Below are 461,373 nucleotides of genomic sequence, written 5' to 3'. Positions count from 1 at the left end.
CGCACTATCAAGAGTGACTAAATTGTGTGGAAAGATTGCAGCGTGCCGGATGACAGATGACAACTGGATAAAAAGTCAGCGACTTGTATGCATATGTAAGAAGGTAGCATTGTGTTACTGATGCGCTTGATGTGAGTGTGGGGCGCAAGAGAGAAAAGGCGTAAAACCCTGTTAGAGCGAAAATCGTTCTAACTGAAGTGTTTTTAAACAGAATTTAGAATATAGCGAGGAAAATAATAAGCAGTGCGGCAAGCCGCACTGCTTAGAGGTGACGTAATAGCTATTACTTCTTGTAGCTAGTAGCCATGTTGTCCAGGCGCTGGTTAGCGCGAGCAGCTTCTGCTTTAGCATCTTGTACGTCGGTACGCAAAGAACCTACGTCAGTAGCCAGCTGGTCAACTTTGGTGTTCAGATCAGCAACGCTCTGCTCCAGCTTGGTGTTAGCACAACCAGCCAGCAGAGTGGAGCTCAGTACGATGGTACCCAGAATTAATTTGGTCTTGTTCATTATAGACTCCCTGTAGACACACACTTGAACTATATTCAAGCCTATACAAGTATTACGCAAATTTTGATCATTAGAAGTTTTTTTTTTCGATAAAACGAAAAATTCCCAAAAAGTTGAACGAGCTCTCATGATTTATATTACTAGTTGAAGAGGGATCTACAATTTGGGATGATAGAGGGTTTTAACTGATTGATATATATGGCTGATATTTCGCTGCACTAAAACATAATTCTGTCAAGTTATATCAATAATGTGCAGGATGATGTGCTGCGGGTCATATCTTCAGACTATGGAGCTGCAAGAAAGTTCAGCAAAAAATATAAAATAAATGGATAAACAATAATCAATCTATATGGCACGTCTTTTACGTTAGTACCCTGGCACCATCTGAAATCGTGTGATACTGGTTGCATGAAAAGCATTATCGCCAGGGTAAGCTGGGGTTAACCCGGCGGTTAAATCCTGCGCAGAAGTTTACTTTTTCATGCCTGTAACTAAAACAGTTAGCTCAAAATAGTACGAGTGTGGGCATTTCTGTTGGAATTGGTACTGAGGCATCGGGCTATTATCTGGCTAGTGTTTGGCAGTTAATGAAGCATCGCTCACAGCAAAGCGCTAATGTATGAAGGGAAGACACGAGGGGAAAAGTGCCACAGTTCATAAGTCAGAGGCTGACCCCGAACACTGCAATTGTATTGTAAAAGTCATAAAGGCGGCATCCTATTGATCCTGCCGCCTTTAATTCCGCTCTACCGCTTAACTCACTATGCGCGATGCCCACATGCTGTATCTGTAAGGGTAAATCGCGCTCAAGTGTAGGTTAAATCATCATTGCACTATCAGTCAGTACATATCCACTACATATCAGCCAATGCATAACAGCGCTATTATGAGTTCGTACTAGCACAGTACAAAATGCAGCACGAACAATTGTGGTTCATGAGGGTAGATATCTCGGATCACTTGCTGTAGCTCACTGAGTGACATATTTTCCTGACGCGCGTGCTCAGCATTGAGCTGTGCCAGTGTAACGGGCTCAATCGAGGTGATCTGCAAGCGGCAAAACCATTCGTCCTCTGGATTGGTATAGACCTCCAACAGTTGGCCGACCTGTAGAGTGCTTGCTTCTTGCGCATCGCGGATAGTGATGGTTTTGCGGCCGGCTAAAATGTCGTCACGAAAACGGGTATAAAAACTGAATTTCACCGGATCTGAAGGGATCATCGAAGTCGTCATAATATGTCCTAACGAGAGGCACCGAACCACCGGTACCAAAAATAAAATGATGGCATAGAGCATGATTGAATTGCAGCGCTATTCTGCCAGTACAGATGACATAACAGGGGGGAAATCTATCTTTTTATGCTTTTTTGTCTCTAATTTCAGCATGTTGCCTTTTTTTACAGCAGTCAGAGGGAAGTTGCTGTATTTCATGTTGACCCACTCCACACTTTTCCGTATATTTCGCTGCGTCCGCTGCTGATGAGCAAACGTAATCGCAACGGCACAAAATTTGGTGAGGTGTCCGAGAGGCTGAAGGAGCACGCCTGGAAAGTGTGTATACGGCAACGTATCGAGGGTTCGAATCCCTCCCTCACCGCCAAATTGATAGCCCAGTTGATTTAATCAGCTGGGCTTTTTGCTTTTATCCGCGGTGCATTTTCTTTTTACTTAGTCGACTTGCCTTCACATCTCCTCCACTCGTTATTGCTCACTGTAAGCCTGTAGCTGTTCGACCAACAGATCGATAAAACCTTGGCGCTCAACACCCAACAAAACCGTAGCATTAGGCTCGTGCGGGCTTAGGCGGTATCTATCCACCACCGTCATACCGACAGTGTATTGGCCCTGCGTCTCGACGCTTACGTGGCATTCAATACCGGTAAACAGCTCAGGACGCAGTAACCAGACAATGGTACACGGGTCATGTAACGGCGCACCGACAAAGCCCCATTTCGGATCGCGGTGATAAATCATGAAAAAGTCGAGCAGTTCAGCCACTGTGCGGGCGATAGGGTTAGTGATGGCACGAATACGTTCGATATCCTCATCCATCACTTGCGCGGCGTGTGTGACATCTAGCCCACACATGGTGATCGGCACGCCTGCGCCAAATACCATTTCTGCCGCTTCCGGATCGACATAAATATTGAACTCGGCCGCCGGTGTCCAGTTCCCCGGACCGGCGCTCCCGCCCATCAGTACAATCCGTGCAATCTTCGCCTTGAGCTCGGGATGGGCACTCAGCAGCAGTGCAATGTTAGTGAGCGGGCCGGTCGGTACCAGCGTTACCGGCTCGGTGCTAGCGCGTAGGGTCTTAGCCATCAATTCGACCGCCGTTAAGGCTTGTGGCGCAAATCCCGGCTCAGGTAGGGCAGGGCCGTCGAGACCGGATTCGCCGTGAACGTTATCGGCAATGATCAGCTCGCGCAGCAGCGGCTTGGGCGCGCCGCCAGCTACAGGAATATCGTGACGACCTAACAAGGTGAGGATGCGCAGGGCATTACGCAGCGTTTTATCGGGGGTTTGGTTACCGGCGCTGGTGGTTACGGCCATTACGTTCAGCTTCGGGCTGGCTAGCGCAAGAATGAGCGCAATGGCATCGTCATGGCCAGGATCGCAATCAATAATGATAGGCAAAGCCTTATCCATAGCTATTTCTCCTGTTACGGCTACGGCGGGAAATAGCTCACCCTACCAGTCTCAGACGCCCCTTTCCGGCGCTCGGCTCACACTTATCTTTAGTAAGGGTGAGAGAGTGATTCGTATGCGGGAGATAACGCTTGGCGCGCGGTGAGAGGACGAAAGGATGTGAGGGCGTAAAAAAGTAAGAGATATGAGAGAAGGCGCTATCGAGCGCGCCATCGAGCAAAATAACAAAGCCCCGTCAGGATCATTCCTGACGGGGCTTTTAAAGCAAAAACAGCAGGGTAAATGCGTTATACGTTGAACAGGAAGCTGGCTAATAGTTAGTCTCACATCCTTTCATTGTTTATCGTTTTTATATTAAATCTCTTTAAAACATATGTTTTGATTTTTTGTGTAGCGGTGCACTCCTCACCGGAGGAATATAAATGGCGGTGCAATAAATGAGTCCCAGCGTACACAGACGCTGGGACCGTGTTATAAGAACGATTGCAACGAGCTGATTTTCCCTTGTTGCCAGTTGGCTTCCGACTGACGCAGTGCGTTGCTGATATCCGTCAGTTTGTCTGATGGCAATGTCTTCGGCAGCAGGTCTATGCCCACGCTGGAGATAATCTGTCCGTAAGTGTTACGCAGTTCAGCGTAGGCCAGATCTTGGCGCAGATCGGCGTTCAGCGCATTTAGTTCGCCCTGAATCAATTGTAACTCACCGATGCTGTTCGCCTTGTAGCGGTTACGTAGTTGCTGAACGATTTGCCCGTCCAGATCACGCAACTCTGTGCTGGTTTTATACTGACGCAGCGCTTCGTTGTAGTTGGCACGCGCCACGTACAGTTGCGCCATGATTGCCAGCGATATTGCCTGACGCTGTAACTCGCCTACCTGTTCGTTGGCCTTCGCGGTACTGTGCGCTGCTGGGCCAGAAATCAAGTTGAATAGGTTCCATGTAGCTTTCACTCCCACCTCGGCCCAACTGTTGTTGACCAAAAATGAGTTGCTGTCGTAGTAGCCCCCTGCGCTAATCTCGATACCCGGCAGCATACGCAACAGCGCTTTACGGGTTTCGGCGGCGTTAATACGTACCTGATAATCTTGCTCACGTAGTTCCGGGCGGCTGACCAGCGCAGTCTCTTCTAGGATTTTTTGATCTACATTCAGCAGTGGAACTGTCTCGTCGCCGCTGGTGGGTAGTGCCAGTTTATATTGTGTGTCCAGCGGTAGGCTCATCAGCGTGGCTAGTTCAGTTTTTGCCAGTGACAGTGCACGGCGCTGTTCTTCCAGTTGGCGGGTGGCCTCAATCAGCGCCCGACGATAGCTCAAAGCTTCAACCTGGTCGCCGACCTGCTGAGCAGTCATCTGCTCGCTGGCTTCACGCGCCTGGTTTACTCGGTCAATCAGCGTATCGATCTGGCCGAGCAGACGCTCAGCGGCAACCGCTCGCCAGTAGGCGGAACGGACATCCTGCAAAATGGTGTGTACCACCTTGCGTTTACGTTCTTCGGCAATCCAGCGCTGATCCGATTTCTGTTTCGCGCTAACGTAGCTAACGCCAAAGTCGAGCACGTTCCACACCATCGTCAGGTCTGCCACATTACGGTCACGATCTTGTGAGGTGGACGGTTCCAGAGATGTTTGTCCGGTCTCTACGCTACGGCTACTGGAGGCGCTGACGTTGTTGCGCCCCACATAGCCCGCCGAAGCCGCCAGCTTCGGCAGCATGTCATAACGTGAGAGATCCAGTTGCTGTTGGGCCAGAGCGCTTTCCATGACTTTTAAACGTGATTCGAGGTTGTATTTCAGCGCGCGTGCCATTGCGTCATACAGGGTGATCGGCGCAGTAACCGGCTCTTGCTGGCTGAACATGGCTACCCGATCCAGCTGGATGCGCTGTGCACTCTCTTTTGGCGTTATTGGGTTGCTGGTTACAGCACATCCATTTAGCGCTATGGCCAATAAGCTTAACGCAAAAAGCTTGCGGCAGTTATGTATTGTTTCGCTGCTGCTCACCGTTGTCACCACCGACAACCGGTTTGCTACCATCACGGTCACCATAGAATTAATTCCTTTTAATCTAGTCTTGTAGTTATTAGCCCTGCAGCTGACTTTGCTCGAACAAAGCCTGTGCAATGGCTGACAGCCGTTGTCCTTCAGCCTCGCCTATGTGTTGTAATTGCCGGGGGAACGATGGGGTAAACGCGGTAGTAGCTTGTTCTGGCCCCAGCTCTGTCGCTCCCTGTGCATGCAGATTGATATCTTTCCAGCTACCGCCAGTAAACACTTCCATCGGTGTCAGTGAAGGTAAATAAATGTCGGAGAAGACGCTGGCCAGTGACGAGGTGCCGCCCTGCGCTGGGTCTTTGCTAAAGCTGGGGAAGGAGCCCAGTGAACTCTCAAAATGGCTGCTGAATGATGAGCTGTGCCTGAAGATATTAGCTACGTCACTCTTAGTCGCATCTTCCCCGCTGACTCCATCACTAGTGGCAGTGAAGATGGATGCCATTATCGAACTGCTCCCAGCGGTGTGTCCGGCATTAAAGCTGCCGAGAGAGGAGGAGGTAATCCATGTATTGAGCGGCGGTGTGCCAGCCACTTGGGACTGGATTGTAGGTACTCGGCTGTCCACCGGGCGTGATCCGTTCGTACCATCTGATATACGGAATTGCGGATCGCCGCTGGATAATGTTGGCGCATCGTTCACCGGTGTTACGTTGAGAGTCATTGTCCCGGTATTCGCGGACAATGCCGTACCGTCACTCACTTGCCAGGTAAAGGCGGCATAACCGGCACCGTTGGCATTCGCGGTCGGGCGGAAGGTCAGTTTGCTGATATCCGCCGCGCTGACCACTGCACCATTGCCAAGTAACGTATCACCGCTGTCGCGAACACCGTCGTTGTTGGCGTCAATAAACAGCTCACCGGCAGTGGGTGCGGTGACAATAGTGATGGATTGCAGGGTATCGCTGCTGTCCACATCGCTAAAACCAAAGTCTGCGGGGTTAAAGGTCTGGACGCTATTCTCATTGACGGTTTTACTGACCGAGGTATTGCTGATGACTGGCGCATCGTTCACCGGTGTGACATTAAGTGTCATCGTCCCGGTATTGGCGGACAACGCCGTACCATCGCTGACCTGCCAGGTAAAGGCGGCATAACCGGCACCGTTGGCGTTCGCGGTCGGGCGGAAGGTCAGTTTGCTGATATTGGCCGCGCTGACCACTGCACCATTGCCCAGTAACGTATCACCGCTGTCGCGAACACCGTCGTTGTTGGCATCAATAAACAGCTCACCGGCAGCGGGGGCGGTGACGATAGTGATGGATTGCAGGGTATCGATGCTGTCCGCATCGCTGAAACCAAAGTCCGCAGGGTTAAAGGTCTGGACGCTATTCTCATTGACGGTTTTACTGACCGAGGTATTGCTGATGACTGGCGCATCGTTCACCGGTGTGACATTAAGTGTCATCGTCCCGGTATTGGCGGACAACGCCGTACCATCGCTGACCTGCCAGGTAAAGGCGGCATAACCGGCACCGTTGGCGTTCGCGGTCGGGCGGAAGGTCAGTTTGCTGATATTGGCCGCGCTGACCACTGCACCATTGCCCAGTAACGTATCACCGCTGTCGCGAACACCGTCGTTGTTGGCATCAATAAACAGCTCACCGGCAGCGGGGGCGGTGACGATAGTGATGGATTGCAGGGTATCGATGCTGTCCGCATCGCTGAAACCAAAGTCCGCAGGGTTAAAGGTCTGGACGCTATTCTCATTGACGGTTTTACTGACCGAGGTATTGCTGATGACTGGCGCATCGTTCACCGGTGTGACATTAAGTGTCATCGTCCCGGTATTGGCGGACAACGCCGTACCATCGCTGACCTGCCAGGTAAAGGCGGCATAACCGGCACCGTTGGCGTTCGCGGTCGGGCGGAAGGTCAGTCTACTGATATCCGCCGCGCTGACCACTGCACCATTGCCAAGTAACGTATCACCGCTGTCGCGAACACCGTCGTTGTTGGCGTCAATAAACAGCTCACCGGCAGTGGGTGCGGTGACAATAGTGATGGATTGCAGGGTATCGCTGCTGTCCACATCGCTAAAACCAAAGTCTGCGGGGTTAAAGGTCTGGACGCTATTCTCATTGACGGTTTTACTGACCGAGGTATTGCTGATGACTGGCGCATCGTTCACCGGTGTGACATTAAGTGTCATCGTCCCGGTATTGGCGGACAACGCCGTACCATCGCTGACCTGCCAGGTAAAGGCGGCATAACCGGCACCGTTGGCGTTCGCGGTCGGGCGGAAGGTCAGTTTGCTGATATTGGCCGCGCTGACCACTGCACCATTGCCCAGTAACGTATCACCGCTGTCGCGAACACCGTCGTTGTTGGCATCAATAAACAGCTCACCGGCAGCGGGGGCGGTGACGATAGTGATGGATTGCAGGGTATCGATGCTGTCCGCATCGCTGAAACCAAAGTCCGCAGGGTTAAAGGTCTGGACGCTATTCTCATTGACGGTTTTACTGACCGAGGTATTGCTGATGACTGGCGCATCGTTCACCGGTGTGACATTAAGTGTCATCGTCCCGGTATTGGCGGACAACGCCGTACCATCGCTGACCTGCCAGGTAAAGGCGGCATAACCGGCACCGTTGGCGTTCGCGGTCGGGCGGAAGGTCAGTCTACTGATATCCGCCGCGCTGACCACTGCACCATTGCCAAGTAACGTATCACCGCTGTCGCGAACACCGTCGTTGTTGGCATCAATAAACAGCTCACCGGCAGCGGGGGCGGTGACGATAGTGATGGATTGCAGGGTATCGATGCTGTCCGCATCGCTGAAACCAAAGTCCGCGGCGTTAAAGGTCTGGGCGCTATCCTCATTGACGGTTTTACTGACCGAGGTATTGCTGATGACTGGCGCATCATTGACGGCAGTAACCGTCACCTGACAGCTAAGATTGGGCGATGCCGTATTATTCGAGCCGCCGCTGTCGGTTAGCTGGCTTAACGTCACCGTGCGTGATGTCTCTGTGGGGGTTTCACTGCTGTTACGGTAGGTTATCCCTGACAGTAGCGTGCTCATATTGGCATCCGAGAGGGAAGCACCTGTTAGCGTCACTGTTGCCGTATTGCCATTCTTGCTGACGCTGACGGTGCCGTAACCACTGCCGAGAGAGAGTTGAGTTCCGTTAGTGAGGGTAATGTCCACGCCGTTAATGGTCAGGTATTCGGTGGTATCAGTCACATTACTGACAGTAAACACCGCGCCGCTAAACGTTTGCCCGCTGTCATTGGTTGTGGCCGATATGCCTGAAAACAGGTTAATGCCAGAGCCATTTTCCGTGTAGGTAGGATTGGTCGCGCTGCCGATAACAGAGGGCGCGGAATCTGTTGATACATCAACGGATGTGAACGTGAAGACTATTGTCCCATTAGTAAACCCGCCAGCCCCTACATTAATATGGATGGTTTTGCCGGAAACCGTGGCAGTCACATCGTTGGCGTTGTCCCCGGAACTGAAGGTCTTGGTAATACCGGTAAAATGGTCAAGACTGCCGCCCTGAAATACCAGGTCAAACGCGGTGTCCAGCGATGCGCCACTGCTGTAAGTAATCGTAACCGTATTATTCGTCGGGTCGATATCAATCGGATTACTATTGTTATCAAATTCAACACTGCTACCTACCGGCGTCGAAGCATAGTGCTCCGTTGCCGGATTATAATACGCGGTCACCGTGACCGAGGTGCTATTCACCGACAACAGATTGTTATAACTGCTGATAACTAAATCCTGTACGCCAATCTCTCCGGTATGAAATTCTGTTACCCAATCACCACCGAGCGCCGCTGCCCCTGTTGGGTTGGTTGACGCCGCCACATCTGCCGAGGTCAACTGCGCCAGCAGAGAAGCAAACTGTTGTCCGGATGCCTGCGCTACATCACAGCCATACAGCAGGAGATCGCCATCAGCATTTAATGCCGCACCGAGCGTCGCCAGATTATTGGCCCGTGCCTGAGCGGTAGCACTGTTTAACGTCAGGGTACCGAGTTGTGCTGCACCCTCACTACCATGGCTGAGCACATGAATGGCATCGTAGCCGCTGTGCGTTTGCGCCCATACGGCCATCTGTGTCAAACCATCTTTGCTGCCGTCCAGTAATACGACTTCCATCCCGGCCGGAACGTTGGCAACCAGCGTCTGATAACCCGCCACCGAGGTATCGATAAACACCACTTCTTTGTGTACGGTAGCCCCCGCGACTGCCGCAACATCGCTGCCATTTGAAGCGGTACTTGTCGTTGAGTTACTGTCAGTCGAATGACTGTCAGTTGAGGTATTCTTGGTGGCTGAACTCTGATTGCCAGCATCCTGGCCCGCATGACAACTACTATCAGACTGAGATGCCGTCTCAGCCGACGTCGTGTGGGCAGTCGTGCTGGCCGTTTGGGGCTCGGTAGTGTGCGTATCTGTCGTCTGCTCGACTGTGGCTGCAATTGCGCCGTCAAACAGCATACGGGCTTCCAGCACATAACCGCAGACAAAAGGTTGTACAGCCGTTTCAGATATAGCGACTGGTTGAGCCTGCTTTTTAAAAAATTGACGCCACAGCATAAAAAACTCCGACGCTTATCGGTAATTAACGACAGATACATTCAACTTAATTAACCGGTTTATACGACGTTTGCCTTTGCCGGTTCTAATCATCTGGCAAGGAAGCCAGGCAACCTTGCCAGAGACATAAGACTCAATCTCTTGGTGGATAGAGCCCCAAAACAGCAATACAAGGCAACAAGGTCAGTGACTGCGGCCGAATATCCACTGGCGCGGCCGCAGGAAGATTAGGCTGCACGCTAACAGACCCGCCGGTCGGCACTTTAAAGGTGAAAGCAGCGGTTCCCGCCGAGCCAGACACGGTCGTGTCGACAGGTGCTGATGCCGTTACCGGGCTCGGTTTCGTCTGCGAGAACAATCCGGTAAAACTGACGTTATAACTTGATAAGCCATTAATCGCTTTGGCCGTCAGGGCACCAAGATAGTTATTGGTTCCTGTCGGTACAGGGGTTGTCGTCGCCGTACCGCTAGCGGTCGTGACGAGCGGTAGTGAGGCTCCCACACTTAAGGTGCTCGGCTGTGCCGGAACAGTGACATCAACTGACGACCCACCGGGTGTAAAGGTAGCTGGATGGATATGCGGCGCAATCTGGTTGTTCGATAGTGTTACGGAGGCCATACCGGCTTTTGCCCCTATATTATTGGAGTCGGCACGACCAGAACCTTGACCAAGAGGAAAACGGCCGCGTAAATCAGGCACATTAAACGTTGTTTTGCCATCGCCACCGTAGACGGTGCTTAATAAGGAATAAAGTGCGTTATTCTGCTGAATATTCAGTGAACGTCCGTCCGCTGGCACAAAACCGGCGGGACAAAATTGTGCTGCGGTATAACAGATAGATCCAATATATTCTTCTGAACTACAGGCTGAGGCAATCTGAGGCCATAAAATACCGCCAACCATGGCTACAGTTATTGCTGTTTGGGTAAGAACCTTCTTAGCATGCATCATGGATATCTCTCCTTGCTATCCTAAAGCTTTAGCTATGCGATTTATTGGGCTAATTATCGGTATCTCGCCAAAATGCGGGAGAAATACATATAATTGAGAATAATTAAAAATTAGAACAAGATGTGTTTTTTAGTTACAATAAAAACATAGCTGACGCGGGAGAAATTTTCCGCTGGTAATAATAAAATTCTTTGCTGAATCATCGAAAAAAACGATTTGGCAAAATTACGCATACGATGCGTTTTACCGTTATTAAAATCCGCTCTCCCGAATACCCAATGCGGCAAGCCGCCGCCATACCGCGCCAACAATGGATTCTGTTTCCCCTTCCAGCATTACGCTGCCCCGCAATGGTTGTTGTGGTAGCGAGAATTGCCCTTCCTGTACCGAGAACCGGACACGGTACTGCGCCTGCACCGGTTGAGGGTTATGATCCCTATTGCGGCGTACGGCGATTGGACCGTGGCGATCGGATGCCAGTATCTCTTGCTGTAACCAGGCTGTACCGGTGGGCGCAATGTCTTTCAGTTGTACGACAAGACGAGGATATGCGGGGTCATCGGCGATAAAATAGCCTTGCATCCCCACTTCCGCGCGTTTTAGCGTATCGTCGGGTAAATATCCCTGTACTTTCCCGGCGCTCTGCCTGACCACACGGAGCAATGGCATATCCGATGTCAGCCAGCGACCTTGCGTCATATCTCGCGCAACATCTCTTACCTGGCCTGCTTGCGGCGCGGAGAGAGATAAACGCTGACGCTGCGCATCTAATCCTCGATAGCGGGCCAATGATTCCGCCAGTTGTCGGTCGAGTACCTGAGTTGCGCTGGCGGTTTCCTGACGTCCAGCTTCACGTTGCCGCTGTTGTTGCAAAATCGCAATTTGCTGACGTTCAATATTGATGCGGTAGTCTAAATCGGGTGAAGTGAGATCCAGCAGTTTCTCACCGGCTTGAACTCGCTGACCGTCAGTGACATAGAGCGCTTTGACTTGGGCCGGAATAGGGGCATACAGTGAGCTGACGTTTTCAGCTTCCAGCACTGCAGGAATACGGATGCTGCTGCGCCAGGGAAACAGTAGCAGCGCCAATATCGCCACCAGAATCAGGCCTGAACGTAATAGCTTAACGGGATGAGCATTCTTACGCATGGAATACCAGATACGGGCTTCATTCATCACCGGAAGAGCAATAAACCAGCCAATTTCTATTGCCATCAAAATAATACCAACCACCTTAATGAAAAAGTGGTACACCATAAGTGCAATGCCGAAAAACAGGAAAAAGCGCCATATCCATGAGGCGTAGCCCCAGATCAACAGCTTGTGCTGCATTGTAGGCGACCAAGTTTCCGGTGCGGGATGACCGTAACCAAACAGTATTTCTCGCAGCCGCCAGCGGCACAGGGTGTAAGCGCGTTCCTGTAAGTTCTCTACTCGCCAGAAATCACTCAGTAGGAAGTAACCGTCAAAGCGCATCAGCGGGTTGAGGTTAACCACTAATGTCGTTATCCAGGTGGCGCTGGAGAGCATAAACGCAGCTGTACGCAGAGGTCCGTCTGGCAGCAGTGTCCATATCAGTAATGCGAGAATTGCCAGCAGTATTTCGGCCAGAATACCACCTGCGCCAATCAGCAAACGCGACCGACGGTTCTTGACTTTCCACGCATCACTCACGTCGGTATAGAACAGTGGGAATAGTACGATAAAGGCTACCCCCATGCTTTGCACTCGGCAGCCCGCGCGCTTGGCCATAAAGGCGTGCCCTAGTTCATGTATGAATTTGGCGATCACTAGCGACATTCCGAATACCACTATCCCTTGCAGACTGAACAGGTGTGGGAACGCGTGGGCGTAACTTACCCAGTCACGGCTGACCAGATAGAGCCCTAGCACCAAGATCAGCGGGAATCCCAGCAACAATAGCGGTGTTCCGTAGCACTTAAGCCAAGGCCAGCAACGGTTGAGCAGCGGATCAGGCCGCCAGAGCGGGATGCGGAAAAACAGATATTGGTGCAGCACTTTCTTCCATAGGCTGGTGTGCATGGCGCGGGCTTTAAGGAGATAACGTTGGCGCTGTTCGGCATCGCCCGATGTCACTAGATCGTGCTGGCGTAAAAAATGTAGCAACTGCTCCAGCTCTTTAACCTGTAGCGGTAAGCCCGGCTCTTGGTTAGCGGCGGCAAGCACCTGTTGTGGCACGCGTAAGGACCAGTGGCGCAGCAGGCGCAGAGCCGTCGGCGTTAGTGAAAAATAGCGGCCGGTAAGCGGGTCAGTCAGTACCCATTGCGGCGCACCATTAATACTCGCAGCAGATTCTACCAATTGGAGGTCGAGGCGTAGCGCCGGTAGCAGTAGGTTCATAGGCCGATTGCCTGACGGATCACGGAGAGCGGGCGACGGAAGAGATAGACCGCTAGCGGTACATATTCGCCTGACAATTTGGCTGTTCCGCGTAGGCCGATACGCGGCGGGGAATCGTTAAATCGGCCATCAAGCAGATAAGCAAGGTTACCTGTAGGTGTCTGCTCGGACTCATAGGCTATGCGTTCAAGCCTGGCCATATGCGGGGTGAGAGGGTCGCTATGGAGGAACAGAGTGATGGGCGCATCCTGTTTTAGCCTAATGGCATCACCCACATCCAGCTCAATGCGTAGGGCTGCAAACGCAGGATCGGCCAGTTCCATTAAGCGCTCGCCGGTACGCACCGGTTTGCCAATCCAACGGTCGGCGTCGGCAAATACGGCAATACCGTCGCGGTCGGCGCGAATTACCGTGCGACTGAACAGGGCGTTAGCATAGTCGCGCTCGGCCCGTTTTTGCGCCACCTGTGCGGCCAGGAAATCGAGTTTTGCTTTGGAATCTGCATCTTGGAAAGCACGCTGCGAGCTGGCGCGAAACTCCGCTTCGGCAACATTCAGCGTGCGCTCGGCCACGTCGGCCTGTGCTTTCAGTGTGGTTTGGTCAAAGCGAACCAAGAGGTCACCCTGTTGCACGCGCTGATTTGGTTGCACGGCAAAGGACTGGATCACGCCGTCTAGCGGTGCCGCGACAACGCGTCCATGGTAAGGGACTACTTCAGCAGGTGCCAGTACTGACTGGCGCACCGGAATACACAGGCAGGCGAGCAATACCAGCAAAGGGATAGCCATCTTCCAGCGTCCTTTGCGGCGGTGCCAGTGGTTAGTTTGCGGCTCCAGAGCCAGCCACGCATGGCTGAATGCACCAGCAAGCTGTTCAGCCAGCACTCGGTCAGCGTTTTGCCACGGCTGTTCGCGCGCGTACCAGATGCCACCAAACCCTTCTCCCTGACGGTCTTTGAGCGGTGACCACAGGGCTTCAGGGGCGGAGAGGGCCAGCCAGTCACTGCGGCTTTGTTCGTCGAGTCGTGCCGCTTCAATGATGCCACACTGGTTGAGCGGTTTACCGTCAATCGCCTGCAAATGGGTACAAGCACGTTCGATAAACGCCACAAATGGTGCATGGGGGGAGGGTTGAGTGACACCCGTTACCGCGCGCACCCGACCGTTAATAACGAGTGCGGCATGACGATAACCGAACAGCGGCTGACTGTCATTAACGATGCAGTAGGCCAGCTCTTCACTGCTAGCCGCAGCTCTGGCCTGCTGCTCAATATCAAGAAAACGGGCAAAGACCGTCGCACTGGCTGTGGTTGATATGGGAGAAGTATTCACTTCGCCTCCAGGATTTGCGCCGTGCCACTCATGCCTGCCATCAGACTGGGGTCAGCATTGTTCAGTGTGCCTATAATCCCGATGGTCTGGCTGCTTTCATCAATGCGTGCGCCGAGTCGTGCGATGCTGGCCTGTAATGGTTTTCCGGTTTCATCTGGTGTAAAGGTGAAGGTCAAACCAGGTTTAAGTATTGACAACAGACGGGAGGAAACCAGCAAGTTGATCTCAAGGTGGCGGTTGTTCACCATATCCAGCAGTGGCGAGCCCTGGGCTACGCTTTCAAAGGGTTGCGCACGGCGTTTCACTATTTGGCCATCAAACGGTGCAGTGATGCGACAGCGGTTCACCTGAATCTGGTACACTTGGCTTTCGGCCTGAGCCTGGGCTAAATGGGCGGAAGAGAGTGCTACGGCATGCCTGCCAACCGACTTGAGTTGCGCCAGCTGTTGGTTCTGTCTGAGTTCAGCTTCTGCTGCTCTGGCTGCAGCTTGTGATGCGGCAAGCTGTGCCTGATAAATACTGCAATCGAAGCGCACGAGAATATCCCCTTTTTTGAACGCTTCGCCCTCTTTCAATGGCATCTCCACTATACGACCGGCCAGTTCGCTGGAGAGGGTAGCCTGCTCGACAGCCACTAGAATACCGCGTGACTGGTTATCGGTGTGCGTCTGCGTGGAGTCCCCTACGGGAGAAGAAGTTAAGAGCGGATCGGTAGCCTGTGCTGAGGGCATGTGGAGTAGTGAACCCACTAAAAGCAGCATCAGGGTACAGCGGTAAATAGACTCGTTCACTTTCATCACGCTTGTCTGCCTTCCATGTGTAACTGGTTGCTGGTGAATTGGTTATGCGATGTGATTGAATGTTACGGTGTGTTATTTATGTGTAATGTAGTGCGCCAAGGTATAGCAAGCAAGGAAAACTCGACGAACGATAAGGATATGTCTGGTGATAATTCCCACGGCATTGAAATGGAGACATACCAGCTGCTGCGATGAAAAGTAAAAAAGACCTGCCAGTTTCTGACAGGTTTTTTTGTCTACTTACGTTAGAGATGTATTGAGTACGCGAATGTGTACTCAATACATAACCTAAAGGTTGGATTTCGTCTATCTTATTGAAATGTTTGTGTATGATTTAATTATACGTTGAACAGGAAGTTCATGATATCGCCATCTTTAACGATATAGTCTTTACCTTCGGCACGCATCTTACCGGCTTCTTTGGCGCCTTGCTCACCACGGTATTTGATGAAGTCGTCGAATGCGATGGTTTGTGCGCGGATAAAGCCTTTTTCAAAGTCAGTGTGAATTTTACCTGCCGCTTGTGGCGCAGTGTCACCCACAGATATAGTCCACGCGCGCACTTCTTTCACGCCCGCGGTGAAGTAAGTTTGCAGGTTCAGCAGTTTGTAACCGGCGCGGATCACGCGGTTCAGACCTGGCTCTTCGATACCCAGCTCAGCCATAAATTCAGCTTTATCTTCGTCTTCCAGCTCGGCGATATCGGCTTCGATAGCGGCACAAACAGGAACCACGACTGAACCTTCAGCGGCTGCGATAGCGCGAACTTTGTCCAGATACGGGTTGTTTTCAAAACCGTCTTCGTTCACGTTAGCGATGTACATGGTTGGCTTCAGGGTCAGGAAGCTCAAGTACTTGATGACAGCTTTTTCATCATCGCTCAGATCCAAGGTGCGCAGCATCTGGGCATTTTCCAGATGTGGCAGGCACTTTTGCAGCACTTCCTGCTCCAGCTTGGCATCTTTGTCGCCGCCCTTAGCACGTTTTTGTACACGCTGTAGAGCGCGCTCACACGCTTCCAAGTCAGACAGCGCCAGCTCGGTGTTGATCACATCAATATCATCAGCCGGGTCAACTTGGCCAGCAACGTGAATGATGTTGTCGTTTTCAAAGCAACGAACAACGTGACCGATCGCTTCGGTCTCACGGATGTTAGCCAGGAATTGGTTACCCAGACCTTCACCTTTGGATGCGCCTTTTACCAGACCGGCGATATCCACGAATTCCATGGTGGTCGGCACAGTGCGCTGAGGGTTGATGATCTCAGCCAGCTGGTCAAGACGTGGATCCGGCATCGGCACCACGCCGGTGTTAGGTTCAATGGTGCAGAACGGGAAGTTAGCTGCTTCGATACCCGCTTTGGTCAGGGCGTTGAACAGGGTAGATTTACCCACGTTAGGCAGACCTACGATGCCACATTTGAATCCCATGATGTAATTACCTTCTACACTCGAAATGTCATGCACGAAAAAGGGTGCAAATCAAACTATAGATTATATCACAGCTTTACCGGCATTGAGCAGGGCTGCTGTGCGTGAACGCTGGGGCGAGCTATCAAACCATCAGACGTTGGCTTTGAACGCATGTAGGCGATTCATGGCGGCCAGCATGCCATCTTTCATCAGCACATCGGTGCAACGCACCGCCTCATCAATGGCATCATCAATCAGACGCTGCTCGGCAGCCTGTGGTTTACCTAGTACAAACCCCGTGACTTTATTTTTATCGCCCGGATGACCAATACCGATCCGCAGGCGGTGGAAGTTCGGGTTGTTCCCGAGCTTGCTGGCAATGTCTTTCAACCCGTTGTGACCGCCGTTACCGCCACCGAGTTTAAACTTGGCCACGCCCGGAGGCAGATCCAGCTCATCATGGGCGACCAGAATTTCATCGGGGTTAATGCGATAAAAAGAGGCCATCGCCGCCACGGCTTTACCGCTTAAGTTCATAAAGGTGGTCGGCACCAGTAGGCGCACATCTTGACCATGGATACTGACACGGCCGGTATAACCGAAAAACTTGGCTTCTTCTTTTAAGCTGGTGTTATAGCGGCGTGATAGCAGATCCAGATACCAAGCTCCGGCATTATGGCGGGTAGCCGCGTACTCGGCTCCAGGATTGGCCAGACCGACCAACAGTTTAATCGTACTCATGACAGTCTCGGATTGATAAATATAACGGATGCAGGCGATACCCTGCTCGAGTTCACCGGGCAGGGTAGACAATGGGCGCTATTCTACACGCTGGCGGCCTAGAATGACAAAAGGCACCCGAAGGTGCCTTTTTGCATGTAGCCATTAATACCGTTGGGAATTAATGTTCAAACATGGCAGAGATTGACTCTTCATTGCTGATACGGCGGATGGCTTCAGCCAGCATGCCTGACAGAGTCAGTACGCGTACTTTGTCCAGCGCTTTGAACTCAGGAGTTAATGGAATGCTGTCGGTTACAACCACTTCATCAATCATGGAGTTCTTGATGTTGTCGATTGCAGTACCAGAGAACACTGGGTGCGTGGCATAAGCGAATACACGCTTCGCGCCGCGCTCTTTCAGTGCTTCAGCCGCTTTACACAGCGTACCACCGGTATCGATCATGTCGTCAACCAAGATGCAGTCACGGCCATTCACATCACCGATGATGTGCATTACCTGAGACACGTTGGCACGTGGACGACGCTTGTCAATGATCGCCATGTCGGTATCGTTCAGCAGTTTAGCGATGGCGCGCGCGCGCACAACACCACCGATATCCGGAGAAACCACAACCGGGCTGGTCAGGTTTTTCGCCAGCATGTCTTCCAGCAGAACTGGGCTGCCGAACACGTTGTCAACCGGAACATCGAAGAAGCCCTGAATCTGCTCGGCGTGCAGGTCAACCGTCAGAACACGGTCAACACCCACGTTGGACAGGAAATCAGCCACTACTTTTGCGGTAATAGGTACACGAGCAGAGCGTACGCGACGATCCTGACGGGCATAACCGAAGTAAGGGATAACCGCAGTGATACGACCTGCCGAAGCACGACGCAGAGCATCTACCATTACCACCAGCTCCATCAGGTTGTCGTTGGTTGGGGCACAGGTAGACTGGATAATGAAAATGTCACCACCACGGACATTTTCGTTAATTTGTACACATACTTCGCCGTCGCTAAAACGACTCACAGTAGCGTCGCCAAGAGAGATGTACAAACGGTCAGCGATGCGTTGTGCCAGTTCCGGCGTTGCGTTACCAGCAAAAAGCTTCATGTCGGGCACGAGAAGAACCTCAGGCTTGCGTCCAGGATACGGGGGGAATCTGACGGGCCTTTTAACGGCAGACAGCAGGTATCTGTCGGTAAAATGCACCAGCCCGTGAGGGCCAGATTCAATCAGTAAATCAATTTAGTTGTTCACGGATATTCGTTTACGCTGCAGTCATGTCACGAAACTGCTGTAAGGTTTGCTGCAAAGGCGAGATGTTAACGCCTTTGGCTACAAATCCTTGCAACCAATTCGGTGCCGACTGCAAAACTGTACGGGCAGCGGCTTCTGTATCAAATTCAGCAAAGACACAGGCACCGGTACCGGTCAGTCGAGTCGGGGCGTATTGTAACAGCCAAGAAATAAGGTGTTCAACCTCGCGAAAACGTTTTCTTGCGACATTTTCGCAATCGTTTTCGTATGGCGCTGCCATCAGGGCTGTCAAAGTACGCTCCGGGGTGTTACGGGTCAGTTCGGGATCGCCGAAGATTGCCGCTGTAGGAATACTGATGCCGGGATGCGCCACCAGATACCATTTCTCTTGTGGTGCGCAGTCTTGCAACTGCTCACCGACGCCTTCTGCAAAAGCGGCATGGCCGTGCACAAACACCGGTACATCGGCGCCCAGTTGCAGTCCTAATTGTTCAAGCTCGCTACGGCTACATCCGGTTTGCCACAAACAATTAAGCGCCACCAGTGTCGTTGCCGCATTCGATGAGCCGCCGCCTAAGCCTCCGCCCATCGGCAGAATTTTATGCAGGCGAATGTCCGCGCCTTGTGTGCAGCCGGTATGCTGTTGCAACAGGCGTGCCGCGCGGATGATCAGGTTGTGCTCATCGGGAACATCAGGGATAGAAGGAGATAATGTTAGCACCCCGTCAGGACGGGGAATAAAGGAGAGGCTGTCGCCATAATCCAGAAACTGAAACAGGGTTTGCAAAGAGTGATAACCATCGGCACGGCGGCCAGTGATATATAAAAACAGATTCAGTTTGGCCGGCGAAGGCCACTGTAGTGGCTGCGCCGGTGGGCAATCAGAGTATCCAGTCATCGATTTTCAGTTTGATCCGTTGGTCGCCTTGTGTCAGTTCCATTGCCGCAGGTAATACCGGGTTGGAATTCACATCATAACTGTTGTAGCGCATCATCCAAGTGCCATCAGGCGTGACATGCTGCAAGGTGGCTAGCCGTTGTCCGGCCAAGGTGTAGGTATCGTTATCACCGGGCAGGCCGAGAATCCAGTGGCGCAAATTGGTCACCGGAATTTGCATTCCGGTCAGGCGATACACCAATTCATCGGCATTGACGCCTTGGTAGGTTTTACCATCGTTATCTTTTAGCGTGATGTTGCCGGGCGCGGCGCTGATTTCCAGTACTGTGCCACCGAGTGGGTTGAGTAACAGTAGCTTATAATGCTCTGCATCCTTCTGTTGTAAGAAGAAACGTGCAGATTGGCGGCGTTGTGGTGTGAGATAAGCAAAGGTGCCGCGTGCCTGAAAGCGGCTGAGATCGTTTAACTGCTGCACATGGGCAGACCAGCTAACGGCTGGGCCAACCGGTTCGGGTGGCGTGCTGACACAGGCGCTAATCAACCAGACCAGTGTCAATGGCAGCAGGCGCAAATAAATGGATTTCGGCATGATAACGAAGAAAATTCAGTAAGAAACGTAGTATAGCCGATCTTGATTTTACCGGCCAGCCATTGATCTGTGCGACCTGCGTGCGTGATTGCTTTAATTGATCGACATCATCAAGTAGAATAAAGCGCACTATTGATGATGTATCAACTCTTCATATCTGACTGATTCTGCATGGCATTGCTTGCTCTCGGTATAAACCATAAAACCGCACCGGTTGCGCTGCGGGAGAAAGTGGCTTTCTCTCCAGAAAAGATGACGCTGGCTCTGCAGAGCCTGGCGGCGCACCCGGTTGTGCGTAGCGGGGTAGTGCTGTCTACCTGTAACCGTACCGAGTTGTATCTGAGCGTAGAAGATACCGCGCAGGCCGGCGAATCGCTGATTACTTGGCTGTGTGATTTCCACCAAGTGCCAGCCCATCCGTTACGCGACAGCGTGTATCTGCACCATGATCAACAAGCCGTCACCCATTTGATGCGGGTGGCCAGTGGCTTGGATTCTCTGGTTCTTGGTGAGCCGCAAATTCTGGGGCAGGTCAAAAATGCTTATGCGCTGGCGCAAGAGCGGTTATCGCCCGATTTAGAGCGTCTGTTCCAGAAAACCTTCTCGGTGGCCAAACGGGTACGCACCGAAACCGAAATCGGTGGTAGTGCGGTGTCGGTGGCTTTTGCTGCTTGTACCTTAGCGCGTCAGATTTTTGAGCATATGGCGAATTTGACCGTGCTGCTGGTGGGCGCGGGGGAAACCATCGAGCTGGTGGCGCGGCATTTGAAAGAGCACGGTGCAAAGCGGATTATCATTGCTAACCGTACGGCCGAGCGCGCACAAGCGCTGGCGGCGGAAGTAGGCGCGGATGTGATTTCGTTGCCACAAATCCCTGAACATCTGATGCAAGCCGACATCATTATCAGCTCCACCGCCAGCCCACTGCCGATTATCGGTAAAGGGATGGTGGAGCGCGCGTTGAAAGCACGCCGTTATCAGCCGATGTTGCTGGTGGATATCGCAGTACCGCGCGACATCGAAGAAGAGGTGGGGCATCTGCCAGATGCCTACCTGTATACGGTGGATGATCTGCTGGCGATTATCGAGCGCAACTTGGCGCTGCGTAAAGCTGCGGCGGTGGACGCGGAAGCTATCGTGAAGGAAGAGAGTTTGGCCTTCATGCAGTGGATGCAATCGCAAAGTGGTGTGGAAACCATCCGCGAATACCGCTCGCAAGCTGACTTAACGCGTCAGGAGCTGGTAGAAAAAGCCTTGCACTCACTGCGCAATGGCGGCGATGCCGAAGCGCTGCTGGTGGAGCTGGGGAATAAACTGACCAACCGCCTGATTCATGCCCCGACTCAGGCGCTGCAACATGCCGCCAAACAAGGCGATCACGATCGTCTGGCTATTTTACGTACCAGCCTTGGGCTGGACGTCTGACTGACTGTTTTCTCACAGGATTTACGCTTTTCATGAAGCCTTCCATTGTTGCCAAATTAGAGGCGCTGCTTGAGCGCCATGAAGAAGTTCAAGCGATGCTGGGTGAGCCGTCGGTGATTGCCGATCAGGAGCGCTTTCGTGCATTGTCCAAAGAGTATGCCCAGCTGACCGATGTGGTGAAGTGTTTCCGTGATTGGCAGCAGGCACAAGAGGATCTGTCGACCGCCGAAGAGCTGCTCGATGATCCCGAAATGCGCGATATGGCGCAAGATGAGCTGAATGCTGCGAAAAACAGCATCGAGCAGTTGGAGCAAGAGCTGCAAGTTCTGTTGCTGCCAAAAGATCCTAATGATGAGCGTAACTGTTATCTGGAAATCCGCGCCGGTGCGGGCGGTGACGAAGCGGCCATTTTTGCCGGTGATCTGTTCCGGATGTACAGCCGTTTTGCCGAAGCGCGTCGCTGGCGGGTAGAAGTCGTCAGCTGCAGCGATGGCGAGCATGGCGGTTATAAAGAGATGATTGCCAAGATCAGCGGTGATGGCGTGTATGGCGTGCTGAAATTTGAGTCCGGTGGTCACCGCGTGCAGCGCGTGCCGGCAACGGAATCGCAAGGCCGTATTCATACCTCTGCCTGTACGGTGGCTATTTTGCCTGAAGTGCCGGAAGCGGAAATTCCAGATATTAATCCGGTCGACCTGAAAATTGATACCTTCCGCTCCTCCGGTGCCGGTGGTCAGCACGTTAACACCACTGACTCCGCAATTCGGATCACGCACTTGCCTACCGGTTTGGTGGTGGAGTGTCAGGATGAGCGTTCACAGCATAAGAACAAAGCTAAAGCGATGTCGGTGCTGGCCGCGCGTTTGCGGGCCGCTGAAGAAGAAAAGCGTCATCAGGAAGAGGCGTCTACCCGTCGTAACCTGCTGGGCTCTGGCGATCGCTCCGATCGCATCCGTACGTATAACTATCCACAAAGCCGCGTGACGGATCACCGTATCAACCTGACGCTGTACCGTCTGGAAGAGGTGATGGAAGGTAAGCTGGATATGTTGATCCAACCGATCGTACAAGAACATCAAGCCGACCAGTTGGCTGCGCTGTCAGAGCAGGATTGAGTCTGATGCGCACTGATAAATGGTTGCTCGCCACGACGGCGCGTTTACAGCGCGCCGGCAGTGAAAGCGCGCGCCGTGATGCTGAAATCTTGTTTGGTCATGTGACGGGCAAAAATCGCAGCTTCTTGCTGGCGTTCCCGGAGTATACGTTAAGCGGTGAGCAGAGTGAGCAGCTCGATGCGCTGGTATGTCGGCGTGAGCAAGGCGAGCCGGTGGCTTACGTAATTGGTGAGCGCGAGTTTTGGTCCTTACCGCTGCGCGTGTCGCCAGCAACCTTGATCCCGCGTCCGGATACGGAACGTTTGGTGGAAGAGGCGTTAAACCGGCTACCCGCGACCAATACCCAGCTTCTGGATTTAGGCACAGGCACCGGCGCGATTGCTTTGGCGCTGGCCAGTGAGCGGCCCGATTGCCAGATTATCGGCATTGATGTGCAGCCCGATGCCGCCGCATTAGCGGCAAGCAATGCGGAACGCTTAGGGATAAATAATGCCCATTTTTTAACCGGCAGTTGGTTTGAGCCGTTACGCGCCTTAGTGCCCGCGCCCCGCTTTGCACTGATCGCCAGTAACCCTCCTTATATTGATGCCAAAGACCCGCACCTGACGCAGGGCGATGTGCGTTTTGAACCGCGCAGTGCACTGGTGGCCGATGAGCAAGGGCTGGCCGATATTCGTGTGATTGCAGCGCAGTCACGGGAGTTTTTACTGCCCGGAGGCTGGCTGTTGGTCGAGCATGGCTGGCAGCAAGCGGCCGCGGTGCAGGCGATTTTCCAAGCGGCAGGTTATCAGCAGGTGGAAACCGTACAAGATTATGGCGGCAATGATCGGGTAACGTTGGGTTGTTATGCCGATGTGCCTGCTTAATTTAATATGCTGACTTTAATAGCTTACTTTAATCAAAGTAACGCAATAAGAGATTGTTAACTCAAACTGTTAACCAATAAGGACGTGGCCCCATGTACATGTTTTTAAAGCACCTGCATCTGACCACCATCGCGATTTCTGTCACGCTGCTGGTTTTGCGATTTATCGGCAGCATGCTGCACGCCTCAGTGATGCAAAAGCGCTGGGTGAAAATCGTTCCTCATATCAATGACACCATTTTGCTGCTCACCGGCGTTGGCTTGATTGTGGTCACGGGTTTTTACCCGTTTACGCCGCAAAGCGCGTGGCTGACTGAGAAATTGCTGGGCGTGGTGATCTATATCCTGCTGGGCTTTGTGGCGCTGCGCGAAGGGAAAAACAAAGCGATTCGCACGTTTGCCCTGTTGGGTGCGTTAGGCTGGATCTGGCTGATTGCCCAAATGGCGATGACCAAAGTTCCTTTGTGGTAATCGTGCGTGGCGATAAGCTACACGGCTGCGATGACACGAGAGCCGCCGAACGAGAACTGCACCTGTGACTGACGATGTGACAGAAATAGTGACGGAAATTGTGACCGAAATAGTGGCGAAAGCAAAAAGCAAAATCCTGTTTGATTTTGAAGAGCACACCCTCGCGCAAGGATTGAGCTGGCTGGCTGGCCGGGTATTTCCGGATTTTGATGCCGATGAGGTCGAACAGACGCTGGCGCAGCTCTGTGATGACGTTCGTGAGTTGCACGTGGTCGGCCCTGAGTTGGCGCGCACGCTGGCGTTGCTGGAAATGGTCTATCAAGACTGGGGCTTTCACGGCGATTACCAGACCTTTTATCGCTCCGATAACTTGCGGCTGGATAAAGCACTGAGCACTCGCCAGGGCGGGCCGGTGGTGCTGGGCATTTTGCTGCTGACTCTGGCTTCTGAGCTGGATTTACCGCTGTATCCGGTGGTGTTCCCAACGCAGTTTTTAGTGCGTGCTGAATTCGATGACACGACGCTGTTTATCAATCCGTTCAACGGCGAGATTGTGGATGAGCATATCCTGACGGCGTGGCTGAAAGGTCAAGAGGGCATGCTGGCTGAGCTGCGAGATGAAGACGTGGATATCAGCTGTCATTCGCAGGTCATGATGCGCGTGATGGATGCGATGAAAGCCGCCTTGATGCACGAGAAAAGCGGCGAACTGGCGCTGCAAGTCAGTGCCTTGTTGTTGGAGCGTAGCCCCGGCGATCCGTATGAGATCCGTGATCGTGGCCTGATTTATGCCACACTGGATTGTACCCAGGCCGCCAAGGATGATTTAACCTATTTTATCAAGCAGTGCCCGAAAGATCCGGTGATTGCTCTGGTGCGTGAACAAGTGCGCGCACTGTCGATCCCTGAAGTGGTGCTGCACTGAGTTCTTACCTACGTAAAGGTCAAACGCATGCAACAGAAAAATGTACGTATCGGCGATATTGATGTCGCGAATGATAAACCGTTTGTGCTGTTTGGCGGCATGAACGTGCTGGAATCGCGCGATATGGCGATGCGCGTGTGTGAGCACTATGTTGAAGTGACCAACAAACTGGGCATTCCGTATGTGTTCAAGGCGTCTTTTGACAAAGCGAACCGCTCTTCTATCCACTCCTACCGTGGCCCAGGCTTGGAAGAAGGGATGAAAATCTTCCAAGAGCTGAAGCAGACTTTCGGTGTGAAGATCATCACTGACGTGCACACTGAAGCGCAGTGCCAGCCAGTGGCTGACGTGGTTGACGTTATCCAGCTGCCAGCGTTTTTGGCGCGTCAAACCGATCTGGTGGAAGCGATGGCGCGCACCGGCGCGGTGATCAACGTGAAAAAACCGCAGTTCCTGAGCCCAGGTCAGATGGGTAACATCGTTGATAAGTTCGCTGAGTGCGGCAACGATCAGATTATTCTGTGCGATCGCGGTAGCAACTTTGGCTATGACAACCTGGTTGTGGATATGCTGGGTTTCAACGTGATGAAGAAAGCGTCTAACGGTAGCCCAGTGATCTTTGACGTGACTCACGCCCTGCAGTGCCGTGATCCGTTTGGCGCTGCATCTGGTGGTCGTCGTGATCAAGTGGCGGAACTGGCTCGTGCCGGTATTGCCGTTGGGATCGCCGGTCTGTTCTTAGAAGCGCATCCGGATCCGGTCAATGCCAAGTGTGATGGCCCATCCGCGCTCCCACTGGCTAAACTGGAGCCGTTCTTGCTGCAGATGAAAGCCATCGACGATCTGGTGAAAGGTTTCCCAGTGCTGGATACCTCTTGCTAAGCATGCGGCTATCACGCGCCGTGTGATTTTTTCGGTGATGCACTTGCCGGTGGGCGATAGCGTTATCGAAACATGAGCGGCAAATAGCGACATGAAAAAAGGCATCCCAAGGGATGCCTTTTTGTTTGGGTTCGCTCGCTAAATATACGGTGAATACGCGATAAAACCGCGATTACAGAATAAAGCGGTTCACCTCTTGGCGCAGATGGAACGCCAGTTCGCTCAGCTCTGCGGCTTGACGCGCGGCATCACTGGCTTCTTGCGCCAGATCTTGCGCCACTTCCTTGATGGATTCTGTATTACGAGTGATCTCTTCGGTTACCGAGCTTTGCTCTTCAGCCGCCGTTGCGATCTGCGCTGCCATATCGTTGATCACCGTGACCACATCGTTAATCTGAATCAGGTTGTTGCCGGCGGTATCGGCATCATTCACGCTGGTATCGGCCAGATTACGGCTACCGGACATGATATCCACCGCTTTGCGCGTTGAGTGCTGCAGATTGTTGATCATCGACTCAATCTCTTCCGTGGAGGCATGAGTTCGCTGCGACAACATACGTACCTCATCGGCTACCACGGCAAAACCACGACCTTGATCGCCGGCGCGCGCCGCTTCGATGGCCGCATTCAGCGCCAGCAAATTGGTTTGTTCGGCAATCGAACGGATCGTCATCATGATCGTGCTGATGCTGGCGGCATGGCTATGCAGCTCATCAATCACTCCGGTGGCCACACCCACTTCTTCAGCCAATTGACGGATGGAGTGCTGACTTTGCACCACTTGCTCACGGCCATCATGGCAGATGCTTACGGCGCTACCGGCTTCGGTGGCGGCTTTATCGGCGCTGGCGGCAATCTCATGGGTGGCGGCGGACATTTCAGTTACCGCGGTGGCCACCATGGTGATTTCACCTTGTTGCATGTGAATACGCTGAGTACGCTCTTCCGCGCTGGCCGCAGTATGTGTTGCTTGATTGTTCAGGCTGTCAGCAATATCGCGCATCTGCAGCAAGATATTCTGTAAGCGTTCGACGAAGCGGTTAAAGTTTTTGGCTAACATTCCCACTTCATCATCATAGCGTGGGGTGATGCGCACGGTCAGATCGCCTTCACCATCGGCAATTTCCGCCAGTGCTGCCGATACGCGGTTCAGATCGCGGAACAGGAAACCAACCAGCAAGGTAATACCGACGGTGGTCAGCAGAGTCAGCACCACAGAAATACCGAGCAGCAGGTTACGGGTGCTGCGGTAGTTAGCAAGCTCAGCATCTTCATCTAGCACAAAACCAAGAACCCAGTCACTGTCAGGAACGCGTTGTAGCAACATCAGCTTGTTTTGCTGGTTGATGGTCAGCGCGCGCAGCGTACCGGCACTTTCCAACTCTTCCACGCGGCTATTGGAAAGGGTAGGGTCCAACTTGGTGATTGGCTGCATGCTCAGCTCTTTATCGGGGTGAGCAATGATTTGATCTTGGCCACTGAGCAGCATGACGTAACCGCCATTACCGATTTTCAGCGAGCTGATTTTGTTCAGCAGCTGATCCAGTGTCAGGTCAGCCCCAATCACGCCTTGCAATACACCGTTTTCGATCACCGGAACAGAGATTGTCACAATCAGCTGTTGTGTTACCGCATCGCTGTAAGGTTCAGAAATCACCACTTTCTGCGCTTTGGCCGCATTCATATACCAGTCGCGAATGCGTGGATCATAGCCTGCGGTAGTTGGACGCTCTGGGCGGTCAAACATTTGTCCGGTGGCGGCACCGTAATAGATGTCATCGAAATGACCGCTGAGATAAGCTTGAACCAGATGGGGGATGAGTGTGGAAGTGTCTTTGGTGAACGGGGTGACGGCTTGTACGGCGCTGATTTTTCCTAGCAGCCAAGTAGATATATCGCCGGAGACGGTGATACTCATGCCATCAATACGCGTTTGAGTATCTTGTTGGTTTTCGTTATAGAGATGGACAGAAGACTGCCAGGTCAGGATGCTGGCAACCAGCAAAATGGACAGGAGACTGATCCCTGTGATTTTTTGTTTAAGAGAGAGTCGCATAGTGCCGGTAAACTCCGTTTGGCAAGATGACTGTAAGCCTTTATCGGCCTCGCTCTGCTCACTCTTGAGAGTCTTTAATCGTTTAAGATGTAACCAGCAGTGTCCACTTGCAACAAAGTGCAGTTTCCGCAACCTTTGCATGCGAAAGCTGCGTATTGTCTCGCAACTTTTATCTTTAGCCCGTTTTTAAGCGCGTCTTTTACGCGAGGTACTGAGAAGTGTGCAGATTTACTTAACCACTACACAGACTCCTCAGTAGCCTCTTTTGCAGTACTCTCTTTCTTCGTAGCGCCACGGATTAAAGAATAAAGCGATTCACCTCTTGGCGCAGAGTCAGGGAAAGCTCGCTCAGTGAGGCCGCTTGACGCGCGGCATCATTGGCTTCTTGGGCCAAATCGGTTGACGCTTCCTTAATCGACTCCGTATTGCGGGTGATTTCTTGCGTTACTGAGTTTTGCTCTTCCGCCGCGGAGGCGATTTGTGAGGCCATATCACTGATGGTGTTAATGGCTTCTGCGATCTGATTGAGGCTGACTGCCGCTGAATCGGCATCGGTCACACTGGTTTGCGCCAATGTTTGGCTCTGCGCCATGATCTCAACCGCGCGGCGGGTGGCCTGCTGCAGATTGTGGATCATGGTATCAATCTCTTCGGTAGACACATGGGTGCGCTGTGACAGCATACGCACTTCATCGGCCACCACGGCAAACCCACGGCCTTGCTCTCCGGCGCGCGCTGCTTCAATCGCCGCGTTCAGAGCCAGCAAGTTGGTTTGCTCCGCAATGGCTCGAATGGTCAGCATGATAGAGCTGATGTTATCGGCATGCTGATTCAGCTCCATGATCACATCCGTGGCCATGCCCACTTCTTGCGCCAGTTTACGGATGGAATCTTGGCTCTGATCAACTTGCTGACGGCCAGTATCACTCAGATTTACGGCATTGTGAGCCTCACGCGAGGTCGCATCCACATTGCCCGCAATCTCGTGGGTGGCGGCTGCCATTTCGGTGACCGCCGTGGCTACCATCGTGACTTCATCTTGTTGCAGATGAATGCGATGGGTGCGCTCTTCTGCGCTGGCTGCAGCTACGTCAGCTTGCGCCGTCAGGCTATCGGCCACATCGCGCAGGTTGAGAATAATCTTGTGCAGACGCTCAACGAACAAGTTGAAGTTAGTCGCCAACTGGCCAATTTCATCTTGTGTCCGCGGATGAATGCGCACCGTTAGATCGCCTTCACCGCGGGCGATTTCGGACAGCGCAGCGGAGACGCGGTTTAAGTCGCGGAACAGGTAGGTGACAGCGCCACCAATCAGCACCGCCGCCAGCAGCGTGAACACTGCAGAGACGATCAGCAGCTCCATACGCGTTTGCAGGTAGCTACGCTCCACCACATCTTGCTCAACTTGCAGGCCGACCAGCCAGTCAGTGCCTGGTACCGCTTTAAGGTAAACCAGCGTTGATTTGCCGTTAATGTCAAATTGGCTGATGTCTTGATGTTGCAGCTGTTGCTCGATTTCCGTCTGGGTAAATTGTGGTGAGATCCGCGTGGTAGGTTGCATGATCAGCTGTGAGTCACGGTTGGCAATGATTGTGCCATCGCGGGTAATCATCAGCGCTTGTGCGCCTTCGCCTACCGGCATATCACTGATGGTTTTGGCGATTTGCTCCAGTGTGAGATCGGCGCCCAGAATGCCGAAAAATTGCTGGTTGAAATACAGCGGTTTGGACAAGGTGATCACCAAACCACCCGAAATGCTGTCTTTATACGGCTGGGAGATCCGTAGGTTGTTTTTTTGCAGGGTTTCTTGATACCAGCTTTTTTGCGTTGGATTGTAGCCGCTAAAATCCCAATCGGTGTGTGAAGAGATCATGCGGCCATCGGCGGCACCAATATAGACATGGTCAAATTGACCGTTTTGCTGCGCTTGTTTTAAGTGCGTAATTTGGGTGGCTGGATCAGCCAGATAGGTAGGGGCGCTATCTAATACCGCCAGTTTATCGTTCTGCCACAAACTGACAGTGGCGCTGGCAGCATCGGCCAGACTGTGCAGGCGTTCACGAATTTGTGCGCGTGTTTCGTTATACAGATTATTGGTAGCAACCCATGTTAACGCAGTGGCTACCGCGATCACCGCAAGCAAGCTAGTTCCCAGCAGCTTTTGTTTTAAAGACAATTGCATTCTTCTATGAACCTTAATTCTTATATTAATTTGTGAATTACGTCACAATATTTCAGCGAAGTTGCAAATACTAATCGATGACAGACACAGATGCACATATCTCAACAGAATTTGTCACACGAATTTATTGCAAAATATGTCAAATGGCTATTTTGGCTATTTAGACGTCCAGATGTTTACAAATCTATGCGTCTCAACGTAAAATCGGGTCATAGACTTAAATCACCCTTATGTTGTGGGTTCTTATGACCGATAATCAAAATAATATTCCGGCGCGTTCCTTTGCGGCTTTGCTGCCTTTGCTTGTCTTTTTAACGGTGTATATCGGAACCGGTATCTACTACACCCTGCAGGGGGCGGATTTCGCGTTTTACCAGTTACCGGCACCGGTTGCGGTGTTGCCCGCCATTGTGCTGTCGCTGCTGCTGGCCAAAGAGCCGCTCAATAAAGCCATCAACCGTTTTATCGGTGGGGTAGGTCATCCCGATATCATCGCCATGTGCATGATTTACTTGCTGGCTGGTGCGTTTTCATCGGTGGCGAAGGCGACCGGCGGTGTGGATGCCGCAGTTGGTCTGGGCTTATCGGTATTGCCGGGCTGGGCGTTGTTACCGGGGCTGTTTTTAATTGCCGCAGTGATTTCCACGGCCATGGGTACGTCGATGGGTACCATCGCGGCGCTGTCGCCAGTGGCGCTGGGTGTGGCGCAAGCGACCGGTATTTCGCTGCCGTTGATGGCAGGGGTGATCCTCTCCGGTGCGATGTTCGGCGATAACATGTCGGTGATTTCCGATACCACCATTGCGGCGACCCGTTCCCAAGGCTGCTTGATGCGCGATAAGCTCAAGGAAAACTTCCGTATTGCTCTGCCTGCAGCGATTGCCACGCTGATTCTGTTTTTCTTCCTGACGCGTAGCAGCGAAGTTCCGGCGGCTGAGCCTTTCTCATGGATTTTAGCGCTGCCGTATCTGGTTATCTTGGTGTTGGCACTGTCTGGTCTGAACGTCTTTTTAGTGCTGGGTGTGGGGATTTTGTCCGCCGGTCTGATTGGCTTTGGCGCTTCCGAGACCTACACGCTGGGCGGTTTTGCGCGAGATATTTACAGCGGTTTTGGCAGCATGCAGGAGATTTTCTTGCTGTCGATGCTGATTGGTGGCCTGAGTGAGCTGATGAAGCAGCAAGGTGGTTTGGCGTTCTTAGCGCACCATATCCAGCGTATGATTGAGCGCTTAAATAGCTCCGGTAAACCGCATAGCCGTGCCGGTGAGATGGGCATCGCGCTGCTGGTGGCGCTGACGAACTGCTGCACCGCCAATAACACCGTCGCCATTATTGTGAGCGGTGGCGTGGCGCGTACGCTGGCGAAAGAGAACCAAATCAGTCCACGTCGTGCTGCCAGTGTGCTGGATATCTATTCTTGCGTAGTACAAGGCTTGTTGCCGTACGGGGCGCAGGCGCTGCTGTTGGCGTCGAGCTTTAAATTGTCGCCACTGGATGTGGTCACCCATGCGTGGTATTGCGTGGCGTTGGCGATCAGTGCCTTGCTGTTTATCTGCTTGCGTCCATCACGCTGATTTTCCTCTTCGTTGTCTCATGTTGCTTTGCGCCGTCCACGTGGACGGCGTTTTTTTCGCGCTTCCCTCCTGCGATTGCGGTGATCTGTCGCATAAAGTTTGATGTAAATAACAGTTCGTTGTCTTGGCAGAAGAGTTATGCGCCACAAAAATTTAGACTGGTTCCCGTGCTTAACAGTGGCAGCACCCGACAGCAAATGCTGTTTGGAAATACGCTGATAGCGATTGGATAAATAGAACGAATAAAAGGAATCATCATGACATTCAAGACCCCGTATAAGATTACGGTATGCAGTCTGGCGGTAGCGCTGGCCTTAGGAACCGGCGTAGCCAATGCGCAGACATGGGAAAAAGATAAGACCTACAACATCACCATCCTGCATACCAACGATCATCACGGCCATTTCTGGCAAAACGATCAGGGCGAGTATGGTCTGGCAGCGCAAAAAACGCTGGTTGATCAGATCCGCAAAGATGTCGAGTCTAAAGGCGGCTCGGTGCTGTTGCTGTCAGGCGGTGACGTTAATACTGGGGTTCCTGAGTCTGATTTGCAGGATGCCGAGCCTGATTTTCGTGGCATGACCATGATTGGTTATGACGCGATGGCGCTGGGTAACCACGAGTTTGATAATCCACTGAGTGTGCTGCGTCAGCAAGAAAAGTGGGCCGGTTTCCCACTGCTGTCAGCCAACATTTATGATGAGAAAACTGGTAAGCGCCTGTTCAAGCCGTATGAGCTGTTCGACAAGCAGGGCGTGAAGATTGCTGTTATCGGTTTGACTACCGAAGATACACAGAAAATTGGTAACCCTGAGTACCTCAAAGGGATCGTCTTTAAAGATCCAAAAGTGGAAGCGAAAAAGGTTATTGATGAGCTCAAGCAAAGCGAAAAGCCTGACGTGATCATTGCGGCGACCCACATGGGTCACTATGAAGATGGTCAGCACGGCTCCAATGCTCCCGGTGATGTGGAGTTGGCGCGTGCGCTGCCAGAAGGTGCGCTGGATATGATTGTGGGTGGTCACTCACAAGATCCGGTGTGTATGGAAGGTGAGAACAAGCGTAATAACAAATATGTGCCGGGCACCCCGTGCCAGCCAGATCGTCAAAATGGCACGTGGATTGTTCAAGCGCATGAGTGGGGCAAATACGTTGGCCGTGCCGATTATCAGTTCAAAAATGGTGAGCTGAAGCTGGTGAGCTATGATTTGATCCCGGTAAACCTGAAGAAAAAAATCAAGCTGGATGACGGCAAGTCAGAATACCAGCTGTACACCACCGAAATCCCGCAAGATAAATCGATGCTGGATCTGCTGACCCCATTCCAAGACAAAGGTCAGGCGGAGCTGGGTGTGAAGATTGGTGCGACGAACGGCAAACTGGAAGGTGACCGTAACGTGGTGCGTTTCCAGCAAACCAACCTTGGCCGTCTGATTGCGACTGCGCACATGGATCGCGCGAATGCCGATTTCGGGATCATGAACTCCGGTGGTGTGCGTGACTCTATCGAAGCGGGTGATGTGTCTTATAAAGATGTGCTGAAAGTGCAGCCATTTGGCAACATTGTCAGCTATATGGACATGAAAGGTAGCGATCTGATTGATTACCTGAATGTGGTGGCTACCAAGAAAGTCGATTCCGGTGCGTATGCCCAATTTGCCAACATTTCGATGATCGTGGAAGACGGCAAGGTGCATGACGTGAAGATTGGCGGTAAGCCAATTGATATGAACAAGACCTACCGCTTTACCATCCCAAGCTTCAACGCCGCGGGTGGTGATGGTTATCCGAACATTGCCAACAAGCCAGGTTATGTGAATACCGGCTTTACTGATGCCGAAGTGCTGAAGGATTATATCCATAAGAACTCGCCATTGGATGTGTCTAAGTTCGAGCCAAAAGGCGAGATCGTATACAAATAATTTGTCGGTTTACTGCATGCAATCTGGCGCTATGTAGATCAGTCGTCAGATGGCTAGCAAATGCAGACTGGTAGAAAGTAAAAAAGCAGGCGTGAATGCCTGCTTTTTTTGTGTGTTGCCGAGTGAGTGTCTAATCCATGTCTTTTGTCGGCAAAGTTATTTGGCAGTGTCGATAAATTAAAGTGCCGCTAATTTTCGCGCTTCATTTTTAGCGCATTGCTTAACGCGGCTTAGAGCGCGACCGTTTTCATTACCGACATCACTTTATTGGCGTAGCCTATCGCGCGGCCTTTATCCCAAGAGTGATAGCGACCAATGCCTAATTTTAAATTATTTGGCGACGAGTCCAGTGCATTTTTCAATATTTCAGCACCAACGCGTAAATTGGTTTTCGGATTAAATAAATCCGCCGGTTCATCGACCCGAGAGCCGTGCCAGCCTAAGTTAACTTGCATTGCACCGACATCAATGTGCTTTTTATCGGTCGAGCTGATTAATTGCGTCAGTTTCTTTTCCGCTTCTTGTTTAGAGTCGAGGTAATAAGGCTTGCCTTTTTTGTTAATTGTATAAGGCCAAGGCTTGGCATTATTACCTTTGGTCATTGATGACTCTACAACAGCAATAGAATAGAGCAGTTTAGGATTGATGCCATACTCGTTGGCCACATCAACAAAATCACTTTTTGTTAGGCCGTTAATCGCAGAGGCAAAAACGTTAGTAGAAAATAGTGCAAACGTAGCAACGGCAATAACCATGAAACGTTTGAACATGCGGTGAATAGCCATGAAAGAGTTCCTCGTTAGTAAATCAAAGCAACTTATTCATCCTTAAATAAAATTATGTTTAATATTGGTATTGCGCGGTTTATTCAAACAGGATTATAAATTGTTTTTAGCAATAGCAATCTATAACCGATGTCCGTACCGATTATTATGGGGTGCGTTAACGTGATAGTCGTTAATCAATGATGCTGCACCACATCCCGTATAGTCAGTTATACGTAGTTCGTTATTTAGCGCAGTGAGTCGTCATCCTAGAGGATGTTGTTATGAATTATGGAGTTCGGCGGTGCCGTAAAACTGAGTTGATTATAGGATTGTGTGCGAGTTAATCAAATCGGACGCCAAGTAGCCTTTTATGTGACTGATAAAAACCAACAGTCACATATTGCGTGATAATTCATCAATTAATATTGCGAAATGTGATCAAGGTAAAATCTATTGTTGAATAAATGATCAATTAAGATCTTTGTCGATAGCAATTGGCATAAAAAAATGAATAAAAAATAAACATTTCAGATGATGAAAATGTGATCTACATCAACAAAAATGGCTAAATTGAGTTTAGAGACTGGCGGAGGCAAAAAGTGAATATTTGCCTTATTAGCAAGGCAGTAACGCAGAAACTGTTATGGTATAACAACTACTCACTCAATAACTCATTGTTATAAATAGGGAATTTTTCCTGCGATTACTGAGGTCTGTCATGTTGTTAATTATTTGTTTTAAAAGGCGGTTTTTCGCTATTTTGTGAACAGAGCGTAAGATTTTCCAGTGTTTGTGTGATGAGCGCGCTTTGCGCCTAGCATTAACGCCACCAGAAGCTATCAGTAACCATGTCGCTAATGAGTGCTACGAGTTCAGGATCGCCATACCAAACGGATGGAAAGCCGATATCAATGTGGCAGTCAATGCGTGGAGTCATGCATTGAAGTAAACCGCCCTAGTAAACAGCGGTAGTGAATGGTGCGGATGAGGCGTACTGTCTATGCACAGCATGAAGAATGCTTATATAGGCTATATAGACAGTACGCACAAGAAGTCCACTTACTGCCGCGAGTAACCCAGGCAACCAACCGCAGCCTGAGTTGCGGCGGCTGAGCGGTGGAGGTTAGTCCATCAAGGCGGCAAATTGCTCAGCAACTTCGATTTTACAGGCTAACTCCGCTTGGCCGGCACCGTTACCGGAGGCGTATTGCAGACGTTTGGCGGTACAAACCTTATCGCTGTAAGTGTTGTAGCTATTTAGCGCGTCTTGCAATGCAGCACTGGCACCTTTCGCGCCGGCGCTCAGACCTTCCAACTCTTGCATCGCGGCAGTCTGTTTTACCATGGTCGCATGGACTTTTTTCTGCGCCGCATCGAGGCGCGCGGTCAGGCAGTCAGTCACTTGCTGGTGATTTTGACCACTGGTGGTGCATTCACTCAGCGGATTGGCCAGCAGTGGGCTGCTGATCAGCAAAGCACAGGAAAACAGAATCGCGTTGCGCATGGGGTCACTCCTCTTTGGCTATGGGTGCCAACTTTCCATTTAATACAGTGAGTAAATCCTGAGGTGCTAGTTCGATGTCCAGTCCGCGTTTACCACCGGAGACGAGGATCGAAGAAAATGCGTCGGCGCCTTGATCCAGCAGGGTCGGCAGCAGCTTCTTTTGTCCTAGCGGGCTAATTCCGCCCACCAGATACCCGGTGATGCGCTGTGCCAGCGCCGGATCGGCCATGTCCGCTTTCTTAGCGCCCAAAGATTTGGCGACTTTCTTTAAATCCAGCATGCCGGAGACTGGAACAATAGCGACAGCCAGATTCTTGGCTTCACCGTTCAAGCTGACCAGCAAGGTTTTGTATACCCGCTGCGGCTCAATCCCTAACTTGCTTGCGGCTTCTTCTCCGAAATTGGTGTTATGCGGATCATGTTCGTAAGCATGCAGAGTAAAGGCTATCTGGTGTTTCTTTAAAAGTCTTACTGCGGGTGTCATGGTGTAACCTGTGAGAGTTAAAACAAAACGATATAATAGTATGACAAATTAACTTGCGGGTTGTCATGCATCCCGTTGTGTATTGTCGCTGTGTAGTTCTAAAACAGCAGCTATCATTAACAGTACAGATTACTGTTAATAACGTTAGCACAGGTAAACATGAAGAGAGCGAACAGGGGCGTAACGGAGTCCCGATATTTGTATCTGCCTGTGAATAAGCTTGCCACTGTTTCTGTCGGCGATTGAGTTGATTGACGAAAAAGAATATATCAGAGTAAATGCTCAGCTGATATATCATAGCCTCCTGACTTTGCAGCAATACCCAAGCGTCTGCAGCAGGATGTAGCCAGTTATTCCGAGTATTGTGCTTATCCGGAAATCTGGCCCAATCAGAGCTCAGAGCGATCTACAGCACGTGGCTGGCTATTTAGGATTAATTATCATGGATTCGGACATCATTTCACAAAAGTCGCGGTTATTGCTGGTGGATGACTCGCACTCCTGCCGTCTGTTGCTGAGCTCTATTGTCAAAGATTTGGGTGAGGTGCTGTTGGCCAGCGATGGCGAACAAGCTCTGCTGTTAGCGCGTGAGCATTCCCCAGATCTGATTTTGCTGGATATAGAATTGCCACAGCAAAGTGGGATGGATGTGTGCCGTGAATTACAATCCGATGCGCTGACACAAGATATTCCGATTATTTTCATCACCGGTATTCATGATCCACAAAAAGAAGTTGAAGGGCTGGCGATGGGGGCGGTCGACTTTATCTATAAGCCTTATCACGCCGCGATTATTCGAGCGCGAGTCAGCACGCAGCTCAAACTTAAACGCTTATCTGATCAATTGCGCCAGCTGGTTAATCTGGATGGATTAACGGGGCTGTACAACCGCCGCGCATTCGATAAAAAATTATCGACGGAAATACAGCGTCACAGCCGTACTCAGCAGTGTTTGGGGTTGGCGATGATCGATGTCGATCACTTTAAAGCCTATAATGACACCTATGGCCATCTGGCCGGTGATCAATGCTTAAAGGCGATTGCCCACTGTTTGCGACAAAGCGCCCGTCGCGCTGGCGATATGGTGTGTCGTTACGGTGGGGAAGAATTTGCCATTATTCTGCCGGATGTATCGGTCGAGAAGGTGGCGGATTACGGCTGTTGGCTGTGCGAACAGATCGCTGGCTTACAGTTGCCGCATCGCACCTCGAAAACCGCGGGATACGTGACGATCAGTGTGGGACTGGTGGTGTTCTGCTACCCGCCGGCAGCTGAGGTGATGATTGCGCAGGCTGACCAAGCCCTGTATGAGGCCAAAACGCAGGGGCGGAATCAGGCGATTGTTCGCGGCTGCGTTGATGAATGTTGAGCCTTGGCGCGTAAATCAGGCGATAAAAAAACCGGCATGGGCCGGTTTTTTTATGTCAGTGCTCAAATGGTGCACTGAGCTCAGCTTGCTGCGCGACTTATTTCAGGTAGCGTGTTTCCAAATGATGACGGAAGTAGGCTGGGTTGAGTGGCTCGCCGGTAGCCTGCGTGATCAGCGCTTGGGTACTGAGGCTACTGCCATGCTGCCAGATAGCCGTGTTCAGCCAGCTAAACAGCGGTTGCAGATTACCTTGGCTAATTTGGTCATTCAGTGCTGGGTTATCGGCATGGGCTCGCTGGAATAACTGCGCGGCGTACATCGCGCCTAGGCTATAGGTCGGGAAGTAGCCAAATGAGCCGTCGGTCCAGTGGATATCCTGCATACACCCATCGCGGTAGTTGCCTTGGGTGCTGATGCCCAGATAAGCCTGCATCTTCTCATCCCACAAGGCCGGGATGTCGGCAACTTCAATCTCACCTTCAATCAAGGCGCGCTCGATTTCGTAGCGCAAAATGATGTGCGCAGGGTAGCTAACCTCATCGGCATCCACGCGGATCAAGCCCGGTTTAACGCGGGTATTGAGCGCCAAGAAATTATCTTTTACAAACGCGGCTTGATCGCCAAATTCATCGCGGATCAGCGGCAGCAGCAGATTCAAAAATGCCGGAGAGCGTGCCAATTGCATTTCAAACAGCAGGCTTTGCGATTCATGAATGGCCGTGGAGCGAGCTTCGCCGATCGGTTGCCCTAACCAGTGGCGCGGCAGATTTTGCTCATAACGGGCATGGCCGGTTTCATGGATCACCCCCATCAGCGCAGGCAGAAAATCTTCTTCGCTATAACGGGTGGTGATCCGCACATCTTCAGCTACACCGCCACAAAACGGGTGCACGCTGATATCTAAACGGCCAGCATTAAAATCAAAGCCTAACAGCTGCATGATTTTTAGCCCGATATTGCGCTGTGACTCGGTGCTAAATGGCCCTTGAGGCTCGATGATCACCGATTGGGTCTGACGGTTTTCTACCCGTTTGAGCAGTTGTGGCAGCCATGTTTTTAAGTCGGCAAACAGCTGATCCAACTGCTGCGAGGTCATATCTGGTTCATACAGATCCAGCAGCGCATCGTAGCGCGATTTGCCACTGGCTTCGGCGCGGATTTGCGCCTCTTCGCGCGACAGGGCCACAACGCGTTCAAGGTTTGCGGCAAAGCCGTGCCAATCGTTATTTTTGCGCTGGGTACGCCAAGCATGCTCACAGTGCGCACCGGCCAGTGATTTAGCTTCTACCAGTTGGCTCGGTAACACATTGGCAGCTAGCCAGCGACGATGCATTTCCTGCAAATTAGCACGCTGCGTGCTATCCAAGTCTTCTTGCTCGGCGGCTTGCAGTAACGTGCCGACCTCAGGTGTGGTCAGAATTTGGTGCATCAAAACCTGCAGTTCGGCCAAGGCTTGCGAGCGGGCGTTATTGCCACCGGCTGGCATCATGGTGTGCTGGTCCCAGCCACAAATCGCACCGAGATGGGAGAAACGATACAGGCGTTGGAAGGTGGCTTCGAGTTGAGAATAAGCGTGAGTCGTCATCAGTTTATCTCTTTATGTAAAACAGTGAGCACTGGGCAGTTTCACCGAGTCATTCAGAGCAAAGACCCGAGAAAGAGGATATTAGCAGGGTAACAGGGAACGATGAGGCCGTACAGGTAGTGGGGCACGCGGCGCAGGATCTGGCGGGGCGTCAGTAGTGAGACTTATCGCCGCACGTTAAAGATGAAGCGGACGTATTAGTCCAAACACTGGATTTTTTTGTTATATAAAATAAAGGGTTAGTTATTAGGTGCTAAAATCGTGCTATTGTATGACGCATTAACGCCACCATCGAGGATTGCGCAGAATGGCACAAGTAAAAGGACGTGTAATAGGACTTGGGATTGTAGCGCTGGCCGTTGCCGCAGGTCTGCAATATTACACTGGCTCTGTTTTTGACCAGCAATTACAGCAAGTTAAAGCTGATTTATCCCCTCAGTCTGGGGTGACCATTACCGAAACGGCACGTTCGTTTTTTAGCCGTCAGATTGATGTGAAAGTCGTGACGGAAAGTGGTGATCCGAGCGTGCAAGCGGCCGAAATTCTGGCGAAAAACGCCGTTAGCATTTGGCCACTGCATATCAGCGCGACCACCACATTGGCATCACAAGGCTTGGTGGCTGAGCTGGAAAAACTCAGTGGTAAACCACTGCCTTTTGCGATGCATTCAAGCTATACCTTGGGTAGTGACGTTAAAAGTAATTTCACCCTCGGTGAGCTGAAACTGACCGATGAAGGCAATCAGTTTTTGATTAAGCCGCTGACCGGCGATCTGACTTACAACGTCAATCAGCGCGAGCTGGATCTGAAAACCGATTGGCAGGGCGGCGATCTTAAGAGCAATCAAGAGACTGCACTGCAAGTCGGCGCAGTGAGCATTCTGACCAAGCAGCAGCAAAAACAGGGGCTGTGGTTCGGTACCAATACCTTTGATATCGCCAGCTTTTCCAGTGAAACGGCAGCTAGCCAAGTAACCTTTAGCAATCTGAAGATTGATACCGATCAGCAGGAAAAAGGTGAAGGTCTGGATTTTATCAGCCAGATCACGCTGGGTGATTATCAGCAAACCAAACCACTGCAGCTGAATGTGAAAGATGCGCTGCTGAAGTTTCAAGTGACTGGTCTGAACCGTGATGCGCTGCTGGTGATGAGCAAGCAGCAGAAAATCTCTGAAGAGCAGGCCCAAAACGAGCTGCTGCAACTGTTAGGTAAAGGCGTCAAAGTTTCTATCGATCAGCTGAGTGCCAAAATCGGTGAAGGGATGCTGCAAGGTAAAGGCGTGATGCAGTTACCGGCTGACCGCGCGATGCCAAGCAATTGGGATGAGCTGCTGCTGCCACTGACTGCTGATGCGCAGCTGAGCGTAGATGAAAAAGTCTTCCTCAAGCAGCCACAAATGTTGCTGATGCTGTTGCAACTGTCTAGCCAAGGCTGGATTAGCCAGAAAGATGGTCAGTTGCACTCTTCCGTTACCATCCATGATGGCATGCTGTCAGTTAACGGTAATGAAGTGAGCCAGCTGTTTTAAGTATTGCGTTTTTTATATCCGATCTCACCAAAAGGCCGCTTGCGGCCTTTTTTATTATCTTCCCTCAGCTAAGTACACACGACCTGTGCTCGCTAATGTTCGGCTTGCTTAAGCACAAACACATTTAAGATACAATTATGATGTTTATGTTATTGTGCGGAATATGCTTAAATTACTCTGCTTTTTACTAGTTTTAACGCTGTAGTGTTGTTCGTGCGTGTTAGCGCTTATCGGTTGTATCAAATGTGTTAGTCGGTTCAGTAACCCCTAACTTGTTCATTATCGGTTGATGGATGAATAAGTATAAAAACACATTTGCATGACTACGCAGTGGAATATTACTGCGAGATATAAATCTATTTATCGGTAGGCGAATCAGAAGCGTGAATCGAATGACAAAAAAACAGTGAAACACACAGCAGCAAGCGATGTAAAAATCAGCAAATGGTAACAAAACGTGATCGTAAAAGAGTGTTTGTGAGCGGAAATGTATGGGACTCGCATCTCTGAAAGCAAACAGACTGTATAGAAGCTAACGCTTACAGCAGGCGCTGAAGATGAACAGAAATATCATAAAATTCGTCAAAAATGGCTACGGGGTCGTCCCTTTTGTTTGTGATGTTGTTGTCACCAATTATTTACTGAACTTTCATGAGTTTGGCGAAAAAATTGCCGATCGCACAGATGTCAGCATATTGATTACACTCTGCTTTTTACTGGTTGCCGGTAATGTGGGCGTGTATCGGGAAAATATTCGTCAACATCTGACTCACTGCTTATTTAAAGTGGTGACAGCATGGGTGATCACCGCCTTTTTGCTGTTCTTGATGATGCATTACATCGATTTTCTTGCCGAAGGCTATGCCGATGTCTCGGTTCGTGAGGCCGCGCTGTGGCTGAGTTTGCCGGTGATGGGATCATTATTATCGCGCGTGGTGATTTACGGCCTTAACTTACTGATGGTGCAATATGGCATCAACGTGCGTAATGTCGCGATCCTTGGCGCTACCGGTATTGGGTTGGCGCTGGAAAAAGAATTGGATGAAAATAAAGCATTGCGTCTGCGTAATATCGGCTTTTTTGATGATCGTGATGCAAATCGTTTCGGTTATAAATCACGCAAACCCATATTAGGAAATTGTGCAGAATTAGTCCGCCTTATTAACGAAGGGAAAGTCGACGAAGTTTATATTGCGTTGCCGCTAGAAGCGCGTGGTCGAATTAACCATTATTTAGACCAACTGTCAGATACTACGGTAGATACTTATATTGTACCGGATCTGTATGCCTACAGCTTGCACCATACGGTAGCCAAATCGGTCGGTAATATCAGTACGTTGAGCGTATTTAGCTCGCCATTTGATGGTATTGGTGGTTTTATCAAACGGGCGGAAGATATTATCTTAGGGGCGTTGATTTTACTGCTGATTTCACCGGTTTTATTGTTTGTGGCTATCGGTGTGAAATTATCATCACCGGGGCCGGTGCTATTTAAGCAAGACCGCTATGGCTTAGGCGGTAAATGCATCAAAGTCTGGAAGTTTCGTTCCATGAAAGTTATGGAAAACTCAGATAAAGTGGTACAGGCGACGCGTAATGATCCACGGGTAACCCGATTTGGCGCATTTATTCGTCGAACCTCGTTAGATGAATTACCGCAGTTTTTTAATGTGCTGCAAGGTTCGATGTCGATTGTTGGCCCGCGCCCTCATGCGGTGGCGCATAACGAAGAGTATCGGGCGATTGTTAACCGCTATATGGTGCGTCATATGGTGAAACCGGGCATTACGGGGCTGGCGCAAATCAACGGTTTTCGCGGTGAAACCGATACCGTGGATAAAATGGAAATGCGGGTGAAATACGATTTGCGTTATATCCAAACATGGTCGCTGGCCTTGGATATCAAAATTATCTTCCTGACCATCTTCAAAGGATTTGTGGGTGAAACGGCCTATTAAGGCAGTTCAGGAGTGTCGGAGCGCCATTAAGATGAGCGCGGCAGATGTGCGGCAGTTTGTGCCGTGGCCTGTGCTGTGCTCGCTGGCGGGGCTATTACTGCCGGCTTCGGTGCTGGCACAATCGGTTATTGCTGCCGCTGAGCCACTGGCGGTAAACCATCGTGGGCCGTGGGGCGTACAAATTCAGACGCGGTTAGATAGCGAGTATGGTTACAACAGCAATGTCACTGCGCAGCGTGATCCGGCGTTGGCCATTGGCTCTAATTATTATGGGCTGACTCCGTCGCTGCGCGTCTCTGGGCAGCGCGGTCAAGACCGCTATGCGCTTTCGTATCAAGGCGCTTATCGCCAGTATACGGCCAGTTCTGCAGACAGTTACTATGATCAGCGTTGGGCGTTGAATACACGCTGGCGTTATGGTTTACGTCATGCGCTGGCCTTGAATGCGTCGCTCGATAAATCCCATGAGTCGCGCGGAGAAGAATTAACCGAAGGCTTTAGCCAGCGCCAGTTAGAAGGCTTCGGGGTGACGCGCGAGATGCCGTTTACGCTGGATGATACTGAGCTGCGTTACAGCTACGGTGCACCTGAGGCGCGCGGTAAGCTTGAAGTGGCGCTGCAACAAAAAAATAAGCGTTATCAGGCATTATCGTCGTATACCCCAGATTTTGCTGAGTATGTGGATGAGAAAAATTGGCGAGAGAATACGCTAATTACTGAGCTGTTTGATCAGGTTTCGCATGAGTCTCGCTTTCGTTATACGTTGCAGACCAATCAGCGCCACTATCGGGCATCGCCACAAAACGATACCAACGATTACTTTGCGTGGTTTGGTGTGCGCTCGCAGTTAACGGGTAAAACTAAGGCCGATGTGAACATCGGTTGGTTGCACAAAACCTTTGCCGCTGGCGAGTCGCGCACCTTTGATGGTTTGAATTGGGATGTGCGGGTGGATTGGATGCCGGTGAATCGGTCGCAGTTCAGTGTGGTCACTTGGCAGCGCGCGGTCGATCCAGATTCATCGGGCGTATACGTGAATCAACGCCGTTATGCGCTGGGCTGGCTCTATAATGTGACGCCGTCGCTGGCGGTACTGACCGATTACCGATTTACCCGAGAAAAATATCAGGGCAAACAACGCAGCGACAGCTTTCGTGATTTTTCGCTGGGCATCGAGTATCGGCTACGCCCATCGGTACTGCTGAGTATGAATTATCTGCGCTCGTCGCACAGCACCACCAATCCGACTGATCCTTTGTTTATCGGTAATCGGTTTGTGGAGCGAGATATTGGCTATGACAGAAATGCCGCTGCATTGGCGGTCAAAATCGCATTTTAACCACAAGGATGCGCTGACATCGATGAAAAACACGTTGTTATTGATACTGACCAGTTTGGTGCTGACGCTGACCGGATGTGCGACTTTATCGCCGGTTTCGATTCCTGTGTCGACGGAATACCATTTGGGGGCAGGGGATGAGATCAGTATTCAGGTCTATGACGCGCCGGGGCTATCGATGCGCGTGACGATTGGCCCGGGCGGCATGATTAACTACCCGTATTTGGGCGAGGTGAAGCTGCAAGGGCAAACGACCGAGCAGTTAGTGCAAACGCTGACCCAGGGTCTGCAAGACGGCTATTTGGTTAATCCGCAGGTGACGGTGAATATTACCCGTTTTCGCGATGTGTACATTGGTGGCGAGGTGGAAAACCCCGGCGCTTATGCTTACCGCCCTGGGCTGACGGTGGAAAAGTTGATTGCATTGGCCGGTGGTTTTACTGATCGTGCCGATCGCCAAGCTATCGAGCTGCGCACCAGTACCTCGCAGGAGAATCCAGCTCCACAGGGGAATACTGCAAAAGTGCCGTCGGATGCGGGACAAAAAAGTAGCCCAAGCCGTGTGAGTCCGGTCAGTCTGGAGCAGAAATTACGGCCCGATGATTTGGTGACGGTCGCGCAGAGTTTCTTTTAATTGTTAACCCAAACAGATAGATAATCTATGGCGTCATTATTGGTTGAAAAAGGCATGAAGCTGGAAAGTACGCTGGATTTTAGTCGAGTGACGGCTGAGATCCGGCGTGTCTGGCTGCGTATCGTGCTGTTCGTGGTGCTGGTATCGGCGCTGGCGCTGCCGTTTATTATCGGCATGACGCCGGTTTATCAAGCTTCGGCTACGTTGCTGTTTCGTGCTGAGGCTGAAAATGTCTCGCCGGTTGAGAACGTCTACCGTTTTGACTCAACTCGCAAAGAGTACTACGACACCCAGTTCCAGATTTTGCAATCCCGTCGCATTGCCGAGCAGGTGGTCGATAAGCTCGGTTTAGCTGCGTTGCCTGAGTTTGCCGGTGGGGCAAAAGGCGGCTTGCTTAGTCGTTTATTGGGGCGATCTGCTTCAGCCCCAGTGGCGCCGGATTTGGCACGTCGTCATGCGGTAGATTGGTTACTCAAGCATCTCACCGTGACGCCCATTCGCAATACCCAGATGGCTGCAGTGACCTTTGAATCGCCGGATGCGAAGCAGGCATCACAGATAGCGAATGCGGTCGCGCAGGCTTATATCGATTTTTCTATTGAGCAGCGTTTGGCGGCCACGTTGCAAGCATCGCAGTGGAATAAAAACCGCTTGGCCGAGCTAAGCCGGCAGATCACTGCGCAGGAAAAGAGCCTGAATGACTTTTTGCAGCGCAATGGATTGATTACCTTTCGTGGTGTTGATGGCCTGCAAACCGAAGAGTTAGGGATTATTACCAACAAACTGGCGGATGCGCGCGAGCAGCGCATCGCGGCGTTGGCGCAATATCAAGCGATCACTAAATCAGATGGCAGCTATATTGCTGATTTGTCGGCGATCCCTGAAGCATCGAGCCATCCCCAAATTCAGGATTTGCGCATTGCGCTGATTAAAGCGCAAGAAAACTTGGCTGAATTAACCCGCGTGTACGGTGATAAGTTCGACAAAGTGCAGCAGGCCAAAGCTCAAGTGGCAGCGATCCGAGCGCAGACGCAGGTGGTATTAAAAGAAATTGCTGACGGGATTTATCAGCGTTATCAAGCGGCGCTGAAAAAAGAGCAGCAATTTCAACAGGCGTTAGTGCAGAAAAAAGCGCAGTTCAGCCAATTGGCTGAACAAACCGCTGAATATGACAATCTGAAAAACAATCTGAATAAAACCCGTGAGTTGTACAACGCGTTTTACCAGCGCCAACAAGAAACGCAGGCGAATAGTACGTATACCGAAGCCAGCGCGACCTTGTTTGAGCCTGCCGAGCAGCCATTGCATCCAGCCAAACCGAATAAGCCGTTATTCCTGATTATGGTGGCGGCATTTAGCGGCGTGCTGGCGGTGTGTTTTGTGGTGGTGAAAGCGTCGCTGGCTAATACCGTGGATACGCTGACCCAAGCCGAGCGCCGTTTGGGGCGTGCGCCTTTAGGCGAGATTGTGCGCCTTGCTGACACCACACTGACGTTGCCAGATATGGTGCGCTTGAGCAGTTTAGAGCCGCAACTTAGTGAATCAGTGGATGGACTGCGAGCCGCTCTGTTGTTGCAGCCACACGCTTATCCGTTACTGATGGTGAGCTCGACGGCTAGAGGTGAGGGCAGCAGCACGATCAGCGCCTTACTCGGGGCGGCGTTGGCCCAAGACCGGCCTACCTTGCTGATTGATGCTAACTTGCGCGATGGTCATGTCAGCCGCAGTTTTGCGGCTACCGGTGTACCGGGGCTGGCGGAGATACTGGCCGGTACAGCGGAAGCAAACCAAGCCATTTTACCGGCTACTGCGGATCGCCCTTGGGCGCTATTGCCGGCGGGTAAGCCGACGGTATCGCCGTTGCTGGCGTTGTCTTCCGAGCGATTACCGGCATTGTTGCAAGCGCTACGTGGCTACTACGCGCGCATTATCATTGATGTTCCGGCGGTTACGACTTGCAAAGATGCGCTGCTGGTGGGCCGTTACGTGGATGGCTGTGTGTATGTGGTGAAATCCCGTGAGCTGCCGACGAATCAGATTTTGTCGGGTTTGCAAGCGTTGCAGCAGCAACAGATCACGCTAGCCGGTTTGGTGCTCAATCAGGTTCCGGAATCATTGGTGGAAGGGGCGGAGAACTTGCTGCCAGCCGGTGGGCAACCGGCATCGCACGTTGCCGATCAGGGCGACGCGAGCTTGCTACCATAATGAATTCGGCGCCCATAATGAATGTGATTGCCCTGATGAGTCTAGTTACCGTGATAAACGTGGTTCGTGTATGAGTCTGATTAAAAGTGCCACCACCATTGGTGGTGCCTCGGTGATCTCGCAGGTGATCGGGGCGGTGTCGGTCTGGCTGATTTCACACAAATTTGGCATGAATGAAGTGGGCACATACGCCCTGACTTACAGCGTGGCCTTGATTGGTGCGCAAGTAGCCATGTTTGCCTCTCAGTTGTTACTGCCTAAGGTGACCGATGAAGAGGTACCGGCATCGGTGATGTTTTGCTTGCTGCAAGCGTGGCTGATCCCGCTGCCGTATACCTTGCTGATGTTGCCTTTTTTTAGCCTCAACCCGTGGACGACTTATCTTCTAACCGTGACCCATGCGCTGATTTTGGTAGCGGAAAATCTGGCACTGCGTAGCGAACACTTTCGGCGTTTGGGCTTGCAGCGCATTTCGGCGTCGTTAACGGTACTGGTGTGTTTGGCATTAGCGCCATCGGCCGGCATTTTCTACTGGGCGTGGGCGCTGCTGCTGTTTGTGGTGATTGGTGCGTGGCTACTGAACGCCTTTGACATGCGCCGCTTGCAGCGCCGCGATGCGTCGTTAACGGCCATCGCGGCTTATTGGCGTACACATCGGGTGCATTTGAGTGGAATCGGCAGTGCCGAGGTGCTGGCGATGGCCACCGCGAACTTGCCGGTGATGTTGGTTAATTACTGGTTTTCTCCGCTGGTGGCCGGTTACTTTGCGGTAGTTACCCGTTTTTGTTTAGCGCCGGTACAGATTATTGGCAATGCGGTGCGTAACTCGGTGTTTTCGCGCTGGTCGGTGGATTTTCGTCATCAGCACTTTAATGCGACGGAATTTGCCAAAGTGCGCTGGTTGCTGCTTGGCATGGGCGCGGCGGCCGTAGTGGGGATCTGGATTTTCTATCCCCTGATTATGCATGCTTTTTTCGACAGCCAATGGGTGGATTCGATTCAAACCTCGCGCTATATGCTGCCATATGTCTTTACCGCGCTGGCTATTTGTCCACTGACTGTCATTGAACTGGTGTATGGCTCGGCGGGGTACTTTTTGCGGATCCAAATTGAGCAATTGCTGGTGGTGGTCGTGTCGCTGCTGGTTCTGCCGTATTTCTACCCGAACTATTCGTTGGCGGTGTTGGCCTATGCGTCACTGACGGCACTGCGTTATGCCTTTATCTACTTGCGCGTGAATCATCGCGCGCGTTTGCTCACGCAGCACGGTGTGCGCGGATGAACACCGCGACCTACATGCAAGGCTACCTGTTCACCACCTTGGTGGTGTGCGGGTTGGCGCAATATTTTACTGGGGTGTCAGCTTTTTTGTGGCTGCCCTTTTTGTTGGCGTTAGGGATGGTGCTCCTGCTGCCACTGCAAACCCGCTATAGCCCCTTGCATTTGGATCACTCGACAACCTTATTGCTGGTGTTGTTTGCCGGTTTCTTTTTATTGGCGCTGTTAACCACCTTACTGCAAAACGGCGTGGCCGTGACCATTGTCGGCATGAAAAATGAACTGGCGCTGTCACTGATCTTCCCAGCCTTGCTGCTGGGTTTTTGCCGCGAATCGCAGATTTATCGTATTACACGTTGTTTTTATTGGGTGTTCTATCTGCAAATTCCGGTGGTGTTGTACCAGATTTTAGTGGTGGTGCCGCATCGCGTGGCGGTGAAAGGCGAGTTTGAAAAGTGGGATTCGGTGGTCGGCACGTTTGGCGGCGATCCGCTTGGCGGGGGGAATACCGGAGCGCTCGGTATGTTTTGCTTGCTGATCATGCTGCTTAAACTGTCAGAGTTTAAATACGGGCTGACCAGTAAAGGGTCGCTCGCGCTGCACCTGTTGCTGGCTTTTGGCCTGTGTGTGCTCGGCGAGATCAAATTTGTCATTTTCCTTGCGCCGCTGTTGTTGGCATTGGTTTGGCTGTCGCCTAGTTATATTCGCGGGATGAAAAGCTTTGATCTGAAAAAGCTGCTGTTGATTGCGTTGGGCTTGGCGCTGATTTTAGCGCTGGCGGTGATCATCTTGGCGGCATCCTACTCATCGGCTTTTGGGGCCGGGCAAACCAATGGGGCGCTGGATCTGTTCTTGGACTCCCTGAGCTATATTTTTGACCCGCACCATATCAACCCAGAAACCGGCGAACTGGGTCGGATGACCACCTTTTTCTTCTGGGCTGCCAATGCAGATTTGCATGGTTTTAGTAATGTGCTGTTTGGTTATGGCTTAAATACCACTAACCACGGGAGCACGGTTGCACCGGGCTATCTGAATCTGGTGTTCAATGTGCTGCTCGATTCTACTTCGCTCAGCATGATGCTGTGGGAATTAGGGCTGGCGGGCAGTGTGCTGTTTATTGCGCTATTTGGGGGCGCTTGTGTACTGGCGTGGCCGAAGCCGCTGCTGGAGCGTGCCGCCATGAGCGAATCCGATGTGCGATTGGTGAGTTATCAGCCGGCGTTTGTGGCGTTTACCATCGCCTGTTTGTTAAGCCTGCCTTACAGTCAGTTACTGATGCTCATCCCGATGCTGCAATTTTTGTTTTATTTTGTCTTGGGGGCCATGTTGGTGATCCGCAACGCGGTTTATCAGGTCGCACAAAGTGGTGAAGCACAATGAATTCATTACCGTTTATCTCCGTCATCATTAAAACCTTCAACGAACAAGACGGCATTGGCCGCACCATTGATAGCGTGCGCGCCGGCATGGGGGATTACCCACATAAAATCATCGTGGCAGACAGCCTATCGACCGATAACACCACTCAGATAGCCAGCGAGCGCGGGGTAACCGTGGTTTCGCTGCAGCACGCCGAAGAGCGCTGCTGCGGGGTGGGGGCGCATTTAGGTTATCTGTTTAGCCAAGGCGATTATGTTTTGTTGCTGGATGGCGATATGCAGTTAGCGCCGGAGTTTTTACCGGCGGCAGTGCAATTTTTACAGCAGCAACCGCAGTATGCTGGCGTGGCCGGACAAGTTGAAATGGATGACGCTACCAGCTACGAATTTAAATCACGTAAACAGCGTCTGCACCGCATTTATCCGTTAGGTGATTGCCAATGGCTAAGCGGCGGTGGCTTATACCGGCGCAGTGTTATCGAGCAGATTGGTTATCTGACCAACCGCAATTTACACGCCTATGAAGAGGCCGATTTGGGTATTCGCATTCGTCATGCCGGTTACAAGTTGCATCGTCTGGCGGTGCCGTTTTTCCATCATACTTCTTACACCATGGGTTCGCTGGCGCTGCTGAAGTTTCGTTGGAAACTGGGCTACCTTTTTGCCAGTGGCGAGCTGGTGCGTAGTGCGTGGGGTCAGCCTTACTTACGTGAAGTATTAGGCGTGATCCGTAACGAGTTGGTGTTTGGCTTATATCTGCTGCTGTTATTACTGGCACTGCTGGTGTCTGCGGGAGTGGGCAACGGTTGGATTGCGGGTGTAGCCGTATTACCGCTGTTGGCCTTTGTCGGCCTGAAAACAGTGAAAAATCGTTCTTTGGTGGATGCACTACGCAGTGTGCTGAATCTGACGGTGTATGCCGCAGGACTAGCTCGAGGCCTATTTTTAACGCCCAAATCACCACGTGAATACCCTGAGCATCGGGTGATTAATCCCTAAGCGTGCGAATAGAACTCACCAATAACGGGCGACAGATAACCGAGTAACAGGAGCGTGTTCGGATCCGAGAATCGGAACGAAACGAGGCAAGCATGAAGATTTTGCTGGTTAACAAATTCTTTTTCCGCAAAGGCGGCGCGGAAACCGTTCTGTTTCAAGAGCGGGAGATGCTACAGGCGGCGGGCGTTGAAGTGATCGATTTTTCGATGCAGCATGCGCGGAATTTTCCATCGCCGCAGGCGGATTTTTTTGTCTCCAATGTGGAGCTCGATCGCGACCATAATGCTCTGGATAGCCTGAAAATCGCAGCTAACTTTATCCATAACCGGGAAGCGTGCGCCAAATTAGCTGCATTGATCCGCCAAGAGCGGCCCGATATTGTGCATTTCCACAATATTTATCATCAGCTGACGCCTTCGATTATTCGGGTTGCCAAGCAGATGGGCTGCAAAACGGTGCTGACCGCGCACGATCTGAAAATTGCCTGCCCAAGTTATAAGATGCTGCGAGACGGCAAGCCGTGTGAGCTGTGCTCGCACGGCTCGGTATGGAATGCGACCCGTTATCGCTGCCAAGACGGTTCGCTGGGTAAAAGCCTGCTGCTGTCGCTGGAAGCGCAATATCACCTGTGGCGCAAAAGCTATCAGGATGTGGATGTCTTTATCGCGCCGAGCCAATTTATGGCCGGTATGATCCGTCGCCGTTTACCGCATGCTGACATCCGCGTCATTGTTAATGGGATGGATGCCAGCGCGATTACGCCAGCCAAAGCAGAAGATGATCAGGGCTATTTCCTGTTTTTAGGCCGTTTGATGCCGGAAAAGGGCGTTGAAACCTTGGCCAAAGCGCAGCAAAAGATGCGTCATCCCGCCGCTTTGCACATCGTGGGCGAAGGCCCATTGCAGGCGCATTTACAACAGCACTATCCGCATGCGCAGTTGTTGGGCTTTATGCAGGGTGAGGCGCTCAATGCGCAGCTGCGCCATTGTCGCGCGGTGGTGGTGCCGTCTGAGATTTACGAAAACTGTTCGATGTCGGTATTAGAAGGCATGGCGTGGGGCAAACCGGTCTTGGGCACGCGCATCGGCGGGATCCCTGAGCAAATCCGTGATGGTGAAGAGGGCTTTTTATTCGGTTTTGCCGATGCCGATGAACTGGCGGCTAAAATGGATATCTTGGCACAAGACAGCGCGCTGGCTCACCAGATGGGCTGCCATGCACGCCAGCACCTGCTGGATAACTACACACTGCAAGCTCATCAAGCGGCACTGTTAGCCTTATACCGCGAGTTGCACCCAGAGTCACAGCGTACATCTTACTGAATTACATCAAGAGGTCATCAGCCCATGGCTGTTTCAAATTCGGAAATCGATCCGGCATCTGCGCCGCACTCTACAGCCTCATCTGCCGCTCCGCGCGTGATGGTGCTGGGTACCCGTGGGATCCCGAATGTCTTGGGCGGCGTCGAAACCCACTGTCAGGCGCTGTATCCGGCATTGTTGCAAGAGTCAGAATGGCAGGCCACGGTATTAGCGCGTGCGCCGTATGTGGATTATGTTCGCAGTGAATACCGTGGTGTGCAGCTGCGCGCCTTGCCTGCGCCGAAGAAAAAATCCCTTGAGGCAATCGTACATTCGGTATTGGCCGCCTTGTACAGCCGTTTTCACCGCTGTGATATCGTGCATGTGCATGCTATTGGTCCGGGTTTAGTGGTGCCATTATTGCGCCTGCTGGGTAAAAAAGTGGTCTTTACCCATCATGGCCCCGATTACGAACGTCTGAAGTGGGGCGGACTGGCTAAAGCCATGCTGCGGTTAGGCGAAAAATGGGCGGTGACTTATGCCAATGAGGTCATTGTGATCTCAGAGGTGATTAACGATCTGATTAAAAAACAGTATCAGCGCCACGACGCGCATCTGATTTTTAATGGGGTGGAGCCTGCTCAATTGCCTGATGAGGCCAAGCGTAGCGAAATTTTAGCCACGCATGGGCTGATGGCTGGAGAGTATCTGGTGGCGGTCGGTCGGCTGGTGGAAGAGAAGGGGCTGCATGATTTGATTGCTGCCTATCGTCAGTTGCAGACATCATTGCCATTAGTGATTGTCGGTGATGCTGACCATGAAACGCAGTATAGCCGCAAGTTAAAAGAGCAAGCTGCGGCGACACCGGGCGTGATCATGACCGGATTTCTCTCTGGCGATGCACTGCGTACCGTGTTTTCGCAGGCGCGCTTGTTTGTGATGCCGTCCTACCATGAAGGTTTGCCGATCGCTCTGTTGGAAGCTATGTCGTATGGTTTGCCGGTTCGCGTGAGTGACATTCCGGCTAATTTGGCGGTGAAATTGCCGGATGAGTGCTATATCCCTGTAGGGGATAGCAGCGCGATGGCGCACGCGCTACAAGCGCAGTTAGAGCAGCAGGCGCCCACTCCGCCGGATTATTCCCATTATTTGGCATTGTATGATTGGCTGCAGATTGCTCGGCAGACTGCCGCGGTTTATCGACAGACTTATCGATAGACTTATCGATAGGTGCAGGGCGAATAGCGGTACACCAAGCGTGGAACAAAAGTACTCGGCACACAGAGCAACACTAAATCATCCACGAATACAGCAAACCCACGAATCAACAATGAGACAGGCATGGTGAAAAGCGAACAACAAGCTGCCGCATCCCATTCAGGGCGAACACCGGCGCAAGAGGCGGTGATCCGCCGTCTGCATTTAGCGCTCGGTGATGAGATGCTGGCAAGTCTCACGGCAGAGCAGAAAGACCAGCTTGAGCATGCCGTGATCCTGATGAATGTTGCTAATCGCCATGTGGTGGATGTACGTAAAACGTTTGGGTTCTCGCGCTGGCGCTATTACGTGGTGTTTTTGTTAGGTCGTGATCGCCGAACTCAGGTACGGCGGGAAGGGCGACTGTCTGGTTTTTTACGCACGCTGTTGGTTCTGTTGGCTATCGGCGTGACATTTGCCGCGGCGGTTTTGGTGCTTTATCTCATCAAATCGGCGCTTGGCATTGATATTTTTAAAGATTATTCCTTTGGCATTTGGGATTGGTTTCGCCACACCGTTCTGGGTGCCAATGGATAAGGGAATCTGATGAAACCGATATATTGGCTGGGCTTGCTACTGTGTACCTTCAGTGCACAAGCTGCCGAGAGCGGTATGATTACTGTACATCCTCAGCCGCTCGATACCATTTTGACCAACCCCGGCATCGGGGTAGAGACATTTCAGGATAACTGGGGCATGCCATTGCAAACCCCTGAGCAGTATCCTGCCACTACGGTGGATTATTACCGTTTTTATTGGGATGAGCTGGAGCCGCAAGAAGGGCAAATCAACTTTGCCATGCTCGATAGCATCATTGCCAAAGCCAAGGCGCAAACACCATCCAAGCAAATTGCATTGCGGGTGATGGATTTGGATGAGCCGACCAGTGGCTCAAAACTACCGCGCTGGTTGATTGATAAGCCGATTCGCGGCAATTGGACTGCTGATAAATCCACGTTCGTTCCCGATTATGCCGATCCGGTGTTTCAGCAATATGCCGCGAAACTGCTCAATGCACTGGGCGCGCGTTATAACGGGAATCCCCAGTTGGCCTACATTGATATTGGTGTGGTCGGCTCGTGGGGCGAATGGCATCTGAGTAATTTTCCACAAGAAGAGCCATTGGCGCAGCGCTACACGCCCGAGCAGTTAAATGCTTATGTGGATATGCACCTTAAAGCCTTCCCTGATACGCCCAAAATCATGTTGATCAATGAACCCAATAGCTTTGCCTATGCGCTGAAGCAGGGCACTGGCTGGCGCGCAGATTGCCTCGGTGATTGGCATAATTTCTCCGATACGTGGAGCCATATGCGTGATGAGTATCCGCAGCGCTTGCAGCAAGCCGCCGCCGAAGGGGCTCCCGTGGATAGTGCATGGCAGCACGCGCCGGTGAGTTTTGAAGTGTGCGGGAAGATGTCGCAGTGGCAGACGATTCAGCATTATACGCGTGCAGAAGTGCAAGCCACCTTTGATTGGGCACTGGCGCAGCACATGTCGACACTCAATCTGAAGTCCGACCCGATCCCCGCCGAGTATCGCGATATCGTAGACAACGCACTAAAGAAAATGGGATATCGCATTTCATTGCAAAGCTTGACCCATCCGGCCACTATTGCACCAGGACGCACGCTGACGTTGACCGGAGAGTGGCGTAATGAGGGCGTGGCACCCGCGTATGTTCACTATCCGCTGAACTATCGTTTAGTGGGTGCGAAGGGTAACGTGATTAAGCAGTGGACTAGCCGCAGTGATATTCGTCAGTGGCTACCGGGTGAGCATCAGACCCTAGACAGCATCACGTTGCCGAAAAAAATACCGGCAGGCAATTATGCACTGGAATTAACCTTTACCAATGCTTACCAAAAGCCAGCGTTGAATTTGGCCAATGAAGGCAAGCAAGCGTCGGGGTGGTATCGCGTTTCTCAAATAGAGATTAAGTGATCTTTAAGTATTAAATAGAGCCATGCCTTACCATGGCTCTATCTGTTATTGATAGAGCAGGCAGGCAACGGCAATTACAGAATAAAATCAGGCGAGACATCAAAATGTAGAATATTCGCCGATACCTCAATCCACGCCTCACAACCTCGGCTGATGACATCTCCAGAGCGGCGAATTAACCCGACGTCATAGGGCAGGGGCGGATCGCTCACCGGGATTGCAGCAAAGTCGGATGCAGTTTTGTTTTGCCAGACGGATGCCGGAAGCAATGAAATTCCCATGCCGGATCGTACCATGGCCGTAACCAATTCAAAGTTACTGCTGCGACCGACGACCTTGGGAATTAGCCCATGTAACCCGAAGGCACTGTAGATTAACTCATTGACTTTAAACTGCTCGGCAAACAGGATAAAAGGCTCGCGGGCGAGCTCCATAATAGAGACATGACTTTTCTGACTTAATGGATGCTGACGTGGAGCGACCATCACCAAAGAGTCTGTAGCAAATTTTTGGATTTTATACCCTTCAGCATGCATGGGGAGCATTGCTGCTGCAATTTCGATAGCTCCACTATGCAGAGCATCCTCTAATTGCGGAGTTGGCATTTCAACAATTTCAAGTTCGACTTTGGGACAACGTTTACGAAAAGTAAATAATATTTCTGGGAAATAAACTGCACCAATAATAGGCGGTAGCCCAACTTTTAATATACCAGTTATTTCTTCACTAATATCATTCATCTCTATGTGTAAATTATTTTCCTGCTGCAGAATGTTTTCAGCATAACGTAACAAAATACGTCCGCGGTCAGTTAAACGAACCCCGCGCGATTCACGAATTAATAGCTCCCCGCCTAACTCATCCTCAAGTTGCTTAATCGCCCGGCTAATCGCAGGTTGCGTGACATGCAGCGTTTCTGTAGCACGGCCAAAACCATTATTTTTCACCACTTCAATAAAATATCGGAGCTCGCGTAAATTCATGTTAATCCCAAGTGAATAACGTTTTGTTATGAGGGCGATAAAAATAAAGCATTTCCATTATGCGAGGGATAAACAAATACTGCAATTACGCAAACGACCTCGTTTGTTAGCATAAATTAATTGAGGAAAATATTATGGCTAAGACTGTTATTCAACATGTACTGTCCCGCCTGTACGATCTGGGCATCAGTGATATTTTCGGTGTTCCTGGTGATTATGCTTTTCCTATCGAAGATGCAGTGTGTGAAGATAATCGCCTGCGCTGGATTGGTAACTGTAATGAGTTAAATGCGGCATATTCAGCCGATGGTTATGCCCGTATTCATGGTATGGCTGCGCTGAGTACCACCTTTGGTGTTGGGGAGCTCAGTGCTATCAGTGGCATTGCGGGCGCATTTGCCGAATCGCTGCCGATTTTCCACTTGGTAGGGATGCCGGCAAGCAGTGTGCAAGCCCAAGGCGGACTCGTACACCACACATTGGGTGATGGTCATTTCACTACGTTTTATGAAGCCACTGCGCCGTTTGTGTGTGCTCGTGCAATTATGACTCCGGAAAACTGTGTGGCTGAAACGGAACGCTTGATTGCTGCGGCTCTGCGTGACCGTAAACCAGTATACATGGTTTTCCCGAGTGATTATGCCACCATGCCTGTAGTGGAAATGGCTGTGCCTGCCGCGGTGACAGAAAGCAGCGATCCTGTGGTACTGACTGAAGTGGTCGATATTCTGGTTGATCGCTTGAATAACAGTCAGCAAGCTTGCGTGCTGCCAGGGATCTACTTAGCGCGTCATGGTGTGCGTCAAGAAACGCTGAGTCTGATTGAAGCGGCGAACCTGCCGTTTGCCACCATGATGATGGATAAGAGCGTGCTGGATGAAAGTCATCCCAACTATATCGGGATGTATAACGGCAATTTGATGGACGCGAATGTCCGTGATTTTGTTGAAAGCAGCGATTGTGTGTTGAGAGTCGGCGCGATTATGTCGGATTTCAACACTGGCGCATTTACAGCTCGTCTCGATAGCCGTAAGTGTATTGCCATCATGCCGGAGTCAGTGCAAATCGGCGGGGCTGTGTATAACCGAGTGCTAATGAAGGATGTGCTAGAGGCGGTGGCTAAAAAAGTCAGTAAAAAAGCTTTCCCGGCACATGCACCAAAAGTTACAGCACTGCCAGTAGTGACTGCCAGTGGCAAGATTACGGCAGAATATCTTTATTCACGTTGGCAACAAATGCTCAAACCGAATGACATTTTGATGGCTGAAACTGGTACATCATCTATGGGCTTAGGTTTTGCTCGTATGCCACAGGGTTCGACTTTCCACAATCAAACTTTGTGGGGCGCGATTGGTTGGGCTACCCCAGCGGCCTTCGGTGCGGCAATGGCGGCACCAGAGCAACGTACGGTATTGATTACCGGTGAAGGCTCACACCAGCTGACCGCGCAGGAGATTAGCCAGTTTTATCGTTTTGGCTTGAAGCCGCTGATTTTTGTTCTCAATAATGATGGATACTTAATCGAGCGTTTATTGTGCAAAGATGGTGACATTTATTACAACGATCTGGCGCAGTGGAAATATGAAAAACTGCCAGAAGCGATGGGATGTGAAAACTGGTTTACCGCTCGTGTCACGACTTGTGAGGAGTTGGATGCCGCAATTCGCCAAGCTGAAACTTGCGGTACGGGTGCTTATATCGAAGTGATTACAGAGAAGTATGCATCATCAGAGCTTGCTGAAAAATTGCATCAATCTATCAACTCACTGTACTCGGCTTAAGTTTCAGAATCTTGAGTATTGTGTACACAAGTAGATTATTTTAAAAAGCGTAAAGGCCATCCATCATGATGGCCTTTATTTTTACGCAATAAATGTTAGAACTATCAAACTACCATGTTCAACTTTACGAATTATTTATGCATTAGTTTATTGGTATTCTTTTTATAAATGAATGTGTGGCGTAAAATTTCGACAATAGTTGACGAGAAAAACATATTTGTTTAAAACTGATTTTGTATGGCATAAAGCTGTTATCTGTCTCTTGCTTTATGGTAGCTAAGCGGTCATAACTCCTGTATTATCCATTGATTTTAATGACATTTTCAGCTTGGTTTTGATGCGGGATGAATAACATGTCTATTGTTTTGCTTAAATAAGCAATGAGGGTTGATGGATGCTAGTGCAAGGACGTTTCTGGAATCTGGCGATAGCAAGAGTATTGGCTATTGTATGCGCATATTTTATTTTGCTTTTTTCTCTCGGTATTATGCAGCATGCATTCAGCCATACCGTCATGGATGAGGCGATTAAACAGATAAAGTATTTGGCTGCGTTTTTGTTCTTATCTTCGAGCATTCACCCGTCATTCTTCGAAAGTCTGCTGGCAGCCTGTTATTTACTCGTTGCGGTCTGTTCGTATTTATTGTGTGAGCAACTCTTATCTTCACTATTCCTACGTTTGTGGTCCAAACCGTAAGTGAGAGTAGTTTGTATTTCAAATAAGCGGCCAATTCGTAGGCAAAGAGCGAGTTAAAAATGCAATTAATGCTTTTCCATATTGTCAATCTATTTTAGAAGTTAAAGTATCTTAGTGAAAATTACTTTTACTGACTTCTAAATCATCACACAATAATCGAGTTGCATGCGATATGTAATGAAATTGCTCTGCGCATGCAAATGCATATTTACTCTTGTGATCTTTATCAATACAATCCTCTCCTTCAATCTGGCCTCTTGAACGGTTGGTGCTTTAGTGACAAAAAAGTACATTAGTATTATTTCATTTATTATTACTATTGTTGCTGTCACTTTGATGCTGGGAATATTTCAAGCATCAAGTCTCAGTCATGCGATGTTTTCCGCAGAAAATAATTTCATGTGGATGGTTTTCCTCATGCGACTTTTCTTTGGCATTGGCCTAGAGGTGGCAAGAGTCATCGTTTCTTTAACGATCATTTCTTCGTGTGTGCTCTTTTATTGGATGATTCGTCATTTATTGATAATGACTTTTATTGATAAAAAGGAGTCATCAACAGAAGAGTCTAATTCGCAAAATAAAATTTAAGCGACATAAGTTAACATTATGATTTATTTGCAATAGTAGATCATAGTGCCATAACCGGCTCAACGCATCTTTGAGCCGGCCATTCATTAGAGAAGTGCAGTCGATAATTATTCATTGACACTAATCTTAATACTTTGTGTTTTCTGAGAGAGTTTCTAAAAATGTCTTGCATATTGCAGGACTAAATCACCATGCCCTTTATCAATCCCGACGAGTTGAAGAGTGGTTTTGCCATCGCAGCTCGACATGCTAGGTTTGCAATCAGTAGAAGGCTGATAATTCATATTGAGCAGAGCAACTTCATCTGGTCGTTCCCTGAGCAGCAATGTATAGCCTGTGGTTGGGTTGGCAGGTAATTCAATAAGATGCTGCAAATGCTGATACAGATGGAAAATTGAAATGCTAATACATTAATTTCAGAAGTATTAATGTGATGCATTTCCCGCAATTTGTATTGGTATATGTGACCACAATCAATAAATAGGTAAGGTAATAACGTAATAGGTAATTTCAAGCGCCACGTTATCGCTCTGGCCTCCCGTGGAATAGCTGCACCGTTATCTCTCCCGATAGCGGTGCATTTTTTTATCTTTAGCTGGCTGCTTTACCCATCAAAGTAAACTAATCATGACAGTACGCCGTAGGGGATTACAAAGCCCTCTACTTTCTCTGTGTTTGTCGCTGTGTCCCTTGGTTATACTCAAGAGGTTAATTAACTAGGCAAGCAAGGATTGTACATGAGCACAACGGTTACCCGCAGAGGCGTTCCGGTTGAAGTAGCCGGGCATTTCCCCGCTAAAGGCGAACAGGCCAAGCCTTTTACGCTGGTGGATAAAGATCTGAATGATGTCACGCTGGCCAGCTTTGGTGCGCAGCGTAAAATCTTAAATATTTTTCCAAGCATTGATACTGCCGTGTGTGCCACGTCAGTTCGTAAGTTCAATGCTGAGGCGTCTGGCTTGAATAACACAGTCGTGCTGTGCATTTCAGCAGACTTGCCGTTTGCTCAAGCGCGCTTTTGTGGCGCAGAAGGGCTAGCAAATGTCATCACGTTATCAACCCTGCGCTCCGCATCTTTCATGCAAGATTACGGGGTAGCCTTCACCACCGGTTCAATGGTCGGATTGGCGGCGCGCGCTGTGATTGTGCTAGATGAAAACAATCATGTACTACACAGTGAATTGGTTGCTGAAGTGGCGAATGAGCCCGATTATGCCGCGGCACTGGCAGTACTGAAGTAACTAAAACTCGATTTTTTCACGTTAAAGTAAGCCCGCTGGTCACCGCGGGCTTTTTTTATGGCCAATTTGGCATGCGGTGGTTAGCTACTTTGGAATGCAAGGCAAAAAAAAGCCAGATACGGATCTGGCGAGGGAAATTCAACACACAGGAGAAATGAATGCAGTGAAATACTAAAAAGACAGAGGACTAACTCTGCCTTTACGTTAGCGAGATCTCGGGCAAGGATCACGTATGAAAGCGTATCAGTATGGCTTAATCCGTAACGAAATTACTTTTGTTCATCACTACCTAAATAATAATCAGGAAATAATATCCATGAGTAATTACCGAGTGTGATTATTTTCAGTGAGTGAACTCGTATGATTGAGCGTTGTTTCGAAGTGATGTTGCAAGTATCAATCATATATTCTGATACAAATCATATTCATTATTATCACAAAAGCGAACATTCATGTGTTTACCTGTATTTACGTTCTCCATACAATCATAGGCATTGAATGCGATTTAGGTAGGGGATAACCATGAAAAGAACAACCATTTTGATTGTTTCTCTGCTTATCACTCTCGCCATGGCATTATTGATTTTGGGCAGTTTCCATGCGCAATCATTAGAACAAGCAATAAGATTAGCGGAAAGTGATTTTTTATGGATGGTCTTTTTTGTTCGTTTATATTGGGGGGCAAACTTACTTTTCTCTCGCGTCATTGCATTGCTGACAGTCACCGGCTCGTGTGGGCTGTTTTTTATGGTCGTCACTTTTTTGTTGAATATGAGTTTCCCCCAAAAATTGATGGAGTAACCCGCTGAGAGTGAAAAAATAATATAGGAACACTTCACTTTATGACCATACTCAATGAGTTGCCCATGCAAATTTTAAATTGCTCTGGAAATCATCTGGATAGAGATATATTGGGTTATAGTTGCGACATTTTGGTTAATCCTGCGCTTCAATTTGTGATATTTACCGCACAACCATAATTCCTCCATGAAACACGACTAATAGACTTATATTATCGGCGGGTAGCATATGAATTCAGCACCACGTATAGCATTGGCAGCGCGTGGGGTTGCTGCACCAGTACCATTACCCTCGGTGCTGGTGCTTTTTTATGTTTTTCCATCTAATGATCTTTTTTGATTTATTCCCTGTGTTAGAGCTATTGCTCTTTTCCCCCATCATCTAAGCCCTCTTCCATGAGAGTGATGCTATTCGCGTTTTGGCGCTGACAATTTTCTGATGCCGCATCCTGATGTAAGAAAGATTTAATAAGGCAGGGGTGTTGTGGGCATTCCACAGTATTGGCAAGGAAAGCATAAGCGGTTAAATAGGGGAGAGGGGCGCGCAGTTGTGGGGATAACTTATTTGGAGCTCTGCGCGAGGGGGGTTCCTCTTTATGTCCAAATTTCAGTATTACCCTTGATTCAAAAAGAAAAACCAGCCATATAGGCTGGTTTTAAGGGAATTTTTGGTCGGCATGACTGGATTCGAACCAGCGACCCCTGACACCCCATGACAGTGCGCTACCGGGCTGCGCTACATGCCGACTGAATGCTATCCTACTGATTTAATGGATAAATGCAAGTCGGCAAATTAAAAAAGCCACAAAGCTGCCAGCCGGCTCACAGAACCGGACTGCGCGGCTGATGTCAGCATCAATATGCGCGTCGGTCTGTGGGTAGGTCATCATGTACTGATGACCTATAACCGCTTAGTCAGTGATAAATCGCCGCACTTCTTTCAATGCTTGCAGCAATACCGCCAGCCGTGGTTTGTCTTCCGGCAATGGCTTGTAATTGTTGTCATAGGCATTGAACTGGCCACGGTTATCCAGTTGCATCTGCTGATCTGGGCTGATGATCACCAACTGATTCGCGTCTCCGGCCAAGATCCAGTTATTTTTGCGCTCAGGCGTAAACAGGTTTTCACCCTGTGAGTAGTCTGAGGTTGGATTGGTCACGTGCAGCAAATCTTGCATCAACGTGGTGGAGACATCCAGATTGCTGGTCAGCTTTTGTACCGTGGCAGCAGGTTTACCTGGCCAGTGGATGACCAACGGCACACGCAGCTCATACGGGCTGAAACTTTGGTTATAACCCCAGCGGTTATGGCCGCTCTCGTTAAACTCCATGCCGTGATCCGAGGTGATAATCACAATGGTATTTTGCAGCAGGTTATCTTGCTGCAAAGTGGTAAATACCTTCTGCAATTGTTCATCCACACTGGTGACAGCTTTGGCGTATTTGGCTTCTAGCTCAGTGGCGCTGGTGGCTTGAATAGCATCTTCGTTGCTGTTTTCCAATCCACGGCTGCGCTGGCTGATGGCTTTATCGAAGGCGGCCGGCACGCTGTAATTGACGTAAGCAAACCACGGCTCTTTACGATCTGGTTGGGTAACCCACTGTTGCCAGCGCTGTGTTACGGCAGCATCACTTTTCACCAGATTTTTCGGATGGTTTTTCGGTAGATAAAAACCATTGAACAGCGAACGTCGATAGAGCGGGGCAGCGAAGCCATTGGCAGAGAACAGACCCATTTGGTAGTTCTGCTTTTGCAGCAAATCGATCATCTCTGAGGATTTTTGAATCGAGAGAATGCCATCCAAATAGGTTGGCGTAATACCATAAAACAGCCCGAACAGGCCGCTATTGGCATTGTTGCCGTTGCTAAAGTTGTTGGTAAAGCGCTGTGCGCCATCCGCAAACTGATTAAGCACTGGCATCTCTTGTGGATTAAGGGCGTCAGCCCGCAGGCCGTTGACCACAATCATCAAGACATTATAACGAGGTGCGCCCGCCGGAATTTGGTAGTTCACATCTTCACGCGGATAGTGAACGGTTGAGGCATCTGGGCTGCCAAATTGACTGCGTTGCTGGGCGTATTCAGCCTGATCCAAGAAACCATAACGCTCCAAAAAGCGCTTAGCGGTCATTGGATAATACAGCGGCAGGTTGGCCTTTTGCATGGTGATTGGGCGATACAAAGTCGCATCGGCCCAGCTGTACACCAGATGAGCGGTAATAAAGCAGGCGATAAAGAGCACTGCAAAATAGCGGTCGAAGGTACGACGGCTCAGGCTGCGTAGCTTGTTCCAGCTCCAGTTGGCGAACAGTAGCTCAATCAAGAAGATAAGTGGAACGGCCACAAACAGTAACTGCCAATTGCGCGAAAGCTCGCCATCATCAGGATTGACGAGGATTTCCCACACCACTGGACTTAGGTGCAAGTGGAACTGGCTGAAAACTTCGGTATCAACTAATAATAAGGTAAGACCACTGGTCGCCAGAATGACAGCAACCAGCCGTAAGATCCGTTGCGACATCACCACAAAGGTGAGCGGGAACAGAATTAGCAGGTAAGCGGCAAAGCCTAAAAAACCAAAATGCCCGATCCAGCTGACAAAGGCATAGACCCGTCCGAATAGTGTCGGTGGCCAGTCGGCGGCCAGAAAATAGCGGCTACCAATCGCCAGTGACGCCAATATGTTAAATAAGGCAAACCAGTGTCCCCAGGTAATCATCTGGGACACTTTTTCTCGGTACTGCGGGCCGGTCTTGAACATCAGGCTTCTGCCACCCCTGTCATTTATTGCAGTTTCTCTTCTTTAACAGAAGAAAGCAGTGCATCGGCAAAAGAGCGTGCAATCACTTTACGCTGTGCCGGGGCAATGCTGGAGTTAATCACGTTAGTGACCATATTACCTAAAACCATCAGCGACAGGTCAACCGGAACCTGATGACGCTCGAGAGTTTCAATCATTTCATTCAGAATTTGTTCGACTTTTTCGTCGCTGTAACGAGATTTTTGTGGCATTAAACTGTGCTCATAACGGTGTTTTAGTGGAATATGATACCTAAAGCGCCTGCCGATTTCTGCTTTTTTGTGCACTGACCTGTTGATTGCTTTTCGGTTGCGCTGTGAGAGGCAGGGTGATTCAATATCCCCTTATTCAAAACCCTCACAAAAGCTTGGCTTTTGATGAATCAACGCGCATGCGGAGAAACGGCAACATGACCCTTAAAGTTAACCATATCGTACTGCACCAACTGGTCAAACAAGATGAATCAACGCTGCAAATGATCTTGCGTGATTCCTTACTGACCGTCAGTGACGCCACTGAGCAGATGATGGAGGAACTGCACCGGGTATATTCCGCTAAGGCCGGTAAGGCGTATGGCCTGTTTGATGCTGAAAGCCTGTTTGCCGATAAGCTGCGGGCGCTGGTTCAGCAGCAAACCGATTTTCTCTCTTTTTCCCGTGAGGCGACCACGCAGCTGCGTGATGAGTTGGCCAAATACCCGTTTGCCGAAAGCGGTGTGGTGGTGATGTGCCAATATCGCTATCTGGCGTCAGAATACCTGTTCATTGCCCAACTGAACAGTTGCGTCAGTATGCGCGTCAACGAAGCACTGGATGTGAGCACGACGCAGTATTTGGACATCAATCATCTGGATGTGGCGGCGCGCATTGATCTGACCGAGTGGCAGAGCAACCCAGAATCGCAACGCTATCTGACTTTCGTCAAAGGCCGAGTAGGGCGTAAAGTGTCCGACTTCTTTATGGATTTTCTTGGCGCGGCAGAAGGGCTAGATACCAAGGCGCAAAACCGTGGCTTGCTGCAAGCGGTGGATGACTATTGCGCCGAAGCGCAGTTGGATAAAAGCGAGCGTCAGGAATACCGCCAGAAGGTTTACAGCTATTGTAATGAGCAGCTGCAAGCGGGCGAAGAGATTGCGCTGAAAGAGCTGTCTAACGAGTTGCCAGAAGTGGGTGAGCAAAACTTTTATCAGTTTGCCGAGCAACAAGACTACGCACTGGAAGAAACCTTCCCGGCCGATCGCAGCACACTGCGTCAACTGACCAAATTTACCGGCAGTGGCGGTGGCATTACGCTGAGTTTTGATGCCTTACTGATGGGCGAGCGAATTTTTTGGGATCCAGCAACAGATACCCTGACTATCAAAGGCACGCCACCGAACCTGCGTGATCAGCTGCAGCGCCGTGGTGGTTCTTCTTCTTGATCGACAAATGATAGATAACAAAAAACGCCGCAATTGCGGCGTTTTTTTCATCGGTCGAAGCGCGAAAAAAATTAAGCGCGAACGAAGTCGATGTGAGTTACTTTTGGCTTGAACGCGTGACGCTGCATAGCCTGAACTTTAACTTTTACTTCTTCGCCAGCGATAACCAGAGTCAGTTCGCTGTTGTAGAAAGCGTCATTCTTTTGCACGTTGATGATAGCGTCGTGGTCCAGAACGATAGATACTGCTGGCTTGTTGCCACCGTAAACGATAGCAGGGATTTTGTTAGCAGTACGCAGGCGGCGGCTCGCACCCTTACCCTGCTCTTTGTCAGAACGAACTTCAGCGTTGAAAGTGAACATTATTGTTTCTCACTTAAGGTTAGTTAAAGGCTTAACGCAGGCGACCCAGCATTAAACCCGAGTAAAACGAGGGCGGATTTTACCGAAATTATACCCTGACCGCAAATTGAATCTGTCAGTTAGCGCCTTGTTCTAGCAGCGTTGTGGCGCTGACGCAACACGAGAGCGGACATTTTGCCCAGAAACTGCCTAAAAACGATCCTTATTGATCCTTGCGCATGATCTTGATGATCGTCTTGTGTTTAACCACGCAGCTCATGGGCTTTGCGAAAGCGTCCTTGGTAGTCGAAGATTTTGTCGCGGATCTTCAGGTATTTTCCCTGCTGGCGCGCGACCACAAAGTCGGGATGCCGCAGCAACTCTTGTTGCTTTAAGATATCGTCGGCATTTTGCCACGCCAACGGCACGCCTGGCGCGCGCTGATGTTGACGCAGGAAGTGCAGGGTAAACACGTGCCGCTGTGCGCTGGTGCTCAGATAGAAGCGTTCTTTGACATCTGCGCCGTCTTCATCGAAATAGGTGATATCCAGCCATTCGCCTTTACTGTCTTGGCCACTTGCTAGGTGCATGCCTCCGCAGCGCAGTACCAGCGCATCGCGCAGGTTCAAGGCGGCTTTTAACATATCGTCTGGGTCAACCAATACCTGATCGCATTGCTGACAGCGGCGCGCGGCAATGTCGTTTTCTGCGCCGCAGTGCGGACAGCTTTTAAAGCGAAAACGGTAGTCGCACTGTTCGCGAGCGCCATCGTCGTCTTCAAACCACCCCTGACAGCGGCGACCAAAGTGCTCAATGACCTGACCGGCGCTGTCTGTTTTGCCCCAAAATTGGTTGGCAAAACCACAGGCGGGGCAAAAAACCTGTACCGGCTGGCTGTCAGAGGCCGGTTTGTGGCTTCCTACTTCGGGGGTGTACAGATCGTGCGGGTTGCCGGCGTAGTCTAAAATGAGGCAATCGGCTTTATCGGGGGCAAGGCGCAGGCCGCGACCGACAATTTGTTGGTACAAACTCACCGATTCGGTCGGGCGCAAAATGGCAATCAGATCCACATGTGGCGCATCAAAGCCGGTAGTCAGTACTGACACGTTCACCAGATAGCGCAGAGTTTGCGCTTTAAACGCCTGAATCAGCTGATCGCGCTCGATGCCCGGCGTATCGCCGGTGATCAGCGCCGCTTCACCGGCAGGGAGTAGGCCGTAGATCTCTTTGGCATGCTCCACGGTGGCGGCAAAAATCATTACTCCGCGCCGTTCGGCAGCATATTCCATCACCTGCGCAATGATATGCGGGGTGATCCGCTTTTGCTGGCGCAGACTGTCATTGAGTTCGCGTTCGGAAAATAAGCCGTTTTGGTTCGGTTGCAGCTTGCTAAAATCGTACTGCACAACAGGCATATCGAGGCGATGCGGCGGCGTCAGGTAGTGGTTCTTAATCATGTAGCGCAGCGGCAGTTCGTAAATACAATCACGAAACAAGCATTCGGCGCTGCTATCGGCACGGGTCATGCCGTGGTAGTGGTAGCGGTAAATCCATCCTTTGCCCAGTCGATAGGGGGTGGCAGTGAGGCCGAGGATCCGCAGCTGAGGCTGGTGGCGGCGTAAGTGGTCGATCACTTGCCGATATTGTGAGTCTTCACTATCGCCTACGCGGTGGCATTCATCAATGATCAGCAGGGAAAAGGCATCGTTGAAGGCTTCTAAGTTGCGAGCGACCGATTGCACGCTGCCGAATACCACCTTGCCATCACTCTGTTTGGCATTCAGTCCGGCGGCAAACAAATCGGCATCCAATCCGTAGGCGCAATATTTGGCGTGGTTTTGCTCTACCAATTCTTTCACGTGAGCCAGTACTAACACCCGTCCACGCGCTTTACGTGCCAGCTCCGCAATCACCAGACTTTTTCCGGCACCGGTGGGTAGCACAATCACCGCAGGCGCATCGTGGTGGCGAAAGTGGGTAATCACAGCCTGTACGGCTTCGGTCTGATAGGGGCGGAGAGTAAAAGCCATGGAGTCGGTAGCCAAATCTCATCAATAACGCAGACTGGCAGTATACCAGCGGTATCGGCGATCCGGTATGGCATGGCCTGGTTTTTTATCCAGTGGCGATCGGTAGTGACCAGTAGCGGCCAGTCGTGAATAGGGCGGCTCCGGTGTAGCGTGGCTCAATTACGTTTGCGAGTGATTACTCCAGCATCAGAACAATGAAGGGCAATGAAAAGAAATCAGCAGGGATCAGAAATGCAAAGCACATCGCGGGGGATATATTGATTTGAACGGCGCGACAGTTTTAACGGGTTAATACTGTCACGCGGTTCGATTAGAGGCTTGGGTTGCTATGAGAACCCAAATCGTCGTCTTTTAGTGACGGCAAATTTTGTCTTCCGACGTGCAAAAACCGTCGCCGGCAGGAATGAATTTCCCTTTGCGCTCTAAAAACTCGACCAGCTCTGCCGCTGTCATGTTTTCTGCCGAGCAGGTATGAAAACGGGTTTCGGCACCGAATTTTTGTTCAATGGCCGCAATCAACGAGGCTTTGGTAAACGGGGTGCTGGCTTGCAGCATCATGTGCATGACTTCATGACCGTGAACTGATGCGCTCATGGGGATCTCCGTTGCAGTAATGGGATAGGTTCAAGATAAGTGGTTATCCTAGCATAAAAGATGTATTAATTATCTATGTTATTGAGTACGGATTTCGCAGAAGGCTAGGTTTTCGAAAATTAGGATCCAGAAAGCCTGCTTGTAGAAAGCTAGGATGCAGCAAATGAGGCGGTAAAAAGAGAAAATGCCGTCGTCGCAAGCGCGCGTTGACGGCACAGAGATTGAACACACAAAAACTGTGGTAACCGGATCTAGATGAGTTTGGCCGCCGACGTGGATGCCGTAGTGGTGGACTGCTGCAGTAACTGCGGCAGGTTATCTTTACCAATTAAGTGCAGCGCACCGACCACCACCATATAACGACCTGGCGGCATGTCTTTAAGTTTATCGGCCCATTTCTGATTACGCTCTGCCAGCAGTGGGCTGTGCAGGCCATCGGCTAAGTCAGGCACATTGTCCAAGCTCGGAACGGTTTTATCGGTACTGACCCACAACGATTCCACTTGCTTCAAGGTGACCGCGGTGTTGTCCCATTCCTCTAAGGTTTCGACCAGCAGCGGCATCCCATCATCTTCCAGCGTTTCCAGTATATTCATCTGGGTCTGGGAGCCTTCCAGTTCAATGATAGGCAGCGCGCGTTGGCGTGCGTGCTGCAGAATTTGGTAATCGACACCGTATTCGGCGCTCATCCCCAGTTTTTGTGCTTGCATGGCTTGCAAGGTGAGCGCCGCTTGCCATGGATGCAAACTGTTCAGTAACGGCACAGAAAGCCCCGTTTCATGGGCATATTTTTCCAGTAGCGCAAACTGCTCGGTATTCAGACGGGCAGACAGCGGTTGAGTTGGTGGCGCGATTGGCGCCAGTGGTTCAGAGGCCGTAATATCGGCTTCGACAATCAGGGCATCGACCTGATCCAGACGTTCGAGCAGCGAGGCCGGCAGTGTTGCCAAGCGATCGCTAGCCATATGGATGCTGCCGACCAGCTCCAGATCAACATCATCCATGCGGACATCCACCGCGGGATAAGCTTGTGCCAGCGGAGAGATTAATCCCAGCCACAGGGCGAGCCTGCTAAAAAGTTTTTTCATAACCTGCTCCGTAACGACAGACAGCGCGTACCGTCGGCTTAGCGGCAGTGAGAGATGCAGAGTGTCGCCAGTGGTGACCGGTGAGTGGGCTCGGGCACTGAACGTGTCTTTCATCTTTCACTCCCATTCTCTTACTACTAAGAGTAAGTATTTATAGTGGGTACCTATAGTAAGAAAATGGGGCCGGCAGAAAGTTCCTGCAAGCCCCGTAATGAAAATTGTTTCTCTTTACTGCGATTTTACTGTGATACCGCAGTGTTATCGGCGGTGATGGCGTAGCACGCTATCCACATCAGGCACCGTTGTGGCGGCTAAACGCGGTTCGATTGCCTGTCGCATCAAAGGTCACGACCGTGTACGGATCGCGGCGATCGCCTTGCTCCATACCTGGGCTACCCACCGGCATCCCCGGGGTGCTGATGCCGCTAATCGCCGGTTTTTCTTTGAGCAGGCGCGCAACATCTGAGGCTGGGACATGCCCCTCAATCGCGTAATCGCCCACAATGGCGGTGTGGCAAGACATCAGCTCTGGGGTAATGTGGTGTTTTTGTTTCAGCTGATACAGGGCGTTGTCATCCAACATCACCGTAGTGACTTCATAGCCTGCCTGTTGCATGTGCTTGGCCCATTCTGAGCAGCAGCCGCAAGACGGCGATTTGTACATGGTGATGCCGGTGGTCGCGGCGAAGCCGGAAGCGGAGACTAGCCCCAGTGCCGCGGCAAATAACGCTCGTTTCATCATGACTCCTTTAAGTAATGGTTCCTGTGTTACGGTTTACTGGTCACCGACGTTTGACTTGAGATCAGCCTCTGCCGGTGAATTTTCGGGGGTAAAGCGCAATAACCGGTTAGCGTTAGAAACCACGGTGATCGATGACAGTGCCATCGCACCACCGGCGACAATCGGATTAAGCAATACACCCAAGAACGGATACAAAATCCCTGCGGCAATCGGAATACCCAGGCTGTTGTAGACAAAAGCACCAAACAGGTTTTGTTTCATATTGCGCATCACTGCGCGTGACAGCTCCATGGCATCGGCAACACCGTGCAAACTATGACGCATCAAGGTCATGGCCGCGGTTTCGATAGCCACATCACTCCCGCCACCCATGGCAATCCCAACATCCGCTTGAGCAAGCGCTGGGGCATCGTTGATGCCATCGCCAATCATGGCGACCACGTGGCCTTGCTGTTGCAGCTCAGTGATGGCGGCCGCTTTACCGTCAGGCAGTACGCCAGCAATTACCTGATCGATCCCTGCTTCTTTGGCGATAGCATTGGCAGTGATAGGGTTATCACCGGTCAGCATCACCAAACGGAAACCGTCGTGGTGCAGGCGTTGCAAGGCGCTGATACTGTCGGCCCGCAGCGGATCGCGAATTTCCAGCAGGGCAATCAGCTGTTGCTCACGCGCCAGCAGAACCGGCGTGACACCACGGGACGCTGCTTGTTCTAGCTGTGCTTGAACGGCGCTGGTATCAATGCCGTTTTGCATCATCAGTGCCATGTTACCGAGTAGCAGTCGCTGCCCATCGGCGCGCGCTTCCACGCCAAGGCCGCGCAGGGTGCGAAACTCGGTCACAGCAGGCAGGGTTAAGCCTTGCGCTTTTTGCAGTACCGCCAGCGCCAGCGGGTGACTGGAGCCTTGCTCTAATGCGCCAGCCCATTGCAGCACCTGCTGCTCATCGGCATCGGCCAGACAGGTAACGGCAGTGACTTGTGGACGCCCTTCGGTCAAGGTGCCGGTTTTGTCGAACACCAAGGTATTGACCTTGCTGGCTTGTTGCAGCGCATCGGCATCGCGGATCAGCACGCCGAATTCAGCGGCGCGACCAACACCAGAGATAATCGACATCGGGGTCGCCAGACCCAGCGCACACGGGCAAGCAATGATCAGCACGGTGGTGGCGACAGACAGCGCATAGGCGATTTGCGGCTGCGGCCCCACGAAATACCAAATCAAGCCACTGACGATCGCAATCGCGACCACCACGGGAACGAATACCGCCGAGATTCGATCGGCAATGCGACCTATTTCCGGCTTACTGCTCTGGGCATTACGCACCAGATGGATAATGCGCGACAGGGTGGTCTGGCTACCGACCGCTTTAGCGGTAAACAGCAGGCTGCCGTCTTGCACCAGCGTGCCGGCATGTACGGTATCGCCATGCTGTTTTTGCTGCGGGATTGGCTCGCCGGTCAGCATGGCTTCATCCAACCAAGCTTCGCCGCTGCTGACTTCCCCGTCGACCGGAACCCGATCGCCCGTAGTCAGACGCAGTACCATCCCTGTTTGAACCTCGGCCAGCGGCATGACTTGCTCGCTGCCATCGGCGTGTACCACGCGGGCGGTAGGCGGCGTCAGATCCAGCAAACGTTCCAGCGCGGCAGAAGAGCGTGAGCGCGCTTTTTGCTCCAGCGCATGCCCGACGTTAATCAGACCGATGATCATGGTGCTGGCTTCGAAATAGAGATGCCGCGCTTCAGGCGGGAACCATTGTGGCCATAAGGTCACCACCATCGAGTACAGCCATGCCACACCGGTGCCGAGCGCCACTAAGGTATCCATCGTCGCCGAGCCATTTTTCAATGCGCGCCATGCGCTGACATAAAAATGGCGACCGGTAAGGATCATCACCAGCAGCGTCAAGCTACCCAGCCAGGTCCACAGGGTCTGGTTATCGGCGGTGATCATCATGTTGTCGCCGATCATGCCCCAGATCATCAGCGGGACACCGGTTCCCAATGCGACGATGGATTGCCAGGTTAAGCGTTTGAGGTTAGCCGCAGCGGCCTTTTGCTGTTTCTCGCGGCGCAGCGCTTCGTCTACCACCACTTCGGCTTGATAGCCGGCATCTGACACGGCCTGTACCAGCGCCTGTGGCTGCGGATGCCCCATCACTAACGCAGTTCGCTCGGCCAGATTCACCCGTGCTTGCTGTACACCCGGTACTGCCTGCAGGGAGTTTTGTACTTTGGTGACACAACTGGCACAACTGAGCCCGGTGAGCATCAATTGGATGGCATCGTCATCGGCGGCGTGATTAACGCTCGCCGCAGTGGGTGCGGCGGCACTCTCCGGTTCAACCTGCTCCTCGGTTGGCGCAGGTATAGTTGACTGGATGGCGGCTGAAGGCTCAGCGACAGGGCATGCCTGCATCGCCTCAGCCACTTCTTGAGTCACCGGAGCACGCACAGTTTCTACGCCCTCCGGATCAGGCTTTTTTACTGTGCTCTCCGCTGTCGCATCGGCCAGTTGGGCGTGATAACCCGCCGCTTCGACCGCCGCAATCAGCGCCGCGCTATCGGCAGTGCCGTCGACTTCGGCGCGGGTTTTACTCACGCGTGCATCGGTGACGCCGCTGACTGCCAGTAACGCAGTGCGCGTTGCTTGTTCGCAGCTTTCACACGCCAGTCCGCTGAGTGCCAATACCGTAACGGGCGCGCTGATTTGTGCGGTTTCAGTGTTAGTTTCCGTTTGGGCGGCAGATTTCGCTACCTGCGCTTGATAACCGGCCGCGGTGACGGCGGCAATCAGCGCATCGGCTGACGCGCTACCGAAAATTCGTGCGGAAGTTTTATCGACCTCGGCGCTGACGACACCGCTGACCGCTTCCAGCGCGGCTTGGGTTTTGGCCACGCAGCTGCCGCAGGCCAGGCCATTTAAAGACAAAATCAGATCGGGTTTGTTCGCAGTCATTGCTTGATACCCCAGTGCGTTAATTTGTTGGATGAGTTCGTCCACGGGGGCGTCACCGGTCACCTTGGCATACTGCGGGGTGGCGGTCACGTCGGTTACATTTGACAGCGTCAACAGGGTGTTTTTCACTTTGTTGGCGCAACCCATGCACTTTAAGCCCTCAAGGGCTAGCAAAACGGTCGTTGGCATGTGATGCATTCCTTTTTCTGGTTACGCAATTGAATTACTGTAGAGTTACGATAAAGGTTACAGCAAGGGGAAGGTCAAGCAGATCTTTCAAGCGTTAATTTAGGTAAATAAGCATGAATATCAGCGACGTGGCAAAACAGACCGGATTGACGGCAAAAACTCTGCGTTTTTATGAAGATAAAGGGCTGGTGATGCCGATGCGGCAAGACAACGGCTATCGCTTTTATAACGCTAAACATGTCGAGGAGCTGACGTTATTGCGTCAAGCGCGTCAGGTCGGCTTTACGCTGGAAGAGTGTGCCGAGCTGCTGGCGCTGTTTCGCAATCCGGCGCGGCACAGTGCCGATGTGAAAGCCAAGACCGAGCAGAAAATTGCCCAACTGGAACAGCAAATTGCCGATTTGCAGCAGATGCGCACGACCTTGCATGCGTTGGTGGATGCGTGTCCGGGCAACGAAGAGGCCGATTGCCCCATTATTTCCGGATTAAGTGGCGCTTGCCATGCCGCCGCCCCGCATGTCGAGACGGCCTGTAAAAAAGCGCATCCGGCTAAATAACATCCTACATAACATCACCGTTTCGAGCCGGTTTCGGGCATTTTCATTGTTAGTGGGAATTGATGGTAAACCGCAGGCATAAAAAAACCTCCCGCGGGAGGTTTTTTGTTGGTGTCTGTTTTGCGCTTTCTGTCTCAATGTCGACAGAGATTAAGTCACTTAACCGGCTTTGTGGGCAACCACAGACTCTTTTTTCTGGATATTGTTGTTGCCAGCATCGTTATTCTGCGCAGTGCCACGTGGCAGGTAGTTCCACAGATAACGAACTGCGACATAACCGATGATGATACTGGCCACAATCAGCTCAAGGTTAGCCAGTTGATGCACTTGGTTGACATAGTATGGGTCAATGTTCCAGTGACGCATCAGGTTAGTCAGTTTAAACAGCGCGGTTGCACCAATGGCCATCGGGAAGGTGAAGGCCGCATAACCTGGGCTAAATGGCAGACGCAGCAGATGGAAGAATGCCAAGTAAATCAGGAATGTCATCAGTACCGCGATACCAAACAGCAGCGCCACAATCACCGGAGACGGATTTGACATCACGGTCAGGTAACCGGCCAGAGACAGACTTGCTGGTGCGGCCATGATAGCGATGGTTGGCTTAGAGCCATCCGGCACGTTGTGAGTAAAGATAAAGCGATACAGCATCATTGGCAGCATCACGGCGTAGCACAGCATACCGAAGTTTTGCAGATACTGAGCCACTTCACGCAGTACTGGATTGTTCGGTACAGATACCGCCGCCACGATGATCCCGATTGGCGGTACGAACCAGCTTGGCACCATGTGATGCAAGGAAAAATCACGAGCACGATGCACGGTAAACACGGCCAAGAAGATCAGGTGTAATACCACCGCGCCAATCCACAGCGCAGAGCCGATAGCCGGTGAATAGTGATCGACAGTCGCTGAAACCACCATGGTGCCCATCGCAAAGGTTGGCGCTACGCTACCTACCACTGGGTGAGCTAGATCATCTAACAGCAGCTGTGGATGCAAAATAAATTTGAACGCTACCATACAAAGCAGCGCACCACCGATGATAGCGCCGATTAACTGTGCGTTTCCGTGGAAAGATCCAAAGTTTTCCCAACACCAAAAAATACTTGCAATACCCAGAGCCAATCCCGCCATGGGGGTAGGAACTTTACCAATCTTTCTATGCACTGACTTAATCATGGGTGCCTCAAACAGTCTTATTTCAATGTCAGCTATCATAACTATTTTTGTTAAGTCATAATATTTGAATAAATTAAATACATCGTTCAGAAAGGTTGAATGTATGAGTCTGACCCTCAAACAACTCAGGGTATTCAGCGCAATCGCGTTGCACGGAAACATGACGCAGGCCTCAGAAATGTTGTTCCTGACCAAACCAGCCCTGAGCATGGCGCTGCAAGAGCTGGAAAAGCAGCTAGGACAGCGTCTGTTTGACCGCGTCAACAATCGCCTGCATCTGAACAGCCAAGGGCGTCGTTTGTTGCCGATGGCCGATGAGCTGCTGCAGCGCGCGCACCAGATAGAACAAACCTTTCAGCAAGACACCGAACTCAGTGGCAGCCTGCATATCGGTGCTAGCAACACCATCGGCAATTACATGTTGCCGCAAATGCTGGGGGCGTTTATCGAGCAGCATCCAGAATGTACGCCGCACATCACTATCGATAACACCCATGATTTGGCCGGTAAGCTCACCAGCTTTGAGTTGGATATGATCTTGGTGGAAGGCAATCTGCACGATCCGCAGCTGATTTTGCATGACTGGCAACAAGATGAGATGTGGCTGGTGGCGTCACCGCAGCATCCATTAGCGCAGCGTTATCTGGCGACCGGCACCTTGACGCTACTGGATTTTGAAGACCAGTATTGGATTGTGCGTGAACAAGGCTCAGGCTCACGTGAGCACTTTAATACCGCAATTGCGCCACATCTGGATGCGTGGCATTTACGCTTGGAGCTCAATCAAAGCGAAGCGATTTTGGGTGCCTGCCGCGCTGGATTGGGTATCGGCTATATGCCAGCGGTTGCGGTGGAGACTGATTTGAAATTAGGGACGTTGTGCCGTTTGCCTCTGCCGTTGCCGACCCGCCGTCAGCTGCGCACCGCAATCCACAAGGAAAAATACTTGTCGCCTTTGCTGCGTTGCTTCCACGAGTTTTGCATGGCGTGGCCGCATACCGTCGCTGAATCGGCGCAATCGGCATCACCTCAAAGCTAATCTTGCCGCTCAGTGCGTTGCCGACCTGTATTATTGGTAGGCTATCAACAAAAACACCGCCAGTTGGCGGTGTTTTACTCTTGGTTTAATGCCGCAGTTTAATACAGCAGCGAATACAGCTGACGACGGTACTGGCCAGCCAGCGGATCGCCATTGCCTAGCGCCGCAATAATGTCGGTCAAGGTTTTACGGGCACCACCATTAGCAGCGCCTAAATCACGACGCAGGAATCCCATCAGCAGCGACAGCGCTTCTTCGTTACGCCCCACTTGATGCCACTGCAGCGCCAGTTTCACCGCCAGTTCGGCATTGTCCGGCTCTTGTTGCATGGCCTGTTGCAGTTGCTGAATTTCCGGCGTATCGGCAGCTTGACGCGCCAGCTCGATTTGCGCGGTCAGACCTTGCCAGCGGCTATCGCGATCTTGCAGTGGGATCTGATTGAGCAGCCCTTCGGCATCATCCATTTTATTCAGCACAATATAGGTTTCTGCCAGCAGCAGCGCAATGTCACTGGCATTGCCAGAGAGCTCCAGCGCCTCTTTCAGCACTGGCACCGCTTCTTGATGCTTGCCTTCGCCGAGCAGTTGGATGGCTTGCTCCAGCTTCAGCTCATCTTGCTGTGGCAGGATTTGCAGCAGTTTTTCGCGAATTTCGCTTTCTGGGATCGCGCCTTGGAAACCGTCTACCGGTTCGCCATTTTTGAACATATACACGGTAGGCAAACTGCGAATACCAAACTGGCTGGCGACGGCCGGTTGCTGATCGCAATCGACTTTGGCCAGAATAAACTGCCCTTGGTACTCATGCGCCAGCTTTTCCAGAATGGGCATCAAACTCTTGCAGTGTGAACACCACTCCGCCCAGAAATCAAACACGACCGGTGTGTGCTGCGCGCGCTCTAAAATGTCGCGCAGGTTGGCATCGGTAACGTCAATAATATAGTTGTTTTCCATGATAAGCCTCGGTCTAGGGTCCGGCGGATATGCTCCTGATATGGGGATGTGCGCCGGTAAGTTCAAGGGGCGTCCTAATCTCCGCGCGCTAGTAGCGCATCTAACCAACGTACCGGCAGCACACGGCGTAAGATGCTGAACACGGTAGTCGGCGTAGTCAGCGGATAGCGTGCTTTCGGGCGTGGGCTTTCCAGCGCATGGCGTACCAGCGGTACCACCGATTCAGCGGGTAGGGTAAAGCGATTGCTGATGCCAGCCTTAGACAGCCGTGCAATCTGCTGCTGATAGGCCACCTGATGGACGCTGTCATTCAGTGCAATATTGCGCTCAAATGCGGCCAGCGCGTTAGGGCGAAATCGCGTTGCCACAGGGCCGGGCTCAATCAAACTGACATGAATCCCACTGCCGCGCAGCTCAAGGCGTAAGGTGTCGGTTAGCCCTTCGAGGGCAAATTTGCTGGCGTTGTACGCGCCGCGATACTTCATGGCCACCAAACCCAGAATCGAGCTATTTTGGATGATGCGGCCATAACCTTGGCGACGCATGACCGGCAACACGGCACAGGTCAGCTCATGCCAGCCGAACAGGTTGGTTTCAAATTGCTCACGCAGGGCCGCGCGCGGTAAATCTTCCACTGCGCCGGGCTGGCCATACGCGCCGTTGTTAAATAGGGCATACAGGGTGCCGCCGGTGTGCGCCAGCGTGTCAGCCACGGCGCGCGCGATGCTGTCGCTATCACGCAAATCCAGCTGGACGCAAAACAGCCCTTCCCCTTGTAAGCGGGCAACATCCGCCGGATCGCGACAGCTGGCAATCACGTTATAACCGGCGCGGTGCAAGGCCACCGCCGTTTCATAGCCCATCCCCGATGAGCAACCGGTGATCAGAATAGAGTGGTTATCGATGGGTGTCGTGGATGGCGTATCAGTGCTGTGCATAACGGTTTTCTGTCTATGAAAAAATCGGCGCCCGTGCAAAGACGGGCGGGGTCACGCAGGTGGTTAATCGGATTAATTGGGCTGCGCTTTGAGTAAGCTGGCCAACGCCTCGTGTAAATCGGTATAGCGAAAATGGAAACCGGCTTTATTCAGGCGCGTCGGCAGCGCTTTTTGGCCGGTTAACACGAGGCTGGCCGATTCGCCCATGGTCATCTCTAATGCCATCGCCGGTACTTTCATAAAATGCGGTTTATCCAGCACCTCGGCCAGTGCGGCACTGAAATCATAGTTGCGCGCAGGATAGGGGGCCGTCATGTTAAATGGCCCTTGCAGCGTCGGGTTTTCTAGCAAAAAGACAATCGCAGCGACCATATCATCGATGTGGATCCACGGCATATATTGCAAGCCGCTACCCAGTGGCCCGCCGAGGCCTAACCGATAGGCCGGCAGCATTTTGGCTAATGCTCCGCCTTGGGTCGACAGCACAATGCCGGTGCGCATCAGGCACACCCGCGTTTGTGGGCTTTGCGCTTGCAGCGCTAATGCCTCCCAACGTGCGCACAATGCGTGAGTAAACTCCTCGTGCGGTGGGTCATCTTCCTCGACGCACACTTCCCCCTGACGGCCATAAAAACCGACTGCCGAGCCAGATAAAAAGGTGTGCGGCGGCGCCTCACTCGCGTTAATCAGCTGACTGAGTTTTTCGGTTAAATCCCAACGGCTGTGACAGAGCAGCTGTTTGCGCTCCTCGGTCCAGCGTTTGTCGGCAATCGGCTCACCGGCCAAATTGATGACCGCATCAATACCATCGAGTGACGTCCGATCACCGAGCGAATTCCAGAACACCATGTTGCTGCCTAATACCGATCGGGCACGATCGGTGTCACGGGTCAGAATGGTCAGTTGATGATGCTCTTTAAGAACCCGAGTTAGGGCTCGGCCAATCAGGCCGGTAGCGCCGGTGATCAGAATGTTCATGGTAAAGCGCCTCCGGGAGTTATTCCTTACGGTAGCTCAGGGTCAAGGATACAGAATCGGCATAGCGCAGTGCGTGCGGCTTATCCACTTCCGCGCTGGCAAACGTGACCCACTCATGGCTGCTGGCGATGTCCAGAATGTCTTTGGTCAGGCGCTCGAGCAGCAAGAAACGGTTATTCTCTACGTGCGCAATAATGGCTTTGGTGATGGTGCGATAGTTCAGCGCGTCGGCCACATTATCGCTCAAGCTGGCTTGCGATGCGGGATAGTGAATCTCCACATTGATCACCACATCCTGCGTGTTTTTCATCTCTTCTTCATTAAAGCCGATGTAAGTGCGCAGGCGCAGGTTCTTGATACGGATCACCGCATCGGTGGATTTCTCAGACAGGGATTGTTCTTGCGTTGATTTTCCTTGCATAGCGTCGTTTTCCTATTTTTATCGTACTGGTTTTACTCTTTACCGAGCTTATTATTGTATTTTCCGGCCATTATCTATGGCTTGAACCAAGGTGCAAAGACGCCCGTTTCAGGTTGGGTCAGTGTAAAAAAGTACGCTTTTTATGTTAATGCGCTTCTTGAACAGTATGGCAGAATATGGCGATGAATTAGGTTACATACTGATCAAAAAGCAATTTACCTTCTTTTGCTGGCCGCAGCACCTGTTGCGTCTTGAGCATGTTGTACCACAGCTGATTTGGCAACGTGCTATATCATGTGCGGTTTTATGACGTGAAAGAGGGAATTTTAACCGTAACGCGCTGAAGAGAAGGATGTTATGTCAGAGGGTAATAACCGCGAGGCGGGAGTTCGCTGTACGGTATGGTTGGCGGCGCTGGTGGTGATTTTAGCCGGCGTGAAAATTGCCTCAGAGATTGTGGTGCCATTTTTACTGGCGCTCTTTATCGCCATTGTATGTCATCCGGTGGTGGATTTGATGGTGCGCCGCCGTGTGCCGCGCATTGTGGCGATTTTACTGGTCCTCAGCGTGGTGGTGTTTGCATTGCTGTTACTGGGCGGCTTGTTGGGGGCATCGATTAATGATTTCACCCGCACCATCCCGCAGTATAAGGATCAGATCACGCAGCAGGTGTATCACGTGTTGGCGTTGGCCGAGAAGCTGAATATCACTATCTCGTCTGAGCAAATCCACCAGATGTTTGACCCGAGCGTGATTGTGAAAACGGTCAGCCGGATTGTCTCTAGTTTTTCCGGCATCATGGCTAATGTCTTTTTGCTGCTGTTGACCGTGGTGTTCATGTTGTTTGAAGCGCCTGCGGCCAAAGGCAAAATTCATCTGGCACTGGACGATCCAGAGATGGGCCTCAAGCATGTGGATCGGGTACTGGATAGCGTTAACCGCTATTTGGCGATCAAAACCTGGGTGAGTTTGTTAACCGGTGTGCTGGCGTGGGGGCTGCTTTCTGGCTTAGACGTGCGTTATGCCGTGCTGTGGGGCACTTTGGCCTTCTTGCTCAACTATATTCCGAATATTGGATCGGTGATTGCGGCGATCCCTCCGGTGTTACAAGCTCTGCTGCTCAATGGCGTGCCGGAAGCCTCTGGCGTGGCGCTGGGTTATGTGGTGATCAATTTGCTGTGTGGTAATGTGCTCGAGCCGCGTTATATGGGCCGTGGTTTGGGGCTGTCGACGTTGGTGGTTTTCTTATCATTGATTTTCTGGGGCTGGTTATTGGGCTCGGTAGGCATGTTGCTCTCGGTACCTCTAACCATGGCGGTGAAAGTAGCGCTGGAAGCCAGCCCAGCCCATCGTAAGCTGGCTATCTTGCTTGGCGATGGCCGCGAGGTCGAAAACTCCTGCAACGGATTATCGATACAGCCGCCATCCCATCCCGAGTGATGATTAGTTTCACATTAGGCTTACGCGATTCAGCGAACAAATCCGGCGAATAGTTTCGCCGGCTTTGTTTTAATGCTTGTCAGCGCGGGGGCTTAGGAGGAAACTTGCCTCATCGAAACAGCTGACATCAACTTCAGCTGTTTAAAAACAACAACGTAAAGAAAGATTAAGCAAGTAACAGGGGAATACCCAGCGTGTAAATCCTGTGCGGTAATCGCTTTATGTTATGCGGCGTAAGCCACTAAATTTACACGTGATGTAAATAAAAAAGTCTGAAAGACACCTTAAAAAAATAAGTAACATTGCTCTGCCCTACAAACATGCAGTTCTGAGAATAAAGGTGCAAAGACACCATAACCGGAAAGCTTGTGACGTGGCGTTATTGATGTTGAAGATTGATAGTGAACTGTTGATATTCAAGATGAATAGGTCATGAAGCAGCACCTGCATGATGCCATCTTAGTGATGACAAGAGCGCTACGAACGTAAAAGTATAAGTAGCAAATAAGATGTTGCGAAGATAAGAAATGCGATAAAAAGATAAGCCTCTGAAAAGATAGACCTCTGGTAGATATTCTTCCAGAACGATAATAATAACAGCGATCCTCCCCCTGAGTTGAGTCTGATAACGTGAAGCCCTACATGGCAACCGCAAGGTTGCCATTTTTTTTACCTGATTTTTACCTAAACGTCGCAGCAATAAAAAAGCTCCCCGTAGGGAGCTTTGTTGAGAGTAGCAAAGCCGGTCAGAATGACGACTCGCTATGTCTATGACTGAGTCTTACTTCGCTTTTGCCGCTTTCTCAGCTTTCGCTTTTACTGGCGCTTCAACGTGAGCTGTTTGCTCAACGTATGGGCGACCGTAGTAAGAATCCAGCAGAACTTGCTTCAGTTCGCTGATCAGTGGGTAGCGAGGGTTCGCACCAGTACACTGGTCATCGAAGGCTTCAACCGCCAGCGCATCCACTTTAGCCAGGAAGTCAGCTTCGTTAACACCGGCATCGCGGATAGAAGCAGGGATACCCAGCTCAGCTTTCAGGCTATCCAACCAGTGCAGCAGTTTCTCAATCTTAGCCGCAGTGCGGTCACCGGCAGCAGTCAGACCCAAGTGGTCAGCCACTTCTGCGTAACGACGACGTGCTTGTGGACGGTCGTACTGAGAGAACGCCGTTTGCTTGGTTGGGTTGTCGTTCGCGTTGTAGCGAATGACGTTGCTGATCAGCAGGGCGTTCGCCAAGCCGTGTGGAATGTGGAACTCAGCACCCAGCTTGTGCGCCATGGAGTGACACACACCCAAGAAGGCGTTCGCAAACGCGATACCGGCGATGGTGGCAGCGTTGTGCACTTTCTCACGAGCAACTGGATCTTGCGCACCCAGTTTGTAGCTTGCTGGCAGGTATTCTTTCAGCAGCTTCAGCGCTTGCAGTGCTTGGCCGTCAGAGTATTCGTTCGCCAGAACAGACACGTAAGCTTCCATGGCGTGAGTTACGGCATCAACACCACCGAACGCACACAGAGACTTAGGCATGTTCATCACCAAGTTGGCATCAACAATCGCCATGTTTGGTGTCAGCTCGTAGTCAGCCAGTGGGTATTTCACGCCAGTACGGTCATCAGTTACTACCGCAAATGGTGTCACTTCAGAGCCAGTACCAGACGTGGTAGTGATACATACCAGTTCAGCTTTCACGCCCATTTTCGGGAACTTGTAGATACGCTTACGGATATCCATGAAGCGCATTGCCAGTTCTTCGAAGTGAGTGTTTGGATGCTCGTACATCACCCACATGATCTTCGCGGCATCCATTGGTGAACCACCGCCCAGCGCAACGATAACGTCAGGCTTGAAGGAGTTCGCCATTTCAGCGCCTTTGCGTACAACAGACAGCGTTGGGTCAGCTTCTACTTCGTAGAACACTTCCACTTCCATCTTCAGGCCTTTCAGCAGACGAACAACTTCGTCAGCGTAGCCGTTGTTGAACAGGAAGCGGTCAGTCACGACCATTGCACGTTTTTTACCTTCCAGATCACCCAGTGCGATTGGCAGTGAGCCACGACGGAAGTAGATAGATTTTGGAAGTTTGTGCCACAGCATATTTTCTGCCCGTTTTGCGACTGTCTTCTTGTTGATCAGGTGCTTAGGACCCACGTTTTCAGAGATGGAGTTACCACCCCATGAACCGCAACCCAGAGTCAGAGACGGTGCCATCGCGAAGTTGTACAGGTCACCGATACCACCTTGAGTGGTTGGGGTGTTGATCAGGATACGGGCAGTTTTCATCTGCTCGCCGAAGTACTTCACGCGGTCAGCGTTGCGGTCTTGGTCAGTGTACAGACCAGAGGTGTGGCCGATACCGCCCAAGTTAACCATCTGGCAAGCCATCTGCACGGCTTCTTCGAAGTCTTTAGCGCGGAACATACCCAGCAGTGGAGACAGTTTTTCGTGCGCGAATTCTTCTTCGTCGCAGATCTTCACGCCTTCACCGATCAAGATCTTAGTATCTGCTGGCACGGTAACACCGGCCATTTCAGCGATCTTAACCGCTGGCTGACCCACGATCTTCGCGTTCAGCGCACCGTTGATCAGGATAACTTTACGTACTTTGTCTGCATCTTCTTTTGACAGCACATGGCCTTTGTGAGAGGCGAAACGCTCTTTCACTTGGTCATATACAGAGTCAACGACGATCACGGCTTGCTCGGAAGCACACACAACGCCGTTATCGAAGGTTTTAGACATCAGCACGGAAGCCACTGCACGCTTAACATCGGCAGTTTCATCGATAACAACAGGTACGTTACCAGCACCTACACCGATAGCAGGCTTACCAGAAGAGTAGGCTGCTTTCACCATGCCTGGGCCACCGGTGGCCAGGATCAGGTTGATGTCGTCGTGACGCATCAGCGCGTTAGACAGCTCAACAGATGGCTCATCAATCCAGCCGATGATGTCTTTTGGCGCACCAGCAGCAATGGCGGCGTCTAACACCAGCTTAGCAGCAGTGTTGGTGGAGTTCTTCGCACGTGGGTGCGGAGAGAAGATGATGGCGTTACGGGTTTTCAAGGAGATCAGAGATTTGAAGATCGCCGTAGACGTTGGGTTAGTGGTTGGTACGATACCGCAGATGATGCCCACAGGCTCAGCGATGGTGATGGTACCGAACTCGTCGTCTTCGCTCAGAATTCCGCAGGTTTTTTCGTCCTTGTACTTGTTGTAGATGTACTCGGATGCAAAGTGGTTCTTGATAACTTTATCTTCGATGATGCCCATGCCGGACTCTTCTACCGCCATTTGCGCCAGAGGAATACGAGCATTGTTCGCTGCCAGAGCAGCAGCACGGAAGATGGTATCAACTTGTTCTTGAGAAAAATTCGCAAACTCTTGTTGCGCCTTTTTCACACGTGCGACCAGCGCATCCAGTTCAGCAAGGTTAGTAACAGCCATGTTTATCTCCTGAATAAAGTGAAAACTTTTTATTAAGCGGTCGGTTGTGGTGCATCAATCCATTACACATCCATCACATTGCAGCGGTGTATCAGGCAACCCTTTTGCAGCAATGTTTCAGTATATGCGGGCTTGATAAATTTACATGGCTCTTGCCGTATCACACCCGTGAGGTAACGCGCTTAGTAAACTGTTTTCGTTCAGTCAGTAGAGCGAGGTTTACGTTATCGAATCAGGTTTACCTGATGAGGTGCTATGCGCTGTTTTAGCTTGCTGCTGCGTTGCAAAAACAGAATGTGATCAACACCGGATAACTGTAATTTAGTTTCGCCACACTGACCGTGTTCTTCCGTAAACTTACGACATTAGCATACGCATTTATTTGTCAGACTTGTGTGACTAAATTCACAAATTTCATCAGCTGACTCCTTTCAGCTTGGTCGTTTGATGCTCAAATGTGCACTGTGTGTTGTGGCTTATGTAAACATACAGTGTCTAAAATGCTATCGTTATGCATGGTGTTGGTGCGCAATAAAACACCATAACCGAAGGAAAACTAAGAGAATAAGACTACTTACACAGCATAGACTCAGTGATGTAATTTTATTAAATTAGAGCCGGAAGAATATCTTCTACAGGTATTAGCTGAGCAATTCCTTATTCCGTCTGTCTGCTTACTGGAGTTAAGCGTGGCCCATTTATTTGATGTTGCTATTTTTACTAAGTTTTTCATTGGGTTATTCGCTTTGGTAAACCCAGTCGGGATCTTGCCGGCGTTTATCAGCCTGACCAGTCACCAAAGTGAGGTGCTGCGTAATAAAACCAACCTGACGGCAACGGTGTCAGTGGCGGTGATTTTGTGGGTGGCGTTGTTTCTGGGGCAGGGGATCTTGCAGATCTTCGGTATTTCCTTGGAATCGTTCCGTATTGCCGGTGGTTTTCTGGTGATCACCATCGCGATGTCGATGATCAGCGGTAAGCTGGGTGAAGATAAGCAGAACAACCAGGAAAAATCAGAGTCAGCACTGCGCGATAACGTGGGCGTTGTGCCGTTGGCGCTGCCATTGATGGCCGGTCCGGGTGCGATCAGCTCCACCATTGTATGGGGTACGCGCTATAACCAGTGGTACAACATGCTGGGTCTGAGTGTGGCGATTGCGCTGTTTGCCCTGATGTGTTGGGCGATTTTCCGTGCCGCGCCCTATATTGTCCGTCTGTTGGGGCAGACCGGTATCAACGTCATCACCCGTATCATGGGTTTGATGCTGATGGCGCTGGGTATTGAATTTATTGTGACCGGTATTCGCGCCTTGTTCCCAGGGCTGGCGTAATTGGCGAGCGTACGTCTTTGAGTTGCTACTCCTTGCGTCTCGCTTAAGTTCTATAGCCTAACGCAGATAGCATAAATAAAACGGCAGTGAAGTTTTTCACTGCCGTTTTTACATCTGGGGTACCAAACGCTGGAGCGTGGTAGCTGAGCATGCGGAGGTTGAGTCTGTAGGTCTGTGCTGTTGTTCTGTTTCTTGTTTCTTGTTTCTTGTTTCTTGTTTCTTGTTTCTTGCATCGTGCTTTTTGTCCTTCTGCGTTATTAGGGTTGGCTTTTGCGCTGAACTGGCGATTTTCCCTATTTTTTCTGCTGTATGCGGCTCATGCCTAAACGGGCTTTGGGCCTGATCAATATTGGCGTTTTTTTCTACGTTCAGACTAAATTTTGTCTTATCGGTAATCGGCTATTGTGCTTCGCTTAAATAGCTGATATGAGTGTTATATGCGCGATTGATGTAATATTGTTCTGATAATTGGTTATAAAATAGACGCAAGGTCTGGTCAGGCCTGCAGGATATTTCACTAACTGATTGATTGGTAAGTTGTTCGTATAATTCACGGTGCTGGTGTGTTTCTGGTGTGTAAAATATCGGTTACATATGTAAATAAAAGCTACCGCACAGAAAAGGTTATTTTTTCTGGTTAATTATGCTAACGGGATGATACATAATCGGTGCGCAAATCAGCGGTGGTTTTGGCCGTTCGCTGATTCCCGTAAAGGTACTGAAAATGACAGACAGGGCTTGCGCGGGGAAAAGTAAGAACATGCTTTAAATCATGTACTTACTCAGGTTTCACCGGATAGTGAACACCTTAAATTAATAGCGGAGATTAAGAATGACTTATAACAAGAAAAAACTGGCAGTTACCATTGCAATGCTTGCCGGCGTGACAATGGGCCTTACCGGTTGTGATAACAACTCCTCCTCATCCAGCGCACCGGCCAGTGCAGCTGCTGACGCAAACAAAACCGATAAAGCGACACCAGCCAAAGTCGACCCGAATGCCAAGACCAAAAATGGTGATGTGCTGGCGGCGACTCAGACACTGGTGCGCAGCAATGGTGATGAGCCGGCCTCTTTGGATCCACACAAAGTGGAAGGGGTGCCGGAATCTAACATCATCCGTGATCTGCAAGAGGGGATCGTGAATCTGGACGGTAACGGTCAGGTGATCCCTGGTGTTGCAGAAAGTTGGGAGAACGAAGGCTTCAAACGTTGGGTGTTCCACCTGCGTAAAGATGCTAAGTGGTCTAACGGCCAGCCTGTGACGGCGGATGACTTTGTGTTTAGCTGGCGTCGTCTGGTCGATCCGAAAACCGGTTCGCCATACTCTTCATATCTGGAATATGCTCAGATTGAGAACGTCAGCGACGTTATCAACGGTAAAAAGCCGCCAGAAGCGCTGGGCGTGAAAGCACTGGATCCGTATACCTTGGAAGTGGTGCTGTCGAAGCCGGTGCCTTATTTTGTGAAGATGCTGTCGCATACCTCCACCAAGCCAGTAAACAAAGCAGTGGTTGAGCAGTTTGGTGATAAGTGGACCTCCCCAGCCAACTATGTCAGCAACGGTGCCTATAAGCTGAAAGATTGGGTCGTGAACGAGCGTATCGTGCTGGAGCGTAACCCGCAGTATTGGGATAACGCTAACGTCACTATCGATCAGGTCACTTATTTGCCAATCAATGATGAAACCGGTGTGAACCGCTATCGTGCCGGCGAAGTGGATATGACCTATAACACGCTGCCAATTGAGATGTTCAAGAAGCTGCAGGCCGATATCCCACAAGAAGTGCGTGTTGACCCGTATTTGTGTTCTTACTACTACGGCGTGAATACGGCCAAAGCGCCATTTAATGATGTGCGTGTGCGTAAAGCGCTGTCACTGGCGGTGGATCGTGACGTGATTGCCAAGCAGGTGATGGGCCAAGGCCAGATCCCTGCCTATATGTTTACCCCGGAAATCACCAACGGTTTTGACGGTAAAAACCCTGAGTGGGCAAACTGGACACAAGATCAGCGTAATCAGGAAGCTGCGAAATTGCTGACTGAAGCGGGCTTTGATAAGAGCAAGCCGCTGAAATTTACTCTGCTGTACAACACCTCCGAAAACCACAAGAAAGTGGCCGTGGCCATCACTTCAATGTGGAAGAAAAATCTGGGCGTGGATGTCGCACTGGAAAACCAAGAGTGGAAAACCTTCTTGGATAACCGCCGCTTGGGTAACTATGACGTGACTCGTGCTGGCTGGTGTGCCGACTATAACGACCCGACCGCCTTCCTGAACATTTTGTTGTCGAAGAGCAGCAACAATGACATGAAGTACAAGAGTGCCGAGTTTGATAGCACTATGGTGAAGACGCTGGAAGCGGCGACGGATGCGGAGCGCGCTGCGCTGTATCAAGCTGCTGAGGCGATTGCCGATACCGATGCGCCGTTGATCCCGCTGTACCACTACGTTAGCACCCGTTTGGTGAAGCCGTATGTGGGCGGTTATAGCGGTAACAACCCGCAGGATGAGATTTACAGTAAAGATCTCTATATCAAACAGCACTAAACCTATGTGCTGATGCCAGCCGCTCTTTTGCCGGGAGCGGCTTGGCAATCAACGTCTGGGTTACAGGCACAAGAAAATCACACGTAAACGCAGGGAGCGCGTTAGTGCTCTCTACATAACCATAAACAGCGTTTACGCCGTGTGACAGGGAGGATGTGCGCAATGTTGAAGTTTATTTTTCGCCGGCTTTTGGAAGCCATTCCAACGCTGCTGGTTCTGATCACCGTTTCGTTTTTTATGATGCGTTTGGCACCGGGAAGTCCATTTACCGGTGAACGCAGCCTGCCGCCGGAAGTTCTGGCCAATATCGAAGCCAAATACCACCTGAATGAGCCGTTATACAGCCAGTATTTCCGTTATCTCGGTCAGCTGGCGCAGGGGGATTTTGGCCCATCGTTCAAGTACAAAGATTTTTCCGTTAATGATCTGGTGTCGCAAGCCTTTCCGGTATCGCTCGAGATCGGGATTTACGCCTTTATCTTGGCGCTGGTGTTGGGGGTAACTGCGGGCGTGATTGCCGCGTTGAAGCAAAATACGGTGCTCGATTATACGGTGATGGGGTTTGCCATGACCGGTGTGGTGATCCCGAGTTTTGTGATTGCGCCGCTGCTGGTGTTGCTGTTCTCGTTGGGGCTGAAACTGTTACCGGCCGGGGGCTGGAATGACGGTAGCCTGATCAATATGGTGCTACCGGTTTCAGCGTTGGCGATTGCCTATACCGCCAGTATTGCGCGGATCACCCGCGGCTCGATGATTGAAGTGCTGCACTCTAACTTTATCCGTACTGCGCGTGCCAAGGGCTTACCGCTGCGCCGCATTGTGCTGCGTCATGCTCTCAAGCCTGCCATGTTGCCTGTTATTTCCTATTTAGGCCCTGCATTCGTCGGCATCATTACCGGTTCGATTGTGATTGAGACCATTTTCGGTCTGCCGGGGATTGGCCGTTTGTTCGTGAACGGCGCGCTGAACCGTGATTACTCGATGGTGCTGAGTCTGACCATTTTGGTCGGTACCCTGACTATCTTGTTTAACGCGATCGTAGACATCCTGTATGCCTTCATCGATCCGAAAATCCGCTATTAATCGGGGTGTTTTATGATGATGACGAAAAAAAATGCCGCCGCAGTGGAGCAATTCGCCGGTCAGCTGGATATTGAAGGCCGCAGCTTGTGGCAGGATGCGTTTCGCCGCTTTAAAAGCAACCGCGCGGCGATGATCAGCTTGATGATTTTGTCGTTGATTACCTTGTATGTGCTGTTCGGGCCGTCTTTGTCGCCGTTTGCGTTTGATGAGACCGATTGGAGCGCGATGAGCGTCGCGCCTGCGCTGGAGGGAAATCACTACTTCGGAACTGACTCGCTCGGTCGCGATCTGTTTGTCCGTACCGCCTTGGGGGGGCGAATTTCCCTGATGGTGGGGCTGGCTGGTGCGCTGGTGGCGGTGCTGTTTGGCACCTTGTATGGCGCAACCTCCGGCTATCTGGGCGGGCGCGTCGACTCACTGATGATGCGGGTGTTGGAAATTCTGAACGCCTTCCCATTCATGTTCTTCGTGATCTTGCTGGTGACCTTGTTCGGCCGCAACATCTTCTTGATCTTCGTGGCGATCGGCATGGTGTCATGGCTGGATGTGGCGCGGATCGTGCGTGGCCAGACCTTAAGCCTCAAGCGTAAAGAGTTTATTGAAGCGGCGTTGGTGTGCGGGGTGTCGTCACGCAATATTGTGATGCGCCATATCGTGCCGAACGTGCTCGGTGTGGTGGTGATTTATGCGTCGTTGTTGGTGCCGGGTATGATCTTGTTTGAATCCTTCCTGAGCTTCTTAGGTCTGGGGGTTCAAGAGCCGATGACCAGCTGGGGCGCGTTGTTGCAAAGCGGTGCTACCACCATGGAAGTGGCGGTATGGCAGCTGCTGATCCCCGCCTGTTTTCTGATTATTACGCTGTTTTGTTTCAACTTTATCGGTGATGGGCTGCGTGATGCCCTCGATCCGAAAGATCGTTAAGTCAGGGAGTACCGTATGAAGTTGTTGGATGTCAAAGATCTGCGGGTCACCTTCTCTACGCCAGATGGTGATGTGACGGCGGTTAACGATCTGAACTTTTCCTTGAGCGCGGGTGAGACGCTGGGCATTGTTGGCGAGTCCGGCTCCGGTAAATCGCAAACCGCGTTTGCCATCATGGGCTTGCTGGCTAAAAACGGCACCATTGGTGGCTCGGCCAAATTTATGGGTAACGAGATCCTGAATCTGCCGGAATCGCAGCTTAACCGTCTGCGCGCCGAAGAGATTGCCATGATCTTCCAAGACCCGATGACCTCGCTGAACCCGTATATGCGGGTGGGCGAGCAGTTGATGGAAGTGCTGATGCTGCACAAGGGCGTCAGCCGCAATGAGGCGTTTGAGCAATCTGTGAAGATGCTGGATGCGGTGAAGATGCCGGAGGCGCGTAAGCGCATGCGCATGTATCCGCATGAGTTTTCGGGGGGGATGCGCCAGCGGGTGATGATCGCCATGGCGCTGCTGTGTCGTCCAAAATTGTTGATTGCCGATGAACCAACTACTGCGTTGGATGTGACGGTGCAAGCGCAGATTATGGAGCTGCTGAACGAGCTGAAACGCGAGTTCAATACCGCCATTATCATGATCACCCACGATCTGGGTGTAGTGGCGGGGATCTGTGACAAGGTGCTGGTGATGTATGCCGGTCGTACCATGGAGTATGGCATGGCGCGTGATATTTTCTACCGCCCAAGCCACCCGTATTCGATTGGTTTGCTGGATGCGGTGCCGCGATTAGATAGCAGTGGCAGTGAGTTGGCCACCATCCCAGGTAATCCACCTAACTTGCTGCGTTTGCCGCAGGGCTGTCCGTTTCAGGAACGCTGCCTGAAAGTGAGCGATATTTGCCGTCAGCAAAGTCCGGCATTGATGTCATTTGGCGAAGGGCGTGAACGCGCCTGTCATTGGAACTGGGAGAAGGCATGATGATGAATGACGTAACCGCTGCCGGTTCTGATGTGATGGATACTGGCGTAGCCGCCAAAGCAGATCGACACACCGATAAACTGGCGGACAAGAAAGTGCTGCTGGAAGTGTCAGATCTGAAAGTGCACTTTGATATTAAAGATGAGAAAGCCTGGTTCTGGGAGCCAGCGAAAAAACTCAAAGCGGTAGATGGCGTGACCTTGCGTTTGTACGAAGGGGAAACGCTGGGCGTGGTGGGGGAGTCGGGTTGCGGTAAGTCGACCTTTGCCCGTGCCATTATCGGGTTGGTGAAAGCCACTGCCGGTAATGTGGTGTGGTTAGGGCAGGAGTTGACGCGCCTGAGTGATGCGCAGATGCGTGATAAGCGCAAAGAGATCCAGATGATTTTCCAAGATCCGCTGGCCTCGCTGAACCCGCGCATGACTATCGGCGATATTATCGCTGAGCCGCTGATCACCTTCTATCCGCAGCTGAGTCGGCAGGAAGTGCGCGACAAAGTCAAAGCGATGATGATGAAAGTGGGTCTGCTGCCGAACTTGGTGAACCGGTATCCGCACGAGTTTTCCGGCGGTCAGTGTCAGCGGATCGGGATCGCGCGGGCGTTGATCCTTGAACCGAAACTGATCATCTGCGATGAGCCGGTGTCGGCGCTGGATGTGTCGATTCAGGCGCAGGTAGTGAATTTGCTCAAGTCATTACAGCGTGAGATGGGGCTGTCGCTGATTTTTATCGCGCACGATTTGTCGGTGGTGAAACACATCTCCGATCGGGTGTTGGTGATGTATCTGGGCAATGCGGTGGAGCTTGGCACCTACGATGAGGTGTATCACAACCCACTGCATCCTTATACGCGCGCCCTGATGTCGGCGGTGCCGATCCCCGATCCAGACAAAGAGCGCAACAAGCAGATCCAGCTGCTGGAAGGGGATTTGCCATCGCCAATCAACCCGCCGTCTGGCTGCGTGTTCCGTACTCGCTGTCCATTGGCTGGCCCTGAGTGTGCACAGACGAAGCCACTGCTGGAAGGCAGTTTCCGCCACGCGGTATCTTGTTTGCGTGCCGATCCGCTGTGATGTAAAGCGCGGCATAAGCGAAAACCCGCAAGCTAAAACACTACATAAAACACTACACGAAAAAGCCATCCCTTTGTGGATGGCTTTTGTTTAGGTATGGCTCACAGGTTGAAACCATGTAAAACCGCCTTGCTAAGGCTGAGATACTGCGCGTCGTTTTAGCGTTTGAGTTTCAGCTTTTCTTTCATCCCTAAGGAAATGGCTGCGGTTTAGATTTCACGATTGAGCGTGGTGGCCGCGCTGGGTGCGCGCGCATCAATGGCGTTTTGCACGCTGTAAAACACGTTATCTTCCGGCAGCACGGTCATTACACCGGTTTGCCACAGTGCTTCGCGGGCGCGCATAGCTTCCAAACGAGCGATACACACCGTGATGTGCTGGCGGTGTAGCTCACCAATCAGGGTTTTCAGTTTATCGGCGGCGGTGAGATCAATATCTAAAATCCCACTGCATTCGATCACCAGCAGCCGCAGCCCTTTTTTCTGCGCGATGCGCTGCCACAGCTGGTTGCTGAAAAAGTCAGCGTTGGTGAAGTTGAGCGGCGCAGCAAAATGGTAGACCAGCACGTTAGGCAGGGTTTCCATCTCGTGTTTATTGTCTTGATGCCACCAGATAGAAGTCCCTTTGATGCGCATAAACTCGGCATTGTTGGGGCGAGCGGTGACAAACACCCCGTGCAGCAGCGACAGGATCACGCCCAGCATCACGCCCACTTCAATGCGCAGCAGCAAAATCATCACCAAGGTGGCGATGCATAGATAAAACTCTTCGCGGCTTTGCTGGAAGATGCGCCGAATTTCGCTGATTTTCAGGATGCTTTGCCCGACATACATCAACACCCCTGCCAATGCGGCATGTGGGATCAGCGGTAAAATCGTGCGTGCGTTAAGCACGATCAGCGCCAACAATCCAGCTGCCACCAGCGCCGCTAACTGAGAGCGCCCACCAGAGTTTTGGGTGATCACTGAGCGCGCCGGACTGGCATTGGTAGTAAAGGTCCCGGCGATACCGGACAAAATACAGCCCAGCCCGATGCCGGCAAAATCTTGGCTCACAGGCGCTTCTTTATCTTGCGTGGTGCGTGCCACGGCGGCGGTTTGCATGATGCACACTAAGGCCACCAGCAGCGCCAGTGGGAATAGGTGCATGACGGACTGCCACGGCAGACTCCAGAAGGCAAAATCGGGCCGCTGGGTATCGACGGCGCTCAGTACGGTCACGCCATATTTGGGCAGATCGAACACTGCATTGAGCAACATGATCAGCAGCAGACCAAACAGTGCCGCCGGTAGGCGTGGATTGCGTCGGCCAACAATGGCGGTTAGCAGATAGAGACTGAAGCCAATCAGGGTGGAGATCAGGTTAGCGTGCGGTAGCTGCCACAGCACCATCGCGAGTTGGCGCAGCAGGTGTCCGTGTGGGGTTGGGATCTCAAAAATCTGCGGTAACTGACCAACGATAATGTGCACCGAAATTCCGGCCAGAAAACCGATGGTGACTGGATATGAGAGCAAATCGGCTAGCCAGCCAAGGCGAAAGATGTAGGTGGTGATCAATATCAGCCCGACCAAAATCGACAGCAACCCCGCCAGATGCGCGTATTCCGGCGTACCGGCTACGGCCATCAGTGACAGGCCAGAGGCAAAAATTGGTGCGATAGTGGAGTCAGCGCCGCCAGACAGATAGCGGTTCGCGCCTAAAATGGCAAAGCCGATAGCGGCGGCAATAAATGCGTAGATGCCGGTGAGCGGCGGCATGCCCGCCAGATGGGCGGTCGCCATTTGGGCTGGCAAGGCAATGGCCGCAACTGATACCCCAGCGACAACATCCCCCCACAGCCAGCTGAATTTCCAGTGGCGAAACGATTGTAAAAATAGACGAGGGGCGATGGCTGGTGGCATGGCAGGTTTAGGGCTCCAAATGGAAAACGGTATATTTCACGACTATCAGGTTAAGGCTATCGAGTTAGTGCTAATAAATCGCTAATACGCTTGGTCACAGGCGCTCGGCGAGTGATCGTTATTAATATAGATTGTGCATTGAATCGCTCATTATAGAGCGACCGGCGCGACTGACCAGTTAAGTCGCGTCGGTAGTTCCTATGGTTATGTAACTGAATTTAAATTAATTACTGCGCGGTCTTCTGTATTAAGTTTTGCGTTCAGTGAATTCAGTTATGTGGGTCAAAACTGAGCGTACTGGCCGGTGTAAAGAGTTGAATATAGGTGCGCTGGGCAAAGCCATCGGTCATGCCGGAGATATAATCGGTGATCACGCGCAGCCCAGAGTGACCTTCGGCGCGACTTTGTTGCCAGCGTTGACGCGTTCCTGGTGGTAATAAACGCTCGGGATCGGCGCTGAAAGCGTCAAACAGCTCCATAATTAGCTGTTGGCCGCGATATTCCAGCATTTGCACTTCCGTTTTGCGCACCACAAAGTCGTTCACAAAGCGCACCAGAATCGAAATTACCTGTTGCAGCGGTGCCGGTAGCTGGGCATTCCACGCCAGTAGCGGTTCACTAAATAGCGGCTCATGCTGCAAGGTAATGCCGGTGATCAGGGCGTTAACCAGCGCGCCAATCGCATCTTTGCGTTTATGGTGCTCGCCACAGAACAATTTTTCGGTGATTGACGGCATATTTTCTTGGAACCAGGCGTCGTCAACGGCACTGAGCGCTTGATGCGCCGATTCCCACTGGGCGCGAGTGACAATCCCCATCACGATGGCATCTTCCAGATCGTGAATACCGTAGGCGATATCATCGGCTAGCTCCATCACGGAGCAATCCAGAGACTTAAATCGCGTTTTGAGCGGCTCACTGCCGTTACTGCGCGGCTCACGCATGGTGGCCAGATGGCGGCGATCATCGGTGGTTAGCGGCTCCAACACCCAATGAAACAGTCGCTGATCTTGATCGTACACGCCTTTAGCCGGTTTCCATTGGCTGGCTTTCAGATGACGAAAATCACTGACCGCAGGCGGTTGCAGTGTGGCGCGGGTTTGGCTTAACAACGCAGGGTATTTCAGCAAGCCCAGCAGCGTGCGGCGCGCCAGATTCATGCCGTGCGATTCGGTATATGGCTCTAAGCGGGTGACAATCCGAAAAGTTTGCGCGTTGCCTTCAAAGCCGCCATGATCGCGCATCATGTAATTGAGCGCCACTTCGCCGCCATGCCCGAACGGCGGATGGCCAATATCGTGCGCCAGACACAGGCACTCCATTAAGCTGTCAGGGGCGAGCAGGGCTTTTTGCTGCGGATATTTGCGTTTGAGCTGCGCGACGATCCCAGTACCAATTTGCGCCACCTCTAACGAATGCGTCAGCCGCGTGCGGTAGAAGTCATTCATCCCAGCGCCGAGTACCTGCGTTTTGGCTTGCAGGCGACGAAACGCGGCCGAGTGCAAGATACGCGCACGGTCACGTTGGTAAGGGGAGCGATGGTCGTCGCGGCGGACTTTGTTCTCTTCGCCGTAACGGGCTTGCCATAAGGCGGTGGTGTCCGAAGTCATCTCGCAGCCTGTTCTTAGTGGAATACGCATTCCTATCAGAATCAATTCATTGCTGTCTGTCAACTTTATCGCCGATGTTCGCTGATGTTCGTCTTCGTGATGGGTTTGGTATGTAGAGATGGGGCGTAGCAGCCGATTGTATTGAAGCCAACACTGCAACCGGATGAGTACGTTGCTAAAAGCCGTGATAAGGCGCAACTAACGCTGGGGGATTAGCGAGTGTGCGCTTATAATAACGCTCCTCATTCGACAGGCAATTTCAGAGATATCACATGCGACTGGATAAATTTCTTACCGAACAAACGGATATGACCCGTTCAATTGCAGGGCGCGAAATTCGGCGCGGAACGGTAACAGTAAACGGTGAGGTGGTGAAAAACAGCGCACTGAAATTGCAGCCGGATGATGCGGTGGAATATAACGGTCATCCTTTGCAACAGCAGACCGGCCCGCGTTATTTCATGCTGCACAAGCCGCAAGGCTATGTCTGCTCCACTGAAGACCCGGATCATCCAACCGTGCTGTTTTTGGTCGATGAGCCGGCAGTACACAAGCTGCATCCTGCCGGTCGTCTAGACATTGATACCACCGGTCTGGTGCTGCTGACCGACGATGGCCAGTGGTCGCACCGCATCACATCACCGCGCCATCACTGCGCAAAAACCTATTTGGTGACGCTGGCCGATCCGGTCGCGCCAGAAGTTATCGAGCAGTTTGCTGCCGGCGTACAACTGCGCAATGAGCCTGAACTGACGCGCCCAGCGGTGCTAGAGCTGCTTGATGAGCACCATGCACGCCTGACCATCACCGAAGGTAAATACCATCAAGTGAAGCGGATGTTTGCCGCTACCGGTAATAAAGTGGTGGAGCTGCACCGCGAACGTATAGGCGGAATTGTACTGGATGCCGATCTGGAAGAAGGCGAGTACCGTCCGCTGACCGCACAAGAGATTGCCTCTGTCGGTCTGGAATAATCAGGTTTTGGATAACCTTACGCTAAAAAGAGTGAGATAACGTGACGACGCACCCCCAACACGCCCACCATCCCCTGTTGATTTTTATCTTGGGTATGCTGGCGATGCTGACGCCGCTGGCCATCGACATGTACCTGCCCAGCTTGCCGACCATCGCGGCCGATTTGAATGTACCGGCAGGCTCGGTGCAGATGACCTTAACCGCCTATACCTTGGGTTTTGCGGTTGGCCAGCTGTTCCACGGACCGGCAGCTGACAGCTTCGGACGTAAACCGGTCATTATTCTGGGCACGCTGCTGTTTGCGGTGGCCTCGCTGATGTGTACCCAGCTGACCAGCATTGACTGGTTTATTGCTACTCGTCTGGTGCAGGGTTTTGCTGGTGCGGCCTCCGGTGTGGTGATCAATGCGCTGCTGCGGGATTTGTTCCACAAGGATGACTTCTCGCGCATGATGTCGATGGTGGTACTGATCATGACAGTCGCTCCGCTGCTGGCACCGATGCTGGGTGGCTATTTGCTGGTGTGGTTTGATTGGCATGCCATCTTCTGGGTACTGACCATTGCGGCGGTGATTTGCTCGCTGTTGGTGTGGAGTTTTATCCCTGAAACCCTGACGGAAGATAAAAAGCAGCCGTTTAAGCTGCGCAGTACACTGGGGAATTTCAGCGCCTTGTTGCGTCAACGTCAGGTACTGGGCTACATGCTGAGCGGGGCGTTCTCTTTCGCCGGGATGTTTACTTTCCTGACCGCCGGTTCGTTTGTTTATATCGATTTGCACGGCGTTGACCCGCAGCATTTCGGCTATTACTTCGGTCTGAACATCCTGTGTTTGATTGTGATCACCAGCATCAATGGGCGCTTTGTTAAGCGCAAAGGGGCGAACTTTATGATGAAGGTCGGCCTGTGGATCCAATTGGTGATGGGCGTGTGGCTGGTGGCCGGTGGCTTGCTGGGCTTAGGCTTCTGGGCGCTGGTGAGCGGGGTTGCGGTGTTTGTCGGGGCGATTTCGATTGTCGGCTCAAATGCGATGGCGTCGATTTTGGAAGAGTTTCCGCATATGGCGGGTACGGCGTCGTCGGTCACCGGCACATTGCGCTTTGGTACTGGCGCTATCATCGGCTCGGCGGTCGCGGCAATGCCATCGGGCACGATTTGGCCGATGGTTGGCACTATGGCGGCTTGTGCGCTGGTGTCTATCGCTTGTTACTACGGTATGGCCGTGCGCGGCACAGTGCATGCCAGTCGCTGATATTTTGGTCATCAATTCGCGGTAATCCTTAACGGCAGGCGGGTGAAGCCTGCCGTTTTTGTTTTTCGATTTTTCGCTTCGATTTTCCCTCTTATTTTTCCTTTTTTGCCTCGATGTGTGGCAGTAAATTGACGTCAAAAACCTTTCTGAAACTACGACATTTTTTGAATCCAAATTTGGCAGCCCCGTCACGCAGAAGTCTGCAATCTCTTTTTACAACTCCCGTAAAATAGAGCTGGTTTCCATTTATGTATCCTGCAGTTCTGTGCCGGTCATGCTTTAGATAGCGGTTGGTTTCAGGTCTTATTCCCGGAGTTGTTATGTCTCATTCCCGCGCCGATTCTCTCGATAGAGGTGTGCATATTGCCGTCTCTAATGCGGCTTTTTTCCGTCAGTTACTGACGGTGGCATTGCCTGTGGCGTTGCAGGTGGTGCTGTTCTCCTCACGAAGCTTGGTCGACATTGTGATGTTGGGGCAATTGGGTGAGGCGGATGTGGCCGCAATTGGGGTTGCGGGGCGGGCGATTTTCGTCACGACCTTGCTGGTACTCGGCGTGTGTACCGGCGGCAGCATGTTGCTGGCGCAATATTGGGGCGCGGGCGATCGGGAAGGGATGAAGCGCACGGTGGCGCTTACACTGATGATCACCAGCGTAGTTGGCCTTGCCGGAGCGTCGGTGTTCTTGTTTATCCCAGAGCACGTGATGGGATTGGCGTCTAACTCGGCAGAAGTGATTGCGCTCGGTGCGTCATTTATGGAGATCACCGCCGGTAATATGTTGCTGACGGCGATCGGTGCCAGTTTTGCCGCCGGATTGCGTTCAATGCATCAGGCGGCCACCAGCACGGTCTTCAGTGCTATCGGCATCAGTCTGAACATCTTTTTTAACTATGTGCTGATTTTTGGTCGTTTCGGTTTTCCGGCCATGGGCATTGTGGGCGCGGCGTGGGGAACCTTACTCAGCGCCCTGATTGAAGTCATCGCCCTGACGGCGTGGCTGTATTGGCGCAAGCACTTGTTGGCCTTTAGCTGGCAGGATATGCGGGAAAGTTTAAACCGCAGCGAAGTGGTGCGGCTGTTGAAACTGGCAATTCCGTTGATTGCCAATATGGTGATGTGGGCGGGCGGCGTGTTCTTGTATAACGCCATTTTCGGCCATATCAGCACACAAGCCTTGGCGGCGCTGACAGTGATGGCTCCGCTGGAGTCGTTGTGTCTGGCAATGTTAAACGGTATTGCTACCGGTGCGGCGGTGGTGATTGGTAATCAGCTCGGGGCGAGCCGTTTTGATTTAGCTTATCGGCAGGCGTGGCTTGCGACTGCGTTCTGTGTCGCCAGTGCCGTGGTGGTGGCGGTGGTCATGCTGTTGATTAAACAGCCGGTCTTGGCGCTGTTCAGTGGGCTGCGCGGGCCGACGCTGGATCTGGCGTCGAGCTTTTACATCATGCTGTCAGTGGCGGTGCTGCTTAAAAGTGTGCCAATGCTAATGATTATTGGCGTTTTGCGTGCGGGCGGCGATATCAAATTCTGTTTCTATCAGGATGTGATTGCCCAGTGGTTTATCGGCATCCCGCTGGTGGCATTTTTGGCTTTCTATACCGATGTGGGGTTGCAGTGGGTGTATCTGGCGATCTTCACCGAAGAAGTGGTCAAGATTATCGGTTGTTTCTTCCGTGTGCGTAGCCGCGCATGGATGAAAAACATGGTGCAAACGGCGGCGGTGGCCAGTTAACGCCGAGCAATCACGCTCGGTGACTCATAGCTCAAGTGCGGTAGCGGACCATGAGGATTCGCACAATACAGCAGGCAGCAGGTCAAATAGGCGACTCAGTTGCCTACGAACTCGATCAGCTCGCTAGATATTGCGTTCAATAAATAGCGAGCTTAATTAGCGTTCTTTATGTGTGAATCGGCGTCATTCAGTATAAAGCGAGGGAGAATTACGCTAAGCGGAAGTGCGCCACGCTTTGTTGCAGGCGTGCGGCCAATTGGCCTAACTCATGGCAAGCTTCGGTGGTGTGATAAGCATCTTGCGCCACCGCGTTGGACGATTCATTAATCCGCTCAATATTGCGATCCAACTCTTCCGATACCGCATCTTGTTCGCTACAGGCACTGGCAATCTGCAAGGCCATATCGGCGATCTGCGATACCGCTTCTTCGATCTGCTGGATCCCTTCACTGGTATTACGACTTTGCGCTACGCAGTGACGGATCATCTCGCATGTCTGACCGGTGACATCTTTCGCCTGATTGGCTTTCGCCTGCAGGGTTTCGATGATCGCGATGATTTCGCCGGTAGAAGCTTGAGTGCGGCCCGCCAAGGTACGGACTTCATCGGCTACAACCGCAAATCCGCGACCCTGCTCACCGGCTCGCGCGGCTTCAATTGCCGCATTCAGTGCTAGTAAGTTGGTTTGATCGGCGATGCTACGAATCACATCCACCACCATATTGATCTGCGCCGATTCACGCTCCAGCTCGGTAACCAGTGAGCCGGCATGTTCGATTTCCTGCGCGACTTGCGTGATTTCATTGAGCGATTGGCGCACATCCCTATTGCCCTGACGAGCCAAATCATTGGCCGCTGCCGCAGACTGAGAGGCGGTTTCGGTGTTATCGGCCACGTTAGCTACGGTAGCTTTCATCTCGGTCATCGCGGTGGCCACCAAAGAAATCTCGCGCTGTTGGTTCTGAATACCGTTGGTGGTGTGTTCGGAGACGGTGTCTACAGATTCGATCGCCACGCCAAGTTGAGTGGCGGCGGTGACTACTTCTTCAATGATGACACGCAAGTTATCTTGCATCTTCAGTGACGCTTTGGCCAATAGACCCAGTTCATCGTTACTCATGTAGCGGTTATCAAAGCGATGCGTCAGATTACCGGAGGCAATGGCGTTGGCTTGTTCCACCACCGCTTGCAGTGGTGGGCAAATTTGGCGTGTTAAGAACACGGTCATGCCCGCCATAAACAGCATCAGCAGGCCGATACTGCCGATATTGGCTTTGATGATCAGTGCGATTTTATCCAGCAAATCAGAGCGACTATCGCGAACAAACGCCAGGTTGATCTGCACCAATTTGGCGATGGAATCTTCCATGTTATCGGACAGCTCACGTGATTGGATCAGGAGTTGCTGAGCTTGAGCGGTTTGTCCTTGCAGTACCAATTGTTCAAAGGTGTGCGATACGCGAATGTATTGCTGCCAGTCTTTACGAAACCGTTCGTAATGCGGACGCTCTTGATCTACCACCGTACTGCCATAACTTTGCAGGTCTTGGTTTGTTTGCTCGATCTCCTGCATGATGGTATTGCGGCGCTTTTGCACTTGGGTGCCATCTTCCAGCAAGATGGCAAATTGATCACTGCGAATCGAAGTGATGTGGTTGCGCAAGGTTTCCACTGAAATAATGCTGGGGAGAACCGAGTCAGTAAAATCCAAAGAGCGATTTTGGACACCATGCAGGGCATGGCTTAAAAATAGCCCTAACATCATGCAGACTGCGGCGACAAATGAGAACACCAGAGCGATTTTTTTTCCTATCGAGATATTTTTATAAAACATAAATTACGGCGTGATCCTTAACAGCTGATTACCGGCATGCATAGCAAAGATCCTTGAAACATGGCCTCTCCACTCGGATAAGCGCATGTACATGCCTGGCAGACTACGAACAACAAAAACATAAAATAAAACCAACATAGTCACAGGCATTACGTGGGTAATGTGTATGTTTTATGTGTATTTGAGTCATATTTGACTCAAATTATTATTTATCGCTATGACTGTTAAATTTAAAAATTAACATGCTGATTTTATTTAAATAATGTATTGGCTTATAAATAATAAAGACACAATGACATCATTATGAACGGCCTTATCGGCATCCAATTGCATAGCTTTAGCGTTATTTTTGCGCAATCGATATCGAAAAGACGTTTTAGATGGAATTGACGCTGTTTCGGTACAGCGCCAATGATTGCTGAGAGCAGAAGACTATCGAGAACAGCGCTTCGCTTGCCTTATGAGTTCAAAGAAAATCCAATAGGGCGGAAGCTGGAACACGATGTGTCTACGAGGTGACCTAGGAAGGTTCAGGCTGGCATTATTGTGCGGCATTCCGAACGGTGGCCAGATCCGCCGTCATCTGCTTATTCAACCAGCAGTAGATAGATAACCGACTGGCTTCAAAATGCGGCTCAGGCAGTGCGGTTGGCTCAACCCAGCGCCAACCTTCACACTTGTGTGGCTCCAGATTTTGCGGCTCGCCCTCGGTATGGGCCAATAAGCAGACGGAAACGGTGTGTTTTCCTTCTTGCTGGAAGGTCTCTAAATTGTTGGTCAGGGCAATCACTTGTGGGTTGCTGATGACCAAGCCGGTCTCTTCTGCCACTTCACGAATAGCGCATTCGGCAAATGACTCGCCAGCCTCCAGATGTCCACCCGGGATAGACCAGTAAGGGGCATGCTTAGCACTGCGTTTTCCCACCAAAATTTTTCCGTCTGCACGTTGCAAGATAACGCCGACGCCGACATAAGGCCGATTCATGAACTATGTCCAACTCAAAATAAAACAATATTAAAATCATGCGCTTATTTTTTTATGCTGACAAGTTTGACGTGGCACTCGGATATCGGCGGCATTAATCGGTAAACTCTGGTGCTAATTCGCGGCTTTTTCCGCCTTATTTTTATTCAATCTGTTTTATTGACAGCGACTTATCAAAAGAGACATCGGACATGAATTTTGAGCACGTGATTGGTTTGGGTGTGGCCGGTAACTTTGCTGGGCATCTTGAGCAGGCAGGTGAGGCCAAAGATTTTGTGGCGGTGAAAGTGGCCGATGCCGTTGCTCCGAAAGCCATTTTCCCATTCTATGTACCGTCAGCAGATGCCGGTTTTTTGCAGACCTATCCACTGTCGAGCGACCATATTGTGCCGCCAGCAGATGCCGATAACCTGCAAATTGAGCCCGAAGTGGCGTTGCTGTGTGATATTCACTATCAAGATGGGTTGGTGGTGGGCCTGACGCCTCGCTATTTCGCTGCCTATAACGACTGCTCAATTCGTCGCCCGAATGCACGCAAAATCAGTGAAAAGAAAAACTGGGGCCCGTGCAGCAAGGGGATTTCCTCCACTTTGCTGGAGATTGACCAATTTGCGCCAGGCGGCGTGATGGATGACTACCGGATTGGTTGCTATCTGGTGCGTGGCTCGGAAGTGTACCGCTATGGGGTTGATAGCCCAGTGGTGGAGTACAGCTATTTTCACCAGCGTCTGATTGACTGGCTGATTAACCAGATGAACTTCCAAAAAGATGAAGGCCCAGCCGAGAACATTGCGGAGTTGTTGAAAAAAGCCGGTTATCCAACACAGGCACTGATCAGCATTGGCGCGACCCGCTATACCGAGTTTGGGGAAACCCATTTCCTGCGTCCAGGTGATCGCAGCGTAGTGGTGGTCTATAAAGGCTCTGCGTACAGCGCGCACGATATTGAAGAGAAAGTGCGTAACAACCAGCTGTCTGATGCTTTCCTGTCGGCCTTGGTGCAGCAAGTGGATGTGTAAGATTTAACTGCACGAAGCATTAAAAAGGGAGACTGCGAGTGTCTCCCTTTTTCTTTGCTTTTTTCTGGCTTCTATCTATTGGCTATTGGCGCTATTCGCACATTGGCTCGTGGTTTCTCGCCAGCGGCACTTAACCATTGATGCTTACGCAGCGTTGGCCAGCGATTTTAACCATGCAATTTCTTGCGGCCAGATATCTGGATTTACGGTTTCCAAAATCAAGGGAATGCCGTCAAAACGCGGATCGGCCATGATAAATTCAAAGGCCGGTTTACCAATATTGCCAACGCCGAGGCTGTCATGGCGGTCTACGCGGCTACCTAGCGTGCTCTTGGCATCGTTGATGTGCATGCCGCGCAGATACTGAAAACCAACCACGGCGTCGAAGTCGGCGAAGGTCTTAGCGCAGGCGTCCAGAGAGCTTAAATCATAGCCTGCGGCGAAGGTGTGGCAGGTATCGATACAAACTCCGACCCGACTTTTATCTTCGACCTGCGCAATAATTTCTGCCAGATGTTCAAAACGCCAGCCCAGATTAGAGCCTTGTCCGGCCGTATTTTCGATCACGGCGGTCACCCCTTGGGTTTGCGCCAGCGCTAAATTGATGGATTCGGCAACTTTGGCCAGACTTTCACTTTCACTGATTTTGTTGAGATGACTTCCCGGATGAAAATTCAGCAAAGTCAGACCCAGCTGCTCACAACGCTGCATTTCATCTAAAAAGGCAGCGCGCGATTTTTCTAAGGCTTCACTTTCCGGATGCCCCAAATTAATCAGGTAACTGTCATGCGGCAGGATTTGCTCTGGGCGAAAGCCCGTTTGCTCGCAGGCCTGTTTGAAGGCGGCAATCATTCTGTCAGTCAGTGGCGCAGCGTTCCATTGGCGCTGATTTTTGGTGAAGAGGGCAAAGGCGGTGGCATTGAGCTCTTTGGCGCGCCAAACCGCTTGATCTACGCCGCCAGCGGCACTGACATGGGCACCGATATATTTTGTCATCGCTTAACTCCTTCTGATCTCGGTCGTGGTGCGCTGATTTATCGCATGACATGCATGCAATAGAGAGCGTGGTCATCGCCGGCGATCTTGTTGTTGTCGTGGGCACTATGCCCGTGTTGGCATTATGCCGCAGGCTGAATCGGTTTACAGCAGAAACGGTGATTCGCGTCACGAATTAATGGCGGTAGACAGAAAAAGTTACCTACGCTTGATCACAGGCACAAGGAGGCGCTCTGCCGGTTGTAAACCTCAGTGTGATGCTCGAAATTTCCGAGCTCACCAGACGATTACAGCTACTTTCCTTGTTATCCAGCGGCTGCTTTAGTCATACGCTGAATATACAGTTTGCTGAATAACAGGCTGATTGAGCGAAAACCAATCGAGTACAAGCTGAGCGGATTAGCTTAAGTAATAACTTAGGCAATAACTCAAGCAAGCAATAACTTAAGCAGATAGGGGCGCGTATGAACCGATTAGGTAAACTGGCCGAAGTTCGCTTACGTGGCGTTAACACTGTGCCATCCCGTTCATCTCACAAGCAATCCAGTGTGCAATCTAGCTCTCACGTCTCTTGGGTTTCTCAAGTCACATGGAGGATGTGGGTTGGGTTGTCAGTTTTCACTTTACTGACATTGATGGTATCCATTTCGGCACAGGCGGCAGAGGAAACGTGGAAACCGCTGGGCAGCACTGCCGATGGGCAAGTGTATGTCGATACAATGACCGCCACGACGGACGACAAAGGCATTACTCATGCGCAGGTGCGCTTAGATTATATCAGCCCCACAGAGATTGGTACGCTACTGTTAGTCGGGCAGCAAAGCCAAGTCCGCTTGGATTGCGCGCAAAAGCAAAGCGCCACGGATCGTATTTCGGTCACCCAGCAAGATGGCAAGCGATTCATCATGGCCAGCTATGAAGCAGCGCCTTTTGAGCAAATCCCCGCCGGTTCAGCTAATGCACTGCTGATGAGCGAACTGTGCTCGCGAGCCATGTAGATGTGCTGTAAGCGGCCAAGTGCAGAGAGCTAAAACAACACCCTCGCGTGAATAACTGACACGGTATGGAATAAAACAACGGCTGCCACGGTCAAACGGGCAGCCGTTAATGTCTCTGCGTTGGCACTAGACCGGTGCGTTCCAGCACAACACTGTCCAACCTTGGGCTAGTGCTACGCTGTGCAGTTTGCGATCGGGGTTGATGACATACGGTCGATCGGTGGCTGACAGCAGCGGGATGTCATTACGTGAGTCGCTGTAGCCAAAACTGCGCTCAATCGAGTAAGGCGGATGTTCGGTCAGCCACTGCTGTAAGCGGATAACTTTCCCTTCTCGGTACGTCAGTGTGCCGCAGCTCTGGCCAGTGTAGCAGTCATCGCGGGTTTCTAGCTCGATGGCTAAACTGTGCTCGATACCCAATAAACGCGCAATCGGATGCACGATGTGTGCAGGGCTGGCAGAAATCAGCAGTGGAATATCACCGCGCTGGCGATGCCAATCGAGGCGTGCTATCCCTTCTGGGTAAATTCGTGGCGCAATCATGTGCGTGACGAATTGTTCTACCCGTTCTTGGATTTCGCTCACTGACAGGCCGCGTAGTGGCGTTAAGGTGAAATCGAGATAGGCAGACATGTCCAACGCACCTTTACGGTATTGCTGCATCATTGCTTGCTCGGTGGCCAGCATGCTAAAAGGCGCCATGCCGGTATTCACCATATATTCCAGCCACAGGCTGGCACTGTCCCCGGCGAGCAGGGTGTCATCAAGGTCAAAAATTGCCAGAGCCATATCGGGAAATCCTAACAGACAGAGTAAAACTGACCAAAAAACATGATTCAGCGCATAGGCTTACCTTACACGTTGGTGCGCGTTGGCTCTAGTGACATTTTTATTTTTGTGTCCCCCATCAGGCTGATAGGTGCGGAGCAGTATTTCACCCTTCTGGCACGGCAATAATAAGAGAATCAGTCATAATTGTGTGATGCGAAGCGGATAAGTTAGCTTAAGTGCGTGTGAGCGCCGGTGGGGCATGAAAAGATATTCATGCGGATAAGAAATATACCGTACTTGACTCCGAGCAATGGCTCGTCGGCTGTAATGACGCTTGAGTTAACGGTCTATTGACTAAAAGTTTTGATAAAAAAGGTTGTGTACGATGCCACAAGAACGTCAAGGTCTGGTGATAGTGATACACGGTCTGTTTATGAATCGGCTGATCATGCAGCCGTTTACCGATCGTCTGCATTATCTGGGTTGGCAGACCGAAACATTTGCCTATAACTCGTTAAATATCGAGCTGGAAGAGATTTATCAGCGTTTGGATAATTTGCTGAATAATGCGCACGATATGCCGGTGCACTTAGTTGGCCACAGTCTCGGCGGGCTGATCATTCGTTATTATTTGCACCAGCACCGCCCACGCGGCGTGAGCAGTGTGGTGACGCTGGGCACCCCGCATCAGCGGGCCAGTAGTGCCGAACGGTTGCAGCAATTGGGGATGGGGTGGCTGATTGGTAATTCGGGTAGTCACGGGTTATTGGAAAGCGATTTGCCCGATCATTGGGATGTCCCTATTCCTTTGGGCACTATCGCCGGAACCACCGCGGTGGGGATGCGGCCGTTATTATTCTGGCAGCTGGATCAAGAGCCGAGCGACGGTTTAGTGTTGGTGCGTGAAGCTTGTTTGCCGGGGGAAACCGATCATATTGATGTCAGCGCGACCCATACCAATATGATTTACACCTGGGATGTGATCCATCAAGTGGATCATTTTATGCAGTATCAACGCTTTGATCATGAGGCGGAAGATGCGCCGGCAGCGGTAAACGAGTAAACTCCGCTTTTTGTTTGATTAGCCGCAGGATCTGCCATGAACACCTTTTCAACCTTATGCCGTTTGTTCGGCACGCTGTTTTATCGTCGTCCGGATGATGCGGTGATGCCGCCAGTACTTAATATGCTGCAGCAAGGTGCCCTTAGCGAAATGTGGCCGCTGGTATTGAGTGATAACAGCGAGTTTGCCCTCAAGCAGTTGCGTCAGCCGCAAGATGTGGCGGCACTGTGCACCGATTATAGCGAACTGTTTGGCGATAACGGTGCCGTATCACTGCTGGCTGAACAGCATGGTATTGATGTTCAAGGCTTTGCGGCTTTCCAACAGCAAGTGGGCATGCCGGGCGCAGGCACGGTAGCGGGTGGTCACTTTGGTCAGATGCTGCTAACGGCCTCATGGGTTGAAGATCAAAGCGCAGAAGATGAAGTGTCGGCGCAAGAGGCGCTGTTCCAGCACTATCTGTTGCCAACCGCGGCGAAAGTGTTGGGGCAAGTTGAGATGCATGCCAAAACCGGCTTCTATCGCGCGCTGGCGGTGCTGACCCGCGAAGCCCTGTCAGCCATGGCTGATGAGCTGGTGGAGCAGTTAGAAGCGCAAAATGGCGATGAGAGCGATAACGCTTGATATGACCATTAACCGATTGGTGTAAACACGCGTTGCTGGTTACACAGCCTGCTACATAGTTTGCCACATACGAAAAAGCCCCTGCAGTGCAGGGGCTTTTTTTAACACAGAGATAACGTGATCACTTTTCCCATCGCTGTATTTGTTCAGCAGTGCTGACAAAGTCAGCCAGCCCAAATTCAGCGTTGATCGTCATTCAGAAGCCGTAATTATTCAGACAGGGGAATAATAATTTTACCCGGTTTGATTTCAATGCCTTTCGCTAGCTGACGTACCAGTGCTTCTTCTTTACTGCGGTTTGAATCCAGCACATAAACCGGTGTCTGGTTAAAGAACAATTGCAGTGAGTTTTTCAGGTATGGCATCAGCACTTTGGTGCTTTTTTCCAGTGATTGTGGCGTTACGGTGGCATTCAGCAGCTGCATTTCACGCAGATAGATAGCACCGGTTTCACTGTCAAAGTATGGGCGAGCGGCTAAAGAGAGCGCCACGTCGGCATGCTCTTGTCCCACCAATGTGCTCAGATTCAGATCGGCGGTGCCGTTCAAAATCACCTGATTTGGCTCAGCGCGCCCGATTTTTGCTTGCATGTCCTTCAGGGTAATGTTCGCTTCAAAAACGCCCGGCAGACCCAGTTGCTTTTGGAATTCCACTTTTTGCTGCAGGTACTCGTTCACCTGTTGCTCAGTCAGTGCGTACTGAGTTAATTGGCTACACGCCGCCAGCAGGGCGGTACACAGCAGGGCAGCAAACATCATCTGAATTTTTTTGAACATGGAAGGCATCTCTGAATTTCTTGAAAACGGTGGCAAAGAATACCGTTTACATTCTGAAAAATCGAGTCAGAACGTGCTTCATCGCACAGAAAGCCTTATTTTATCTTGTCAACGTGGGGAGAACCGTGCCGTGCAAAGCACTTTTTTCATCGGCAGAGAAAGCAAGATAGATTACTAAAAACAACAGATTACGGAATGTTTTAGGTGTCGAGCCAATACTTAATTTGATTGCGCCCCGATTTTTTGGCGTGATACAGCGCTTGGTCGACGCGATCCAGCAATTCATCGCCTGTTTCATTACTGGGCGTTATAGAAACAACCCCGATACTCACGGTAACAATATTGCCGGTGTCCGGCGACATATTGTGCGCCCATTGTTGCTGGCGAATTTTCTGGCAAAGGAACTCGCCGTACTGGCGAATTTCGCCTTCGTTGGTATTGGGCAAAATAATGGCAAACTCCTCACCACCGTAGCGATATACACGCTCAGAGGCGCGCCGAGTCGTGGATTGCAGCACTCTCGCCAGTCGTTTCAGGCAGCTATCGCCCTCTAGATGACCATAAAAATCGTTGTACAGTTTGAAGTGATCCACATCCAACAGCGCCAACCCCAGCGGCTGGTTGGTGCGCGCATGGCGGCGGATTTCATTATCTAAATCCACATTCAACGCGCGTCGGTTATACACTTCCGTCAGACCATCTAAGTTGACCTGCTGGCGCAGTAAATCCGCCTGTTTTTTCAAACTTAGCTGAATCCCCACACGGGTTTTGACCACCGTGGCATTAAAGGGTTTGGTGATAAAATCGACCGCGCCACTTCTTAGCGCTTCGATCTCTTCTTGTGGATTGTGGTATTTGGTGATGAAAATCACAGTGATATCGCGGGTGAGCGGATCTTGCTTGAGCATTTTGCAGGTATCAAAGCCGCACAGCCCGGGCATTTCGATATCCAGCACAATCAAATCGGGCTGCCTTTCACGTGCGACATGCAGCGCGGTTAACCCATCCATCGATACCAGTATTTCGCCATACGGCTTGAGGATCGTGCTCAGCAGCATCAGCGTGGCGCGCGAATCATCAACCAGCAAAATGCGCGGGATGTAGCGGATAGGGGCGTATTCCATGACATGCTCCGAAAGCGGCCGGCATCGAGCACCAAAATAACTATCATGCATGATTGCGATGACAGTTATCTTGCTTCTGTCTGCCGGCCGACAGCGGGGCCGCTCACTGCGCTGCGCTAGCTTGCGCTCCCCTCTGCATAACGGCAGACAATTTTTTGTGTCAGTGAACTGAGTTCGTTCAACATTCTGTTAATTAAGCCTAGCTGTTGCAGAACAAAACGCGAGTCCGAATCTTGCAGATCTTGCTCTAAAAGTGACTGCGCAAATTGCTGTGTATTGTTGTGCTCAGGGGCAGGGCAGGCTTGCAACTGCGCCGAAACTGCTTGTAGCTGATGCAAAATATGCTGACTGACCTCTTTTAGCAGTGTGCGTGATTCGGCGTTATCTGGCAGCTTATGGCGGTGCGCCCCCAGCGCGGAGATATAGCCCAGCATGGCATGATTCAGGCACAGCAAGCGAAAGCCTTCTTCGAGGATGCGCCGTGAGCGTAGCGGCTCTGAACTCATGTTGGAGATCACCGATGCCAGCTCGGCATCGGCGTTGTGCGCTGCGCGCCGAGCGATGCGATAGCTCAGGCTGTCATCCTTACCTTGCTGATACTGGGCAATCACTTCGCTCAGATAGCTGGTATTGCTGTCGATGGCACGCTGGATCACCAGTGGCAAACGGCGATAGCGCCAATCCGGCCACACAAATGTCACGGCCAGCCATGCGATCCCGCAGCCAATCAGGGTGTCGGTGACTCGCGGAATGGCGATATCAAAACCGGCTCCCATCAAGTTAAAGCAGAACAGCACCAGCATGGTAATGAAGGCGGTGGCGTAGCCGTATTGCACGGTACGAAAGGCAAAAAACAGCACGCCAAGAACGACAATCAGCACCAGCTGACCTTCTTGTGACGGGATCAGATACAGCAGCGGTAAGCCGGCGATAATTCCTGCCAAGGTGCCGAGTACCCGCTGACGTAAGCGCAGACGGGTGGCACTGTAGTTAGGCTGGCAGACAAACAAACTGGTCAGCAAAATCCAGTACCCGCGCTCCATATTAAACGCCATGATGCAGGCATAACCGGCGCACAGTACCAGCGACATCCGCACGGCATGGCGAAACAGCGCGGAACCGGGCGTTAGCTGATTGCGAATGCGCGTCCAGATATCACGAATGCCGTGCAACCCATCGTCAGCCAGCGTGTTGTCTTGTGGCAAGCCAATGATCTGCTCAGACTCAATATGCGACAGCTGCCAGTCAATCGCTTGTAAATTACGCAGCACAAAATTGAGCGAGGCCAGCAGACGCTTATCTTCCGCTTGCTGCGGCTGATGTCGCTCCAGCGAGGCATTGAGCAGATTAAAGGCGCGCTCAAAGCGAAAATCGTGGTTGTAGTCATCGCCACTGATAATTGACTTGGCTAACTGACGGCAGGCTTTGGCCTGCAACAGCAGCAGGCGCTGGAAGCGAAATAGCACATCGGAGTGGCGAAAGCGCTTGGCCAGTGCGTGATACTGGTTATGCGCCGAGCTGGCGCGTTCGTGAATGTCTTGCGCCACAAAATAGTAGCGCAGCAAGCGGCGCGTACTGCGTTGGCCACGGTCGCCTTTCAGGCGTGATAACAGGGAAAGCTTGGTCTGGTTCAGGCTACTAACCAGTGCGCCATTACTGAGCGCAACCTGAATTTGCAGCTCATCATAGCGGTCAGCTTCATCGGGGTCGAAAAAGGCGCTCTTGGCATCCAGATAGCGCGCCAGCAGTTCATAGCAGTTGGCCAGATTTTCCTGCACCGGTCGTACAGGGCGCAGCGCATGGCTGAGCAGCGCAATCAGGCTGTACCACACCGCACCGGCTAGCAGCAGCAAGGGTTGCTGATACCAAGTATCGTACAGCGTCACCCCCAGCATGGTGTAAATTGCAATCAGCAGCGCACCAAAAGAGATGGTGGCGTAGCGCTGACCAATCGCGCCCAGCATGGTAAAGCAGAACGAAGAGATCAAAAGGCCAATGGCAAACAGCCACGGGTAGGGGAATAAGATCTCAATGGAGACCGAAGCGATAAAAAAGCACAGCAGCGTGATAAAAATATTGCGCAAGCGACCACTGAGGCGATCATCAAGATCGGTCAATGCGGCGGCGACTACCCCCAGCGTGACTGGAATGGTGGACAGCACCTCACCGGTCAGCCAAGGAAAGAGCGCCGCCCCTGCCAAGGCGATGAAAATCATCAGGCAGTATTGGAAGCGGCTATTATTTAACGAGTGACGAAGTCGGGAAAACGAACCCATAGATGGTACTGAACGTCCTGTTAGCGGCGATAGCGGTCAATCGTGATCTGCGCTTTTTCATTGCGAATTTGACGCGCTAATTCACTAGGAACGACGCGGCGACCGACAGGCCACAGTGCCACAACGGCCAATTTGAAATGGGCGATCCCAACCGGAATACCGATCAGAGTCAGGCACTGGCCGATTCCCACGGCAATGTGCACCAGACACAACCACCAACCGGCAATCACAAACCAGATGACGTTGAGCAGAAAACCACCGGCAGCGAGCAGAGAGTTGCTGCGGTTTTCCAGATCGTCGACTTTCACGACATCGTTACCGTATGGCACTAACGACATCTTGGTGATTTCCCAACATGCGCGGGTGAGTGGTAAGGTAACGATACACACAATGCTGAGCAGGGTAGCTAAAAACCAGCTGATTGTGGTGATGAAGCCACCCATTACAAAGTTAAAAATATTCAGTGCAGTTGCCACGGGATGACTCCTGTAAAAAGCAATTATTGTGCTGATTTTAGCGTGTTTTTCGCAATAACGGCAGCAGCTTGTTACGCCAAGCGGCATTATGCCATACCCTGTATGCAGGATAAGCGCTTTCTGTTCTACCTTGTTGGTTAGCAAGCCGTGTACGGCTCAGTTCGAGCTACCCTCGGCTGCTGAATTAACAGCAATATAACCGCAACACAATGATGCCAAGGATGACGTAGCCGCAATGAAACTGACTGCCACCCGCCTCGGACGCCGACTTTCGCAGCACCCTTTTCACACCGTTGAAGTGGTGAATGACGCCCTGTGCTTTAGCCGCGGTATGCCCACCGATGAGCGCCGTCATCAACTTCGCACTGAATCGCATCGCGATGCTCAATCTCGCAGTGAACAGTTAATTGTCCCGTTTCGGCAGCTGCTCGCCCTAGAAATACGCCGTGGCATTGTGTGGGGTGAGTTGCAAGTGGTGTTGGCCGAGGGCGAGACGATCACCTTGCATGGTACCGATTGGAATGCCACCCGCGCCTTTTGTGCCGAGTTGGAAAGTCGCTGGCAGCAGTGGACACAAGAGATGCTACCGCTGGTGTTGCAAGCGCTGGCGCAAGCAGGGGGGCCACTGATCAGCCGCCTCAAAGCGTTGCGCTGGTTGGCCCACGATGAGCTGCAACAGCTGCAGCAGACGATTTTGCAAGCGTGGCAAGCGTTACCGATAGCCCCACAGCGCGTTGCCTGTTTGGAGGCATGTGCGGAGCCTTTTAGCTTCTGCCAACGTTGGCTGGATGAAGGCGAAGAGCTGACGCGACGTTACAACCAGCAGTTTATCCAGCGTCTGCGCCAGCAAGAGTTTGATTTGTTTGGTGGTTGCTTACCGCCAGCTGCGCAGCCGACGGAATCGCAATTAGAGGCTTTGCTCCTTAACGAACCTCGGGTTCTGGTGCAGGGTATTGCGGGCAGCGGGAAAACCCATATTGCCGCTGCGCGCGCCGCATGGCTGATGCAACAAGAGGGCGCGCAAGCGTCGCAGATTTTGCTGTTAGCCGGCGCTCCCGCTAGCCGTGAGCGAATGTTGCAGGTGCTGCGATCTACACTGGGCCAAGACGCGGAGTTACCCGCGATATGGCTGATGCATGAGTTGGGCGCGCATATTGTGGCGCAGGCTGATAGCCGCAAGCTGAGCGAGCTCAATGCGTTAGAAACAGATCATGCAGCGCGCTGCGCGTTCTGGATTGCGCAGTGGCAAAATCAGTGCAGTGAGAAGGCCGCGCAAGCCAAAGGTTGGGCGCAGTGGTTAGGCGAAGAGTTGGGCTGGCCATTAGCGGAGGAGGCATTTTGGCAAGATCCTGCGCTATGCGCTCGATTAAGCGTTCGTCTCGATCGCTGGTTGATGTTGCTGCGTCGGCAGGCGGGCAGTCAGAAAAGTTGGCTTGAGTCGCAGGTGGATGAAGAGATGCAGCCAGCACTGCAGAAAAAACTGCGGCTACTGAATCCACTGTTAAAAGCGTGGCGCACTCACCTCAAAGAGGCGCGTACCCAAGATAGTCTGACGCTAGAGCAGCAAGCGCAAGACTTGCTGGCGGCAGGCCGCTATGTCAGCTTGTTTACCCACATTATTTGCGACGATGCGCAGCTCTTGTCACCGCGGCAACTGGACTTGCTGCAGCCGTTGGTCGCACATCGACAGACCCGTTTCTATGCCCTTGGCGATGACTGGCAGCGCATCACCCGTTATGTTGGCGATGGCACTTCGCTGCGCCGCGATGTTGCTGCCCGTTTTGGTGAGCCGTATCGCATCGCGCTCGATACCGATTTTCGTCAGCCTGCAGCAGCTGTGGCAGTGAACCAACGTTTAGCGCAGCAGCACCCGGATTATCGGGATATCGAGTGGCATGGCGCCAACAGTGATAAATCTAATAATGCGAGCAAACACCCAGTGCGCATTTTACCGGAAGGCGAATTAGAGCCGCTGTTGGATTTACTCTCCGGCGTGTTGCAGCCAACGCAATCCGTGGTCATTAGCGGCCGCTCAGCTATACAGCGACCGGCTTGTGTGGACTACGCGGCGCGGCGCTGGCCACGCCTGTCTTTACGCTATATCCCGCTGAATGAGTTGATAGGCATCGAGTGCGAGCACCTCATTTTGACGGGTTTGCAGGGCGGCAGTGAGGGCTTTCCGGCACCCGTGCGGGAAACGCTGGTCGAACAGGCGCTGTTACCGCCCGCCGAATATTTTCCTGATGCCGAAGAGCGACGCTTATTGTATTTGGCGCTAACTCGGGCGCGGGCGAAAACCTGGCTGTTAGCCGCCGATTCCACTGATTACTCGGCTGAGCATAATGTTGAACCATCGCGGTTTTTGGCGCGCTTGCGCGAAGCTGACGTCCCGTGTTATCGGCGAGCACAATAATTACGATGCTCGATGAGGCCAATCATTGGCCATTGAGTATTGGCTATTGGCTATTGGCTATTGGCTATTGGCTATTGGCTATTGGCGATGGCTGGTATCGAGTATTGAATAGCAGTGGTAGCCGTACAGGGTCACAAATTGGTGCTATGGTGGGGCGGTACGGTCAATTTCTACGCCGCTAACTATGCTGACGCTATGCCAGTGCAATAACAGGAGAGTGCTATGTTAACCCTTTGCTCGCTCGACCATTTGGTTCTCACAGTGCAGGACATCGAGCGTACGGTCGATTTTTATCAGGATATTCTGGGCATGCATGCCGAGACGTTTGGCAAAGAGCAGCGCACGGCTTTGCACTTTGGTGAGCAAAAGATCAATTTGCATCCTGCCGCTAGACCTATTCAACCTTGCGCCGCAACCCCGATGCCGGGCAGTGCCGACCTCTGTTTATTGACTAAAACGCCGTTAGATGAAGCGATGCGCTGGGTTAAAGCCAATGGCGTTCAGATAGAAGAAGGGCCGGTACAGCGCACTGGCGCAACCGGCCCTCTATTATCGTTCTATATCCGCGATCCCGATGGCAACCTGATAGAGATTGCTAATCGCTTGGTATCCTAACGCGGCGCACTATTTTTTGGGTATCGCGTTAGTAAATTGCGTCCGTGCAGCGCGTTTCTGAACCGATAGCTAAGAATCAGCCAAGACGCTCACTCAGGTAGCGCTGGTAATCTGGGATCTCAATGTCGACCGGCTCATTGAACAGGTGGGATTTGATCAGGAAATTGGCGGTAGCGCGGTTGGTGGCAACCGGAATATTCCACACGGCAGAAATACGCAGCAGTGCTTTGACGTCTGGATCGTGCGGCACGGCATTGAGTGGGTCCCAGAAGAAGAACAGCACATCAATTTTGCCTTCAGAAATGTACGCGCCCAATTGCTGATCGCCGCCCATCGGGCCGCTCAGCAGGCTATGAATGGAAAGACCGGTGGCGCGGGATATCAGGGAACCGGTGGTTCCGGTGGCATACAAATCGTGGTTGCGCAGGGTGTCGATATTTTCTTCAACCCAGCGCAGCAGGGCCTCTTTGCAGTGGTCATGGGCCACCAGTGCAACCTGCTTGCGGGCCTGCATCGTACGGGTTGTGATATACATCATGCGTTCCTTCCTGAAATCTCTGCACAAGAAATCGGTACAACACCGATTTCCGGCACGGTAACTGACTATACAGCCACAGGCTGTGAATTCTCAGACAAACCGTGCCGGATCAGCGCAGGGCAGGATTACGGACGAGCGTGATCTTTAGCCCAGTTCATAAAGCGCTGCTGGGTTTTGGCATCGGCTTGCTGGAACCAGTACTGTAACATTTGCTCCGGCACATTTTCACCCTGCAAGGTAACAGTTTGCTGGGTAACCGCGGTATTTGCGGCAGTTGCCGCACCGGCTGCTACCGGAATGGCCAAGGTCGCGGTCATGGCTGGTGCCAAGTTGGCTACGGCAGCCGCAGAGCTGGAGTGGTTATAGGTTGCCAGAGCTTCTTGGATATTGCGGGATGACATCAAGCCATCAACGGCCAGCACGTCTGATTTGTACGGGACAGTTTTGCCGTTTTGGTCGACCAAACGGAAATCCAGTGATTGATTGAAGCGCTTACCATCGCTATCGGTATTCAGCTTTGGCAGCTCGATAGTCAGTTTTTGATCGGCGCTGGCATCGAATGACGCCACAATCGGTGCTGAGGTAAACAGAGTTTGGTCAGAGCCGGAGCGAACAATCTTCTCAACGCGGAACAGGATCTGGCTGGTCTCGTTTGGCAGATTCACGTGTGGGGTGCTTTTCAGCAGTCCGCTGGGCACTTTCTGGCCGTCTACCATCAGCAATTCAACGTCAGTTGGAACAGTTAAGCTGGCTGCCAGAGCCGGAGTTGCACAGGACAGGGCCAGCATCCCAGCGTAAAGATGGCTCAATTTCATTATTATCTCCTTAAGGTTGCCGGTTCTTACAGGCCACTGCAGATCTTTCCGGCTTAAATGCTATACAGCAATACAGATGCATAAAACTGTGAGCAAAAGATGCCGAATCATACAACACTTTGCAATCACTTCCTGAGCCGGATATAACAGTGTGACTAAGATCATATCGTCTTTTGCGAATTATCGTAACAGGAGGTTTCCATGCACGAAGACTTGATCCGTGAGGTATTACAGTCGACGCGAACCATTGCACTGGTGGGGGCGAGTCATAAGCCGGAGCGACCAAGTTATCGCGTGATGGCGTACTTGCTTGAGCAAGGGTATCACGTCATTCCGGTTAATCCGGGGTTGGCGGGGCAGAAATTACTGGGGCAGGAAGTCAAACGCACGCTGGCGGAGATTGATGAACCGGTCGATATGGTGGATGTTTTTCGCAGTGCCGATGCGGCTTATGAGATTGCTGGTGAAGCCATCGCTATTGGCGCTAAATCGCTGTGGCTGCAGTTAGGGGTGATTAACGAAGAGGCGGCGGCGTTGGCACAAGCGGCGGGGTTAAAGGTGGTGATGGATCACTGCCCGAAAATTGAAATTCCGCGTTTAGGTTTAGAGAAAGCCTGATACGCGTGCTTCACTTCGCCTAAAAAAAGAGCCACATCATTTGCTATTGGGCATCGATGTGGCCTTTGTGTTTGGTGCAAGATTTTGAGCATCAGCGCTGTGCATGTATTAATGCAGCGCCCGATTTTTTTCCAACTCTTCGACAATGGTGTCGGCCAAATCGTCTAAGTTGGGTTGGTCGGGGTGCAGTGGCAATGTTTCGCGATCCAGCTGCATCTCGGCAATATACGTGTGAACCGGCTCGCCCTCTTCATTCTCCATGACCACGTGATACCACGGAGCCAAGCGAAGGGCATCATCAATCCCCATTTCTGCCGGGGTCGGTTTTTGCAGTGAATATTCGGCGTCTACGTCCAGGATGACACCGAGAGAACCCAGCATCTTGTGGCGAACCTGCTGGCCGGGTTTAAATTTCACGGCAATCATGATGACCTCCTAAAAAATCTGACGTCTTACCTCTTAATCTGGGGGAGTAATCGGATAATTTCAAGAGCGTAACCGTAATCTTATTGCTTCTTACTCTCTATTAGACCGCGCATGTTATCGCTTGCTCCCGCCCTGAGCAGCAAAAGCGTAAAAATAAATGATGTTGGATGTTTTAGAGAAAACAGTAAGAAATAACAAATAGATAGAGGGAAGTCGCTATGGAAAAAATCGCTACAGAAGAAAAGCAGAGGCAAAAGGAAAAACAAAAAAGGATATGAAGAAGTAGCGCTGGGTAGTGTGGGGCACTACCACCCAGCACAAAGCAAACGGCCACTGCATGGAAGTACAGTGACCGAATCGGCAGCGTGCTTAGATCACGCGGCAGGCGAAGCCTTTCAGGTACAGACCTTCTGGGTAGGTACTCAGTACAGGGTGATCTGCTGCTTGCGTGAATTGCTCAACGAATTGCACTTCACGTTTGGCATCCAGCGCAGCGTCGGCCAGAATTTTCTGGAACAGGCCAGATTCCATCAGACCTGAGCAAGAGTAGGTCAGCAGCGTACCGCCCGGATTGAGCAGTTGCATGGCCAGCATGTTGATGTCTTTGTAACCACGGCAGCCGCCAGCCAGTTGGCCTTTGTTTTCAATGAACTTTGGTGGATCCATGATGATCACATCAAACTTCTCGCCCTGCTCACGGTATTCACGCAGCAGCTTGAAGACATCAGCGCGAACGAACTCGGCGCGGCTCATATCAAAACCGTTCAGCTCGGCGTTTTGACGGGCGATATCCAGCGCTGGCTGGGATACATCCACGTTCACCACTTGCTTACAGTTGCCTTTCAGAGCAAACAGGCCAAACGCGCCGGTATAGCAGAAGCAGTTCAGCACTTTTTTGCCATTCACATAACGGCTGGCCGCCAAACGGCTTTCACGCTGATCAAGGTAGAAACCGGTTTTGTGACCTTCTTTGATATCCACCAGAATTTGCACGCCATTTTCACGAATTGGCAGCAGTTTTGGTGGCTCTTCACCGTGCAGCAAACCGGTCACTTGCTTTAAGCCTTCTTTCTTACGCACGGCGACATCAGAGCGCTCATAGATGTTGCACTCTGGATAGCATTCGCGCAGGGCATTCATCAGGTTCAGCCGCTGGAACTCTGCACCGGATGAGAGCAGCTGCAGCACCAAAAAGTTATCGTAACGGTCAATGGTGATCCCTGGCAGGCCATCAGATTCACCGGCAATCAGGCGATAACCGGTCAGGTCATCACGCGCTGCGACCACATTACGCCACTGCTGGGCTTGCTGCAGGCGGCGAACAAAGAAATCTTGATCGATCTGCTCGTCACGATCGAATGTCCACACGCGGCCGCGAATTTGCGAGTCAGCGGACCATGCCGCACGGGCCAGCCAGTTGCCGCCTTTGTCAAAAACATCCAGCGTCTCACCGGACAACGGTTTGCCTTCCACGCGCTCGATGGCACCGGAGAAGATCCACGGGTGGCGGCGGAGTAATGATTTTTCCCGGCCTTTGGCCAGAATGATACGTGCAGACATGGTTATATGCTCAGCAGGAACGGTAAATAGAAATGGGGCGCTATTCTCGGTGACACGCGCAAGAAATGCAATCTGAGTTCAGTATCACGTCTTGTCGTTATTCAGCCGGATATCCGCTCGATTATAGGCGATACTCAAAAGAGGGGACAGCAGGAGGGGACATGAGCAATATCAGCATGAAAATCTCGGTAGCCGGTCATGTGCAAGGCGTGGGATTTCGTTACTTCACCCAACAAAAAGCGTTGGCGATGGGGATCAAAGGCTATGCCAAAAACCTCAACGATGGGCGTGTCGAGGTACTGGCTTGTGGCGATGAGGAGACGATCAACCGCTTTATTAACTGGCTCAGCGAAGGCCCCCGTTCTGCCACCGTTGAGTGTTTGATGGCAGAAGAGGTACCCTTTTGCGAATTGGGAGAATTTGAAATCCGTTAAATACACTTAACCGGTTTCGGCAAACCCGCAATCTTGGTGGCCTGTTTGGCAGGACCTTCAGGGAACAGCTTATACAGATAGCGGCTGTTACCTTTTTCCTCGCCATACTTTTGAGCCATGGCTTTCACCAGCATACGAATGGCCGGTGAGGTGTTGTATTCTTGGTAAAACTCGCGCACAAAGTGCACCACTTCCCAGTGTGCTTCGGATAACGCAATTCCTTCACGTTCGGCGATCAACAGCGCGAGCGCTTCGCTCCAGTCCTGACTGTTTTTAAGATAACCGTGGGCATCGGTATCGATCACACGTCCTGCAAATTCCAAAGGAGATGTCATGCCTTTCAGGCTCCGGTGTCAAGGATTCAAAGGGAAGGTATTTTGCGCTGAAATCCACAAAAAACAAACCCTGCCTTAGCAGGGTTTGTTGGGTGTACGTGAAAGTCGGTATTCACGCCATTGTCATCACTTATTCGTCACGCATGATGCCCAGAATGCTGAGCAGGCTGACAAACAGGTTATACAGGGAAACGTACAGGCTCACTGTCGCGCGAATATAGTTAGTTTCGCCGCCGTGAATGATGTTGCTGGTTTCAAACAAAATCATCCCAGAAGAGAACAGAACAAACAGGGCACTGATTGCCAGATGCATGGCTGGCATCTGCAGGAAAATCCCCGCGACCATCAGCACCAGCAGCGCGATAGCGCCAGCAGTTAACATACCGCCCATAAAGGACATGTCTTTACGGGTAGTCAGCACGTAAGCCGAGCAGCTAAAGAACACCAACGCCGTTCCGCCCAGCGCAGTCAGGATCACATCACCGGCACCGGCTTTCAGGAACATTCCCAGCAATGGGCCTAAGGTGTAGCCCATGAAACCGGTCAGCGCGAATGTAGCGACCAGACCTTTAGCACTGTTGGCATAGCGTTGGGTTAAGAAAAACAGGCCATAAAAACCGACCAGCGTCAGAATCATTCCCGGACGTGGCCAACCCATCAGCATGCTGGTGGTGGCGACGGCCGCAGAAAAGGCGAGGGTTAAGCCCAACAGGAAATAGGTATTACGCAATACCTTGTGGGTACTTAACAGGCTCGTTTCACGTTGCGTGATAACGATAGGTTCCATGGTCTATTCCTTCTTCAAATCAAAAGTTATTGAGAACAAAATAAAAAAACACAACGTACATGCGGTACGTGCTAATCAATCAAAGGCCGCATAACGGCAAACGGGTGACGTTCTTTAATTGCGTCGCCTCATTAACGTGATGTGTTGCTTATTACGTGAGTGACAGGGCTACCTGTTACCCGGCGATGATAGCGGATTCTTACCCACTACGAGATAAATATGCGGGCAGATGTGATCTGTTTCAAGTCTCGTGCGGATTAAAAAGCAGCAAACTGCATGAAATCTCAGCAAACAGTTCAGCGAGGCTTTACATTCACGGCAGTGACGATTATAGTGCGCCTCAACAAAACGGAAGAGTGGCCGAGTGGTTGAAGGCACCGGTCTTGAAAACCGGCGACGCGAAAGCGTTCTAGAGTTCGAATCTCTACTCTTCCGCCAAATTTCGAAACCCCGTTGCTGAAAAGCAACGGGGTTTTTTGCTTTCTAGCTTGCACATATATCCCATACGCGGTGATGCTAGGATACCGATGTGCTCATGTCGCTAACGGCGGTGCTGGGCTCGTTGGTATTGGAATGCGGTTTGGTGTGAAATAAGGTGCGATATTGAAATGCTGAGTGAGGCGTTGAGTTAGATTTTGTGGCGTTGCGCTATCTTCAGTAGCGATATGGCAATGTATCGATATGGCCACACTGCCGGCAGGGACCGGCAGAGCGAGAGACGTTAGTCAGAGCTTATCCGTGCATGAATGTCACGCACTTAAGACGACCACTGATTTTTATATTCTAGATACAGCACGGTAGCGGCAACCCGTGAACGAACGTTCAGTTTGCGCAGCAGGTTACGCACGTGCACTTTCACGGTCTCTTCCGAAATGAATTGTTCAGCGGCAATTTGCTTGTTAGACATGCCACGAGCAACCCCTTGCAGGATGTCCATTTCACGTTGCGTTAATTCGGCCAGCGGATCGGTAATTTGGGTGCGCGAGCTCAAATAGCCCGACACGGTTTCGCTGAACACCTGTTGCCCTTGTGCTGCTTCACAAATTTGGCTGAGCAGCAATTCTGGCTCGCTGTCTTTCAGCAGGTAGCCATCAGCGCCTGCATCGACCAGCGCATACACATCGCTGCGCGCATCAGAAACGGTCAGGATAATAATGCGCGCATCAATGCCTTCATTACGTAGCGCATGCAGGGTATCTAGCCCAGATAACCCCTTCATGTTCAAATCCAGCAGGATGATATCTGGTTGAGTACGGCCAGCCAGCGCAATAGCTTCACTGCCACTGCTGGCTTCGGCAACGATATCAAACGTCGGCTCTAGCTCCAGTAACTGACGCAGACCACGGCGCATCAACGGGTGATCATCCACAATCATCACGCTGTACGTGGCGGTGGTGTTCGGTGTGGTGTGGTTGGTATCCATCAATTCTGTCCTAATTTTTGCGTGTCGGTTTATCGGCAGTAAACCAACGTTGTCTGAGTCGAAATAGCTAAACCCCATTTGTTATTCTGGGATGGATCTTCAGAGCATGTTTCTTAAGCGCGTGGTGCTTAAGAGAATAGTTATCTGTTTTTGCTCCGACCGGGCTCCGATGTCTGCCCAAGAATTTTTATATACTACAGTAAATTAGCTCGGTGGTACGTTATTGGCGGTGACAGGGTCAAAGCTGAGTCGCACTTCGGTGCCGCCTTGTTCGGTCGCACAAATCTCCAGTTTTCCCCCCAAGCGCGCAGCGCGCTCAGCCATGATGGTCAGGCCGTAGTGGCCTTCTGGCTCTTCAAGGGTCGCGATCCCGACGCCATCATCGGTAATCCGGATGACATTCTGCTCATCTTTGTCGCAGTCACAGCATACGGTAATGTGCTGTGCATTCGCATGTTTAATCGCATTCAGTACCGCTTCGCGCACAATCTGCAGTACATGTACTTGCTGTTGGGCATTCAACGATTGTGAGGATAACGCACAGTGTAACGCAATTTGTGCCTGACTTTGTTCGCGCAGTGGGGCTAACAGTTGCTGTAGTGCGGCTTGCAAATCCGCTTCTTCGATGGTTAAGCGGAAGGTGGTCAGCAATTCACGCAGTTGCCGGTAAGCGTCATTGAGCGCTTGTTCAAAATCGCGAATAATCGCCTGCGCTTTTGGATTATCCGGATCGGTACTGCGACGCAGTAAGGTGATCTGGATGCGCAAAAAAGACAAGGCTTGCGCTAGCGAGTCATGCAGCTCACGGGCGATGGTGGAGCGCTCTTCCATCAGCAGCAGTTGCATCTGCTGTTTTTGCATGCGGTTTAAGTAAATGGCGCGACTGAGCATGTTGGCCACGTTTTGCATCAGTTGCGGCTGAGGTTGCTGGTGAGCTGGCCAGCGCAAGATCCCAAGCGGTTGACCATCTAAACTCAGAATCTGCTCGCAGACTGGCTGTGCATCTGGTTTGTCGAGCGCGGGCTCTTGTCCGCTATGCAGGCTCCACAAACCTTGCCCGCGATCGGTTACGTCCAGTTGCAGGAAATCCAGCTGCTCACTGCGCCGCACAATATCCAGCACCTTTTCCAACCCCGGGCGGGTAATTTGGCTGACCGTTAGAGCCTGTGAGGCGTCAAACAGCACGCTTAAGGTGCGGTTGGCTTGAGTCAGGCTGAGGGTTTTTTCTTGAACCTTGTCTTCCAGCGAGCGATACAGTTTTTCCAGATCGCCGGCCATGCGGCTAAAGGTGGTGGACAGCACGCCTAGCTCGTTTGGCAGGTCGCTATCGAGCGCCAGCGGTGAAAATTGGCCGTTTTGGATTTGGCGGCTAGCGCTCAGCAGTTTATTGAGCGGCGCCACGACTTCACGCCGCGTGGTACGCAGGGCAAACAACACCAGCCCCATGATGGCCAGCAGACCGCTGAGCATCACGATCCCCACTTGGGTCATGTTTTGCTCAGAATAGTGTTGTAAGGCCAACACAAAGTGGTCGATTCGGCTGACATAGGCGGCTAGACCTTGTAAGAAAGCTTCGCTGTGGCCGTGTTGCAGCTGTTGTTCGAGGGTGCGCCAGGTTAGTAGCAGCTGCACATACTCTTCACGTACGCGCTCCGGCACATAAAAGCGTGTGAGCTTACGCAGGGAAGGGGCTAGCAGCGAGCGTCGGTATTCAGACAAGTGCGCATCAATATCTTGCGGCTGGCTGGTCAGATCGTAGGCTAGCCGGTAACTTTGCATGCGCAGTGAGCCGGCCACGTTGACGGCTTCAGCATTACTGATATTGCCGGCGATGGTCAGCAGCGCAATGCTGGTGGATAAAATTGCCAGCAAAATAATCGCAGTGAGCGGACGAGCTAACGTTCGGGTGACAGAGCGTTTAACTAACACCTGATCTTCACTTGTCTCTTTGCGTGTCTGTTTGTTTATCGTGTTCAGTTTTTATTCCATCTTTCAAAGCGCACTCTTTCAACGTGCCGTGTTTCAACACGCGGTTGAACGTGCATTTTAGCCCACTTGGTCTTGCTAATATGTCAGACAAAAGCGGCGTGCTTCGCCCCAATTTTCTGTTGTGATTCAGAGATCTAGGTCACGTAAAATCCGTGCCAAGAATTGATCTTGCGCAAGGTTACCCGCTAGTCACCTCTTTCGGGGTATTACCATTTAACGCTGATTTTGCATACTCAGCACATCAGCAACACTTGGTCGCAGAACCGTGATAAACGGTGAACAATAGTAATACAGTGTTAACCGGAATTTGGTGGCTATATTTCCCTCATGAATGCGCTGTGTCATAGGAGCATGCGATGACCAGTTTATCGCGGCGTCATTTATTACGTGGCCGCTGGAAAAGTGCCCGGCTCGGTCAAACAGAGCAACGTCCCCCTTGGGCGATACCGGATCCGCTATTTACCGATCAGTGTACGCGTTGCGCCGAATGTATCCGTCAGTGTGAAACTGGCGTACTCACCACCGGCGAAGGCGGTTTTCCCATTGCTGATTTTTCCCGTGCTGAATGCACATTCTGTCGCCGCTGTGCGGATAGCTGCACCTTACCGTTGTTTCAAGCTGCGCAACAAGCGCCTTGGTCAATAAAAGCAGAGATTGGGCCGAATTGCCTGTCTGCGTGCGGTACCGAATGCCGCAGTTGTCAGGATGTATGTGAGGTACGGGCGATCCGTTTTATTCCACAAGCCGGCGGAGTGGCGAAGCTCGCGCTGGATACGGCGGTTTGTACTGGCTGTGGGGCGTGCGTCAGCATTTGCCCAGTACAGGCGGTCCGCATGACGCACGATGTAAGGAACAATAATGAATAACGCAACGTGGCACGTGTGCGGGCTGGTAGTACAGGCCCGACCGGAAGCCGTGCCGTCGGTGGCGGAGGCTTTATCCGCCTTTGCCGATACCGAAGTGGCCGCTACCGAGCCGGAGCAAGGCAAGTTGGTGGTGGTCGTTCAAGGCAGCGATTCTGCTGCTTTACTGGATAGAATTGAGTCAGTACGTAACGTTGCAGGCGTGCTGGCGGTGTCGCTGGTTTATCACCAGCAGGATGAGCAAGGTGAGGAAACACCATGAAACTCAGTCGTCGGGACTTCATGAAAGCCAACGCCGTCGCGGCCGCTGCAGCTGCTGCGGGGATCACCCTGCCGGTCGCGGTGAATGCCGCTACGGGCGAAGGTGGCGAAATTAAATGGGACAAAGCGCCGTGCCGTTTCTGCGGTACAGGTTGCGGTGTTCTGGTCGGTACGCAAAATGGCCGTGTCGTGGCATCGCAAGGCGATCCTGATGCGCCGGTTAACCGTGGTCTGAACTGCATCAAAGGCTATTTCCTGCCGAAGATCATGTACGGTAAAGACCGCTTAACCCAGCCGTTACTGCGGATGAAAAACGGTCAGTATGACAAAGAGGGTGAGTTCACCCCGGTCACGTGGGATCAAGCCTTTGATGTGATGGCGGATAAATTCCGTGGCACGCTCAAAGAAAAAGGCCCAGATGCTGTTGGCATGTTTGGCTCCGGTCAGTGGACGGTGTGGGAAGGCTACGCGGCGGCCAAGCTGTTCAAAGCGGGTTTTCGTAGCAACAACATCGACCCGAACGCGCGTCACTGTATGGCGTCGGCGGTGGTGGGCTTCATGCGTACCTTCGGTATGGATGAACCGATGGGCTGCTATGACGACATCGAACAAGCCGATGCGTTCGTGCTGTGGGGCTCCAACATGGCAGAGATGCACCCGATCCTGTGGTCGCGCATCACCAACCGCCGTCTGAGCAATGACAAAGTCAAAGTGGCGGTACTGTCGACCTTTGAGCACCGTAGCTTTGAGCTGGCGGATAACCCGATCATCTTCACCCCGCAATCGGATCTGGTGATCTTAAACTTTATCGCCAACTACATTATCCAGAATAATGCCGTTGATCAGGCGTTTATGGATAAGCACGTGAATATCCGTAAAGGGGCGACCGATATCGGTTATGGCCTGCGCCCAGATCATCCGTTAGAGAAAGCGGCCAAGAACGCTGGTAGCGGGGCAGCTGAGCCAATGAGCTTTGACGATTTCAAAGCCTTCGTATCTGAATACACGGTAGAAAAAACCAGCAAGATGACCGGCGTACCGCAAGATCAGCTGATCGAGCTGGCGAAGCTGTATGCTGACCCGAACATCAAGGTCGTCTCCTACTGGACCATGGGCTTTAACCAGCACACCCGTGGCGTGTGGGCGAATAACCTGTGCTACAACATCCACCTGCTGACCGGCAAGATTTCCAAGCCGGGTTGTGGTCCATTCTCCTTAACGGGCCAGCCATCCGCGTGTGGTACGGCGCGTGAAGTGGGCACCTTTGCGCACCGTCTGCCAGCAGACATGGTGGTGACCAATGAAAAACACCGCCAGATCACCGAACAGCAGTGGAACGTACCGGCCGGTACCATCCCAGAAAAAGTGGGTCTGCACGCCGTGGCGCAAGACCGCGCGCTGAAAGATGGCAAGCTGAATGCCTACTGGGTGATGTGTAACAACAACATGCAGGCCGGTCCGAACATCAATGCCGATCGGATGCCGGGCTGGCGTGATCCGCGCAACTTTATCGTGGTTTCCGATCCGTATCCAACCGTCAGTGCGCTGTCTGCCGACCTGATCCTGCCAACCGCGATGTGGGTGGAGAAGGAAGGGGCTTACGGTAACGCTGAGCGTCGTACGCAATTCTGGCACCAGCAGGTGAAAGCGCCGGGTGAGGCTAAATCTGACTTGTGGCAGCTGATGGAGTTTTCCAAGCGCTTTACGGTGGATGAAGTTTGGCCTGCCGACTTGTTAGCTAAACAGCCAGAACTTAAGGGCAAGACCCTGTTTGACGTGTTGTACGCCAATGGCAAGGTCAATGCCTATCCGCTGAGCGAGATCCCAGACGATCGTCTGAACGATGAAGCACGCGCGTTTGGTTTCTATGTGCAAAAAGGGCTGTTTGAAGAGTACGCCTTCTTTGGCCGCGGCCATGGTCACGATTTAGCGCCGTTTGATACTTATCATCAAGTGCGCGGCATCCGCTGGCCGGTGGTCGATGGGAAAGAAACCCTGTGGCGTTACCGCGAAGGGTTCGATCCGTTTGTTAAAGCCGGTGAAGGGGTACGTTTCTACGGTCATAAAGACGGTAAAGCGGTTATTTTTGCGTTGCCGTATGAGCCGGCAGCAGAAAGCCCAGATGAAGAGTATGACCTGTGGTTGTCGACCGGTCGTGTGCTGGAGCATTGGCATACTGGTTCAATGACCCGCCGTGTGCCAGAGCTGCACCGCGCCTTCCCCGAAGCGGTGACGTTTATCCATCCATTGGATGCGAAAGCGCGCGGCCTGCGCCGTGGTGACAAGGTGAAAGTGATCTCGCGTCGCGGTGAAGTGATTTCGATTGTGGAAACCCGTGGCCGTAACCGCGTGCCGCAGGGCTTGGTGTATATGCCGTTCTTTGATGCGGCCCAGCTGGTGAATAACCTGACGCTGGATGCGACCGACCCGCTGTCGAAAGAGACTGACTTTAAAAAGTGCGCGGTTAAGCTGGAAAAAGCCTAATTCGTTGTCTTTGCGATAGTTGTCTTTGCAATAGTAGTCGCAAGAAATATGCATCAAACAGCGTCACACGTAACAGAGTAAGACGGAAGGAAGTACCGGATGTCAGAACCACGGGATAAAGGACCCGCACGGCGTCGATTTTTACGCGACGCGGTGCGCAGCGCAGGTGGCTTGGCCGGATTGGCTTTGCTGCTTGGGCTGCAACAAAAGCAATCTCAGGCAAAAGATGGGCTGGCGCTGCGTCCGCCCGGCGCGTTGCCGGAGGGGCGCTTTGAGGCGGCCTGTATCCGTTGTGGGCAGTGCGTGCAGGCGTGCCCGTACGACACGCTGCATCTGGCGACGTTGTTGTCACCGTCATCAGCGGGGACGCCATACTTCATCGCGCGGCAAACGCCGTGCGAGATGTGTGATGACATTCCTTGTGTGGCGGCATGCCCAAGCGGGGCGTTGGATCCTGAGCTGACCAATATCGACGATGCCCGTATGGGGTTGGCGGTGTTGCTGGATCATGAGAACTGCCTGAACTGGCAGGGCTTGCGCTGTGATGTGTGCTATCGCGTGTGTCCGGCCATTGATAAGGCCATCACGCTAGAGCTGCATCAGAACACCCGCACCGGTAAGCACGCCAAGTTCTTGCCGACCGTGAACAGTGATTACTGCACCGGTTGTGGCAAGTGCGAACAGGCGTGCGTACTGGAAGAGTCGGCCATCAAGGTGCTGCCGTTATCACTGGCGCGCGGCGAGCTGGGCCATCATTACCGGTTGGGGTGGAAAGAGAAGGAGAAAGCCGGTCACGCGCTGATCCCTTCACAGCCACAATTGCCGGTACGCACACCGCAAGGAGGTGAGTGATGGCTAATCCCGTTGCGAAAGCCGGTCGCGATGCGTGGCAACGTCATGGTTGGTTGCACGCCCATCGCTGGTTGTTACTGCGTCGCGCTTGTCAGCTGACGGTGCTGCTGATGTTTTTGAGCGGCCCGTGGTGGGGAATTTGGCTGCTGCGCGGTAACTACAGCGGCAGTTTGCTGCTCGATACCGTACCGATGACCGATCCGCTGGTGATGCTGGAAAGTCTGGCGGCGGGCCATTGGCCGCTGCTGACCACATGGTTAGGGGCGGGCGTAGTGCTGCTGCTGTATGGCCTGTTGGTGCGCCGCGGCTTTTGTGCGTGGGTCTGTCCGCTGAATCCAGTGACGGATTTGGCCGCTTGGCTGCGTCGGCGCTTGAATCTGCGTCAATCAACCGTGCTGTCACGCAATCTGTGCTATGGGCTACTGCTGATGATTTTGGTCGGTAGCGCCGTTAGCGGCACCTTGCTGTGGGAATGGCTTAATCCGGTCGCTTTACTGGGGCGCAGTCTGCTGTTTGGTGCGTTTAGCGGCTTGTGGCTGATCTTGGCGATTTTCGTTTTCGATCTGCTGGTGACCGAGCACGGCTGGTGTGGGCATTTGTGTCCACTGGGTGCGCTGTATGGCGTCGTGGGCAAACCGGCGTTGATCCGCGTAAGTACGGTGAAGCGCGAGCAGTGCACTCGCTGCATGGATTGTTTACACGTGTGCCCAGAGCCACAGGTCTTACGTGGACCGCTGTTTGATAAAACTCATACGCCGCAGGTGACTGACAATGCGTGCATGACCTGCGGACGCTGCATGGATGTATGTGCGGAGCACGTACTGGAATTTAAAACACGATTTCATCGTTCGGGAGATAAAGAATGAAGAGTCATCCCCTGAAAACGCGGTTCTCCCTGAGAGCGCTGCTCGGTCTGGTTGCCGTAGTGGCTTCTCTGATGGCGAATGTGAGTTTGGCCAATGTTGATCTGACTCAGTCACCGGAAGTGTCCGGCACGGCAGAAGGTCAGGTGCGTATGCCAAAACAACAAGAGCGTATGGCGCTGAATTATGTGAATCAGCCGCCATTGATCCCGCACAGTATTGACGGCTATCAGATCTCAAAAAACACCAACCGCTGCTTGCAGTGCCACGGGGTTGAGAACTACCGCACCACCGGTGCAATGCGCGTGAGCCCGACACACTTTATTGATGCCAGCGGAAAGATGTTGGGGCAGGTAGCACCAAACCGTTACTTCTGTTTGCAGTGCCACGTACCGCAAACCGACGCTGCGCCAATTATCGATAACTCGTTCAAGCCATCCAGCGGATTCGGTCAGTAAGTTAAGGAGCCGTTATGACTCAACAACATCAAGCACCGGAAGGCAAAAAGCCGGGACTGCTACGTCGATTGTGGCAGTGGTGGCGTCGGCCTAGCCGTTTGGCGCTCGGCACGCTGCTGATTATCGGTTTTATCGCTGGCGTTTTATTCTGGGGTGGCTTCAACACCGGCATGGAAATGGCGAATACCGAAAGTTTCTGTATTAGCTGCCATGAAATGAAAGACAACGTGTATGAGGAGTACATGGAAACCATCCATTACTCTAACCGCAGTGGTGTGCGAGCTACATGCCCTGATTGCCACGTGCCACACGAGTTTGTGCCTAAGATGGTGCGTAAAATCAAAGCCAGTAAAGAGTTGTATGCGAAAGCGCTGGGTTTGATTGATACACCGCAAAAATTTGAGGCGCACCGGCTGCAAATGGCGCAAAACGAGTGGGCGCGGATGAAGGCGAACAACTCGCAAGAGTGCCGAAATTGCCACAACTTCGATAGCATGGATTTGTCGGTACAAAAAACGGTAGCCTCAAAAATGCACGCCCAAGCGATGGATGCGGGTAAAACCTGTATCGATTGCCACAAGGGGATCGCGCACAAGTTACCGGATATGAGCGGAGTGCCGAGCGGCTTCTAATTTCATTCGTCTCTATATGCTTTGATGCGTTGAGATGTCTGCCAGCATAAAAACCGGTGCGGTGAATCGCACCGGTTTTTTTATATTGGTGACTTGTTGCGTGGGTTGCTGCTATACCCTTCCTACTTGAAGTTGCAGCGTTGTTGGCTACGCTCGTTTACTCCAATCACATAATTTGCACATAGTTTGCCTATGCTCACGGGGATTCACTCACTTGCCGCCTACCTGCAACTCTAAGTCGTTTGGGTATATATCAAGCATGGGTAATGAAATTGGCCAATAACTCGCCAAATAAATAAAAAAAGCCATTAATTGACTGAAAATAAAGCAATTGAATCGCGCGGTGCTTTACAAGCCTCAGTGAGATGATTATAGTACGCCACACAAATACGGAAGAGTGGCCGAGTGGTTGAAGGCACCGGTCTTGAAAACCGGCGACGCGAAAGCGTTCTAGAGTTCGAATCTCTACTCTTCCGCCAAATTCAAATAAACCCGCGCATGTCGCGGGTTTGTTGTTTTTAGCGTTTGGCAAATGTCATGGCTTGTTACGGTGCTTATCTGGGCTCTTATCACGGAGCTTGAGATTGCTTAGCGAAGCCTGCTTAATCCAAAAGAAAAACAGCGCCATTAGGCGCTGTTTTTTTGTCTGTAATTTATCCCTCAAATCTTATTTACGCTTTATGTTGTTAGCCCTTGTAGATTTTCGGGTTGAACACATCGCGCAGCCAGTCACCCAGCAAGTTAATCACCAGCACCAGCAGGACCAAGCACACGCCGGGGAAGGCGGTGATCCACCACGAGCCCGAGAAGATGTAGTTAAAGCCAACGCTGATCAGCGAGCCCAGCGACGGTTGGTCAACCGGCATCCCTAAGCCCAAGAACGACAGCGCCGCTTCACTCATGATGGCGTTTGCCACTTGTACGGTAGAGATCACCAGAATCGGCGACAAGCAGTTTGGCAGAATATGGCGGAACATTATGCGCGGGGCGCGAAAGCCCATTACCTTGGCCGCTTCCACGTACTCTTTCTTCTTCTCCGCCAGCACTGAGGCGCGCACCGTACGGGCGTATTGCGGCCATTCGGCCACCCCGATAATCACCACCAGCATCACAATGGCGTATTTAGAGAAAAACTCGGAGCCAAAGGTCGCCTGAAAGATAGCCGAGATGATGATGGCCACCATCATGGTGGAGAACGACAACTGCACATCGGCAAAACGCATCAGCAAGTTGTCGATTCGGCCACCGGAGTAACCCGCGGTCAGCCCGATCACCACCCCCAGCAGCATCTGTAGAGCTACGGCAAAAATACCGATCGCCAGTGAGATGCGTGAGCCGTACAAAATGGTGCTCCAGATGTCACGCCCTTGATTGTCCGTGCCGAGCCAAAAACGCGGATCGCCACCCTCGAGCCATGATGGCGGCATTTCGGCATCCATCAGGTCAAAACTGGTTGGGTCATACACGTTGTGCGGCGCAATCCAAGGTGCCAGCATCGCCGCCAGCACATACACTAGAAAGACCACGAAACAGAACATCGCCACTTTATCGCGCAGGAAGTAGTACACGATGTCGGAGTTTTTAAAGCGCGCCCAGCGGCTAGTGGTTACGGCCTGAGTCATACTTACCCCTTGGCGGTCAGGTTAACAGTTGGGTTGATGAAGCCGTATAGCAGGTCGACCAGCGTGTTGGTCACCACAAACAGCAGTCCGACAAAAATCACGTAGGCAGTAATCAACGGGGTATCCACGCGGTGGATAGCCTCCAAAAACAGGAAACCGGTTCCCGGCCATTGGAAAACACTTTCGGTCAAAATGGTGTAGGCCACCATGGTACCAATCTGCACGCCGCCCACGGTGATCACCGGCAGCATGGTGTTTTTCAGCGCGTGGCGGTAATACACCTGATGATCATTGAGCCCTTTGGCGCGGGCGAATTTCACGTACTCCGATGACAGCTGCTCCAGCATCTCAGAGCGCACCAAGCGGATAAACAGCGGCAGCATGATGGAGGAGAGGGCAATGCTTGGCAGGATCAGGTGTTTAATCCCATCCCACGTAAAGAAGCCCGAATCCCAGCCCAGTACATTGGCGGTTTCCCCGCGGCCATAAGCCGGTAGCCAGCCGAGTTGAATCGAGAACACATACATCAGCATGATGGCGGTTAGGAATACCGGAATGGAGATGCCGATACTGCTGGTGGCCATGATGAATTTGGTCAGCATGCTGCGTGGGCGGATCGCCGAGTACACGCCAAGTGGGATGGAGACAAAAATAATCAGCAACGTAGCGCCGAAAACCAGCTCCAAGGTAGCGACCAGTTTATCCAGAATCACTTCCAGAGCGGGGCGCTTAAAGAAATAGGAGGTGCCCAGATCGCCATGAATGGCGCCTTGCAGAAAACGGGTGTATTTCACCAAAAAAGGATCATTCAGCCCCATCTGATCGCGCAGGATCTGGCGCTGCGCCTCGGACACTGATTGGCCCACCATTTCACGCAGTGGATCGCCGAGATTGTCTTGGATGGCAAAAGCCACCAGACTGATCACGAACATCACGATCACCGCCTGATAAAAACGTTTGAGCAGAAATGTAAACATACGCGTCCCTTTATATGGCCTGCTTTATCGATGCAGGCTTTTACAGCGGGCGGAGACCTTGCGGCCTCCGCCGTTTCCCTGGTGGTCACAGACCCATGCGGGCGGACCTTATTGCTTGATCACCAGATCGCCAAAGTACGGGAAGTTCATCACGTTCATGACTGGCTTGATGTCAGCATTTTTCTTCGCGCCATAGGCCAGATTTTCCCAGTGCAATGGCACGAACGGGGCATCATCGGCCAAAATGGCTTCTACTTTCTGCAGCATGGCAGCGCGCTTGGCCGGATCGGTTTCGTTATTGGCGTCGACCACCAGTTTGTCCGCTTCGGCATTGGCGTAACCGGAGCAGTTGTACTGGCCCATGCCGGTTTTGGCATCTTTGGTGAAGGTCAGGAATTCGAAGAAGTTGGCGCTATCTTCGGTATCTGAGTGCCAGCCGATCATCTGCATGTCTGCCGCGCACTTGTCGAACTCTGGCCAGTACTGGGCTACCGGCATGGTCTTCAGATCCACTTTGATGTTGATCTTCGACAGCATGGCGGAGATGGCTTGCGCGATTTTCACGTCGTTCACGTAACGTGCCGATGGGGCGATAAAGGTGACTTTAAAGCCATTTTCATAGCCGGCTTCTTTCATCAGCGCCTTAGCTTTATCCAGATCGTAACGTGGTGTCAGTGCTTCGTTATGACCGGCATAGCCTTTCGGGCTCAACTGACCGGCTGGTGTACCGAAGCCTTTGTTGATCTTCTGAACAATCGCTTCTTGGTTAATGGCGTATTCAATCGCCTGACGCACGCGCTTGTCTTTCAGCGCTGGGTTGGTGTTTTGGTTCAGCTCGACCACAATGGCACGGGTACCCGGCAGGGTCACCAGTTGGGTATTTTGACCTTTCTCCACACGCTCCAGATCGTTTGGCGCAACCGGATAGATCACGTCCACATCACCACCCAGCAGGGCTGCTACACGGGTGGCATCTTCTTTGATAGGCACCAGAGTTAGGTTGTCGACGTTACCCTTGGAGGTTTTATCCCAGTAATTTGGGTTACGGGCATACTCCAGCTTCACGCCTTGCTCACGGAATTTCACGGTAAAAGGACCGGTACCGGAAACATTGGTGGAGGCAAATGACGCGCCGTTTTTGATGATCTCATCTTTCGGCTTACCGTTAGAGGCGGTGCCGCTGTAGAACTTAGAGTCCATCGGGAAGATATAGGTCGCGGTTTGCAGCACCAGCGGATAAGGCTTGCTGGTGATCAGATCCACGGTGTAATCATCCACCTTCTTGGCTTCGGCGATCGGGTCGAAAATTGCTTTGTAGTCTGGGGAGTTTTTCAGACGGTTAACCGTCCACACCACATCATCGGCGGTAAAGTCGTTACCGGAGTGGAATTTCACCCCTTTGCGCAGGTGGAAGCGCATGGTTTTATCGTCGATACGCTCATATTTTTCGGCCAGACGCGGGTCGAATTGCAGCTCCTGATTCCAGCGGATCAACGGATCGAACACCAGATGCGACATTTCCAGCGTCTGATTCGACAGCTGCTCTTGCGGGTCCAGTGAGGTTGGATCGGAGGCTACGGCCACCTTGATGTCAGCGGCGGCAACGTTAAAGGCCATTCCGGCTGCCAGCAGCGCCAGCGCAATTTTGGATAATCCTTTTTTCATCTTGTTCTCCATGCTTTTGTGTGTCACTTGCGGTTTCAGCTTGCGATATCCAGTCCCTCACGGGACATTCCCTTGAACTCCGGCATCAGCGAGATCAGCTTGCGGCTGTACTCATGCTCGGCATTGGTAAACAGTTTTTCAGTTTCCGCCACTTCCACCAGATGACCGTGGCGCATCACGCCGATGCGGTCACACATTTGGCGGATCACCGGCAGGTCATGGCTGATGAACAACATGGTCAGCCCCAACTCTTGTTGTAAATCTTTCAGCAGGTTCAGGATCTGCGCCTGTACTGACACATCCAGCGCCGAGGTCGGCTCATCACAGATCAGAAAACGTGGACGGGTAGCCAAGGCGCGGGCAATCGAGATCCGCTGGCGTTGACCGCCAGAAAACTCATGCGGGTATTTCACCCCCGCATTGCGGCCTAAGCCCACGTGATCGAGCAAATCCCCAACAATCTGCTCAATTTGGCGCTCAGAGCTGGCCAAACGGTGAAAGCGAATTGGCTCGGCGATGATGTCACGCACCTTCATGCGCGGGTTCATCGAAGAGTAGGGGTTTTGGAACACCATCTGCATTTGGCGGCGTAATGGGCGGCGTTGCTGCTCATTTTTCAGCGCGGTCAGATCAATGCCTTCAAAGACGATGCGGCCATTATCAGGCGGATATAATCCGGTCACCGCGCGGGCGATAGTGGATTTACCTGACCCAGATTCGCCTACCAGACCAAACGTTTCCCCTTCGAAAATCTCGAAGCTGATATCACTACAGGCCTGCACATATTCGCGCCGCGATGGGAAAAACGAATCTTTGGTGACGAATTTCAGATTAACGTGCTCAACGCGCAGCAGGGCGCCTTCATAAGCGCGTTGATCTTGGCTTTGGCCAAGCCAGTGGGTTTTCAGATCAATGTGCGTGTCTGGCGTACCGGCATCTTCGATATACGAAACCAGTGGGAAGCGCACCAGTTTGACGTCAGAGCGCGGCACCGCCGAAATCAGGCTACGTGTATACGGGTGTGATGGCGTGCCCAGCACTTGGGTAGTCGTGCCGAACTCCACCAGATCGCCGCGGTACATGACCGCCACTTTATCGGTGATATTGGCCACCACGCCCATGTCGTGGGTTACCAGCATGCAGCCGACTTGTCGCTCTTTGCACAAGCGGCGGATCAGTTGCAGGATTTGATCCTGAATCGACACATCCAGCGCCGTGGTTGGCTCATCGGCAATAATCAGCTCTGGATCGCCAGACAGCGCGATCGCAATCACCACCCGCTGGCGCATCCCGCCGGAGAATTGGTGTGGATACTGCTTGATACGCAGCTCCGGCTGCGGAATCCCCACGGCTTGCATCAGCTCCAGTGCTTTGGCCAGCGCTTGCTGATGATTGAGCGAGGTATTGGCTAATATGGTTTCCACCAGTTGCTGCTCTACCGTGAACAGCGGATTGAGCGATGTCATCGGGTCTTGAAAGATAAAACCGATGTGCGAGCCGCGGATCGCCTGCATCTCTTTTTGCGTTTTGCCAGAAATCAGCTCGCCGTTCAGGTAGATATCCCCCCGAGCAATGTGGCCGGGTGGGCTGAGCAAATCGATAACAGCGTTACCAATGGTGGATTTACCGGCGCCGGATTCTCCGACTACGCCGACGATTTCCCCTTTTTCAATGGAGAATGAGAGATCCTTAACAGCGGCGTGTACCCCGTAGCGGGACGGGTACTCGATCCGCAGGTTCTTTACTTCGAGCAAGGACATGGTTACCTCTGCGGGGGACATCCGTCCCTGACAAATTCATCCGTAAACTGACCACAGATGCCGGTTATTAGCAGGCTTTAACAGGCTCACTTCCTGTGAAAGACAAACCAGCGATCCGCGCGGGTTTTTTGCATTTTTTTGGAATAACCCGCCTGTAACGTAAACTGTTTGCCGTAGGCTGTAAATGATGCTCCGATACAATTTATCAACAGTTAGTGTGATTTAACTCACTTCACCTAGTCGAAAATGTGATTCACAGCAGCATGAATAGTTAAAAACACCAATAAAATTCTGTTTGCCAAAGATGTGATTCAACATTTAATCAACAAGCAGCAGCTCGCGTTTTTTTACTGCCAGAGGAAATTGTTGCACTAACAGTGAATTTTTATGCATACCAGATCTTCGGTAGCACAATCCTCGATAGAACAAATAATCAACAGAAAAATACGGGGAAGATGAAAGCAGAGGGCAAGCTGAACAGAAGATGAATAGTTCCCTCATTTCCGATTAAGTCGTAAAGGGGTTTACTCTGATAATCCGAACAGGCTCGCGGTATTGTTTTGCGTAGTAAATTGCGCTGTGTGGGCTTTTTTGCGGTCAATCAACGGCAGTGTCAGTGACTCTGATACACTGCCGACAGTCCAACACTCTAGCTAAGTAGACAGGTTGTGTTATGAACAGGATTGGGCGGTGGTGTGCCGTCACTTTGACAGTGCTAATGATGACGGGGTTTGTGGCCAGCCAAACCGGCGCCGATCCGCTCCCCGAGTTAGAGCTGGATGATGACGTGCAGGATACGGCGCTGGCGGCAACCCAAGCCGGACTGATTCAGCCATATAACTTGTTATTACAGCAGGTTGAACGTGATCTGAATGGCCGGATCATCGAAGTGGAGTTGGATGAAGATGACGGCGTATGGGAGTACGAGCTAAAACTGTTAGGCGCGGCCAACAACGTCATCAAGGTCAAATACAACGCCACCACACTGAAAATTCTCAAAATTAAAGGCCATGATCTGGATAGCGTATTGCGTCATGGCGTGGATTTGAGTCAACTGGACGATTAGCAATATCCGAGTTGCAGAGTATTGTTGCTTATGGCACTCAGTGGCTAATACCACAATCAAACACTCAGTTAAAAACCGTTCAGAATCAGTAAAATAACAATAAATGCACCAGAGCCAACGGACAGCCAGATGAAAGCCCTAATTGTTGAAGATGACACCTTACTGGCGCGCCAGATAGAAACGGCGCTAGAGCAGCAACAGTGGATTTGCGACATTGCCCGCGATGGCATTGACGCCTTATACCGCGCCACCAGTGAAAACTGGGATGTGATTGTACTGGATTTGGGTCTGCCTAAGCTCGATGGGCTGACAGTGCTGCGCAGTTTGCGCCAAGAGGGTAATACCACTCCGGTGATTATTCTCAGTGCCCGTGGCGAGTTGCATCAGCGCATTGAAGGGCTCAATGCGGGGGCGGATGATTACCTGACCAAGCCGTTCGAGATGGCTGAATTATTGGCTCGGCTATCGGTGCAATTGCGCCGCTCTTCTGGGCAAGCTGCGCCACAATTGCAGGCGGGCGATTTAACGCTGGATTTGAGCGCCGCACGGGTGTTCTGGCAAGGTCAGCCGATTGAGCTGACATCGCTTGAGTACAAAGTGCTGGTGTACCTGATGCAAAATAAAGGTCGGGTGATTTCGCGCACCGAGCTGGTGGAAAGTATCTATCGGCAGGATTTTGATCGCGACTCCAACACGGTAGAAGTGTTTATTGGTCGTATCCGGCGTAAAACTGACAGCCGCATTATTCAAACCGTGCGCGGCTTAGGATATCGGATCAATGCAGATTGATCGCTTTAGCCTGCGTCAGCGGGTACTCGGTGCGACCATGGGCTGGCTGCTGCTGGTGTTGGTCAGTGCGGGCATGGTGGTGCCGGAGATTTTGCGCCACTATTTGCAGCAAGAAGCCAGTCAGTCGATGCGATTGTATCTGGATGAGCTCAGTGCGCGGCTGGAAGTGAACAGCCAAGGCGTGCCGGAAGTCAGCGGTTTACTGAGTGACCCGCGTTTTCGTCAGCCTTACAGCGGGTTGTACTGGCAAGTTACATCACCGGCTGGGGTGCTGCGCTCGCGCTCGTTGTGGGATAGCGGCATGCAGGAAAGCGAAGGGCAGTGGACCGGCCCGAAAGCGCAGCCTCTGCTACGTGTCAGCCGAGAGTTGACCCTGCCAGATTACCCGCATCCCTTAACGTTGGTGATCGCCCAAAGCGAAGTGCCGTTACACCAAACCTTGGCGCGATTAACGCATCTGTTTTGGGGCATTTTAGCCGTTACTGGGATGGGGATATTGGCCATTATCGGCGTGTTGATTGGTTGGTCGCTCAAGCCGCTACGTCGCGTGCAACAACAACTGACGCAAGTTCGGCAAGGTCATCAAACCCAGTTAGAAGGCACGTTACCCAAAGAGTTAGCCCCATTGGCGGCGGATCTGAATGCGCTGCTGTTTCACTATGGCGAGCTGCTAAATCGCGCCCGTCATCATACCGGTAATCTAGCCCATGCATTGAAAACGCCGCTGGCGGTGCTGAATAACCAGATTGCGCTGCTGCCACCTGCGGAACAAGCGCAGTTACAAGCCCCTCTTAAACAGCTACGTGAGCAGATTGAAAGTCATTTGGCGCGTGCACGCATCGCTGGGGCTAGCAATATTTTGGCGGTGCGCTGTCAGCCGGCACTGCGCGTCGATCGCATTGCACTGGCGATGTCGAAAGTGTATGCCGCCCGTGACGTTGAGCTGATTAACGAGCTCGACAGTGAATTGCAGCTGGCGGTATCAGAAGATGATTTTGATGAGATGGCCGGAAACTTGATTGAAAATAGTTTCAAGTGGGCCACCTCGCTGATCCGGGTTCATCTGCAAGCGTCCAACGATACCAGCGCACAGAGCGCCATGCTGACGCTGCTGATTGACGATGATGGCTGCGGCATTGCCGATGCGGATCGGGAGCGGGTATTACAGCGTGGCGTGCGTTTGGATGAAACCACCCCGGGGAGCGGATTAGGGCTGAATATCGCTTATGAGATGGCCCTGTCGTATCGCGGTGATTTGCGTTTGCAGCCTTCCCCATTGGGCGGTTTACGGGCTGAGTTAACGCTGCCTGCAGTGAGGCGATAGTGAGACGATAATGAGGCGATAAGTTCGTGAATCAGTTCGGCAGTAAGAGTGGAAATCAGAGCCTATCGCGATAGGGATAGGCTCTCGGTCAGAATTATTCCAACATGCCACGCGCCGGATGGCGGTTTTCATTTTTCATCTGCCACAGCATCCAGATACACAATAAGGTGCTGCATGCCGGCAAGGCCATCCAGACGCCATTTACGCCCCACCAACGCGCAAAGACAAACAGGAAACCACCAATCAGCAGGAGTTTACCGCCAGTTAGGGTAGAGGCTATTACCGGTTTATTGACCGATTGGAAATAGGTCGCGCCCACCAGCAGCAAACCTTCCATCGGTAGCCCCCAGAAATAGCGATAAATCCCGTTAACGGCTTCTTTGGTCAGCCCCGGATTGTCACCGGCAAACATGAAGGCCACATACTGCGGAAACAGATACAGCGCGATCATGCCGCTAATACCCAGTCCTGCGGTGATGCCAAGCCCTAAATTACGAATTTTACGCACTCGCTCTTCAAGACCGGCTCCCGCGTTAAAGCTGGTGATGGGCTGAATGCCCAAGGCAATCCCTTCAAAAATCAGATAGAAAAACGCCTCGGCATAGCTGACGATTCCGTAAGCGGCCACATGCAGCGCACTTCCCACGCTCATAAAGGCTTTGTTGTGAAAGGCCAATACTACCGACAGATAGAGATACATCAGCAAACTCGAGGTACCCAATCGCAGGATTTGCAGCAGTAGTGTCAACTTTGGCCGCAGCGCCGCCCATGTCAGGCGCAATTGACTGCGACGCGAGCAAAAGTGCGACAGGCACAAACCGCCGGTGACCACTTGCGACAGCATGGTTGCCAGACCTACGCCGGCAAGCCCCATTGGAAATACCGCCAAAAACAGGTAATCCATGATCACGTTCAGGGTGCCGCCCAGCACCATGATGTAGGTGACGCGCTTAGGCTGGCCGTCATTACGCAGTAGCGCGGAAAAACTCATCGACAATAACGCGGCGCTACCCAGCATAAAATACCAGCGTAGATACTCCATGCCCGCGCTATAAATCTCACCCTCGGCACCCAGCCAGCGCAGCATATGGCCGCCATACAGCAAGCCCACCGAGCCGATAATCAGCGCGGCCAAAATCACCAGCAGCAGGGCATTCCCGACAATCCCACGGGCGCTTTGCAGATCACCGCGCCCCATATTCAGGGAAACCAGCGAAGAGGCGCCCATACCAATCATCGCGCCCACGGCGTACAGTACCGAGCCGACTGGATAGGCCAGCATCACTCCAGCCAGCCCTTGCTCACCAAGAAAATGGCCGACAAAAATACCGTCAATGGTGACGTAAATGCCGCTGATCACCATCGCAGTAATGGTCGGAATGGTATAGCGCCAGAACAGGCTCAGCAGCGGCGCAGTGGCCAGTGAGGTATCCTGGATTTCGGTTACGGAACTGTTGGTGGTCATGGGGGAACTCATCGAGATAATCGGCGCAAACAATTGCCTACACCGGCAGAGAATAACAAATTCTCATCATAAGTCGCTAAATAAGCGCGTAAAAAAAACGAATCGGTTCAGAATAAAGCGCTGTGGGCTTGCGGTGACAACAAAAAAGTGATCTGTCAGTAAATTAGGAAAAAAGCCGCAGGTAACACGCTGTGATCCACCAAGGCGCACGGTATGATGTCAACACTGTGATATCTCACAGGAAAACCGATTTATTGTTAAACGGATTCAATATTGACCTGACTCTGGGGTAATCACATGTTTGGCCGTCTTACCGCACCGCAGGTTCGACTGTGCAGCGAGCGACTGATTGTGCGACTGGCACAGGAAAAAGATGCGGCGAAAATTGCCGATTACTACACCCTGAATCGGGCGTATCTCAAGCCGTGGGAGCCTGCCAGGGATGAAAGCCATTTTCGCCCTTCGGGCTGGGAGATGCGCCTGTCATTGATCACGCAGCTGCATCGTCAGGGCAATGCGTTTTGTTTTATTTTGCTCGATCCACACGAAAGCGAAGTGTTGGGGATTGCCAACTACAGTAACGTGGTGCGCGGCGTATTTCACGCGTGCTATCTGGGGTATTCGCTGGGCGAGCTGCATGTGGGCAAGGGGCTGATGTATGAAGCCTTGCGGCAAACCAATCGCTATATTTTTGAACAGCAACATCTACACCGGATCATGGCCAACTACATGCCGCATAATCAGCGCAGTGGTAACCTTTTGAAACGGCTTGGATTTGAGCGTGAAGGCTTTGCGCGCGATTATCTACTGATCGACGGTCAATGGCAGGATCATGTGCTGACGGCGCTGTGCAATCCACGTTGGCGTGCGCCAGAGCGTGCGTGACATGATTTCGCGACAACAAGCAACACTAGGGAACAAGAGAGGGTAACGTGAAAATCCAACTGACGGTAAAAGAAGCTCGGGTTATCGGCTGCTTGCTGGAAAAGCAAATCACCACCCCAGAGCAGTATCCGCTGTCACTGAACAGCCTAACTACTGCCTGTAACCAAAAAACGAACCGTGAGCCGGTGGTGGAGTGGAGCGAAGCCGATGTGCAGGATACGGTGGATGCGTTACTGAAAAAACGCTTACTGCGTGATTTGTCCGGTTTTGGTAATCGGGTCGTGAAGTACGAACACCGTTTTTGTAATTCAGAGTTCGGTAACCTGAAGCTCTCGGCGCAGGAGTTAGCACTGGTGTGCGTATTGTTGCTGCGCGGCCCGCAAACGGCCGGTGAACTGCGTACCCGCACGGCCCGTTTGGCCGAATTTAGTGATGTGCAGCAAGTCGAAGCGGTGTTAGAAAAGCTGGCGGCACGTGATGATGGCCCGTTTGTGATGCGTCTGGCGCGTGAGCCTGGGAAGCGTGAATGTCGCTATGCGCAGTTGTTTTGTACCGATGACTCTTTAATGGCTGACAGTGCAGAATCCACAGCAACGGTTGATACGTTGGGCGATCCGGTACGCGTGGCTGAGCAAGAGAGCCGCATTCAGGCGTTGGAAGATGAAGTGGCCGCCCTGCGCGAACAATTGGCCGCATTAGACGCGCGCTTAAGTGCGCTGGATTAAGCCACTGATTTATATCTGATGTATAAAAAGCGCCGCTAAAAACGCACCAATAAAAAAACCACCCCGCAGGGTGGTTTTTTATGCGCGCTATCCAAACGGATGTTCGACTTACATACGGTCGACAGTTTGGATACCCAGCAGATCCAGACCTTGTTTCAGGGTCTTCGCGGTCAGCGACGACAGCTTCAGACGGCTGTTACGCACATCTTGATCATCGCTGTTCAGGATTGGGCACGCTTCGTAGAAGCTAGAGAACAGACCGGCCAGCTCATACAGGTAAGCACACATCAGGTGTGGTTCACCTTCACGTACAACGCTGTATACCGCTTCTTCGAATTGCATCAGCTTGGTTGCCAGTGCTTTTTCGCGGTCATCGGTCAGCACAATCTTACCGGTCAGCTGTGATTCATCCACACCGGCACGCTTGAAGATAGACGCAACACGGGTATAGGCATACTGCATGTAAGGGGCAGTGTTACCCTCAAAGCTCAGCATGTTTTCCCAGTCGAAGATGTAGTCTGTGGTCCGGTTTTTGGACAGATCAGAATACTTCACGGAGCCCATCGCGACAGCGTTAACTACTGCCGCGCGCTCTTCGTCGCTCAGATCTGGGTTCTTGTCAGCAATCAGCTTCTCAGCACGTTCGGTAGCTTCATCCAGCAGTTCAGCCAGTTTCACGGTACCGCCAGAACGGGTCTTGAACGGACGGCCGTCTTTACCCAGCATCATACCGAAAGCGCAGTGCTCCAGCGTCATCTCTTCTGGGATATAACCGGCTTTACGCACGATCGCCCACGCTTGCATCAGGTGTTGATGCTGACGGGAGTCGATGAAGTACAGAACACGGTTCGCTTTGAAGTTGTCCCAACGGTACTTGGCACAGGCGATATCAGTGGTGGTGTACAGGTAGCCGCCATCGCTCTTTTGCACGATAACGCCCATGGCTTCGCCATCTTTGTTCTTGAACTCGTCAAGATACACGACCTGCGCGCCTTCACTTTCTACAGCCAGACCACGTGCTTTCAGATCGTTAACGATCTCAGGCAGCATTGGGTTGTACAGGCTTTCGCCCATCACGTCTTTGCTCTTCAGGCTGACGTTCAGACGATCGTAGATACGCTGGTTTTGCTCCATGGTGATGTCAACCAGCTTACGCCACATGCTCAGGCAGTATGGGTCGCCACCTTGCAGTTTCACTACGTAGCCACGAGCGCGAACCGCAAACTCTTCGTCTTCGTCGTAGCATTTTTTCGCTTCGCGGTAGAAGCCTTCAGCATCAGACAGGGCTAAGTCAGCATTCTCGTCGTTCTGGATTTTTTCCAGATAAGCAATCAGCATCCCGAACTGCGTACCCCAGTCACCCAGGTGGTTGGCACGGATAACATTGTTACCCAGAAACTCCAGAGTACGCACCACGGCATCACCAATAACGGTGGAACGAATGTGGTGAACGGCCATCTCTTTGGCCACGTTTGGTGCAGAGTAGTCCACCACAATGGTCTGAGCCGGTAAGGTTGGCGATACGTTCAGCTTGCTGTCAGACAGCGCTGCTTCCGCTTGTTCGGCAACCCACTGCGGATTCAGGAAAATGTTGATAAAGCCGGGACCGGCGATTTCGGTTTTGCTGGCGATAGCACCCAGATCCAGATGCTCAAGCACTTTCTCCGCCAGTTGTCGCGGAGCCATGCCCAATCGCTTAGCAGCAGCCATCACGCCATTTGCCTGATAGTCACCGAACTGCGCTTTTGCAGACTGACGAACCATAGCGTCGCAATCTGCAGGAGCACCCGCTGCGATCAGCGCTTGGCTGACCTTGTCGGAAATAAGAGCCTGAATATTCACCTGATTACCTTTAATCTAATTATTGTGCACAGAGACGAATAGCGATGAAATCATGGCCATTGCCAAGCCTTATGCAGAAAGAATAATGCGTGAAACCGTGCACAGAGATAAATGTACTGAGTATCATACCTGTGCGGCAGATTCATGAAAACCCCACAAGCAGCGCGAACGCGCATGTGATGATGTTTTGAGGATAAAAGATGTCAACCCCCATTGCATGGATTAATGAGTTAACAGATCTTTCTGACAGCCTGACTGATTTTGCGGAGGAGATCACTCTTTTTGCGCAACAGCTTGGCATCTCAGTCGAAGATTATCAGGCAGATCATATTGCTGTGCGTTGTAACAGTGTGGCAACCGCCGATCGCTGGCGTAACGGTTTTTTACGTTTTGCTGATTTGTTGTCAGAAAAACAGATTAATGGCCGACCTATCTGCTTGTTTTCCCTGCATGAACCTTTGCAGATTGGCCCATGGCAGATTGATTGCATCGAACTGCCGTATCCGAGCAACAAGCACTATGCGCGTGAAGGGTGGGAGCATGTGGAGCTGGTGGTGCCAAGTAGCGCGCAAACTATTCCTGAGTTAGAGCAGGCGATACAAGAAGCTCTACCTTCGCTGACGGCGGTCATGGCCGATCCTGCCGCCCACGGCGTGCGCTATAAAGCTAGCTCGCCGCAAGCCGAAGATGAACAATTGGCTAACCCAACCTTGGCGTTTAGCCGTGAGCATCTGACGCTGAAAATCCATCCATTATCGATTCGCGCGGTGATTGAAAACAAAAAAACAAGCTTTGTGACAAATTAGTCATCGCTTTTCTGAGTGCTGCTTGCCACCGTATCCACAGTAAATTTTTCTTATTTTTGCCGGTGTCCACAGTCAGGTACCGGCGCAGTTTACTGAGGTAAAAGGCATGCGCTATTCACGATATTTCTCTTGCTCTGCGGTCGTTATGGGAATGCTGGCCCTGAGTGGTTGTGCCAATACAGATATGTATTCCGGCGATGTGTTCTCCGGTCAAGATGCCAAAATGGTGCAAAACATCAGCTACGGCACCATCATTTCGGTGCGTCCGGTGAAAATTCAGGGCGGTCAGCAAGGTCCAGGATTGGGCGCGATTGGTGGCGCGGTGATCGGCGGCTTGCTGGGCAGTGAAATTGGTGGTGGCGTAGGTCGCGATCTGGCGACTACCGCCGGTGCACTGGCTGGTGGCGTAATTGGTAATAACGTGGGTAATCTGGCTAACCAGACTAACGGTCTGGAAATGGTGATCCGCAAAAATGATGGCCAGCAAGTGGTGGTCGTACAGCAAGCTGCGCCGGGCTTTGTGCCGGGGGCGCGTGTACAGCTAGTCGGTAACGGCGGTCAGGCTACCGTTTCGCTGATTGGTTCGTCATACCCGTATGGTGCTTAAGTACTGAGCAAACGCCATACTCTCTTTCTGCCAAGAGCAGTCCGTTATGCGGACTGCTCTTTTTTCGTTTAGCACCCTTAACCGGTTTGATGTTGAGCCGCGGGTGATCTTTCGTCTTGTTTAATGCCCAGTTAAGTTTACCCATTTATGATGTTCCGCTCGTCTTCGCTTGCCTTGTTGACCGAGTCGGTTGGCTGGAGAGGAAAGATGAGAAAAAACAGTACATCGACCCCTTTTCGTCAGTTGGTCACCTATACTGAGCAGGTGACGGTTGCATAGTGTTGTATTGATTCTGCCGAGAGTGTCGGGTTAGGCTTACCCTGTGTTGATTAAATATTCAGCAATAGGTGACACAGGGTTTTGTCGGATGTGCTTTGCTGAAAGTGAAGTCAAAACCGTTACCGGATCAGCCCAATTAGGGGCCACAGGTAAAGAATTTCACTGCAAACTACATCACTGGAAATTACAGTGAGTGATGCTATGGAGGTCGTATGGGTATGCGTTTAGGTGTTTTAGCGCTCATGGTAACTGCGCTGGCCGGTTGTGCGAACACCAGTACATTGTCGGGTGATGTGTACTCCAGCAGTCAAGCGAGAACCGCGCAATCAGTTCAGTTCGGCACCATTGTGTCGGTGCGTCCGGTGCGTATTCAGGCAGAAAGCTCGGGTATCGTCGGTGGTTTGGGGGGCGCTGTCGTCGGTGGCTTGCTGGGTAGCACCATTGGTGGCGGTACCGGTCAAGATATCGCGACTGCCGGTGGTGCGATTGCCGGTGCGGCGGTCGGTAAACGTATCGAAGACAGCATGAATCAGGTCGACGGTGTGGAGATGGAGATTCAGCGTGAAGATGGCAGCCGGATCGTGGTCGTACAGCGCGCCAATCCACGTTTTCAGCCGGGCGTGCGCGTCAGAATGGTGGGCAGCAACAGCAATATGACGGTGTCCCCACTGTAAGCGTATGTGCCTAAAGAATTTAGGTGCTGACTAGCAAACAAATCGCAAAAAGCCGCAGTTCATCACGCTATGGCCACTAATACCAATGATGGTGGCTTTGGGATGATGAAACTGCGGCTTTTTACTGCGGGCTATTTTGGCCCGCCGAGTGTAGCTATCTGATTTATAAGCTTTGCTCTGTTATAAACCTTGTACAGCGCTTGCCATGCGATCCAGTGCTTCACGCAGTAATGCGCGGCGACAACCAAAGTTTAACCGCACAAAACGGGCATTACCGAAATCGGCGCCCGGAGACAGGCCGATGCCCGCTTGTTCAAAAAAGCGATGTGGGTTTTCTACCGGTAGCGCACTGCAATCAATCCATGCAAGATAAGTGGCTTCAGTATGCGCCATCTGCAAGCCCGGGATCTGCGCAATCCGACTTTCCACCAGATCGCGGTTCGCGCGCAAATAGTCTAGCTGTGCCTGTAACCACGGTTCGCCTTGGGTATAGGCCGCTTCTGCCGCAACATAGGCCAGAATATCAACCCCCGGCACAATGCCGGCGCGAGTGCGGACAAATTCGCGACGCAAACGCTCATTCGGGATAATCGCAATTGACGCACCGAGCCCGGCGATATTAAAGGTCTTCGACGGTGCCATCAGCGTAATGCTACGTTGCTCGGTATCGGCATCCAATGAGGCGATCGGAATATGCGGGAGTGCATCGAGCAGCAGATCGCAGTGGATTTCATCGCTGCAGATAATCAGATTGTGCTCACGGGCAAATTCGGCTTGTGCCAGCAACTCTTCACGGCGATAAATGGTGCCGCCCGGATTTTGCGGATTGCACAGCAGCAGCAGTTTTTCATTGCCCTGTAGCTGCGCTTTTGCGGCCGCCAGATCCAGAACCCAATGTCCGTTTTGTAGTGTCACTGGTGCGGCTAACTGTTCAATACCGGCAAAGGCGGAAGACTTGGCAAAAGGCGGATAAATAGGAGTTGGCGCAATGGAGCGATCTCCGGCCTGGGTGTAGGCACGCACCGCCAAATTCAGCCCACACACTAGCCCTGGCAAAAAGACCAACCATTCCGGCTGGATGCGCCAGTTATAGCGCTCTTGCATCCGCGCCACAAAGGCATCAATCAACGTCGGTGACGCGCCATAGCCATAACCAAACACACCATGCGCCACGCGCGCTTGTAGCGCGTCAATGACGGCTGGCGGTGAGCGAAAATCGGTGTCCGCGACCCACATCGGCAAAATATCGCGGTTGGCATATTTGTGCCATTTTTCGCTGTCGCTATTGGCGCGCGCGATCTCTTCATCGAAATTAAACAGTGCTGTATGTTCCTGTGTTGCGTACATCGGGGCTCCTTGCCGGTGACCTGAACAAGACCGGAATACTTAGTAGAAAATCACCATACCAGCAGCCTGTTTAAATCGAAACACTATCGAAATAATATCGAACGAATAAAACCGGCTATCCAATCTCACACTGCGCATAAGTGGCCGCACCGAATACTCGCGCGCGATAGACGCGATAGAACAGTGAGCGGCATGGGCATCTTTTACCGTTATTTTCTGTAGGGATAGTACGCTGCACCTACGAGAAAATAGCGCGGATGCGCGGCTGATCACGCACTGTCTTTTGTATTACTGCCGCTCGTTGAAAACGCTGGTATTCTCAAGGGATAGAGCAAAGGAGAACGTAAGATGCGACGCCTGTTGGAAATCAGTTGTTATAGCGTGAGCTGCGCCATCAAGGCACAGCAAGGGGGCGCAGATCGCGCCGAGCTGTGTGCCGGTCGTCTGGAAGGCGGCACAACGCCTGCCTATGGTTCGCTGGTGGCGGCCAGAGAGTTGCTGAGTATTCCGATATTTCCTATTTTGCGTCCACGCGGTGGTGATTTTTGTTATTCGCGCCAAGAGTTTGCCGAAATGAAATCGGATCTGGCACTGATGCGTGAGCTTGGTTTTCCGGGCGTGGTCACTGGCATGTTGACCGAAGATGGTCAGATTGATTTAGCGCGCATGCAAGAGATCATGGCACTGGCTGGGGACATGTCGGTCACTTTCCACCGTGCGTTCGATATGGGCGCCGATCCGATGCTGATGTTGCAGCAGCTTACCGATCTGGGGGTCGATCGCATTCTGACTTCTGGTCAGCGTGATACGGCGGAGCAGGGTTTACCGCTACTGGAAAAACTGCTGGCCGCCACCCAAGGCCCGATCATTTTACCGGGCTCCGGTATTCGCCTGAGCAATATGCAGCTGTTCTTGGACGCTGGCGCGACCGAATTGCACAGCTCAGCATCGCACGCTGTGCCATCTAACATGCGTTACCGTCAGCCCGGCGTGAGCATGAACCGAGATGGTGGGATGGACGAATATGCGCGCGTTGAGGTTGATGCGGCGGTGGTTACTCAGATGAAGGCGCTGATGCGGGATACAGCGCATGATCCGCTTGCGTAATTAAGCTCGCCAGTGCTCGGGCTCCCGGGCCGGTTTGCTCGCCGCGCGGTAACATCATTTGCGCGGTTAAACGCCGTTCACCACCAAACTGCACCGGTAAGCGGTGCAGTCGTCCAGCCGCCAGATCGTCGGCCACCAGATGATCCGGCAGCCATGCAAAGCCCATCCCTTCGAGCAACAGACTGCGCGCTTCGTAAAAGTGGCTGACACTCCAGCGTTGTCCGGCTTTTAGCCAGCCGATTTCCATGGTCGGTTGCTGGGCATTATCCATAATCACAATCTGCAGATGTCCAACCAGATCTTGCTCGGTCAGTGCGCTGAGTTCTGTCAGCGGATGTTGTGGATGACAATATGGATGCAGTGAGATCCCACACAGTGGGGCACTGAGAAAACCGGTCGGGACATGTGGGGTGATCACCAGATCCCAGCCATCACGGATGGCCTCTTGGGTAGCAGTCAGAATAGTTTCTTTGAGGATCACGCGGCTACCACGACTTTGCGGATAAAACTGCGCAATGGCTTGATACAGCGGTGCGCGCGGATAGATTGCTTCTACCGCAACGCGGATCTCCGCTTCCCAGCCCTGATCCAAATTGGCCGCCAGTTCTTCGAGCGCCAAGATCTGGCCGGTCAGCTGACGGCTACGGTGCAGGATAATGCGTCCGGCATCGGTTAAGAACGCTTTGCGCCCGCGCACTTCCAGCAATTGCACGCCGAGCATATCCTGCAGTTTGGTTACCGCATGGTTGAGCGACGATTGGCTTTTATTGAGCTTATCGGCCGCTTGGGCGTAGCCGCCGCAATCCACGACGGCTTGAAACATCCGCCACTGCTCAAGGGTAGTTTTCGGTCTGGCTGACATAACTCTCGTTTTACTCCCTGTTCCCTGATAGCGTCCTTGCCGAGCACTGGCGGCGTGCGTGCTGACACGCGATTAGCGGTTTTGGGCAATAATTACCGCGCGAGTAGGCGCTGGGTAGCCTTCAATGGTTTTGCTCGGATCCAGTGGGTCGAGGAAATCGGCTAAGGATTCGGTCACCATCCACTCGGTACGGCGCTGTTCATCCAGAGAGGTGATATCCACATCGACTACGCGCACATCGCTAAAGCCGCATTTCTCCAGCCATTTCACCAGCGCGGCAGCCGACGGAATAAAGTACACATTACGCATTTTGGCGTAACGTTCACCCGGTACCAGAACGGTATTTTCATCACCAGGCACCACCAGCGTTTCTAGGATCAGCTCACCTTCACTGTTCAGCTGTGATTTCAGCTGTAGCAGGTGATCGAGCGGTGAGCGGCGGTGATAAAGCACGCCCATAGAAAATACGGTATCGAATGCTTTGAGCTCTGGCAGCTGTTCAATACCGAGCGGTAGCAGATTTGCCCGTGGGTCATTGCCCAGTAGCTTACGTACCGCTTCAAATTGGCATAAAAACAGTGGAGTAGGATCGATACCCACCACCATCTGCGCGCCTTCACCGACCATTCGCCACATGTGATAGCCACTGCCGCAGCCCACATCCAGCACGGTACGTCCAGCTAATGGGCTGATGTGTGGCAGCACGCGATCCCATTTCCAATCAGAGCGCCACTCGGTATCGATGTGGATCCCGTGCAGATGGTACGGGCCTTTACGCCACGGCATCAGCTCTTTGAGGATATGGGTGATGCGCTTTTGCTCGCCTTCACTGATTCCCTCGGCGGTATTGGCCGCAACGGCGGTTTTCAGGTTCAGATCGGTCACAGCGAGCTCAGGCAAAAACTCCACAGATTTTTCCCAGCGTGGGAATGAGCCGTGATGGTTTTCTTTGCGCCATGTGGCCAGTTGCGCTGGCAACGTTTCTAACCAATGTGCCAGTGGGCTTGCCGCGAGGCGGGCATAAAATGGGTTAAAGTCGATCATTTACACCTGCTCCGATTTAATGGCCAGCATCGAACCAAAATTGAAACACTGGAACCACACTTCCGCATGTTCAAAACCGGCTTGTTGCAAGCGAGCTTTGTGCGTTTCTACGCTGTCGGTCAGCATCACGTTTTCCAGCGCACTGCGTTTTTGGCTGATTTCCAGTTCGCTATAGCCATTGGCACGTTTGAAATCTAGGTGCATATCAAACAGCAGATCGCCAATAGTTTGATCGGCAAACGAAAACTTCTCAGACAATACCAGCGCGCCGCCTGGACGTAAGCCGGCATAAATGCGGTTCAGCAAGGCTTGACGATCGTCTGGTGGTAAAAATTGCAGTGTAAAGTTCAGTACCACCATCGAGGCGTTTTCAATCTTCACCTGACGAATATCGCCTTCAATAATATCGACCGGCGTATCGGAGCGGAACGCGTCAATGTGGCGACGGCAACGCTCAATCATGGCTGCCGAGTTGTCCACCGCAATCAGGCGCACGCCTTCGACATCGATATTACGTCGCATCGACAGCGTCGCCGCGCCGAGGGAACAACCGAGATCAAAGGCCTGCGTATTGGGCTGGATAAAGCGCTTCGCCAACATACCGATCGTGGCAATGATATTGGAGTAACCCGGTACGGAGCGCTGGATCATATCCGGGAAGACTTCGGCTACCCGTTCATCGAAAGAAAAATCGCCCAGTTGGGCAATTGGAGCTGAGAAAATGGTGTCGCGGTTAGACATGACAAACCTGAATATCAAATTAGGACGGCGTATTTTAGAGGATAGATGCAAAGCTGTCTTGTGTCTTACCGCCACAGAGCAGGGCGGTAAGTGTGAGCAAACATGATCAAGCCGCGTGGTTATCGGTTAACGCCGGGCAGATCAGCACGCGTATTACAGATAAAAAATCTGTGACCACGGCAGGTAATAGAGATTACCGATAATCATAATGATTAAGGATGCATAGGTTGCGCCCATGCCGCCTTTGCGCCAGCGCAGTTCGCGTTCATGCAAGCCGAAATAGTGCAGAATGCGGCCAATCAAAAGCATGGCACCACACAAATGCAGCAGCCAGCCGCTTGCGCCGTTCATTTCCATCACAATCAGTAAGATGATCCCGATAGGAATGTATTCCACCGCATTACCGTGGATCCGGATTGCAGTTTGCAGCTGATAGAACCCGCCATCGCCAAAGGCCACTTTGTACTGAAACCGAAGTTTTACCACATCAAGGGAAAACTTAATCAGTAACAGCGCACCAAGTACCGCATACAGGGCGCTAATCATCCTGATTTGCTCCAAAGATAAACACAGAGAATAAAAAAATATCACTCATCATAGCTTTGTGTGATGAATGTGTCTTGGGCTAAATGGGATACCGCAACATTTAGTCTCTTATGCGTAAATTGTAACATGGCTCGCGGGTTAAGAAACCACCTCTTGCATATCTCTCAGATAAGTGTGATTGAGCATAAACAGGTTGATTCCTTCAGCGGGCAAGGCCCGACAGAAGTGATCGCCCTGCACCCAATTAGCAGAGATCATGCTGGAGATCGATTGGAACTGACGCGACGTATTGATCTGGTCAAAAATAATTCGAATATTCAACCGTCGCGCTATTTGTAAAATCCCGCGCAGCAAAATTTGCTGCTTACGATTGCGCGTTAGCTCGGTATAGAGTGTGCAATCAATTTTGATGTAATCAAGCAATACGCGCTGGAAGGCCACCAGTGAGGCCGGATTACGACCAAACCCACCTAAGGCCAGTTTCAGCCCCATCTTGTGCAGGTTGTATAACACCGCCGTCATGGCATCGCTCGGGTTATCACCATCGATTTGCAACGTCACCCGATCTGGATTGATCTCATAGGTTTTCAGCAATTCGGCCAGCAGAGGTGGTAACTCTGGATATAGCAAGTAATTGCTGATCGGAATACACAGCGCCAGGGGTTGCTGTGGAAACTCGGCATGCCATTGTTGCAGCTGTTGCAGGCTTTTGTTCAGCATCCAGTGACTAAGTGGACGCGTCAGAGAGCTGTTTTCCGCCAGTTGCCACAACTCACGGGTGCTCACTTGACCAAAGCGCGGGTGATACCAGCGTGGGCTGGCTTCTACCATCCGCACTTGTTGGGTGCAGGCATCCAAAATCGGTTGGAAGTGCAGCGTGAGGGCTTCTTGCTCCAGATCTTGGCGCAAGGTTTCTGATAGCGCGCGTAACCGCTCGGTTTTGTGCGCTTGCAGTGGACGGGTAAAAGTGACGATCCCTGTTCGGTGTTGCTGGCGTGCTTCGGTCAGTGCCATCTCAGCCGATTGCATCAAGGCTTCTTGCTGACGCTGAGGATTGCTGATTGCCGCGCCGCAGCAAAACAGCACAGAGGTTCGCTGGGGTAAATAGTGACTCATCGCCCGCAGTTTTTCTTGCAGCTGCGAGGCAATTTGCTGCAATTCAGTATCTTTGTGTACCGGCAGCAGCAGGGCAAACTCATCATTGCCAGTGCGGAACAGCTGGCTATCCGCCGGACGCACTTTATTCAAACTGTGGGTGGTTAGGCGCAGAACCAGATCGCCGGTTTCAAAGCCAAGACTGCCGTTAATCATGCGAAATGATTCAATATCAAACAGCATCAAACCGACCCGTTGGTGGTCGTAATCGATGTGATGCAGCGTATCCAGCAGTTGCGCGCGCTTGGGTAAGCCGGTGACAGGATCTTGCGTGGCGCGCAGACGCTCGGCGCGTAATTGGCGTGCCAGCAGGTAAAAGCCGGTCAGCGCAATGATCAGCGCGGCAGCCAGTGTTACGCCCAGCAGACGGCTGGCCAGCAGCGTGCTGTCATTACCGGTTAACTGATAGTAGCGATAGACATGGAAAAATTGGTTTATCAGCCGGTCGAGGCTGGTCGCATGACGATCGAGAACCTGCTGCACCTGCTGCAAATTGAGCTCACTGAGCGTATCTTGGTTAAAGAGCGGCTCTAGCGTTTTGAAATCGGTGAAATAGTCACGAATAACATGGTCGGCACCGGTTACTTGATCAACGGCTTTGCGCTCTTCACCTTCCAGCAGCACCGGAAAACGGCTCCACATCACTTCATAGCGCAAGTACAGTTCATCAATGTCGGCTTGACCGGAGCGGTACAGTTTGAGCGCCGATTGCATTTTTTGCTGCTCCATTTGCAGCTGCATCAGCGCCCACGAACTGTTGGAATGGGTGATCTTGAGCGATCCCACTCCCAGCGTGAACAATATGATTGATAGCAGGGCAAAAACAGCAAAGGCCGCTCCTAGCGCCCAGAGCCATTTATTGCTTTTTGACCAGGTCATCCCAACCCTCATTTTAGCCACGGTTAATCCTTAACCGCCCGGATGCTTTTTATCTGCCATGCCATTTGAGCATAGAATAGGGATTTGTGTAATACAGGATATTGATCCAACGGTAAAATTAACCACAACGGTCCTTTATCCCGAATTCGCATTGGTTTGCCGTCTATTTCTGTCGCCAGTATCGGAGCATACGGGGAGAGGTCCGCGGGAGACAGTGTGATTTGGTAACCGTTGATTGCCTGAATTTCGATGCGCTGACTGTAAATACCGGCTTGTGCCAGCACTTGCGACAGCTTCGGCCCAGAAAAGGTATGGCGCTGCTCTGTCCATGGTGTACAAGTGCTAATGCTAAATTGCGGCATCGCGTTGAGCTGCGTCATGGATAATTGCGTCGTCTTTCCTTGCCCATTGGTAAGTTGCAGCACGTGAGATGCGTAGGCGGGCTGAGTGACCGTCAGCGCGCTCAAGAGCAGCATGCTACATAAGCAAAAAGAGAAAGTGATCCGGCAACGGAGAGAACTGACGCAGCGGTTGTCCAAAAGAACGATCCTTGTGTTATTTTTTATGATGTACAGAGCACAAATTTGAGTTGACGTTAATTTTAGGCAAAAAAGACACAAATAGAAACAATGCAGTCATTCGCAGGCTTACAATGCAACTTGCATAAATGCGCAATCAGGTTAACTTCTTGTATATCTGAAGGTCTGGCGGAAAATCGGCTCAACAAAATCAATCAATCGATTGTGTTGAGGAGAAAAGCGACATCATCGGCGTGGTAAACCTGCTTATGGTGACACGGCGACTTCCGGCAGACAACAAAACAGCGAAAGGGTGACGGATTATGTATCCAAATTCAAATGGTGCGCTCGTTGAACGAGCAAAAGGTGGTATCCAGGCGTATCTGGCACAAGTCTATGGATGGATGACCTGTGGCTTGCTGTTAACTGCGTTTGTGGCGTGGTATGCGGCCAGCTCTCCAGCTGTCCTCAACTTTGTTTTCTCCAGTAACATCACGTTCTTCGGGCTGATTATCGCTCAGTTAGCGCTGGTGTTTGTGCTCTCCGGTATGTTGCAGCGCTTAAGTGGCGCGATGGCTACCTCACTGTTCATGCTCTATTCGGCGCTGACCGGCTTGACCTTGTCCAGCATCTTTATCATGTATACCGCAAGCTCCATCGCCTCGACTTTCTTGGTGACTGCCGGTATGTTCGGAGCGATGAGCCTGTATGGTTACACCACCAAGCGTGATTTGAGCGGTTTTGGCAACATGCTGTTCATGGCGCTGATTGGTATCGTGCTGGCGTCACTGGTTAACATGTGGCTCAAGAGTGATACCTTGATGTGGGTGATCACCTACATTGGTGTGGTGCTGTTTGTCGGCTTAACTGCCTATGACACTCAGAAGCTGAAAATGATCGGTGAGCAGTTATCTGTTGACGATAAAGAGAACTTCCGTAAGTACTCCATTGTCGGTGCGCTGACCCTGTATCTGGACTTCATCAACCTGTTCTTAATGCTGCTGCGGATCATGGGCAACCGCCGCTAATACAGATTTTGAACACTCAGCACACATTCAGCACCATTGGCCCCGATTAATCTCGGGGCTTTAGTTTTATTGGATAGTCATTATCCTTTATAATACTCGCCTTTTGTCAAAGGCCATAAGGTCGGTTGGTTTGCCTCGTTTACGGATGCCGATGTCTGTAAACGAGACAAACTCAGAGTTGGTACGAAAATTAAAAGCGAGTGATTTCGGCGAACATAACAGGCTGTAAAAACCTCACAGCGTCGGCATTGCTTCGTTTTACCAAAAGGATGTAAACCATGCGCACCGTATATTGCGGACAATTAAATCGCACCCACGAAGGGCAAGAAGTGACCCTGTGTGGCTGGGTACACCGCCGTCGTGATTTGGGCGGCCTGATCTTTATCGACATGCGTGACCGTGAAGGTGTTGTGCAGGTTTTCTTCGATCCGGATCATCAGGAAGCATTCCAGCAAGCCTCTGAGCTGCGTAATGAGTTTTGTATTCAGATTAAAGGTATTGTGCGCGCCCGTCCGGACAGCCAGATCAACAAAGATATGGCGACCGGTGAAGTGGAAGTCTTCGCCCAATCCCTGAACATCATCAACCGCGCAGAGCCTCTGCCGCTGGACTTTAACCAGACCAACACCGAAGAGCAGCGTCTGAAGTTCCGCTATCTGGATCTGCGTCGTCCAGAAATGGCTAGCCGCCTGAAAATGCGTGCCAAAGTGACCAGCTTTGTTCGTCGCTTTATGGATGATAATGGCTTCCTCGACATCGAAACTCCGATGCTGACCAAAGCCACACCAGAAGGTGCGCGTGACTACTTGGTGCCAAGCCGTGTGCACAAAGGCAAATTCTATGCGCTGCCACAGTCGCCACAGCTGTTCAAACAGCTGCTGATGATGTCCGGCTTTGACCGTTACTATCAGATCGTGAAGTGCTTCCGTGATGAAGACTTGCGTGCTGACCGTCAGCCAGAATTTACCCAGATCGATGTGGAAACCTCCTTCATGAGCGCCGAGCAGGTACGTGAAGTGATGGAGCGCATGGTGCGTGAGCTGTGGAAAGACGTGAAGGGTGTGGATTTTGCTCCGTTCCCAATCATGACTTGGGCCGAAGCTATGCGCCGTTTCGGCTCTGATAAGCCAGATCTGCGTAACCCACTGGAAATCGTTGATGTTGCTGATCTGGTAAAAGACGTTGATTTTAAAGTCTTCTCAGGCCCAGCCAACGATCCAAAAGGCCGCGTTGCAGCTATCTGTGTACCTAAGGGTGCCGAGATGAGCCGTAAGACCATCGACGAATACACCCAGTTCGTGGGCGTATACGGTGCGAAAGGTATGGCATGGCTGAAAGTGAACGATCGCGCTGCCGGTCTGGAAGGCGTACAAAGCCCAATTGCAAAATTCCTGAACGCTGAAGTGCTGGAAGGCATTCTGAGCCGTACTGGCGCGCAGAGCGGTGATATCGTTCTGTTCGGTGCTGACAGCTGGAAAGTGGTAACTGATGCACTGGGTGCACTGCGTATCAAGCTGGGCCGTGATTTCGGTCTGACTGATCTGCAAGGTTGGGCGCCTCTTTGGGTTATCGACTTCCCAATGTTTGAAGAAGATGACGAGGGTGGTTTGGCTGCTATGCACCATCCATTCACCTCGCCACGTGACATGAGCCCAGCAGAGCTGAAAGCGAACCCTCTGACTGCGACAGCGAACGCGTATGACATGGTCATCAACGGCTACGAAGTGGGCGGCGGTTCTGTGCGTATTTACAGCAGCGAAATGCAGCAAACTGTATTTGGCATTCTGGGGATCAACGAACAAGAACAGCGTGAGAAGTTTGGCTTCCTGCTGGATGCGCTGAAGTTCGGTACGCCTCCACATGCGGGTCTGGCTTTTGGTCTGGATCGTCTGGTGATGCTGATCACCGGCACTGACAACATCCGTGATGTTATCGCCTTCCCGAAAACCACAGCTGCCGCCTGTTTGATGACCGAAGCACCAAGCTTTGCCAATCCAGCAGCACTGGCTGAACTCTCTATTGATGTTGTAAAAAACATCAAGGAGTGATCATGAAGTTTAAGCGCCCGGAATCGGTACTGGTAGTCATTTATTGTTCCCAAACCGGACGGGTGCTTATGCTGCAGCGCAAAGACCACCAGGCTTACTGGCAGTCCGTCACCGGAAGCCTAGAGGCTGACGAAACGCCGCAGCAAACTGCACAGCGTGAAGTCAGGGAAGAAGTGGGCATCGATATACAGGCCGAAGGATTAATGCTGACCGATGTCCAACGCTGTGTGGAATTTGAGCTTTTTGAGCATTTACGCCACCGTTACGCACCCGGTGTGACCCGCAATCAGGAGCACTGGTTTATTCTGGCTTTGCCAGAAGAGCGTGAGGTGGTCATTTCGGAACATCTTGCCTACCACTGGTTACCAGCCGCTGAGGCGGCCGCACTAACCCGCTCATGGAGCAACCGGCAGGCAATTGAAGAGTTCGTAATTGGGTGCTGACGCTGGTCAATCCGACTGGTATTTGCACCAACATAAGATTAAAGCGGAGATTGTTATGGCAGGTCATAGTAAATGGGCCAACATTAAGCACCGTAAGGCAGCACAAGATGCCAAGCGTGGCAAGATTTTTACCAAGCTGATTCGTGAGCTGGTGGTCGCAGCAAAAATGGGTGGCGGCGATGTTGCTAGCAACCCGCGTCTGCGCGCTGCAGTGGATAAAGCACTGTCCAATAACATGACCCGCGATACGGTCAACCGTGCCATTGCCCGCGGTGTGGGTGGTGACGACGATAGCAACATGGAAACCATCGTATACGAAGGTTACGGTCCAGGCGGCACTGCTGTTATGGTTGAATGTCTGAGTGACAACCGTAACCGTACCGTATCTGAAGTTCGTCACGCGTTCACTAAGAGCGGTGGTAACTTGGGTACTGATGGTTCCGTATCTTACCTGTTTACCAAAAAAGGCGTGATCTCTTACCCAGCAGGTCTGGATGAAGATACCGTGATGGAAGCAGCACTGGAAGCCGGTGCCGATGACGTTGTTGTGAACGATGACGGCTCTATCGACGTATTCACCAGCCCTGAAGATTTCGGTAGCGTGAAAGATGCGCTGGATGCGGCCGGTCTGGAAGCTGAGATGGCAGAAGTATCTCTGATCCCATCCACCAAAGCTGAGCTGGATCTGGAAACTGCACCTAAGTTGCTGCGTCTGATCGACATGCTGGAAGACTGTGACGACGTGCAGGAAGTGTATCACAACGGTGATATCTCCGACGAAGTGGCTGATCAGCTGTAATCAATGTCGATCATTTTGGGGATCGACCCCGGCTCGCGGATCACCGGTTATGGCGTGATCCGCCAGCAGGGCAGGCATCTGGAGTATCTGGGCAGTGGTTGTATTCGCACGGCAGTCGATGATTTACCGAATCGTCTGCGACTGGTGTATGCCGGTGTTTGCGAAATCATTACCCAGTTTCGTCCGGATGTGTTTGCCATCGAACAGGTTTTCATGGCGCGCAATGCTGATTCAGCGTTAAAGCTCGGTCAGGCACGCGGCGCAGCAATCGTTGCGGCGGTTAACCATGATTTGCCGGTGTTCGAATATGCCGCACGGCAGGTTAAACAGACAGTCGTCGGTACAGGTGCTGCCGAGAAAGTTCAGGTGCAGCACATGGTTAAGACGATCCTCAAACTGCCGGGTAGCCCGCAGGCAGATGCGGCGGATGCGCTGGCGATTGCTATGACGCATGCGCAGATTTGTCAGCATGCCATCAAGCAGCGAGATCCGCGCTTGCAAATCACGCAAGGGCGTTTTCGTTAACCCGTCGCGGTAACCTTTATAAAAGGCTGGATATTCATCCAGCCTTTTCGTTATTCTATGCCGTATCGCTGCAACAACAGATAACAAGGGGATAAGCGTGATAGGACGTTTACGCGGCTTGGTTGTGGAAAAACAACCTCCGGAAGTACTACTGGATGTGAACGGTGTGGGTTATGAAATCCAGCTGCCGATGACCTGCTTCTACGATTTGCCGGATATCGGTCAAGAAGCGATCATCTTTACTCACTTTGTGGTGCGTGAAGATGCCCAGTTGCTGTTCGGTTTCAACAACAAGCAAGAGCGCGCCTTGTTCCGTGAGCTGCTGAAAACCAATGGTGTCGGACCAAAATTGGCGTTGGCCATTTTATCCGGTATGTCTGCCGCGCAGTTTGTTGGCGCAGTAGAGCGCGAAGATATCAGTACACTGGTAAAATTACCGGGTGTGGGCAAGAAAACGGCCGAGCGTTTGATCGTCGAAATGAAAGATCGCTTCAAAGGCATGGCGACCTTCGATCTCTTTACCCCTGCCGATGATTTGGCCGGTGCGGTGGCGCAATCGGCGCAAGTGGTTAAGCAAGCCGATGTGGAAGAAGAAGCCGCGTCGGCACTGGTGGCTTTGGGCTATAAGCCGCAAGAAGCTAGCCGCATGATCAGCAAAGTGGCCACTGAAGGTGCCGATTGCGAAACCCTGATCCGTAATGCTTTGCGTGCGGCGCTCTAAAGTAGCGTGGCAAAACAGATAAACCGATTAACTCCCAGTGACCATCAAACAGCGTACAACAAAGGCTAACGGATGATAGAAGCAGACCGCCTGATTTCCCCTGTGCAGACCGTTCGTGAAGAAGAGGTCATTGACCGTGCGATTCGGCCACGATTACTGAATGAATACGTCGGTCAGGATCATGTACGGGCGCAAATGGAGATTTTCATTCAGGCGGCGCGTATGCGAGCCGATGCGCTGGATCACGTGTTGATTTTTGGCCCTCCCGGGTTGGGCAAAACTACGCTGGCTAACATCATCGCCAACGAAATGGGCGTGAGTATCCGTACGACCTCTGGTCCGGTACTGGAAAAGGCCGGCGATTTGGCGGCCATGCTGACCAACCTTGAGCCGCATGATGTGCTGTTCATCGATGAAATCCATCGCCTGTCACCAGCTGTTGAAGAAGTGCTCTATCCAGCGATGGAAGATTATCAGCTGGATATCATGATCGGGGAGGGGCCTGCGGCGCGCTCAATTAAATTAGATTTGCCGCCGTTTACCTTAATTGGCGCTACCACCCGAGCTGGCTCACTGACATCACCGCTACGCGATCGTTTCGGCATTGTGCAGCGTCTGGAGTTTTACAAGGTCGAAGATCTAACCGATATCGTGCGTCGCAGTGCGCGTTGCCTTGGTTTGAACATGCAAGCGGAAGCGGCGCTGGAAGTAGCGCGTCGTTCACGTGGTACACCACGGATTGCGAACCGTCTTTTGCGTCGAGTGCGTGATTTTGCGGAAGTGAAAGGGTGCGGTGATATCGAGCTGGATGTGGCCGGTCGTGCTCTCGATATGCTGGACGTCGACACCGAAGGCTTTGATTTTATGGATCGCAAACTGCTGCTGGCAGTGATTGATAAGTTTATGGGCGGTCCGGTTGGTCTGGATAACCTTGCGGCAGCGATCGGTGAAGAGCGTGACACGATTGAAGATGTGTTGGAGCCGTACCTGATTCAGCAGGGCTTTTTACAGCGCACGCCACGTGGGCGTATTGCAACACAACGTGCTTATCAGCATTTTGGTTTAGAAAAACCAAGCGATCAATAAGTTATACCTAAACGACTTGGAGTTTTAGGTAGGCGGCAAGTAAGTGAATCCCCATGAGCATAGTCAAACTATGTGATTGGGGTGAACGAATATAGCCAACACCGCTGCAGCGTCAAGTAGGAAGGGTATAGAGTTCAATAAGCGTTTCGTTATTCCTTTCCCCTAAAACAAAAGGCCCGGATTATCCGGGCCTTTTGCTATCAATTAACTAATCACTTATTTGTTTTGCATCATAAACAAGTCACTGAATAATTTGGTGTAAGTTTTTGCGAACTTGTTAAATAATGTGGTGCGCATATCTGCTCCGCAGTGATGATGGTCAAATTTTTTAGATTGCGGCAGGCTTCATTCTCACTGCCTCAATTTCATGGCGCAAATTATATGCAGGTCGGAATAAAAACAGAAACGACAAAAACTAAGGGATTTGCATTAGATTAAGTAATGTCATGTTGTGATGATGTTCAGATATATCAAACTGTATCAATTTCAATGTGCTTTTTATGTAAAGCGCAATGTTAAATAACGGTGTGTTATTTGCCATGGGTAATATGCATGCCGATGGGTGCTCGATGGGGAAAAAGAATAATTATCATTGCATGCTGTAGAAAAGTGTCATAACCCCGAATTAATTAAACAATGCGTTAACATATTTTGCTTTATTTTATCCGTAATTGAGCTGCATCAATTTTCGTTTGCGAGTATTATTTAATGGTATTGATGGTGATCAATTTTTGCCGTCTCGTCAGCGAAAAAATAGATTGATCTGACAGCAAAAAATATAACTTGAATCACTAAAAAACTTATTCCGTATAAGGGATTAGAGGCGTAATATTTAGTCAGCCTGTCATTTAGGTTGCTGTTATGTGATGACTTCGTTCATAAAATGAGTGCGTAACTTTTTATGAACGCAGAAATTGAATAGTCTGGGGCTCATATATCGTTACACCCCGTGGTGGTAACGATATACAAAACGATCTTGGCAACGGAGTTGAGGGTCGAGAGTCGGAGTCTTCCTGCAAGAAGCAAGGAGTCGTGATGTTAGATGTCGTTGAACTATCAAGATTGCAGTTTGCACTAACTGCAATGTATCACTTCCTGTTTGTTCCACTCACATTGGGCATGTCATTTTTGCTTGCCATAATGGAGTCGGTCTATGTCATGACCAACAAACAGATTTACAAAGATATGACCAAATTCTGGGGCAAGTTGTTTGGTATCAACTTTGCTCTGGGGGTAGCTACCGGTCTGACCATGGAGTTCCAATTCGGGACTAACTGGTCTTACTATTCCCACTATGTAGGGGATATCTTCGGTGCGCCTCTGGCGATTGAAGGCCTGATGGCTTTCTTCCTGGAGTCTACCTTTGTTGGTATGTTCTTCTTTGGCTGGGATCGCCTGTCTAAACGTCAGCACCTGATGGTGACATGGCTGACAGCGATTGGTACCAACATGTCCGCACTGTGGATCTTGGTGGCCAATGGCTGGATGCAGAACCCAGTAGGAGCCGAATTTAACTTTGAAACCATGCGTATGGAGATGGTCAGCTTCGCGGAGCTGGTGATGAACCCCGTTGCGCAGGTTAAATTCGTTCACACTGTGGCTGCCGGTTATGTTGCAGGTTCCATGTTCGTACTGGGTATCAGTGCTTACTACCTGCTGAAAAAGCGTGATATTCCGTTTGCGCGCCGCTCGTTTGCGATTGCCGCTAGCTTTGGTATGGCCTCTATCCTGTCTGTAATGGTACTGGGTGATGAGTCAGGCTATGAGCTGGGTGATGTGCAGAAAGTGAAGTTGGCGGCTATCGAGTCCGAGTGGGAGACTCAGCCACCTCCAGCATCCTTTACCCTGTTCGGTATTCCGAATCAGGAAGAGATGCGTACCGACTTTGCTATCAAGATCCCGTATGCGCTGGGTCTGATTGCCACGCGCTCGCTGGACACGCCGGTAATTGGTCTGCGTGATCTGCTGAAAGAGCACGAAGTTCGCATTCGTAACGGTATGGTGGCTTACGATCTGCTGCAAAAACTGCGTAATGGCCAAGATACACCGGAAATTCGTGCGCAGTTTGATGCTGCGAAGAAAGATCTGGGTTATGGCTTGCTGCTGACTCGCTATACCAGCGATGTTGCCAACGCGACCGAAGCACAGATCCAACTGGCGGTAAAAGATTCTATTCCGCAAGTGGCACCTCTGTTCTTCAGCTTCCGTATCATGGTGGGCGTGGGCTTTGTGCTGCTGTTCATCATCGGTATGGCGTTCTTCCAGACTTGCCGTCATAAGATTGAGCAAAAACCATGGCTGCTCAAATTGGCACTGTGGGGTATCCCACTGCCATGGATCGCCATCGAAGCTGGCTGGTTCGTTGCTGAGTACGGTCGTCAACCATGGGCGGTGGGTGAGATCCTACCTGTCACCTCGGCAGCCTCTGCCATTGGTGCCAGCGATGTGATCTTCTCCATGCTGCTGATCTGTGGTCTGTATACTCTGTTCCTGATTGCAGAAATGTACCTGATGTTCAAGTTTGCCCGTCTGGGCCCAAGCAGCCTGAAAACTGGCCGCTATCACTTTGAACAGACCCGTGCACCAGTCGCAGAAGATGCCAAGGCATAAGCAGGAGCCTGAAACATGATTGATTATGAATTTTTGCGTTTTGTCTGGTGGTTGCTGGTCGGTGTACTGCTGATCGGTTTTGCGATTACCGATGGTTTTGACATGGGGGTAGGGGCTTTGCTGCCTATCCTCGGTAAAACCGACAACGAGCGTCGGGTAATGATTAACACCATTGCCCCACACTGGGATGGTAACCAAGTTTGGTTGATTACCGCGGGTGGTGCGCTGTTTGCTGCATGGCCAATGGTATATGCCGCTGCTTTCTCCGGTTTTTACATCGCCATGATCTTGGTGCTGGCCGCCTTGTTCTTCCGTCCGGTCGGTTTTGACTACCGTTCTAAGATTGAAGATGCGCGCTGGCGTGCAATGTGGGACTGGGGCCTGTTCATCGGTGGTGCTGTTCCGGCACTGGTGTTCGGTGTCGCCTTCGGTAACCTGCTGCAAGGTGTTCCGTTTGAAGTCGACAGCCTGCTGCGTCTGGAATACAAAGGCGGCTTCTTCGGTCTGCTGAATCCGTTTGGCCTGCTGTGTGGTGTGGTCAGCCTGATGATGCTGGTGATGCAAGGTGCAACTTGGTTGCAGATGAAGACCACCGGTGAGCTGCATGTGCGTGCTCGTGCGGCGGCGCAAATCACTGCGCTGGTGACTTCAGTATGCTTCGCATTGGCCGGCCTGTGGGTCATGAAGGGCATCGGTGGTTTTGTTATCACCTCGGTGATTGATACCGCGGCACCGTCTAACCCATTACATAAAGAAGTTATGGTGGAAGTGGGCGCGTGGATCAAGAACTTCAATACCTATCCGGTATTGTGGGCTATCCCAGCCGTTGGTGTGGTAATGCCGCTGTTGACGGTACTGGCATCACGCTTTGAGCGTTGTGGTTTTGCCTTCCTGACCTCTTCACTGGGGATCGCGGCGATTATTTTAACCGCGGGTGTGACTATGTTCCCGTTTGTGATGCCATCTAGCATCCTGCCGGCACACAGTCTGACCATGTGGGATGCCACATCTAGCCAGAAGACTCTGGGTATCATGCTGGGTGCTGCAGTGATTTTTGTTCCGATTGTGTTGGGTTACACCGTTTGGTGTTACTACAAGATGTTTGGTCGTCTCGACACCAAATTTATCGAAGAAAACAAAAACTCACTGTACTAATCAGAGCGAGTCGATAACTCAGGCAAGCAGAAGGCTGGTTAGCCCTAGACTGACCAGCCAAGGAGAGCAAAACGATGTGGTATTTTACCTGGATTCTCGGTGTGTTACTGGCCTGCTCATTTGGCATTATCAATGCCCTGTGGCTTGAGCAGTCTGAAACCATGGATCACGACGACTAAGATGCTGGATAAATTATTCCGCTTCACAGACAAGAGCCCGATGCGGGCTCTTGCTTTAATTCTGGCTCTGGTGAGTGCCTTTAGCCTGATTTGGAGCCCGGAGGCTACCGCGCGTAGCAGCCAGCTTTATCTGTGGCAGGCAGTAATTTTCCTCTGGGCCGTGATCAGTGCTTTGGTGCATGGTGTAGGGTTTAAACTCTCAGGCGTGTGGCGCTGGGTGTTTTGTGCCCCCTTGTCATATCCCATTCTTTGCGCTGTTTTATATTATTTTTATATTGCAAGGGGCTGATGGCCCCTTTTCATCATTTTATTTCTTCCGTCACACTTGTCCTGCCCATTCCCAAGAACAAAACACTTGAGTATAGTATCGCCTTGTATACGCCAGAACATCGGAATGTAAGGTGAGCAGTAAAGTATCTCAATGGCCCGTTCGCGTTTATTATGAAGACACGGATGCAGGAGGGGTCGTCTATCATGCACGTTATGTGGCTTTCTTCGAGCGCGCCCGGACCGAAATGCTACGCAGCCTCGGCCAACAGCAGCAGACTCTATTGCAGCACAATGTCGCCTTCGTGGTACGTCGTATGACCGTGGATTATCGATCCCCTGCGCGGCTAGACGATCTGCTTTCAGTCGAAACTGAAATCTCCTCATTCCGGGGGGCGTCCGTAACCTTTAATCAACGAATCATCCATCAGGATGGTCGAGTCCTATGCACCGCCGAGGTCTTGGTGGCGTGTATTGATTTGGCCAAAATGAAACCTGTTGCGCTTCCAGCTGAGTTAGTCGCGGAGTTTACCTGTGTCTGCTGAAATGAACCTTCTTGACCTTTTCTTAAAGGCCAGTTTCATGGTTAAGATCGTAATGATGATCTTGATCGGTTTTTCTATTGCTTCCTGGGCGATCATTATCCAGCGAACTCGGGTCCTGAATGCGGCTACCCGTGCGGCGGATGCCTTTGAGGACCGTTTTTGGTCTGGTATCGATTTGGCGCGTCTGTATCAAGAAACGTCAACTCGCCGCGATGATTTGTCCGGTACGGAACAAATCTTTTATTCAGGTTTCAAAGAGTTTGCCCGTTTACACCGTGCTAATGGCCATGCGCCAGAAGCGGTGATTGAAGGGGCCTCGCGTGCGATGCGCATCTCCATGAACCGTGAACTGGAAAGTTTGGAAAACCACATCCCGTTTTTGGGTACGGTCGCCTCGATCAGTCCGTATATCGGTCTGTTTGGTACCGTGTGGGGGATTATGCACGCCTTTATCGCACTGGGTGCGGTAAAACAAGCCACGTTGCAAATGGTGGCACCGGGTATTGCGGAAGCGCTGATTGCAACGGCAATCGGTCTGTTCGCAGCGATCCCTGCGGTAATGGCGTATAACCGTCTGAACTTGCGTGTGTCCAAGCTGGAACAGAATTACGGTAATTTTACCGATGAATTTACTGCCATTTTACACCGTCAGGCATTTGCCGCTGACGCGAAGCAGTAAGTGAGGAGTGTGACAGCATGGCGTACTCACGGCGTAAGCGCCACGACATGAAGTCTGAAATCAACATCGTACCGTTTCTGGACGTGCTCCTGGTACTGTTGTTGATTTTCATGGCCACCGCACCGATTATCAGTCAAAGCGTACAGGTTGACTTGCCTGACTCTACCGAGTCGAGCAGTGTTGAAACTAAAGATGACCGCCCTCCGGTAATTTTGGAGGTGTCTGGTATTGACCAGTACGCAATGTCTATTGATGGTAAGCGGGAAGAAAACCTCAGTGCTGATCAGGTGATGCAAAATGCCCGCCTGAATCTGGGAACCGCTGAGCAGAAAACCACCTTCTTGGTGGGCGGCGCGAAAGAGGTTCCTTATGAGGAAGTCATCAAGGCACTGAATTTATTGCATGAGGCCGGAGTGACATCTGTCGGTCTGATGACTAACCCGATTTAAGAGATAGCCGTACTGATGGATAACAACAACAAGAAAAACAAGCTGACAAAATCGGTTGTTGTCTCCGTTATTTTGCACGTGCTCGTGATTGCTTTACTGATTGTTGGCTCCCTGTATCAGGAGATCCCTGCCGGTGGCGGCGGGGGCGGGGGCGCAATTGATGCAGTGATGGTCGATCCGGGAGCCATGGCACAGCAATATAACCGCCTGCAGCAACAAAATGAGGATGCGCGTAAAGCGGAAAATGAACGCAAGCGCAAACTACAACAGCAAAAAGAGGAAATGCAGCAGAAACAGCAGGCTGAAGAAGAGCGTTTACGCGAGCTGGAAAAAGAGCGCTTAAAAGCGCAAGAAGAAGCGAAACGCACCGAAGAAGCCCGTCAGCAAGCTGAAGAACAAAAACGCCAAGCACAAGAAGAAGCGCGCAAGGCCGAAGAAGTTCGCAAGCAAGCTGAGGATGCTAAGAAAAAAGCCGAACAAGCTAAAAAACAGGCTGAAGAAGCCAAGAAACAAGCTGAAGCCGAGGCATTAGCGGCAAAAGCCAAAGCAGAAGCAGAGGCCAAGAAACGGGCCGAAGCCGATGCAAAGAAAAAGGCAGAAGCCGAAGCGAAAAAGCAGGCAGAGCAAGCAGCAAAAGCGGCTGAAGAAGCGAAAAAGAAAGCTGAATTAGACGCGAAGAAGAAAGCGGAAGCGGATGCCAAGAAAAAGGCTGAGGCCGACGCCAAGAAAAAAGCCGAAGCAGATGCGAAGAAGAAAGCCGCTGCTGACGCCAAAGCTGCTGCCGCTCGCGAAGCTGCACAAAGTGAAGCGGCGTTAGACGATTTGTTCGGTGGCTTATCCGAAGAGGCCAATGCCCGTGAAGGACAAGCCGGAGGCGGCGGTAGTGCTGGCTCTGGTAAAGCCGGCGCGCCAGGCCCTGAAGGGGATAAGTACGGCGGGTTAATCAAGCAGGCAGTCAGCCGTAATATGTATGACACCAGCTTGTACCGTGGGAAAACCTGCAGTATTAAGATTAACTTTGCACCGGATGGTTTGATTCTGAGCTCGAGTGTGGTTGGCGGGGATCCTTCCTTATGTCAGGCGGCAGAGCGGGCAATAAAGATCACTCAGAAGTTGCCAAAACCACCTTCTGATGCTGTGTACAATAAATTTAAGAATGCCGTTTTAGAGTTTACCTTCTAAAACGACAGTGCGGATTGTGAACTAGGAGAGACAATGAAGCCGGTCTTAAAATTGTTTGCCGGGTTAATGATGCTGGTGACGGCTGTCGCCAGCGCAGAAGTCCGGATCGTGATTGATCAGGGTGTGGATACCGCGCGTCCGATTGCGGTCGTTCCTTTCAAATGGACCGGCAGCGGTAATCCGCCGGATAACGTTGCTGAAATTGTGGCGGCGGATTTGCGTAACAGCGGTAAGTTTAATCCTATCCCGCCTGCGCGCATGCCACAGCAGCCAACCAGTGCCTCGGAAGTCAATCCAGCACTGTGGTCTACAATGGGTATCGATGCCATTGTGGTGGGGCAGGTGCAAGCCGGTGCCGATGGTAACTACCTGATTTCGTACCAGTTGGTCGATACTGCGGGTTCACCGGGTACTGTGCTGGAAAGTAACCAGTATCGCGTGACCAAGCAGTGGATCCGTTATGCCTCTCATACCATCAGTGACATGGTTTTTGAGCGCCTGACTGGCATCAAAGGTGCGTTCCGTACCCGTATTGCGTATGTCGTGCAAACTAACGGCGGCCGCTATCCGTATGAGCTGCGCGTTTCTGACTACGATGGCTTTAACCAGTTTGTGGTGCATCGTTCTCCAGAGCCAATCATGTCTCCGGCGTGGACCAAAGATGGCCGTAAGCTGGCGTACGTCACCTTTGAAAACCGTCGTTCGCAGCTGATGTTGCAGGACCTGAGTACCTCTCAGCGTAAAATCCTGACCTCATTTCCGCGTCACAACGGTGCTCCGTCATTCTCTCCAGACGGCTCCAAGATGGCTTTTGCTCTGTCAAAAGACGGTAGCCTGAAACTGTACGTGATGGACATCGCTTCTGGTCAGATCCGTCGCGTGACTGAAGGTCGCTTTAACGATACTGAGCCTAGCTGGTATCCCGATAGCCAGAGCATTGCCTTTACCTCCGACCGCGGCGGTAGACCACAGATTTATAAATTAAATTTAGCTTCTGGTGCGGTCGAGCGCTTGACTTGGGAAGGTGCTCAGAATCAAAATGGTGAAATATCTCCGGACGGTAAAGCCCTGTATATGGTGAGCTCTACCGGCTCAGGACAACATATTGCAAAACAAGATTTGGATACTGGTTCAGTGGAAGTACTGACCAATACATTTCTTGATGAAACTCCAAGCGTTTCGCCAAACGGTATCATGCTGATTTATGGCTCAACCCAAGGTCTTGGCAGGGTATTAAATTTAGTGTCAACGGATGGACGTTTCAAAGCGCGTGTTCCGGCTACCGATGGTCAGGTCAAATTCCCGGCATGGTCGCCGTATCTGTGATGATAATGAAGTAAAATAATTAAAGGATACAATAAAATGCAACTGAACAAAGTACTGAAGGGACTGATGTTAGCTCTGCCAGTAATGGCTGTAGCAGCTTGTAGCTCTAACAAGAGCAACGACAACGCAGATCAGATGATCAACTCTGGCGACAGCAATGGCAGCATGTCCGCTGAAGAGCAAGCTCGTATGATGATGCAAGAGCTGCAAAAGAATAACATCGTTTACTTCGGCTTTGACAAATACGACATCCAACCAGAGTTCGCTCAGATGCTGGATGCTCACGCTGCGTTCCTGCGTGACAACCCATCTTACAAAGTTGTTGTAGAAGGTCACGCGGATGAGCGTGGTACTCCAGAATACAACATCGCTCTGGGTGAGCGTCGTGCCAATGCAGTTAAAATGTACCTGCAAGGTCGTGGTGTAAATGCTGACCAAATCTCTATCGTTTCTTACGGTAAAGAGAAGCCAGCAGTTCTGGGCCATACTGAAGACGCGTACGCTAAAAACCGTCGCGCAGTACTGGTTTACTAATAAGGATATCGCATGAACCGTAACTACAGACCGATTATCAGTCTGTCGTTACTGGTACTCGCAGCCGTGTCTGGCACGGCTGCGGCGCAAGCTCCTGTATACGAGGCGGGCTCCGGATCTCTTGAAGATCGGGTGACTCGCCTCGAACGTATGATGGAAGCGCGTAACCAGTTACTGACAGAAACCCAGCAGCAGTTAATGTCTCTGCAAGGCGAGATGGATCAGTTACGTGGTTCGCTTGAGCGCAGTGAATATCAGCTAAATCAGGCGGTTGAACGCCAGCGTCAGCTCTATCAAGAGCTCGATAATGTCTCTGCTCAAAACAAGCAAGCGGCTGATACCGCAACCACTGATGCGACAGCGCCAGCCGCAGCAACCGCACCAGCTGCAAAAGCCGCCGCGCCTGCTAAAGATGTTGTGGTCAGTGATAATGCGGTAGAAAACCAAGCCTATGATGCAGCAGTTCAGCTGGTATTGCGTGATAAGCAATACGATAAAGCGATTACTGCGTTTCAGGACTTTATCGCGAAGTATCCAAAATCGGTTTACCGGCCGAATGCGCATTACTGGTTAGGGCAATTACTGTTCAGTCAGAAGCGTACCGATGAGGCAGCGGCGCAATTTGCCGCGGTGGTAAAAGATTTTCCAAAGTCACCTAAGCGGGCTGATGCCATGCTTAAGCTGGGTGTGATTGCTCAGGAGAAAGGTGATGTGGCGGGAGCCAAAACGGTGTTCCAGCAGATTATCTCTGCTTATCCAACATCGTCATCAGCCAAAATGGCCAAATCCCGTCTGGCAGCATTGGGTGGTTAAACCTAGCGCTGTAGCTTATCCAATTCAGCTTTAATCAGTTTTTTATAGCCCGTCCACTGGACGGGCTTTTTTTATTCTGAAGTCAGGCCGTTGGCGCGGATAAGTGGCGGTGAGGAGACGGCTGGCAGGGGAGTTGCCGAGGCTGGCATGCGGGCTTATTCAGTTTCCTCATTTTTCTTTATGCTTTTTTCTCATATATATCGAAATTAATGAACTTTTCCATTTTCCATATATTAAGTGATGATAGGCATCAGTAAACTTTATGTAAATAAAAGCAGACTCAGGGTCGCACCTGCGCTTAGGGAAGGAAGTATGAACTGGTTAGTGCTTGGCAACGTTGCCATCTTTGTAATTATTGCGCTGTTTTTGTTCCGCTACCAACGTAGCGGTGTGACGCTATCGCGCACCGTGTTTGTTGGTTTGGTGCTGGGGATTGTGCTGGGCTCGGCATTACACTTTGTCTATGCCCATTCTGAAGGGGTGATCAGCGAGACATTGGGTTGGTTAAACATTGCCGGTAACGGTTATGTGAACTTACTGCAAATGATTGTTATGCCTTTGGTGTTTGTTTCTATTTTATCGGCAGTTACACGTTTGAGTGATGCCAGTTCGTTGGGCAGCATCAGTTTCTCGGTATTGGCGGTATTACTGCTGACTACCGCCGTGGCTGCGGCAATTGGTATCGGCGTAACCGAAGTGTTTGGGTTGTCGGCTGAAGGTCTGACGCAAGGCGCGCGTGAAATTGCGCGTGGTGAGATGATGGTGACCAAAAGCAGTGAGATTGCCAGCCTGACATTCCCACAAATGTTGGTGTCCTTTATTCCAACTAATCCGTTTGCGGATCTGGCCGGAGCTCGCTCAACGTCGATTATCAGTGTCGTGATCTTTGCCGCCTTCTTAGGTGTGGCTGCACTGAAATTGAAAGCCGAAAAGCCAGAGCATGGCGAGCGCATTGCTGGTGCGATTGATACTCTGCAGACCCTGATTATGCGTCTGGTGCGTATGGTGATCCGCTTGACGCCGTACGGTGTGATGGCGCTGATGACCAAAGTGGTGGCGACATCCAATGTGCATGACATCGTAAATCTGCTGGGCTTTATGGTGGCATCATATGTAGCGATTGGCTTGATGTTCGTGGTACACGGTGTGTTGCTGGGCGTGTTTGGGGTTAACCCGCTGCACTACTACCGTAAGGTATTACCGGTGCTGACTTTTGCCTTCACATCACGCTCCAGCGCAGCAACCATTCCGTTGAATGTGGAAGCGCAAGTGGACAAGCTGGGTGTACCGCCAACCATCGCTAACTTTGCAGCGTCCTTCGGTGCCACCATTGGTCAAAACGGCTGTGCCGGGATTTACCCAGCGATGCTGGCGGTGATGATTGCACCAACCGTGGGTATTAACCCGATGGATCCAAGCTTCCTGATGACACTGATTGCGGTAGTGACTATCAGCTCCTTCGGGGTAGCCGGTGTCGGTGGTGGTGCGACATTCGCCGCTATCATCGTACTGTCGACCATGAACCTGCCGATTGCTCTGGCTGGCTTCCTGATCTCTATCGAGCCGCTGATTGATATGGCGCGTACTGCGCTGAACGTAAACGGTGCGATGACGGCAGGGGTCGTGTCTAGCCGAGCGTTAGGGCAGACCGACATGGCGGTGTTTCGCAGCGCCGATGAAGTCGATGCCTGATGGGATAAGTCAGTGTTGAACGCGTAACTTAGCGACACATCAGATTGTAAAAATCGCCACCAAAGTGTGGCGATTTTTATTTGTACGGAATTAATTGCGTTGCAAAGGACTCATAATAGAAAGAGGTTTCCATTGTGCGTTTGTTCCTACACCGGTTAAGTGCGTTGGGATAAACCCGTATCACATGTGCCTGTTGGGCCAGTAATCAGAAGTAGTAAGAGGTAGTCTATGACCCCGCAAGAAAAAATGATGATTGAGGGTGTGGCCGAGCGATTGCGTGCACATACACTGACCAGTAAAGATCCTCAGGCCGAACAGCTGATTAGCCAAAGTATTGCGACCCAGCCTGATGCCTTGTATCGCCTGACTCAGAGCAATATTTTGCAGGAAGTGGCGTTAAATGAAGCGAAGAATAAAGTCGCGGCTTTAGAGCAGCAATTGGCCGCTTACCATAACCAAAGCATGTTCGATCGGGTTCGTGGTGCAGCGCCACAACAAGTTGCTCCGCCGGTATCGAGCTATCAACCGTCTATGTTTGGTAGCTTTATGAAAACCGCTGCGGCGATGACGACTGGGGTGGTTGCTGGGAATTTGATTTCCGATGCGTTAAGTGGCCTATTTAGCTCCGGTGAGCGGGAAGGGGCATGGGGCGCCGCAGGGGCGGCTCCTGAGGTGGTGGAGAATATCACCAATAACTTTATCGATCCGGCTTCAGCTGCGGGATTAACCTCGGACGATGCTAATTCGTTTTTAGCTAACTCTGATTCATTAGCACAGATGAGCAATACCGATGGCAGTAACCCGTTTGGGTTGAGTCAGGATATCAATGATCCGTGGAGTGATGCGGGTAACAATGGTGCATTTACGGATAACGGCAACGATAACAGTAATGACAACGGTGATTTTGGTGGTTTCGGTGCCGATGATAATAACGGCGGCGGTTTTTTTGATGACGATGATGATAACAATGGCTTTTTATAAGCGTTACGTTATGTAATGTCTTGACTGACAGTGCGCTGTCACACCGTAAAAATGCTTTCATCGAGAGGTGTGTTTAGCGCTGAAATATAGTCGGTAAGCAATCGTTAGTATAGGTATAAGAAAAGCCCGTTACGCATCACGTAACGGGCTTTTTTATGGATTATCGGTCAGATGGTGAAACGGTGTATTACATTACACGTTGCGTATTCTGCCTATTGCGATCCAGTCTTAGTGACTGGCACGTCCTTGACGAGCACTGTAGATCAGGCTGGCAATGACGGAGATGGCTAAAATGGCGCCCACGATACCCAGAGACAGCAGAATTGGCAGCTTGTACCACTCCACAATCAGCATCTTGATACCGATAAAGACTAAGATCACGGCCAAACCATACTTCAGCAGGGCAAAGCGATCGGCGAAGTCTGCCAGCAGGAAGTACATCGCACGTAAGCCCATGATCGCAAAGATGTTAGATGTCAGGACAATAAACGGATCGGTGGTCACGGCAAAGATAGCCGGGATACTGTCGACCGCAAAAATGATGTCACTGATTTCAACCAACACCAAAGCAAGGAACATCGGAGTGGCAAAACGGATCCCGTTACGCACGGTAAAGAAATGTTCGCCATCGAGTTCGTGGGTGACATTGAAGCGGTTACGGATCCAGCGCAGCAGTGGGTTCTTGTCAAAGTCGCCCTCATCCTCGCTGCTCTTGAGCATCTTCAGGCCGGTCAACACCAAGAAGGCACCGAAGATATACAAGATCCAGTGGAATTGGGTGATCAGCCAGCTACCGGCGAAGATCATACCGGTACGCAGAACGATAGCGCCCAGTACCCCGTACAGCAGCACGCGGCGTTGCAATTCTGCCGGAATGGCAAAGTAACCGAAAATCATCAACCAAACAAAGACGTTATCGACCGCCAGTGCTTTTTCAATGACATAACCGGTTAAAAATTCGAGTGATTTTTGGTTGGCCAGTTCACGGCCGAGGTTGGCATCCAGGTAATACCAGATCCCTAGATTGAACAGCAGTGCCACGGCAATCCAGATTAATGACCATGTTGCTGCTTCTTTCAGTGAGACTTTGTGGTTTTTGCCGCCCTTCAGCACCAGTAAGTCAACCAACAATAGGCCGACCACCAGAACAAAGAAGGCAATCCACATCCATCCGTTACCGACAGTTTCCATAGTGATAGTATGCTCCTAAAACAAAAAAACCGAGTCCATAAGGCTCGGTCAATCTATTTTAGAGGGATCGACTTTGCCTTACGGCAAGGTCTCACTTACAACATATCAGCATGCTGCCTGAATGCCGGGTGAAAACACCGTAATGACGACAATTCAGCTTTGAAGTTACTCCCCTTGTACCGCAATTATATTCGATACATATTGATTCTGCTAGGAAAATTACGCGCCACCGCACCCACAGCCACAATCAGGTTTGCTGCGTTTACGTAAGTTATAACCCACCAGCAGTACCAGAAAAACAACTGCCAGTGTAACAGGCCAACTCCAGTACAGCGCGCTGATAATTGCAACGGCAATAGCCAGTATTATCAGTAAATATTTCATCTTTAGCCTCTCAATCAGTGCTCAGCGCAAAACATCAAATGATAATAATAGTTATTTCTTTTTAATGCGAGTGCCGATATGGCTTCAGGATGTATGAGCGCGTGTTGAGTATGAAGACAATTAAGCGAAGGGAAGGGAAATGTCAGGGATAGGGACATCAGTTGTCGGTGGTGTTGAGTGTGATATCGCCGCCCAGTGTGGGCGGCAGTAGTTCGCAATAGTTAGAGTAGCGGGGTGAAGAAATAGAAGAACTTCTCCGCAATGCGATGACGTAATGGGCGCTGCAACCACTGGCCGATATTCAGTTGGGTGGAGCGCGCGATGTAGTCATCTTGCACAAAGCCCAGTTTTTCGCCAAAACTGGTGTCATCAATGGCGATGGTGACTTCAAAGTTAAGCCACATGCTACGAATATCCAGATTAACCGTGCCCACCAAACTGAGATGATCATCAATGAGCAAGCTCTTGGCATGTAGCAGACCGCCCTCAAACTGGTGGATCCGCACGCCGGCAGCCAACAGCTCATCAAAAAAGGCGCGGCTGGCCCAGCCGACCATCAGGGAATCATTATGTTTCGGGATCACGATATCCACCTGCACACCCCGCGAGGCGGTAGAGCACAGCGCCAGCATCAGACTGTCGTCAGGGATAAAGTAAGGCGTGGTCATCACGATACGCTTACGTGCTGCGAAAATTGCCGTGGACAGAGCCTGTGGTAGCAAATCTTTCGGAAAACCCGGCCCAGAAGCCAGTACTTGCACGGCATGCGCATTTTCCTGCGTGACGGGCAGGATAGGGCAACTTGGTAGTGATGGCAGGTGGCGCTCGCCGGTTTCCACTTCCCAATCCCACGCAAAAATACAGTTGAGCGCCGATGCTGCTGGCCCTTCAATGCGTACCATCATATCGACCCACTGACCCACACCGGCATCTTGTTTGAAATAACGCGGGTCGACCATGTTCATGCTGCCGGTATAGGCGATGTCATTATCGATAATGACAATTTTGCGATGTTGGCGCAGATCCATGCGACGTAAGAAAACCCGCAGCGGGTTTACGTGCAAGGCTTCCACTAAGTCGATTTGCGCATGGCGGAACAGCTCAGGGTAACGGCTACGGAAGAAACGTAAACTGCCAACCGAGTCCAGCATCACCCGACATTTGACACCTCGTTTCGCCGCTTCAATCAGCGCATTGACCACATGCTCAACTAAACCGCCGTTATTCCAGATGTAAAACACCATGGAGATATGATGTTGGGCGAGATTAATGTCGCGCACAATGGCACTAAGGATGTCATCAGTGGTGGTGAACAGATGTAATTGGTTGCCATTGATACACGGCGTTTTCAGTCGTCGTCGGCATAAATTAAAAAGCGGCGCTGCCGTATGGCTGGATTTCATATTCACCAGATGATCGCACTGGCTTAAAGAGTTGAACCAGTCCGAGAACGGTTTCCACATGGCTTGTGAACGCGCAGCGCGGCGCGATCCTAGATACAGCTCGCCAAAAAGCAAGTATGCAATGATGCCGACCAAGGGAACAATATAGATAACCAGTAGCCAAGCCATAGAAACAGCGACAGTTCGGCGCTTCATCAGCACGCGCACCGTTACGGCGGCTACAATCAGCCAATAGCTAAAAATAAGGATCCAATCCACGATATGAGCTATGTCAGAAATATACGTCATCCTGGCCATCTTTATTATCTTTCACTGTTGTAGTTTAAGGACTTTCTGTCATCAGTGGAATTCAGCACTGACGGTAAACTATGTGAAATTGTTAATTCTTCATGTTGATCCGCAAACGACGGAGGTATACTTTCGGCCCCAATTGTGAGGTATTCATGTTTCCTATCGTTTTTCAGCATCCGGATTTTGTGGTTATTAATAAGCCTGCCGGGATCAGTGTGCACCGTGATGACAACCTGCACGGTTTAACCGCTCAAGTGGCTGAGCAACTGGGTGTTTCCCAAGTTTGGTTGGTGCATCGTTTGGATAAAATGACATCAGGTCTTCTTATCTTAGCACTGAATACCAAGGCTGCGGCTGAATTATCCGGTCTTTTTGCACAACGAAATGTTGAAAAATTTTACATCGCGCTTTCAGATAAGCAACCGCGTCGTAAGCAGGGAAAAATCTGTGGCGATATGGCGCGCTCGCGCCGTGGAACATGGAAATTACTGGCCTCGCAACAAAATCCTGCGGTTACCCAATATTTCAGTGCAGGTACTGGCGCAGGCTTGCGTTTATTTATTCTGCGTCCAGCGACCGGTAAAACGCATCAGATTCGGGTAGCACTAAAGAGTGAAGGTGCGGCGATTTTAGGAGACCCTCTATACGGTAGCGCGGAATATGGGCCAGGGAAGTTAGCCGATCGCGGTTACTTGCATGCTTGGCAATTGCGTTTTACCTATCAGGGTATGCAATATCAGGTCAGTGCATTGCCCGAAGCGGGACAATGTTTTGCACTGAGCGGTGTATTACAACAGTTGGCACAATGGGCAGAACCATGGACGCTTCCTTGGCCGGCTGTGCGGGTTCCCGCCGCCACTGATGATGAGTCAGAGTAACACGACGGGATAACGCCAGTTTCTGGCCGGTCGTCTGATGATCGGCACTGGCGCAATAACAGCGTTATTAATCAGGTAGTATCCTATAATGCGAAAATCTCGAACTGCAACCGTCCGCTGGCGCTTGCTACGCCGGGTGCGTTTGCACCAGCGCAAAAATGATATCCATGCGCGCCGTTACCGACATATCTATCGTTTACGTCGTGAAAGTCATCTGCAGTATCATGCGTCACTGGTGTATTACGTGATACAGCGTGGGTTACCGCGCTATCATCAGTGCGGGCGCTTCCTGAACTGACGCAGTCTTATTTCTCTGTGGTTGCTGATTGATTCACGCCGCCGATCTTAATGTTGGCGGCGTGCTAGTAAAAGGCGTGAGTCAACGCAAATGGCGTGCTTATTGGCAGCTCTCTTTGCTCAAGCGCAACTGGGCCGGTGTTTGTTGTTGTAGCGTATTGACACTGATTTGGTAGGTGACGCCTTGGTTGAGTATTAGCCGGATAGCACTGTCAGCACACATACGTGTGCGGTAGGCGTCGAGAAACGCCGCCGGTGTTTGCTGTGGTCCGTTATTATTTTGATTATCCTGCACAAAAACCAGTTTGATCTCTGACGCCAATTTACTGGCCATGACCAAGGTATAGCCATTGCCTTGCATTGGCAGATAATTGCGTAGGCGATTAACCTGCTGCTCAGCCAGCTGTTCGGCTTGCGCATCACTTTGGTTCATCGCGCAACCGGTCAGGCTTAATACGATCCCCAGCGCCGCCAGTGCGGTGACTAACTTCATCCTTGCATCATCCTTTTCTTATTCTTGTATCCGTACCAGAGCTTTCGTGTGATGTGTTCCGTTAGGGTAAAACGCGGCGAAAGGGTTTTACGGTAACCTGACGATAGACTCCCGCAGCCACATAAGGGTCCGCTTCCGCCCATTGCTTGGCCTCTTCCAGTGAGGGGAATTCGGCGATGACTGTCGAGCCGGTAAATCCAGCGTCGCCAGGATCGACACTATCAATGGCGGGGTTGGGGCCGGCAATAATCAGGCGCTGTTGTGCCGCCAGCGCTTGCAAACGCGCTAAGTGTGCTGGGCGAGCGTGTAAACGTGCCGCCAGACTATTCGGGTGGTCTTCAGCAAAAATGACATACAACATAGTGCGTAATTCCTTTTTTGTCGTTAAGCCTTTCTAATCACGAAGCGTAGATTTCAGTCTTTATGCTCGCTGCTTTCGCGTCGAGAACAACACATCAGCGTTTCCATATTCGCATGATATGTAAGAAATACAATGTTGAGAGGCTCAGCTTGCCTCGGAGATAGCATTTTTTCACGTGAAGATGGGATTCGCGCTGAGCATTTTGACTGCCAAATAAGCAGACGAAGCTAATTTGCAATCAGAGTATGGGGGATAAGAGATGGTTCAAGCGTTGACATTGCTGCTGGACGATATTTGTTATAGCTAGAAATAAACAAGCAGTGCGTAAGCACTGCTTGTCGAAATTTGACGCTAAATCAGCACTTATTCTAATGCTAACTGTTTCACTTTGGCTTGGGCTGCTGCACTGATTTTTTCTTTCATGCTACCCACGGTTTTTTCAGGGTGTTTTTGACACTCTTGGATGATCATTGGTGTGATAGAACCCACTACTTGCGCATTCACATAATCACCGTGTTTGTAATCGGTGTCGTAGTTCGCTACCCAGAATGCCATTGGAGTTTGTGCTTTCGGGTTCAGCAGCAGGAAATCCTTACAGGTCATATCTTGTGGTGCTGGAGTGGTGGTTGCTGGCGCGGTTGCGGCAAAGCTGGCACCGGAGAAACATAACGCAGCGAAAGTTACACCAAGCAGAGTTTTCTTGTTCATTTTCGTACCTCGTGTACGCAGTGGACTTAATAAGAATGGATGACTTTGTCTCATGTCATCTGACTGCTCTAACGGTAATCCCTGAGGGAGTATAGCCGCAACGCTGTAAACGCTAACAAACTGTATTCTTTGTGTATAAAAATGTCAGAGTGTGAGGGATTGGCGCTGGTGGCAATACTTATCGATTTAGACGGCTATGACGCGAGGTTTAGTTACAAGAATGATATGCAAAAAGTGTCGCAAAATTAATGGGCTACAAAACTGAGAGCGTGAAACCGTTAGCCGACTGCCGAGTCGTAAACGGTTTCACAAGCACTCAACATGATTGCCAATTTATGGAATAATTTTGCGACTTTATTACGCGACCACGAATTATTTTGATTTCTCGTCAGTTGACTGAGGCGTGGTATTTGCGGCGTTTTCCGTACCTGAGTGACGATTTTTATCGGAATGCTGTGGCGGACGAACAAAACCATGACGTACGCGGGAAGAGCTAGGACGGCTTCGGTGGCAGGCAGGAAGTGGACTCATAAATGCCTCGGCTTATAGTCTGATTTATCAGTGAAATGAGGTTGTCAGTTAACCCAGTATTAACATGAGAGCAGTGTACTCCGGTGGCACAATCTTTTGAATGGGGTAGAGCACAAATTCACGGTAAAAAAGCGTGCTTTTTCGCTGTATCCGAGATGAATGGCAGACTGAATATGCTGCTTTTTATAGTGCAACTGGTAGAACGAGAAAGTTAGGGAATAAGACCGCGTTGGTGAGTGGTCGCTCCTATACAACCGGTGATATCAAAAGAAGAAATTGTTATGAAACCTGCGGGGCTCTTGCGGTAGAAAAAGAGGTGTAATGAAGATGCTCTCAATAAGAAAAGCTCAATAAGAAAAACGCAATAAGTCAAGAGCAATAAAAAGTGTAGATAAAAGAAAAGGGGGATTACTCCCCCTGAATATCATTTGCAATGACACGCGAATATCATAAAACGATGCAGACGGGCTGCATCAAGCGGTGACCCAACACACATATAAAACTAGTTGAGCATGACGTTGCAGTCAACGTAAATTTACATTCCGTTAACGTAAGCGTTAATTTGGCATGTGTAAATATCATGAGATAGTATTAATCAGTAGTCTGATATGCTGATTAAATTCTCTTTATGTAGTTTATTGTTATTTTCATCTTCGTAAAAAGACTGCCGTTGTAGGGCGGCCTTACCTTTATTGGTGTGAATGATGTTGAGGCAAAAAACGCCCACGAGATTCCGTGAGCGTGTAATCAATAATCGGTGAGCTAGGGTTGTCAGCCCGCACTGATAATTACTGGGCAGCGTTTAATAACGTGCCGCATTGAGCAGCATTTGGGTATACGGATGCTGAGGTTGGCGGAACAGCGATTCAGTTGGTCCGGCCTCTACAATCTTGCCATCTTTTAGCACCATCACCTGATGGCATAGTGCACGTACGACATGCAGATCGTGACTGATAAAGAGATAAGCTAATCCGTGACGAGCTTGTAACTGCTTGAGTAGCGCCAAGATTTGCGCTTGTACCGTACGATCGAGCGATGAGGTGGGTTCATCCAAGATCAGCAGTTCTGGGCGCAGGATCAAGGCACGGGCAATGGCAATCCGTTGGCGCTGGCCGCCGGAGAACTCAAAAGCGTAGCGGTGACGGCTTTCTGGGTCTAACCCAACCTCTTGCATGATGCTGATCACCTGTTGCTCGCTTTCTTGCGCCGATAAACGCGCGTGCAAACGCAACCCTTCCGCAATGATGTCACCGACAGGCATGCGCGGGCTGAGTGACGAGAACGGATCTTGGAAAATTACCTGAATGCGTGAGCGATAGGGCAGCATTTGCTTGCGGTTTAGGCGATTGAGATCAGCTTCATCAAAACGGATTTCTCCTTGTGATGGTAACAGGCGTAGCAATGCTAATCCGCAGGTACTTTTGCCCGAGCCACTTTCGCCGACCAAGCCAAGGCTTTCGCCCCGATTGACGCTGAAACTGACATCATCCACCGCTTTAACATGGCCAATCGTGCGTTTGAGTAACCCACGCTTAATCGGGAACCAGACTCGTAAGGCTTCCACGTTGAGTAACGTTTGTGCTGGCGTTGGTGCTGGCACCGGCTCGCCCTTAGGCTCGCTGTCGAGCAATTTTTGGGTATAAGGATGCTGTGGCTGGTTAAATAACTGCTGAGTTGGCGCGGTTTCTACCAACTCGCCTTGGCGCATCACGGCTACGCGATCAGCCAGACGGCGCACAATGCCTAAATCATGCGTGATGAACAGCATGGCCATGTTCATTTCGCGTTGCAACTGCTGTAGCAAAGTGAGGATCTGCGCTTGTACCGAGACATCCAATGCCGTGGTCGGTTCGTCGGCAATCAAAAGGTCGGGAGCATTTAGCAAAGCCATGGCGATCATCACCCGCTGGCGTTCGCCACCAGACAGCTGGTGGGGGAATACATCAAGCTTGGTGTGTGGATTACGCAGACCCACTTTCTCTAGCCATTCCAATACCCGCTGCCGTGCAGCGGCGCTGCTCATCGCCTGATGGATAATCAGCGACTCACTTAACTGACGGACGACCGTGTGTAGCGGGTTAAGCGATACCATCGGCTCTTGGAAGATCATGCTTATCCGGTTGCCGCGCAGCCCTCGGAGGTGATTAGCGGACGCGGTTAGCAGGTTTTCGCCGCGATACACGATCTCGCCGTGTGGATAGCGAATGGTGTCAGGGTGTAAGCCCAAAATCGATAAGGCAGATACCGATTTACCTGAGCCACTTTCACCAACCAATGCCAGCGTTTCACCGGGCATGATTTGCAGCGAGAGGTCTTTGACCAACGTGGTAGCGCGTTCACCTTGATGAACCGCTACGCTGAGGTGGCGAATATCAATCAACGGCGCGTTATCGCTCATGTGTGAAGACTCATTCGGATGGTTTGCGGTTTGCTGCGCCATAATTCAATACGCCTTATGCGGATCGTAAGCATCACGCAGGCCTTCACCGATAAAGACCAGCAACGAAAGCAGTACCGAGAGCACCACGAAAGAGGAGATGCCAAGCCACGGCGCTTGTAAGTTGGCTTTACCTTGCGCCAACAATTCACCGAGTGATGGTTCACCCAGAGGCAGACCAAAGCCGAGAAAATCCAGCGAGGTCAGGGTGGTGACGGAGCTACTTAAAATAAACGGCAAAAAGGTGAGGGTAGCGACCATGGCATTAGGCAAAATGTGACGCCACATGATGAGCCGGTCAGGGATCCCCATAGCATGCGCTGAACGAATGTAGTCAAAATTACGGGCACGTAAAAACTCAGCACGGATCACCCCCACCAGACTCATCCACCCGAATAACACGGTGATCCCAAGCAGCCACCAGAAATTCGGCTCAACAATACTGGAAAGAATAATCAGCAAAAATAGCGTTGGCATGCCGGACCATACTTCAATAAACCGTTGGCCGAGTAAATCAATATAGCCGCCGTAATAGCCTTGTAGCGCACCCGCCGCAATACCAATCAGGCTAGAGAAAAAGGTCAGGGCTATCCCGAACAACACCGAGATCCGAAAGCCATAAATAATGCGCGCTAGTACATCTCGCCCTTTGTCGTCAGTACCAAGCCAATTAACGGAGGATGGCGGCGAGGGAGCGGGACCATCGAGGGTATAGTTGATGGTGTTATAGCTAAAGCGAATGGGCGGCCATAGCATCCAGCCGTGCTGATCGATTTTATCGGCGATGTAGCGGTCACGGTAGTCGGCTTCGGTTTCAAAATCGCCACCGAACGTGGTTTCCGTGTAGTTAAACAACACCGGGCTATAGAGGTGCCCTTGATAATAGACTAACAGCGGTTTGTCATTGGCGATCAACTCGGCACCTAGGCTCAGAATAAACAAGCACATAAAGAGCCACAGTGACCAAAAGCCGCGCTTATTGGCTTTAAAGCGTAACCAGCGCTGTCTGGCGATAGGGTGAGTAAACAGCTTCATCAGCGCGCCTCAAAATCAATACGGGGATCGACCAAGGTGTAGGTGATATCGCTTAAGATCCCCAGCAATAATCCCAGCAGAGTAAAGATGTACAAGGTACCGAACATGACCGGATAGTCGCGCTGCATGGTCGCTTCAAAGCCGAGTAGCCCAAGACCTTCCAGCGAGAACATCACTTCTATCAGCATGGAGCCCGTGAAGAACATGCTGATAAAGGCCGCCGGAAAGCCGGCGATAATCAGCAACATGGCATTACGAAAAACGTGCTTATACAGCACTTTGGATTCGGTCAGCCCTTTGGCGCGCGCTGTCACCACATACTGTTTGCGGATCTCATCGAGAAACGAGTTTTTAGTCAGCATGGTGAGCGTGGCAAAGCCGCCGATGACGGTGGCGGTAATGGGTAGCACTAAGTGCCAGAAATAATCTGCGATTTTGCCGTACCAAGGGAGGCTAGCAAAATCGGGGGACACCAGACCGCGCAAGGGAAACCAATCAAAGTAACTGCCGCCGGCAAATAACACGATCAATAAGATGGCGAACAAAAAGCCAGGAATAGCGTTGCCGATGATGACTAAGCTACTGGTCCAGATATCAAAACGGCTACCGTGATATACCGCTTTGCGGATCCCAAGAGGGATTGAGATCAGGTAAATGATCAGGGTGCTCCATAAACCGATCGAGATAGAAACCGGCATGCGATCCACGATCAAGCTGATCACCGAACCACCTTTGAACAGACTGTTGCCAAAGTCAAAACGCAGGTAATCCCACAACATGGTGAAATAGCGTTCATGCAGTGGTTTATCGAAACCAAAGCGGGTTTTAATTTCGGCAATCACTTCTGGATCTAAGCCCCGCGAGCCGCGATAGCTGGTATCGGTTTTACTCACCTGTACTTCAGCGCCAGCTTTGCCATTAAAGCGTCCGAGCACATCGGCATCTTGTTGCAGCTCAATGGCGGCAATGGCTTGGTCCACCGGCCCACCAGGGGCGACCTGCACGATAAAGAAATTGACGGTAATGATCGCCCACAATGTGGGGATGATTAACAGCAGTCGCCGTAGTAAGTATGCCGCCATAGGTGATTCCTTATAACGCGTTATTGCCGAGCCTTGGGCAGTTTAGCGGCTTTATTTATGTCCACCCACCAAGTGTCAAAACCGAGCCCGTAAGCTGGCCGAACCGCCGGTTTACCGAATTTGTTCCAGTACGCGACGCGAAAATTGCTCAGGTGCCACTGCGGGATCACGAACATATTCCATTGCAGCACGCGATCGAGCACTTTACCGAGCGCCAGCAGTTTCTCTGGATCGCTTTGCGCGCGGTCAATCTCTTCGGTCAGGGTATCAATCACATGATCGGTCACGCCGGCTAAGTTATAGGTGGAGTCTAAAAACTTAGAGTGCCACGCCAGCTTCAAATCAGGGCTTGGGAATGGCGCGGCGGCATAGCCGCTGGCAATCATGTCAAAATCCCGTTTGCGCAGGCGATTGATGTACTGTGAGGTATCCACGACACGAATGTTCATGGTGATCCCAAGACGCGCTAAGTTTTGTTTTAGCGGCGCCGCAATGCGCTCATTACTGCTGCTGTATGTCAGCAGTTCAAAGATAAACGGCTGTCCGGTTTCTTTATTGACCAGCTTGCGATCGCGGATCTCCCAACCAGCTTGTTCAAGCAATTCCATGGCTTTACGCAGGTTAGGGCGATTATTGCCGGAGCCATCGGTTTTCGAGGGCTGGTATTCATCGGTAAAGACTTCTTCTGGAACCTGCTGGCGGAAGGGCATTAAGACCATCAGCTCTTGCTCGGAAGGCAATCCTTTGGCTTCATAAGGCGTATTTTGGAAGAAGCTGCGCGTCCGGGTGTACTGGTTATAAAACATGGTCTTGTTCAACCATTCAAAATCGAAGGCCAGATTGAGCGCTTCACGGACATTACGGTCTTTGAACAAGGGATTTTGCGTGTTGAACACCAAGGCTTGCATCCCTTGGGGGATGCTGTGCGGGATATTTTCGCGAATGATGTAGCCTTTGGTGAAATTGGGGCCGGTATAGAGTGTTGCCCAGTATTTGGCGACGTACTCCTGCCGAAAGTCGTATTCACCCGCTTTAAACGCTTCCAGCGCGACGGTATCGTCACGGTAATAGTCATAGCGGATAGTATCGAAGTTATAGCGTCCACGGTTGACAGGCAGGTTAGCGGCCCAATAATCGGCAACTCGCTGATAGACCACATATTGCCCCATGGCATAGTCGGTAATTTTATACGGGCCACTGCCGACGGGCGGCGTCATGAGCGGTTCGGCTAAATTACGATTTTCCCAGAAGTGCTTGGGCAATATTTGCAGGCCGCCAATTAGGCTAAGCAGCAAGGCGCGATCGGGAGACTTAAGCTCGAAACGAACCGTAAGCGGTGTTAGAGCTTCCACCGTTTTTACGTTTTGGTAGTAGGTCTTAAATTGTGGAACGCCTTGTTGCATGAATTTGTTAAACGAGAACACCACATCGTCTGCGCGAATTGGTTTGCCATCTTGAAAACGGGCATTGGGATTGATGCGCACTTCCATCCAGCTGAAATCATCGGGATAACGGGCGAATTCCGCAATCAGTGGATAATAACTTTGGATTTCGTCGGCTGACGAGGTGAAGAGGGTGTCATAAAGCGTTGAGCTATCGCTGGCAGGGACACCGCGTTGGGCATACGCATTGAAATTATCGAAGGTGCCGATAGCGTGCAACGTGACATTGCCGCCTTTAGGTGCGGCTGGATTGACGTAATCGAAATAGCTAAATTCTGCGGCGTATTTAGGAGAGCCGATGGCAGCGAAGGCATAGCCTTCGTTGATTTGCGCGTGTGCCGTAAATAATGGCGCGGCAGTCATTAAGACTGCCACACAGACCTGCCGAAGACCCATTGGTCACTCCTTTCGTTAGGCTTCTTGTCATGCACGGGTGCACTAAGATTTTATAACGAAAAGAGCGAACGAAATATTAAGTCGCTTCGTTAACGGAAATCACACGGCGTGCCTGACGGTAACGGTTTTTCCAATAACCATCGTTCATGCTGGAAATCATCACACCTGAACTGGTGGAAGCATGTACGAACTTGTTGTTACCAATATAGATACCAACATGACGCCCTGTCGAGCCGGCACGGAATAAAACTAAATCGCCCGGTTCCAGTTGCTTCTTGTTGATGGCGGTGCCGGTGGTTTGCTGGCCGCTGGTGGAGCGAGGCAGCTCAATACCGAATTGTTCTAAGAACGTGCGTTGAACGAAGGCTGAGCAATCAATGCCTTTCTTGCTGTTACCGCCTAAACGATAACGAACGCCACGCCATTCTGAGTATTGATCCAAAATTTTGGTTTTTACGTTGGCATTACGGACTAATTCTTCGAACTCAGCCTGAGATGCTTGTTGCACCTGAGACAACTGGGTGCCGGCGTTCTTGTCAGTACCCTTATGTGCCGTGGTAGTGGTACAAGCCGAAAGTAGAAGCATCAGGGTTGCCATTGGCAGTGTTCTTAGGACCTTTTTAAAGGTCGATGGAGCCTCTGTCATTGGTAACTTTTCCTTTTGTTCATTCCATTGAGTGTTGTAATTAATCAGTCAAACGCATGCCAGACTACGAATTGCCCACTCTTAGGGCAAACTAAAGTTTGCTGAAACGTGCACTGGAACACATTTATACCCTGCTGGCAGCGCGTCAGCGTGATGTTTATTCAGCAAGAAATGCATGAACTGGTCTGCGCAGCGGGCGTAAGGTTACCGAACTTTTCGGTCTATTTCGAGCTTTGTTTATGCAATTTGTTGTGCTTGGCTATTCATTGACCACAAAAGGGACGTGTTGTTGTCATTATGTTTTGTTTTCTGTTAACGAAATAGCCGATGTTTTTCAGCTTGTTACTGAGCTACGGGGTGTCAGCATTTTGCTGCGTGGAATAAAAATTTATTGGTTATAAAAAATTAAAAATAAGCTATTCACAATTGTGCATAAAAAAGCATCTTTGCGGGGGAGGCAAGGGCGTGATTACGTTGCTATCCGGGCGAGAAAATGTCGTCTCAACGCAGGCAAACAGGGGGTTTTACGTGGTTCAGCGTCAGAAAATAACAAGAAAGAGGTGTGTTGTATTTATCCCTCTATTGAGATGCGGCGCATTAGGCTTGATGCGTTAGGTTCGAAGTGGAGGTTAGGCCGGAAGTGATGGGGCGGAACAATATACGCACCATCAAAATATGCAATATAAGTATGAGTACAACCCAAACCTCGGCCTGTCGTTCACCTCGTTAACGATTGTGGTTAGCGTAGCGCTTGGTATAGCAAATGCTGCAGCAGTTGATTGCAGCGCTCTGGTGATTCTGCGGGGGCGGCATGATGAAGGCCGGGCAAAGTATGAAAACGCGAATAACTTAGTGGAGCAAATAAACGACGACGACGCGCTTCACTGAGATAATCGAGCTCACTGCTGACGATATCGACGGGAACGCAGTTTCGTTGCATCAACTCAGCGGAGGCTTGCCAATTTTGTAGGCTGTACAGTAGGCGCAGATATTGGGCTTTCGAGTTTAGGCTGAGCTGCTGGATAAAGCGTTCACGTACCGCATGCAATTGCGGATCCGGAAACAGCAAGGGAGCGGCCGCTTTAGCCATATTCTCCACGCCAAATAAGCGAACAAACCAGATGCGTTGGGTGAAAAATCGGCTGACATCCGGATCCGTTAAGCGCAGATCGGTCGTGCCGTTGATCAAAATGGCATGCAGCACTTGATGTGGATGTTTGAGCAATAACTCCAATCCCACCAATGCACCGAGTGACAAACCTATCACAATCACCGGCCCGCAATTTTGTGTCAGTAACCAGCGCGACAGGGCACGGGTCATTTCCGGAATACCGCGGTGTGATGTCAGTGGCTCGGATTGCCCATGTCCGGGTAAATCCGGCGCGAGGACACGATAATAAGGGGAAAACGCACTGAGTTGCGGTTGCCAGTCTGTAGAGTTGGTTCCAAGGCCGTGCAGGAACAAAAGTGTGGGTTTGGTGTGACCGTAACACAGTGCATGCATGGCGATGGCTCCAACATCCAAAAAAGGGGCATTCCCTCAGAATAGACCTAAACAGGGAAAGACCGACAACAGGGGATATATAAAGCCTAGTGCGTATTGTTTTATTTGCTAGTCGTGAAACAGATCACGCATCTTAAAACTGGTTGCGTAAACGTTTGCCTGTGTTTGCGTGGTCAGTATCATATTGCCACTTTCTGCCCAGCCGTTTGAGGTAACTATGCCGTTCTCTAAGTCGTCATTCTCCAAGTCTGTGCTTGCACTGACGATTGCCGCAGTCTCTTTTTCTGGTTATGCCGCTCAGCAAGCGGATCTGATGATCACTGATGGTACGGTTCTGACCATGAACCCGCAAAATCAGGTCTTTGAGCAAGGCACTGTTGTGGTTAAAGGCAACAAGATCATTGCCGTTGGTGGCCCAGAGCTGGCTAAGCAATATAAGGCAGATAAAGTGCTGGATGTGGACGGTGACATTGTGATGCCCGGTCTTATCAATACCCACACGCATGCGTCGATGACCGTGTTCCGCTCGCTGGCAGATGATGTGCCGGATCGTTTGCACCGCTATATCTTCCCTCTGGAAAACAAGATGGTGTCCCGTGACATGGTGCGTGTCGGCGCGAATCTGGCCAACGTAGAAATGGTCAAAGGCGGTGTGACCACCTATGCCGATATGTACTACTTCGAAGATGAAGTAGCAAAAACCGTGGATAAAATCGGTATGCGTGCCGTGCTGGGTGAATCAGTGATTAAATTCCCGGTTGCGGATGCTAAAAATGCGGACGAAGGCATTCAGTACGCGGTGAACTTTATCAACGAATATAAAGATCACCCACGTATTACACCGGCTTTTGCGCCACACGCGCCGTATACCAACACGACCGAGCATTTACAGCAGATTGCTAAATTGTCACAGGAGCTGGATGTGCCGGTGATGATCCACTTGGCTGAAACCGACCGTGAAGTGGAAGAGATTGCAAAACGCACTGGCGGTAAGAGCCCAGTGCAGTACATGGCGGACATTGGCGCGCTGAACAACAAAGTGCTGGCTGCTCACGCCATTGAAGTGAACGACAAGGACATGGATCTGCTCAAGCAGTATGACGTGGGCGTGGCGCACAACATGAGTGCTAACATCAAGTCCGCTAAAGGTGTTGCGCCGGTGACGACGATGCTGGAAAAAGGCATTCGTGTAGGTCTGGGAACAGATGGCCCGATGTCAGGTAACACTATCACCACCATGGATGAATTAGGTCAGGTGGCGAAAGTGCATAAACTGGCGACCAAAAACCGCGCGGCGATGCCTCCACTGACGGTGGTTGAAATGGCAACCATGGGTTCAGCCAAAGCGCTGCACATGGAAGACAAGCTGGGTTCGTTGGAAACCGGCAAGTTGGCTGACGTGATTGTGGTTGATACCAAAGCGCCAAACATGGTGCCAATGTATAATCCATTTGCGGCGCTGGTTTACGGAGCATACGGCGCCAACGTTCGCCACACCATCGTGGATGGCAACATTCTGATGCAAGATCGCAAACTGCTGACTGTGGATGAAGAGGCGATTCGTAAAGAAGCGTTGGCGTTTTCTGACAAGGTGCGCGAAGCCGTGATTGCGAGCGGGGAAGTCGTCAAATAGCGACATCTTCTCAATAGGCAAAATATCTCATACAGTAGGCGCGTTTTAGGGAAAGCGACTGCGGCGCTTTCCCTGTTTGCTGCATCGTTTATGAGGTGAATAATGAAAAAAATCACATTACCAGTACTGGCACTGTCTGCCGTGATGCTGGTTGCGGGCTGCGCAAATGGCCATATGACCAAACGTGAACGTGATACCACCATTGGCGCGGCAGCCGGTGCTGTTGTAGGCCATGTGTTGTCTGATGGCAGTGCGTTGGGCACCGTCGGTGGCGCGGTTGTCGGTGGCATGGTAGGTCACGCATCCTCCCGTTAATCCTTGTGATTTGCTGCAAGAATCCCTGTGCTAATGCACGGGGATTTTTTGTTTTTGGGGCGCAGAAAACTTTGGTTCTGCCGGTGAGCAGTGTACCCTGTGAGGGTAGTTTGTCCGGCGTATAGCAGAAAATATGCCCCAATGACATGAAGTTGCAGGAAGGAGTCCGTGATGTTTCCGGTAGACACGCATACCCATACGATTGCCAGTACCCATGCTTATAGCACCATCCATGACTATATAGAGCAGGCAAAACGTAAAGGGATCCGGTTGTTTGCAACTACCGATCACGGCCCCGAAACGGCAGATTCTCCCCATCATTGGCATTTTATGAATTTACGCGTGATCCCACGAATTGTTGATGGCGTGGGCATTTTACGCGGCATTGAGGCCAATATTCGCAATCGCCAGGGCGAGATTGATTGCTCTGAGAAAATGTGGGAAGTGCTGGATCTGATCCAAGCCGGTTTACACGATCCTTTTTTTACCCCGCAAGATATTGATGTGCATACCGATGCCCTGATCAACACAATCCGCAGTGGCAAAGTGCAGATCATCACCCATCCGGGCAATCCTAAATTTCCAATTCATGTCGATGAGGTGGTGAAAGCTGCTGCCGAGTGCGGTGTCGCGCTAGAAGTGAACAACTCCTCGTTTGTGGTTTCGCGGGCGGGCAGTGAGCATACCTGTCCGGCGATTATTGCGGCGGCCAAACGCCACGGAGCGTGGTTGGTGATGGGGTCGGACTCACACATCGCTTTCTCGCTGGGGGATTTTGAGCATTCGCTACGCTTGATCAATGAGGCGGGTTTCCCACACGAGCGTCTGTTGAACACCTCGCCGCGCAAATTACTCGATTTTCTGGAAAGTCATGGCAAAGCGCCGATTGCGGAATTTGCCGATTGGTGAGTATTTCGGCTGAATAGAAATAGAAACCGACACAGAAGATACAGAAACAAAAAAAGAGCGCCTCGAAAGGGCGCTCTTTTTTATCTGCGGTTGTTGCTAGACCGGTTAGCGATATCCGCTAATCAGCCTAAGCCAACAATGGTACCATCCGCGGTAATATCGATGCCAAGGTAGGCAGGATGCTCAGGCAGCCCCGGCATGGTCAGCACGTTGCCGCACAGCGCGTACACAAAGCCAGCACCAGCGCACAGATTCAGCTCTCGGATAGGTAGCACGAAATCTTGTGGCGCACCTTTGAGCACTGGATCGTGACTGATAGAGAGCGGCGTTTTGGCCAAACAGACATACAACTCTTGCTGACCGAGCTGTTCGATATGGGCTAATTGCGCCTGTGCTTGTGGTGAGAGTTCAACGCATTTCGCGCCATACCCCCGGCGTGCAACGGCATTGAGTTTGTCGAGCAGCGGCGCTGTAGGCTGATAGAGCGGTGTAAAGGTCGCGGGTTGCTCGCCGCAGGCTTGCATGACCGCTTGCGCCAACGCCAGCGCGCCTTGTCCACCTTGGCTGAACGCATCGCTAAGCGCGACGCGGCATCCGGTCTCTTCGATGCGATGGCATAGCCACTGCAACTCCGCATCGGTATCTTGTGGGAAGCGGTTGACGGCGACCACGACCGGCAAACCATACTTTTGCACGTTATTCATGTGCCATTGTAAGTTGGCAAAGCCCGCTTCCAGTGCTTCTTGATCGGCAGCAAACAAGGATGGCGGAATGGCCTGCCCAGGTTTGAGGTTATAGCGCCCCGAGTTGGCTTTCAGCCCACGTAAGGTAGCGACTAACACCACGCAATCTGGCGCTTTCCTTGCCACTTGCGCTTTGATATTACAGGCTTTCTCCAGCCCCATATCAGAGCCAAAACCGGCTTCGGTGACAGTGTAATCGGCCAGCTTGAGTGCCATTTTGTCGGCGATAATGGAGGAGTTACCGTGCGCGATGTTGGCAAATGGGCCGGCATGGATCAGCACCGGAACCCCTTCTAGCGTTTGCATTAGAGTCGGGTTGATGGCGTCTTTCATGATGGCCGCCATCGCGCCCGCGACACCTAAGGCTTCGGCGGTAATCGGCTCACCAGCATGGTTATAAGCCAAGATCAGACGGCCGAGACGTTGGCGCATATCCGGTAAGTCTTGCGCCAGTGCCAAGATGGCCATTAGTTCGGATGCCGCGGTGATATCAAAGCCGGACTCACGCTCGATGCCATTGGCATGGCTACCCGGCGGATTGATGCCGATACGAATCTTACGCAAGGCGCGATCGTTATGATCCATCACGCGGTTCCACACGATCTGCTGTGGGTCGATATCCAATCGTGGCAGACCGGTGCGCTCAGTAAAGTGCTCAGCACCTAAACGGCTTTCATGATAGAGACGAGCATCCAGTGCAGCAGCGGCCAGATTATGGGCGGCGGTGATGGCATGGATATCACCGGTCAGGTGTAGGTTGAGCTCGTCCATGGGGGTAACTTGGCTGTAACCGCCGCCGGCAGCGCCACCTTTGACGCCAAATACCGGCCCCATCGACGGTTGGCGGATGCAGGCGATGGTTTTTTCGCCCAGCGCAGCTAATCCCTGCGCCAGACCAATGGTGGTGACGGTTTTACCTTCGCCCAGTGGGGTTGGGGTAATGGCGCTCACCAGCACAAATTTACCGTCTGGCTGCTGGGCGGTACGTTGCAAGGTCTGCAAACGGATTTTGGCTTTATGTTCACCCAGCGTCAGGACTTCGTCCGGCAGAAAACCGGCTTTTTGGGCAACATCGGAAACAGGAAGCAGTGCCGCTTCCTGGCAGATTTGGCTGTCTGTTTTCATGCTGTGTTACTGTGATTCCGTAAAAGAGGCGATGGGCGGCATGAGGCCGGCGCTAATACAGTTTTCCGTACAGGTCCAGATGCGTGAGATATAAACGGGTATCAAACTCCAGCTGGTGGTAGGCCGGCTCCATGTGCAGGCAAAGCTGATAAAAAGCTTTGTTGTGCTCTTTTTCACGCAGGTGAGCCAGCTCGTGTACCACAATCATGCGCAGCATCTCAGCGGGCGCTTCTTTAAACAGCGCGGCAATCTGGATCTCAGCTTTGTTTTTGAGTTTATTGCCCTGAACCCGCGACACACTGGTGTGCAAACCCAACGCATGTTTGAGCACATTGATTTTACTGTCATAGTTGACACGACTGAGTTGCTGGGCGGTACGCAGGTAGTGATTTTTCAGCTCCATCGTATATTGATACAGCGCTTTATCACTTTTGATCGCGTGCTGGGAAGGGTAGCGACGACGCAATAATTCCCCCAGCTTATTATGCTGGATAGCATCACGGACTTGCTGTTGCAGTGTTGCGGGATAACCCGCGAGATATTTAAGTTCGGCCGCCACAATACTACTCAAGTTGCTGGTCATGCTTCTGGTGCGAAACTGTCATTTCACGACCGATTCGTGGCGTGACAGATGCGGTATGACAGATAAAGGTAAAAGGTATAAAGATAAAGACGCCTGATTCTAGCCTGAATCATGACCGGCTGAAACTCGCAACCGCGTTTTTCAGCCGGATTTGGCGATTAGGCGTTCACACAAATGCTGTCAGCTGCTTGTTTTGCAGCATGAATGGCTGCTTCGGTGGTACTCGCATTACACAACGCCACCCCTAAACGACGACGTCCGCGGATTTCCGGTTTGCCAAACAGACGCAGCTGTACCTGCGGATAGCTCAATGCCGTGCACAGGCCGCCAAAGCGCAGATCGTGACTGTGCAGTGTGGGCAAGATCACCGCAGAGGCGGCCGCGCCGTATTGAGTAATGGTGCCGACAGGCAAGCCGAGGAAGGCGCGCACATGCAGAGCAAATTCAGACAGGTTTTGTGAAACCAGCGTGACCAGACCGGTGTCATGTGGGCGTGGGGACACTTCGCTAAACAGCACTTCATCACCGCGGATAAACAGCTCAACGCCAAATAAACCGTAACCGCCCAGCGCGTGCACAACGGTTGCCGCCACTTCTTGAGCGCGAGCTAAAGCGGTTTCGCTCATCTGCTGCGGCTGCCATGACTCGCGATAGTCGCCTTCTTCTTGGCGGTGACCAATTGGCGCACAAAAGTGAATCCCATCCACCGCTTGTACCGTGAGTAAGGTGATCTCAAAGTCAAACTCTACAAAACCTTCCACAATCACGCGGCCTTTACCGGCTCGACCACCTTCTTGGGCATACTGCCACGCGGTGGCAACATCGGCTTCGCTACGTAGCACGCTTTGCCCTTTACCGGATGAGCTCATCACCGGCTTGGTAACGCAAGGGAAACCAATTTCGAGCACGGCTTGGTGAAATTCAGTTTCGGTGCTGGCGAAGCGGTAAGGGGAGGTGGGAAGTTGGAGGGTTTCAGCGGCAAGGCGGCGGATGCCTTCGCGATTCATGGTGAGTTTTACTGCCTGCGCACAGGGGACGACTTGTTGCCCTTGTTGTTCCAGCTCGACCAATGTGTCGGTGGCGATGGCTTCGATTTCGGGCACCACATAATCCGGTTTTTCTTGTCGGATCAGCTGGTGGAGGGCTACTGGGTCGAGCATGTCTATCACATGGCTGCGATGCGCCACCTGCATTGCGGGAGCATCGGAATAACGATCAACGCCGATAACTTCAATCCCGAGCCGCTGGCATTCAATTGCCACTTCCTTGCCCAGTTCCCCACAACCTAACAACATCACTTTCGTGGCCGACGGACGCAGTGCAGTTCCTAACATGGTGAAATAACCCTTATATGGCAGAAAAAGAGATTCAGTCCTGAAAAGCGTGGCTGATTATAAAAGGAAAACGTTTGCGCGGCAAAGATGTTACTGCAATCGCGCAAAATAAAATCACTGATGAGGTATCGCTCTCCACGGTTTGCTGTCAGTCGGTGAGCATGCTTATCGCCGCTGGTTTGCGGGAAAATCTGCGAGGTGCTTCAGGGTCTTTTTGTTCCTGATTAGAGGTTTCGTAAACTTTATGTTATAATACAAAAGGCTATGCTCTTGTATTGCGCAAATTCTGTGCAGGTAAGGCCCAATAAAAGTGCCAAGCCAGAAAATATCCGTGTTATTTCAAGGCGGCATTTTAGGAATGTGCGGTTTTATTGGGGCGTTAATAAACGGGTTTTGCTCATCGCTAATGAGCGAGACGGTGAATGTGGTTGTTTTTAGTGAAAAAAGCCACATGGTCACAGAATAGATAATGCGGTAGTAATGCGGCAAGTGAGCGGATAAATGAAGGCAATTAGCTGGTAGAGATGAGTATGACTGTTTGTTGCAAATTATAACCACAATATAATTTGCGAAACAGATTTAGCATGGATTGATTGTGACTGATATGCACAATAGACGATAGCTTGTGAGACGCAGTGGCATTGCGCTCGGAGCTTTCCATCTCACGGTAAATTATCCGCCAGCGCTGAGGTTATCAACGCATTTTACAGCTATTCAGAGCCTGAACATGAAGCATAGCGCTTAAACAGAGTACCCGCTCTGCATTGATATAAAACCGACGGTTTTTACTTTAAGAAGGAAAGGGTTTTAAGCCGGATTTCGGCTATCACGAAAATAAAAAAATAGGATTTTTCTGAATGCATGTAATTTCGTTATCGATGATAACCACACTGATGACAGCAGTGTTGGTTTTGCTGGTTGGACGCTATTTTGAAAAGCGTGTCTCACTGTTTAGTAAATATTTTATTCCTGCGCCTGTGATTGGCGGTGTGATTTTTTCGTTTATCACACTGTTCGGGCACATGACTGATTTGTTTGTATTTACCTTTGACGACAGTATTCGCCAGTTATTCATGGTGGCCTTTTTTACCACTATCGGTTTTTCGGCCAGTTTGAAAATGCTCAAACGTGGCGGCATTCAGGTTGTCTTTTTCTTGCTGGTAGCACTGGTCTTGGCCGTGTTGCAGAACCTGTTGGGGGTGGGCTTGGCCTCGGCATTTGGCTTAAATCCACTGATTGGTGTAGCTGCTGGCTCGGTGGCGTTGACTGGCGGGCATGGTACAGCCGGTGCGTTTGGCCCATTGCTGGAGTCTGCTGGTGCCGAAGGGGCTACCGCTGTGGCGATCACCGCTGCAACGTTTGGTCTGATTTCTGGCTGTGTGATCGGTGGACCGGTCAGTAAATTGTTGCTACTCAAGCATGCGGAAAGTCGTTATGACGACCAGCATGAAACTGAAGAAAATATCGAATTAAAAGAAGACCGTAATCATATTTATGAGCGTTCAGCGTTCGACACTATTTTAAAAGTCATCATCGTCATGGGCGTCGGATCCATTTTGGCTGATGTATTAAATGTGTTGGGGCTGGTGCTGCCGGTGTATATCGGCCCGATGATTGTGGCGGCGATTACCCGTAACGTAATGGATAAAATGGGGAAAAAAGTTAATACCTATGTCATTGACTCAATAGGTAATATTTCTTTATCTCTGTTCCTGTCGATGGCGTTAATGGGGTTACGTTTGTGGGATATCAGTGTACTGGCATTACCGCTGGTGGTGATTTTACTGGCGCAAACCTTACTGATGGCACTGTACAGTTATTTCGTGACCTATAACTGCATGGGCCGTGATTATGATGCGGTGGTGTTAGCGACTGGTCACTGTGGTTTTGGTATGGGCGGTACACCGAATGCGATGGCAAATATGGAAGCCTTTACTGAAAGTAATGGCCCGTCGCAAAAAGCGTTCTTTGTCTTACCGCTGGTCGGGGCATTATTTATCGATTTTGCCAATGCTTCATTGATAACCCTGTTTATTTATTTCTTTAAATAAAAATGGATATCTCTTTTGATTGTGTTGATATCTGATTGATTTGGTAGATAACACATAAAAAAACGGATGCAAATTGCATCCGTTTTTTATTGCCTAGCGCAGACTAAATATATCGCGGTAGTAAACGTGAGTTATTGCACTCGCGAATTACTGCGCATCGGTTGCAGGTGCGTTTTCGCTTGGCGTTTCAGCTGCGTCAGCTTTTACTTCAGCGGCAGGCGCTTCTGCAGGCGTTGGTCTGGCAACGATGTTACGGGTTTCCATCCGCACTTCAGCCAAGGTCACTGGCAGGGTATCGCCCAGACGGTAAACCGGCTCACCTTTGATGGAAATAGTCGCGGTATCGGTGCTGCATTCCAGCTCATCACGCACTGGGTGAATGAATGGCGCAGGAACGAAAGCGACGGCACCGTTTTCCAGCAGACGGACGCGCAAACCACCGCGCGATACATCGATGATCTCGGCTTGATAGCTGCGGTTTTCCGCCAGCTTTGGCTGCAGGAAGCGGGAGTACAACCAATCACCGACATCACGCTCGGACATACGGTTAAAGCGACGACGCTCGGCCAGTTGTGTCGTCAGCGCTTCACTTGGCTGAGTTGCAGGCTGTTCGTTACGGATCACCGCTTTCAGCAGGCGATGGTTGACCATGTCACCGTATTTACGAATTGGTGATGTCCAAGTCGCGTAGGCTTGCAGGCCCAGACCAAAGTGTGGGGCTGGTACGGCGCTCACTTCACTGTAAGCTTGGAAGCGACGAATACGACCATCCAGATAAGCAGTTGGCATCGCATCTAATTGACGACGCAGGCGGCAGAAACCGTCCAGTGACAGCAGGGTGTCGCGATCAAACTCGACCCCGTTGTTGCTAAGGATAGTTACTGCTTGGTCAACCAGCTCAGGATCGAAACCCGCGTGCGCGTTGTAGATACCGAAACCGACTTTATCAGCCAGCACTTTAGCGGCACATTCGTTCGCCAGAATCATCGACTCTTCAACCATGCGGTTGGCAATACGACGATGCTCGGCCACGATGTCAGTAACCACACCGTTTTCATCCAACACAAAGCGGTAATCAGGACGGTCTTTGAACACTAAGGTGTTCTCACTGCGCCACTGGGTACGTGCCAGCGCCATCTGGTGCAGCTGCGTGATTTGCTCGGCAACCACAGCGTTCTCAGGCTGCCAGCAGTTTTCACGTTGCTCCAGCCAATCAGAAACATTGTCGTACACCAGTTTGCCGTGGGAAGTGACCCAACCAGCAAAGAAGTGCGCATCGTCACCCAGAGAGCCGTCTTTATGCACGCTAACGCGGCACAGCAGTGCAGGGCGACGCTCGCCTTCACGCAGTGAGCACAGGTCATCAGACAGCTCGCGTGGCAGCATTGGGATGTTGAAGCCCGGCAGGTAGTTGGTGAACGCGCGTTGGCTGGCTTCTTTATCCAGCTCGCTGCCTTCGGCCACGTAGGCGGTTGGATCGGCGATGGCGATGGTCAACTGCCAGCCATTATCGGTGGCTTGGATGTACAGCGCATCGTCCATATCCTGCGTGCTGGCGCTGTCGATGGTGACAAACGGCAGTTCACTCAGATCTTCGCGGGTCAGGTTCTCATCCAACATGCCGTTGAATGTGGCGGTTGGTGCTTCACGCTCCAGCTGGTGGCGTGACAGCGTTACCCACCATGGCGCATAGTGGTCATTGGCATGGGTAATGAATTCGGTTACATCGGCATAAAAACCGCGGTCGCCTTTGAGCGGGTGACGTTTCATCTCCGCGACAACCCAGTCACCTTCGTTCAGGGTTGCATCCAGCCCTTTTACCGGACGGCAGGAGATCGGATCATTCAGCAGTGGATGATCTGGAACGACATTCAGCTTACCGTCACGGCCTTTGCGGATGCGGCCAACAAAACGGCTCAGGAACGGCTCAATCAGGCTGTCAGGCTCGGCAACTTCACGCTCTTTTTCAGTGCGCAGCAGGGCTACCACACGGTCACCATGCATGACTTTTTTCATGTACGGAGGCGGGACAAAATAACTTTTCTGATTATCAGTTTCGATAAAGCCGAAACCTTTGTCGGTACCTTTGATAACACCTTCGATTTGCGGGGTGTTTTCACGCATTTGTTGCTTAAGCTGGGAAAGCAGCGGGTTATCTTGAAACATAAACCTATCCGGCAAGGGAGTAATCTATCGGTTAGTCCCGATAATACCATTTGTTGAGCGGTTTTAAGCAGATTTATCTCGGCAGGATTCTTGCTTATTGCCCGCATCGGGCGGCAGATGCCGAGCGTCCGCCAGTGAACCGTCGCCAACGGCGTATGGTCGGCGTTTAACACCGCATGTTTCGTGCAGGACGCGATGTGGGAATGGCTTATACTACAAGATTATCGAGAGTCTACGGTCTGGTTGTAGACTTCATGACCGAAGATTGCTAAAACCCTGCGCGGTAGAGATAACAGAACTTGATGGACACACAACAATGAAGCGCTCAGCAGGCCTATTTATTCTGGGAATATGCAGTATGCCGGTGCTGGCACATACGCCGGTGATTGATTGTAAAACATCCTCCGGCTCAGTCGAAAAGCTGATCTGTAGCGATCCGGCCTTAGCGGCGCTGGATCAGAAGATGGCAAAAGTTTATCAGGAAGCGGTGGCCAAAGGCACCGATTCTGCGTGGCTGAAGGCCACCCAGCGCGGCTGGATCAAAGGGCGCAACGAATGCTGGAAGAGCAGTGATCTGCCGGCCTGTACCCGTCAGAATTATCAGCTGCGTATTGCTGAATTGCAGGTGAAGTATCAACTGAGCCAGCCATTGGCTCCTGTGGTGTACAGCTGTAAAGGGCGACCAGATCCGGTTACGGTGACCTTTTATAATGAAACCAAACCGCAAGCGGCTAATATCACGCTCGATAGCAGTGGTGAGCCGGATAGTCAGGTGGTGTCTTTTATCCAACCATCAGGTAGCGGCATTCGCTATGGTGGGGTGAACACCCAGTATGACGTGTTGTTCTGGGGCAAAGGGGAGGCGGCGGCGTTAACCATCAATGGTACGGAGTATGCGTGTCAGGTGAGCGAGCAAACCGCAGTAAGCAGTACAAGCAATAAAGTAGAGGCAACTCCTGCGAGTAACACGCAAGTCGAAAGTACGCCCAGCGCGAGTTCACCAAGCAAAAGCGCCAGCGAACCGGTGAAAAGTGTACCGGTAACAGAAAGCAGTGCGCCGAAAGTGCCAAAAGCACAAGCAGAGCAAAGTACAAAGCCATAATTATTTGGATACGCTCATGTAAAACGGCAGCCTTAGGGCTGCCGTTTTGTTTTTGGCGTTGTTGCAAACGGAGGGCGACAACTATGTTCAAAAATACCGATTTTGAAAAATACCGTTCTAGAAAAAGGTCAATGGTGATGACTCACGAAATTACCCGCGAAAATATTGCCATGCATCTTGCCAATTCATCCCCGTACCGGGAGCGTAGTGCAACTCTCCTTGTCCGCACCACCCGCTGTTTGGCCACGGACGACATTGATACAAGCGGCCATTGCGGCGAACCACATCACCGGCTTGATACGGCGTGCCAGTTTGATACTCCGGATAATCTGATGGCTGGGTGCTGGATTGCTCATCGGGGTTGATCCCGTTGCGACCGGTAACGCTGACAGTATAGTTTTGTGCACCAAGTCCGTTATTAGCCTGAATTTGCAGGCGATAAGTGCCCGGATTATTAACGACCAAGGTCATCGGTGTCCGCTGTCGGGTTGCTTGCGCTTGGGCGCTGGCAACGCGGTTACCGTCGCGGTTATAGAGCTCGGCATTGACCAGATAGGTAGCTGCGGCCGCTACCTCAAATTGGATCAGTGCTTGCTGATTACGTAGTGGGTAGTCTCGTTGTAAGCGAGAAATACGGATGGTGCGCGGGTAGCCATCTTGGTTTTGCTGCCACTGCCCGTTTTGATTGTTGGTACCGTTATTGCCTTCCCACTGGCCATTATTTTGCGACGGACTGTTCTCCCACGGACTGTTCTCCCACGAGCCATTTTGATCCCATTGCCCGTTATCGCCATGCCATTGGCCGTCATCATAGCCGGGGTTTGTCAGGATTTGATTCACATCCAAACACTCTTTCAGCGAGTTCTGGCTAGCGCACAGTAACTGACGGGCTATCTCAGCCGCTTGTCGGCTGCGCTCTTGCTCTGTCGCGGCATGAGAGATTGGGGCAACACTGATGGCGATGATTAAGCTAGCAAGTGAAATGGGCAGGGATACTCGGGGTGCGGCACGGTGCATAGCAATAATTCCTGTTTGAGGCGTGGCAGGTAAGATAAAAGGTACCGAGCAGAAAAATCGCCACGCGTAACAAAACACAATGTCCGCAGTATACGTGAAGGGCGAGAGTGGCCGGAGTAGGCTTGCGCGCGAGCGGCGGATTTACATGCCATTAAGATAACGGCTTGTGAGGCAGATTCCGGATTGGCGGATGCTAAACCGCTAGCAGGAATAAGGGGGATGTGTGACACAGAAAAGGAATAGATAAAAGGGATAGGGAAGGTCTGCATTACCTACCGACATAAAAAAATCCGCCGAAGCGGATTTTTCAGAACATGATAGAGATAAGCTTAATAGAGGCAAGCTTGGTAGAAAACAGCGTGATAGGAACAAACGTTATAGAAACGAAAGTGAACCTATTCGCGCTGTCTTATCCGTTGCTTGTTACTCGTTAACTTCCAGCTCGTTCATCGCAGCGATGTTGAAACCGCCGTCAACGTGCAGGATCTCACCGGAGATACCGGCAGCCAGATCAGAGCACAGGAACGCGGCGGAGTTACCCACATCTTCGATGGTCACAGTACGGCGAATTGGGGTGACAGATTCGCAGTGAGACAGCATCTTCTTGAAGTTTTTGATACCCGCAGCGGCCAGAGTACGGATAGGGCCGGCAGAGATACCGTTAACACGCACGCCTTCAGCGCCCATAGCATTCGCCATGTAACGCACGTTAGCTTCCAGAGAGGCTTTCGCCAGACCCATTACGTTGTAGTTAGGGATAGCGCGCTCAGCACCCAAGTAAGACAGCGTGACCAGTGCAGAGCCTGGGTTCAGCATCTTACGGCAAGATTTCGCCATCGCGGCAAAGCTGTAGGAGCTGATGTCGTGAGCGATGCGGAAACCGTCACGGGTTACGGCGTCAACATAGTCGCCGTCCAGCTGGTCGCCCGGAGCGTAAGCGATGGAGTGAACAAAACCGTCGAAGTTTGGCCATACGTTAGCCAGTTCAGCGAACATGGCATCGATGCTGGCATCTTCTGCAACGTCACATGGCAGCACGATGGAAGAGCCGCACTCGGCTGCAATCGCGTCAACGCGAGACTTCAGTTTTTCATTCTGGTAGGTGAAGGCCAGTTCCGCGCCCTGACGATGCATAGCGGCAGCGATGCCGTAAGCGATAGAACGGTTGCTGGCTACGCCTGCGATTAAAATACGTTTACCGGTCAGAAAACCCATCACAAGAGATCCTTGTTGTCTACAAAACTGATATCAATACGGCTTTGTACGAAAGAATGAATTCAGTGATTCTACCATGTTCCACGCTGTGGTCGACATGTCTACCTGCTCATCCGAGCAGTCTGGCGCTGCTGCGAAGGGAAAAAGTGGCCAGATTTAACGGTGATTGAGCGTCAAATAAGCGGGAATTGGCGGGTAATGCGTGCGTAGTCTCTGCTTTGGCAGAGACTACGCACAGGTAAAGCTAGGCGTTAAATTTCGACCGGTCGTTCCCACGCGGCTGGGGTCAGCACCTCACCAAAATGACTTTCAATCATTCGGCGTGTCAGGTCATGTTGTGGATCGCAAAATACCGTTTTCGTATCGCCGCGCTCCACCACATGCCCTTGCTGCATGACCAGCACCTTATCGCTGATGTGTTTGACCACACCCATGTGCTGGCTTACATAAATATAGGAAATACCTAAATTTTCTTGTAGCTCTAGCATCAGATTCAGGATTTGCGAGCGCATGGACATATCCAGCTGGGTCAGTGCTTCATCCGCCACGATGATTTTTGGCTCTAGAATCAAGCTGCGCGCCAGCGAGACACGCTGTTTTTGGCCGGTGGCCAGCATTTGTGGATAGACACTGGCGTGATCGGGCAGTAAGCCGACTTTGCGCAGTGTGGCAATGATCCGATTTTCCCGCTCTTGGGCGGTCAGATCGGTATTCAGCTTTAGCGGGCCTTCCAAGATTTGACCAATCTGCATTTTAGGATTCAGCGAGGTGTTCGGATCTTGGAATATCATGCGGATCAACTTGCAGCGATGGCGGTAATCGCCATACCACAGGCGCTCACCATGCACGCGGATCTCGCCTTGAGTAGGCTCCACCATGCCGGCAATCAGCTTGGCGAGGGTGGATTTACCGGAGCCATTTTCACCGATAATGGCTAAGGTTTTGCCTTCATCCAGCGATAAATCCAGCGGATGCACCGCCTCCACCGTGTGACGACGGAATAAACCGGTATGGTAGCGGAAGGTTTTACTGAGTCCGGTGACGTCTAATAGGGCACTCACAGCTGGCTTTCCTCTACGTTAAGCGGGAAGTGACAGGCAAACTCATGGTTTTTGATTTTGCGCAGCACTGGGGTTTCGATGCATTTTTTCTGCGCGTGCGGACAGCGCGGCCCTAAGCGGCAACCAATCGGCAAGTGCTGCAGCGGTGGGATCGCGCCGGGCAGGGTGCTGAGTCGGCTTTTGTGCGGCAGTGGCTCGCGAAAATCCGGCATTGAACGCAGCAACGCCAACGTATAGGGATGGTGCGGTGTTTCTAAAATCTGCTCGCATGTGCCAGATTCAATGGTCTGGCCGCAGTACATCACGGTCAGCTTATTGGCGGTTTGCGTCAGACTGAGCAAGTCGTGGCTGACCAGCAAGATGGTGGTGTCATTCAGTTGATTCATCCGATCCAGCAGACGGAAAATCTGCGCGCGGGTGGTCGGCTCCATCGAGTTGGTCGGTTCATCGGCAATCAGCAGCTTCGGTTGGTTGGCCAGCGCCATGGCAATCATGACCTTCTGGCATTCCCCTTCGGTGAGCTCATACGGGTAGCTGCGCATGATTTCGCGGTGATCTTTGATCCCCACTTTGTGCAGCAGCGCCTTGGCTTGCTTGTAGCGCCAATTCCAACGTTTCCACCAGTGGCCTTTGAACGTCCACGATGGGATGGTTTCTTCCAATTGACGACCAACGCGCTCAGAAGGATCAAGGCACGACTGCGGCTCTTGGAAAATCATCGAGATATGACGACCTACCCAGTGGCGACGCTCTTTATTGCTCAGGCGCAGCATGTCGACGTCATTAAAGCGAAAACGGTCGGCGGTGATTTTCCAGTTATCTTTACTGACCCCGCAAATGGCTTTCGCTACCAGACTCTTACCCGAGCCGGACTCGCCCACTAATCCGCGGATTTCACCTTCGTTGAGGATCAAGCTGACGCGATCCACGGCTTTTACCGGCCCAGCCGGAGTCATGATTTCAATCGTCAGGTTACGAATATCTAAAAGTGGCATTACTCGGTTCCTGCGTTGATGGCGCGGCGCAGCCCGTCACCGGCGAGGTTAACAATGATCACACTGAACAAAATCGCCAGACCGGGCAGGGTGACGGTCCACGGTGCGATATACAGCAAGCTGAGGGCTTCACCCAACATGGCTCCCCATTCTGGGCTTGGGCGCTGGGCACCGAGATCCAAAAAGCCCAATGCGGCGATATCCAACATGGCCACAGAAAAACCACGGGTAAATTCAGTGACCAGCATCGCCATGATGTTTGGCAGTACGGCGTAGCGCAAAATATAGCCGTTGGACGCGCCGTCTAAGCGAATCGCAGTGATGTGATCTTTTTCCATCTCATCGTGCACGGCGGTATATACCGCGCGTACAAAACGGGGCACCAGCGCTAACCAGACGGCGAACATGGCGTGCAGCAAACCGGCACCAGTGAGCGCGACGACGATGATCGCAATCAGCAGAGTTGGGATAGACAGCAGCGCATCCAGCGTGTGGTTCAAAATCGAGGATTTCAGACCCTTGGACATCCCCGCGGCGATACCGATCAGCGTACCGACAATCGAGGCGGTGCAAACCACTAAAAAGGCGCTACCGAAGGTCAATTGGGTACCACAAATCAGGCGACTGAAAATATCGCGCCCCAAATCGTCGGTGCCGAAGAAAAACTCCACTTTGCCATTTTCCGCCCATGATGGCGGCATCAGCTCTTTGTCGATGAACTGAAAATTCGGCGCAAACGGCGCGATGTGATGACCAAAGACAGTCAAGATCAGCAAAAACAGCAGACCATAAAAACCGATCATCGAGACGGTATCGCCCCGGTACAGGTTCCAAGTATGTGCCATACGGCTAGGCATTACAGTACGGTGTGGCATATCAGTGAACCTCGTACCATTCTTTACGGATCAGCGGGTTAACCGCGGCGCCGACCAGTTCCGACAGTACGCTGATAAAAATAACAGAGCTCCCCACTACCACCACACCGGCCGAAATGGCGGCATAGTCATGCTGGTTCAGTGCTTGAATCAACCAGCGGCCAATACCCGGCCAGCTAAAGACGGTTTCGGTGATCATCGCCAGTGTCAGCATGGTGGAAAATAACAGCCCTAATTTAGGAATGATCGGTGGTAGGGCGTTGCGCAAAATCGAGCGGCGTAAAATGGTCAGTCGTGACCACCCGCGGGTAGCCGCCACTTTTACATACGGCTTGTCGACCACTTGTTCGGTACTGGCGCGCATCAAGCGGATCACTTCGGTGGTTGGCGATAACGACAGCACGACCACCGGTAAAATCATGTGCATCACGGTGTTGTAAATAATCTGCTCGCGGTACGGTGAGTCAGATAACCACGCATCCACCAGAATAAATCCGGTTACCCGCTGCACTTCATACAGCAGACTGTGTTGACCGGAAATCGGCAGCCAGCCTAAGTGCAGCGAAAACAGCATGATCAGCAAGATCCCCAGCCAGAATACCGGAATGGAAAAGCCAACCAACGCGATGGCGGAGATAATGAAATCTTGCCAGCGACCACGGCGCGCACCGGCAATCAGACCGAGCGGAATACCGATGATCAGCGCCAGAATAAAGGCCAGCAAGCACAGCTCCAGCGTGGCCGGAAACACGTTCAGCAATTGCTCGCTAAGTGGCTCGCCAGTGACGTTGGAGACGCCGAAGTTGCCATCGCTCAACGCCATCAGGTACTGGCTGTAACCGTCAAACCATGACAGATCCGACGGCGCGCTACCATAGCTTTTGAGCCAGTAGCCGATGAGGGTCAGGATCAGCACCGTAATCACCAACAGGCTGAGCCGACGCAGGGTGTAGATTATCATTGCTCAGGCTCCTGCCGGTAAACTTCGGAAAACGAGGTACTGCCGAACGGGCTGAGAACCAAGCCGTTCAGGTCGGCACGGTGCCCTTGCAGGCGCAGTGAGTGCGCAATTGGGATCACAGGCGTTTCTTCTTCCATAATTTGTAAGGCGTTGCGATAAAACAGCAGGCGGCTGGCCAATTTGTCGGTGGTCAGGGCCGCATGTAAGAAGGCATCAAAACGCGGCTCGCACCAGCGTGCGTAGTTACTGCCGGAGTCGATGGCGTTGCAGCCAAGCTGAGGGCGCAAGAAGCTGTCGGGGTCATCGCTGTCAGAAACCCAACCGGTCAGTACCATGTCGTAATCGCCGCTTTGCAGCATACCGCGCTCAAAACTTTGGGTATCAATCGGGATAATTGACACTTTCACCCCAGCTTTGGCCATATCCGCTTGGATCAGCTCAGCCATTTTCAGTGGTGACGGGTTATAGCTTTGTGCGGAGGTCGGTACCCACAATTTGAGCTTCAGATCTGACACACCGGCTTCCGCCAGCAGCTTTTGTGCTTCCGCCGGGGTGTAGTAGTGTTCGGCCAGACGATGGTCAAACGCCCATGAAACCGGCGGCAGCAAAGAGCGTGCAGGTTCCGCAGTACCGTAGTAAATGGATTTCAGCAGACGATCGCGATTAACCAGCATAGAGAGTGCGCGGCGCACTTTCGGGTTGTTCAGCGGCGCTTTTTGGGTGTTGAGTGCCAGATAAGAGACGTTCATCCCCGATTGTACGCTCAGCTTCAGCTTAGGATCGTCTCGCAGCAAGGCAATCTGGTTAGCTGCCGGATAAGGCAGAACATCGCACTCGCCGGTGATAAGCTTGGCCATCCGGCCAGCACCGCCTGACGCGAAGTCCACCACCACTTGGGCAATGCGCGCCCGACCTTTCCAATATTCGTCGTGACGGGCGAGGCGGATGTACTGTCCGTTACGGTACTCTTGTAACTTGAACGGGCCAGAGCCGATCGGCAGGCGGTCAATCTGCTCTTGTTTACCTTCTTTGAGCAGCTGATCGGCGTACTCTTTGGACAGGATCACCGCAAAGTGCGTGGCCAAGTGGGTCAGGAAGGAGGAGTCCGGACGCAGCAATTTGATTTGCACTTCGTCATCATTAAGTTTGGTGATGGACTCAATCTTGCTACCCAGCTGCAAGCTATCAAAATAGGGATAAGAACCGCCGCCGACCATATGGTATGGCGATTTCGGATCGAAAATCCGTTGCAGGCTGAACACCACATCATCAGCGTTCAGGGCGCGGGTTGGGGTAAACCAAGCGGTCTGGTGAAATTGAATGCCGCGGCGCAGTTTGAAGGTAAACGTGCGTCCGGCGTCACTGATCTGCCAGCTCTCGGCAGCAGAAGGCATCAGCCGATAGGTAAAAGGATTGATGTCCAGCAGTCGGTCATAGACCTGCGTGGAGATAGCATCAATGGTAACCCCGGCCTTGACTCGCTGGGGGTTCAGGATATTGGTGTTACCGGCGGTACAGTAGACGAATCCTTTCTGATAAATCTCTGCCGGCAAAGTTTCGTTAGCCAATGCAGGTTGTGCCAGCAGCAAAAATAGACCGCTGATCCAGTACCACGCATGCCATAACGAAACGCCACACCTTATTTTCAGGCCGCTCATGTTGACTCGTTTTTTTTCTAACAAGGGCATCATTTTACATTACTCTTGCCGAACGCCAACCTCTGGCGATTTATTGCACAATGCCGGAGCTGCCGGTGCTGTGGCCGGGCATGTTGCAGGTAAAGGAAATGGGTCACATTGCGTCCAACGATTGCAGCTCGGGGTACTTGCGTAAGATCCCTCTTAGCTGGTGGTAAGTGAGCCCCAGTAACGTGGCAGCTTGTTTCTGATTATAGCGGGCTTGCTGCAGCGCTGAGTGAATGACCTGCTGCTCTTGCGCGGCTAACCAAGCTTTTAAATCCACAGGGAAGTTGAGCGCCATCGGTTGTGCGTTGGCTATAGCAGCTGAGGCCAGCGCTGACTCAGGCACTGAGGCGGATGGGCTAGCGGATGGCACGCCTGTAGTTGAAGGGAATTCGTTTGTCTGAGTTAGGTTGCTTGATTGCGGGGTGGCTTCCCAATCGACAAAAGGATTGAAGATAATCTCATGCACTGGCTCTTGCGGTGTGTCATTACGATATACCGCACGCTCGACCACATTTTTGAGCTCACGCACGTTACCCGGCCACGGGTATTCATTTAATGCGCTCAGTGCATGCGGAGTAAAACCGGCAAATAGCGGATAACCTAACTCTTTGCACATCTCTACAGCGAAAAATTCAGCCAGCAGCGGGATATCGTCGCGGCGATGGCGCAGCGGCGGCAGGTTAATCACATCAAAAGCCAATCTATCTAGCAAATCGGCACGAAATTCGCCGCGCGCGGCTTTGGCTGGCAGATCTTCGTTGGTGGCGCAGATCAGGCGCACATCGGCCTCCAGTTTTTGGCTGCCGCCCACGCGTTCATATTCACCATATTCGATGACGCGCAGCAGCTTTTCTTGTACCCGCAGTGGCGCGGTGGCTAGCTCATCCAAAAAGAGGCTGCCGCCTTGGGCGCGCTCAAAGCGTCCGGCGTGACGTTTTTGTGCGCCAGTAAAAGCGCCGGCTTCGTGACCGAACAGTTCCGAATCCAGCAAGTTATCGTTTAACGCAGCGCAGTTTAGGGTTAGCAGCGGAGCTTGCCAGCGGCGCGACAAATAATGCAAGCGTTTGGCGATCAGCTCTTTACCGCTGCCGCGCTCGCCGATAATCAGCACCGGTTTGTTCAGCGGCGCGAGTCGGGAGACTTGCTCCAGTACGCGGGTAAAGCTGTCGGCGACGCCGATGAGGTTGTCGTTACGTTTCATGGCGCGGTGGTGCTCCTGTGGCGAGGCGAGATGACCAAATGTTTATTCACATTGTTTATTCACATAGCAGCTCAACGCTATGCTCGAATCGAGACTCACGCGTTGGGCAACATGCCATGTAATACAGATCGGCAAGATCTCATAAGTGGTCATTTTCACTATTTTTTAGCTAATTTAGTCATAGCATTATCCCCGCCGAAAAGCCATCCCTTTATTTAATTTGTTATTAATCAATGCATTACTTGAATGCAAAAAACTTGGCATGCAACTTGATATGGTTATAGCAGTGAACAGGTCGCTGCGCAGCACGGAAGTGGGATAAACCACCCGAGTGCGTAGCCGGAAATGAACAACAGTTAGCGGTCCGCTTAGGTCGGAGCCCTAATTCAGGAGAACTATTATGGGTGTTTTTTCACGTTTTGCTGACATTGTGAACTCCAACATCAATGCGCTGCTGGATAAAGCTGAAGATCCGCAGAAGTTGGTCCGCCTGATGATTCAGGAGATGGAAGACACGCTGGTGGAAGTGCGCTCTACCTCTGCGCATGCCTTGGCGGAGCGTAAGCAACTGGAGCGTCGAATTGGTCATGCCCGCGCGCAAGAAAGTGAGTGGCAAGAAAAAGCTGAATTGGCGCTGCGTAAATCGCGTGAAGATTTAGCGCGTGCGGCACTGATTGAGCGTCAGAAAGTGGCGGAGTTGATCCAAGGTCTGGAGCAAGAATTGGACGCCGTCGACAGCAGCATTCAGCGCATGAGCGGTGAAGTGGCAGAGCTGGAGAAAAAACTGACCGAGACGCGCGCCCGTCAGCAGGCCTTGCAGGTCCGCTATCAGGCTGCGGCTTCATCACGCTCAGTGCGAGGCCAGCTGGAAAATTCGCGCTTGGATGAGGCCATGGCCCGTTTTGAGCAATTTGAGCGCCGTATTGATCAGATGGAAGCGCAAGCAGATAGTATGACTATCGGTAAGCAAAAGAATTTGCATGACGAGTTTGCCGAACTGCAGGCCGATGATGACATCAGCCGTGAGTTGGCTGCGTTGAAAGCCAAGATGCAGCAAAAAGACTAACCGTGCCACCTTTGAGTATCGGTTAGCGCGGTTTTGCTTAGGCTGATGGACGCGCAATTCATCGCACCATCATTATTATCGTCAGGGCAGCCTGCTGCCCTGCATATCGAAAGGGAGTGTAACAATGGGAAGCTTTTTCCTGTCTGTGCCGTTAACGATTTTCTTCCTGTTTGTCGCGCCCGTTTGGCTGTGGCTGCACTATCGCAGCAAGCGTGAATTGGGCGAAGGCTTGAGCCAAGAAGAGCGCCGCCGTTTGGAGGTGTTAACCCGTGAAGCGCAGCAGATGCGCGAGCGTATTCGTTCATTGGAAGTGATTTTAGACTCTCAACACCCGAACTGGAGGGAGCCATCATGACCGGTAACGGCAACCTGTATCGCTATCCGCGCGAAGGCAAAGTGGCAGGGGTGTGTGCTGGTTTGGCGCACTACTTTGGCATTGAAGTGTGGCTGGTGCGGATCATGGTGATCACCGTGTTTTTGTTCGGTGGTGCGGGGATCGTGATTTTGGCTTATCTGGCCGCATGGCTGTTTATGGATAAATACACTGGCGAAGGCGAGGTGGTTTACGAAGAGCCGGCGCTCAAGTCTAAAACCTGGCAGGCGGGAGAGTCGGCTCATCGCCGGATCCAGACATTGGATCAGGAATTTTCCGAACTGGAAACCCAATTGCGCCGTTTAGAAGGTTATGTGACATCAGAAACCTTTAAGGTACGAAACAAATTTCGTCAGCTATAAGGCGTATAATCAGACAACTGTTCTGATCTGTTGTGAGTATGCATGAAAAATCTGATAAAAAATGAACTCTCGACCTTTGTAAACCGCGGTTTAGACCGGCATCTGCGTATTGCGGTGACCGGTCTGAGCCGCAGCGGAAAAACGGCCTTTATTACCTCGCTAGTCAATCAACTGCTGCATGTGAATGCTGGTGCGCGCTTACCGTTATTTTCTGCGGTGCGCGAAGAGCGAATACAAGGCATCAAGCGTATTCCGCAGCGCGATTTATCCATCCCGCGTTTTGCCTATGATGAAGGCATGCTCAGTTTGCATTCTGACCCTCCGGCATGGCCGGTAGCCACTCGTGGCGTCAGCCAAATTCGCTTGAATATCCGTTATCGTCCTCAGCATTCACTATTGCGGCACTTAAGTGAGCTGGCCACCTTGAATCTGGAGATCGTTGATTATCCGGGGGAATGGTTGCTGGATTTACCTCTGCTGGAGCAAAGCTATCGCCAGTGGTCACAGCAGATGATGGATATGCTGCAAGGTGAGCGGGCGGAATGGGCGCGGCCTTGGCTGACCCTTGCGGCTAAATGCGATCCGCATGCACCCGCTGATGAAAATTTATTGGCTGATATTGCGCGTGAATACACCGCTTACTTGCAGCGCTGTAAAGATGAGGGCTTGCACTTTATCCAACCGGGGCGATTTGTGCTGCCGGGCGAATTAGCCGATGCGCCAGTACTGCAATTTTTCCCGTGGCCGGGTCAACAGGGGCCATTTGGGGCGTTAGATGAAACGGCATTTAGCAAGGCAGATAAAAACAGTAATTTAGGCTTGCTCAAGGCCCGTTTCGAGCACTATTGCCAACATGTGGTGAAAGGCTTTTATCGCGATCACTTTGCCCGTTTTGATCGCCAAATTGTGCTGGTGGATTGCTTGCAACCGCTGAATATCGGCCCGCAGGCGTTTAATGACATGCGGATGGCGCTGGCGCAGTTGATGCAAAGTTTCCATTACGGTAAACGCACACTGCTGCGCCGGTTGTTCTCGCCGTGCATCGATAAACTGATGTTCGCCGCCACCAAGTCAGATCATGTGACGCCCGATCAGCACGCCAATCAGGTCTCACTGCTGCAACAACTGGTGCAAGAAGCGTGGCAAAGCGCGGCGTTTGAGGGCATTGCGATGGACTGCATCAGTCTGGCCTCGGTACAGGCCACCGAAGTGGGCCAAGTGCAGCATCAAGGGCGCACAATGAGCGCACTGCGCGGTCATCGCCTCAGTGATGGCGCGCCGCTGCTGGTGTATCCGGGCGATGTTCCGGCGCGCCTGCCGTCAGCAGCCTTTTGGCAGCAGCAACACTTTGATTTTGAATCTTTCCGTCCGCGTGTCAGTGCGCCGGACGAGCCATTACCGCATATCCGTATGGATGCCGCGATGGAGTTTTTACTGGGAGATAAGCTGCGATGAATACCCGTGAATCGACGATCAAGCCGGACAGCGAGCGCATGGCAGCGAATGAGCGTCATACCGAAACGCTAAGTCCGAAGATCACTTTTGCCGAGCCGCAAGCGGTCAGCAGCGAAGAGATATTGCGTCCACAGCAGACCTTTAATCAGGATGCGGCATTTGTGCAAACTGACGTAGTGGAAACCGAAGCAGCGCTGGATCAGCAAGTCACACAAGCCTTACAGCCTCGGCGCAGTCTGTGGCGTCGTTTGCTGGGCGTAGGCTTACTCGGCTTTGGCGTCGCGGCGGTGGGCCAGACGATTAATAGCGTCATTAATGCGTGGCAAGGGGGGGATTGGGTTCTGCTCACTGCCGCTGGCGCGGGTGGTTTGGTGTTAGCCGCGGGAATTGGCTCACTGGCCAGTGAATGGCGACGCTTGCTGACTTTACGCCGTCGCGAGCGTGAGCGTGAGGTCGCCACGGACCTGTTGCACAGCCAAGGGATCGGACAAGCACGGCCGTTTTGTGAGAAGTTAGCACATCAATCGTTGCTGGATGCGCAGCATCCGGTTTTGCAGCGTTGGCGCGCCGAGTTACAAGATACGCATAATGATCAGGAAGTGATCCGGCTGTACGCCAGCATGGTGCAACCGGTGCTGGATAAGCAGGCACGGGCTGAGATCAGTCGCTATGCTGCAGAATCGGCGGTGATGGTGGCCTGTAGCCCGTTGGCGCTGGTGGATATGGCATTTATCGCTTGGCGTAATTTGCGCTTAGTGAATCGAATCGCCAATCTGTATGGCATTGAGCTGGGGTATTTCAGTCGTGTCCGGCTGCTGAAGATGGTGCTGTTTAACATCGCATTTGCCGGCGTGACCGATGTGGTACGTGACGTGGGCGTCGATTTGCTGTCGCAAGACATCACCGCACGCTTATCGGCCCGTGCGGCGCAAGGGATTGGCGTTGGGCTCCTGACCGCGCGTTTGGGGATCAAGGCGATGGAGCTGTGCCGTCCGCTGCCGTGGATCAACGATGACAAACCGCGTTTGGGCATGATCCGTCAAGAATTATTGACGCAGGTTAAACAGCTGCTCAGTAAGCCACAAAATCCGGCGCAGTAACCGGTCACATAGGCAAGACTTCTAACCTCCACGTGAGCGCCGATTATATAACGGCGCTCACGCTTTTGACTGTTTTCTATACTCTTTCTGTAAGCACTATTTTCCCTGCCATACATTTTGCCGCTTTCCCGCTACACTCATTCCATATGTACATGTTGGCTACGCGCATGGCATGCATGCCATTTCAACATGATGCGTGTTCGTAGCACGTGAAGTAAACCGGACCATGGAGGGCCTGTTATGTCCGAAATTTATGATTTCCCCCTAACGTTGCTAGACGGTACGCCTTTTGATACGCAATCTTTGCGTGGGCAAGTGGTGTTGGTGGTGAATGTCGCTAGTCGCTGTGGTTTTACCCCGCAGTACGCTGAGTTGGAAAAACTGTATCGCGAGTTGGAAGCGCAGGGTTTTGTGATTTTGGCTTTCCCGTGTAACCAGTTTGGCGCACAAGAGCCCGGTTCGGCCGAGGAAATTGCCCGTTTTTGCTCACTGACCTATGGCGTGACATTCCCGGTGATGCAAAAAATCGAGGTCAATGGCACCCACGCCGATCCGCTGTACCGTTGGTTGAAAAAACAAAAGTCTGGTTTGCTGGGCTCAGAGGCCATTAAATGGAACTTCACTAAGTTTCTGATTGATACCCGAGGTCAGGTGGTGGAACGTTATGCGCCACAGACCGCACCAGAAACTTTACGCGCCGACATCATCCGCTTACTGGCAGTCTGACAGACTGCCTCAGTTTTGCTAAACGTATCGATTGCATGCAGAAAATCGGGATAAAACAGCAGATTAAGGTGTAAATAGAGGGAAGATATTCTGTTTTTGCCGTGTCAAATTGTAAAAAGTATAGCAGGGCGGTTTTTAATAACTCATTGATTTAAAATGAGTTTAGTGCAGATGATAATTTTCTCAGTCACATAATTTCGCTGTCTCTGTCAAGAAATAATGACACGTGCCTTCATCTGTTGCACAGAGCGGGGTATCATCGTCCCACATCTGGATTAATCATCGCGAAGGTCGGTAACGTATGCGACTGGAAGTGTTTTGTGAAGATCGCGTCGGGTTGACGCGGGAACTGCTCGATCTGCTTGTCGGACGAGATATTGATTTACGGGGCATTGAGATTGATACCGGAGGCCGGATTTACCTGAGCTTTCCTGAGATTGATTTTGAAAGTTTCCGCAGTCTGATGACGGAGATCCGGCGTATTCCCGGCATTACGGATGTACGCAAAGTGCGTTTTATGCCGGTAGAGCGCGAGCATACTGAACTTAAGGCGCTGGTACAGGCGCTGCCAGATCCGGTCTTTTCTGTGGATTTGCGCGGCAAGATTGATTTGGTCAACCAAGCGGCTTTGGCGCTGTTTTCCATGAGCGAAGAGCAATTGCTGGAAGAAACTATCCAGAATCTGCTCAGTGGATTTAATTTCCACCGCTGGCTGGAAGATGAGCAGCACGCCGAAGCGGTGTCGCAGCGCATTGTGGTGCGTGGCCAAGACTACCTGATGGATTTGACCCCCGTTTACATCACCCATACTGCGGATGAAGGCAAGCCATTGCTGGCGGGTGCCGTGGTGATGTTACGCTCTGCTGCCAAGTTGGGGCGTCAGCTGCAGATGCATAATGTGCATGACGACAGCGTATTTGGCCATATTCTGGCCGAAAGTCCGAAGATGAAGCAGGTGGTCGCGCAGGCGAAAAAATTGGCCATGCTGGATGCCCCGTTGCTGATTGAAGGGGAAACCGGTACTGGCAAAGAGATGCTGGCGCGCGCGTGTCATTTACGTAGCCATCGCGGTGCATTGCCGTTTTTGGGGCTAAACTGTGCCGCGCTGCCTGATAACGTGGCAGAAAGTGAGCTGTTTGGTCATGCGCCAGGAGCTTATCCAGGCGTTACCGAAAGCAAGAAAGGCTTTTTTGAGCAGGCCAATGGCGGCACTGTGTTCTTGGATGAAATTGGCGAGATGTCCTCGCAGATGCAAACCAAGTTGCTGCGCTTTTTGAATGACGGCACCTTCCGCCGTGTCGGCGAAGATCATGAAGTGAAAGTGGATGTTCGCGTGATCTGCTCAACGCAAAAGAATCTGCTGGAGCTGGTACACAAAGGCATTTTCCGTGAAGACCTCTATTACCGTCTGAACGTATTAACCTTAACCGTGCCACCGCTGCGTGAACGGCAGCAGGATATTCCTGAACTGGCGAATCTGTTCATCACTCGGATCGCCGATGAAATGGGCATTGAACGGCCAATGTTAGTGCCTGAGCTGATGCCATTTCTTTGCCATTATGGCTGGCCGGGTAACGTGCGTCAGCTGCGTAATGCGATTTATCGCGCCTTGAGTCAGTTAGAAGGCAATGTACTGACGCCGCAAGATATCGAACTGCCGGAGTTTGAAACCGAAATTAGCTTGGGCGACGATCAGCTTGATGGCTCGTTGGATGAAATCACCAAGCGTTTCGAGCGTTCGGTATTAACCCGCTTGTATCGCAGCTACCCAAGTACCCGTAAGTTGGCACGCCGTTTAGGTGTATCGCATACCGCGATTGCCAACAAACTGCGTGAGTACGGTTTGGGTAAGCAGCATAGCGAGCAGTAATTATCGCTGCGCTTGCTGACAGCGTGATCGCGGGAAGTTCGAGGCTTCGTTGTTTCGACGTGCAACTGTATACAGGCCAATCTCTTAGAGGAGACTGGCCTGTTTTTTTATGCGCTATTGCTTGGTATAAATCTGGCCGAGTGTACAAATCATGTTAACGCTTGTTTACACCCTGAAGCGCCCTGAACAACTTTTTTCGCGTATAACGAAGCGCAGATTTGCTAACACAGTTTTTGCTAATAATAGGCCTGTTCTCTCCGGAAAGTGATCCGGCTTTCCCGGTGTGTCTGTGTGATGTCGCCGTTGCGTCTATTCTCTTCCTGATTTATTTGAGTGGTTTTTCATGTTGTCGTTGGTCCGCATTCTTGTTCCGTTGTTGTTGGGCGTCTTTTTAAATACGGTGGCCCTATCGGAGCAAAATACCCTGATCCCGCTGTGGCTGAGTAAAGCCGATATTTCAACGTGGCAAATAGGGATAGTGACATCGGCATACTACGCCGGCACCCTGATCGGGACGTTACTGTGTGGCCGCACGGTACTGCGTTTGGGCTATGCGCGTAGCTATCAGCTGTTTTGTGCGCTGTTTGTGGTGTGCGCCAGTGGCTTGTGGTTACCCGAACATGTGCTGACCTGGGGGATCACCCGTTTTCTGGTCGGGTTTGCCTGTGCGGGGATTTGGGTATCGATTGAAAGCTGGCTGCTGACGCTCGGTGAGCCGGAAGAGCGGGGCGGTTTACTGGCCGTTTACATGGTGGTGTTCTATCTGGGCTCTGTCGGTGGGCAGCTGATGCTGAGCTGGACTGGCTCTCATTTCACTACCTCTATGTTCTGGATGAGTGGCTTGATGCTGCTGGCGATCATCCCGATGTTTGCGGTGCCCAATGAGAAAATGGGACACAAAGCCGATGATGTGCGGCTGTTGCCGATTTTGAAATTACCGGCTGCGCGCATCGGGATTTTGGGTTGTCTGCTTTCCGGTATCGTGCTCGGTAGTTTGTATGGCTTGTTGCCGTTATTCCTTGAACATATTCGGATGGATGATGCAGAGGTCGGGCGCTGGATGGCGCTGCTGATTTCGGCGGCGATTGTTGGCCAGTTGCCGGTGGGCAAGATGGCGGATAAATACGGTCGGCATCGAATTTTGCTGCTGCAAACAGGGCTGATCATTGCGTGTTCGGTGTGGCTGCTGTTTGGTCATGCGCGCTGGATATTGTCGATTGCGCTAGTCGGCGTGGGTTTTGCGGCCTTCACGCTGTACCCGATCGCCATGGCGCTGGCCAGTGAGAAAGTGGCCAAGCATGAGCTGGTAGCGATGAACCAGACGCTCCTCATCAGCTATACCGTCGGCAGCTTGTCGGGCCCGGTGGTTGGCTCGTTGATGATTGAATGGATGGGATACGGTGGCTTGTTCGTGCTAACTGCCGTGGTTAACGTGCTTTTCATGTGGGTATTGATGCGACAACCAGTTGCTGCGCGGGATTAATAGTCTCTGGTCTTAGCACGCTAAAATCGGCATTAAAACTGGGATCAGAATTAGAGTTAAAACCAAATAAAAAACGGGCGGGTATCAATTACCCGCCCGTTATTCATTTCTTGGCGTGTGCTTACTGCTTCCACTGAATGTGGCATTCTTTCATGTCTTTACTGCGATTGAGCAGGATCCGAGCGAAAACATCGTCGATTTCATCTTGCTCGTTAACCAGGCCGATCACGACTTCCGCATACAGATCATTGTTGGCCGGAATACCCATTTCGCTGCCCCAGTCGGTGGCGACATCAACCAGCTCCGCGGCACCGCGATCTTCAAATTGCAGGTTGAACAGGATGATATCGGCCGGATCGAGGTTATCAGACGCCAGCTCAAGGAAAATATCGTAGGCGTTGTCGATCAGCTCGTCATCATTCCAGTCGTTTTCTGCGTTCAGCATTACATCTTCAGACATATTCTCTTCACTTTTTAAGGCAACGATTCGTAGACCCACACTCAAGGTGCAGGCACTCCGACAGCAGACTGTAACGGAGTAGGTAGCCCATTAAACCATTAAAGCGAGCGAGATCCCACTGTTAGCCGTATGGCGATGTTCTGGGTATACGCAGGGCGTCGTTAGACAGAATAAATGGCAAGCATGATGTTGTCTGTGGCTGAAAAGTGAGCGCTAAAGCGGTGTTATAGCGAAGAAAACGGCGAGATATGCAACTTGAGTAATATAATATAATTAATGAGATTTGTATCACAAAAGACTTCACAACGTATTACATTGGGAGTAGGCTTACGTCCACTTAATAAGCAGTCAACAAGCTGCATGTATTCTTACTTACTCAGTCCTCTATCGTCCGCTAGCTGTTATCACAATTATGAACAACAAATGGATTATCCCTTTTGCGCTGACTTACGGTGCCGTGTACCTGTTATTTCTGTGTCTGGATGGGTTGTTTTCATGCTTTGTGCATGAAAGTGAGGTTGCCATCGGCGTTGGTTTTTCAGGCTGTTTCTTTTCCATGAAATACGCTATTCGTTGTATTCCCAAAGGGGTCGAGTTCTTCCATTCCTCTATCATTACGGCATTTTTGGCCTCTTCCGTGATCAATATTGGTGCTGCGTGTTTGGTGCTGTTCTTGATCATCTCCGGCGGGATCTACCTGTCGGATGACATTGATGCCCATCTGGCTCCATCCATGATGGTGGTGTATCAGATGCTCTCTTTGCTGTTTATCACTCTTGGTGTCAAACATTACGGCAAGCAACGCGCGATCCGCTGCCTGAATTAATACATCTGAATCACAACAATAAAAATATCTTGCGTATGTCGCGTGCTGTATGAAAAAAATTTGTTTACGTTTGCTTGAGTGGTTCCCGAGTAAAGCCGATTTGCCCGATGGGGTGCGTATCTCGATCCCGATGATGCTGGTGCTGTTACTCTTTGTTTGGTTGGGTCAGCCGTCCGCAGGGGTGGGGGGCTTGATCACTGCATGGTTGGTGGGCGTATTAGGGCGCGATCTTTCCTACCCAAAGCGCGCTAAGATCCTCTCGTTATCCGGTCTTATCTGTATTCTGGCGACCTTGATGGCGCAGCTGTATTTGCTGTCGCCATGGTTTGGCATGCTGGGATTATCTCTCTTCGGTATGGTGTATGGCCTGATGGGCAATCAGCGCAAATACATTCAGCTGATTGCGTATAACTTCGGTTTCACCTTGATCATGGCGCTGCATTTTGCGCAAGAGCATGTCTCTTGGCAGGTTGTGCTGGCCGCTAACACCTGCGCCGTGGCGTTGGCGCTGCTGTTTTCGCTGGTGGGATGGCTGTGGGATTCTGGTCGCCAAGGTGAGCAGTTACTCAAAGTGACTACCGCCAATTTGGCGGATTACCTGCAAAGTTTGGCCTCGCACGCGTTTACCGATCCGCGCCAAACCTTGGTACAGCGTGAGCGTTTCGATGTTGCGCTGGGTGTGTTGGCCAACTGGTTGCGCTCGGTGCCGCGTACACGCCGTAATCGCCGTTACTATCGCGAGTTTAAAACGCTGCTGGCTTTTTCCGGCGGCTTAGGCAGTTTGGCGCGAACCCTGTATGAGCTCAACCAGCATGAAGAGCTGGCGTGGGATACTCGTAAGTGGTTGATGGCTGTGTCGGCAGCGGTGCGGGAGCAGGCGGCGGAATTGCCTCCGTTTGCGCCTGAGCCGGTGAATGATGCGGCGTATTCGGTTGCGTTATCGGCGAGCCGCATTCAACAGGCGTGGCAACAACGCAATCCATCCACGGCTGAAGGGATGACGCCAGAAAATGCCAGCACTACGTGGAATCGTGAAGAGATTGAGCGGGTTTGGCCAAGCGATAGCGTCAGCTTTGTTGATAGCCTGAAAGCGGCTTGCCAGCGCGGCTCACGTGAGATCCAGCACGGACTGCGCATGATGGTGGTAATGACGTGTGCCCAAAGTTTGGCGCTCTATTTCCATGTCCAGCAGGGTTATTGGATCACGCTCACGGCTTTTATTGTGCTACTGACTGCACCGCTGGGTGCGGCACAAAACCGGATCCGCAACCGCTTTTATGGCTCGTTCTTAGGTGGCCTGCTGGCACTGGCGATTTTGGCGGTGCTGCATAACAGCCTGACCATCTTATTCCTGACGTGTGTCGTGACCTTCATGGCGTTCGCTACCTATTACAAGGCGCGTTATGAGGTGCATGTGTTTTGGCTGACCATGTTGATCGTGTTTGCCATTGCGCAGATGAATCCGACTGAGCCGGTGATTGCGCTCTACCGTGTATTCGATACCTTGTTGGGTACGGTGCTGGCATTTTTGTCTATCCATCTGATTATGCCTAGCTGGACTCGGCTGTGGATTGATGCCCATGTGGTGCGGGTGATCGAGCAAGAGATCCGGTTGCTGTCAGCGATCAGTGCACAAGCTGACAACGTGCACGTGTATCTGTGGCGTGCCAATCGGGCTTATCGCAAGTTGCATGAAGAGGTGAACTATCTGCACCTTGAGCCCAATGCCAGCCCACGTAACTTGCAAGATTGGCGCTCTTTATTATTGCTGTTGGTGCGGTTACACGATGCAGTGCAAAGCTTGTATGAGCAACAACAAAGCCAAACGGCGCAGTGGAGCGAGGCCGATATTGCGGTGCGTATTGCGCAGTTGCAGCAGTGGGCCGAGCGTTTTCCATATCGTCATCACCATGATCACGAAATTGACAACATGGAAGGGGATATTACAGGGCTGTTAGTTGGGCCTTATACCCCGTGTTGGCGTTTAGCGATGGTGGATCGCGACATCACTCAGCTCACCAACTGGTTAAAACATCAACAACCGTTTCTGGTTTAAGCCTCAGCCCAGCATTCTGCTGGGCTGTTTTTTATCGGAAAAATACAATCATCATACAATAATTGACTGTTTATACATTGAACAGTTCAGCGTCGAACGAGATAACCAAACTTTATCTTATAACCATATGATATTTATGATGATTGATTTTTGTGGTACTGCATGAAGGTGTTCCTTCGCCGGTTGTATTTTGCTTTTATCCCGTGAATTCTCTGTTTTCATGCCATGACCGCACGTTTCCCTAAAAAAAGCTCCATTTGGGCGGTATAGAGCAGACTTAGTGTCTTTTTTACAACGGGGTGACAGACTTTTTAAAGCTGATGAATCCTGTATTATGCGGCAGATTTTCTAGCTGGATTAATGCTGAAAGAGGAATCCAATCCATGCGATTTAAGCTTGATGACATGATCTTATTTGTTCGGGTTGCGGAAAAGCTCAGTTTCAGCCGGGTGGCAGAAGAAATGGATATTCCCCAGCCCACGGTCAGCCGCCGGATACGCCAGTTTGAAGACCAACTGCGCCAGCGTTTGTTTGAGCGAACCACGCGCCAGATACAGTTAACCGAGATTGGGGCCGGAGTACTGCAGCATTGCTATGCCGTGCTGAATGAGATTAAGGAACTGGAGAATTTTATCGATCACAGCCAACAGGAAGTCTCCGGTGAGCTGGTGATTGCGTCGTCGGCACGGGTTGGCACCCAATTGGCCAATTTCTTTCTGTCCGACTTCTTGGCCCGTTATCCGGGCATTCGCATCGTACTGAAAAACGTGCAGGTGCAGGATGGATACAGTGATTTTGACGGTGATATCCTGCTGTGCCAGCACAAGCCGAATAACGGCAATCTGATTGCCCAGCGCCTGACCACCGGCCGCCGTTCGTTTTACGCCGCGCCAAGTTATCTGGAGAAATTCGGCATACCGCAAAGCCCAGAGGATTTCGATCAGCACCAGTTTGTGATGCTCGATGATGGTCTGCTGCCACCGGATGTTGTGCGCTATTCCCTGCCTGATGGGCAGATAATTGAGAAAAAAATACAGGGCTCGCTGACATTTTCTCATATTGAACATGCCTATGGGATGGCCTTGCAAGGGCACGGCATTATTTGGTCACCGTATGTGCTTGCTTTACGGGATGTTCAAGAGGGAAATCTGGTTAATTTGTTCGATGGCCAATATGGTCTCGAATTACCGTTTTATGCAGTTTACCGCTCAAGACGGAATCAACCTTCCAAAATTCGCTGTTTTATTGACATGTTGCGAGAACGTTTTGAGACAATAACCAGTGATACTTATTCAAAATTTGCATACCCCTATACACCTGATGGCATAGGTGCTAGACAATAGCTAGTTTACATTTGCTGTACTCCAGTGGGAGTTTGACATCAAAAATTACGAATAGTTACCGGTCTGACCGTTCGTTCTCGTTAATTTTTGCTGTCAGGTCCCGTGAGTTTCACAAGGCATAACGCCAATAAGAAATGGAAAAGCAGTGAGGATAACTAACATGAAACGTAATGTACTTGCTATCGTAATCCCGGCACTTTTGGTTTCAGCTGCCTCTCAAGCCGCTGAGATTTACAACAAGGACAATAACAAGATTGATTTCTACGGCCGTGCTGTAGGTCTGAACTATATGTCTTCAGACAAAGCGGTACGTGGTGATCAGAGTTATGCGCGTTTTGGTATTCGCGGTGAAACTCAAATCAACGATTCCCTGAAGGGTATCGGTCTGTTCGAATACAACCTGCCAGCAAGCGGCGATAACGAAGTTCGTTATGCTTACGCTGGTCTGCAGCACGACGTTTACGGTGGTATCTCCTACGGTCGTCAAGATGGTCTGATGACTATCGTTAACGATTACACCGATATCCTGCCAGAGTTTGGTGGTGATGGTCTGGGCAAGCAAAATGACAGCTTTGGTACTGGCCGTACTGACGGTTTGCTGAAGTACATGATCCAGAGCAACGGCTTTATCGGTGGTTTGCAGTACACCACTGCTAACGATCAAGACATGATCAACGGCGAAGATCAAACTGGTGACGGCTACGCAGCTGCGCTGGGTTATGAGTTCGCTGACACTGGTTTCGGTAGCTTCGGTGGTGCGGTAACTTACACCAGCGCTAAGAAAACTGACCTGCAAACTCGCGCTGCTTTCGGTGGCGACAACGATGCACAAATCACTGCGCTGGGTCTGAAGTACAAGTATGGCAACATCTACGCAGCGATGACCTATTCTGAAGGCCGTGACAACTTCAAGGGTAACAACCTGGCGGGTAACACTGGCTACTTCAACAAAATGCGCGGCTACGAAGCTGTTGTCCAGTATCAAGGCAAAATTGAACCATCCATCGCATATATTCGTACCGATGTGAAGGACAACGGCATGAATATCAACGATACTTACAACGAGTACGTTGATATCGGCGCGACCTACTACATGAACGACAATTTCCGCGTATACGCAGATTACAAAATCAACCTGCTGGACGAAAATCAGTTCACCAAAGCTAACGAGCTGACAACTGATGACGTGTTTGCAGTGGGTCTGCGTTACGACTTCTAATTTAGTCCACTGTTACGCTTTTCTTTGCGTGAAACCAACCAGTTTATTCTGGTTGGTTTTTTTGTTATTTATCATATCGTTGTCGAGATTTTGTTCAGGGTTTGCTGCTCTTTTTAGCAAGTGTTCAAAAAGAGGGCGATTGAACGCAATATACGGTAAAAACCATTGACGCAGTACGGACTATCTTTTACATTAAGCCCCGTTCCAGCAGCCAAGTGATTGCAGGACAACAATAACCAATGGAAGAGTGGCCGAGTGGTTGAAGGCACCGGTCTTGAAAACCGGCGACGCGAAAGCGTTCTAGAGTTCGAATCTCTACTCTTCCGCCAAATTTCGAAGCCCCGTTGCTGAAAAGCAACGGGGTTTTTTGCTTTATACTTTCCCGCCTTTTAATTACCTGCAGTTATCCAGTTATTGATTGCGGCTATCTATCGTAACTCGCGCAACTTTCGGAGCGAAATGCTCCTCTACTGAACCCATCCTGTATACAGTCGCGCGACAGGGAATATCACGTGCCATGATGAGAGAATAAAGACAAGATGCGCGCACCGTACTGGCGCTGCGCATCTAGGGGAAGAGGCCGGATAGAGGAGCCCTATACGCCGACGAGTTTGCGGTGGTGCTTTGCGGCGAGCGCCGTTATTGTGCCTGACTGAGTTCTAATACCACTGGAATACTCTTGTAGGCCGGAATACCGCTGGCTTTATCATAGCTTTCTAGCGTCAACATGTGGTTTGACTCAGGGAAGTAGGTCGCCAGTGAATTATCTGCCATTGGGTAGATCACCACTTTCAGCCCATCCATCCGGCGCTCGGTTTGGCTGCCATCAGGGGCGAGCGCGATCAGATTTACCCGATCACCGCCTTTCACGCCGCTGCGATCTGCCTGATTTTGGCTGATAAACACCACATCACGTTGTCCAAAGACGCCACGATAGCGATCATCCATCCCGTATAGGGTGGTGTTGTATTGATCGTGGCTGCGCACGGTAGCCAGAACCAGTTCGCTGTTAAAGGCAGATTCGGGATCTTCAATTAGGCCGTCACAAGGCACAAAGTTGGCTTTGCCCGATGCGGTAAGCCAACGCCGCGCGGCGGCGGCATTTGGCAGGTGGAAACCGCCCGGATGGCGGATACGTTGATTGAAATCCTGAAAATCGGGCAGCACGATCTCCATGGCATCACGGATATGATCGTAATCACTGATTAACGTATCCCAATCCACCACGCTGTGCGGCAGCGCCGCTTTGGCTAAACCGGCGACAATGGCACACTCGGATTTTAAATCGGCGGAGGCGGGTTTTAACATGCCGCGTGAGGCATGCACCATCGACATCGAGTCTTCAACGGTCACCGACTGCGCGCCGCTGGTTTGCATATCAATTTCAGTGCGGCCGAGTGTCGGCAGAATATAACTGGCTTTGGCGGTGAGCAGGTGCGAGCGGTTGAGTTTGGTTGCAATGTGCACGGCGAAATCCAATTGCTGCATCGGATGCTCGGTTTGTGCGCGCCCCGGCATGGCGATGGCAAAGTTCCCCCCCATGCAAATAATCCCTTTGGCTTCACCGCGGCAAATCGCTTGCATGCTGGCAACCGCGGCATGACCAAATTGGCTTGGCGGAGTAAAACCAAAACGTGCCTGTAAACGGCTGAGAAACGCCGCTGAGGGCTTTTCGGTGATCCCGACAGTACGGTCACCCTGAACATTGGAGTGGCCACGTAATGGGCAAATTCCGGCGCCTGGCTTGCCGATATTGCCTTTCAGCAGTAGCAAGTTCACCAGTTGCTGCACGTTTTGGGTACCATGCTGATGCTGGGTGATCCCCATGCCATAGCAAATGATGGTGCGCTCAGCTTGGGCGTAGCAATCGGCAATATCGCTAATTTTGGCCAAATCTAGGCCTGAGATCCGCTCGATATCCTTCCAATCGGTAGCCAGTACGTCTTGGCGTAGGGCGTCGTAGTTTTGTGTATGGGCGTGAATAAAATCGGTATCCAGAATACCGGCTTGGCCGTCAGCAATGGCTGCTTCGTGGCGTTCAATCAGCAAACGCATCACACCTTTTAGCAGGGCGATGTCACCGCCAATGCGCACGTTGTAATAAGAGCTGGCTAGCTGGGTTTCTTTGCCGGTCAGCATTTCAACCGGCTCTTGTGGCGCGGTGAAGCGCTCTAACCCGCGCTCATGTAGTGGGTTGATGGCGATGATTTTGGCGCCACGCAGGGAAGCTGCTCGCAGCGAGGTCAGCATCCGAGGGTGGTTTGTGCCAGGGTTGTGGCCGACGCAAATAATGAGGTCACAGACATCAAAGTCATCCAACAATACGGTGCCTTTCCCAACGCCAATGCTGGCGGCTAAGCCGACGCTGGTTGGCTCATGGCACATGTTGGAGCAGTCAGGGAAGTTGTTTGTGCCGTATTCCCGTGCAAACAGTTGATACAAAAAGGCAGCTTCGTTGGAGGTGCGACCTGAGGTGTAAAACTCAACCACGTTAGGATCGGTATAGCGTTGCATCAGGGCGCCGATTTCGGCAAAGGCCAGTGGCCAGTCAATGGCTTCATAGCAGTCATTGGCGGGATTGTATTTCAGCGGGTGGGTCAACCGGCCACTGTTCTCCAGATCAAAGTCAGACCAACTCAGGAGATCTGTGACCGGATGAGCCGCGAAAAAGTCTGGCGTGACTCGTTTGCTGGTGGATTCCCACGCCATGGCTTTGGCGCCGTTTTCACAGACATCGAATGAGGCGCTGTGCTTCGGATCGGGCCATGCGCAACCAGGGCAATCAAATCCCTCTGGTTTGTTCATATCAAACAGCGCGATGATATCGTGGTGTATGTTCATTTGGCTGCGCAGTGTTTCGGCCACCGCTTTGACCGCCCCCCAACCACCGGCAGGCCCTTCGTAGGCTTCGATTTTTTCCTTCATGCTCATCCCACCTTTTCCTTTTAACACTTTACTGACGGTTATAGTCACCGCCCCGTTGCTAGGCTATGCCTTAATTGTTTACGAACATGTATGCATTGGCTGAGTGTAACTATCGGGGAAACACCAATAGCAGATGAAAGTAATGTCATATTGATATTACGCGACAACAAGACAGCGTGCGCGTAGTGCGTATTAGCATGTGTGATTGAAGGCGATTTATTGAGGGCGTTTTCGCGATGACTTGCCCAAAAGCCAAAAGCCAAAAGAAAACCCCACCGTGCTGTGGTGGGGTTGGGCGAGTTAGAGGATTGAATACTCAAATTTGTCTCAGATACTGGAAAAATCAGTCTCACCGTACAAATACGTTGTTAACGTAGATAAGCCAAAACAAACAATCAACTGTTTGTTATTTGCACAGCGCATCATTGTTAATGCGTAATGATATATAGGGATGATAAGTATTTCCTAATAAACCCGTTCTCAGTTTGAACTCAGTAAGCAGTAATTACAGCGTGATGGGTTTCATCAGCCCTTCATATGACTACTAACGCTAAATGTAGCTTAATCATTCTTGTTTAGTGGTTATTTAGTGGTGATATTTAAACTCCCTATTTGAGGACCATATTATTTAAGTGCTATGTTATTTAAGCACTATGTTATTTTAGTGGCATGTTGCGCGGGTCACTTTGCTATGGTGAACATGTTCTCTGATGAGAATTTGTACGGAGTATTAGACATCTGCATGATCTGAGTTATTGCTCAGCATATAACGCAACGTTGTTTTCGCTTAGAGATTTTAAACAGGATGTTACCTATGTTAGTGAATAAGGAATCCCCGCGTGTATTGGGCGTAAATTGGCTGTTTCTTTTACTGACCGCGGCGCTGTTTATTATCGAAGTGCTGATTACTCGTTACAGCCACAGTGGCTTTATCCGCGGCTTTGCGGGGGATGTGCTGGTTGTTTTGCTCCTATTTTGCGCTGTACGTTCGGTGCTACGAATGCCCGTAATACCATTAGCTGTTTTAGTATTACTGTTTGCGTATCTCATCGAATTAGGACAGAGGTTTGGCTTGGTTGATCTGCTCGGGCTGGGGCAATATCGTCTGGCAAGAATTGTTATTGGCAGTCATTTTGACTGGTGGGATTTAGTGGCATACAGCACCGGTTTCGTGATTATCTGTCTGGTTTATCATTATCGCCAACGCAGCATGAAGCATGCAGGTGTTGAAACAGGGAATTATTACCAATAATGATGCAGCATAATCATAATATTTTTACTGTGACAGGTGATGCATAATAGTGATACACACTGTTTTATACAGTCCTGATTACGGCGTGTCGCACGGTTTTACAGTGTGATTTATCACAAAAAATTCAAAACAATAATGATTGTCACGTATTTATTCCGCTAGCTATTCTCTATTCATCTCAAACCAAGTAATATGCCAATTTATTCTGCATAAAACGTCGCAGAGTCACCTCACCTTTTGGAGATGGTCGCTTGATTAGTGTTTTTCTGGTTGATGATCACGAACTGGTGCGCGCAGGGATCCGTCGCATTTTGGATGATGTAAAAGGCATCAAAGTTGTCGGAGAGGCTCATTGTGGCGAAGATGCCGTAAAATGGTGCCGTACCAATAACGCGGATGTGGTGCTGATGGACATGAACATGCCGGGGATTGGCGGTCTGGAAGCAACCCGCAAAATGTTGCGTTACAATCCGGACATTAAAATCATTGTCCTGACCGTGCATACTGAGAACCCGCTACCTGCCAAGGTAATGCAGGCGGGCGCGGCTGGTTATCTCAGTAAAGGTACTGCACCTCAAGAGATGGTTAATGCAATACGTACTGTCTGTGCCGGACAGCGCTATATTGCATTAGACATTGCCCAGCAGATGGCCCTGAGTCAGGTGATGCCGGATTCTGATAATCCGTTCGCATCGCTATCAGAGCGTGAACTGCAGATCATGATGATGATCACCAAAGGGCAGAAAGTTAACGAAATTTCAGAACAGCTTAGCCTGAGTCCGAAAACGGTTAACAGCTACCGCTACCGGATGTTCAGCAAGCTGAATATCAATGGTGACGTGGAGTTAACGCACCTAGCTATTCGACATGGCATGTTGAAATCAGAAAAGTTGTAGTGGTGTGTCTAGTCGTTGTGTGTTTGATGCCAAGAGTTTTCTGAAAACCGTCAGTACGCAGCCCGGCGTATACCGGATGTATGATGCATCCGGTACTGTCATTTATGTCGGTAAAGCCAAAGATCTGAAAAAACGGCTGTCCAGCTACTTTCGTGCCAATCTTCCCAGCAAGAAAACCGAAGCGCTGGTCAGTGCGATTGCCTCTATTGATGTGACGGTTACCCACACAGAAACCGAAGCGTTACTGCTAGAGCACAACTACATCCAACGTTACCAGCCGCGCTACAACGTGCTGCTGCGTGATGACAAATCCTACCCGTACATTTTGCTGAGCGCGCATATCCATCCCCGCGTGAGCATGTACCGTGGAGCTAAGCACGCCAAAGGCGAGTATTTTGGCCCATTCCCGAGCTCATCCTCAGTACGCGAAACTTTGGCGCTGATGCAGCGCATTTTCCCGTTACGTCAGTGCGAAGACAGCTTTTACAACAATCGCTCTAGACCTTGTCTGCAGTACCAGATTGGCCGCTGTTTAGGCCCGTGTGTGAAGGGCTTGGTGAGTGATGCGGAATATCAGCAATGTGTGGATGATGTTCGTCTGTTTTTGCAGGGCAAAGATCAGCAAGTGATTGAAGGACTGGTGAATCGAATGGAAGCGGCCAGTCGTGCCTTGGAGTTTGAAACTGCCGCTCGTTTGCGCGATCAAATCCAAGCGGTACGTAAAGTCACCGAAAAGCAGTTTATCTCCGGTGACAGTGAAGATCTGGATGTGGTCAGTGTTGCCTATGATGCGGGGATGGCCTGCGTGTACACGCTGTTTTTACGACAGGGAAAAGTGCAGGGCAGCCGCAGTTACTTCCCGAAAGTGCCGGCCGATACCGAATTGGCTGAGGTGGTAGAAACCTTCTTAGGCCAGTTTTATCTGCAGGCCCACGAGTCGCGTACCTTACCGAATGAAATTCTGCTGGATTACCGTTTGGCAGATAAAACGGTGCTCAGTGATTCCATCAGTGAACTGGCTGGACGGCGCATTCAAATTCAAGATCGGCCGCGCGGCGAACGCGCCCGTTACCTAAAATTGGCGCGCACGAACGCACATACGGCGCTGATGACCAAATTATCTCAGCAAAGCACCATCCATCATCGTTTGCGTTTACTGGCCGAACAGCTGGGGTTGCCGCCGATTCGGCGCATGGAGTGCTTTGACATTAGCCACACGATGGGAGAGCAGACCGTAGCTTCCTGCGTAGTGTTTGATAGTAATGGCCCGCTGAAAGCCGATTATCGACGTTACAACATTACCGGCATCACGCCCGGCGATGATTATGCTGCGATGGAGCAAGTGCTGCGTCGCCGCTACAGCAAAGCGCTGATGCCAGATAAAGTGCCGGACATCATCTTTATTGATGGTGGTAAAGGCCAACTGGGAAAGGCGGTACAGATTTTTGCCGAGCTGAACGTGGAGTGGGATAAACACCATCCGCGTCTCATTGGGGTGGCGAAAGGCGCAGATCGCAAAGCCGGGCTGGAGACGTTAATTCTAGCCGATGAAGGGAATCGCGAGCTGTCATTGCCGCCTGATTCTCCCGCATTGCATGTTATTCAGCATATTCGTGATGAATCCCATAACCATGCTATTACTGGCCATCGCAAAAAACGTGCGAAAGTGCGCACCAGCAGCTCGCTCGAGGACATTGAAGGCATTGGGCCGAAACGGCGCCAAGCACTGCTCAAATACATGGGCGGTTTGCAGGCACTGAAGAATGCGAGCATGGAAGAAATTGCCCAGGTTCCGGGAATTTCAGCAAATTTAGCAGAAAAGATCTTTCTTGCGTTGAAACACTGAGCGGCTTGTAGCACCATATCAGTCAGCCGCTTACCACATGACAAAAGCCCATAAAATTATGCAATTTAATATTCCGACTTGGCTGACACTGTTTCGCGTAGTTCTAATCCCTTTCTTTGTTGTTGCTTTCTACTTGCCTTTTCAGTGGGCGCCGGCGGTGTGTGCACTGATCTTCGTGATCGCCGCAGTGACAGACTGGTTTGATGGCTTCTTGGCCCGCCAGCTCAAGCAAACTACCCGTTTCGGTGCTTTCCTTGATCCGGTGGCTGATAAAGTGATGGTTGCTGTGGCGTTGGCGTTGGTGGTTGAGCATTACCACACAGTTTGGGTGACGTTACCGGCGGCAACTATGATTGCTCGTGAGATCATCATCAGTGCTTTACGTGAGTGGATGGCCGAACTGGGTAAGCGTAACAGTGTGGCGGTGTCGTGGTGGGGGAAGTTCAAAACCGCGGCTCAGATGTTTGCGCTGGTGGCTTTGCTGTGGCGTCCAACCGAAGTGGCGGTGATTGTCGGTATGATTGCGCTGTATGTGGCCGCGGTACTGACCTTCTGGTCTATGTTCCAGTATCTGAAGGCAGCGTGGTCTGATTTGATGGCCTAAGCCGACTGGTAACGAGAGACGACCAGATAAGTTCGAGCGAGATTGTGTATTTGATCTTGTGTAAAAGGCGCTGTACTCAGCGCCTTTTCTGTTTTTATGAGCGCATGTTTCTAGACACCCATGTTTTCATGGCGAGTGGTTTACGGAGCCCATCGTTTTTTCTGTCGAGCAGCGCTTTGAGCCGGTATTGGCCCGGTATTGGCGTAGACCTTTGGTTATCCAGAAAATATGACCAATGGCGCTTTACAGAGCAATCGGATCAAAAAATCACCGAACGAGTTGAATTAAAAGAAAATCTGTTGACTCACCTGCCTGAATCAGTAGAATGCAACGCATCGGATGACGACGAAGACGAATTAACGAGAAACCTTTTAGGTTGTGAGTTAACGCTTCATCAGAAATCAGATTGCGGGAATAGCTCAGTTGGTAGAGCACGACCTTGCCAAGGTCGGGGTCGCGAGTTCGAGTCTCGTTTCCCGCTCCAGAACAACATTATCAGGCATGAATGCGTGGTAATAACAAATTGGCGCGTTAACAAAGCGGTTATGTAGCGGATTGCAAATCCGCCTAGTCCGGTTCGACTCCGGAACGCGCCTCCAAAACCCTAACGGGTGCCTTTGCAAGGCCCGGATGGTGGAATCGGTAGACACAAGGGATTTAAAATCCCTCGGCTTCTGGCTGTGCGGGTTCAAGTCCCGCTCCGGGTACCATGCAAAGCAGTTCAGCTCCGAACGCTGAACAACAAATCAACCACCGAGAGGTGGTTTTTTTGTATCTAAAAATCAGTAAGTTACGCGCGTCACGCCAAAGCATCCCATCTAAAGCCGCAAAATTAACCATATTCCAATCAATCATAATGTCGCTCTAAATTAACCACTCCGGTTATTTTCCGAAAATGTTTCCTAAAATGATTTTTTGCTTTATTCACTTTTCTGAATATCTTTCCCGTTACCAACTACTGAATGCATATGCTGCGAGTATTTTGCGTAATCCTTTTGTGTTGTAGTTGTAAGGGGCAAGAAAGTATTGCGAATGCAAGAGGTACGCAGCACGGTGCTGATGAGTGGATGAGCATTAAAGTTAAAATCGCGATCCGGTCGGTAAAGTGTACTTACTTACGTAGTGTATGTGCTGTCAGGACCCGCTGGAATAATGAGCGTAGGATGAAAGAGGATAGGCAGGAAATAACCTTTAGTCGCTGAGCTTGGGTATCCGGTATCCGATGAGCAAGAGATAAATCCACCTGCATTGTTGCAGGTGGACTCTCGCATTACCTTCAAGCTTGATCGTTATCGCGTTGCTTGCTGTGAAATGCAAAACGTTGTTCAAAATAGGCTTTCACATGACTTTCCAGTCGATGAATCTTAGCATCGACAACCTGTACCAGATATTCATCACTGTTTAAGGCTTGTACGCGCTCTAATGCGAGTTCATCGGCTATCGCTTGTTCTTGTTGTGTTAAGGTTTTCGTTGTCATACTACTTTTCCCCTAAAGGTTGATGGCAGGAGCATGGCAAAAGTACGCCCAAATATCAATCGCCAACGGAATCAACTAAGGTGTGCCGCTTGAGAGCGGTAACAGGGCAAGGCTAGGCCGACGTTTTGTGCTGGCCAAGACCAAGTCAGACTAGCCAAAGCAGCGTTGCGTGCATGGTATTAGTAGGGGCTTTGCACTATAATTTCCCCGCTTTTATCTGGGATAACAGAATGATTTCGAAAAACCAACTCAAATTGCTTCGTGCTTTAGGGCAGAAGAAACAGCGCAAGGTACACGGCTTATTCCTGGTTCAAGGTGAGAAAAACGTCTTGGAGTTGGTTAATAGCTCGCTCACCGTCAAGCAGATCTTTGCTACCCCTGAGTTTTTAGAGCAGCATGTGGCGACCTTAGTGCAGTATGAATGCATTCCCACGTCGCAAGATGACCTTACCAAAGCCAGCACGCTGGTAAGTAACAATGCCGCTATCGCGGTGGTTGAGATCCCGCAAACCAACGTACCGCAAGCGCAAGGTCTGATGATTGCCTTAGATGGAGTCTCCGATCCCGGTAACTTGGGAACTATTATCCGTGTTGCTGACTGGTATGGCATCAAACATATTGTGGCTAGCCATGACTGTGCTGATCCGTATAACCCGAAAACCATCAGCGCGACAATGGGGAGCTTTGGCCGCGTTCAAGTGACTCTGGTGGATTTACCTGACTATCTAGCCAAGGCGAACTTGCCGGTGTATGGGGCGTTCTTAGAAGGCGAGAGCGTACATAAAACCGCATTTAAAGCCGAAGGGATTTTGCTGATGGGCAGTGAGTCACACGGCATTCGTGAACAAGCGGCGCAGTATGTGACGGATAAAGTGACCATTCCCGCCTTTGGCGGCGCAGAATCACTGAATGTCGCGATGGCCACCGGAATTATTTTGGACAATATTCGCCGTCTGCACGGCTAATAGTGATTGCGTGTCGTCATAACAAAAAAAAGCGTCGGATAATCCGACGTTTTTTGTTTTATCTTTCCAACATATCTAGCTTGTTGGGTACGCCATCCCACTTTGCGGCGTCGTCCATTGGTGCTTTGACTTCCGTCAGATTAGGCCAATATTCAGCTAACTCGGCATTCAGCTCGATAAAGATCCGTTGGTCGCCTACCAGCTCGTCTTCTTGAAAAATCGCTTGTGCCGTACATTCTGATACGCATAACCCGCAGTCGATGCACTCGATAGGGTTAATCACCATAAAATTTGGCCCTTCATGAAACGCATCGGCAGGGCATACCGCTACACAGTCGGTGTATTTACATTGGATACAGTTATCGGTGACGACAAAAGCCATGACAGTTCGCTCTAATCTAGTTTGCGGTTTTGCACACGTTCAGGCGTTGAGTGGCGTGTGCGAAAAATCAAGAATGGGGATGATACTGCGCTGCGGCCAAAATTCAACAAAGGCCTTGTTATTGCTTGTGTACGCCGTGTCAGCGCCGATTTGCGCAGCAATCCCAGTTTTAGTATGACAGTGAATGCGAATTCTCGTAAAATGCGCGCCATTGTGAGCCGCCACACGCCGTGTTCCGGCTAAGACACCTCTTATCCACGAGACATTCCATGATACGTTTAACTGAAATTAAGCTGCCTCTCAATCATGAGGACGGTGCGCTACTTGACGCTATTGCGGCAAAGTTGAAAATCCCAGCCCAGCAAGTGATCTCTTTCAACGTGTTTAAACGTGGCTATGATGCTCGTAAGAAAAACGATATCCAACTGATTTATACCGTGGATGTTGAGGTTGCCAATGCCGAAAAACTGCTGGCTAAATTCGAAAAAGATCAGCACGTACGCCCAACCCCAGATATGTCTTATAAATTTGTGGCACAAGCGCCTGCAAATTTGCAAGAGCGTCCGTTGGTTATTGGTTTTGGGCCTTGTGGTCTGTTTGCCGCGTTAGTGCTGGCTCAAATGGGCTTTAAGCCGATTATCGTAGAGCGTGGTAAAGAAGTGCGTGAGCGCACTAAAGATACCTTCGGTTTTTGGCGTAAACGTACCCTCAACCCTGAGTCTAACGTGCAGTTTGGTGAGGGCGGCGCGGGTACGTTCTCTGATGGCAAGCTGTATAGCCAAGTTAAAGACCCTAATTTCTATGGCCGTAAAGTGGTCACTGAATTTGTGGAAGCTGGCGCACCAGAAGAAATACTCTATGTGAGCAAGCCGCATATCGGCACCTTTAAACTGGTGACCATGATTGAAAAAATGCGCGCCAAAATTATCGAATTGGGCGGCGAAATTCGCTTTAGCACTCGGGTGGATGACATCCATATTGAAGATGGACAAATCACCGGTGTGACTTTGTCCAATGGCGAAGAGATCAAATCGCGCCATGTGGTGCTGGCGGTCGGCCACAGTGCACGCGATACCTTTGAGATGCTGCACGAGCGCGGCGTGTATATGGAAGCCAAACCGTTCTCGGTCGGTTTCCGTATTGAGCACAAGCAATCCATGATTGATGAAGCGCGTTTTGGCAAAAATGCCGGTCATCCACTGTTAGGCGCGGCAGATTATAAACTGGTGCACCATTGTAAAAATGGCCGCACCGTATACAGCTTCTGTATGTGCCCAGGCGGCACCGTGGTGGCGGCGACCTCAGAAGAAGGCCGCGTGGTGACCAACGGCATGAGCCAATACTCGCGCGCAGAGCGTAATGCCAACAGTGCTATCGTGGTCGGGATTTCTCCTGAGCAAGATTATCCGGGCGATCCGCTGGCCGGTATTCGTCTACAGCGTGAGCTGGAAGCGAATGCCTATAAGCTAGGCGGTGAAAACTATGATGCGCCAGCGCAGAAAATTGGTGATTTCCTGAAAGGGCGAGATCCGAGCGAACTGGGTGATGTGCAGCCATCATTCACCCCAGGTATTAAGCTGACCGATCTCTCTAAGGCGTTGCCAGCATTTGCGATTGATGCCATCCGCGAAGCCATTCCGGCCTTCGATCGTCAAATCAAAGGCTTTGCCTCTGAAGATGGTCTGCTGACAGGCGTAGAAACGCGTACCTCCTCTCCGGTGTGCATCAAGCGCGGTAAAGATTACCAAAGTATCAACCTCAAAGGCTTTTACCCAGCAGGGGAAGGCGCGGGCTACGCGGGGGGTATTTTGTCGGCGGGTATTGATGGCATCAAAGTGGCCGAAGCCGTTGCGCGTGATATCGTCGAGCAGTGTGATAAAGCGTAATAGTGCGCTAAAGCATAATTCGCAGATATTGTTGCGGTTAATGTGACAGAGAAAAGGGCTCGTATGAGCCCTTTTTTGATCCTGCCATATTATGAGCGATGCATAGTAAAGTTATGACATAACATTCATTCTTTATACTTAGCGCACTATCGTTTATTGGTGACGATCTTGAATGTGATAGCTAAATTAATGGCTATTGAATAAAAGTTAATTTAACCGAAAATTTTGAATCAGCGTTTGTAACTGATAAGACAAATCCATCAGTATTCGGCTAGAGCTTGCCATCTGATTTGCGCCGTTGGAAACCTCTTCCGATGCAGCATTAATATTAAGAATATTTTTGTTTAAATCCTCGGTAACTGAACCTTGCTGCTCAGTAGCCGTAGCTATTTGAATGCTTGTTTGCGAGATTTCGGCAATGGCTTTGCTAACATCATCAATGAGTGTGCCCACATTATTGGAGATGTTGACAGTATATTGCATCATCTCTTGGCTTTGCTTCATGGTCTCGGATGATTTTTTAGCGCGATGTTGGAGCTTTAAAATAATCTCATTAATTTGGCTGGTTGAATCTTGGGTCCGTTTAGCCAAGGTTCTGACTTCATCCGCTACAACGGCAAATCCACGACCTTGTTCACCCGCTCGAGCCGCTTCAATGGCCGCATTTAATGCCAATAAGTTAGTTTGTTCGGCGATATCGCGAATTACTTCAATAACCACTTCAATGCTACGGCTATCATTATCTAGCTGGTGGATAGATTCCGCGGTTTCTTCAATGGATGTGGCAACTTTATTGATGCTCTCGATAGACGTGCGAACGGTATCTGTACCCGCAGATGTCTGCTCATTGGCTTGATTGGCCGAATTTGCTGCGTCATTGGTGTTACGAGCAACTTCTTGAACCGTGGATTGCATCTCCGTCATTGCCGTCGACAGTTGGTTTAACTCATCTTTTTGGCGAGTCATGTTCTCTGCTGAAAGAGTCGCAACTTGGCTAAGCTCCTCTGAGGCTGATGTGAGCTGAGAGATAGAGTTAGAAATGTTGTTCACTAAATTGTGCAAGTTATTCTGCATGCTTGCCACACCTTTAGCTAAAAGACCAAACTCGTCTTTATTAAACTTAGTCAGATCTATTTTTTCGATCAGATCCCCTTTAGATACTTTATCAATTTGCTCCATTAAAATACTCAGTGGATTTTTGATACTTTTAGTGATCATCAAGGTGATTGCGGCGAAAATGAAAAAGACGATTAAGGTAACGATAATACTTAAGTTGATTGAGTAATCATATGTGTTAGTAAATTCAGCACTTAGGCGATGCGTAAAGTTTTCATTCCTTTGTTTAAGCTGCTCAGAGTAGTTCGATACATCACTGATTGCCTGTCGACGCGCCGGCATGTTTCTTAGCTGATTTGCTAAGGGAATGTTGTTGCTCAACAAAGCTTGCTGTAGTTGATCATGAAGCTTAAAAAAGATAGTCGCTGATTCATTGATCTTGTTATACAAGCTAAGCGCTTGTGCAGAATGATTACCTAAAGATTTGTACTCATCCATGGCTTTATAGAATTCGTTTTTTTCTATTTCAAACTCACGAATGTTGTCGTTTAAGCGTTCGGTATTACTATCCAGCGCGGCTAAAAGCATACTTAACTGTAAACGCCGTGCTTCGCCAATTGAAATTTGAATATGCGATGTATCATTTAGCGCAGGGATTGAGTTTTTAGTCATGTTTTGTGTTTGATTGTACATATAGCGCAATTCATGAGCAGAGGAAAATCTCATGATGAGCATGACAACAAACAGGAGAGAAAAAGCTGCTACAACTTTTTGTATGATGGACATTTTTTTAAGCATATCAGTTCAGGTTTTCCTTTGTTCGTTATTTGCGCAGCAGCGAGCGCAAAATGATAATCGTGATGCTGTCACGATTACTATGTCCATTTGTATGGCGACAAAGGGGGCGTAATATTAAGAAGATATCGTCAATATAGGTGTTGAATGCTCAATTATAATACAAATATGAGTTTGGCATGTCTTAATTGTTTGTTTTTTGCTCTGTTGTGCGTCAGCGATTACTTTAATCGTCTGAATATTCCGCTGGTGTTGTCTGTCTCACTATTGCTATGCTGTCATCTGAGAATAGTCGGGGAACCTCGGTGTGACGCAAGGCTGCAAGCTATGACGTCATCGCGAGGCTGAGATCGCGTATGCGAGACCCGTAGAACCTGATTCAGTTTGTACTGACGTAGGGAACTATCCGCATCTTGCATCTCTGCCTCTGAGGCTCCATGTCGCAGGTTCAATGCCGTATAGGTGAACCCATTTCGGCAACTCATTAGGCAGAAGTGGAGTCTGGCATCGGCAGCTAATACTGGCTGCCAGTCATGACATTCCCACTATCACACGCAAGTCTGCAAGATAAGGTTCCTGCCGTCGAATTACAGGAGCCAATATGCCTTGTTCGACACACCACTTTTCCTCCTCAGATGCCGTACTGGATACGCCATCAGCCAAGGCACGACCTAAATCGGCAGAACAGACGATGCCCTCCGCGGCGGATGTTCCGATTGTGCTAACTATTGCCGGCTCTGACAGCAGCGGCGGGGCGGGGATCCAAGCCGACATCAAAGCGATTTCTGCTACTGGCAGTTATGCTTGCTCGGTTATTACGGCAATTACAGCCCAAAATACCTTAGGCGTCAGCGGTGTCTTTCCCGTATCAGCGAAAGGTATTACGGCGCAGCTCGATGCCGTGTTTTCTGATTTAAACATTGTGGCGGTAAAAATCGGTATGTTGGGAAACGCCGAGATCATTGACGCTGTGGCACAAGGTCTGCAACGTTATCGACCGGCGCATATCGTGTTGGATCCAGTGATGGTGGCGACCAGCGGAGATGTGTTGTTAGAGCCGCAAGCGATTAGCGCATTGAAAGAAAAATTGTTGCCACTGGCGGATATTATTACTCCTAACTTACCCGAGGCGGCAGTATTGATTGGCCACGCGGTTGGGCATCATCCACGCGTATCGCAGGCGTCTGAGTCTGATATGGCCGCTATGATTGAAGAATTACGCGCGCTAAGTACCACATTAGGTACTGCCGCGGTATTGCTTAAAGGCGGCCATCTGACCGATGAAAACCACAGTGATGATGTGCTGATCACTGCTGCAGAGTCTGCGTATTTTCATGCACCGCGCATCCTAACCCGTAATACCCACGGAACGGGTTGTACATTGTCGGCAGCGATAGCGTCCTATTTGGCGCAGGGTTATCCGTTAGCACAAGCAGTTGCGCAGGCAAAAGACTATATCAGTGCTGCGTTAGCCCATGCTGATCTGTTGCGAGTCGGTCGAGGGCATGGTCCGGTGCATCACTTTTTTCCCGGCCATTGGCAGTTGCATCGCGCTTAAAGGGTTTTCCGCGTAGCGTAAATCTTGGCTGAAAAAAGAACATATGAGTAGCACTCTGCAATTTCTGAACAGAAAGAGTGCTGCTACATGAGCGTGAAAATAGAGATATAGATGGATGGAGGGGTTATTTTGTTATTCATAAAAAGAGGCAGAGAATAACCTGAAATAGACGTGTATTCACATTAATGTAATATTGATGTGGTAAGAATATGCGGGGAATTGCGGGTCTTATTTTTTGATTCGAAATACAGGCTGCTTAACAATCGTATTTCAAAATTGCATCTTAATAGGTTGTGGTAAATTCAGAACTCGTCATGTGGCAGGATATCAAAACTGTTATGCAACAATACTTGTATTTGTTTGCTGCTATTCACCAGTATTCACGATACTTGCCAATGGCGGCTCAGTGAGCCAGCCGTAATCGGCTGTCGTAGCCGCTGTGGGTGTAGTAGGTGGCGGGAAACACATCCACCAAATTGATGCCGGCCAGCTGGTCAATCAGGTCAGAAAAATTATCGAACGAGTACACTGTGATTTCACGGTACACTTTACCCTGCATGTTTTCGATTCCAATGATCATCTCCAGTTCCTTTTCTGGCTCTTCGACCAGCAGCACCGTGTCATCGATTCTCGAATCAAAAAAAGGGACTTCACGGCCTGGGATATAGAAACTTCTTTCCTGCATATCATCGTCCCGCTCGTCGGTCGCTTTATCTATCAGAGTAAAAAACATAGGGCTTATCCATGAAAATAATGAGGATAGTATTTCACCTGCTTATCGGTGGTGCCAGTTGCATATTTGAATTTTGCGATCCATTCAATAGATTTAACTTATTTGCCAATGGATAAAAACAATTGGTTGAGCGTAGTTTTATATAATGACGATGCGTTATATAAATGCCTCTGTGAAAAATGTAAACGATAAACAGTGAAGTTATCGTAATGTGCGCTAAAAGGCTGTTTGTTGAGCTGTTAATAATAGTCAGAGACAAATGTTATGAGCAACTTATTTTTATACTTAAAGTAAATTGCAAATGTAAATAACAATTACGCAGCCGATTTGTAAATAGCAGAAGAATCTTATATTCAGCTGTTATCAGATTTATACCAACACACTTCTTATGGTTATTAAGATGGTGTTTATTCTCCATTTTTTACGTGATGAGTCACATCTGAAGCGCTGGGTAAATACGATAAAATGTGCTATGTTACAGGTAACATTACAGCTATTTTCGCGGTAAAATGAAGAAAAAACGCCCAACATTACAGGACGTAGCTGACATCGTCGGCGTAACTAAAATGACGGTCAGCCGTTATATGCGAGATCCGTCGCAAGTTTCTGCTTCGGTGCAGAGCAAAATAGCCCGTGCGTTGGATACGCTCGGCTATATTCCTAACCGAGCTCCGGATATTTTATCTAACGCAAAAAGTCAGGCGATAGGGATCTTATTACCCTCCTTGACCAACCAAGTATTTGCTGAGGTATTGCGTGGCATCGAGTCGGTCACGGAAGATCGCGGTTACCAAACCATGTTGGCGCACTACGGGTATAGCCCTCAAATGGAGGAGCAACGTATTGCATCGTTACTGTCTTATAACGTAGATGGGCTGATCCTCTCCGAAAGCTACCACACGCCGCGCACGTTGAAGATGATTGAAACGGCTGGAGTGCCGGTGGTGGAAATCATGGATACCCGTTCGCCGTGCATTGAATTGGCGGTCGGGCTGGATAATGTGGCAGCTGGTTGTGCTATGACCACTTTGATGTTGGAAAAAGGTTACCGCAACATTGTTTACCTTGGCGCGCGGATGGACGTGCGTACCCAGCAGCGTCTGGAAGGCTACAGCCAAGCCATGCAAGCGTATGGGCTGACACCGCGTCAGGTGATGACGGAGGCCGCTTCGTCTTACTCGCTTGGGGCTGAATTGTTGGAAGAAACGCGTCGGCGTTATCCTGAAACCGATGGCATTTTTTGTACCAACGATGACTTGGCGGTTGGGGCTATCTTTGCCTGCCAACGTTTAGGCATTCGTATTCCGCAAGATATCGCCATTGCCGGTTTTCACGGCCACGATATCGGACAGACGATTGTCCCGCGCTTGGCCAGTGTGCATACGCCACGTAAAGAGATGGGCAAGCGCGCAGCAGAGATGCTGTTAGCGCGATTGCAGCGTGTGGCCATTGCGGAGCCGGTGTTGGATTTAGGCTATACCCTCGAAACCGGTGAAAGCCTGTAATGGTTTGGTGCGCACAGGTGAGACGCAAGTCATGTAATGCTTGTTATGCCATCTAAATAAAAAAATCCGGTCACGCTAAAGCGTTAGACCGGATTTTTTATGCTTGTTTGCTAGAACGCTAGATTTTAAGGCTTCTAGTGCTCTCAAATTAAGAGTGAAAGCAATTACGCTTTAGACACCAGTGCTACAGCGTCAGCAGCCAGACGCGTAATGCCCGCCCAATCACCGGCAGCAATCAGATCTGCTGGCAGCATCCAAGAGCCACCCACAGTAGCTACGCACTTGGCAGACAGGTACTCATGCACGTTTTTCGGGCTGATACCGCCAGTAGGGCAGAAACGAATCTGTGGCAGCGGCGCTGCGATAGATTTCAGCGCGGCTGCGCCGCCATTGGCTTCAGCTGGGAAGAATTTCAGGTGAGTATAGCCTTGAGCCAGCGCTTGCATCACTTCAGAAGGCGTTGCAACACCAGGGATCAGCGCCGTGCTGTGCTTTTTCGCGTGCGCCAGCAGCTCGTGGGTGAACCCTGGGCTGATAACAAACTTGGCACCCGCGGCAACCGCAGCATCATATTGTTCTGGATTGATTACGGTACCGGCACCGATCATCGCTTCTGGCATTGCATCGGCAATCGCGCGGATAGCTTCCAGAGCAGCATCAGTACGCAGGGTAACTTCGAATACGGTGATCCCGCCATCAGCCAGTGCTTTGGCCATAGGAACAGCGTCTTCCACCTTGTTGATAACCATTACAGGAACAACCGGTGATGCGGCAAAAACCTCAGCAGGGGATACAGTCCAGTTCATGGGGATTCCTTTAATCAATCGCTGCCACACGGCAGTCTAAAAAGCAGTAAAAACGCACGTCTAAGACGTGCGTTCAGGTCGTTCAGTATCACTCGATAACGGTCGCGCCGGTTTCGGCACTGGAGACCGCCTGACGGAATACATGGAACAGATTACGGCCAAAACCGGTCTGCTCTGCGCTCAGGTCAGGATGATACGCGGTACGCTGACTCAAATCGGCTTCTGTGCTGAGCGTGCCTTCTTTGGCATTCAGCGTAATGATATCGCCATTTTGTAAGAAGGCCAGCGGACCATTTTTGCTCGCTTCCGGTGTGACGTGGATAGCGGCTGGAATTTTACCGGAGGCACCGGACAGACGACCATCGGTCACCAGCGCCACTTTGAAGCCGGCTTTCTGGATATTCCCCAGAATTGGCATCAGCTTATGCAGTTCAGGCATGCCGTTGGCACCCGGACCGTTATGGCGAACCACCACAATCACATCGCGGTTCAGAAGACCGGCTTTGTACGCGGCTTCAACATCGTGCTGAGATTCGAAAATCTCAACCGGTGCGCTGATGATATGGTGCTCTGGCGCTACGGCGCTGACTTTAATCACGCCACGGCCCAAATTACCAGACAGCACTTTCAGGCCGCCCGTTGCGTTGAATACACCATCGCCTGCGGCAATGACATCGGGATTACGGGTTTCAGTTACTGGTACCCAGTTCAGCTGACCGTTTTCCAGTACAGGCTCAGACAGATAGTCTTCCATGCTACCGAATACCGGCGTGGCATCCATGTGCAGCAGACCGCGATCTGCCAGCTTACGCAGCAGCAGTGGTACACCACCGGCTTCGTGGAAGGCGTTGATGTCGGCTGGGCCGTTCGGGTACACACGAGTCATCAATGGCACCACATCAGACAGATCGCTGAAGTCATCCCAAGTCACAATCAGACCCGCAGCGCGAGCGACAGCAATCATGTGCAGTGTGTGGTTGGTGCTACCGCCGGAAGCCAGCAGGGCGACCAGACCGTTGACCATAGCACGTGCGTCAACCACGTCCGCCAGTGGGCGGTAGGTGCTGCTGCCTTGAACCATACCGGCAATCTTGCGTGCGGCATCATCAGTCAGCGCCGCGCGCAGTTCGGTGTTCGGGGCGATAAAGGCGGAACCAGGCAGCATCAGACCCATGGCTTCAAACACCAATTGGTTGGTGTTGGCGGTGCCATAGAATGTACAGGTGCCCGGGGCGTGGTAGGCACCACACTCCATGTCTAGCAGTGCTTCACGGCCTAATTTACCGGCAGCATATTCTTGACGAATTTTAACTTTCTCGTCATTGCTGATACCGGTCGGCATTGGGCCGGCAGGAACAAATGCAGTAGGCAGGTGACCAAAGGTCAGTGCGCCCATCAGTTGGCCCGGTGCGATTTTATCGCAGATGCCGAGCAGCAAAGTACCGTCGAAGGTATTGTGGCTGAGTGAGACTGCGGTTGCTTGTGCAATCAGATCGCGCGAGAACAGAGACATATCCATGCCCGGCTGGCCTTGCGTTACACCATCACACATAGCAGGTACGCCACCGGCAACTTGGGCACTGTGACCCAGCTCTGCCAGTACGGCTTTAATTTGATCTGGATAGTGCTGGTATGGCTGATGCGCAGACAGCATATCGTTGTATGCAGTCACGATGCCGATGTTGGCACGGGTCATATCCAGAATGTTGTGCTTTTGCTGGCTGGAACAGGCCGCGACGGCATGCGCCAAGTTACCGCAGGCCAGTGCCGCGCGGTTTTTGCCTTGTGCTGCCTGAGATTGGATCTGCGCCAGATAACGCGCGCGGGACTCCGCGCTGCGCTCCGCGATGCGTGCGGTAACCTGGTTAATAACTGGATGCATCAATTGGCCCCTTTAACAGCTGCGACGGCACGCTCAACAACCTCATCAAACGGTGCGTTTACATCAATACGCAGAATGCCGGACTCGCCGGTGGCAACTGGACATTCCAGCGTCTCGAACTGGCTTTGCAGCATGTTTTCCTTCTGGAAATGACCGCTGCGCTGACGGATACGCTCCAGGATGACATCGTAAGTACCGTCCAAGTAGACGAAAGTCACATTTTGATTCCCTTCACGAATCATATCACGATACTTACGCTTGAGTGCTGAACAGACGATGATTCCGGTTTCATTTTTCATCTCAATGCTGAAAACCGCATCACGGATACGTTCTAACCACGGAGCACGATCATCATCATTCAGTGGATTGCCACCGCTCATTTTTAGGATGTTTGCTTTTGGGTGCAAATCATCACCATCAATGAACTTGGCATTCAGTGCATTTGCCAGTGCGGCACCCACACTTGACTTACCACACGCGGAAACACCCATCACGATAATGCTGCGACCTGCCATAGTTTGACCTCAATCTCAATTTTGAAAGTTGCTTGTGTTTAGCTGTATCTACGATAGCACGTTACGGGTAACATGTTACCGGTAACTACAAAAACTGTGATGTAAAACACAGCTAACCTGGGATGAACACTATGTCTGATATGTCATTGATTATGACCGCCGCGGGATCGATCATTCTGCTGCTGTTCTTGGTAATGAAGGTGCGGCTGCATGCCGTGGTGGCGCTGATTCTGGTATCGATGATTGCCGGTTTATTCTCTGGAATGAACCCCGCCGATATCGCCGCAACTATCCAAAAAGGGATGGGCGGTACCTTAGGTTTCGTTGCCGTGGTGGTAGCGTTGGGTGCCATGTTCGGTAAAGTGATGGAAACCACCGGTGCACTGGACCGTATCGCACAAACCCTGCTGGGTAAGTTCGGTAAAGACCGTGCTAACTGGGCGATCACCATCACCGGCTTTATCTGTGCACTGCCACTGTTCTTTGACGTTGCCGTGGTACTGCTGATTGGTGTTGCATTCGCGATTGTCCGCCGTGGTGGTGGTAGTGTCGTGAAAATCGGTATCGCGCTGCTGGCCGGTATCGCGACCTGTCAGGCATTCTTGATCCCGGCTCCGGGCCCAATCCTGGTGGCTTCACAGCTGGGTGCTGACTTCGGTTACATGATCCTGTTCGGTCTGCTGGCGTCTATCCCTGCGATGATCCTGGCTGGTCCACTGTTCGGCTCTATGATCTCGAAAGTGGTTGACGTGCCGTTGCCAGAGCACGCGCAGAACGATGATACCAACCGTGGTGAACTGCCATCTTTCGGCCTGGCGATGGGCCTGATTGGTCTGCCACTGCTGATGATTGGTCTGAAAACCATTGCGGCGCGTTTTGTTGAGAAAGGCTCTGATCTGTACAACTGGCTGGAGTTCATTGGTCACCCGTTCACCGCTATCATGGTTGCGTGTCTGGCTGCGTTCTATCTGCTGGGTATTCGCCGCGGCATGAGCCGTGATGAAGTGATGAGTGTGTGTGGTTCCGCGCTGCAGCCTGCCGGTATCATCATTCTGGTAACTGGTGCAGGCGGTGTGTTCAAGCAAGTCCTGGTTGATTCTGGCGTAGGTGCGGCACTGGGTAACATTCTGGCTGGCTCTGGTCTGCCAATCGTGGCGCTGGCGTTCATTCTGGCGGCTGCGGTACGTGTAATTCAAGGTTCGGCAACCGTGGCGATGCTGACCTCGTGTGGCCTGATCCTGCCAATGCTGGAAGGTCTGGGTATGAACGGTGCCCAGCTGGCAGCAATCACCATTGCTATCGGTGGTGGTGCGATTGTTCTGTCTCACGTGAACGACTCTGGTTTCTGGCTGGCTAACCGCTACTTAGGCCTGACTGAGAAGCAAACTCTGCAAACCTGGACCGTGATGGAAACCATCATCGGTGCGACAGGTGGTGTGGTTGCCATGATTATCATGATGTTCCTGTAATCCACGGTGTCAGCCTGTTGTAAGGCGACACATTGATTGTGGTAACTGATTGCTATAACCGAAAAAAGCCGTCCCTTGGGGCGGCTTTTTGTTTGGGAGGATTCGGTTCGGTGAGCATGATCGGAGAGTTTGGGTGCTTTGTGGCGGCCTGATATGAGCGCGGTGGCACAGAGAGGCAAAACAAACGGGCTTACTTGCTTTATAGTCTGCGTTTTTTATCAGGGAAACAGATTCAGCATGCGGTTAAATCAAGCAGTTAAAATGGTCGCCGGAGTGGTCTTGGCGTTGGCATTAGTCGGTTGTGGTGCGCGTGGTGATACGCCGGCACAAAAGCGCAATGCTATTCATCAGATGCGACAAGATACGCTGCAAAAATTATATCGTGAGCAGCCAAAAGCGCGTACCGCGATCCGCAAAGCGCAAGGCTATGCTGTGTTTTCCAACAAGAGTAACAAGCTGGGCCTTATCGGTATTGGCCATGGTTTTGGCGTTGTGCGTGATAACCGCACGGGCAAAAATACCTATATGCGGATGATGAGCGTGGGTGCTGGTGTTGGGTTAGGCATTCAAGACATTCGCTTTGTGGCGATTTTCCATGATCGCAAGACGATGCAAAACTTTATCCAGCATGGCTGGGATGCGTCTGCTGGTGCTGATGCGGCGGCTAAATGGAAAGAAAAGGGCGATGCTGGTAATCAGACCGTTGCCGCTGACTTTAATGGCGTCACCATCTACCAGCTTACGGAGCACGGTTTAGCCTTACAAGCGATGGTGCAAGGCTACAAATACTGGCCAGATGACGAGCTGAACTAAAAGATTGAAAAATAGTTCGGGTTAGACAAGAAAAACGGCGACCGATAGATTCTGTCGCCGTTTTTGTTTGTGCAGGAACCTTGTAAATAAGGCTGCGGTTAATACAGCATTTCTCTCCGCGCTTATTGGCGCGCCGCCAACAGGGCGGTTTGGAGGCTGTTCCACGGGCCGCGTTCGGTATCAATCAACTCCACTCGGCTATCTGCTGGCGCGCTGTCTGTGGTTTCAATTTCAAATTCATGCTGTTGGCGATTAAAACGCAACGTGCCGCCAGCAATACGCACCATCCCTTTGGCCCGTTGCACCGGCGCGGTACGTGCCCATTCGAGAATTTGCGTCATATCAAACACGGTATCGTGATCGAAAATCCAGCCACAACTGTAATAGCCTTGCCCTTGATTTTCTGCCCGTCGCCAACGTTCGTGGCTTTGTAAGCTCATCACTGCGGAGAGCGGTTTGGCTGCGGCATGCTGGCGCGCGGCGTTATGGGTAGCCGAGTCTGTGAGTTGATGCTGATGACAAGGTAAATCAAGCAATTCAGGGTTAATGGCACCTTGAGCTACTACCTGATGGGCGCTTAAATCATGCCGTTCAGCCAGTAAAGCCGCGAACGCGGCATGGTCGGCGGGTTGATAAACGTCAGCTTTATTGGCAATCAGCACATCGGCCGCGGCAAGTTGATCGCGGAAATTTTCGTTATCACGATAACGCGGCTCAGCAAGTTGGCGAGCATCCAGTACACACAGCGTCGCACGCAGGTCGAGCACAGTTTCGTAGTGTTCGCCGCTGAGCATGCTCAAGACCTGTTTCGGATGGCCAAGGCCCGTTGGTTCAATCAGCAACCGATCCGGTTTTTCGCGGCTAATCAGCATATTCAAACCGATTTGCATCGGTAATCCGGCTACGCAGCACAAGCAACCACCGGGGATCTCTTTAATCGCGGCACCTTGCCCAGCAAGCAAAGCTCCATCGATGCCGATTTCGCCAAATTCGTTGACCAAAATGGCCCATTTTTCATCCGCCGGTTTGTGTGCCAGCAGGTGACGCAACGTGGTGGTTTTGCCACTGCCAAGAAAGCCGGTAATCAGGTTTGTCTTAATCACTGTGGTATCCGGTCCGTATCGCTAAAACAGAAAAATGCGGTGAGGAAATGATAACGGGTATTGTTTCCATGTGTACATCCACCTTAACGGAAAGTCTGCATGAATGACAGTCGCCCCGTGATTTCTGTGATTGGATTGGCTGAGCTTCAGATGACAAACAATGAGATAGCAAAGAATGGGATGGCGGAGAATGAGAAGGGCGCCATTGCAGTTAGAGCGGATACATCCTGCGAATAAAACAGGCCGGTAAAACCGGCCTGTCGGGAGTACATTAACGATGCGTTGATACGTTGATGTGTATCAGTATTAGCGTCTGGTTATTTGTAGACCGGTAACAGATTAAACATCGCCAGAATTTGCACAATCAGGTTGGTCAGACCGAACAGCAAGACCAAAATGATGCCAGCATTGCCACCCGGCGCACGGTAATCCGGGCTGCCAAATTGTTTGCGGCTAGCACGCGCCATCATCGCTGGAATAATTGCAGCCCAGATAGCGGCAGCCAGTCCGGCAAAGCCAATCGCGTAGATAAAGCCGTCTGGGAACATCAGGCCACCAATGGTTGGCGGCAGGAAGGTCACCACCGCGGTCTTGGTGCGGCCTAATAAGCTGTCGTCAAACTTCAGCAGGTCAGCAATATAGTCGAACAGACCCAGCGTCACCCCAAGAAACGAGCTGGCAACGGCCATGTAAGAGAACGCAGTCAGCAGTTTGTCGATAGTCTGGGTCGATACCACGCCACTTAACGCACTCAGCAAGTTACCTATGTTGCCGCCCTGACCAATAATGCCCTTAAACTCCTCGCGCGAAATGTTGCCGAGGATAGACAGCTGCCACAACACATAAATGACCAGCGCAATCAGCGTACCGAACAGCAAGCTTTTCACCACCGAGCCGGAGTCTTTGCCATAGTATTTGACCAAGCTCGGTACGTTACCGTGGTAACCGAAGGAGGCCAGACAGTAAGGCAGTGCCGCCAGAGCAAATGGCAGGTAGCTTGCATCAGCATCGCCAGTATTAAACAAAATCGCCGGTTGTACGTGTTGGATCAGATCAAAGGTAGAGAGCAAAAAGGTGATCACCATGCCGCCGATCAAGACGGTGGTCAGGCGGTCTACCGCTTTGGTGGAGATCCAGACGAAAAAGGCCAATCCCAATGCAAACAGCAAACCGGCGGCGGTTTGGTTCATGCTGATCCCAAACGCGGCATTCAGGGTATGGCTGATAATCGAGCCACCACCCGAGATGTAGGCGTAAGTCAGAATATAGAGCACGAACGCAACGGTCAGACCGTTAACCACATTCCAGCCTTTTCCCAGCAGCCCTTTGACCATAGTGTCAAAGCTAGCGCCGACTTTGTAGTTCAGGTTGGCTTCTAAGATCATCAGGCCTGACAGATACATGCATAGCCAGGTAAACAACAAGATCACCACGGAGCCGGTAAACCAGACACCGGCAGTTACGACTGGGAGGGAGAACATTCCGGCACCTACAGCGGTTCCGGCAATGATCATGGCGCCGCCTAATACGGAGGGACGTTTTGCCATGGTTGGTGTGATGACCTCTTGCTGACTCATAGACACATTCCTTATGAAAATACGACTGGATACTGAGTGCCCGTCTTTGTGTACTAGCATAATAGTGCGCTGTGGCGAGGGATGTAAACAGATATTTTAATTAATCCGCACGTTATGCAACTTTGCGCGCCACTTTATGTCAAAAAAACAGTGCAACGCCGTGCTAGATTTGCTTTGCGAAATAAGTCCGCCAGAGACTTATTCAGAATGTAAGCCGTTTATATTTTGAAATCTCACGTCACCAAAAAGAAACGTTATGTTTTATTTGCTGGCGTTAAGCTGAACTAGAGTCACTATGAAGTTGATCACTCAAGTTAACCTTCCGGTTGTTTGTAATCGGTATTTTTATGTGTTTCGCTGTGTGATGGCAAAACTGAGGAGTCAGGTTGCAATGAAAGTTAGAAAATGTCAGCGTCTGTGCCAGTATTGCATGAAGAACGGAACAGTATCACCGTTGAAAAAGTTGGATGAGCTGTGGTGCGATGTGTTTGTGTGTCACTCCTGCTTCCGCCAATTTGCCGATTGAGGATGTGACTTTTCGGATGACATTGAATCCCTGATTCAGTATGGGTACCGGGATGTACCCCCTTAGCTCGCCAAGCTTTCCCTTACCTCTCATTTTGCTTTCAGTTCAGTTTTTTCGCTTACTTACCGAATCCATCTTTTTTATCCCACTGTTTATCCCTATTCAGCCATTTATCTTTATTCAGCTATTTATCCTTATTCAATAATGGTCAGTTACGACAGGCTGTTTTCTGTGTGCTTTGATGCAGTTAGCGCTGTACATGCACCTGTGTGCTCGGAGGACTGCTCAGGTGGCAAAGAGATTTACAGCCGCGCAGAGATCAGGCAGATTGAAAGGAAGGCACTTTGCCGGTTGGGTGTAAATCGCAGTATTTAGGGACAGGATGTAAAGATAATGACTTATCAGAATGATGATATAAGAATAAAGGAAATCAAAGAGTTACTTCCGCCGGTTGCGTTGCTGGAGAAGTTTGCTGTTACTGATAAGGCTGCGGCAACGGTGTTTAATGCCCGTCAGGCGATTCATCAGATTTTGCAAAGCGAAGATGACCGCTTGCTGGTGGTGATTGGCCCTTGTTCCATTCACGATCCGGCCGCCGCGCTGGAATACAGCAAGCGTCTGTTAGAGCTGCGTGAAGAGCTTTCTGATGACTTAGAAGTGGTGATGCGGGTGTATTTTGAAAAGCCGCGTACCACGGTGGGTTGGAAAGGGCTGATTAACGATCCGTATCTGGACGATAGTTACCAGATTAATGACGGCCTGCGCATTGCTCGTAAGCTGTTGTTGGACATTAATGACTTAGGCATGCCAACCGCGGGTGAGTTTTTGGACATGATCACGCCGCAGTATATGGCGGACTTGATGAGTTGGGGTGCGATCGGGGCACGAACAACAGAATCACAAGTTCATCGTGAGCTGGCCTCTGGTTTGTCGTGTCCGGTTGGCTTTAAAAATGGCACCGATGGCACCATCAAAGTGGCGATTGATGCGATCGCCGCAGCTGGCTCTTCGCACCATTTCTTGTCGGTGACCAAGTTTGGTCATTCAGCCATTGTGTCGACGGCGGGTAATCAAGATTGCCACATTATTCTGCGTGGCGGTAAAGAACCGAATTACAGTGCCGCTCATGTCAGCGTGGTGCTGCGTGAACTGGAGAAAAACGGTCTACCACCGAAAGTGATGATTGATTTTAGCCATGCCAACAGTGCTAAACAGTATCAACGTCAAAATGCGGTGGCTGAGGACGTAGGGGCGCAGATCGCGGCTGGTCAGCAGGCGATTTTCGGGGTGATGATTGAAAGTCATCTGGTGGAAGGTCGTCAGGAGCTGGTGCCGGGTCAGCCGTTAACGTTTGGTCAGAGTATCACCGATGCCTGTATTGGCTGGGATGATACCGAGAATGTCCTGCGTCATCTGGCGGCCTCGGTACGCGCTCGTCGTGCGAGTAAATAATTTTTCCTCCCACAGGGATTTTTCCCGCATGTAACTCGCGGAGTGTGTCGGGCGTCAGTGATCGATTCAATCTGACATAGACACACTCCGTTGTTCTTCTTGTTTTGCATTGTTTGTTGGGCAAAGCGGTCTGTCTGCGCGATGGCTGCGCTGAAAACTGAACTTGAGACTGAACTTAAAACAGATCCGACGACAATCACCGGTACGGCCTGTTACAATCCGCGCGAATTTATCCTTGGAGCGTAGGCAAACGTGCTACTTCTCATTTTGACCACCGTGTTGTGGGCTTTCTCATTTAGTCTGATTGGCGTTTATCTGGCCGGTCAGGTGGATACGTGGTTCTCGGTATTGATGCGCGTGCTGTTGGCGCTGCTGGTGATGCTGCCGTTTTTGCGCCCACGTTTGGTGCCGATGCGCGATCGGCTGACGCTCATGGCGTTAGGGGCTTGCCAGCTTGGGATCATGTATCTGTTTTACTACCATGCCTTTTTATTGTTGACGGTGCCGGAAGTGGTGCTGTTTACCATCCTCACGCCGCTGTATGTCACGCTGATCTACGATTTGCTGCAACGCCGTTTTAGTCGCGGTTATTTTGTGAGTGCAGCATTGGCAGTCGCCGGTGCTTTGGTGATCCGCTATGGCGCGGTCAGCAGCCAGTTTGTTTTGGGTTTTTTGGTGGTGCAGGCCGCCAATATTTGTTTTGCCATCGGCCAAGTGGGCTATAAATACTGGGTTGAACGGCAGCCGCAGCCAATTTCCCAACATGCGGTATTTGCTTGGTTTTATGCCGGTGCGTCGGTAGTGGGGGTGATCGCATTTGCACTATTTGGCGATCTCAGCCGCTTGCCGCATACGCCAGTGCAGTGGGGTGTTCTCATGTGGTTAGGGCTGGTGGCTTCAGGTTTGGGATACTTTATGTGGAATAAAGGCGCGACCCAAGTGGATACCGGTACGTTGGCGGTGATGAATAATGCGTTGGTCCCCGCCGGATTGCTGGTGAATTTTGCGCTCTGGAATCAGCATCCTGATTGGTTACGTTTAGCCGCTGGAGGTATTTTGATCCTGCTTTCGCTGCAAGTAAGCCGCTATTTTCGCTTACGTTCAGCGCCAGTGACCTGATCACTCTCTAGGCCTGCTTGGCGAGGAGATGCTCGGTAAGCGGTGTACGAGCTGATACATGACAGAAGAAAACCGGCGTTAGACGCCGGTTTTCCCTTTCTAAAAAGACTGCTTTTTTCTATCTCTTTATCTCTTTCTCTAGTGATTTCTCGATCTATTTAGTTATCGGTATCTTTATGGAGTGCGTTGTTTTTCCATCAACATAGAGCCTTACACCGCGCGGCAATGTGGCAAAAAGGCGGTTTGCTCACGCGCACAGTGCAGGAAATGGCTGATCGCCGGATCGCTGCGTTCATTTTCCCTGACTGCCAGATATAAGCGCCGCCACAACCCTTTATCACCAATCTGGCGGCTACAGAGCAGCCCTTGCTGTTCGGCATCGAAGACTGCCCAATGCGGCAGTGCGGCGATCCCCATACCTGCCGCCACCATTTGCAATTGCAGCAGCGTATTCTCGACCGGTTTGAGTGTTGGCGTAATTTGCGCTGGTTGCAACACGTAGCGCCAGATATCCAAACGCTGTTTGGGTACGGGATAGACCAGCAGACGCTCATCTTGCAGTTCTGCCGCATCAACAGTGGCGTGAGTGGCTAAACGATGATGTGGCGCCATGACCCAGCGGATCTCGAAATCAAACAGTGGGGCATAGTAGATCCGCGCGCGCGCTTGCACATCGCTGGAGATCACCATATCGAGCTCACCTTGCAGCAATCGTGGCTGCGGATCAAAAGCGGTGGCAGCCGTAAAACGCACCTCGGTTTGCGGGGCTTCTTGCCCGAAACGAGTAAGCGTCGGCATGAGCCATTGAATGCAGCTATGGCACTCAATCGCCAATGCCAGCGCTGGGCGCGGCGCGGTGTTGTGCTGACGTAGCGCCTCTTCAACCAGACTGACTTGCGGCAAGATTGAGCTCGCCAGTGTCAGCAGTTGCTCTCCTTGCGGCGTAAATTTTACCGGCCTTGTTTTTCGGATAAACAGAGGATGGCCGAGCCGTTGTTCTAGCTCATTGAGTTGGTGAGATAGGGCCGATTGAGTCTGATGCAGCTGCTGCGCGGCGGCGGTGAGGCTTCCGCTATCGCGCAGGGTTTGCAGCGTTCTGAGATGGCGCAGCTCGATCATGGTGTTGCGTCTCCCTGACCAAATAAGGCTCATCATGAATTTCGCTCATGATGCACATGAATAACTTCCGTTTGTTGGTTTTACCATAACCGTGAATTATAGATGTGTAAACATCTGGACGGCTAAATGGAGTTAAGCATGAGTATTCATAGTCATACCCTCGGATTTCCGCGTATTGGATTGCATCGCGAGCTGAAAAAAGCATTAGAGCAGTATTGGGCCGGTGAGATTGAGCAGGCTGCATTATTGGCATGTGGTCAACAATTACGAGCGCGTCACTGGGCATTGCAAAAAGAGGCGGGTGTCGATTTACTGCCGGTGGGTGATTTTGCTTGGTATGACCATGTATTGGGTACCAGTTTGATGGTGGGCAATGTGCCACAGCGACATTTGCGCCCTGATGGTCGCATTGATTTAGATACGCTGTTTCGTGTCGCCCGTGGCCGTGCGCCGTCAGGCCACCAAGCGGCAGCGGGTGAGATGACTAAGTGGTTTAATACTAACTATCACTACATCGTGCCGGAGTTCTATCAAGGGCAGAAATTCTACCCTGCATGGACGCAGCTGTTGGATGAAACCGATGAAGCGTTGCTGGCAGGACACTCGGTAAAACCGGTATTACTGGGGCCGCTGACGTATTTGTGGCTGGGAAAAACCAAAGGCGAGCCATTTGATCGCTTGAGTTTGTTGCCTTCATTGCTGACGGTTTATCAGCAGGTCTTAGCGCAATTAGCAGCTAAAGGCGTTGAATGGGTGCAAATTGATGAACCTGCATTGGTGCTGGATTTACCGGTGCAGTGGTTAGCTGCCTATCAGCAGGCTTATCGTCAGCTGGCCGGTAAAACGCCAAAACTGCTGCTCACGACCTATTTTGGCAGCATTGCGCATCAGTTAGATGTACTGGCCGATCTGCCGGTCGCCGGTTGGCACTTAGATGCGGTGGCGGGAAGTGCCGATTTAGCGCAAGTGATCGCCGCATTACCCGCTGATCGTGTGATTTCTCTGGGCGTGATTAACGGGCGCAACGTGTGGCGTGCCGATTTGGCGCAGTGCTGGCAACGTTTGCAACCCTTGCTGCCACAGTTAACGGGTCGTTTGTGGCTTGGCACATCCTGCTCACTGCTGCATTCACCGGTCGATTTACTGGCCGAAACGGCGCTGGATGACGAAGTATATAGCTGGTTGGCATTCGCACGGCAAAAGTGCCAAGAGTTGGGATTACTGACTCAAGCCCTAAACCAACCGGCGGACGTTCAGCTGCAGACGTTATTGCTGGAGTACAGCGCGCCGGTGCAGGCGCGACGCACGTCGGCGCGGGTGAATAACTCGCAGGTTCAAGCGCGGGTCGCGGCCTTACAACCGCATGACGCGGAGCGAAACTCCGCCTATCCGGTTCGCGCACAGGCACAAAAGCAGCGTTTCCCTCTGCCGCTATGGCCAACCACGACGATCGGCTCATTCCCGCAAACCGGTGAGATCCGAGCGCTGCGGCGTGACTACAAAAAAGGCAGTTTGTCTGCGCAAGCCTACCGTGAAGGCTTACAAGCCGAAATTGCTCGTGCGATTGCAGAGCAAGAAGCGCTCGGGTTGGATGTGCTGGTGCATGGCGAGGCTGAGCGCAATGACATGGTGGAGTATTTTGGCGAGTTGCTGGAAGGTTTTGCTTTTACCCGCAATGGCTGGGTGCAAAGTTACGGCTCGCGCTGCGTGAAACCGCCGATTGTGGTGGGCGATATTTCCCGTCCGGCACCGATGACGGTCGCGTGGAGTGAATATGCGCAGTCGCTGACCGACAAACCGGTAAAGGGCATGCTGACAGGCCCAGTGACGATTTTGTGCTGGTCATTCCCGCGCGAAGATGTGGATCGCAAAACGATCGCGCTGCAATTGGCCTTAGCATTACGCGATGAGGTGACTGATTTGGAAAAAGCCGGTATCGGTATTATCCAGATAGATGAACCGGCGCTGCGTGAAGGATTGCCGTTGCGAGAATCGGCACATGCTGAGTATCTGCAATGGGCTGTCGATGCATTTCGTATCACCGCAGCCGGTGTGGCCGACGATACACAAATTCACACCCACATGTGTTATTGCGAATTTAACGATGTGATGGCATCGATCGCCGCGCTTGATGCGGATGTGATCACCATCGAAACCTCGCGCTCTGATATGGATTTGCTGGATGCATTTGAGCACTTTTCTTACCCGAATGAGATTGGCCCTGGGGTGTATGATATCCATTCACCAAATGTCCCACCCGTGGAGTGGATTCAGGATTTGCTGCGCAAAGCGGCCGAGAAAATTCCACCAGCGCGGCTGTGGGTTAACCCTGATTGTGGCTTGAAGACGCGGGGCTGGGAAGAGACGCGCTTGGCGCTGGCCAACATGGTGCAAGCGGCACGTGAGTTGCGCGCAGAGTACCCGTCATAATCGCTGTTGTTATCAAAGTTATAAAAAGGGATTATTGCTGATAACTGACCCCGTGGTGTCAATGGCGACATCACGGGGTCATTGTTTTATGCGCTTGCGCTAGGCTGAATTGGCTGTTGTGTTCAGAGCTTCTGAAGGGGCTTAATGTCGCCACCACAAAGATCCTGCCACCATCAGTACGCAGATAATGGTTTCCGCATGACTGCCGGTGCGAAAGTTAAGTAGCGGCAAACGAAAGCGCTGTTTGACCGGCCAGAATAGCGGGACACCAGCGGGGGTGAGGGCGTCGCCCAGCAAATGACTCAGATAACCGACAATAAACGCATCGACCATGCCAACCGGCACGGGAACGCTGGCGGGCAGTTTATACAGCAGACACCATAACGCCAACGCAACGGCCAACAGACTGTGCGTAAAACCGCGATGGCCGAAAACCTTCGCAATAGGCACAGAAATCCAGCGTAGATGTTGGCCTAAAAAAGAGCGTGGATGATCAATGTCCGGCAGCAAGGAGCCCAGCAAGGTCGCCGGAATGGCATGCCACCAATCGAGGTGCACCAGTTCGGGGGTGATCCCAGCTTTTTTGGCCAGAACGATACAAGCAACAGAAAACAGCAGATGCCCTTGAGCCGTCATGATGATAACAACAGTATGCAGGAAAATGACTGGATATATTATCAGTGGTTTTGCAGATGTATAGGTGCCGGATGTGCTATGGGTGAAAAATATGTGCGACAGCTGAAAAAATAACCGGTCGCAGCGCAACCGGTTATGACGAGAGGTTAAATGACGCCGATGTTTTAGGTTAGCGTTTGAGCACGCTCACCATGTAACGGCCGTCGTCGTGCGGGTGACAACCGTGGATATCGGTTTCAAAGCCCGGATAGTGGCGTCCGATTTCCACCAGCATTTTCAAGAATTCCAATACCGGTTTACTTTCCTCGGTCACCATTTCCCCCGGCATAATCAACGGTACGCCCGGTGGATAAGGCAGGATCATGTTGGCGTTGATTTTTCCCACCATATCCTCCAATGGCACTTCCACCGTGTTGCCTTGCAGCACTTCTTGGAACGCCTGATAAGGCGGGATCACCATCTGCGGCAGCACTTCAAACGCATGGAACATAATCTTCGGCAGATCATGTTTAATGGTCAGTTTGTGAATGCCCTGTGCCAGCTCTTGGATCCGCATATCTTTGTAAAAGTGCGGTGAATCCGCATGCAGGGAAGGCAGCATGGTTTTCACTTTCAGGTTCAGATCGTAACCGCGTTTAAAGTCGGTCAGGCCGCGCAGCAGCTGCATCGCTTTAGGCTTATCGATACCGATACTGAACAAGAACAGAATGTTATACGGGCCGGTTTTTTCAACGATAATGCCTTGTTCATCCAGGAATTTAGACACCAGCGCGGCTGGAATACCGGTTTCTTCCAGATTGCCGTCTTTATCTAACCCAGGGGTCAGGATAGTGACTTTAATCGGGTCGAGGTACATGTGGTCGGCATCGATATCTTTGAAGCCGTGCCACTTATCGTTTGGACTGAGGTTCCAGCACTCGGCATCTTGAATTTCATCCGGCTGCCACACATCAAAGAACCAAGTGTCGGATTCCGCCCGCAGCTTTTTGATCTCTTTACGAAAGCGCACCGCACGCTGTACCGAGGCGTCAATCAAGGCGCGTCCGGTATTGCCTTTCATCATCGCAGCGGCGGTTTCGGTGGAGGCCACGATCCCGTAATGTGGCGAGGTTGAGGTGTGCATCATAAAGGCTTCGTTGAAGATCTCTTTATCCACGTCACCTTTAATGTGGATCATCGAGGCTTGTGAGAATGCTGCCAGCAATTTGTGGGTTGACTGGGTTTCATACACCACTTTACCCGGAATACCGCCGCCGCTCATGCCGTACTTGCCCTGATAGATCGGGTGGAAGTTGGTGTAAGGCACCCAAGCACTGTCAAAGTGGATGAACTTGGTATCGAGTGTATCTTTGATAAAGCCGGTGTTATACAGCAGACCGTCATAGGTACTGTTGGTCACAACCGCATAGATAGGCCACTGCGCATTTGGCGTGGTTTTGATCTTGGCTTCGATGGTTTCGCGCTTGAACTCGCTTTGCGGGATCCCACCGAGAATGCCGTAGGCATTACGGGTCGGGCGGAAATAAATCGGCGTGACGTTGCTCATCATCATGAGGTGGGTCAGCGACTTATGGCAGTTACGGTCAATCAGTACGGTACTGCCTGATGGGGCAGAGAACATGCCGACAATTTTGTTGGCGGTTGAGGTACCGTTGGTGACGATGTAGCTGGCATCGGCGTTAAAGACCCGCGCGATGTACTCTTCTGCTTCTTTGTGCGGACCGGAGTGATCCAAGAGTGAACCCAATTCGGCGACGGAGATCGAGATATCCGCTTTCAGGGTATTTGCACCGTAGAAGTCGTAGAAAATGCTGCCGACGGGGCTTTTCAGGTAGGCGGTGCCGCCCATGTGTCCGGGTGTACAGAAGGTGTACTTACCGTCATGTACATATTTAAACAGCGCCTTGGTTAATGGCGGCAGAATGCGGTCAACGTATTCGTCGCGTTTTTGTCCGATTTTCAATGCGATATCATCTGCGATATCCAGATGATATTCGAAGAAACTTAAATTCAACCGCAAGTGGCCAAGTTTAATATCCAGTACGGAATTATTATTGGCAAAGGCATGCAGCGGTAAATTCTCGTTTATGGCACTGATATCTTTGCACAGATCCAAGCCATATTTATCCCAGTCGAAAATAACACCACAAATCCGCGGGTTATTTTCGATAACTTTTAATAAGTCAGCCGCATCGGAAGGATAAATAACATGGAATCCGCGTTTTTGGAGTTCAATGTCGAGCTCTTGTAATGGCGCTTCTTTAAAGTAGGCATCCACATTACTTAAAATGGCAACGATGTTCATCTAAATCCCTCGCATGTTTATGGCGGCCTGAATCAGGCCGCCGGTATAAACGTAATTTCCGGATTTACATTTACGCTTGTGGCTGTTTAGCGGCTTCGCGTTTTGCCACTTTGCGGACATAAAACATTAAGATAATCAGGGAAACGATAAAGGTGCCGGCCAGAGGGCCTTGTTCACCACCGGCCAGCGCGATGAAACAGAAGGCACTACCCAGCACACCGGCAGCCAGACTGAGCATGTTCTTCACGTTTGCGCCTTCCATCCGGATCAGGTTGATACAGGAGTAGAAGTACGGCAGCATGGTCAGCAGTACCGCGATGCTGGTGATTTGAGTAAACAGGTTGGCTGCGCTGCCGCCTTGGGCGCCTAAGAAGGCCACCAGAATCATCAGTACAGTCATTTTGATTGAGGCCAGAATCAGCCCTTTACGTGGAATGCCTGATTCAGACATTTCACCGTACACGGCTGGGAAGTTACCGTCTTTCGCCGCACGCGCACCGGCTTGACCTACCAGCATCATCCACGAACCCAGGGACGTTAAGCAGGCCAGAGCGGTAAACAGAGATACCACTCCGTTAGCCCAGTTACCGACCATCAAAGAGGCCGCCATACCAAACGGTGCACCGGATTTAGCCAACTCTTCAGCTGGGAACATGCCGCTAATCGCTTGCGTTGCCGCGATGTACACGATACCGGCTAAGGCCGTACCCAGCATGGTTGCCAGGGGCACAGTACGCTTCGGATTATCCACCAACCCGGTACTTACAGAGGCTGATTCCACCCCGATAAAGGCCCACAGACACAGAATAACGGCCTGAGTAATTGCGGTTGAATCAGGTTTCGCCGAGACGTTCCAGCTGGCGGCATAGGTGTGTGGATCGAACCAGAACCAGCCAAACAGCGCGGTACCCACAACTGGGATCAGCACCAGTACGACGCCCATGGTAGTCAGTCGGCTGACGAAGCCACCGCCTAACAGGTTGACGAAAGTAAAGAACCAAACAATCGCGATCGACGCGATAGCGGCAGGGATGTGTTCGTTCAGAATAGGGAAGAAGGTGGACAGGTAGGATACCGCCGTGATGGCGATCGCCAAGTTACCGATCCAGTTCGCATGGTAGTAAAGAACCCCGGTTTGGAAACCGAAAATCGGGGCGACTTCACCGGCATACGCTACCGGACCACCGGCTTGCGGGTTGGTGGTGGCCATCCGTGCATAAACATAAGCCAGGGCCAGTGCACCCACCAGTGAAATCATCCAGCTGAAAATGGTAATTGAACCGTATGCAGCCAGACTGGAGGGCAATAATGCGATACCACTGCCCATCATATTACCGGCGACAAGGCCGGTACAGGCAATTAAGCCTATTCTTTTGGTGCTATCAGATGACATATATGCGCTCCGGTTTCATTTTTCGTTAATACATGAATCGTCCTGCGTTTGTGATCGCCGAAATAAATACATTACGTCATATATACGGAGCGCGAATGACTCCGTAAGTAGGCTTTGTTTTAAAATCCGGTATGTTAACCAGACTCTTGTCAGAAAAATTAGCGTGCTTTTATTTGGCGCTATCAAAAGCGTGTACGATGAACCTGTTTTTTGCAAAGCGGAATGCAAATAAATAATTATGAGTGTCAGGTTTTAAAGTGATACCAAGTGTTGCGTTATTTAATTAAATGGTGTTTCGGTAAAATGCCCAGCCTTGTTTTTATTATCATTTATCCAATATGTGACTTTATTTGCTTAAATGTCTTATATATTGCTGGTGGTGTGTATTGTCACGTGAGGCTTGCTGATTTTGTTCTTCCTACCTGTGTTGTACGTGGCGCTTGAGCGGGGTGTAAAACGGTATTGCGATGTTAGGGGATTACCCAGCAAAAGCGGTGACAACTCGTGCCAAATCGAGTCAGACCGCGGGTTCGATGATGGCGTGCTGAGAAGTGCTACGTTGTGCAAGGGCGATTTAACCTCCAATAGGCTCATCTAAAGCAGGGGCATTGGCGGTAATCGATAGCCAATGAGTCAGAAAATATACAAAAGACTGTATATCTGGGTAAATTTACAGTGTTTCCCTTTAAACGTGATGGCAGGTGGTTATAATCGTCAGCCAACTTTGTCCATACGTGATTTTCTGCTGTAACCCTCATGACCACACACACATCTGCGCCGGTGCGATTCCCGAAAGAATGGTTCGCGCTAACAATTGTTTACAGTTTTACCGGTGCCGCGATCTTGGCTTCGATAATTTTTTCCCTGCTGCTGTTTTTATCCATCGACAATAATCCGTTGATGAAATGGCTGTTCGGGGCGCTGGCTGTTATTTTCGAGCTGGGTAAGTTTTATGTCTGGTATGAGTTTGGCGAACGGCGCGCGCGTCGGGATGTCAGCGGCGCGCTTTCGGCGCTGGTGTTCTATTCCATCCTCGCGGCAATTTCTATTGGCGGCAGTATCGGCGGTATTAACAGCGCCACCAATACGGCACTGAACATTCAGGCGCAGCACCAACGCGAAACCGCACGTTATGATGAGCAGATTGCCGCGATTGAGCGACAGATCAAACTCAACGAAACCGCGGCGATGAAGTATATCGAGCTGGATCGAATTTCTAGCGGCGTGAAGCGAATGCAAGAGGCGAATACCGCCTTGCGTTTGCAGCAAGATAAACTGCGATTGGAGCGTGATGCGCGTCCGGTGAGTGAGCAATCGTCAATGCTGGGGCTGATGAGCAGTCTGGCGGATGGCCTGCATTGGTCTGTGGCGCAAGTGCAATTTGCGCTGGTGTGTTTTTTGTCGCTGCTGCTGGATGTGTTTGCAGCCTTTTTTGTCGGCTTGATTGGTGAGGAAAATCGCTTCCGTCGCCGCTGGCTGGCAGAACAACAAGAAAAAACGCGGCAAGCTGAGCGAGATGCCGCAAACACCGCCGAATTACCTCAGCCGGAGCCTGAATTACCGCCGGAGCCGGTGTTAACGCCGTTTGAGCGGGTGCGCGATGCACTGCTCAATGGTCATTTGCGCTGCAGTAAAAAGCAGGTGGCGCAAGAGCTGCAATTGCCGCCCGAGCATGTGGACAGCATTTTCCACCAGCTGATGGAGCAGGGGATTTTAGGCCAGCGGCCAAATCGGCACTATTATGTCAACGATATGTCACTGACATGATGTAAACGCCGCTTAGCGCACTGAAGGTATGATGCGCTGAATACACGTCTGCCGTATGGCAGCGCGGAACTTGGAGCCGGACGCAGCCATGCTGTTTCCGGCTTTTTGCTGCCGGCGTCTAGAGCCGTATAGGCCGAGCAAGAATGGCCACGATGACAACACGATTATTCACGGACTTTAAAGCCGAGAATGCGTATAATAGACCACAATTTTTCTTGAAATCAGAGACACGATGAAAGCATTGTTTGCAACAACAGCCCGGGGATTGGAAGAACTGCTGAAAACGGAGCTGGAGAGCCTCGGAGCACAAGAGTGTAAGCTGACACAAGGCGGCGTACATTTCAAAGGGGACATGGCAACCATGTACCGCAGCATGATGTGGAGCCGTCTGGCATCCCGTATTTTGCTGCCTCTGGCGACCTTCAAGGTGTTCAGCGAGCTGGATCTTTACCTCGGGGCAGGCAGTGTGAGCTGGCAGGATATGTTCGATGTGAACGATACCTTCGCCGTTGATTTTACCGGTACCAACAATGAAATCCGTAATAGCCAATTTGGTGCGGTACGGGTTAAAGATGCGATTGTTGACCACTTCAGCCGTAAAACCGGCCAGCGCCCGAATGTTGAGCGTCAGGATGCGGATATCCGTATCAACGTGTACTTAAACCGTGATGAAGCGGTGATGTCACTGGATTTGTGCGGCGACAGTCTGCACCAGCGTGGCTACCGTGACCGTACCGGTGCGGCGCCATTGAAAGAAAACTTGGCGGCGGCGCTGGTGCTGCGCTCTGGCTGGCAGATTGGTACACCGCTGGTGGATCCTATGTGCGGCTCGGGGACATTGCTGATTGAAGCGGCGATGATGGCGGCGGATGTCGCGCCAGCATTGTGGCGTGAGCAGTGGGGCTTTTTAGCGTGGAAAGGCCACGACCGCGATATTTGGAAATCAATTCGTGATGAAGCGCAGGCGCGTGCACATGCAGGGATCAGCCGTACCGAGCCGCTGTTCTTCGGTATCGATAACGATCAGCGCGTGATTGACCGTGCGAAAACCAACATCCGTAATGCCGGCCTGAATCGTCTGATTAGCGTTGGACGTGCCGATGCGGTTGCGTTGGAAAATCCACTGACCGCAGAGCAAAAAGCCGCGGGCGTACGCGGTACGGTATTGTCTAACCCGCCGTACGGTGAGCGTTTGGGCTCGGTGCCAGCGCTGATTGCCCTGCATACCGTGTTTGGTCGTCGTTTGAAGCAGCAATTCCCTGGCTGGCGTTTATCCTTGTTCAGTGGCGCGCCTGAGTTGCTGAGCTGTCTGCAGATGCGTGCTGAGCGTCAGTTCAAGGCTAAAAACGGCCCGTTGGACTGTGTGCAGAAGAACTACCAAATCGCTGAACAAACACAAGATAGCGCGCCGACGTCGTTCAAAGGGGCGGAAGATTTCGCTAACCGTCTGCGCAAGAACATCAAAAAACTCGACAAGTGGGCGGAGAAAGAAGGTCTGGAAGCCTACCGTCTGTATGACGCCGACTTGCCCGATTACAACGTGGCGATTGACCGCTACCTTGATCATATCGTGATCAACGAATACGCCGCGCCAAAAGACATCGATGAGCAAAAAGCCCGTCATCGCCTGTTTGATCTGGTGGTGGCAGTACTGGATGTCACCGGTGTGGAAGCGGACAAAATTATCCTGAAAGTCCGTGAGCGTAAAAAAGGCAGCAGCCAGTACGAGAAGATGGCGGAAAAAGGCGAGTACTTCGTGGTGCACGAATACAATGCCAGCCTGTGGGTCAACCTGACCGATTATCTGGATACCGGTCTGTTCCTTGACCACCGTCTGACTCGTCGCATGTTGGGCGAAATGGCGCAGGGCAAGCGTTTCCTGAACCTGTTCTCCTACACCGGCAGTGCCACTGTGCATGCGGCATTAGGCGGCGCGCGCAGTACCACCACCGTGGATCTGTCCAACACCTATCTGAACTGGGCTGAGCAGAACCTGATCCTGAACGATATTCGCGGTAATCACCGCCTGATTCAGGCCGATTGCTTGCGCTGGTTGGAAAATGCGGATGAGCAGTTTGATCTGATCTTTATCGATCCGCCAACCTTCTCGAACTCCAAGCGTATGGAAGATTCGTTTGATGTGCAGCGCGATCACCTAAAACTGATGGAGCATCTTAAGCGTCTGTTGGCGGCGGGTGGAACCTTGGTGTTCTCCAACAACAAACGCGGTTTCAAGATGGATATGGAAGGCATGGCGGAGCTGGGCTTGGAAGCGGAAAACATTACCGCTCGCTCTCAGTCACCGGATTTCTCCCGTAACAAGCATATCCACAACTGCTGGCTGATCCGCCACAAAGCGTAACACAGCAACACTGACGATGCCGGACTCGTAGGATTCCGGCATCGTGCCAATTCAAGGATGTATTCATGCCATATCGGCTTTACCACACGGAGTTTTGCCATCTTTGTGAGATGGCGTGGGCACTGATTGTTCAGGCTGGCCTTGCGCCAGACTGTGAACAGATTGATATCGCGGGAGACGAGGCGCTGGAAGCTGACTATGGCATCCGCATCCCGGTATTACGCGATCCGGCTGGCCGGGAATTGGGCTGGCCGTTTGATTTACAACGATTACAGGAGTGGTTAGCCCATGGCGCTGATTAACCTCACCGGCGCATACCTTTCTTACAGCGATGCGCCGCTGCTGGATCATACCGAACTGCATATTGAGCCGAACGAGCGGGTTTGTTTAGTTGGCCGTAACGGAGCCGGTAAGTCGACCCTGATGAAAGTGCTGGCTGGCGAGCAAAAGCTTGATGATGGCCGCCTGCAGGTGCAGCAAGATGTTGTGGTTGCGCGTTTGGAGCAAGATCCACCGCGTGATGCGCAAGGCAGCGTGTTTGACTATGTCGCCGAAGGCGTAGAAAAAGTTGCTCAGCAACTCAAAGATTACCACGACATTTCGCTGAAGATTGCTACTGATCCGTCAGAGCAGAATCTGGCGAAAATGGCTCGTCTGCAAGAAGCACTGGATCACTGCGATGGCTGGCGTTTTGAAAGCCGCATTCATCAGGTGATGGAGCAGCTCAATCTGAAAGAGGACATGGCGCTGTCAGAGCTCTCTGGCGGTTGGCTGCGTAAAGCGGCGCTGGCGCGTGCGCTGGTTTCTGACCCTGATGTCCTGCTGCTGGATGAACCGACCAACCACTTGGATGTGGATACCATTCGCTGGTTAGAATCCTTCCTCAAAGAGTATAAGGGCAGCATTGTCTTTATCTCCCACGACCGTGCGTTCATTCGTAACATGGCAACGCGCATTGTCGATCTGGATCGTGGCATTCTGGTGTCATGGCCGGGCGATTACGACAAATATCTGGAAGGCAAAGAAGAAGCCTTGCGGGTGGAAGAGCAGCAAAACGCCGAGTTCGATAAACGTCTGGCGCAGGAAGAGGTGTGGATCCGTCAGGGGATCAAAGCGCGTCGTACTCGTAACGAAGGTCGGGTGCGGGCACTGAAAGCTTTACGTCGCGAGCGTGCGGAGCGTCGTGAAGTGATGGGCACCTCGCGCATCCAAGTGGATGATGTTTCTCGCTCCGGCAAAATTGTCTTCGAGCTGGAAAATGCGGGCTACGAAGTGGATGGCAAAGTTCTGCTGAAGAACTTCACCACCACCATCATGCGTGGCGATAAGATTGCGCTGGTGGGGCCGAACGGTTGCGGGAAAACCACACTGATCAAATTGCTGCTGGGTGAACTGCAGCCAACGACTGGCACGGTGCGTTGCGGGACTAAGCTTGATGTAGCGTACTTTGACCAGTACCGCGCCGAGTTAGACCCCGAAAAAACCGTGATGGACAACGTCGCAGAGGGCAAGCAAGAAGTGATGGTAGCGGGCAAGCCGCGTCATATTCTGGGCTATCTGCAAGATTTTCTGTTCCATCCACGTCGTGCGATGACACCAGTCAAGGCGTTGTCCGGTGGTGAGCGTAACCGCCTGTTGTTGGCGAAGTTGCTGCTCAAACCGAACAATCTGCTGATCCTCGATGAACCAACCAACGATCTGGACATTGAAACGCTGGAGCTGTTGGAGGAGTTGTTGGCTGAATACCAAGGTACGCTGCTGCTGGTGAGCCACGATCGTCAGTTTGTTGATAACACTGTGACAACGTGCTGGATGTTTGAAGGGGATGGTCAGGTTTCCGAGTATGTCGGTGGCTACCATGACTCGCGTCAGCAGCAAGAAGCGGTGTTCGCCACCCGCGCTGCGCAGCAGCCGAAAGCGGCAGCCAAGTCAGCAGAAGAAGCCAAACCTGTGGCCGAAAAGCCACGTCGTACAACCGCGACAGTGCGTTTGAGCTATAAGCAACAACGTGAGCTTGATGAGTTGCCAGCGTTACTGGAGCAGTACGAAACTCGCATCGCCGAATTGCAGGCTGAAGTAGAAAATCCAGAATTTTTCCAAAAACCGCATCAGGAAACATCCCGCGTGCTGAATGAATTGGCTGAAGTAGAGCAAAAGCTCGAAACGGCTTTTGAGCGTTGGGAAGAGCTGGAAAATATTAAAAACAACAGTTAGTACAGAATAACTGACTGAATCTGTAACGGTTCTTTCGCTAATCTGTCATCAGGCCATCATACTCAGCAATCATGCTGGACGGTATGATGGCCTTTTTCTTTTTCGTTTCCCCGTGTCAGGCCTCACAAAAGCCGAATTGGCCTGAATTTTGCGCGTTGAATTCATCCCACGATTGTTCAATTCTTAGAGGGGAGGAGTTACTCCTCTTCTGAGTCTTCCGTACCAACATGAGGGAAACCTGAATGAAGAGACAAAAACGGGATCGTTTGGAACGTGCTCATTCACGTGGTTACTTTGCTGGATTAGAAGGGCGTTCGAAAGAGCTTTGCCCGTATCAAACTCTTGATGCGCGATCACATTGGTTAGGCGGTTGGCGCGAAGCAATGGAAGACAGAACGTCAAATGGTATTAAATAGGGCTGCCGGTATCGGAGAATAATTTACACCGGATATCACCCCGGCTGCCCTCAGAACATGCTCTTAGGACAGTCGTGACAGAGCAGTGACAGTAGTCCGCAGCCGGAATCAGTTAATCAGACATACCACGGGCACTCAGGGAGTGCCCTTTTTGTTGCTTAGGTTTTGTTGATTAAGCTATTGATTGCTTAAGATTGGTCGCTTAAGAATTGAGATTACGCTGGCGACGTTTTTGCCAGTTGCGCGTGACCGAGTAACGCCAGATCCCGCGGATAGCAAAATACCCCACGATGGCGGCCACAATCCCGCAAACAAAGCTGCCCAACAAGAACGGCGTAAACAGGTGCGAGAAGTGTCGCATCATCCACTCAGTCGTGAAATGCACTTCACCGGTGAACGGCGGTGTACCTAAGATCCACGAACCGACTTTATACGCGCAGTAGAAAATAGGCGGCATGGTCACGGGGTTGGTCAGCCACACCAGTGCGACCGATAACGGCAAATTGACCCGCAGCAAAATAGCGCCCGCCGCCGCCAACAACATTTGGCATGGCAACGGAATGAATGCAACAAACAGTCCGACTGCAAAAGCGCCGGAAGCAGATCGACGATTCAGATTCCACAGGTTGGCATGGTGCAGCCAGCGGTTAAGAATACGCAGGCTTTTGTGGTTCTGCATCGCCTCCTGTGAGGGCAGGTATTTCTGAATAAACTGTTTAAGCATGGTCACACACCGTTGAAACGATTTCTTATACTGGATACTGCCGCCGTTGCGGTTATTGCCGGAACTTTGCCTTTAGTGTGGCTCAATGCTTTACCCTCGTGGTTACTGCTGCTCGGGCTATTACCCCTGTTATTGTTCAGGTTGTTCCCGTCACCGGCCGCGCGTGGTGCGCTGCTGATTCTGGGGGTGTCCTTTATAGGGGCAATAACCGAGGCGCGTCAATTCTTGAATGAGAGTCAGCAGCTAAAATCTGACGCCGGTTATATTACCATCATTGCACAGATTAAAAGTCCCCTCCTTAAACGAAATGACAGTCGAGCAAAAAATCCACCGCGCGCACCGAGTACGGCGTCGTTAACCGAGCCTAAAGAGCGTCCGATTTTGGTGGAAGTCCTCTCGGGCGCAGGTTTAGCAAAGCCTTTTTTGGCGCGATTGAGCGTATTACAGCCATTACCGATGCAAGCGGGTGAGCGTTGGCAACTACAGGTTAAGTTGCGTCCGCTTTCTGGGCGGGAAAATGAAGGCGGTTTTGATGCGCAGCGTTGGATGATTTCCGAGCATATCTTAGCGACCGGCTTAATCAAGCAGGGGATACGTATCGGTGGTGAGGCCGATCTGCGTCAGCGCTTGATCAGTCGCAGCCTGCAACAGATGGTCGATTTACCCAATCAGGATGTGCTTCTGGCGCTGGCTTTCGGTGAGCGCAGCATGATATCCGATGCGCGCTGGCAAGTGTTTCAGTACAGCGGTATTGCGCATTTGATGGCAATTTCCGGATTACATGTGCTGTTTGCCGGTCTGTGTGGCTTTATGCTGTGTCGTTTGGCGCAGTGGTGTCTGCCGATGCGTTGGATGACGCCCTTGTTTCCGTTACTTGGCTCAGCGCTGGCGGCAGGCATCTACGTATGGCTGGCCGGTGGTAATTTACCGGCGCAGCGCACTCTGTTTGCCCTGATACTCGTATTAGCGGCGCGTTGTTTACGTTGGCAATGGCGGCCGGTGACATTACTGCTGGTGGTGATGGCACTCTTGCTACTGATTGACCCACTCACTGTGTTGTCGGATAGCTTTTGGCTTTCCTGTTTGGCGGTGAGCGTGTTGCTGGTATTGGGGCATTTCTTTCCGTTGCCTCCATCCCTTAAGCACCATCGTTGGCTGCGCATTCCCGCCGAATGGTTGCACATTCAACTGGGGTTGACTCTGTTATTAGCGCCGGTGCAATTGGCGATGTTTCATGGGCTACCGTTGCAAAGCTTGTTAGCCAATGTGCTGGCTATTCCCCTGATCACCTTTGTGACGGTTCCGCTTTTGCTACTGGCGTTACTCACCAGTGCATTGCCGGTGGTGGCAAGTGTCTGCTGGTTATTAGCCGATATCAGTATTCGGGTGCTGTGGCCGGTCGTGACGCCACTGGCCGAGCAATGGCAATGGCTACCGGCGCTTAGCCTTCCGTTAAGTTTGGCGTTGTTAGCGGGCGTAATGCTCTGGCGTTTGGGATTACACCGTAGCGCGCCAGTCGCCAGCGTGTTGCTGGTGGTGCTACTGCTGTTGCCGCTGGCTCGGCGTGAGCCCTTATGGCGCGTGGATATGCTGGATATTGGCCAAGGGCTAGCGATGGTGCTGAGCCGCAATGGGCATGCGATTGTCTACGATACCGGTAGCAGTTGGGATGGCGGCAGTATGGCGACCTTGACGCTACTGCCTTTTTTGCGTTGGCATGGCCTGACGCTAGACGGCATTATTCTCTCACATCAGGATAACGACCATGCCGGCGGTTTACCGGACTTACAGCGTGCTTATCCCGATGCTTGGCTGCGTTTATCCGGAGCGGTACGCGGGGCAGGGGCGTGTCATCGCGGACTTAACTGGCAGTGGCAGGGCCTTGGGATCCAGCCGCTATGGCCATTGCAACAGGTGCCGAAAGCCGGTAATACCGATTCATGCACCTTGCTTGTTACTGATGGGCGCTTTCGTGTATTGCTGACGGGCGATATTGATGCCGCTGGCGAGGCGCAGCTAGTGCAAAAGGGCAGTGAAATCCGCGCAGATATCATGACCATTCCCCATCATGGCAGTCGCTCCTCATCCACCTTAGCTTTCTTGCAGGCAGTACAGCCACAGGCGGCATTGGTGTCAGCAGGACGCTTTAATCAGTGGCGGCATCCTCGGGCAGAAATCTTAGCGCGTTATCAGCAACAGCAGATCCCCGTGTGGAATACCATTGATAATGGGCAGATTAGCGTTCATTTTTTCCCCGACCGTTACCAAATCCTGACCCATCGCAGGAATATTTCGCCGGTTTGGTATCGCCAGCTATTTGGCGCACTCCGATCAAACGGTTAGAATAGCCCGCTATTGTGATAAGTAGGCGAAATACATGCTGAATGATAAAGACCTGACGACGTGGCAGACGTTCCGCCGTCTGTGGCCGATGATCAAACCGTTCCGTCTGGGACTGATTGTAGCGGCTATCGCGCTGGTAATTAACGCCGGCACGGATACCGCGATGATCTCGCTATTAAAGCCGCTGCTGGATGACGGCTTCGGGAATGCGGATACCAGTTTCCTGCGGGTAATGCCGTTTGCCCTGTTTGGCTTGATGCTGCTGCGCGGTGTCACCAACTTTGTGTCTAACTACGGCTTGTCATGGGTATCCGGCAAAGTGGTGATGCATATGCGTCAGCGCCTGTTCAAGCACATGATGCACATGCCGGTGTCCTTTTTTGACAAACAATCGACTGGTACGCTGCTGTCTCGTATTACCTACGACTCTGAGCAGGTCGCGTCATCCTCTTCCGGCGCGCTGATTACCGTGGTGCGCGAAGGGGCGTACATCATCGGTCTGCTGGGCATGATGTTCTATAACAGCTGGCAGCTGTCACTGATTTTAGTGGTGGTAGGCCCTGTCGTGGCATTGGCGATTCGGGTGGTTTCCCGTCGTTTCCGCACCCTTAGCAAAGATATGCAAAACACCATGGGCCATGTAACGGCCTCTGCCGAGCAGATGCTCAAAGGGCATAAAGTGGTGCTGAGCTTTGGCGGTCAAGAAGTGGAAGCCAAACGCTTTGATGAAGTCAGCAATCGCATGCGTCAGCAGTCCATGAAAATGGTGTCGGCGACATCGATTTCTGATCCGCTGGTGCAAATCATCGCGTCCAGTGCGCTGTGTGTGGTGCTGTACGTGGCGTCGTTGCCGGAAGTGATGCAGACGCTGAGTGCCGGTACTATCACGGTGGTGTTCTCTTCTATGATGGCGCTGCTGCGTCCGCTCAAATCGCTGACCAACGTGAACGCGCAGTTCCAGCGCGGTATGGCCGCGTGCCAGACGCTGTTTACCATTTTGGATATGGAGCCGGAAAAAGATGACGGTACTCGTCGTCTGGAGCGTGCCAAGGGCGATATTGAATTCCGTAATGTCACCTTTACCTACCCAACCAAAGATACTCCAGCGCTGAAAAATATCAGCTTTACCGTTCCGGCGGGCAAAACCGTGGCATTGGTAGGGCGTTCTGGCTCAGGCAAATCGACCATTGCTAACTTGCTAACCCGTTTTTATGACATCCAAGCCGGTGAGATCCTGATGGATGGTCATGAGCTGCGCGAATATCAGCTGTCTGACCTGCGTAATCAGGTCGCACTGGTTTCTCAGCAAGTGCATCTGTTCAATGACACCGTGGCTAACAACATTGCTTATGCTCGTACCGATGTGTACAGCCGTGAGCAGGTGGAGCAAGCGGCAGAAATCGCCCACGCCTCCGAGTTTATCCAGAAGATGGACCAGGGCTTTGATACGCTGGTGGGTGAAAACGGCGTGCTGCTTTCCGGTGGTCAGCGTCAGCGTATTGCGATTGCCCGAGCCTTGCTGCGTGATTGCCCAATTCTGATTCTGGATGAGGCCACCTCGGCGCTGGATACTGAATCGGAGCGCGCTATTCAAGCAGCGTTGGATGAACTGCAGAAGAACCGTACCGCTCTGGTGATTGCTCACCGTCTGTCAACCATCGAAAATGCGGATGAAATTCTGGTGGTGGATGAAGGCGAGATTGTTGAGCGTGGCAAACATGCTGATCTGCTGGCGCGAAACGGTGCCTATGCCCAATTGCATCGCATGCAGTTTGGGGAATAACCGCGTATGCAAGCCGTGCAATATCTGGAGCGAGCCGCGCTTACGCGGCTCTTTCAGGAGCCGATACTGAAAGGAATAACGCAAGGCATCATGCAAGCTATCATGCGAGGAGCTGGGCGATGATAGAGAAACTCTGGTTTTCCCGCTCGCCTTGGTGTTGGCTGCTGTTGCCGCTCAGCGCCTTGTTTGCCCTGATCAGTGGCGTGCGCCGACTGGCGTTTCGTTTCGGGCTAAAAAAAGCGTGGCGTGCGCCGGTTCCTGTAGTGGTGGTCGGTAATATCACGGTCGGCGGTAACGGTAAAACGCCGATGGTTGTCTGGCTGGTGGAGCAATTGCAGGCGCAAGGTTACCGTCCGGCGGTTGTGTCACGCGGTTATGGCGGCAAAGCCGAGTGTTATCCACTGCTGGTGACCGATAACGTATCCACGGCGCAGGCCGGTGATGAGCCGGTGCTGATCCGTCGGCGTACCGGCGTGCCGGTGGCGGTAGCGCCGCAGCGCAGTGCTGCTGTGCAGGCGCTGCTTGATGCCCATCCGCAGCAGATTGATGTCATCATTACTGATGATGGGTTGCAGCATTATGCGCTGGCGCGCGATATCGAAATCGTGATTGTCGATGGGGTGCGTCGCTTCGGAAATGGCTTTTTGCTGCCAGCGGGCCCACTACGGGAAACGCCGCAGCGTTTACGCTCGGTAGCCGCGGTGGTGGTGAATGGTGGTGACGCGCAGCACGGCGAAATCCCGATGCAATTAGCGCCCGATCTGGCCATCAATTTGGCTACTGGAGAGCGCCGCGCGGTGAGTGCGTTACCGCACATTGTTGCGATGGCCGGTATTGGCCATCCCCCACGCTTTTTTGCCACTTTGCAGCAACTAGGCGCTGCACCGGAGCGCTGTGTGGCGTTTGCCGATCATCAGGCCTACCACGCAGAGCAGCTCAATGCGCTCGCGACGACAGAACAAACCTTGTTGATGACGGAAAAAGATGCCGTCAAATGCCGTGATTTTATCCAACCAAACTGGTGGTATTTGCCAGTCAGTGCTCAACTGCCGGAAAGTGCAGGGCAGGCGCTGTTGGTGCAGATCATCGCCAAGATCACAGCGCAAAAAACCGATCATATCTAAGGAGATGACGTATGGATCACCGTCTGCTTGAAATTGTGGCGTGCCCGGTTTGTAAGGGAAAGCTGCATTACGATAAAGAGAAACAAGAGTTGGTTTGCAAACTGGACCGTCTGGCTTATCCAATGACCGATGGTATTCCGGTATTGCTGGAAAACCGCGCCCGTGAACTGACCGCTGAAGAGATCCTGTCATGAGTTTTACCGTGATTATTCCGGCTCGCTACGCGTCCACCCGTTTGCCGGGTAAGCCGCTGGCGGACATCGGTGGTAAACCGATGGTGGTGCACGTGATGGAAAAGGCACTGCAATCTGGCGCTGAACGCGTGATTGTGGCGACCGATCATCCTGATGTTGCGACAGCGGTCAAAGCCGCTGGCGGTGAAGTTTGCATGACGCGCGTTGATCACAATTCCGGTACTGAACGCTTAGCCGAAGTGATTGAACATTACGGGCTGGCCGATGATGCTATTGTGGTAAACGTGCAGGGCGATGAGCCGTTGATCCCGCCGGCGGTGATCCGTCAGGTCGCGGATAATCTGGCGCAAGCCACACAAGCGCGTATGGCGACCCTGTCAGTGCCGATTCGCGATGCCGAGGAAGCCTTTAATCCTAATGCGGTGAAAGTGCTGACCGACAAAGATGGTTATGCCCTCTATTTCTCACGCGCCACCATCCCGTGGGATCGCGATAACTTTGCCCGCAGCCGTGAGCAGATTGGCGATTTTTACCAACGCCATGTGGGCATTTATGCCTACCGCGCCGGTTTTATCCGTCAGTACATCAATTGGCAGCCGAGCCAGTTAGAGCAAATTGAGTGCCTTGAGCAGCTGCGCGTGCTGTGGTACGGCGAGAAAATCCACGTCGCTCAGGCATCCGAAGCCCTGCCGGCGGGCGTGGATACCCCAGAAGATCTGGATAAAGTGCGCCAGGTTATTGCGGGTTAATTCTTAACCGAGCAGACAAAACTGAAAAACCACCCTTGCGGTGGTTTTTTATTGGCCATATTTTATTTGCCACAATAAGAAAAATGGTGTCATCTTTATAAGAAGCAGACAATGCAGGGCGGTACAGGAGGTACGAAATGGAAGGTTTGCTGGACGATCTGGGGCAGCTGCTGGGAGAGCCAGTGTCACGGGCGGAAGTGATTGGCCGTGGTCAGGTGGCGACCGTGTATGCCTTGTACGACAGTCAAAACCGCACCTTCCCTGTGGTAGCGAAAGCTTACCCAGTGGCGGGGGTGGCGCAAAATGAGATGAACAAGCTGTTGCTGTTGTCTCGTCACTCTTGGGTTCGCGTGCCCGCGGTGCACAGCGTGTATTGTCCGACCCGAACATCCCTCTATAAAGAAATCTTATTGTTGGAGCGTTTACCGGGGATCACGGTTTCAGCCCCTTGTCGCAGCACTGATCGCTCTCAGGCATTAAGTGAACATATCGTAGATTGCTTGCTGAGCTGGCACCGTGTTGATAGCCAAGGTTTCACGGGGATCAGTGGCGATCTCAAAGAGCAAGGATGGACGGAATGGTATACCCGCTATCAAGTGCAGCTGTGGAACCAGCTGGAAGCCTTTACCGATTGCGATTATGCCGAGCGGGTGATTTTGTACCGTTCACTGGAGAAAACGTCGCGCCTGTTTAGTGAGTTTGATGATACTTGTGTGTTGGTGCACGGCGATTTTCGCTTACGTAATCTGCTTAAAGATGTGAAAACAGATCAGCTCTTAGCGGTACTCGATCCGGGCGAGATCCAAGCGGCACCACGCGAATATGATTTGATGCACCTGTGTGACGATCCCTTTGCCGAGAAAGTGCTGTCCACTTACCTCAAACGCGCCCCTGTGGCGGAGCAATTTGCCGCGCGGCGTTGGCTTTATAAAGTGTGGGATGAGGTGGCGGCGGGTTTACGTTGTGGCAAGATGAACCATGAGCGGTTGGCGGCCTACAGCCAAAACTTGATCCCGTGGTTGGAATAACCGCCAGCGCAGCGGTTATTCCACGCATATTTAGTGCTTACCTTTGAGCGTTAACCACCATTCACCCAGTAGCTCATACCACGCGCGTTCACTGCGCTCAAGGTACGAAGCGGCGGGGAAGTAAGTCTCCCAGAAATTAGCATGGCCATCAGAGGTTAACTGGTTGGCCGGTGCGGGGATGGGATGCATGCCGTTATCAGCAAACAGGCGCATCGCGCGCGGCAAATGGCTGGCGGAGGTGACCAGTACTGCAGGCTGATCTTTGATCAACGCTTTCATTGCCAGCGCTTCATCTTCAGTGTCACGCGGGGTTTCAATCAGCACCATGTCTTCTTTAGGCACCCCAAGGCTGGAGGCCACCTGCGCCGCGACACGCGCGCTACTGACCTCTGATGCTGCCGGAGCGCCGCTAAACACCAACTTGGCTTTGGGATGCATACGGTAAATACGGATCCCTTCAGCAATACGTGCCAGTGTATTACGGCCAACTTGCGCACTTGGTGGCAGCAGCGGATCATAAGAGTAAGAGCCGCCGAGCACGATGACAAAGCTGACATCGCCATTAGGTTGATAAGTCGGGTATTTGTTTTCGGTGGGGCGCAGCAGTGCATCGGCCACCGGCTGGAAGGAAAGCAGCAACAAAACAATCCATCCCGCAGAGATCAGGGTTTTGCCCGTTTTTTGCCAGCGGGTAAACCACAGCAGCAATAACCCGAGCAAGATCAGCAGCAGCATGGCCGGTAACGGCATGACCAATGCGCCAATCAGTTTTTTCAGTTCAAACATTCCGAATGCAGACATAGCATCCCCGTAGACATTATTTTCTGCCATGATAGTCGATTAAGCCTGAAAAAATAACCACATACGCCAGATTAGGCTCCTTGTGACGAAGTTGTGTGCCCACAATCCCGCCTTGCTCGCAACTTACTGTGTGAAAAATGAACACCGTTACACCTAGGGTTGAAGCTGAGCTATGCGCAGTATTTAGGTTTTTTGTTCCTTTAGTTCTCTTATTCCTTTGTAGGCTGGTGTTGTTGGTAATTTTGGGTTGTCTTCCTGTCAGTCTTTGATTTTAAATATATTAGTCTATAAACAAATTCTCATTAATGAATTATCGCTGAAGTAAGTCGTATGCTGAAAATTAAATGAGCATGTTGAATATTGTCATGCTATTTAAAAATGTAATAGTGAAAAAGTAAAAATGAAATGGGAAAGGAATAAAAATATGTCAATGCGATTTCCATATAATTCTTTCGCCATCAAATACGCAAAAAGATTACAGTGAGAATTGTTTGCTTACGCTTACGAATGTAACAGAGTTATATGTGTGATTAGAGTCACGATTCAGCAGGATAAATCGATTAATTTACTTCTCAGTTTAGTGAATATCTATCTACGCTGAGGGTGAAATTATGCGAGCTCCTAAAATTGATAAAACGGCGATCAGTCCATTTGACCAATATTGTGATGGTTATGGTGCGCCAGGTGCTCAAGGGCTGGGGTATGTGTCCGTTCTGAAAGTCTCTTCTGGTAGCGTATATAAAACCGATGATGACCTGTTAGATGGGATCGTGGCCTATGACCGCGCTGAATGTAATGATGCGTATGTAGGCCAGATTAATATGCTGACGGCCTCAAGCTTCTGTGGCTTGGCCGGTCAAGTGTGGGGCCATGATTTGGCGGTGCATGAAGATATCCATGACAATAAAATTAAACCGGTATTATCCATTGAACAATATGATGGCACGATGCTGGATGTATTCGATGCTCAGCCATTGCTGGATGCCGGTAAAGAGTTGTTTGGTACCGAGTCTAATCGTCGCTTCCCGCTGTTGCCGGGCGCACATGTCATTTGCGCCAACAAGAGTGTGACCGCGTATCGGCCGAAAGACGATGTGCTGCATGAAGGCGAAGCCTATGGCGTGTGGTCATTTATTGCCATTTCGCTGTCGCATGACCGTGATAACTGCGCAGATTTATTCATTGAAGATGCCGGCATCTGGACCAAAAACGATAGCGAAGCGGATCTGAAAAAATTCCTCGAAGAGCACCGTACCTCGGTAGCATGGTCAGTAATTGCCTGTGGTAAAGATTCCCACGTTCTCTTTGACCGCACGTATGTTGGCTTCTCTTATACCATCATGAAACCGGGTGAAATTGGTACTGCTTTGACTTGCGCCCCTTATGCGACCTTGGCGCGTAATGCGATCCCAACCCGTGGCTTCCATAGCCTGAATAATATGCAGTTAAATGAATGGTTGGCAGATCGTAATTTGCCGCGTCTGTCTAAATAACATGTGAATTTCCGCTTATTACACCCGATAGCAAAACTTTTTGTCGACAGTGATATTCACTGTCTGGGTTGAGAGGTTTTGTTATCGGGTGTGCGCTGAAACCGAAAATTAAAGGTGATAATGATGGCTGAAATGTCAGGGAGCAGTGCGCATAAAATCGGCCTTGCAGCACTAACACTGGTGACGGCATCTAATATGATGGGCTCCGGTGTTTTTATGTTACCGACTAACTTAGCCGGAGTCGGTTATATCTCTCTATGGGGATGGGTCATTACGATTATTGGTGTTATCGCCTTGGCATTAGTATTTGCCAAGTCCAGCCTAATTAATCCACGTATTGGCGGGATTGTGTCTTATGCCAAAGATGCATTTGGGCCGTTTGTAGGTTTTCAATCCACCATCTGTTATTGGATAAGTGCCTGGATTGGTAATGTTGCTTTGTTAGTTGCTGGGGTGGGTTATTTGAGTTATTTCTTCCCCGCACTGCATGAGCCGGTGTATAGCTGCATTACCTCCATCGTCATTTTGTGGGCATTTGTTTTATTAGGCTCATTTGGCGCGGATATTGCGGGCCGCTCTCAGTCATTTACTGCCACCTGTATGCTGATTGTGGTGCTTGGGGTCGGGTTTATTGGCTGGTTCTGGTTTAAACCGGATAACTTTACTCAGGTGTATAACGCCACCGGCAAAAGCGATTTGCAGGCCGTGATGAGCGCAGCATCTATTGCGCTGTGGGGCTTTCTTGGCGTGGAATCGGCTGTGGTATCGACCGGTCAGGTCAAAGATCCTGAACGTACCGTGCCAAAAGCCACCGTGTTTGGTTTGCTGATCACCGCCATTTGCTATGTCAGCAGTTGTACCGTAATCATGGGGATCGTGCCGCACGAAGTGCTGGTGCATTCGCCAGCGCCGTTTGCGTCGGCGGCCAGCTATATGTTTGGTCCGTTGGCCGGTAAAGTGGCGTCAGCGTTAAGTATCATTGCGTGTTTTGGGTCACTGTCGGGCTGGTTGATTTTGCAATCGGAAGCGCCGCGAGCGGCAGCCAAAGATGGCATCTTTCCTGCGTTTTTTGCAGAGACCAATAAAAACAATGTGCCGGTAAAAAGTCTGGTGTTTACCGGTGTGCTGATGAGTCTGGTGTTATTCATGACTGCATCGCCAAATCTGGCTAAACAGTTTGAGATTGTGATTCTGTTGTCAGTCTTTGCCTCATTATTGCCGTATATCTACGCGATTATTTCGCTGCCTATTTTGATGATTAACCGTGATATGGCCGCCACCCGTACGTTTCGCGTGTATACCGGATTGGTGTTAATCGGGATTGTATTTTGCCTCTATGCCTTGCTGGGCTCCGGCAGTAACTCGCTATACTGGGGCATTTTGATGGTGCTGATCACCATTCCGCTGTACACCTATGTGGCGGCGAAAAAACACAGCGCTGCCGTTGTCGATAGTGCTCATGCGGCAACCAGCAGCAAAAGTTAACTAAATGCCATTTTAAGGATGTGCCACAGACTTGTTGTTTCATGCTGATAGTCTCATACGGCGACAGAACGCAGTTCTTGTCGCCGTATTGCTTTGCAGACGCCCCTTTACCGGCGGGTATTTCCCTTTAAAACCGCGCAAAACGATCGCAAAAAATCCGCTTTCCACCTCTCTTCCCGTGCACAACGTCATAATTGAATAATAAAAAACCGATCAGACCGGCAAAGGGCATTTTTCCGCGCAGAATATGTCAAAATAGGACCTTTCATGCATGAGTGGGTGCCAGCGGTGTCTGAAGATCAGAATTTTGACGGCATTGTCGATAAGTTCGCACAGAATATTTACGGCTCGACTAAAGGGCGGATCCGTGAAGCCGTTCTGCAGCAAGATTTAAATCATCTGCTGGCGCAGCTGCCTGCGCGTCCGCTACGGATCTTGGATGCCGGTGGTGGAATGGGGCAGTTGTCTCGTTTTCTGGCGTCACAAGGGCATTTCGTCACCTTGTGCGATATTTCGCAAGAGATGCTAGAAAGTGCTGCCGCTGCGGCCGCTGCCGAAGGGCTGTCTGATCGCATGCAGTTTGTGCACTGTCCGGCACAACAGGTGGGAGAGCATTTAGACGCTCCAGTAGATCTGATATTGTTCCATGCTGTGCTGGAATGGGTCGAAGATCCGGTCGATGTGCTGACGCGTTTGGCGGAGCAGCTGGTACCGGGCGGCGCGCTGTCATTAATGTTTTATAACTACAATGGCATGCTGCATCATCACCTGATTGGCGGCAACTTTGATTACGTGAATGCGGGCATGCCGCGGCGACGTAAAAAATCTTTAGTGCCGACTCATCCGCGCCACCCTGAGCAGGTGTATCAATGGTTAACCGATTTGCAGCTACGCATTGTCGGTAAGACCGGTGTGCGCGTATTGCATGATTATCTGCGTGATAAATCACAGCAGGAAACCAAATTTGAGCTGCTGCTGGAAATGGAGCAGCGTTATTGCCGGCAAGAGCCTTATATTAGTCTTGGCCGTTACATTCATGTCATGGCACGCAAGCCTGAGATGAAATTTTAAGGGACATTGCATGAGTGAATTTTCCCAGACCGTACCTGAGCTGGTCGCCTGGGCGAGGAAAAATGACTTCTCCATTGCATTGCCGGTGGAGCGTCTGGCTTTTCTGCTTGCCATTGCCACCCTCAATACCGAGCGTTTTGATGGCGAAATGTCAGAAGGGGAACTGGTCGATGCGTTTCGTCATGTGAGCGAAAGCTTCAGTCTGGCCAATGAAACCCTGAATCAGCGCGCCAACAACGCCATTAACGATCTGGTTCGCCAGCGTTTACTGAGTCGTTTTACCAGCGAAGTGATGGAAGGGCAGTCAATTTATCGCCTGACCCCGCTCGGCATTGGCATTACCGATTACTATATTCGTCAGCGTGAATTTTCAGCGCTGCGTTTGTCTGTCCAGCTGTCGATTGTGGCGGATGAGATTCAGCGTGCGGCGGAAGCGGCAGAAGAGAACGGGGATGACGCCCACTGGCGGCGTAATGTCTATGCACCGCTCAAATATTCCGTAGCTGAAATTTTTGACAGTATCGACCTGACCCAGCGTCTGATGGATGACCATCAGCAAGCCGTGAAAGACGATATTGCTGCGCTACTGAGCAAAGATTGGCGGGCGGCGATCAGCAGCTGTGAAACGTTGCTGGATCAAACCTCCGGTAACCTGCGCGAACTGCAAGATACGCTGGAAGCCGCTGGCGACAAGCTGCAAGCCCGTTTGCTGCGCATTCAAGATGCCACTTTAGGCCACGATGATCTGGCGTTTGTCGATCAACTGGTGCTGGACTTGCAAGCCAAGCTCGACCGCATTATCAGTTGGGGTCAGCAAGCCATTGATCTTTGGATTGGCTATGACCGCCACGTCCATAAATTTATCCGTACCGCAATTGATATGGATAAAAATCGGATCTTTGCTCAGCGTCTGCGCCAGTCTATCCGCGATTACTTTGATATGCCGTGGGTACTGTATCACGCCAATGCCGATCGTCTGCTGGATATGCGCGACGAAGAGATGGCGCTGCGTAACGAGATTGCGGTGGGGGATTTACCGCCAGAGCTGGAGTACGAAAGCTTAAGCGATCTGAACGAGCAACTGGCCGCCAGCATTGAAAGCTTGCTGATTGAGTATCGCCAGCAGCAGCGTCCGCTTGATTTGGCGGCGGTGCTGAAAGACTTCTTACGACGCTTCCCAGGTGCGCGTCACTTTGATGTATCGCGTCTGCTTGTTGACCAAGCGGTACGCCTTGGGGTAGCGAAAGCCGATTTTGCCGGCCTGCAGCCAGAATGGCAGGCCATTAACGACCACGGAGCCAAGGTTCAGGCCCATGTCATCGATGAATATTGATCAATATATTCCTGTGCGTATGGCACAGGCGATTGCTAATCCGATTTTCCCTGTCCTCGACAGCCAGCTGCGCGCCGGTCGTCACATCGGTTTGGAAGATCTGGATAACCATGCCTTCCTGATGGATTTCCAAGGTGAGCTGGATGAGTTTTACCGTCGCTATAACGTGGAGTTAATCCGCGCGCCGGAAGGGTTCTTCTATCTGCGCCCACGCTCAACCACCTTGATTGCACGAAGCGTGCTGTCTGAGCTCGACATGATGGTCGGCAAGGTATTGTGTTACCTCTACCTCAGCCCTGAGCGTCTGGCACAAGAAGGCATTTTTACCGTAGCCGACCTGTATGACGAGCTGCTGAATTTGGCCGACGAAACCAAGTTGCTCAAGCTGGTGAATAACCGCTCGACTGGCTCGGATCTGGACCGCAAAAAGCTGCAGGAGAAGGTGAATACCTCCCTGAACCGCCTGCGCCGTCTGGGCATGCTGGTGATGATTGGTGACAGCGGCAAATTCCGTATCTCCGAAGCGGTATTCCGCTTTGGCGCGGATGTTCGTAGCGGCGATGATCCACGCGAAGCGCAGTTGCGCATGATCCGTGATGGGGAAGCGATGGCGGCAGACACGTTGTCATTAGATGATGCTGTGGACGATGCGGGCGAAACCATCGTCGATGATGGTGAGGAATAATCGAACATGATCGAACGCGGAAAATTTCGCTCATTAACACTGGTTAACTGGAACGGCTTCTTTGCTCGGACATTTGATCTTGATGATCTGGTCACAACGTTGTCCGGCGGTAACGGTGCGGGTAAGTCCACCACCATGGCGGCCTTTGTCACCACCTTGATCCCCGATTTGACGTTACTGCACTTTCGTAACACCACCGAAGCGGGCGCGACCTCAGGCTCTCGCGATAAAGGTCTGTACGGTAAGCTGAAAGCCGGTGTCTGTTATGCCGCTATTGATACGCTGAACTCACGTAATCAACGTATGCTGATTGGTGTTCGTTTGCAGCAAGTCGCCGGTCGTGATCGCAAGGTGGATATCAAGCCGTTTGCGATTCAAGGCTTGCCGATGGCCACCAATCCGACCGATTTGCTGACCGAAAAACTGTCGGACTCCAAAGCGCGTGTTCGCCAGCTGCAAGAAGTGCGTGATTTGGTCGATGAGCTGGAAGGCGTGCAGTTTAAGCAATTCAACTCGATTGCTGATTATCACAGCCTGATGTTCGACATGGGTGTGATCCCGAAACGTCTGCGCTCTTCATCTGATCGCAGTAAGTTCTATCGTCTGATTGAAGCGTCTCTGTACGGTGGTATTTCCAGCGCCATTACCCGTTCTCTGCGCGATTATTTGCTGCCAGAAAACGTTGGCGTGCGTAAAGCCTTCCAAGATATGGAAGCGGCGCTGCGTGAAAACCGCATGACGCTGGAAGCGATTCGCGTCACCCAGTCTGACCGTGACATGTTCAAGCAGTTGATTGCCGAAGCCACCAACTATGTGGCGGCGGACTACATGCGGCATGCCAACGAGCGCCGTCAGCATTTGGAAGATGTGCTGAATCTGCGCCGTGAATGGTTCGGTGTTCGCGGTGAGCTGGTTAACCAGCAGTATCGTCTGGTCGAGATGGGCCGCGAGCTGGCGGAGCACAAAGGCGCCGAAAACGATCTGGAAGCCGATCATCAGGCGGCCAATGATCACCTGAACTTGGTGATGACCGCTCTGCGTCAGCAAGAGAAAATCGAGCGTTATCGCGATGATTTAGAAGAGCTGTCGGTTCGTTTGGAAGAGCAGAACGAAGTGGTCGCCGAATCCACCGAAGCGTTGGCCGAAGCTGAAGAGCTGGCAGAAGGCGCGGAAATTGAGGTGGACGATCTCAAGTCTCAGTTGGCCGATTACCAGCAAGCCCTAGATTCCCAGCAAACTCGTGCCCTGCAATATCAGCAAGCGGTGCAGGCGCTGGAAAAAGCGCGCGCGCTGTGTGCATTGCCAGAGCTGACTGCTGACAATGCTGCTGAATGGCAAGAGGAGTTTGTGGCCCGTGAACAGGAAGCCACCGAGCGTTTGCTGAGCCTTGAACAGAAAGTGAACGTGGAGCAAGCCGCTGCCGGTCAATTTGATCGCGCGTATCAGCTGGTTTGTCGCATTGCCGGTGAAGTGGCGCGCAGTGATGCGTGGCAAACCGCCCGTGAACTGTTGCGTGATTTGCCTTCGCAACAGCATCTGGCCGAGCGAGTTTCCCCGCTGCGCAGTCAGTTGGCCGAGCTAGAGCAGCGTTTGCGTAGTCAGCAAGATGCTGAGCGTCTGCTCAATGATTTTATCCGTCGTAGTGGCAGTCGCATTGATCATCCGGCTGAGCTGGCTGAAGAGCAAGCGCGTTTGGATCTGCAAGCTGAAACCGTTGCGGCGGAGCTGTCTGAGCATCTGGAGCAGCGTAGCAGCTTGCGTCAGCAACGCGAGCAGTTTGCCGGTCAGATTGCCGCGCTGTCTAAGCGTGCGCCGCAGTGGCTGACCGCGCAAGATGCGCTGAATACCTTAAGCACCCAGATTGAACAGCCACTGGAAGATGCGCAAGCCGTGATGCAGCAGATGCAAAATCTGCTGGAGCAAGAACGTGAGCGCACCGTGGCGCGCGATCAGGTGGCCGCGAAAAAGGCCGTTATCGAAGCGCAAATCGAACGTTTGGCACAACCGGGCGGGGCGGAAGATAGCCGTCTGGTTGCGCTGGCGGAGCGTTTGGGCGGTGTATTGCTGTCCGAAATTTATGATGATGTGACGCTGGATGATGCGCCGTACTTCTCGGCGCTGTATGGTCCGGCGCGTCATGGCATCGTGGTGCAAGATCTTTCTGCGGTACGTGAACTGATGCCAGAGCTGGTGGATGACTGCCCAGAAGACTTGTATCTGATTGAAGGCGATCCGCAGTCGTTCGATGACAGCGTTTTTGAAACGCAAGAGCTTGAAGGCGCGGTGGTGGTGCAGATCTCCGAGCGTCAGCTGCGTTATTCGCGCTTCCCAGCTGTACCGCTGTTTGGTCGTGCCGCACGCGAAAGCCGTCTGGAAACGTTGCGCGCGGAGCGTGAAGAGTTAGCTGAGCGTTACGCCACGCTGTCATTTGACGTGCAAAAACTGCAACGCCTGCATCAGGCGTTTAGCCGCTTTGTCGGTGAGCATCTGGCAGTGGCGTTTGAGTCTGATCCAGAGGAAGAAATTCGTCTGCTGAACCAGCAGCGCAGTGATATCGAACGTGAGCTGGCGCAGGCCGATGCCATTGAAAAACAGCTGCGCACGTCACAAGAACAATTGCGTGAACAACTGAACCTGCTCAATCGCTTGGTGCCGTTGACCGCGTTGCTGGCCGATGAAGATCTTATTGATCGCACCGAAGTGCTGCGCGAAGAGTTGGATGCGGCGCTGGAAGCCCAGCGTTATATCCAGCAATACGGCGTGCAGTTGCAACAATTAGAGCCGTTGTTGTCGGTACTGCAAAATGACCCGCAGCAGCAAGATAGCTTGCAAGCCGATTATCAGCAGGCGCAAAACCAGCAGCGTGAAGCTAAGCAAAAGCTGTTTGCCCTGTCTGAAGTGGTGCAGCGCCGCGCTTACTTTGCTTATGCCGACTCCGTGGGTATGGCCGGTGAGTCCTCTGGTCTAACCGAAAAACTGCGTGAGCAACTGGCGCATGCCGAAGCTGAGCGTAGCCGTCAGCGTGATCGTCTGCGTCAACTGCAAAGCCAGCACAGCCAATATCATCAGGTGTTTGCTTCGTTACGCAGCTCGCACGATGCTAAGCGCGATATGCTGGCAGAGCTGGAGCAAGAGATGCAAGACATTGGCGTGCGCGCTGATGCCGATGCGGAAGCCCGCGCACGTAGCCGCCGCGACGAGCTGCATGCCCAGCTGAGCAACAACCGTCAGCGCTGCAGCCAGCTGGAAAAACAGATCGCGACGCTGGAAGCCGAAATGGATGGCCAGCAAAAACGTCTGCGTAAGCTGGAGCGTGAATATCTGAGCCTGCGTCAGCAAGTGGTGCAAGCCAAAGCGGAATGGTGTGCGGTACTGCGTCTGGCGCGCGATAACGATGTGGAGCGTCGTTTGCATCGTCGTGAGCTGGCTTACTTGTCAGCAGACGAGCTGCGCTCGATGTCGGATAAAGCGCTGGGTACGTTGCGCCAAGCGGTGGCGAATAACGAGATGCTGCGCGATGTACTGCGTGCATCAGAAGATTCGCGTTATCCACAGAAGAAAGTGCTGTTCTACATTGCCGTGTATCAGCACCTGCGTGAGCGTATTCGTCAGGACATCATCCGTACCGACGATCCGGTGGATGCTATCGAGCAGATGGAAATCGAGCTGGCGCGTCTGACCGAAGAGCTGACTAGCCGCGAACAGAAGCTGGCAATCAGCTCCGAAGCGGTAGCCAACATCATGCGTAAGACCATTCAGCGCGAGCAAAACCGCATTCGCATGCTGAACCAAGGCTTGCAGAATATCTCGTTTGGTCAGGTACAAAGTGTTCGACTGTCGGTGAATATCCGTGATAGTCACGCCATGTTGCTGAGCGGCCTGTCTGATCAGCAAGAGCAGCATCAGGACTTGTTCTCTAACAATCGTCTGACCTTCTCTGAAGCGTTGGCGAAGCTGTATCAGCGCCTGAATCCGCACATCGATATGGGTCAGCGCACGCCGCAGACTATCGGTGAAGAGTTGCTGGATTATCGTAACTACTTGGATTTGGAAGTAGAAGTCTTCCGTGGCTCGGATGGTTGGCTGCGCGCCGAAAGTGGGGCGTTGTCTACCGGTGAGGCGATCGGTACCGGTATGGCTATCTTGCTGATGGTCGTACAAAGCTGGGAAGAAGAGTCGCGCCGTCTGCGTGGTAAAGACATTGCACCGTGCCGCTTGTTGTTCCTTGATGAAGCTGCGCGTCTTGATGCGAAATCTATCGCTACTTTGTTTGAGCTGTGTGAGCGTCTGGATATGCAGCTGCTGATTGCTGCGCCAGAAAACATCAGCCCAGAGAAGGGGACCACCTACAAACTGGTACGTAAGATCTTCCAAAACCACGAGCATGTGCATGTGGTGGGGCTGCGTGGCTTTGGGGCTGAGTTACCGCAAAGTGCGCCGCAAGCAGCGCCTGAGAGTGCCGAGATCTTGTGATACTGAACGGTTAATTTTTCGGTAGAATTTTAATAAAAAGCTGTGCATGATAATCCGTCATGCGCAGCTTTTTCTTTTATTATCAGCAATGTGTTGTAAATAAATGATGAGGTTAAAAATAGATTACCGCGCATGATTGGAGTATGCTTTTTTTATCCTATATTTTAATAACATCCAACCTGCACATTATTTGTGCGGATAATCTCGCTTAAAGAGCCGAATTCAGATGCGTCCATCGAAAGTCACTCAAGCCGCTGGTTGTTTATTGGTTTCTGCATTATTGGTGCAGCCTTTTGGCGTTGCGGCGGCCGCCAATGAGGCAGACACAGCAAATGTCGCCGGACCTGTGCAGCAGGGTTTACCGCAGCATGTGGAGCTTAACTTCCCACAGCAGGTCAATAAGCTGTACGCCGCCAGTAATATGCAGCCGTTGTGGCAAAACGAAGAGGCGACACGCGCCTTTTTGGTGCAGCTGAATGAACTGGCCTTGGCGGGGATCAATCCGCGCTTTACCCAGTGGGTCAAAGAGATCAGCAATACCCATTTATCAGAGATGGCGCGCGATAAACTGCTGTCTGATGCGATGCTGGGTTATCTGGGCTATGTGCAAAATGTGGGTGCAAACGGCAGTGTCTGGCTGTATGGCAACAACAAGATGGCACGTTTACCGGCACCATCTCCAGAGCGTGTTCTGGCTTGGCTGAAAGCCAAAGACCAAAATCGCCTGACGGCGTTTATTGATTCGCTAGCGCCCATGAACCCGCAATATCCGAAGATGCAAAAAGCACTGCATACTTTGCTGGAAGAGCAGCATGAAAAGGGATGGCCGCAGCTGGTCACCTCGACAACCTTGCGTCCGGGTGAATACAGCCCAATGGTGATTGGTCTGGCGCAGATCCTGCGTTTAACCGGCGATTTGCCTGCCGATTATCAGGATAACGGTGATGACCTGTATAACGCGACCTTGGTCAGCGCGGTCGAGAGTTTCCAAGCTCGTCATGGGTTGGCGACTGACGGCGTCATTGGGCCACGGACACGTTTTTGGTTAAACCAAGATCCACAAGCGCGCGCGACCTTGCTGGCGTTAAACATGCAGCGTCTGCGTTTGTTACCGGCAGAGAAAACCAATGGTATTTGGGTCAACATCCCAGATTATCGTCTGGATTACTTCCGCGATGGTAAAAAGGTGCTGGACTCGAAAGTGATTGTCGGCCGTCCGGCGCGTAAAACGCCGTTCATGCATAGCCAGCTGAATAATGTGGTGCTGAACCCGCCTTGGTCGGTACCGACTAAGCTGATCCGTGAAGATATCATCCCGAAAGTGAAGCAAAATCCGAGCTACTTGGCGCAGCATGGCTATGTGATCTTGAGTGACTGGACTGAGAACGCTTACGAGATCTCGCCGTATGATATCGATTGGAGCATGATGTCAGCGAAGAACTTCCCGTATCGCCTCAAGCAAGCGCCAGGAGATGGTAACTCGTTGGGCCGCTATAAATTCAATATGCCAAACTCAGAGGCTATTTACCTGCACGATACGCCATCCAAAGGGCTGTTCGGTAAAGATATCCGAGCGCTCAGCTCAGGCTGTGTTCGGGTGAATAAAGCGGCTGAACTGGCTGATATGCTGTTGGGCGAAGTTGGTTGGAATCAAAGCCGTATTGAAAATTCGCTGAATAAGGGCAAAACTCAGTATGTGACGATTCGTAATCGAGTGCCGGTACAGATCTATTATCTCTCTTCTTGGGTTGGGGATGATGGTCAGGTGCAATATCGTACCGATATTTACGATTACGATAAGGTGCCACGCCCAAGTGCGGTGGTACAGCGTAACCTGCGTCAGCTACTCAATTAAGCGGCTGACTGAGCGCGATACCTATATATCTGACCTCAAAAAAGAGAAGCTTTGGCTTCTCTTTTTTTGTTTTCAAGTCTTGTTCATCTAGCGGTTTTGCAGCATGCCTGACGGCGCTATTTCATGCTGTTATTTTACGCGGCTACTGAGAGTGTTCCTGATTGGCGTATACCCGATTTGAGTTCAGCGTGAAGGGGCGCGGTAGCACGACATAAATCTGAAATCGTGTCACAGCACGATATTTTCTGATATCCAGCATTTACCGCAGATGTATTGTCAGAACATTGATGGCGAAAGCTGAATCTGAGTAACAGAATCAGAAAAATCATTTCTGCCCTGTCATATTGTGATACGTCTCGATATGTTCTGTCTGAAGAAACTTATTTTGTGATTAAGTTCATGAAAATGGGTGCTTATCCGAATCTTTCTACTGACATCCGGTCTTAAATAGGTCAGCGTCAGAGGGATCTGTCAGATCTTTGTGCTGCCGTATAGGTTGACTGACTTTGCCTGTGCGGTTAAGGTGCATCGCGTTGGGTTTATAGCGTTTCCTTATAATTAACCGGATAGTAATCACTTAAATTATGCAAGATCTTGAGCAAGGGATTGATCACAGTCGTCGTAAGTGGCTTGCTTTAGGTGGCGTAGTACTCGGTTGTGCGCTGCTTCCCGGGCAAGCTTTGGCCTCATTATCTACGTCCAAACCAAAGATCCTGACATTGAATAACATCAATACCGGGGAAAAGGTTCGGGCCGAGTTTTTTGATGGTAAAAACTACGTCTCGGAAGAGTTGTCACGCCTGAATTTTTTGTTGCGTGATTACCGAGCTAATCAGGTTACCAAGATTGATAAACGATTGTTTGATCAACTATACCGCATTCAACTGATGGTCGGCGCACGTGGGGAAATCCAACTGATTTCTGGCTACCGTTCACCGAAAACCAATAAAAATCTGCGCAAACATTCTCGAGGTGTGGCTAAGCATAGCTACCATACTCTGGCACGTGCCGTGGATTTTCGCATCGAAGGCGCATCATTGAGTAATGTCCGCAAAGCGGCCATGAAAATGAAAGCCGGCGGTGTGGGCTACTATCCAAAAAGCAATTTTGTGCATGTGGATACCGGCCCTGTACGCGCATGGTAAATCTGCTTGCAGCATAATGACAAAGCCCGAACTGAGTTTCGGGCTTTGTGCTATTTAACGTTACTGAGTAGTGCTAAGAGTCGCGTGTCAAAGGCTTGTGTGTGACAGGCTATGATTGAGCCGGTTGAGTGGTTAGGCCCGTGTTTTGTGCCTTCGCGTCACCCTGCGTTGCTTTCTGAGATGACGCGCTTAAATGTGGTGTGATGTAGCGCGCGCGTTTTTTCTCTTTTAGCTTGCTGGTGTCAACCAGTACTAAGCCATCAATACAGTCAGCAAAGTCCGGATCAGTACCAAAATCCAAGAATTGCACGCCACCAGGTTCGCACAGTTCACTGTACTGTTTGTACAAGGTCGGGATCTGCGCGCCAAAATGGTGCATTAGCGATTTAAGGGTCGTGAGATCTTTAAGGTAATCCGTGCCGCAAAACTGTTGCTGTAGTTCTTTTTGCAGCTCGTTCGTCAGCTGATAAGGACGACGTGAGCGGGCAATGCTCTGGTGAGCGGCAAAATAGGTTTGATAGAAGTAAACCAGCAGGTTTTTCGCTTCCGGCGGTAAACCGTTACTGATACTGACCGGCCCGAACAGATAGCGAAAATGCGGATTGCGCGCCAAAAATGCCCCGATGCCTAGCCACAGATAATCTAAGCTGCGTAAACCCCAGTAGCGCGGCTGTACGAAGCTGCGCCCCAACTCCAGTCCTTGCTGCAAGATAGGCGTCATTCCTTCATCGTATTGAAAGAGCGAGTGGGTATAGATACCGTCTAAGCCTTTTTCGCGTAAGGTGGTAGCGGTATCGCACAATCGGTAGGCGCCGACAATCTCCAGATCCTGATCATCCCACAGCACAATGTGGACATAGTGGCGATCATAGCCATCGATGTCATACCGTTGCCCAGAGCCTTCGCCTACAGCGCGAAACGCGACTTCGCGCAAGCGACCGATTTCGCGCATGATGGCGGAGTTTTCGCTGTAGCGATACAGGTAGATTTTTTTGTCATCACTGCTGGTTCCGAGCAAATCACACTCTTGGATCTCTTTACGCAGCGTCACGCGATTTTCTGGATGGGCAATCGGGATTTCAGTGGGTAACACGCCTGCTTTATTGGAGCCGAGCTGATACAGGTGTTTGCGAAACAGTTTGATCCGCGTCGGTGTTGGTAAATGGCAAAGGGTGTGATAACTGCGATAGGGAATAGGTGCACCGATATTAATCTGGATCCCTTTATGGGTTTGATTAAACATCTCTTTGACCAGCAATAACGTGGCCAGCGGTTTGTATACCATCGACGTGCCGTAAAACAGCGCTGAGTTACGGCCTTTAATATAAATGGGCACCACTGGCGCTTGAGCGCGGCTGGCGATTCGCAAAAAGCCACTATGCCAGCGTGTATCGCGCACCCCGTTAGGGCGCAGGCGCGATACTTCACCGGCAGGGAAAATAATCACCGCGCCTTCTTGCTCTAGCCACTGATGGATCTGATTCAGGTTTTCTTTCGGTGTTTTGCCGCCCATGTTATTAACCGGCAGCAATAATGGCTCCAACGGTGCTAATTGCATCAACATGTTATTGGCGATGATTTTGACATCTTTACGCAGCTGACCAACCAAACGCAGCAGAGTAAGGCCATCCAATGAGCCGATAGGGTGGTTAGCGATGATAACGACGCGGCCCGTGACCGGTATATTTTCTAGGGCGTTATCGCGAACCGTAGCGTGAAAATCAAAATAGCGTAAAACCTGCTCAACAAACTCAAATCCGGTGACGTCCGGATAGGTGCGCGCAAATTGCTGAAAATCGTCTTCATGCAGCAGATTTTTCAGCACGGAACTCACCGGACGGTACAGCCATGTACGCTGTGGCAGTGTTGGTGCGTATTTATGAAGTACATCATCCACATTAATCATCCCTAAGCTCCAAGTCAGCGGCAGTAACGGATATTATTTACGTTAAAAATATGACATATCCGTTAATGTTACAGGGATTTTGGTAGCAGAGTAGTGCAATAAATATTCGTTAACAAAAATTGGCGAAAAAAATTGAGAGTGCTGAGGGAATGAGAAATTCGCGTTATTTTTGTCTCTCGATCCGGAATAAAAAATAACGCGTTAGCCACCGTTATTATGACAGTGACGGCTAAGGCCAAATTAATGGTGCATTTTGCGTTTCAATCCGCGTTTCAATCTATAAAAACGCCTGAACGCGTGTATCAATACCTGCAGCCATAGGGCTTCAGGTATCAAGATTGGGTATCGGGGCGAGGGCGTGCTTTTTTGACCGTATTTTTGTTTTGCTTGGCAATGAGCAAACTGAGGTAGGCATTGACCACTTTGGTGCGATAGGTAATGTGGTATTTGGGCGTTTTGGAGTGGTAGTTACCCACCGCGCACCACACATCCTCCTGACATTGGGTCAGGTGTTCACGCAAGAGAGCACCCGCGACCGCCACATTCAAGCAAGTATTGCTAGCGAGCGCTTTCCACGTTAGGCCGGGAAACTGCGCTTCTAAGCGAGGCAAATGTATGGTGTTAATCTGCATGGGCCCCAAATCGTAAGAGCCATTGCTGTTTTTACTGATGGTGCCTTTCTTGCCGCCTTCCACTTGTGAAATGGCTTTGAGCAAAATGCCCGGTACGTTGTAGAGACGGCTAGCCATACTGATGCAGTATTGCATTTCAGCGGCCGGCACGGCTTGTTCTGTATAACCTGCATCAAACATGGCACAAATTCCTTTTATCCACGTTAATACTATGGAGCAGGACAGGAAAAGTGGTAGAAGAAATTGCTTTTCGGGGACAGAAAATTGCAGAATCTGAATTCAGATCTTTTTTCTTCTCAGGTTTAGCATGAAATTTACGATTTTGCCGGTTACCGCGTTTCAACAAAACTGTTCCCTGATCTGGTGTTCGCAGACGCTGCAAGCGGCGTTAATTGACCCGGGTGGTGATGCCCCAGCCTTAAAACGTGCCATTGAACAGACCGGTGTAACCCTGACGCATATCTTGCTGACGCACGGTCATCTGGATCATGTGGGCGCAGCAGCGGAATTGGCTAGCCATTATGGGGTGCCGGTTTATGGCCCTCAGATGGCGGATAAGTTCTGGCTGGATGGGTTGTCGCAGCAGGCGCAGATGTTTGGTTTGGCCGATTGTGGTGCGTTGACGCCAGATCATTGGCTGAATGGCGGCGATGAAATTCGTATCGGTCAAATGACCTTAGAAGTGCGTCATTGCCCAGGTCATACACCAGGTCACGTGGTGTTTGTGAATCAGGCTGAGAAGATGGCGTTCGTTGGCGATGTGTTGTTCAAAGGCGGTATTGGTCGCACGGATTTCCCTATGGGCGATCATGCGCAGCTGCTGGCTTCGATCCGCAGTGAATTGTGGTCATTGAGTGATGATACGGTGTTTGTGCCGGGGCATGGTCCGTCATCCACCATCGGTCATGAGAAACGGACAAATCCTTTTGTCGGTGAGGATATGCCAGCCTGGTAAGACTGTGCATCATCTTACGCGATGATTATTCAGTATGCTGATCAGTGTGCAGGTGTTGTAGCGCTAAGCCGGATTCGGCGGCGGGGATCACCTGTCCGTCAGCATACTGATAAGCACTGCGCTCGGCGTGTTCACGATAGCTGCGCGAGAGGGTAATCACTTCCTGCGCGGAGCGATCCAGCGCAGTGATGGGGATATAAAGATCGTAGCCTAGTAAACGCCGGCAGTGGCGCATCCGGTTCAGCAGCATGGCTTCTGTACCGGTGTAAATTTCTTGCTGCAGCACCACTGGTGTGTCGTCATACAGCAGCGTGCCATCATACGGGACGCTGAATTCCTCTTGCGACATACCAATATCAATCAGATCGCGTTGTTCGCTAATCAGACTGTTGATCAAATCAGGGCTGATGCGGTCTAAAATCGCGGTGTAGTTTCTAACACGCACGCCGAGATAGTCTAGCGGTTGCCAATCCAGCCCCACTTGCTGGCGTGGTACACCAATACTCTGAATTTCCTGCCACGGTAATGCCCAGCCGCCATGGCGGTGATGATACTGAATGTGCCCGACTGACAGTGTCAGCCCAATATCCGGCTCTAACCAGCGTTTAAAGCCATGCCATGACAGGTAAATGGCTGGAAACAGCATCAGCAGGAGAAACAGCCAGCCATGCTCGCTGATATACATCAGGAACACTGCCGAGAAGCAGAGTAAGGTGCCGCTTAGCAGCAGCGTCAGACAATGCTTTTTGATCACGGGGCGCATGTGCAAACTTTCCATCGGCCTCTCCTGAATGACAAGCGTGTTATGAGTATGGAAGTATCTGTGTCATTTTGAGAAGTTCTTCACAGTTATTTTTGCGTGCAAAAGATCGTTGCAGACAAAATGTCTGTTTAGCTTGAGTTATGGCGGCGAGCTAAACACTGGCAGGCTGATAAAAGTACGCAACGTTTGAGCTGTGCCCTCAGAAAGGCGACGTGATGAGTGAGCGGGGGAATTGGTCAGGAGCGTTTAGCATGAATGGATTAGAGGCAAAATATTACGGCCAGCGTTAGCTGACCGTAATAGCGTGAGGTGATCTTAGGTGAGCGTTAAAGATGAGCGCTCAAGAAGTACTCGCTCGACAGATTTACAGTACTTGAGCAATTGCCTGACACAGCGGATCAATGTTGGAGGAGGTGATCCCTGCCACATTGATACGACCGGAGCCGACAGCATAAATTGCAAATTCATCTTTCAAACGGGCAACCTGCTGTGGATTCAGGCCACTAAAAGAGAACATACCATTTTGACGTGCGATGAAGCTGAAATCACGGTTCGCGCCCAGCGCTTGCAGTTTGGCGACAAACAGCTCACGCATCTGATGAATGCGACCACGCATCTCAGTCAGTTCCGCTTCCCACTCTGCTTTCAGCTGCGGGTCAGACAGGATCAACGCAACAACGGCAGCACCGTGTGCAGGTGGGTTGGAGTAGTTAGCACGGATCACCGATTTGACTTGGCTAAACGCACGCTCCGCGGTTTCCTGATCGGCTGCGACCAAAGTACAAGCACCGACGCGCTCGTTGTACAGGCCGAAGTTTTTAGAGAAGGAGCTGGCTACCAGCAATTCGCTGTGGTTGGCGCAGAAAGCGCGCAGGCCGTAAGCATCTTCTTCCAGACCACGAGCAAAGCCTTGATAGGCGAAGTCAAACAGTGGCAACCAGCCTTTGGCTGCTGACAGCTTGGCCAGTTGATCCCACTGCGCTGGCGTTGGGTCGATACCGGTTGGGTTGTGGCAGCAACCGTGGAATAACACCACATCACCCGCTTTGGCTTGCTCCAGTGAGGTCAGCATGGCATCAAAGTCGAGCGCCATATTGGCGGCATCAAAATAACCGTACTCACGCACTTCCAGACCGGCCGCTTTAAACACGCTCGCGTGGTTAGGCCAAGTTGGATTGCTGATCCAAATCGTGCTCGCAGAGGTTTGGCGAGCGATGAATTCCGCAGCAACACGCAGAGCACCTGTACCACCAGGTGTTTGTGCGGTTTTGGCACGCTTTTCCCGCACAATAGCGCTGTCAGCGCCAAACAGCAGGGCTTGAGTGCAGGCGGCAAAACTGGCTAGGCCATCAATGCCCAGATAGTTTTTGCTGCTTTCTTCTTCCAGCAGACGTTTTTCCGCTTTTTTCACGCTGTGCAGTACCGGGGTTTGGCCGGCATCATCCTTGTAAACACCAACGCTAAGGTTAATTTTGTGAGTTCGTGGATCGGCGCGGAAGGTATCGGCGAGGCCGAGAATTGGATCTGCCGGAGCGGCAATGATGTGTTCAAACATATGTGGTGACATCCATGCAAGTAATACAAAGTTCCTTTATCCTTATACCTTTTGCATAGTGTCTTGACAATCAATCCGGCCAAGAAAAAACACAAGAAAAGGCGCCGTAGCGCCTTTATGTCACCCTGTTGTTAATCTGCTGGATTGGTCAGAAGTTGTACTGGAACGCAACGGCGACCACATCATCGGTGAGCACACTGTTTTGACGAGTGTATTCGTTGTTGTCGAGCAGATTGATTTTGTAATCCACATAGGTGGTGAAGTGGTTATTGATCGCGTAGTTCAACGATAAGTCGACATATTTACTGTAATCCTGATCGCCATAACCGTTTAAGCTTTTCGCTTTACCTTGCGCATAGGCAATACCTGGGGTCAGGCCCATGTCGAAGGTGTATTGCGCGGTCAAGAAATAGGCTTGTGTTTTGTCAGCAAAGTTGTTGTTATTGTTGATATCAACATACGGTTGCTGATTGTCGGTTTCGGCATACACCGCTGACAGATAGATGTTGTTAAGATCGTATTTTGCGCCCAGAGCCCACATATGCGCGCGGCTTTCGTTGAAGTCTGACGCCAGTGGAGCACCGAGATTACGAATGGCCTGCATATCTTTGCTACCGGCGTTATATGCACCACCTAAGGTGATGCCGACCGAATCGAAGGTATATTGCAATGAGGCACCGGCACCTTCGCCCTGTACGCCGGTACTGCTAGCCAGATATTGCAGACCCATATCAAAGCCAGCATAGCTGTAGCGGTATTGCAGCATACCGTTACCACGGCCTGAACCGAACATCGAATCTGGATCTATCACGGTACTGCCTGAGACTTCGGAGAAGTAACCCAACGTATCTTCACCAAATTCTGGCAGCATATCGGCATACTGGGTCACGTCATACATCACAGACCAGTTATGACCGTATTGAATGGTGCCATAGGTATCATGGGTTAAGCCGGCATAGCCTAAGCGAACTTCACCTTCTTCGCCCCAAAATGAGTTTTCGTTATTATTGATTGGCTGGTTATATTCAAAATGACCAAAGCCTTTCAATTCAGGATTAATTTCTGTTGTGCCTTTGATACCAAAGCGAGAGTTACTCTGATCCCCGTGTGTGGAAATGTCATTTTTCTTGGAGAAGTGGTAATCCCCCATGACATACCCATAGAAATCAATGGTATTCCCATCTTTGTTATACAGTTCAACAGCATAGCTGGTGGACGATAGTAAAAGAGCAGGTAAAACTACGGCAAGAGAATTGTATTTCATGGTTAAACCCCTTGTATTTTTAGGGTGTTTTGCACCCACCACAGCTTTATTGCGGCGTACATTCCAAATTCGCCGTTGCATTAATAAGAATAGAAGGGGTTGGTAAATTCGCCATTTAAAACACGTTGCCGTATTTAGCGCTAATCATCAGGAATACATGATAAATATGCGAAAAATAAAGCAAGGAAAGAAAGTAAATAGCGTGAGATAGAAGAGAAAAAAGCAAGAGAAAGGAAATACGCGAGCAGAGATTAAATAAAAAAGAAGAAACAACTTAAAATAGCTAAGAAAATGAAGAGTCAAAGAATAAAAACGCCCCAAAAAGGGGCGTGATAAAAAACTCGCTAGGAGATGAGAGGAATGCAGTTAGAACAACAAATTAAACACTAACGCAGATACCGCCAGCAGACCAACGGCCAAGGTAAAGTAGGTACCAAAACGGTGACGATAGGCATGCAGTGATTTGACGTTATAAACCGCATACACCGGCATGATAAACAGGATAATCGCGATCACCGGACCAGACAGCGCTTCCATTACGCCCAGAATGCTTGGGTTTTGGATAGCAGAGAACCAGATAGCCAGAAACAGGATCACAATACTCAGTTTGTCAGCATGACGCAGTGATAAGCGAGTATTTTTGGTCAACAAGCCATTCAGACTTTCGCGCGCACCAAGGAAGTGGCCTAAGAATGAGGAGGTAATGGCAATAAACGCAACCAACGGCCCCAGTAAACCCAGCACTGGATTGTGCATGATGTTGGCCAGATAAGACAAAATCGACACGTTTTCGGCTTTGGCCTGTGCCAGTTGAGCCGGCGACAAGGTCAGTACGCAAGAGAACACAAACAGCAGCACAAAACAGACCAGCATGGTGGTGGTACGACGCATGATGCTATCTGTTTTCGCCTCAGAGTGTGCGCCATAGCGTTGGCGTTGTACTTTGGCAAAATAAGAGACTGCCGGAGTGTAGCTGAATGAGAACACCACGACCGGAATGGCCAGCCACAATGTGGTCATAAAATCTTTAGCTGACGGCATACTCAGTGCTGGCATTTGCCAATGTGGGATCAAATACAAAGAGAGCAGGCCCAAAATACCGGCGAGTGGATACACCATTACTTCAAAACTTTTCAGCAACACTTTTTCGCCGGCAATCATGATAGCAATCAGAGCGAAAATCAGGCCACCCGACAGCAGCGCGCGTGGTGGCGAAGCCATGCCAAGCTGATTGACCATAAAACTATCCGTAGTATTGGTGATCGCAACACCGTAAATCATCAGGATGGGGAAGATTGACAGAAAATAGAGCAAGGTAACCAAGCGGCCAAAACGCGCTCCGAAATGCTCATCCACCACATCGGTAAAATCTGCTTCAGCATTGGCTGAAGAGTGTACAAAGCGTGCAAGACCACGGTGAGCTAGATAGGTCATCGGGTATGCCAGTGCTGCCAGAATCAGCAGCGGCCAGAAACCGCCAATCCCCAGATTGATAGGCAGGAATAAAATGCCGGCGCCAACGGCAGTGCCAAACAGGCTAAAGACCCAATGCGAGTCTTGCTTGGACCAAACGAGAGTTTTTGATTCGGTAGGGGATAGTGCTACAGCGGATTTCATGACGGTTTCCGAGGTGGTTAATCTTTACGTGCATAGTACTCGCTGTACCTGTTGAGCGCATTTGACTAAGCCAGTGATAAAAACCATGAATTTCGCACTAAAATAGAATAAATGGTTTTTATATCCAAGTTATCAAAATTAAATGCCTTTAAATTGCTATAAACAGTGAATACATAGCCTGAAATTTTACGCTATGCAAATTTGTGTGATGACAACTGTAAACTTAGGATTACATGCTGAGAAATGGTGGTTGGTAAGTTATTTATTGCGCAAAAGGTGAGCAAGAAAGGAATTGATAGCGAGATTATGGTTCTTCATGTCGGGCTAACGAAAAAAGCCGATCTCCCGTAGGAGATCGGCGCAGCTCGCAATATCTAAATTTTTCGCGTAGCGAGAAATTAGAAGGTGTATTGCAGGCCCACAGCAGCAACGTTGTTGGTGTACAGAGCGTTGTTGGCAGTGTATTCGTTGTTGTCCAGCAGGTTGATCTTATAGTCAACATACGCATTCATGTTAGCGTTGAAGTTATAAGTCAGCGCCAGGTCAACATACTTGCTGTAGTCTTGGTTGCCTACGTAACCATTTGGATGACGCAGCCAGCCTTGAGCATAACCGATGCTTGGAGTCAGGCCGTTGTCGAAGTTGTATTGAGCAACAGCGAACACTGCTTGGCTGGTAGAAGCAAATGCGTTTTCGTTGATGCTGTTTACATCACCGATGTTTCCACTCTTACCGGTGATAGGCTTCATACTGTAAGCCATTTGGTTTTTGGTTTGGGTATAGTTGATTGCTGCATAGATGTTGTTAGCATCATACTTAGCACCAACTGACCATAGCTGTGCGTTTTTATCATTGGCTAGGTTTTGTTTCTGCCAATCAGATTTCTGCGCGTTGTTGTAAGTCGCACCCAGAGTTACGCCCATGCCGGCGTCGTAAGTCATCGCGATACCGTAACCAGTACCGTTCTCGATCAGACGAGAATAGCTGTGGTTGGAGCTGTCGCCATCATAAGAATCGTTTGGTGCCAGCAGTTGCAGTGCCAGGTTGAAACCATCCCAGCTATTACGATACTGCAGAACGCCGTCAGAACGACCGTTACCGAACAGAGTTGGCGCAGAGCCGCTGTAGTTGTTGGTTGCTTCAGGCATGTAACCTTGGGTATCTTCACCCCATTCTGGCAGCATATCAGTGAAGCCAGTTACGTCATAAGATACGCCCCAGTTACGACCATAGCTGATGCTACCGTAACGGTCATCTTTCAGGCCAGCAAAGGCCAGACGCATTTGGTTAGGGCCGTTGAAGTTGTTGTCTTCGTTTGGCGCCAAGTTGTATTCAACTTGACCGAAACCTTGCAGGTGATCGTTGATTTGAGTGGTGCCATTCAGGCCCAAGCGAACGTAGCTTGCATCGCCACGATCATACATTCCAGCATTGTGGTTAGATACGAAATGGTATTCACCAGCAATTTTGCCGTACAGATCCAGTTTGTTGTTATTCTGATCGTAGATTACTGCGGCATTAGCTGCGCCTGCTACCAGCAGTGCTGGGATCATGGCTGCAAGAACAGTACGTTTCATGCTATTTCCTCATTCAGTGACGTAGAGTTCCGCTTGATTCTCATTAGTGCGGAACTTTCCTTGAGGCGTAATGTCGCATTTGTGATGATGTGATGCTAGTCACTAATTGCATCCATCCGTATCAGTCTTTGCAGCGAGAAACCGACTGTAATTAATTGTGTCCCCGATGAAACTTATTTGATATTGCGACTTCTCTTATTTTACGAATTATCAATTTAATGCTTTTACTTTCGCGTTGAAAATATTTGTTCACATCATAAAAAGAAGACATCTCGTTTTAAATCTCGTGACTTATACCCGCATTGAATAAAACATGAGCGTTCGATAATTGCGAGTGTAAATAAAAGAGGATGAAAGGATTCGTCACTTTAATTGCAGAGCAAACGAATAGCGGGCGTATTGATAAATCCGGTTTATTCGTTTTTGTTTATGATGAGTGTGAGACATGATTCGTCAATAGTCTCAACAGGGTGATATCTAAAAATAAAAGCCGGACAATGCCGGCTTTTATTATCTACGCGTCTCTACGGTCTAATCTTAGCGGTCTCAGTTCAACACGAGAAGACTGGATGACCTTATGTGAGAAACCGTATTAGAACAGCGCGTTACGTGGAGTCCGTGGGAATGGGATCACGTCACGAACGTTCTGCATACCGGTGACATAAACCACCAGACGCTCGAAGCCCAGACCGAAACCTGCGTGTGGCACGGTGCCGTAACGGCGCAGATCGCGATACCACCAGTAGTCTTCTTTGTTCAGACCCATTTCATCCAGACGGGCATCCAGAACATCCAGACGCTCTTCACGCTGTGAACCACCGATGATTTCACCGATTCCTGGAGCCAGAACGTCCATCGCAGCCACGGTCTTACCGTCTTCGTTCATACGCATGTAGAAGGCTTTGATGTCTTTCGGGTAGTTCTTCACGACCACTGGGGATTGGAAGTGCTCTTCCGCCAGATAACGCTCGTGCTCAGAAGCCATATCGACACCCCAGAACACTGGGTTTTCGAACTGCTTACCGCAAGTTTCCAGGATCTTAATCGCGTCGGTGTAGTCAATCTGGGCAAAGTCAGAAGCGATGAAGCGCTCCAGACGTGCAATGGCATCTTTATCTACACGCTCGGCGAAGAACTTCATGTCGTCCATGCGCTCGTCGAGTACCGCTTTGAACACGTACTTCAGCAGTTGCTCAGCCAGACCGGCAGCATCGTCCAAGTTCGCGAACGCGATCTCTGGCTCTACCATCCAGAACTCAGCCAAGTGGCGAGTGGTGTTAGAGTTTTCTGCGCGGAAGGTTGGGCCAAAGGTATATACCTTAGACAGCGCACACGCATAGGTTTCAACGTTCAGCTGACCAGATACTGTCAGGAATGCTTCTTTACCGAAGAAGTCTTCGCTGTAATCCACTGTGCCTTTATCGGTACGTGGCAGGTTTTCCATATCCAGCGTGGATACGCGGAACATTTCACCGGCACCTTCACAGTCAGAAGCAGTGATCAGTGGCGTAGAGATCCACAGATAGCCGTTCTCATGGAAGAAACGGTGGATCGCTTGTGCCAGGGTGTTACGCACACGGGTCACCGCACCCACGATGTTGGTACGGGCACGCAGGTGGCCGACTTCACGCAGGTATTCAATAGAGTGACGCTTGGCCGCCATCGGGTAAGTATCCGGATCTTCAACCCAACCCAGAACGGTAATAGAAGTGGCTTGCACTTCAAACGCTTGGCCTTGACCCATGGAAGCAACCACTTTACCGGTGACTTCAACAGAACAGCCGGTTGTCAGGCGCAGTACTTCGCTCTCGTAATTAGGCAGAGTATTAGCAATGACAGCCTGCAGCGGGTCAAAACAAGAACCGTCATAAACGGCAAGGAATGAGATTCCTGCTTTGGAATCTCGACGGGTGCGCACCCAACCCTTCACGGTGACTTCACTGTCAACTGGGGCTTGGCCGCGCAACACATCAACTACAGGCATTACGCTCATAATGTTCTCATACTCCAATTTTTGCTTTTTGTTTGGCACTGAATGTGCTCAGCAAGGATAACTGCTTATGTTACCTGCCGATCAGCAGGACTCAAGTACAAATTCCTGCTAATTGTATTTTAAAAGTGCGTTTTGTCGTTTTCAGCATCGATTTGCTGTTTGCGAGACTTTTTAGCCGTGATCTTGGCACGAGTTGCTAGTTATTGAGTTTTTAGTGGTTTATATGTCTAGATCTTGTTTTTATGTCAAAGTAATAAGCTGAAATAATGTTTAAATGCCATTCATTGTTTTGTCTATTTGATGTGTATATAGTGAATCGTGCTAGAGCGATAAAGTTATGGCTGTTGTTGTTTGGCAGCTTCAGATACAAGGATATAAATGCTCATGAATCAGCACGATATGTGGCTAAACTCTGCCGAAGCGAATGACGTTTCATCTTATTTTTCAGGTCGTTACCGTCAGGTGATGGACTGGTTCTTCAGCCGTGACCCTAAACATTGGCCGGTGTATCAAGACCTCGGATTCCAGCAAATCAACGCATTTCGTCAAAAACATCTCGCTCCTGCCGAGCGGTTGGCTGCTTATCCGCAAGGTGAGCGCTTTTTTGCCGAGATTGAATCTCTCAGTGCGGTTAAACCGGGAATGCACCAGCCGGGGAATGGCCCTGATCCGCTGCTGACCTTTGCGGCGGCGATGTCTAAAGATTGGGAAAACCCAAGTTCTGTCGAGAATGTCATCACGATGCCGTGTGATCCGGCGGTGTATGGCGCGATGATGTGCTCGCTGGCTAACCCGAATTTGGCGTATTGCGAATATGCGGGGATGGCGGACCATCTGGAAAAAACGGTGATCCGCCAAGTGGCGACGCTGGCCGGTTATGATCCCGCACAAGCGACCGGTGTGTTCACCCAAGGCGGTACGTTCTGTAACCTGTACGGCTATCTGCTGGGTATTCGTAAATCGCTGCCTGAAGCGCGGACTTTGGGGATGGGGGTCGATCAGGATTATCGCATCATCAATTCCCAAGGTGGTCACTACTCCAACATGACGAACTTGTCATTGCTGGGGGTCGATATCCGCCATAAAACCATTCGTATCAAAGTCACCGAAAGTAATGACATCGATTTGGTGGATTTAGAGCGTCAGATGCGTGCTTGCTTTGATGTGCACTGTAAAATTCCGGCCATCATGTTGACGCTGGGTACGACCGATACGTTCGGCGTTGACCGCATCAAGCCCGTGTATGATCTGCGTAATCGTCTGTGTGATGAATATGATATTGCGGTGAAACCGCACATTCACGCGGATGCGGCAGTTGGTTGGTCGATGCTGTTCTTCCTTGATTATGATTTTGATCGTAACCCATTGGAGATCAACGAATCGACCTTAGCGGGGATTCGCCATAACGTTGAGCGTTTCCGTGAAGTTAAATATGCCGATTCGTTTACTGTCGATTTCCAGAAGTGGGGATATGTCCCGTACACCTCCAGTCTGGTGATGATCAAAAATCGCGATGACATGCATGCGCTGGAAAACGATCCAGAAAACTTCTCGTATTTTGAGCATGACTTGCAAGGTCAAACTCACTTGCAATCAACTATCGAGTGTTCACGCGGGGCGGCCGGTATGTTTGGGGCGTTTTCGGCGCTGCAGCATATGGGGATTGAAGGCTATCAGATTATTCTGGCGCACTGTCTGCAAAACGCGAACTACTTCCGCCATCAGCTGCAGCAATTGGGCAATGTGAAATTGATGGTGCCGGAAAACCAAGGCCCAAGCGTGGGCTTTAAAGTGTATGACCCAAATTGCGTGCAAGATCCAGAAGCCGAGTTTTTGCTGGAGCAAAGCTGCATGACCGATTCGCAGGCGATGGAGCGGATGAAACGCAATAGCCATTACCACCGTGAGCAGTTTATGCAGCGTGGCAAGTTTGGTCTGTACACCAACTGGGTCGAATTTATTGCGCGTTCGTCTTACAACGCTAAAGGCGCGTATGCCTATATCCCGGGAGAGAAAGCGGTCTTTATGAATCCGGCCACTGGCCGCGAACAAATTGACCAGTTTATTCAGCGGATGAAACAGTTTCGCTGAAGCCGTTCCGTTCAGTCGCGGTTACGCGTTTAACTCATACTGAGTGTTAGCACGGCATTGCCGTTGTAGATTGAAGCGGCAAATCACCACGGTCTTCGCATTCACGTTCTTGTGATAAAGGATGAGATACGAAGGCCGTTTTTTATTCGTGTTGGCAGGCGGTATGGCTGCAGCGTTCGGCTTCTCGCTGTAGAGAGCAGCTTTCTGCGCTGTGACAAGGGCAAGACTCACCTTCAGCGGCAGCAATCAATGAATTCAGTACGCCACGACATTTACACGGCGATGGGGCTTGCTCGGCGGCGGTGAGCAGGGTTTGCAAAATCCCACATTGCTTATTAGCCGGATATTCATCAGTGCAGCGTTCGCGCAGCATAATGAGTTGCTGCTCTAAGCGGTGTAGCTTATCCAATTGCTGATGCACATTTTGAATATGCTGGTCGATCATCGCATTGGTTTCTGCGCAGCCAAGGGCAGGATTATCTCGGTAGTTGGCCAATTGCCGGATCTCCGCCAGAGACATATCCAGCGAGCGACAATGCAAAATAAAATTCAGCTCGGACAAATGCTGAGATTGGTACATACGATAGCCCGACGCATTGCGTGCCGGCGCTGACAGCAAGCCTTCTTTCTCGTAGTAGCGGATAGTTTCGACTTCCGTTCCCGCCTGCCGAGCCAGTTCACCGATTCTCATCTTTCCCTCCGAATTTTCTTGCGAAAAGCCTTGACCCTGAAGTGACTTCAGGGTGTGGAATAAGCATAAAACCTTTCGAAGGAGCCGACAATGACTTCATGCTGCCAGAAAAATAATCAGATGCGCGAGGCTGCCAACGCCGGTACTTGCTGTGCCACGCCTGCGGCAAAGGCCGCGCAAAAGCAGAGCGCGGGAGCTGGCTGTTCAGTCAGTAAAACCGCAACCACTCAAACCGTCGCCACGGCGCATGAGCACGCGTGCGGCCAACATGCTGCTGACCATGGTCATGCGCACGAGCACAATCATGAACACACACATACTCATGCCCATGGCGGATGCTGCGGTCATGAGCATGCGTCGCATGCTGCGACCAGCCGTGTGAGTTTGGGCGAGGGCGGCGACGCCCGTTTCCTGACTAAATTCCAAATTTTGGCGATGGATTGCCCAACCGAGTCAGGCTTGATTGAAAAGGCGCTGAGCAAAGTCAGTGGTGTGCGGACGTTAGAGTTTAACTACATCGAGCGCGTGATGGTGATGGGTCATGATTTAGATGACGTGACGCCCGTGGTTCGCGCTATTCGCGGAGTTGGCATGGAAGCGGTAGAGCTGACCGCAGAGCAAGCTGCCGCCATGCCTGCCGAGCGTAAAATCAGCTGGCGTCAACGCGGTTTGTTCGCGTTATCTGGGGTGTTTGCCGCAGGTGCAGAAGCGGTTGCCATCATAAGTGGTTCTGATACCAGTGTGTGGATTGCGCTGCTGGCCTTGGCGTCGATTGCCTGTGGCGGCTTGCCTATCTTAAAGAAAGGCTGGATTGCCCTGAAAACTGGCAGCATGAACATTCACTTTTTGATGTCAGTAGCCGTTATTGGCGCAATTGCCATTGGCCAGTGGCCGGAAGCGGCGATGGTGCTGTTCTTATTCGCCGTGGCCGAAAAGCTGGAGGATATGTCACTGACGCGTGCCGGCGAAGCGGTGAAATCCTTGATGGCTTTGGCACCGGAAACGGCGTGGATCCAGCGCGAGGGTAATTGGGTTGAAGTGTCCGTGGCCGAGGTGGCGGTGGGTACCCGCGTGCGCGTGCGCCCAGGAGAGCGGGTGCCGTTAGATGGCATGATTGTTAGCGGTACCAGCCACTTTAACGAAGCGCCGATCACCGGTGAAAGTTTGCCGGTCAGTAAAGAGCCTAACAGCACGGTGTTTGCCGGTAGTATTAATGGCGATGGGGTGGTGGAGATCCAGACTACCGCCGCTGCTAGCGGTAGCGTGCTTGCGCGCATTATTACCACCGTGCGTGATGCACAGGCCAGCAAAGCGCCGATTCAGCGTTTTATTGACCGTTTTGCCCGTTTCTATACGCCGACCGTGGTGGTCGCTGCGGTGCTGGTGGCGGTGCTGTTACCGCTGTTCGGCGTGATGCCACTGAAATCGTCGGTGTATACCGCCTTGGTGATGCTGGTGATTGCGTGCCCCTGTGCGCTGGTGATTGCTACGCCAGTGACCTTGGTCAGTGCGTTGGCGTCGTCGGCCCGTCACGGCATGTTGATCAAAGGCGGTGCGCCTTTGGAGATGGCGGCCAAAATCAATGCCATCGCCTTTGATAAAACCGGCACCCTGACGTTGGGCGAGCCAGAGGTGACGCAGGTGATTGTCCCACAAGGCAGTCCGCTGACTGAACACCGGATTCTGGCGTTAGCCGCAGCATTAGATGCGTACTCCACACACCCATTGGCCAGTGCGGTATTGCGCGCCGCTGTTGCTCGTCAGGCGCTAAGCAAAGAGCCGAGTGAGCAGCATAATCTGCACGCGAGTGAGATTCAGGAGCTGGTCGGTTTTGGCGTACAAGGGCATATCGAAGGCAATGCTTACTGGCTAGGCAGCCGTCGTCTGGCTGAGCGTCGTCAGGTGCTGACGGCGGCGCAGGCTGCGGAGTTAAGCGCGCTGGAAGCGCAAGGTCAGGGCTTGCTGTTGCTGATGTCAGCCGAGCAACTGCTGGGGATTTTAACTGTCGCCGATAAAATTCGCCCGGAAGCGGCGCAGGTGATCCGTCGCCTGAACCAGCAGGGGATCCATACCATTATGCTGTCAGGGGATCATCAGGGCGTAGCATCGGCGGTTGCCCGTCAGATTGGCGTGGAAGAGGCGCAAGGTGAGTTGTTACCGCAAGATAAGCTGGAGCGGATTACCGAGTTGCAAGGTCGCTATCAGCAAGTCGCCATGATTGGTGATGGCGTGAATGATGCTCCTGCGCTGGCGCGTGCTGATTTGGGGATCGCCATGGGCGCAGCTGGCTCCGATACTGCGTTGGAAACTGCGGGTGTTGCGCTGATGGAAGATCGGTTGGATAAATTACCGGATCTGTTTGCCCATGCGCGTCGTACGTCGCGCGTGTTGAAAGCCAATATCGCCATGGCGCTGGGCATTAAAGCGGTCTTTTTTGCCCTCGCGATGGCCGGTGTCGCAACCTTGTGGATGGCGGTATTCGCCGATGTAGGGGCGAGTTTGCTGGTGATTGCCAATGGCCTGCGCATGGCGAAAGATATTCAGCGCTCATAATGATCACTTTAAATGCAACATAAAATGTGAATCAGCAACAGGACGTCAGAAAATCAACCGTCTATAGTATGCACAAAGCGAGGTAGCTGCGTGCATCCATGATGGATAGTGAGTAATAACAGCCGCATCTGCTGACGATGCGGCTTTTTTGTTGTGTGCCAATTCGTTTTGTATTGATAGGCGTAAGCAAGGACAGCGGTGATGCGTAATGAAATGCGTACTGTGAAACGTGATTATCTGAAACGCGGAGTATTCGCAGCGTTGTGTTTGCTGTTATTGGGGGGATGCGATTTTGCGCCATCCTCACAAGCACTGGGAACCTTGGAGCGCGATCGGCTAACTTATCCGGCGATGGCTGCCGAAACCGTGATTGCCATGCCGGTACAAGAAGGGCAGGCGGTGACGCGTGGAACATTGTTAGTGCAGTTAGACCCCGCGCATCAACAAACCTTGGTCGAGCAAGCTTCCGCCTCACTGCAAGCAGCGCAGGCGAATTTACAAAAATTAGAGCAAGGTGCGCGCAGTGAAGATATTGCGGCCGCGGAGGCGCATTGGCGCGGCACGCAAGCACTGGAAAAAGAGAGTATCTTGCAATATCAACGCATGGTGCAGCTGTTTGCGCGAAAAGCGGTAGGGCAAGCGGAGTTGGATCAGGCTTTGGCCTCGCGCAATAACAGTCAAGCGCAGGTTAATGCAGCTTATCAGCAGTGGCTGGCGTTGAAAAATGGGTCACGTCCGGAAGATATTGCGCAGGCGCGCGCTAATGTTGCTGCCGCACAGGCTAAATTGGCCGAAAGTCAGATTGCACTGCTGCAGCTGTCGGTGGTCGCGACACGTGATGGGATCGTTGAAAGTCTGCCATTTCATTTGGGCGACCGTCCGGTAACCGGTAATACGCTGGTGGTGATGTTGGCCGACCAAGCGCCTTATGCGCGCGTCTATATTCCCGAGCCATTTCGCACGCAGATCCATGTGGGCATGACGTTGCCGGTGCGGGTCGATGGTATTAATGAGCCGATGACGGGCACGGTACGCAAAATTGCCCATGATCCGGCGTTTACCCCTTACTATGCACTGAATCGCGAAGATCGAGCGCGTTTGGTGTATTTGGCCGAAGTGCAACTGTCGCCAGAGCATAGTGATTTGCCGTCGGGTATTCCGGCGCAGGTGATCTTGCCATGATGGGGGCCGTGAGCGCATCGGATACTGCAGATGCAGTGCCTAAGACCGTTATCGATACCGTCATTGATACACAAGGAATGACGCGCCGTTTCGGTGCGTTTACGGCGGTAGATAATCTGAACCTGCATATTCGGCGTGGAGAAATATTTGGCTTTCTCGGCCCGAATGGCTGTGGCAAATCCACCACTATCCGCATGTTGACCGGTTTGCTGTCGCCGAGCGAAGGCAGTGTGCGGGTGCTGGGCCAAGTGCTACCCCAAGGTGGCGAGCGGGTGCGCACGCGCATTGGCTACATGACGCAAAAATTTTCCCTGTATGACGATCTGACCGTTGCCGAAAACCTGCATTTTATCGGCGAAGTGTATGGCTTACGCGGCGCCGTGCGTAAAGCGCGGGTGGCCGAACTGTGTCGTCAGTATGAGCTAGAGGCGTTACAACGCCGCTTGGCGGGGAGTCTCAGTGGTGGACAAAAACAGCGCTTGGCCCTTGCCGCGGCGGTTATCCATCAACCCGAGTTGTTATTTTTGGATGAGCCGACGGCTGCGGTTGATCCGCAAAATCGGCGGGAATTCTGGGAGCAACTATTTGACCTGTCCGCCGCCGGAACCACGATTTTGGTCGCCACCCATTATATGGACGAAGCCGAACGCTGCCATCGCATCGGCATCATGCAAGATGGCCGCATGCGTTTGACCGGCGCGCCAGCGCAGCTGATGAGTGAGATGGGCGGGGCGGTCTTTGAGGTTGATGGCGCGCATTTGCGTCAGCTCAAACTGCATTTATTGGGAATAACGTCGGTGATTTCTGCCGCGCAGCTGGGGGCGCGGTTACGGGTCTTGGTGAGCCATGCTGTAGCTGAGCCACTGACATTTTTACAGCAGCAGGTGCGGCAATTTGATACTCAGATGGATGCCCAACACAATGATGAGATAGATGCTAACAGCATGCGCGATGATTCTGACGCTCGCACCATTCAACCAGTTCGCCCCAGCCTAGAGGACGTTTTTGTGCTGGCGACCGGCCCGCAAGCCATGTCTTTAGCAGGAGCGCACGAAGCGATAATCTCAGATACTCCCTCAGATAACACTAAGCGAGACAGGGGAGACAACTCAGATGCCTGATTCGCCAATGATCTGCGGGTTACGCTTATTTTTACTGCGGATGAGCGCCGTAGTGCGCAAAGAGCTGCGTCAGTTATCGCGCGATCGCATGACCTTTGGCATGGTGATCATGATCCCGCTGATTCAGCTGTTTCTATTCGGCTATGCCATTAACACCAATGTGCGGCACATTCCGATTGCGGTGGTGGATCAAAGCCAGACTTCGCTGAGTCGGATCTTGCAGCAGATGGTGGCGGTGACGCAGGTGGTGGATATCAAGGCGCATTACATTCAAGTTCCCGATGCAGAAAACGCCTTACGACAGGGAAAAGTACGTGCGGTATTGGTGCTACCGCCAGATCTGGAGCGCCGTTATAACGATTATGTGCAGACACCACAACACTTTGCGCTCAGTACGCAAAATACGGTGCAACCGATAGGCCAATGGCTGGTGGATGGCTCGGATTTGATGGTGGCCTCGGCGGTACGTCAGCTGCGCAATATGTCACTGGCCGAGTTACAAAATCAGAATCCGAACTTGCAGGTGCCGGTGTTTGCTGTCGCGCAATATTACAACCCTGAGCAGCGTAGTGCGGTGAATGTGGTGCCGGGATTGACGGCCATTATCTTGACCATGACCATGATTATGTTCACGTCAGCGGCGATTGTGCGTGAGCGCGAGCGCGGTAATATGGAGCTGCTGATCAACACCCCGATCCGGCCACTGGAGCTGATGCTAGGGAAAATCATTCCCTACATTCTGGTGGGGCTGATTCAGGTCATGATCGTGTTGGGGTTAGGGCATCTGATTTTTGATGTGCCGATCACCGGTCCAGCTTATGCGATTTTTCTGTCGTCGTTGCTGTTTATTTGCGCCAGTTTGACCTTAGGCTTGATTATCTCCACGCTGGCGAAAACGCAGCTGCAATCGATGCAGATGACGGTGTTTATCCTTCTGCCGTCAATTTTATTGAGTGGCTTTATGTTCCCGTTTGAGGGCATGCCACGGCCTGCGCAGTGGATTGCCGAAGTGCTACCAGCAACGCATTTTATTCGGGTGATCCGCGCTGTGGTGCTGCGCGATGCAGGGCTGTGGGATATGCGTTTTGAGCTGTTGTGGCTGGCGATCTTTTTTATCGTCGGCTTACTGATTGCGACGCGCCGCTTTCGCAAAACGTTGGATTAGCTCTGTGCTGTTCTATAAATGGGTGGCACACGCGTCTGCAAACGGGCGCACATCCCCACGAATTCTGGTAACATCGCCGTTCCTTTATATTGCTGTATAGGAATAGAGTGATGACCACCACTTTGTTCAAAGACTTTATGTTTGAAGCGGCGCACCGCCTGCCGCATGTCCCTGAAGGGCACAAGTGCGGACGCCTGCATGGCCACTCCTTTACCGTGCGCATTGAGATCAGCGGTGAAGTTGACCCGCACACCGGATGGATTATGGATTTCGGTGACATCAAGCAGGTATTTAAACCGATTTATGACCAGCTGGATCACTATTATCTGAATGATATTGAAGGGTTGGAAAACCCGACCAGTGAAGTGTTGTCACGGTGGATTTGGGACAAACTCAAACCACAATTGCCATTGCTGTCAGCGGTGATGATCAAGGAAACCTGCACGTCAGGTTGTACTTATCGCGGCGAGTGATTTTCTTGCGAAGAGTCATTTTCGCGAAGAGTTACGTTCGCGAACTGCACGGCAAAAAAACGGTGTCTGCCTACTTCGTGTGGGCGACACCGTTTTTTTATGTCTTAGGCAATCGACAGATACTTGTGCGTTTGCACTGATAAACGCCAGTTACGAGCGATACAGGTGCGGATACACAGCTCGGTGGCTTGCGGTTTTTGACTGATCGGCTGCAAACAGATCACCGGAGTTTTGCTATGGGCGCTTGCTGCCTCGGCGCTGAGGCTTTGCTCGCGCTGCGCTAACAGTTGATCCAGCGCTTCAATATCACTTTCGCGTGCGACCGGATGTTTGATTTCATCGGCACGTAGCAAGGCATCAGTGCGTACTTGGCAGCCGCCACGCATACCCACTTTCGGCGACACTGTCACCCATGTTTGTTCTGAGCAACGAATCTCGTAAGTTCCACTGGTTTCAATCTGGCACTGGAATCCGGCCGCTTCTAACTGCGTTGTCAGCGGGGTGAGGTCATACAGGCATGGCTCGCCGCCGGTGATCACCACATGCTTAGCGGTATAGCCCTGCTCGGTAAACAGCGTTTGTAAATCGCTGATGGTCATTGAGCACCAGCTGGCCGAATCTTCAGTTTTTAAGATCAGCGCGGGATCAGACAAGCGTTGATCGGCATCAAGCTGCCACGTGTGTTTGGTATCACACCAGCTGCATTCCACCGGACAGCCCTGCAAACGGACAAAAATTGCAGGAACGCCGGTATATACCCCTTCACCCTGCAGTGTCTGAAATACTTCATTAATCGGATACAGCATCTGGATCAATAAGCCTGTGGTTGAATAGTCTGAGCACAAGTCGCGGATTATCGCAAACCCATCGCCCCCTGACTACCGTAACCTGTAGGTTGTGATCTATGCCGATGGCGGCTTGCACTATGCATGCACATGCTTAATGGTGAGATGAAGGCAAGTTACCAAATAAATCGCAACCTGATTCGAGTCAGCTAACGGATAGCGGAAAGAGCGTGAAAAACCGTTGTGACTCATTGCCATAAGTAGATTAATGGTGATTATAATGTTAAATAAAGATTAACCATGAAGTCGATTTTACCACACCAGTGATTGGGGGCATTTATGAGTATCATCAGAAAACAACCGCTGGAAATGCTCTACTACTGGGAATCGCATCGTCCAGATGAAACCTATCTGCGCCAGCCGGTTAATCGTCATTTTAATTGCTACTCATGGAAAGAAGTGGCACGTCAAGCGCGGGTGATTGCCAGCGCACTGCGTGGCTTGGGGCTTGCGCCGGGCGATCGGGTAGCCTTACTCTCGAAAAACTGTGCCGAATGGTTTATTGCCGATTTTGCCATGATGATGGGCGGGTTTGTCAGCGTTCCTATCTATCCAACGGCGAACAGCGAAACCATTCGCTATGTGCTGGAGCACTCCGAGAGTAAAGCTATTTTTATCGGCAAATTGGATCATCCAGAAAATGTCGAAGCGGTTTTGCCGCCGGACATTTTGCGTATCGCCTTCCCGTATCCGACCGCGCCTTGCCAGTATCAGTGGCAAGCGCTGCTTAATGATTTCCTGCCACTGGAAGAAAGTCCGATCCCTGAGCCGGAAAGCTTGATGTCACTGGTGTATACCTCCGGCAGTACCGGTCGGCCTAAAGCGGTGATGCACAGCCACGAGCGCTTTGGCTGGGCGGCTAAATCGGTGGCGCAAACCGTGCAATTAGGCCCGAATGATTGCGGTTTTTCTTATCTGCCGCTGTCTCACATCACTGAGCGGGTGTATATCCTCGGTGGCAGCTTGTATGGTGGTTGTACGATTTCGTTCCCTGAGTCGCTGGATACGTTTGTTGACGACATCAAGGCCACGGCGCCAACCATCTTTATCTCTGTGCCGCGGCTGTGGTCAGCATTTCGTTCGCGCATCTTGGAAAAAATGCCGGAAGAGAAGTTGGAGCGCCTGCTGTCTATTCCGCTGGTCAATAACCTGATTAAGTACGTCATCCAACGCAAATTAGGTTTGCACCGCGCCCGCGTGTTGGGCTGCGGTTCCGCGCCGGTTGCGCCATCGCTGCTGCATTGGTATCACCGTTTGGGGATGAATATCACCGAAGCGTGGGGGATGACGGAAAACTTAGCTTACGGCACCATCAATTATCCGTTCCGTGCCGATAAAATTGGCTCGATTGGCCATGCCTCGAAAGGCGTGGAAGTGATGTTGTCGGAGGAAGGGGAGATCATGACCCGCAGCCCCGGCACCATGTTGGGCTATTATCTGGATGACATCTCAACCGCTTTGGCGATCAAAGATGAGTGGCTGTATACCGGCGATCTGGGTGAAATTGATGCGCAAGGCTATGTGCGGATTACTGGTCGCTTGAAAGACATCTTTAAAACCGAAAAAGGCAAATATGTCTCGCCGGTGGTGTTGGAAGCTAAACTGGCTTCGTTGGAGATTATTGAGCAGTTGTGTGTGATTGGCAGCGGCTTACCGCAGCCGGTGGGCTTGGTGCAACTGTCGGCCAGTTCGCTGGCATTGCCACGGGAGATGTTGGCCAAAGCGTTGACTGAACATCTAGATAGCGTGAATGCGCAGCTCGAACCGCACGAGGTATTGAGCGGGATCGCGGTGATTTCCGAGCCATGGACTATCGACAGCGGTGATCTGACCCCGACACTGAAATTGCGTCGGCACAAGGTCGAACAGCGCTATAACGAGGCGGTCCGCCAGTGGTCGAAAGGCGAGAAGGTGCGCTGGTTGTAAACTTGGTCACGCTTCAACGATAGCGGGGTTGACGCTGTTCCTTAAAGCCAACACCATGACGGCTTAATTATTTCGAGGTATGAAATACCCTGTCGGAGTGGACTAAAATGGCGGAAGGGCACAATCCCGGACATATCGATCAAATAAAACAAATTAATGCCGGAGCTGTGTATCGCCTGATTGATCAGTTGGGACCCATTTCCCGTATTGAGTTATCGAAGCAGGCTAATCTGGCTCCGGCCAGTATTACCAAAATCACCCGTGAGCTGTTGGATGCGCACCTGATTAAGGAAGATGAATTCCAAGAGCCGGGTAGCCGTGGCCGCCCAGCGGTCGGGTTGATTTTGGATACGGAAGGCTGGCATTTTCTCTCCGCGCGTCTTGGACGCGGCTATCTCACCCTCGCATTGCATGAGCTGAGCAGCGAACTGCTGATTGAAGAGCGGCTGGATATTATCGAGCGCGAGCAATCGGCTTTATTAAAGCGTTTAGTCAGTGAAATTGACCTGTTCTTTACCCGTCATCAGGACAAACTGGAGCGTTTGAGCGCCATTGCCATTACGTTGCCCGGTGTTATTGATGCGACGCGCGGTATTGTGCACCAGATGCCGTATTACCATGTGAAGGATATGCCGCTGGCGGCGGAGCTGGAGCAGAAAACCGGTCTCCCAGTGCTGCTGCGCCATGATGTTTGTGCGTGGACGATGGCTGAAGCTCTGTTTGGGCCTTCACAAGGCTGCCAGAACGTGGTTCAGCTAAGCATCAATCATGGCGTCGGCGTGGGCGTGATGATTGATGGCAAACTGATCCACGGCCAATACCGTAATCTGATTGAAGCTGGCCATATCGTGGTGAATCCGCAAGGGGAGCTGTGCGAGTGTGGGCATCGTGGCTGTCTGGAAACGGAAATCAATATTCAAGCCTTGCTGCGTAAAGCGCGGCAGCGTTTAGAGTGCGGCGAAGAGAGCGTGTTGCGACATCAGACGCTGAACGTGTCGAACCTGTGCCAAGCGGCATTAAACGGTGATGCGCTGGCGCTGAATTTGCTCACTGAAGCGGCGGAGCGCATTGGTGTGCTGCTCAGCATGTTGGTGAACCTGTTCCATCCGGAAAAAGTACTGTTTGGCTCACCGTTGAGTCAGGCGCAGTCAATTATGTTTCCGGTGATTATGCGCACGTTGGAAGCCAATGCCTATCCACTGTATACGCAAAACCTCACGTTGGAGCCGACCCGTTTTTATAACGAAGGCACCATGCCGGGGGCGGGGTTGGTGAAAGAGTCGCTCTACAGTGGCGTGCTGTTAACTAAACTGCTCGAAGGTTAATCACGTGCTATTCGTGCCGTGCTTACTATCGATAGCTCACTAAACAGCTCGCTAAATATACAAAAAGTACTTTCACACAGCAGAAATAAGAAAAAAGGTGGATGGCATGAGGATGCTGTCCACCTTTTGTATTTGCAGTGCGCAATTTTTGTTGCCTGCGCTGCGTTATCGCTATGTTGGCGCGTTAGCTGATATGCAGGCGTCCGGTTTCTGGATGGCGAAACACTTGCGCGTCGAAAGCGAAAATTTGCTTAATACGCTCAGCAGTCAACACCTCTTCTGGTGAACCATCGGCCTGAATCTGCCCATGATTGAGCAGCAATACCCGATCGGCATAGCGCGCCGCCAGATTTAAATCGTGCAAAATCACCAGTACCGCATCACCCTGTCGCGCACGGCGCTGCGCCGTTTGCAGTGTCTGATGCTGATGGCTTAAATCCAGTGCCGACGTAGGTTCATCCAACATTAAGAGTTTCGGTGCTGCGGAGATAGGCTCACTCTCGGTTTGCGGCGAGTCGGCTATATGCTCATCGAGCTGCGCGAGGACGCGCGCAAAGTGAATGCGCTGTTTTTCCCCGCCAGAGAGCACGGTATAGGCACTATCGGCGAGATGTTCCGCTCCTACCGCTTGCAGGCAGCGCTGGATAATGGCCTCATCGGCGATTTTGCCTGAAGCATGCGGTAAACGTCCTAACGCCACCACTTCGCGGGCTAAAAACGAAAATGACAGTGCCGAGCTTTGCGGCAAGATGGCCATCCGGTGGGCGAGTATGGATGCTGGCCACTGCGACTGCGGTTGGCCGAACAACCGGATCTCACCTTGCGCCGCCATTTCGCCACTGATGCACTTGAGTAAGGTGGATTTACCGGTGCCGTTCGGGCCGATCAGTACGGTGAGCTCACCGGCTCGCAAGTCTAACGACAGCTGCGATAAAATCTGGCGTCGACCACGTTGTAAGGTCAGATTACGCAATTCGACCACGGTCATGCGGCGCTCCTTTTTTGTTGGATCAGCAGCCAGATAAAAAACGGTGCGCCGAGCAGCGCGGTGATGATCCCAACCGGAATTTCTGCCGGTGCCGCCAATTGGCGCGCCAGTAAGTCTGCCAGCAGCAATAAGATTGCGCCACACAGCGCACTCAGCGGCAGCAAATTACGATAATCTGGGCCGCACAGCATGCGTACCAGATGGGGCACGATCAGACCGATAAACCCAATCATCCCTGAGACTGACACTGAAACGCCAATACCCACCGCACAGCCGATGATCAAGCGACGTTTGAGCCGCTCGACATTCACGCCCAGATGCCGTGCTTCGGACTCCCCCAGCAGCAGGGCATTGAGCGCAGGGGCTTGTCGATAAAATCCGACCAGCAATACCAGCAGGGTGAGGCTACTGAGCAGTAAGGTGTCCCAACGGGCACCGGCGAGGGAGCCCATCTGCCAAAGCGACAGATCGCGCAGTTGCTGATCATCGGCCAGATAGCTCAACAATCCCAGACCGGAAAATGCGATAGCGCCAATGGCCACGCCGGCCAATAACATCATGTTGACCGAGGTGCCAAACGGTGTGCGCCCGATACGGTAGACCAGCAGTGTGGTCAGCATCCCACACAAAAACGCACACAGCGCGGTATAACCGAGCGACAACCAACCCAGACTGAAACCGGCGATACTCAAACCGGCCAGCGACACGCCGGCAGGAAGCAAAACAATCGACAATCCCGCCCCCAGCGCCGCGCCGCCACTGACACCGATAATGCCCGGATCAGCCAAGGGGTTACGAAAGAGCCCCTGCAACACCGCGCCCGCCAGTGCCAAAATTCCCCCCACACTGATGCACAGCAGGGTGCGCGGCAGACGGATGGTCTGAATAATCAATTGCTGTGTGCTCAGATCGTTGGCGTGGCTCGGTAACGAAAGCAGCGCCTGCAGGCTCTCACTTAACGGCAGGCGCACCGGACCGGTGGCAATTGACAGCAGCAACATGAAGCTCAGTAGTAGCAATCCACTGCTACCGAGCAAAGAGAGTTTCAGTCGTAACATCGGGCGTTCCGCTTACTGCTGATTCAGGTGATTGGCCAGACGCTGGGCTTCGCTCAAGGTGCTCAGGCCGATACCACCAATCAACGCTTTACCGTTAATCGGTAGCACCGCTTTATTGCGTCCAGCCGGTGTGTTTTGCAGTAACGGTTGTTTGGCCAGCAGAGAGTCGGCATCGTCAGTCCAATTGCGCTCGCTGACCACAATCAAATCCGGCTGCATGGCCAGCAGACTTTCGGCTGACACCGTTTGGTAATTACGCACCGAAGCGGCCGGATTCACGGCGCCGGCTAAGGTCAGCAGAGTATCGGCGGGAGTATTGCCGCCAGCAATCATCGGCGGGCGACCATCATGCAGCAGCAGATACACGGCTTTGAGCGGTTTGCCGTGTTGCTTGCTCTGCAACTGAGCACGCGTTTGTGCGAGTTGTTCGAGCTGTCGATCGATTTTCGTCTGCAGTGTTTGGCCTTCGGCTTCTTTATGCAGCAGGGCAGCAATTTGCGTCACTTGCGCTTTGAGCGCTTCTGGTGTGGTATCGGACTGCAACACGGTCAGGGGAATTTTGGCCTGTTGCAGCGCTGTCAGCGCCGAGGCCGGCGCCATTTCATCTGAGCCAATCACATAATCAGGGCGCAGGGCAAGCATGCCTTCGGCTGGTAATTGACGGATATAGCCCAGTGTTGCGGCTTTGCTGTCGGCAGGAAGACGGCTGCTGCTATCAACCCCTACCAGTACATCGCCAGCGCCCAGCGCCACAATAATTTCTGTCACATTACTACCGGCACTGATCACGCGCGTTGGCGCGGTCTGTGGCGCAATAGGTGGTGTGGCAGAAGCTGCAACTGGATGTGTGCTCATGGCCGCGCTATCGGTAGGTGCTGCGTGCAAAGTAACGGTTGGCAGGCTGAGGCAAGCCAGCAGGGCGTAGTGAGAAAGGCGCATCTGTTTCATTCTGATCCCTTGGTTAAAATCTGCGCGGCAGGAATGTTCTGTCGCTGCAGGAAATTGAGTAAATTCAATAAGCGTTCAGTACTGGCATCGCGATCGGCGGCGATAATAATCTCTGGCTGAGCGCCGGAGGTATGCGGCTGGGCGCGTGCGGTCAAAATGGCGTTGCTGAAGGCATCCCAATCCGTGAATTTTTGCTCGTCCAGCGCCCAGTAAGGCGCATCGGCAAACAGGTGTAATGTCAGACTTTCCGGTACCGTTTGTGCCGGTTGGGTGCTATCAGCCACTTCCGGTAAGGTGATGTCCATGCTCTGAATACGCACATTGGCGGTCAGCAATAAAAACACCAGTACGATAAAGATGATGTCGAGCAACGGGGTGAGATCTATCCCAAGGCTGCTGCTTTCTGGCGCTGAGCGATCGCGGATCATGACGTGAAATCCTCACACAGCGGGATCCCTTCTAGCCACAAGTTGTATTGGTTCATGCCGTGTTCGGCGCCGTTAATCAGCCGATCAATCCATAAGCTGAACAGCTGTGCACCCACCAGTGCCGGTAGCGCAATAAACAGCCCGGCGGCGGTGGTGTACATTGCAACGCCTAAACCATCGGCCAGCAATGCAGGAGTCACTGGACTGTTGCTCGCGCCGATATCCTGAAACATCTGAATCAAGCCCAAAATGGTGCCCAGCAGACCCAGAAGTGGGCTGATGGCGGCAATCAGATTAAGTAATTTCAGACCACTACTGAGCTGACGGCGCTTAGATTGCAGCCAGATCGCAGCAATTTCTTCGCGTAAGGCTTTATTTTCGTTGCGATGCGTTAGCAGCAGTGCGACCCCTTGCAGTAATAACGAGCGGCGTTGCTGCAACGATTGCTGCATCGTATCTAGCTGGCTGGCCGATACGCTATTCAGGGTATTGCTATGCCCAGGTAACAGCTGCGCGGCCAGATGATGTTGGCCAAGTCGACCGGCTTGCAGCAGGCGAAACAGCCGATCCAGTAAAATCACGCCGGTCAGAAAAGAGCAGGTCAGCAGCGGCCACATCATGCTGCCGAGTTGGTGTTCAAGTTGCGCAAGAATCATGGTTTACAGCCTGTTTAAGTCTAAATAGAAGTGGGTGTACGTAATTTTGTGTCTTAATGGCAGCGTTTAAGTCAGCTCAAAGCGCACGGGAATTCGCACCACATGGCTGACACCTTGGCCGTTGATTTCTTGTGGCAAGAATTGCCATCCCTTTACGGCTTTCAATGCCGAGCGATCCAGTAGGGGGAAACCGCTACTTTTCAGCAGTACGACTTGCAATTGCTCGCCTTGAGTTCCCAGTTTCACTTCCAGCAATACGGTGCCTTCTTGACGGCGCATGCGTGAGGCTTTCGGGTATTCCGGCGCCGAAGGGGGAACGCGAAAACGCGGTTCACTGCTGCTGCCACGGGCTTGTGCGGTAGAGGCTGGTGCTGCACGGGAGGCTGTGTTCGGTGCTCCGCCCGCTGACTGCGTGGTGGCCAAGGAGTGAGCGGCAGTCGTGCTCGTGTTAGCCGCGACAGGGTTGTGCTGTTCTGTGTTGTCTGTTGATTTTCTCGCTGTCTTTTTAACTGTCTTTTTTGGAGCTTTTTCTTCTGGAATTTTCGGCGCTATTTTTTTAGGCGCAGGTTCTTTTTTCAAGACCGGTTTAGCTTGCTCGGTTTTTGCTGTTTCAGCGGCTTTGGCTGGCACGGCGCTCGGGTCAACGACTTTTTTCGGTTCAGTCTTTTGTGGCGCAGGCTGTACGTCGGCTGCGGCACCGCTTTGTGCGCCGGTGGCGGCCAAATTGAGCACCAATGCGGGACCTGCACTGAGGGAGACCAAGGTGACGGCTCGGGTTTGGGTTGGCTGCAGTCCAAACAGCAGTAAGGCGGCGTGGGCCGACATACATAAACCTGACGCCAGTAAAAGGCGTTTATTGCGGCGAAGGTGAGCGCCAGCAGTAAGCAACGTCAGCGGCATGGGTAACTCCGGTCTTCCAGACTTATCAGCAAAGAAAACAGTCAGTAATCAAGAATGGCTGCACTATACATTTTGATGATACCTGAGATCAAATGAAAATTATTTGCATTCGCATTCAATGATCGGTTACGCTTCGCCACCGCTAACACATTGCTTGTTTTTCCTCTTTTCATCATGAACTAAAAGGAATTAATGCCAGTGGCCAACCATCTGCAATCTTCCGGTCGACTGTCCAGCGCGACAGCCGCGATGACCGCTAAACACACCGGCTTTAAACGCTCAGCACTGAGTCTGTTAATTCTGAACAGTGTCGCGGTTTCATTTGCCGCCAACGCCGCACCGGCTGAGCCTCAGACTCAGCTCAATGAAGTCCTGGTTACGGCAACCCGTGAAAATAAAGCGCTGTCGCAAGAAACGCGCTCGGTTGCGGTGGTGACGCAGGCACAAATTCAGCAACAACAACCGGCCAGCGTGGCAGAAGCTCTGAAATACATTCCTAACGTGGATGTCAGTGGCGGTCCGCGCGCTAATGCGCAAAGCCCGTCAGTACGGGGTTTAAGTGGCAACCGCATTTTGCAGGTGGTGGATGGCGTGCGTCAGAACACCACCTCAGGACACCGTGCGACTTACTTCATGGATCCTGAAATGTTGTCATCCATCGAAGTGATCAAAGGGCCGACCAGCTCCCTGTGGGGCAGTGGCGCACTGGGTGGCGTGGTCGCGCAGCAAACTATTTCCGCCCCCGATATGCTGCAAGGCGATCAGAGTGTGGGTGGCTATCTGAAACAAGGTTACGCCAGCGCCAATGATGAAACCAAAACCAGCGGTGCCGTGTATGGCCTGTTGGGGGACTCCGTCGATTTCCTGCTGAACGGCTACTACGCCGATGCCAATAACCTGCGTTTGGGGAACGGCGAGCACCTGACTGATTCGGCCTATCGCAATCAGGGGGGGTTAGCCAAATTGGGCTGGCAGGCAGATGACGCGCAGCGTCTGGAGCTGTCAGTTCGCCAAGCCGAAACCCATCAGAATGCACCGAGTAACCCATCACAGATGGTCAGCACCTCGGTGCCGCTGGTGCAGCAGAAAACCCGTGATTTCAATACCACCTTGGATTATCGCCTGAATCCAACCGATAGCCGTTGGTTGGACGCACGCGTTACTGCCTATGTGAACAAAACGGAATTTGATGAATATCGCGTCACGAAAAAGCAAAGCGATAAGGTGGATTACCGCACACTGGGTATGAATATCAGTAACCATTCGCAGTTTGATCTGCTGAGCCTGACCTATGGCGGCGATATTTATGAAGATAAAACCCAAGGCGAGCGGGAAGGGAAGAACCGTCCGATTCCAGCCGATGGCCGCAGCAAAGTCTGGGGCAGTTATGTTCAGGCCGATATTCCATTAGGTAGCCAGTGGAACCTGTTACCGGGTCTGCGTTATGACCACTTTACCGCCGAAGACAAGAATATTGCCGGCTCCGAGCGTAGCGAAGATCACTTGTCGCCATCCGTTGGCCTGCGCTGGGCGGCGACCGATTGGCTGACTTTAAACGCGCGTTACGACGAAGCGTTCCGTGCACCAAGCATGGAAGAGATGTACACCACCGGTACTCACTTCTGCATGGGCCCGATGGGCTGCAACGTGTTTAAAGCCAATCCCGATTTGAAACCGGAAACCGCCAAAAACAAAGAAATCTCAGCACAGATGCGCTTTAACAACGTGCTGGCTGACGATGAGTTAGCGTTTGGCGCGACATATTTCCATAACAACGTCAACAACTACATTGATCAGCAGGTCAACATGTTCACCACCCAATACGTGAACGTGACCGATGCGCGTTTGCGTGGCGTTGAGTTAGACGCGCGTTATAACTGGCGCGATCTGGAAACCAGCCTGAGCTATGCCCAGACAGAAGGGCGGGACAAGAAAACCAACCAGCCACTGAATAACATTCCGGCGCATAAGTGGGTATTGGGCGTGAGCCACTACTTTATGGATCGCGACTTGAAAGCGGGCGTGAACGTCAGCCATTACGAATCACAAGATGAATTGCCATCTAACGTGACCAATGTGTATCCGTCCTACACCTTGGTGGATCTCTATACCACTTGGCAGCCACAAACGGGCGCGTTCAAAGCAGTCAAAGTGGATGTGGGTATCGATAACGTGACTGACGAATATTACCGTCAGGCCTTTGACCAGCTCTATTCCGCCGGTCGTAACTTTAAGGTTGGTGTGCGGTATTCCTTCTGATGATGATTGATTTATCTGTTTTGGATGACTCCATTCTGGGCCATCACAGCCCAGACCCTCTCGCGTACGCCTTTACCGGCAAACGTCAGGCACATGCCGGAGGCAGCGGGCGACCGCTGCCTCCTCCGGCGGTGCAAGGGCAACTGCAGCAGTTATTGATGCAAGACACGCCGGCGATTCGTCCGCGCTGTTTGTACATCCATATCCCGTTTTGTCGGGTGCGCTGCACCTTTTGCTCGTTCTTTCAGTATGCCGCCAGCCCTGCGCTGGTGGCCGAATATTTCGCGGCGCTGAGTGAAGAGCTAAAACGCAAAGCGGCGATGCCGTGGACACAAGCCGCACCGTTTTCCGCTGTATACATTGGTGGCGGTACGCCGACGGATCTGACTGCCGAGCAAATCTTTGCCCTCGGCCAGCTGATTAAATCGCATTTCCCGCTGACCGACGATTGTGAGATTACGCTGGAAGGCCGTCTCAATCGCTTTAGCGATGAGAAATACCACGCCGCAGTTGATGGTGGCGTGAATCGTTTCTCGTTCGGGGTGCAGAGTTTCGATACCGATGTTCGGCGTAAAGCCAAGCGGCTCGATCCACGCGAAAAGTTGCTGGAGACCGTGAGTCATCTGGTGGCGCTGGACCGCGCGCCGATTATCGTCGATCTGATGTTTGGTTTACCGCATCAATCGGCCACGGCGTGGCAGCAAGACCTGCAGGACTTCCTACACAGCGGCGCACACGGGGTGGACCTGTATCAGCTGATTGAGATGCAAGGCACTCCGATGGCGCGTTTGGTGGAGGAGAACCGTCTGCCGGCACCGGCCGCGACACCTGAAAAATCGCGTATGTACGCCCAAGGCGTCGCGTTTATGCAGCAGCACGGCATTCAGCAAATCAGTGTCAATCACTGGACGCGCGATGCACGCGAACGCAGCCGCTACAACCATCTGGCGAAAACGACCGCCGATGTGTTGCCGGCGGGGGCTGGCGCGGGTGGCTTTATTGACGGCTTTGCCCTGATGCAAACTCGCGATCTTGAGAGCTATCACCAAGCCATCCGCGAAGAGCGTTATCCGGTGGTGATGATGATGAGCCCTAATCCGCAGCATGCGCTGCACTGTGCTATTAAGGCCGGTTTTGATCGTGGCCGACTGCAACGCAGCGAGTTAGATAGCCTAAGTGGTATGGCGCTGTATGACTACGTCAGCCCACTCTTAACACAGTGGCAAGAGCGAGGGCTGTTGGCGTTAGAGGCAGACCAAGCGCGTCTAACCACGGCCGGTAGTTTCTGGAATATCAACATGGCACAAGGGCTGATTAACGCATTGCGTTTATCGCCGCCCTTAGCCGCCTGAGTTGCCTGTTACGGCTATTTTGTCCCCTTTTTCTGACCTGATGTGGTGCGCCCCAATTGCGCTCTCATCGGGTCGCAATGAAACCTGAATGAATACGGAGAGAAAACATGTCTCATACGGATGTACTGGCTGACACCGCACCTAAAGCTGATGCAGTCACGAAAAATGATGCCGTTCACAGCGAATTGTGCCGGCAATTGGCGGAGCTGTCAGAAAAAGAGATGAGTGCCAGCACACAAGAGTTAGCTGCGCGCTTTGGCGTCAGTGAATATCAGCTGGTTGCCGCACTGCCCGAAGAGATGGCGGTGATGGCGCATGGTAGCTGGGCGCAATCGCTGCTGGAAGAGCTGACCGGTTGGGGCCAACTGACCACCATCGTGGAGTCCGAAGGCAGCATTTTTGAATTCAAAGGGGCATTCCCTGCCGGTAAACCGGGGCACGGCTATTTCAACCTGTACTCCAAAGAGGGAACCGGTTTGCATGGCCACCTGCTGTTATCGCAAGTTTCGCACATCGCGTTGCTGGCCAAACCGTTTATGGGCAAGGCCAGTTATAGCCTGCAATTCTTTGCTGCTAACGGCCGCACTATGTTCAAAGTGTACTTAGGTAGAGACAAACAGCGTCAGCTGTTGCCGGAACAAGTTGCGCTGTTTGAGCAGCTGCGTGTGCGCTTGATTGCCCAGCCGCAGCCGGCAGCAGAGTAATCGCGCTCGCTTAAGTGACATCGCTCTTAAGTGGCATCTATCGGGTTGGATACCTCGCGTTTAGCTGGCTCGGCGTTCCGCCGGGCCAAACAACGCGAATGATAATAAAAATCGACAACGTGAATAGCCTTATCAGGGCAGTAAATTAGACTAATAAGTATTGAATGAAGGAAGACATTGTCATGACCAACGAACGTCAAGAGCGTCTGCAAAATCGCCTGCAACCAGAAATCACTGAGTTTCGTAACGAATGCCGCACCGTGGTGCTGGCGACCGTGGATGCCGATGGCATGCCGAATGTCAGCTACGCGCCCTTTGTGCAACTGGCGGATGGCTATTATGTGCTGATTTCAGAAATTGCACGGCATGCGCGCAATTTACAGCAGGTGCCGCGTACGTCGTTGATGATGATTGAGGATGAAAGTCAGTCGCGCCAGCTGTTTGCCCGTAAGCGTCTGACGTTCGATGCGCGTGTTGAGAAAGTGGCGCGTGATACGGCAAGCTGGCAGGAGGCTGTTGCGGCGCTGGAAGCTCGTCACGGTGATATCGTGGCCAATTTGTCGCAAATGGCAGACTTTATCCTGTTCCGCATGGTGCCAGAGCAAGGTCTGTACGTGAAAGGATTTGGTCAGGCGTTCCAAGTCAGCAGTGATGATTTGGTGGATGTGGTGCATTTGCAAGAAGGGCATAAAACGGTGTCCGGCGAACCAGTTAAAGCCTGAGGCTGACTCACCACCGCGCTACTCGCCACAGTGCAACTCACCTCATACATGACATAAATGGCATACATAATTGCCATCATGCGTGCACAGGGCGAGGCTTGGGGTAGGCGGTTGAAGTGTGAAACACATTAACTCAATGTAAGACAACGGCGGCGCTTTCATAGGTCGCCGTTGCTTTCTCATTTTTTCCTTCCTCTGAATCGCTCATTTATCCGGTGATTTGGCTGCAATGCGGAATAAAATCCGTGAAATGAGAGGCCGATCCGCCAGACAGGACATATGTCCTCTGCAACGCAGTCAGCGCAGCCGTACACTGCGACCATGTTCGCGCTACCGAGTTATGTATCTGCTCTTTCGTGTTTTTTATTCGTGTTTTTTAGCAAAGCAAACACGCTGTATACCCAAACAACTTGCCGCCTACCTGCAGCTTCAAGTCGAAAGGGTATAGATAACCGGTAGATACGCACCGAATTGGTTGTAAGAGGAATGAAGTAAATGACAGCACATATCAATGCTCAGCCAGGTGATTTTGCCGAAACCGTGATTATGCCGGGTGACCCACTGCGCGCCCGCTATATTGCTGAAACTTATCTGACCGACGCCCGTGAAGTGACCAATGTCCGTAACATGCTCGGTTACACCGGCTTTTATCAAGGTCAGCGGATCTCAGTGATGGGCCACGGCATGGGGATCCCTTCCATGGTGCTGTACGCCCATGAGCTGGTGAATGATTTTAACGTCAAGCGAATCATTCGTATCGGAAGCCTAGGCGCGACCCAGCGTGATGTGCAGATGCGTGATGTGATTCTGGCCGTTGCCGCCGGTACTGACTCACCAACCAACGCCAAGCGCAGCGCCGGATACCACATGGCTACCTCTGCAGATTTCAACCTGCTGCACCGCGCCTACACCTTAGCGAAGGAAAAGGAGATCCCAGTGCGTGCCGGTAACGTCTTTACTGGCGATCTCTACTACGATCCAGACGAAAATCTGATCCCTGCACTGGAGAAATTTGGCGTACTGGGTATCGATATGGAAGTGGCTGGTCTGTATGGTCTGGCGCATCAGCAGGGTATTGAAGCGCTGGCGATCCTCACCGTGTCTGACCACTGTCTGACAGGCGAAGAGACCACCGCCGAAGAGCGTCAGTTGTCATTCAATCACATGATTGAGTTGGCGCTGGAGACGGCGTTGTCCTGCTAATTTGTCGCGCTAATGTCGCGATAGCTAAGGTCGCCATATCGTACCCTTCAACATCAGTACGGGATAATAACAATGAAAAACAAACTCTCACTTACCGCCATCAGTTTCTTGGCAAACTTTGTTATGGCCGGGTTTGCCACCCAGTTTGGCATGCTGATAGAGCCGATTGCTGCAAAATTTGCTGCGCCGGTGAACGATGTGGCGGCCATTTTCTCGCTGCTTAATGGCGGCGCACTGGCGGGCACCATCGCCGCCTTCTTCCTGATTGAAAAAATCGGTATCAAACGCATTACCTTGCTCAGCTATACACTGATTGCGCTGAGCGCCTTGACCCTGCATCTTACCGGATCGCTGGCTGTCGTGATGGCTGCTATGACCGTGATCGGTTTTTGCGGCGGTGTTGGCTTGTGTATTGCCGGTACCATTGTGGTGGCAGTATGGAAAGATAAACTGCAAAGCACCATGTTGGTGGTACAAGACGCTACCTTTAACGTGGCTGGGGTCGTATTCCCACTGGTGACCACCTATACACTGACGCGTTCTATGTCATGGAGCTACAGCTACCTGACCGTGGGCGGCGTAGCGCTGGTCACCATGCTGATTGCCGCGCTCACTAACTTCCGCCGCTGCGAGCAAAGTGCCGAAAGCAGTGATAACGCCAAATCAGAGTGGAATTTTGGTCTGTTAAGCGGTGGTTTTGGTTTGTTCTTGGGCATGCTGGCGCTGTATACCTTCCTGACATGGGCGCCGCTGTTCGTTAAGCAAAAATTCGATATTCCGTTTGAAGATGCCGGCAACATCATTACGCAATATTGGGCTGCCGCCTTGCTGGGCGCACTGGCGTCTACTGCCATTGTAACGCGCGTCAAGATCCATCACTTCTTGCTGGCAGTGATTGCGCTGGCACTGGTGATCACTACCTTGATTGTGAACACTTCTGATGTGGGCATGCTGTCTTACTATACTTACGGCTACGGTTTTGTCTGCGCAGCGCTGTATAACGCCTTTATCGCTTATGGCGTATCGTTTGTGCGTCAACCAAGCAGCAAGAACGTGTCGTATATTTTGATCAGCGGCAGTGCCGGAGCCATGTTTAGCCCTGCAATCAGTGCGGTGTTTGAAAAAGTGATTGGTTTGCAAGCGGTGATGTACGCTATCCCAATGCTGTACGCGGTGATCTTGTTGATGCTGCTCGGTTCATTCCGTCTGCATAAAGCCGCTTCGCCAGAGCCGCTGCAGGCCGCGAACTGATTTAAGCTGCTATGCGATAACTGCAAAAAACAAACACCGGCTTTTGGCCGGTGTTTTTGTTAGGGAAGGGATGAAAAACCAGAGCGAACGCATGCCATTTGCATCACTGCATAGGCGATAGCTGCGCGGATAATACTTCGTCGAATACCACAGGAGCAGCTATAGCGCGAGATAACGCTTGAGGGCCTCAATATCCGTGATACTGAGCCCTTGCTTGCTGCGCTCCACCAATCCTAAGTCAGTCAGCTCTTTTACGGCGCGGCGATAAACGCGATCGGTTGTCCCGAAACGTTCGGCTTCCATATAGCTTTTGGTAAAACCGCCGACAGGAAAATCCCGCAGATATTGCTGGTACAGATCGTAAGCCACGTTATAAGCGATAGGATAGAGCATGCGATGGATCAGAATATTCACCGTATCCTGATAATCGATCGCAATGGCGCTGGCAAAGAACAGGGCGACTTGTGGATTTTTCACCAACGCCTGCTGCAATTTATCGGCGCAGATAAAGGCCACCGTCAGCGTCTCTTCAGCGATGATATCGAGCTGGCAGCGATAGCCGCTAAAAAACTCCATCTCCCCGAAAACCTGATAATCGCACTCCATGGTGCCGAGCTGAAAGCTACGCCCATTTTGCGCGGTGTAACCGATCGACACCTTACCGCTTCGCACCAGTGTCAGATAATTTAGCTGTTGCCCCTGACTCATCAGCGGCGACTTTTCTTCGATGATTTTCTCTTCAGAAATACAGCTAAGCACCACCTGCTCAATCAGGGAATGATTATCTTGCCAGTGATCCTGAAAGCGTCCTTTGTGTAAGGGTTTTAATTGCATGCTTGCTCTCGGTTATCCGCGCTTCTGCGTCGGTTTACTGCTCTAATACTCAATCACTCACGCACTTTACGGCGCAATTTCAATTGTAAATTGGTGCGAGGAATACAGCTACAGGCCAAAATTTTATCCCCGCGTACGGCTGAGTTGGTCAGTGCAGTCACTTCACCAGACAACAGCGTAACACGGCATGTGCCACACAGTCCTGCGCGGCATGATGACGGAATAGGCACATTGTGTGCTTCCAGCTGATCGAGCAGGGTGTGATGATTGTTGCCGGTAAACGCGATATCTCCGCTGGCAATCCCGTGGGTTTCGATTAACACCGAGTGCAGCGGTTCCAAACGCTCTTCGTGTGTATGCGCCGGTAGCGGATGGGCATTATCCGCATAAACGCGTGGCTCGGCGGTTTCCAGCACTTCGACCGGCATATCTAAACGCACCAAACCTTGATTACGAGCAATCAGGTTTTGGCCAAAATCGACATCATTACCGTAACGGCGAAATTGGGTCAGCGTATGCAGCGGCTCGCGTTGGTTATGTAGCGTACCATCGGCCGGATTCACCGTAGTCAGAATGCAACGGCCACAGGGTTTGACCACATCAAAAATCACCTCGCCAATGCGGATCACCTTCCAGCTATCTTCAGCAAATGGCTCTGTATCGCGCACCACTAAATTCGGGCGGAACTGGCGCATTGTAAGAGGCTGTGAGCAGCGCTGCTGTAAAGCGTCAAGGGAGGCAGCAGAAATCAGCAGCAGCGGATAACCATCGGCATACGAGAGCGGTTGCTCAGCGTGACCTTCCACCCGTCGTTCGGAATGAAAGCCGGTCCAGCGCAGACAAAGTGCGCGTCTGAGTTTCTCGCTCAGCCACAGATTCACCGGCTCCGGCGCTACCAATGAGGCGAAATGGTTTCCCCACACTTCGGAAGGGGCCCGCTGGGTAAAATCGCGATAAAACACCGCGATACTGTCGCCATCCGGACTATGAATCACCACACCATCTGGTAATAGCGCTGTTTGGAACAACACCAATTGCGGCATCTCACGCGCGGTCACAAAACGCCCATCGGGATCGGCCAGCATCATCATGCGATCAAACGCCAAACCACTTTCCACCACTTGGGCACTGGATACCTCAATACCGCGGGTGGATTTGATGGGGTGTACATAAATCTCAGACAGCGAAGGTTTCATTACAGAGATCCTTTCTGGGTTAAAGAGTCTGCGCAAAATTAAGGTGTTACCGGTTTGATTCAAATACTGACTGGCGCAGTGATGACCGCCTGTATCATCCGGATGCTAGGCAGTGTATGCAAGCACGCGCAACGCGAAAAGAGCGCTTTCACACGCGGCAACAGAACACACAGAACAGAAACATCAGTGCGTGATGTTAGGCTCGGTTATGTTGGTTTGTGTGTTTAAAAGGCACAGCTTGTTGGTTTAGATTATTTTTCTTTAACGAAAGAACAAAATAATATAATAAAAAAGCAGACCTAAAGTCTGCTTTTTTGAATGACACAGGAAAGCCGCCGATTATTTGATCAGCTCAGCTTCTGTCGAGGGGACAATGATATTGGTTGCATGACAACCTTTGGGGCCGCGGTGCATTTCGAATTGCACCTCTTGTCCTGCTTTAAGCGTACGATAGCCATCCATTTGGATGATGGAATAGTGGGCGAAGATATCGTCACCACCATTGCTCGGACAGATGAAACCAAATCCCTTGGCATTGTTGAACCACTTAACAGTACCCGTTTCCATACCTCTACATCCCTCGAGTGATACCATACAGACATACCCGTGATGTAAAACAACAAATTCGGCCATCAGAGACAAAAAGCCACTGATTGGTCGAAATATACACACCACTTAGCGATACACTCTAGTAGAATTGATCGTAACGTCAAGGCGACAAAGGTCGCATTGAGGATGTCTTCACTAAAATTTCACCGAAATTAACATTTCATTCGCATCCGATGACCGTAAAGACTACGATAGAGTTATGAGTAATTTAGACTGGATTGGAATTGATGAGCTCGTCAGGGACGAAGAAAAAACAACGGTTAAGCCACCGTCTATGTATAAGGTTGTACTGAACAACGATGACTATACCCCGATGGATTTTGTTATCGAAGTGTTGGCTAAGTTCTTCAGCTTGGACATAGAGAAGGCGACACAATTAATGTTGACTGTGCACTATCAGGGTAAAGCAATTTGTGGCATTTTTACTGCTGAGGTAGCAGAGACAAAAGTTGTGCAAGTTAATCAGTATGCCCGTGAGCACGACCATCCATTGCTGTGTTCAATGGAAAAAGCCTGACACCGGAAAACTGAAAAGTTAACTGCTGTTAGCCATGCTCCCGGCATCTATCTCGGCGTCTAGGGGAGGTGCCTATGCTCAATAAAGAACTTGAATTAAGTCTGAACCTCGCATTTGCCAAAGCGCGTGAGCAACGGCATGAGTTCATGACCGTCGAGCACCTTTTGCTCGCACTGATTGATAACAGTTCAGCCCGTGAGGCATTGGAAGCCTGCTCCGTCAATCTGGATATGCTGCGTAGCGATCTGTCGGTGTTTATCGAACAGACCACACCACTCATTGCTGAAGAAGACAGTGAGCGTGAAACGCAGCCGACCTTAAGTTTTCAGCGAGTACTGCAGCGTGCGGTTTTCCACGTGCAGTCTTCCGGTCGTAGTGAAGTCTCCGGCGCTAATGTGCTGGTGGCTATCTTTAGCGAACAAGAATCTCAGGCCGCTTACCTGCTCAAAAAATACGATGTCAGCCGTCTGGATGTTGTGAACTTCATTTCGCACGGCATTCGTAAAGAAGCACCTAATCAAAGCAATTCCACCGGTAGCAGCAGTGCTCCGGGCAACGCTGCGTCAGCCGCCAACTCTGGCGAAGAGGGCGAAGAGCGTCTGGAAAGCTTTGCCACTAACTTAAACCAGCTGGCCCGTGTCGGTGGTATTGATCCGCTGATTGGCCGAGATAAAGAGCTGGAGCGTACGGTTCAGGTATTGTGCCGTCGACGTAAAAATAACCCGCTGTTGGTCGGTGAGGCTGGGGTAGGTAAAACCGCGATTGCCGAAGGTCTGGCCTGGCGGATAGTGGAAGGCGATGTGCCGGAAATCATGCTCAACTGCGTGATTTACTCACTGGATATCGGCTCGTTGCTGGCGGGTACCAAATACCGTGGTGATTTTGAAAAACGCTTTAAAACCATCTTGCGTCAACTGGAGCGAGAAGAGAACGCTATCCTGTTTATCGATGAAATTCATACCATCATCGGTGCTGGGGCGGCCTCGGGTGGACAAGTGGATGCCGCGAACCTGATTAAACCGCTGCTCTCGGGCGGTAAGATTCGGGTGATGGGCTCTACCACGTATCAGGAATTTTCGAACATCTTCGAAAAAGACCGTGCTCTGGCGCGTCGCTTCCAGAAGATTGATGTGATTGAGCCGTCAGTAGACGAAACCACGAAGATCCTGATGGGCTTGAAGCCAAAATACGAAGCGCACCACGATGTTCGCTATACCAGCAAAGCGATCCGTGCTGCGGTGGAGCTGTCCGCTAAGTACATCAATGAGCGCCATCTGCCGGATAAGGCGATTGACGTGATTGACGAAGCCGGTGCTCGTTGCCGTTTAGCCCCAGCCGGCAAACGCAAGAAAACCGTTAACGTCAGCGACATTGAATCGGTAGTGGCACGTATTGCCCGCATTCCAGAAAAATCAGTGTCTTCCAGTGATCGCGATATCCTGCGCTCGTTGGATGACAAGCTGAAAATGCTGGTCTTTGGTCAAGATAAAGCTATTGAAGTGCTGACTGAAGCCATCAAGATGAGCCGCGCAGGGTTGTCTCAAGACAACAAACCGGTGGGTTCATTCTTGTTTGCAGGCCCAACTGGGGTGGGTAAAACTGAAGTTACCGTACAGCTGGCGCGCGCCATGGGGATTGAGCTGCTGCGCTTTGATATGTCCGAATACATGGAGCGTCACACTGTCAGTCGCCTGATTGGTGCGCCTCCAGGTTATGTCGGCTTCGATCAGGGCGGTTTGCTGACCGATGCGGTGATCAAGCATCCTCACTCGGTGGTTTTGCTGGATGAAATCGAAAAAGCGCACCCTGATGTCTTTAACCTGCTGTTGCAGGTGATGGATAACGGTACGCTGACCGACAACAATGGCCGCAAAGCGGATTTTCGTAACGTCGTGTTGGTGATGACCACTAACGCCGGTGTGCAGGAAACGCAGCGCAAATCCATTGGCTTCAAGCAGCAGGACAACAGCATCGATGCCTTGGGCGAAATCAAGAAGGTGTTCTCGCCAGAGTTCCGTAACCGTCTGGACAACATCATCTGGTTTAACCATCTGACACCGGAGATCATCCATCAGGTAGTCGACAAGTTCATCGTGCAGCTGCAAGCACAGTTGGATGCTAAAGGTGTCTCGATGGAAGTCAGCGCCGAAGCCCGTAACTGGTTGGCAGAGAAAGGTTATGATCAGGCGATGGGCGCACGTCCTATGAGTCGTGTGATTCAAGATAACCTGAAAAAACCACTGGCGAACGAGTTGCTGTTCGGTTCACTGACGCACGGTGGCGTGGTGAAAGTCGGGGTGGATGCAGAAGGCAATGTGCTGACCTATCAGTTCAGCAGTGCCAGTACTCGCCGCGAAGAAGAGGGCATGGTGCATTAATCATTACAAAGATTAATCACGTGATCGGCTCTTGTGCAGGTGCAAGAGCCAACTTCAAGACATAAAAAAACCCGGAGCAATCCGGGTTTTTTTATAACCGCGATTAGCGACTACGGAATACGATACGGCCTTTGCTCAGGTCGTAAGGAGTCATTTCCACGGTCACTTTATCGCCAGTCAGAATACGGATGTAGTTTTTGCGCATTTTGCCGGAGATGTGAGCAGTCACAACGTGACCGTTTTCCAGTTCTACACGAAACATGGTGTTTGGCAGCGTGTCCAGCACGGTGCCTTGCATTTCAATGCTGTCTTCTTTAGACATCTATTCCTCGTTAAGGCTTACAACCTGAATAATAACCGGCAGATAATGCCGAAAAACGTCGATAGTGTAAAGGCAACAGGGCATTAAAGCTGGTTAAAACTCAGCATTCATTGACCCACTGCCAACCTGTCTGGGTTAATTCCTGTGCCGGACGGAAGCGTTTTTTATAAGACATCGCCCTGCAGGCATCAACTTGATAACCGGGATAGACCCAGCGTTTTCCACTCTGTTTTGCCCATTCCAGCTGTTTCATCAGCATCGCAACACCCGGTGAGTGGGCGCTCAGATCCGGATCAAAAAAGGTATAGCAGGCACTGAGTGCATCAGGTAATACATCTGTCACTGCTACCGCGACCAGACGATCCTCCAGATACATACAAAGATAAGCCACATCGAGCCACTGACATTCCGCAAAGGATTCAAACTGCGCTTTATCCGGCGGATACATACTGCCGCCAGCGTGACGGGCACTGACGTACCTGGCATACAGAGCGAAAAACTCAGGCGGTAGTTTATCATAAATTCGCCACGAGGCCGCACTCCAATATTTCATTGCCCGTTTTTGTGAACGGGAAGGGCTGAACTGTAGCGTACTGATCCGCAGGGATTTACACGCCGAACACGCCGGGCAGTGTGGTCGATACAACGATTGCCCATTGCGTCGAAATCCTGCGGTCAACAATTGGCTGTAACCGTCAGGTGTTAGCCACTGCTCATCGAAGATAACGCCGACTTGCTCGGTCTCTGCCGGCAGATAGCTGCAGGTGCTCGGCGGGCTGAGCCACAACTGAATACAATGTGAAGTCTGTGATTCGGGCATAGTGTTTGTCTTGACTAAAAAGGTCGCTGCAAGTGCGGCATTAGTCGGGCGTTCGGCTCTGAATATCGTCAGCTGGCATTGGCGGTTGTCCGTTTAGCGATTCAAAACGGTAGGCCAATTCACGCGGCTGCCAGAACGAGGCCGGTAGTGACTGTGTCTGATGTTCGACTAAAATTCGCTGAAAATCGCTACGTGGCAGACTCACGGCGCCCAACGAGGCCAAATGGGGATTCATCACCTGACAATCAATTAGCGCGCCTCCGGCCTGATAAAAGGCCTGATTAAACGTGAGTAACGCCGTTTTGGAGGCGTTATCCTGTAACGAAAACATCGATTCGCCACAAAATACCTGCCCGATCGCCACCCCATACAATCCACCCACCAACGTATCGCCTTGCCAGACTTCGATGGAATGTGCGATGCCTAAGTGATGCAGGCGTACATAAGCGGCCTGAATTTGCTCTGAGATCCACGTTTCGCCGCTGCGCACATCCGCACAGTGGTGAATGACATCACTAAAGGCTTGATTTACGGTGACGCGAAACGGCGATTTTTTCAGCCACTTGCGCATACTGCGATTGGGTTGCAGCTGTGCGGGGAAAAATACCGCGCGTGGATCGGGCGACCACCAGAGTATAGGCTCGCCGGGGTTAAACCATGGAAAAATTCCATGGCGATAGGCATTCAGTAAGCGCTCGATACTCAGATCGCCACCAAAGGCGAGCAAGCCGTTCGGATCGGTGAGCGCCGAATCGATGGGTGGAAAATCTGTATTATCAGCAGAAAGTGCATGCAGCCACATGGTGCTTCTCTGTTACCACACTGAAATTTTTAACCTAACTGGAACGCCTTACCAAACAATAGGTTAACCGGCGCTATAAAATAAAAGCGCCGTTGTTTAGCTTAAGAGCGCGACGCGGTAAATATCCCCACTACGATGACCAGACTCATGTATGGCCAGACTCATGGCCAAGCCATAGCAAAACCGTAGCAAGAATGATTGCAAAACGGCAGTGGGGATCTCAAGTTACAGGCGTTGGTGCAGCTGATAATAACGTCCTTGTTGGGTCATCAGTTCGCTGTGGCTACCTTGCTCGATGATTTGGCCTTCTTCCATCACGCAGATCCGGTCGTATTGATCCAGCCCGCTTAGACGGTGGGTAACGGCAATCACCGATTTACCGCGGCTATGCGTTTCCAGCAGCGCTAAGATCTTATGTTCGGTATCGGCATCAAGCCCTTCTGTTGGCTCATCGAGCAGCATCAGGGGTGCGTTGTGCAGCAAGGCGCGGGCAATGCCTAAACGGCGCTGCTCACCACCAGACAGCGGACGACCGCCATCACCCAGCCACATATCCAGCCCTTCACCGTCCAGTAAGGTGTCGAGGCCAACGTCACGCAGCACATCACTCAAGTGCGCGTCACTGGCGCGTGGGTCGCCCAGCAGTAAGTTTTGACGCAGGGTGGCGCTAAAAATGTGTACGCGCTGTGAGACCACAGAAATTGCTTGGCGCAGTTGGCTTTCCGGTAACAAACGGATATCGGTGTCACCTAACGCAATAGAACCATGCTGCGGGTCATAGGCGCGCGTCAGCAAATTGAGCAAGGTCGACTTACCACAGCCGGTTTTTCCCAGCAGTGCGATCCGCTCACCTGCTGCAAGATGCAAACTGACATCGCGCAGAACCGGTTGGTCTGGCGTATAACCGAAAGTGACATGCTGGATATTCAGTTGCAGCGCCGGATTGGCAGCTGTTTCACCGGCACTGGCTTTATCTTCTGGCTCAGTTACAAACTGCACTGGCGGCGTTTGTGAAATCACATCTTGCACGCGCTCCGCTGAGGCCATGACTTGTCCCAAATGCAAGAAGGCAGAGGCTACCGGAGCCAGTGCTTCGAACGCCGCTAAGGTGACGAACACAAACAGCGCCAGTAATGCCCCCGGATACGGATTGCCACCGACATGCTCGGCGGCTAGCCACAGCATCAGAACGGCGGTTAAGCCGGACGCCAGTACCACCAAACTTTGTGACCACGCAGCAAGCGAGGCTTCTTGCGCCTGACGCTGCTGCCATTGACGCTCGGTCGCATCCAGTTGCTCACGGACACGGCGCAGGGCGCCGAATAACACCAGCTCCGCATTGGCTTGCAACCATTCCACCAGTTGCACCCGATAGCGGCTGCGCTGCGCGGTAATATCGCGTCCGATCGGTTTACCGGCATGGTAGAAAATCACCGGCAGGATCAGCAGCAAGGCCAGCATGATGCCACCCAAGGTCAACGCCAGACGGGTATCCAGCAACGAGAGCAGCAAAGTGGTACTGCCGATCACCACCAAGGCGGAGAGCAGGGGAGAGATCAGTCGCAAGTAGATATGATCGAGGGTATCGACATCCGCCACCAAGCGGTTTAACAGTTCGGTGCGCCGAAAACGCGCCAGACCACCCGGTGACAGCGGGATCAAACGGCTAAAGCAGAACACCCGCAGACGCGTCAGAACACGAAACGTGGCATCGTGCGAGACTACGCGCTCAAAGTAGCGGGTCGCGGTGCGGCCAATGGCCAAGCCGCGCACCCCGCCCGCAGGCAGCATATAGTTGAAAGTTTTAGCGGCGATAGTCATCCCCGCCAGCGCAGAGGCTGCAAGGAACCAGCCAGACAACGCCAACAGGCCGATACTGGCACCCAGCGCCAGTATCGACAAGAGGATGCCGAGGGTCATGCGGATCCAGTGACGGCGGTATAAAACAAGAAACGGCAGTAATACACGCACGGTCAAATCTCCTGATTACGGTTGGCTAGCATGGCGGCAAAAGGGCCATCGCTACTGCTCAGTGTGGCAAAATCGCCTTGCTGAACCAGCTTGCCATGATCCATCAGCCAGATTTGATGGCAATTGCGCACATCCTCCAGCCGATGGGTGATCATAAAGGTGGTGCGCCCTTGGGCGGCGTGCGACAGCGCTTGCATCACCAGCTGCTCACTGCGCGCATCCAGACTGGCGGTCGGTTCATCCAGCAGCAAAAATTCGCCGCCACGCAGTAGCGCACGCGCCACGGCGAGCCGCTGCGCTTGACCGACAGATAATCCTGCGCCTTCATCGCTGACCGGGGTATCCAGCCCTTGCGGCAGACGGGCGATAAACTCATCCGCGTGCGCCGATGCGGCAGCGCGCTGAACCTCAGCTTCGGATGCGAGTGGTGCGCCGAGCAGAATATTGTCGCGAATCGTCCCTTGCAGCAGACGAGGATTTTGTCCGACCCATGCCAGATGGTCGCGCCAGCTTTGCGGATCAAGCTCGCTCAGCTCTTGGCCGTTCACCTTGAGTGAACCGCGGTAGGGCAGAAAGCCCAGCAGCACATTCATCAGTGACGTTTTCCCTGCGCCACTGCGCCCTACGAGCGCAATCTGCTCGCCTGCTAAAATCCGAAAATCGAGCGGACCGGCTAACACCGTTCCTTGTGGTGAGAGGATCTCCAGATTTTGTGCCCAGATATGCGGCATATCGGATGTGTGCTTGGCACTCGGCTGGCTGTTTTCATGCGCTGAACCAGCTACACGCGCTTGATACGGTTTATCTCCCTGAGCGGGTGTTTGCGCTTCTGCTGACAGGAAATCGACCAGTGTTTCAGCTGCGCCAACCGCCTGCGCTTTAGCATGATAGAAGGTGCCTAAATCACGCAGTGGCTGGAAAAATTCTGGCGCTAAGATCAGGACCAGAAAACCGGCAAACAGGGTAATGCCCTGACTGTAATGGCCAAAGTTCAGCTCACCCAGATAGGAAAAACCAAAGTAAACGGCAACAATGGCAATGGAAACAGAGGTAAAGAACTCCAGCACGGCCGAGGACAGGAAGGCCATGTACAGCACTTCCATGGTGCGCTCACGAAAATCTTCCGCATCATGGCGGATATGATTGACTTCTGCATTTGCGCGGTTGAATAAACGCAGCGTTTCCAAGCCGCGTAAGCGATCTAAAAACGAGCCACTTAGGCGAGCCAGTGCCTGAAAGTTACGCCGGTTAGCATCGGCGGCGCCCATCCCAACCAGAGCCATGAAAAATGGGATCAGTGGGGCAGTGACCAACAAAATCACCCCTGCCGCCCAGTTAATGGGGAAGACCACGCACAGCACGATCAGTGGGATAAATACGGCCAGATACATTTGTGGCAAATAGCGCGCAAAGAAATCCTGCATGTTTTCCACTTGTTCCAGCACCATGCTGGCCCAGCTGCCCGCCGGTTTGCCGTTGATCCACGCTGGCCCCAGCTTTTCCAAGCGGTCGAGCACCAGTGAGCGAATTTGGCGACGCACTTCCATCCCGCAGTAAAAAGCGCAGCGTTCGCGCAAGCGCGTGACGATCGCCCGCAGTACCACGGTGCCGACTAGCATCAGGAAATAGCGGGTCAGAGAGTCGCGCGGTTGTTGCAAGATAATCAAGTCATTAAGTAAAACGGCCAGTAACCAGGCCTGTAATGCGATGAGTAATCCGGAAACCACACCCAGCAGCATGGTCAGGCTTTGCCAGCGGCGTGCCAATTTACTCTGCTGCTTTAGCCAGCGAGTCAGCTCGCGTTGTTTGTTTTTATCCATGATGTGTGCAGTGTCTTAACCTACGGGGTTCTGGCTCATGACGTGTCTACTTTGATGACTGGGTGGGTTTGACTCACCACACCGGCGTCGTATCAAAGTGTTATTGCTAAGCTTTGGGGTAAAAGCTCGCACGCCAAAAACGCAAAACCGAAAAACAACCTCTGCAAAAGACGAGATCCAATGCACCGGCCGTAAATACATAAACGGGAGCAAACTGCTCCCGTTTGCAGGAGGCGTATTCGTTATTTGAACTTAATGCGCAATGGTGTATGTGCTACACAGCATGTGTACACATGCATTACATATGCGCATAGTGAGCACAAATAGCGCACCAATTATTTGGTTAACGCATCCAGATAACGCTCTGCATCCAGCGCCGCCATACAGCCGGTACCGGCAGAGGTGATGGCTTGACGATAAATGTGATCCATCACGTCACCGGCAGCGAACACGCCCGGAATGCTGGTTTGGGTGGCGTTACCTTCGGTGCCTGATTGCACTTTGATGTAACCGCCATTTAGCTCCAGCTGACCTTGGAAGATCTCGGTGTTCGGGCTGTGCCCAATGGCGATAAACACCCCGTTGACTGCCAGATCGTCGGTACTGTTGTTATCCACGTGACGCAGACGCACGCCGGTGACACCCATGTCATCACCCAGCACTTCATCTAGCGTGCATTGGGTGTGCAGCACGATGTTGCCGTTGGCTACTTTGTCCATCAGGCGTGAGATCAGGATTTTTTCCGCCCGGAAGCTATCACGACGGTGGATCAGGTGTACTTCAGCCGCGATGTTAGACAAGTACAGCGCTTCTTCTACCGCGCTGTTACCGCCACCCACTACCGCCACTTTCTGGTTGCGATAGAAGAAACCATCACAGGTTGCACAGGCAGATACGCCACGGCCTTTGAACGCCTCTTCGGATGGCAGACCCAGATAGCGAGCTGAAGCACCGGTTGCGATGATCAGCGCATCACAGGTGTACTCAGTGCTGTCACCGTACAAACGCAGTGGCTTAGATTGCAGGTCAACCTTATTAATGTGGTCGAAAATAATTTCGGTGTTGAATTTCTCGGCATGATCACGCATGCGATCCATCAGGCCTGGGCCAGTCAAATCGCTGGCATCACCTGGCCAGTTTTCCACTTCGGTGGTGGTTGTCAGCTGGCCACCTTGCTGCATGCCAGTCACCAGCACAGGATTCAGGTTAGCGCGAGCGGCATACACAGCCGCGGTATAACCGGCTGGGCCTGAACCAAGAATCAGTAATTTGCAATGTTTTGTCGATGTCATTGTTATTCTCCACGTACGACAGGTGTATGCCCGATTGTAGGTAAATTGGATACGCAAAAACAGCAAAAAAGCGTGGCAAAAAAACAAATGTGTCAGCTACGCTTCGCCACTGGGCGAAACCCAGAGCGAAGCATCACGAGGGAAGGGCAAATCAGCGCTGTTACGCGCGTGCGGCATTGAGGATTTGACTCAGTGGGGTAAAGCTACGCTCTTGGCTACGCGCCACCGGCTCAGAAATCAATTGGCCACGGTACACACTCAAACCGTTGGCCAGATGTGGATTAGCGCGCATGGCCGCGATGGCTCCTTGATTAGCCAATGCCTGCACGAAAGGTAGCGTGGCATTACACAGCGCTTGGGTTGCAGTTCGGGCAACCGCTCCCGGCATGTTGGCTACACAATAATGAATAATGCCTTCTTCGGTATACAGAGGTTCGGCATGCGTGGTCGGGCGTGAAGTAGCAAAGCAGCCGCCTTGGTCAATGGCGACATCTACCAGCACCGAACCGCGCTTCATCAGACGCAAATCTTCGCGTGATAACAGTTTGGGCGCGGTTGCGCCGGGGATTAGCACCGCGCCAATCACCAAATCCGCCTCTTGGATATGCGTCTGAATCAATTGGCTGGAAGGGATCAGCAGTTTCACGCGCCCAGCAAACTCGCTATCTAAACGGCGTAATGTTTGGATATTGTTATCAAACAGCGTGACATCAGCGCGTAGGCCACAGGCCATACGCGCGGCATTAGCACCCACCATGCCACCGCCAAAAATCACCACGCGACCGGGTTCGGTACCCGGAACGCCGCCTAATAACACCCCAGAGCCGCCTTGTGCCGTTTCTAGCGCATGCGCACCTGCTTGTACTGACATGCGCCCAGCAATTTCTGACATCGGTGCTAACAGGGGTAAACCACCGCTATTATCAGTAACGGTTTCGTAAGCGATGCAAATTGCATCGCTTTGCAATAAATCGTGCGTTTGCTCCAGATCGGGAGCCAGATGGAGATAGGTAAAAAGCAGTTGTCCGGGTCTGAGTTTGGTACGTTCTACTGTTTGTAGCTCTTTTACTTTGACAATCATCTCTGCATTTGCGAAAACATCATCTGAGGAAGAAACGATACATGCTCCCGCAGCAATGTAATCTTTATCGGTAAATCCGATATGAGTGCCAGCATGGGATTCAACAAGGACTTGGTGCCCGTCGGCAACCAGTGTTCTGACTCCCGCAGGGATCATGCCAACGCGATATTCATGGTTTTTGATTTCTTTCGGGATGCCGATAATCATCTGAAACCCTCATGGTTAATGGTGAATCAGGCGGTGTAATAACAGAAACGCTGGTTATGTTGCTAGTATATAACGAGTAGGTTGGCAGAGTGTTTCTTTTTTCGAGCTCAAGCAGCAATTAATTCACGCAAGGACGTAAACGGGTGGAACAAAATGGTAGAGAATAAAAAGCGGCCAAGCAAAGATCTCGACAGAATCGATCGTAATATTCTGAACGAGTTACAAAAGGACGGGCGTATCTCCAACGTTGAATTATCAAAGCGAGTGGGTCTGTCACCAACCCCGTGTCTTGAACGGGTTCGGCGTTTAGAGCGTCAGGGTTTTATTAATGGCTATACTGCATTATTGAACCCGCATTATTTGGATGCATCCCTGCTGGTGTTTGTGGAAATTACCCTGAACCGTGGGGCAGCCGATGTATTTGACCAGTTCAATGCGGCGGTACAAAAGCTAGAAGAGATTCAGGAATGCCATCTGGTATCCGGTGATTTCGACTACTTGCTGAAAACCCGTGTGCCAGATATGTCGGCATACCGTAAGCTGCTGGGGGAAACCCTGCTGCGTCTACCGGGCGTTAACGACACCCGAACTTATGTGGTAATGGAAGAGGTCAAACAGACTAACCGTCTGGTGATTAAAACCCGTTAAGCATGAGAGATGCAAAACAAATTCAGCTTGGTTAAAATACTGGTCATTCATCCAGACTGAAACGCTCGAGCGGCTTTTGCCGCTCGGCGTATTTTTGGTCTTTAGCTATTGCCTCCTGGAGAGACATACTTGAGCCAGGTACTTGTGGAAAAGAAAATCAGAAACAGTAAAAAACTGAGTGGATTGCACCGCATCATGGAAGCGATTCTGATTGTCGGTGTTGTGTTTGCGGTTTATATGATGGTGGCCCTGCTCAGCTTTGATCCCACAGATCCCAGCTGGTCTCAGGCCTCGTGGCATGATGCAGTCAAAAATATTACCGGCAGTGTCGGTGCATGGATTGCCGATGCGTTATTTTTATCTGTCGGAGCACTGGCCTATACCATACCTCCTATTTTAGTGATTGCGGCTTGGGTATTATTTCGCCGCCGCAGTGACGATGAACGCTTTGATTTTCTCAATTTGGCATTACGCCTGATTGGCGTCGTATTACTGATTGGCGCGTCCTGTGGATTAGCCGCGATCAGTGTCGATGATTTCTATTATTTCCCGTCCGGTGGTTTTATCGGTGCGGCCATCAGTGATTACACTGTCCCTTGGTTTTCCCGTATTGGCGCTACGCTGATTTTGCTGTGCGTGTGGGCGGCGGCGGTGACTCTGTTTACCGGTTTGTCATGGCTAACGTTGGCGGAAAATATTGGTTCAGCCATCTTAAATCCAGTGGCTTTTATTACCAATGGTGCGCGCAGTCGTAAGCAGCAAGCGGAAGACGAGGAGTTCGTTGCTGATGATGATGTTGACGATCTGCCGCCTGCGGATGAAGATGATATTTTGCTGGGTAAGCAAGAGCCGACAATACCGCCGATGCGTCCTCTTAGCGCTTATGATGATGAGAGCGAATTAGATGCGGCGCCGACTCCGAGCGGTAATCGTGCGGATAAAAGTCAGGCGGCAACGCCAGCAAACCAACCTCAGCACGCTCAGCCAGTGGCGGCTGCCGCTATTGCTGCTGGCGCGGCTACCGTAGCGCCGGCGGTGCAGGCTGCGGCAAGCAGTGCGATGACAAATGCACATGCTACAGCTCCGCACATTACAGCGACGAACACTACGCCTAACCATAGCGTGGCGCAGAATCTGGCTGCAAACAATGCACCTGCGGTGCATAGCTCTGTAATCCGTAAGCCAACGGTTTCTTTCTCGGCGGCGGATGATGAGCAGGGCAGTGACTATACGCCGGTATCGATGTTTACCGATGCTAGTAACAACGCGAATACGAATAGCGCCAATAATAGCGCGCCAGCGCATCATGCGGTGCATCAAGGCGTAAGCATCAATGCGAATTCTGAAATCAATTCTGCAGCGAGCCAAGACGCGAACGACGATAACTGGTTTGAACCGAAAATTGATTTCGCTGGTCTTGATGATTTGATCAAGCAAGAAGAGCCGGTTAATCCTCGGGCTGCAGAGTCAAGTTCTGCACCAGCGCATCAGTCTAACCAAGCTGCGGGAATGTCTACTTCGGCATTTTCACGCAAGCCGGGCAGCGTTGATGCAGCTTTTGACGTAGACGATGTGTTGCCGTCATTTGGCTCTGCGCTAGCAGATGATCCATTTATGCCAGCGTCTGGCTCGGCGTCTGCGGGTCTGCAAGCCGCCTCTCTGGCGGGGATGGTTGCTGCAGGTGCCGCTTCAGCTGCAACCTCTGCACCGGCAGCTGCGGCAACGGCGTCTGCTGTTGCTGGTGGAGCGACCGCGTTTGGTTTCGCTGATAGCGGTGCTAGCGATACTGAGACGCCTGCTGCGCGTCCGCAGGTGAAACCAAATGTGCCTGAAATGCCACGTCCGAATCCGGTGAAGATCCCGACCCGTCGCACGTTAGCATCGCTTGGCATTAAGTTGCCGTCTGAGCGTATGGCTGAGCAGCGTGAACGTGAGATGTTGGAGCAACGGGAGCGGGAGCAGGCCGAGCGTCAACGCGCGGAAGAGGCGTTGGCGAAAGAAAAATCCCTGATCCCTGGCGTAGAAATTCCTACTTTCTTTAATGCGTTGGAAGATGATACCTCGGCGTTTTCGTTCAGTGCTCGTGATGACGAGCCTCAGGTGAGCGTGCGTCCAGCCTCTGCTGCAGAGGAGTCTAATGCTGCAGGCGCGGCGAGCGAGATTTCGCCAGCCTTGTCTACTTCACCGGTCTCGCCAGCGGCGAATGCTGCGGCAAGCTCTTATGCAGCGCGTGGTGCACAAGTGGCCGAAGACGATGACGAAGATAGCCGTATGCCATCATTCTCAGCCATTCAAGATGATCGTGATGAATCGGCAGCAAACGAGCGATTTGCGGCTGACGCGCAAGCTGATGACGATGAGTCAGATGAAGACGCGCAGTTTAATGCTCGGTTACGCGCCGAATTTGAAGCACGTGAACAAGAGCGCCTGGCGCGTGCGGTGGAAGCGGTACGTCGTCCTTTGCAGACGGAAACCTCCGCGTTAGTGCGTCCACAGACAAGCCGTGAGCCTGTTGCGCCAACACATGCGACAAGCAATCCGATGACGCATACCGCGGCGCCGTTTACCTTTGAGCCGGTGCGTGAAGAGCCGACCATGGATGACTCGGTGAATGATGTGGCTGCTGGTGAGCCTGCTGCTGCACCACACGCTTTTGCATCAAAACCGTCGACATCGAGCGCATCGGCATTCATGCCGGCTACAGAGTCTGCGGCGGCTTTTACTCCGGCAGGGAAGGCTGAACCGGAGCAGGATGACGCAAACGACGAGGCAAACAGTGAACAGCAATTCCATGCCGCTGAAATTATGCGGATGCGCAAGCGCGCAGAGCAGGAGCACATGGCTTTTTTGCACCCGTTCCTGATGCCACAAGAAGATGTGATGCCAAAGCCGACTACACCGTTGCCGACGCTGGATCTGCTGGCTGAGCCACCGCGTAACAATATGCCGGTGAGCGAGCAAGAGCTGGAGATGACGGCGCGCTTGGTGGAAGCGCGTCTGAACGATTACCGCATCAAGGCTGATGTGGCCGAGATCTCTCCGGGGCCTGTGATCACGCGTTTTGAACTGGATCTGGCGCCGGGTGTGAAGGCGGCGCGCATCTCCAACCTGTCACGTGACTTGGCGCGAGCGCTGTCAACAACGGCGGTGCGGGTAGTGGAAGTTATTCCGGGTAAATCTTATGTGGGATTGGAGTTGCCGAATAAAGATCGCCAAACCGTTTACCTGCGCGAAGTGCTGGACTGCGACAAGTTCCGTCAAAGCGCATCACCACTGACCGTGGTGCTGGGTAAAGACATTGCTGGCGATCCGGTAATTGCCGATTTGGCGAAGATGCCGCACCTGCTGGTGGCGGGTACTACCGGTTCGGGTAAATCGGTCGGCGTGAACGCCATGATCTTAAGCATCTTGTATAAAGCGACGCCAGATGAGGTGCGCTTTATCATGATCGACCCGAAAATGCTGGAGCTGTCAGTCTACGAAGGTATCCCACATCTGTTGACCGAAGTGGTCACCGATATGAAAGATGCCGCCAATGCGCTGCGTTGGTGCGTGGGTGAGATGGAGCGTCGTTATAAACTGATGTCGCTGCTCGGCGTGCGTAATATCAGCGGCTATAACGATCGGGTGGTGGAAGCGGAGAAGATGGGCCAACCAATCCCTGATCCGTTGTGGCGTCCGGGCGATAGCATGGACCCAATGCCGCCAGCGCTGACCAAACTGCCCTACATCGTGGTGATGGTGGATGAGTTCGCCGACCTGATGATGGTGGCCGGTAAGAAGATTGAAGAGCTGATTGCGCGTTTGGCGCAAAAAGCACGCGCCGCGGGTATCCACTTGGTGCTGGCAACGCAGCGTCCGTCAGTGGATGTGATCACCGGTCTGATTAAGGCCAACATCCCAACCCGGATTGCGTTTACCGTATCCAGCAAAATTGACTCGCGCACCATTTTGGATCAAAGCGGTGCTGAAAGTCTGCTGGGGATGGGGGATATGCTCTATCTGCCGCCGAACTCATCTATCCCTGAGCGGGTGCATGGTGCTTTTGTACGCGATCAGGAAGTGCATGCGGTCGCCCAGGATTGGAAAGCGCGTGGTCGTCCACAGTATATCGATGCCATTTTGGCCGGCGATAGCAGTGAAGGCGGCAACGGCTACGACAATATGGATGAAGAGCTGGATGCCCTGTTTGATCAGGCGGTACAGTTCGTTACGGAAACGCGCCGTGGCTCTGTCTCTGGCGTACAGCGTAAATTCAAGATTGGCTACAACCGCGCGGCGCGGATCATCGAGCAGATGGAAGCGCAGGGGATTGTGAGTGCGCCGGGCCATAACGGTAACCGTGAAGTGCTGGCTCCGCCGCCAATCAGAGATTAAAACGTTAACGGTACATAGCGCGGCCAGTGCTAATACCTAGCCTTGATAAAATCGAGCGTAGGTAATAGAGCTGGCCGTTGCACAATTTCGCATCTCATGCGGCACACTAAATGCAAACTATACCCAAACAACGTGAAGTTGCAGGTAGGCGGCAAGTGAGTGAATCCCCATGAGCATAGGCAAACTATGTGATTGGGGTGAACGAACGTAGTCAACACCGCTGCAGCTTCAAGTAGGAAGGGTATACATGGTCTAAGTGTGCTAGCGATAAATGTTCAACATGATGATGCGCTATACGATTATGAGTGCGCAGTGCGTGCGTTAACCGACGTTTAAACGGTGACCGCTGACACTGGCCTTGATGGCAATGAAGGGAGTGACAATGAAAAAGTGGTTTATCACCTGCGGTATTGTTCTCGGCATGATGTCATCCACGGCATGGGCTGATGCCCGTTCTGATTTGCAGAGCCGACTGGGAAAAATTAATTCATTTAGCGCCTCGTTTGAACAGACTGTGACCGGTCCAAGCGGCGCGGCGATCCAACAAGGCGAAGGCAAACTGGCGGTGACACGCCCGAATCTGTTTCGTTGGGAAGCTAAAACGCCAGACGAAAGCCTGCTGGTGACTGACGGCAAAACCTTGTGGTTTTTCAATCCGTTTGTTGAACAAGTCACGATTAGTAATCTGAAAGACGCGACCAGCAATACACCGTTTGTCCTGCTGACGCGTAACAATCCTTCCGACTGGGCTAAATACAACATCACCCAGAAAGGCGATCAGTTCACGCTTAAGCCTATTAAGTCTGATGGCAACATGAAGCAGTTTGACCTGACTGTCACTCCGGCTGGAGTGATCAAAGGTTTCTCAGTGGTGGAAATGGATGGTCAAAAGAGCCAGACCGTTTTGAATCGCTTCTCTACATCGGCGGTGAGCAAGTCACAGTTTAGCTTTACTGTCCCGAAAGGGGTTGAGATTGACGATCAGCGTAACTGATAGGTCACCATTGCCGCGCTCCGAGTGATATGGCTTGGTTGTTCATTGGTTGTTGTCATAAACACTGTGAACAACATTGCGATCAACAACCTAGCGCGGCAAACCAGAGCTACAAATACTGGTGACAAGTAAAACGCGGAAAAGAATTCAGCAAATAAGGCTGCGTGGTGAGTAATTTATCTTTGGATTTTGCGGCAGATTTTCAGCCGCTGGCCGCACGGATGCGTCCGCAGACACTGGATCAGTATATTGGTCAGGCTCACCTGCTCGCGCCGGGAAAACCGTTGCGCCGTGCGGTGGAGGCCGGTCATCTGCACTCGATGATTCTGTGGGGGCCTCCGGGTACCGGAAAAACCACCTTGGCAGAAGTGATTGCGCGCTATGCCAATGCCGATGTCGAGCGCGTGTCGGCGGTAACATCGGGTATCAAAGAGATCCGTGAAGCGATTGAGCGTGCTCGGCAAAATCGCGATCGGGCGCGGCGTACTATCTTGTTCGTCGACGAAGTGCATCGCTTCAATAAAAGTCAGCAAGATGCGTTCTTGCCACATATCGAAGATGGCACGATCACGTTTATTGGTGCGACGACCGAAAACCCGTCTTTTGAACTCAATAACGCACTGCTATCTCGTGCGCGGGTTTATCTGCTCAAATCCCTCACCGAAAACGATATTCTGGCAGTGCTTGAACAAGCCATGCAGGATAACGTGCGCGGTTTAGGCGGCCAGAATATTGAACTGCCGCCTGACACGGCTTTAGCGTTGGCGCAGCTGGCGAACGGCGATGCGCGAATGTCCCTTAATTGCCTAGAGCTAATGGTGGATATGGCCGCCGAGCAACCGGACGGGCGCAAAATTCTGACTTCAGAGTTACTGCGCGAGGTTGCCGGTGAGCGCAGTGCGCGCTTTGATAATAAAGGCGACCGCTATTACGACCTGATTTCTGCCCTGCACAAATCCATTCGCGGCTCTTCTCCGGATGGTGCGCTCTATTGGTATGCCCGTATTTTGACTGCCGGTGGTGATCCGCTCTATGTCGCACGGCGTTTGTTGGCGATAGCTTCGGAAGATGTGGGCAATGCTGACCCGCGTGGGATGCAAGTGGCGATCGCCGCATGGGATTGCTTTACGCGTGTTGGACCGGCGGAAGGCGAGCGAGCCATTGCTCAGGCGATTGTGTATTTGGCCTGTGCGCCGAAGAGCAATGCAGTGTATACCGCATTCAAAGCGGCGTTAGAAGATGCGAAACAGCATCCAGATTACGATGTGCCAGACCATCTGCGCAATGCGCCAACGCGATTGATGAAAGAGATGGGGCTCGGCGCGGAATACCGTTATGCCCACGATGAACCGAATGCTTATGCAGCCGGAGAGAGTTATTTCCCTCCGCAATTGCAGGGTACGCGTTACTATCATCCGGTTGCGCGTGGGCTGGAGAGCAAGATTGCTGAAAAATTATCCTGGCTGACTCAGCAGGATCAAAATAGCCCGATAAAACGCTATCAGTAACTTAGCCTTTGCGTTAATGTGTGTAATATAGGGTGCAGGTCTGCACCTGTTAGTCTTTTAACAGTCTATAAATTTCTCTAAAACGATAAAAAGCGGGATAAAAATGCTCGATCCGAATCTGTTACGAAACGAGCTGGACGTGGTGGCCGAGAAGCTGGCCCGTCGCGGCTTCAAACTGGATGTTGATACACTCAATGCACTGGAAGAGAAACGTAAAGTTCTGCAGGTAAAAACAGAAAACCTGCAAGCTGAGCGTAATGCTCGCTCCAAAGCGATTGGTTTGGCTAAATCGCGTGGCGAAGATATTCAGCCATTGCTGGATGAAGTTGCTTCCATGGGAAGTGAGCTGGATGCAGCAAAGGTTGAGCTGGATCAGCTGCAGGAAGAGTTACGCGGTATTGCGCTGAGCATCCCGAACATTCCTTCAGATGAAGTCCCGACTGGTAAAGACGAAAACGATAATCAGGAAGTCCGCCGTTGGGGTACACCGCGTCAGTATGATTTTGACGTGCGTGACCACGTTGATCTGGGCGAAATGGCTGGCGGTATGGATTTCGCGGCTGCGGTTAAGCTGACCGGTGCACGTTTTGTGGTACTGAAAGGCCAAATCGCTAAGCTGCACCGTGCGCTGACCCAGTTCATGCTGGATCTGCACACCACCGAGCACGGTTATCTGGAAACCTACGTTCCTTATCTGGTGAACCAGGAAACCCTGTACGGTACTGGTCAGCTGCCGAAGTTTGGTAACGATCTGTTCCACACCAAGCCACTGGAAGAAGGCGACCCAACTTTTGCGCTGATCCCAACCGCAGAAGTGCCAGTGACCAACTTGGTTCGTGGTGAAATTCTGGAAGAAGAATCTCTGCCTCTGAAGATGACTGCGCACACGCCGTGCTTCCGCTCTGAAGCGGGCTCTTATGGCCGTGATACCCGTGGTCTGATTCGTATGCACCAGTTTGATAAAGTTGAGCTGGTTCAAATCGTGCGTCCAGAAGACTCCATGCAGGCGTTGGAAGAGCTGACCGGTCATGCTGAGAAAGTATTGCAGCTGCTGGGTCTGCCATACCGTACCGTGCTGCTGTGTACTGGCGACATGGGCTTTGGCTCTCACAAAACTTACGATCTGGAAGTATGGCTGCCAGCGCAGAATACCTACCGTGAAATCTCCTCTTGCTCCAACATGGGTGATTTCCAAGCACGTCGTATGCAAGCGCGTTGCCGCTCTAAGACCGATAAGAAGCCACGTCTGGTTCACACCCTGAATGGCTCAGGTTTGGCAGTTGGCCGTACTCTGGTCGCGATTCTGGAAAACTATCAGCAAGCTGATGGCCGCATTGAGATCCCAGAAGTTCTGCGCAGCTACATGGGCGGTTTGACCCATATTGGTGGTTAATCCCACCATGCTGTATCGCCCAACATAGGGCGCAGTATCGAAATACTAAAAACCCGCTACGGCGGGTTTTTTTATGCCTACGTTTTATTTGTTCAGTTTGTAGTTTGCTCAGGGGCCAGCCAGTGAAAAGCTGCTGATAGTAGCTTATCGAGATGCTGCTATCCCCTTGCTAACCAGTGGCAAATTGTCAGAGCCTGACTACCCTTACCACATATGCTCGGCAGTAAAATCGGCCTGTGTCAGGCGCATTCATCGGCTTACACACTCGGCTGCGATAGCTGCGTTTAGCCATGGTCGCGGTTTGCGATAGGGGAAGCGAAGATGAATGACCCAGATTTCTTTCTTGGCACTGATAGCACTGTTCTGTGTGGTTTATTGCTGGCGTTGATGCTGCTGGCATCAGTGATTGGCTTTACGGTCGGGCGCTTGCGCCACAGTGAAGATGATACCAATGGCGCTACTGTGCAAATTGAATCTGCGCTATTTGGTCTGCTCGGGCTATTGCTGGCGTTTACGTTTGCAGCTGCGGCGAGCCGTAACGAAACGCGCAAAGAGCTGATGGTGGATGCCTCTAACGCGATTGGCACGGTCTATCTGCGTACGTTTCTCTACGAACCACAAACTGGAAGTACGCTGCGGGTGCATCTAAAAGACTATCTTGACCAGCGCATTGCGTATTATGACGTGCGCAGTGATATTGCTGCGATTCGACAGGTATTAGCCAAAACCGATCAGCTACAAAATCAGTTGTGGGGGCAGGTGATGCAGGCATCACGTCAACAGGAGCATTATCTGGCGTCGATGCAGATGATCCCAGCGATGAATGAGATGTTTGATTTGGCCAGCAGCCGCCTCTCGTATGATCGCACGCATATCCCCGATATTTTGCTGATTGTCCTCACTATTCAGGCTCTGGCGGCGGCATTTGCGAATGGCTACAACAGTTCAAAGAGTCGGCATTTTAACTTCTTTGCGTCGATTGGTTTTGCACTGCTCACGGTGATGGTGGTGTATCTGATTTTGGACTTGGATAGGCCACGGCGTGGCATTCTGAACTTAGATGTCCAGCAGCAACTGTTTACGGAGCTAAGAAGCAAAATGGATGCTGATGCCAAATTAGCTCTGCCTTTCTCAAAGCCGCAGTAACCTAAAAAATATGTTTACGCTCAAGCTGTTGCAACTGTTTGCGGATGAGCAGCTTGAGCGTTGGGGTGTATTCATATCAGTAATGAGTGAGTCACTTCGGCAAGTATAGGTGGGCGGATATGCTACTGTATGAACTGGATAACAATACTGTATATCCATACAGAAAAATGTAAAATTAGGCTTGCAACGAAAGCGGATAGTGCTTATCTTATACTGTATAAGCATACAGTGTTTGAGAGGCTATCATGGAACTGAGCATTTCCCGACCCGATGATCTGTTCACCTACCGTCCAGTGGCATTTTTTAATGATACAGAGTCGTCGTTATTGTCTTCACCGTCTTTGGTGTCTGGCCGGCAGCGTCTTGATCTCAACTTACACTGTATCAAACGACCGGATGATACCTTTTTCGTCCGTATCAGCGGCCTGTCGATGGTCGACTCAGGCATTCGCCCAGGCGATATACTCGTCGTAGACCGTATTTTAGCGCCGAAAAAAGGTGATTTGGTGGTGATGATGGAGCAAGGCGAAGTCGTGGTGTATGAGTTGCAGGTAAAACCTGAGCTCAAATTGCTATCACTGAGCGCCGATCACGCTGATCGCGTGGATATGGAAAGTCTGTCTGAATTGCAGCAGATGGGGCAAGTGGGCATTGTGACCAGCATTATCCATCATATCCGCCAGTGATGTGTAACATGCTTAACGAAATGCGTGGCACAAGGAAGGCGGTAAGCGTGCTAGCACCTAGCACCAGTCACCTAGTATCTAGGTGACTGGTAGATACCGGTAGTGCTTGGTGCGAGTACCGCCAGAACTAAGACTGGCCTAGTGTCTACGGGTGTAGCGCCTGTAAAATCTGTGGGGCCTTTGACGCAGTTACTCGGTCTTTTCCTTGAATTCACACAAGTCTTCGATGATACACGAGCCACAGCGTGGTTTACGGGCGATGCAGGTATAACGCCCGTGCAGGATCAGCCAGTGGTGCACATCCAGCTTAAATTCAGCAGGGACGACTTTGAGCAGCTTTTGCTCCACCTCATTGACGTTTTTACCCGGTGCAAATCCAGTACGATTAGAGACGCGGAAAATATGCGTATCGACTGCAATGGTCGGCCAACCAAAGGCGGTGTTCAGAACCACGTTAGCCGTTTTGCGGCCAACGCCCGGCAAGGCTTCCAGTGCTTCACGATCCTCTGGTACTTCCCCTTGATGCTGCTCTAACAAAATCCGGCAGGTCTTGATGACATTTTCTGCCTTGCTGTTAAATAGCCCAATGGTTTTGATGTACTCCTTGAGCCCATCTACGCCCAAATCCAAGATAGTCTGTGGTGTATTGGCGACCGGATAGAGCTTATCGGTCGCTTTATTCACACTTACATCGGTGGCTTGCGCCGACAGCATCACCGCTATCAACAGCTCAAACGGCGTACTGTATTTCAGTTCAGTGGTAGGTTTGGGATTCTCTGCCCGCAGGCGTTCTAAGATCTCTATCCGTTTCTTCTGATTCATTACTGCCGCTTTAGCTGTGTTTGATTAATGACAACTGTGAATTTTCTTCAGATCGTCCGCCGAAGCTGAAGGTGCTGGCGTGGCAGCGCGATTTTTCATGCGCTGATCGATCATGTATTTGGCCGCCAGCATCAAACCTAAGCCGATAAATGCGCCAGGAGGTAAGATAGCCAGCAGGAAACTGTTATCCAGATGGAAGACCTCAATGCGCAGCACTTTGGCCCAAGAGCCCAGCAGTAAATCGGCACCATCAAACAGCGTCCCTTTACCGATGATTTCACGCAGGCTTCCCAGCACAAATAAAGCTAAGGTTGCGCCTAAACCGGTAGCGAAACCGTCTAGTGCCGAGTCGGCCACGTTGTTCTTGGCGGCAAAGGCCTCGGCACGCCCGATCACGATACAGTTGGTGACGATCAGCGGGATAAAAATCCCCAGTGACTGGTACAGTCCAAATGCATAGGCGTTGATCAGCAGCTGTACTGCCGTAACCACTGATGCGATGATCATGACGTAAATCGGGATCCGAATTTCACTCGGCACCCACTGGCGAATCGCTGAAATCACTACGTTAGTACAAACCAGCACCAACATGGTGGCCAGACCGAGCCCTAGCGCGTTGGTCGCGGTTGAGGTCACGGCCAAAAGAGGGCACAGGCCGAGCAGCTGAACCAGTGCCGAGTTATTTTTCCACAGACCTTGAACGAGAATGTCACGTGAATTGTTCATATACACTCCGGTGATGCTGGCCGTGAATTATTCGCCACAATCAGGTTGCTGAGTAAACAGCGCCTGACCATGGTGACGGACATAAATCAGCGTGTTCTTCACGCCACCGACAACGGCGCGTGGGGTGATTGTCGCGCCGGTAAATTGGTCGAACATGCCGCCATCTTTGCGTACCGCCCAACGTGGGTCGTTATCGTCATGCAGCACTTTGTCTTTAAAGCTTAAGATCCAATCAGAGATCCGCAGATCAATTTTATCCCCTAAGCCCGGTGTTTCATGGTGTTCGAGGACGCGAACACCCAAGGACTCGCCACTGAGAGTTGCGCCAACCATCAACTGAATCGCACCGGAATAGCCGTTCGGCGCGGTGCTTTCGATAGCCAGAGCCACTGGTTTGCCATCTAAACGCGCCAGATAGGCTTTGTGTGGGACGGCTGAGCCGAGCAGGGCGGGATCAGTCACCATGACACACTCTTTGAGAGGGTCATTGTTGTACAGGTTAGACGGCAATACCTGATTGAGCAGGATCTTTTGCTGCTGCTTGGTTTGTTCGGCGATGCGATCTGCCGTAAGCAGATTGACGACCACGACAGTGCCAACGGCAATTAAAGCAAAGACGGCCAGCGTAATACCGTGCCGGCGCATGGTTGGTAACATGGAGACTCCTTAGCGTCCGTATACGCGTGGCTGGGTATAGTGGTCAATCAGTGGCACTGCCATGTTGGCGATAAGTACGCCAAAGGCGACGCCGTCGGGGTAACCGCCGAGTGTCCGGATCAGGTATACCATCAGTCCGACCACGGCACCGAAGATCAAACGACCGCGGAAGGTCGTAGATGCGGTCACCGGATCGGTAGCAATGAAAAACGCACCGAACATGGTTGCACCTGAGAACAATTCAAACAGCGGCGTGCCGCTTGCATCAGGCGCGACCAGCCAACCGATCGTAGAGGCAATGGTCAGCGTCAGCAGGAAACTGACGGGGATCATCCACTGGATGGTTTTGCGGTACAGCAGATACAGACCACCGAGCAAAAAGCCGACGTTAACCCACATCCAACCTAAACCGGCAAAACTGCCAAAGATCGGTTTTTGCATGATTTCGTGGGCAGTCAGACCGTTTTTCAAGCTGGTTTTCAGCGTGTCGAGCGGGGTGGCTTGTGTCACGCCGTCGATGTCCAGCATCAGCTGATGCAACGTATTCCCTTCACCGGTATGGCCGGTGAAGATGACGTTCAAGCAATCCATAAAGCTGACTGGTTCGCTTTGTAATCCCAGTACCGGTAACCATGAGGTCATCTGTACGGGAAAGGAGATCAACAAGACAACATAGCCCACCATCGCTGGGTTAAACAGGTTTTGCCCTAAGCCACCGTACAGCTGCTTGGCAATAATGATGGCAAACAAGGTACCGATGACAATGATCCACCAAGGTGCGAGTGGCGGGATGCAGATCCCGAGCAACAGACCGGTCAGTGCTGCCGTACTGTCTTGTAGGGTTTTCCACACTGGCTTTTTGCGTAGCAGCAGCACTGCGCTTTCTGCGAGTACGGCCACCATGATGGCTAATAGGATTTGGATCAGGTTACCCCAGCCAAAGAAGTAGCACTGCGCAGCGACACCCGGAATACAGGCAAGCATCACCTGCCGCATTATGACGTTAGTGCTGCGGTGGTTATGCGTGTAAGGGGAGCTTGCTATTTTGAAAACCATTTATTCCTCACTCGCCTGAGTTTTTGCTTGTTCCTGAGCCGCTTTACGCGCTTTAGCGCGAGCAATGGCAGCCGCTACCGCGGCTTTGCGTGGATCAACCGCTTCCGCAGTGGCATCGCTTGGCGTTGCCGTGCTTTCGGCATTTGGCTCTTCGGTTGCCGGTTCGCTGTGATTAACGACGGCAGTTGCATCCACACCTTGCTCTTGCGCGGCTTTACGTGCTTTAGCGCGAGCAATGGCAGCCGCTACAGCCGCTTTACGTGGATCAACCGCTTCCGTAGTGGCATCGCTTGGCGTTGCCGTGCTTTCAGCATTAGGTGCTACAGTTGCCGCTTCACTGTGATTAACGGCGGCTGTGGTATCAGTACCTTGCTCTTGCGCGGCTTTACGCGCTTTAGCGCGAGCAATGGCCGCAGCTACCGCCGCTTTACGTGGTTCAACGTTTTCGGCAGTGGCATCGCTTGGCGTTGCCGAGCTTTCAGTATCAGGCGCTACGGCTACCGGTTCGCTGTGATTAATGGCGGCCGTGGTATCAGCACCTTGCTCTTGCGCGGCTTTACGTGCTTTAGCGCGAGCAATGGCAGCAGCTACTGCGGCTTTGCGTGGATCAACTGCTTCCGTAGTGGCATTGTTTGGCGCTGCCGTGTTTTCAGCATTCGGCGCTTCGGTTGCTGGTTCACTGTGATTAACTGCGGCAGTGGTATCAGCGCCTTGCTCTTGCGCGGCTTTACGCGCTTTAGCGCGAGCAATAGCAGCAGCTACTGCCGCTTTGCGTGGATCAACGGCTTCCGTAGTGGCATCGCTTGGAGTTGCCGTGTTTTCAGCATTCGGTGCTACGGTTGCCGGTTCGTTGTGACTAGCTGCAGCTGTGGTATCAGCACCTTGCTCTTGCGCGGCTTTACGCGCTTTGGCTCGGGCAATAGCTGCGGCTACCGCCGCTTGGCGTGGATCGGTGTTCTCACTGCTGTCTGCTACACCAGACGCTGGTGCCGTTGATGACTCCACATTTTGTTGCGCAGCTTTACGCGCACGCTGTTCTCGCGCCAGTTGTTTGCGCGCTTCGCGTGCGGCTGCCATGGAGTCATCTGCAACCACAGGGGCACTTTCAGCATTCGGCGTCAGTGGACGTAATTGTTGAATCGGTTGTGCATTAGCTGACGGTACTGTTGATTCTGGCGCGGCGCTTTGTGCTTGTTTGGCTTTAATACGCGCCAATGCTGCTTGAACCGGATCAACACCTTCGCTGCTGGTTTGTGAGGCGCGACGGGCTTGCGCGGCTTGTTGGGCACGCTGTTCGCGCTCTTCTTTTTCGCGTTGCAGACGTTGTTGCTTGGCTTCAAAGCGCTGTTTAGCGATTTCAGACTTACGCTCTTCGCGGCGAATCTCCCACAGCTCTGCTTTTTCTTGGCGGTAGTACTGCACCAGCGGGATGTTGCTCGGGCAAACATAGGCACACGCACCGCACTCGATACAATCCATAATGTTGTATTGGCGTGCTTTGTCATGCTCTTTACCACGGCTGAACCAGTACAGTTGCTGCGGCAGCAGATTAACCGGACAGGCATCCGCACAGGAGCTGCAACGGATACAGGCCTGCTCGGCATGCTCTTCGCCAAATTCTGCAGCGCCCGGAGCTAAAATACAGTTGGTGATTTTCACCACGGGAACATCCAGATGCGGCAAGCTAAAGCCCATCAGTGGACCACCGATGATGATCTGACCATTCCCGGCGGTGCGGCGATAACCCGCGTGGCTTAGCAGGTGCTGCACCGGCGTACCTAAACGCGCCCAAATGTTACCTTTGTCGTGAATGGCATCACCGGTCAGGGTAACGACACGCTCGATCAGTGGTTCGCCTTCGATAATGGCGCGCTTAATGGCAAAGGCGGTACCGACGTTTTGCATCAACACACCGATCGCTGAGGAGTGTTTGCCTTTAGGCACTTCCATCCCCGTGAGGATCTTGATGAGTTGCTTGGCACCACCAGACGGATATTTCGTTGGAATAATGCGCAGCTGAATATCTTCGCTGCCATCAAGGCTTTTACGCAGGCTTTCGATAGCCAGACTCTTGTTATCCTCGATACCAATGACCACCTGCTCTGGGCGCAGAATATGGCGCAGGATCCGAATCCCTTCGATGATTTCATCGGCGCGATCTTGCATTAAACGATCGTCAGCGGTGATATAAGGCTCACATTCTGCGGCGTTGATTATCAGCAATTTGATCAAGTTGGCGCCGCCGGTGAGCTTGGCCGCGGTAGGGAAGCCTGCGCCGCCAAGACCGGCAATACCTGCCGCTCGAATCTTGGCAATCAACTGCTCAGGGGTGAGCAGATGGTAATCTTCAATCTGTTCGCGTTCGACCCACGTGTCGTTGCCATCTGGCTCAATCACCACGCAAAGATCGCTGAGTCCAGAAGGATGCGCGATGGTGCGCGGCTCGATTGCGACAATCGTACCAGAGGTCGGGGCATGAACGGGCAATACGCGTCCGCCGCCATGATACTGCGTCAGCGGCTGTCCTTTGAGAACCTTTTCACCGGTTTTAACAATCAGATCGCCAGCTTGACCTGCGTGCTGTTGCAGTGGCACGACATAATAGGGGGCCAGATCGATTCGGCGAATCGGAGTATTGTTGGATTGTGACTTCATTTCCGGCGGATGGATCCCACCGTCAAAATCCCAAATACGGCCGCTCTGAATGGCCTTAATCACACTGGACATAACTTAACTAACGACCTTTACTGGAATGGTGTTCAGATCCCACTTCCATGTGTCGGGGGTCACACTGACCGGCTGCATTTCAATGCAATCCGTCGGGCAGGGGGCAACACACAGATCACAGCCGGTGCAGAGATCAGAAATAACGGTATGGACTGACTTAGTCGAGCCGATGATGGCATCAACCGGACAGGCCTGAATACATTTGGTGCAGCCGATGCACTGTTCTTCGTGAATAAAGGCGACAAATTTGCGTGGCTCGGCATTCTCTGCATTCGCATCTGCGGCAGGAGGCTCAACGCCCAGCAAGTCAGCAATTTTCAGTACAACCGCTTCGCCACCTGGGGCGCACTTGTTGATTTGCTCACCATTGCTGACCGCCTCGGCATACGGGCGGCAGCCAGGATACCCACATTGCCCACACTGGCTTTGCGGTAAAATTGCATCTAGTTGATCGACGATCGGATCGGCTTCAACTTTAAATTTGATGGAGGCGAAACCCAGTAATACGCCAAACAGCAGCGCTAGCCCGATCAGTGCTAACACGGCCCAAAACAGAGTCATCATTTTTTATTTAACCAGTCCGGTAAAGCCCATAAACGCCAGCGACATCAGTCCGGCGGTAATCAATGCAATCGATGAGCCTTTAAAAGGGGCCGGAATATCGGCCAATGCAATACGCTCGCGCAGTGCGGCAAACAAAACCAATACCAGAGAAAAGCCCACCGCAGCGCCAAAGCCATACACGATAGACTGCATAAAGTTATGAGCCAGATTGGTGTTCAGCAGCGCGACACCCAGCACCGCACAGTTGGTGGTGATTAGCGGCAAGAAAATGCCCAACAGGCGATATAACGCAGGGCTACTTTTGCGCACCACCATTTCGGTGAACTGCACGACAACGGCAATAACCAGAATAAATGAAAGGGTACGCAGATAACCGATGCCAAACGGGATCAGAATAAAGCGATCCATCAGGTATGAGCACACCGATGCCAGCGTCATAACAAATGTGGTGGCTAAACCCATTCCAATGGCCGTTTCCAGCTTTTTGGATACGCCCATAAAAGGACACAAGCCGAGAAACTTGACCAAGACAAAGTTATTAACGAGCACTGTTCCGATGAGCAGCAAAAGATACTCAGTCATCCGGTCTACCTTTCATGATAAAAAACCGAGGTATTATCAGCAATTATAACTCTGCCGACAACCGGACAATCGATTTCGCCCTAATAAGCGGACAAGAAACACGCACCATAAAGGCACGTGTTTCTTAGGGGAGCGGCTGAAATTATGATAATTATCAGTTTATTAACTTACCATACGTAGCAATTCGGAATCTTGCACCGGTTTAGGCTTCGCCACGATATAGCCTTGAATCGCATCTACTCGCAGATGCGCTAGCATGGTTTTGTCTTCCTGCTTTTCCACATTTTCTGCAATGATTTTGCTGCCTAAACGGTGCAGCGTATCGATAAATAAACGTAATACCTGCTGCAAAGATTTATTGGCTTCAATATCACGGGTATATCGTGGGTCGAGTTTCACAAATGATGGCTTATAACGTGACAGTAACGCTAACCCATCGAGCTGTTGACCAAAATGACACAAACATACCCGCACCCCATGTTGGTGCAGTAACGTGATCAGTTTGCCGGCATTGTCAGGGTAGGTCTGGATTGCTTCCGTTTGGATCTCCATCACCAAGTGTGGCGTGACGGCAGGGTTTTTCTCCAGATACTGGGTTAACCAGTGTAAAAACTGTGGCTCGTTGATGGTATGAAAGCCTAAATTAACCGCTAAAACTCCATCACCTTTGAAGCCTTGCAAAATGCTGGTGATCTTGGTCAGCAGCATCATATCCAGCTGTGCCATACGACCATGATATTCGGCCATCGCGATCACTTTGTCGGTCGACATCGCCCCTTTGGAGAAGGTAAAGCGCGAGAACAACTCATGGTATTTCGGCATGCTGTCGTTCACGCTCAGCGTGGTCTGGATATTGAACTCCACATCCGCATTGGCGATTTGCTGATCTAACTCGCTAAACCAGTCATCCACTTGAGGCTGTTCGGTATGATCGACTTGCCAGCAGCGATGGGGCAGTGATGAGACAATGCGCAGGCTCTCTTCTGCTTGAGTCAGTGCGGCACCCCACTGGTTGCCGTAGAAAGAGATAAACGCGATATTGGCGGCTCGTGTGATTTGGTGGCGTTGCGCCAGTTGTTCCAGCGCTTGGGCGCAGCGCTCAGCAAGACGCTCGGGTTGCTCAATTTGGTGCGCCGAGGCGACCCACGCAAACATCGCACCTTCAAAGCGGTATAACTGTCCAAGAGGCAGACCATGCAGAGTTAATTGTTCTGCGATCTCTTGAATGAACAGATCGCCGAGTTTGGATCCTCCGCGTTGATTAAGCTCAGTCAGTGGCGTGGCGTGGATCAGCGCTAACCAGTGCTTAGCCCCGTTTTCAGGCAGTAACGAGAGCTGATGAATGAAACTCGCACGATTTGGTAAGCCGGTGAGTGGGTCGCGGTTCACGTCTTTAGCAATCAGGTCGAGGCGATGCTCCAACTCGGTTTTTTCTTGTCGCCAACCTTGCGCATATTTTGCCGCTAATTTCGCTTCTGGAATTTCGCCGGCACTGGCAGCCATATTCAGACTTTGCTCCAGCTTAATCAAACGTTCAGAAGCGTTTTTCTGGTTTTGCATTATTTCCAGAGTGAGTAATGTGCCACAAATAAGCAATATTGCAGGAATGCTAATGCTTAAAGACAATGAATATGCACTTTGAATATAAACAACACCTGTGGTTAACACAAAACACAAGAGAGCACGCCAAATAGCAGCTGAACGGGACAGGGCTATATTCATCGAATTCATTTTCTCTTTAACAGAATACAGATGATTTTATTATATCAGCCTATTGAGCTTTATTATTTTATGCCCTGAATTGTTGCGTGACGTAGCTCGCAAACTTCTCTGATATTTTTCAAGGATATTACATATCAGCCCGTCACGATATGATGTGAGCCCAAAAATCCTTTTTTCTGTCGCTAGCCGTTTGTCGGCTTCGATTAAATGCTGCTAGCGCTAGCCGATGATGTGCAGTTGCTATTGTCGCGCTGTCTATTTCGTGAGCCGTTATCCAATTTCCCTTTGTGGGCTGTAACAAAACTGTAAAGCGAGAGAGTGATTGGTTGCTTTGGCGTGGTTTGTCAAGCCTTAAACTGTCGCGAAGACGGATTTTATCAACTGATTAATTTGTTGATATAAAACAATATTTATTGTGTTGACTTCTGTTTTTTTCTGTTGTTCGCCAAAAGTTATCCACTAAATCTGTGGATAAGTGTGTGGGCTATATTTAGACAATTCCATACAGCCCACGTTTTCTCTGGGTTAAGACACCTCGACACTTTTTGTCAGACACAGCTGTAAGAACGAGGTGAGGGACGTGTAATTTTTCTGTGATGTAGCGCACAGCAGTGGCGTCTTTTTGACCCTGCGCTGTCAGTATACAGACATGCATGTCAGCTGTGTCTGCTAACCCGTTAGTTAACGCGAAAAGTAATCGGTTACAGCGCCGAACAACAAAATAAAGAGGGAACTATTTGATGGTAAATTGAGCAGGTGATTAAGCAAAGGTTGGCCATCGCATTATGTTTATGGGGGCAAATGAGCGCTACTGTTTATTGCTCACCAATTTTGAGTTCTGTTTTTTGTTCACTAAAGGGCAAACTCAATAAGTAATTATGGGTAATAATTACGCTTTAATGACAGCCATATTTAAATTAGATAACGCGCATGATTGCATATCGAATAATGCAATATTGTAGAAAATAATAATTCGTACATTGCCCTGCGTAAGGTTTATCTATAACAGGATTTCCTCTCAACTGTTTTTGACTGCGCGCAGATGTGCAGAAGCAGATGTGCAGAAGAGGATAAGAGAAAGAGATTACAAAGGCACTGAGTGTGTAAAACGCACCGACGAGGCTACGATTTGGCCGCAGAAATTTCCCTGTGCGGGCTGTATTCGGGCTTTTTTCATCAGTGGCTCGCCAGGGTAAGGTTTGTGGGGATGCTGCTGGCTGAGCAAATCATCGCGCCGTCTAAATCAGCGATGGGATAGCGCTCGAATTTCTGCGGGGAGCCGCGCATAATACCGTTATATCCGAGACAAACGAGATGATATAGCAGGTAGGTATGAGTAAAAACTTTGAGCTGGTATCTGAGTTTGCACCCGCAGGCGATCAGCCGGAAGCGATCCGCCAGTTGATCGATGGCCTCGATGCAGGGCTGGCGCACCAGACCTTGCTGGGGGTAACCGGCTCCGGTAAGACCTTCACCGCGGCAAATGTGATTGCTAGCCTTAATCGGCCCACCATGATCTTGGCGCCGAATAAGACCTTGGCCGCTCAGTTGTACGGCGAGATGAAAGCCTTCTTCCCGCATAACGCCGTGGAATACTTCGTTTCCTACTACGACTACTATCAGCCAGAAGCTTACGTGCCGAGTACCGATACCTTTATCGAGAAAGATGCATCGATCAACGATCACATCGAGCAGATGCGTTTGTCTGCCACGAAAGCGCTGATGGAGCGACGTGATGTGGTGGTGGTGGCTTCGGTGTCGGCGATTTATGGTCTGGGCGATCCTGATTCCTACCTGAAAATGATGTTGCACTTGCGCCGTGGCGATACGCTGGATCAGCGTTTTATCCTGCGTCGTTTGTCGGAGCTGCAATACACCCGCAACGATCAGGCATTTCAACGCGGGACTTTCCGTGTGCGTGGTGAAGTAATTGATATTTATCCGGCAGAATCAGACGAGCATGCGGTGCGTGTGGAGCTGTTTGATGACGAGGTTGAACGCTTGTCATTGTTTGACCCGCTGACAGGGCAAGTGCAGCAGGATGTTGCGCGCTATACCGTGTATCCAAAAACTCACTATGTAACACCCCGCGAGAAGATCTTAGAGGCGATCGAGAAGATCAAGGTCGAGCTGGTCGAGCGTAAGCAGGTCTTGCTGGATAACAACAAGTTGCTGGAAGAGCAGCGCATCAGTCAGCGTACGCTGTTTGATATTGAGATGATGAATGAGCTGGGATATTGCTCGGGCATTGAAAACTATTCGCGCTACCTTTCTGGCCGTAATCCGGGCGAGCCGCCTCCAACCTTGTTTGACTATCTACCTGCCGATGGCTTGCTGATTATTGATGAGTCACACGTTACGGTGCCGCAAATTGGCGCTATGTATAAAGGTGACCGTTCGCGTAAAGAAACGCTGGTGGATTATGGTTTTCGCCTACCATCGGCGTTGGATAACCGTCCGTTGAAATTCGATGAGTTTGAGGCGCTGGCTCCGCAGACCATTTATGTATCGGCCACGCCGGGGGCGTATGAGCTGGAGAAATCTGGCGGCGAGGTGATCGAGCAAGTAGTGCGTCCGACGGGCTTGCTGGATCCGGTGGTGGAAGTGCGTCCGGTAACCACTCAGGTGGATGATTTGCTGTCGGAGATCCGTTTGCGCTCGGCGATTAATGAACGGGTACTGGTTACTACGCTGACCAAACGCATGGCCGAAGATCTGACCGAATATCTGGAAGAGCATGATGTGAAGGTGCGCTATCTGCACTCAGATATTGATACTGTCGAGCGGATGGAGATCATTCGCGACCTGCGTCTTGGCCTGTTTGACGTGCTGGTGGGAATTAACCTGCTGCGTGAGGGGCTGGATATGCCGGAGGTATCGCTGGTCGCGATTCTGGATGCGGATAAAGAAGGCTTCTTGCGCTCCGAACGTTCATTGATTCAGACTATTGGTCGTGCGGCGCGTAACCTTAACGGTAAGGCGATTTTGTACGGTGATAGGATCACGCCATCAATGGCGCGCGCTATTGGTGAAACAGAGCGTCGTCGTGAGAAACAACAAGCGTTTAACGAACGTAACGGGATTACGCCGCAAGGGCTGAATAAAGCCGTGGCCGATATTCTGGATGTCGGAGGGCGCGTTAGCAATAAAGGTCGCCAGAAATCCAAAGGCCGTAAAGTGGCCGAGTCTGAGGCTAGCTATCAGGTGCATTCGCCAGCAGAAGCAGAGCAGAAGATGCGAGAGCTGGAGCAGCAGATGTATCAACATGCGCAGAATCTGGAGTTTGAGGAAGCGGCGGCGATCCGCGATCAGCTGCAGGCACTGCGAGAGGCGTTTATCAAAACCTCTTGATGCGTGATGTGTGAATAGTGAGACGCATAAAAAAGGCATTGTTGGTTATCCCGACAATGCCTTTCTTTTATCTGCTGTCTAAATGTCAGTGGGCTTAAGCGTTAATGTGCAACATCAATTCAGCGGATTGATTTGCAGTGCTTGCTCGATCGCCTGCTTGAGCAAGTTGCGATCGTGACGATACGGAATATCGTCAGCTTCCAATTGAGTTTGAACGATGCGACGTTTTGGACCATCCTCATCACGCAACACGCTGACATCAATATGCGGACCGACAATCACACCAGTAATGCAACGACGGCCAATGTGGCGCTCGATAATCTGCAGTTTCTCCGCGATATTCAGCTGTGCCGCCGGACTGTGCTCTTTGGCCAGATTGCCGATATACAGCACATGGGCTGCGGTGGCGTTAGACAGCGCAGTTGCGATCTCACGGTTAAGCAGAGGCGGCAGCAGGCTAGTCATAAAGCTGCCCGGGCCAATTAAAATCAAATCAGCGCGTTCAATGGCGGTAATGGCTTCACGGGTGGCACTGACTTCCGGCACCAATTGCAGTGATACCGGTAATTCGGTGAGTGCATCGATATTGACCTCACCAAACACGGACATACCATCGGCACAGACGGCGGCCAAGTCGACAGGTTCTTCCGACATCGGGATGATGTGCGCATCCACTTTCAGTAAGCGGCGCACCAGATTGATGGCATCTAACGGGCGGACGCTCAAGTCATCCAGCGCCTTGAGCATCAAATTCCCCAGATTATGGCCAGACAGTTCACCTTCGCCGGCAAACCGATATTCAAACATGGCTGACGCAATAGTCGGTTCAGTGATCAACTGGTTAATACAGTTACGGGTATCTCCCCATGCGATGCCGCCTTCAGAGGTGCGGATCCGGCCGGTGGAGCCGCCGTTATCGGTGGTAGTGACAATACCGGTAAGGCGGTGACCTAAAAAGCTCAGCGACGAGAGGACACGGCCTAGACCATGTCCGCCACCAATGGCTACCACATGGTTCAGATCTGCAAGCATCGGGTTACGCATAAGTTTTATTATTTCTTGAAGAGGTAAGAGTAAAGATACTCGAAGTGGCGTAACCTTAAAAAACAATCCGACAAAACACAATCCAGAATATTGATTTACCGCACGTTCTGCCTTGTATCTGCCGGTTATTTAATCCGTTCGTTGGGCAATAATTCCAGATGGCCTTCGGCATCGAAATACCAACCCTTGATAATTCCATGTGATGACATGTCCTGAAATCCGGCTAATACCTCTTTAGCTTCGACAAGAGCTTCGGCATCGCTGTAACCATGCATGCGCTTGAGATATTTGGCAATGTCGGTGAGACCGGCAGACTCAGTGATATTGCTCATGGTGTTTACCTCCAAGACGGTGATGGAGTAAATCGAGGGCGTTATTGTGAGTTAGTATGATCGCAATCAATCAGATTGCCAGTCAGCGCACCAGAATATCTCTTTTAATACAGTCTGTTAGGTTATAAAAAAACAATGCCGACCTGAAGGCCGGCATTGTTTTAACGTAAATTGTTTTAGCGCAAAATGCGTGGGTGACGTTTATTCTTTTTCCAGATACAGCGTTTGACTTGGGAATGCCATATCTGCGCCGCGAGCGTGCACGATATCGATGATATCCAAGTACACATCTTGCTGAACTTTCAGCCAATCCGCCCACACCGTGGTTTTGGTGAAGCAATACACCATGATGTTGATGGAGGAGTCCGCGAACTCGTTCATGTACACCAGCAGTGTCTGGGTGGTATCGATATCCGGATTGTTCTGCAGCATGGTGCGGATGTCATCGACAATCACGCGAACCAACTTGGCGTCTTCATAGCGCAGGCCAATCTCGGTTTTGATGCGGCGGTTAGTCATCCGCCCCGGGTTTTCCACGCTGATAGACGAAAATACCGAATTCGGCACATACAGCGGACGATGGTCGAAGGTATTAATCTTGGTTAGACGCCAACCAATCTCGGCTACGGTGCCTTCAATATTGCGGTCTGGCGAGCGGATCCAATCTCCCACATTAAATGGGCGATCGAAGTACAGCATGATGCCAGAGAAAAAATTGCTGATGATGTCTTTACCGGCCAAACCGATGGCGATACCGCCGACACCACCGAAGGTCATCAAACCAGACACGCTCAGGCCAAAGTGTTGACCGGCCATCAGAATCAGGATCAGCACGGTCACGGATTTCAACAGGCGTGAAATGGCCTTGGAGGTCGTGATGTCATTGCCTTTGGCGATCAGTGAGGCCTCGATTTGGCTAATCAGGGCAAACACATACTTAATGGTGATAGCCGAGAGCAAGATAACATTCGTTGTGCTGATCCAACCGGTGTAGAGCTCGGTAAAGTGATGCAGCAGTAAGTAAATGATCTCGGTAACCGTGAGCGCGATGATGCCCCATAGCACGATAGAAGAGATGCAGGTGATCACTGCGGTGACCGTTTTGCGTCGATGACGGCCACTGTGCTTACGCTTGAGGAAAAAGAACCATAAGGCCAGAGCGGCCAGTGAGATGACTGCCAACGTGGCAAGGTCAATCATGAATTTGGAGTGAAACAGGGAATAAACCGAACTCATATCTGTCTAGTAGTCTTAAATTTGTGAATGTTATTTACTGGTATCTGATATGTCACTTATCAGGCCGGGATCGGAAAATACCTGCGACTGAAAAGGGTTTATTCTAGCGTCTGGTTTTTAAAATAAAATGGAAGAAAGGATAAGATTTGTAAAGTGCGAAAAAGTCTGCGGTAGTAGAGTACTGCAAAGATCAAAAAAACAACATGCTGCTATCAAATAGATTACTACGTTCATTCTTATATGGCCTTAGCGGATACCGTTCAGAGGCGAGCAGTATAGCGGAGTGGCGTGAATGCAGGCTTTTTGAGAGATACAAATCCGGTAAACAAGTACGTCAAAATATGACTTCATTGTCTAATTATGAGCCGCATGATTATTTCCTGTGAGGTAAGTGAGTTAGCATACTGATAATCAAGGGGGATTTATAAAATCCGCATATTTGTTTTGCCCGTTATTATCAATGCTGTGATGATGAATATTGTGTTTTAGAATGAAGTTATCGCTATTCAATTGGCATGATTAATTAATCATAATCGGCATAGTATTTTAATTTTGCGATGGGATACATGTATGCGCGTAACCCCTTGGTATCAGTCTGGTGTAAGAAATTCGTTGATATCGTGTAAGCACAAGAGGGGCTGTGCATAATGCTGAAGAAAACAGCCTGCGTTTCTTCCATGTTGTCTTATCGAGTATGTGCTATGTGTGCTGCTTTACACCGATAAGTTGCTTACGCAAGGCTGTATGTGATGAACCTGTGAGGGCTGCAAGCCTAATTGGCCATTGGCGCAGGTTGATCTGGGGTTACCGATGACTCATCGCTGCTGGAGGAGTCGGAATAATCGGATTCGGCACCACTGCTGTCATTACAACGCTCAGAGCCACTCCATGGTGTGTCATTGTCATCGGTATTGCGTACATTAGTGCAAGGCTCAGTGCTGTTGTCTTGTGTCTGTTCTGGTTCGGCGGCAAGTAAGTTACCAGAGAGCCCAAGCAGTAATGCTAGGCTGAGAGCTGCATATTTCATCATTGATTCTCCAGTAAAAACGGCTAAGGGTGTACCGCAGTGCTCCGTCTCTTTTGGGTAGAGAAAAAAGTGACTCAGCAAGAGGCGTGAACTCACGGAGCGGCATAGATCAGTATAGATAGGATGTAGCGTTTTATCCCAAAACATAATGGAACGTTGTGTTTTAATGCTGATATAAAGAGAGTGATAGAGCCTGTAACCTTACTTTAGTCGGCATTCGAAGTAAGCCTGCCATTGAGCGAGTTGTGTATCAGTTGTGTAGAGAGTCGGTAATTGGTCGGTAATCGTAGGCAGTGGACGATAGAAGTGCGCCATACGCTCAGTACTACAGACATCTAGCGAGACATATCCCGAGATAGCGGGACATCGGTCGATACAATAATTGCTATTGATAATCATTATCATTTGATGTGTAATGCAGATCTCATGCAAGGGAGATCGGCTCATGACTACATTACCAGTTGCAGTACCCGCACCTCGGCGGGCTAGAAAAATCAAACTCGCTCTGATGGGGCCTGCTTTTATTACCGCGATTGGCTACATCGATCCGGGTAACTTCGCCACCAACATTCAAGCCGGCTCTACATTTGGCTACCAGTTGCTGTGGGTGGTGGTATGGGCTAATGCCATGGCGATGCTGATTCAGCTGCTTTCTGCCAAGCTGGGTATTGCAACGGGTCAGAACTTAGCCGAGCACATTCGAGCAAGCTACCCGCGTCCGCTGGTGTGGTTTTACTGGATTCAAGCCGAGCTGATTGCCATTGCCACTGATTTGGCTGAATTCATCGGCGCCTCAATCGGTTTCAAGTTGTTATTTGGTGTATCGCTGTTTGATGGCGCAATTTTGACCGGTCTTGCTACTGTATTGATTCTGGCTTTGCAGCAACATGGGCAAAAGCCGCTGGAAATCGTCATCGGACTGTTTTTAATGTTTGTGGCGGGGGCTTATGTCTGTGAGTTGATTTTCTCCCGCCCAGATATCGCCGAGTTGGGCTGGCACATGGTGAAACCACAATTGCCGGATCAAAACGCACTGGTTTTGTCTGCCGGTGTATTGGGGGCGACTATCATGCCGCACGTGGTATACCTGCACTCAGCGTTGACCCAACGGGGCAGTCGTGAAGATCGCAAAGAGCGTTATGCAGCGACTAAAATGGATGTTGCGGTTGCGATGACCATCGCCGGTTTTGTGAACATCGCCATGATGGCGGTAGCGGCTGCGACTTTCTACTCTGCTGGTCACACCGGTATTACGGAGTTGGAGCAAGCGTACCAGACTTTGCATCCATTGCTGGGTGAAGCTGCGGCAGTGATCTTCGGCTTAAGTTTGGTTGCGGCGGGTTTGTCATCCACCGTGGTGGGGACTTTAGCTGGACAAGTGGTGATGCAGGGCTTTGTGAACTTTAGCATTCCACTGTGGGTACGCCGCGCGGTGACTATGCTGCCATCTTTTATCGTGATTTGGTGTGGGATGAACGCTACTCACGTGTTGGTGATGAGTCAGGTATTCCTCAGCTTTGGTATTGCACTGGCCTTGATTCCATTGCTGCGCTTTACCGGTGATCGCCAATTGATGGGGGATTTAACTAACAAGCCCCTGACACAAGCCGCTGGTCGTCTGATTGCGGTAGTGGTGATTACCATAAACTTGTATCTGCTGGTGACTACGTTTACCGGATTTAGCGGCTTTTAATGCCCAAATGAGGCACAGATAACGTACAAAGCGCCACTCCTAACGCGTTAAGTTCCATCCAAAGCCGCACAGCATGAGGTGCGGCTTTTTCATTTTCGGCTATTGATTTGATAAAGCGCAGTAATCGCCTGAATTGCTGTATAAAACAGCACTTGCCCTAAGAGAGTGTGATTACCAAAACAATATTCCACATTCTCATTGTCAGTTCGGGGACGCTTTATTTACAATGCGAAGAGACGTTATTTTATTGTGGTTATGTCGTAACGCACACTCAACGCAGTGGACATTGCCGCCAAAAACTCCGAAGCCGCTTTTGCCTACGTTCTGCAGCAGGCTGACTCATTCAGGCACACAGAATAGGGCATGACGGCCGTAGCACAGATGATGCTACCGGGTTCGGTGAGAAATTACCGGGCCTCCCGACATTGGAAAGGTGTTTTCAGGTGCAGCAACTCAAAGACACGTTTGACCGCGGGTTCTATTACCTGCGTTTGTCGATCACAGATGTCTGCAACTTTCGTTGCAGCTATTGCCTGCCGGACGGTTATCGGCCGCAGGCGAATACCTCATTTCTGCGCGCCGATGAAGCTCGCCGGATTGCTCAGGCCTTTATTGCGCTGGGCACAGACAAGATCCGTCTGACCGGTGGAGAGCCGACATTGCGTCGCGACTTTATCTCTATCGCCTCTTCAATTAGCGAATTGCCGGGTTTACGTGCCTTGGCGGTGACCACTAATGGCTATCGTATGGCCCGTGATGTCCCGCTGTGGAAAGAGGCTGGCATTACGTCGGTGAATGTCAGTCTAGACAGTCTCGACCCACGCCAATTTCATCAAATCACCGGTGAAAATCGCTTTAGCCAAGTAATGGCGGGCATTGATGCCGCTTTCGATGCCGGCTATCCGCAAGTGAAAGTGAACACCGTGCTGATGAAAGGCTTAAATGATCATCAGCTGGATCAGTTTCTGGCGTGGATCCGCCATCGTCCGTTGCAGTTGCGTTTTATCGAGCTGATGCAAACCGGCGAGATGACTTCGCTATTTCGTGACCATCATATTTCTGGCGCGGTGATCCGCGACAAGCTGCTACTCAATGGCTGGCAGCTTAAACCGCGCAGCTACAATGCCGGTCCGGCGCAAGTCTTTACGCATCCCGATTATCAGGGCGAAGTTGGCCTGATCATGCCGTATGAGAAGGATTTTTGTGCCAGCTGTAACCGGTTACGGGTTTCGGCGACCGGAAAACTGCATTTGTGCCTGTTTGGTGATGATGGCATCCCGCTGCGTGATTTGCTGGAGGATGACAGCCAATTACCTTTACTGCGCCAACGCGTGCAAGATGCTCTACTGCATAAAAAGCAGAGCCATTTCTTGCATGAGGGCAATAGCGGTCAGACACCACATTTGGCGTCGATCGGCGGGTAAGTCGTGCATGTCATTGCCGCTGTCGGTAGTCAGTCAGGCTAGCGCTGAATCAAGCTTTAAAAAACACGATAAAACCCGATTTAAAACCAAGTAGATACAAAACGCAGTGAATAAAGCGTACTGAATAAAAACGTACTGCAAAAAGTCATGATCGGGCAGGCAAGGCTGCCTTATCACACAACATCGCATTCATCATGAAGGAGTTACCCATGGGACACGCCCACGCTGAATTTATGCCAGCCAGCATTGCTGTACTGACTGTGTCAGATACCCGCACCGAAGAGAACGATACCTCTGGCCAGTATCTGGTTGAGGCGGCGCTGGCCGCAGGACACCGTCTGGCAGACAAGCGCATCGTGAAAGATGACGTGTACCAGCTGCGCGCTGTGGTTTCACAGTGGATTGCCGACCCAAGCGTGCAGGCTATTTTGGTCACCGGCGGTACCGGTTTTACTTCCCGCGATTCTACCCCAGAGGCACTGCGCCCACTGTTTGATAAAGAAGTGGAAGGCTTCGGTGAGTTGTTCCGTCAGATTTCTTATCAGGAAATTGGCACCTCTACGATCCAATCGCGTGCGCTGGCCGGTTTTGCGAACCACACTGCCATTTTCGTGATGCCGGGCTCTACGGGCGCTTGCCGTACTGCGTGGGAAAAGATCATTGCTGATCAGCTGGATGCGCGTCATCGCCCATGTAACTTCATGCCGCATCTGCAGCAGTAATTTCGCCTACACGTAAAAGGACAGGAGCATGACTCAATTAACTCACCTGAACGAACGGGGCGAAGCCAATATGGTGGACGTTTCAGGTAAAGCGGAAACCGTGCGTGAAGCCAGAGCGCAAGCCTGCGTTGAAATGCACGCAGAAACGTTGGCCATGATCGTGGAAGGGCGTCATCCGAAAGGGGATGTGTTTGCCACCGCGCGTATTGCCGGCATCATGGCCGCCAAACGTACGTGGGAACTGATCCCACTGTGCCATCCACTGCTGTTATCCAAAGTGGAAGTACAGCTGGAAGCCCAGCCAGAGCGTAATCGGGTGAGAATTGAGAGTGTGTGTCGTCTGACCGGCAAAACCGGCGTAGAGATGGAAGCGTTGACCGCCGCCTCGGTGGCAGCGCTGACCATCTATGACATGTGCAAAGCCGTACAAAAAGACATGCAGATCACCGATGTGCGTCTGCTGTCTAAAACCGGCGGTAAGTCCGGGACATTCACCGCGGAGGCATCATGATTCGGGTGTTATTTTTTGCGCAGGTGCGCGAGTTGACCGACACCGGTGAAATTGAGGTGGCTGAAACCTATGCCACGGCTGAATTATTGCGTGCGGCTTTGGCGGCGCGGAGTGAGCGCTGGGCATTGGCGCTCGATAAAGAAAATCTGCTGGTGGCTGTTAACCAGACGCTGACGTCATTGTCTCACCCGCTGCAAGACGGGGATGAAGTGGCCTTTTTCCCACCGGTTACTGGAGGTTAAGCAGATGCAGGTACAGGAAACCCGAATTCGGGTCAGTGAAGACGATTTTGATATTGCCGCCGAATACACGTGGCTAAATCAGGACGACAGCTGTGGCGCGGTGGTGACCTTTACCGGCAAAGTGCGCAATCACAGTCAGCAAGGCAGCGTGAACGGCCTGCACTTGGAGCATTATCCGGCGATGACCGATAAAGCCCTGCACGACATTATCAGTGAAGCGCGTGCACGTTGGCCGTTAGGTCGTGTCAGCCTGATTCATCGCGTGGGTGAGCTCGGCAGCGGTGAGCAGATTGTGTATGTCGGGGTCAGCAGTGGCCACCGCTTGGCGGCATTCGCGGCAGCAGAATTCATCATGGATTATCTCAAGGTGCGGGCACCGTTTTGGAAAAAAGAGCAGATGCCAGACGGCGCGCGCTGGGTGGAAGCCAAAACCAGTGATCAGGAGGCAGCACGCAGATGGCAAAGCGAATAAGCACACAGGTGATCTACAACAGACTACACAAAGGGCGCGTTGCGGCCAGCACATTGGCTGTGGTGGCGCTATTTAGCCTGTCACCGGCGAATGCGGCCACGTTGAAAGTGGCGGTTGCGGCGAACTTTAAGCCCACATTAGAACAGTTGGCGACGCAATTTCAGCAGCAAACGGGCGATCAGGTTGCCATCTCGTCAGCCTCCAGCGGTGTGCTATATCAGCAAATTGTGAATGGTGCGCCGTTTGATCTGTTCTTGTCGGCGGACAGTGAACGCCCAGAGCGTTTAGAAAAGGAAGGGCGGATAGTCTCTAACTCGCGCTTTACTTATGCTCGTGGCCAGTTGGCGCTATGGAATACCGGTACACCAGTGGGGACCGATCCTAAGCTGTGGCAGGGGAAATTAGCCATCGCGAATCCACGAACGGCGCCTTACGGTGCGGCTGCGCAATACTGGTTAGAGCAGAATGGGGCGTGGAATATTGCCGGCCTGACGCTGGTCACCGGAGCCAATATTGCCCAGACGTATCAATTTGTGCAAACCGGCAATGCGCCCATGGGGCTGGTGGCTTATCCGAATGTGAAAATGGCCCATCCGCAAGGGCAAGTTTGGTTGCTGCCCGCCGATGCGTACCCGGCCATTGAACAGCAGGCGGTGATTCTGGCCTCGAGCTCGCAGCCGAAGGCGGCCAAGGCTTTTGCCGACTTTCTGCGTAGCGATGCCGCCCGTAGCCTGATTGAGTCGCATGGCTATTTGGCGCAGTGAGGTAGCGCGCGTGGGAGGCGATGATGTCGGAGGCTGATTGGCTGGCGGTTCGTCTTACCTTACGGCTGGCCGCGACCACCACGTTGATCTTGATGCTGCTGGCGCCATCGTTGGCGTGGTGGTTGGCGCGAAGTCGTTCGCGTATTCGTCCGCTGATTGAATCATTGGTCGCCTTGCCCTTGGTGCTGCCGCCGACAGTGCTGGGTTTTTACCTGCTGCTGGCCTTCTCACCTCGCTCATTGCCCGGTCATTGGTGGCTGGAGATGACTGGCCATACTCTGGCGTTTTCATTCACCGGTTTGGTGCTGGCTTCCGTGATTTATTCGTTGCCTTTTGCGGTACAACCCTTACAAAGCGCGTTTGTGAATATGGGGGATAAAGAGCTGGAAGCGGCGGCAACTCTCGGTATGGGGCGTTTGGCCCGTTTTCGCCATATTGTGGTGCCGATGGTGCTACCGAGCTTCATCATCGCTGCAACTTTGAGCTTTGCCCATACCTTGGGGGAGTTCGGCGTGGTGCTGATGATTGGCGGTAATATTCCCGGTCAGACGCAGGTGCTGTCGATTGCGCTTTTTGATCATGTGGAAGCGATGGATTACCAAAGCGCACATTATCTGGCCGGTGGGCTCTTACTGTTTTCCGTGGTGCTGCTGACTTTGGTGTATGGCGTGCTGCAAAAACGTCAGCAAAGGCGGTTTCAGTAATGTTGCAGGTTGATATCACGCATACGCTGCCGGATTTTAGCTTGCAGGCCGCCTTTACACTGCCGGAGGAGGGAATCCACGGCATCATCGGCCACAGCGGTGCCGGTAAAAGTACGTTGCTGCGCATTCTGGCGGGTCTAACTCCGGCGCAGCAAGGTCAGATCTACTGTGGCGAGGTGTGCTGGCAAAACGGCACGCAAAGTTTACCGCCCGAGCAGCGTTCGGCAGGCATGGTGTTTCAAGATAGCCGTTTGTTTCACTGGTTAACGGTACAGGAAAACCTGCAACTGGCCGCGCGTTTTGCGAAACGAAATAGCCCTGAACCGGCGCAATTGGCCGAGCGACTAGGGTTTAGCGCGTTGCTGGATATGCCCGCCCGAGCGTTATCCGGCGGGCAAAAACAGCGGGTGGCGCTGGCTCGCGCGTTGATGGCCACGCCACGCTGGTTGTTGCTCGATGAGCCTTTGTCAGCACTCGATCATCATGCACGTCAGCTTTTACTGGATGAGATTGCCGCCTTAAGTCGTGAACTGGCTTTGCCGATGTTGTATGTCAGCCATACGATGGAAGAGGTCGTCACGCTTTGTCGTCAGGTGGTGCTATTGCATCAAGGCCGCGTGGAAGCCACAGGCTCACCGGTGAGCTTATTTGCCGATCCGGCGCTATCACTGGCGCAGCACCCTGATGCGGCTGTGCTGCTCGAAACCACTGTCAGTGGTTATGATCATGATGGACGACAAATCTTAGCCAGCTGTGGCGGCCAAACTTTACGTATCCCCGGTGATATTCGAACGGATGCGCGTTTACTGCTGCGCGTGATGGCGCGGGAAGTGATCTTATCGCGCGCACCTTTGCACGGCTCAAGCCTGCAAAATGCCTTACAGTGCCAAGTGACTTGTATCGGTCTGCCGCAACAGGGCATGGTGATGGTGCAACTGAGCTGTGCCGGACAACCGTTGCTGGCACGTATTTCCTATCGCGCACTCAGTCAACTGGACTTGCATTTGCACGATACCGTATTGGCTTACATTAAAGCTGCCGGTTTGGTGGATGGAGGCACTGTCTAGCAAGCGAGCTCGTGAATTAGCGAAATAGTAAAAATCATCCAATTAGCGCACTAAACGCTCTAGGGGATAAGGGCATTCAAGGGAATATAAGCGCTCTAGGAGATAAGGGATAGAAGATAGCCCCAAGAGCGCTAATTGGTTTAGGCCTGCGCGGTATTAATCATCGCTGTATTGATAGAGCGATTAAAGTGGTGCATCGCCACCACAAACATCACACTGCGGATTCTGATTAAGCTTCATCTCTCGAAACTGCATCATCCGCGCATCCACCAGCAGCAGACGACCGGTTAACGGCGTTCCCATTCCCGTGAGCAGCTTGATGCATTCGGTCGCTTGTAGGCTGCCAATCAGTCCCACCACGGGCGATAAGATCCCATTTTCCATGCAGCTACCGGCATGTTCACCAAACAGACGGCTCAGACAGCGATAGCAAGGCGTACCCGGTGCGTAGGTGAATACGCTGACTTGCCCTTCCATCCGAATCGCCGCGCCAGATACCAACGGCACACGATGTTGCGCGCACAGACGATTGAGTTGATTGCGTGTTAGCGCGTTATCGGTGCAGTCCAACACAATCTGCTGCTGGGCAATTAGCGCAGATAAGTCATCATCCTCTAATTGTGCGCAAATGGGCGTCAGCTGCACGTGCGGATTGATACCCTGCAGGCTCTGCGCGGCAGATGTGACTTTGGCTTGGCCGATCCGCGCGTCAGTATGCAGAATCTGTCGCTGTAGGTTAGACAGAGACACATGATCAAAGTCTAGCAGCGTCAGGTGACCGACGCCCGCCGCCGCCAGATATTGGGCTGCCGCACAGCCCAAACCACCGAGACCGACAATCAGCACTGACGCGCCTTTCAGTGCTTCTTGCCCAGCAAAATCACATTCGCGCAGCACTATTTGCCGATTGTAGCGCAGCTCTTCTTCATGGCTGAGCGTAATGCTAGGGGCGTGTGGCGTTGAGTTAGCATTGGTATGCGTCATCAAGCTCAGCCTCCCAACAGGGCGTTAAACGGCTCGACAGTAACCCATTCTCCGGCCGCGACCGCGCCACGCTCTTGCTCCAGCACGATAAAGCAGTTACCGCCGGTAAATGAGCTAAATACATGCGAGCCTTGATGACCGGTGCTGGTGACGCTCAACTCAGTTTGGCCGGTGTGTGGATTCACTTGGCTGCGCAAAATTCCGCGTTGGAAATCCAGTCGGCCCGGCGTTTTTTTCAGGTTGCTGTCGCAGCGAACCTGAAAACGCTGTGGCGCTTGGTAAGCCGTGTGGCCACTTAAAGCGGCAATCAACGGCTGCACCAGTTGATAGAAGGTGACGGCCGCAGATACTGGATTGCCCGGTAAACCACAGAACCAAGCGTGCTGCAAACGACCAAAGGCAAAGGGTTTGCCCGGCTTAATGGCCAGCTTCCAAAAACCGATATCCCCAGTTTCATCCAAAATTTCTTTGGTGTAATCCGCTTCACCAACGGATACGCCGCCGGAGGTGATCACTAAATCGGCATTGTTATCGGCTTGGTGAAATGCGTTACGCAGTGCTTGCGGATCGTCAGCGATAATTCCCAAATCGAGGATCTCGCAACCGAGCTTTTCCAGCATTAAACGGATGGTCAGACGGTTGCTATCGTAAATCTGGCCATTTTCCAGCGGTTGGCCCGGTTCACGCAGCTCATCGCCGGTCGAGAAAATCGCCACTTTCAGACGGCGACACACCTCGACCTGTGCAATACCCAGTGAAGCCAACACCGGTAAATGTGGCAATGTCAGTTTTTCACCTTGTGCGACCACGGCATCGCCACAACGAATATCTTCGCCAGTACGGCGAATATTCTGGTTCAGTCGTACCGGCGCGGTGAAGCGAATACCTTGTTCTGTACTTTCAGTCTGTTCTTGCATGATCACTGCATCACAGCCGTCGGGAATGGCGGCGCCGGTCATAATGCGGACACACGTGCCTGCAGGCCATTCATCGGTAAACGGTGCACCAGCAAACGCTTTGCCCGCTACGGGGAACTCAGCCTGTTGTGCCAGTTCAGCAGTGCGTACGGCATAGCCATCCATCGCCGAGTTATCAAACGGCGGAACGCTGAGCGGAGAGGTGACGGGACGTGCGGTGATCCGATCCAGCGCTTGCTCCAAAGATACCTGCTCGGGTGTGCAAACGCAGGAAACGCGCTCCAGCATCAGTGTCAGGGCCTGAGATAAGGTACGCAAACCGGGGGTAGAACAGCAATCCATGTGATACTCCAGCGTCGTATCCGGCCGGTCTGATGCCTGCCGGGAAAAAATGATGCGTTATTATAAAGCACAGCAGGCTGCTTGCGGGAGCGCACAGTAAAAAAGCTGTGTGCTAGCAGCGGTTACCGTCACCGACTACGCTTGATAATGTGTATTTCGTAAGAATGTATTAATGCTCTACAACAGAGTAGGGCTCACAGATGATATTTGTTATCATATGCGAATAAGAACAGCTGTCTTACCTGCTGAGAGATGATCGGTGGATTTGCCGCAATACCCTGACTAAATGCAAGGTAGATTTTTTCTCAGTAATGTTTATGCTTCAGAAAGATGCTTATCTGAAGCGTTTTATAAACGGATAGGTAAAAAAACTCTGGCTGCGTAAATATCATCCTAAAACGAACGAAAGCAGCCGTTAATGTGGAGAACCGTTATGTCATCGCTAACTGAAGAGGCTATTAAGGTTCGGGCGGCTCTGGAAATGCATGGTTTGGAAACACCGATGCAGCAGAGTGGTCTGGATAAAAATACCCGTAAAGCGCAAATCCAGCATCATATGACGGAAGTTATGCGTCTGTTGGAATTAGATCTCGGTGATGACAGCCTGTGTGAGACTCCGCGTCGCATCGCCAAAATGTACATGGACGAGATCTTCTCCGGTTTGGATTACGCCAACTTTCCGAAGATCACCACCATTGAAAACAAAATGCACGTGGATGAAATGGTCACGGTGCGTGATATCCACCTGACCAGCACCTGTGAACACCATTTCGTGACTATCGATGGTGTGGCGCACGTGGCTTATATCCCGAAAGATAAGGTGATTGGTCTATCTAAGCTCAACCGCATTGTGCTGTTTTTTGCCCAGCGTCCGCAGGTGCAAGAGCGTTTGACGCAGCAAATTTTGGTTGCGCTGCAAACGTTGCTCGAAACGGATGATGTGGCGGTTTCTTTAGATGCCGTGCATTACTGCGTGAAAGCGCGTGGGATCCGCGATTCCAGCAGCTCAACGCTGACGATGGGGCTAGGTGGCGTATTCAAAACTGAAGCTAGCCGTCGTCAGGAATTTTTGAGTTCAGCGCGTCGCTAATCCCCGTTGCAGTAAGCGCAAAATATGATTAGCTGCAATTTCAGGCCATTTACGTGTATAATGGCCTGAGTTGCTCAAATACGTAAGCTAAATACGGCTCTATCACTGACGTTAACCAGGTAAACTGGCTAAATAAGTTAAGATAGTAAGTCAAATAGCAAGTAAGCTAAGTACGTAAAAAGGCGCACATTTGCGCCTTTTTTGATCTGTACTCACCGTTAAAAACGGTTTACTGAGCGGGCAGTCTAGCTGCAGTTCGGTCTTCTTTTTCTGTATGATAGATCATACAGAATGTCAGTCATTTTCGTTGGCTATCCCCCCATTCTCATGGTGACCAAGATGACGGGAACGTAATCCCGCTCTGTGTGTCCAACGCTATTGTGCGTGATGACAGCATGAACATTCGGGCTTGCGAGATGGCAATTCACTGATATACCGCATATTTGTGCGATGTGTAGACAGCGTAAGGATAAATTGGGGATAGCTGTTAAAGCCGTTCGGGCTTTCTAGAAAAAAAGACAACAATAACTATGAGAGGTTGCATGCAAGAACGTTTGGCTGTGCTGGATGGTGCCCGTGGCGTGGCGGTACTGGGAATATTGATCCTCAATGTGATCAGCTTTGGCTTACCTCAGGCCGCTTACTTGAACCCCGCATTTGCCGGCCTGCCTTCGGTTTCTGATATTTGGGCCTGGGGCCTGCAGAATGTCCTTGCGGAGCAGAAATTCCTGACCATTTTCGCATTGTTATTTGGTGCTGGCTTACAGCTGCAATTGCGCCGTGGCAAAGGCAATGAAGAGATGAAATCGCGGCTGTCTTGGCTGCTGATTTTTGGCGCACTGCATGCGATATTTTTGTGGGATGGCGATATTTTACTCCCGTACGGTCTGGTTGGTTTGATGTGCTGGCGGATGATCCGCGATGCACAAAGTCCACGCAGTATGCTGCGTTTTGGTTTGGTGCTGTACTGCCTAGGTTTGCTACTTCTGCTGATACTGGGTTGGTTGAGTATTAATGCCGCGCCATCGTCTTTCTGGCAACCGGATTGGCAAACACTCGACACTGAGATCAGTACCAAACTGGCTGGTGGCGTGGTGGCCATGAAGTATCGTTTCCATCAGATGATTTCCATGCTGCTGGTGGTGATTTTGCAATACGGTTGGCAGCTCGCGGGCATGATGGTCGCCGGTGCTGGCTTGGTGCGCAGCGGGTGGCTGCAGGGCAGTCGTCTGCCTCATCAGTATCGACGCAAAGCGCTGATTTTGATCCCGCTCGGCATTTTGATCCAATTACCGGGGGTATGGCTGAATATCAGCGGTGGGTGGAGCTTCCATTGGAGCGCGTATTTCGGTCAAATCCCACGTGAAATTGCTGCGCCGATTCAGGCGATGGGCTATTTGGCACTGTGGTATGCGATTTTCCCTTCCATTCAACATACGCGCTTTGCGCGTGCGATGGTGTCAGTCGGGCGCATGGCGCTCAGTAACTACATTCTGCAAACGCTGCTGTGCTACATGATTTTCTACGGTTTTGGCTGGTTCAATCAATTGAACCGCGTGCACCTGTTGATGCTGGTTCCGGTGATTTGGCTGGTGAATATTGCGTTTTCAGTGCTGTGGCTTCGTCATTTCCGCCAAGGGCCACTGGAGTGGGTGTGGCGCAAATTGGTGTATTGGAGTACCCATCATCACCGTCAGCATGAATCATGGTAAGGCCACGGTCGGTGCACAGTGCTGTTGTAATCACGCGGCTAGCCGCTGTTCTGTCATATAAGTCAGCTCGGTGATAAGACAGTTCTGACATTAGTCCGTTTCGCTTGAGTAAGTCGGCTATCGCCAGTCAAAAAAAGCGCCTCTTCTCTCTGATATCTCGAAAGATATAGGATGAAGGGGCGCTTTTTTATCTGTCAGAATTATCAATCAGAGTAATCAACTTGTATCGCGCAGGATGTGTATTCGATACGGTTGTTATTAGTGCTTTTCTTTCTCTGTTGTATTGTCTTTGTGTGTTTCTGATTGGGCTTCTACTTCTGGTTTAGTCTGTGCCTCTTTTCCCAGCTTAGGTGTTGGCGTAACAGGTTTTACACTTGATGAGGGACTAGGTGCCACAGCTTGCGACTGTGACTGCGCAGGCTCGGCAACCGGCACGGGCTCGGTGCTTGGCTTGCTGTCAGCACTGTGATCGATATTGTTGCCGACGTTGTGGCTGTTATCCGACGGTAGTGCCGCGGGTGGTGTTGTTTCTGTAGTGGGAGCAGTTTCTGTCACTGGTGCAGTTTCTTTCGGTGGCGGAATGACCACATCCCCTTCAGGGATCGGCTCTTTCGGGCCCAGGAAGCGCGGTTGGCTGCGAAGCAGATAGAGATCCGACACCGCCGCCAGACGCGCAAATACTTCCCGCACGCGCGTTTTAATGTAGTCATCCGGCATTGGTACCGCATAGCACACCGCATTGATATCGTAGTGGTGGGCAATCAGCAGGGCACGCTCACAATGAAAGCGCTGGGTGATGATGATGAACTTTTCAGCATCGAAAACTTTCTTGGCTCGCACTACGGAGTCAAGAGTACGGAAACCGGCGAAATCCAGCACGATTGCTTGTGGCGGTACGCCGGCTTTAATCAGATCGCGACGCATATTGCGCGGCTCGTTGTAGCTGATTAGCGCATTATCGCCACTGACCAGCAGGCGTTTGACTTTACCAAGGTGGTACAGCGCGGCAGCGCCTTCAATGCGGTGAGTGTAGAAGTTATTCAGTACACCGGTACTGACGTATTTGGAGGTGCCGAGCACTAAACCGATCGGTGTTTCCGGTAAATCTTGCGGGTTTTCATAGATAGAATCAGCGAACCACCAGCTGATCCCCCGATCGAGCAACACAAGAGCAAACGCGGCACAGAGCGTGAGAAATACGACATATCTTAAGCTTTTACGCCACATGACTATTGTTCAACCTTTGCGTGTTCCTGTGTGCAATCAGAGTGCGAAGTGTCGCCGTTATACCCTTCCTACTTGAAGCCGCAGCGGTGTTGGCTACGTTCGTTCACCCCAATCACATAGTTTGCCTATGCTCATGGGGATTCACTCACTTGCCGCCTACCTGCAACTTCAAGTTGTTTGGGCATATAAACCCTGTTACCACTGTGTTGTACATGACAATTATTAATTCTGGGCTCTTAAAACTGGCCCCGAAGGTCAGTGGCCATGAGAGCCTTGTTATCAGCAACCATCGCAAACCTGATTGGACAATGGCAGCAGATATGCTGATGTAGGCAGTATGCGGCGATATGCATGGTTTGTCTGCGAGTAAAACCCCGAAATTAAACCAGTCACCGGAAAACGACAATGCCTACCATAAACTTATTTCGTTAAAAAATAATAAAAAAGGGAGCTAATGCTCCCTTATATCGTCTTACTATACCACGAATCAGAATGAGGTACGTTTATACTGACGGTAAACCGCTTGCCAGAAGTTTTGCTCGATGTTTTGCTCCAGCGCCTCGTCAGAGGTCTGTACGGCAACCCCTTCAAACTGCGCGGTCTTCGCCACTTGCAGCGCGATATACTTGCTGACGCGTTGGATCTCAGACAGACATGGCAGCAGAGAACCTTCACCTTGGCTGGCCAGTGGTGAGCAGTCAGCCAGAGCACGGCTTGCTGTCATCAGCATGGCATCGGTCACGCGGCGCGCGCCAGAAGCCAAGACACCCAAACCGATACCAGGGAAGATATAGGAGTTGTTGCACTGGGCAATCGGGTAAGTTTCACCGTTGTGCAGGACTGGGGCAAATGGGCTACCACTGGCAACCAGCGCGGCACCATCGGTCCAACGGATCACATCTTCAGGACGCGCTTCCACGCGTGATGTTGGGTTTGACAGCGGCATCACGATTGGACGCGGGCAGTGCGCGTGCATCTCACGGATGATCTCTTCGGTAAACAGACCCGGCTGGCCAGATACCCCGATCAGGATGGTTGGCTTGCCGTTACGCACAACGTCCATCAAGGAGATCATGTCAGAAGACAGATCCCAGTTTTGCAGTTTGTCGTGCTTTTGTACCAGCTTGCTTTGGAAATCCAGCAGGTTTGGCATCTGATCCGTCAGCAGACCAAAACGGTCAACCATGAACACCTGTGCACGCGCTTCTTCATCACTCAGACCTTCCGCTTTCATCTGGGCAACGATTTGCTCGGCAATACCGCAACCGGCAGAGCCTGCACCCAAGAAGGCAACACGTTGATCACGCAGCTGGCTACCGGCAGCGCGGCTGGCGGCAATCAGGCAGCCTAATGTTACCGCGGCAGTACCTTGGATATCATCGTTAAAGCAGCACAGCTCATCGCGATAGCGGTTCAGCAGTGGCATGGCGTTTTTCTGCGCGAAGTCTTCGAACTGCAGCAGGACGTTTGGCCAGCGGCGCTTCACGGCTTGGATGAATTCGTCTACAAACGCATCGTACTCTTCACCGGTGATGCGCGGGTGACGCCAGCCCATGTACATTGGGTCGTTCAAACGCTGTGGGTTATTGGTACCCACATCCAGCACTACCGGCAGGGTGTACGCTGGGCTGATGCCACCACAAGAGGTGTACAGAGACAGCTTACCGATTGGGATCCCCATACCACCGATACCTTGGTCGCCGAGACCCAAAATACGCTCACCGTCTGTCACTACGATCACTTTTACGTTCTGCTTGGTGGCGTTTTGCAGCATGTCATCAATACGATCGCGGTTCGGGTAGGAGATGAACAGACCACGGTTACGGCGATAGATATTAGAGAATTGCTCACACGCCTGACCTACAGTCGGGGTGTAGATAACCGGCATCATCTCTTCGAGGTGATCATTGACCAGACGGTAGAACAGGGTTTCGTTGGTGTCCTGAATATTACGCAGGAAGATGTGGCGGTTGATGTCGCTATGGAAACTGGTGAATTGTTCGTAGGCGCGATTGGCTTGTTCTTCGATCGTTTCGATAGCTTCCGGCAGCAAACCTTCCAAGTTGAAAAACTGACGCTCATCTTCCGTGAAAGCGCTGCCCTTGTTGAGCAGAGGCGTTTCCAACAGTGCTGGACCGGCATAAGGGATGTACAAAGGACGCTTGCTGTCCTGATTGATTTCAGTAGTCATATTCATTGTGTGTTTGTAGGAAAGGCACAGCCGATCCTAGGGCGATGTAACAGAAAGTAAATTGCCGAAGACCATAAATGTGCGGACGCGCAAGTTATTGGTTTCAGCAACTGACCGATTGAGACTGAACACGCTGAAAATTGCCGATAAATCATATAAATAATGTGAGCCGATTCAGGATTATGACCGGCTCACTGTGACCCTGATTCAAAATTATACGTAACCAACCTACAACCCATGCATAACCAATACATAGCCACTACGTAACTAGAATGCCTTGCCTCAAGGTCAATCGTAAGCCGATTTTTGGCTTAATGTTGCTTACTGGCCGTGTCAGGGATCTGTGTTTGTGCCTCGGAAAGTAGAGTATCGCCCTGATAAAGCTTAACCGAGATATGTACCTTATCTTGTGGCGAAAGGGTAAAGCGCAGGGTGGATAGCGCCTGATCTTGTCCGGCGGTTAACGTTACGTCCTGCTGCTGCGTGGTTCTGCTGGTGCCCGATGGGCCGGTTTTGTTGACGCTCACGCTGTAGCTGCATTCACAGGTTTGTGCGCTGCGTGCGTGGGTAATGATATCTGTCGTTTGGTCGTGCTGTTGGCGGGTAAACCAGATTTGACTTTGCACGGCGCCGGCGAGTAATAAGGCAAGCATAGTATCTCCCTGTCATCAATATGATGTGGTGGAAAAGATGCGATGGAAAAGGTGAAAAATCAGTGTCTAGGGTTTTCAGTGAGCATGAGCTAGCGGCCATCAGCTCTCTACGTTATTGGATAAAAGATAGGTCAAAAATTCGCAGGTTGCTCACAGCGGCGGACATCCTCACCTGAAAACAACAAAACGGAGCAGGGCCCCGTTTTGTTCGTATCTCACTGAGCGGCGATTACTCGCGGCAGAGTCAGCGTGTATCAGTTTTGGTTTACGGTCGCAGAGTTGTGACCACCATACTGAGTGACACTGGCCAAGTCGTTGTAAGCGCTCTGAGTCACGGTTACGTCGTTGTGATGACCGTTTTGGTAAGTATCAGACTCGTTCCATGCACCAGATTGTTTGATGTCGGCATCGTTGCGGCGACCAATTTGATCGACATCGATATCGTTATGAGCACCACTTTGTCTTACTTTGGCATCGTTGCCGTTACCGGTTTGGGCAACATCGATATCGTTATGCACGCCACGTTGTTTCACGTCGGCATCGTTGAGATGGCCTTTTTGCACCACATCAACATCGTTTTTCCAGCCACGTTGTGAAACGTCAGCAAAGTTGCTATTGCCAGATTGTTTAACGGTGGTGTCGTTGTAACGGCCACGTTGATTTACATCAGCTTCGTTGCCATTGCCGTTTTGTTTGACGTAGACGTCATTCAAGAAACCACGCTGTTTAACATCGGCATCGTTTTTACGACCTGATTGTTTGACGTCGATTTCATTGAATTTACCACTTTGAGCAACGGTAGCGTCATTTTTACGACCGCGTTGATCGATATCAGTATTATTTTTGTAGCCGCTTTGGTCTACTTGAGCATCGTTACGTTTGCCACGTTGCTCGATATTGATATCGTTTTTGGTACCGGTTTGATCGGTGGTGGCGGAGTTAAAAGAGCCACTTTGATAAATCACGGTATCACTTTTTGATGCTCCAATTTGAGTTGAGGTTGAGCTGTTTTTGGTTCCTTTTTGGGTTACATCAATCAGTACGCTGTTTGAACTGCTTTGCAGAGCATCAGCACTGTTACCATTACCGGTTTGGTAAATGGTGGTGGTTTGGTTGGCGGCGTTAACAGATACGGCACCGATAATAGCGGCAGTGATGATAGACAGATTCAACATTTTCATGGGATATATCCTCAGTGTTGCTTTGCCTGATTAATTTAATCGAGTAACTCAATTACTTTGATTGACTGTAATTGGTAACCCTACACCGTGTTGCACGACTGCAGCGCTAAGGCCCGTGCCATATTGATTGATATTGGCTTGATTACCCGAACCATATTGAGTAATCGATGCGTAATTGTTATATCCGTATTGGTTAATGGCTGCATCGTTAGATGAACCATATTGGCTAACGTATGCTTCGTTACCTGAACCATACTGCGCAACAGAAGCCGAATTATTATTTCCGATTTGTTCAGCAAAGGCGGTATTGTTGGTGCCATGCTGAGTCAGATAATAATCGTTAACATTGCCGCGTTGTTTTACAGTGGCTTTGTTAAGTGCACCGTCCTGTGCTATTTCGGTATTATTCCAGTTACCAATTTGTTTTACATGTGCTTGGTTTAGCGTTATTTCATCTGGAGCCATATCTTCTGCTGCATAAGCTTGAGAACTTAATGCCAGCAAAATAGATATAGCCAGATAACCTGTTTTTCGCTGCATTATATTTACTCATGTCGTTGGTAATGTCCTCAAGACAGGAGTAAGTATTGGTTTGATATTTGATTACCAAAATAAAACTAATTTCTTATTTTTTCTGAGTGTGATGGATGAAAGTATTAATTCTTTTGATGGGGTGTTGGCTAACTTATTGTTGGGCATGATGATTTTTGAATGGATTTTAATGGTGTGATAAGTGAAAGATTAAAAAAAAAGAGAGCAATGCTGCTCTCTTTTTTATTGATAAGGGTTTAATACCCCGGCAAGAGTTAAATAGCCAGAGGTACATCCTCTTTCATATAACGTTGAATTATAGCGTTATTTATGTCAGACGGATTTTGTAAAGACCACAGATTTTGCCTAATACCTTCCACAATCAGATGGGCAACACCAGCTTCAAGTGCCGACATCATACACATCATGACTGGCTCGTTTGTGGTAAAGCCGGCCTCTAGCTCCAGCAGACGCTGGTATTCGATAAATCGAAATACGCCCGCGGAGAACTCGCTAGAGAGGATAGTCTTGCTGGTATTGACGGACAGCAAGACTTCCCCAGTTCGGACGTCAACGGCGCGTAAGTTGACGGCGACCTGATCGACTCGATACTTGCCGTCGGCACCTATCCCGAAGTAACGGGCTCCGGCACCCCCGGTTTTGATATCCGAGTCGTAACCGATAATGGCTCCTTCAATCAGCACATTGGCTGAGAGTAACGAAGGTAGCGGGTTTTGGTTATTGGCTGCCACAGTACCGTTTTCCTGGGCGGCACGGATAATTTTTCGCTCGTTCAGCAGGTTCTGTAAACCTTCCCGCTCCAGTGGCACGAACCAGCCGGAGTCTTTTAACGCTGATGTCAGCATAGCGTTGCCGCTTTGCGGTACAGCGGTTGAGAAGTTACTGGCCGGCAGAGGTTTAAACTGACCGGTTTCATCCTGTACGCTATAAACTGAAACGATAATTTTTCCGTTCGGTTTGGGTAGTGCCACCAAGTCTTTGTAGGTGCTGGCACGTGGCAGTAATGTCGGTTTGGCCGCTTCCTTAGGTACTTCTGTAATTGAACAACCCCCAAGTAAAACGGCAATGATCAGAATCATTGCTCGCATAGTGCTTACCTTTCTTATCAGTTAGAGAGCCGTCCATTGACTTCAATGGTGGATGTTTGCCCGGTTTTCTTATCCGTGATCACCACAAAGAGTTGGCCTGAACTAGCGCCGCCTTGCACTTTGACGGAATAATCATTGGTGGAAATAGATTGTCCGGGCGTAGGGTTGCTGAGCAAATCACTGATCAGGTTGGATTGCAGTAATTCAGTCAGGTTATCTAATGGTGATGTACCGGCAAGAGCATCATCGAGAGCCGGGTCTTTATAGCTGTTTTGCGCTTGTGCGTTCGACATCAGATATGAGCCGTTAAGCGGGTTGCCGCCGAAGTTCGGATTGACCGGCTGGTAGATTAGCGGGCTGCTGTGTGCAAGAGCACTGAACAGTAGCACGGGGGCAGCAAGGAGGGCTTTGTGTTTCATACTGTCTCCATTAAAACTCATCAGCGGCAAGTTCGCTGGTTTTGAGAAGTGCCTTATCGATCAATATCTTGGCCATATTGTCTGAGGTGACAGTAATCGCCTGATCGACAACCTGTTCCAGATTTCTCCGGCTTGGAAATAACACCGTCCTGAATAAAATATTTTGCTCATTCTTTATGGTAATTATACTTCCCCAACGAGCACTCGGTTTTTCTTGAATGGATAAGTTGATCTTTTGGCTGGCTTGCCATTTGTCACTGAATAGACGATAAAAATCGTGACCGATAGGGGTAATGGTTCGGTTGGTTATAAGGCCAGGAATTTCAACTTCAACGGCAGAGGCCTGCGGGGCAGGAAATGCAGACAGCAGGAACAACAGTCCTGCCGTAGCGAGCGTTTTTCCGTAAATAAAATTCATCGTCATGGCTCTGCATGTTATTTATTATTGTCCGCCAGATTCATTCCGGCAGGGTCTTATCGCTAAACTTTATTATTACTTGAGATTCTCTTCAGCCCAGTAAATGGCTTGTGTCCGATTACGTACGTTGATTTTTCTGAATAAATTATAAAGATGTGACTTTATGGTATGTTCGCTAACAAACAGCATGCTGGCGATTTCCATGTTCGACGCGCCAGAGCGTAATTGCTCTAAAATCTCTTTTTCCCGTAACGTTAGCTGTGGGTAATTAGCGCTGTTACGCTGGTGAACGCGTAAATGTTCAATCAATAAACTGGTTAGGCTACGGGGCAGCCAAAACTCACCGTTGAGCACCGATTTAATCCCTTTAACCAGCGTGTCTTCGTTATCTTCGGTGCGAAAAATGCCGCTGATCGCCGGCCAAGACAGAATATCTTCTTGTGTCACATCATCTGGCATATTGAACAGCAACGTCTTAATGTTGTTACGATGCTGGAACAGCTTGTATTGCCAAAGTTTTATTTCTTTATTATCCATTTCGGATAAATCAAACAGCATCAGAGTCAATTCCGCTGGCATACTGTCCAGTGGATTGGCCAGATTATGAATGCTGACCGGCAGAGAGGTTTTCTCGCGCAATGTTCTGCTGAGTGCGCTGACCTGCAGGGAAGGCTTGGTAATGAGCAGCAAATGTGCATGCTTTTCCATCGTGAACCCCATAACCGGTTATTCGTTATCAATCTCTTAATACGCAATATAGTGGATTAACCTCATCCTTTCCGGTCGGCGATAAACGTGTCTCACTGTTCTGTTTGTTAAAGAACAAACAGTTAGATGAAACTGAGTGACAGAATATTAATTATTCGATAACCAAATATTCTAATGATGGGTTTTATATGCAGAAAAGATAGTCTGCGATTAAGCCAGACTATCTAATCAAAGGCGGTAGGAATCAGAACAGCGGGTTGAATCTTTAGCGTGAGGCGCGTTGTTCCCAGTGGGTAATAAAGGCGGTGGCAGCAACAATAATGGCCGCGCCAAGCCACAAGCGACCCGGTGGCGCCCAGCCGAATACCAGCCAACCTGCGGCCACGTTAATGGGCAGCTTGAAGTTGTCGAACGGTTGCACGAATGAGGCATCCGCGCTGGCGTACGCTTTGGCAATCGCCATCTGCGCAAAGGCGGTGAGTAAACCAACCAAGCCCAGCATTACCGCGCCCGTACCCTGTGGGACGGTGAACTCCGGCAGCGCCAACAGAAGGTTAAACGGCGTTATCAAGATCAGCAGGTAAACCACCATGGTGGTTGGCGAGTCATGGTGTGACAGCTTTTTCACCATCAGCGAATAGCTGGCCCAGAAAAACGCCGCTGCCAGAGGGAGTAAGGTGATCAGCTGAAAATTATCTGACCATGGCTCCAAAATGATCATGGCACCGACAAAGCCACTGAGGGTGGCAATCCAGCGCGCGGCGCCCACTTTTTCGCCTAAAAATAGCCCTGAGCCGAGCGTTGCGAACAGCGGCGAGGTCATGATTAGCGCAATACCTTGCCAAATCGGGATTGGATAGGCGAGCGCCCATAACCAGCATTGAATTCCGATCACCGAAAGGAAAATTCGGAAGATATGTTGCCCCAAATGCTCAGTACTCAGCGAGCGGCGCAATCCTACTTTCAACAGCCACGGCAGCATCACCACCAGTGCAACCAGATATTGGTAGAGGGCAACAGAAGTGGACGGGATGTGCATATTAATGCTGACATACTGAGTCAGGGTATTAATGGCTGCAAAGGCCATTCCGGCCAGAATCATCCAACTGGCGCCTATCAGCGGCCGGTGTGTACGCAAAGTCATGGCAAGCTACTACGGTAATTAATCGGGTGGTTAACAGGTCATCTTACAGACGCTGGATAGTTTACCGATTTCATGCGCAGAACCTAGCAAAAAGACCGCCGTGACTTTCGACTCTAGACTGTTTGTTCGCTAAATCAGCAGACGGCACACAAAAATGTGACAGGGATTAAATCCACCATCTTGCATAGCCGTGTGTCGAATAACGAAAAATACGATACCGATTAAGTTCCAAGGGGATGTACTGAAGAAAAAAGACGAAAGAAGAAAAGGTATGTGGCAGGAGAGGAAACTCCATCGTCATCAACAATGGCCTATGCCGTTCTCGGTGACGATGGATGAGCTGAGCCGGTAGATGCGAATGTAACCTCTACAAGCTAGGCGTAAACTACACGCGCAGACAGGTGATCTCGCTAACACCTAGCGCGCGCAGAGTCGCTTCGGTTGCCGCTTGCTGGCTTAAGATAGCCGTCTGACTTTCTACCAGTACCGCGCGGCAAATATTCGCCGCAGATTCACCTGACATGTTCAGATTGATCAGCGCAGCTTGCAGCGGAGGCAGGCTTGGGTTGAAGGCCGCATTTTCTGCGTACATGCCCTGATAAATCGCGCCGGATTGCATTTGCAACGCAACCCCTGCATAGCTTTGGCTGTATGGCGCATGGCTATGGTTGGCAGCCTCTAACGCAGCACTGACCAGCGGATCTGTGGTACGAGTTTGCATCCCGTGATCTTGGGCATCCATCAACAAGGTTGTGATGTTCAGATCGCGCGGGCCAAATGCATCCGGCAAGTAATCATACAGCTTACTTGGTGCACGCTCTGGCAGGTGAATTTTCAGATCTGGCGCAGCATTTAGCTCATTCATGAACTGGCGGCAGTGACCACATGGCGAATAGTTGATCGTAATGTCAGTCAGGACTTTCTCGCCGCGGATCCACGCATGGGTAATGGCACTTTGCTCGGCATGCACGGTTTGTTGCAACGCAACATCGGCAAATTCCATATTGGCACCAAAGTACAGATTACCGCTTTCACCACGGCTGATCGCGCCAACATAAAACTTTGAAATAGGGGCAACAGAGTAGGCGGCTGCAACGGGCAATAACGCCAATGACAGCGCTGGTACATCCAGTCCGGTTACCGAACAAATAGCGGAAACGTCTTCAGCGCGCAACCAGCCAGCAAAACCAGTTTCTGATAAATATGGGGTTAATGCGGCAGATAACGGCGCAGGCAGGTTGGCAAGGGCGGCTTTAATTCTCTCTTGCATCCGCTTTGTACTCCTGTTTATTGATGGGATCAGGATTTTAGAGATATGCCATGCAATAAAGTGTGATCAATATCACTTAACTATGCAATTGCGTGTTATTGCATTTCATGATGTGAGATCTGTCGCACGTATTCCGCCATGTCTTCACCAAGATAAACCGGCGGCAGCACGCTATGAGCTAATGGCTCTATAGGCATTTTGCAGTATAGCTAGGCAAACCAAAGTCAGAAATGGTGCAAACATCCTGAGCCGTACATATGAAAAGTTCTTGTGTGCGCTGTCGTGGCCAGAGTCTGGTGGCCAAAAAAAAGCCTCCTAGAAGGAGGCTATGAAACAACAAGATGATTTCGCTGAAATACGGGCAGGGTATGCGGGAGTTCAACCGTAACCTGATTGCCCAACACTCATCTCAAAATAAAAAACTCAAACTAACAGCCAATATGACCAGAATGACCAGAAAATGAGACAGTGAAGCATTCTTACCTGTAGAGCGTGCGTCATATCAGCACGCTCTACTCCCCCAGGAGTGAAAACAAGGGATAGAAAACATGGGATAGGGAAGAGCCTTTATCCCAACAATTTGACCAGCACAGGGAAGATGAAAGGCGCAATCAGTGAGGTAATCACACCACAAATCACCAGTGCCAGTGAACTAAACGCACCTTCGACATAATCTTCTTCCGCGCAGCGTGCAGTACCTAAGGCGTGTGAAGCATTACCCATCGCTAAACCGCGAGCAGAAGGATGACGAATTTTCAGCCAACGCATATAAATGTGGCCAAACACCGCGCCCAGCAAACCCACATAGATAACGGCAACAGCGGTAATCGCTGGAATACCCCCGATGTTTTGTGCCACCGCCATCGCAATGGGTGTGGTCACTGATTTAGGCGCAATGGAGGCGGCCATTTGTGGCGAAGCGCCCATCCACAGAGCAATTGCAGTCCCGCTGACAATCGCAAACAGAGAGCCTAAAAAGCAGATCCCGATAATGGATTTCCAGCGTGCACGAATCTGGTGCAACTGTTCATACAGCGGAAAGGCTAATGCCACTACCGCCGGTTGCAATAACTGGTTCAGTAACTGGCTACCGGAAAAATACTTATCGTAAGGAATGCCTGTCGCGACCAGAAAACCGATCAGAACAATCATCGAAATCAGCAACGGGTTCATCAGCGGTGATTTGACTTTGGTCGCCAGCCAACGGGCTGCGAAAAATACCGCTAAAGTCAGAGGTAAAGGCCACCAGTTCATGATCATTTCTCTCCGTTACCACGTGCTGCGGACTGATCCGCTTTGTTGCTGTTTGCTGCGTTTGACTGTTCCGCTTCGACCGTTTCCGGTGCATCTGGCGTACCGGCCATCAAATCGGATTTAGCGTGAATGCGTTGGTACACCACGGATACCGCAGTCATCACAATCAGTGTACTGACGGTGGTGGAGACCAAAAACGCCCCCATGCTGCTGGAGAGATCACGGTAATGGTTGATCAGGCCGACACCGATAGGAATGAACAGTACCGCCATATAGCGGATAAACAGATAACATCCCGGTTTCACCCAATCGGCTTTCACAATTTGCAGACTGAGCAGAATGAACAGCACCAGCATACCGATGATGCTACCGGGGATATTAAGATGCAGCCAAGCAGACAGGCTGTTTCCCACCCATAAACACGCAAAAATAAGTACAAAGGCTCGGGCATAGCCCCATACATTGCTGACGTACTGTGACATAAGATTAGACAACACTCATTAACCTGAAATCATCATACAATTATTCTATAGGATGTGCCATAGATCACACAAATTAATTGTGTCGGATTATGGGCGTAGGGATCTGTCAGACATTAGCATACTCACTGTCACTCACCCACGCTTATCTGCGTGCTAGCGCACAAATGAGTGTAGTAATTTGATCATCATTTCTTTTCTGTGATGTATAGACAAAGGCAAAAGCAGGTTGATAGACTAAAAACGTTTCTGGTGACAACCGGAAAACATGAAAGTTCGGATGAAGGTATCAGGAGAGTGGAGAATCGACTCCACGCCGAAGAAGTAAATCTTTCAGGCGCTGTTATTCAACAGCAGGGACTGTTACTGGACGAGCCCTTGGAGAGATCCATTGAGTTGGACGCCGAAGGCGCAAGGTGGCTCCCGCCACTCAAACGCTCAGGCAAAAGGACAGGGGAAGAGATGTGCGGAAGGCTGGCCGAAAGGGCAGTCTGCGTTGTGTTATGAGTTTTTTCATCAGCTGTAAACGACCACATATCTGTTTCTCCTCCTAAAACGGTCAGCTTTATCGCCCTTAAGGAGGAATGTTGTGTTTGACCTGCAATCCGTATTGCAAACCATCGATAATTTTGTCTGGGGTGCGCCGCTGTTGATTCTGCTGGTGGGAACCGGTGTTTATCTAACAGTACGTCTGCGCCTGATCCAGATTTTCTCTCTGCCGCGTGCATTTTCCTATATGTTCCGTTCTGAGCCGGGCCAAGGTGCGGGTGATGTGAGTGCCTTTGCTGCGCTCTGTACCGCGCTGTCTGCCACTATCGGTACTGGTAATATTGTTGGGGTGGCCACGGCAATCAAAGCCGGTGGGCCGGGTGCACTATTTTGGATGTGGATGGCGGCATTCTTTGGCATGGCCACCAAATACGCCGAATGTTTGCTGGCCGTGAAATACCGCGTGAAAGATGCCAATGGTCAGATGGCGGGTGGCCCGATGTATTACATCGAAAAAGGGCTGGGCCTGAAGTGGTTGGCGTCGCTGTTTGCGGTGTTTGGTATCGGGGTGGCGTTCTTCGGGATCGGCACATTCCCGCAGGTCAATGCGATCACCGAATCGCTGCAAAATACCTTTGGTTTCCCTATTTGGATCACCGCCACCGTACTGACATGCTTAGTCGCCGCCGTTACCCTTGGCGGGATCAAGCGGATTTCGGCCATTGCCCAGCTGACAGTACCGTTTATGGCGCTGTTCTATGTGGCCGGTTCTGTGCTGCTGCTGATGGTGAATTACCATAAGGTGCCGGATGCGGTGATGTTGATCTTAACATCGGCATTTAACCCTGATGCCGCTGTGGGTGGTGCATTGGGTCTGACCATTCAGCAGGTGATGAAATCCGGTATTGCGCGCGGCGTGTTCTCTAATGAATCCGGCCTTGGCAGTGCGCCGATTGCCGCGGCTGCAGCTCGTACCAATGAGCCAGTGCGTCAAGGTTTGGTCTCGATGACCGGTACCTTTATCGATACCTTGGTGATCTGTACCATGACCGGTTTGGCGCTGGTGGTGACTGGCGTGTGGAATACACCATTAAGTGGCGCAGCGATGACCAATGCGGCCTTTGCGACCGGCTTGAATGAGCTGGGACAGTGGGTGGTGACCATCGGTCTGATGTTCTTTGCCTTTACTACAATTTTGGGCTGGAACTACTACGGTGAGCGCTGCGTAACCTATCTGTTCGGTACTAAAGGGATCCGTCCGTACCGCTGGATCTTTATCCTACTGGTGGCATCCGGTGCGTTTTTGAAACTCGATACTATCTGGATTTTGGCGGATATCGTCAATGGCCTGATGGCGATCCCGAACCTAATTGCGCTCGTCGGGCTGCGTCATGTGGTGGTTGCCGAAACCCGCGATTATTTCGCTCGCATGAAACTGCCGCGTGAGGCTGTAGAAGCGGTTTAAGCGATGTTGGTGTTGTACAAGGTATTGCCGGTGTTGTCAGTAGGCAACCCGTACAATCAGTAATGAAAGCAAACGGCTTTGGGCAGTAATCCAAAGCCGTTTTCTTATCGCGAGTCAGTACATTTTATCTCACCAGAACGTACTTCTTTTCGTATCCGTTTTTTGCGTGAGTGGCTAGCATGCTTCTCTTCTTGTCAATTTGCGTTGCTATTACATGTTACAAGCTCTGCGGCAATGCCTTGAGTGTTGTAAGTGTTGGATAGCCTGACCAGCTCATCAATTGCTTCTCTGTTGCTTCACCATGCGCTTGTAGCCACTGGCCGGTTTCGAGTGCGGCATTCTGGCTATTCTCTGCATTGTCATAACTGCGTCGTGAGTAGACGATGAATATGCCAGTACCATCCACCAACATTGCGCGTGCAAACACCGTTTCCAACACGCCCGGCGCGCCTAATATTGCCACAATCAAGTGTTCGGCGGGTTTAGTCGCTGTGGCCGGAATAGAATTAACGCGGACAATTTTCCCCGCCTGCTGATAATTGGCCAGTACCGCATTGCTCAGCTGTGCCAATTGCTCGCCATCATGCACGGTGGGATAGACGTTGATCGTCACCATCTCATGCCAAGCCGATAAATCGGTTTGTTCTGGCGGTGTAAATTCATTCTGATTGTCTTTCGACCAGCGATGCACAAAAGTTTGCCCCGCAAATTGCAGGGGCGCTGCGGATACAGATGGTGCTGTTGCGGTAGATGTAGGTGCGGCATGAACGGGGTGTAATGTGCTGACCAGCGTGGTACTAAGCAGCGCGACCAGCATTAAAAATCCAGCTTTACTCATATGTCTTCCCTGAGAATAAATGGTCAATGAATCTGACAAGTCCACATTATTCGCCTTTCTGCGGCACAACACAAAACTGTTATCGTACCGCCACAAAAACGTAATGACATCTCGTTATCTTTCAGCGGGTCAGCCGGAGAGTTACCGGCAGGATTTTGTTTTATATGGAGATTTATCAGCATGTCCGTTCGTTTCCCGTTAACCCTGCTTACCAGTGCTCTGTTATTGTCCTTAAGTGGTGGCGCGTCTGCGCAAGCGGCCGAGGCACATGCCGCTGGCCCAAAAATCGAACATCGCGCCGCCCAAGGTGATGTGACCCAGTTTGGTGGTGCTCGCCGTTTGACCGAAGAGCAAACGGCAGCACTGCGCGCTTCGCTGTCCGACAAGCAGGTGAAAAACGTGATTCTGCTGATTGGTGATGGCATGGGTGACTCGGAAATTACCGCGGCGCGCAATTATGCTAACGGCGCCGGTGGTTTCTTTGCTGGGATTGATGCGTTGCCATTGACTGGTCAGTACACCCACTACGCGTTAGATAAAAAGACCGGTAAGCCAGATTATGTGACGGATTCCGCGGCGTCGGCTACGGCGTGGAGCTCGGGCGTGAAAACCTATAATGGCGCACTGGGTGTTGATATCCATGAAAAGCCGCACACCACATTGATGCAGCTGGCGAAAGCGGCGGGTAAAGGCACCGGTAACGTCTCCACCGCAGAATTACAAGACGCAACTCCTGCCGCGATGATGGCGCATGTGACCGCGCGTAAATGCTATGGCCCAGAAGCGACCAGCAAACTGTGCCCAACTAATGCGTTGGAAAACGGTGGTAAGGGTTCGATTACCGAACAAATGTTGCAAACTCGTCCTGATGTGACTTTAGGCGGCGGAATGAAGACCTTCAGCGAAGTGAGCAAAGCCGGTGCCGGCCAAGGTAAAACGCTGCGTCAACAGGCGCAAGAGCAGGGCTTTGTGATTGTCGAAACGCTCGATGATCTGAAAAAAGTGCGGTCTGCCGATCAAAAAGCGCCACTGTTAGGCCTGTTCTCTGACGGTAATATGCCCGTACGCTGGAAAGGTCCAAAAGCCAGTTATCATGGCAACTTAGACCAACCGGCGGTGACCTGTACCGCGAACCCAGAGCGCAGCGCATCGGTGCCGAATCTGGCTGATATGACAGAAAAAGCCATCGATTTGCTGAAAACCAATCCCAATGGGTTCTTCTTGCAAGTTGAAGGCGCGTCGATTGATAAACAAGATCACGCCGCTAACCCGTGTGGCCAATTTGGTGAAACGGTGGATCTGGATGAAGCGGTACAAAAAGCGCTGGAGTTTGCCCGTGCTGATGGCAACACCTTGGTCATTGTGACCGCTGACCACGCGCACTCTAGCCAAATCGTAGCTCCGGATACCAAAGCGCCGGGTCTGACCCAAGCCCTGAACACCAAAGATGGTGCCGTGATGGCGATCAGCTATGGCACAGCGGAAGCCGATGAGTCACAAGAGCATACCGGCTCTCAACTGCGTATTGCTGCCTATGGTCCACGTGCGGCGAACGTTGTGGGGCTGACTGACCAGACTGACTTGTTCTTCACCATGCGTGATGCGATGGGGCTCAAGCAAGACAAGCAACAATAAGCGCTAGACAGCGATACATAGACATCAAGCCGCAGTCTTTGGACTGCGGTTTTTTTTACGTCTTTTTTTGCGTATTAAGATAGGTTGGAATGCGCGAGTATTACGTTAGAAATACATCATATCAATGTGCTGCTTGGGCGCTGTTTGAGTATAAAAATACGCTATAGTTGATGGTTGGGAGCTCCGTTGAGTCGTGTGTAGCGAAAGCGTATTCAATCAGAGCGGCGAGCGATCAGTCTATGGGTAGCAAGGGGCGCAATGCGATGAAAGCATGGGTCATGATTACAGCGGGCGTGGTGATGTTGAGTCAAACGCCTGCGTTTGCCATTAGCGAAGCATATCGGCAAAAGCTGGAGCATTCAGGTTGTACGCAAGTGAGCGAATTGCAAGGCTGTGATATCAACAAGAGCAAGGCGGAAAATGCCAAAGCCGGTTTTGTGACGGCAGAAGCGGCTGCGCCAACCACACAGGCAACGGCTGATCCTGCGCATCCTTATACTGGGCAGTGGGTGGCTAAAAATGATCGTGGGGATACCGTCGCGACCATTCGCGTCGATAAGCAAGAGCATGTGTGGGTGAACGGCGAGAAGGTGAAAGCTAAACGCAGTGATGGCGCGCTGGAGTTCCATCAGGGCAGCTTGGTGTACCGCATCCAAGGCGATCGTCGCTTAAAAGACGAAGATAAATGGATGGATCGTGATGCCGGCACCTCTGGCCCGATTGTCGCGGAATAACATTCGTTGCTAAATAACGTCACGGTATAGTGTTGCGGAATAAAAAACGGCGTCGCTTGCTAGATTGATAAGCGACGCCGTTTGTATCTCTTATTTTGAGCGCTATATTTTACGTGCTGATTTTAAGCACTAGCCTACGCTTAATCAGCCTCGTGGCTGATGTTTTTCGCGCAAGACGCCTTTGTATTTCCAGTGACTGAAAATCATCTCCGCCACACAGAAAATCAAACCGGCCCAAATAAAGCTAAAGCTCACCCCTTTGACCACATCAAACGGTTCATCAAAGATCAGCACCGCTAGAATAAACTGCAGCGATGGCTCGATATACTGCACCAAACCGACCACCGTCAACGAGGTGCGTTTTACCGCTAAGGCAAACAGCAGCAGCGGCACTAGCGTGACCGGCGCACTCAGAATATATCCCGCACGGGTAATGTTATCGGCATCCAGCAGCACACTGTTGCCACTGAACAGCAGCCAGAGTGCGCACACCAAGGCAAACGGGAACAGGAACAGTGTTTCCACACTGAGCGCGGTCAGCGAGTCATAGCGCACTTGCTTACGGATCAGACCATAAACCGCAAAAGCGACGCCCATCAAAATCGCCAACCACGGCAGTTCACCGTAATGCCACACTTGATAGCCGACACCGACAATCGCCAGAACGACCGCCAATTGTTGGAACCGACTCAGCTTATCGCTCAAGAAAATCACGCCAAGCGCAATCGAGCACAGTGGGTTGATAAAGTAGCCCAAGCTGGCGGCCAAAACTTGATCGTGGGTAATGGCGTAGGTGAAGGCTGTCCAGGAAACACACATCACGATTCCGCCCAGCAGACAGCCGAACAGGGATTTTTTATCCTGCCAGACTTCACGGAACGAGGTGCGATTTTTGATCAGTAAACGTGCTAACAGCAGTAGCGGTAAGGACCAAACCAGACGTTGCGCCAGCAGCTCAATGGCATCGGCACCGGGGATTAAACGGTAGAAGAGAGGCGTGATGCCCCAGAGTACGAAGGCCAACGCAGCAAGAACTGGCCCAGAGAATAGTTGTGGCATAGTTATCGTGGCACTCTTTACGGGCCACACCTTTTATCAGTTTATTGTTATTAATGGAGTTCGTAGAGCAGTAATCGGAAGGGTTCCTGCTGTATTACTTGTTACGGGTGTAATGAGCATCGCACTACAAAATGTCGCTTTTGCTCATTACACCAGCAATCTTAACAGTTAAGACACCAGACGACAGCCGTAATCGTACAACGCTTTGAGCAATGCCAATTTTTCTGCGTTATCGTCATACAGATTAGCCAGATCTTCCAAGCTACGCGTAAAGCGCGGCGCTTGTTCGGTCAGCACCTGCTGGCGGTGTTGTTGCCATTCACGTTGCTCTTCCCTAGTCAGGGTTTGCGGGAAGTTACGCGCGCGGTAACGAAACAGCAGGGGAGCGATGCGATCATCAGTGTATTGCAAATCCAGTGTGCCTAGCGCTTCAGGCGCACTGCTGCGGATAATTTGCATCGCGGCCTTATCAGCATCCGAGAAAAAGCCGTCGTACAGGCGTGCATCCACATCACTTTGCGCGGGGTAGTCACGCTCTTGAGCGAAGATGGCGACGACTTTATCGCGCAAATCTGGCGCGTCTTTGAGGCGCTGTAAGTTTTGCAGACAGGCGGCGCGATCAATGCCCAGTCGCTCGGCATTTTCTGGCAGCAAGGTTTTGGCGGGGGCCAAAATAGGGCACTTATTGATGTGCACCAGTTTGAGTGGGATGCGGCTTTCTCCCGGCGCTAAATCAGCCGTGGCGGTATAGAGCTTTTCGCGCAAGGTATCGGCATCGGCGGTCAGTAGCGGGGTGATATCACCGGCCAGATCACAAACAATCACGGCATTTTGATTGGTTGGATGCCAAGCCAGCGGCACAATCCAACTGGTGTTGCCGCGCGCACTTCCAAACATGCCGGACACATGCACCAGCGGCGCCATATTCACCAGATCCAGCAAGCCCGATACTTTTCGCTTGTGGCGATGGGTCAGGAAGTAATCGAATAATTTCGGTTGCGCTTGGCGTAGCAAACGCGCCATCGCGATGGTGGCATGCACGTCAGACATCGCATCGTGCGCTTGTGTGTGTTCAATGCCGTTGGCTTTGGTCAATTTTTCCAGCTTAAAGCTCGGCAGACCATCGTCACCTTCTGGCCACTCGATCCCTTCAGGGCGCAGCGCATAACAGGCGCGCACCACATCCAGCAGATCCCAGCGCGAATTGTTGTTTTGCCAGCTGTAAGCATACGGATCGATGAAGTTGCGGTAAAAAATATTACGCGTTACCTCATCATCAAAACGGATATTGTTGTAGCCCACCGTGCAGGTGTGCGGTTGACTAAATTGCTCGTGAATCAGCGTAGCGAATTCAGCTTCACTGACTCCCCGCGCCAGAGCCACTTGCGGGGTGATCCCCGTGATCATCACTGCTTCTGGATGGGGCAAGTAATCATCGGTGGGTTTGCAATAAATCACCAGCGGTTCGCCGATGATATTGAAGTCACTGTCGGTACGGATACCGGCAAACTGTGCCGGTCGGTCGAGCGCCGGATGGGTTCCCCAGGTCTCAAAATCGTAAAAGTAATAAGTATCCTGTGCCTGACTGCTCATGGTGTTCTTCTGTACCTGCCTGAAAACAACTGCAATATAACGGGTCATAGTAAAGATAACTGCCCGTAAAAGGTAGTCCTGTCTGGTTGCATTGCAGCAGAAAAAAGCGCTCTGGCTCGCTGTTTACCGACTGTTACCGCTTTTGTGCTCAAGTTTTCGCGTAAAACTGCGATATCAAAAGAAGAGAGTACAAATTTATCGTACGAATCGGTATGGGGACAGGGTGATCGCAATGTGGGATCCTGCGTTCTGTGCCGCCAACAGCCTGATTATTGACGACGAGCACAGAGGTTTGATGTGAGTTTCATTGGTTTTTTTGTTGCCCTGATTTGTATTTTGGGGGCGAACTTAATTGAAGGCGGTCATCCGTCGGCATTGCTGAACGGTCCGGCATTTTTGATCGTCGTCGGGGGTACTATCGGTGCGGCGATGGTGCAGTTTCCATTCAATGTCATGTGGCGCAGTCTCAAGCGTTTTCGTTGGTTGGTGATCCCGCTGCGAATGGATTTTTTCTCTCAAGCTGAAATGCTGGAGAAGCTGGCCAGTGTAGCGCGCAAAGAAGGCTTTTTGGCTCTGGATGCGATGATTGAAGAGATCCCCGATCCTTTCACCGCCAAAGGCGTGCAAATGCTGGTGGACGGTGTCGATAAAGACGCGCTCTATGATCTCTTAGAAGCCGAAATCGAAAAAGAGCAATATGACATCGAGCAGACCGCCAAGCTGTACGAATCTATGGGCGGTTATAGTCCAACCATGGGTATTCTGGGTGCGGTATTGGGCCTGATTCACGCCATGGGTCTGTTGGATCGGCCAGACGAGCTGGGTCAGGGGATCGCGGTTGCGTTCGTGGCCACCATTTACGGTGTGGCATTTGCTAACGTGTTGTTGCTGCCATTTGCCAACCGTTATAAAGCGTTTGCTCATGATCTGTATAACTTCAAAATCATGAGTGTGGATGCGCTGTATTCCATCGCCGAAGGTCATAGCCCACATCAAATTCGTCAGCGTTTGGATGTGTATACTGAAGAGTTACAGTGAACTAGCGGTTATTTGAGCCGCGGATTTACATCGCTAAACCGTTAGCCGGCTAAAAAAGAAATTTAGCGGAAAATTAGAGAAGAGAACGTCTATGGCTAGAGCCAGAAGAAAACGCCGCGGGGATGGGGGACACGAAAACCACGAACGCTGGTTGGTCTCCTATGCGGATTACATGACACTGTTGTTTGCTCTGTTTGTAGTGTTGTATGCCTTTGCCATGACCAAAGAAACCACTACGCGAGCGATGATTCAAGGATTGATTGATTCCTTCGGACAAATCGGTTTTATCGCGAAGCCTAGAGGTTCGCCAGTGTTAGATGGTGGTACCGGCATTATTGATCACGCCGTGGGCACCAAAGAGCTGGCCCAGGCTGCGCCGTCGGTGATTGAAAGTCTGCCTCGCTCATTGGCTTCATCGAAAGTCTTGGAAAGTGAGCAAGATGCGGCATCTGATGTGATCCCGATGCCGACGTCATCAGAAGCAGAAGATGGCCGTAATCAAGATCAGCGCGGACAGCTAACCGAAATTGAGCATCAGCAGCTGGTGAAAAACTTGCAAACCGAGTTCCAGCAGCAGATCAAAGATGGTTCGATGCAGATTGAGTCTCTCGGTCAGCAGGTGATTATTCGACTGAATGAAAGTGCGTCGTTCGCTGCTGAATCGGCCTATTTGCAGCCTAAGTTTGAACCTTTGGTGCTGAAAATCGCCTCGATACTTAAAGATGTGCCGGGTCAGATCAAAGTCACCGGCCATACTGATAGTACGCCACCACCCAGCGAGCTGTTCCGTTCCAACTGGGATTTGTCCGCCCAGCGTGCGGCATCAGTGGCATTAGGGATGCTGGATGAAAAAGGCATGAGCCCGAACCGGATTGTGGTGCAAGGTGTGGCCGATACCCAGCCTTTAGTGCCTAATGACACAGAGCAGCATCGTAAGGAAAACCGACGCGTGGAAATTGCACTGACGCAGGGTAAACCAACGGTGTATAGCGCCGCGGCGCTGAAACAATAAGCGTGACGATATCCTTCCTACTTGAAGCTCAGTGAAAAAAGGCTGCCAATTGGCGGCCTTTTTCTTCGTGTTCGCCGAGTTAGTCTTTATATAGTTAGTTTTCATCGAGTACGAATTCATCGAGCACGAGTCCCCAGTGTCAGTCTCCGCTGAGCATAGTTTTGGCGTGTAGATTTTTGTTTTTCGCTCCGCCCACTGGCTATCTTGAGCTAGCAATCTTAGGTTGAACTCACGATTTTATCCTCGCGGAATTTTTCTTTGCAGTTCAGGCTTCTGCTGTCAATCATTGATGCAAAATTGTGCGCTGTTCGACAGCTATGTGCTTGTATTCAGCACACAATAAGAAGCAATATAGAACCAAAGCTGAATTGTTTCAGCTTGTGCGGTTTTATCGGAACATAACCGTGATCATGAACAGAAGGAATTGACCATGAGTGATATCGCACTTACAACCAGTCTGCTGTCGCTGGTTGCGGTGCTCGGACTGTGGATGGGGAACTGGCGCATTTATGGTGTCGGGCTAGGCATTGGCGGCGTATTGTTTGGTGGCATTTTCGTTGGCCACTTTGTCGGGTTATACAACATTGAACTGGATCCACATACTCTGCATTTTATTCAGGAGTTTGGGTTGATCTTGTTCGTGTATACCATCGGTATTCAGGTGGGGCCGGGCTTTTTCTCCTCATTGCGCACATCCGGTTTAAAACTCAACGCATTTGCCATGCTGCTGGTGTTGCTTGGGTGCGTGGTCACGGCGTTGCTGCACAAAATTTTCAATATCCCGCTGCCGGTTATTTTGGGTATTTTCTCCGGTGCGGTGACCAACACGCCATCCTTGGGTGCGGGGCAACAAATCCTATCAGAGCTTGGTGCGGCACCGAATGTCACAACCATGATGGGGATGGGCTATGCGATTGCCTATCCGTTCGGGATCTGCGGTATTTTGCTAACCATGTGGCTGGTGCGCGTCTTCTTTCGCATCAATATCGAAAAAGAAGCGCAGGATTTTGAAAATCAGACCAACATGGTGCACGAAAGCTTGTCCACCATGAACGTGGCGGTGCGTAATGGCAACCTTAATGGGCTGATGCTGCGTGATATTCCGAGTCTGGACTCCGAAACCGTGGTTTGTTCACGCCTTAAGCGCGGCGATCAACTCTTAGTACCAAAACCAACCACTGCCGTGCAAATGGGCGATTTACTGCACTTGGTAGGTGAGCGGGCTGCGCTCAACAGTGTGCGCCTAGTGGTGGGCGAAGAGGTGGATACCTCGCTGTCGACTCGTGGTACTGATTTGCAAGTCGCGCGGGTGGTGGTGACCAACGAAATTGTGCTGGGTAAGAAGCTGCGCGATCTCGATTTGAAAGAGAAATACGATGTCGTGGTATCGCGTCTGAACCGTGCTGGCGTTGAGTTGTTGCCGACCGAACACAGTACGCTGCAATTTGGTGACATCCTGAATCTGGTGGGGCGTCCGGATGCCATTGATGCGGTGACCAGCATTGTGGGCAACGCGCATCAAAAGCTGCAACAAGTGCAGATGCTACCGGTGTTTATCGGGGTAGGGTTGGGCGTGTTGTTAGGCTCGATTCCGTTTTATATCCCCGGCTTTCCGGCGGCGTTGAAATTAGGTCTGGCCGGCGGCCCGTTGGTGGTGGCGCTGATTTTGGCGCGGATTGGCAGCATCGGTAAGCTGTACTGGTTTATGCCACCGAGTGCCAACTTGGCGCTGCGTGAGATCGGGATTGTGCTGTTCTTGGCGGTGGTAGGGCTGAAATCCGGTGGAGATTTCTTCGATACCTTGATTCACGGCGATGGCCCTTCATGGATGCTATACGGCATGCTGATCACTTTTATTCCGTTGGTGATTGTCGGCTTTCTCGCCCGTAAAGTGGGCAAGATGAACTACCTGAGCCTGTGCGGGATGATGGCCGGCTCCATGACTGATCCACCAGCGTTGGCGTTTGCCAATGCGATGCATCCGACTTGTGGGGCGAGTGCGCTGTCGTACGCTACGGTGTACCCACTGGTGATGTTTATGCGGATTATCTCACCGCAGCTATTGGCCATTTTACTCTGGGCTGGGATGTAGTCAGCAGATTGATATAACCGGCCCATAAAAGTCGGTTATCGTGATGTTATTGCGGGCGGACATAGTGCATACATTCGCGCTATACTCCGCCCGCTAACGTTTACGCAGAGTAGGGAAGCCATGAGCCAGATTTTTGATCCGAGTTTGTCCGTGTATCCGTTTCCGCCCAAACCTCGGGTTCTGACGGATGACCAAAAAGCCTTCTATCGCCGAGAAATTATTCGCCTGCTGGCGGAAAAAGATGCGGTGCTGGTGGCTCACTACTATACCGACCCTGAAATTCAGGCACTGGCCGAAGAAACCGGTGGCTGTATTGCTGACTCGCTGGAAATGGCGCGCTTTGGCAATAATCATCCTGCTTCAACCTTGCTGGTGGCGGGGGTGCGTTTCATGGGGGAAACCGCCAAGATCCTCAATCCAGAAAAGCGCGTGTTGATGCCGACGCTAGAGGCGGAATGTTCACTGGATCTGGGTTGTCCGGAAGCGGAGTTCTCGGCATTTTGCGATGCCCATCCGGATCGCACCGTGGTGGTGTACGCCAATACCTCGGCAGCGGTAAAAGCGCGCGCTGATTGGGTGGTGACATCCAGTATTGCGGTAGAACTGATCGACCATCTGGATGCGCAGGGCGAGAAAATCATCTGGGCGCCGGATCGCCATCTGGGGCGGTATGTGCAGCAAAAAACCGGTGCGGACGTACTTTGCTGGCAAGGTGAGTGCATTGTGCATGATGAGTTCAAGGCACAAGCCCTGCAGCAGATGAAAGCGTTGCACCCTGATGCCGCTATTTTGGTGCATCCAGAATCGCCGGAGTCGGTGGTGGCGTTAGCGGACGCTGTTGGATCCACTAGCCAGCTGATCAAAGCCGCGCGCGAGTTACCGCAGCAAAAGCTGATTGTGGCGACTGATCGCGGCATTTTCTACAAGATGCAGCAAGCCTGCCCAGATAAAGAGATGTTCGAAGCCCCAACCGCCGGTGAAGGCGCGACTTGTCGCAGCTGCGCTCATTGCCCGTGGATGGCGATGAATGGCCTCGAAGCAATTTATTCGGCGCTGACAGAAGGCTCTGCGGCCCATGAAATTGAAGTGGATGAAGACCTGCGTCGTCAGGCGCTGATCCCGCTCAACCGCATGCTGGAGTTTGCGGCCTCATTGCAGTCCCGATAGAAAGAATACCGTAAAGCGATCACTTGCTATAAAAACAGCCCGCAGACGATCATTCGCTGCGGGCTGTTTTAGTTTTTACCGACTCACTGATTTCCGATTCATTTATTACCGATTCACTTATTGCCAAGCTTGCTGGCGCTGAGAGGTTTACACTGACTCGCTAAGCTACGCGTACCGAACGCGATTACAGACTGTGCGACTCTTGTTCGGCGCGTAGCTCTTGCAATGCAATTTCCAACGATGGCATAAAGTCCAGTTTTCCAGGCTCGGGTTTCACTCGTGCGCGTGCCAACGTTTTCAGCGGTTGGAATGGCACATCGGTGATAATCAGGCGCTGCTCCGGCTGGATATGTTCAATAAAGTGCATCAGTGCGTTTAAGCCCCCCGCATCCAGTACCGAGACGGCGTCCCACTGCAGGATCAGGGTTTGTTTTCCCTCAGCTTGTTCGGTCAGTTCGCTAAATACGCGCTCTGCCGCAGCAAAAAACAGCGGACCGTTGATCCGAAACACCGCGGTGCTGTCTTGTAACGGCTCGGCTACGACAACCGGCGATACCCGTGTCATCTTGGCGATATTGCGCATAAACAGCAGTGACGCCAGCACGATCCCGACTGTAATCGCGATTACCATGTCAAACAGCACCGTTAAGCTGGTACAGACCAGCATCACGGTAATATCACCGCGTGGAGCTCGGCGGATCAGGTGAATCACCTTGTGGATCTCACTCATGTTCCACGCCACCATCAGCAACAATGCGGCCATAGCGGCCAATGGCAGGTAAGAGAGCCACGGAGCAAGTACCAGTAGAGCCAGCAGCACGACTAACGCATGCACGATCCCTGACACCGGTGAAGTGGCACCCGCGCGCACGTTGGCGGCAGAACGGGCAATCGCGGCGGTGGCGGTGATCCCACCGAAGAACGGCGCGAGCAGGTTACCAATGCCTTGGCCGATCAGCTCATTGTTTGAGTGGTGTTTGGTGCCGGTCATGCCATCGAGCACGACGGCACACAGCAGTGACTCAATCGCTCCCAGCATCGCCATAGAAAATGCTACCGGCACAATAGCGCTCAAGGTGTGCCAGTTCCAGTGCACCGGATTACCATCCGGCCCCGGTAACTGCCACGGCAACATAAACTGCGGCAGGATTTGCGGAATACCTTGGCCGACAGTGCCATCAGCCAAATGGTAGCTAAAGCTACTGCCGATCGTCGCAATCGGGTAACCGAGGTGGATCATCAAAAATGAGGCGGCCACCCCAACCAGTACGGCGGGCAGGTGACCCGGGATAGGCAGGCGTAAACGCGGCCACAGTAACAACGTGGCGAGCGTCGCGACCCCAACCAGCGTATCGCCCGGATTGAGCGTTGGCATGGCGTGTGCCAGCACCTGAATTTTTGCCAGATAGCTTTCTGGCAAATGCGTGATGCTGAGGCCGAAAAAGTCGCGAATTTGCAGTGTCGCGATAGAAATCGCAATACCGGAGGTAAATCCTAAGGTAACGGGCAGGGGGATGTATTCAATCAAGCGCCCCAAGCGTCCAAGCCCCATTAATAACAGGAAAATCCCCGAAATTAGCGTGGCCATCAACAGGCCGCCCAAGCCAAACTTTTGCGCGACCGGGAACAAAATCACCACAAATGCGGCGGTGGGGCCGGAAATGCTGTAGCGTGAGCCGCCCGTTAACGAGATCACCAAACCCGCAATAATAGCGGTGTACAAACCTTGCTGCGGGGGAACACCACTGGCAATGGCCAGCGCCATTGACAGCGGAATGGCAATAATGCCCACCGTGATCCCAGCGATAAGATCCCGTGAGAAACGGGCTTTAGTATAAGGAAGTTTAATGCAGGCTTCGGCCATGGCACTAAACGGACGTAGTCGTGACCCATTAGGGTTTTTTAACTGATTAGGCATGAAATTAAGTACCATCCATTTGTGATGACAACAATTAGTGGTCCGGATAGTCTTTCAACCACTGCTCCTAGCAGTAACCATACTCCGCCGATCTGCCCCTAGGGTAGATGTAAATCAAATTTATGAATGTTGCGTATAATAATTTGTTTATTAAGCCATTGTTTTTAAATTGGATGATAAACGTAGATGATGGCGTTTTTGCGGATAAAACAACCAAAAGAAACGTTTTTGAAGGAATTAGCTTGACCGTTTTACCTGAAACCTCTATATTCTTGCCCCGTCCGGTGCTGATAGCGAAACGCAGTCACAGCGGCACAAAATTTGGTGAGGTGTCCGAGAGGCTGAAGGAGCACGCCTGGAAAGTGTGTATACGGCAACGTATCGAGGGTTCGAATCCCTCCCTCACCGCCAAATTTAAAGAACCCCTGCTTACGAGCAGGGGTTTTTGCATTTTAGCGCCCAGCTACACCTAATAAAAAAACAGCTAATAAAATACAGCCAATAAAAAAGCCCAGCATAATGACTGGGCTTTTTTGTCTTTCATCTCTTGGTCTTACTTAATCTTCGTATTTGCCACACGGCACATCAGCCAATAAATTTGGTCACGAAGTTACTGATATTCGCCACGCTAGATACTGCCATCACCAACACAATCACGGCACCAATCACGGTCAGGTAAATTGGGTGCCGATAGTTGCCGACGATATCTTTACGCCGTGTGGCGGCCAGTACCATCCCTAATACGATTGGTAGGATAATGCTGTTAACCAGACCGGCTAGCATCAGCAGCAGGATAGGCATGTTCATGGTGACGGTGCCAAGGCTGGTCAGCGCAATGAACGCGATACACCACATTTTTTCATGGCGGGCGACCACAGGGAACAGGGTCTTAATCAGTGAGATGGCCATGTAGGAGTTACCGACTACGGAGGTAATCGAGGCAACAAACAGCACTAGACCGAAGATGAAATAACCGACTTGCCCCGCACCTTGACGGAAGGCATCGGCGGCTGGGTTGGCCTTGTCTAATACTGCGCCGGTGGCAATTACACCGAAGATGGCCAAGAACAGCAAAATTCGGATCACCACGGCAATCGAGATGCCTGCCCATGCGGCTTTTTTGATAGACGGAATGTTTTCCTGCCCCTGCAGGCCGATATCCACGAGACGTTGTGCGCCAGTGTAATATCCACCCACCGCGCCACCAACAATGGTTAAGGTTGGCAGTAATAAATTCCCCAGATCGCCCGGCATCACGGCTGCAGTGAGCGTTTCACCCATCGGTGGTAAGCTGGTCATGGCCACATAGGCAATCAGGACAATCATGAACAGGCCAAGGTAGCGCGCCATCTGATCCATGCGTTTGGAGGCATTGTGCACTACAAACAGCAGGCAGCCGACCACCCCAGTAAACAGTGCGCCCCAGGTGGTATCAATGCCGGTTAAGACATTAATCCCCAGCGCCGCGCCGCTGACATTGCCGAAGTTAAAGGCCACCGCACCTAACGCCAGTAAGGTACCGACGACATAACCCATCCCCGGTGCAACGCGATTCGCGATATCTTGGATCCGCAGGCCCGATACGCCGACAATGCGCCATAAGTTCATCACAATACCGAAGGTGATAAACATAGAGGCCAGCACAGGGAAAGCCATGTCCACTTTGTAGATATTGGTAAAAACGGCGGTTTGGGTCAAAAAGCCAGGACCTACAGAGGTGGTAGCCATCAAAAAGGCGACGCTTAAAACAGCTTTCTGTTGCCAAGTGCGGGGAGTTGTCGCAGCGGGTGCGTTAGATGAAGTTATCAAAGTCATGCCGGTCTCAAAAATGTGGTCTCTCTCTTTATAGAAAAAAGAAAGACAACTGACCGGGATCAGCTGAGCTTGGTGACTCGATAATAGTATTACAATATTATTTATTTAAAACAACGAGTTACCAGTTGGTGCCCGTTGGATTGGCGCGAATACTAATCGTAAATGCGAAGTGAGTCAACCGATATCCACAATTTTAGATCGCCGCCTCAAACGCGCGTAAAACCTCAGCGGTGGCGCTGAACTTGAGAGGCCGAAATTAGTCATTGCCAGCGCAATTGGGTACCATCGTGCATATCTTTTTATTTTCCCTTGGTATTTTGTTAGCGCACTCAGCGGATAGAGCGACCTATGCAGAAGAAAATCACAATGGCCGAGATCTCAAAGCAGCTCGGGATCTCAAAAATGACCGTGTCACGCTACTTTAACGGCGGTTATGTGGCCGAAGAAACACGGCAAAAAATCGATGCAGTGGTCAAAGCGAATCACTATACCCCGAATAAATTTGCCCAATCGATGCGCTGCCAATCTAACATTATCGGTTTTATTGCGCCGCGTATTGAATCTTATACCACCAGTCAGGTCATCAAAGGCGCTTTGGCGGCCGCGAGCGATCTGCAGGCACGTTTATTGTTCCATGCGACCGGTTTTGATCATGACTCCGAGCGTCAGGCGGTGAGCGAGTTCACCAATTTGAATGCGTTGGGGACAATTCTGATTGCTTCAAAGCACAGTGTGACCGAACCGTTTTACCAGAGTCTGCACAACCTGATTTTTATCGGTAAACATATCCCTGAGCAATGCTGTTTGTATTACCCCGAAGAGGCCGCGTTGCATGCCTTGGTCACGCAAGTGATCGGGCAACTGGTGCAGCATCAAGCGCCGGTTAATGCGGTTCACTATGTGTATGATGCGCGGATGCTGTCGAGCCGCACTCAGTATATGCAGCAACTGCTGTCGCAAGATTACGCGCATCTGCCGCTCACGTTGCAAAGCTTGGCCAATTCTGAAGATAAAGCGGCGTACCAAAGTCTGCGTTTGCAACCGCACCAGCTCTATTTTTGTGCCACCGACAACATTGCGATGCGCCTCTATCGCTGTGCCAAAGAGCAAAAATTGAGTATTGGCCGCGATATCTGGATTGTGGGGATCGGTGACTATGAATACAGCGATCTGCTAGTGCCGAGTTTGAGCAGTGTAGCCTTTAATCACTACGAAATTGGTTATCAATCCGTCAAAAAGCTGGTTGAGCGTGACTTCAGTGCGCTCGAAGGTGCCTTCGAATTAAAAATCAGGGAAAGCTCTCAGTTTAGATAAAAAATTTTTGTGCCTCGGTTGGTTAACATTTACTCTATGTGTTATCGATAACACATGGTGTGAATGACAACCACTAAGGCTCAGGGATGCAACAGTCAACTCACTCTCCAATTGCTGCCAATAGCGCCAACCAAACTCAGCCAGAAGGCGTGGTGTGGTGGAAAAAAGCCACCGCTTACCAAATCTATCCGCGCAGTTTTTATGACTCCAATAATGACGGAATAGGGGACATCCCCGGCATTATTGCCAAGCTTGATTACCTCGCGGCGCTGGGCGTGGACTTGGTTTGGATCTGCCCGTTCTATCAATCTCCGAATGACGATAACGGTTATGACATCAGTGACTACCAAGCGATCCATCCAGATTTTGGGACGCTGGAGGATGTTGATGCCCTGATTGCCGCGGCGCACCAGCGTGGGATCCGCATTATTTTGGACTTGGTCATCAATCACACCAGTGATGAGCATCCATGGTTTATCGAATCACGGCAAAGCCGCACGAGCTCGAAGCGTGATTGGTATATCTGGCGTGATGGCAGCGAGCCGAGTCGCGAGAAGCCAACGTCTGAGCCCAATAACTGGGAAAGCATCTTCCACGGTAGCGCTTGGGAATACGATGAACAGACTGCGCAATACTATTTGCACCTGTTCTCGAAAAAACAGCCGGATCTGAATTGGCAAAATCCTGAGGTGAAACAGGCGCTATTTCGGATGATCCACTGGTGGGTGGCGCGCGGTATTGATGGTTTTCGAGTCGATGCCATCAGTCATATCCAAAAAGAGCCGGGGTTGCCGTCATTACCTAATCCAAACGGCGAGCGTTATGTCTCTTCTTTTCCTTACCACATGAATGTTTCGGGCATTGAAGCGCCGCTGGCGGAGCTGCGCGAGCAGGCGTTTGCCCCGTTCGATATTGTCACGGTGGGTGAAGCCAATGGCGTGGCTGCCGAAGAGGCGCTGAGTTGGGTTGCAGAGGAAACCGTTGAGCAACCGGCAGGCGTCTTCAACATGATTTTTCAGTTTGAACACATGAAGTTGTGGGCGGAAGAAGAGTCACGGGAAACGTTTGATTTGGTGAATTTCAAGCGCATTTTGTCACGCTGGCAAAATGCCTTGGAAGGGAAGGGCTGGAACGCTTTGTATCTGGAAAATCACGATCAAGCGCGCAGCATCAATACCTTTGCGGATGCCGATAACTGGTACGCCAGTGCCACAGCGTTAGCGACCTGTTATTTCTTGATGAAAGGCACGCCGTTTATCTATCAAGGCCAAGAGATTGGCATGGTGAATCATTGTTTTGCATCGCTGGATGATTTTCAGGATGTCTCGGCCCGTAATCTGATTACTAAGCTCAGGCAAAAAGGCAAAACCGATGCGCAAATTTTGGCGTTGTTGAACCAAGTCTCACGCGATCATAGCCGTTTGCCGATGCAGTGGAATGACCATGTCTTTGCCGGTTTCTCTGCAGTACAACCGTGGATCACCGTAAACCCCAATTATCGGCAGATTAATGTTGCGCAGCAGCAAGCTGACCCCAATTCAGTATGGCATTTCTATCGCCGCTTGATTGCGCTGCGCAAAGCCAACCCAAGTTTAATCACGGGCCGTTACCAGCTGTTATTAGAAAACGACCCGCAAATCTATGCCTACCAGCGTGTTGCTGATGACGCCATTTGCACCATCATCACCAATTTAAGTGCCCGTGATGCGCAGGTGGATTTGGATATCGCGGCGCTGGGCGAGTGTGTGCTGCATAACCAGCAAACCCGTGATGGCGGCACAGCGTTCATTGCCAGCGAATGTGTATCACCGTTTTTAGCAGCACCGTATTCGGCTTACGTATTCATCCAAAAAAATACGCAATAACTTTCTACGATGCGTGTAACGCGCATGCTCACTCAAGGAACGGATTATGAGTAAATTGTTGTCGTTTGATTTTTGGCAGCGATTCGGGAAATCCCTTATCGTGGTCATTGCGGTAATGCCTGCCGCAGGGTTGATGATTTCACTGGGTAAAGTGGTTGGCATGTATGCCGGTGGCATAGGTTTTATTGAAACCTTTGGCAGCATCATGGAAAACCTCGGTTGGGGCGTAATCGTTAACCTGAACTTGCTGTTTGCCGTGGCAATTGGCGGTTCATGGGCCAAGGAGCGCGCAGGAGGCGCATTCGCAGCGATTATTGCTTTTGTGTTGATTAACCGTACGACCGGCGTCATTTTTGGTGTCGATAACGCCATGCTGGGCGATCCGCAGGCGACCGTGTTGAGCTTGTTTGGCAATCCTCTGCCCGTATCGCAATTTTTCACCAGCATTCTAGGCTCGCCAGCGCTCAATATGGGCGTGTTTATCGGTATTATCTCCGGCTATTTGGGCGCGACATTATTTAACCGTTATCACGATTTTGCACGTCTGCCAGAAGCATTGGCATTCTTTAACGGTAAGCGCTTTGTGCCGTTTGTGGTGATTTTCTATTCGGTGCTGATTGCGGTGGCATTAGCGGCGATTTGGCCGCTGATCCAAGGCGCGCTGAACAGCTTCGGCCAGTGGATTGCAACCTCGAAAGATACCGCGCCGGTGATTGCGCCGTTTGTCTACGGCACCTTGGAGCGTTTGCTGCTGCCATTTGGTTTGCACCACACTCTGACTATTCCGATGAACTACACCGAACTCGGTGGCACGTATCAGCTGTTAACCGGTGCCAGTGCGGGCTCGAATGTGTACGGTCAAGATCCTCTGTGGTTGGCGTGGGTGAGTGACCTGAATAACCTGAAACTGTCTGATCCAGCAACTTACCAGCGTTTGTTGGAAACGGTCCATCCGGCGCGTTTTAAAGTCGGTCAGGTGATTATTGCGGCGTCTTCGTTGATTGGTATCGGTCTGGCGATGTACCACAGTGTCGATCGTGAGAAACGCAGTCAGTACAAGCCAATGTTCTTGTCAGCCTGTCTGGCGGTGTTACTGACCGGCGTTACTGAGCCTATCGAGTTCATGTTTATGTTTGTCGCGCCGGTGTTGTATGTCGTGCATGCGCTGCTGACTGGGATCGTGTTTGCGCTGGCAGACTTCATGGATTTGCGCGTGCATGCCTTTGGTCTGATTGAGCTGCTAACTCGAGTGCCGATGATGGTGTCGGCGGGTATTGGTCGTGACTTGATTAACTTTGTGCTGGTTTGCGTGCTGTTCTTTGGCGTCAACTACGGTCTGTTCCGCATCTTAATCACCAAATTTAATCTGCCAACACCGGGGCGTGCAGGGAATTACATTGATGATAAGAGCGATGATATGTCGCAAGACGACAAGCTGGAGATCATCCTGCAGAACTTGGGCGGTCGCAGCAACATCAGTGAAATCGATGCTTGCATGACGCGCTTACGGATCACGGTTAAAGACCCAACCTTAGTCAGTGAGTTTACCGCTTGGCAGCCAACGGGCGCCGTCGGGTTGGTGATCAAAGACCAAGGGGTGCAAGCGATTTATGGCCCGGGCGTGGATGTCATCAAATCCGGCTTGGTACAGAAGTTCGCGGCCGCGTAAGTCCGAATGACTGTTATAGATCGATTATCACCGATAAATGCCGTCATCGGCGGCGTTTATCGGACATACCAAGTCAAGAGCTACCCGAGAATGCCGGACATTCACTCTTCACGTATTGAGCTACAACATGAAGTTACTGACATTAAACACCCACAGCTGGCAAGAAGATGAGCCGCTGGCTAAGTTAGACATCTTAGCCAAGGCGATCATCGAACAAGATTGCGATGTGGTGGCGTTACAAGAAATCAATCAGCACCAAACTAGTGGGTATTTGCAGCGTGATCTGCTGCCGAGCTCAACTGCCGCGCAAGCGCATGCCTATAATTTGCTGAATCCGCAAATCCGAGTGGGCAATTATGCCTATCTCTTGCAGCAAAAGCTGCGTGAGTACGGTCAGCGCTATCAACTGACGTGGGATTTTGTACATCAAAGCTATGCAGTGTACGAAGAAGGGCTGGCCTTTTTAAGCCGACTGCCTATTTTGCAGCATGAAGTGATCGACTTAAATGATGATTACGATGCGCAAAATTGGAAGCACCGACGTGCAGTGCGCATTCGCGTGCACCACGCCGGACAAGAGATCGATCTGTTTAATTGCCACTGTGGCTGGTGGAATGATGTCGAGTCACCTTTTCAGCAGCATATCGATCGAATTGCAAGCAAAGTGACACCGCGCTTGAGCTTCTTTCTTGGCGATTTTAACAATCCGGCACACCTTTCCCAGCAAGGCTATGATTATGTGCAGCAGCAAGGGTGGTGGGATTGCTATGTGCTGGCGGAGCAAAAGGATGCGGGCATTACGGTAGTGAAGAAAATCGATGGCTGGGAAGATAACACCCAGAGCCTGCGCTTGGATTTTATCTTTGCCAATCTACCGGTGAGAGTCCAACGCAGCCAAACCCTGTTCACGGGTGATTGTTATCCGGTGATCTCGGATCATTTCGGTGTCTTCACTGAACTTGATTTAGGTACGCCGGAGTCAAATTAAGTTTCAAGGCTATCTCACCACTGGCGGTACGCTTTCGGGCGAGCCGGTGGTGAGTGCTCAGCTGTATTAGCTCAATCTTTGTGCGTGAGTAGCCCGCTTATCTTTTTCCTTTTCCTTCTTCCTCGTTCCTTCTCTTGCTTTCTTGCTCGCTGCATTTCGAAATGATCTGTCGGTAGTGCTTCTTTCCATACTGATTGCGCATAATTTCTACTCAATCCTCGCCAGCAAGATGCGCGACAAAGCCGTTCGACAAAATAGCGTGACAAAACAGAAAGGGTTCTTTTTTTATAGTGAAAAATTTTATAATTAAAACTGCAGCCAGTATCGAAGTAATAATGGCATTTTTTCTATATGCTGCTCGGTTCAAAAGCATTTTTACAGACCAGTGTCAGGCGCACGGGTGATTCACGGGGTACATTTTCATGCTGACAACCTCCAGTCTGACATGCCAACGTGGCGAGCGAGTTTTACTGCATGATTTGCAGTTCTCTGCCAGCGCGGGCGAAATGGTACAAATTGAGGGGCCAAACGGTGCCGGCAAAACCACGTTGCTGCGTATTTTGGCCGGTTTAGCACTACCCGATAGCGGTGAAGTGCTATGGCAGGGCGAGCCGATTCGCCACCAGCGCGAACGTTATCAAGAAAGCTTGCTGTATTTGGGGCACCATCCGGGGTTGAAACGGGTGCTGACCGCCTATGAAAATCTGGCGTTCTATCAGCAAGTGTCAGGTGGGCAGTGTGACGACAACGCGTTGTGGGATGCGCTGGCGCACGTTGATCTCGAAGGTTTTGAAGATGTGCCGGTGGCCCAGCTTTCCGCAGGTCAGCAGCGCCGTGTAGCTCTGGCGCGCTTGTGGCTTAGCCAACATCCGCTTTGGATCCTCGATGAACCATTGACCGCGATTGATAAATCCGGTGTTGCCAAATTACTGGGATTATTTGAACGACATATTTCCGGTGGTGGGATTATTATCCTTACAACGCATCAGGATTTAAATTACCCCAATATGCGCCATTTTCGGCTCGGCAATATGGAATAAGATGCAATGCTATTGGCAATAATTAAACGTGAGCTGAAAATTGCGTTTCGAAATTCAACGGAAATTGTTAATCCGCTGCTGTTTTTTGTGATTGTGATTACCTTGTTTCCATTGAGTATTGGCCCTGAACCCAAATTATTGGAGCGGATTGCGCCCGGTATTATCTGGGTTGCCGCGCTCTTATCTTCTTTACTCTCTTTAGAGCGCTTATTTAAGGATGATTATCTAGATGGTTCGCTAGAGCAGTTGATGCTACTGCCTGTGCCGTTACCTTTGATTGTCTGTGCTAAAGTCATCTCTCATTGGCTGTTGACCGGCCTGCCGCTATTGATTTTATCACCGCTTATTGCAGTATTACTGTCGCTTAAACCTGAGGTCTGGTTGACCATGGCCACCACGTTGCTGCTGGGGACGCCAACCATGAGTTTTATTGGCGCCATTGGCGCGGCGTTAACCGTGGGGTTACGCAAGGGCGGGGTACTGCTGAGTTTGCTGATTTTGCCGCTGTTTATCCCCGTGTTGATTTTTGCCACCGCTACGCTGGATGCGTCAATTATGGGCATGCCACTGAGTGGCTATTTGGCCATTTTAGGCGCCATGCTCATGGGCAGCCTCACCTTATCGCCGTTTGCTGCCGCCGCCGCGCTGCGCATTAGTGTGCAATAAACGTGGTCTACCCGAGATTCTCGGCAAAATAACTCAAAAGGGTAATGGGTTGGATAAGTACCCGCGCGGAAAATAGGGCTTTAAACAATCACTGTGAACTATCTAGTGAAATACAGAGAAAAGAATAGCCGAAATTGCTAGAACAGAGACAATTAGCAGACGCCAAACAATACCGTAACGTGGTGTAACCTTTATGACGCAATTACAATACAGCCACGACGTAAGTACAGCACCACTCTGTTGAACCGCTATTTATTGAGCACTCCTGTCGAATGCGTTGATGGCGAGTGCGGATAATAAGAAAACAGTTTCACAAGACAATAAGAGAGATCCAATTATGTGGAAATGGCTACATCAGTACGCAGCACCGGAGCGGCTGTATCAGCTTTGCGGCCGGTTGCTCCCGTTCAGCGGAGTTCTGGCGGTGGTACTGCTGGTAACCGGTCTGGTGTGGGGATTTGTCTTTGCACCGGCAGACTATCAACAGGGTGATAGCTACCGGATCATGTATCTGCATGTCCCCGCAGCCATTTGGTCGATGGGCATTTACGCTTCAATGGCGATTGCCGCGTTTATTGGGCTGGTTTGGCAAATCAAAATGTCTGATCTGGCCAGCGCCGCGATGGCGCCAGTCGGGGCGGTGTTTACCTTTATTGCTTTGGCAACCGGCTCGGCGTGGGGTAAGCCTATGTGGGGCGCGTGGTGGGTGTGGGACGCTCGCCTGACCTCAGAGCTGATTTTATTGTTCTTATATCTGGGCGCAATTGCCCTGTATAACGCCTTTGACGATCGCCGTTTGGCGGGGCGCGCGGCCAGCATTTTAATTCTGGTTGGCGTCGTGAACCTGCCGATCATCCATTTTTCTGTGGAGTGGTGGAATACCCTGCATCAGGGCTCAACCAACATGCAACAAAGCATCGCACCGAGTATGCGCACGCCACTGCGGCTGAGTATTTTTGGTTTTCTGTTCTTCTTCATTACCTTGACGATGATGCGTCTGCGTAACTTGATTCTGGCTCAGGAGCGTCATCGCCCGTGGGTGAAGAATCTGGCTTTACGTGGCGCGGCAACACCATCGTCTGCGGTGTCCGGTAAGGGAAATAAAGCATGACGGCATTTTTTGATTCATGGGATGCCTTTCTGGCCATGGGCGGTTACGCCTTTTATGTCTGGTTGGCCGTAGGTATCACCTTCATTTCCTTGCTGGGAATTTGTGTCCATACCCGTTGGACTCACTCTCAGTTGTTGGCCGACATCCGGCGTCAGGAAGCACGGGCACAGCGCGTGCAGAAAATAAAACAACAAAAAGCCTCAGACCATGTTGTGAGTCATAAGGAGAGTCAAGAATGACAATGAGTTCCCGCCGGAAAAACAGGCTGTATCTGGTTGTGCTAGTGCTGCTGGGCGTGATCACCACGATTGCACTGATCCTGTATGCACTGCGCTCGAACATCGACCTGTTTTATACCCCCGGTGAGATCCTAAACGGCAAAGGCGCACAACATGAAAAGCCGGAAGTCGGCCAACGTCTGCGTATTGGCGGCATGGTGCTGCCGGGCTCAGTGCAACGTGCGCCAGATAGCCTGCAAGTGACCTTCAAACTGTATGACGCTAAAGGCGTGGTTGAAGTGACCTATGATGGCGTATTGCCCGATCTGTTCCGTGAAGGGCAGGGCATTGTGGCGCAAGGCGTGTTGATGCCGGGTCAGGTGATTCAGGCTAACGAAGTGCTGGCCAAGCATGATGAGAATTACACGCCGCCAGAAATTCAGCAGGCGATGGAAACCAACCATCACACTCCAGCGAAGCCGACGTCAAGCATGCCAGCGCCAGCCAATGGGAATGCATCATGATCCCTGAAATTGGTAACTTTTTACTGGCGCTGGCGCTCGCATTGGCGCTGCTTTTGAGTATTTATCCGTGCTGGGGCGCGGTGCGCAATGACAGCCGGATGATGGCCACGGCGCGTCCGCTGACCGTCGGTATGTTTTTAGCTATCACACTTTCGTTTGGCTGTCTGGTTTACGCCTTTGTGATGAATGATTTCACCGTGGCGTATGTAGCAACCAACTCCAACTCGCAACTGCCAGTCTATTTCCGTATTGCGGCAACGTGGGGTGCTCACGAAGGCTCATTGCTGCTGTGGGTTATGTTGTTGAGCTGGTGGACGCTGGCGGTGGCTTTTTTCAGCCGTCGGATGCCGCAAGACTCGGTGGCGCGCGTGTTGTCGGTGATGGGAATGATTAATATCGGCTTTTTGCTGTTTATTATCCTCACGTCCAACCCGTTTACGCGCACGTTGCCGGATTTCCCGATTAATGGTCGCGATCTGAACCCACTGCTGCAGGATGTCGGGCTGATTTTCCACCCACCGCTGCTGTACATGGGTTATGTCGGCTTCTCGGTGGCGTTTGCGCTGGCCATTGCGTCACTGATGGCGGGGCGTTTGGACTCGGTATGGGCGCGCTGGTCACGCCCGTGGACATTAGCCGCGTGGGTCTTTTTGACTCTTGGCATCGTGCTGGGCTCGTTCTGGGCTTATTACGAACTGGGCTGGGGCGGCTGGTGGTTCTGGGATCCGGTCGAAAACGCCTCCTTGATGCCATGGTTAACCGGTACCGCGCTGATGCACTCACTTGCGGTATCAGAAAAACGCGGCACCTTTAAAGCGTGGACGGTGCTGCTGGCGATCACCTCGTTCTCGTTGTGTCTGCTGGGGACTTTCTTAGTGCGTTCTGGCGTGCTGGTTTCGGTGCATGCGTTTGCTTCCGATCCATCGCGCGGCATGTTCATTCTGGCCTATCTGGTGGTGGTGATTGGTGGCTCGTTGCTGCTGTATGCACTGCGCGGTGGCCAAGTGCGTACACCGGGACGACACGAGTTTTTCTCACGCGAAACCTTCCTATTACTCAATAACCTGTTGCTGGTGGCGGCCACCTTGGTGGTGCTGCTCGGTACCTTGCTGCCGTTGGTGCACAAGATGCTCGGTTTGGGCAGTATTTCGGTCGGTGAGCCCTTCTTTGATGCGATGTTCACCTATCTGATGGTGCCATTCTCGCTGCTGTTGGGGATTGCGCCGCTGGTGCGTTGGCGTCGTGATGAGCTGCGTCGTATCCGCATGCCGATGCTGCTGGGTTTGGTCGGTTCAGTGGCGTTGGCGGTATTGTTGCCGTGGTTACTGCACGATCGCATCGCCGCGATGACCGTAGTGGGTCTGCTGATGGCGCTGTGGGTGATTATCCTGACGCTGGCGGAAGTGTATGAGCGTGCGACGCACCGTTTTGGTTTGCTGCGTGGACTGACTAAATTGCCGCGTAGCCACTGGGGCATGGTGTTGGCGCATCTGGGTGTCGCGGTAACGGTAATTGGTATCGCCTTTAGCCAAAATTACAGCATCGAGCGTGATGTGCGCATGCGTGCGGGCGATACGCTACAAATTCGCGATTATCTGTTCACCTTCCGTGATGTGCATGAAATCAAAGGGCCAAACTATACCGGCGGTATGGCGGTGATTGACGTGACCCGCGATGGCAAACCGGAAGCGACCTTGAACGCTGAAAAACGCTTCTATACCCATGCGCGTAGCATGATGACCGAAGCGGCCATCGATGGTGGGTTGACTCGTGACCTGTACGCCGCACTGGGTGAGCAACTGGACGATAACTCATGGGCGGTGCGCATTTATTACAAACCGTTTGTCCGCTGGATCTGGTGGGGTGGTTTGCTGATGGCTATCGGTGGTGCGCTTTGTATGTTTGACCGCCGTTATCGCAGCGTGGTGTATGCAACAACTCAGCCGGAGACAACACAAAAATGAAGCGTAAGTTGCTTTTTATCCCGCTGGCGCTGTTTTTGATTTTAGTGCTGACCTTTATGGTACAGCTGATGCGTAACGCGGGTGGGGAAGATCCGACCATGCTGGAGTCGGCACTGATCGGTAAACCGGTGCCGCCGTTTAAGCTGGAATCGCTGGACATTCCGGGGAAAACCTATAGCCAAGACGTGCTGCACGATGGCAAACCGCTGCTGCTGAATGTGTGGGCGACGTGGTGTCCGACCTGTTATGCCGAGCACAAATACCTCAATACGCTGGCCAGCCGTGGTGTGCGCATTGTGGGGATGAACTACAAGGATGATCGCAAAAAAGCTATCGCGTGGCTCAATGAGCTAGGCAATCCGTATGCGTTGAGCCTGTATGATGGTAACGGTATGTTGGGATTGGATCTGGGCGTATATGGCGCGCCAGAAACGTTCCTGATTGATGGGCAAGGCATCATCCGTTATCGCCATGCCGGTGATATGAATGAAACCATCTGGAAGCGCGAAGTTGAGCCTTTGTGGCTTAAATATAACGGCGCACCGGTTTCTGATTTGCCTGCGAAGCCTGTTGCGGCTCCAGCTCCTGTTCAGGGGGGCGCACAATAATGAACAACGCAAGCATGAAGAAAATGTTGCGCGTTTTATGGTTACTGGTGGGAATGGCGCTGCCGCCGCTGGCGTATACCGGTTTGGTGTATGCCAGTGTGATTGATACCTATCAGTTTTCCACCGTTGAGCAAGAGCAGCAGTACCGCGAATTAACCGCGCAGCTGCGTTGCCCGAAGTGTCAGAACAACAACATCGCTGATTCAAACGCGATTATCGCTGAAGACATGCGGCAGAAAGTGTATGAGCTGATGCAGCAAGGCTACAACAAGCAGCAGGTGGTCGATTACATGGTCACGCGCTATGGCAATTTCGTGACTTACGATCCGCCATTAACCGCCTCGACCCTGATTTTGTGGCTGGGGCCGCTGTTGGTATTGCTGGGCGGCGCGTTCATCATTTTCCGTCAGACCGCGAAACGTCGCACTGATAAAGCATTCGTCACCAGCGCGGCGGTGGTGTCTGAAGAGCAGCAACAGCGCTTGCAGCGACTGCTGGAGGAAAATGGCAAGTCGGCTCCAAATAGCCATAACGAGAAGAATAATAACGGAGAACAACCATGATGACATTTTGGCTGTTGGTCGTGGTGTTGCTGGTGGTCAGTGCGCTACTGCTGGTGGTTCCCGTATTGCGCGCGCCGGGTGAAAGTCACCAGACGACCCGTGATCGCTTGAATACCGCGCTCTACAAACAGCGCGTGCAGGAAGTGGCGCAAGACGAAGAGCTTGGCGTCGTCAGTGAACAGCGTGAGATGGTGCAAGATCTGCAGCAAACCTTGCTGGCGGATGTGCCGGTAGCCAATTCTGCGACTACGCAGCCGATTTCGCGCTGGGCACTGGTGCCGGGCGTCATTGTGCTGCTGGTGGTGAGTGTGGGGTTTTATCTGAAAACGGGCGGTCAATCGCAGATGGCCGAGTGGTCTCAGGTGATCAAGCAAATGCCGCAACTGCGTGAGCGGGTGCAGCATGAAGATCAAAAACCGTTGACGACAGAAGAGCTGGCGCGTTTGGGATTAGGTCTGCGTACTGAGTTGCAACAGCAGCCGAATAACTTGCCGGATTGGGTGATGCTAGGCCGCATCGGTATGGCACTTAACAACCTGACCACCGCATCGCAAGCGTTTGAAAAGGCTTATCAGTTAGCGCCGGATAACGTTGAAGTGATTTTGGGCTATGCCGAAGTGCTGATCCAGTCTAGCGATCCGGCGGATAACCGCAAAGCCGAAGGGTTGCTAAAGCGCGTACTGCGTCAAGATCATCAGAACATGCAGGCGTTAGCGCTGCTGGCGTTTAGTGCATTTGAACAGGAGAACTACCAGCAAGCCATTGGTGCGTGGGAAGTGATGCTGAAGATGATGCCTAAAGATGATTCTCGCCGCACCTTGCTGGAGCGCAGTATTGAAGCGGCTAAAGCGCGCGCCGGTATTACAGCGCCAGCGCTGAAAGTGCGTGTGGATATTCCGCCGACACTGCGCAGCAGCTTACCGGCTTCGGCGCGTTTGGTGGTATTAGTGACTGACGGACAAAGTCCGGTGCCGGTAGCGGTGCGTCAAATTCCATTGGGCGAACTGCCACAAACCGTGACCATTTCTGATGCCGATAGCATGATGCCAGAGCGTAAACTGTCGTCGCTCTCTTCGCTGCAAGTGAAAGTGAAGGTGATTGATGGACAGTCGGATATTATGTCGCCGGGGGTCTTAAGCGGTAAGAGTGCGGTACAGCCGTATCAGGCCAATCAGCCAGTAGCCGTCGAGGTGAATCATCGTCCAGATCCGCAGTCGGCGCCGATGATGCCAATGCCACCTGCGCAGTGATGCTTATCTGCTAAGCTAACAAGGCTAAGCCAAGAAAAAGCCCCGCGTGATGCGGGGCTTTTTTATGCCGAGATACGGTGAAATCTAACCCGCGTTAACTTGCTGATGTATCAGCAGCGAGTTGAGCACCCGGCGCGTGAACCTGAGCAGCATCCAGTTGCACCAGTTGCAGCGCCAGCGCGCTGAGGGCAGCATAAAAGCCAAACGGATCGTGCGCTTGGCAGCGTGCCGCAAAATCAGGCAGCCACATCAGCAGTAATCCCAGAGTACGTTGCTGAAGAGCATTGACGGTAATCATCTCGTCATGCTCCGCGGCATGTTCATCGGCGGAAAATTCACCGGCAGCAAATTTCAGATGACTGAGCAGCTCAAAAATTACCGCCAGATGATCTTCCGGCTCGTGAAACTCGCTGCGTACACTCATGCCGGCATCGCGCAGTAATTGCTGCATTTGCAAACAGGCATCGCGGCGAAAACGCACCTTGTCACCTTCATAGCAAGAGGCATACGGCAGCGCGCCTTGTTTGTCGGTCATTAAGAACAAACCCGCAAAATCGGCGGCTAACTCCAGTCGCGCATCGGGGCGTAGCAGCAAGCCGCTGATGGCGCGGCGCACATTGCTCGATGCTTCATGCAGGGCCGGTTGGCTGTCCATAAAGTCTAGCCAAGCTTGCAGGTCGGTTGATTGCAGCTGAGTGAGCTGCGTATCATCCAGCTCGCGGGCAAAGATCCCGGCAAGCCATGCATACAGACAGGCATAATGCTGCGCACTAAGTGGGGTCGCTTGTTGTGGCATAGGATGTCCCTTGGGCTTAAATTGGCCTTGAGGCCGTAACGACCTCAAGGCTGTGTGCGGATTCGCGCGTTGACTAACTTGCTCGCAGGCTAATCAGTTCTCGGGCTCATTAGCTCGCTGACTAATGAGTTCGCAGACTAATTAGTTAGCTGGTTTAGGCACATAGCTGCACTCAGCAACCATTTCGATTGGGCCGTTAAATGCTGTGACGGGCTCAACGTGGCCGGTGTATTTCTCCATCTCGACAATAGCGGTATGCGCACTGGTGGCTTGCGCCAGCTGTGAGGTACCGATGTCGATGGTTAGCACGTTCGGGTTACCGTACTTACACATAGCGCCAATCACGCCGCCTTTATCCGGATCGTACCACGCACCTTCCTGAATACGGATCGTGCCCGGCACATACAGATCGGAGACTACCGCACCAGCCAGCACCTGACCGCGATCGTTAAAGACGCGCACGATATCGCCATCTTTAATACCACGCGCTTTCGCATCTTGCGGGCTCATATACACTGGCTCTTTACCGCCGACGGTATATTTGGCGCGCAGGGTTGGTGACTCACACAGCTGCGAGTGCAGACGAGCATCCGGGTGCACCGATTGCAGGTGCAGCGGGAAGCGATTAGAGCCTGGGCCGCCGTGAGAGCGCTCCTCTTTTTCAAACCACATTGGGTAACCACGGCAATCGTCGTAGTTCATGTCGGCAATGGTCTGCGAGAAGATCTCAATCAGGCCACTTGGGGTGCCGAGTGGGTTCAAATCAGGATCGTCGCGGAACTCTTGGTGGCGCACAAACAGTTGCGGATCGCTAAATTCGATATAGCCAGAGCCGTTCCAGAATGCGTCGAAGTCAGGCATATGGATGCCGCGGCCCTTGCCTTGTTGCTGACCGGCCTTATAGATGTGCTTAAGCCAGCCCATCTCATCCATCCCTTCAGTAAAGGCTTGTTCGCGGTTAAAGCGGCGGCACAGATCGCGGAAAATATCAAAATCACTGCGCGCTTCAAATTGCGGCTCGACCACTTTGTGCATGGCAATCAGGCCACGGTTAGAGTGGTTACCGTATTGGTCGATATCATTACGTTCGAACTGTGTAGTGGCCGGCAGCACGATATCAGCAAAGCGACAAGTTGAGGTCCACTGGTTATCAATGGCGACTACGGTTTCCAGTTTCTGCCAACCGGCAATCATGCGGTTGTATTGCTGGTGGCGGTGGAACGGGTTAGTACCGCTGAACACGCACATCTTAATCGCCGGCAGGGTGACTTGCTTGCCGTTCCAGTTGATCACTTTGCCCGGCTCTAACATGGCATCGACAAAGCGCGCAATGGGGATAGTGCTGCTATAGCCTTTGTAATCGGTGCTGGTGTGTACTGGCGGCACGGAAGTTGAGCCAGAGAAACCGCTTAAGATCACCCCTTTGCGGGTTGGCGTACCGGCGCCGTTATAGTGCCAACCAAAACCAAAACCGCCACCCGGCAGACCAATTTGACCCAACATGGCCGCTAGCACCACTACCATCCACGCCCACTGCTCGCCGTGTTGCATACGCTGTACACACCAGCCGGCCACAATTTGAGTGCGGCCAGCGGCCATTTCGCGTGCCAGCGTGCGGATGGTGTCAGCATCAATACCGGTTAGTTTCGCCGCCCATTCCGGGGTTTTCGGCTGGTTATCAGTTTTACCCAGCAGATACGGTAGGAATTGCGCGAAACCAACAGTGTAGGTATCGAGGAAGTGCTGATCGTAGAGCTTTTCGGTGTACAGCACATAGGCCAGCGCCAACTGCAACGGCACATCCGTTTGTGGGTTGATGGCCACATGCTGCACTTTATCGCGGCCAAGGAAATCATGGGTGGAGGAGACCACGGTGTCGACACTGATCACCTTGATGTCGCCCTTGGCCACTTTGTCTTTCAGCTGATGGTAATACTCATACACATCGTGATCTGGGCACCACCAGTTGACCTGCTGGTTTTTCAGCATGTCAGAGCCCCACAGCACGATGGTTTTGCTGTTTTGCAGCACCAACGGCCATGAAGTTTGCTGTTCGTACACTTCCATCGAGCCTACCACACGCGGCAGGATCACTTGCGCCGCACCGGTGGAATAGTCGCCGCCGGTGCCTACACGGTTACCGTGCAGCGCCAAGGCGCGACCCATGATGCCGCCTGCATTATGCAGCATACCGGTAGACTGCCAGCCCGAGCCGGTCAGCAGGGCGCTCGGGCCGTAGGTGGTCTGTACGCGCTCCAGTTCTTGATAGAACAGATCCAGCGCCTCATCCCAGCTCACACGTACAAAGCGGTTATCGCCGCGCTGCGTGGTGTCACTCTTGTGCTTGTTGCGCATCCAGTCAATGCGCACCATTGGGTAACGAATACGGGCGGCATTGTGCACATGATCAGGCAGGCCGTTGATCATATCCGTAGGATACTGGTCTTTTTCAAACGGCTTGGCGGCGACAAAAATGCCATTTTCCACCGTGGCGCGAATTGCGCCCCAGTGAGAGCCGGTCAGAATACCTTGCTGAGAGTTGGCCGCGCCGCTTGCATCTGCGGCGAGGGCGTTACGCGGTACCAGCAGCGAAGGGCTCAGCATGCCAAGGGCGGTCAGGCCGCCTAAATGAGCCAGAAAACGGCGACGCGATACGTTAACGCTGTCCTGAGTCAGAGGCGCTGCAGTACGGGTCTCTGGAACACTATTTTGTATTTTCATCGTTCTAATCCTTAGTGTTTCTGATCGGCACCGCCGGTGTCGGAAGCATTCATTTGCAGGTATTTCAGCAAGGTGCGCTCTTCGCGTTTATCCAAGCTGGTAAAACCAAGCATGCCGTTTAAGGTGCCAATCCAGCCGTTAGCATCGAAATGCGCTTTATCTGGTGCGCCGTGGCACTGGTTACAGGAGCTGTTGTACATCGAGTCGGCGTAAGCCCAGATTGGCTTGATGTCGTTGATCATGTCGCCGCTCTTCACCCAGGCGGTGGTTTGCAGCTTGCTCCATTCGACCCCAGTACCGGCAACGGTTTCGGTTTCCAGTGTTTTGGCGCGCTCTTGCACTTGGTCACGAATTGAGGAGACGAAAATACGTTTACCCGGCAGTAATGACAGAACGCGACGACGACCATCGGTTTCAGTCCAGCCGGTGATTTGTACTTCCATCCAGTCACCATCACGCTTCAGTACGGTGATTTCAGAGGCTGGCAGCAGAGAGCCGGCGGCGTCTTTATCGCCTTTGGCGGCATAAATCGGTTTCATATCTAGCGTATACAGGGTGTCGCCACTGTCGTTGTCATCGGCAGTTTTCTTCAGATCGTCAAACTGCTTACGGAAGCCACTGCTGGTATCGGGCAATTGGTGCGCAATGCCTTTATGGCAATCGATACAGGATTGGTTGGTTTTCGCGGCAATTTCCATCATGCGCGCCGCTTCTGGATTTTGCTTGGCGTGATCCATCGCATCATAGTTATGGCAAGAGCGGCAGGTGGCTGAATTGTTCTCTTTCATGCGTGCCCATTCCCGCTCAGCCAGTTCGGCGCGATGAGCTTCAAATTTCTCCGGCGTATCAATTTTGCCGGTTACCAGGGTGTGGTAGATGTCGCTGGTGGCTTCCAGCTTACGCTTGATCATCCCTGGAATATCTTGTGGGATATGGCAGTCATGGCACTCGGCACGCACGCCGGCGGCATTTTTAAAGTGCACCGATTGCTTGTACTCCTCATACACCGGTGTCATGGAGTGACAGCTCACACAGAACTCGGTGGTGCTGGTCATCTTGATCCCCACATGCGGCACAATAATCAATGCCAGCCCAATGACGATACCGACAATCAGCAGCGCCAATACCGACCAGCGCGCGCTGGGACTGGTCAGTTTCTCCCACAATTTCTTCATTCCTTAACCCTGTGATTTATATGGTTTCACACGAGATACAATTTTATTGATGAAATATGAACAGGGTGACTGGTCATCATGAATGCGATGCGGCAAAATATGAACAGATATGAACAGATTGCCACGAGGCAACCGAATGCCGCATCACATTGTTATTGTGGAAGATGATCCGGTGACGCAGGCGCGTCTGGAAGATTACTTTGTACAGGAAGGATATCTGGTTTCCGTGACTGCCAGTGGCGCGGGTTTGCATGAGCTGATGCTGCTCGAGCCCGTGGATCTGATTTTGCTGGATATCAACTTACCGGGTGAGAATGGTTTGATGCTGACCCGAGCGTTACGTGAGCGCTCCACGGTAGGCATTATCTTGGTCACCGGACGCTGCGATCAGATTGACCGCATTGTTGGGCTCGAGATGGGGGCGGATGACTATGTCACCAAGCCTTTGGAGCTGCGCGAGCTGGTGGTGCGGGTGAAGAATCTGCTGTGGCGTATTGATTTGGCCAAACAGGCACAACCCGCCGCGGGGCAAGAGAACTGTTATCTGTTCGATGACTATTGCCTGAATGTGGCGCGCCATACCCTGACGCAAGACGATACGCCAATCAAGCTTACGCGCGCCGAGTACGAAATCTTGCTGGCGTTCGTGACGAATCCGGGGGAAGTGCTAAGCCGGGAGCGTCTGCTGCGCATGCTCTCGGCGAATCGGGTGGAGAATCCTGATTTGCGCACCGTGGATGTGCTGATCCGACGTTTACGGAATAAACTGCGCCCCGAGCTGTTTGTCACTCAGCACGGGGAAGGTTATTTGCTGGCAGCCGAAGTGGCTTAATGCCACGGTGCTTTATAGCTCACAGCGTGAGACGAGCCTACGGCTGGTAGCTGTACACCGGCCGAAACCCCAGCGGCGATAACGAGCGGGTAATTTCGTTGTGATGGATATTGTGCGGCGTTAGCAGCAACAGCGGTGGGCTGATATTGTCGCTCACCGGTAAGTGTTGCAGCACGCGAACCGCTTGCTCGATCGCCAATTCCCCTTGCCACACCATCTGATCGCTGGCTGACACGGCAATTTTGTCGCGCTTCAACCCGCGATACACCTGATGCGACAGATAGAACGAAACAATCTCCAGCGGCTTGGCGCGACGTAAGTTTTCACCCATTGCCACTTCGGCGGCAATCGCCGTGCCGGCCACAATATCAATGTTCGGATAGCGCTCGAGCATGTCTTGCAGCAAGTTACGCTGCACTTCGGTGTCATTATCCCCATACGCGATATCTACAATGTGCAATTGGCTACCGGCGAGGGCTTGTCTAAAGCCGATCAGCATTTCATTACTGCCGCCTGCATCACGTGGACCAGGCATCAGCAGCACATTCATCGGCTTTCCCTTTGCCTGCTGTGCCAGATAATGCCCCGGTAAATAGCCCATTTGATACCAAGGTACGCCAACTCGGGTTGCAATATGGGGGTTATGGGTGGCGTTTACCAGCTCAATTACCGGCAGTGGGCCGGCCCAGGTTTTCAGCTGTGGTAACTGTGCAGTACTGCTGCCGACAATCAGCGCATCGGCACCCCAGTGTCGACATTGTGCAATTTGCTCTTGCTGGGTATGCAGTTGGTTATAACCACTGGCTTCCATAATTTTTAGGGCCACTGCATAGCGGCGCGCAGCCTCCAGCATGCCGAAATTTACCGAAAGCCAGTAAGAATCTTTCAAGCTGGGATAGAGCGCGCACAGCTTCCACGGCTTATCTGCGGGTTTCGGTGTCGGAGATAAAGCGGTATCCAAAGGAACAGAATGCTGCTCCGATTGCCAATGGCGCAACTGCGCATAGCCAGTCGCTAGCGGCAAACTCAGTAAGACCGGTAATAGGAAAAAAACGGCGCGCATATTCACTCCCTCGCAATCAGGCCTTATGCTAGAGGTTTTGCGACCCTTAACTCAACCCTCTTGTGTGATTACCTGCGCTGATGGCTATTCCCTCGCTAACACGCCGCCTATGGCTGGCATTTGTCTTAATGGCGTTACTGACACTGGCCAGTGCGCTGGTGGGATGGCTGAGTCTGCGCTTTGTCGAGACCGTGGAGCAGAGTAATACTCACGCGCTGCTGCCGACCATGAATATCGCTCGTGAGCTGAGCGAAGCCAGTGCTTATGAATTGGTTTCGGCGCAAAACCTCACAGGCGCCACCACGCAACAAGAGTGGTTAGCCCAAGGGCGAATGCTGACCACGCAGAGTCTGAAAATCAGCCGTTTGTTAGCGCAACTGCAAGCATTAGGCTTTGATACTACTGCCATTGAACAGCAAGAAGCAGAGATCACCTCATTACTCGGCAAGCAAGGCACGCTGGTGGGCGAGCGCCTTACGCTACAACTTCAGCGTGACAATTTACGCGAAGAAATAGCCCAAGCCACGAGCAAAATTGCGGAACTAGCTAAAGGACAAGCCAGCATCGCGGCTACCTCAGCCGGTGCAACGCAAGCGGGGATTTATGATTTGGTCGAGCAACATCAGCGCGACGCCACCCTGCGTGCGCTCGATCAGCTGGCCGATGTGGATTTGGGCTACCTTGATCAGATGATTGAGCTGCGCTTAAGCGCGATGCGGGTAGAGAAGATCATCAATGGGTTAAGCGATGGACAAGGCGATACGCTCTTAAGTCAGCAACAGCAACAACTGGCGCAGGCGGTACGCATCTTACATCGTCGTCATTTGCGGGTAGAAGACCCCGGCGTTCGACGCGAATTGGCCGAAGCGATTACGACTATCTCGCAGTATCAAGCACTGATTGATATATGCAAAAACATCAATCATATCCAAGGACAATTGCAGGCATTCAGCCAGAAGAATCTGGAGCTGTTTACCCGTTTTGGCGATGAAATTAATCGCCAAGTTGCGCAAATTGAACAGCGCAATGCGCAGGCGTTGGAGCAGCTACGTAGCGCACAAAAAACCGGACAACGCTGGTTGCTCGGCTTAGCCCTTGTCGCGCTGATTGCCCTGTGTCTGATTTTGTGGCGCTTAGTGTATCGGCAAGTCACGCTGCCTTTAGCGCGCCATACTAAAGCGTTGCAATCCTTACTTAACGGCCGATTGGATTCGGCCTTTCCACAAACTGATGGCATGCGCGAGCTGCAAAGCATCAACCGTTTAGCCAACGCCTTTCGCTCCAGTGTACGCGCGCTACGTTATCACCAAGAGCATCTGGAAGAGGAAGTTCGCGAACGCACTGATGAGCTGCAATCGTTGGTGGTGCAACACCGTCAGGCGCGCCAGGAGGCAGAAAAAGCCAATCATGCTAAATCTGCCTTTTTGGCGGCCATGAGTCATGAGATCCGAACGCCGCTACACGGCATTTTGGGTACTGCGCAGCGTTTGTCACTGCAACCTGATTTGTCATCCAAAGAGCGCGATTATGTGCAGGCGATTAATGACTCTGGTGAGTCATTGCTCTCTATCTTGAATGATATTCTCGATTATTCGGCTATCGAAGAAGGGCAAGCGCAGGTTTCTATCAGTGATGAGCCCTTTGAACCGGCCAGTTTGTTGCGCAGTATTGTTCGGCTGATGGAAAGCCGGGCATCGGCAAAAGGTATTTATCTTCGTTTTGACTCACATGCCGTAGATAGCTTTGCGTTGGTGGATTCGGGTACTCCGGACATTACTCGCGATACGATATTGCTTGGTGATCCTCGCCGTATCCGACAAATCATCGTTAATCTGATCAGCAATGCGCTGCGTTTTACCCAGCAGGGCGGTATCACGCTGCGCTGTAGCATGGCCGAGAAACACTGGGAAATTAGTGTCACTGATACAGGTTGTGGCATAGCGACTGAGCAGCTGCAACAGATATTCGAGCCGTTTGTACAATTAGGGCGACAAAGCGGTGGCACGGGCCTAGGGCTTGCGATTTGTAAATCACTGGCCGATGCGATGGATGGCTCGCTTTTTGTAACGAGCACACCGGCAGAGGGAAGCTGTTTTACACTGCGCTTACCGTTACGTTTTGCGTCGGTACCCGTGCAATACAGCGGTGAGCGTGATTGCTGCCTTGATGGTCTGCGCTTATTGCTGATAGAAGATAATGCCTTGATTTGCCAGATCTCGCGCGAGATGCTGGAAAGTAGTGGCGCGCAAGTTTTGGTGGCGGAAAACGGCGCGCAAGCAAGAGCCGTTTTGGCGAGAGAGTCAGCGCCTGTGCATGGAATGCTGGTGGATTTGTCTTTACCTGATTGTGATGGAGCGGAATTAGCATTGATACTGGCGGAAAGCTACCCGCAGATCCCACGGATCGCGTTCAGTGCGCATGTCTTAGATAAGGCGTTAGGTGACAAAATCCGCGATATATTTTGTGGCTTGATTCAAAAGCCCGTGCAGCAAGAAACCTTATGCCGATTAGTGAAACACTATCTGCAAGCCAGTGTTGCAGTGCAACCCAGCGGTAAAAATACGCGTGAAGAGCGTGTTATCGATAAATGTGCGCAAGTTAGTACAGCTGATTTACTTAATCTGGAGCAGCTACGAGACGACTATCAGCGATTTGGCTTCGCCCGCTTGCATAAATGGGTATCTTTATTTGAAACCCATAGCCTACCGTTATTGGAGCGTATTCAAGTAGAGTTTGAGCAGGGAAATGGTAAAGCCATCTCTGAGCTGGCACATACACTGAAAAGTAGCTGTGCGAGCTTAGCGATGCAGCAAGCAACAAGCCTGTGCCAGCAACTGGAAAACGATCCGTTAGTACCAAGCACACAACAAGCTTTAGAGCATGTCACTCGAAGCAGTTTCTCAGCACTTCAGCATTGGCTTGCTGCCCCAAAAGGTGAATAGTCACACTACAAATCAGAAAATGGACTGCGCACGCCACTGGCACCTTGCTGTAAGACGTGTGTATAGATCTGGGTTGTGCGCACATCCGAATGGCCCAGTTGCTCCTGCACAGTGCGGATATCCGCACCGCGAGCGAGCAGATGAGTTGCGAACGAGTGGCGTAGCGTATGGCAACTTACCGGCTTGGTAATTTGTAATTTACGTGCCGCAAAGCGCACCGCTTTTTGTAATGTGGTGGCATCCAAATGATGTCTACGAAGTGCGTGATTTTCCGGATCGCGACTTAAGCGGCTGGCAGGAAAAAGATAATGCCATCCAAGCTCCATGGGTCCATTCGGGTATTTACGCGCTAGTGCATAGGGCATTTTCACCCCATCGTAACCTTCCGTTTCGCGATCGCCATCAAAGCACTGGCGGACATAAGCGATTTGCTCCTTAATCGCAGGGACCAGCTCCGCAGCTAATGTTACCCGCCGATGTTTGCCACCTTTGGCATTCCATACGCAGATGCACAAATAGTCGAAATCGATATCCCGCACACGAAGCCGCATGACCTCCATCAGTCGCAGACCGCTACCATACATCAACTGTGCAGCTAGGCGTAAATGCGCTGGGATCGCCAACAACAGATCGCGCACCTCAGTACGTGTCAGCACCGAAGGCAACTTGGGCGATTTACGACTGTGCTGAAATTGCATCTCCATACTCAATGGCTGTTTCAACACGGTTTTATAGAGATAGGACAGGGCATTGAGAGCTTGCGCTTGGGTCTTTGTCGACACCTGTCGCTCACAAGCCAGATAAGTCAAAAATGTCTGCACTTCATGCTCACCCATCTTGGATGGGTGGCGCAGCTTATGGAAGCGAATATAGAACTTAATCCAATAGATATAAGCGCCAACAGTGTTCATCGCATAGCGCTGAGTCAGCATCAGTTCATAGATACTAGCAAGGAAAGGAGAACTGGGTTTACGCATAAAATTCTCAGATAAGCCTGTATATGCATACACTATAAATGCAATTCCGCCTTTCGCCTGCCGCAAAGTTCAAAATTTCCGCATATCTTGCAAATTTGAGATGCAAATTACAGGTTAATACATTGATTTTAGGTTGGATTCGGTGTTTGGGAGAAGAGCCCCTGTGTGGATATAGGGGCTAGGGAGTGCGATACTATATGGAAAGAGGCTGTATAATAAATTGTTATCAAGAAATTGTCTTAATCAACATTTGCGGTGGTGTTGAATAGTTGTGATAGGTTTATCTGAAGTAAGGCAGTGCCAATAAGCGGCTAAATTATTGGCACGATTCTCTTAGCTAATCATCGAATTTTTCTCTAGCCACTCTAAAGTTACTAATGTTGCGAGAGAACAAATGCTCTTATTGTCCGCACCAATGAACTTTAATTCTTCAATTTCTGACTCAGGATGTAGATGGCCGCTGTAATCAGATAAGTAGCAAGTTAACTTAACAGTAACACCTTCACTTTTTCCGTCCGCTTGAGCTTCAAATGTACCAATGTATTTTATGGTTTCAGGTCTTAAATCAACGTCTAGCTCTTCTTTTATTTCGCGGAGTAGGGTTTGCTCATCTGATTCACCAGCTTCGCGCTTACCACCAGGCAGATAAAACAGTGATTTACCTTTTGACCTAACGGTTAAAAGTTTACCATCACGAATGAGTATCCAAGCTAATTTATCAATTATCATTTTCACTAACCTAAATTTGGTTGCAGCATAAAACTATATTTGCGGCTTGATATACTATATTGTTCAGGCCTTTACCATAGCGTAGGCTGTTAGTTGTGAACTTAGTATACAAATTCTGCCGCTGATAGAAAGTTAGCCAGTTATTTGGTGTTATGTATTATGGTGGCTTTGTTAGCTGTGGGTTCTTGATAACAACAAGTTCAAGCAGGGACATTTTGAAATGGGCATTCGCTACGCGAATTTTATGCCCATTTCAAACCACTGCGCACGCAAGCGTGCTACGCTATGCCCCTTAACTAAATGTTATGTTTATTAAGGAATATTTTGTGGTGAATGGAAGTATCACAATAGCTCTTGCTCAAACGAATCCAATCAGAGGCGACATTGAGCGAAACTTAGCTAAACATTTAGGCTGTATATCCGAATCTGCATCGCATGGCGCAGATGTTGTTGTTTTTCCTGAGTTATCAATCACAGGCTATGAGCCCGATCTACTAGCTTCTTTAGCTCTCTCGCGTTCGTCATCGGTAGTGTCTGAACTGGTTAATGCAGCAATTCGAGCAAGAGTTATTATCATTGTTGGCATTCCTTTAGCCAATGATGGTAGAAAACCATATATTGCATCTCTAATCGCTTTTCCATCCGGTAAAAAAGTGTTTTATCGCAAGCAGTATTTACATGAAACTGAAGACTCATTTGCTACTGCTGGCTCGGCGAATTTTAGTTTTTCCTGTAATGGCTTTACTTTGTATCACGGTATTTGTGCTGATTTTTCGAATGAACAGCATTGGAAAGATGCGAGCCTAGCTAAGGCAGATATTTACCTATCAAGCACTTTAATCTCCAAAAGCGGCTTAGAGCCAGATTTTGAGTTGCTATCTGAACGTGCAAAAAAGAATAGCTTAAATGTTGTGCTGGCTAATAGTGTTGGGGTTACAGGCGGGTGGAATGCCGCAGGGGGTAGTGGCGTTTGGAACTCAGATGGTCATCACGCATTATCTGCTTCTGACGATGAGTGTATTGTTTTGTGTAGAATCAGCAATAGTGGTGTATCAGGTGAGGCCATAAACATAACAAAAAGTTAAGCAGGGACATTTTGAAATGGGCATTCGCTGCGCGAATTTTACGCCCATTTCAAACCGCTGCGCATGCAAGCATGCTACGCTATGCCCCGGTAACTAAATGTTATCTGGAAGTGTATTGAATTCATAATTAGTGCGAACGTAATTACTTGTAATAGTGCCGTAGTAAATACTACGGCGAATGTTTTTATTGGTCTAATTCTTTAATTGTTTTTGCTGGCGTGCCGCCAACTAACGTATCCGGAGGAACATCTTTTGTGACAACAGAGCCAGCAGCTACCACTGAGCGTGCGCCAATAGTTACGCCCTGACAAATCACCACATTTCCTCCGATCCATACGTCATCTTCAACCACGATAGGTAGGCTGTTGCATTCCCAGTTCCTACGCTGTTTGTAATTAAGAGAATGTGTTGGTGTGTAGAACTGAGCGTTTGGGCCTATCAGTACGTTGTTTCCTATAGTGATCGGGGCATTGTCGAGCATTGTAGCGCCCATATTGATGAATGTATTATCACCAATAGAAATGCTTTTGCCGTATTCACATAAGAAAGGCGGACAAATAACAGAGTCTTTACCTACATGTTTGAGTAGCTGAGCAACAAACGGTTTTCTGTCCTCAAATTGATGCGAATTGATCTTTTGGAGTAGCGCAAATGCTTGTTTTCTCAGGCTCCCAAATTCAGGGCTAAAAGCATCATATTCTAAGCCTAAGCACATCTTCTCGAACTCAGTCATAGTGTCTCCATCTCAACAGTTCAGCAAATCAACTGGGCTTGTGATAGTACCAAACGAGTGCAATTATACTGTGACTAGCCCAGCATCGTGCTGTGTGTTGTTGAAGAAGAGTAAGGTAGGCTGTTGGGGCGGAAACATTGTGTTTTTAGCTGCATCGGTTCCAGATAACAAACAGCCAAACAGGGACATTTTGAAATGGGCATTTGCTGCGCAAATTTTACGCCCATTTCAAACCACTGCGCACGCAAGCGTGCTCCGTTATGCCCCTTAGCTAAAAGTTATCATGCATATAAATTGTAGAGGACATAGCCGCTACATCCCAAAAGCCTTTCATAAAATTGTGTAGGAATTCAATATGAAAAATAGCGTGTTAAGAGCTCACTCATAATCCACTTAAAAGTTTTCTCGTTAGCTCAAGTAAGGCTGTACGACCTTCTTGTGTTTTTAGTATCTCTTTCATTGCATTTATTATTTTATTTCCCGCAGTTCTATACCATACTCCTTTTGGATATAAATCAATGTCGTTTTTTGTTTTGATTATGGCTTTGTCAATAACATCTTTATTTTCTCTTGATATGTTTTCTTGGTTTTCTAAAATATCTATTCGTTTTTGTAATTCATTTAACTTTTCTTTTAAAGCATCAGCTTCTTGTTTTGTAAAGTAACTGTCAGGGTTAGATATGCCAGCCTCAATGGATTCTTGAAGAGATTTTGTAATCTCATCAATTTCGATGTGATTAGAATTTCTCGAGTTTATTAACTCAGTTTTTATATTCGACAGCCAAGTGCTTATTGAATAAATAGCAACGCTAAGATCAGGATGAGTTTTTTGTTCGATGTTTTTGTAGTCGCCAGGAGATATAGAACAGACTATTTTGTCTTCTGTCTCTACACTCCTATTGGCATTTAGCGATTGACGAAACGGTGATGGAGAAACTTCATTTATATTGAAGTGAAATGTAGGTTTAGCTGTGAAAATAATCTTTGCGAGAGTACTGCCTTTATCTGGGAATTCAATCGTGAAATCTTCTCTGCAAAAATCATTTGAGTTCAAATTATGGATTATTAGTGACTTTACTGTATCTTTTAATATAGACATATAATCTCCTGACTTTTTTCATACTTTACTACTTAATACCCAGCACTGACAATCCTTAGGAGGAGTTTGTACCTATTTTGAATATATTATTTTGTTGCTACCCCATATTAAAGATAAGTGTGTTGTGGTTTTGTCTTTAAGTATTGTTGGGCAGGATGATTTGGCTACTAATGTTTTGGCATGATAACAAGTAGCTCAAGCAGGGACATTTTGAAATGGGCATTCACTGCGTGAATTTTGTGCCCATTTCAAACCGCTGCGCACGCAAGCGTGCTATGCTATGCCCCTTAGCTAAAAGTTATCAGGAAAGGCATTTAATTAATATTTTCGGCGCATGAGAGAATCTTAATATTTCCGTAGTAGGGTACTACGGCGAATGGAAAAGTTATATTTTTAACGCCCTGTTAAGGTGTGAGCAACGCAATACAGAAGCTCCCGCATACCATCTTAAACACTAAACGCAACGCATAGTAAAAATGCCACGCGTTGCGAATCACTCTTAAACAGTTTGTTATGTTTTTACATGTCGTTGTTAATCTGTTTCGCTGTAAGAATCCTGCTTGCTAACCTATCTATCACTGATGGTTCAAATCTATCTTTGTGCACACGAAGATGGTTAATTAACTCTGTAATTTCGTTATCATCATTAACTATAAGATACTTAATGTCGTCAGGGGTAAAATGTAACGATACATCTATTTTATCGTTGTAAGCCGCTTTTTGTTCCTGTGTGGCAATTTTTTCTACAGGTACAAAAGGCAACACACCCTTTGTACCTATAGGTGGCACAAATCTCCACTCTCGTTCATCAGCGAAGCGAAAGTTCGGTGTTTGCTCCCCTTGTCGAATTAAAGTACCCTCATAATTTTTAATATAACGATAGGTATTTACTATCCTCATATAGTCGTCAGATAAGCGAGCTACACGTTCAGCATTCTCTTCAACATCCCATGCCGTAAAGATACCATCTAGCGCTAAACTAAATTCATCAGCAAAGTTACAATATTTATTAACATACCAAACAGGATTTAACCCTTTTCGATTCGCCCACTCTTTGGTCATACCTATTCCATATGAGCCATATTTCCCCATATGTACTTTTAGTTCAGATAATTTAAGGTCACAAAAAGATATCATTGGAATTCCGAAAGATTTAACTGTTTGCTTTCCTTCAATTCTCTCACGTGCATACGAAACTTTGAATGTACTTTCTAAAAGGCGGAATAACCCATTTTTATCAGTAAAATGAAATAGAATATCTGGATATAGACTACTGTTTTGTAGTTCTGGCATTTTTACTCCCATAAATATTTAAAACTAACCTTAAACATAACAGCGTATTATGCGGAAAGTTTCCGTATAGTAACGCAGTATGTACTCTGAGTCACCAGATGTAACGTTGTGTAGCGTGTTGAAAGGTGATTTTTACTGCGGAAATAGAGTTAGCTCATTCGTTGGGCGAGCAAACACACATTGCATTCTAAACATCGTATTCCATGATAACAAAAAGTTAAAGCAGGGACATTTTGAAATGAGCATTCGCTGCGCGAATTTTATGCCCATTTCAAACCACTTCGCACGCAAGCGTGCTACGTTATGCCCCTTAACTAAATGTTATCAGGAAAGGAATTTAACTTATATTTGTGGCGAATGAAAAAGTTGTACTATTGCCGTAGTAGGGCACTACGGCGAATAGGGAGTATTACATTTTCGACGGTCGGTTGCTGTTTCTAATTGTTAGCACTAAAACGGTATGTTTTTATCAAAACTAGGAGCCGATTGCGCCGCCTTTGGCTGTAAAGCATCTTCGTTTTTAAGAAGCTCATCGATACCTAGCTCGGTGATAGAATATGCATAGTAATCGTAACCATCATCTTCATTAGTTTCGATAGTTTTACTAATTAATCCCATTCGTTCTAGCTTGATTAAGGATATCTGTATTAAGGAGTCGTTAACACCTCTGAAACTGTTAGATATTCTATAGAATGCTAAGCCCGTAGGATCAGCAGTGTGACTCTGCAAACAAGCAGCTAAGAAACGATAATCATGATCCTTTAATTCATAGCTTGCTGGGTTGGCAACTATTTTTCTAGATTCGGATAATGCTGCGTGATTGATCAAACCTAAGCGTTCCACCTCAGATTTGATTAAAGAACACGCGCGATTGGTCGCAGAAACTAAATCTCCATCCGATCGAGTAGCATCATAGTCAGCTGGCGTGACACCAAGAAGATCAGTTGGCAGGTGCATTTCTACATTACGTGGTTTAAGTATAAAAGAACGTGATTTTCCGATGGCGCCGACAAACAAACCCATTTCAAAAATAACATTATCTCTAACTACGTGCTCATTTCGACTTCTAATCGATGTAATATCGTCTGGAGCGAATATAAATAGTGCGAAGTCTACAGTTGATGACTTTTCAACTAAATCATCAACTGTTGAAGATGAAAGTTTGAATGTACCATTTTTCCAAATGGTACATTCAAACTCATGATCTAAATTAACATTTACAGCTTCAGCTATAGGCAAGCTCTCTACTGATGATGCGATAAATAATCTCGGCTTTCTCAATTTAAGGCTCCATTCTCTGATGGGGGGCTAACAGCGTTATTAAGCTGAAACTTTCCGTATAGTAACGTGACATGTACTCTGCGTCACCTAATGTAACGAGTCGCGCGGTGTTGCATATGGGGTTTTACTGTAGAAGTAGAGTTAGCTCATACGTCAGTAGGAGAAAGCAGAGATTGTTTTGCGAGCATCTGGTTCCGTGATAACAAAAAATTCAAGCAGGGACATTTTGAAATGGGCATTCGCTATGCGAATTTTACGCCCATTTCAAACCACTTCGCACGCAGGCGTGCTCCGTTATGCCCCTTAATTAAATGTTATCAGGAAAGGTATTAATCTATATTGTCGGCGAATGTAAGTATTGAAATATTACAGTAGTAGGGCTCATAGGTGAATGGCCCTGTCATATGGCGTAATGATTAATTACCAATCGCGTGCAGCTATAAGTTCTTCAGCGTCTGCGTCATAACCATAGTTTTTTGCGATGTTATAAAAGTCATCACCTATAATCTCTCTTGCTATAGTTTCTATTTCACTTCCATTTTTATCAAACTCTTCACTTAACACATTAAATTCTTCGGTAGCTAACCTGGTTAAGTCGTATAATGATTCAAGGTTTTCAGGTTTGTTTAATTCAATAGACTCACACAGTCGGACTAAGATCTCTTTGCCTTTGTCTACGAGGTGATTTGGAAAGTATTCATCGCTATACATTCCTTTAAGAAATGAATAATTTTTTAGATTATGATTTTCTATACACATTAAACTTTACCTATTTATTGATGTTTATTAAACATAACGTTATATCAAGCGCATAGTAACGCTATATGCTTAATTGGTCATATGAATTGTTTGGTTTTGTGAGGTGAATTGGGTTTTATTAAGATCGAGTGGTTAGTCAAAGTATACTGAGCATCATCATGGCGTGTTTTTCTTGCATCGTGTTCCGTGATAACAAAAAATTCAAGCAGGGACATTTTGAAATGGGCATTCGCTGCGCGAATTTTATGCCCATTTCAAACCACTGCGCACGCAAGCGTGCTCCGCTATGCCCCTTAATTAAATGTTAAATTTTCGACAAAACTCGCTTCTAGCATCAGCGTTTCATATGTATGTGACTTTTAGTTTGGTATATAATGTGACTGACTTTATTGATTAATTATGAGGAACTAATGCAGTTAAATAATATTATATTCCATAAGCTAATCACTGAACAGCATAAAGCTCCGGTTCTCTTAGAGCCGAGAAGTGCGTCTGTAGATTTACCTAACTCTAAAGCTGAAAGTTTAGTTGATGCTGCATTAGCAAACTATCAAAAAGAGTCTTCATTAGCATATGCAGGCTTTTTGTTGGATAGTCATTTTCCAAGTTCTCTTAACAAATTCTTGACGGGCGAGATTAATTTTTATGATTTTTCAATTTCTATTTTAAATAATTTGAGACAAGAGATGATGAGAGTGCCAGCTTCAACTGGTGGATATCTCACAATCGCGCATTATTTTGAAGAAGAAAAAGAAATATTATTGTTGTTACTTCTAAAGGATAAAATTGGCATTGGTATTACAAGTGATCTTGAGTTAGAAGATGTCCACTCGTTAAATCTAGATAAGCTACATGTAGCAGCTGCAATTAACATTAGTAATTGGAAAGCAGGAAAAGAAAAATATATTTCATTTCTTAAGGGTAAGGCGAGAGATAAAGAGGTTGTCGGATATTTCAAATCGTTTGTATGTATAGACGAGGATATGTATACCGATCCGGTTAAGCATACCAGAGATTTAGTTAATGCGATTAAAAACTATTGCAAAGATAAATTACAAGACTCAGCAGCGTCAGATGCGAAAGCTCGTGTGCATTCATACTCAATGATTAAAGCCGAAAAAGAGCAGTCTATTACACTTGATGAAATTGCAAATTTACTTTCTCCATCATCACCAGAAGATTTTATCGCATATCTACGCGATAAGAAATTAGAAATCCCAGGAGAGTTTCAGCCGGTTGCTGCACGTTTAAATAATTTAGTGAAATATAGAGTTAAAGGTGAAACCACGGACTATACTTTGTCGTTTGAGCATAGTGCTATTGAGGATAACAAAATATGGCTTAATTCAGACGAATATTTGGTGATTAGTGATGTTCCCGCATGGATAAAAAGACAGCTCCCTTGTAGATAATATGGACTATTTAATTGATGTAATAGCTTTTTTGAAATTTAAAAAATTCCAATGGAAAGATTGGAGTTTGATTTCCGAATTAAAGATAGATACAGAGTCTAAGAGCAGGTTTATAGAGATTGATGGTTATGAAGGAGTTGAGATCGAGCTAGAAAATAATAAAGGTGAGTTGATTGACATAGATGATGTTAGGTCAGGTGAAGTGGTAAAAGTTGTAATTACTTTACCACGTAATCAAGATCTCTTCGTTGCAAAGGATATATCTGATCTTGTAGAACGTACTAAAATATTATCTATACCAGATAAGTATGTCCTCTTTGATGTGGATTTTTTTAGTTGGCGTGATGATGTTAAAAAGATAGGGGCTGTTTTTGCACACGATAAAATAATTGAGTTTATCAATCTTTGTATTAAATTGGATGTGCTAGAAAAACATTACACTTCAAATAAACTAGTTTTGTTTTTTTCAAATGAAAAGTTACTTATATCATGCGAGCTAGATGCCAGTATTTTATCTGTTGATGTTGCCAATGATTTTGAAAGAATAATTTTAAAGTTCAATAGTGATCAGCATAAGAGCGATCGAGTTCATATGCTCAGAGCATCATTATTTAAAGTGTTAAATAAATGCTCTGAAAACAAAAGGCTGATTCATCTGACAAGCAATTCATCTAAGTTTGTAAGATTGTTTGAACAAAACTATGATCTTTTTGTTTCTGATTTTTCATTCGATTCAGAGAAAGAAAAGGTTTTTGCAGAAAAAAGAGATTTTCTATCTAAGCTAAGTCAGTTACTTTCAGGTATCCAAGCCAAGCTTTTAGCGATCCCTCTATCGCTGGTTCTTGTGTTAGGTCAAATGAAGACTAAACCGGACGATAGTCCACTGATGGTGAACTCACTAATCTTAGCTTCATCATTATTATTTTCAGTAATAATGTTTGTGCTATTACGTAGTCAATTGACTGCAATTAATGCCATTAGCCATGAAGTTAAATCTAAAAGAAATAGATTTGAACTTGAATTGCCTGATTTATACTCTGAGGTGTCACTAGCATTTGACAGTATTTCAAAGCAATGTGAATACAACAGGTTTTTTATTTGTTTTATGATTGTGGTTGTTGTGTTGGGTTTTTTGGGAACCGTTGTGGCTTATGCAATGCTTACACCACAATTACATAAATTCATTAGTGAATGTTTGGCATCATATATTCCTATGGCATGTTCAGCTTTTGATAAAATATCAAATATGGTAAATAGCCTATTGATCTAATAATTTAACAAAAAGCTCAACAGGGACATTTTGAAATGGGCATTCACTACGTGAATTGTATGCCCATTTCAAACCGCTGCGCACGCAGGCGTGCTACGCTATGCCCCTTAGCTAAATGTTATCAGGAAAGGCCTTTAACCTATATTGTAGGCGAATGAGAACATCGTAATGTTGGTTGTAGTATGGTGCTACGGCGAATGGGAAGCATTAGGTTTTTAACGACCTATTAAGGTGTGACTAACGTAATACCGATGTCGCCACATATCATCTTAATCACTTAAACCAACGCATGGTGAAAATTCCACGCGTTGTGAATCACTCCTAAACGGTTTGTTATGATTATTTCACACAACGTAATGTCATTGATTTAATTGCAACATTGTCAGAAATTACAGCTGTAGCTGTTTCATAATTATTATACGAATTAAAATTCAACATCATATAACCGCTGTAGAAACGTTGTCCATCGCCTTTAATTGACCCATATAAATATTCGTCTCTATCACTAGAATCAATATATAATTTTCCATCTCTTATTTTGTAAACATCAGATCCTTTATATGTGTGTGAATCTTGGAAATTTAGCTTAGATGAGTCAAGAAAACTGACAAACACATCATTTTGAAAGCAAGTTAGGTCTGGAACTTCAGAGGCAGAAACATTAGAAGAAAGAATGAGTGTAATTAGTAAAACTCTTTTCATTTAAAATTCAGTTAAGTATGTTGAAGATAAAAATTCGATTATACAGGCTTCGTAGGCGAATATATATCGATAATCATAGCAGCATTATTAAACGGAAACTTTTCGTATAGTAACACACTATCCACGTTATATCACTAAAGAGACTATTCGTTGTGTGTTGTATGTTGCGTGGGACTGGTGCGTAGACGTTGAGTTAGGTCATGTATTGGGGCTGCGAGCATGCATTGCTTTGCAAGCATCGGTTCCATGATAACAAAGAGCTCAAAAAGGACATTTTGAAATGGGCATTCACTGCGTGAATTTTATGCCCATTTCAAACCGCTACGCACGCGGGCGTGCTACGCTATGCCCCTTAGCAAAATGTTATCAAGAGCTTTATAATCTCTGATTAGTGCGTATATGTTTGAAACTTGCTATTTATAATGGCTCACTTCACAAAAATGTATTTTGATGTTAGCCATACACCACTTTTACCTTGTTGTTTAAGATTTTTTTTTGTGGTTGCATCGACTTGGGATTCAAATGCAATATAGTAAAGAGTCATTGGTTCAACTTCCACAAAAAATGAAAGGCTTTTCTTTGCGCCGACAAATAGATAAAGATTATTAATCGATATGTTGCTTTCGTTATCATTTGTTTTTAAAGAACGATATAAATAAGGTGTTAAAACTTCACTGCTTGCGACCAAGTCATCTTTATGCTTTAACTTATATATTTTTATGGGAGTGTTTTCCCAAGTCATATCTATATCTTGTGTGCCATTATTTTTTATTGTTACATTAATTATAATTCCTTTTTTACTGCTATCCAAATCATGCTGCTCAATGTCAATTGTTATGTCGCTTGAAATTGTTCCGTCAATTTTATCTCTAAGTTCTTTTAGTTCTAGCCTTGCTTTTTCTAAATCGCTATTAGTCTTTTTTAAGCTAGCTTCAGCAACTTCACGCTGAGAGAGTATGTCAAAGGTATAAAAGGCCCAAATGCCAGAAACGACAATGCCGACTGCAATGATGAAAAAGTGAAGCGACTCGACCCAGTTAGAACTAAACGGTCGGATTAATGCATTGATAATCCGTCCTATAATGGATTTTTGCTCTGAGTTTATAGTCATATTTAAAGCATGGCGTCTGTGGATGGGGTTGGCTTTTCAAATGAAATGTCAATGTCATCAGTATCAACAATTTTATAAGCTTGCTTTTGCATTTCTGCATCTAATGAATCGATTGAGTTTTCAATTTTTGATGTTTTGACTACTTGTACAAGCTCCATTGCTTTTTTTGTTAACTCTGGATTATTTTCGTTTTCTTCCGCAAATACAACTTGATTGTTAAACAGCAGGCAAATACAAATGGCAAAAACTTTAAGAACTGTTTTGTCTCCTTTCAATTGAATAAACTGAAATCCGGGAGACATGAAAGCATGCTGAGCTGTTAGCTGATATTGAAACTCAGAACTGTTATCTCTGATGAAATTAATAAAATCATCTTTAGTAAGACTGTTTAGGTCATCAGTACTAGATAAGAAGTTTGCTAAAAGCTCTAACTCATCGTATACATGAGATAAGCTTGATAGTGCACGATTTGAAAGGGCATCATGAGAGTTGATACTAATTGAGCACCTGACTTCATTTTCAACAAAGTGGATTGGTTGAAGCCAATGATTTATAACGTTAATTTTCTCTTCATCTGATATGCTAAAAATCGTACCTGTATTTCTAAAACTCCTATCAATTACATATGGTATATGCTGTCTAGCATGGGTGTGTCCCCATTCAACCTTTATACGCAGAGGAAAGTAACAAACATTATCATCAGTGCTATCATTAACTGAGGATCTTAGACCTGTCTTATCGTAGTAACATTTCGATTTTACTATTCCAGCTAATACAACTGAATCTGTAATAGTAAGTACTGTGTCACCTTCTTTCACCACATTCAAAAACTGATAAACTTGGCCTGTTTGTCTAGATACTACAGCTGACTCCTCACCTTCTTCAATGAGTGAGGTTTTATATAGGCCTAGAATTTTATTCTTATCATTTAATGACAACTCACCACTAATATTACCAACGTTAAGGTCAGCGATGTGGCCAATTGCTACGATGCCGTTTTTACGGAAGTGTTGGTAATAAGCGGCATTTTTACCAGATCTTATGACCCACACTCTTTTTGTAGTAGGGATTGGATTGCTGCTAACAATAATTTCTGACACTTAACGTTCTCATCTAGTTCAAGGTGAATGCTAACTCAATATTTTAAGTGTTGTGATAGCTAATGCCAATACCTCAGTACAATATATGTGTGATTTTCATCTAGAATTAAAGTTAAAAAAAGTTGGTCAAGCAGTTAAGCAAATGAGTATTGAATCGATACGCCCGCATGTGCATATGTGGCTCGTGATAACAAAAAATTCAAGCAGGGACATTTTGAAATGGGCATTCGCTGCGCGAATTATACGCCCATTTCAAACCACTTCGCACGCAAGCGTGCTCCGTTATGCCCCTTAATTAAATGTTAGCTGAAAGGCGAATTTAATAAGCTTTTGTGGGTTAAATCTGAGCATTTAGCATAGTGAATTTTCACGTCTCAATTGTATTTGTTCATCGATTTAGCCTCTGCCTCGAATGAGTGAGTTGTCTTGGCTACTTTATCGTTTACGTAAATATCGTATTCTTTCTATGCCTGTACATTGTAGGTGAGCGGTCGCGTTGAAGTGTCTGCGGTGTAGGCGAATGTAATCCTGTTTTCATTCTAGTCAGCGGGTTCGGCTGCAACTGACAGTTTTGGCATAGCAAGCTTTGCTACAACTCCAAAATCGTATTCTTTCCTCTTGTTTGCATGGTGTTTAGCTGCACGAAATCAGCGTTCTTTTGCACAATTGAAGGCGAATGGTCGAGTCACGTGCATCATTGTTAATAGAATAGGGTAAGTACAATGCTCGCCAAGCTCCATTGTCCTTACTTAAGATTTTTTCGCTGGTCGGCCAGTATAGTGTTTTTAGCTACCTTGGGGTTTCAGCTAACAAAAAACTCAACAGGGACATTTTGAAATGGGCATTCGCTGCGCGAATTTTATGCCCATTTCAAACCACTTCGCACGCAGGCGTGCTCCGCTATGCCCCTTAATTAAATGTTATCAGGAAATGCATCTAATTAATATTTTCGGTGTATGAGAAATCGTAATTTTGCCGTAGTAGGTTACTACGGCAAATAGCAAACGCTATATTTTTAACGTTCTTTTAAAGTGTGAAAAATTTAATATCGAAACTGACTTATATTACCTTAAACACCATGCGTAACAGATAGGGAAAATATCAGGCGTTGCTAATCACTATCAAAAAGTTTATTAACAGCTGCGTGTCAGTAATCGTAACTCAGAGAGTCTGGATTCATAACTTTCTCAATACCAGATTCCAACAAGCCTTTTTTTAGTGCTTTATGTACTAATAAAAAGCTCGGAATCTCTAGTAAATACTTACCATTAAGCTTAGTTTTAGCACATTTTTCCAATAGTTGTTCTCGCGATTGGTTAAATGGAAAACTGTGAGAACGATTGAAATTCCATTTGTTACGCAACAATTGTTCTCGATGCTGAACCGCGCGATAAATAACAGATAATAACCACCCATCTAACGCGATTAATTGTTCAGTATCATTTACCAACGGATAGAAGCTCATTACGCCTTTAAAATAAATACGTTTTGTACGACCAGCTAGATAGTCTTTAATTTGCTTTTTACTCAATCCACCGTACATGTAACGACGAATTTGCATCATTGCACTAAGGAAGTTTTTATCTTTGTCGTTTGCAGGAATCTCTTGACCTGCTAAAGATAGTTGCTTTAATGGCTGAATCAGATTTCTATATAGAATATAAGAAATTTGCTTTTTAATTTTAAGTACTGACTTCTCTTTGATAGAAACATTTTCGACTGAGAGAGTGTATCCTAAAAAATCCAAACTGCTTTTTTTAGCTGATATCTCCGAGGGCAAACCTTCTTTGGTCAACAATGATATACCCTCCGATTTTGCAGCATTTATTTTTACTCCCGCATCATTCGAAAATCTATTTATTAAGCCAAACGCATTACATATTTTTGAATAGTCAGGAGTCCATACAATTGTGTCATCGGCATATCGAGAAAACTTAACTCCCTCCCTTTCTAGATCAGAGTCAAACTTCCAACATGTTAAATTGGCTAAAAATAAGCTTATAGAAGTGCCTTGAGGTATACCTACGGTTCTACCTTTCAAAAAAACTTTAATTATATATCTTTCTTCTGGACTAATGAAGAAACCATTTTTGTCAAATTGTTTAATTAAGTAGTCATGTGAGATAGAACCAAAGTAGTCAGAAAAGTCGAATTCAGCTAAGAAGGTACGCTCATTTCTTCGCAAATCAACGGAGATGTCTTGAATGGCAAAATGAACATTTCGGTCATTTCTATAAGCATAAGAAAACGAACTAAATCTGTGTTTGTTTTTTGCCAACAATCGATTAAAAAATAGCTTCGATACTGCAGCATCAGGAATCTGAAAAATTGACACTTTTCGTTCCCCACCATCAGATTTAGGGACTTTTTTAATATGTGGATTATTGGGGATATATGTTCTATCTTCGATCTTTCTGGCAATGGATTTTGCGATACTTTTATGCTTTTTTAATACATAAAAAGGATTGAATTTTTTATCGATAGCCCAGTAATCTGGTTGATGAACAACCTTGGCGGGTGCTAAATTACCGAGTCTTCTTTTGTTTCTTTCATGTTCCAAGTGCAAACGGTTGTGATATTCATGATATCTAATGATTAGCTTTTTCGCTTCATCCTTAATCACGCTTGCTAAGTGTTTTTCTAAACTCATATATTCCTCATACAAAAAGGCCCGAGCGTTAGCTCGGGCCTTCCCACGGTATAAACCCAAGTAAAAGTAAGTTACCACTTGGTTGATGAAAATTTGACGTCTCACCCCCATCAGCGCGAATTTCGCAACTGAAGATCAACCATTTCTGGCTAATAGAAGGCAATACCGTTGTTTCCATGGGAAACTTATTTTCTAATATACACTAAGATTTATCTAAATCAATAGATAATGTGTGGAGAGCTAGTTAATCGCATTATTAATGCGGAAAGTTTCCGTACCGTAACGTCACATGTACAATTCGTCACCTAACAAAGAGATTTGCTAGGTGTGATGTTGCATATTGGGTTTTACTTTAGAAGTAGAGTTAGCTCATGTGTTGAATGTGTAAACACGCATTGCTTTCCAAACATCGGGTTCCGTGATAACAAGAAATTCAAGCAGGGACATTTTGAAATGGGCATTCACTACGTGAATTTTATGCCCATTTCAAACCACTTCGCACGCAGGCGTGCTCCGTTATGCCCCTTAATTAAATGTTATCTGAAAGGCGAATTTAATAGGCTTTCGTGGTTTAAATTTCAGGCTGTAGCCAAGATAGTTTTCGCTGCGCAATTGTATTCTTTCTTCGGTTTAGCTTCAGCGTCGAATGGTCGAGTTGTCTTAGCCACTGTGCTATTTACGTAAATATTGTATTCTTTCCTGTTGGACGTATGGTTTTTATCCGCACGAAATCAGTGTTTTTTCGCACAATTGAAGCCGAACGGTCGAGTCACGTGGATGTTCATCTGTAGAATAGGAGCATTACAGTGCACGCCGGGCAAAATCGCTTTTACTTAAGGCTGTTGCGTTGGTCGGCATAAGCCTGCTTTTAGCAACCTTGGGGTTTCAGATAACAAAAAATTCAAGCAGGGACATTTTGAAATGGGCATTCGCTATGCGAATTTTACGCCCATTTCAAACCACTTCGCACGCAAGCGTGCTCCGTTATGCCCCTTAATTAAATGTTAGGTTTTCGAAACTTCCAATCATCTCCCAGAATAAAAATGTCTCCTGCTATACCTTCTATTTGATGAAGCAATAGAGGAGGTTGGGATGTCTTGTTCGTGCTGTGATAAGAAACTCAATTCAGGAATGATTCATCGGTTTGATAAACTTACGGGTGAAGAGTATAAATCATGTCCGCATTGCTCAGACGCTAATGGTTCAGAGCATGTCTTCCATTCATATCCTGCATCGTTTGGTAGTTCACCTGCTAGAAAAACGCCAACAAATCCTGAAGGAGATCAAAGCTATTGTATTGATTGCCGTCAACTTGATAAGGGCGTAGTCTCACAAACCTATAGAAATGGTCGCGTATGTAGCAGTTTGGTACCAGAATTTAATGAAGCTTTTTCAGAATGACGCAGTTACTTGGTTATCAACACTCGCAGATGCGAGTGTTGATCTTTTAATCACAGACCCACCTTATGAGTCATTAGAGAAACATAGAAAAATAGGTACCACAACACGCTTAAAAGTGAGTAAATCATCTAGTAATCAATGGTTTAGTATCTTTCCTAATGAGCGTTTTGAAAGTTTATTTAAAGAAATATATAGAGTGCTTAAGAAAAATTCGCACTTTTACTTATTCTGTGATCAAGAAACGATGTTTATCGTTAAACCAATAGCAGAAAAAGTTGGCTTTAAGTTTTGGAAGCCGATTGTTTGGGATAAAGTAAATATCGGAATGGGATATCACTATCGATCACGCCATGAATACATTTTGTTCTTTGAGAAAGGTAAGCGTAAGCTAAATGATTTAGGTGTGCCAGATATACTAACATGTAAACGAGTCAATAAAGGCTATCCTACTGAAAAACCAACTCAACTAATTCAAATGTTAATTTCACAAAGTAGTAATGTTGGTGAATTAGTTGTCGATCCTTTCTTCGGTTCAGGTTCAACATTGGTAGCCGCTGAAAATCTGGGGCGTGATTACTTAGGCTGTGATATTTCAGACGCTGCTCATGCTCATTTTAAGCAACGGTGCATGAAAACCTAACAAAGAGCTAAAGTAGGGACATTTTGAAATGGGCATTCGCTGCGCGAATTTTATGCCCATTTCAAACCTCTACGCACGCAAGCGTGCTCCGTTATGCCCCTTAGCTAAATGTTATCGGTGAGCAGACTGAACTAGCCTTATTGCCGAATGAATTTGTTTACTTATCATTATTTGCTTATGCGAGTATATGTTGAATTATGACTTCTTCATAAATCTTGTTTTTGAAGTAGTGCGATTAGCTAGGCGTAAACTGTATAAATATTGTTTTCGAATGGCTTGTTCGTCAGGATAAACCTCATATATCCAATGTTTAAAACCTATGCCACATAAATATCCACCGAGTGCAGCCATTGCTCCACATAAGTATGGAAACCACTCTCTATCAGTTTTTATTATTTCTAATTTTTTGTTTTCAATGCTGATTCGGTATTTTTTTGTTTCTTCAGATAAGTCGGGTTGTTCAGCGATATATGATATTTTCTCTAGTGAGCTAAAGGCAAGTTCGTTATATCGATAGTTTTGGCTTAACAAAAAGTATACGCTGAATACAACCGCAATGGCTCCTATAATCGCCATTAATTTATAAGGGTTGTCTGTGGGTATTTTTAATGATGAGTTCACTGCTAAGGCGTCCTTTACTTTATATTGATTGCATATCATATATGAGATGCTTGTATAATGACGGTAACATGCTCTATTTACTATCATATCAGGTTGATTTCGTGATATGTGAAGATAAGCAGGTATTTATGTCTATTCTGTTTAGAAATAGATGTGACCTAACACGCACTTCTTTGTGCATTGAGTATCACGATAACAACAAGTTCAAGCAGGGACATTTTGAAATGGGCATTCGCTACGCGAATTTTATGCCCATTTCAAACCGCTGCGCACGCAAGCGTGCTACGCTATGCCCCTTAACTAAATGTTATCAGGAGTCGCGCTGAATTTAGAACTGTGGCGCATGAAATAATCGTAGTTAATTGTCTTGGCTACAATTTCTCATTTTGCCAGAAAGCAGTATTCTCACGCCAACTGTATCTGGGGTTGCATTCACTAGCGATTTTGCTACAGAAATGGCGGTAATGGGTTTGTAGTTTTTAGGAATAAAGCTCATCAATGCATTAGCGAATAGCTGACTGTAATGCTCATTACTTCTTTTCGGTTGGCCCAATGCATCACGATCACCTAATAGCATAGAGGGGCGAGCAATGGTCACACCTTTAAAGCCTAAATTTTCAACTGCAATCTCTAATTCGCCTTTGACTCTGCTATAAAACACTACAGAGTTTGGGTTAGCGCCCATTGCACTAACAATTCCTATGCGGTCTACGCCAACTTTTCGGGCCGCTATTGCTACGGCGAGGTTTGCATCAAAATCCACTGCACGAAATGCATCATTGCTACCTGCATCTTTGATAGTTGTTCCAAGTGCGAGATACACTTCGTTTGCGCTAGGTAATGCGGGTAAGTCCTTAAAATTCACAACCAGTTGAACAAGCTTCGGATGATCCAGTTTCAGCTTGCGTCTCGTTAAACTGTATACTGTACGAACAGTGTCGTCGTTCAAAAGCTGTTTGAGGATCTCGCTGCCAACCAGTCCGGTACTTCCTGTAGTAATCACATCGCGATTTGGTTGCATTTAGAGGTTCCTTGGTATTCTGTATGGTCTGGTTGTAACCAAGGTTAGCGTAGTCTAAGTGTATTGGTAATCCATTTTGTTTGGTCTACATCGGCTCCGTGATAACAAAAAATTCAAGCAGGGACATTTTGAAATGAGCATTCGCTGCGCGAATTTTACGCTCATTTCAAACCACTGCGCACGCAAGCGTGCTCTGTTATGCCCCTTAATTAAATGTTATACACATCGGAGAAAATGGCTGATGAAACTTTGTGGCATTGATTTAGCTTGGCAAGGTGTGAAAAATCCATCGGGCATTGCTATCGGTGAGCTAAATGGAAATGAGTTACGAATTGAATCAGTCTATCCTTGTTGTCGTGATGTGAAAGCGATTATTGATTCTGAACCTGATATAGTAGGTTATGCTATAGATGCTCCGCTAATCATAAATAATATTTCAGGGCTACGGCAGTGTGAAAAAGAACTAGCTAAAGTTTATAGCTCGCGGCATGCAAGCTGCCATCCATCTAATCTAATGCTATACCCAAATCCTGAGTCTGTGAAACTTGCTCAACATCTGCAACAGAAAGGTGTCAAGCATCTAGGTGACCGTCAATGGATGCTCGAGTGTTATCCACATCCAACATTGATTGAAATATTCTCACTGCCTGAAAGATTAAAGTATAAAAAAGGTAAGGTCGTAGAACGTCGGAATGGACAAACTCATCTGGCTAATTTATTGGTATCTTTGGAGTTTAGTCCGATTGTGAAACTAATAATTCCGGAGCATATAAAACACATTTTTTCAGTTGAGTATATTAAATCATTGCGGGGTAGTGCATTGAAGAGAAATGAAGATGCAATAGATTCTGTCATTTGTCTTTATATTGCGGCTCTGTATGCTGTTGGTGTTACTAGCAAAACCTTTGGCAATAGCATTGATGGTTATATTTGGATTCCGTGCACTAAATGTGTATAACAACAAGTTAAAGCAGGGACATTTTGAAATGGGCATTCGCTACGCGAATTTTATGCCCATTTCAAACCGCTGCGCACGCAGGCGTGCTGCGCTATGCCCCTTAACTAAATGTTATCTGAAAGGCGAATTTAATAGGCTTTCGTGGTTTAAATTTCAGGCCGTAGCCAAGCTAGTTTTCGCGGCGCAATTGTATTCTTTCTTCGGTTTAGCTTCAGCGTTGAATGGTCGAGTTGTCTTGGCCACAGCACTATTTACGTAAATATCATATTCATTCCATTCTTGAACATAGTTGGCGAATGAGTGCGTTGCAGTTTCAGCGGTATAGGCGAATGTAATCCAGCTTTCTTTCCCGTCAGTTGGTTCTGCGGTTGCGGAGAGAACGGGCATAGCATGGTTTGCGGAAACTGGAAAATCGTATTCTTTCCTGTTGTTAGCATGATGTGTGGTTGCACAAAATCAGTGTTCTTTTGCACAATCTAAGTCGAATGGTCGAGTCACGTGACAAATCATCGGTAGAATAGGGTAAGTTCAGGCTCGCCGCGGAAAGCAGCTTTTACTTAAGGCTGTTACGTTGGTCGGCAAAACTCTGCTTTTAGCAACCTTGGGGTTTCAGATAACAAGAAATTCAAGCAGGGACATTTTGAAATGAGCATTCGCTGCGCGAATTTTACGCTCATTTCAAACCACTGCGCACGCAAGCGTGCTCCGTTATGCCCCTTAATTAAATGTTATCAGGAAAGGCGTTGAATCTAGATTTTTGGCGAATGTAAGTTTTGCAAAACTCCGAGGTATGACACTAGTTGGTGCGAAGTAGCATCTGAATTTTGTCTTTCGCACCATAGTCGTTTATTATGTATGTGTTATCTTTCGCAAAGAATTCAATAATACATCTCCACCGCTCCCAAAATCCAAGATGATCTCGTCATACAAGGTTTGTGAGTCACTAACAGCAAGTTCATAAGTGTTCATAAAATCTCGCAACAAAGCTAAAGCATCTTCAACGTACTGCCGTGATATACCAGGAAGCGGCTCTTCAGCAACCCCCATCGCATGACCTAAGTCAGCGTGTGCAATACGCTTGTTACGTAACTTCCTGAATTTATCGCAACTTTTAAAGAGTTCTTCAAACTTTTCTTTCAACGCATGGGCTAATTCTAAATAACCAGAATTATTAGCTATAACTATTAATTGTTTGAGACTAAGGTTTTCATTAGAGCCTTGCTTGTTGGGATCTGTTAGTTTCGAAAAAGAAAGTGCTACGTTATCCATAAATAGATGCTGAGCGATATAGAAAAAGTAGGCTCCGTTTTTATTCAAAAGCTCGATTTCTTTTGGTCCTTGAGCATAAACTTGCCTATAAACAACCCAACGAAAATGAATTTCATTTACTTCATCTTTTAGTCTTTTAAATACGTCCAAACTAAAACCTCTCTAAAATAAATAACAGCGTATTATGCGGAATTTTCCGTATAGTAACGTGGCATGCGCTCTGAGTCACTAGATGTAACGTTCTGTAGTGTGCGGTGTAGTGACTTTAACTGAGGAAGTAGAGTTAGCTCATTCTTTGAGTATGCAAAACACATTGCAGTTTGAGTATCGGTTCCATGATAACAAAAAGTTAAAGCAGGGACATTTTGAAATGGGCATTCACTATGTGAATTTTATGCCCATTTCAAACCGCTGCGCACGCGAGCGTGCTGCGCTATGCCCCTTAACTAAATGTTATCAGGAGAGTGCTGTAGTTAAACCTAGTGATGAATGGTAGTGCCGTAGCAGTGCTACGGCATATGTAAAGTGTTACTTGAAACTCAATTTATCGCCCTGATTAGGGAATTCAAATGTAACACCGAGTGTATTTAACTCATCCAGTTGTTGTTTGATCACTAATTGCGGATCACTACTTTTATTTAAACTATACTTTATATGACTTATAACAACTTTTAATCCTTCTAAGCTTCCTTTACCGACCTTTTTTTCTAGTACACTTAGTTCTTTTATCAACCAGTTAGGTGTTAAGTGGCCAAACAAATTTTTATCTTCTGTTTCATTACTGAAAGAAACTTCAATAATGATTCCTTTTAATTTTTTGTCTTTGACAAAAGGAGCTAACATTTCCCACACCTTACTAAGTGAGTCACTATTCTCTACTTCGTCTGGCCCAGTATCACCAAAGTAGGCAAATACATCACCTTCACTGTCCTTCAGCAAAAAGGCTGTTGATTCTCCACCGGAATGTGCTAATGGCATAGCCATTACATTCATTGTAGTGTCTGTCAGTTCTTCCCATTTTGCGGGAGAAAGGTTCTTGTAAGTATACTGATTTATTTTGAATCCTTTACCTTCGTTGCCGAAGTTTGGCCAAGCAGACCAATTGAAATAGTTGTCAATTAATCCCTGATTAGTATTTGGTAGTCCATATATCGGCTTTTTGCTATCGTCTGGTGAGGATATTATCATTCCAGCCACATGGTCGAGGTGAGCATGGCTGATTAAGTAGCCTTTGATTTTTTCTTTTAATAAGTATCCGATTTTTGTGTATGGTGAGTTATCAGGTAGTTTTAACTCGGAAAAAGCATCTTTCCCATCAGCAATAATAAGTCCATTTACTACCGAACCTGCATCTAGCATGACGTAATTAGAATCAATGTCGCTTTTTATCATAAATGCAGTAAGGTTGCCATCTTGTATACCACCTTTACTTCCCAAAGTTACGGCTTCAAATCCCGCAGCATTGATATTGAGGCTGTATGATAGACAACCGATTAATAAGGCTACTTTAGTTTTCAACATATCATCCCTTTGTAGGTTCTCTGATAAATACTTCAGATACATTATATGATCGTGTTGTTACAGATAGATTAATAGCGGTTGTGTTAATGATATCGCAGATAGGATGGGAGTAATATCATATGTATTGATATTGTCACTAATGCCGATCACAAAGTTGGCAAGTCATTTCTCTGAAGACCGGTAAGTTCATTAGAATGAGCAAACTAACATATTTTGTTATGCTAAGAACGGTCTCCATGATAACAAAAAGCTCAAGCAGGGACATTTTGAAATGGGCATTCGCTACGCGAATTGTATGCCCATTTCAAACCGCTGCGCACGCAAGCGTGCTACGCTATGCCCCTTAGCTAAATGTTATGCGAATATCTAGCAGGTGAGGCTTGATGAAGGATTTTCTTCAAAGTTTTGATAATAGGGATATTGCAATATGCCTATGGTCACTAGTGTTATTTTGCTATGTTTTACGCAGTGAAAGTGTGCGCGATTCGCTGATCGATTTATTGAAATCATTAGCTCATAAGAAAATAATAATGAGTCTGATTGTATTTCTCGCATACTACATTTTTGTGGTGTGTGTCACAAAACTATTTGGGCTGTGGGCACTTTCACAATTAAAGTTAACGATTATATGGTTTCTTTTTGTGGGGGTGCCAGGACTGGCATCATCGATAAAGGTTGATAAAGGTTTTATTGATTTTAGTAAATTAGCTTTGAGTAATTTATCTTTGTCTGTGCTGTTTGAGTTTTTTATAAATGTTTATAAGTTTCCTTTGGTTATTGAGTTGATTTTTGTTCCTCTTGTTACGCTAATTACTTGGATTGTTGTCTATGCTGGGTATCATGATGAACATAAAAATGTAGAAGTCTTTGGTAAAAAGATAATACATGTCATAGGTGGCTGTGTGATATTCTATGCAATGTATAATCTGGTATTTGATTTTGATGAATTGTTGAAAGTTGACAATTTAAGACAGTTTATTCTGCCATTGATTTATTCGGTTGGCGTGATACCGGCTTTATGGTTATCTTCAGTGTATTCTGTGTACGACAGTGTTTTCACTATGATTCCATTAAGATCAAAAAACAAATCGGTGCATAACTATTTACGATTATCATTAGCTGTTAGGTTTAGATTTAATACAGAGCTTCTATATTTATGGTTCAGTGAATCAAGGTGCCACGATCTTGAGTCTAAAGTTGAAATTGATGAGTCAATCAATAAAGTTATTGGTGACAGATTCGTATAACAAAAAGTTAAAGCAGGGACATTTTGAAATGGGCATTCGCTACGCGAATTTTATGCCCATTTCAAACCGCTGCGCACGCAAGCGTGCTACGCTATGCCCCTTAACTAAATGTTATCAGGAAAGGCATTTAATTAATATTTTTGGCGCATGATAGAATCGTAATATTGCCGTAGTAGGGTACTACGGCAAATGAGAAATATTAAATTTTTAACGCCTCAATCAGCCGACTCGTCAGCGGTAGGCTATATTGATTTGTTAGGCTAAATTTTCTTCACGCTATCGCCAATCTTAGGATCATCAAAAGGTATTATCTCTGGTTCTGGATACTCAACAACCTCCCCCATCAATGAGGCAAGAGCTCCAGAACCAGATCTTGATACAACTTTTTTCGGTTTCTCTTTGCGATTAGACTCAATAGTTGTCATTTTGGGTTGGACATGAACTGCCGACCCGGTGCCTCGAACAGTTTCTAATTGCCCTAAGCTTTCCCCGGTTATAGGATCAATTAACTCTTCAGGGTCAACATAATAAACAAGGAACTTATCTCCAACTTTTATACCATGATCAGATCCAACGTTTATGACGATCTTTGTGTCATTCTGGACTTTAACCACTACTATTTCACGCTTTAAGTTTGACTCACTCATAAATCACCTTCCAAAAATGCTCTAGGTACCGATGGCTTTAATATAAGCCTTTCAAGATCATGTTTTTTATTCTCTTTTAGCTGAGAAAGGAGCTCTTCGGATTCGTCATTTTTATAAATTGCAACTTGGACTTTCTTGTCATTCTGGACGTTAATAACAACACCAACACCTATTAGCTGTTCATAATCATCCTCTAACATAAATAATGTAACAGAGGATTCATGAGACAAGTAATTAGAGGGATCTACAATCAATAAGACAGAGGCCTTCTCATAGCTTTTCGGGGGGTTAAGAACCCTCCTGACCTTCGGCAATATTACGCTGGCGTCTGTATTTGCATCATATGCCGCACGAAATAATACAATTATCAATGCGGCAAGGATCATAACAATGACAAAGAATATATTCATTTTTACTGTTGCGGTGTTGGGCACAACGAAATACACTGCTATCGACGCCACAAAGCTGATAAGGGTAATCGCTCCTCCCCAGCTTTTAAGTATCGCTTTCCATAATCTTTCGGAGAACGTCATACAACTTCCTGTATCAATTGTTGATGTTGCTAGAGCCTAACAGCGTATTATGCGGAAACTTTTCGTATAGTAACGCGGCATGTACTCTGAGTCATCAGATGTAACATTCTGTAGTGTGATACGTAGTGATTTTAACTGCGAAAGTAGAGTTAGCTCATGTTTTTGATACGCAAAACACATTGCTGTGTGAGCA

Annotated in this window: 384 protein-coding genes, 9 tRNA genes, 1 pseudogene and 3 riboswitches; of the genes and pseudogenes, 206 read left to right on the top strand and 188 right to left on the bottom strand. The window is 50.7% G+C overall.

Annotation, left to right across the window (positions count from 1 at the left end):
* Positions 1–283: 283 nt before the first annotated feature.
* Complete coding sequence (locus LQ901_RS08705) at positions 284–508, bottom strand: LPP leucine zipper domain-containing protein (protein ID WP_010862069.1); 225 nt, start codon at positions 506–508, stop codon at positions 284–286.
* A 900-nt stretch (positions 509–1,408) separates the two neighbouring features.
* The gene (gene yqfB / locus LQ901_RS08700; RefSeq protein ID WP_064977463.1) at positions 1,409–1,744 is read right to left on the bottom strand and encodes a N(4)-acetylcytidine aminohydrolase; all 336 of its coding nucleotides are present in this window, start codon (positions 1,742–1,744) and stop codon (positions 1,409–1,411) included.
* A gap of 279 nt (positions 1,745–2,023) precedes the next feature.
* Here yqfB and LQ901_RS08695 point away from each other — a divergent pair.
* Positions 2,024–2,111: transfer RNA gene (locus LQ901_RS08695), tRNA-Ser, on the top strand.
* A gap of 101 nt (positions 2,112–2,212) precedes the next feature.
* On the opposite strand, the gene rihA is transcribed toward LQ901_RS08695, so the two are convergent.
* The 12 genes from rihA to lolB form a co-directional block, all read right to left on the bottom strand.
* Positions 2,213–3,160 (bottom strand): pyrimidine-specific ribonucleoside hydrolase RihA, encoded by a 948-nt coding sequence (gene rihA / locus LQ901_RS08690; protein WP_152135969.1) that lies wholly within the window; start codon positions 3,158–3,160, stop codon positions 2,213–2,215.
* 471 nt (positions 3,161–3,631) lie between these two features.
* Positions 3,632–5,206 carry a TolC family protein gene (locus LQ901_RS08685; protein ID WP_230405918.1) on the bottom strand — a complete coding sequence of 525 codons (1,575 nt, stop codon included), beginning with the start codon at positions 5,204–5,206 and terminating at the stop codon, positions 3,632–3,634.
* Between the two features lie 34 nt (positions 5,207–5,240).
* Entirely contained in the window at positions 5,241–9,767 is a 4,527-nt protein-coding gene (locus tag LQ901_RS08680; RefSeq protein ID WP_233672156.1) for a DUF4347 domain-containing protein, read from the bottom strand.
* A gap of 133 nt (positions 9,768–9,900) precedes the next feature.
* Positions 9,901–10,719, bottom strand: coding sequence for a phage tail protein (locus LQ901_RS08675; protein ID WP_064977466.1), 819 nt, complete (start codon positions 10,717–10,719; stop codon positions 9,901–9,903).
* 252 nt (positions 10,720–10,971) lie between these two features.
* Entirely contained in the window at positions 10,972–13,080 is a 2,109-nt protein-coding gene (locus LQ901_RS08670; protein ID WP_152137160.1) for an HlyD family efflux transporter periplasmic adaptor subunit, read from the bottom strand.
* A complete protein-coding gene (locus LQ901_RS08665; RefSeq protein WP_233672155.1) occupies positions 13,077–14,411 on the bottom strand; it encodes an HlyD family efflux transporter periplasmic adaptor subunit in 1,335 nt (444 codons plus the stop codon). The genes LQ901_RS08670 and LQ901_RS08665 overlap by 4 nt, the downstream gene beginning before the upstream one ends.
* Complete coding sequence (locus LQ901_RS08660; RefSeq protein WP_052242310.1) at positions 14,408–15,172, bottom strand: efflux RND transporter periplasmic adaptor subunit; 765 nt, start codon at positions 15,170–15,172, stop codon at positions 14,408–14,410. Before LQ901_RS08660 ends, LQ901_RS08665 begins: the two co-directional genes overlap by 4 nt.
* Positions 15,173–15,549: 377 nt before the next feature.
* Positions 15,550–16,641 (bottom strand): redox-regulated ATPase YchF, encoded by a 1,092-nt coding sequence (ychF, locus tag LQ901_RS08655; RefSeq protein WP_010862060.1) that lies wholly within the window; start codon positions 16,639–16,641, stop codon positions 15,550–15,552.
* 132 nt (positions 16,642–16,773) lie between these two features.
* Positions 16,774–17,364, bottom strand: a complete 591-nt coding sequence (gene pth, locus LQ901_RS08650; RefSeq protein WP_010862059.1) for an aminoacyl-tRNA hydrolase — start codon at positions 17,362–17,364, stop codon at positions 16,774–16,776.
* A gap of 160 nt (positions 17,365–17,524) precedes the next feature.
* On the bottom strand, positions 17,525–18,472 hold the full coding sequence (locus LQ901_RS08645; protein WP_010862058.1) for a ribose-phosphate pyrophosphokinase: 948 nt from the start codon (positions 18,470–18,472) through the stop codon (positions 17,525–17,527).
* 148 nt (positions 18,473–18,620) lie between these two features.
* Positions 18,621–19,508 (bottom strand): 4-(cytidine 5'-diphospho)-2-C-methyl-D-erythritol kinase, encoded by an 888-nt coding sequence (gene ispE / locus LQ901_RS08640; RefSeq protein WP_052181227.1) that lies wholly within the window; start codon positions 19,506–19,508, stop codon positions 18,621–18,623.
* A complete protein-coding gene (lolB, locus tag LQ901_RS08635) occupies positions 19,492–20,097 on the bottom strand; it encodes a lipoprotein insertase outer membrane protein LolB (RefSeq protein ID WP_233672154.1) in 606 nt (201 codons plus the stop codon). The genes ispE and lolB overlap by 17 nt, the downstream gene beginning before the upstream one ends.
* Before the next feature lie 171 nt (positions 20,098–20,268).
* Between lolB and hemA the strand changes: the two genes are divergently transcribed.
* From hemA to kdsA, 6 genes are all read left to right on the top strand, one after another.
* Complete coding sequence (hemA, locus tag LQ901_RS08630; protein ID WP_233672153.1) at positions 20,269–21,522, top strand: glutamyl-tRNA reductase; 1,254 nt, start codon at positions 20,269–20,271, stop codon at positions 21,520–21,522.
* A 32-nt stretch (positions 21,523–21,554) separates the two neighbouring features.
* Positions 21,555–22,637, top strand: coding sequence for a peptide chain release factor 1 (prfA, locus tag LQ901_RS08625; protein ID WP_010862054.1), 1,083 nt, complete (start codon positions 21,555–21,557; stop codon positions 22,635–22,637).
* A gap of 5 nt (positions 22,638–22,642) precedes the next feature.
* A complete protein-coding gene (gene prmC / locus LQ901_RS08620; protein WP_233672152.1) occupies positions 22,643–23,503 on the top strand; it encodes a peptide chain release factor N(5)-glutamine methyltransferase in 861 nt (286 codons plus the stop codon).
* A gap of 92 nt (positions 23,504–23,595) precedes the next feature.
* A complete protein-coding gene (locus LQ901_RS08615; protein WP_233672151.1) occupies positions 23,596–23,973 on the top strand; it encodes a SirB2 family protein in 378 nt (125 codons plus the stop codon).
* A 64-nt stretch (positions 23,974–24,037) separates the two neighbouring features.
* Positions 24,038–24,898 carry a tetratricopeptide repeat protein gene (locus LQ901_RS08610; RefSeq protein WP_233672150.1) on the top strand — a complete coding sequence of 287 codons (861 nt, stop codon included), beginning with the start codon at positions 24,038–24,040 and terminating at the stop codon, positions 24,896–24,898.
* A gap of 27 nt (positions 24,899–24,925) precedes the next feature.
* On the top strand, positions 24,926–25,780 hold the full coding sequence (gene kdsA / locus LQ901_RS08605; RefSeq protein ID WP_010862050.1) for a 3-deoxy-8-phosphooctulonate synthase: 855 nt from the start codon (positions 24,926–24,928) through the stop codon (positions 25,778–25,780).
* 172 nt (positions 25,781–25,952) lie between these two features.
* On the opposite strand, the gene LQ901_RS08600 is transcribed toward kdsA, so the two are convergent.
* The gene (locus LQ901_RS08600) at positions 25,953–27,836 is read right to left on the bottom strand and encodes a methyl-accepting chemotaxis protein (RefSeq protein ID WP_233672149.1); all 1,884 of its coding nucleotides are present in this window, start codon (positions 27,834–27,836) and stop codon (positions 25,953–25,955) included.
* Positions 27,837–28,134: 298 nt separating this feature from the next.
* Positions 28,135–30,018, bottom strand: coding sequence for a methyl-accepting chemotaxis protein (locus LQ901_RS08595; protein WP_039046133.1), 1,884 nt, complete (start codon positions 30,016–30,018; stop codon positions 28,135–28,137).
* 245 nt (positions 30,019–30,263) lie between these two features.
* Here LQ901_RS08595 and LQ901_RS08590 point away from each other — a divergent pair, with 245 nt between their 5' ends.
* A complete protein-coding gene (locus tag LQ901_RS08590) occupies positions 30,264–31,592 on the top strand; it encodes a Na+/H+ antiporter NhaC family protein (RefSeq protein WP_039046134.1) in 1,329 nt (442 codons plus the stop codon).
* A 257-nt stretch (positions 31,593–31,849) separates the two neighbouring features.
* Positions 31,850–33,514, top strand: a complete 1,665-nt coding sequence (gene ushA / locus LQ901_RS08585; protein WP_010862046.1) for a bifunctional UDP-sugar hydrolase/5'-nucleotidase UshA — start codon at positions 31,850–31,852, stop codon at positions 33,512–33,514.
* Positions 33,515–33,744: 230 nt separating this feature from the next.
* Here the strand turns inward: ushA and LQ901_RS08580 are convergent, their stop codons facing one another.
* From LQ901_RS08580 to ybaK, 3 genes are all read right to left on the bottom strand, one after another.
* Positions 33,745–34,299, bottom strand: a complete 555-nt coding sequence (locus LQ901_RS08580) for a lytic transglycosylase domain-containing protein (RefSeq protein WP_152135962.1) — start codon at positions 34,297–34,299, stop codon at positions 33,745–33,747.
* Between the two features lie 1,105 nt (positions 34,300–35,404).
* A complete protein-coding gene (locus tag LQ901_RS08575; protein ID WP_010862044.1) occupies positions 35,405–35,785 on the bottom strand; it encodes a lysozyme inhibitor LprI family protein in 381 nt (126 codons plus the stop codon).
* Between the two features lie 4 nt (positions 35,786–35,789).
* Complete coding sequence (gene ybaK, locus LQ901_RS08570) at positions 35,790–36,269, bottom strand: Cys-tRNA(Pro)/Cys-tRNA(Cys) deacylase YbaK (RefSeq protein ID WP_010862043.1); 480 nt, start codon at positions 36,267–36,269, stop codon at positions 35,790–35,792.
* A gap of 442 nt (positions 36,270–36,711) precedes the next feature.
* Between ybaK and LQ901_RS08565 the strand changes: the two genes are divergently transcribed.
* Positions 36,712–37,638, top strand: coding sequence for a diguanylate cyclase domain-containing protein (locus LQ901_RS08565; RefSeq protein ID WP_233672148.1), 927 nt, complete (start codon positions 36,712–36,714; stop codon positions 37,636–37,638).
* A gap of 97 nt (positions 37,639–37,735) precedes the next feature.
* Here the strand turns inward: LQ901_RS08565 and LQ901_RS08560 are convergent, their stop codons facing one another.
* Positions 37,736–39,223, bottom strand: a complete 1,488-nt coding sequence (locus LQ901_RS08560) for a carboxypeptidase M32 (RefSeq protein ID WP_233672147.1) — start codon at positions 39,221–39,223, stop codon at positions 37,736–37,738.
* A gap of 307 nt (positions 39,224–39,530) precedes the next feature.
* Between LQ901_RS08560 and LQ901_RS08555 the strand changes: the two genes are divergently transcribed.
* The 12 genes from LQ901_RS08555 to LQ901_RS08500 all read left to right on the top strand — a co-directional run bounded on the left by LQ901_RS08555 (position 39,531) and on the right by LQ901_RS08500 (position 55,048).
* Complete coding sequence (locus LQ901_RS08555) at positions 39,531–40,751, top strand: DUF945 family protein (RefSeq protein WP_010862039.1); 1,221 nt, start codon at positions 39,531–39,533, stop codon at positions 40,749–40,751.
* 557 nt (positions 40,752–41,308) lie between these two features.
* Complete coding sequence (locus tag LQ901_RS08550) at positions 41,309–42,709, top strand: undecaprenyl-phosphate glucose phosphotransferase (RefSeq protein WP_010862038.1); 1,401 nt, start codon at positions 41,309–41,311, stop codon at positions 42,707–42,709.
* Between the two features lie 31 nt (positions 42,710–42,740).
* Positions 42,741–44,048, top strand: coding sequence for an outer membrane beta-barrel protein (locus LQ901_RS08545; protein ID WP_233672146.1), 1,308 nt, complete (start codon positions 42,741–42,743; stop codon positions 44,046–44,048).
* A gap of 22 nt (positions 44,049–44,070) precedes the next feature.
* The gene (locus LQ901_RS08540) at positions 44,071–44,682 is read left to right on the top strand and encodes a polysaccharide biosynthesis/export family protein (RefSeq protein ID WP_233672145.1); all 612 of its coding nucleotides are present in this window, start codon (positions 44,071–44,073) and stop codon (positions 44,680–44,682) included.
* 27 nt (positions 44,683–44,709) lie between these two features.
* The gene (locus tag LQ901_RS08535) at positions 44,710–46,887 is read left to right on the top strand and encodes a polysaccharide biosynthesis tyrosine autokinase (RefSeq protein ID WP_152135957.1); all 2,178 of its coding nucleotides are present in this window, start codon (positions 44,710–44,712) and stop codon (positions 46,885–46,887) included.
* Positions 46,888–46,957: 70 nt separating this feature from the next.
* Entirely contained in the window at positions 46,958–48,169 is a 1,212-nt protein-coding gene (locus tag LQ901_RS08530; RefSeq protein WP_152135956.1) for a lipopolysaccharide biosynthesis protein, read from the top strand.
* The gene (locus LQ901_RS08525) at positions 48,166–49,548 is read left to right on the top strand and encodes a capsular biosynthesis protein (protein WP_152135955.1); all 1,383 of its coding nucleotides are present in this window, start codon (positions 48,166–48,168) and stop codon (positions 49,546–49,548) included. Before LQ901_RS08530 ends, LQ901_RS08525 begins: the two co-directional genes overlap by 4 nt.
* Positions 49,545–50,546, top strand: coding sequence for a glycosyltransferase (locus LQ901_RS08520; RefSeq protein WP_233672144.1), 1,002 nt, complete (start codon positions 49,545–49,547; stop codon positions 50,544–50,546). Before LQ901_RS08525 ends, LQ901_RS08520 begins: the two co-directional genes overlap by 4 nt.
* Positions 50,547–50,638: 92 nt before the next feature.
* A complete protein-coding gene (locus tag LQ901_RS08515) occupies positions 50,639–51,868 on the top strand; it encodes a glycosyltransferase family 4 protein (RefSeq protein ID WP_233672143.1) in 1,230 nt (409 codons plus the stop codon).
* Positions 51,869–51,967: 99 nt separating this feature from the next.
* Positions 51,968–53,065 carry a glycosyltransferase family 4 protein gene (locus LQ901_RS08510; protein WP_230406982.1) on the top strand — a complete coding sequence of 366 codons (1,098 nt, stop codon included), beginning with the start codon at positions 51,968–51,970 and terminating at the stop codon, positions 53,063–53,065.
* Between the two features lie 123 nt (positions 53,066–53,188).
* A complete protein-coding gene (locus LQ901_RS08505) occupies positions 53,189–53,641 on the top strand; it encodes a hypothetical protein (protein ID WP_052181230.1) in 453 nt (150 codons plus the stop codon).
* A 9-nt stretch (positions 53,642–53,650) separates the two neighbouring features.
* The gene (locus tag LQ901_RS08500) at positions 53,651–55,048 is read left to right on the top strand and encodes a DUF4832 domain-containing protein (protein ID WP_152135953.1); all 1,398 of its coding nucleotides are present in this window, start codon (positions 53,651–53,653) and stop codon (positions 55,046–55,048) included.
* 74 nt (positions 55,049–55,122) lie between these two features.
* On the opposite strand, the gene LQ901_RS08495 is transcribed toward LQ901_RS08500, so the two are convergent.
* Positions 55,123–56,031 (bottom strand): LysR family transcriptional regulator, encoded by a 909-nt coding sequence (locus LQ901_RS08495; RefSeq protein WP_233672142.1) that lies wholly within the window; start codon positions 56,029–56,031, stop codon positions 55,123–55,125.
* 134 nt (positions 56,032–56,165) lie between these two features.
* Here LQ901_RS08495 and LQ901_RS08490 point away from each other — a divergent pair, with 134 nt between their 5' ends.
* Positions 56,166–57,812 carry an alpha-keto acid decarboxylase family protein gene (locus tag LQ901_RS08490; protein ID WP_233672141.1) on the top strand — a complete coding sequence of 549 codons (1,647 nt, stop codon included), beginning with the start codon at positions 56,166–56,168 and terminating at the stop codon, positions 57,810–57,812.
* 1,440 nt (positions 57,813–59,252) lie between these two features.
* Here LQ901_RS08490 and LQ901_RS16895 read toward each other — a convergent pair.
* Entirely contained in the window at positions 59,253–59,471 is a 219-nt protein-coding gene (locus tag LQ901_RS16895) for a protease inhibitor I42 family protein (RefSeq protein ID WP_370635634.1), read from the bottom strand.
* A gap of 363 nt (positions 59,472–59,834) precedes the next feature.
* On the opposite strand from LQ901_RS16895, the gene tpx reads away from it, so the two are divergent.
* A complete protein-coding gene (gene tpx / locus LQ901_RS08485) occupies positions 59,835–60,338 on the top strand; it encodes a thiol peroxidase (RefSeq protein WP_233672140.1) in 504 nt (167 codons plus the stop codon).
* 522 nt (positions 60,339–60,860) lie between these two features.
* Positions 60,861–61,139, top strand: a complete 279-nt coding sequence (locus LQ901_RS08480; RefSeq protein WP_233672139.1) for a hypothetical protein — start codon at positions 60,861–60,863, stop codon at positions 61,137–61,139.
* A 668-nt stretch (positions 61,140–61,807) separates the two neighbouring features.
* Here the strand turns inward: LQ901_RS08480 and LQ901_RS08475 are convergent.
* The 3 genes from LQ901_RS08475 to LQ901_RS08465 all read right to left on the bottom strand — a co-directional run bounded on the left by LQ901_RS08475 (position 61,808) and on the right by LQ901_RS08465 (position 64,151).
* Positions 61,808–61,884 (bottom strand) — tRNA-Pro (locus tag LQ901_RS08475).
* A gap of 165 nt (positions 61,885–62,049) precedes the next feature.
* Positions 62,050–63,900: a DUF3413 domain-containing protein gene (locus LQ901_RS08470; protein ID WP_233672138.1), complete on the bottom strand. Its 1,851-nt coding sequence runs from the start codon at positions 63,898–63,900 to the stop codon at positions 62,050–62,052.
* Positions 63,901–63,923: 23 nt separating this feature from the next.
* Positions 63,924–64,151: a YejL family protein gene (locus LQ901_RS08465; protein WP_010862016.1), complete on the bottom strand. Its 228-nt coding sequence runs from the start codon at positions 64,149–64,151 to the stop codon at positions 63,924–63,926.
* 197 nt (positions 64,152–64,348) lie between these two features.
* Between LQ901_RS08465 and yejK the strand changes: the two genes are divergently transcribed.
* Positions 64,349–65,359, top strand: a complete 1,011-nt coding sequence (gene yejK / locus LQ901_RS08460) for a nucleoid-associated protein YejK (protein WP_084977824.1) — start codon at positions 64,349–64,351, stop codon at positions 65,357–65,359.
* Positions 65,360–65,430: 71 nt separating this feature from the next.
* Here yejK and rplY read toward each other — a convergent pair whose 3' ends face one another.
* The 6 genes from rplY to copA all read right to left on the bottom strand — a co-directional run bounded on the left by rplY (position 65,431) and on the right by copA (position 73,304).
* Entirely contained in the window at positions 65,431–65,721 is a 291-nt protein-coding gene (rplY, locus tag LQ901_RS08455) for a 50S ribosomal protein L25 (protein ID WP_010862014.1), read from the bottom strand.
* A gap of 242 nt (positions 65,722–65,963) precedes the next feature.
* Positions 65,964–67,730, bottom strand: a complete 1,767-nt coding sequence (locus LQ901_RS08450; protein WP_233672137.1) for a DEAD/DEAH box helicase — start codon at positions 67,728–67,730, stop codon at positions 65,964–65,966.
* A gap of 351 nt (positions 67,731–68,081) precedes the next feature.
* Complete coding sequence (locus tag LQ901_RS08445; RefSeq protein WP_010862012.1) at positions 68,082–68,324, bottom strand: YecH family metal-binding protein; 243 nt, start codon at positions 68,322–68,324, stop codon at positions 68,082–68,084.
* A 251-nt stretch (positions 68,325–68,575) separates the two neighbouring features.
* Complete coding sequence (locus LQ901_RS08440; RefSeq protein WP_010862011.1) at positions 68,576–69,412, bottom strand: TraB/GumN family protein; 837 nt, start codon at positions 69,410–69,412, stop codon at positions 68,576–68,578.
* Positions 69,413–69,704: 292 nt separating this feature from the next.
* Complete coding sequence (locus LQ901_RS08435) at positions 69,705–70,151, bottom strand: DUF411 domain-containing protein (RefSeq protein WP_064977490.1); 447 nt, start codon at positions 70,149–70,151, stop codon at positions 69,705–69,707.
* A 36-nt stretch (positions 70,152–70,187) separates the two neighbouring features.
* Positions 70,188–73,304, bottom strand: a complete 3,117-nt coding sequence (gene copA / locus LQ901_RS08430) for a copper-exporting P-type ATPase CopA (protein WP_152137174.1) — start codon at positions 73,302–73,304, stop codon at positions 70,188–70,190.
* A 113-nt stretch (positions 73,305–73,417) separates the two neighbouring features.
* Here copA and cueR point away from each other — a divergent pair, with 113 nt between their 5' ends.
* Positions 73,418–73,861, top strand: a complete 444-nt coding sequence (cueR, locus tag LQ901_RS08425) for a Cu(I)-responsive transcriptional regulator (RefSeq protein WP_064977492.1) — start codon at positions 73,418–73,420, stop codon at positions 73,859–73,861.
* 159 nt (positions 73,862–74,020) lie between these two features.
* On the opposite strand, the gene LQ901_RS08420 is transcribed toward cueR, so the two are convergent.
* The gene (locus tag LQ901_RS08420) at positions 74,021–75,043 is read right to left on the bottom strand and encodes a TDT family transporter (RefSeq protein WP_052021456.1); all 1,023 of its coding nucleotides are present in this window, start codon (positions 75,041–75,043) and stop codon (positions 74,021–74,023) included.
* A 103-nt stretch (positions 75,044–75,146) separates the two neighbouring features.
* On the opposite strand from LQ901_RS08420, the gene LQ901_RS08415 reads away from it, so the two are divergent.
* Positions 75,147–76,082 carry a LysR substrate-binding domain-containing protein gene (locus tag LQ901_RS08415; RefSeq protein WP_152109116.1) on the top strand — a complete coding sequence of 312 codons (936 nt, stop codon included), beginning with the start codon at positions 75,147–75,149 and terminating at the stop codon, positions 76,080–76,082.
* A 98-nt stretch (positions 76,083–76,180) separates the two neighbouring features.
* On the opposite strand, the gene LQ901_RS08410 is transcribed toward LQ901_RS08415, so the two are convergent.
* The 4 genes from LQ901_RS08410 to folX all read right to left on the bottom strand — a co-directional run bounded on the left by LQ901_RS08410 (position 76,181) and on the right by folX (position 79,372).
* Positions 76,181–77,035 carry a co-chaperone YbbN gene (locus tag LQ901_RS08410; RefSeq protein ID WP_047706977.1) on the bottom strand — a complete coding sequence of 285 codons (855 nt, stop codon included), beginning with the start codon at positions 77,033–77,035 and terminating at the stop codon, positions 76,181–76,183.
* A 74-nt stretch (positions 77,036–77,109) separates the two neighbouring features.
* The gene (locus tag LQ901_RS08405) at positions 77,110–77,973 is read right to left on the bottom strand and encodes an SDR family oxidoreductase (RefSeq protein WP_152135947.1); all 864 of its coding nucleotides are present in this window, start codon (positions 77,971–77,973) and stop codon (positions 77,110–77,112) included.
* A gap of 72 nt (positions 77,974–78,045) precedes the next feature.
* A complete protein-coding gene (locus tag LQ901_RS08400) occupies positions 78,046–78,951 on the bottom strand; it encodes a TIGR01777 family oxidoreductase (RefSeq protein ID WP_084977831.1) in 906 nt (301 codons plus the stop codon).
* Between the two features lie 19 nt (positions 78,952–78,970).
* A complete protein-coding gene (gene folX, locus LQ901_RS08395; protein WP_084977832.1) occupies positions 78,971–79,372 on the bottom strand; it encodes a dihydroneopterin triphosphate 2'-epimerase in 402 nt (133 codons plus the stop codon).
* Positions 79,373–79,729: 357 nt separating this feature from the next.
* Here folX and LQ901_RS08390 point away from each other — a divergent pair, with 357 nt between their 5' ends.
* Positions 79,730–80,812: an AI-2E family transporter gene (locus LQ901_RS08390; protein ID WP_010862001.1), complete on the top strand. Its 1,083-nt coding sequence runs from the start codon at positions 79,730–79,732 to the stop codon at positions 80,810–80,812.
* A gap of 781 nt (positions 80,813–81,593) precedes the next feature.
* Here the strand turns inward: LQ901_RS08390 and adhE are convergent.
* Positions 81,594–84,257 (bottom strand): bifunctional acetaldehyde-CoA/alcohol dehydrogenase, encoded by a 2,664-nt coding sequence (gene adhE, locus LQ901_RS08385; RefSeq protein WP_039046152.1) that lies wholly within the window; start codon positions 84,255–84,257, stop codon positions 81,594–81,596.
* Positions 84,258–84,934: 677 nt separating this feature from the next.
* On the opposite strand from adhE, the gene LQ901_RS08380 reads away from it, so the two are divergent.
* From LQ901_RS08380 to oppF, 6 genes are all read left to right on the top strand, one after another.
* Entirely contained in the window at positions 84,935–85,588 is a 654-nt protein-coding gene (locus tag LQ901_RS08380; RefSeq protein ID WP_255698542.1) for a YchE family NAAT transporter, read from the top strand.
* An 889-nt stretch (positions 85,589–86,477) separates the two neighbouring features.
* Positions 86,478–88,139, top strand: a complete 1,662-nt coding sequence (locus tag LQ901_RS08375) for an ABC transporter substrate-binding protein (protein ID WP_081632827.1) — start codon at positions 86,478–86,480, stop codon at positions 88,137–88,139.
* A 162-nt stretch (positions 88,140–88,301) separates the two neighbouring features.
* Complete coding sequence (oppB, locus tag LQ901_RS08370) at positions 88,302–89,222, top strand: oligopeptide ABC transporter permease OppB (protein WP_152118024.1); 921 nt, start codon at positions 88,302–88,304, stop codon at positions 89,220–89,222.
* A 12-nt stretch (positions 89,223–89,234) separates the two neighbouring features.
* Positions 89,235–90,143, top strand: a complete 909-nt coding sequence (gene oppC / locus LQ901_RS08365; protein WP_010861996.1) for an oligopeptide ABC transporter permease OppC — start codon at positions 89,235–89,237, stop codon at positions 90,141–90,143.
* Between the two features lie 15 nt (positions 90,144–90,158).
* Complete coding sequence (locus tag LQ901_RS08360; protein ID WP_010861995.1) at positions 90,159–91,124, top strand: ABC transporter ATP-binding protein; 966 nt, start codon at positions 90,159–90,161, stop codon at positions 91,122–91,124.
* 35 nt (positions 91,125–91,159) lie between these two features.
* The gene (gene oppF / locus LQ901_RS08355; protein WP_052021505.1) at positions 91,160–92,197 is read left to right on the top strand and encodes a murein tripeptide/oligopeptide ABC transporter ATP binding protein OppF; all 1,038 of its coding nucleotides are present in this window, start codon (positions 91,160–91,162) and stop codon (positions 92,195–92,197) included.
* Between the two features lie 209 nt (positions 92,198–92,406).
* Here the strand turns inward: oppF and LQ901_RS08350 are convergent, their stop codons facing one another.
* Positions 92,407–94,098 carry a SulP family inorganic anion transporter gene (locus LQ901_RS08350; RefSeq protein ID WP_039046154.1) on the bottom strand — a complete coding sequence of 564 codons (1,692 nt, stop codon included), beginning with the start codon at positions 94,096–94,098 and terminating at the stop codon, positions 92,407–92,409.
* Positions 94,099–94,367: 269 nt separating this feature from the next.
* Positions 94,368–95,708, bottom strand: a complete 1,341-nt coding sequence (locus LQ901_RS08345) for an anti-phage deoxyguanosine triphosphatase (RefSeq protein ID WP_233672136.1) — start codon at positions 95,706–95,708, stop codon at positions 94,368–94,370.
* A 272-nt stretch (positions 95,709–95,980) separates the two neighbouring features.
* Here LQ901_RS08345 and rsuA point away from each other — a divergent pair, with 272 nt between their 5' ends.
* The 3 genes from rsuA to LQ901_RS08330 all read left to right on the top strand — a co-directional run bounded on the left by rsuA (position 95,981) and on the right by LQ901_RS08330 (position 99,665).
* Positions 95,981–96,682: a 16S rRNA pseudouridine(516) synthase RsuA gene (rsuA, locus tag LQ901_RS08340; protein WP_010861991.1), complete on the top strand. Its 702-nt coding sequence runs from the start codon at positions 95,981–95,983 to the stop codon at positions 96,680–96,682.
* A gap of 41 nt (positions 96,683–96,723) precedes the next feature.
* Positions 96,724–97,932: a Bcr/CflA family multidrug efflux MFS transporter gene (locus tag LQ901_RS08335; protein ID WP_036768531.1), complete on the top strand. Its 1,209-nt coding sequence runs from the start codon at positions 96,724–96,726 to the stop codon at positions 97,930–97,932.
* Between the two features lie 320 nt (positions 97,933–98,252).
* Complete coding sequence (locus LQ901_RS08330) at positions 98,253–99,665, top strand: MATE family efflux transporter (RefSeq protein ID WP_207542082.1); 1,413 nt, start codon at positions 98,253–98,255, stop codon at positions 99,663–99,665.
* Positions 99,666–99,873: 208 nt separating this feature from the next.
* On the opposite strand, the gene LQ901_RS08325 is transcribed toward LQ901_RS08330, so the two are convergent.
* Positions 99,874–101,499 (bottom strand): methyl-accepting chemotaxis protein, encoded by a 1,626-nt coding sequence (locus tag LQ901_RS08325; RefSeq protein ID WP_215806944.1) that lies wholly within the window; start codon positions 101,497–101,499, stop codon positions 99,874–99,876.
* 541 nt (positions 101,500–102,040) lie between these two features.
* Positions 102,041–102,484 carry an NUDIX hydrolase gene (locus LQ901_RS08320; protein ID WP_064977506.1) on the bottom strand — a complete coding sequence of 148 codons (444 nt, stop codon included), beginning with the start codon at positions 102,482–102,484 and terminating at the stop codon, positions 102,041–102,043.
* A 191-nt stretch (positions 102,485–102,675) separates the two neighbouring features.
* On the opposite strand from LQ901_RS08320, the gene LQ901_RS08315 reads away from it, so the two are divergent.
* On the top strand, positions 102,676–103,503 hold the full coding sequence (locus tag LQ901_RS08315) for a DUF5718 family protein (protein WP_039046160.1): 828 nt from the start codon (positions 102,676–102,678) through the stop codon (positions 103,501–103,503).
* A 144-nt stretch (positions 103,504–103,647) separates the two neighbouring features.
* Here LQ901_RS08315 and nfo read toward each other — a convergent pair whose 3' ends face one another.
* Positions 103,648–104,499 (bottom strand): deoxyribonuclease IV, encoded by an 852-nt coding sequence (gene nfo / locus LQ901_RS08310; protein WP_233672135.1) that lies wholly within the window; start codon positions 104,497–104,499, stop codon positions 103,648–103,650.
* A 608-nt stretch (positions 104,500–105,107) separates the two neighbouring features.
* Here nfo and LQ901_RS08305 point away from each other — a divergent pair.
* Complete coding sequence (locus LQ901_RS08305) at positions 105,108–105,497, top strand: surface-adhesin E family protein (protein ID WP_152109125.1); 390 nt, start codon at positions 105,108–105,110, stop codon at positions 105,495–105,497.
* Between the two features lie 126 nt (positions 105,498–105,623).
* Here LQ901_RS08305 and LQ901_RS08300 read toward each other — a convergent pair whose 3' ends face one another.
* Positions 105,624–106,286 (bottom strand): HAD family phosphatase, encoded by a 663-nt coding sequence (locus tag LQ901_RS08300; protein ID WP_233672134.1) that lies wholly within the window; start codon positions 106,284–106,286, stop codon positions 105,624–105,626.
* A 367-nt stretch (positions 106,287–106,653) separates the two neighbouring features.
* Between LQ901_RS08300 and LQ901_RS08295 the strand changes: the two genes are divergently transcribed.
* Both LQ901_RS08295 and LQ901_RS08290 read left to right on the top strand, forming a co-directional pair.
* On the top strand, positions 106,654–107,331 hold the full coding sequence (locus LQ901_RS08295) for a triacylglycerol lipase (protein WP_233672133.1): 678 nt from the start codon (positions 106,654–106,656) through the stop codon (positions 107,329–107,331).
* A 36-nt stretch (positions 107,332–107,367) separates the two neighbouring features.
* Positions 107,368–107,955: a molecular chaperone gene (locus LQ901_RS08290; protein WP_064977511.1), complete on the top strand. Its 588-nt coding sequence runs from the start codon at positions 107,368–107,370 to the stop codon at positions 107,953–107,955.
* A gap of 209 nt (positions 107,956–108,164) precedes the next feature.
* Here the strand turns inward: LQ901_RS08290 and LQ901_RS08285 are convergent, their stop codons facing one another.
* The 4 genes from LQ901_RS08285 to LQ901_RS08270 all read right to left on the bottom strand — a co-directional run bounded on the left by LQ901_RS08285 (position 108,165) and on the right by LQ901_RS08270 (position 112,607).
* A complete protein-coding gene (locus LQ901_RS08285) occupies positions 108,165–108,731 on the bottom strand; it encodes a lipoprotein (protein ID WP_010861980.1) in 567 nt (188 codons plus the stop codon).
* A gap of 200 nt (positions 108,732–108,931) precedes the next feature.
* On the bottom strand, positions 108,932–109,855 hold the full coding sequence (locus LQ901_RS08280) for a diguanylate cyclase domain-containing protein (protein ID WP_010861979.1): 924 nt from the start codon (positions 109,853–109,855) through the stop codon (positions 108,932–108,934).
* 116 nt (positions 109,856–109,971) lie between these two features.
* On the bottom strand, positions 109,972–112,131 hold the full coding sequence (yccS, locus tag LQ901_RS08275; RefSeq protein WP_036768525.1) for a YccS family putative transporter: 2,160 nt from the start codon (positions 112,129–112,131) through the stop codon (positions 109,972–109,974).
* Between the two features lie 20 nt (positions 112,132–112,151).
* Positions 112,152–112,607, bottom strand: a complete 456-nt coding sequence (locus LQ901_RS08270) for a YccF domain-containing protein (protein ID WP_039046166.1) — start codon at positions 112,605–112,607, stop codon at positions 112,152–112,154.
* A gap of 235 nt (positions 112,608–112,842) precedes the next feature.
* On the opposite strand from LQ901_RS08270, the gene helD reads away from it, so the two are divergent.
* Together helD and LQ901_RS08260 are read left to right on the top strand one after the other, a co-directional pair.
* A complete protein-coding gene (gene helD, locus LQ901_RS08265; protein ID WP_233672132.1) occupies positions 112,843–115,020 on the top strand; it encodes a DNA helicase IV in 2,178 nt (725 codons plus the stop codon).
* 222 nt (positions 115,021–115,242) lie between these two features.
* Positions 115,243–115,635: a VOC family protein gene (locus LQ901_RS08260; protein ID WP_039046168.1), complete on the top strand. Its 393-nt coding sequence runs from the start codon at positions 115,243–115,245 to the stop codon at positions 115,633–115,635.
* Positions 115,636–115,711: 76 nt separating this feature from the next.
* Here the strand turns inward: LQ901_RS08260 and LQ901_RS08255 are convergent, their stop codons facing one another.
* Complete coding sequence (locus LQ901_RS08255; RefSeq protein WP_010861974.1) at positions 115,712–116,170, bottom strand: methylglyoxal synthase; 459 nt, start codon at positions 116,168–116,170, stop codon at positions 115,712–115,714.
* Between the two features lie 128 nt (positions 116,171–116,298).
* On the bottom strand, positions 116,299–116,988 hold the full coding sequence (locus LQ901_RS08250) for a DUF2057 family protein (RefSeq protein WP_064977515.1): 690 nt from the start codon (positions 116,986–116,988) through the stop codon (positions 116,299–116,301).
* Between the two features lie 201 nt (positions 116,989–117,189).
* Between LQ901_RS08250 and LQ901_RS08245 the strand changes: the two genes are divergently transcribed.
* A complete protein-coding gene (locus tag LQ901_RS08245) occupies positions 117,190–117,606 on the top strand; it encodes a CoA-binding protein (RefSeq protein ID WP_064977516.1) in 417 nt (138 codons plus the stop codon).
* Between the two features lie 108 nt (positions 117,607–117,714).
* On the opposite strand, the gene hspQ is transcribed toward LQ901_RS08245, so the two are convergent.
* Together hspQ and rlmI are read right to left on the bottom strand one after the other, a co-directional pair.
* Positions 117,715–118,032 (bottom strand): heat shock protein HspQ, encoded by a 318-nt coding sequence (hspQ, locus tag LQ901_RS08240; protein ID WP_010861971.1) that lies wholly within the window; start codon positions 118,030–118,032, stop codon positions 117,715–117,717.
* 369 nt (positions 118,033–118,401) lie between these two features.
* Positions 118,402–119,592, bottom strand: a complete 1,191-nt coding sequence (gene rlmI, locus LQ901_RS08235) for a 23S rRNA (cytosine(1962)-C(5))-methyltransferase RlmI (RefSeq protein ID WP_010861970.1) — start codon at positions 119,590–119,592, stop codon at positions 118,402–118,404.
* 161 nt (positions 119,593–119,753) lie between these two features.
* Between rlmI and yccX the strand changes: the two genes are divergently transcribed.
* Positions 119,754–120,026 (top strand): acylphosphatase, encoded by a 273-nt coding sequence (yccX, locus tag LQ901_RS08230; RefSeq protein ID WP_010861969.1) that lies wholly within the window; start codon positions 119,754–119,756, stop codon positions 120,024–120,026.
* Here yccX and tusE read toward each other — a convergent pair.
* Positions 120,023–120,361: a sulfurtransferase TusE gene (gene tusE / locus LQ901_RS08225; RefSeq protein WP_036768522.1), complete on the bottom strand. Its 339-nt coding sequence runs from the start codon at positions 120,359–120,361 to the stop codon at positions 120,023–120,025. The two genes, yccX and tusE, sit on opposite strands and share 4 nt — an antisense overlap.
* A 130-nt stretch (positions 120,362–120,491) precedes the next feature.
* Positions 120,492–121,148 carry a Bax inhibitor-1 family protein gene (locus tag LQ901_RS08220; protein WP_064977517.1) on the bottom strand — a complete coding sequence of 219 codons (657 nt, stop codon included), beginning with the start codon at positions 121,146–121,148 and terminating at the stop codon, positions 120,492–120,494.
* Between the two features lie 350 nt (positions 121,149–121,498).
* Here LQ901_RS08220 and LQ901_RS08215 point away from each other — a divergent pair.
* A tRNA-Ser gene (locus LQ901_RS08215) sits at positions 121,499–121,586 on the top strand.
* A 319-nt stretch (positions 121,587–121,905) separates the two neighbouring features.
* On the opposite strand, the gene LQ901_RS08210 is transcribed toward LQ901_RS08215, so the two are convergent.
* Together LQ901_RS08210 and narQ are read right to left on the bottom strand one after the other, a co-directional pair.
* Positions 121,906–122,571, bottom strand: coding sequence for a response regulator (locus LQ901_RS08210; RefSeq protein ID WP_064977518.1), 666 nt, complete (start codon positions 122,569–122,571; stop codon positions 121,906–121,908).
* A 204-nt stretch (positions 122,572–122,775) separates the two neighbouring features.
* Positions 122,776–124,500 (bottom strand): nitrate/nitrite two-component system sensor histidine kinase NarQ, encoded by a 1,725-nt coding sequence (narQ, locus tag LQ901_RS08205; protein WP_064977519.1) that lies wholly within the window; start codon positions 124,498–124,500, stop codon positions 122,776–122,778.
* A 416-nt stretch (positions 124,501–124,916) separates the two neighbouring features.
* On the opposite strand from narQ, the gene napF reads away from it, so the two are divergent.
* The 8 genes from napF (at position 124,917) to LQ901_RS08165 (ending at position 131,452) form a co-directional block, all read left to right on the top strand.
* Positions 124,917–125,426 carry a ferredoxin-type protein NapF gene (napF, locus tag LQ901_RS08200; protein WP_010861964.1) on the top strand — a complete coding sequence of 170 codons (510 nt, stop codon included), beginning with the start codon at positions 124,917–124,919 and terminating at the stop codon, positions 125,424–125,426.
* Complete coding sequence (napD, locus tag LQ901_RS08195) at positions 125,419–125,685, top strand: chaperone NapD (RefSeq protein ID WP_010861963.1); 267 nt, start codon at positions 125,419–125,421, stop codon at positions 125,683–125,685. Before napF ends, napD begins: the two co-directional genes overlap by 8 nt.
* Positions 125,682–128,168 (top strand): nitrate reductase catalytic subunit NapA, encoded by a 2,487-nt coding sequence (gene napA, locus LQ901_RS08190; protein ID WP_010861962.1) that lies wholly within the window; start codon positions 125,682–125,684, stop codon positions 128,166–128,168. The genes napD and napA overlap by 4 nt, the downstream gene beginning before the upstream one ends.
* Before the next feature lie 99 nt (positions 128,169–128,267).
* Positions 128,268–129,020 (top strand): ferredoxin-type protein NapG, encoded by a 753-nt coding sequence (gene napG, locus LQ901_RS08185; RefSeq protein ID WP_084977846.1) that lies wholly within the window; start codon positions 128,268–128,270, stop codon positions 129,018–129,020.
* Positions 129,020–129,886 carry a quinol dehydrogenase ferredoxin subunit NapH gene (napH, locus tag LQ901_RS08180; protein WP_233672131.1) on the top strand — a complete coding sequence of 289 codons (867 nt, stop codon included), beginning with the start codon at positions 129,020–129,022 and terminating at the stop codon, positions 129,884–129,886. The genes napG and napH overlap by 1 nt, the downstream gene beginning before the upstream one ends.
* Positions 129,883–130,341, top strand: a complete 459-nt coding sequence (gene napB, locus LQ901_RS08175) for a nitrate reductase cytochrome c-type subunit (RefSeq protein WP_039046175.1) — start codon at positions 129,883–129,885, stop codon at positions 130,339–130,341. Before napH ends, napB begins: the two co-directional genes overlap by 4 nt.
* 14 nt (positions 130,342–130,355) lie before the next feature.
* The gene (gene napC / locus LQ901_RS08170; protein WP_010861958.1) at positions 130,356–130,973 is read left to right on the top strand and encodes a cytochrome c-type protein NapC; all 618 of its coding nucleotides are present in this window, start codon (positions 130,356–130,358) and stop codon (positions 130,971–130,973) included.
* A gap of 391 nt (positions 130,974–131,364) precedes the next feature.
* Positions 131,365–131,452, top strand: a tRNA-Ser gene (locus tag LQ901_RS08165).
* Between the two features lie 207 nt (positions 131,453–131,659).
* Here LQ901_RS08165 and LQ901_RS08160 read toward each other — a convergent pair.
* From LQ901_RS08160 to LQ901_RS08145, 4 genes are all read right to left on the bottom strand, one after another.
* Positions 131,660–132,595, bottom strand: coding sequence for an ABC transporter permease (locus LQ901_RS08160; RefSeq protein WP_152137205.1), 936 nt, complete (start codon positions 132,593–132,595; stop codon positions 131,660–131,662).
* A 2-nt stretch (positions 132,596–132,597) separates the two neighbouring features.
* Positions 132,598–133,572 carry an ABC transporter permease gene (locus LQ901_RS08155; RefSeq protein WP_010861956.1) on the bottom strand — a complete coding sequence of 325 codons (975 nt, stop codon included), beginning with the start codon at positions 133,570–133,572 and terminating at the stop codon, positions 132,598–132,600.
* Positions 133,573–133,680: 108 nt separating this feature from the next.
* On the bottom strand, positions 133,681–135,237 hold the full coding sequence (locus tag LQ901_RS08150; RefSeq protein ID WP_084977848.1) for an ABC transporter substrate-binding protein: 1,557 nt from the start codon (positions 135,235–135,237) through the stop codon (positions 133,681–133,683).
* 35 nt (positions 135,238–135,272) lie between these two features.
* A complete protein-coding gene (locus LQ901_RS08145; protein ID WP_039046179.1) occupies positions 135,273–136,997 on the bottom strand; it encodes an ABC transporter ATP-binding protein in 1,725 nt (574 codons plus the stop codon).
* A 721-nt stretch (positions 136,998–137,718) separates the two neighbouring features.
* Here LQ901_RS08145 and LQ901_RS08140 point away from each other — a divergent pair.
* From LQ901_RS08140 to LQ901_RS08130, 3 genes are all read left to right on the top strand, one after another.
* On the top strand, positions 137,719–138,063 hold the full coding sequence (locus LQ901_RS08140; RefSeq protein ID WP_218572408.1) for a PepSY domain-containing protein: 345 nt from the start codon (positions 137,719–137,721) through the stop codon (positions 138,061–138,063).
* A 129-nt stretch (positions 138,064–138,192) separates the two neighbouring features.
* On the top strand, positions 138,193–138,852 hold the full coding sequence (locus LQ901_RS08135) for a response regulator transcription factor (protein WP_010861952.1): 660 nt from the start codon (positions 138,193–138,195) through the stop codon (positions 138,850–138,852).
* Complete coding sequence (locus LQ901_RS08130; RefSeq protein ID WP_152135935.1) at positions 138,842–140,176, top strand: sensor histidine kinase; 1,335 nt, start codon at positions 138,842–138,844, stop codon at positions 140,174–140,176. The genes LQ901_RS08135 and LQ901_RS08130 overlap by 11 nt, the downstream gene beginning before the upstream one ends.
* Positions 140,177–140,270: 94 nt before the next feature.
* On the opposite strand, the gene LQ901_RS08125 is transcribed toward LQ901_RS08130, so the two are convergent.
* A complete protein-coding gene (locus LQ901_RS08125) occupies positions 140,271–141,641 on the bottom strand; it encodes an MATE family efflux transporter (RefSeq protein WP_167550124.1) in 1,371 nt (456 codons plus the stop codon).
* A gap of 297 nt (positions 141,642–141,938) precedes the next feature.
* On the opposite strand from LQ901_RS08125, the gene rimJ reads away from it, so the two are divergent.
* Together rimJ and LQ901_RS08115 are read left to right on the top strand one after the other, a co-directional pair.
* Positions 141,939–142,526, top strand: coding sequence for a ribosomal protein S5-alanine N-acetyltransferase (gene rimJ, locus LQ901_RS08120; RefSeq protein ID WP_084977851.1), 588 nt, complete (start codon positions 141,939–141,941; stop codon positions 142,524–142,526).
* Positions 142,527–142,573: 47 nt separating this feature from the next.
* On the top strand, positions 142,574–143,251 hold the full coding sequence (locus LQ901_RS08115) for a DUF480 domain-containing protein (protein WP_233672130.1): 678 nt from the start codon (positions 142,574–142,576) through the stop codon (positions 143,249–143,251).
* A 108-nt stretch (positions 143,252–143,359) separates the two neighbouring features.
* Here LQ901_RS08115 and argS read toward each other — a convergent pair whose 3' ends face one another.
* Entirely contained in the window at positions 143,360–145,093 is a 1,734-nt protein-coding gene (gene argS, locus LQ901_RS08110; RefSeq protein ID WP_233672129.1) for an arginine--tRNA ligase, read from the bottom strand.
* A 200-nt stretch (positions 145,094–145,293) separates the two neighbouring features.
* Here argS and LQ901_RS08105 point away from each other — a divergent pair, with 200 nt between their 5' ends.
* The 3 genes from LQ901_RS08105 (at position 145,294) to LQ901_RS08095 (ending at position 147,459) form a co-directional block, all read left to right on the top strand.
* A complete protein-coding gene (locus LQ901_RS08105; RefSeq protein WP_039046183.1) occupies positions 145,294–145,899 on the top strand; it encodes a VOC family protein in 606 nt (201 codons plus the stop codon).
* A 106-nt stretch (positions 145,900–146,005) separates the two neighbouring features.
* Positions 146,006–146,506 (top strand): glycine zipper 2TM domain-containing protein, encoded by a 501-nt coding sequence (locus LQ901_RS08100; RefSeq protein WP_036768519.1) that lies wholly within the window; start codon positions 146,006–146,008, stop codon positions 146,504–146,506.
* A 491-nt stretch (positions 146,507–146,997) separates the two neighbouring features.
* The gene (locus LQ901_RS08095) at positions 146,998–147,459 is read left to right on the top strand and encodes a glycine zipper 2TM domain-containing protein (protein WP_010861944.1); all 462 of its coding nucleotides are present in this window, start codon (positions 146,998–147,000) and stop codon (positions 147,457–147,459) included.
* A 180-nt stretch (positions 147,460–147,639) separates the two neighbouring features.
* Here the strand turns inward: LQ901_RS08095 and LQ901_RS08090 are convergent, their stop codons facing one another.
* Positions 147,640–148,806: a MalY/PatB family protein gene (locus LQ901_RS08090; protein ID WP_152137210.1), complete on the bottom strand. Its 1,167-nt coding sequence runs from the start codon at positions 148,804–148,806 to the stop codon at positions 147,640–147,642.
* Between the two features lie 348 nt (positions 148,807–149,154).
* Here LQ901_RS08090 and cutC point away from each other — a divergent pair, with 348 nt between their 5' ends.
* Complete coding sequence (gene cutC / locus LQ901_RS08085; RefSeq protein ID WP_064977531.1) at positions 149,155–149,913, top strand: copper homeostasis protein CutC; 759 nt, start codon at positions 149,155–149,157, stop codon at positions 149,911–149,913.
* On the opposite strand, the gene LQ901_RS08080 is transcribed toward cutC, so the two are convergent.
* The 6 genes from LQ901_RS08080 to LQ901_RS08055 form a co-directional block, all read right to left on the bottom strand.
* Positions 149,861–150,775 (bottom strand): LysR family transcriptional regulator, encoded by a 915-nt coding sequence (locus tag LQ901_RS08080; RefSeq protein ID WP_036768517.1) that lies wholly within the window; start codon positions 150,773–150,775, stop codon positions 149,861–149,863. The genes cutC and LQ901_RS08080 overlap by 53 nt on opposite strands.
* Positions 150,776–150,847: 72 nt before the next feature.
* Positions 150,848–151,819: a tRNA 5-methoxyuridine(34)/uridine 5-oxyacetic acid(34) synthase CmoB gene (cmoB, locus tag LQ901_RS08075; RefSeq protein WP_010861940.1), complete on the bottom strand. Its 972-nt coding sequence runs from the start codon at positions 151,817–151,819 to the stop codon at positions 150,848–150,850.
* On the bottom strand, positions 151,820–152,560 hold the full coding sequence (gene cmoA / locus LQ901_RS08070) for a carboxy-S-adenosyl-L-methionine synthase CmoA (RefSeq protein ID WP_010861939.1): 741 nt from the start codon (positions 152,558–152,560) through the stop codon (positions 151,820–151,822).
* Positions 152,561–152,713: 153 nt separating this feature from the next.
* Positions 152,714–153,106: an MAPEG family protein gene (locus tag LQ901_RS08065; protein WP_010861938.1), complete on the bottom strand. Its 393-nt coding sequence runs from the start codon at positions 153,104–153,106 to the stop codon at positions 152,714–152,716.
* 138 nt (positions 153,107–153,244) lie between these two features.
* The gene (locus LQ901_RS08060) at positions 153,245–155,140 is read right to left on the bottom strand and encodes an EAL domain-containing protein (protein WP_170919730.1); all 1,896 of its coding nucleotides are present in this window, start codon (positions 155,138–155,140) and stop codon (positions 153,245–153,247) included.
* Between the two features lie 23 nt (positions 155,141–155,163).
* A complete protein-coding gene (locus LQ901_RS08055; RefSeq protein ID WP_178088335.1) occupies positions 155,164–155,679 on the bottom strand; it encodes a hypothetical protein in 516 nt (171 codons plus the stop codon).
* Positions 155,680–155,981: 302 nt separating this feature from the next.
* On the opposite strand from LQ901_RS08055, the gene LQ901_RS08050 reads away from it, so the two are divergent.
* The 20 genes from LQ901_RS08050 (at position 155,982) to LQ901_RS07955 (ending at position 174,720) form a co-directional block, all read left to right on the top strand.
* A complete protein-coding gene (locus LQ901_RS08050; RefSeq protein ID WP_010861935.1) occupies positions 155,982–156,686 on the top strand; it encodes a Bax inhibitor-1/YccA family protein in 705 nt (234 codons plus the stop codon).
* Positions 156,687–156,964: 278 nt separating this feature from the next.
* Positions 156,965–158,734 (top strand): aspartate--tRNA ligase, encoded by a 1,770-nt coding sequence (aspS, locus tag LQ901_RS08045; protein WP_010861934.1) that lies wholly within the window; start codon positions 156,965–156,967, stop codon positions 158,732–158,734.
* A 2-nt stretch (positions 158,735–158,736) separates the two neighbouring features.
* Complete coding sequence (gene nudB, locus LQ901_RS08040; RefSeq protein ID WP_152135926.1) at positions 158,737–159,177, top strand: dihydroneopterin triphosphate diphosphatase; 441 nt, start codon at positions 158,737–158,739, stop codon at positions 159,175–159,177.
* 55 nt (positions 159,178–159,232) lie between these two features.
* Complete coding sequence (locus tag LQ901_RS08035) at positions 159,233–159,976, top strand: YebC/PmpR family DNA-binding transcriptional regulator (protein WP_010861932.1); 744 nt, start codon at positions 159,233–159,235, stop codon at positions 159,974–159,976.
* A 3-nt stretch (positions 159,977–159,979) separates the two neighbouring features.
* Positions 159,980–160,501, top strand: a complete 522-nt coding sequence (gene ruvC / locus LQ901_RS08030) for a crossover junction endodeoxyribonuclease RuvC (RefSeq protein ID WP_010861931.1) — start codon at positions 159,980–159,982, stop codon at positions 160,499–160,501.
* 97 nt (positions 160,502–160,598) lie between these two features.
* Positions 160,599–161,222 carry a Holliday junction branch migration protein RuvA gene (gene ruvA / locus LQ901_RS08025; RefSeq protein WP_010861930.1) on the top strand — a complete coding sequence of 208 codons (624 nt, stop codon included), beginning with the start codon at positions 160,599–160,601 and terminating at the stop codon, positions 161,220–161,222.
* A gap of 72 nt (positions 161,223–161,294) precedes the next feature.
* Complete coding sequence (ruvB, locus tag LQ901_RS08020) at positions 161,295–162,308, top strand: Holliday junction branch migration DNA helicase RuvB (RefSeq protein WP_010861929.1); 1,014 nt, start codon at positions 161,295–161,297, stop codon at positions 162,306–162,308.
* 1,035 nt (positions 162,309–163,343) lie between these two features.
* On the top strand, positions 163,344–164,918 hold the full coding sequence (gene cydA, locus LQ901_RS08015; protein ID WP_010861928.1) for a cytochrome ubiquinol oxidase subunit I: 1,575 nt from the start codon (positions 163,344–163,346) through the stop codon (positions 164,916–164,918).
* A 15-nt stretch (positions 164,919–164,933) separates the two neighbouring features.
* Entirely contained in the window at positions 164,934–166,073 is a 1,140-nt protein-coding gene (gene cydB / locus LQ901_RS08010; RefSeq protein WP_039046192.1) for a cytochrome d ubiquinol oxidase subunit II, read from the top strand.
* Between the two features lie 74 nt (positions 166,074–166,147).
* On the top strand, positions 166,148–166,252 hold the full coding sequence (gene cydX, locus LQ901_RS08005) for a cytochrome bd-I oxidase subunit CydX (RefSeq protein ID WP_010861926.1): 105 nt from the start codon (positions 166,148–166,150) through the stop codon (positions 166,250–166,252).
* A 1-nt stretch (position 166,253) separates the two neighbouring features.
* A complete protein-coding gene (locus LQ901_RS08000; RefSeq protein WP_010861925.1) occupies positions 166,254–166,541 on the top strand; it encodes a cyd operon YbgE family protein in 288 nt (95 codons plus the stop codon).
* A 112-nt stretch (positions 166,542–166,653) separates the two neighbouring features.
* Complete coding sequence (gene ybgC, locus LQ901_RS07995; RefSeq protein WP_010861924.1) at positions 166,654–167,064, top strand: tol-pal system-associated acyl-CoA thioesterase; 411 nt, start codon at positions 166,654–166,656, stop codon at positions 167,062–167,064.
* A gap of 1 nt (position 167,065) precedes the next feature.
* A complete protein-coding gene (gene tolQ, locus LQ901_RS07990) occupies positions 167,066–167,743 on the top strand; it encodes a Tol-Pal system protein TolQ (protein WP_036768516.1) in 678 nt (225 codons plus the stop codon).
* A gap of 17 nt (positions 167,744–167,760) precedes the next feature.
* Positions 167,761–168,192, top strand: a complete 432-nt coding sequence (tolR, locus tag LQ901_RS07985; protein ID WP_010861922.1) for a colicin uptake protein TolR — start codon at positions 167,761–167,763, stop codon at positions 168,190–168,192.
* A gap of 12 nt (positions 168,193–168,204) precedes the next feature.
* Entirely contained in the window at positions 168,205–169,374 is a 1,170-nt protein-coding gene (tolA, locus tag LQ901_RS07980; RefSeq protein WP_369795308.1) for a cell envelope integrity protein TolA, read from the top strand.
* Positions 169,375–169,407: 33 nt separating this feature from the next.
* Complete coding sequence (tolB, locus tag LQ901_RS07975; RefSeq protein ID WP_010861920.1) at positions 169,408–170,700, top strand: Tol-Pal system beta propeller repeat protein TolB; 1,293 nt, start codon at positions 169,408–169,410, stop codon at positions 170,698–170,700.
* Between the two features lie 36 nt (positions 170,701–170,736).
* Positions 170,737–171,234, top strand: coding sequence for a peptidoglycan-associated lipoprotein Pal (pal, locus tag LQ901_RS07970; protein WP_010861919.1), 498 nt, complete (start codon positions 170,737–170,739; stop codon positions 171,232–171,234).
* A 12-nt stretch (positions 171,235–171,246) separates the two neighbouring features.
* Positions 171,247–172,047 carry a tol-pal system protein YbgF gene (gene ybgF, locus LQ901_RS07965; RefSeq protein ID WP_064977536.1) on the top strand — a complete coding sequence of 267 codons (801 nt, stop codon included), beginning with the start codon at positions 171,247–171,249 and terminating at the stop codon, positions 172,045–172,047.
* 312 nt (positions 172,048–172,359) lie between these two features.
* A complete protein-coding gene (locus LQ901_RS07960) occupies positions 172,360–173,739 on the top strand; it encodes an L-cystine transporter (protein WP_047707644.1) in 1,380 nt (459 codons plus the stop codon).
* A 228-nt stretch (positions 173,740–173,967) separates the two neighbouring features.
* Complete coding sequence (locus LQ901_RS07955) at positions 173,968–174,720, top strand: DUF2076 domain-containing protein (protein WP_233672128.1); 753 nt, start codon at positions 173,968–173,970, stop codon at positions 174,718–174,720.
* A 228-nt stretch (positions 174,721–174,948) separates the two neighbouring features.
* On the opposite strand, the gene LQ901_RS07950 is transcribed toward LQ901_RS07955, so the two are convergent.
* The 3 genes from LQ901_RS07950 to cls form a co-directional block, all read right to left on the bottom strand.
* Entirely contained in the window at positions 174,949–175,911 is a 963-nt protein-coding gene (locus LQ901_RS07950; protein ID WP_039046194.1) for a TerC family protein, read from the bottom strand.
* 219 nt (positions 175,912–176,130) lie between these two features.
* Positions 176,131–176,295, bottom strand: a complete 165-nt coding sequence (locus LQ901_RS07945) for a hypothetical protein (RefSeq protein ID WP_156121110.1) — start codon at positions 176,293–176,295, stop codon at positions 176,131–176,133.
* Between the two features lie 221 nt (positions 176,296–176,516).
* Positions 176,517–177,977 (bottom strand): cardiolipin synthase, encoded by a 1,461-nt coding sequence (gene cls, locus LQ901_RS07940; protein ID WP_370586009.1) that lies wholly within the window; start codon positions 177,975–177,977, stop codon positions 176,517–176,519.
* 164 nt (positions 177,978–178,141) lie between these two features.
* On the opposite strand from cls, the gene LQ901_RS07935 reads away from it, so the two are divergent.
* Positions 178,142–178,867: a TIGR01621 family pseudouridine synthase gene (locus LQ901_RS07935; protein ID WP_152135924.1), complete on the top strand. Its 726-nt coding sequence runs from the start codon at positions 178,142–178,144 to the stop codon at positions 178,865–178,867.
* Positions 178,868–178,955: 88 nt separating this feature from the next.
* On the top strand, positions 178,956–179,165 hold the full coding sequence (locus tag LQ901_RS07930; RefSeq protein ID WP_010861912.1) for a hypothetical protein: 210 nt from the start codon (positions 178,956–178,958) through the stop codon (positions 179,163–179,165).
* 99 nt (positions 179,166–179,264) lie between these two features.
* Here the strand turns inward: LQ901_RS07930 and gspS2 are convergent, their stop codons facing one another.
* From gspS2 to LQ901_RS07885, 9 genes are all read right to left on the bottom strand, one after another.
* Complete coding sequence (gene gspS2, locus LQ901_RS07925) at positions 179,265–179,657, bottom strand: type II secretion system pilot lipoprotein GspS-beta (protein ID WP_106911008.1); 393 nt, start codon at positions 179,655–179,657, stop codon at positions 179,265–179,267.
* A gap of 61 nt (positions 179,658–179,718) precedes the next feature.
* Entirely contained in the window at positions 179,719–180,018 is a 300-nt protein-coding gene (locus LQ901_RS07920) for a YciI family protein (protein WP_106911007.1), read from the bottom strand.
* 363 nt (positions 180,019–180,381) lie between these two features.
* Positions 180,382–180,726 carry an HdeA/HdeB family chaperone gene (locus LQ901_RS07915; RefSeq protein ID WP_010861909.1) on the bottom strand — a complete coding sequence of 115 codons (345 nt, stop codon included), beginning with the start codon at positions 180,724–180,726 and terminating at the stop codon, positions 180,382–180,384.
* A 1,333-nt stretch (positions 180,727–182,059) separates the two neighbouring features.
* The gene (gene yejF, locus LQ901_RS07910; RefSeq protein ID WP_370586007.1) at positions 182,060–183,697 is read right to left on the bottom strand and encodes a microcin C ABC transporter ATP-binding protein YejF; all 1,638 of its coding nucleotides are present in this window, start codon (positions 183,695–183,697) and stop codon (positions 182,060–182,062) included.
* A gap of 3 nt (positions 183,698–183,700) precedes the next feature.
* Positions 183,701–184,729, bottom strand: a complete 1,029-nt coding sequence (locus tag LQ901_RS07905) for an ABC transporter permease (RefSeq protein WP_152135922.1) — start codon at positions 184,727–184,729, stop codon at positions 183,701–183,703.
* The gene (locus tag LQ901_RS07900; RefSeq protein ID WP_010861906.1) at positions 184,729–185,811 is read right to left on the bottom strand and encodes a microcin C ABC transporter permease YejB; all 1,083 of its coding nucleotides are present in this window, start codon (positions 185,809–185,811) and stop codon (positions 184,729–184,731) included. Before LQ901_RS07900 ends, LQ901_RS07905 begins: the two co-directional genes overlap by 1 nt.
* A gap of 20 nt (positions 185,812–185,831) precedes the next feature.
* On the bottom strand, positions 185,832–187,649 hold the full coding sequence (locus LQ901_RS07895; protein WP_010861905.1) for an extracellular solute-binding protein: 1,818 nt from the start codon (positions 187,647–187,649) through the stop codon (positions 185,832–185,834).
* A gap of 76 nt (positions 187,650–187,725) precedes the next feature.
* On the bottom strand, positions 187,726–188,295 hold the full coding sequence (mepS, locus tag LQ901_RS07890; RefSeq protein ID WP_036768515.1) for a bifunctional murein DD-endopeptidase/murein LD-carboxypeptidase: 570 nt from the start codon (positions 188,293–188,295) through the stop codon (positions 187,726–187,728).
* A gap of 739 nt (positions 188,296–189,034) precedes the next feature.
* Positions 189,035–189,799: an alpha/beta fold hydrolase gene (locus LQ901_RS07885; RefSeq protein WP_052181298.1), complete on the bottom strand. Its 765-nt coding sequence runs from the start codon at positions 189,797–189,799 to the stop codon at positions 189,035–189,037.
* Between the two features lie 217 nt (positions 189,800–190,016).
* Here LQ901_RS07885 and LQ901_RS07880 point away from each other — a divergent pair, with 217 nt between their 5' ends.
* From LQ901_RS07880 to LQ901_RS07870, 3 genes are all read left to right on the top strand, one after another.
* Positions 190,017–191,432, top strand: a complete 1,416-nt coding sequence (locus LQ901_RS07880) for an amidohydrolase (protein WP_039046203.1) — start codon at positions 190,017–190,019, stop codon at positions 191,430–191,432.
* Positions 191,433–191,534: 102 nt separating this feature from the next.
* Complete coding sequence (locus LQ901_RS07875; protein ID WP_010861901.1) at positions 191,535–191,747, top strand: glycine zipper 2TM domain-containing protein; 213 nt, start codon at positions 191,535–191,537, stop codon at positions 191,745–191,747.
* 171 nt (positions 191,748–191,918) lie between these two features.
* Positions 191,919–192,656, top strand: coding sequence for a phosphatase (locus LQ901_RS07870; RefSeq protein WP_106911002.1), 738 nt, complete (start codon positions 191,919–191,921; stop codon positions 192,654–192,656).
* Between the two features lie 122 nt (positions 192,657–192,778).
* On the opposite strand, the gene LQ901_RS07865 is transcribed toward LQ901_RS07870, so the two are convergent.
* From LQ901_RS07865 to purT, 3 genes are all read right to left on the bottom strand, one after another.
* Complete coding sequence (locus tag LQ901_RS07865) at positions 192,779–194,524, bottom strand: formate--tetrahydrofolate ligase (RefSeq protein WP_064977544.1); 1,746 nt, start codon at positions 194,522–194,524, stop codon at positions 192,779–192,781.
* Between the two features lie 52 nt (positions 194,525–194,576).
* Entirely contained in the window at positions 194,577–195,107 is a 531-nt protein-coding gene (locus LQ901_RS07860; RefSeq protein WP_152135921.1) for a M48 family metallopeptidase, read from the bottom strand.
* Positions 195,108–195,265: 158 nt separating this feature from the next.
* Positions 195,266–196,441, bottom strand: coding sequence for a formate-dependent phosphoribosylglycinamide formyltransferase (purT, locus tag LQ901_RS07855; protein ID WP_152135920.1), 1,176 nt, complete (start codon positions 196,439–196,441; stop codon positions 195,266–195,268).
* A gap of 857 nt (positions 196,442–197,298) precedes the next feature.
* Here purT and gltS point away from each other — a divergent pair.
* Entirely contained in the window at positions 197,299–198,492 is a 1,194-nt protein-coding gene (gltS, locus tag LQ901_RS07850; protein WP_010861896.1) for a sodium/glutamate symporter, read from the top strand.
* Positions 198,493–198,726: 234 nt separating this feature from the next.
* On the opposite strand, the pseudogene LQ901_RS07845 reads toward gltS, so the two are convergent.
* Positions 198,727–200,658, bottom strand: a pseudogene (locus LQ901_RS07845) (exoribonuclease II); the annotation flags it as partial.
* A 316-nt stretch (positions 200,659–200,974) separates the two neighbouring features.
* Here LQ901_RS07845 and LQ901_RS07840 point away from each other — a divergent pair.
* Complete coding sequence (locus LQ901_RS07840) at positions 200,975–201,760, top strand: MliC family protein (RefSeq protein ID WP_082935489.1); 786 nt, start codon at positions 200,975–200,977, stop codon at positions 201,758–201,760.
* Between the two features lie 150 nt (positions 201,761–201,910).
* Here LQ901_RS07840 and LQ901_RS07835 read toward each other — a convergent pair whose 3' ends face one another.
* From LQ901_RS07835 to pspF, 8 genes are all read right to left on the bottom strand, one after another.
* Positions 201,911–202,777, bottom strand: a complete 867-nt coding sequence (locus LQ901_RS07835; protein ID WP_064977548.1) for a hypothetical protein — start codon at positions 202,775–202,777, stop codon at positions 201,911–201,913.
* 423 nt (positions 202,778–203,200) lie between these two features.
* Positions 203,201–203,992: an enoyl-ACP reductase FabI gene (fabI, locus tag LQ901_RS07830; RefSeq protein ID WP_010861892.1), complete on the bottom strand. Its 792-nt coding sequence runs from the start codon at positions 203,990–203,992 to the stop codon at positions 203,201–203,203.
* Between the two features lie 251 nt (positions 203,993–204,243).
* Positions 204,244–205,053, bottom strand: coding sequence for an ATP-binding cassette domain-containing protein (locus LQ901_RS07825; protein WP_039046209.1), 810 nt, complete (start codon positions 205,051–205,053; stop codon positions 204,244–204,246).
* Entirely contained in the window at positions 205,050–206,048 is a 999-nt protein-coding gene (locus LQ901_RS07820) for an oligopeptide/dipeptide ABC transporter ATP-binding protein (protein ID WP_010861890.1), read from the bottom strand. Before LQ901_RS07820 ends, LQ901_RS07825 begins: the two co-directional genes overlap by 4 nt.
* Complete coding sequence (gene sapC / locus LQ901_RS07815) at positions 206,048–206,923, bottom strand: putrescine export ABC transporter permease SapC (protein ID WP_010861889.1); 876 nt, start codon at positions 206,921–206,923, stop codon at positions 206,048–206,050. Before sapC ends, LQ901_RS07820 begins: the two co-directional genes overlap by 1 nt.
* 1 nt (position 206,924) lies before the next feature.
* Entirely contained in the window at positions 206,925–207,884 is a 960-nt protein-coding gene (gene sapB, locus LQ901_RS07810) for a putrescine export ABC transporter permease SapB (RefSeq protein WP_039046210.1), read from the bottom strand.
* Complete coding sequence (sapA, locus tag LQ901_RS07805) at positions 207,881–209,542, bottom strand: ABC transporter substrate-binding protein SapA (protein ID WP_152135917.1); 1,662 nt, start codon at positions 209,540–209,542, stop codon at positions 207,881–207,883. The genes sapB and sapA overlap by 4 nt, the downstream gene beginning before the upstream one ends.
* Before the next feature lie 133 nt (positions 209,543–209,675).
* The gene (gene pspF / locus LQ901_RS07800) at positions 209,676–210,770 is read right to left on the bottom strand and encodes a phage shock protein operon transcriptional activator (protein WP_152135916.1); all 1,095 of its coding nucleotides are present in this window, start codon (positions 210,768–210,770) and stop codon (positions 209,676–209,678) included.
* A gap of 400 nt (positions 210,771–211,170) precedes the next feature.
* Between pspF and pspA the strand changes: the two genes are divergently transcribed.
* From pspA to LQ901_RS07760, 8 genes are all read left to right on the top strand, one after another.
* Positions 211,171–211,836: a phage shock protein PspA gene (gene pspA, locus LQ901_RS07795; protein ID WP_010861885.1), complete on the top strand. Its 666-nt coding sequence runs from the start codon at positions 211,171–211,173 to the stop codon at positions 211,834–211,836.
* 124 nt (positions 211,837–211,960) lie between these two features.
* On the top strand, positions 211,961–212,191 hold the full coding sequence (gene pspB, locus LQ901_RS07790) for an envelope stress response membrane protein PspB (protein ID WP_010861884.1): 231 nt from the start codon (positions 211,961–211,963) through the stop codon (positions 212,189–212,191).
* Positions 212,188–212,571, top strand: coding sequence for an envelope stress response membrane protein PspC (gene pspC / locus LQ901_RS07785; RefSeq protein ID WP_039046212.1), 384 nt, complete (start codon positions 212,188–212,190; stop codon positions 212,569–212,571). The genes pspB and pspC overlap by 4 nt, the downstream gene beginning before the upstream one ends.
* A gap of 42 nt (positions 212,572–212,613) precedes the next feature.
* The gene (locus tag LQ901_RS07780; protein WP_039046213.1) at positions 212,614–214,026 is read left to right on the top strand and encodes a YcjX family protein; all 1,413 of its coding nucleotides are present in this window, start codon (positions 212,614–212,616) and stop codon (positions 214,024–214,026) included.
* Positions 214,027–214,064: 38 nt separating this feature from the next.
* Positions 214,065–215,126 carry a YcjF family protein gene (locus LQ901_RS07775; RefSeq protein ID WP_036768841.1) on the top strand — a complete coding sequence of 354 codons (1,062 nt, stop codon included), beginning with the start codon at positions 214,065–214,067 and terminating at the stop codon, positions 215,124–215,126.
* Between the two features lie 240 nt (positions 215,127–215,366).
* On the top strand, positions 215,367–215,852 hold the full coding sequence (locus tag LQ901_RS07770) for a glutathione peroxidase (protein ID WP_010861880.1): 486 nt from the start codon (positions 215,367–215,369) through the stop codon (positions 215,850–215,852).
* 301 nt (positions 215,853–216,153) lie between these two features.
* Positions 216,154–217,722 carry a transcriptional regulator TyrR gene (tyrR, locus tag LQ901_RS07765; protein WP_010861879.1) on the top strand — a complete coding sequence of 523 codons (1,569 nt, stop codon included), beginning with the start codon at positions 216,154–216,156 and terminating at the stop codon, positions 217,720–217,722.
* Positions 217,723–218,065: 343 nt separating this feature from the next.
* Positions 218,066–219,205 carry an MFS transporter gene (locus LQ901_RS07760; protein WP_010861878.1) on the top strand — a complete coding sequence of 380 codons (1,140 nt, stop codon included), beginning with the start codon at positions 218,066–218,068 and terminating at the stop codon, positions 219,203–219,205.
* A gap of 121 nt (positions 219,206–219,326) precedes the next feature.
* On the opposite strand, the gene LQ901_RS07755 is transcribed toward LQ901_RS07760, so the two are convergent.
* Positions 219,327–219,650 carry an HI1450 family dsDNA-mimic protein gene (locus LQ901_RS07755; RefSeq protein WP_233672391.1) on the bottom strand — a complete coding sequence of 108 codons (324 nt, stop codon included), beginning with the start codon at positions 219,648–219,650 and terminating at the stop codon, positions 219,327–219,329.
* 427 nt (positions 219,651–220,077) lie between these two features.
* Here LQ901_RS07755 and LQ901_RS07750 point away from each other — a divergent pair, with 427 nt between their 5' ends.
* The 5 genes from LQ901_RS07750 (at position 220,078) to LQ901_RS07730 (ending at position 225,438) form a co-directional block, all read left to right on the top strand.
* Entirely contained in the window at positions 220,078–220,491 is a 414-nt protein-coding gene (locus LQ901_RS07750) for a hypothetical protein (protein ID WP_010861876.1), read from the top strand.
* Positions 220,492–220,540: 49 nt separating this feature from the next.
* Positions 220,541–222,547: an FUSC family protein gene (locus LQ901_RS07745; RefSeq protein WP_010861875.1), complete on the top strand. Its 2,007-nt coding sequence runs from the start codon at positions 220,541–220,543 to the stop codon at positions 222,545–222,547.
* A gap of 320 nt (positions 222,548–222,867) precedes the next feature.
* On the top strand, positions 222,868–223,890 hold the full coding sequence (locus tag LQ901_RS07740; protein ID WP_081995615.1) for a LysR family transcriptional regulator: 1,023 nt from the start codon (positions 222,868–222,870) through the stop codon (positions 223,888–223,890).
* A gap of 160 nt (positions 223,891–224,050) precedes the next feature.
* Positions 224,051–225,109 (top strand): porin, encoded by a 1,059-nt coding sequence (locus LQ901_RS07735; protein ID WP_010861873.1) that lies wholly within the window; start codon positions 224,051–224,053, stop codon positions 225,107–225,109.
* 241 nt (positions 225,110–225,350) lie between these two features.
* A tRNA-Ser gene (locus LQ901_RS07730) sits at positions 225,351–225,438 on the top strand.
* A 310-nt stretch (positions 225,439–225,748) separates the two neighbouring features.
* Here LQ901_RS07730 and LQ901_RS07725 read toward each other — a convergent pair.
* Entirely contained in the window at positions 225,749–228,034 is a 2,286-nt protein-coding gene (locus LQ901_RS07725) for an FdhF/YdeP family oxidoreductase (RefSeq protein ID WP_233672127.1), read from the bottom strand.
* Between the two features lie 814 nt (positions 228,035–228,848).
* Between LQ901_RS07725 and LQ901_RS07720 the strand changes: the two genes are divergently transcribed.
* The 7 genes from LQ901_RS07720 to LQ901_RS07690 all read left to right on the top strand — a co-directional run bounded on the left by LQ901_RS07720 (position 228,849) and on the right by LQ901_RS07690 (position 233,342).
* Positions 228,849–229,286 carry a DUF2809 domain-containing protein gene (locus tag LQ901_RS07720; RefSeq protein WP_152135912.1) on the top strand — a complete coding sequence of 146 codons (438 nt, stop codon included), beginning with the start codon at positions 228,849–228,851 and terminating at the stop codon, positions 229,284–229,286.
* A 251-nt stretch (positions 229,287–229,537) separates the two neighbouring features.
* The gene (gene uvrY, locus LQ901_RS07715; protein ID WP_010861870.1) at positions 229,538–230,182 is read left to right on the top strand and encodes a UvrY/SirA/GacA family response regulator transcription factor; all 645 of its coding nucleotides are present in this window, start codon (positions 229,538–229,540) and stop codon (positions 230,180–230,182) included.
* 19 nt (positions 230,183–230,201) lie between these two features.
* Positions 230,202–232,028: an excinuclease ABC subunit UvrC gene (gene uvrC, locus LQ901_RS07710; RefSeq protein WP_370586008.1), complete on the top strand. Its 1,827-nt coding sequence runs from the start codon at positions 230,202–230,204 to the stop codon at positions 232,026–232,028.
* A 58-nt stretch (positions 232,029–232,086) separates the two neighbouring features.
* Positions 232,087–232,632: a CDP-diacylglycerol--glycerol-3-phosphate 3-phosphatidyltransferase gene (gene pgsA / locus LQ901_RS07705; protein WP_010861868.1), complete on the top strand. Its 546-nt coding sequence runs from the start codon at positions 232,087–232,089 to the stop codon at positions 232,630–232,632.
* A gap of 408 nt (positions 232,633–233,040) precedes the next feature.
* A tRNA-Gly gene (locus LQ901_RS07700) sits at positions 233,041–233,116 on the top strand.
* Between the two features lie 41 nt (positions 233,117–233,157).
* Positions 233,158–233,231: transfer RNA gene (locus LQ901_RS07695), tRNA-Cys, on the top strand.
* A 25-nt stretch (positions 233,232–233,256) separates the two neighbouring features.
* Positions 233,257–233,342, top strand: a tRNA-Leu gene (locus tag LQ901_RS07690).
* Between the two features lie 566 nt (positions 233,343–233,908).
* Here the strand turns inward: LQ901_RS07690 and LQ901_RS07685 are convergent.
* Positions 233,909–234,109 (bottom strand): hypothetical protein, encoded by a 201-nt coding sequence (locus LQ901_RS07685; RefSeq protein ID WP_152135906.1) that lies wholly within the window; start codon positions 234,107–234,109, stop codon positions 233,909–233,911.
* A 230-nt stretch (positions 234,110–234,339) separates the two neighbouring features.
* Here LQ901_RS07685 and LQ901_RS07680 point away from each other — a divergent pair, with 230 nt between their 5' ends.
* On the top strand, positions 234,340–235,074 hold the full coding sequence (locus tag LQ901_RS07680) for an RNA methyltransferase (protein ID WP_152135905.1): 735 nt from the start codon (positions 234,340–234,342) through the stop codon (positions 235,072–235,074).
* Positions 235,075–235,132: 58 nt separating this feature from the next.
* On the opposite strand, the gene fdxA is transcribed toward LQ901_RS07680, so the two are convergent.
* Positions 235,133–235,456: a ferredoxin FdxA gene (gene fdxA, locus LQ901_RS07675; RefSeq protein ID WP_152135904.1), complete on the bottom strand. Its 324-nt coding sequence runs from the start codon at positions 235,454–235,456 to the stop codon at positions 235,133–235,135.
* Between the two features lie 269 nt (positions 235,457–235,725).
* On the opposite strand from fdxA, the gene LQ901_RS07670 reads away from it, so the two are divergent.
* Positions 235,726–237,342, top strand: coding sequence for an NAD(P)/FAD-dependent oxidoreductase (locus tag LQ901_RS07670; protein ID WP_010861864.1), 1,617 nt, complete (start codon positions 235,726–235,728; stop codon positions 237,340–237,342).
* Between the two features lie 207 nt (positions 237,343–237,549).
* Here LQ901_RS07670 and LQ901_RS07665 read toward each other — a convergent pair whose 3' ends face one another.
* Positions 237,550–239,196, bottom strand: coding sequence for a methyl-accepting chemotaxis protein (locus LQ901_RS07665; protein ID WP_036768509.1), 1,647 nt, complete (start codon positions 239,194–239,196; stop codon positions 237,550–237,552).
* Between the two features lie 280 nt (positions 239,197–239,476).
* Positions 239,477–239,611, top strand: a riboswitch (TPP riboswitch).
* Positions 239,612–239,884: 273 nt separating this feature from the next.
* Between LQ901_RS07665 and thiD the strand changes: the two genes are divergently transcribed.
* Entirely contained in the window at positions 239,885–240,751 is an 867-nt protein-coding gene (thiD, locus tag LQ901_RS07660) for a bifunctional hydroxymethylpyrimidine kinase/phosphomethylpyrimidine kinase (protein WP_064977556.1), read from the top strand.
* Between the two features lie 403 nt (positions 240,752–241,154).
* On the opposite strand, the gene LQ901_RS07655 is transcribed toward thiD, so the two are convergent.
* Positions 241,155–241,484, bottom strand: a complete 330-nt coding sequence (locus tag LQ901_RS07655; protein WP_010861860.1) for a hypothetical protein — start codon at positions 241,482–241,484, stop codon at positions 241,155–241,157.
* A gap of 509 nt (positions 241,485–241,993) precedes the next feature.
* Between LQ901_RS07655 and gntR the strand changes: the two genes are divergently transcribed.
* Entirely contained in the window at positions 241,994–242,989 is a 996-nt protein-coding gene (gene gntR, locus LQ901_RS07650; protein WP_064977557.1) for a gluconate operon transcriptional repressor GntR, read from the top strand.
* Between the two features lie 164 nt (positions 242,990–243,153).
* On the opposite strand, the gene LQ901_RS07645 is transcribed toward gntR, so the two are convergent.
* From LQ901_RS07645 to LQ901_RS07635, 3 genes are all read right to left on the bottom strand, one after another.
* On the bottom strand, positions 243,154–243,795 hold the full coding sequence (locus tag LQ901_RS07645) for a bifunctional 4-hydroxy-2-oxoglutarate aldolase/2-dehydro-3-deoxy-phosphogluconate aldolase (protein WP_047707696.1): 642 nt from the start codon (positions 243,793–243,795) through the stop codon (positions 243,154–243,156).
* An 88-nt stretch (positions 243,796–243,883) separates the two neighbouring features.
* Complete coding sequence (gene edd / locus LQ901_RS07640) at positions 243,884–245,677, bottom strand: phosphogluconate dehydratase (protein WP_197665245.1); 1,794 nt, start codon at positions 245,675–245,677, stop codon at positions 243,884–243,886.
* Complete coding sequence (locus LQ901_RS07635; RefSeq protein WP_010861856.1) at positions 245,677–246,192, bottom strand: gluconokinase; 516 nt, start codon at positions 246,190–246,192, stop codon at positions 245,677–245,679. The genes edd and LQ901_RS07635 overlap by 1 nt, the downstream gene beginning before the upstream one ends.
* Before the next feature lie 131 nt (positions 246,193–246,323).
* On the opposite strand from LQ901_RS07635, the gene gntU reads away from it, so the two are divergent.
* Together gntU and LQ901_RS07625 are read left to right on the top strand one after the other, a co-directional pair.
* Positions 246,324–247,661: a gluconate transporter gene (gntU, locus tag LQ901_RS07630; protein WP_039045357.1), complete on the top strand. Its 1,338-nt coding sequence runs from the start codon at positions 246,324–246,326 to the stop codon at positions 247,659–247,661.
* A gap of 237 nt (positions 247,662–247,898) precedes the next feature.
* Positions 247,899–248,474 (top strand): lipoprotein, encoded by a 576-nt coding sequence (locus tag LQ901_RS07625; RefSeq protein ID WP_010861854.1) that lies wholly within the window; start codon positions 247,899–247,901, stop codon positions 248,472–248,474.
* Positions 248,475–248,596: 122 nt separating this feature from the next.
* On the opposite strand, the gene LQ901_RS07620 is transcribed toward LQ901_RS07625, so the two are convergent.
* Together LQ901_RS07620 and mtr are read right to left on the bottom strand one after the other, a co-directional pair.
* On the bottom strand, positions 248,597–249,577 hold the full coding sequence (locus tag LQ901_RS07620) for a GTP-binding protein (protein ID WP_233672126.1): 981 nt from the start codon (positions 249,575–249,577) through the stop codon (positions 248,597–248,599).
* 317 nt (positions 249,578–249,894) lie between these two features.
* On the bottom strand, positions 249,895–251,154 hold the full coding sequence (mtr, locus tag LQ901_RS07615) for a tryptophan permease (RefSeq protein ID WP_064977560.1): 1,260 nt from the start codon (positions 251,152–251,154) through the stop codon (positions 249,895–249,897).
* 391 nt (positions 251,155–251,545) lie between these two features.
* Here mtr and LQ901_RS16765 point away from each other — a divergent pair, with 391 nt between their 5' ends.
* From LQ901_RS16765 to LQ901_RS07605, 3 genes are all read left to right on the top strand, one after another.
* The gene (locus LQ901_RS16765) at positions 251,546–251,680 is read left to right on the top strand and encodes a hypothetical protein (RefSeq protein ID WP_255698230.1); all 135 of its coding nucleotides are present in this window, start codon (positions 251,546–251,548) and stop codon (positions 251,678–251,680) included.
* A 393-nt stretch (positions 251,681–252,073) separates the two neighbouring features.
* Positions 252,074–253,132 (top strand): 3-deoxy-7-phosphoheptulonate synthase AroG, encoded by a 1,059-nt coding sequence (gene aroG / locus LQ901_RS07610; RefSeq protein WP_152135902.1) that lies wholly within the window; start codon positions 252,074–252,076, stop codon positions 253,130–253,132.
* A 252-nt stretch (positions 253,133–253,384) separates the two neighbouring features.
* Positions 253,385–254,251, top strand: a complete 867-nt coding sequence (locus tag LQ901_RS07605; RefSeq protein ID WP_047707698.1) for a carboxylate/amino acid/amine transporter — start codon at positions 253,385–253,387, stop codon at positions 254,249–254,251.
* Between the two features lie 210 nt (positions 254,252–254,461).
* On the opposite strand, the gene LQ901_RS07600 is transcribed toward LQ901_RS07605, so the two are convergent.
* Positions 254,462–255,370: a LysR substrate-binding domain-containing protein gene (locus LQ901_RS07600; RefSeq protein ID WP_152135911.1), complete on the bottom strand. Its 909-nt coding sequence runs from the start codon at positions 255,368–255,370 to the stop codon at positions 254,462–254,464.
* Positions 255,371–255,508: 138 nt separating this feature from the next.
* On the opposite strand from LQ901_RS07600, the gene metE reads away from it, so the two are divergent.
* The gene (gene metE / locus LQ901_RS07595; RefSeq protein ID WP_233672125.1) at positions 255,509–257,800 is read left to right on the top strand and encodes a 5-methyltetrahydropteroyltriglutamate--homocysteine S-methyltransferase; all 2,292 of its coding nucleotides are present in this window, start codon (positions 255,509–255,511) and stop codon (positions 257,798–257,800) included.
* A gap of 141 nt (positions 257,801–257,941) precedes the next feature.
* Here metE and LQ901_RS07590 read toward each other — a convergent pair whose 3' ends face one another.
* The 3 genes from LQ901_RS07590 to cadB all read right to left on the bottom strand — a co-directional run bounded on the left by LQ901_RS07590 (position 257,942) and on the right by cadB (position 262,134).
* Complete coding sequence (locus LQ901_RS07590) at positions 257,942–258,436, bottom strand: metal-dependent hydrolase (protein WP_010861847.1); 495 nt, start codon at positions 258,434–258,436, stop codon at positions 257,942–257,944.
* Positions 258,437–258,605: 169 nt separating this feature from the next.
* Entirely contained in the window at positions 258,606–260,741 is a 2,136-nt protein-coding gene (gene cadA, locus LQ901_RS07585; protein ID WP_039045352.1) for a lysine decarboxylase, read from the bottom strand.
* Between the two features lie 70 nt (positions 260,742–260,811).
* On the bottom strand, positions 260,812–262,134 hold the full coding sequence (cadB, locus tag LQ901_RS07580) for a cadaverine/lysine antiporter (protein ID WP_010861845.1): 1,323 nt from the start codon (positions 262,132–262,134) through the stop codon (positions 260,812–260,814).
* Between the two features lie 843 nt (positions 262,135–262,977).
* On the opposite strand from cadB, the gene LQ901_RS07575 reads away from it, so the two are divergent.
* From LQ901_RS07575 to rmf, 5 genes are all read left to right on the top strand, one after another.
* Complete coding sequence (locus LQ901_RS07575) at positions 262,978–263,901, top strand: hypothetical protein (protein ID WP_197665246.1); 924 nt, start codon at positions 262,978–262,980, stop codon at positions 263,899–263,901.
* A gap of 232 nt (positions 263,902–264,133) precedes the next feature.
* Positions 264,134–266,263 carry a bifunctional 23S rRNA (guanine(2069)-N(7))-methyltransferase RlmK/23S rRNA (guanine(2445)-N(2))-methyltransferase RlmL gene (gene rlmKL, locus LQ901_RS07570; RefSeq protein ID WP_010861843.1) on the top strand — a complete coding sequence of 710 codons (2,130 nt, stop codon included), beginning with the start codon at positions 264,134–264,136 and terminating at the stop codon, positions 266,261–266,263.
* Between the two features lie 65 nt (positions 266,264–266,328).
* The gene (locus LQ901_RS07565) at positions 266,329–266,565 is read left to right on the top strand and encodes a glutaredoxin family protein (RefSeq protein WP_036768499.1); all 237 of its coding nucleotides are present in this window, start codon (positions 266,329–266,331) and stop codon (positions 266,563–266,565) included.
* Complete coding sequence (locus LQ901_RS07560) at positions 266,552–268,477, top strand: ABC transporter ATP-binding protein (RefSeq protein WP_233672124.1); 1,926 nt, start codon at positions 266,552–266,554, stop codon at positions 268,475–268,477. The genes LQ901_RS07565 and LQ901_RS07560 overlap by 14 nt, the downstream gene beginning before the upstream one ends.
* A 242-nt stretch (positions 268,478–268,719) precedes the next feature.
* On the top strand, positions 268,720–268,893 hold the full coding sequence (gene rmf, locus LQ901_RS07555; RefSeq protein ID WP_010861840.1) for a ribosome modulation factor: 174 nt from the start codon (positions 268,720–268,722) through the stop codon (positions 268,891–268,893).
* 202 nt (positions 268,894–269,095) lie between these two features.
* Here rmf and LQ901_RS07550 read toward each other — a convergent pair whose 3' ends face one another.
* Positions 269,096–269,617 carry a DUF2062 domain-containing protein gene (locus tag LQ901_RS07550; protein ID WP_010861839.1) on the bottom strand — a complete coding sequence of 174 codons (522 nt, stop codon included), beginning with the start codon at positions 269,615–269,617 and terminating at the stop codon, positions 269,096–269,098.
* Between the two features lie 12 nt (positions 269,618–269,629).
* On the opposite strand from LQ901_RS07550, the gene LQ901_RS07545 reads away from it, so the two are divergent.
* The 6 genes from LQ901_RS07545 (at position 269,630) to LQ901_RS07520 (ending at position 276,838) form a co-directional block, all read left to right on the top strand.
* Positions 269,630–271,960, top strand: coding sequence for a DNA internalization-related competence protein ComEC/Rec2 (locus tag LQ901_RS07545; RefSeq protein ID WP_233672123.1), 2,331 nt, complete (start codon positions 269,630–269,632; stop codon positions 271,958–271,960).
* Positions 271,961–271,994: 34 nt separating this feature from the next.
* Complete coding sequence (msbA, locus tag LQ901_RS07540) at positions 271,995–273,743, top strand: lipid A ABC transporter ATP-binding protein/permease MsbA (RefSeq protein WP_010861837.1); 1,749 nt, start codon at positions 271,995–271,997, stop codon at positions 273,741–273,743.
* A 119-nt stretch (positions 273,744–273,862) separates the two neighbouring features.
* Entirely contained in the window at positions 273,863–274,867 is a 1,005-nt protein-coding gene (lpxK, locus tag LQ901_RS07535; protein ID WP_233672122.1) for a tetraacyldisaccharide 4'-kinase, read from the top strand.
* Positions 274,868–274,878: 11 nt separating this feature from the next.
* Positions 274,879–275,061, top strand: coding sequence for a Trm112 family protein (locus tag LQ901_RS07530; RefSeq protein WP_010861835.1), 183 nt, complete (start codon positions 274,879–274,881; stop codon positions 275,059–275,061).
* On the top strand, positions 275,058–275,810 hold the full coding sequence (gene kdsB, locus LQ901_RS07525; RefSeq protein ID WP_233672121.1) for a 3-deoxy-manno-octulosonate cytidylyltransferase: 753 nt from the start codon (positions 275,058–275,060) through the stop codon (positions 275,808–275,810). The genes LQ901_RS07530 and kdsB overlap by 4 nt, the downstream gene beginning before the upstream one ends.
* Positions 275,811–275,947: 137 nt before the next feature.
* Positions 275,948–276,838 carry a phosphotransferase gene (locus LQ901_RS07520; protein ID WP_064977571.1) on the top strand — a complete coding sequence of 297 codons (891 nt, stop codon included), beginning with the start codon at positions 275,948–275,950 and terminating at the stop codon, positions 276,836–276,838.
* 30 nt (positions 276,839–276,868) lie between these two features.
* Here LQ901_RS07520 and elyC read toward each other — a convergent pair whose 3' ends face one another.
* A complete protein-coding gene (gene elyC, locus LQ901_RS07515) occupies positions 276,869–277,639 on the bottom strand; it encodes an envelope biogenesis factor ElyC (RefSeq protein WP_225624478.1) in 771 nt (256 codons plus the stop codon).
* 611 nt (positions 277,640–278,250) lie between these two features.
* Here elyC and hdcA point away from each other — a divergent pair.
* The 8 genes from hdcA to LQ901_RS07475 all read left to right on the top strand — a co-directional run bounded on the left by hdcA (position 278,251) and on the right by LQ901_RS07475 (position 291,179).
* Positions 278,251–279,132: a histidine decarboxylase, pyruvoyl type gene (gene hdcA / locus LQ901_RS07510; protein ID WP_112865374.1), complete on the top strand. Its 882-nt coding sequence runs from the start codon at positions 278,251–278,253 to the stop codon at positions 279,130–279,132.
* Between the two features lie 132 nt (positions 279,133–279,264).
* Positions 279,265–280,617, top strand: a complete 1,353-nt coding sequence (locus LQ901_RS07505; protein WP_197665247.1) for an amino acid permease — start codon at positions 279,265–279,267, stop codon at positions 280,615–280,617.
* Between the two features lie 267 nt (positions 280,618–280,884).
* The gene (gene cmoM / locus LQ901_RS07500; RefSeq protein ID WP_047707716.1) at positions 280,885–281,688 is read left to right on the top strand and encodes a tRNA uridine 5-oxyacetic acid(34) methyltransferase CmoM; all 804 of its coding nucleotides are present in this window, start codon (positions 280,885–280,887) and stop codon (positions 281,686–281,688) included.
* Positions 281,689–281,698: 10 nt separating this feature from the next.
* The gene (mukF, locus tag LQ901_RS07495; protein WP_064977574.1) at positions 281,699–283,021 is read left to right on the top strand and encodes a chromosome partition protein MukF; all 1,323 of its coding nucleotides are present in this window, start codon (positions 281,699–281,701) and stop codon (positions 283,019–283,021) included.
* On the top strand, positions 283,002–283,706 hold the full coding sequence (gene mukE, locus LQ901_RS07490) for a chromosome partition protein MukE (RefSeq protein WP_010861827.1): 705 nt from the start codon (positions 283,002–283,004) through the stop codon (positions 283,704–283,706). The genes mukF and mukE overlap by 20 nt, the downstream gene beginning before the upstream one ends.
* A gap of 6 nt (positions 283,707–283,712) precedes the next feature.
* Positions 283,713–288,179, top strand: a complete 4,467-nt coding sequence (gene mukB, locus LQ901_RS07485; protein WP_233672120.1) for a chromosome partition protein MukB — start codon at positions 283,713–283,715, stop codon at positions 288,177–288,179.
* 226 nt (positions 288,180–288,405) lie between these two features.
* Complete coding sequence (gene ldtD, locus LQ901_RS07480; protein WP_233672119.1) at positions 288,406–290,034, top strand: L,D-transpeptidase; 1,629 nt, start codon at positions 288,406–288,408, stop codon at positions 290,032–290,034.
* A 584-nt stretch (positions 290,035–290,618) separates the two neighbouring features.
* On the top strand, positions 290,619–291,179 hold the full coding sequence (locus LQ901_RS07475; protein WP_039045343.1) for a YcbK family protein: 561 nt from the start codon (positions 290,619–290,621) through the stop codon (positions 291,177–291,179).
* A 109-nt stretch (positions 291,180–291,288) separates the two neighbouring features.
* On the opposite strand, the gene LQ901_RS07470 is transcribed toward LQ901_RS07475, so the two are convergent.
* Together LQ901_RS07470 and LQ901_RS07465 are read right to left on the bottom strand one after the other, a co-directional pair.
* Positions 291,289–293,085, bottom strand: coding sequence for a lysophospholipid acyltransferase family protein (locus tag LQ901_RS07470; protein ID WP_233672118.1), 1,797 nt, complete (start codon positions 293,083–293,085; stop codon positions 291,289–291,291).
* Positions 293,086–293,417: 332 nt separating this feature from the next.
* A complete protein-coding gene (locus tag LQ901_RS07465; protein ID WP_052181308.1) occupies positions 293,418–293,897 on the bottom strand; it encodes a lytic transglycosylase domain-containing protein in 480 nt (159 codons plus the stop codon).
* A 127-nt stretch (positions 293,898–294,024) separates the two neighbouring features.
* Between LQ901_RS07465 and LQ901_RS07460 the strand changes: the two genes are divergently transcribed.
* Positions 294,025–294,672 (top strand): MBL fold metallo-hydrolase, encoded by a 648-nt coding sequence (locus LQ901_RS07460; RefSeq protein WP_039045342.1) that lies wholly within the window; start codon positions 294,025–294,027, stop codon positions 294,670–294,672.
* A gap of 25 nt (positions 294,673–294,697) precedes the next feature.
* On the opposite strand, the gene LQ901_RS07455 is transcribed toward LQ901_RS07460, so the two are convergent.
* From LQ901_RS07455 to asnS, 6 genes are all read right to left on the bottom strand, one after another.
* Positions 294,698–295,450: a DUF2982 domain-containing protein gene (locus LQ901_RS07455; protein WP_052181309.1), complete on the bottom strand. Its 753-nt coding sequence runs from the start codon at positions 295,448–295,450 to the stop codon at positions 294,698–294,700.
* A 349-nt stretch (positions 295,451–295,799) separates the two neighbouring features.
* The gene (locus LQ901_RS07450; protein WP_152137224.1) at positions 295,800–296,990 is read right to left on the bottom strand and encodes an amino acid aminotransferase; all 1,191 of its coding nucleotides are present in this window, start codon (positions 296,988–296,990) and stop codon (positions 295,800–295,802) included.
* 148 nt (positions 296,991–297,138) lie between these two features.
* A complete protein-coding gene (locus LQ901_RS07445) occupies positions 297,139–298,254 on the bottom strand; it encodes a porin (protein ID WP_064977580.1) in 1,116 nt (371 codons plus the stop codon).
* Positions 298,255–298,620: 366 nt separating this feature from the next.
* Entirely contained in the window at positions 298,621–299,871 is a 1,251-nt protein-coding gene (locus tag LQ901_RS07440) for an aromatic amino acid transport family protein (protein WP_152137225.1), read from the bottom strand.
* A 398-nt stretch (positions 299,872–300,269) separates the two neighbouring features.
* The gene (locus LQ901_RS07435) at positions 300,270–301,448 is read right to left on the bottom strand and encodes a porin (RefSeq protein ID WP_064977582.1); all 1,179 of its coding nucleotides are present in this window, start codon (positions 301,446–301,448) and stop codon (positions 300,270–300,272) included.
* Between the two features lie 592 nt (positions 301,449–302,040).
* Positions 302,041–303,441: an asparagine--tRNA ligase gene (gene asnS, locus LQ901_RS07430; protein WP_010861815.1), complete on the bottom strand. Its 1,401-nt coding sequence runs from the start codon at positions 303,439–303,441 to the stop codon at positions 302,041–302,043.
* Between the two features lie 384 nt (positions 303,442–303,825).
* Between asnS and LQ901_RS07425 the strand changes: the two genes are divergently transcribed.
* Positions 303,826–305,532, top strand: coding sequence for a pyridoxal-dependent decarboxylase (locus LQ901_RS07425; RefSeq protein WP_233672117.1), 1,707 nt, complete (start codon positions 303,826–303,828; stop codon positions 305,530–305,532).
* A gap of 142 nt (positions 305,533–305,674) precedes the next feature.
* On the opposite strand, the gene cadR is transcribed toward LQ901_RS07425, so the two are convergent.
* Positions 305,675–306,223, bottom strand: a complete 549-nt coding sequence (cadR, locus tag LQ901_RS07420; protein WP_064977584.1) for a Cd(II)/Pb(II)-responsive transcriptional regulator — start codon at positions 306,221–306,223, stop codon at positions 305,675–305,677.
* A 90-nt stretch (positions 306,224–306,313) separates the two neighbouring features.
* Between cadR and LQ901_RS07415 the strand changes: the two genes are divergently transcribed.
* The 5 genes from LQ901_RS07415 (at position 306,314) to queD (ending at position 312,717) form a co-directional block, all read left to right on the top strand.
* On the top strand, positions 306,314–308,776 hold the full coding sequence (locus tag LQ901_RS07415) for a heavy metal translocating P-type ATPase (protein ID WP_233672116.1): 2,463 nt from the start codon (positions 306,314–306,316) through the stop codon (positions 308,774–308,776).
* Between the two features lie 201 nt (positions 308,777–308,977).
* On the top strand, positions 308,978–309,958 hold the full coding sequence (locus tag LQ901_RS07410) for an HlyD family secretion protein (RefSeq protein WP_152137227.1): 981 nt from the start codon (positions 308,978–308,980) through the stop codon (positions 309,956–309,958).
* Positions 309,955–311,079, top strand: coding sequence for an ABC transporter ATP-binding protein (locus LQ901_RS07405; RefSeq protein WP_233672115.1), 1,125 nt, complete (start codon positions 309,955–309,957; stop codon positions 311,077–311,079). The genes LQ901_RS07410 and LQ901_RS07405 overlap by 4 nt, the downstream gene beginning before the upstream one ends.
* Entirely contained in the window at positions 311,072–312,244 is a 1,173-nt protein-coding gene (locus tag LQ901_RS07400) for an ABC transporter permease (protein WP_197665251.1), read from the top strand. Before LQ901_RS07405 ends, LQ901_RS07400 begins: the two co-directional genes overlap by 8 nt.
* 110 nt (positions 312,245–312,354) lie before the next feature.
* Complete coding sequence (gene queD / locus LQ901_RS07395; RefSeq protein ID WP_010861808.1) at positions 312,355–312,717, top strand: 6-carboxytetrahydropterin synthase QueD; 363 nt, start codon at positions 312,355–312,357, stop codon at positions 312,715–312,717.
* Positions 312,718–312,821: 104 nt separating this feature from the next.
* Here the strand turns inward: queD and queE are convergent, their stop codons facing one another.
* The gene (gene queE / locus LQ901_RS07390) at positions 312,822–313,523 is read right to left on the bottom strand and encodes a 7-carboxy-7-deazaguanine synthase QueE (RefSeq protein ID WP_233672114.1); all 702 of its coding nucleotides are present in this window, start codon (positions 313,521–313,523) and stop codon (positions 312,822–312,824) included.
* Positions 313,524–313,841: 318 nt separating this feature from the next.
* Here queE and LQ901_RS07385 point away from each other — a divergent pair, with 318 nt between their 5' ends.
* Together LQ901_RS07385 and LQ901_RS07380 are read left to right on the top strand one after the other, a co-directional pair.
* A complete protein-coding gene (locus LQ901_RS07385; protein ID WP_233672113.1) occupies positions 313,842–315,488 on the top strand; it encodes an AMP-binding protein in 1,647 nt (548 codons plus the stop codon).
* Positions 315,489–315,595: 107 nt separating this feature from the next.
* Positions 315,596–316,813, top strand: coding sequence for an ROK family protein (locus tag LQ901_RS07380; protein WP_152115067.1), 1,218 nt, complete (start codon positions 315,596–315,598; stop codon positions 316,811–316,813).
* 184 nt (positions 316,814–316,997) lie between these two features.
* On the opposite strand, the gene LQ901_RS07375 is transcribed toward LQ901_RS07380, so the two are convergent.
* The 6 genes from LQ901_RS07375 to LQ901_RS07350 form a co-directional block, all read right to left on the bottom strand.
* A complete protein-coding gene (locus tag LQ901_RS07375) occupies positions 316,998–317,801 on the bottom strand; it encodes a heme ABC transporter ATP-binding protein (protein WP_233672112.1) in 804 nt (267 codons plus the stop codon).
* Complete coding sequence (locus tag LQ901_RS07370) at positions 317,798–318,859, bottom strand: iron ABC transporter permease (protein WP_039045333.1); 1,062 nt, start codon at positions 318,857–318,859, stop codon at positions 317,798–317,800. The genes LQ901_RS07375 and LQ901_RS07370 overlap by 4 nt, the downstream gene beginning before the upstream one ends.
* Positions 318,860–318,871: 12 nt before the next feature.
* Positions 318,872–319,807: a hemin ABC transporter substrate-binding protein gene (locus tag LQ901_RS07365; protein WP_082935492.1), complete on the bottom strand. Its 936-nt coding sequence runs from the start codon at positions 319,805–319,807 to the stop codon at positions 318,872–318,874.
* Positions 319,804–320,235 carry a biopolymer transporter ExbD gene (locus tag LQ901_RS07360; RefSeq protein ID WP_064977589.1) on the bottom strand — a complete coding sequence of 144 codons (432 nt, stop codon included), beginning with the start codon at positions 320,233–320,235 and terminating at the stop codon, positions 319,804–319,806. The genes LQ901_RS07365 and LQ901_RS07360 overlap by 4 nt, the downstream gene beginning before the upstream one ends.
* Positions 320,232–320,891, bottom strand: coding sequence for a MotA/TolQ/ExbB proton channel family protein (locus LQ901_RS07355; protein WP_010861800.1), 660 nt, complete (start codon positions 320,889–320,891; stop codon positions 320,232–320,234). Before LQ901_RS07355 ends, LQ901_RS07360 begins: the two co-directional genes overlap by 4 nt.
* Positions 320,892–320,957: 66 nt before the next feature.
* Complete coding sequence (locus LQ901_RS07350; RefSeq protein WP_233672111.1) at positions 320,958–321,791, bottom strand: energy transducer TonB; 834 nt, start codon at positions 321,789–321,791, stop codon at positions 320,958–320,960.
* A 198-nt stretch (positions 321,792–321,989) separates the two neighbouring features.
* Between LQ901_RS07350 and LQ901_RS07345 the strand changes: the two genes are divergently transcribed.
* The 6 genes from LQ901_RS07345 to tsgA all read left to right on the top strand — a co-directional run bounded on the left by LQ901_RS07345 (position 321,990) and on the right by tsgA (position 329,282).
* On the top strand, positions 321,990–324,050 hold the full coding sequence (locus LQ901_RS07345) for a TonB-dependent hemoglobin/transferrin/lactoferrin family receptor (RefSeq protein ID WP_167550127.1): 2,061 nt from the start codon (positions 321,990–321,992) through the stop codon (positions 324,048–324,050).
* A complete protein-coding gene (hutW, locus tag LQ901_RS07340) occupies positions 324,050–325,402 on the top strand; it encodes a heme anaerobic degradation radical SAM methyltransferase ChuW/HutW (protein WP_064977592.1) in 1,353 nt (450 codons plus the stop codon). Before LQ901_RS07345 ends, hutW begins: the two co-directional genes overlap by 1 nt.
* A gap of 107 nt (positions 325,403–325,509) precedes the next feature.
* Positions 325,510–326,106, top strand: coding sequence for a heme utilization cystosolic carrier protein HutX (gene hutX, locus LQ901_RS07335; protein WP_010861795.1), 597 nt, complete (start codon positions 325,510–325,512; stop codon positions 326,104–326,106).
* 182 nt (positions 326,107–326,288) lie between these two features.
* Positions 326,289–326,828 (top strand): heme utilization protein HutZ, encoded by a 540-nt coding sequence (hutZ, locus tag LQ901_RS07330; protein ID WP_010861794.1) that lies wholly within the window; start codon positions 326,289–326,291, stop codon positions 326,826–326,828.
* A 495-nt stretch (positions 326,829–327,323) separates the two neighbouring features.
* Positions 327,324–328,031 (top strand): purine-nucleoside phosphorylase, encoded by a 708-nt coding sequence (deoD, locus tag LQ901_RS07325; RefSeq protein WP_010861793.1) that lies wholly within the window; start codon positions 327,324–327,326, stop codon positions 328,029–328,031.
* A gap of 72 nt (positions 328,032–328,103) precedes the next feature.
* Entirely contained in the window at positions 328,104–329,282 is a 1,179-nt protein-coding gene (gene tsgA, locus LQ901_RS07320; RefSeq protein WP_152137232.1) for an MFS transporter TsgA, read from the top strand.
* Positions 329,283–329,441: 159 nt separating this feature from the next.
* Here the strand turns inward: tsgA and LQ901_RS07315 are convergent, their stop codons facing one another.
* From LQ901_RS07315 to cspD, 3 genes are all read right to left on the bottom strand, one after another.
* On the bottom strand, positions 329,442–330,116 hold the full coding sequence (locus LQ901_RS07315; RefSeq protein WP_152135885.1) for a Crp/Fnr family transcriptional regulator: 675 nt from the start codon (positions 330,114–330,116) through the stop codon (positions 329,442–329,444).
* Positions 330,117–330,169: 53 nt separating this feature from the next.
* A complete protein-coding gene (locus tag LQ901_RS07310; protein ID WP_152135884.1) occupies positions 330,170–331,312 on the bottom strand; it encodes a YcbX family protein in 1,143 nt (380 codons plus the stop codon).
* A gap of 339 nt (positions 331,313–331,651) precedes the next feature.
* Positions 331,652–331,879 (bottom strand): cold shock domain-containing protein CspD, encoded by a 228-nt coding sequence (cspD, locus tag LQ901_RS07305; RefSeq protein WP_010861789.1) that lies wholly within the window; start codon positions 331,877–331,879, stop codon positions 331,652–331,654.
* Between the two features lie 241 nt (positions 331,880–332,120).
* Between cspD and clpS the strand changes: the two genes are divergently transcribed.
* Both clpS and clpA read left to right on the top strand, forming a co-directional pair.
* Positions 332,121–332,438, top strand: coding sequence for an ATP-dependent Clp protease adapter ClpS (gene clpS, locus LQ901_RS07300; RefSeq protein ID WP_010861788.1), 318 nt, complete (start codon positions 332,121–332,123; stop codon positions 332,436–332,438).
* A 74-nt stretch (positions 332,439–332,512) separates the two neighbouring features.
* Positions 332,513–334,816 carry an ATP-dependent Clp protease ATP-binding subunit ClpA gene (gene clpA, locus LQ901_RS07295; RefSeq protein WP_010861787.1) on the top strand — a complete coding sequence of 768 codons (2,304 nt, stop codon included), beginning with the start codon at positions 332,513–332,515 and terminating at the stop codon, positions 334,814–334,816.
* A 103-nt stretch (positions 334,817–334,919) separates the two neighbouring features.
* On the opposite strand, the gene infA is transcribed toward clpA, so the two are convergent.
* From infA to ald, 7 genes are all read right to left on the bottom strand, one after another.
* Positions 334,920–335,138, bottom strand: coding sequence for a translation initiation factor IF-1 (infA, locus tag LQ901_RS07290; RefSeq protein ID WP_010861786.1), 219 nt, complete (start codon positions 335,136–335,138; stop codon positions 334,920–334,922).
* A 100-nt stretch (positions 335,139–335,238) separates the two neighbouring features.
* Positions 335,239–335,958, bottom strand: a complete 720-nt coding sequence (locus LQ901_RS07285) for an arginyltransferase (RefSeq protein WP_152135883.1) — start codon at positions 335,956–335,958, stop codon at positions 335,239–335,241.
* A gap of 40 nt (positions 335,959–335,998) precedes the next feature.
* Entirely contained in the window at positions 335,999–336,760 is a 762-nt protein-coding gene (aat, locus tag LQ901_RS07280; RefSeq protein WP_152135882.1) for a leucyl/phenylalanyl-tRNA--protein transferase, read from the bottom strand.
* Positions 336,761–336,985: 225 nt separating this feature from the next.
* Complete coding sequence (gene cydC, locus LQ901_RS07275) at positions 336,986–338,731, bottom strand: cysteine/glutathione ABC transporter ATP-binding protein/permease CydC (RefSeq protein ID WP_152135881.1); 1,746 nt, start codon at positions 338,729–338,731, stop codon at positions 336,986–336,988.
* Between the two features lie 2 nt (positions 338,732–338,733).
* The gene (gene cydD / locus LQ901_RS07270; protein ID WP_152135880.1) at positions 338,734–340,551 is read right to left on the bottom strand and encodes a cysteine/glutathione ABC transporter permease/ATP-binding protein CydD; all 1,818 of its coding nucleotides are present in this window, start codon (positions 340,549–340,551) and stop codon (positions 338,734–338,736) included.
* A 335-nt stretch (positions 340,552–340,886) separates the two neighbouring features.
* Positions 340,887–341,843 carry a thioredoxin-disulfide reductase gene (gene trxB, locus LQ901_RS07265; protein WP_010861781.1) on the bottom strand — a complete coding sequence of 319 codons (957 nt, stop codon included), beginning with the start codon at positions 341,841–341,843 and terminating at the stop codon, positions 340,887–340,889.
* Positions 341,844–342,003: 160 nt separating this feature from the next.
* Positions 342,004–343,131 (bottom strand): alanine dehydrogenase, encoded by a 1,128-nt coding sequence (ald, locus tag LQ901_RS07260; protein WP_064977600.1) that lies wholly within the window; start codon positions 343,129–343,131, stop codon positions 342,004–342,006.
* Between the two features lie 153 nt (positions 343,132–343,284).
* Between ald and lrp the strand changes: the two genes are divergently transcribed.
* The 7 genes from lrp (at position 343,285) to LQ901_RS07225 (ending at position 353,883) form a co-directional block, all read left to right on the top strand.
* Positions 343,285–343,779 (top strand): leucine-responsive transcriptional regulator Lrp, encoded by a 495-nt coding sequence (gene lrp, locus LQ901_RS07255; protein WP_010861779.1) that lies wholly within the window; start codon positions 343,285–343,287, stop codon positions 343,777–343,779.
* Positions 343,780–343,908: 129 nt separating this feature from the next.
* On the top strand, positions 343,909–348,156 hold the full coding sequence (locus LQ901_RS07250; RefSeq protein WP_230406979.1) for a DNA translocase FtsK 4TM domain-containing protein: 4,248 nt from the start codon (positions 343,909–343,911) through the stop codon (positions 348,154–348,156).
* Positions 348,157–348,538: 382 nt separating this feature from the next.
* Positions 348,539–349,150, top strand: a complete 612-nt coding sequence (gene lolA, locus LQ901_RS07245; RefSeq protein WP_039045320.1) for an outer membrane lipoprotein chaperone LolA — start codon at positions 348,539–348,541, stop codon at positions 349,148–349,150.
* Between the two features lie 167 nt (positions 349,151–349,317).
* Entirely contained in the window at positions 349,318–350,658 is a 1,341-nt protein-coding gene (locus tag LQ901_RS07240; protein ID WP_039045319.1) for a replication-associated recombination protein A, read from the top strand.
* A 103-nt stretch (positions 350,659–350,761) separates the two neighbouring features.
* Positions 350,762–352,051, top strand: a complete 1,290-nt coding sequence (gene serS, locus LQ901_RS07235; RefSeq protein ID WP_039045318.1) for a serine--tRNA ligase — start codon at positions 350,762–350,764, stop codon at positions 352,049–352,051.
* 321 nt (positions 352,052–352,372) lie between these two features.
* On the top strand, positions 352,373–353,197 hold the full coding sequence (locus LQ901_RS07230) for a hypothetical protein (RefSeq protein WP_010861773.1): 825 nt from the start codon (positions 352,373–352,375) through the stop codon (positions 353,195–353,197).
* Between the two features lie 245 nt (positions 353,198–353,442).
* Positions 353,443–353,883 carry a LexA family transcriptional regulator gene (locus LQ901_RS07225; RefSeq protein WP_052242000.1) on the top strand — a complete coding sequence of 147 codons (441 nt, stop codon included), beginning with the start codon at positions 353,443–353,445 and terminating at the stop codon, positions 353,881–353,883.
* A 189-nt stretch (positions 353,884–354,072) separates the two neighbouring features.
* On the opposite strand, the gene nth is transcribed toward LQ901_RS07225, so the two are convergent.
* From nth to LQ901_RS07185, 8 genes are all read right to left on the bottom strand, one after another.
* The gene (nth, locus tag LQ901_RS07220; protein ID WP_047707910.1) at positions 354,073–354,705 is read right to left on the bottom strand and encodes an endonuclease III; all 633 of its coding nucleotides are present in this window, start codon (positions 354,703–354,705) and stop codon (positions 354,073–354,075) included.
* Positions 354,706–354,729: 24 nt separating this feature from the next.
* On the bottom strand, positions 354,730–355,431 hold the full coding sequence (locus LQ901_RS07215; protein ID WP_010861770.1) for an electron transport complex subunit E: 702 nt from the start codon (positions 355,429–355,431) through the stop codon (positions 354,730–354,732).
* 27 nt (positions 355,432–355,458) lie between these two features.
* Entirely contained in the window at positions 355,459–356,088 is a 630-nt protein-coding gene (gene rsxG, locus LQ901_RS07210; protein WP_010861769.1) for an electron transport complex subunit RsxG, read from the bottom strand.
* Positions 356,089–356,097: 9 nt separating this feature from the next.
* Complete coding sequence (gene rsxD / locus LQ901_RS07205) at positions 356,098–357,144, bottom strand: electron transport complex subunit RsxD (protein WP_152135878.1); 1,047 nt, start codon at positions 357,142–357,144, stop codon at positions 356,098–356,100.
* The gene (gene rsxC, locus LQ901_RS07200) at positions 357,145–359,871 is read right to left on the bottom strand and encodes an electron transport complex subunit RsxC (protein ID WP_152137234.1); all 2,727 of its coding nucleotides are present in this window, start codon (positions 359,869–359,871) and stop codon (positions 357,145–357,147) included.
* A 3-nt stretch (positions 359,872–359,874) separates the two neighbouring features.
* The gene (gene rsxB / locus LQ901_RS07195) at positions 359,875–360,435 is read right to left on the bottom strand and encodes an electron transport complex subunit RsxB (RefSeq protein ID WP_010861766.1); all 561 of its coding nucleotides are present in this window, start codon (positions 360,433–360,435) and stop codon (positions 359,875–359,877) included.
* Positions 360,436–360,438: 3 nt separating this feature from the next.
* On the bottom strand, positions 360,439–361,017 hold the full coding sequence (gene rsxA, locus LQ901_RS07190; RefSeq protein ID WP_010861765.1) for an electron transport complex subunit RsxA: 579 nt from the start codon (positions 361,015–361,017) through the stop codon (positions 360,439–360,441).
* Positions 361,018–361,179: 162 nt separating this feature from the next.
* Positions 361,180–362,577 (bottom strand): EAL domain-containing protein, encoded by a 1,398-nt coding sequence (locus LQ901_RS07185; protein ID WP_170919654.1) that lies wholly within the window; start codon positions 362,575–362,577, stop codon positions 361,180–361,182.
* Between the two features lie 1,494 nt (positions 362,578–364,071).
* On the opposite strand from LQ901_RS07185, the gene uvrB reads away from it, so the two are divergent.
* Entirely contained in the window at positions 364,072–366,090 is a 2,019-nt protein-coding gene (gene uvrB, locus LQ901_RS07180) for an excinuclease ABC subunit UvrB (RefSeq protein WP_116546084.1), read from the top strand.
* 114 nt (positions 366,091–366,204) lie between these two features.
* On the opposite strand, the gene yvcK is transcribed toward uvrB, so the two are convergent.
* The 4 genes from yvcK to LQ901_RS07160 all read right to left on the bottom strand — a co-directional run bounded on the left by yvcK (position 366,205) and on the right by LQ901_RS07160 (position 369,732).
* On the bottom strand, positions 366,205–367,134 hold the full coding sequence (gene yvcK / locus LQ901_RS07175; protein ID WP_039045311.1) for a uridine diphosphate-N-acetylglucosamine-binding protein YvcK: 930 nt from the start codon (positions 367,132–367,134) through the stop codon (positions 366,205–366,207).
* Between the two features lie 125 nt (positions 367,135–367,259).
* Positions 367,260–367,466: a hypothetical protein gene (locus LQ901_RS07170; protein ID WP_010861761.1), complete on the bottom strand. Its 207-nt coding sequence runs from the start codon at positions 367,464–367,466 to the stop codon at positions 367,260–367,262.
* A 201-nt stretch (positions 367,467–367,667) separates the two neighbouring features.
* Positions 367,668–368,702, bottom strand: a complete 1,035-nt coding sequence (locus LQ901_RS07165; protein ID WP_010861760.1) for a mechanosensitive ion channel family protein — start codon at positions 368,700–368,702, stop codon at positions 367,668–367,670.
* Between the two features lie 772 nt (positions 368,703–369,474).
* Positions 369,475–369,732 carry a hypothetical protein gene (locus LQ901_RS07160; RefSeq protein ID WP_064977606.1) on the bottom strand — a complete coding sequence of 86 codons (258 nt, stop codon included), beginning with the start codon at positions 369,730–369,732 and terminating at the stop codon, positions 369,475–369,477.
* A gap of 442 nt (positions 369,733–370,174) precedes the next feature.
* Here LQ901_RS07160 and LQ901_RS07155 point away from each other — a divergent pair, with 442 nt between their 5' ends.
* The 9 genes from LQ901_RS07155 (at position 370,175) to modC (ending at position 377,328) form a co-directional block, all read left to right on the top strand.
* Positions 370,175–371,422, top strand: coding sequence for an Nramp family divalent metal transporter (locus LQ901_RS07155; protein ID WP_010861758.1), 1,248 nt, complete (start codon positions 370,175–370,177; stop codon positions 371,420–371,422).
* Positions 371,423–371,709: 287 nt separating this feature from the next.
* Positions 371,710–371,874, top strand: a riboswitch (molybdenum cofactor riboswitch).
* A complete protein-coding gene (gene moaA, locus LQ901_RS07150; RefSeq protein ID WP_115150309.1) occupies positions 371,866–372,846 on the top strand; it encodes a GTP 3',8-cyclase MoaA in 981 nt (326 codons plus the stop codon). It overlaps the preceding riboswitch by 9 nt.
* Positions 372,847–373,055: 209 nt before the next feature.
* Positions 373,056–373,568 carry a molybdenum cofactor biosynthesis protein B gene (moaB, locus tag LQ901_RS07145; RefSeq protein ID WP_010861756.1) on the top strand — a complete coding sequence of 171 codons (513 nt, stop codon included), beginning with the start codon at positions 373,056–373,058 and terminating at the stop codon, positions 373,566–373,568.
* Between the two features lie 28 nt (positions 373,569–373,596).
* Positions 373,597–374,079, top strand: coding sequence for a cyclic pyranopterin monophosphate synthase MoaC (moaC, locus tag LQ901_RS07140; RefSeq protein ID WP_047707926.1), 483 nt, complete (start codon positions 373,597–373,599; stop codon positions 374,077–374,079).
* Positions 374,076–374,321, top strand: a complete 246-nt coding sequence (gene moaD, locus LQ901_RS07135) for a molybdopterin synthase sulfur carrier subunit (protein ID WP_010861754.1) — start codon at positions 374,076–374,078, stop codon at positions 374,319–374,321. The genes moaC and moaD overlap by 4 nt, the downstream gene beginning before the upstream one ends.
* Positions 374,322–374,325: 4 nt before the next feature.
* Positions 374,326–374,793, top strand: a complete 468-nt coding sequence (moaE, locus tag LQ901_RS07130) for a molybdopterin synthase catalytic subunit MoaE (RefSeq protein WP_064977607.1) — start codon at positions 374,326–374,328, stop codon at positions 374,791–374,793.
* Positions 374,778–375,557 (top strand): molybdate ABC transporter substrate-binding protein, encoded by a 780-nt coding sequence (modA, locus tag LQ901_RS07125; RefSeq protein WP_082935495.1) that lies wholly within the window; start codon positions 374,778–374,780, stop codon positions 375,555–375,557. Before moaE ends, modA begins: the two co-directional genes overlap by 16 nt.
* Before the next feature lie 23 nt (positions 375,558–375,580).
* The gene (gene modB / locus LQ901_RS07120; RefSeq protein ID WP_010861751.1) at positions 375,581–376,261 is read left to right on the top strand and encodes a molybdate ABC transporter permease subunit; all 681 of its coding nucleotides are present in this window, start codon (positions 375,581–375,583) and stop codon (positions 376,259–376,261) included.
* Complete coding sequence (gene modC / locus LQ901_RS07115; protein ID WP_064977608.1) at positions 376,261–377,328, top strand: molybdenum ABC transporter ATP-binding protein; 1,068 nt, start codon at positions 376,261–376,263, stop codon at positions 377,326–377,328. Before modB ends, modC begins: the two co-directional genes overlap by 1 nt.
* 183 nt (positions 377,329–377,511) lie before the next feature.
* Here modC and moeB read toward each other — a convergent pair whose 3' ends face one another.
* Together moeB and moeA are read right to left on the bottom strand one after the other, a co-directional pair.
* Positions 377,512–378,312, bottom strand: coding sequence for a molybdopterin-synthase adenylyltransferase MoeB (moeB, locus tag LQ901_RS07110; RefSeq protein WP_233672110.1), 801 nt, complete (start codon positions 378,310–378,312; stop codon positions 377,512–377,514).
* Positions 378,313–378,317: 5 nt separating this feature from the next.
* A complete protein-coding gene (gene moeA, locus LQ901_RS07105) occupies positions 378,318–379,571 on the bottom strand; it encodes a molybdopterin molybdotransferase MoeA (protein ID WP_233672109.1) in 1,254 nt (417 codons plus the stop codon).
* A gap of 433 nt (positions 379,572–380,004) precedes the next feature.
* On the opposite strand from moeA, the gene folE reads away from it, so the two are divergent.
* Together folE and yeiB are read left to right on the top strand one after the other, a co-directional pair.
* Positions 380,005–380,661 (top strand): GTP cyclohydrolase I FolE, encoded by a 657-nt coding sequence (folE, locus tag LQ901_RS07100; protein WP_010861747.1) that lies wholly within the window; start codon positions 380,005–380,007, stop codon positions 380,659–380,661.
* A 542-nt stretch (positions 380,662–381,203) separates the two neighbouring features.
* Entirely contained in the window at positions 381,204–382,373 is a 1,170-nt protein-coding gene (yeiB, locus tag LQ901_RS07095) for a DUF418 domain-containing protein YeiB (protein WP_010861746.1), read from the top strand.
* A 258-nt stretch (positions 382,374–382,631) separates the two neighbouring features.
* Here yeiB and LQ901_RS07090 read toward each other — a convergent pair whose 3' ends face one another.
* The 13 genes from LQ901_RS07090 to LQ901_RS07030 all read right to left on the bottom strand — a co-directional run bounded on the left by LQ901_RS07090 (position 382,632) and on the right by LQ901_RS07030 (position 394,960).
* Entirely contained in the window at positions 382,632–383,600 is a 969-nt protein-coding gene (locus LQ901_RS07090) for a vancomycin high temperature exclusion protein (RefSeq protein WP_370635622.1), read from the bottom strand.
* Between the two features lie 487 nt (positions 383,601–384,087).
* Positions 384,088–385,791, bottom strand: a complete 1,704-nt coding sequence (locus LQ901_RS07085) for an NAD-dependent malic enzyme (protein WP_010861744.1) — start codon at positions 385,789–385,791, stop codon at positions 384,088–384,090.
* Positions 385,792–386,102: 311 nt separating this feature from the next.
* Positions 386,103–386,444: a curli assembly chaperone CsgC gene (gene csgC / locus LQ901_RS07080; protein WP_152135872.1), complete on the bottom strand. Its 342-nt coding sequence runs from the start codon at positions 386,442–386,444 to the stop codon at positions 386,103–386,105.
* A gap of 254 nt (positions 386,445–386,698) precedes the next feature.
* Positions 386,699–387,625 carry a hypothetical protein gene (locus LQ901_RS07075; protein WP_233672108.1) on the bottom strand — a complete coding sequence of 309 codons (927 nt, stop codon included), beginning with the start codon at positions 387,623–387,625 and terminating at the stop codon, positions 386,699–386,701.
* Positions 387,626–387,673: 48 nt separating this feature from the next.
* A complete protein-coding gene (gene csgB, locus LQ901_RS07070) occupies positions 387,674–388,165 on the bottom strand; it encodes a hypothetical protein (RefSeq protein WP_052241988.1) in 492 nt (163 codons plus the stop codon).
* 266 nt (positions 388,166–388,431) lie between these two features.
* Positions 388,432–389,265, bottom strand: coding sequence for a CsgG/HfaB family protein (locus LQ901_RS07065; RefSeq protein WP_039045301.1), 834 nt, complete (start codon positions 389,263–389,265; stop codon positions 388,432–388,434).
* 17 nt (positions 389,266–389,282) lie between these two features.
* Complete coding sequence (locus LQ901_RS07060) at positions 389,283–389,684, bottom strand: curli assembly protein CsgF (protein WP_039045300.1); 402 nt, start codon at positions 389,682–389,684, stop codon at positions 389,283–389,285.
* A gap of 10 nt (positions 389,685–389,694) precedes the next feature.
* Positions 389,695–390,102, bottom strand: a complete 408-nt coding sequence (csgE, locus tag LQ901_RS07055) for a curli production assembly/transport protein CsgE (protein WP_010861738.1) — start codon at positions 390,100–390,102, stop codon at positions 389,695–389,697.
* A 75-nt stretch (positions 390,103–390,177) separates the two neighbouring features.
* Positions 390,178–390,810, bottom strand: a complete 633-nt coding sequence (csgD, locus tag LQ901_RS07050) for a biofilm master transcriptional regulator CsgD (protein WP_178090362.1) — start codon at positions 390,808–390,810, stop codon at positions 390,178–390,180.
* A gap of 265 nt (positions 390,811–391,075) precedes the next feature.
* On the bottom strand, positions 391,076–391,954 hold the full coding sequence (locus LQ901_RS07045; RefSeq protein WP_010861736.1) for a DMT family transporter: 879 nt from the start codon (positions 391,952–391,954) through the stop codon (positions 391,076–391,078).
* Positions 391,955–392,339: 385 nt separating this feature from the next.
* Entirely contained in the window at positions 392,340–393,224 is an 885-nt protein-coding gene (gene cdd, locus LQ901_RS07040; RefSeq protein ID WP_152135870.1) for a cytidine deaminase, read from the bottom strand.
* A gap of 567 nt (positions 393,225–393,791) precedes the next feature.
* Positions 393,792–394,484, bottom strand: a complete 693-nt coding sequence (locus tag LQ901_RS07035) for a CidB/LrgB family autolysis modulator (RefSeq protein ID WP_010861734.1) — start codon at positions 394,482–394,484, stop codon at positions 393,792–393,794.
* Positions 394,481–394,960 carry a CidA/LrgA family protein gene (locus LQ901_RS07030; RefSeq protein ID WP_064977614.1) on the bottom strand — a complete coding sequence of 160 codons (480 nt, stop codon included), beginning with the start codon at positions 394,958–394,960 and terminating at the stop codon, positions 394,481–394,483. Before LQ901_RS07030 ends, LQ901_RS07035 begins: the two co-directional genes overlap by 4 nt.
* Positions 394,961–395,325: 365 nt before the next feature.
* Positions 395,326–395,421: riboswitch (glycine riboswitch) on the top strand.
* 125 nt (positions 395,422–395,546) lie between these two features.
* On the opposite strand from LQ901_RS07030, the gene LQ901_RS07025 reads away from it, so the two are divergent.
* Positions 395,547–396,911 carry a sodium:alanine symporter family protein gene (locus tag LQ901_RS07025; protein WP_010861731.1) on the top strand — a complete coding sequence of 455 codons (1,365 nt, stop codon included), beginning with the start codon at positions 395,547–395,549 and terminating at the stop codon, positions 396,909–396,911.
* Positions 396,912–397,128: 217 nt separating this feature from the next.
* Here LQ901_RS07025 and LQ901_RS07020 read toward each other — a convergent pair whose 3' ends face one another.
* Positions 397,129–397,749: a hypothetical protein gene (locus LQ901_RS07020; RefSeq protein WP_152135869.1), complete on the bottom strand. Its 621-nt coding sequence runs from the start codon at positions 397,747–397,749 to the stop codon at positions 397,129–397,131.
* A gap of 180 nt (positions 397,750–397,929) precedes the next feature.
* Between LQ901_RS07020 and phoA the strand changes: the two genes are divergently transcribed.
* A complete protein-coding gene (gene phoA / locus LQ901_RS07015; RefSeq protein WP_152135868.1) occupies positions 397,930–399,384 on the top strand; it encodes an alkaline phosphatase in 1,455 nt (484 codons plus the stop codon).
* Positions 399,385–399,647: 263 nt separating this feature from the next.
* Positions 399,648–400,118, top strand: a complete 471-nt coding sequence (locus LQ901_RS07010; RefSeq protein ID WP_036768766.1) for a hypothetical protein — start codon at positions 399,648–399,650, stop codon at positions 400,116–400,118.
* A gap of 144 nt (positions 400,119–400,262) precedes the next feature.
* On the opposite strand, the gene rarD is transcribed toward LQ901_RS07010, so the two are convergent.
* Positions 400,263–401,177: an EamA family transporter RarD gene (gene rarD / locus LQ901_RS07005; RefSeq protein ID WP_039045295.1), complete on the bottom strand. Its 915-nt coding sequence runs from the start codon at positions 401,175–401,177 to the stop codon at positions 400,263–400,265.
* A 168-nt stretch (positions 401,178–401,345) separates the two neighbouring features.
* Positions 401,346–402,770, bottom strand: coding sequence for an exodeoxyribonuclease I (gene sbcB / locus LQ901_RS07000; RefSeq protein WP_152135867.1), 1,425 nt, complete (start codon positions 402,768–402,770; stop codon positions 401,346–401,348).
* Positions 402,771–403,067: 297 nt separating this feature from the next.
* On the opposite strand from sbcB, the gene LQ901_RS06995 reads away from it, so the two are divergent.
* From LQ901_RS06995 to nadA, 4 genes are all read left to right on the top strand, one after another.
* Positions 403,068–403,808, top strand: coding sequence for a flagellar motor protein (locus LQ901_RS06995; RefSeq protein WP_010861725.1), 741 nt, complete (start codon positions 403,068–403,070; stop codon positions 403,806–403,808).
* Positions 403,809–403,899: 91 nt separating this feature from the next.
* Complete coding sequence (locus LQ901_RS06990; RefSeq protein WP_071596434.1) at positions 403,900–404,820, top strand: MotB family protein; 921 nt, start codon at positions 403,900–403,902, stop codon at positions 404,818–404,820.
* 430 nt (positions 404,821–405,250) lie between these two features.
* Positions 405,251–406,912, top strand: coding sequence for a putative transporter (locus LQ901_RS06985; protein ID WP_010861723.1), 1,662 nt, complete (start codon positions 405,251–405,253; stop codon positions 406,910–406,912).
* Positions 406,913–407,032: 120 nt separating this feature from the next.
* On the top strand, positions 407,033–408,079 hold the full coding sequence (nadA, locus tag LQ901_RS06980; RefSeq protein WP_112865474.1) for a quinolinate synthase NadA: 1,047 nt from the start codon (positions 407,033–407,035) through the stop codon (positions 408,077–408,079).
* Positions 408,080–408,263: 184 nt separating this feature from the next.
* On the opposite strand, the gene dauA is transcribed toward nadA, so the two are convergent.
* Entirely contained in the window at positions 408,264–409,997 is a 1,734-nt protein-coding gene (dauA, locus tag LQ901_RS06975) for a C4-dicarboxylic acid transporter DauA (protein ID WP_152137246.1), read from the bottom strand.
* Between the two features lie 323 nt (positions 409,998–410,320).
* Between dauA and LQ901_RS06970 the strand changes: the two genes are divergently transcribed.
* Positions 410,321–410,408: transfer RNA gene (locus LQ901_RS06970), tRNA-Ser, on the top strand.
* A 174-nt stretch (positions 410,409–410,582) separates the two neighbouring features.
* Here LQ901_RS06970 and LQ901_RS06965 read toward each other — a convergent pair.
* Positions 410,583–411,725, bottom strand: coding sequence for an NRAMP family divalent metal transporter (locus tag LQ901_RS06965; RefSeq protein ID WP_233672107.1), 1,143 nt, complete (start codon positions 411,723–411,725; stop codon positions 410,583–410,585).
* A gap of 453 nt (positions 411,726–412,178) precedes the next feature.
* On the opposite strand from LQ901_RS06965, the gene LQ901_RS06960 reads away from it, so the two are divergent.
* From LQ901_RS06960 to ccmI, 13 genes are all read left to right on the top strand, one after another.
* A complete protein-coding gene (locus tag LQ901_RS06960; RefSeq protein ID WP_233672106.1) occupies positions 412,179–413,126 on the top strand; it encodes a LacI family DNA-binding transcriptional regulator in 948 nt (315 codons plus the stop codon).
* 86 nt (positions 413,127–413,212) lie between these two features.
* A complete protein-coding gene (locus tag LQ901_RS06955) occupies positions 413,213–414,991 on the top strand; it encodes an alpha-glucosidase (RefSeq protein ID WP_233672105.1) in 1,779 nt (592 codons plus the stop codon).
* Positions 414,992–415,037: 46 nt separating this feature from the next.
* Entirely contained in the window at positions 415,038–416,660 is a 1,623-nt protein-coding gene (locus LQ901_RS06950; protein ID WP_047708377.1) for a PTS transporter subunit IIBC, read from the top strand.
* Between the two features lie 127 nt (positions 416,661–416,787).
* A complete protein-coding gene (locus LQ901_RS06945) occupies positions 416,788–417,648 on the top strand; it encodes an endonuclease/exonuclease/phosphatase family protein (RefSeq protein ID WP_233672104.1) in 861 nt (286 codons plus the stop codon).
* 422 nt (positions 417,649–418,070) lie between these two features.
* Entirely contained in the window at positions 418,071–418,688 is a 618-nt protein-coding gene (gene ccmA, locus LQ901_RS06940; protein WP_233672103.1) for a cytochrome c biogenesis heme-transporting ATPase CcmA, read from the top strand.
* Between the two features lie 6 nt (positions 418,689–418,694).
* Positions 418,695–419,354 (top strand): heme exporter protein CcmB, encoded by a 660-nt coding sequence (gene ccmB / locus LQ901_RS06935; protein ID WP_233672102.1) that lies wholly within the window; start codon positions 418,695–418,697, stop codon positions 419,352–419,354.
* 337 nt (positions 419,355–419,691) lie between these two features.
* Positions 419,692–420,465, top strand: coding sequence for a heme ABC transporter permease (locus LQ901_RS06930; RefSeq protein ID WP_010861708.1), 774 nt, complete (start codon positions 419,692–419,694; stop codon positions 420,463–420,465).
* On the top strand, positions 420,462–420,704 hold the full coding sequence (gene ccmD, locus LQ901_RS06925) for a heme exporter protein CcmD (RefSeq protein WP_010861707.1): 243 nt from the start codon (positions 420,462–420,464) through the stop codon (positions 420,702–420,704). Before LQ901_RS06930 ends, ccmD begins: the two co-directional genes overlap by 4 nt.
* Positions 420,705–420,706: 2 nt before the next feature.
* The gene (gene ccmE / locus LQ901_RS06920) at positions 420,707–421,207 is read left to right on the top strand and encodes a cytochrome c maturation protein CcmE (RefSeq protein WP_084976566.1); all 501 of its coding nucleotides are present in this window, start codon (positions 420,707–420,709) and stop codon (positions 421,205–421,207) included.
* Positions 421,204–423,171: a heme lyase CcmF/NrfE family subunit gene (locus tag LQ901_RS06915; protein ID WP_010861705.1), complete on the top strand. Its 1,968-nt coding sequence runs from the start codon at positions 421,204–421,206 to the stop codon at positions 423,169–423,171. Before ccmE ends, LQ901_RS06915 begins: the two co-directional genes overlap by 4 nt.
* A complete protein-coding gene (locus LQ901_RS06910; protein WP_082935497.1) occupies positions 423,168–423,779 on the top strand; it encodes a DsbE family thiol:disulfide interchange protein in 612 nt (203 codons plus the stop codon). Before LQ901_RS06915 ends, LQ901_RS06910 begins: the two co-directional genes overlap by 4 nt.
* 26 nt (positions 423,780–423,805) lie before the next feature.
* On the top strand, positions 423,806–424,342 hold the full coding sequence (locus LQ901_RS06905; protein ID WP_233672390.1) for a cytochrome c-type biogenesis protein: 537 nt from the start codon (positions 423,806–423,808) through the stop codon (positions 424,340–424,342).
* On the top strand, positions 424,342–425,592 hold the full coding sequence (gene ccmI / locus LQ901_RS06900; protein ID WP_233672389.1) for a c-type cytochrome biogenesis protein CcmI: 1,251 nt from the start codon (positions 424,342–424,344) through the stop codon (positions 425,590–425,592). The genes LQ901_RS06905 and ccmI overlap by 1 nt, the downstream gene beginning before the upstream one ends.
* Positions 425,593–425,686: 94 nt before the next feature.
* Here the strand turns inward: ccmI and torD are convergent, their stop codons facing one another.
* The 3 genes from torD to torC all read right to left on the bottom strand — a co-directional run bounded on the left by torD (position 425,687) and on the right by torC (position 430,284).
* Positions 425,687–426,388 carry a molecular chaperone TorD gene (torD, locus tag LQ901_RS06895; protein WP_233672101.1) on the bottom strand — a complete coding sequence of 234 codons (702 nt, stop codon included), beginning with the start codon at positions 426,386–426,388 and terminating at the stop codon, positions 425,687–425,689.
* A gap of 141 nt (positions 426,389–426,529) precedes the next feature.
* Positions 426,530–429,109, bottom strand: coding sequence for a trimethylamine-N-oxide reductase TorA (gene torA / locus LQ901_RS06890; RefSeq protein WP_233672100.1), 2,580 nt, complete (start codon positions 429,107–429,109; stop codon positions 426,530–426,532).
* An 11-nt stretch (positions 429,110–429,120) separates the two neighbouring features.
* Entirely contained in the window at positions 429,121–430,284 is a 1,164-nt protein-coding gene (torC, locus tag LQ901_RS06885) for a pentaheme c-type cytochrome TorC (protein WP_039045284.1), read from the bottom strand.
* A 136-nt stretch (positions 430,285–430,420) separates the two neighbouring features.
* Here torC and torR point away from each other — a divergent pair, with 136 nt between their 5' ends.
* On the top strand, positions 430,421–431,116 hold the full coding sequence (torR, locus tag LQ901_RS06880; protein WP_233672099.1) for a two-component system response regulator TorR: 696 nt from the start codon (positions 430,421–430,423) through the stop codon (positions 431,114–431,116).
* Between the two features lie 37 nt (positions 431,117–431,153).
* Here torR and torT read toward each other — a convergent pair whose 3' ends face one another.
* The gene (gene torT / locus LQ901_RS06875; protein WP_233672098.1) at positions 431,154–432,179 is read right to left on the bottom strand and encodes a TMAO reductase system periplasmic protein TorT; all 1,026 of its coding nucleotides are present in this window, start codon (positions 432,177–432,179) and stop codon (positions 431,154–431,156) included.
* Between the two features lie 80 nt (positions 432,180–432,259).
* On the opposite strand from torT, the gene torS reads away from it, so the two are divergent.
* The gene (torS, locus tag LQ901_RS06870) at positions 432,260–435,121 is read left to right on the top strand and encodes a TMAO reductase system sensor histidine kinase/response regulator TorS (protein WP_233672097.1); all 2,862 of its coding nucleotides are present in this window, start codon (positions 432,260–432,262) and stop codon (positions 435,119–435,121) included.
* A gap of 5 nt (positions 435,122–435,126) precedes the next feature.
* On the opposite strand, the gene LQ901_RS06865 is transcribed toward torS, so the two are convergent.
* The gene (locus LQ901_RS06865; RefSeq protein WP_036768467.1) at positions 435,127–436,098 is read right to left on the bottom strand and encodes an integron integrase; all 972 of its coding nucleotides are present in this window, start codon (positions 436,096–436,098) and stop codon (positions 435,127–435,129) included.
* Positions 436,099–436,431: 333 nt separating this feature from the next.
* Positions 436,432–436,827: an NUDIX domain-containing protein gene (locus tag LQ901_RS06860; RefSeq protein WP_233672096.1), complete on the bottom strand. Its 396-nt coding sequence runs from the start codon at positions 436,825–436,827 to the stop codon at positions 436,432–436,434.
* 326 nt (positions 436,828–437,153) lie between these two features.
* Between LQ901_RS06860 and LQ901_RS06855 the strand changes: the two genes are divergently transcribed.
* Positions 437,154–437,912: a carbon-nitrogen hydrolase family protein gene (locus LQ901_RS06855; RefSeq protein WP_233672095.1), complete on the top strand. Its 759-nt coding sequence runs from the start codon at positions 437,154–437,156 to the stop codon at positions 437,910–437,912.
* A 184-nt stretch (positions 437,913–438,096) separates the two neighbouring features.
* On the opposite strand, the gene LQ901_RS06850 is transcribed toward LQ901_RS06855, so the two are convergent.
* From LQ901_RS06850 to LQ901_RS06825, 5 genes are all read right to left on the bottom strand, one after another.
* Positions 438,097–438,645, bottom strand: a complete 549-nt coding sequence (locus LQ901_RS06850; RefSeq protein ID WP_233672094.1) for a sugar O-acetyltransferase — start codon at positions 438,643–438,645, stop codon at positions 438,097–438,099.
* 382 nt (positions 438,646–439,027) lie between these two features.
* Positions 439,028–439,744 (bottom strand): hypothetical protein, encoded by a 717-nt coding sequence (locus LQ901_RS06845; protein ID WP_115149481.1) that lies wholly within the window; start codon positions 439,742–439,744, stop codon positions 439,028–439,030.
* A gap of 519 nt (positions 439,745–440,263) precedes the next feature.
* Positions 440,264–441,037 (bottom strand): abortive infection system antitoxin AbiGi family protein, encoded by a 774-nt coding sequence (locus tag LQ901_RS06835; protein ID WP_233672092.1) that lies wholly within the window; start codon positions 441,035–441,037, stop codon positions 440,264–440,266.
* 450 nt (positions 441,038–441,487) lie between these two features.
* Complete coding sequence (locus tag LQ901_RS06830; protein ID WP_192437656.1) at positions 441,488–442,318, bottom strand: TIR domain-containing protein; 831 nt, start codon at positions 442,316–442,318, stop codon at positions 441,488–441,490.
* Positions 442,319–442,738: 420 nt separating this feature from the next.
* Positions 442,739–443,077 (bottom strand): DUF5713 family protein, encoded by a 339-nt coding sequence (locus LQ901_RS06825; RefSeq protein ID WP_152145183.1) that lies wholly within the window; start codon positions 443,075–443,077, stop codon positions 442,739–442,741.
* A 410-nt stretch (positions 443,078–443,487) separates the two neighbouring features.
* On the opposite strand from LQ901_RS06825, the gene LQ901_RS06820 reads away from it, so the two are divergent.
* Both LQ901_RS06820 and LQ901_RS06815 read left to right on the top strand, forming a co-directional pair.
* A complete protein-coding gene (locus LQ901_RS06820) occupies positions 443,488–444,489 on the top strand; it encodes a nucleoid-associated protein (RefSeq protein WP_233672091.1) in 1,002 nt (333 codons plus the stop codon).
* 1 nt (position 444,490) lies between these two features.
* Positions 444,491–445,759 carry a hypothetical protein gene (locus LQ901_RS06815; RefSeq protein WP_233672090.1) on the top strand — a complete coding sequence of 423 codons (1,269 nt, stop codon included), beginning with the start codon at positions 444,491–444,493 and terminating at the stop codon, positions 445,757–445,759.
* 339 nt (positions 445,760–446,098) lie between these two features.
* Here the strand turns inward: LQ901_RS06815 and LQ901_RS06810 are convergent, their stop codons facing one another.
* The 4 genes from LQ901_RS06810 to LQ901_RS06795 all read right to left on the bottom strand — a co-directional run bounded on the left by LQ901_RS06810 (position 446,099) and on the right by LQ901_RS06795 (position 451,322).
* Positions 446,099–446,461 carry a hypothetical protein gene (locus LQ901_RS06810; RefSeq protein WP_233672089.1) on the bottom strand — a complete coding sequence of 121 codons (363 nt, stop codon included), beginning with the start codon at positions 446,459–446,461 and terminating at the stop codon, positions 446,099–446,101.
* Positions 446,462–446,888: 427 nt separating this feature from the next.
* Positions 446,889–447,572: a hypothetical protein gene (locus tag LQ901_RS06805; RefSeq protein ID WP_233672088.1), complete on the bottom strand. Its 684-nt coding sequence runs from the start codon at positions 447,570–447,572 to the stop codon at positions 446,889–446,891.
* Positions 447,573–447,574: 2 nt separating this feature from the next.
* Positions 447,575–448,672, bottom strand: a complete 1,098-nt coding sequence (locus LQ901_RS06800; protein WP_233672087.1) for a hypothetical protein — start codon at positions 448,670–448,672, stop codon at positions 447,575–447,577.
* A gap of 1,147 nt (positions 448,673–449,819) precedes the next feature.
* Positions 449,820–451,322, bottom strand: coding sequence for a reverse transcriptase domain-containing protein (locus tag LQ901_RS06795; RefSeq protein ID WP_233672086.1), 1,503 nt, complete (start codon positions 451,320–451,322; stop codon positions 449,820–449,822).
* Positions 451,323–452,414: 1,092 nt separating this feature from the next.
* On the opposite strand from LQ901_RS06795, the gene LQ901_RS06790 reads away from it, so the two are divergent.
* Both LQ901_RS06790 and LQ901_RS06785 read left to right on the top strand, forming a co-directional pair.
* A complete protein-coding gene (locus LQ901_RS06790; RefSeq protein WP_233672085.1) occupies positions 452,415–452,723 on the top strand; it encodes a hypothetical protein in 309 nt (102 codons plus the stop codon).
* Positions 452,704–453,363, top strand: coding sequence for a site-specific DNA-methyltransferase (locus tag LQ901_RS06785; RefSeq protein ID WP_233672084.1), 660 nt, complete (start codon positions 452,704–452,706; stop codon positions 453,361–453,363). The genes LQ901_RS06790 and LQ901_RS06785 overlap by 20 nt, the downstream gene beginning before the upstream one ends.
* A gap of 195 nt (positions 453,364–453,558) precedes the next feature.
* On the opposite strand, the gene LQ901_RS06780 is transcribed toward LQ901_RS06785, so the two are convergent.
* Positions 453,559–453,984, bottom strand: coding sequence for a hypothetical protein (locus LQ901_RS06780; RefSeq protein ID WP_233672083.1), 426 nt, complete (start codon positions 453,982–453,984; stop codon positions 453,559–453,561).
* Positions 453,985–454,342: 358 nt separating this feature from the next.
* On the bottom strand, positions 454,343–455,005 hold the full coding sequence (locus LQ901_RS06775) for an NAD(P)H-binding protein (RefSeq protein WP_233672082.1): 663 nt from the start codon (positions 455,003–455,005) through the stop codon (positions 454,343–454,345).
* A 241-nt stretch (positions 455,006–455,246) separates the two neighbouring features.
* Between LQ901_RS06775 and LQ901_RS06770 the strand changes: the two genes are divergently transcribed.
* Positions 455,247–455,963 carry a DUF429 domain-containing protein gene (locus LQ901_RS06770; protein WP_233672081.1) on the top strand — a complete coding sequence of 239 codons (717 nt, stop codon included), beginning with the start codon at positions 455,247–455,249 and terminating at the stop codon, positions 455,961–455,963.
* A gap of 849 nt (positions 455,964–456,812) precedes the next feature.
* Here LQ901_RS06770 and LQ901_RS06765 read toward each other — a convergent pair.
* Together LQ901_RS06765 and LQ901_RS06760 are read right to left on the bottom strand one after the other, a co-directional pair.
* Entirely contained in the window at positions 456,813–457,382 is a 570-nt protein-coding gene (locus tag LQ901_RS06765) for a hypothetical protein (protein WP_233672080.1), read from the bottom strand.
* Positions 457,383–457,760: 378 nt separating this feature from the next.
* Complete coding sequence (locus LQ901_RS06760) at positions 457,761–458,753, bottom strand: MBL fold metallo-hydrolase (protein WP_036768292.1); 993 nt, start codon at positions 458,751–458,753, stop codon at positions 457,761–457,763.
* Positions 458,754–459,136: 383 nt separating this feature from the next.
* On the opposite strand from LQ901_RS06760, the gene LQ901_RS06755 reads away from it, so the two are divergent.
* Complete coding sequence (locus LQ901_RS06755) at positions 459,137–460,000, top strand: hypothetical protein (RefSeq protein ID WP_233672079.1); 864 nt, start codon at positions 459,137–459,139, stop codon at positions 459,998–460,000.
* 260 nt (positions 460,001–460,260) lie between these two features.
* Here the strand turns inward: LQ901_RS06755 and LQ901_RS06750 are convergent, their stop codons facing one another.
* Positions 460,261–460,647 (bottom strand): FlgT C-terminal domain-containing protein, encoded by a 387-nt coding sequence (locus LQ901_RS06750; RefSeq protein WP_233672078.1) that lies wholly within the window; start codon positions 460,645–460,647, stop codon positions 460,261–460,263.
* The gene (locus tag LQ901_RS06745) at positions 460,644–461,180 is read right to left on the bottom strand and encodes a hypothetical protein (RefSeq protein WP_233672077.1); all 537 of its coding nucleotides are present in this window, start codon (positions 461,178–461,180) and stop codon (positions 460,644–460,646) included. The genes LQ901_RS06750 and LQ901_RS06745 overlap by 4 nt, the downstream gene beginning before the upstream one ends.
* Positions 461,181–461,373 lie beyond the last annotated feature (193 nt).

The organism is Plesiomonas sp. PI-19 (assembly GCF_021368255.1).
Classification (GTDB): domain Bacteria; phylum Pseudomonadota; class Gammaproteobacteria; order Enterobacterales; family CAMTGL01; genus Plesiomonas; species Plesiomonas shigelloides.
Note: the sequence above shows the minus strand (reverse complement) of the source record. Positions and strands in the feature narration are given on the sequence as shown.

Coding starts and splice junctions, on each gene's coding strand:
- LQ901_RS08705 (WP_010862069.1), bottom strand. CDS start 508: ATGAACAAGACCAAATTAATTCTGGGTACCATCGTACTGAGCTCCACT.
- yqfB (WP_064977463.1), bottom strand. CDS start 1,744: ATGACGACTTCGATGATCCCTTCAGATCCGGTGAAATTCAGTTTTTAT.
- rihA (WP_152135969.1), bottom strand. CDS start 3,160: ATGGATAAGGCTTTGCCTATCATTATTGATTGCGATCCTGGCCATGAC.
- LQ901_RS08685 (WP_230405918.1), bottom strand. CDS start 5,206: ATGGTGACCGTGATGGTAGCAAACCGGTTGTCGGTGGTGACAACGGTG.
- LQ901_RS08680 (WP_233672156.1), bottom strand. CDS start 9,767: ATGCTGTGGCGTCAATTTTTTAAAAAGCAGGCTCAACCAGTCGCTATA.
- LQ901_RS08675 (WP_064977466.1), bottom strand. CDS start 10,719: ATGATGCATGCTAAGAAGGTTCTTACCCAAACAGCAATAACTGTAGCC.
- LQ901_RS08670 (WP_152137160.1), bottom strand. CDS start 13,080: ATGAACCTACTGCTACCGGCGCTACGCCTCGACCTCCAATTGGTAGAA.
- LQ901_RS08660 (WP_052242310.1), bottom strand. CDS start 15,172: ATGCTGCTTTTAGTGGGTTCACTACTCCACATGCCCTCAGCACAGGCT.
- ychF (WP_010862060.1), bottom strand. CDS start 16,641: ATGGGATTCAAATGTGGCATCGTAGGTCTGCCTAACGTGGGTAAATCT.
- pth (WP_010862059.1), bottom strand. CDS start 17,364: ATGAGTACGATTAAACTGTTGGTCGGTCTGGCCAATCCTGGAGCCGAG.
- ispE (WP_052181227.1), bottom strand. CDS start 19,508: ATGACTGGATACTCTGATTGCCCACCGGCGCAGCCACTACAGTGGCCT.
- lolB (WP_233672154.1), bottom strand. CDS start 20,097: ATGCCGAAATCCATTTATTTGCGCCTGCTGCCATTGACACTGGTCTGG.
- hemA (WP_233672153.1), top strand. CDS start 20,269: ATGGCATTGCTTGCTCTCGGTATAAACCATAAAACCGCACCGGTTGCG.
- prfA (WP_010862054.1), top strand. CDS start 21,555: ATGAAGCCTTCCATTGTTGCCAAATTAGAGGCGCTGCTTGAGCGCCAT.
- prmC (WP_233672152.1), top strand. CDS start 22,643: ATGCGCACTGATAAATGGTTGCTCGCCACGACGGCGCGTTTACAGCGC.
- LQ901_RS08615 (WP_233672151.1), top strand. CDS start 23,596: ATGTACATGTTTTTAAAGCACCTGCATCTGACCACCATCGCGATTTCT.
- kdsA (WP_010862050.1), top strand. CDS start 24,926: ATGCAACAGAAAAATGTACGTATCGGCGATATTGATGTCGCGAATGAT.
- LQ901_RS08600 (WP_233672149.1), bottom strand. CDS start 27,836: ATGCGACTCTCTCTTAAACAAAAAATCACAGGGATCAGTCTCCTGTCC.
- LQ901_RS08595 (WP_039046133.1), bottom strand. CDS start 30,018: ATGCAATTGTCTTTAAAACAAAAGCTGCTGGGAACTAGCTTGCTTGCG.
- LQ901_RS08590 (WP_039046134.1), top strand. CDS start 30,264: ATGACCGATAATCAAAATAATATTCCGGCGCGTTCCTTTGCGGCTTTG.
- ushA (WP_010862046.1), top strand. CDS start 31,850: ATGACATTCAAGACCCCGTATAAGATTACGGTATGCAGTCTGGCGGTA.
- LQ901_RS08580 (WP_152135962.1), bottom strand. CDS start 34,299: ATGGCTATTCACCGCATGTTCAAACGTTTCATGGTTATTGCCGTTGCT.
- LQ901_RS08575 (WP_010862044.1), bottom strand. CDS start 35,785: ATGCGCAACGCGATTCTGTTTTCCTGTGCTTTGCTGATCAGCAGCCCA.
- ybaK (WP_010862043.1), bottom strand. CDS start 36,269: ATGACACCCGCAGTAAGACTTTTAAAGAAACACCAGATAGCCTTTACT.
- LQ901_RS08565 (WP_233672148.1), top strand. CDS start 36,712: ATGGATTCGGACATCATTTCACAAAAGTCGCGGTTATTGCTGGTGGAT.
- LQ901_RS08560 (WP_233672147.1), bottom strand. CDS start 39,223: ATGACGACTCACGCTTATTCTCAACTCGAAGCCACCTTCCAACGCCTG.
- LQ901_RS08555 (WP_010862039.1), top strand. CDS start 39,531: ATGGCACAAGTAAAAGGACGTGTAATAGGACTTGGGATTGTAGCGCTG.
- LQ901_RS08550 (WP_010862038.1), top strand. CDS start 41,309: ATGAACAGAAATATCATAAAATTCGTCAAAAATGGCTACGGGGTCGTC.
- LQ901_RS08545 (WP_233672146.1), top strand. CDS start 42,741: ATGAGCGCGGCAGATGTGCGGCAGTTTGTGCCGTGGCCTGTGCTGTGC.
- LQ901_RS08540 (WP_233672145.1), top strand. CDS start 44,071: ATGAAAAACACGTTGTTATTGATACTGACCAGTTTGGTGCTGACGCTG.
- LQ901_RS08535 (WP_152135957.1), top strand. CDS start 44,710: ATGGCGTCATTATTGGTTGAAAAAGGCATGAAGCTGGAAAGTACGCTG.
- LQ901_RS08530 (WP_152135956.1), top strand. CDS start 46,958: ATGAGTCTGATTAAAAGTGCCACCACCATTGGTGGTGCCTCGGTGATC.
- LQ901_RS08525 (WP_152135955.1), top strand. CDS start 48,166: ATGAACACCGCGACCTACATGCAAGGCTACCTGTTCACCACCTTGGTG.
- LQ901_RS08520 (WP_233672144.1), top strand. CDS start 49,545: ATGAATTCATTACCGTTTATCTCCGTCATCATTAAAACCTTCAACGAA.
- LQ901_RS08515 (WP_233672143.1), top strand. CDS start 50,639: ATGAAGATTTTGCTGGTTAACAAATTCTTTTTCCGCAAAGGCGGCGCG.
- LQ901_RS08510 (WP_230406982.1), top strand. CDS start 51,968: ATGGTGCTGGGTACCCGTGGGATCCCGAATGTCTTGGGCGGCGTCGAA.
- LQ901_RS08505 (WP_052181230.1), top strand. CDS start 53,189: ATGGTGAAAAGCGAACAACAAGCTGCCGCATCCCATTCAGGGCGAACA.
- LQ901_RS08500 (WP_152135953.1), top strand. CDS start 53,651: ATGAAACCGATATATTGGCTGGGCTTGCTACTGTGTACCTTCAGTGCA.
- LQ901_RS08495 (WP_233672142.1), bottom strand. CDS start 56,031: ATGAATTTACGCGAGCTCCGATATTTTATTGAAGTGGTGAAAAATAAT.
- LQ901_RS08490 (WP_233672141.1), top strand. CDS start 56,166: ATGGCTAAGACTGTTATTCAACATGTACTGTCCCGCCTGTACGATCTG.
- tpx (WP_233672140.1), top strand. CDS start 59,835: ATGAGCACAACGGTTACCCGCAGAGGCGTTCCGGTTGAAGTAGCCGGG.
- LQ901_RS08480 (WP_233672139.1), top strand. CDS start 60,861: ATGAAAAGAACAACCATTTTGATTGTTTCTCTGCTTATCACTCTCGCC.
- LQ901_RS08470 (WP_233672138.1), bottom strand. CDS start 63,900: ATGTTCAAGACCGGCCCGCAGTACCGAGAAAAAGTGTCCCAGATGATT.
- LQ901_RS08465 (WP_010862016.1), bottom strand. CDS start 64,151: ATGCCACAAAAATCTCGTTACAGCGACGAAAAAGTCGAACAAATTCTG.
- yejK (WP_084977824.1), top strand. CDS start 64,349: ATGACCCTTAAAGTTAACCATATCGTACTGCACCAACTGGTCAAACAA.
- rplY (WP_010862014.1), bottom strand. CDS start 65,721: ATGTTCACTTTCAACGCTGAAGTTCGTTCTGACAAAGAGCAGGGTAAG.
- LQ901_RS08450 (WP_233672137.1), bottom strand. CDS start 67,730: ATGGCTTTTACTCTCCGCCCCTATCAGACCGAAGCCGTACAGGCTGTG.
- LQ901_RS08445 (WP_010862012.1), bottom strand. CDS start 68,324: ATGAGCGCATCAGTTCACGGTCATGAAGTCATGCACATGATGCTGCAA.
- LQ901_RS08440 (WP_010862011.1), bottom strand. CDS start 69,412: ATGAAAAAACTTTTTAGCAGGCTCGCCCTGTGGCTGGGATTAATCTCT.
- LQ901_RS08435 (WP_064977490.1), bottom strand. CDS start 70,151: ATGAAACGAGCGTTATTTGCCGCGGCACTGGGGCTAGTCTCCGCTTCC.
- copA (WP_152137174.1), bottom strand. CDS start 73,304: ATGCCAACGACCGTTTTGCTAGCCCTTGAGGGCTTAAAGTGCATGGGT.
- cueR (WP_064977492.1), top strand. CDS start 73,418: ATGAATATCAGCGACGTGGCAAAACAGACCGGATTGACGGCAAAAACT.
- LQ901_RS08420 (WP_052021456.1), bottom strand. CDS start 75,043: ATGATTAAGTCAGTGCATAGAAAGATTGGTAAAGTTCCTACCCCCATG.
- LQ901_RS08415 (WP_152109116.1), top strand. CDS start 75,147: ATGAGTCTGACCCTCAAACAACTCAGGGTATTCAGCGCAATCGCGTTG.
- LQ901_RS08410 (WP_047706977.1), bottom strand. CDS start 77,035: ATGGAAAACAACTATATTATTGACGTTACCGATGCCAACCTGCGCGAC.
- LQ901_RS08405 (WP_152135947.1), bottom strand. CDS start 77,973: ATGCACAGCACTGATACGCCATCCACGACACCCATCGATAACCACTCT.
- LQ901_RS08400 (WP_084977831.1), bottom strand. CDS start 78,951: ATGAACATTCTGATCACCGGCGCTACCGGCCTGATTGGCCGAGCCCTA.
- folX (WP_084977832.1), bottom strand. CDS start 79,372: ATGCAAGGAAAATCAACGCAAGAACAATCCCTGTCTGAGAAATCCACC.
- LQ901_RS08390 (WP_010862001.1), top strand. CDS start 79,730: ATGTCAGAGGGTAATAACCGCGAGGCGGGAGTTCGCTGTACGGTATGG.
- adhE (WP_039046152.1), bottom strand. CDS start 84,257: ATGGCTGTTACTAACCTTGCTGAACTGGATGCGCTGGTCGCACGTGTG.
- LQ901_RS08375 (WP_081632827.1), top strand. CDS start 86,478: ATGGGCCTTACCGGTTGTGATAACAACTCCTCCTCATCCAGCGCACCG.
- oppB (WP_152118024.1), top strand. CDS start 88,302: ATGTTGAAGTTTATTTTTCGCCGGCTTTTGGAAGCCATTCCAACGCTG.
- oppC (WP_010861996.1), top strand. CDS start 89,235: ATGATGATGACGAAAAAAAATGCCGCCGCAGTGGAGCAATTCGCCGGT.
- LQ901_RS08360 (WP_010861995.1), top strand. CDS start 90,159: ATGAAGTTGTTGGATGTCAAAGATCTGCGGGTCACCTTCTCTACGCCA.
- oppF (WP_052021505.1), top strand. CDS start 91,160: ATGGATACTGGCGTAGCCGCCAAAGCAGATCGACACACCGATAAACTG.
- LQ901_RS08350 (WP_039046154.1), bottom strand. CDS start 94,098: ATGCCACCAGCCATCGCCCCTCGTCTATTTTTACAATCGTTTCGCCAC.
- LQ901_RS08345 (WP_233672136.1), bottom strand. CDS start 95,708: ATGACTTCGGACACCACCGCCTTATGGCAAGCCCGTTACGGCGAAGAG.
- rsuA (WP_010861991.1), top strand. CDS start 95,981: ATGCGACTGGATAAATTTCTTACCGAACAAACGGATATGACCCGTTCA.
- LQ901_RS08330 (WP_207542082.1), top strand. CDS start 98,253: ATGTCTCATTCCCGCGCCGATTCTCTCGATAGAGGTGTGCATATTGCC.
- LQ901_RS08325 (WP_215806944.1), bottom strand. CDS start 101,499: ATGTTTTATAAAAATATCTCGATAGGAAAAAAAATCGCTCTGGTGTTC.
- LQ901_RS08320 (WP_064977506.1), bottom strand. CDS start 102,484: ATGAATCGGCCTTATGTCGGCGTCGGCGTTATCTTGCAACGTGCAGAC.
- LQ901_RS08315 (WP_039046160.1), top strand. CDS start 102,676: ATGAATTTTGAGCACGTGATTGGTTTGGGTGTGGCCGGTAACTTTGCT.
- nfo (WP_233672135.1), bottom strand. CDS start 104,499: ATGACAAAATATATCGGTGCCCATGTCAGTGCCGCTGGCGGCGTAGAT.
- LQ901_RS08300 (WP_233672134.1), bottom strand. CDS start 106,286: ATGGCTCTGGCAATTTTTGACCTTGATGACACCCTGCTCGCCGGGGAC.
- LQ901_RS08295 (WP_233672133.1), top strand. CDS start 106,654: ATGCCACAAGAACGTCAAGGTCTGGTGATAGTGATACACGGTCTGTTT.
- LQ901_RS08290 (WP_064977511.1), top strand. CDS start 107,368: ATGAACACCTTTTCAACCTTATGCCGTTTGTTCGGCACGCTGTTTTAT.
- LQ901_RS08285 (WP_010861980.1), bottom strand. CDS start 108,731: ATGTTCAAAAAAATTCAGATGATGTTTGCTGCCCTGCTGTGTACCGCC.
- LQ901_RS08280 (WP_010861979.1), bottom strand. CDS start 109,855: ATGGAATACGCCCCTATCCGCTACATCCCGCGCATTTTGCTGGTTGAT.
- yccS (WP_036768525.1), bottom strand. CDS start 112,131: ATGGGTTCGTTTTCCCGACTTCGTCACTCGTTAAATAATAGCCGCTTC.
- helD (WP_233672132.1), top strand. CDS start 112,843: ATGAAACTGACTGCCACCCGCCTCGGACGCCGACTTTCGCAGCACCCT.
- LQ901_RS08260 (WP_039046168.1), top strand. CDS start 115,243: ATGTTAACCCTTTGCTCGCTCGACCATTTGGTTCTCACAGTGCAGGAC.
- LQ901_RS08255 (WP_010861974.1), bottom strand. CDS start 116,170: ATGTATATCACAACCCGTACGATGCAGGCCCGCAAGCAGGTTGCACTG.
- LQ901_RS08250 (WP_064977515.1), bottom strand. CDS start 116,988: ATGAAATTGAGCCATCTTTACGCTGGGATGCTGGCCCTGTCCTGTGCA.
- LQ901_RS08245 (WP_064977516.1), top strand. CDS start 117,190: ATGCACGAAGACTTGATCCGTGAGGTATTACAGTCGACGCGAACCATT.
- hspQ (WP_010861971.1), bottom strand. CDS start 118,032: ATGATTGCCGTGAAATTTAAACCCGGCCAGCAGGTTCGCCACAAGATG.
- rlmI (WP_010861970.1), bottom strand. CDS start 119,592: ATGTCTGCACGTATCATTCTGGCCAAAGGCCGGGAAAAATCATTACTC.
- yccX (WP_010861969.1), top strand. CDS start 119,754: ATGAGCAATATCAGCATGAAAATCTCGGTAGCCGGTCATGTGCAAGGC.
- tusE (WP_036768522.1), bottom strand. CDS start 120,361: ATGACATCTCCTTTGGAATTTGCAGGACGTGTGATCGATACCGATGCC.
- LQ901_RS08220 (WP_064977517.1), bottom strand. CDS start 121,148: ATGGAACCTATCGTTATCACGCAACGTGAAACGAGCCTGTTAAGTACC.
- LQ901_RS08210 (WP_064977518.1), bottom strand. CDS start 122,571: ATGGATACCAACCACACCACACCGAACACCACCGCCACGTACAGCGTG.
- napF (WP_010861964.1), top strand. CDS start 124,917: ATGACCAGTTTATCGCGGCGTCATTTATTACGTGGCCGCTGGAAAAGT.
- napD (WP_010861963.1), top strand. CDS start 125,419: ATGAATAACGCAACGTGGCACGTGTGCGGGCTGGTAGTACAGGCCCGA.
- napA (WP_010861962.1), top strand. CDS start 125,682: ATGAAACTCAGTCGTCGGGACTTCATGAAAGCCAACGCCGTCGCGGCC.
- napG (WP_084977846.1), top strand. CDS start 128,268: ATGTCAGAACCACGGGATAAAGGACCCGCACGGCGTCGATTTTTACGC.
- napH (WP_233672131.1), top strand. CDS start 129,020: ATGGCTAATCCCGTTGCGAAAGCCGGTCGCGATGCGTGGCAACGTCAT.
- napB (WP_039046175.1), top strand. CDS start 129,883: ATGAAGAGTCATCCCCTGAAAACGCGGTTCTCCCTGAGAGCGCTGCTC.
- napC (WP_010861958.1), top strand. CDS start 130,356: ATGACTCAACAACATCAAGCACCGGAAGGCAAAAAGCCGGGACTGCTA.
- LQ901_RS08160 (WP_152137205.1), bottom strand. CDS start 132,595: ATGACTCAGGCCGTAACCACTAGCCGCTGGGCGCGCTTTAAAAACTCC.
- LQ901_RS08155 (WP_010861956.1), bottom strand. CDS start 133,572: ATGTTTACATTTCTGCTCAAACGTTTTTATCAGGCGGTGATCGTGATG.
- LQ901_RS08150 (WP_084977848.1), bottom strand. CDS start 135,237: ATGAAAAAAGGATTATCCAAAATTGCGCTGGCGCTGCTGGCAGCCGGA.
- LQ901_RS08145 (WP_039046179.1), bottom strand. CDS start 136,997: ATGTCCTTGCTCGAAGTAAAGAACCTGCGGATCGAGTACCCGTCCCGC.
- LQ901_RS08140 (WP_218572408.1), top strand. CDS start 137,719: ATGACGGGGTTTGTGGCCAGCCAAACCGGCGCCGATCCGCTCCCCGAG.
- LQ901_RS08135 (WP_010861952.1), top strand. CDS start 138,193: ATGAAAGCCCTAATTGTTGAAGATGACACCTTACTGGCGCGCCAGATA.
- LQ901_RS08130 (WP_152135935.1), top strand. CDS start 138,842: ATGCAGATTGATCGCTTTAGCCTGCGTCAGCGGGTACTCGGTGCGACC.
- LQ901_RS08125 (WP_167550124.1), bottom strand. CDS start 141,641: ATGACCACCAACAGTTCCGTAACCGAAATCCAGGATACCTCACTGGCC.
- rimJ (WP_084977851.1), top strand. CDS start 141,939: ATGTTTGGCCGTCTTACCGCACCGCAGGTTCGACTGTGCAGCGAGCGA.
- LQ901_RS08105 (WP_039046183.1), top strand. CDS start 145,294: ATGTCAACCCCCATTGCATGGATTAATGAGTTAACAGATCTTTCTGAC.
- LQ901_RS08100 (WP_036768519.1), top strand. CDS start 146,006: ATGCGCTATTCACGATATTTCTCTTGCTCTGCGGTCGTTATGGGAATG.
- LQ901_RS08095 (WP_010861944.1), top strand. CDS start 146,998: ATGGGTATGCGTTTAGGTGTTTTAGCGCTCATGGTAACTGCGCTGGCC.
- LQ901_RS08090 (WP_152137210.1), bottom strand. CDS start 148,806: ATGTACGCAACACAGGAACATACAGCACTGTTTAATTTCGATGAAGAG.
- cutC (WP_064977531.1), top strand. CDS start 149,155: ATGCGACGCCTGTTGGAAATCAGTTGTTATAGCGTGAGCTGCGCCATC.
- LQ901_RS08080 (WP_036768517.1), bottom strand. CDS start 150,775: ATGTCAGCCAGACCGAAAACTACCCTTGAGCAGTGGCGGATGTTTCAA.
- cmoB (WP_010861940.1), bottom strand. CDS start 151,819: ATGATCGACTTTAACCCATTTTATGCCCGCCTCGCGGCAAGCCCACTG.
- cmoA (WP_010861939.1), bottom strand. CDS start 152,560: ATGTCTAACCGCGACACCATTTTCTCAGCTCCAATTGCCCAACTGGGC.
- LQ901_RS08065 (WP_010861938.1), bottom strand. CDS start 153,106: ATGATTAGCGCCCTGTATGCGGTACTTGGTGCGCTGTTACTGATTAAG.
- LQ901_RS08060 (WP_170919730.1), bottom strand. CDS start 155,140: ATGACCTGGTCAAAAAGCAATAAATGGCTCTGGGCGCTAGGAGCGGCC.
- LQ901_RS08050 (WP_010861935.1), top strand. CDS start 155,982: ATGTATCCAAATTCAAATGGTGCGCTCGTTGAACGAGCAAAAGGTGGT.
- aspS (WP_010861934.1), top strand. CDS start 156,965: ATGCGCACCGTATATTGCGGACAATTAAATCGCACCCACGAAGGGCAA.
- nudB (WP_152135926.1), top strand. CDS start 158,737: ATGAAGTTTAAGCGCCCGGAATCGGTACTGGTAGTCATTTATTGTTCC.
- LQ901_RS08035 (WP_010861932.1), top strand. CDS start 159,233: ATGGCAGGTCATAGTAAATGGGCCAACATTAAGCACCGTAAGGCAGCA.
- ruvC (WP_010861931.1), top strand. CDS start 159,980: ATGTCGATCATTTTGGGGATCGACCCCGGCTCGCGGATCACCGGTTAT.
- ruvB (WP_010861929.1), top strand. CDS start 161,295: ATGATAGAAGCAGACCGCCTGATTTCCCCTGTGCAGACCGTTCGTGAA.
- cydA (WP_010861928.1), top strand. CDS start 163,344: ATGTTAGATGTCGTTGAACTATCAAGATTGCAGTTTGCACTAACTGCA.
- cydB (WP_039046192.1), top strand. CDS start 164,934: ATGATTGATTATGAATTTTTGCGTTTTGTCTGGTGGTTGCTGGTCGGT.
- cydX (WP_010861926.1), top strand. CDS start 166,148: ATGTGGTATTTTACCTGGATTCTCGGTGTGTTACTGGCCTGCTCATTT.
- LQ901_RS08000 (WP_010861925.1), top strand. CDS start 166,254: ATGCTGGATAAATTATTCCGCTTCACAGACAAGAGCCCGATGCGGGCT.
- tolQ (WP_036768516.1), top strand. CDS start 167,066: ATGAACCTTCTTGACCTTTTCTTAAAGGCCAGTTTCATGGTTAAGATC.
- tolR (WP_010861922.1), top strand. CDS start 167,761: ATGGCGTACTCACGGCGTAAGCGCCACGACATGAAGTCTGAAATCAAC.
- tolB (WP_010861920.1), top strand. CDS start 169,408: ATGAAGCCGGTCTTAAAATTGTTTGCCGGGTTAATGATGCTGGTGACG.
- pal (WP_010861919.1), top strand. CDS start 170,737: ATGCAACTGAACAAAGTACTGAAGGGACTGATGTTAGCTCTGCCAGTA.
- ybgF (WP_064977536.1), top strand. CDS start 171,247: ATGAACCGTAACTACAGACCGATTATCAGTCTGTCGTTACTGGTACTC.
- LQ901_RS07960 (WP_047707644.1), top strand. CDS start 172,360: ATGAACTGGTTAGTGCTTGGCAACGTTGCCATCTTTGTAATTATTGCG.
- LQ901_RS07955 (WP_233672128.1), top strand. CDS start 173,968: ATGACCCCGCAAGAAAAAATGATGATTGAGGGTGTGGCCGAGCGATTG.
- LQ901_RS07950 (WP_039046194.1), bottom strand. CDS start 175,911: ATGGAAACTGTCGGTAACGGATGGATGTGGATTGCCTTCTTTGTTCTG.
- LQ901_RS07945 (WP_156121110.1), bottom strand. CDS start 176,295: ATGAAATATTTACTGATAATACTGGCTATTGCCGTTGCAATTATCAGC.
- LQ901_RS07935 (WP_152135924.1), top strand. CDS start 178,142: ATGTTTCCTATCGTTTTTCAGCATCCGGATTTTGTGGTTATTAATAAG.
- LQ901_RS07930 (WP_010861912.1), top strand. CDS start 178,956: ATGCGAAAATCTCGAACTGCAACCGTCCGCTGGCGCTTGCTACGCCGG.
- gspS2 (WP_106911008.1), bottom strand. CDS start 179,657: ATGAAGTTAGTCACCGCACTGGCGGCGCTGGGGATCGTATTAAGCCTG.
- LQ901_RS07920 (WP_106911007.1), bottom strand. CDS start 180,018: ATGTTGTATGTCATTTTTGCTGAAGACCACCCGAATAGTCTGGCGGCA.
- LQ901_RS07915 (WP_010861909.1), bottom strand. CDS start 180,726: ATGAACAAGAAAACTCTGCTTGGTGTAACTTTCGCTGCGTTATGTTTC.
- yejF (WP_370586007.1), bottom strand. CDS start 183,697: ATGGCGCAGCAAACCGCAAACCATCCGAATGAGTCTTCACACATGAGC.
- LQ901_RS07905 (WP_152135922.1), bottom strand. CDS start 184,729: ATGAAGCTGTTTACTCACCCTATCGCCAGACAGCGCTGGTTACGCTTT.
- LQ901_RS07900 (WP_010861906.1), bottom strand. CDS start 185,811: ATGGCGGCATACTTACTACGGCGACTGCTGTTAATCATCCCCACATTG.
- LQ901_RS07895 (WP_010861905.1), bottom strand. CDS start 187,649: ATGGGTCTTCGGCAGGTCTGTGTGGCAGTCTTAATGACTGCCGCGCCA.
- mepS (WP_036768515.1), bottom strand. CDS start 188,295: ATGACAGAGGCTCCATCGACCTTTAAAAAGGTCCTAAGAACACTGCCA.
- LQ901_RS07885 (WP_052181298.1), bottom strand. CDS start 189,799: ATGCATGCACTGTGTTACGGTCACACCAAACCCACACTTTTGTTCCTG.
- LQ901_RS07880 (WP_039046203.1), top strand. CDS start 190,017: ATGCCGTTCTCTAAGTCGTCATTCTCCAAGTCTGTGCTTGCACTGACG.
- LQ901_RS07875 (WP_010861901.1), top strand. CDS start 191,535: ATGAAAAAAATCACATTACCAGTACTGGCACTGTCTGCCGTGATGCTG.
- LQ901_RS07870 (WP_106911002.1), top strand. CDS start 191,919: ATGTTTCCGGTAGACACGCATACCCATACGATTGCCAGTACCCATGCT.
- LQ901_RS07865 (WP_064977544.1), bottom strand. CDS start 194,524: ATGAAAACAGACAGCCAAATCTGCCAGGAAGCGGCACTGCTTCCTGTT.
- LQ901_RS07860 (WP_152135921.1), bottom strand. CDS start 195,107: ATGACCAGCAACTTGAGTAGTATTGTGGCGGCCGAACTTAAATATCTC.
- purT (WP_152135920.1), bottom strand. CDS start 196,441: ATGTTAGGAACTGCACTGCGTCCGTCGGCCACGAAAGTGATGTTGTTA.
- gltS (WP_010861896.1), top strand. CDS start 197,299: ATGCATGTAATTTCGTTATCGATGATAACCACACTGATGACAGCAGTG.
- LQ901_RS07840 (WP_082935489.1), top strand. CDS start 200,975: ATGAAGCGCTCAGCAGGCCTATTTATTCTGGGAATATGCAGTATGCCG.
- LQ901_RS07835 (WP_064977548.1), bottom strand. CDS start 202,777: ATGCACCGTGCCGCACCCCGAGTATCCCTGCCCATTTCACTTGCTAGC.
- fabI (WP_010861892.1), bottom strand. CDS start 203,992: ATGGGTTTTCTGACCGGTAAACGTATTTTAATCGCAGGCGTAGCCAGC.
- LQ901_RS07820 (WP_010861890.1), bottom strand. CDS start 206,048: ATGCCACTTTTAGATATTCGTAACCTGACGATTGAAATCATGACTCCG.
- sapC (WP_010861889.1), bottom strand. CDS start 206,923: ATGCCACACCGTACTGTAATGCCTAGCCGTATGGCACATACTTGGAAC.
- sapB (WP_039046210.1), bottom strand. CDS start 207,884: ATGATAATCTACACCCTGCGTCGGCTCAGCCTGTTGGTGATTACGGTG.
- sapA (WP_152135917.1), bottom strand. CDS start 209,542: ATGAGCGGCCTGAAAATAAGGTGTGGCGTTTCGTTATGGCATGCGTGG.
- pspF (WP_152135916.1), bottom strand. CDS start 210,770: ATGAAACGTAACGACAACCTCATCGGCGTCGCCGACAGCTTTACCCGC.
- pspA (WP_010861885.1), top strand. CDS start 211,171: ATGGGTGTTTTTTCACGTTTTGCTGACATTGTGAACTCCAACATCAAT.
- pspB (WP_010861884.1), top strand. CDS start 211,961: ATGGGAAGCTTTTTCCTGTCTGTGCCGTTAACGATTTTCTTCCTGTTT.
- pspC (WP_039046212.1), top strand. CDS start 212,188: ATGACCGGTAACGGCAACCTGTATCGCTATCCGCGCGAAGGCAAAGTG.
- LQ901_RS07780 (WP_039046213.1), top strand. CDS start 212,614: ATGAAAAATCTGATAAAAAATGAACTCTCGACCTTTGTAAACCGCGGT.
- LQ901_RS07775 (WP_036768841.1), top strand. CDS start 214,065: ATGGCAGCGAATGAGCGTCATACCGAAACGCTAAGTCCGAAGATCACT.
- LQ901_RS07770 (WP_010861880.1), top strand. CDS start 215,367: ATGTCCGAAATTTATGATTTCCCCCTAACGTTGCTAGACGGTACGCCT.
- tyrR (WP_010861879.1), top strand. CDS start 216,154: ATGCGACTGGAAGTGTTTTGTGAAGATCGCGTCGGGTTGACGCGGGAA.
- LQ901_RS07760 (WP_010861878.1), top strand. CDS start 218,066: ATGTTGTCGTTGGTCCGCATTCTTGTTCCGTTGTTGTTGGGCGTCTTT.
- LQ901_RS07755 (WP_233672391.1), bottom strand. CDS start 219,650: ATGCTGAACGCAGAAAACGACTGGAATGATGACGAGCTGATCGACAAC.
- LQ901_RS07750 (WP_010861876.1), top strand. CDS start 220,078: ATGAACAACAAATGGATTATCCCTTTTGCGCTGACTTACGGTGCCGTG.
- LQ901_RS07745 (WP_010861875.1), top strand. CDS start 220,541: ATGAAAAAAATTTGTTTACGTTTGCTTGAGTGGTTCCCGAGTAAAGCC.
- LQ901_RS07740 (WP_081995615.1), top strand. CDS start 222,868: ATGAATCCTGTATTATGCGGCAGATTTTCTAGCTGGATTAATGCTGAA.
- LQ901_RS07735 (WP_010861873.1), top strand. CDS start 224,051: ATGAAACGTAATGTACTTGCTATCGTAATCCCGGCACTTTTGGTTTCA.
- LQ901_RS07725 (WP_233672127.1), bottom strand. CDS start 228,034: ATGAAGGAAAAAATCGAAGCCTACGAAGGGCCTGCCGGTGGTTGGGGG.
- LQ901_RS07720 (WP_152135912.1), top strand. CDS start 228,849: ATGTTAGTGAATAAGGAATCCCCGCGTGTATTGGGCGTAAATTGGCTG.
- pgsA (WP_010861868.1), top strand. CDS start 232,087: ATGCAATTTAATATTCCGACTTGGCTGACACTGTTTCGCGTAGTTCTA.
- LQ901_RS07685 (WP_152135906.1), bottom strand. CDS start 234,109: ATGACAACGAAAACCTTAACACAACAAGAACAAGCGATAGCCGATGAA.
- LQ901_RS07680 (WP_152135905.1), top strand. CDS start 234,340: ATGATTTCGAAAAACCAACTCAAATTGCTTCGTGCTTTAGGGCAGAAG.
- fdxA (WP_152135904.1), bottom strand. CDS start 235,456: ATGGCTTTTGTCGTCACCGATAACTGTATCCAATGTAAATACACCGAC.
- LQ901_RS07670 (WP_010861864.1), top strand. CDS start 235,726: ATGATACGTTTAACTGAAATTAAGCTGCCTCTCAATCATGAGGACGGT.
- LQ901_RS07665 (WP_036768509.1), bottom strand. CDS start 239,196: ATGCTTAAAAAAATGTCCATCATACAAAAAGTTGTAGCAGCTTTTTCT.
- thiD (WP_064977556.1), top strand. CDS start 239,885: ATGCCCTCCGCGGCGGATGTTCCGATTGTGCTAACTATTGCCGGCTCT.
- LQ901_RS07655 (WP_010861860.1), bottom strand. CDS start 241,484: ATGTTTTTTACTCTGATAGATAAAGCGACCGACGAGCGGGACGATGAT.
- gntR (WP_064977557.1), top strand. CDS start 241,994: ATGAAGAAAAAACGCCCAACATTACAGGACGTAGCTGACATCGTCGGC.
- LQ901_RS07645 (WP_047707696.1), bottom strand. CDS start 243,795: ATGAACTGGACTGTATCCCCTGCTGAGGTTTTTGCCGCATCACCGGTT.
- edd (WP_197665245.1), bottom strand. CDS start 245,677: ATGCATCCAGTTATTAACCAGGTTACCGCACGCATCGCGGAGCGCAGC.
- LQ901_RS07635 (WP_010861856.1), bottom strand. CDS start 246,192: ATGGCAGGTCGCAGCATTATCGTGATGGGTGTTTCCGCGTGTGGTAAG.
- gntU (WP_039045357.1), top strand. CDS start 246,324: ATGTCTGATATGTCATTGATTATGACCGCCGCGGGATCGATCATTCTG.
- LQ901_RS07625 (WP_010861854.1), top strand. CDS start 247,899: ATGCGGTTAAATCAAGCAGTTAAAATGGTCGCCGGAGTGGTCTTGGCG.
- mtr (WP_064977560.1), bottom strand. CDS start 251,154: ATGAGTCAGCAAGAGGTCATCACACCAACCATGGCAAAACGTCCCTCC.
- LQ901_RS16765 (WP_255698230.1), top strand. CDS start 251,546: ATGAAAGTTAGAAAATGTCAGCGTCTGTGCCAGTATTGCATGAAGAAC.
- aroG (WP_152135902.1), top strand. CDS start 252,074: ATGACTTATCAGAATGATGATATAAGAATAAAGGAAATCAAAGAGTTA.
- LQ901_RS07600 (WP_152135911.1), bottom strand. CDS start 255,370: ATGATCGAGCTGCGCCATCTCAGAACGCTGCAAACCCTGCGCGATAGC.
- metE (WP_233672125.1), top strand. CDS start 255,509: ATGAGTATTCATAGTCATACCCTCGGATTTCCGCGTATTGGATTGCAT.
- LQ901_RS07590 (WP_010861847.1), bottom strand. CDS start 258,436: ATGACGGCTCAAGGGCATCTGCTGTTTTCTGTTGCTTGTATCGTTCTG.
- cadA (WP_039045352.1), bottom strand. CDS start 260,741: ATGAACATCGTTGCCATTTTAAGTAATGTGGATGCCTACTTTAAAGAA.
- cadB (WP_010861845.1), bottom strand. CDS start 262,134: ATGTCATCTGATAGCACCAAAAGAATAGGCTTAATTGCCTGTACCGGC.
- rlmKL (WP_010861843.1), top strand. CDS start 264,134: ATGAAAGCATTGTTTGCAACAACAGCCCGGGGATTGGAAGAACTGCTG.
- LQ901_RS07565 (WP_036768499.1), top strand. CDS start 266,329: ATGCCATATCGGCTTTACCACACGGAGTTTTGCCATCTTTGTGAGATG.
- LQ901_RS07560 (WP_233672124.1), top strand. CDS start 266,552: ATGGCGCTGATTAACCTCACCGGCGCATACCTTTCTTACAGCGATGCG.
- rmf (WP_010861840.1), top strand. CDS start 268,720: ATGAAGAGACAAAAACGGGATCGTTTGGAACGTGCTCATTCACGTGGT.
- LQ901_RS07550 (WP_010861839.1), bottom strand. CDS start 269,617: ATGCTTAAACAGTTTATTCAGAAATACCTGCCCTCACAGGAGGCGATG.
- msbA (WP_010861837.1), top strand. CDS start 271,995: ATGCTGAATGATAAAGACCTGACGACGTGGCAGACGTTCCGCCGTCTG.
- lpxK (WP_233672122.1), top strand. CDS start 273,863: ATGATAGAGAAACTCTGGTTTTCCCGCTCGCCTTGGTGTTGGCTGCTG.
- LQ901_RS07530 (WP_010861835.1), top strand. CDS start 274,879: ATGGATCACCGTCTGCTTGAAATTGTGGCGTGCCCGGTTTGTAAGGGA.
- kdsB (WP_233672121.1), top strand. CDS start 275,058: ATGAGTTTTACCGTGATTATTCCGGCTCGCTACGCGTCCACCCGTTTG.
- LQ901_RS07520 (WP_064977571.1), top strand. CDS start 275,948: ATGGAAGGTTTGCTGGACGATCTGGGGCAGCTGCTGGGAGAGCCAGTG.
- elyC (WP_225624478.1), bottom strand. CDS start 277,639: ATGTCTGCATTCGGAATGTTTGAACTGAAAAAACTGATTGGCGCATTG.
- hdcA (WP_112865374.1), top strand. CDS start 278,251: ATGCGAGCTCCTAAAATTGATAAAACGGCGATCAGTCCATTTGACCAA.
- LQ901_RS07505 (WP_197665247.1), top strand. CDS start 279,265: ATGTCAGGGAGCAGTGCGCATAAAATCGGCCTTGCAGCACTAACACTG.
- cmoM (WP_047707716.1), top strand. CDS start 280,885: ATGCATGAGTGGGTGCCAGCGGTGTCTGAAGATCAGAATTTTGACGGC.
- mukF (WP_064977574.1), top strand. CDS start 281,699: ATGAGTGAATTTTCCCAGACCGTACCTGAGCTGGTCGCCTGGGCGAGG.
- mukE (WP_010861827.1), top strand. CDS start 283,002: ATGTCATCGATGAATATTGATCAATATATTCCTGTGCGTATGGCACAG.
- mukB (WP_233672120.1), top strand. CDS start 283,713: ATGATCGAACGCGGAAAATTTCGCTCATTAACACTGGTTAACTGGAAC.
- ldtD (WP_233672119.1), top strand. CDS start 288,406: ATGCGTCCATCGAAAGTCACTCAAGCCGCTGGTTGTTTATTGGTTTCT.
- LQ901_RS07475 (WP_039045343.1), top strand. CDS start 290,619: ATGCAAGATCTTGAGCAAGGGATTGATCACAGTCGTCGTAAGTGGCTT.
- LQ901_RS07470 (WP_233672118.1), bottom strand. CDS start 293,085: ATGATTAATGTGGATGATGTACTTCATAAATACGCACCAACACTGCCA.
- LQ901_RS07465 (WP_052181308.1), bottom strand. CDS start 293,897: ATGTTTGATGCAGGTTATACAGAACAAGCCGTGCCGGCCGCTGAAATG.
- LQ901_RS07460 (WP_039045342.1), top strand. CDS start 294,025: ATGAAATTTACGATTTTGCCGGTTACCGCGTTTCAACAAAACTGTTCC.
- LQ901_RS07455 (WP_052181309.1), bottom strand. CDS start 295,450: ATGGAAAGTTTGCACATGCGCCCCGTGATCAAAAAGCATTGTCTGACG.
- LQ901_RS07450 (WP_152137224.1), bottom strand. CDS start 296,990: ATGTTTGAACACATCATTGCCGCTCCGGCAGATCCAATTCTCGGCCTC.
- LQ901_RS07445 (WP_064977580.1), bottom strand. CDS start 298,254: ATGAAATACAATTCTCTTGCCGTAGTTTTACCTGCTCTTTTACTATCG.
- LQ901_RS07440 (WP_152137225.1), bottom strand. CDS start 299,871: ATGAAATCCGCTGTAGCACTATCCCCTACCGAATCAAAAACTCTCGTT.
- LQ901_RS07435 (WP_064977582.1), bottom strand. CDS start 301,448: ATGAAACGTACTGTTCTTGCAGCCATGATCCCAGCACTGCTGGTAGCA.
- asnS (WP_010861815.1), bottom strand. CDS start 303,441: ATGAGCGTAATGCCTGTAGTTGATGTGTTGCGCGGCCAAGCCCCAGTT.
- LQ901_RS07425 (WP_233672117.1), top strand. CDS start 303,826: ATGAATCAGCACGATATGTGGCTAAACTCTGCCGAAGCGAATGACGTT.
- cadR (WP_064977584.1), bottom strand. CDS start 306,223: ATGAGAATCGGTGAACTGGCTCGGCAGGCGGGAACGGAAGTCGAAACT.
- LQ901_RS07415 (WP_233672116.1), top strand. CDS start 306,314: ATGACTTCATGCTGCCAGAAAAATAATCAGATGCGCGAGGCTGCCAAC.
- LQ901_RS07410 (WP_152137227.1), top strand. CDS start 308,978: ATGCGTAATGAAATGCGTACTGTGAAACGTGATTATCTGAAACGCGGA.
- LQ901_RS07405 (WP_233672115.1), top strand. CDS start 309,955: ATGATGGGGGCCGTGAGCGCATCGGATACTGCAGATGCAGTGCCTAAG.
- LQ901_RS07400 (WP_197665251.1), top strand. CDS start 311,072: ATGCCTGATTCGCCAATGATCTGCGGGTTACGCTTATTTTTACTGCGG.
- queD (WP_010861808.1), top strand. CDS start 312,355: ATGACCACCACTTTGTTCAAAGACTTTATGTTTGAAGCGGCGCACCGC.
- queE (WP_233672114.1), bottom strand. CDS start 313,523: ATGCTGTATCCGATTAATGAAGTATTTCAGACACTGCAGGGTGAAGGG.
- LQ901_RS07385 (WP_233672113.1), top strand. CDS start 313,842: ATGAGTATCATCAGAAAACAACCGCTGGAAATGCTCTACTACTGGGAA.
- LQ901_RS07380 (WP_152115067.1), top strand. CDS start 315,596: ATGGCGGAAGGGCACAATCCCGGACATATCGATCAAATAAAACAAATT.
- LQ901_RS07375 (WP_233672112.1), bottom strand. CDS start 317,801: ATGACCGTGGTCGAATTGCGTAATCTGACCTTACAACGTGGTCGACGC.
- LQ901_RS07370 (WP_039045333.1), bottom strand. CDS start 318,859: ATGTTACGACTGAAACTCTCTTTGCTCGGTAGCAGTGGATTGCTACTA.
- LQ901_RS07365 (WP_082935492.1), bottom strand. CDS start 319,807: ATGAAACAGATGCGCCTTTCTCACTACGCCCTGCTGGCTTGCCTCAGC.
- LQ901_RS07360 (WP_064977589.1), bottom strand. CDS start 320,235: ATGATCCGCGATCGCTCAGCGCCAGAAAGCAGCAGCCTTGGGATAGAT.
- LQ901_RS07355 (WP_010861800.1), bottom strand. CDS start 320,891: ATGATTCTTGCGCAACTTGAACACCAACTCGGCAGCATGATGTGGCCG.
- LQ901_RS07350 (WP_233672111.1), bottom strand. CDS start 321,791: ATGCCGCTGACGTTGCTTACTGCTGGCGCTCACCTTCGCCGCAATAAA.
- hutW (WP_064977592.1), top strand. CDS start 324,050: ATGATGATTGATTTATCTGTTTTGGATGACTCCATTCTGGGCCATCAC.
- hutX (WP_010861795.1), top strand. CDS start 325,510: ATGTCTCATACGGATGTACTGGCTGACACCGCACCTAAAGCTGATGCA.
- hutZ (WP_010861794.1), top strand. CDS start 326,289: ATGACCAACGAACGTCAAGAGCGTCTGCAAAATCGCCTGCAACCAGAA.
- deoD (WP_010861793.1), top strand. CDS start 327,324: ATGACAGCACATATCAATGCTCAGCCAGGTGATTTTGCCGAAACCGTG.
- tsgA (WP_152137232.1), top strand. CDS start 328,104: ATGAAAAACAAACTCTCACTTACCGCCATCAGTTTCTTGGCAAACTTT.
- LQ901_RS07315 (WP_152135885.1), bottom strand. CDS start 330,116: ATGCAATTAAAACCCTTACACAAAGGACGCTTTCAGGATCACTGGCAA.
- LQ901_RS07310 (WP_152135884.1), bottom strand. CDS start 331,312: ATGAAACCTTCGCTGTCTGAGATTTATGTACACCCCATCAAATCCACC.
- cspD (WP_010861789.1), bottom strand. CDS start 331,879: ATGGAAACGGGTACTGTTAAGTGGTTCAACAATGCCAAGGGATTTGGT.
- clpS (WP_010861788.1), top strand. CDS start 332,121: ATGAGTAATTTAGACTGGATTGGAATTGATGAGCTCGTCAGGGACGAA.
- clpA (WP_010861787.1), top strand. CDS start 332,513: ATGCTCAATAAAGAACTTGAATTAAGTCTGAACCTCGCATTTGCCAAA.
- infA (WP_010861786.1), bottom strand. CDS start 335,138: ATGTCTAAAGAAGACAGCATTGAAATGCAAGGCACCGTGCTGGACACG.
- LQ901_RS07285 (WP_152135883.1), bottom strand. CDS start 335,958: ATGCCCGAATCACAGACTTCACATTGTATTCAGTTGTGGCTCAGCCCG.
- aat (WP_152135882.1), bottom strand. CDS start 336,760: ATGTGGCTGCATGCACTTTCTGCTGATAATACAGATTTTCCACCCATC.
- cydD (WP_152135880.1), bottom strand. CDS start 340,551: ATGGATAAAAACAAACAACGCGAGCTGACTCGCTGGCTAAAGCAGCAG.
- trxB (WP_010861781.1), bottom strand. CDS start 341,843: ATGACATCGACAAAACATTGCAAATTACTGATTCTTGGTTCAGGCCCA.
- ald (WP_064977600.1), bottom strand. CDS start 343,131: ATGATTATCGGCATCCCGAAAGAAATCAAAAACCATGAATATCGCGTT.
- lrp (WP_010861779.1), top strand. CDS start 343,285: ATGGTAGAGAATAAAAAGCGGCCAAGCAAAGATCTCGACAGAATCGAT.
- lolA (WP_039045320.1), top strand. CDS start 348,539: ATGAAAAAGTGGTTTATCACCTGCGGTATTGTTCTCGGCATGATGTCA.
- serS (WP_039045318.1), top strand. CDS start 350,762: ATGCTCGATCCGAATCTGTTACGAAACGAGCTGGACGTGGTGGCCGAG.
- LQ901_RS07230 (WP_010861773.1), top strand. CDS start 352,373: ATGAATGACCCAGATTTCTTTCTTGGCACTGATAGCACTGTTCTGTGT.
- LQ901_RS07225 (WP_052242000.1), top strand. CDS start 353,443: ATGGAACTGAGCATTTCCCGACCCGATGATCTGTTCACCTACCGTCCA.
- nth (WP_047707910.1), bottom strand. CDS start 354,705: ATGAATCAGAAGAAACGGATAGAGATCTTAGAACGCCTGCGGGCAGAG.
- LQ901_RS07215 (WP_010861770.1), bottom strand. CDS start 355,431: ATGAACAATTCACGTGACATTCTCGTTCAAGGTCTGTGGAAAAATAAC.
- rsxG (WP_010861769.1), bottom strand. CDS start 356,088: ATGTTACCAACCATGCGCCGGCACGGTATTACGCTGGCCGTCTTTGCT.
- rsxD (WP_152135878.1), bottom strand. CDS start 357,144: ATGGTTTTCAAAATAGCAAGCTCCCCTTACACGCATAACCACCGCAGC.
- rsxC (WP_152137234.1), bottom strand. CDS start 359,871: ATGTCCAGTGTGATTAAGGCCATTCAGAGCGGCCGTATTTGGGATTTT.
- rsxB (WP_010861766.1), bottom strand. CDS start 360,435: ATGATGACTCTGTTTTGGGCCGTGTTAGCACTGATCGGGCTAGCGCTG.
- rsxA (WP_010861765.1), bottom strand. CDS start 361,017: ATGACTGAGTATCTTTTGCTGCTCATCGGAACAGTGCTCGTTAATAAC.
- LQ901_RS07185 (WP_170919654.1), bottom strand. CDS start 362,577: ATGCAAAACCAGAAAAACGCTTCTGAACGTTTGATTAAGCTGGAGCAA.
- uvrB (WP_116546084.1), top strand. CDS start 364,072: ATGAGTAAAAACTTTGAGCTGGTATCTGAGTTTGCACCCGCAGGCGAT.
- yvcK (WP_039045311.1), bottom strand. CDS start 367,134: ATGCGTAACCCGATGCTTGCAGATCTGAACCATGTGGTAGCCATTGGT.
- LQ901_RS07170 (WP_010861761.1), bottom strand. CDS start 367,466: ATGAGCAATATCACTGAGTCTGCCGGTCTCACCGACATTGCCAAATAT.
- LQ901_RS07165 (WP_010861760.1), bottom strand. CDS start 368,702: ATGAGTTCGGTTTATTCCCTGTTTCACTCCAAATTCATGATTGACCTT.
- LQ901_RS07160 (WP_064977606.1), bottom strand. CDS start 369,732: ATGATGAAATATGCAGCTCTCAGCCTAGCATTACTGCTTGGGCTCTCT.
- LQ901_RS07155 (WP_010861758.1), top strand. CDS start 370,175: ATGACTACATTACCAGTTGCAGTACCCGCACCTCGGCGGGCTAGAAAA.
- moaB (WP_010861756.1), top strand. CDS start 373,056: ATGGGACACGCCCACGCTGAATTTATGCCAGCCAGCATTGCTGTACTG.
- moaC (WP_047707926.1), top strand. CDS start 373,597: ATGACTCAATTAACTCACCTGAACGAACGGGGCGAAGCCAATATGGTG.
- moaD (WP_010861754.1), top strand. CDS start 374,076: ATGATTCGGGTGTTATTTTTTGCGCAGGTGCGCGAGTTGACCGACACC.
- moaE (WP_064977607.1), top strand. CDS start 374,326: ATGCAGGTACAGGAAACCCGAATTCGGGTCAGTGAAGACGATTTTGAT.
- modA (WP_082935495.1), top strand. CDS start 374,778: ATGGCAAAGCGAATAAGCACACAGGTGATCTACAACAGACTACACAAA.
- modB (WP_010861751.1), top strand. CDS start 375,581: ATGTCGGAGGCTGATTGGCTGGCGGTTCGTCTTACCTTACGGCTGGCC.
- modC (WP_064977608.1), top strand. CDS start 376,261: ATGTTGCAGGTTGATATCACGCATACGCTGCCGGATTTTAGCTTGCAG.
- moeB (WP_233672110.1), bottom strand. CDS start 378,312: ATGACGCATACCAATGCTAACTCAACGCCACACGCCCCTAGCATTACG.
- moeA (WP_233672109.1), bottom strand. CDS start 379,571: ATGGATTGCTGTTCTACCCCCGGTTTGCGTACCTTATCTCAGGCCCTG.
- folE (WP_010861747.1), top strand. CDS start 380,005: ATGTCATCGCTAACTGAAGAGGCTATTAAGGTTCGGGCGGCTCTGGAA.
- yeiB (WP_010861746.1), top strand. CDS start 381,204: ATGCAAGAACGTTTGGCTGTGCTGGATGGTGCCCGTGGCGTGGCGGTA.
- LQ901_RS07090 (WP_370635622.1), bottom strand. CDS start 383,600: ATGTGGCGTAAAAGCTTAAGATATGTCGTATTTCTCACGCTCTGTGCC.
- LQ901_RS07085 (WP_010861744.1), bottom strand. CDS start 385,791: ATGACTACTGAAATCAATCAGGACAGCAAGCGTCCTTTGTACATCCCT.
- csgC (WP_152135872.1), bottom strand. CDS start 386,444: ATGCTTGCCTTATTACTCGCCGGCGCCGTGCAAAGTCAAATCTGGTTT.
- LQ901_RS07075 (WP_233672108.1), bottom strand. CDS start 387,625: ATGAAAATGTTGAATCTGTCTATCATCACTGCCGCTATTATCGGTGCC.
- csgB (WP_052241988.1), bottom strand. CDS start 388,165: ATGCAGCGAAAAACAGGTTATCTGGCTATATCTATTTTGCTGGCATTA.
- LQ901_RS07065 (WP_039045301.1), bottom strand. CDS start 389,265: ATGCGAGCAATGATTCTGATCATTGCCGTTTTACTTGGGGGTTGTTCA.
- LQ901_RS07060 (WP_039045300.1), bottom strand. CDS start 389,684: ATGAAACACAAAGCCCTCCTTGCTGCCCCCGTGCTACTGTTCAGTGCT.
- csgE (WP_010861738.1), bottom strand. CDS start 390,102: ATGAATTTTATTTACGGAAAAACGCTCGCTACGGCAGGACTGTTGTTC.
- csgD (WP_178090362.1), bottom strand. CDS start 390,810: ATGGAAAAGCATGCACATTTGCTGCTCATTACCAAGCCTTCCCTGCAG.
- LQ901_RS07045 (WP_010861736.1), bottom strand. CDS start 391,954: ATGACTTTGCGTACACACCGGCCGCTGATAGGCGCCAGTTGGATGATT.
- cdd (WP_152135870.1), bottom strand. CDS start 393,224: ATGCAAGAGAGAATTAAAGCCGCCCTTGCCAACCTGCCTGCGCCGTTA.
- LQ901_RS07035 (WP_010861734.1), bottom strand. CDS start 394,484: ATGATCATGAACTGGTGGCCTTTACCTCTGACTTTAGCGGTATTTTTC.
- LQ901_RS07030 (WP_064977614.1), bottom strand. CDS start 394,960: ATGTCACAGTACGTCAGCAATGTATGGGGCTATGCCCGAGCCTTTGTA.
- LQ901_RS07020 (WP_152135869.1), bottom strand. CDS start 397,749: ATGAGTAAAGCTGGATTTTTAATGCTGGTCGCGCTGCTTAGTACCACG.
- phoA (WP_152135868.1), top strand. CDS start 397,930: ATGTCCGTTCGTTTCCCGTTAACCCTGCTTACCAGTGCTCTGTTATTG.
- LQ901_RS07010 (WP_036768766.1), top strand. CDS start 399,648: ATGAAAGCATGGGTCATGATTACAGCGGGCGTGGTGATGTTGAGTCAA.
- rarD (WP_039045295.1), bottom strand. CDS start 401,177: ATGCCACAACTATTCTCTGGGCCAGTTCTTGCTGCGTTGGCCTTCGTA.
- sbcB (WP_152135867.1), bottom strand. CDS start 402,770: ATGAGCAGTCAGGCACAGGATACTTATTACTTTTACGATTTTGAGACC.
- LQ901_RS06990 (WP_071596434.1), top strand. CDS start 403,900: ATGGCTAGAGCCAGAAGAAAACGCCGCGGGGATGGGGGACACGAAAAC.
- LQ901_RS06985 (WP_010861723.1), top strand. CDS start 405,251: ATGAGTGATATCGCACTTACAACCAGTCTGCTGTCGCTGGTTGCGGTG.
- nadA (WP_112865474.1), top strand. CDS start 407,033: ATGAGCCAGATTTTTGATCCGAGTTTGTCCGTGTATCCGTTTCCGCCC.
- dauA (WP_152137246.1), bottom strand. CDS start 409,997: ATGCCTAATCAGTTAAAAAACCCTAATGGGTCACGACTACGTCCGTTT.
- LQ901_RS06965 (WP_233672107.1), bottom strand. CDS start 411,725: ATGGCTACCACCTCTGTAGGTCCTGGCTTTTTGACCCAAACCGCCGTT.
- LQ901_RS06960 (WP_233672106.1), top strand. CDS start 412,179: ATGGCCGAGATCTCAAAGCAGCTCGGGATCTCAAAAATGACCGTGTCA.
- LQ901_RS06955 (WP_233672105.1), top strand. CDS start 413,213: ATGCAACAGTCAACTCACTCTCCAATTGCTGCCAATAGCGCCAACCAA.
- LQ901_RS06950 (WP_047708377.1), top strand. CDS start 415,038: ATGAGTAAATTGTTGTCGTTTGATTTTTGGCAGCGATTCGGGAAATCC.
- LQ901_RS06945 (WP_233672104.1), top strand. CDS start 416,788: ATGAAGTTACTGACATTAAACACCCACAGCTGGCAAGAAGATGAGCCG.
- ccmA (WP_233672103.1), top strand. CDS start 418,071: ATGCTGACAACCTCCAGTCTGACATGCCAACGTGGCGAGCGAGTTTTA.
- ccmB (WP_233672102.1), top strand. CDS start 418,695: ATGCTATTGGCAATAATTAAACGTGAGCTGAAAATTGCGTTTCGAAAT.
- LQ901_RS06930 (WP_010861708.1), top strand. CDS start 419,692: ATGTGGAAATGGCTACATCAGTACGCAGCACCGGAGCGGCTGTATCAG.
- ccmD (WP_010861707.1), top strand. CDS start 420,462: ATGACGGCATTTTTTGATTCATGGGATGCCTTTCTGGCCATGGGCGGT.
- ccmE (WP_084976566.1), top strand. CDS start 420,707: ATGAGTTCCCGCCGGAAAAACAGGCTGTATCTGGTTGTGCTAGTGCTG.
- LQ901_RS06915 (WP_010861705.1), top strand. CDS start 421,204: ATGATCCCTGAAATTGGTAACTTTTTACTGGCGCTGGCGCTCGCATTG.
- LQ901_RS06910 (WP_082935497.1), top strand. CDS start 423,168: ATGAAGCGTAAGTTGCTTTTTATCCCGCTGGCGCTGTTTTTGATTTTA.
- ccmI (WP_233672389.1), top strand. CDS start 424,342: ATGACATTTTGGCTGTTGGTCGTGGTGTTGCTGGTGGTCAGTGCGCTA.
- torD (WP_233672101.1), bottom strand. CDS start 426,388: ATGCCACAACAAGCGACCCCACTTAGTGCGCAGCATTATGCCTGTCTG.
- torA (WP_233672100.1), bottom strand. CDS start 429,109: ATGAAAATACAAAATAGTGTTCCAGAGACCCGTACTGCAGCGCCTCTG.
- torC (WP_039045284.1), bottom strand. CDS start 430,284: ATGAAGAAATTGTGGGAGAAACTGACCAGTCCCAGCGCGCGCTGGTCG.
- torR (WP_233672099.1), top strand. CDS start 430,421: ATGCCGCATCACATTGTTATTGTGGAAGATGATCCGGTGACGCAGGCG.
- torT (WP_233672098.1), bottom strand. CDS start 432,179: ATGCGCGCCGTTTTTTTCCTATTACCGGTCTTACTGAGTTTGCCGCTA.
- torS (WP_233672097.1), top strand. CDS start 432,260: ATGGCTATTCCCTCGCTAACACGCCGCCTATGGCTGGCATTTGTCTTA.
- LQ901_RS06865 (WP_036768467.1), bottom strand. CDS start 436,098: ATGCGTAAACCCAGTTCTCCTTTCCTTGCTAGTATCTATGAACTGATG.
- LQ901_RS06860 (WP_233672096.1), bottom strand. CDS start 436,827: ATGATAATTGATAAATTAGCTTGGATACTCATTCGTGATGGTAAACTT.
- LQ901_RS06850 (WP_233672094.1), bottom strand. CDS start 438,645: ATGACTGAGTTCGAGAAGATGTGCTTAGGCTTAGAATATGATGCTTTT.
- LQ901_RS06845 (WP_115149481.1), bottom strand. CDS start 439,744: ATGTCTATATTAAAAGATACAGTAAAGTCACTAATAATCCATAATTTG.
- LQ901_RS06835 (WP_233672092.1), bottom strand. CDS start 441,037: ATGCCAGAACTACAAAACAGTAGTCTATATCCAGATATTCTATTTCAT.
- LQ901_RS06825 (WP_152145183.1), bottom strand. CDS start 443,077: ATGTGTATAGAAAATCATAATCTAAAAAATTATTCATTTCTTAAAGGA.
- LQ901_RS06820 (WP_233672091.1), top strand. CDS start 443,488: ATGCAGTTAAATAATATTATATTCCATAAGCTAATCACTGAACAGCAT.
- LQ901_RS06815 (WP_233672090.1), top strand. CDS start 444,491: ATGGACTATTTAATTGATGTAATAGCTTTTTTGAAATTTAAAAAATTC.
- LQ901_RS06810 (WP_233672089.1), bottom strand. CDS start 446,461: ATGAAAAGAGTTTTACTAATTACACTCATTCTTTCTTCTAATGTTTCT.
- LQ901_RS06805 (WP_233672088.1), bottom strand. CDS start 447,572: ATGACTATAAACTCAGAGCAAAAATCCATTATAGGACGGATTATCAAT.
- LQ901_RS06795 (WP_233672086.1), bottom strand. CDS start 451,322: ATGAGTTTAGAAAAACACTTAGCAAGCGTGATTAAGGATGAAGCGAAA.
- LQ901_RS06790 (WP_233672085.1), top strand. CDS start 452,415: ATGTCTTGTTCGTGCTGTGATAAGAAACTCAATTCAGGAATGATTCAT.
- LQ901_RS06785 (WP_233672084.1), top strand. CDS start 452,704: ATGAAGCTTTTTCAGAATGACGCAGTTACTTGGTTATCAACACTCGCA.
- LQ901_RS06775 (WP_233672082.1), bottom strand. CDS start 455,005: ATGCAACCAAATCGCGATGTGATTACTACAGGAAGTACCGGACTGGTT.
- LQ901_RS06770 (WP_233672081.1), top strand. CDS start 455,247: ATGAAACTTTGTGGCATTGATTTAGCTTGGCAAGGTGTGAAAAATCCA.
- LQ901_RS06760 (WP_036768292.1), bottom strand. CDS start 458,753: ATGTTGAAAACTAAAGTAGCCTTATTAATCGGTTGTCTATCATACAGC.
- LQ901_RS06755 (WP_233672079.1), top strand. CDS start 459,137: ATGAAGGATTTTCTTCAAAGTTTTGATAATAGGGATATTGCAATATGC.
- LQ901_RS06750 (WP_233672078.1), bottom strand. CDS start 460,647: ATGAGTGAGTCAAACTTAAAGCGTGAAATAGTAGTGGTTAAAGTCCAG.
- LQ901_RS06745 (WP_233672077.1), bottom strand. CDS start 461,180: ATGACGTTCTCCGAAAGATTATGGAAAGCGATACTTAAAAGCTGGGGA.